At 67.7% G+C, this 451868-nt stretch carries 444 protein-coding genes and 2 pseudogenes (2 of these 446 only partly in view); 261 read left to right on the top strand and 185 right to left on the bottom strand.

What is annotated here, in order from left to right:
• The 4 genes from mrdA to EV675_RS06580 form a co-directional block, all read right to left on the bottom strand.
• Positions 1-769 carry the beginning of a penicillin-binding protein 2 gene (gene mrdA, locus EV675_RS06595; protein ID WP_130356523.1) on the bottom strand. It extends 1133 nt beyond the left edge of the window, so 769 of the gene's 1902 nt are visible here — the first part of the coding sequence; its start codon is at positions 767-769; the stop codon falls past the left edge of the window.
• Between the two features lie 55 nt (positions 770-824).
• Positions 825-1367, bottom strand: coding sequence for a rod shape-determining protein MreD (mreD, locus tag EV675_RS06590; RefSeq protein ID WP_338617095.1), 543 nt, complete (start codon positions 1365-1367; stop codon positions 825-827).
• 100 nt (positions 1368-1467) lie between these two features.
• Positions 1468-2400, bottom strand: a complete 933-nt coding sequence (mreC, locus tag EV675_RS06585; RefSeq protein WP_130356522.1) for a rod shape-determining protein MreC — start codon at positions 2398-2400, stop codon at positions 1468-1470.
• Between the two features lie 111 nt (positions 2401-2511).
• Positions 2512-3555 (bottom strand): rod shape-determining protein, encoded by a 1044-nt coding sequence (locus tag EV675_RS06580; RefSeq protein ID WP_087778192.1) that lies wholly within the window; start codon positions 3553-3555, stop codon positions 2512-2514.
• A gap of 214 nt (positions 3556-3769) precedes the next feature.
• On the opposite strand from EV675_RS06580, the gene gatC reads away from it, so the two are divergent.
• The 11 genes from gatC (at position 3770) to EV675_RS06525 (ending at position 12676) form a co-directional block, all read left to right on the top strand.
• Complete coding sequence (gatC, locus tag EV675_RS06575) at positions 3770-4078, top strand: Asp-tRNA(Asn)/Glu-tRNA(Gln) amidotransferase subunit GatC (RefSeq protein WP_124687376.1); 309 nt, start codon at positions 3770-3772, stop codon at positions 4076-4078.
• Between the two features lie 4 nt (positions 4079-4082).
• The gene (gene gatA, locus EV675_RS06570; protein WP_130356521.1) at positions 4083-5612 is read left to right on the top strand and encodes an Asp-tRNA(Asn)/Glu-tRNA(Gln) amidotransferase subunit GatA; all 1530 of its coding nucleotides are present in this window, start codon (positions 4083-4085) and stop codon (positions 5610-5612) included.
• Positions 5613-5633: 21 nt separating this feature from the next.
• A complete protein-coding gene (gatB, locus tag EV675_RS06565; protein ID WP_130356520.1) occupies positions 5634-7088 on the top strand; it encodes an Asp-tRNA(Asn)/Glu-tRNA(Gln) amidotransferase subunit GatB in 1455 nt (484 codons plus the stop codon).
• Between the two features lie 8 nt (positions 7089-7096).
• Complete coding sequence (locus tag EV675_RS06560; protein ID WP_130356519.1) at positions 7097-7702, top strand: histidine phosphatase family protein; 606 nt, start codon at positions 7097-7099, stop codon at positions 7700-7702.
• A 68-nt stretch (positions 7703-7770) separates the two neighbouring features.
• A complete protein-coding gene (locus EV675_RS06555) occupies positions 7771-8028 on the top strand; it encodes a FitA-like ribbon-helix-helix domain-containing protein (RefSeq protein ID WP_130357930.1) in 258 nt (85 codons plus the stop codon).
• Positions 8025-8441, top strand: coding sequence for a type II toxin-antitoxin system VapC family toxin (locus EV675_RS06550; protein ID WP_130356518.1), 417 nt, complete (start codon positions 8025-8027; stop codon positions 8439-8441). The genes EV675_RS06555 and EV675_RS06550 overlap by 4 nt, the downstream gene beginning before the upstream one ends.
• A 137-nt stretch (positions 8442-8578) precedes the next feature.
• Entirely contained in the window at positions 8579-9352 is a 774-nt protein-coding gene (locus tag EV675_RS06545; protein WP_130356517.1) for an SDR family oxidoreductase, read from the top strand.
• 25 nt (positions 9353-9377) lie between these two features.
• Positions 9378-10286, top strand: coding sequence for a LysR family transcriptional regulator (locus tag EV675_RS06540; protein ID WP_130356516.1), 909 nt, complete (start codon positions 9378-9380; stop codon positions 10284-10286).
• 104 nt (positions 10287-10390) lie between these two features.
• A complete protein-coding gene (locus EV675_RS06535) occupies positions 10391-10744 on the top strand; it encodes a RidA family protein (RefSeq protein ID WP_124687370.1) in 354 nt (117 codons plus the stop codon).
• A gap of 32 nt (positions 10745-10776) precedes the next feature.
• A complete protein-coding gene (locus EV675_RS06530) occupies positions 10777-11739 on the top strand; it encodes a tripartite tricarboxylate transporter substrate-binding protein (protein ID WP_130356515.1) in 963 nt (320 codons plus the stop codon).
• 25 nt (positions 11740-11764) lie between these two features.
• Entirely contained in the window at positions 11765-12676 is a 912-nt protein-coding gene (locus tag EV675_RS06525) for a fumarylacetoacetate hydrolase family protein (protein WP_130356514.1), read from the top strand.
• On the opposite strand, the gene EV675_RS06520 is transcribed toward EV675_RS06525, so the two are convergent.
• Positions 12615-13691 (bottom strand): LysR family transcriptional regulator, encoded by a 1077-nt coding sequence (locus EV675_RS06520; RefSeq protein WP_165404463.1) that lies wholly within the window; start codon positions 13689-13691, stop codon positions 12615-12617. The two genes, EV675_RS06525 and EV675_RS06520, sit on opposite strands and share 62 nt — an antisense overlap.
• Complete coding sequence (locus EV675_RS06515; protein WP_130356512.1) at positions 13688-14398, bottom strand: IclR family transcriptional regulator; 711 nt, start codon at positions 14396-14398, stop codon at positions 13688-13690. The genes EV675_RS06520 and EV675_RS06515 overlap by 4 nt, the downstream gene beginning before the upstream one ends.
• A gap of 130 nt (positions 14399-14528) precedes the next feature.
• On the opposite strand from EV675_RS06515, the gene EV675_RS06510 reads away from it, so the two are divergent.
• The 10 genes from EV675_RS06510 to EV675_RS06465 all read left to right on the top strand — a co-directional run bounded on the left by EV675_RS06510 (position 14529) and on the right by EV675_RS06465 (position 23731).
• A complete protein-coding gene (locus tag EV675_RS06510) occupies positions 14529-15161 on the top strand; it encodes an RraA family protein (protein ID WP_130356511.1) in 633 nt (210 codons plus the stop codon).
• Between the two features lie 38 nt (positions 15162-15199).
• Positions 15200-16168, top strand: coding sequence for a Bug family tripartite tricarboxylate transporter substrate binding protein (locus tag EV675_RS06505; protein WP_130356510.1), 969 nt, complete (start codon positions 15200-15202; stop codon positions 16166-16168).
• Between the two features lie 175 nt (positions 16169-16343).
• On the top strand, positions 16344-18395 hold the full coding sequence (locus EV675_RS06500) for a TonB-dependent receptor plug domain-containing protein (protein WP_130356509.1): 2052 nt from the start codon (positions 16344-16346) through the stop codon (positions 18393-18395).
• Positions 18396-18419: 24 nt separating this feature from the next.
• Entirely contained in the window at positions 18420-19742 is a 1323-nt protein-coding gene (locus EV675_RS06495) for an HmuY family protein (RefSeq protein ID WP_130356508.1), read from the top strand.
• 248 nt (positions 19743-19990) lie between these two features.
• On the top strand, positions 19991-20287 hold the full coding sequence (locus EV675_RS06490) for a type II toxin-antitoxin system MqsR family toxin (protein WP_130356507.1): 297 nt from the start codon (positions 19991-19993) through the stop codon (positions 20285-20287).
• A gap of 2 nt (positions 20288-20289) precedes the next feature.
• Complete coding sequence (locus EV675_RS06485; protein ID WP_130356506.1) at positions 20290-20691, top strand: type II toxin-antitoxin system MqsA family antitoxin; 402 nt, start codon at positions 20290-20292, stop codon at positions 20689-20691.
• A gap of 97 nt (positions 20692-20788) precedes the next feature.
• Positions 20789-21529: a transporter substrate-binding domain-containing protein gene (locus EV675_RS06480; RefSeq protein ID WP_130356505.1), complete on the top strand. Its 741-nt coding sequence runs from the start codon at positions 20789-20791 to the stop codon at positions 21527-21529.
• 144 nt (positions 21530-21673) lie between these two features.
• The gene (locus tag EV675_RS06475) at positions 21674-22327 is read left to right on the top strand and encodes an amino acid ABC transporter permease (protein WP_130356504.1); all 654 of its coding nucleotides are present in this window, start codon (positions 21674-21676) and stop codon (positions 22325-22327) included.
• Between the two features lie 9 nt (positions 22328-22336).
• The gene (locus tag EV675_RS06470) at positions 22337-23056 is read left to right on the top strand and encodes an amino acid ABC transporter ATP-binding protein (protein WP_130356503.1); all 720 of its coding nucleotides are present in this window, start codon (positions 22337-22339) and stop codon (positions 23054-23056) included.
• Complete coding sequence (locus EV675_RS06465; RefSeq protein WP_130356502.1) at positions 23057-23731, top strand: amino acid ABC transporter permease; 675 nt, start codon at positions 23057-23059, stop codon at positions 23729-23731. It abuts the gene before it with no gap.
• A gap of 12 nt (positions 23732-23743) precedes the next feature.
• Here the strand turns inward: EV675_RS06465 and EV675_RS06460 are convergent, their stop codons facing one another.
• Complete coding sequence (locus EV675_RS06460; protein ID WP_165404462.1) at positions 23744-24670, bottom strand: LysR family transcriptional regulator; 927 nt, start codon at positions 24668-24670, stop codon at positions 23744-23746.
• A gap of 106 nt (positions 24671-24776) precedes the next feature.
• On the opposite strand from EV675_RS06460, the gene EV675_RS06455 reads away from it, so the two are divergent.
• From EV675_RS06455 to EV675_RS06440, 4 genes and pseudogenes are all read left to right on the top strand, one after another.
• Positions 24777-25970 (top strand): FAD-dependent oxidoreductase, encoded by a 1194-nt coding sequence (locus EV675_RS06455; protein ID WP_130356501.1) that lies wholly within the window; start codon positions 24777-24779, stop codon positions 25968-25970.
• A 17-nt stretch (positions 25971-25987) separates the two neighbouring features.
• The gene (locus EV675_RS06450) at positions 25988-26728 is read left to right on the top strand and encodes a maleate cis-trans isomerase family protein (RefSeq protein WP_087838822.1); all 741 of its coding nucleotides are present in this window, start codon (positions 25988-25990) and stop codon (positions 26726-26728) included.
• 23 nt (positions 26729-26751) lie between these two features.
• Positions 26752-27645: pseudogene (locus tag EV675_RS06445) on the top strand (Bug family tripartite tricarboxylate transporter substrate binding protein); the annotation flags it as partial.
• A gap of 93 nt (positions 27646-27738) precedes the next feature.
• Complete coding sequence (locus EV675_RS06440; protein WP_087838824.1) at positions 27739-28371, top strand: isochorismatase family protein; 633 nt, start codon at positions 27739-27741, stop codon at positions 28369-28371.
• Here EV675_RS06440 and pyrE read toward each other — a convergent pair.
• The 6 genes from pyrE to EV675_RS06410 form a co-directional block, all read right to left on the bottom strand.
• Positions 28356-29027, bottom strand: a complete 672-nt coding sequence (gene pyrE, locus EV675_RS06435; RefSeq protein ID WP_124692172.1) for an orotate phosphoribosyltransferase — start codon at positions 29025-29027, stop codon at positions 28356-28358. The two genes, EV675_RS06440 and pyrE, sit on opposite strands and share 16 nt — an antisense overlap.
• Before the next feature lie 150 nt (positions 29028-29177).
• The gene (locus tag EV675_RS06430) at positions 29178-29996 is read right to left on the bottom strand and encodes an SRPBCC family protein (protein WP_130356500.1); all 819 of its coding nucleotides are present in this window, start codon (positions 29994-29996) and stop codon (positions 29178-29180) included.
• A complete protein-coding gene (locus EV675_RS06425; protein ID WP_130356499.1) occupies positions 29986-30462 on the bottom strand; it encodes a (2Fe-2S)-binding protein in 477 nt (158 codons plus the stop codon). Before EV675_RS06425 ends, EV675_RS06430 begins: the two co-directional genes overlap by 11 nt.
• Positions 30463-30471: 9 nt before the next feature.
• The gene (locus EV675_RS06420; RefSeq protein WP_130356498.1) at positions 30472-31338 is read right to left on the bottom strand and encodes an FAD binding domain-containing protein; all 867 of its coding nucleotides are present in this window, start codon (positions 31336-31338) and stop codon (positions 30472-30474) included.
• Positions 31331-33643 carry a xanthine dehydrogenase family protein molybdopterin-binding subunit gene (locus EV675_RS06415; RefSeq protein WP_130356497.1) on the bottom strand — a complete coding sequence of 771 codons (2313 nt, stop codon included), beginning with the start codon at positions 33641-33643 and terminating at the stop codon, positions 31331-31333. Before EV675_RS06415 ends, EV675_RS06420 begins: the two co-directional genes overlap by 8 nt.
• A gap of 36 nt (positions 33644-33679) precedes the next feature.
• Positions 33680-34666: a Bug family tripartite tricarboxylate transporter substrate binding protein gene (locus tag EV675_RS06410; RefSeq protein ID WP_087838829.1), complete on the bottom strand. Its 987-nt coding sequence runs from the start codon at positions 34664-34666 to the stop codon at positions 33680-33682.
• Between the two features lie 251 nt (positions 34667-34917).
• Between EV675_RS06410 and EV675_RS06405 the strand changes: the two genes are divergently transcribed.
• Positions 34918-35454, top strand: a complete 537-nt coding sequence (locus EV675_RS06405) for a MarR family winged helix-turn-helix transcriptional regulator (protein WP_087838830.1) — start codon at positions 34918-34920, stop codon at positions 35452-35454.
• A 66-nt stretch (positions 35455-35520) separates the two neighbouring features.
• On the top strand, positions 35521-36318 hold the full coding sequence (locus tag EV675_RS06400) for an exodeoxyribonuclease III (protein ID WP_130356496.1): 798 nt from the start codon (positions 35521-35523) through the stop codon (positions 36316-36318).
• A 3-nt stretch (positions 36319-36321) separates the two neighbouring features.
• Here the strand turns inward: EV675_RS06400 and EV675_RS06395 are convergent, their stop codons facing one another.
• Positions 36322-37290: a Bug family tripartite tricarboxylate transporter substrate binding protein gene (locus tag EV675_RS06395; protein ID WP_165404461.1), complete on the bottom strand. Its 969-nt coding sequence runs from the start codon at positions 37288-37290 to the stop codon at positions 36322-36324.
• A 44-nt stretch (positions 37291-37334) separates the two neighbouring features.
• Positions 37335-39356: a metallophosphoesterase family protein gene (locus EV675_RS06390; RefSeq protein ID WP_130356494.1), complete on the bottom strand. Its 2022-nt coding sequence runs from the start codon at positions 39354-39356 to the stop codon at positions 37335-37337.
• A 93-nt stretch (positions 39357-39449) separates the two neighbouring features.
• Here EV675_RS06390 and EV675_RS06385 point away from each other — a divergent pair, with 93 nt between their 5' ends.
• Positions 39450-40355, top strand: coding sequence for a LysR family transcriptional regulator (locus EV675_RS06385; RefSeq protein WP_165404460.1), 906 nt, complete (start codon positions 39450-39452; stop codon positions 40353-40355).
• 5 nt (positions 40356-40360) lie between these two features.
• On the opposite strand, the gene EV675_RS06380 is transcribed toward EV675_RS06385, so the two are convergent.
• The 4 genes from EV675_RS06380 to EV675_RS06365 all read right to left on the bottom strand — a co-directional run bounded on the left by EV675_RS06380 (position 40361) and on the right by EV675_RS06365 (position 44803).
• A complete protein-coding gene (locus EV675_RS06380) occupies positions 40361-41623 on the bottom strand; it encodes a hydantoinase/carbamoylase family amidase (protein ID WP_130357929.1) in 1263 nt (420 codons plus the stop codon).
• A 25-nt stretch (positions 41624-41648) separates the two neighbouring features.
• Positions 41649-42584, bottom strand: coding sequence for a dihydroorotate dehydrogenase (locus EV675_RS06375; protein ID WP_130356492.1), 936 nt, complete (start codon positions 42582-42584; stop codon positions 41649-41651).
• A complete protein-coding gene (locus tag EV675_RS06370; RefSeq protein WP_130356491.1) occupies positions 42584-43420 on the bottom strand; it encodes a dihydroorotate dehydrogenase electron transfer subunit in 837 nt (278 codons plus the stop codon). The genes EV675_RS06375 and EV675_RS06370 overlap by 1 nt, the downstream gene beginning before the upstream one ends.
• A 132-nt stretch (positions 43421-43552) precedes the next feature.
• Positions 43553-44803 carry an MFS transporter gene (locus EV675_RS06365; protein WP_130356490.1) on the bottom strand — a complete coding sequence of 417 codons (1251 nt, stop codon included), beginning with the start codon at positions 44801-44803 and terminating at the stop codon, positions 43553-43555.
• A gap of 359 nt (positions 44804-45162) precedes the next feature.
• On the opposite strand from EV675_RS06365, the gene EV675_RS06360 reads away from it, so the two are divergent.
• From EV675_RS06360 to EV675_RS06345, 4 genes are read left to right on the top strand one after another with little or no spacing between them, the layout of a single operon-like run.
• Entirely contained in the window at positions 45163-46044 is an 882-nt protein-coding gene (locus EV675_RS06360) for a helix-turn-helix domain-containing protein (protein WP_130356489.1), read from the top strand.
• 36 nt (positions 46045-46080) lie between these two features.
• Complete coding sequence (locus EV675_RS06355) at positions 46081-46755, top strand: orotate phosphoribosyltransferase (protein ID WP_130356488.1); 675 nt, start codon at positions 46081-46083, stop codon at positions 46753-46755.
• Positions 46756-46777: 22 nt separating this feature from the next.
• Complete coding sequence (locus EV675_RS06350) at positions 46778-47107, top strand: hypothetical protein (RefSeq protein ID WP_087838841.1); 330 nt, start codon at positions 46778-46780, stop codon at positions 47105-47107.
• Complete coding sequence (locus tag EV675_RS06345) at positions 47104-48363, top strand: muropeptide transporter (RefSeq protein WP_165404459.1); 1260 nt, start codon at positions 47104-47106, stop codon at positions 48361-48363. The genes EV675_RS06350 and EV675_RS06345 overlap by 4 nt, the downstream gene beginning before the upstream one ends.
• A 19-nt stretch (positions 48364-48382) precedes the next feature.
• Here EV675_RS06345 and EV675_RS06340 read toward each other — a convergent pair whose 3' ends face one another.
• Together EV675_RS06340 and EV675_RS06335 are read right to left on the bottom strand one after the other, a co-directional pair.
• Entirely contained in the window at positions 48383-49096 is a 714-nt protein-coding gene (locus EV675_RS06340) for a DUF2076 domain-containing protein (protein WP_130356487.1), read from the bottom strand.
• 75 nt (positions 49097-49171) lie between these two features.
• Positions 49172-49612, bottom strand: coding sequence for a multidrug/biocide efflux PACE transporter (locus tag EV675_RS06335; protein ID WP_130356486.1), 441 nt, complete (start codon positions 49610-49612; stop codon positions 49172-49174).
• Between the two features lie 98 nt (positions 49613-49710).
• On the opposite strand from EV675_RS06335, the gene EV675_RS06330 reads away from it, so the two are divergent.
• Positions 49711-50571 carry a LysR family transcriptional regulator gene (locus EV675_RS06330; protein ID WP_130356485.1) on the top strand — a complete coding sequence of 287 codons (861 nt, stop codon included), beginning with the start codon at positions 49711-49713 and terminating at the stop codon, positions 50569-50571.
• Here EV675_RS06330 and EV675_RS06325 read toward each other — a convergent pair.
• Positions 50561-52249 (bottom strand): SulP family inorganic anion transporter, encoded by a 1689-nt coding sequence (locus EV675_RS06325; protein WP_130356484.1) that lies wholly within the window; start codon positions 52247-52249, stop codon positions 50561-50563. The two genes, EV675_RS06330 and EV675_RS06325, sit on opposite strands and share 11 nt — an antisense overlap.
• A gap of 30 nt (positions 52250-52279) precedes the next feature.
• Positions 52280-53032 carry an SDR family oxidoreductase gene (locus EV675_RS06320; RefSeq protein WP_130356483.1) on the bottom strand — a complete coding sequence of 251 codons (753 nt, stop codon included), beginning with the start codon at positions 53030-53032 and terminating at the stop codon, positions 52280-52282.
• 175 nt (positions 53033-53207) lie between these two features.
• Here EV675_RS06320 and EV675_RS06315 point away from each other — a divergent pair, with 175 nt between their 5' ends.
• On the top strand, positions 53208-54647 hold the full coding sequence (locus EV675_RS06315; RefSeq protein ID WP_165404458.1) for an FAD-binding oxidoreductase: 1440 nt from the start codon (positions 53208-53210) through the stop codon (positions 54645-54647).
• A 165-nt stretch (positions 54648-54812) separates the two neighbouring features.
• Here the strand turns inward: EV675_RS06315 and EV675_RS06310 are convergent, their stop codons facing one another.
• The 4 genes from EV675_RS06310 to EV675_RS06295 all read right to left on the bottom strand — a co-directional run bounded on the left by EV675_RS06310 (position 54813) and on the right by EV675_RS06295 (position 58819).
• Positions 54813-55472 (bottom strand): thiol:disulfide interchange protein DsbA/DsbL, encoded by a 660-nt coding sequence (locus EV675_RS06310; protein ID WP_242621349.1) that lies wholly within the window; start codon positions 55470-55472, stop codon positions 54813-54815.
• A 91-nt stretch (positions 55473-55563) separates the two neighbouring features.
• Entirely contained in the window at positions 55564-56265 is a 702-nt protein-coding gene (locus EV675_RS06305; RefSeq protein ID WP_242621348.1) for an SPOR domain-containing protein, read from the bottom strand.
• Positions 56266-56271: 6 nt separating this feature from the next.
• On the bottom strand, positions 56272-57957 hold the full coding sequence (argS, locus tag EV675_RS06300; RefSeq protein ID WP_130356481.1) for an arginine--tRNA ligase: 1686 nt from the start codon (positions 57955-57957) through the stop codon (positions 56272-56274).
• A gap of 112 nt (positions 57958-58069) precedes the next feature.
• On the bottom strand, positions 58070-58819 hold the full coding sequence (locus EV675_RS06295) for a hypothetical protein (RefSeq protein WP_130356480.1): 750 nt from the start codon (positions 58817-58819) through the stop codon (positions 58070-58072).
• Between the two features lie 210 nt (positions 58820-59029).
• On the opposite strand from EV675_RS06295, the gene EV675_RS06290 reads away from it, so the two are divergent.
• Together EV675_RS06290 and EV675_RS06285 are read left to right on the top strand one after the other, a co-directional pair.
• Positions 59030-59353, top strand: coding sequence for a DUF1840 domain-containing protein (locus tag EV675_RS06290; protein WP_130356479.1), 324 nt, complete (start codon positions 59030-59032; stop codon positions 59351-59353).
• Positions 59354-59364: 11 nt separating this feature from the next.
• Positions 59365-59949, top strand: a complete 585-nt coding sequence (locus EV675_RS06285) for a DUF924 family protein (protein ID WP_130356478.1) — start codon at positions 59365-59367, stop codon at positions 59947-59949.
• Positions 59950-60009: 60 nt separating this feature from the next.
• On the opposite strand, the gene leuA is transcribed toward EV675_RS06285, so the two are convergent.
• Entirely contained in the window at positions 60010-61710 is a 1701-nt protein-coding gene (leuA, locus tag EV675_RS06280) for a 2-isopropylmalate synthase (protein WP_130356477.1), read from the bottom strand.
• Between the two features lie 369 nt (positions 61711-62079).
• Here leuA and prpE point away from each other — a divergent pair, with 369 nt between their 5' ends.
• Complete coding sequence (gene prpE, locus EV675_RS06275) at positions 62080-63978, top strand: propionate--CoA ligase (RefSeq protein ID WP_242621347.1); 1899 nt, start codon at positions 62080-62082, stop codon at positions 63976-63978.
• Here the strand turns inward: prpE and EV675_RS06270 are convergent.
• Positions 63975-64877: a LysR family transcriptional regulator gene (locus EV675_RS06270; protein WP_130356475.1), complete on the bottom strand. Its 903-nt coding sequence runs from the start codon at positions 64875-64877 to the stop codon at positions 63975-63977. The genes prpE and EV675_RS06270 overlap by 4 nt on opposite strands.
• Before the next feature lie 94 nt (positions 64878-64971).
• Between EV675_RS06270 and EV675_RS06265 the strand changes: the two genes are divergently transcribed.
• Both EV675_RS06265 and EV675_RS06260 read left to right on the top strand, forming a co-directional pair.
• Positions 64972-66162, top strand: coding sequence for an MFS transporter (locus EV675_RS06265; RefSeq protein ID WP_130356474.1), 1191 nt, complete (start codon positions 64972-64974; stop codon positions 66160-66162).
• Positions 66163-66264: 102 nt separating this feature from the next.
• A complete protein-coding gene (locus EV675_RS06260; protein ID WP_130356473.1) occupies positions 66265-66735 on the top strand; it encodes an Hsp20 family protein in 471 nt (156 codons plus the stop codon).
• A 36-nt stretch (positions 66736-66771) separates the two neighbouring features.
• On the opposite strand, the gene EV675_RS06255 is transcribed toward EV675_RS06260, so the two are convergent.
• The gene (locus EV675_RS06255) at positions 66772-67407 is read right to left on the bottom strand and encodes a flavodoxin family protein (protein ID WP_130356472.1); all 636 of its coding nucleotides are present in this window, start codon (positions 67405-67407) and stop codon (positions 66772-66774) included.
• Positions 67408-67542: 135 nt separating this feature from the next.
• Between EV675_RS06255 and EV675_RS06250 the strand changes: the two genes are divergently transcribed.
• Entirely contained in the window at positions 67543-68463 is a 921-nt protein-coding gene (locus EV675_RS06250) for a LysR substrate-binding domain-containing protein (protein ID WP_130356471.1), read from the top strand.
• A gap of 17 nt (positions 68464-68480) precedes the next feature.
• The gene (locus EV675_RS06245; protein WP_130356470.1) at positions 68481-68798 is read left to right on the top strand and encodes a YnfA family protein; all 318 of its coding nucleotides are present in this window, start codon (positions 68481-68483) and stop codon (positions 68796-68798) included.
• A 35-nt stretch (positions 68799-68833) separates the two neighbouring features.
• On the opposite strand, the gene metH is transcribed toward EV675_RS06245, so the two are convergent.
• The 11 genes from metH to def form a co-directional block, all read right to left on the bottom strand.
• Positions 68834-72604, bottom strand: a complete 3771-nt coding sequence (gene metH, locus EV675_RS06240; protein WP_130356469.1) for a methionine synthase — start codon at positions 72602-72604, stop codon at positions 68834-68836.
• Between the two features lie 111 nt (positions 72605-72715).
• On the bottom strand, positions 72716-73960 hold the full coding sequence (locus tag EV675_RS06235) for a YbdK family carboxylate-amine ligase (RefSeq protein ID WP_130356468.1): 1245 nt from the start codon (positions 73958-73960) through the stop codon (positions 72716-72718).
• A gap of 420 nt (positions 73961-74380) precedes the next feature.
• Positions 74381-74629, bottom strand: a complete 249-nt coding sequence (locus EV675_RS06230; protein ID WP_124687290.1) for a BTH_I0359 family protein — start codon at positions 74627-74629, stop codon at positions 74381-74383.
• A 471-nt stretch (positions 74630-75100) separates the two neighbouring features.
• Positions 75101-76570, bottom strand: coding sequence for a TrkH family potassium uptake protein (locus EV675_RS06225; protein ID WP_130356467.1), 1470 nt, complete (start codon positions 76568-76570; stop codon positions 75101-75103).
• 18 nt (positions 76571-76588) lie between these two features.
• Complete coding sequence (trkA, locus tag EV675_RS06220; protein ID WP_130356466.1) at positions 76589-77965, bottom strand: Trk system potassium transporter TrkA; 1377 nt, start codon at positions 77963-77965, stop codon at positions 76589-76591.
• Positions 77962-78696: a response regulator gene (locus EV675_RS06215; RefSeq protein ID WP_130356465.1), complete on the bottom strand. Its 735-nt coding sequence runs from the start codon at positions 78694-78696 to the stop codon at positions 77962-77964. Before EV675_RS06215 ends, trkA begins: the two co-directional genes overlap by 4 nt.
• A gap of 17 nt (positions 78697-78713) precedes the next feature.
• Complete coding sequence (locus EV675_RS06210) at positions 78714-81170, bottom strand: sensor histidine kinase (RefSeq protein ID WP_130357925.1); 2457 nt, start codon at positions 81168-81170, stop codon at positions 78714-78716.
• A gap of 23 nt (positions 81171-81193) precedes the next feature.
• Positions 81194-82051, bottom strand: coding sequence for a DUF4390 domain-containing protein (locus EV675_RS29955; protein WP_242621346.1), 858 nt, complete (start codon positions 82049-82051; stop codon positions 81194-81196).
• Complete coding sequence (gene rsmB / locus EV675_RS06200; protein ID WP_130356464.1) at positions 82048-83367, bottom strand: 16S rRNA (cytosine(967)-C(5))-methyltransferase RsmB; 1320 nt, start codon at positions 83365-83367, stop codon at positions 82048-82050. Before rsmB ends, EV675_RS29955 begins: the two co-directional genes overlap by 4 nt.
• Entirely contained in the window at positions 83367-84314 is a 948-nt protein-coding gene (gene fmt / locus EV675_RS06195; RefSeq protein ID WP_130356463.1) for a methionyl-tRNA formyltransferase, read from the bottom strand. Before fmt ends, rsmB begins: the two co-directional genes overlap by 1 nt.
• Before the next feature lie 450 nt (positions 84315-84764).
• Complete coding sequence (gene def / locus EV675_RS06190; RefSeq protein ID WP_130356462.1) at positions 84765-85265, bottom strand: peptide deformylase; 501 nt, start codon at positions 85263-85265, stop codon at positions 84765-84767.
• Positions 85266-85550: 285 nt separating this feature from the next.
• Between def and dprA the strand changes: the two genes are divergently transcribed.
• From dprA to EV675_RS06170, 4 genes are all read left to right on the top strand, one after another.
• Positions 85551-86666: a DNA-processing protein DprA gene (gene dprA, locus EV675_RS06185; protein ID WP_130356461.1), complete on the top strand. Its 1116-nt coding sequence runs from the start codon at positions 85551-85553 to the stop codon at positions 86664-86666.
• A 104-nt stretch (positions 86667-86770) separates the two neighbouring features.
• A complete protein-coding gene (locus EV675_RS06180; protein WP_130356460.1) occupies positions 86771-87229 on the top strand; it encodes a Smg family protein in 459 nt (152 codons plus the stop codon).
• Positions 87230-87536: 307 nt separating this feature from the next.
• Positions 87537-90188 (top strand): DNA topoisomerase III, encoded by a 2652-nt coding sequence (locus tag EV675_RS06175; RefSeq protein WP_130356459.1) that lies wholly within the window; start codon positions 87537-87539, stop codon positions 90186-90188.
• Between the two features lie 11 nt (positions 90189-90199).
• The gene (locus EV675_RS06170) at positions 90200-90769 is read left to right on the top strand and encodes an SET domain-containing protein (RefSeq protein ID WP_130356458.1); all 570 of its coding nucleotides are present in this window, start codon (positions 90200-90202) and stop codon (positions 90767-90769) included.
• 44 nt (positions 90770-90813) lie between these two features.
• Here EV675_RS06170 and EV675_RS06165 read toward each other — a convergent pair whose 3' ends face one another.
• Positions 90814-91557 carry an outer membrane lipoprotein gene (locus tag EV675_RS06165; protein WP_242621345.1) on the bottom strand — a complete coding sequence of 248 codons (744 nt, stop codon included), beginning with the start codon at positions 91555-91557 and terminating at the stop codon, positions 90814-90816.
• A gap of 148 nt (positions 91558-91705) precedes the next feature.
• Between EV675_RS06165 and EV675_RS06160 the strand changes: the two genes are divergently transcribed.
• Positions 91706-91942 (top strand): DUF3717 domain-containing protein, encoded by a 237-nt coding sequence (locus EV675_RS06160; RefSeq protein WP_130356457.1) that lies wholly within the window; start codon positions 91706-91708, stop codon positions 91940-91942.
• Here the strand turns inward: EV675_RS06160 and EV675_RS06155 are convergent.
• Positions 91932-92780 carry an NUDIX hydrolase gene (locus EV675_RS06155; protein ID WP_130356456.1) on the bottom strand — a complete coding sequence of 283 codons (849 nt, stop codon included), beginning with the start codon at positions 92778-92780 and terminating at the stop codon, positions 91932-91934. The genes EV675_RS06160 and EV675_RS06155 overlap by 11 nt on opposite strands.
• Positions 92781-92929: 149 nt before the next feature.
• Between EV675_RS06155 and EV675_RS06150 the strand changes: the two genes are divergently transcribed.
• The 7 genes from EV675_RS06150 to EV675_RS06120 all read left to right on the top strand — a co-directional run bounded on the left by EV675_RS06150 (position 92930) and on the right by EV675_RS06120 (position 99242).
• On the top strand, positions 92930-93922 hold the full coding sequence (locus EV675_RS06150) for a 2-dehydropantoate 2-reductase (protein WP_130356455.1): 993 nt from the start codon (positions 92930-92932) through the stop codon (positions 93920-93922).
• Between the two features lie 124 nt (positions 93923-94046).
• Positions 94047-94916 carry a fumarate hydratase gene (locus EV675_RS06145; RefSeq protein ID WP_130356454.1) on the top strand — a complete coding sequence of 290 codons (870 nt, stop codon included), beginning with the start codon at positions 94047-94049 and terminating at the stop codon, positions 94914-94916.
• A 20-nt stretch (positions 94917-94936) separates the two neighbouring features.
• Positions 94937-95566: a fumarate hydratase C-terminal domain-containing protein gene (locus EV675_RS06140; RefSeq protein ID WP_242621344.1), complete on the top strand. Its 630-nt coding sequence runs from the start codon at positions 94937-94939 to the stop codon at positions 95564-95566.
• 39 nt (positions 95567-95605) lie between these two features.
• Positions 95606-96586, top strand: coding sequence for a Bug family tripartite tricarboxylate transporter substrate binding protein (locus EV675_RS06135; RefSeq protein WP_130356453.1), 981 nt, complete (start codon positions 95606-95608; stop codon positions 96584-96586).
• Positions 96587-96730: 144 nt separating this feature from the next.
• Complete coding sequence (locus EV675_RS06130; protein ID WP_130356452.1) at positions 96731-97351, top strand: flavin reductase family protein; 621 nt, start codon at positions 96731-96733, stop codon at positions 97349-97351.
• 243 nt (positions 97352-97594) lie between these two features.
• Positions 97595-98350, top strand: coding sequence for an HpcH/HpaI aldolase family protein (locus EV675_RS06125; RefSeq protein ID WP_130356451.1), 756 nt, complete (start codon positions 97595-97597; stop codon positions 98348-98350).
• Positions 98351-98381: 31 nt separating this feature from the next.
• Positions 98382-99242, top strand: coding sequence for a cupin domain-containing protein (locus tag EV675_RS06120; RefSeq protein WP_130356450.1), 861 nt, complete (start codon positions 98382-98384; stop codon positions 99240-99242).
• Here the strand turns inward: EV675_RS06120 and EV675_RS06115 are convergent.
• Both EV675_RS06115 and EV675_RS06110 read right to left on the bottom strand, forming a co-directional pair.
• Positions 99239-100006 carry a DNA-binding transcriptional regulator gene (locus EV675_RS06115; RefSeq protein WP_130356449.1) on the bottom strand — a complete coding sequence of 256 codons (768 nt, stop codon included), beginning with the start codon at positions 100004-100006 and terminating at the stop codon, positions 99239-99241. The two genes, EV675_RS06120 and EV675_RS06115, sit on opposite strands and share 4 nt — an antisense overlap.
• 83 nt (positions 100007-100089) lie before the next feature.
• Positions 100090-101043 carry an amidohydrolase family protein gene (locus EV675_RS06110; protein WP_130356448.1) on the bottom strand — a complete coding sequence of 318 codons (954 nt, stop codon included), beginning with the start codon at positions 101041-101043 and terminating at the stop codon, positions 100090-100092.
• Positions 101044-101240: 197 nt separating this feature from the next.
• On the opposite strand from EV675_RS06110, the gene EV675_RS06105 reads away from it, so the two are divergent.
• The 5 genes from EV675_RS06105 to bfr all read left to right on the top strand — a co-directional run bounded on the left by EV675_RS06105 (position 101241) and on the right by bfr (position 105019).
• Positions 101241-101906 carry a TetR/AcrR family transcriptional regulator gene (locus EV675_RS06105; protein WP_165404457.1) on the top strand — a complete coding sequence of 222 codons (666 nt, stop codon included), beginning with the start codon at positions 101241-101243 and terminating at the stop codon, positions 101904-101906.
• Positions 101907-101926: 20 nt separating this feature from the next.
• Positions 101927-102712 (top strand): cyclase family protein, encoded by a 786-nt coding sequence (locus EV675_RS06100; protein WP_130356446.1) that lies wholly within the window; start codon positions 101927-101929, stop codon positions 102710-102712.
• Positions 102713-102764: 52 nt separating this feature from the next.
• Positions 102765-103739: a tripartite tricarboxylate transporter substrate binding protein gene (locus EV675_RS06095; RefSeq protein ID WP_130356445.1), complete on the top strand. Its 975-nt coding sequence runs from the start codon at positions 102765-102767 to the stop codon at positions 103737-103739.
• A 127-nt stretch (positions 103740-103866) separates the two neighbouring features.
• Positions 103867-104166, top strand: coding sequence for a (2Fe-2S)-binding protein (locus tag EV675_RS06090; RefSeq protein ID WP_130356444.1), 300 nt, complete (start codon positions 103867-103869; stop codon positions 104164-104166).
• 376 nt (positions 104167-104542) lie between these two features.
• Positions 104543-105019, top strand: a complete 477-nt coding sequence (bfr, locus tag EV675_RS06085) for a bacterioferritin (RefSeq protein ID WP_130356443.1) — start codon at positions 104543-104545, stop codon at positions 105017-105019.
• Positions 105020-105068: 49 nt separating this feature from the next.
• On the opposite strand, the gene EV675_RS06080 is transcribed toward bfr, so the two are convergent.
• Positions 105069-105692: a hypothetical protein gene (locus tag EV675_RS06080; protein ID WP_130356442.1), complete on the bottom strand. Its 624-nt coding sequence runs from the start codon at positions 105690-105692 to the stop codon at positions 105069-105071.
• A gap of 60 nt (positions 105693-105752) precedes the next feature.
• Positions 105753-107378 (bottom strand): peptide chain release factor 3, encoded by a 1626-nt coding sequence (locus EV675_RS06075; RefSeq protein ID WP_130356441.1) that lies wholly within the window; start codon positions 107376-107378, stop codon positions 105753-105755.
• 216 nt (positions 107379-107594) lie between these two features.
• Here EV675_RS06075 and EV675_RS06070 point away from each other — a divergent pair, with 216 nt between their 5' ends.
• The 11 genes from EV675_RS06070 (at position 107595) to EV675_RS06020 (ending at position 117247) form a co-directional block, all read left to right on the top strand.
• Positions 107595-107996, top strand: a complete 402-nt coding sequence (locus EV675_RS06070; protein ID WP_124687263.1) for an MbcA/ParS/Xre antitoxin family protein — start codon at positions 107595-107597, stop codon at positions 107994-107996.
• A complete protein-coding gene (locus EV675_RS06065; protein ID WP_130356440.1) occupies positions 107993-108718 on the top strand; it encodes an RES family NAD+ phosphorylase in 726 nt (241 codons plus the stop codon). Before EV675_RS06070 ends, EV675_RS06065 begins: the two co-directional genes overlap by 4 nt.
• A gap of 230 nt (positions 108719-108948) precedes the next feature.
• Complete coding sequence (locus tag EV675_RS06060; RefSeq protein ID WP_130356439.1) at positions 108949-110115, top strand: ABC transporter substrate-binding protein; 1167 nt, start codon at positions 108949-108951, stop codon at positions 110113-110115.
• 274 nt (positions 110116-110389) lie between these two features.
• Positions 110390-111250, top strand: a complete 861-nt coding sequence (locus EV675_RS06055) for a branched-chain amino acid ABC transporter permease (protein ID WP_087838901.1) — start codon at positions 110390-110392, stop codon at positions 111248-111250.
• Complete coding sequence (locus EV675_RS06050) at positions 111247-112212, top strand: branched-chain amino acid ABC transporter permease (RefSeq protein WP_130356438.1); 966 nt, start codon at positions 111247-111249, stop codon at positions 112210-112212. The genes EV675_RS06055 and EV675_RS06050 overlap by 4 nt, the downstream gene beginning before the upstream one ends.
• Positions 112209-112976: an ABC transporter ATP-binding protein gene (locus tag EV675_RS06045; RefSeq protein ID WP_130356437.1), complete on the top strand. Its 768-nt coding sequence runs from the start codon at positions 112209-112211 to the stop codon at positions 112974-112976. Before EV675_RS06050 ends, EV675_RS06045 begins: the two co-directional genes overlap by 4 nt.
• Complete coding sequence (locus EV675_RS06040) at positions 112969-113688, top strand: ABC transporter ATP-binding protein (protein ID WP_130356436.1); 720 nt, start codon at positions 112969-112971, stop codon at positions 113686-113688. The genes EV675_RS06045 and EV675_RS06040 overlap by 8 nt, the downstream gene beginning before the upstream one ends.
• A 54-nt stretch (positions 113689-113742) precedes the next feature.
• Positions 113743-114903 (top strand): ABC transporter substrate-binding protein, encoded by a 1161-nt coding sequence (locus EV675_RS06035; protein WP_130356435.1) that lies wholly within the window; start codon positions 113743-113745, stop codon positions 114901-114903.
• A gap of 11 nt (positions 114904-114914) precedes the next feature.
• The gene (locus EV675_RS06030) at positions 114915-116330 is read left to right on the top strand and encodes an amidase (protein ID WP_130356434.1); all 1416 of its coding nucleotides are present in this window, start codon (positions 114915-114917) and stop codon (positions 116328-116330) included.
• Positions 116323-116727: a RidA family protein gene (locus EV675_RS06025; RefSeq protein WP_124687255.1), complete on the top strand. Its 405-nt coding sequence runs from the start codon at positions 116323-116325 to the stop codon at positions 116725-116727. The genes EV675_RS06030 and EV675_RS06025 overlap by 8 nt, the downstream gene beginning before the upstream one ends.
• Positions 116728-116737: 10 nt before the next feature.
• Positions 116738-117247, top strand: a complete 510-nt coding sequence (locus EV675_RS06020) for a 3-hydroxyanthranilate 3,4-dioxygenase (protein ID WP_130356433.1) — start codon at positions 116738-116740, stop codon at positions 117245-117247.
• Between the two features lie 30 nt (positions 117248-117277).
• On the opposite strand, the gene EV675_RS06015 is transcribed toward EV675_RS06020, so the two are convergent.
• The 10 genes from EV675_RS06015 to EV675_RS05970 all read right to left on the bottom strand — a co-directional run bounded on the left by EV675_RS06015 (position 117278) and on the right by EV675_RS05970 (position 127195).
• A complete protein-coding gene (locus tag EV675_RS06015; RefSeq protein WP_130356432.1) occupies positions 117278-118258 on the bottom strand; it encodes a Bug family tripartite tricarboxylate transporter substrate binding protein in 981 nt (326 codons plus the stop codon).
• A gap of 18 nt (positions 118259-118276) precedes the next feature.
• On the bottom strand, positions 118277-119917 hold the full coding sequence (locus EV675_RS06010; RefSeq protein WP_130356431.1) for an FAD-dependent oxidoreductase: 1641 nt from the start codon (positions 119915-119917) through the stop codon (positions 118277-118279).
• 129 nt (positions 119918-120046) lie between these two features.
• Positions 120047-120775, bottom strand: a complete 729-nt coding sequence (locus EV675_RS06005) for an SDR family oxidoreductase (RefSeq protein ID WP_124687251.1) — start codon at positions 120773-120775, stop codon at positions 120047-120049.
• Positions 120776-120810: 35 nt separating this feature from the next.
• Entirely contained in the window at positions 120811-121833 is a 1023-nt protein-coding gene (locus tag EV675_RS06000) for a Gfo/Idh/MocA family protein (protein WP_130356430.1), read from the bottom strand.
• 8 nt (positions 121834-121841) lie between these two features.
• Positions 121842-122792 (bottom strand): Bug family tripartite tricarboxylate transporter substrate binding protein, encoded by a 951-nt coding sequence (locus tag EV675_RS05995; protein WP_130356429.1) that lies wholly within the window; start codon positions 122790-122792, stop codon positions 121842-121844.
• 110 nt (positions 122793-122902) lie between these two features.
• Entirely contained in the window at positions 122903-123877 is a 975-nt protein-coding gene (locus tag EV675_RS05990; protein WP_124687248.1) for a LysR substrate-binding domain-containing protein, read from the bottom strand.
• Between the two features lie 69 nt (positions 123878-123946).
• Entirely contained in the window at positions 123947-124438 is a 492-nt protein-coding gene (locus EV675_RS05985) for a RidA family protein (RefSeq protein ID WP_242621343.1), read from the bottom strand.
• A gap of 8 nt (positions 124439-124446) precedes the next feature.
• Positions 124447-125082: a nuclear transport factor 2 family protein gene (locus EV675_RS05980; protein WP_130356428.1), complete on the bottom strand. Its 636-nt coding sequence runs from the start codon at positions 125080-125082 to the stop codon at positions 124447-124449.
• Between the two features lie 59 nt (positions 125083-125141).
• Positions 125142-126245 carry an amidohydrolase family protein gene (locus EV675_RS05975; protein WP_124687246.1) on the bottom strand — a complete coding sequence of 368 codons (1104 nt, stop codon included), beginning with the start codon at positions 126243-126245 and terminating at the stop codon, positions 125142-125144.
• 116 nt (positions 126246-126361) lie between these two features.
• Positions 126362-127195 (bottom strand): IclR family transcriptional regulator, encoded by an 834-nt coding sequence (locus EV675_RS05970; RefSeq protein ID WP_130356427.1) that lies wholly within the window; start codon positions 127193-127195, stop codon positions 126362-126364.
• Between the two features lie 181 nt (positions 127196-127376).
• On the opposite strand from EV675_RS05970, the gene EV675_RS05965 reads away from it, so the two are divergent.
• The 5 genes from EV675_RS05965 (at position 127377) to EV675_RS05945 (ending at position 132092) form a co-directional block, all read left to right on the top strand.
• Positions 127377-128351 carry a Bug family tripartite tricarboxylate transporter substrate binding protein gene (locus EV675_RS05965; protein WP_130356426.1) on the top strand — a complete coding sequence of 325 codons (975 nt, stop codon included), beginning with the start codon at positions 127377-127379 and terminating at the stop codon, positions 128349-128351.
• On the top strand, positions 128348-128986 hold the full coding sequence (locus EV675_RS05960; RefSeq protein ID WP_202865576.1) for a flavin reductase family protein: 639 nt from the start codon (positions 128348-128350) through the stop codon (positions 128984-128986). The genes EV675_RS05965 and EV675_RS05960 overlap by 4 nt, the downstream gene beginning before the upstream one ends.
• 25 nt (positions 128987-129011) lie before the next feature.
• On the top strand, positions 129012-130064 hold the full coding sequence (locus EV675_RS05955; RefSeq protein ID WP_130356425.1) for a 2,5-dihydroxypyridine 5,6-dioxygenase NicX family protein: 1053 nt from the start codon (positions 129012-129014) through the stop codon (positions 130062-130064).
• A 33-nt stretch (positions 130065-130097) separates the two neighbouring features.
• Positions 130098-131495, top strand: coding sequence for an amidase family protein (locus EV675_RS05950; protein WP_130356424.1), 1398 nt, complete (start codon positions 130098-130100; stop codon positions 131493-131495).
• A 69-nt stretch (positions 131496-131564) separates the two neighbouring features.
• Positions 131565-132092: a P-loop NTPase family protein gene (locus EV675_RS05945; RefSeq protein ID WP_130356423.1), complete on the top strand. Its 528-nt coding sequence runs from the start codon at positions 131565-131567 to the stop codon at positions 132090-132092.
• Here the strand turns inward: EV675_RS05945 and EV675_RS05940 are convergent.
• Together EV675_RS05940 and EV675_RS05935 are read right to left on the bottom strand one after the other, a co-directional pair.
• Positions 132055-133320, bottom strand: a complete 1266-nt coding sequence (locus EV675_RS05940) for an FAD-dependent monooxygenase (RefSeq protein ID WP_130356422.1) — start codon at positions 133318-133320, stop codon at positions 132055-132057. The two genes, EV675_RS05945 and EV675_RS05940, sit on opposite strands and share 38 nt — an antisense overlap.
• A 202-nt stretch (positions 133321-133522) precedes the next feature.
• Positions 133523-134956, bottom strand: a complete 1434-nt coding sequence (locus tag EV675_RS05935; protein WP_165404605.1) for a DEAD/DEAH box helicase — start codon at positions 134954-134956, stop codon at positions 133523-133525.
• A gap of 427 nt (positions 134957-135383) precedes the next feature.
• On the opposite strand from EV675_RS05935, the gene EV675_RS05930 reads away from it, so the two are divergent.
• The 6 genes from EV675_RS05930 (at position 135384) to speE (ending at position 141436) form a co-directional block, all read left to right on the top strand.
• On the top strand, positions 135384-135920 hold the full coding sequence (locus tag EV675_RS05930) for a cupin domain-containing protein (protein ID WP_130356421.1): 537 nt from the start codon (positions 135384-135386) through the stop codon (positions 135918-135920).
• A gap of 271 nt (positions 135921-136191) precedes the next feature.
• Complete coding sequence (locus tag EV675_RS05925) at positions 136192-137085, top strand: alpha/beta fold hydrolase (RefSeq protein ID WP_130356420.1); 894 nt, start codon at positions 136192-136194, stop codon at positions 137083-137085.
• Positions 137086-137087: 2 nt separating this feature from the next.
• Positions 137088-137888: an IclR family transcriptional regulator gene (locus tag EV675_RS05920; RefSeq protein ID WP_130356419.1), complete on the top strand. Its 801-nt coding sequence runs from the start codon at positions 137088-137090 to the stop codon at positions 137886-137888.
• A 28-nt stretch (positions 137889-137916) separates the two neighbouring features.
• Positions 137917-138723 (top strand): aspartate dehydrogenase, encoded by an 807-nt coding sequence (locus tag EV675_RS05915; protein WP_130356418.1) that lies wholly within the window; start codon positions 137917-137919, stop codon positions 138721-138723.
• A gap of 221 nt (positions 138724-138944) precedes the next feature.
• Complete coding sequence (locus tag EV675_RS05910) at positions 138945-139949, top strand: Bug family tripartite tricarboxylate transporter substrate binding protein (protein WP_130356417.1); 1005 nt, start codon at positions 138945-138947, stop codon at positions 139947-139949.
• Positions 139950-140197: 248 nt separating this feature from the next.
• A complete protein-coding gene (speE, locus tag EV675_RS05905; RefSeq protein WP_130356416.1) occupies positions 140198-141436 on the top strand; it encodes a polyamine aminopropyltransferase in 1239 nt (412 codons plus the stop codon).
• Positions 141437-141457: 21 nt separating this feature from the next.
• Here speE and EV675_RS05900 read toward each other — a convergent pair whose 3' ends face one another.
• The 4 genes from EV675_RS05900 to EV675_RS05885 form a co-directional block, all read right to left on the bottom strand.
• A complete protein-coding gene (locus tag EV675_RS05900) occupies positions 141458-142432 on the bottom strand; it encodes a tripartite tricarboxylate transporter substrate-binding protein (protein WP_165404456.1) in 975 nt (324 codons plus the stop codon).
• Complete coding sequence (gene cnbZ, locus EV675_RS05895) at positions 142429-143199, bottom strand: 2-amino-5-chloromuconate deaminase CnbZ (RefSeq protein WP_130356414.1); 771 nt, start codon at positions 143197-143199, stop codon at positions 142429-142431. The genes EV675_RS05900 and cnbZ overlap by 4 nt, the downstream gene beginning before the upstream one ends.
• Positions 143200-143294: 95 nt before the next feature.
• Positions 143295-143795, bottom strand: a complete 501-nt coding sequence (locus EV675_RS05890; protein WP_130356413.1) for a MarR family winged helix-turn-helix transcriptional regulator — start codon at positions 143793-143795, stop codon at positions 143295-143297.
• Positions 143792-144733 (bottom strand): LysR family transcriptional regulator, encoded by a 942-nt coding sequence (locus tag EV675_RS05885; protein ID WP_130356412.1) that lies wholly within the window; start codon positions 144731-144733, stop codon positions 143792-143794. The genes EV675_RS05890 and EV675_RS05885 overlap by 4 nt, the downstream gene beginning before the upstream one ends.
• Before the next feature lie 99 nt (positions 144734-144832).
• Between EV675_RS05885 and EV675_RS05880 the strand changes: the two genes are divergently transcribed.
• The 4 genes from EV675_RS05880 to EV675_RS05865 are packed head-to-tail and all read left to right on the top strand — an operon-like array spanning position 144833 to position 148029.
• Positions 144833-145471 carry an HAD family hydrolase gene (locus EV675_RS05880; protein WP_130356411.1) on the top strand — a complete coding sequence of 213 codons (639 nt, stop codon included), beginning with the start codon at positions 144833-144835 and terminating at the stop codon, positions 145469-145471.
• A 41-nt stretch (positions 145472-145512) separates the two neighbouring features.
• A complete protein-coding gene (locus tag EV675_RS05875) occupies positions 145513-146490 on the top strand; it encodes a tripartite tricarboxylate transporter substrate-binding protein (RefSeq protein WP_130356410.1) in 978 nt (325 codons plus the stop codon).
• A 13-nt stretch (positions 146491-146503) separates the two neighbouring features.
• A complete protein-coding gene (locus EV675_RS05870) occupies positions 146504-147637 on the top strand; it encodes an alanine racemase (RefSeq protein ID WP_130356409.1) in 1134 nt (377 codons plus the stop codon).
• The gene (locus EV675_RS05865) at positions 147637-148029 is read left to right on the top strand and encodes a RidA family protein (RefSeq protein WP_130356408.1); all 393 of its coding nucleotides are present in this window, start codon (positions 147637-147639) and stop codon (positions 148027-148029) included. The genes EV675_RS05870 and EV675_RS05865 overlap by 1 nt, the downstream gene beginning before the upstream one ends.
• 7 nt (positions 148030-148036) lie before the next feature.
• Here EV675_RS05865 and EV675_RS05860 read toward each other — a convergent pair whose 3' ends face one another.
• From EV675_RS05860 to EV675_RS05845, 5 genes are read right to left on the bottom strand one after another with little or no spacing between them, the layout of a single operon-like run.
• Entirely contained in the window at positions 148037-149026 is a 990-nt protein-coding gene (locus EV675_RS05860) for a Bug family tripartite tricarboxylate transporter substrate binding protein (RefSeq protein WP_130356407.1), read from the bottom strand.
• A 53-nt stretch (positions 149027-149079) separates the two neighbouring features.
• Positions 149080-150183 carry a cupin domain-containing protein gene (locus EV675_RS05855; RefSeq protein WP_165404455.1) on the bottom strand — a complete coding sequence of 368 codons (1104 nt, stop codon included), beginning with the start codon at positions 150181-150183 and terminating at the stop codon, positions 149080-149082.
• A 10-nt stretch (positions 150184-150193) separates the two neighbouring features.
• A complete protein-coding gene (locus EV675_RS29675; RefSeq protein ID WP_165404454.1) occupies positions 150194-150955 on the bottom strand; it encodes an alpha/beta hydrolase in 762 nt (253 codons plus the stop codon).
• A gap of 56 nt (positions 150956-151011) precedes the next feature.
• Positions 151012-151962: a LysR family transcriptional regulator gene (locus tag EV675_RS05850; RefSeq protein WP_130356405.1), complete on the bottom strand. Its 951-nt coding sequence runs from the start codon at positions 151960-151962 to the stop codon at positions 151012-151014.
• A 40-nt stretch (positions 151963-152002) separates the two neighbouring features.
• Complete coding sequence (locus EV675_RS05845; protein WP_130356404.1) at positions 152003-152911, bottom strand: LysR family transcriptional regulator; 909 nt, start codon at positions 152909-152911, stop codon at positions 152003-152005.
• A 99-nt stretch (positions 152912-153010) separates the two neighbouring features.
• On the opposite strand from EV675_RS05845, the gene EV675_RS05840 reads away from it, so the two are divergent.
• Both EV675_RS05840 and EV675_RS05835 read left to right on the top strand, forming a co-directional pair.
• Positions 153011-154225 (top strand): MFS transporter, encoded by a 1215-nt coding sequence (locus tag EV675_RS05840; RefSeq protein WP_130356403.1) that lies wholly within the window; start codon positions 153011-153013, stop codon positions 154223-154225.
• Positions 154222-154968 (top strand): SDR family oxidoreductase, encoded by a 747-nt coding sequence (locus EV675_RS05835; protein ID WP_130356402.1) that lies wholly within the window; start codon positions 154222-154224, stop codon positions 154966-154968. The genes EV675_RS05840 and EV675_RS05835 overlap by 4 nt, the downstream gene beginning before the upstream one ends.
• Here EV675_RS05835 and EV675_RS05830 read toward each other — a convergent pair.
• Positions 154926-155915, bottom strand: a complete 990-nt coding sequence (locus tag EV675_RS05830; RefSeq protein WP_130356401.1) for an alpha/beta hydrolase family protein — start codon at positions 155913-155915, stop codon at positions 154926-154928. The genes EV675_RS05835 and EV675_RS05830 overlap by 43 nt on opposite strands.
• Before the next feature lie 77 nt (positions 155916-155992).
• Positions 155993-157261, bottom strand: coding sequence for an amidase (locus tag EV675_RS05825; protein WP_130356400.1), 1269 nt, complete (start codon positions 157259-157261; stop codon positions 155993-155995).
• Positions 157262-157324: 63 nt separating this feature from the next.
• Between EV675_RS05825 and EV675_RS05820 the strand changes: the two genes are divergently transcribed.
• A complete protein-coding gene (locus EV675_RS05820) occupies positions 157325-158239 on the top strand; it encodes a LysR family transcriptional regulator (RefSeq protein ID WP_165404453.1) in 915 nt (304 codons plus the stop codon).
• 10 nt (positions 158240-158249) lie between these two features.
• Here the strand turns inward: EV675_RS05820 and EV675_RS05815 are convergent, their stop codons facing one another.
• Together EV675_RS05815 and EV675_RS05810 are read right to left on the bottom strand one after the other, a co-directional pair.
• Positions 158250-159233 carry a Bug family tripartite tricarboxylate transporter substrate binding protein gene (locus tag EV675_RS05815; protein ID WP_130356398.1) on the bottom strand — a complete coding sequence of 328 codons (984 nt, stop codon included), beginning with the start codon at positions 159231-159233 and terminating at the stop codon, positions 158250-158252.
• 128 nt (positions 159234-159361) lie between these two features.
• On the bottom strand, positions 159362-160285 hold the full coding sequence (locus EV675_RS05810) for a LysR family transcriptional regulator (RefSeq protein WP_130356397.1): 924 nt from the start codon (positions 160283-160285) through the stop codon (positions 159362-159364).
• Between the two features lie 131 nt (positions 160286-160416).
• On the opposite strand from EV675_RS05810, the gene EV675_RS05805 reads away from it, so the two are divergent.
• The 9 genes from EV675_RS05805 to EV675_RS05765 all read left to right on the top strand — a co-directional run bounded on the left by EV675_RS05805 (position 160417) and on the right by EV675_RS05765 (position 168657).
• Complete coding sequence (locus EV675_RS05805; RefSeq protein ID WP_130356396.1) at positions 160417-161022, top strand: NADPH-dependent FMN reductase; 606 nt, start codon at positions 160417-160419, stop codon at positions 161020-161022.
• Positions 161023-161041: 19 nt separating this feature from the next.
• A complete protein-coding gene (locus EV675_RS05800) occupies positions 161042-162211 on the top strand; it encodes an ABC transporter substrate-binding protein (protein ID WP_130356395.1) in 1170 nt (389 codons plus the stop codon).
• Positions 162212-162229: 18 nt separating this feature from the next.
• Positions 162230-163114 (top strand): branched-chain amino acid ABC transporter permease, encoded by an 885-nt coding sequence (locus EV675_RS05795; RefSeq protein WP_130356394.1) that lies wholly within the window; start codon positions 162230-162232, stop codon positions 163112-163114.
• Positions 163111-164106 carry a branched-chain amino acid ABC transporter permease gene (locus tag EV675_RS05790; RefSeq protein WP_130356393.1) on the top strand — a complete coding sequence of 332 codons (996 nt, stop codon included), beginning with the start codon at positions 163111-163113 and terminating at the stop codon, positions 164104-164106. The genes EV675_RS05795 and EV675_RS05790 overlap by 4 nt, the downstream gene beginning before the upstream one ends.
• Positions 164103-164885 carry an ABC transporter ATP-binding protein gene (locus tag EV675_RS05785; protein ID WP_130356392.1) on the top strand — a complete coding sequence of 261 codons (783 nt, stop codon included), beginning with the start codon at positions 164103-164105 and terminating at the stop codon, positions 164883-164885. Before EV675_RS05790 ends, EV675_RS05785 begins: the two co-directional genes overlap by 4 nt.
• Positions 164878-165603 (top strand): ABC transporter ATP-binding protein, encoded by a 726-nt coding sequence (locus tag EV675_RS05780; RefSeq protein WP_130356391.1) that lies wholly within the window; start codon positions 164878-164880, stop codon positions 165601-165603. Before EV675_RS05785 ends, EV675_RS05780 begins: the two co-directional genes overlap by 8 nt.
• Positions 165604-165640: 37 nt before the next feature.
• On the top strand, positions 165641-166168 hold the full coding sequence (locus tag EV675_RS05775; RefSeq protein ID WP_130356390.1) for a VOC family protein: 528 nt from the start codon (positions 165641-165643) through the stop codon (positions 166166-166168).
• Positions 166169-166188: 20 nt separating this feature from the next.
• Entirely contained in the window at positions 166189-167367 is a 1179-nt protein-coding gene (locus tag EV675_RS05770; RefSeq protein ID WP_130356389.1) for an alpha/beta hydrolase family protein, read from the top strand.
• Positions 167368-167529: 162 nt separating this feature from the next.
• A complete protein-coding gene (locus EV675_RS05765; protein WP_130356388.1) occupies positions 167530-168657 on the top strand; it encodes a porin in 1128 nt (375 codons plus the stop codon).
• A gap of 46 nt (positions 168658-168703) precedes the next feature.
• Here EV675_RS05765 and EV675_RS05760 read toward each other — a convergent pair whose 3' ends face one another.
• Together EV675_RS05760 and EV675_RS05755 are read right to left on the bottom strand one after the other, a co-directional pair.
• Positions 168704-169687, bottom strand: a complete 984-nt coding sequence (locus tag EV675_RS05760; RefSeq protein WP_130356387.1) for a Bug family tripartite tricarboxylate transporter substrate binding protein — start codon at positions 169685-169687, stop codon at positions 168704-168706.
• Positions 169688-169715: 28 nt separating this feature from the next.
• Entirely contained in the window at positions 169716-170474 is a 759-nt protein-coding gene (locus EV675_RS05755; protein ID WP_130356386.1) for an alpha/beta fold hydrolase, read from the bottom strand.
• 75 nt (positions 170475-170549) lie between these two features.
• Here EV675_RS05755 and EV675_RS05750 point away from each other — a divergent pair, with 75 nt between their 5' ends.
• Positions 170550-171461: a LysR family transcriptional regulator gene (locus EV675_RS05750; protein WP_130356385.1), complete on the top strand. Its 912-nt coding sequence runs from the start codon at positions 170550-170552 to the stop codon at positions 171459-171461.
• A gap of 7 nt (positions 171462-171468) precedes the next feature.
• Here the strand turns inward: EV675_RS05750 and EV675_RS05745 are convergent, their stop codons facing one another.
• The 6 genes from EV675_RS05745 to EV675_RS05720 all read right to left on the bottom strand — a co-directional run bounded on the left by EV675_RS05745 (position 171469) and on the right by EV675_RS05720 (position 177524).
• Positions 171469-172512 (bottom strand): LacI family DNA-binding transcriptional regulator, encoded by a 1044-nt coding sequence (locus EV675_RS05745; RefSeq protein ID WP_130356384.1) that lies wholly within the window; start codon positions 172510-172512, stop codon positions 171469-171471.
• 82 nt (positions 172513-172594) lie between these two features.
• The gene (locus EV675_RS05740; RefSeq protein ID WP_130356383.1) at positions 172595-173608 is read right to left on the bottom strand and encodes a Bug family tripartite tricarboxylate transporter substrate binding protein; all 1014 of its coding nucleotides are present in this window, start codon (positions 173606-173608) and stop codon (positions 172595-172597) included.
• A 38-nt stretch (positions 173609-173646) separates the two neighbouring features.
• Positions 173647-174150 (bottom strand): 3-isopropylmalate dehydratase small subunit, encoded by a 504-nt coding sequence (locus EV675_RS05735; protein WP_207221916.1) that lies wholly within the window; start codon positions 174148-174150, stop codon positions 173647-173649.
• A complete protein-coding gene (locus EV675_RS05730) occupies positions 174147-175406 on the bottom strand; it encodes a 3-isopropylmalate dehydratase large subunit (protein ID WP_130356382.1) in 1260 nt (419 codons plus the stop codon). Before EV675_RS05730 ends, EV675_RS05735 begins: the two co-directional genes overlap by 4 nt.
• A 19-nt stretch (positions 175407-175425) precedes the next feature.
• Positions 175426-176346: a ketopantoate reductase family protein gene (locus EV675_RS05725; protein WP_130356381.1), complete on the bottom strand. Its 921-nt coding sequence runs from the start codon at positions 176344-176346 to the stop codon at positions 175426-175428.
• Positions 176347-176357: 11 nt separating this feature from the next.
• The gene (locus EV675_RS05720; protein WP_130356380.1) at positions 176358-177524 is read right to left on the bottom strand and encodes an enolase C-terminal domain-like protein; all 1167 of its coding nucleotides are present in this window, start codon (positions 177522-177524) and stop codon (positions 176358-176360) included.
• 171 nt (positions 177525-177695) lie between these two features.
• On the opposite strand from EV675_RS05720, the gene pcaB reads away from it, so the two are divergent.
• Both pcaB and pcaDC read left to right on the top strand, forming a co-directional pair.
• Positions 177696-179057, top strand: coding sequence for a 3-carboxy-cis,cis-muconate cycloisomerase (gene pcaB / locus EV675_RS05715; RefSeq protein WP_165404452.1), 1362 nt, complete (start codon positions 177696-177698; stop codon positions 179055-179057).
• 3 nt (positions 179058-179060) lie between these two features.
• Positions 179061-180227 (top strand): bifunctional 3-oxoadipate enol-lactonase/4-carboxymuconolactone decarboxylase PcaDC, encoded by a 1167-nt coding sequence (gene pcaDC / locus EV675_RS05710; RefSeq protein ID WP_130356378.1) that lies wholly within the window; start codon positions 179061-179063, stop codon positions 180225-180227.
• 97 nt (positions 180228-180324) lie between these two features.
• Here pcaDC and EV675_RS05705 read toward each other — a convergent pair whose 3' ends face one another.
• From EV675_RS05705 to EV675_RS05695, 3 genes are all read right to left on the bottom strand, one after another.
• A complete protein-coding gene (locus EV675_RS05705; protein ID WP_130356377.1) occupies positions 180325-182181 on the bottom strand; it encodes a PhoX family protein in 1857 nt (618 codons plus the stop codon).
• Between the two features lie 142 nt (positions 182182-182323).
• Positions 182324-183097, bottom strand: coding sequence for a citryl-CoA lyase (locus EV675_RS05700; RefSeq protein WP_130356376.1), 774 nt, complete (start codon positions 183095-183097; stop codon positions 182324-182326).
• Positions 183098-183156: 59 nt separating this feature from the next.
• Positions 183157-184749, bottom strand: coding sequence for a class I adenylate-forming enzyme family protein (locus tag EV675_RS05695; protein WP_130356375.1), 1593 nt, complete (start codon positions 184747-184749; stop codon positions 183157-183159).
• 148 nt (positions 184750-184897) lie between these two features.
• Between EV675_RS05695 and EV675_RS05690 the strand changes: the two genes are divergently transcribed.
• From EV675_RS05690 to EV675_RS05675, 4 genes and pseudogenes are all read left to right on the top strand, one after another.
• Complete coding sequence (locus tag EV675_RS05690; RefSeq protein ID WP_165404451.1) at positions 184898-185872, top strand: Bug family tripartite tricarboxylate transporter substrate binding protein; 975 nt, start codon at positions 184898-184900, stop codon at positions 185870-185872.
• Positions 185873-185946: 74 nt separating this feature from the next.
• The gene (locus EV675_RS05685; RefSeq protein ID WP_130357920.1) at positions 185947-186639 is read left to right on the top strand and encodes a GntR family transcriptional regulator; all 693 of its coding nucleotides are present in this window, start codon (positions 185947-185949) and stop codon (positions 186637-186639) included.
• A gap of 357 nt (positions 186640-186996) precedes the next feature.
• A pseudogene (locus EV675_RS05680) lies at positions 186997-188253 on the top strand (malic enzyme-like NAD(P)-binding protein); the annotation flags it as partial.
• A gap of 192 nt (positions 188254-188445) precedes the next feature.
• Entirely contained in the window at positions 188446-189411 is a 966-nt protein-coding gene (locus tag EV675_RS05675; RefSeq protein WP_130356372.1) for a D-2-hydroxyacid dehydrogenase, read from the top strand.
• A gap of 22 nt (positions 189412-189433) precedes the next feature.
• On the opposite strand, the gene EV675_RS05670 is transcribed toward EV675_RS05675, so the two are convergent.
• From EV675_RS05670 to EV675_RS29670, 5 genes are all read right to left on the bottom strand, one after another.
• A complete protein-coding gene (locus EV675_RS05670; protein ID WP_165404450.1) occupies positions 189434-190762 on the bottom strand; it encodes a tetratricopeptide repeat protein in 1329 nt (442 codons plus the stop codon).
• Positions 190763-190778: 16 nt separating this feature from the next.
• Positions 190779-193298, bottom strand: coding sequence for a PKD domain-containing protein (locus tag EV675_RS05665; protein WP_130356370.1), 2520 nt, complete (start codon positions 193296-193298; stop codon positions 190779-190781).
• A gap of 23 nt (positions 193299-193321) precedes the next feature.
• The gene (locus EV675_RS05660) at positions 193322-196093 is read right to left on the bottom strand and encodes a TonB-dependent receptor (RefSeq protein WP_130356369.1); all 2772 of its coding nucleotides are present in this window, start codon (positions 196091-196093) and stop codon (positions 193322-193324) included.
• A gap of 81 nt (positions 196094-196174) precedes the next feature.
• Complete coding sequence (locus EV675_RS05655; RefSeq protein WP_165404449.1) at positions 196175-197155, bottom strand: FecR domain-containing protein; 981 nt, start codon at positions 197153-197155, stop codon at positions 196175-196177.
• Entirely contained in the window at positions 197152-197658 is a 507-nt protein-coding gene (locus tag EV675_RS29670; RefSeq protein ID WP_165404448.1) for a sigma-70 family RNA polymerase sigma factor, read from the bottom strand. Before EV675_RS29670 ends, EV675_RS05655 begins: the two co-directional genes overlap by 4 nt.
• Before the next feature lie 191 nt (positions 197659-197849).
• On the opposite strand from EV675_RS29670, the gene EV675_RS05650 reads away from it, so the two are divergent.
• Positions 197850-198929 (top strand): Rpn family recombination-promoting nuclease/putative transposase, encoded by a 1080-nt coding sequence (locus EV675_RS05650; RefSeq protein ID WP_207221915.1) that lies wholly within the window; start codon positions 197850-197852, stop codon positions 198927-198929.
• A 6-nt stretch (positions 198930-198935) separates the two neighbouring features.
• Here EV675_RS05650 and queC read toward each other — a convergent pair whose 3' ends face one another.
• From queC to EV675_RS05640, 3 genes are all read right to left on the bottom strand, one after another.
• The gene (gene queC, locus EV675_RS05645) at positions 198936-199646 is read right to left on the bottom strand and encodes a 7-cyano-7-deazaguanine synthase QueC (protein ID WP_130356366.1); all 711 of its coding nucleotides are present in this window, start codon (positions 199644-199646) and stop codon (positions 198936-198938) included.
• On the bottom strand, positions 199646-199807 hold the full coding sequence (locus EV675_RS29665) for a DUF6726 family protein (protein WP_165404447.1): 162 nt from the start codon (positions 199805-199807) through the stop codon (positions 199646-199648). Before EV675_RS29665 ends, queC begins: the two co-directional genes overlap by 1 nt.
• 81 nt (positions 199808-199888) lie before the next feature.
• A complete protein-coding gene (locus EV675_RS05640) occupies positions 199889-201121 on the bottom strand; it encodes an MFS transporter (RefSeq protein ID WP_130356365.1) in 1233 nt (410 codons plus the stop codon).
• A gap of 107 nt (positions 201122-201228) precedes the next feature.
• Between EV675_RS05640 and EV675_RS05635 the strand changes: the two genes are divergently transcribed.
• Positions 201229-202008, top strand: coding sequence for an AraC family transcriptional regulator (locus EV675_RS05635; protein WP_130356364.1), 780 nt, complete (start codon positions 201229-201231; stop codon positions 202006-202008).
• A 4-nt stretch (positions 202009-202012) separates the two neighbouring features.
• Here the strand turns inward: EV675_RS05635 and EV675_RS05630 are convergent, their stop codons facing one another.
• From EV675_RS05630 to EV675_RS05620, 3 genes are read right to left on the bottom strand one after another with little or no spacing between them, the layout of a single operon-like run.
• Positions 202013-202207 carry an alpha/beta fold hydrolase gene (locus EV675_RS05630; protein WP_130356363.1) on the bottom strand — a complete coding sequence of 65 codons (195 nt, stop codon included), beginning with the start codon at positions 202205-202207 and terminating at the stop codon, positions 202013-202015.
• On the bottom strand, positions 202207-203187 hold the full coding sequence (locus EV675_RS05625; protein WP_242621341.1) for a Bug family tripartite tricarboxylate transporter substrate binding protein: 981 nt from the start codon (positions 203185-203187) through the stop codon (positions 202207-202209). Before EV675_RS05625 ends, EV675_RS05630 begins: the two co-directional genes overlap by 1 nt.
• A gap of 47 nt (positions 203188-203234) precedes the next feature.
• Positions 203235-204128 carry an MBL fold metallo-hydrolase gene (locus EV675_RS05620; protein ID WP_130356362.1) on the bottom strand — a complete coding sequence of 298 codons (894 nt, stop codon included), beginning with the start codon at positions 204126-204128 and terminating at the stop codon, positions 203235-203237.
• Positions 204129-204229: 101 nt separating this feature from the next.
• Between EV675_RS05620 and EV675_RS05615 the strand changes: the two genes are divergently transcribed.
• The 4 genes from EV675_RS05615 to EV675_RS05600 all read left to right on the top strand — a co-directional run bounded on the left by EV675_RS05615 (position 204230) and on the right by EV675_RS05600 (position 207658).
• On the top strand, positions 204230-205198 hold the full coding sequence (locus EV675_RS05615) for a LysR substrate-binding domain-containing protein (protein ID WP_130356361.1): 969 nt from the start codon (positions 204230-204232) through the stop codon (positions 205196-205198).
• Between the two features lie 138 nt (positions 205199-205336).
• On the top strand, positions 205337-206146 hold the full coding sequence (locus tag EV675_RS05610) for a DODA-type extradiol aromatic ring-opening family dioxygenase (RefSeq protein ID WP_130356360.1): 810 nt from the start codon (positions 205337-205339) through the stop codon (positions 206144-206146).
• Positions 206147-206361: 215 nt separating this feature from the next.
• The gene (locus EV675_RS05605) at positions 206362-206769 is read left to right on the top strand and encodes a DoxX family protein (protein ID WP_130356359.1); all 408 of its coding nucleotides are present in this window, start codon (positions 206362-206364) and stop codon (positions 206767-206769) included.
• Positions 206770-206773: 4 nt separating this feature from the next.
• A complete protein-coding gene (locus EV675_RS05600) occupies positions 206774-207658 on the top strand; it encodes a LysR family transcriptional regulator (RefSeq protein WP_130356358.1) in 885 nt (294 codons plus the stop codon).
• A 7-nt stretch (positions 207659-207665) separates the two neighbouring features.
• Here EV675_RS05600 and EV675_RS05595 read toward each other — a convergent pair whose 3' ends face one another.
• The 4 genes from EV675_RS05595 to EV675_RS05580 are packed head-to-tail and all read right to left on the bottom strand — an operon-like array spanning position 207666 to position 211802.
• Entirely contained in the window at positions 207666-208796 is a 1131-nt protein-coding gene (locus EV675_RS05595) for a zinc-dependent alcohol dehydrogenase (protein ID WP_207221914.1), read from the bottom strand.
• Entirely contained in the window at positions 208793-209776 is a 984-nt protein-coding gene (locus EV675_RS05590) for a hypothetical protein (protein WP_130356357.1), read from the bottom strand. The genes EV675_RS05595 and EV675_RS05590 overlap by 4 nt, the downstream gene beginning before the upstream one ends.
• Positions 209777-209809: 33 nt before the next feature.
• Positions 209810-210778 (bottom strand): TAXI family TRAP transporter solute-binding subunit, encoded by a 969-nt coding sequence (locus EV675_RS05585; RefSeq protein ID WP_130356356.1) that lies wholly within the window; start codon positions 210776-210778, stop codon positions 209810-209812.
• A gap of 10 nt (positions 210779-210788) precedes the next feature.
• A complete protein-coding gene (locus EV675_RS05580) occupies positions 210789-211802 on the bottom strand; it encodes a Bug family tripartite tricarboxylate transporter substrate binding protein (RefSeq protein WP_130356355.1) in 1014 nt (337 codons plus the stop codon).
• A 190-nt stretch (positions 211803-211992) separates the two neighbouring features.
• On the opposite strand from EV675_RS05580, the gene EV675_RS05575 reads away from it, so the two are divergent.
• Positions 211993-213831: an ABCB family ABC transporter ATP-binding protein/permease gene (locus EV675_RS05575; protein ID WP_242621340.1), complete on the top strand. Its 1839-nt coding sequence runs from the start codon at positions 211993-211995 to the stop codon at positions 213829-213831.
• A 10-nt stretch (positions 213832-213841) separates the two neighbouring features.
• Here the strand turns inward: EV675_RS05575 and EV675_RS05570 are convergent, their stop codons facing one another.
• Positions 213842-214501: a bifunctional 4-hydroxy-2-oxoglutarate aldolase/2-dehydro-3-deoxy-phosphogluconate aldolase gene (locus tag EV675_RS05570; protein ID WP_130356354.1), complete on the bottom strand. Its 660-nt coding sequence runs from the start codon at positions 214499-214501 to the stop codon at positions 213842-213844.
• 79 nt (positions 214502-214580) lie between these two features.
• Positions 214581-215786, bottom strand: coding sequence for an MFS transporter (locus EV675_RS05565; RefSeq protein WP_130356353.1), 1206 nt, complete (start codon positions 215784-215786; stop codon positions 214581-214583).
• A gap of 157 nt (positions 215787-215943) precedes the next feature.
• Here EV675_RS05565 and EV675_RS05560 point away from each other — a divergent pair, with 157 nt between their 5' ends.
• Positions 215944-216240: an acylphosphatase gene (locus tag EV675_RS05560; protein ID WP_130356352.1), complete on the top strand. Its 297-nt coding sequence runs from the start codon at positions 215944-215946 to the stop codon at positions 216238-216240.
• On the opposite strand, the gene EV675_RS05555 is transcribed toward EV675_RS05560, so the two are convergent.
• The 4 genes from EV675_RS05555 to EV675_RS05540 all read right to left on the bottom strand — a co-directional run bounded on the left by EV675_RS05555 (position 216241) and on the right by EV675_RS05540 (position 221645).
• The gene (locus tag EV675_RS05555; RefSeq protein WP_130356351.1) at positions 216241-217713 is read right to left on the bottom strand and encodes an aldehyde dehydrogenase family protein; all 1473 of its coding nucleotides are present in this window, start codon (positions 217711-217713) and stop codon (positions 216241-216243) included.
• 27 nt (positions 217714-217740) lie between these two features.
• Positions 217741-219531 carry a thiamine pyrophosphate-binding protein gene (locus EV675_RS05550; protein WP_130356350.1) on the bottom strand — a complete coding sequence of 597 codons (1791 nt, stop codon included), beginning with the start codon at positions 219529-219531 and terminating at the stop codon, positions 217741-217743.
• Positions 219532-219570: 39 nt separating this feature from the next.
• Positions 219571-220542, bottom strand: coding sequence for a Bug family tripartite tricarboxylate transporter substrate binding protein (locus EV675_RS05545; RefSeq protein ID WP_242621339.1), 972 nt, complete (start codon positions 220540-220542; stop codon positions 219571-219573).
• 308 nt (positions 220543-220850) lie between these two features.
• The gene (locus tag EV675_RS05540; protein ID WP_130356348.1) at positions 220851-221645 is read right to left on the bottom strand and encodes an enoyl-CoA hydratase-related protein; all 795 of its coding nucleotides are present in this window, start codon (positions 221643-221645) and stop codon (positions 220851-220853) included.
• Between the two features lie 190 nt (positions 221646-221835).
• On the opposite strand from EV675_RS05540, the gene EV675_RS05535 reads away from it, so the two are divergent.
• The 15 genes from EV675_RS05535 to EV675_RS05455 all read left to right on the top strand — a co-directional run bounded on the left by EV675_RS05535 (position 221836) and on the right by EV675_RS05455 (position 238252).
• The gene (locus tag EV675_RS05535; protein WP_130356347.1) at positions 221836-222663 is read left to right on the top strand and encodes a DUF3014 domain-containing protein; all 828 of its coding nucleotides are present in this window, start codon (positions 221836-221838) and stop codon (positions 222661-222663) included.
• Between the two features lie 260 nt (positions 222664-222923).
• Positions 222924-223427 (top strand): (2Fe-2S)-binding protein, encoded by a 504-nt coding sequence (locus EV675_RS05530; protein ID WP_130356346.1) that lies wholly within the window; start codon positions 222924-222926, stop codon positions 223425-223427.
• Positions 223424-225697: a xanthine dehydrogenase family protein molybdopterin-binding subunit gene (locus EV675_RS29950; protein ID WP_130356345.1), complete on the top strand. Its 2274-nt coding sequence runs from the start codon at positions 223424-223426 to the stop codon at positions 225695-225697. The genes EV675_RS05530 and EV675_RS29950 overlap by 4 nt, the downstream gene beginning before the upstream one ends.
• Positions 225697-227025: a cytochrome c gene (locus tag EV675_RS29945; RefSeq protein WP_130356344.1), complete on the top strand. Its 1329-nt coding sequence runs from the start codon at positions 225697-225699 to the stop codon at positions 227023-227025. Before EV675_RS29950 ends, EV675_RS29945 begins: the two co-directional genes overlap by 1 nt.
• 245 nt (positions 227026-227270) lie before the next feature.
• Positions 227271-228470, top strand: a complete 1200-nt coding sequence (locus EV675_RS05515; RefSeq protein ID WP_023114164.1) for a tyrosine-type recombinase/integrase — start codon at positions 227271-227273, stop codon at positions 228468-228470.
• Positions 228467-229531 carry a PDDEXK nuclease domain-containing protein gene (locus tag EV675_RS05510; RefSeq protein ID WP_130356343.1) on the top strand — a complete coding sequence of 355 codons (1065 nt, stop codon included), beginning with the start codon at positions 228467-228469 and terminating at the stop codon, positions 229529-229531. The genes EV675_RS05515 and EV675_RS05510 overlap by 4 nt, the downstream gene beginning before the upstream one ends.
• A gap of 352 nt (positions 229532-229883) precedes the next feature.
• A complete protein-coding gene (locus tag EV675_RS05505) occupies positions 229884-230276 on the top strand; it encodes a hypothetical protein (protein ID WP_023114166.1) in 393 nt (130 codons plus the stop codon).
• 83 nt (positions 230277-230359) lie between these two features.
• Positions 230360-230617 carry a metal-sensing transcriptional repressor gene (locus EV675_RS05500; protein ID WP_003111693.1) on the top strand — a complete coding sequence of 86 codons (258 nt, stop codon included), beginning with the start codon at positions 230360-230362 and terminating at the stop codon, positions 230615-230617.
• 9 nt (positions 230618-230626) lie between these two features.
• A complete protein-coding gene (locus tag EV675_RS05495; RefSeq protein WP_023103967.1) occupies positions 230627-231937 on the top strand; it encodes an MFS transporter in 1311 nt (436 codons plus the stop codon).
• Positions 231938-232205: 268 nt separating this feature from the next.
• Positions 232206-232556: a DUF2958 domain-containing protein gene (locus tag EV675_RS05490; protein ID WP_023114168.1), complete on the top strand. Its 351-nt coding sequence runs from the start codon at positions 232206-232208 to the stop codon at positions 232554-232556.
• Positions 232557-232621: 65 nt separating this feature from the next.
• Positions 232622-232900, top strand: a complete 279-nt coding sequence (locus EV675_RS05485) for a hypothetical protein (protein WP_023114169.1) — start codon at positions 232622-232624, stop codon at positions 232898-232900.
• 711 nt (positions 232901-233611) lie between these two features.
• Complete coding sequence (locus EV675_RS05475) at positions 233612-234436, top strand: DUF932 domain-containing protein (protein ID WP_023125153.1); 825 nt, start codon at positions 233612-233614, stop codon at positions 234434-234436.
• A gap of 78 nt (positions 234437-234514) precedes the next feature.
• The gene (locus EV675_RS05470) at positions 234515-236566 is read left to right on the top strand and encodes a ParB/RepB/Spo0J family partition protein (RefSeq protein WP_023103966.1); all 2052 of its coding nucleotides are present in this window, start codon (positions 234515-234517) and stop codon (positions 236564-236566) included.
• A 61-nt stretch (positions 236567-236627) separates the two neighbouring features.
• Entirely contained in the window at positions 236628-236837 is a 210-nt protein-coding gene (locus EV675_RS05465; RefSeq protein WP_023103965.1) for a hypothetical protein, read from the top strand.
• Positions 236838-237937: 1100 nt separating this feature from the next.
• Positions 237938-238252 (top strand): DUF736 domain-containing protein, encoded by a 315-nt coding sequence (locus EV675_RS05455; protein ID WP_010791848.1) that lies wholly within the window; start codon positions 237938-237940, stop codon positions 238250-238252.
• 63 nt (positions 238253-238315) lie between these two features.
• Here EV675_RS05455 and EV675_RS05450 read toward each other — a convergent pair whose 3' ends face one another.
• The gene (locus tag EV675_RS05450; protein WP_010791847.1) at positions 238316-238621 is read right to left on the bottom strand and encodes a helix-turn-helix domain-containing protein; all 306 of its coding nucleotides are present in this window, start codon (positions 238619-238621) and stop codon (positions 238316-238318) included.
• A 242-nt stretch (positions 238622-238863) separates the two neighbouring features.
• Here EV675_RS05450 and EV675_RS05445 point away from each other — a divergent pair, with 242 nt between their 5' ends.
• The 34 genes from EV675_RS05445 to EV675_RS05270 all read left to right on the top strand — a co-directional run bounded on the left by EV675_RS05445 (position 238864) and on the right by EV675_RS05270 (position 270274).
• A complete protein-coding gene (locus EV675_RS05445; RefSeq protein WP_130357916.1) occupies positions 238864-239214 on the top strand; it encodes a DUF2958 domain-containing protein in 351 nt (116 codons plus the stop codon).
• 308 nt (positions 239215-239522) lie between these two features.
• Positions 239523-240281, top strand: coding sequence for a DUF2285 domain-containing protein (locus EV675_RS05440; RefSeq protein ID WP_130356342.1), 759 nt, complete (start codon positions 239523-239525; stop codon positions 240279-240281).
• Positions 240282-240364: 83 nt separating this feature from the next.
• Entirely contained in the window at positions 240365-240646 is a 282-nt protein-coding gene (locus EV675_RS05435) for a helix-turn-helix transcriptional regulator (protein ID WP_013721771.1), read from the top strand.
• Between the two features lie 26 nt (positions 240647-240672).
• The gene (locus EV675_RS05430) at positions 240673-241530 is read left to right on the top strand and encodes a replication initiator protein A (protein WP_130356341.1); all 858 of its coding nucleotides are present in this window, start codon (positions 240673-240675) and stop codon (positions 241528-241530) included.
• 253 nt (positions 241531-241783) lie between these two features.
• Complete coding sequence (gene parA, locus EV675_RS05420) at positions 241784-242422, top strand: ParA family partition ATPase (protein WP_033834762.1); 639 nt, start codon at positions 241784-241786, stop codon at positions 242420-242422.
• Positions 242419-242691, top strand: coding sequence for a hypothetical protein (locus tag EV675_RS05415; protein ID WP_034032526.1), 273 nt, complete (start codon positions 242419-242421; stop codon positions 242689-242691). The genes parA and EV675_RS05415 overlap by 4 nt, the downstream gene beginning before the upstream one ends.
• Positions 242688-243221 (top strand): DUF2840 domain-containing protein, encoded by a 534-nt coding sequence (locus tag EV675_RS05410; protein WP_034032517.1) that lies wholly within the window; start codon positions 242688-242690, stop codon positions 243219-243221. Before EV675_RS05415 ends, EV675_RS05410 begins: the two co-directional genes overlap by 4 nt.
• Positions 243218-243805, top strand: a complete 588-nt coding sequence (locus tag EV675_RS05405; protein WP_130356339.1) for a S26 family signal peptidase — start codon at positions 243218-243220, stop codon at positions 243803-243805. Before EV675_RS05410 ends, EV675_RS05405 begins: the two co-directional genes overlap by 4 nt.
• A gap of 448 nt (positions 243806-244253) precedes the next feature.
• A complete protein-coding gene (locus EV675_RS05395) occupies positions 244254-246239 on the top strand; it encodes a relaxase/mobilization nuclease domain-containing protein (RefSeq protein ID WP_130356337.1) in 1986 nt (661 codons plus the stop codon).
• A gap of 109 nt (positions 246240-246348) precedes the next feature.
• Positions 246349-246747 carry a BlaI/MecI/CopY family transcriptional regulator gene (locus EV675_RS05390; protein ID WP_023114178.1) on the top strand — a complete coding sequence of 133 codons (399 nt, stop codon included), beginning with the start codon at positions 246349-246351 and terminating at the stop codon, positions 246745-246747.
• Positions 246747-247742: a M56 family metallopeptidase gene (locus EV675_RS05385; RefSeq protein ID WP_031636929.1), complete on the top strand. Its 996-nt coding sequence runs from the start codon at positions 246747-246749 to the stop codon at positions 247740-247742. The genes EV675_RS05390 and EV675_RS05385 overlap by 1 nt, the downstream gene beginning before the upstream one ends.
• 743 nt (positions 247743-248485) lie before the next feature.
• Positions 248486-249130 carry a TolC family protein gene (locus EV675_RS30330; RefSeq protein ID WP_479724755.1) on the top strand — a complete coding sequence of 215 codons (645 nt, stop codon included), beginning with the start codon at positions 248486-248488 and terminating at the stop codon, positions 249128-249130.
• Complete coding sequence (locus tag EV675_RS05375; RefSeq protein WP_130356335.1) at positions 249127-250356, top strand: efflux RND transporter periplasmic adaptor subunit; 1230 nt, start codon at positions 249127-249129, stop codon at positions 250354-250356. Before EV675_RS30330 ends, EV675_RS05375 begins: the two co-directional genes overlap by 4 nt.
• Positions 250357-250366: 10 nt before the next feature.
• Positions 250367-253507 (top strand): efflux RND transporter permease subunit, encoded by a 3141-nt coding sequence (locus EV675_RS05370; protein WP_130356334.1) that lies wholly within the window; start codon positions 250367-250369, stop codon positions 253505-253507.
• Positions 253508-253615: 108 nt separating this feature from the next.
• The gene (locus EV675_RS05365) at positions 253616-254353 is read left to right on the top strand and encodes a HupE/UreJ family protein (protein ID WP_023114183.1); all 738 of its coding nucleotides are present in this window, start codon (positions 253616-253618) and stop codon (positions 254351-254353) included.
• Between the two features lie 21 nt (positions 254354-254374).
• Positions 254375-255007, top strand: coding sequence for a hypothetical protein (locus EV675_RS05360; protein ID WP_034011148.1), 633 nt, complete (start codon positions 254375-254377; stop codon positions 255005-255007).
• A 125-nt stretch (positions 255008-255132) separates the two neighbouring features.
• Positions 255133-255396, top strand: coding sequence for a hypothetical protein (locus EV675_RS05355; protein WP_023114185.1), 264 nt, complete (start codon positions 255133-255135; stop codon positions 255394-255396).
• Positions 255397-255470: 74 nt separating this feature from the next.
• Positions 255471-256415: a LysR family transcriptional regulator gene (locus EV675_RS05350; protein ID WP_130356333.1), complete on the top strand. Its 945-nt coding sequence runs from the start codon at positions 255471-255473 to the stop codon at positions 256413-256415.
• The gene (locus tag EV675_RS05345; RefSeq protein WP_130356332.1) at positions 256412-256690 is read left to right on the top strand and encodes an EexN family lipoprotein; all 279 of its coding nucleotides are present in this window, start codon (positions 256412-256414) and stop codon (positions 256688-256690) included. The genes EV675_RS05350 and EV675_RS05345 overlap by 4 nt, the downstream gene beginning before the upstream one ends.
• A gap of 236 nt (positions 256691-256926) precedes the next feature.
• On the top strand, positions 256927-258936 hold the full coding sequence (locus tag EV675_RS05340) for a conjugal transfer protein TraG (RefSeq protein ID WP_130356331.1): 2010 nt from the start codon (positions 256927-256929) through the stop codon (positions 258934-258936).
• Positions 258933-259397 carry a ribbon-helix-helix protein, CopG family gene (locus EV675_RS05335; protein WP_031656909.1) on the top strand — a complete coding sequence of 155 codons (465 nt, stop codon included), beginning with the start codon at positions 258933-258935 and terminating at the stop codon, positions 259395-259397. The genes EV675_RS05340 and EV675_RS05335 overlap by 4 nt, the downstream gene beginning before the upstream one ends.
• Positions 259394-260446, top strand: a complete 1053-nt coding sequence (gene trbB / locus EV675_RS05330; RefSeq protein WP_023114193.1) for a P-type conjugative transfer ATPase TrbB — start codon at positions 259394-259396, stop codon at positions 260444-260446. The genes EV675_RS05335 and trbB overlap by 4 nt, the downstream gene beginning before the upstream one ends.
• Positions 260443-260826, top strand: a complete 384-nt coding sequence (locus EV675_RS05325) for a TrbC/VirB2 family type IV secretion system protein (protein WP_023114194.1) — start codon at positions 260443-260445, stop codon at positions 260824-260826. The genes trbB and EV675_RS05325 overlap by 4 nt, the downstream gene beginning before the upstream one ends.
• Complete coding sequence (locus EV675_RS05320) at positions 260823-261095, top strand: VirB3 family type IV secretion system protein (RefSeq protein WP_023114195.1); 273 nt, start codon at positions 260823-260825, stop codon at positions 261093-261095. Before EV675_RS05325 ends, EV675_RS05320 begins: the two co-directional genes overlap by 4 nt.
• 15 nt (positions 261096-261110) lie before the next feature.
• Complete coding sequence (gene trbE / locus EV675_RS05315; protein WP_034011151.1) at positions 261111-263564, top strand: conjugal transfer protein TrbE; 2454 nt, start codon at positions 261111-261113, stop codon at positions 263562-263564.
• On the top strand, positions 263561-264286 hold the full coding sequence (gene trbJ / locus EV675_RS05310) for a P-type conjugative transfer protein TrbJ (RefSeq protein WP_017677040.1): 726 nt from the start codon (positions 263561-263563) through the stop codon (positions 264284-264286). The genes trbE and trbJ overlap by 4 nt, the downstream gene beginning before the upstream one ends.
• Before the next feature lie 12 nt (positions 264287-264298).
• Positions 264299-264619, top strand: coding sequence for a hypothetical protein (locus tag EV675_RS05305; RefSeq protein WP_034011152.1), 321 nt, complete (start codon positions 264299-264301; stop codon positions 264617-264619).
• Positions 264616-266001 (top strand): P-type conjugative transfer protein TrbL, encoded by a 1386-nt coding sequence (gene trbL / locus EV675_RS05300; protein ID WP_034011154.1) that lies wholly within the window; start codon positions 264616-264618, stop codon positions 265999-266001. Before EV675_RS05305 ends, trbL begins: the two co-directional genes overlap by 4 nt.
• 12 nt (positions 266002-266013) lie before the next feature.
• Entirely contained in the window at positions 266014-266718 is a 705-nt protein-coding gene (trbF, locus tag EV675_RS05295; protein ID WP_033990737.1) for a conjugal transfer protein TrbF, read from the top strand.
• Positions 266715-267707 (top strand): P-type conjugative transfer protein TrbG, encoded by a 993-nt coding sequence (gene trbG, locus EV675_RS05290; protein ID WP_033990735.1) that lies wholly within the window; start codon positions 266715-266717, stop codon positions 267705-267707. The genes trbF and trbG overlap by 4 nt, the downstream gene beginning before the upstream one ends.
• A 2-nt stretch (positions 267708-267709) precedes the next feature.
• The gene (locus tag EV675_RS05285; protein WP_033990734.1) at positions 267710-268984 is read left to right on the top strand and encodes a TraB/TrbI/VirB10 family type IV secretion system protein; all 1275 of its coding nucleotides are present in this window, start codon (positions 267710-267712) and stop codon (positions 268982-268984) included.
• Positions 268981-269226 (top strand): DUF2274 domain-containing protein, encoded by a 246-nt coding sequence (locus tag EV675_RS05280; RefSeq protein ID WP_033990732.1) that lies wholly within the window; start codon positions 268981-268983, stop codon positions 269224-269226. Before EV675_RS05285 ends, EV675_RS05280 begins: the two co-directional genes overlap by 4 nt.
• Before the next feature lie 408 nt (positions 269227-269634).
• Complete coding sequence (locus EV675_RS05275) at positions 269635-269979, top strand: type II toxin-antitoxin system RelE/ParE family toxin (RefSeq protein ID WP_130356330.1); 345 nt, start codon at positions 269635-269637, stop codon at positions 269977-269979.
• Positions 269960-270274 carry a helix-turn-helix domain-containing transcriptional regulator gene (locus EV675_RS05270; RefSeq protein ID WP_130356329.1) on the top strand — a complete coding sequence of 105 codons (315 nt, stop codon included), beginning with the start codon at positions 269960-269962 and terminating at the stop codon, positions 270272-270274. The genes EV675_RS05275 and EV675_RS05270 overlap by 20 nt, the downstream gene beginning before the upstream one ends.
• Before the next feature lie 7 nt (positions 270275-270281).
• On the opposite strand, the gene EV675_RS05265 is transcribed toward EV675_RS05270, so the two are convergent.
• The 9 genes from EV675_RS05265 to EV675_RS05225 all read right to left on the bottom strand — a co-directional run bounded on the left by EV675_RS05265 (position 270282) and on the right by EV675_RS05225 (position 278643).
• Complete coding sequence (locus EV675_RS05265) at positions 270282-271373, bottom strand: aromatic ring-hydroxylating oxygenase subunit alpha (RefSeq protein ID WP_130356328.1); 1092 nt, start codon at positions 271371-271373, stop codon at positions 270282-270284.
• Positions 271374-271569: 196 nt separating this feature from the next.
• Positions 271570-272556, bottom strand: coding sequence for a Bug family tripartite tricarboxylate transporter substrate binding protein (locus EV675_RS05260; protein ID WP_165404446.1), 987 nt, complete (start codon positions 272554-272556; stop codon positions 271570-271572).
• A gap of 42 nt (positions 272557-272598) precedes the next feature.
• The gene (locus tag EV675_RS05255) at positions 272599-273174 is read right to left on the bottom strand and encodes an NADPH-dependent FMN reductase (RefSeq protein WP_130356326.1); all 576 of its coding nucleotides are present in this window, start codon (positions 273172-273174) and stop codon (positions 272599-272601) included.
• A 35-nt stretch (positions 273175-273209) separates the two neighbouring features.
• Entirely contained in the window at positions 273210-273731 is a 522-nt protein-coding gene (locus tag EV675_RS05250; RefSeq protein WP_130356325.1) for a DinB family protein, read from the bottom strand.
• Between the two features lie 20 nt (positions 273732-273751).
• The gene (locus tag EV675_RS05245; protein WP_165404445.1) at positions 273752-274816 is read right to left on the bottom strand and encodes an ABC transporter substrate-binding protein; all 1065 of its coding nucleotides are present in this window, start codon (positions 274814-274816) and stop codon (positions 273752-273754) included.
• A 31-nt stretch (positions 274817-274847) separates the two neighbouring features.
• On the bottom strand, positions 274848-275459 hold the full coding sequence (locus EV675_RS05240; RefSeq protein WP_165404444.1) for a nuclear transport factor 2 family protein: 612 nt from the start codon (positions 275457-275459) through the stop codon (positions 274848-274850).
• Between the two features lie 10 nt (positions 275460-275469).
• Positions 275470-276756 carry an FAD-dependent monooxygenase gene (locus EV675_RS05235; protein WP_130356322.1) on the bottom strand — a complete coding sequence of 429 codons (1287 nt, stop codon included), beginning with the start codon at positions 276754-276756 and terminating at the stop codon, positions 275470-275472.
• Complete coding sequence (locus tag EV675_RS05230) at positions 276753-276962, bottom strand: DUF2783 domain-containing protein (protein ID WP_130356321.1); 210 nt, start codon at positions 276960-276962, stop codon at positions 276753-276755. Before EV675_RS05230 ends, EV675_RS05235 begins: the two co-directional genes overlap by 4 nt.
• Positions 276952-278643, bottom strand: coding sequence for an FAD-dependent oxidoreductase (locus EV675_RS05225; protein WP_165404443.1), 1692 nt, complete (start codon positions 278641-278643; stop codon positions 276952-276954). The genes EV675_RS05230 and EV675_RS05225 overlap by 11 nt, the downstream gene beginning before the upstream one ends.
• 223 nt (positions 278644-278866) lie before the next feature.
• Between EV675_RS05225 and EV675_RS05220 the strand changes: the two genes are divergently transcribed.
• The 7 genes from EV675_RS05220 to EV675_RS05190 all read left to right on the top strand — a co-directional run bounded on the left by EV675_RS05220 (position 278867) and on the right by EV675_RS05190 (position 284937).
• The gene (locus EV675_RS05220) at positions 278867-279382 is read left to right on the top strand and encodes a MarR family winged helix-turn-helix transcriptional regulator (RefSeq protein ID WP_165404442.1); all 516 of its coding nucleotides are present in this window, start codon (positions 278867-278869) and stop codon (positions 279380-279382) included.
• Between the two features lie 106 nt (positions 279383-279488).
• Entirely contained in the window at positions 279489-280454 is a 966-nt protein-coding gene (locus EV675_RS05215; protein ID WP_130356318.1) for a Bug family tripartite tricarboxylate transporter substrate binding protein, read from the top strand.
• Positions 280455-280456: 2 nt separating this feature from the next.
• Positions 280457-281080: a 2-hydroxychromene-2-carboxylate isomerase gene (locus tag EV675_RS05210; RefSeq protein ID WP_130356317.1), complete on the top strand. Its 624-nt coding sequence runs from the start codon at positions 280457-280459 to the stop codon at positions 281078-281080.
• Positions 281077-282654 (top strand): class I adenylate-forming enzyme family protein, encoded by a 1578-nt coding sequence (locus tag EV675_RS05205; RefSeq protein ID WP_165404441.1) that lies wholly within the window; start codon positions 281077-281079, stop codon positions 282652-282654. The genes EV675_RS05210 and EV675_RS05205 overlap by 4 nt, the downstream gene beginning before the upstream one ends.
• A 153-nt stretch (positions 282655-282807) precedes the next feature.
• Positions 282808-283518: an aspartate/glutamate racemase family protein gene (locus EV675_RS05200; RefSeq protein WP_130356315.1), complete on the top strand. Its 711-nt coding sequence runs from the start codon at positions 282808-282810 to the stop codon at positions 283516-283518.
• A 30-nt stretch (positions 283519-283548) separates the two neighbouring features.
• The gene (locus tag EV675_RS05195; RefSeq protein ID WP_130356314.1) at positions 283549-284376 is read left to right on the top strand and encodes an IclR family transcriptional regulator; all 828 of its coding nucleotides are present in this window, start codon (positions 283549-283551) and stop codon (positions 284374-284376) included.
• 3 nt (positions 284377-284379) lie between these two features.
• A complete protein-coding gene (locus EV675_RS05190; RefSeq protein ID WP_130356313.1) occupies positions 284380-284937 on the top strand; it encodes a GNAT family N-acetyltransferase in 558 nt (185 codons plus the stop codon).
• On the opposite strand, the gene EV675_RS05185 is transcribed toward EV675_RS05190, so the two are convergent.
• Positions 284934-285272 carry a tRNA-binding protein gene (locus EV675_RS05185; RefSeq protein ID WP_130356312.1) on the bottom strand — a complete coding sequence of 113 codons (339 nt, stop codon included), beginning with the start codon at positions 285270-285272 and terminating at the stop codon, positions 284934-284936. The two genes, EV675_RS05190 and EV675_RS05185, sit on opposite strands and share 4 nt — an antisense overlap.
• Before the next feature lie 68 nt (positions 285273-285340).
• Between EV675_RS05185 and EV675_RS05180 the strand changes: the two genes are divergently transcribed.
• A complete protein-coding gene (locus EV675_RS05180; RefSeq protein ID WP_130356311.1) occupies positions 285341-286126 on the top strand; it encodes a class I SAM-dependent methyltransferase in 786 nt (261 codons plus the stop codon).
• Here EV675_RS05180 and EV675_RS05175 read toward each other — a convergent pair.
• From EV675_RS05175 to EV675_RS05155, 5 genes are all read right to left on the bottom strand, one after another.
• On the bottom strand, positions 286123-287430 hold the full coding sequence (locus EV675_RS05175) for an MFS transporter (RefSeq protein ID WP_130356310.1): 1308 nt from the start codon (positions 287428-287430) through the stop codon (positions 286123-286125). The two genes, EV675_RS05180 and EV675_RS05175, sit on opposite strands and share 4 nt — an antisense overlap.
• A 70-nt stretch (positions 287431-287500) precedes the next feature.
• Complete coding sequence (locus tag EV675_RS05170; RefSeq protein WP_130356309.1) at positions 287501-288820, bottom strand: M24 family metallopeptidase; 1320 nt, start codon at positions 288818-288820, stop codon at positions 287501-287503.
• Positions 288817-289920: an alcohol dehydrogenase catalytic domain-containing protein gene (locus tag EV675_RS05165; protein ID WP_130356308.1), complete on the bottom strand. Its 1104-nt coding sequence runs from the start codon at positions 289918-289920 to the stop codon at positions 288817-288819. The genes EV675_RS05170 and EV675_RS05165 overlap by 4 nt, the downstream gene beginning before the upstream one ends.
• A 27-nt stretch (positions 289921-289947) precedes the next feature.
• Positions 289948-290928, bottom strand: a complete 981-nt coding sequence (locus EV675_RS05160) for a cupin domain-containing protein (RefSeq protein WP_130356307.1) — start codon at positions 290926-290928, stop codon at positions 289948-289950.
• 262 nt (positions 290929-291190) lie between these two features.
• Positions 291191-292441 carry a LysR family transcriptional regulator gene (locus EV675_RS05155; RefSeq protein WP_207221913.1) on the bottom strand — a complete coding sequence of 417 codons (1251 nt, stop codon included), beginning with the start codon at positions 292439-292441 and terminating at the stop codon, positions 291191-291193.
• Between the two features lie 282 nt (positions 292442-292723).
• Between EV675_RS05155 and EV675_RS05150 the strand changes: the two genes are divergently transcribed.
• Both EV675_RS05150 and EV675_RS05145 read left to right on the top strand, forming a co-directional pair.
• Positions 292724-293728 carry a Bug family tripartite tricarboxylate transporter substrate binding protein gene (locus EV675_RS05150; protein WP_165404440.1) on the top strand — a complete coding sequence of 335 codons (1005 nt, stop codon included), beginning with the start codon at positions 292724-292726 and terminating at the stop codon, positions 293726-293728.
• 140 nt (positions 293729-293868) lie between these two features.
• Complete coding sequence (locus EV675_RS05145) at positions 293869-294909, top strand: porin (RefSeq protein WP_130356305.1); 1041 nt, start codon at positions 293869-293871, stop codon at positions 294907-294909.
• A 3-nt stretch (positions 294910-294912) separates the two neighbouring features.
• Here the strand turns inward: EV675_RS05145 and EV675_RS05140 are convergent, their stop codons facing one another.
• The 4 genes from EV675_RS05140 to EV675_RS05125 all read right to left on the bottom strand — a co-directional run bounded on the left by EV675_RS05140 (position 294913) and on the right by EV675_RS05125 (position 298821).
• Entirely contained in the window at positions 294913-295908 is a 996-nt protein-coding gene (locus EV675_RS05140; RefSeq protein ID WP_130356304.1) for a Bug family tripartite tricarboxylate transporter substrate binding protein, read from the bottom strand.
• Positions 295909-295970: 62 nt separating this feature from the next.
• Positions 295971-296969 carry a 2Fe-2S iron-sulfur cluster-binding protein gene (locus tag EV675_RS05135; protein WP_130356303.1) on the bottom strand — a complete coding sequence of 333 codons (999 nt, stop codon included), beginning with the start codon at positions 296967-296969 and terminating at the stop codon, positions 295971-295973.
• An 11-nt stretch (positions 296970-296980) separates the two neighbouring features.
• Positions 296981-297478, bottom strand: coding sequence for an aromatic-ring-hydroxylating dioxygenase subunit beta (locus tag EV675_RS05130; RefSeq protein ID WP_165404439.1), 498 nt, complete (start codon positions 297476-297478; stop codon positions 296981-296983).
• Complete coding sequence (locus EV675_RS05125; RefSeq protein ID WP_130356301.1) at positions 297478-298821, bottom strand: aromatic ring-hydroxylating oxygenase subunit alpha; 1344 nt, start codon at positions 298819-298821, stop codon at positions 297478-297480. Before EV675_RS05125 ends, EV675_RS05130 begins: the two co-directional genes overlap by 1 nt.
• 102 nt (positions 298822-298923) lie before the next feature.
• On the opposite strand from EV675_RS05125, the gene EV675_RS05120 reads away from it, so the two are divergent.
• Positions 298924-299889: a LysR family transcriptional regulator gene (locus EV675_RS05120; RefSeq protein ID WP_130356300.1), complete on the top strand. Its 966-nt coding sequence runs from the start codon at positions 298924-298926 to the stop codon at positions 299887-299889.
• On the opposite strand, the gene EV675_RS05115 is transcribed toward EV675_RS05120, so the two are convergent.
• Genes EV675_RS05115 through EV675_RS05105 form a run of 3 tightly spaced genes read right to left on the bottom strand, consistent with a single transcriptional unit; the run spans position 299878 to position 303560 of the window.
• Positions 299878-302031, bottom strand: coding sequence for a xanthine dehydrogenase family protein molybdopterin-binding subunit (locus EV675_RS05115; RefSeq protein WP_130356299.1), 2154 nt, complete (start codon positions 302029-302031; stop codon positions 299878-299880). The two genes, EV675_RS05120 and EV675_RS05115, sit on opposite strands and share 12 nt — an antisense overlap.
• Positions 302032-302043: 12 nt before the next feature.
• The gene (locus tag EV675_RS05110) at positions 302044-303045 is read right to left on the bottom strand and encodes an FAD binding domain-containing protein (RefSeq protein ID WP_130356298.1); all 1002 of its coding nucleotides are present in this window, start codon (positions 303043-303045) and stop codon (positions 302044-302046) included.
• 11 nt (positions 303046-303056) lie between these two features.
• Complete coding sequence (locus EV675_RS05105; protein ID WP_130356297.1) at positions 303057-303560, bottom strand: (2Fe-2S)-binding protein; 504 nt, start codon at positions 303558-303560, stop codon at positions 303057-303059.
• Positions 303561-303759: 199 nt separating this feature from the next.
• Here EV675_RS05105 and EV675_RS05100 point away from each other — a divergent pair, with 199 nt between their 5' ends.
• From EV675_RS05100 to EV675_RS05080, 5 genes are read left to right on the top strand one after another with little or no spacing between them, the layout of a single operon-like run.
• Entirely contained in the window at positions 303760-304731 is a 972-nt protein-coding gene (locus EV675_RS05100) for a dipeptidase (protein WP_165404438.1), read from the top strand.
• 16 nt (positions 304732-304747) lie between these two features.
• A complete protein-coding gene (locus tag EV675_RS05095) occupies positions 304748-305512 on the top strand; it encodes an RraA family protein (RefSeq protein ID WP_130356295.1) in 765 nt (254 codons plus the stop codon).
• Positions 305509-305874 carry an NIPSNAP family protein gene (locus EV675_RS05090; protein WP_130356294.1) on the top strand — a complete coding sequence of 122 codons (366 nt, stop codon included), beginning with the start codon at positions 305509-305511 and terminating at the stop codon, positions 305872-305874. Before EV675_RS05095 ends, EV675_RS05090 begins: the two co-directional genes overlap by 4 nt.
• A 46-nt stretch (positions 305875-305920) precedes the next feature.
• Positions 305921-306898: a Bug family tripartite tricarboxylate transporter substrate binding protein gene (locus EV675_RS05085; protein WP_130356293.1), complete on the top strand. Its 978-nt coding sequence runs from the start codon at positions 305921-305923 to the stop codon at positions 306896-306898.
• A gap of 29 nt (positions 306899-306927) precedes the next feature.
• Positions 306928-307719 carry an IclR family transcriptional regulator gene (locus tag EV675_RS05080; protein WP_165404437.1) on the top strand — a complete coding sequence of 264 codons (792 nt, stop codon included), beginning with the start codon at positions 306928-306930 and terminating at the stop codon, positions 307717-307719.
• 12 nt (positions 307720-307731) lie between these two features.
• On the opposite strand, the gene EV675_RS05075 is transcribed toward EV675_RS05080, so the two are convergent.
• Both EV675_RS05075 and EV675_RS05070 read right to left on the bottom strand, forming a co-directional pair.
• A complete protein-coding gene (locus EV675_RS05075; RefSeq protein ID WP_130356291.1) occupies positions 307732-308460 on the bottom strand; it encodes an ABC transporter substrate-binding protein in 729 nt (242 codons plus the stop codon).
• Between the two features lie 44 nt (positions 308461-308504).
• On the bottom strand, positions 308505-309152 hold the full coding sequence (locus EV675_RS05070) for a GntR family transcriptional regulator (protein ID WP_130356290.1): 648 nt from the start codon (positions 309150-309152) through the stop codon (positions 308505-308507).
• A gap of 328 nt (positions 309153-309480) precedes the next feature.
• Here EV675_RS05070 and EV675_RS05065 point away from each other — a divergent pair, with 328 nt between their 5' ends.
• Genes EV675_RS05065 through EV675_RS05055 form a run of 3 tightly spaced genes read left to right on the top strand, consistent with a single transcriptional unit; the run spans position 309481 to position 312019 of the window.
• Positions 309481-310407 carry a fumarylacetoacetate hydrolase family protein gene (locus tag EV675_RS05065; RefSeq protein WP_242621338.1) on the top strand — a complete coding sequence of 309 codons (927 nt, stop codon included), beginning with the start codon at positions 309481-309483 and terminating at the stop codon, positions 310405-310407.
• Between the two features lie 14 nt (positions 310408-310421).
• The gene (locus EV675_RS05060; protein ID WP_278044755.1) at positions 310422-311006 is read left to right on the top strand and encodes a VOC family protein; all 585 of its coding nucleotides are present in this window, start codon (positions 310422-310424) and stop codon (positions 311004-311006) included.
• Entirely contained in the window at positions 311003-312019 is a 1017-nt protein-coding gene (locus EV675_RS05055; RefSeq protein ID WP_242621337.1) for a Bug family tripartite tricarboxylate transporter substrate binding protein, read from the top strand. The genes EV675_RS05060 and EV675_RS05055 overlap by 4 nt, the downstream gene beginning before the upstream one ends.
• Before the next feature lie 47 nt (positions 312020-312066).
• Here EV675_RS05055 and EV675_RS05050 read toward each other — a convergent pair whose 3' ends face one another.
• The 4 genes from EV675_RS05050 to EV675_RS05035 all read right to left on the bottom strand — a co-directional run bounded on the left by EV675_RS05050 (position 312067) and on the right by EV675_RS05035 (position 316037).
• Positions 312067-313014 carry a Bug family tripartite tricarboxylate transporter substrate binding protein gene (locus EV675_RS05050; protein ID WP_165404436.1) on the bottom strand — a complete coding sequence of 316 codons (948 nt, stop codon included), beginning with the start codon at positions 313012-313014 and terminating at the stop codon, positions 312067-312069.
• A gap of 67 nt (positions 313015-313081) precedes the next feature.
• A complete protein-coding gene (locus EV675_RS05045) occupies positions 313082-314068 on the bottom strand; it encodes a Bug family tripartite tricarboxylate transporter substrate binding protein (protein WP_130356287.1) in 987 nt (328 codons plus the stop codon).
• Positions 314069-314089: 21 nt separating this feature from the next.
• A complete protein-coding gene (locus EV675_RS05040) occupies positions 314090-315178 on the bottom strand; it encodes a mandelate racemase/muconate lactonizing enzyme family protein (RefSeq protein WP_130356286.1) in 1089 nt (362 codons plus the stop codon).
• The gene (locus EV675_RS05035; RefSeq protein ID WP_207221912.1) at positions 315168-316037 is read right to left on the bottom strand and encodes a TauD/TfdA dioxygenase family protein; all 870 of its coding nucleotides are present in this window, start codon (positions 316035-316037) and stop codon (positions 315168-315170) included. The genes EV675_RS05040 and EV675_RS05035 overlap by 11 nt, the downstream gene beginning before the upstream one ends.
• Positions 316038-316126: 89 nt before the next feature.
• On the opposite strand from EV675_RS05035, the gene EV675_RS05030 reads away from it, so the two are divergent.
• The 4 genes from EV675_RS05030 to EV675_RS05015 all read left to right on the top strand — a co-directional run bounded on the left by EV675_RS05030 (position 316127) and on the right by EV675_RS05015 (position 320184).
• The gene (locus EV675_RS05030; protein WP_130356284.1) at positions 316127-317041 is read left to right on the top strand and encodes a LysR family transcriptional regulator; all 915 of its coding nucleotides are present in this window, start codon (positions 316127-316129) and stop codon (positions 317039-317041) included.
• A gap of 125 nt (positions 317042-317166) precedes the next feature.
• The gene (locus EV675_RS05025) at positions 317167-317952 is read left to right on the top strand and encodes an enoyl-CoA hydratase/isomerase family protein (RefSeq protein ID WP_130356283.1); all 786 of its coding nucleotides are present in this window, start codon (positions 317167-317169) and stop codon (positions 317950-317952) included.
• 12 nt (positions 317953-317964) lie between these two features.
• Positions 317965-319164, top strand: coding sequence for a CaiB/BaiF CoA transferase family protein (locus EV675_RS05020; RefSeq protein WP_130356282.1), 1200 nt, complete (start codon positions 317965-317967; stop codon positions 319162-319164).
• 51 nt (positions 319165-319215) lie between these two features.
• Positions 319216-320184, top strand: coding sequence for a Bug family tripartite tricarboxylate transporter substrate binding protein (locus EV675_RS05015; RefSeq protein WP_130356281.1), 969 nt, complete (start codon positions 319216-319218; stop codon positions 320182-320184).
• Positions 320185-320218: 34 nt separating this feature from the next.
• On the opposite strand, the gene EV675_RS05010 is transcribed toward EV675_RS05015, so the two are convergent.
• Positions 320219-320992: an IclR family transcriptional regulator gene (locus EV675_RS05010; protein ID WP_130356280.1), complete on the bottom strand. Its 774-nt coding sequence runs from the start codon at positions 320990-320992 to the stop codon at positions 320219-320221.
• A gap of 53 nt (positions 320993-321045) precedes the next feature.
• Here EV675_RS05010 and EV675_RS05005 point away from each other — a divergent pair, with 53 nt between their 5' ends.
• Positions 321046-321972, top strand: coding sequence for a fumarylacetoacetate hydrolase family protein (locus EV675_RS05005; RefSeq protein WP_130356279.1), 927 nt, complete (start codon positions 321046-321048; stop codon positions 321970-321972).
• 27 nt (positions 321973-321999) lie between these two features.
• On the opposite strand, the gene EV675_RS05000 is transcribed toward EV675_RS05005, so the two are convergent.
• From EV675_RS05000 to dnaA, 5 genes are all read right to left on the bottom strand, one after another.
• Positions 322000-322251: a hypothetical protein gene (locus EV675_RS05000; RefSeq protein WP_130356278.1), complete on the bottom strand. Its 252-nt coding sequence runs from the start codon at positions 322249-322251 to the stop codon at positions 322000-322002.
• A 137-nt stretch (positions 322252-322388) separates the two neighbouring features.
• Entirely contained in the window at positions 322389-323426 is a 1038-nt protein-coding gene (locus EV675_RS04995) for a virulence RhuM family protein (RefSeq protein WP_130356277.1), read from the bottom strand.
• A gap of 32 nt (positions 323427-323458) precedes the next feature.
• Complete coding sequence (gene gyrB / locus EV675_RS04990; RefSeq protein WP_130357912.1) at positions 323459-325909, bottom strand: DNA topoisomerase (ATP-hydrolyzing) subunit B; 2451 nt, start codon at positions 325907-325909, stop codon at positions 323459-323461.
• Between the two features lie 219 nt (positions 325910-326128).
• Positions 326129-327235 carry a DNA polymerase III subunit beta gene (gene dnaN, locus EV675_RS04985; RefSeq protein WP_130356276.1) on the bottom strand — a complete coding sequence of 369 codons (1107 nt, stop codon included), beginning with the start codon at positions 327233-327235 and terminating at the stop codon, positions 326129-326131.
• A gap of 241 nt (positions 327236-327476) precedes the next feature.
• Entirely contained in the window at positions 327477-328994 is a 1518-nt protein-coding gene (dnaA, locus tag EV675_RS04980; RefSeq protein ID WP_130356275.1) for a chromosomal replication initiator protein DnaA, read from the bottom strand.
• Between the two features lie 371 nt (positions 328995-329365).
• Between dnaA and rpmH the strand changes: the two genes are divergently transcribed.
• The 6 genes from rpmH to EV675_RS04950 all read left to right on the top strand — a co-directional run bounded on the left by rpmH (position 329366) and on the right by EV675_RS04950 (position 334217).
• A complete protein-coding gene (gene rpmH / locus EV675_RS04975) occupies positions 329366-329500 on the top strand; it encodes a 50S ribosomal protein L34 (RefSeq protein ID WP_006578231.1) in 135 nt (44 codons plus the stop codon).
• A gap of 46 nt (positions 329501-329546) precedes the next feature.
• Complete coding sequence (locus EV675_RS04970; RefSeq protein WP_130356274.1) at positions 329547-329915, top strand: ribonuclease P protein component; 369 nt, start codon at positions 329547-329549, stop codon at positions 329913-329915.
• 43 nt (positions 329916-329958) lie between these two features.
• Entirely contained in the window at positions 329959-330261 is a 303-nt protein-coding gene (yidD, locus tag EV675_RS04965) for a membrane protein insertion efficiency factor YidD (RefSeq protein WP_242621336.1), read from the top strand.
• Between the two features lie 165 nt (positions 330262-330426).
• Positions 330427-332085: a membrane protein insertase YidC gene (gene yidC, locus EV675_RS04960; RefSeq protein ID WP_130356273.1), complete on the top strand. Its 1659-nt coding sequence runs from the start codon at positions 330427-330429 to the stop codon at positions 332083-332085.
• A gap of 255 nt (positions 332086-332340) precedes the next feature.
• Positions 332341-333711, top strand: coding sequence for a tRNA uridine-5-carboxymethylaminomethyl(34) synthesis GTPase MnmE (mnmE, locus tag EV675_RS04955; RefSeq protein WP_130357910.1), 1371 nt, complete (start codon positions 332341-332343; stop codon positions 333709-333711).
• A gap of 26 nt (positions 333712-333737) precedes the next feature.
• Entirely contained in the window at positions 333738-334217 is a 480-nt protein-coding gene (locus tag EV675_RS04950) for a YaiI/YqxD family protein (RefSeq protein WP_130357909.1), read from the top strand.
• 29 nt (positions 334218-334246) lie between these two features.
• Here the strand turns inward: EV675_RS04950 and EV675_RS04945 are convergent, their stop codons facing one another.
• On the bottom strand, positions 334247-335467 hold the full coding sequence (locus EV675_RS04945; RefSeq protein ID WP_165404435.1) for an MFS transporter: 1221 nt from the start codon (positions 335465-335467) through the stop codon (positions 334247-334249).
• A 155-nt stretch (positions 335468-335622) separates the two neighbouring features.
• Between EV675_RS04945 and EV675_RS04940 the strand changes: the two genes are divergently transcribed.
• From EV675_RS04940 to EV675_RS04930, 3 genes are all read left to right on the top strand, one after another.
• On the top strand, positions 335623-336201 hold the full coding sequence (locus EV675_RS04940) for an HD-GYP domain-containing protein (RefSeq protein WP_130356271.1): 579 nt from the start codon (positions 335623-335625) through the stop codon (positions 336199-336201).
• A gap of 96 nt (positions 336202-336297) precedes the next feature.
• Positions 336298-337629 (top strand): NTP/NDP exchange transporter, encoded by a 1332-nt coding sequence (locus EV675_RS04935; protein WP_130356270.1) that lies wholly within the window; start codon positions 336298-336300, stop codon positions 337627-337629.
• A complete protein-coding gene (locus tag EV675_RS04930) occupies positions 337626-338552 on the top strand; it encodes an aldo/keto reductase (RefSeq protein WP_130356269.1) in 927 nt (308 codons plus the stop codon). Before EV675_RS04935 ends, EV675_RS04930 begins: the two co-directional genes overlap by 4 nt.
• A gap of 10 nt (positions 338553-338562) precedes the next feature.
• Here the strand turns inward: EV675_RS04930 and EV675_RS04925 are convergent, their stop codons facing one another.
• Entirely contained in the window at positions 338563-339198 is a 636-nt protein-coding gene (locus EV675_RS04925) for a helix-turn-helix domain-containing protein (protein WP_130356268.1), read from the bottom strand.
• A 152-nt stretch (positions 339199-339350) separates the two neighbouring features.
• On the opposite strand from EV675_RS04925, the gene EV675_RS04920 reads away from it, so the two are divergent.
• Genes EV675_RS04920 through EV675_RS04910 form a run of 3 tightly spaced genes read left to right on the top strand, consistent with a single transcriptional unit; the run spans position 339351 to position 342290 of the window.
• Positions 339351-340322 carry a tripartite tricarboxylate transporter substrate binding protein gene (locus tag EV675_RS04920; protein ID WP_130356267.1) on the top strand — a complete coding sequence of 324 codons (972 nt, stop codon included), beginning with the start codon at positions 339351-339353 and terminating at the stop codon, positions 340320-340322.
• Positions 340323-340354: 32 nt separating this feature from the next.
• A complete protein-coding gene (locus tag EV675_RS04915) occupies positions 340355-341134 on the top strand; it encodes an aldolase (RefSeq protein ID WP_242621335.1) in 780 nt (259 codons plus the stop codon).
• A gap of 19 nt (positions 341135-341153) precedes the next feature.
• Entirely contained in the window at positions 341154-342290 is a 1137-nt protein-coding gene (locus EV675_RS04910) for a winged helix-turn-helix domain-containing protein (RefSeq protein WP_130356266.1), read from the top strand.
• Between the two features lie 25 nt (positions 342291-342315).
• Here the strand turns inward: EV675_RS04910 and EV675_RS04905 are convergent, their stop codons facing one another.
• Complete coding sequence (locus EV675_RS04905; protein WP_130356265.1) at positions 342316-343278, bottom strand: Bug family tripartite tricarboxylate transporter substrate binding protein; 963 nt, start codon at positions 343276-343278, stop codon at positions 342316-342318.
• Between the two features lie 178 nt (positions 343279-343456).
• On the opposite strand from EV675_RS04905, the gene EV675_RS04900 reads away from it, so the two are divergent.
• The 6 genes from EV675_RS04900 (at position 343457) to EV675_RS04875 (ending at position 349637) form a co-directional block, all read left to right on the top strand.
• Positions 343457-344296 (top strand): IclR family transcriptional regulator, encoded by an 840-nt coding sequence (locus tag EV675_RS04900; RefSeq protein ID WP_161568027.1) that lies wholly within the window; start codon positions 343457-343459, stop codon positions 344294-344296.
• A gap of 108 nt (positions 344297-344404) precedes the next feature.
• Positions 344405-345208: an alpha/beta fold hydrolase gene (locus EV675_RS04895; protein ID WP_130356263.1), complete on the top strand. Its 804-nt coding sequence runs from the start codon at positions 344405-344407 to the stop codon at positions 345206-345208.
• Between the two features lie 29 nt (positions 345209-345237).
• Complete coding sequence (locus EV675_RS04890) at positions 345238-346746, top strand: carotenoid oxygenase family protein (RefSeq protein ID WP_130356262.1); 1509 nt, start codon at positions 345238-345240, stop codon at positions 346744-346746.
• Entirely contained in the window at positions 346743-347447 is a 705-nt protein-coding gene (locus tag EV675_RS04885) for an alpha/beta fold hydrolase (RefSeq protein ID WP_130356261.1), read from the top strand. The genes EV675_RS04890 and EV675_RS04885 overlap by 4 nt, the downstream gene beginning before the upstream one ends.
• A complete protein-coding gene (locus EV675_RS04880; RefSeq protein ID WP_165404434.1) occupies positions 347444-348658 on the top strand; it encodes a CaiB/BaiF CoA transferase family protein in 1215 nt (404 codons plus the stop codon). Before EV675_RS04885 ends, EV675_RS04880 begins: the two co-directional genes overlap by 4 nt.
• Entirely contained in the window at positions 348648-349637 is a 990-nt protein-coding gene (locus EV675_RS04875; RefSeq protein WP_130356259.1) for an NAD(P)H-dependent flavin oxidoreductase, read from the top strand. Before EV675_RS04880 ends, EV675_RS04875 begins: the two co-directional genes overlap by 11 nt.
• Positions 349638-349695: 58 nt before the next feature.
• Here EV675_RS04875 and EV675_RS04870 read toward each other — a convergent pair whose 3' ends face one another.
• Genes EV675_RS04870 through EV675_RS04845 form a run of 6 tightly spaced genes read right to left on the bottom strand, consistent with a single transcriptional unit; the run spans position 349696 to position 354475 of the window.
• Positions 349696-350850 carry an acetyl-CoA acetyltransferase gene (locus tag EV675_RS04870; RefSeq protein ID WP_130356258.1) on the bottom strand — a complete coding sequence of 385 codons (1155 nt, stop codon included), beginning with the start codon at positions 350848-350850 and terminating at the stop codon, positions 349696-349698.
• A complete protein-coding gene (locus EV675_RS04865; protein WP_130356257.1) occupies positions 350847-351233 on the bottom strand; it encodes a Zn-ribbon domain-containing OB-fold protein in 387 nt (128 codons plus the stop codon). Before EV675_RS04865 ends, EV675_RS04870 begins: the two co-directional genes overlap by 4 nt.
• Before the next feature lie 26 nt (positions 351234-351259).
• Positions 351260-352519: a CaiB/BaiF CoA transferase family protein gene (locus EV675_RS04860; RefSeq protein WP_130356256.1), complete on the bottom strand. Its 1260-nt coding sequence runs from the start codon at positions 352517-352519 to the stop codon at positions 351260-351262.
• 7 nt (positions 352520-352526) lie between these two features.
• A complete protein-coding gene (locus tag EV675_RS04855; protein WP_130356255.1) occupies positions 352527-353504 on the bottom strand; it encodes a tripartite tricarboxylate transporter substrate binding protein in 978 nt (325 codons plus the stop codon).
• A gap of 36 nt (positions 353505-353540) precedes the next feature.
• Positions 353541-353990 carry a MaoC family dehydratase gene (locus tag EV675_RS04850; protein ID WP_124692122.1) on the bottom strand — a complete coding sequence of 150 codons (450 nt, stop codon included), beginning with the start codon at positions 353988-353990 and terminating at the stop codon, positions 353541-353543.
• Between the two features lie 8 nt (positions 353991-353998).
• On the bottom strand, positions 353999-354475 hold the full coding sequence (locus tag EV675_RS04845) for a MaoC family dehydratase (protein ID WP_124692121.1): 477 nt from the start codon (positions 354473-354475) through the stop codon (positions 353999-354001).
• A gap of 127 nt (positions 354476-354602) precedes the next feature.
• Between EV675_RS04845 and EV675_RS04840 the strand changes: the two genes are divergently transcribed.
• Together EV675_RS04840 and EV675_RS04835 are read left to right on the top strand one after the other, a co-directional pair.
• Positions 354603-354965, top strand: coding sequence for a substrate-binding domain-containing protein (locus tag EV675_RS04840; RefSeq protein ID WP_130356254.1), 363 nt, complete (start codon positions 354603-354605; stop codon positions 354963-354965).
• Between the two features lies 1 nt (position 354966).
• Positions 354967-355362, top strand: a complete 396-nt coding sequence (locus tag EV675_RS04835; RefSeq protein ID WP_130356253.1) for a RidA family protein — start codon at positions 354967-354969, stop codon at positions 355360-355362.
• Positions 355363-355366: 4 nt separating this feature from the next.
• Here the strand turns inward: EV675_RS04835 and EV675_RS04830 are convergent, their stop codons facing one another.
• The 3 genes from EV675_RS04830 to EV675_RS04820 form a co-directional block, all read right to left on the bottom strand.
• On the bottom strand, positions 355367-355867 hold the full coding sequence (locus tag EV675_RS04830; protein ID WP_130356252.1) for a MarR family winged helix-turn-helix transcriptional regulator: 501 nt from the start codon (positions 355865-355867) through the stop codon (positions 355367-355369).
• Positions 355868-356013: 146 nt separating this feature from the next.
• Positions 356014-357219 carry an FAD-dependent monooxygenase gene (locus EV675_RS04825; RefSeq protein WP_130356251.1) on the bottom strand — a complete coding sequence of 402 codons (1206 nt, stop codon included), beginning with the start codon at positions 357217-357219 and terminating at the stop codon, positions 356014-356016.
• 18 nt (positions 357220-357237) lie between these two features.
• A complete protein-coding gene (locus EV675_RS04820; RefSeq protein WP_165404433.1) occupies positions 357238-358236 on the bottom strand; it encodes a Bug family tripartite tricarboxylate transporter substrate binding protein in 999 nt (332 codons plus the stop codon).
• 248 nt (positions 358237-358484) lie between these two features.
• Between EV675_RS04820 and EV675_RS04815 the strand changes: the two genes are divergently transcribed.
• On the top strand, positions 358485-360668 hold the full coding sequence (locus EV675_RS04815; protein ID WP_130356249.1) for a hypothetical protein: 2184 nt from the start codon (positions 358485-358487) through the stop codon (positions 360666-360668).
• Between the two features lie 15 nt (positions 360669-360683).
• On the opposite strand, the gene nudC is transcribed toward EV675_RS04815, so the two are convergent.
• The 7 genes from nudC to EV675_RS04780 form a co-directional block, all read right to left on the bottom strand.
• Positions 360684-361631: an NAD(+) diphosphatase gene (gene nudC / locus EV675_RS04810; RefSeq protein WP_130356248.1), complete on the bottom strand. Its 948-nt coding sequence runs from the start codon at positions 361629-361631 to the stop codon at positions 360684-360686.
• A gap of 68 nt (positions 361632-361699) precedes the next feature.
• Entirely contained in the window at positions 361700-362482 is a 783-nt protein-coding gene (locus EV675_RS04805; protein WP_130356247.1) for a sulfate/molybdate ABC transporter ATP-binding protein, read from the bottom strand.
• Positions 362479-363228: a molybdate ABC transporter substrate-binding protein gene (gene modA, locus EV675_RS04800; RefSeq protein ID WP_130356246.1), complete on the bottom strand. Its 750-nt coding sequence runs from the start codon at positions 363226-363228 to the stop codon at positions 362479-362481. The genes EV675_RS04805 and modA overlap by 4 nt, the downstream gene beginning before the upstream one ends.
• Before the next feature lie 9 nt (positions 363229-363237).
• Complete coding sequence (gene modB, locus EV675_RS04795; protein ID WP_130356245.1) at positions 363238-363915, bottom strand: molybdate ABC transporter permease subunit; 678 nt, start codon at positions 363913-363915, stop codon at positions 363238-363240.
• A 66-nt stretch (positions 363916-363981) separates the two neighbouring features.
• Positions 363982-364359: a winged helix-turn-helix domain-containing protein gene (locus tag EV675_RS04790; protein ID WP_242621334.1), complete on the bottom strand. Its 378-nt coding sequence runs from the start codon at positions 364357-364359 to the stop codon at positions 363982-363984.
• 63 nt (positions 364360-364422) lie between these two features.
• Positions 364423-365886, bottom strand: coding sequence for a sensor histidine kinase (locus EV675_RS04785; protein ID WP_130356244.1), 1464 nt, complete (start codon positions 365884-365886; stop codon positions 364423-364425).
• Positions 365883-366611: a response regulator transcription factor gene (locus EV675_RS04780; RefSeq protein WP_130356243.1), complete on the bottom strand. Its 729-nt coding sequence runs from the start codon at positions 366609-366611 to the stop codon at positions 365883-365885. The genes EV675_RS04785 and EV675_RS04780 overlap by 4 nt, the downstream gene beginning before the upstream one ends.
• 139 nt (positions 366612-366750) lie before the next feature.
• Here EV675_RS04780 and EV675_RS04775 point away from each other — a divergent pair, with 139 nt between their 5' ends.
• The 3 genes from EV675_RS04775 to EV675_RS04765 all read left to right on the top strand — a co-directional run bounded on the left by EV675_RS04775 (position 366751) and on the right by EV675_RS04765 (position 368519).
• A complete protein-coding gene (locus tag EV675_RS04775) occupies positions 366751-367380 on the top strand; it encodes a cytochrome b/b6 domain-containing protein (RefSeq protein WP_207221911.1) in 630 nt (209 codons plus the stop codon).
• A gap of 9 nt (positions 367381-367389) precedes the next feature.
• Positions 367390-368175 carry a molybdopterin-dependent oxidoreductase gene (locus EV675_RS04770; RefSeq protein WP_130356242.1) on the top strand — a complete coding sequence of 262 codons (786 nt, stop codon included), beginning with the start codon at positions 367390-367392 and terminating at the stop codon, positions 368173-368175.
• A 65-nt stretch (positions 368176-368240) separates the two neighbouring features.
• The gene (locus EV675_RS04765) at positions 368241-368519 is read left to right on the top strand and encodes a pentapeptide MXKDX repeat protein (RefSeq protein WP_130356241.1); all 279 of its coding nucleotides are present in this window, start codon (positions 368241-368243) and stop codon (positions 368517-368519) included.
• A gap of 9 nt (positions 368520-368528) precedes the next feature.
• Here EV675_RS04765 and EV675_RS04760 read toward each other — a convergent pair whose 3' ends face one another.
• A complete protein-coding gene (locus EV675_RS04760; RefSeq protein WP_130356240.1) occupies positions 368529-370457 on the bottom strand; it encodes an aconitase family protein in 1929 nt (642 codons plus the stop codon).
• A gap of 97 nt (positions 370458-370554) precedes the next feature.
• Positions 370555-371427: a VOC family protein gene (locus EV675_RS04755; protein ID WP_165404432.1), complete on the bottom strand. Its 873-nt coding sequence runs from the start codon at positions 371425-371427 to the stop codon at positions 370555-370557.
• A gap of 195 nt (positions 371428-371622) precedes the next feature.
• On the opposite strand from EV675_RS04755, the gene EV675_RS04750 reads away from it, so the two are divergent.
• From EV675_RS04750 to EV675_RS04700, 11 genes are all read left to right on the top strand, one after another.
• Positions 371623-373101, top strand: a complete 1479-nt coding sequence (locus tag EV675_RS04750; protein WP_165404431.1) for a carboxylesterase/lipase family protein — start codon at positions 371623-371625, stop codon at positions 373099-373101.
• Complete coding sequence (locus EV675_RS04745) at positions 373094-374638, top strand: amidohydrolase family protein (protein WP_130356237.1); 1545 nt, start codon at positions 373094-373096, stop codon at positions 374636-374638. Before EV675_RS04750 ends, EV675_RS04745 begins: the two co-directional genes overlap by 8 nt.
• A gap of 135 nt (positions 374639-374773) precedes the next feature.
• Positions 374774-376009 (top strand): ABC transporter substrate-binding protein, encoded by a 1236-nt coding sequence (locus EV675_RS04740; RefSeq protein ID WP_130356236.1) that lies wholly within the window; start codon positions 374774-374776, stop codon positions 376007-376009.
• Between the two features lie 15 nt (positions 376010-376024).
• Positions 376025-376879 (top strand): branched-chain amino acid ABC transporter permease, encoded by an 855-nt coding sequence (locus EV675_RS04735; protein ID WP_130356235.1) that lies wholly within the window; start codon positions 376025-376027, stop codon positions 376877-376879.
• Between the two features lie 8 nt (positions 376880-376887).
• On the top strand, positions 376888-377844 hold the full coding sequence (locus EV675_RS04730; protein ID WP_165404430.1) for a branched-chain amino acid ABC transporter permease: 957 nt from the start codon (positions 376888-376890) through the stop codon (positions 377842-377844).
• Positions 377841-378590 carry an ABC transporter ATP-binding protein gene (locus tag EV675_RS04725; protein ID WP_130356233.1) on the top strand — a complete coding sequence of 250 codons (750 nt, stop codon included), beginning with the start codon at positions 377841-377843 and terminating at the stop codon, positions 378588-378590. Before EV675_RS04730 ends, EV675_RS04725 begins: the two co-directional genes overlap by 4 nt.
• On the top strand, positions 378587-379315 hold the full coding sequence (locus EV675_RS04720) for an ABC transporter ATP-binding protein (protein WP_130356232.1): 729 nt from the start codon (positions 378587-378589) through the stop codon (positions 379313-379315). The genes EV675_RS04725 and EV675_RS04720 overlap by 4 nt, the downstream gene beginning before the upstream one ends.
• 137 nt (positions 379316-379452) lie before the next feature.
• On the top strand, positions 379453-380466 hold the full coding sequence (locus EV675_RS04715) for a helix-turn-helix domain-containing protein (protein ID WP_165404429.1): 1014 nt from the start codon (positions 379453-379455) through the stop codon (positions 380464-380466).
• Positions 380467-380581: 115 nt separating this feature from the next.
• On the top strand, positions 380582-381982 hold the full coding sequence (leuC, locus tag EV675_RS04710; protein ID WP_130356230.1) for a 3-isopropylmalate dehydratase large subunit: 1401 nt from the start codon (positions 380582-380584) through the stop codon (positions 381980-381982).
• Between the two features lie 10 nt (positions 381983-381992).
• Entirely contained in the window at positions 381993-382649 is a 657-nt protein-coding gene (leuD, locus tag EV675_RS04705) for a 3-isopropylmalate dehydratase small subunit (RefSeq protein WP_130356229.1), read from the top strand.
• A gap of 60 nt (positions 382650-382709) precedes the next feature.
• Positions 382710-383609, top strand: coding sequence for a LysR substrate-binding domain-containing protein (locus tag EV675_RS04700; RefSeq protein ID WP_130356228.1), 900 nt, complete (start codon positions 382710-382712; stop codon positions 383607-383609).
• Positions 383610-383613: 4 nt separating this feature from the next.
• Here the strand turns inward: EV675_RS04700 and EV675_RS04695 are convergent, their stop codons facing one another.
• On the bottom strand, positions 383614-385122 hold the full coding sequence (locus EV675_RS04695; protein ID WP_130356227.1) for a CoA-acylating methylmalonate-semialdehyde dehydrogenase: 1509 nt from the start codon (positions 385120-385122) through the stop codon (positions 383614-383616).
• A 119-nt stretch (positions 385123-385241) separates the two neighbouring features.
• Between EV675_RS04695 and EV675_RS04690 the strand changes: the two genes are divergently transcribed.
• Complete coding sequence (locus tag EV675_RS04690) at positions 385242-386174, top strand: LysR family transcriptional regulator (RefSeq protein ID WP_130356226.1); 933 nt, start codon at positions 385242-385244, stop codon at positions 386172-386174.
• A gap of 30 nt (positions 386175-386204) precedes the next feature.
• Here the strand turns inward: EV675_RS04690 and EV675_RS04685 are convergent, their stop codons facing one another.
• Positions 386205-387041 carry an NAD-dependent protein deacetylase gene (locus EV675_RS04685; RefSeq protein ID WP_130356225.1) on the bottom strand — a complete coding sequence of 279 codons (837 nt, stop codon included), beginning with the start codon at positions 387039-387041 and terminating at the stop codon, positions 386205-386207.
• Between the two features lie 435 nt (positions 387042-387476).
• Between EV675_RS04685 and EV675_RS04680 the strand changes: the two genes are divergently transcribed.
• The 5 genes from EV675_RS04680 (at position 387477) to EV675_RS04660 (ending at position 392689) form a co-directional block, all read left to right on the top strand.
• Positions 387477-388145, top strand: coding sequence for a response regulator (locus EV675_RS04680; RefSeq protein WP_130356224.1), 669 nt, complete (start codon positions 387477-387479; stop codon positions 388143-388145).
• Positions 388146-388171: 26 nt separating this feature from the next.
• Positions 388172-389584 carry a sensor histidine kinase gene (locus tag EV675_RS04675; protein WP_242621426.1) on the top strand — a complete coding sequence of 471 codons (1413 nt, stop codon included), beginning with the start codon at positions 388172-388174 and terminating at the stop codon, positions 389582-389584.
• 122 nt (positions 389585-389706) lie between these two features.
• Positions 389707-390702, top strand: coding sequence for a Bug family tripartite tricarboxylate transporter substrate binding protein (locus tag EV675_RS04670; protein ID WP_130356222.1), 996 nt, complete (start codon positions 389707-389709; stop codon positions 390700-390702).
• A 17-nt stretch (positions 390703-390719) separates the two neighbouring features.
• On the top strand, positions 390720-391157 hold the full coding sequence (locus EV675_RS04665; protein ID WP_130357905.1) for a tripartite tricarboxylate transporter TctB family protein: 438 nt from the start codon (positions 390720-390722) through the stop codon (positions 391155-391157).
• The gene (locus EV675_RS04660; protein ID WP_130356221.1) at positions 391154-392689 is read left to right on the top strand and encodes a tripartite tricarboxylate transporter permease; all 1536 of its coding nucleotides are present in this window, start codon (positions 391154-391156) and stop codon (positions 392687-392689) included. Before EV675_RS04665 ends, EV675_RS04660 begins: the two co-directional genes overlap by 4 nt.
• Before the next feature lie 46 nt (positions 392690-392735).
• Here EV675_RS04660 and EV675_RS04655 read toward each other — a convergent pair whose 3' ends face one another.
• Positions 392736-393902: a methionine aminotransferase gene (locus tag EV675_RS04655; protein ID WP_130356220.1), complete on the bottom strand. Its 1167-nt coding sequence runs from the start codon at positions 393900-393902 to the stop codon at positions 392736-392738.
• A 95-nt stretch (positions 393903-393997) separates the two neighbouring features.
• Between EV675_RS04655 and EV675_RS04650 the strand changes: the two genes are divergently transcribed.
• Both EV675_RS04650 and EV675_RS04645 read left to right on the top strand, forming a co-directional pair.
• Positions 393998-395035 carry an AbrB family transcriptional regulator gene (locus tag EV675_RS04650; RefSeq protein ID WP_130356219.1) on the top strand — a complete coding sequence of 346 codons (1038 nt, stop codon included), beginning with the start codon at positions 393998-394000 and terminating at the stop codon, positions 395033-395035.
• Between the two features lie 242 nt (positions 395036-395277).
• Positions 395278-395484 (top strand): cold-shock protein, encoded by a 207-nt coding sequence (locus EV675_RS04645; protein ID WP_087840420.1) that lies wholly within the window; start codon positions 395278-395280, stop codon positions 395482-395484.
• Between the two features lie 302 nt (positions 395485-395786).
• Here EV675_RS04645 and EV675_RS04640 read toward each other — a convergent pair whose 3' ends face one another.
• The gene (locus EV675_RS04640; RefSeq protein WP_130356218.1) at positions 395787-396773 is read right to left on the bottom strand and encodes a D-2-hydroxyacid dehydrogenase family protein; all 987 of its coding nucleotides are present in this window, start codon (positions 396771-396773) and stop codon (positions 395787-395789) included.
• A 202-nt stretch (positions 396774-396975) separates the two neighbouring features.
• On the opposite strand from EV675_RS04640, the gene EV675_RS04635 reads away from it, so the two are divergent.
• The 8 genes from EV675_RS04635 to EV675_RS04605 all read left to right on the top strand — a co-directional run bounded on the left by EV675_RS04635 (position 396976) and on the right by EV675_RS04605 (position 405398).
• Positions 396976-398835, top strand: a complete 1860-nt coding sequence (locus tag EV675_RS04635) for a phosphoenolpyruvate carboxykinase (GTP) (RefSeq protein WP_130356217.1) — start codon at positions 396976-396978, stop codon at positions 398833-398835.
• Positions 398836-399055: 220 nt separating this feature from the next.
• Positions 399056-399526 carry a fasciclin domain-containing protein gene (locus tag EV675_RS04630; RefSeq protein ID WP_130356216.1) on the top strand — a complete coding sequence of 157 codons (471 nt, stop codon included), beginning with the start codon at positions 399056-399058 and terminating at the stop codon, positions 399524-399526.
• Between the two features lie 179 nt (positions 399527-399705).
• Positions 399706-400233 (top strand): MarR family winged helix-turn-helix transcriptional regulator, encoded by a 528-nt coding sequence (locus EV675_RS04625; RefSeq protein ID WP_130356215.1) that lies wholly within the window; start codon positions 399706-399708, stop codon positions 400231-400233.
• A 46-nt stretch (positions 400234-400279) separates the two neighbouring features.
• Positions 400280-400402 (top strand): hypothetical protein, encoded by a 123-nt coding sequence (locus EV675_RS30180; RefSeq protein ID WP_278044754.1) that lies wholly within the window; start codon positions 400280-400282, stop codon positions 400400-400402.
• Positions 400403-400699: 297 nt separating this feature from the next.
• Positions 400700-402640: a tRNA uridine-5-carboxymethylaminomethyl(34) synthesis enzyme MnmG gene (mnmG, locus tag EV675_RS04620; RefSeq protein ID WP_130356214.1), complete on the top strand. Its 1941-nt coding sequence runs from the start codon at positions 400700-400702 to the stop codon at positions 402638-402640.
• A gap of 184 nt (positions 402641-402824) precedes the next feature.
• A complete protein-coding gene (gene rsmG, locus EV675_RS04615) occupies positions 402825-403475 on the top strand; it encodes a 16S rRNA (guanine(527)-N(7))-methyltransferase RsmG (RefSeq protein WP_130356213.1) in 651 nt (216 codons plus the stop codon).
• Between the two features lie 94 nt (positions 403476-403569).
• Positions 403570-404439: a ParA family protein gene (locus EV675_RS04610; protein WP_242621333.1), complete on the top strand. Its 870-nt coding sequence runs from the start codon at positions 403570-403572 to the stop codon at positions 404437-404439.
• Positions 404440-404462: 23 nt separating this feature from the next.
• Positions 404463-405398, top strand: a complete 936-nt coding sequence (locus EV675_RS04605; protein WP_130356212.1) for a ParB/RepB/Spo0J family partition protein — start codon at positions 404463-404465, stop codon at positions 405396-405398.
• A 33-nt stretch (positions 405399-405431) separates the two neighbouring features.
• Here the strand turns inward: EV675_RS04605 and EV675_RS04600 are convergent, their stop codons facing one another.
• The 3 genes from EV675_RS04600 to EV675_RS04590 all read right to left on the bottom strand — a co-directional run bounded on the left by EV675_RS04600 (position 405432) and on the right by EV675_RS04590 (position 408426).
• On the bottom strand, positions 405432-406460 hold the full coding sequence (locus EV675_RS04600; RefSeq protein ID WP_130356211.1) for a CobW family GTP-binding protein: 1029 nt from the start codon (positions 406458-406460) through the stop codon (positions 405432-405434).
• 18 nt (positions 406461-406478) lie between these two features.
• Positions 406479-407258 carry an IclR family transcriptional regulator gene (locus tag EV675_RS04595; protein ID WP_130356210.1) on the bottom strand — a complete coding sequence of 260 codons (780 nt, stop codon included), beginning with the start codon at positions 407256-407258 and terminating at the stop codon, positions 406479-406481.
• A 190-nt stretch (positions 407259-407448) separates the two neighbouring features.
• Entirely contained in the window at positions 407449-408426 is a 978-nt protein-coding gene (locus tag EV675_RS04590) for a tripartite tricarboxylate transporter substrate binding protein (protein WP_130356209.1), read from the bottom strand.
• Between the two features lie 143 nt (positions 408427-408569).
• On the opposite strand from EV675_RS04590, the gene EV675_RS04585 reads away from it, so the two are divergent.
• Both EV675_RS04585 and EV675_RS04580 read left to right on the top strand, forming a co-directional pair.
• Positions 408570-409868 carry an aromatic ring-hydroxylating dioxygenase subunit alpha gene (locus EV675_RS04585; protein WP_130356208.1) on the top strand — a complete coding sequence of 433 codons (1299 nt, stop codon included), beginning with the start codon at positions 408570-408572 and terminating at the stop codon, positions 409866-409868.
• Between the two features lie 5 nt (positions 409869-409873).
• A complete protein-coding gene (locus EV675_RS04580) occupies positions 409874-410983 on the top strand; it encodes a zinc-dependent alcohol dehydrogenase (RefSeq protein WP_130356207.1) in 1110 nt (369 codons plus the stop codon).
• A gap of 17 nt (positions 410984-411000) precedes the next feature.
• On the opposite strand, the gene EV675_RS04575 is transcribed toward EV675_RS04580, so the two are convergent.
• Both EV675_RS04575 and EV675_RS04570 read right to left on the bottom strand, forming a co-directional pair.
• Complete coding sequence (locus EV675_RS04575) at positions 411001-411309, bottom strand: DUF202 domain-containing protein (protein WP_130356206.1); 309 nt, start codon at positions 411307-411309, stop codon at positions 411001-411003.
• Positions 411306-411647 carry a YidH family protein gene (locus EV675_RS04570; RefSeq protein WP_152798035.1) on the bottom strand — a complete coding sequence of 114 codons (342 nt, stop codon included), beginning with the start codon at positions 411645-411647 and terminating at the stop codon, positions 411306-411308. The genes EV675_RS04575 and EV675_RS04570 overlap by 4 nt, the downstream gene beginning before the upstream one ends.
• Positions 411648-411775: 128 nt before the next feature.
• Here EV675_RS04570 and EV675_RS04565 point away from each other — a divergent pair, with 128 nt between their 5' ends.
• Positions 411776-412825: an NADP(H)-dependent aldo-keto reductase gene (locus EV675_RS04565; RefSeq protein WP_130356204.1), complete on the top strand. Its 1050-nt coding sequence runs from the start codon at positions 411776-411778 to the stop codon at positions 412823-412825.
• 44 nt (positions 412826-412869) lie between these two features.
• Here the strand turns inward: EV675_RS04565 and EV675_RS04560 are convergent, their stop codons facing one another.
• From EV675_RS04560 to EV675_RS04545, 4 genes are all read right to left on the bottom strand, one after another.
• Complete coding sequence (locus EV675_RS04560) at positions 412870-413862, bottom strand: ABC transporter substrate-binding protein (protein ID WP_124692019.1); 993 nt, start codon at positions 413860-413862, stop codon at positions 412870-412872.
• Positions 413863-413893: 31 nt separating this feature from the next.
• Positions 413894-414868 (bottom strand): tripartite tricarboxylate transporter substrate binding protein, encoded by a 975-nt coding sequence (locus EV675_RS04555; RefSeq protein WP_165404428.1) that lies wholly within the window; start codon positions 414866-414868, stop codon positions 413894-413896.
• 241 nt (positions 414869-415109) lie between these two features.
• Positions 415110-416021 carry a LysR family transcriptional regulator gene (locus EV675_RS04550; RefSeq protein WP_130356202.1) on the bottom strand — a complete coding sequence of 304 codons (912 nt, stop codon included), beginning with the start codon at positions 416019-416021 and terminating at the stop codon, positions 415110-415112.
• A gap of 67 nt (positions 416022-416088) precedes the next feature.
• Positions 416089-417168, bottom strand: a complete 1080-nt coding sequence (locus EV675_RS04545; RefSeq protein ID WP_165404427.1) for an alpha/beta hydrolase — start codon at positions 417166-417168, stop codon at positions 416089-416091.
• Here EV675_RS04545 and EV675_RS04540 point away from each other — a divergent pair.
• The 13 genes from EV675_RS04540 (at position 417167) to EV675_RS04480 (ending at position 428707) form a co-directional block, all read left to right on the top strand.
• A complete protein-coding gene (locus EV675_RS04540) occupies positions 417167-418114 on the top strand; it encodes a LysR family transcriptional regulator (protein ID WP_130356200.1) in 948 nt (315 codons plus the stop codon). The two genes, EV675_RS04545 and EV675_RS04540, sit on opposite strands and share 2 nt — an antisense overlap.
• Positions 418115-418236: 122 nt before the next feature.
• Complete coding sequence (locus EV675_RS04535) at positions 418237-418800, top strand: cupin domain-containing protein (protein ID WP_130356199.1); 564 nt, start codon at positions 418237-418239, stop codon at positions 418798-418800.
• A gap of 44 nt (positions 418801-418844) precedes the next feature.
• The gene (locus EV675_RS04530; protein WP_130356198.1) at positions 418845-419819 is read left to right on the top strand and encodes a Bug family tripartite tricarboxylate transporter substrate binding protein; all 975 of its coding nucleotides are present in this window, start codon (positions 418845-418847) and stop codon (positions 419817-419819) included.
• Positions 419820-419873: 54 nt separating this feature from the next.
• On the top strand, positions 419874-420635 hold the full coding sequence (locus tag EV675_RS04525) for a class II aldolase/adducin family protein (RefSeq protein ID WP_130356197.1): 762 nt from the start codon (positions 419874-419876) through the stop codon (positions 420633-420635).
• A 291-nt stretch (positions 420636-420926) separates the two neighbouring features.
• Complete coding sequence (locus EV675_RS04520; protein ID WP_130356196.1) at positions 420927-421526, top strand: ATP synthase subunit I; 600 nt, start codon at positions 420927-420929, stop codon at positions 421524-421526.
• A gap of 78 nt (positions 421527-421604) precedes the next feature.
• Positions 421605-422471 carry a F0F1 ATP synthase subunit A gene (atpB, locus tag EV675_RS04515; RefSeq protein ID WP_130356195.1) on the top strand — a complete coding sequence of 289 codons (867 nt, stop codon included), beginning with the start codon at positions 421605-421607 and terminating at the stop codon, positions 422469-422471.
• Between the two features lie 247 nt (positions 422472-422718).
• Positions 422719-422961, top strand: a complete 243-nt coding sequence (atpE, locus tag EV675_RS04510; RefSeq protein WP_087782618.1) for a F0F1 ATP synthase subunit C — start codon at positions 422719-422721, stop codon at positions 422959-422961.
• An 82-nt stretch (positions 422962-423043) separates the two neighbouring features.
• A complete protein-coding gene (locus EV675_RS04505) occupies positions 423044-423514 on the top strand; it encodes a F0F1 ATP synthase subunit B (protein ID WP_130356194.1) in 471 nt (156 codons plus the stop codon).
• A 90-nt stretch (positions 423515-423604) separates the two neighbouring features.
• Positions 423605-424144, top strand: a complete 540-nt coding sequence (locus EV675_RS04500; protein WP_130356193.1) for a F0F1 ATP synthase subunit delta — start codon at positions 423605-423607, stop codon at positions 424142-424144.
• 53 nt (positions 424145-424197) lie between these two features.
• Complete coding sequence (gene atpA, locus EV675_RS04495; protein ID WP_130356192.1) at positions 424198-425739, top strand: F0F1 ATP synthase subunit alpha; 1542 nt, start codon at positions 424198-424200, stop codon at positions 425737-425739.
• A 62-nt stretch (positions 425740-425801) separates the two neighbouring features.
• A complete protein-coding gene (gene atpG, locus EV675_RS04490; RefSeq protein WP_087840365.1) occupies positions 425802-426680 on the top strand; it encodes a F0F1 ATP synthase subunit gamma in 879 nt (292 codons plus the stop codon).
• Between the two features lie 42 nt (positions 426681-426722).
• Positions 426723-428141: a F0F1 ATP synthase subunit beta gene (gene atpD / locus EV675_RS04485; protein WP_124692004.1), complete on the top strand. Its 1419-nt coding sequence runs from the start codon at positions 426723-426725 to the stop codon at positions 428139-428141.
• A gap of 143 nt (positions 428142-428284) precedes the next feature.
• The gene (locus EV675_RS04480) at positions 428285-428707 is read left to right on the top strand and encodes a F0F1 ATP synthase subunit epsilon (protein WP_087840362.1); all 423 of its coding nucleotides are present in this window, start codon (positions 428285-428287) and stop codon (positions 428705-428707) included.
• 153 nt (positions 428708-428860) lie between these two features.
• On the opposite strand, the gene EV675_RS04475 is transcribed toward EV675_RS04480, so the two are convergent.
• Together EV675_RS04475 and EV675_RS04470 are read right to left on the bottom strand one after the other, a co-directional pair.
• Positions 428861-429643 (bottom strand): alpha/beta fold hydrolase, encoded by a 783-nt coding sequence (locus EV675_RS04475; RefSeq protein ID WP_130356191.1) that lies wholly within the window; start codon positions 429641-429643, stop codon positions 428861-428863.
• A gap of 23 nt (positions 429644-429666) precedes the next feature.
• A complete protein-coding gene (locus EV675_RS04470; protein ID WP_165404426.1) occupies positions 429667-430743 on the bottom strand; it encodes a Bug family tripartite tricarboxylate transporter substrate binding protein in 1077 nt (358 codons plus the stop codon).
• Between EV675_RS04470 and EV675_RS04465 the strand changes: the two genes are divergently transcribed.
• The 4 genes from EV675_RS04465 (at position 430742) to EV675_RS04450 (ending at position 434616) form a co-directional block, all read left to right on the top strand.
• Entirely contained in the window at positions 430742-431500 is a 759-nt protein-coding gene (locus EV675_RS04465) for an IclR family transcriptional regulator (protein WP_087840359.1), read from the top strand. The genes EV675_RS04470 and EV675_RS04465 overlap by 2 nt on opposite strands.
• Positions 431501-431751: 251 nt before the next feature.
• Positions 431752-433086, top strand: coding sequence for an aromatic ring-hydroxylating oxygenase subunit alpha (locus tag EV675_RS04460; protein WP_242621332.1), 1335 nt, complete (start codon positions 431752-431754; stop codon positions 433084-433086).
• A complete protein-coding gene (locus EV675_RS04455; protein WP_165404425.1) occupies positions 433086-433619 on the top strand; it encodes an aromatic-ring-hydroxylating dioxygenase subunit beta in 534 nt (177 codons plus the stop codon). The genes EV675_RS04460 and EV675_RS04455 overlap by 1 nt, the downstream gene beginning before the upstream one ends.
• A gap of 73 nt (positions 433620-433692) precedes the next feature.
• Complete coding sequence (locus EV675_RS04450; RefSeq protein WP_087840356.1) at positions 433693-434616, top strand: 2-hydroxyacid dehydrogenase; 924 nt, start codon at positions 433693-433695, stop codon at positions 434614-434616.
• A 7-nt stretch (positions 434617-434623) separates the two neighbouring features.
• On the opposite strand, the gene EV675_RS04445 is transcribed toward EV675_RS04450, so the two are convergent.
• A complete protein-coding gene (locus tag EV675_RS04445) occupies positions 434624-435211 on the bottom strand; it encodes a TetR/AcrR family transcriptional regulator (protein WP_130356187.1) in 588 nt (195 codons plus the stop codon).
• An 86-nt stretch (positions 435212-435297) separates the two neighbouring features.
• Between EV675_RS04445 and EV675_RS04440 the strand changes: the two genes are divergently transcribed.
• The gene (locus EV675_RS04440; RefSeq protein WP_130356186.1) at positions 435298-436560 is read left to right on the top strand and encodes an MFS transporter; all 1263 of its coding nucleotides are present in this window, start codon (positions 435298-435300) and stop codon (positions 436558-436560) included.
• Positions 436561-436575: 15 nt separating this feature from the next.
• On the opposite strand, the gene EV675_RS04435 is transcribed toward EV675_RS04440, so the two are convergent.
• Positions 436576-437562 (bottom strand): Bug family tripartite tricarboxylate transporter substrate binding protein, encoded by a 987-nt coding sequence (locus EV675_RS04435; RefSeq protein WP_165404424.1) that lies wholly within the window; start codon positions 437560-437562, stop codon positions 436576-436578.
• A 29-nt stretch (positions 437563-437591) separates the two neighbouring features.
• Positions 437592-438656, bottom strand: a complete 1065-nt coding sequence (locus tag EV675_RS04430; protein WP_130356184.1) for a DODA-type extradiol aromatic ring-opening family dioxygenase — start codon at positions 438654-438656, stop codon at positions 437592-437594.
• 100 nt (positions 438657-438756) lie between these two features.
• Here EV675_RS04430 and EV675_RS04425 point away from each other — a divergent pair, with 100 nt between their 5' ends.
• Together EV675_RS04425 and EV675_RS04420 are read left to right on the top strand one after the other, a co-directional pair.
• Complete coding sequence (locus EV675_RS04425; protein WP_130356183.1) at positions 438757-439692, top strand: LysR family transcriptional regulator; 936 nt, start codon at positions 438757-438759, stop codon at positions 439690-439692.
• 74 nt (positions 439693-439766) lie between these two features.
• Positions 439767-440867, top strand: coding sequence for a mechanosensitive ion channel family protein (locus tag EV675_RS04420; RefSeq protein ID WP_130356182.1), 1101 nt, complete (start codon positions 439767-439769; stop codon positions 440865-440867).
• 9 nt (positions 440868-440876) lie between these two features.
• Here EV675_RS04420 and EV675_RS04415 read toward each other — a convergent pair whose 3' ends face one another.
• A complete protein-coding gene (locus tag EV675_RS04415; protein ID WP_130356181.1) occupies positions 440877-441659 on the bottom strand; it encodes an IclR family transcriptional regulator in 783 nt (260 codons plus the stop codon).
• Between the two features lie 127 nt (positions 441660-441786).
• On the opposite strand from EV675_RS04415, the gene EV675_RS04410 reads away from it, so the two are divergent.
• The 3 genes from EV675_RS04410 to EV675_RS04400 are packed head-to-tail and all read left to right on the top strand — an operon-like array spanning position 441787 to position 445103.
• Positions 441787-442740 carry a tripartite tricarboxylate transporter substrate binding protein gene (locus EV675_RS04410; protein WP_130356180.1) on the top strand — a complete coding sequence of 318 codons (954 nt, stop codon included), beginning with the start codon at positions 441787-441789 and terminating at the stop codon, positions 442738-442740.
• 17 nt (positions 442741-442757) lie between these two features.
• Positions 442758-444062 carry a homogentisate 1,2-dioxygenase gene (hmgA, locus tag EV675_RS04405; RefSeq protein WP_130356179.1) on the top strand — a complete coding sequence of 435 codons (1305 nt, stop codon included), beginning with the start codon at positions 442758-442760 and terminating at the stop codon, positions 444060-444062.
• A 60-nt stretch (positions 444063-444122) separates the two neighbouring features.
• Positions 444123-445103, top strand: coding sequence for a fumarylacetoacetate hydrolase family protein (locus EV675_RS04400; RefSeq protein WP_130356178.1), 981 nt, complete (start codon positions 444123-444125; stop codon positions 445101-445103).
• 22 nt (positions 445104-445125) lie between these two features.
• Here the strand turns inward: EV675_RS04400 and EV675_RS04395 are convergent, their stop codons facing one another.
• The 6 genes from EV675_RS04395 to EV675_RS04370 form a co-directional block, all read right to left on the bottom strand.
• Entirely contained in the window at positions 445126-445446 is a 321-nt protein-coding gene (locus EV675_RS04395; RefSeq protein ID WP_130356177.1) for a hypothetical protein, read from the bottom strand.
• 148 nt (positions 445447-445594) lie between these two features.
• Entirely contained in the window at positions 445595-447523 is a 1929-nt protein-coding gene (locus EV675_RS04390; protein WP_130356176.1) for a hypothetical protein, read from the bottom strand.
• 29 nt (positions 447524-447552) lie between these two features.
• A complete protein-coding gene (locus EV675_RS04385) occupies positions 447553-448059 on the bottom strand; it encodes a copper chaperone PCu(A)C domain-containing protein (protein WP_130356175.1) in 507 nt (168 codons plus the stop codon).
• The gene (locus EV675_RS04380; RefSeq protein WP_242621331.1) at positions 448049-449029 is read right to left on the bottom strand and encodes a tripartite tricarboxylate transporter substrate binding protein BugD; all 981 of its coding nucleotides are present in this window, start codon (positions 449027-449029) and stop codon (positions 448049-448051) included. Before EV675_RS04380 ends, EV675_RS04385 begins: the two co-directional genes overlap by 11 nt.
• Before the next feature lie 93 nt (positions 449030-449122).
• On the bottom strand, positions 449123-450994 hold the full coding sequence (locus EV675_RS04375; RefSeq protein ID WP_130356174.1) for a hypothetical protein: 1872 nt from the start codon (positions 450992-450994) through the stop codon (positions 449123-449125).
• Between the two features lie 135 nt (positions 450995-451129).
• Positions 451130-451868, bottom strand: partial view of a tripartite tricarboxylate transporter substrate binding protein gene (locus EV675_RS04370; protein WP_130356173.1) — the 3' portion only. Its footprint extends 281 nt past the window's final position; only the last 739 of its 1020 coding nucleotides appear in the window; the start codon falls outside the window, past its right edge; the stop codon is at positions 451130-451132.

Here is a 451868-nt window from a genome sequence, read left to right as displayed (position 1 = left end):
TCTGCAGTTCGACGTCGATGGACAGGATCAGGTTCTTGCCCGAGACGGGCGGCGTGCGCGACAAGGTGCGCACCGCGCGGCCCGAGGCGGTTACCTCGACTTCCTCGACCCCGGTCTTCCCGTGCAGAACGGCTTCATAGGACTTCTCCAGGCCTTCCTTGCCTATGTAGTCCGTGCCTCGATAGTTGGAAATGGTGCCATCTTCCTCCAACCTGCCGATATCCCGCTGCGAAATCCGCCCTATATAACCGATGACGTGCGCCGCGGTCTCGCCCTGGGGATAGTTGCGCAGCAACCGCGCGCGGATCTCCACCCCCGGAAAACGATAGGCCTGGGCGGCGAAGCGGGCGACCTCCTCGTCGGTCAGGCGACTGCGGATGGGCAGGCTCTCGAAGCGCCGCGACTCGCCCAGCAATTGGCGGAAACGGCGGCGGTCGCGGGCATCGATGTTGACCACCTCGGCCAGTTGCTCGATGGTCTGGTCCAGTTTGCCCGCCTTGGAGGGCGTGATCTCCAGCGTATAGGCCGAGTAATTGCGGGCCAGCAGCGCGCCGTTGCGGTCCACGACGATGCCGCGATGGGGCGTGATGGGCACGACCGAGATGCGGTTCTGCTCGGCCCGGGCGGCATAGGCGTCGTGGTTGGCGACCTGCAGGTACCAGAAGCGGGACCCGAGCAGACCGAAGCAGACGAGAACGAGCCCCACCGCCACCAGCAGGCGCAGGCGGAAATGCTGGAGTTCGCGCTCGGTATTCTTGAGTTCGGTCATGTGCTGCGGAAACCCGGCTCCTGTGGGGCCGGACGGTGTTACGGAGGGCTCCGCCCTAGATGGGACGCGTGTCGTCGGGATCCACCGGCCTGCGCTGGGGGGCTTGCAGGATCCAGCCCGCCAGCGGCCACAGCAGGGCCGAGATCACGCTGTTCAGCGCCCACCACCAGCCGGGCCAGGTTCCGTCGAGCCAGCCGCGGATAGAGAATACCGTGAGTTCGGAGACGAAAAAAACCGGCAGCACATGCAGGGCCTGCAGCCAGGGCGAGAACCACGACAGCCGCCGGTGCATCAGCAGCGCCAGATAGACCATCAGGGTATAGGACAGCGCATGCTCGCCCAGGCGGGCCGATCCGTGCACGTCCATCAGGATGCCGAAGACGAAGGCTGTCAGCATGCCCACGCGCCGGGGCTCGTGGACGCTCCAGAATACCAGGCAGATCGCCAGCGCGTCGGGTATGCCGCCCACCTGGCCCCAGGGCAGCAGGTTGAGCAGCCAGGCCAGGAACAGCGTGAGCCAGATGAAGCGGGGCTCGACCGGCAGGAGGAGGTGTTCAGTGGGAACCCGCGAACGTGGCAGCGTAGAGGGAGCTTTCAACGGAAGCCCCCCCCTACGCGCTGACGCGCGCCCCCCAGGGGGCGGCACCGGTGGACCGGCAAAGCCGGATCCACGGTGCCCTGGATGAGGAGATCTGCTTTCATCGGCTGGGAGTAGCGCTTGGCTTTATGGATGACTGGGGCGACAGCTTGGACGACTCGCTCTTGGAGGATTCGTCCCCCGAGGCGCCGGCAAGTTCCGGCTTGATCGTCTGCAGCACCAGGAAATGCCGGTAGCGCTCGACGCCGGCCACCGGCTTGCACAGGATGCGGGCGAAGCCGGAACTGGCATCGCGTTCGACCGATTCGACCGTGGCCACCGGCAGGCCCTCGGGATAGATGCCGTCCAGCCCGCTGGTGACCAGGGTGTCGCCCACCTGGATGTCGGCGTCGGACGCCATGAAGCGCAGGCCCAGCCGGCCCGGGATCTCGCCGCCGGAGGTGATGCCGCGCAGGCCGTTGCGCAGCACCTGGATGGGAATGGACTGCACGCGGTCGGTCAGCAGCGCGACCTCGGAGGTCATGGGCGAGGTGCGCACCACCTGCCCCACCACGCCGCCATCGTCGATGACCGGCATGCCGGCGATGATGCCGTAGTGGCTGCCCTTGTCGATGATCAGCCGGCGCGAGAAGGCGTCGCGCGACTCGTACAGCACCTGCACCAGGACGGCGGGGGCCGGGACGCGTTCGCTGGCGCCCAGCAGCCGGCGCAACTGGGCGTTCTCGGAGGCCAGTTGCGCCGCCTGGGCGGTGGACTGGGCCATCTCGATGCGCTGGCGGCGCATCAGCTCGATTTCCTGCTGGACGCTGCTGTTGACCTCGAAGAAATCGGACACGTAGCGCACGCCGTCCCGGGGCAGCAGCATGACGCGCTGGAACGGATACAGGACCACGCTGACCGCCTCGCGCAAGGCGTCGAGCGCCCGCATGCGGGTGTCGACCACCAGCATGACCACGGACAGGAAAACGAAGAACGCCAGCCGGACCAAGGCCGGCGGCCCCTGCTTGAAAAACGACGGTGGACTGTATTGCATGAAGGTTTGTCCAGCGTCCGGCGATGCCGGGACAGGTCCCGAGGAAAAAAGACCGGGGCGAACCGCTTGTCAGCCGCTTCGCCCCGTCGCGTTGGCAACCACGAGGAAAGATTACTCGTTCGTGAAGATGGCGCCCAGTTTGTCCATGCGCTCGAGCGCCTGGCCGCAGCCGCGCACCACGCAGGTCAGCGGGTCCTCGGCCACGATGACGGGCAGGCCGGTTTCCTCTTGCAGCAGGCGGTCCAGGTCGCGCAGCAGCGCACCGCCGCCGGTCAGCATGATGCCCTTCTCGGTGATGTCGGCGCCCAGTTCGGGCGGGGTCTGCTCCAGCGCGATCTTCACGGCCGAGACGATCTGGTTCAGCGGATCGGTCAGCGCCTCGAGGATTTCATTGGAAGAAACGGTGAAGCTGCGGGGGATGCCTTCGGACAGATTGCGGCCCTTGACTTCCATTTCCTTGACCTCGGAGCCGGGGAACGCCGATCCGATGGCCTTCTTGATGAGTTCGGCAGTGGGTTCGCCGATCAGCATGCCGTAGTTGCGGCGGATGTAGTTGACGATGGCCTCGTCGAACTTGTCGCCGCCCACGCGCACCGAACCCTTGTAGACCATGCCGCCCAGCGAGATCACGGCGACCTCGGTGGTGCCGCCGCCGATGTCCACCACCATCGAGCCGCTGGCGTCGGAAACCGACAGGCCGGCGCCGATGGCCGCGGCCATGGGTTCCTCGATCAGGAACACCTGGCTGGCGCCCGCGCCCAGGGCCGATTCCCGGATCGCCCGGCGCTCGACCTGCGTGGAGCCGCAGGGAACGCAGATGATGATGCGGGGGCTGGGGGCGAACAGGCCCTTGGGGTGGACCATGCGGATGAACTGCTTGAGCATCTGCTCGGTCACGGTGAAGTCGGCGATCACGCCGTCCTTCATGGGACGGATGGCCTCGATGTTGCCGGGCACGCGGCCCAGCATCTGCTTGGCTTCCTTGCCCACCGCCTGGATCGTTTTCTTGCCGCTGGGCCCGCCTTCCTGGCGGATGGCCACCACCGAGGGTTCGTTCAGCACGATGCCCTTGCTGCGGACGTAGATCAGCGTGTTGGCGGTGCCAAGGTCGATCGCCAGATCATTGGAAAAATAACTGCGCAGGAAACTGAACATCGGGAATCTTTTATGAAGAACGGATGCGGGGTGGGCGGGTCCGGTAAACGCGAAATGATAACTTATAATCCTGCTTCAATACCCTGAAACTGCATCAAAGTTCTGCATTATTCCCGATTCTGCGGTCTTCGAAGCAGTGCTATGACCCACCCGGCCCCGAAGCGCGCCAGAACCCCTGTCCGACGCCGTTTCGCCGCCTTTCCATCACACTGCCATGGCGCTTACCGAAACCGACGTCACGCGCATCGCGCGGCTGGCCCGTCTCGAACTTGCGGGCGACACCCAGGCCCGCGTCCTGAAGGACCTGAACGGCATCTTCGGCCTGATCGAGCAATTGCAGGCGGTCGATACCCAGGGCGTGGAACCGCTCACCCATCCCATCTCGGCCATCGAGGACGTGGTCCTGCGCCTGCGCGAGGACGCCGCCACCGAACCGGCCACCGCCGAATCGCGCGACGCCCTGCTGGCCAACGCCCCGGCCGTCCAGGACGGCCTGTTCCTGGTGCCCAAGGTCATCGAGTAAGCCCATGCCACAACCCCTGCATACCGAATTCGCCGGCATCGCCGAGCTGCGCAAGGCCCTGGACGAGCGCCGGGTCTCGGCCGTCGAGCTGGCACAGAGCGCACTCGACGCCATCGCCGCCCGCCACGAGCTCAACGCCTTCCTGCACGTGGATCCCGAACTGACGCTGGCCCAGGCCCGCGCCGCCGACGCCGCGCTGGCGGGCGGCCAGGCCGGCCCGCTGGCCGGCATCCCCATCGCCCACAAGGACGTCTTCGTTACCCGCGGCTGGCGCACCACGGCGGCCAGCGCCATGCTGAAGCACTACGTCAGCCCCTTCGACGCCACCGTGGTCGAGCGGCTGGGCGCGGCCGGCGCGGTCACCCTGGGCAAGCTCAACTGCGACGAGTTCGCGATGGGCTCGTCCAACGAGAATTCGGCCTACGGCCCGGTCCTGAACCCCTGGGACACCGCGGCCGTACCCGGCGGCTCGTCCGGCGGCTCGGCCGCCGCGGTCGCCGCGGGCCTGGCCGTGGGCGCCACCGCCACCGACACCGGCGGCTCGATCCGGCAGCCGGCCTCGCTGTGCGGCGTCAGCGGCATCAAGCCCACCTACGGCACCGTGTCGCGCTACGGCATGATCGCCTACGGCTCCAGCCTGGACCAGGGCGGCCCCATCGCCCGCCACGCGCGCGACCTGCTCGAACTGCTGGACCCCATCACCGGCTTCGACCCGCGCGACTCCACCAGCCTGGAGCGCTGCGGCGCCGAGCCCAACGCCCCCGGCCGCGTGCGCGCCGCGTTCGGCGCTTTCGCCGCGCGGGCCCAGGGCGACCAGCCGCTGGCCGGCCTGCGCATCGGCATCCCGCGCGAATTCTTCGGCGCCGGCCTGGCCGACGACGTGCGCATGGCCATCGAGACCGCGCTGCAGCAGTTCGAGGCGCTGGGCGCGCAGCGGGTGGACATCTCCCTGCCGCGCACGGAACTGTCCATCCCGGCCTACTACGTCATCGCCCCGGCCGAGGCCTCCAGCAACCTCTCGCGCTACGACGGCGTGCGCTACGGCCACCGCGCGGCCGAATACCGGGACCTGGCCGACATGACCAGCCGCTCGCGCGCCGAGGGCTTCGGCCTGGAAGTGCAGCGCCGCATCCTGACCGGCACCTACGTGCTGTCGCACGGCTACTACGACGCCTATTACCTGCAGGCGCAGAAGGTGCGCCGGCTGGTGGCCGACGACTTCCAGAAGGCGCTGCGGGACCAGTGCGACGTCATCGTCGGCCCCGTATCCCCCACCGTGGCCTGGAACCTGGGCGAGAAGACGGACGATCCGGTGGCCATGTACCTGGCCGACATCTACACGCTCAGCCTGAACCTGGCGGGCCTGCCCGGGGTGTCCATCCCCTGCGGCTTCGGCCTGGGCCCGGTACACGGCCAGCGCCCCGTCGGCCTGCAGATCATCGGCAATTATTTCGACGAGGGCCGGTTGCTGGCCATCGCCGATGTTTTCCAACGAACCACGGACTGGCACACTCGCCGCCCCGGCAGCCTGTGACCTCCGCAGCGGAATGAACGTATGAACTGGGAAGTCGTCATCGGTCTGGAAACGCACGTGCAACTGTCCACGTCGTCCAAGATCTTCTCGGGCAGCAGCACCCGCTTCGGGGCCCCGGCCAACATGCAGGCCAACGCCGTGGACCTCGCGCTGCCGGGCACGCTGCCGGTCATGAACCGGGGCGCGGTCGAACGCGCCATCAAGCTGGGCCTGGCGCTGGGCTCGCACGTCGCCCCGCGCTCGATCTTCGCCCGCAAGAACTACTTCTATCCCGACCTGCCCAAGAACTACCAGATCAGCCAGTACGAGATCCCGGTGGTGCAGGGCGGCTCGCTCACCTTCTTCGTGGGCGAGCGGGAAATGACCATCAACCTGACCCGGGCCCACCTGGAAGAGGACGCGGGCAAGTCGCTGCACGACGACTTCGCCGGCCCCCACGGCGAAAAATCCACCGGCATCGACCTGAACCGCGCCGGCACCCCGCTGCTGGAAGTGGTGTCCGAACCCGAGATGCGCTCGGCCGAGGAAGCCGTGGCCTACGCCAAGGCGCTGCACGCGCTGGTGGTCTGGCTGGGCATCTGCGACGGCAACATGCAGGAAGGCTCGTTCCGCATCGACGCCAACGTATCGGTGCGGCCCGTGGGCCAGAAGGAATTCGGCACCCGCACCGAGACCAAGAACGTCAACTCGTTCCGCTTCCTCGAACGCGCCATCCAGTACGAAGTGCGGCGCCAGATCGAACTGATCGAGGACGGCGGCAAGGTGGTGCAGGAAACCCGCCTGTACGACCCCGACCGCGACGAGACCCGCAGCATGCGGTCCAAGGAAGACGCGCACGACTACCGCTACTTCCCGGACCCCGACCTGCCGCCGCTGGTCATCGCGCCGGACTGGATCGAGCGCGTGCGCGCCGACATGCCCGAGCTGCCCGGCGCCAAGCGCGCCCGCTTCGAGGCCGACTACGGCCTGCCCGCCTACGATGCCGCCCAGCTCACCGGCAGCCGCGACACCGCCGACTTCTTCGAGGCCACCGCCAAGGCCCTGCCCGCCGGCCAGGCCAAGCTGGCCGCCAACTGGGTGATGGGCGAACTGGCCGCCGCGCTGAACCGCGAAGAAAAGGACATCGCCAGCAGCCCCGTCTCCAGCGCCCAGCTGGGCAAGCTGCTGGTACGCATCGCCGACGGCACGATCTCGAACAAGATCGCCCGCGACGTGTTCGCCGCCATCTGGCAGGGCGAGAACGGCGGCGACGCCGACGCCATCATCGAAGCCCGCGGGCTCAAGCAGATCAGCGACACCGGCGCCATCGGCCAGATGATCGACGACGTGCTGGCGGCCAATCCCGCCATCGTGGCCGAGTACCGCGCCGGCAAGGAAAAGGCCTTCAACTCGCTGGTCGGCCAGGTGATGAAGGCCGCCAAGGGCAAGGCCAACCCGCAGCAGGTCAACGAACTGCTGAAGCAGAAGCTGGCCTGACGCCCGCCATGGCACGGGGCGAACTCTGGCTGATCCGCCACGGGCAGAGCACGGCCAACGCCGGGGCGGCCACCTCGGACGTGGGCGCCAGCCCGCTGACGGCGCTGGGCCGCGAACAGGCCCTGCTTGCCGCCCGCCAGGTCGACCGCCGCCCCGACCTGCTGATCGTCTCTCCCTTCCTGCGCGCGCAGGAAACCGCCGCGCCCATCCTTGAACGGTGGCCCGGCACGCCCATGCAGGTCTGGCCCATCCAGGAGTTCACCTACCTGTCGGCCCTCAAGTGCGCGGGCCTGACCGTGCACGAGCGCCGGCCGCTGGCCGACGCCTATTGGCGGCGCGCCGATCCCGGCTATCGCGACGGCGACGACGCCGAATCGTTCTCCGAATTCGCGGGCCGGCTGCGCGCCTTCGACGAACGCGTGCGCACGCTGCCCGGCTTCATCGTCGCGGTCGGACACGGCCAGTTCTTCCATGCCTACCAGCTCGCGCTCGCATCGGGACTGGAAGCCACGCCGCCCTGGATGCGGCGCTTTCGAGAGACGGATCTGGCATCGCCCATCGAGAACGGGCAGGTCGTGCGGGTGGATCTCGCCGACCGGGCACTCTATGGATAAAGTGCCATCGCCGTTTTGATATCAAAATGGTAAAATGATTTCAAATCCATCATTTTAAGGATTTGAAAATTCGCTCCATCACCGTACGAAATATTCCCGAGGAGGTTCATCGCGCCATTCGGGTTCGCGCAGCCATGCATGGCCACAGCACAGAAGCCGAAGTCCGCAGCATTCTGGAGCAAGCAGCCAAGCCCGAGGGGCGCGTGAAACTCGGTTCCCTGCTGACCTCCATTGCGCGGGAAGCTGGCGGCCTGACCGACGCGGAAGCAGAATCCATCAACCAACTCCGCGACAAGACTCCAGCCAAGCCGATGGATTTCGAATGATTGTTCTCGATACCAACGTCATTTCCGAGTTGTGGAAGATCGCGCCCGAACCCAACGTGCTGGCCTGGATCGACGCGCAGATGATCGAAACGCTCTATCTGTCCGCAGTCACTGTCGCTGAACTACGCTTCGGCCTTGCCGCCATGCCCCAAGGCAAACGGCGCACGATCTATCTCGATCGTCTGGAACACGAGGTCCTGCCAGCATTCTCGGGCCGCGTTCTGCCCTTTGACCTGGATGCATCTCGTGCGTACTCCGACCTGATGACAGGGGCGCGAAAAGCGGGCAAGGCCATCGGCAAGGCGGATGGCTACATCGCTGCTTCGGCTCTCGCGCGTGGCTTCGCGGTCACCACCTGCGACACCAGTCCCTTCGAAGCCGCGGGGCTGACCGTCATCAATCCTTGGACGTAGCGCCGCCATGGCGGCCGCGATCTGGTGTACCGCGATTGGCCGGATTTCCTGGATAGTCCATCCAGTCCCCGGGGGCTGATCGGATCGGCCCAGGCTCCTAAGCTGGAACCCTCGTTTCCATCGCACAGGGGTTTCCCATGACAGACCATTCGATACGCGGCAAGGTCGCGCTGATCGCCGGCGGCGCGAAGAATCTTGGCGGACTGATCGCACGCGACCTGGCCGCGCAGGGCGCCAAGGCCGTCATCGTCCACTACAACAGCCCTGCATCCCGGGCGGATGCCGAGGCCACCGTGGCCGCGGTCCGCGCGGCGGGCGCCGAGTCTGCCGCCCTGCAGGCAGACCTGACGACGGCCGGTGCGGTCGAAAAACTGTTCGCCGAAGCCATCGCCGTGGCCGGCCGGCCCGACATCGCCATCAACACCGTCGGCAAGGTGCTGAAGAAGCCCATCGTCGACATCAGCGAGGCCGAATACGACGAGATGTCGGCGGTCAACGCCAAATCGGCCTTCTTCTTCCTGAAGGAAGCCGGCCGCCACGTGAACGACAACGGCAAGATCGTGACGCTGGTGACCTCGCTGCTGGGCGCGTTCACGCCGTTCTACGCGGCCTACGAAGGCACCAAGGCGCCGGTGGAGCACTTCACCCGCGCGGCGGCCAAGGAATTCGGCCAGCGCGGCATCTCGGTGACCGCGGTCGGCCCGGGGCCGATGGACACGCCGTTCTTCTATCCCGCCGAGCAGGCCGAGGCGGTGGCGTACCACAAGACCGCGGCGGCCCTGTCGCCGTTCTCGAAGACCGGCCTGACCGACATCCAGGACGTCGTCCCGTTCATCCGGCACCTGGTCAGCGACGGCTGGTGGATCACGGGCCAGACCATCCTCATCAACGGCGGCTACACCACCAAGTAGCGGCATCCTGCTCTATGCTTGGCCCATGGATCGCTTCGACCAGTATCGCGTTTTCGTTCAGGTGGCGGAGATGGGCAGCTTCATCAAGGCGGCCCACGCGCTGGAACTGCCCCGCGCCTCGGTGTCGGCGGCCGTCCGGCAACTGGAGGAACAGGTCGGGGCGCGCCTGCTGCATCGCACGACCCGGCGCGTTTCGCTGACCGCCGACGGCCAGCAGTTGATCGAGCGGATACGGCCGCTGCTGACCGAGGTCGAGGACATCGACCAGTTGTTCCACGCACGCGAGAAGCAGGCGGCCGGACGGCTGACGGTGGACGTGCCCAGCCGCATCGCGCGGCGCCTGGTCGTGCCCGCGCTGCCGGGCCTGCTGCAGCGCCATCCCCGCCTGCAATTGCTGCTGCGGTCGGGGGACAGCGCGATCGACCTCGTGCGCGAAGGCGTGGACTGCGCGGTGCGCATCGGCGCCCTGCACGACAGCAGCCTGGTCGTGCGTCCGCTGGGCGACATCGCGCTGATCAATTGCGCCAGCCCCGCGTACCTGCGCCAGCATGGCGAGCCCCGTCACCCGGACGAACTGGCCGATGGCCATTGGACCGTGGGCTATGCCTCGGCCACCACGGGACGCGAGACGGCCTGGGAATACCTGGACGCCAGCGGCGAACCGCAGAGCCGGGACGTCCCCAGCCAGGTGGTGGTGAACAATGCCGAGAACTACATCGCCTGCTGCCGGATGGGCCTGGGGCTGATCCAGATCCCGCGCTTCGACGTGCGGCATCTGCTCGATGCCGGCGAACTGGTGGAAGTCATGCCCGGGCTGCGGCCCGCGCCCATGCCGGTCTCCCTGCTGTATCCCCACCGCCGGCAGCGGTCGCGCCGGCTGGGCGTGTTCGTGGAATGGTTCGAGGCCCTGATGCGGCCTCACGTGGACGACTGAGCGCGCCGGAGATTCTTCCCGGTTCTCGGGAGATAAGTTTCTTTCATTACGGCGGCGGCGCGCATCGCGCCCACAATGTGCCGGCACACACCAAGGAGCCGCGCATGACCATCGAACGCCTGAACGAAAACGCCCACATGAGCAAGATCGTGATCCACGACAACATCGTCTATATGTCGGGGCAGGTCGCGGACGATCCGTCCCAGGACTTCGACGGCCAGTTGCGCCAGATCCTGGCCAAGCTCGACGCCCAGCTCGAAGGCATAGGCCTGGACCGCAAGCACATCCTGAGCGCCATGGTCTGGATCGACGACTACAAGAAATGGCCCAAGCTCAACGAGATCTGGGACCAGTGGGTGATCGCCGGGCACAAGCCGGTGCGCTCCTGCGTGGAAGCCAAGCTGGCCTTTCCCGAATACGAGGTCGAGATCGCCGTGACCGCGGCACGCAAACTGTAGGCCAACGCCCGTCCGGGCACACGAGGCGCATCATGATCCCGACCCTTATCCGGCGAGCCTCGCTCGCCTTGCTGTTCGCGGTGACGGCCCCAACCGCCCAGGCCCAGGAGCCCCTGAAGCTGGTGGTGGGCCTGCCGGCCGGCGGCAACTTCGACATCATCGCGCGCCTGCTGGCGGACAAGCTGCGCGTCTCGCTGAACCAGCCGGCCATCGTCGAGAACCGCCCGGGCGCGCAGGCGCGGCTGGCCATCCAGCACGTCAAGGCGGCCGCGCCGGACGGCAATACGCTGGTGGTGGCGCCGGGCGCGACCATCTACCTGTATCCGCACGTGTTCAAGCAACTGGGCTACGACCCGTTCATCGATCTCGCTCCGGTGGCCAAGCTGCCGACCTGGGAACTGGGGCTGGCGGTGCCGGCCTCGTCCCCGGCGCGCAGCCTGCAGGATTTTCTGGCCTGGGCCAAGGCCCATCCGGCGGCGGCCTTCTACGGCACGCCGTCGGCCGGCAGCATCCAGCATTTCCTGGGCGTCTCGCTGTCGCAGACCACCGGCATCCGGATGGAACACATCGGCTACAAGGGCGCCGCCGAGGTCATCACCGCGCTGGTCGGCGCGCAGATCCCGGCCGCGATCCTGAACATAGGCGAGATGCTGAACCTGCAGCAGGCCGGCAAGGTCCGCATCCTGGCCACCTTCGGCTCGCAGCGGGCGGCGGAACTGCCGGACGTGCCCACGGCGGCGGAACTGGGCCTGCGCATGGGCCCGGCCCAGGGCTGGGGCGGCATCTACGCGCCGGCGCGCACGCCGGATGCCCGCATCGCCCAGCTCAATGCGGCCATCGTCCGCGCCTTGAAGGAGCCCGACGTGCGAGCGAAGCTGGCCCAGATGGGCATGACGCCGGTGGACAGCACGCCCCGGCAACTGGACGAGCAAGGCCGCCGTGAACTCGAACAATGGCGCCAAGCCGTGCAAGCCTCGGGTTTCAGTGCAGACTGATTCCCCCTACGCCAAGGAAGCAACGATGTTTTCATTGACGACCCGTTCGGTGCATGGCGTGCCGACCGGCTGTTTGCAGACCGCCCGGGGCTGCTATCCGATCGCGGCATCGGCCCGGGTGCTGGGGCTGGACACGATGCCGGATGCCCTGGCCGACCTGTTCCGCAACTGGGCCGCCCACCAGCCGGGGCTGGCGCGCATCGCAGCCGCCGAACGCGAGCTGCATGCGCTGGCCGTGCCGGCCGACGCCCCCGAGCTGGCGCCGCTGCAATATCCCGGCAAGGTCCTGTGCGCCGGCGCCAACTACTACGACCACCTGGCCGAGATGAAGGTGCCCGACGCGCACGACAAGTCCGCGCAGCGGTTGTTCTTTTTCTTCAAGCCCGCGCGGCAGGCGGTGGTGGGACCCGGCGCCACCGTGCGCATCCCGCGCGGCTGCCAATCCTTCGACTGGGAGATCGAACTGGCGCTGGTGATCGGCCGCGAGGCCCGCGCCATCGCGGCCCAGGACTGGCGCGAGCACGTCGCGGCCTATTGCGTGGCGATCGACTTTTCCGCGCGCGACCTGAACCGCGCGCCCGAGACCTTCTACAAATTCGACTGGGTCGCGGGCAAGGCGCACGACACCAGTTGTCCGCTCGGCCCGCTGGTGCCGGCCGCCTTCGTTCCCGACCCGCACGACTTGGCCATGCGCCTGGACGTCAATGGCGAGGTACGGCAGGACGCGCGCACCTCGGGCATGATCTTCGACATCGGCGAACAACTGGCGACGCTGTCCCGCATCATGACGCTGGAGCCCGGCGACGTGGTGCTGACCGGCACCCCCGCCGGGGTGGGCGCCGCGCGCCGCAGCTTTCTAGCCGCGGGCGACGTGGTCAGCGCGCGGATCGAGTCCCTCGGCGCCCTGCGGGTGGAGATCCAGCCGCCGCCGGACTGACGGGACGCGGGCGGGCGCCGGCTTCCCGAGCCCGCGCCTCCAGCCCCGCGATCTCGTGCACCACGTCCAGGAAATGGCCAACCGCCGGCGAGACCGGACGATGGGCATGGGTGATGACGCCCACGGGCGGGATGGTCAGCGGCAGGGCGAACGGCAGGATGGCGAACAGCCCCTGGTCGCGGTAATGGGTGGCCACGCGCCCCGGCACCACGGCCAGCATGTCCGACTTCTGGATCACGGCCTGGCTGAGCAGCAGCGAGGCGGTCTCTACGCGCGGCCGGGGCACGGCCACGCCGGCCTTCACGAACATCTGCTCGAACTGGGGCCGCATGGGCGCGAACTCGGTGGGCAGAATCCATTGCGAGGCGGCCAGCTCGGACAGGTCCAGCCGCCGCCGGCGCGCCCAGGGATGGCCGCTGCGCACGACCACGCAGACGGGTTCGTCATACAGCAGCTCGCTCTCGAAGGCCGGGTCCTGGGTGGCCGCGGTCAGGCGGCCCAGCACCACGTCCAGCTCCTGCCGCGCCAGCGCGGGCAGCAGCACCTCGTTGCTGCCTTCGGTGGCCAGCACCACCACGTCCGGCCAGCGGGCATGCAGCCGGTCCAGCGCCGTGCCCAGCAACACCGACACCGCCGCCGGAAACACGCCCACCCGCACGCGCCCGTGCGCGCCCTCGCGTATCAACTGGACCTCGGTCAGGGAATCGCCCACGCTGCGCAGGATGCTGCGGGCCCACCGTATGGCCGCGTCGCCGCCCGGCGTGGGCCGCAGGCCGCTGGACGAACGCATGAACAGCTGCGTGCCGTAGATGTCCTCGGCATCGCGCAGCAGCTTGCTGGCGGCGGGCTGCGTCATGCTGAGCCGCGCCGCGGCCTTGTGGATGCTGCCGGTGTTGTCCAGCACGTCGAGCAGTTCCAGGTGCCGCAGCCGCAGCCGGCCCCGCACGCGGTTGTCCAGCCGGATGTCCATGTTGCTCCCCTTGTCCCCCGCTCGCGGATCGGCGGGCGCGGTCATGACTCTTCCCCGTACACGGTGTCGCACCATGACTCCGACGCGCCCAGCGCCGCCGACAGCATCCGGCCATGCTCCATCAGCAGGGCCCGGTGGCCCGCCCCGTTCGGCTCCACCCGCTGCGCCAGGCCGGACAGCGTCAGCGCCCCCGCGAACGCGTCCTGGTCGCCGAACACCGGCACCGACCAGGACGTGACGAACTGGTGGTAGAGGCCGCTCGAATGCGTGGGCAGGTCCTCGGGCAGCGCGATCCGCCGATCGCCCACGACCCAGACGTGGAAGACCTGCCCGGTGGCGCTGCCGTCGAAAGGCAGCAGGCTGCCGGCGGTGAGCTGGTCGTGCATGCCTTCGTTGGGCTGGATGCGGAACAGGCACAGGCGCTGGCCTTCGCTGGCCACGTAGTAGGACGCGGTTTCCCCGCTCAGCCGCGACAGCTCGCGCAACCGCGGCACGACCACGTCGGCCAGGCGGAAACTGCGCTCGCACACCCGGCCCAGGTACAGCACCCGCGGCCCCAGCGAATAGCGGCCGTCGGCGTGGCGCACCACGTAGCGCGTGCGCACCAGCGAATTGAGCAGCCGGTAGATGGTGGTCTTGTGCAGCGGCAGGCGGGCGGCGAAGTCGGCCAGGCTGAGACGGTCGGCGTCCAGCCGGAAACAGTCCAGGACGGCCATGGCCCGCTCCACGGCGGTCACGCCTTCGTTGCTCATGCGGCTTTCCTTGAATGCGGGACGGACATCGTTGCCTGCAAGATCGTTGTATAGAGTACAACGAAATTGTATGGATTAAAGTCCCATCGAGCGGTCCGGCCCGTGCCGCCGCCCCCTTCCAGGAGCCCGCATGACATCCGCCCCCGATCATCCCGACTGGCTCGCCTCTTCCCTGCTGGCCGACGTCGGCGCTTACGCGCTGTCCGCGCGCATCAAGCCGCTGGACCCGGCCTGGCGGCTCTGGGGACCGGCGCTGCCGGTGTCCGTCCCCCCGGGAGACAACCTCGCCATCCACCATGCGCTGACCCTGGCCCGGGCCGGCGAGGTGCTGGTGGTCGATGCCCAGGCCTACCTGGAACGCGCCGTCATGGGCGGCATCATGACCACCCAGTCCAAGGCCACTGGCCTGGCCGGCGTGGTCATCGACGGCGCGATCCGCGACAGCCTGGAGCTGGTCGAACTGGGCCTGCCCGTCTTCGCGGCGGGAACGCACCCGGCCGGCCCCTCGAAGAAGGGCGACGGCAGCGTGCTGCATCCCATCGTCTGCGCGGGCGCCCCCGTGCGCGCGGGCGACTGGATCCACGGCGACTGCGACGGCGTCGTGGTCGTGCCGCTGGAACGCAGGGACGAACTGCTGGCCGCCGCGCACGCGAAGTACCTGCGCGAGCAGGAACGCATGGCCGCCATCGCCCGGGGCGAGCTCAAGCCCGCCTGGCTGGACGCGGACCTGGCCCGCGCCGCCATCGCCGTGGGCGCCCGCTAGCGCCGCGCCCCTACCCGATAACGAAACGGAGACGACTCATGTATCGACGCCCCCTCCTGGCCGGCGCCCTCGCGGCCCTGGCCCTGTGCGCCGCGCCCACCGCCGGCGCGCAATCCTATCCCGCCAAGTCCCTGCGCTTCGTCGTGCCGTTCGCCGCGGGCGGCCCGGCCGACGTGGTCGCGCGCGAAGTCGCGACCAGACTCGGCCAGCAACTGGGCCAGACCATCGTGGTGGAAAACATGGGCGGCGGCCACGGCGTCCCGGCCATGAACGCCGTCGGCCGCGCGGCCCCCGACGGCTATACGCTGCTGATGGCGGCCTCGGGCAACGTCACCATCCAGCCCCTGACCATGCGCAGCAGCGCCGAGGCGATGAAGCGCCTGGTGCCGGTCGGCATGGTGTCCAGCAGCCCCCACGTGCTGGTGGCGACGACGAAGATTCCCGTCACCAACGTGCAGGAACTGATCGACTACGCCCGCCGGCATCCCGGCAAGGTGAACTTCGGCTCGGCCGGCACCGGGGGCGTGGCGCACCTGGGCATGGAACTCTTCAAGGCGCTGAGCCGCACCCAGATCGAGCACATCCCCTACAAGGGCACCTCGCAGGTCATGGTGGACCTGGCCTCGGGCGAGGTCCAGGCCCTGTTCAGCAGCATGCCGTCGCTGAAGGCGCTGATCGACAAGGGTTCGATCCGGGCGCTGGGGCTGACGGCTCCCAGCAAGGCGTCGGACACCGCCAGCCTGCCATTGATCTCGGCCACGCTGCCCGGCATGGAATACACCACCTGGTACGGCCTGTACGCGCCCACGGGCACGCCGCAGCCCGTCATCGACAAGCTCAATGCCGAACTGCGCAAGACGCTGACCGACCCCGCGCTGGTCGCCCGCATGCGGGAACAGAGCGTGGACCTGATCGCCAGCACTCCTGCCGAACTGGACGCCCGCACCAAGCAGGACACCGAGAAATGGGGCCGGCTGATCAAGGAAGAGAACCTGAAGATCGACTGAGCTCCCCCGGCTTCCCCCCGACGCCCGCGACCGGCTTGCCCGGTTCCGGGCGTTTTTTTGCCCTCTTTTTTAAATCAAAACATAAATGATAGTGAGAATTAATCTTGATTAAAATCCGTATTTGCTCAAGAATCTCGGCTTCGTTCGTCTACGCCCTAGCGGCCCGGTTGGTTTCATGTCCCGTCCGTCCTCCCCACGCTCCACGCCGTCCCGCCTGCGCCGGGCGCTCCATCTCGCGCTGAGCGCTCCCCTGGCCACGGCCGCCGTCGCCGTGGCGCAGGAGGCCCACACCCTGGAACCTGTCGTCGTCACCGGCACCCGCACCGAAAAGACGCTGGACGACACCCCCATCCGCACCGAAGTCGTCACCCGCGAGGAAATCGAGCGCACCCACGCCCGTACGCTGACCCAGGCGCTGGAGAACATCCCCGGCCTGCAGTTGCGGGAGATCCACGGCAAGTCGGGCTACGAGTTGTCGCTGCAGGGCCTGAGCAGCGACCAGGTGCTGGTGCTGATCGACGGCCTGCCGATCTCGGCCAGCACCGGCTCCACGGTGGACCTGAGCCAGTACCTGCTGACCGACGTCGACCACATCGAGGTGGTCAAGGGCGCCACCTCGGCGCAATACGGCAGCTCGGCCATGGGCGGCGTCATCAACGTCATCACCCGCCCCGCGCAGCCCGGCCTGTCGGGCACGGCCACGCTGGACGCCGGCAGCTACGGCAGCCAGAACAGCAAGGGCGGTTCGTGGCGGCCGGCCAACCGGCACGGCCAGTTCTCCATCCAGGGCGGCAACGAACAACTGCGCGGCCGCATCGCGGCCGACGTGCTGGACGACGACGGCTTCGGCATCAACCCCGACGCCTGGAGCCGCCAGGGCGACGAGATCCGCCGCCAGCAGTATTCGGCGCGCGTGGACTGGCTGCCCGGCGCCCGCCAGCGCTACTTCGTGGACGGCAGCGTCTACCGCGAGGACGACACCCAGCGCTACACCACCTTCGTGCCGCCCAACCTGCTGCCGCAGCGCAAGACCGAAACCATCGAGCGCAAGCGCATCACCGGCGGCGGCCAGTGGGAACTGGGCAACGGCACCCGGCTGCAATTGAAGGGCGTGGGGGAACGCTACGACAGCACTTCCCAGGCCTACTCCAACGAATTCCCGACCACGCGCCGCAACGCCAGGCAGGAAATGGGGCACCTGACCGCGCAGGTGGACCTGCCGGCCTGGCGCAACCAATTGTGGCAATTCGGCGCCGACTACCACTACGAAGACCTCAGGCAGGACAACAACGGCGTTTCCGAATTCGTGCGCAGCGGCTCGGTCGACCGTTCCAGCAAGGAAGTCTTCGCCCAGAACGACATCATCTTCAACGACACCTGGGAACTGCTGCTGGGCGCCCGCTACCAGGACGACTCCGACTTCGGCGGCCACTTCGCGCCCAAGGCCAGCCTGCGCGGCAAGCTGCTCAACACCCAGGACTGGAGCGGTGTGCTGCGGGCAAGTTTCGGCCAGGGCTATCGCGTGCCCAACCTGAAGGAACGCTACTACCTGTTCGACCACAGCGCCCTGGGCTACATGGTGCTGGGCAATCCCGACCTGAAGCCCGAGGCGTCCAACAGCTTCCAGCTGGGCGGCACCCTGACCTTCCGCCAGGACGTCACGTTCGAGGTCAATGCCTTCATGAACCGGGTGAAGGACCTGATCCAGACGGACATGAGCAACACCACCATCATCGATGGCGTCACGGCCTACACCTACCGCAACATCGCGCGCGCCCGCACCCAGGGCATCGAGACCGGCCTGCGCTGGCAGGCCACGCCCGCCCTGGCGCTGAACGTCGGCTACACCTTCACCGACGCCAAGAACCTGGACACCGGCGGCGAACTGACCCGGCGGCCGCGCCACATCGGCCGTATCGGCGCCGACTGGCGCGCCCTGCCCGACACCACGGTATCCGTGCGCACCCGCATCCAGAGCAGCGAACTGATCTCGTCCGACGACGTCGCGCAGTCCAACGGCGGCTCGGGCGGCGGCGGCCGCTCGCCGGGCTGGACCACGCTGGACCTGATGGTCAACCAGAAGATCGGCCGCCAGCTCACGCTGTTCGCCGGCATCAACAACCTGTTCGACCGCCAGCGCGACTTCTCCAACCCAACCGATTTCGGCCCGCTGCGAGGCCGCTTCGTCTACGTCGGGGCGCGCTACGCCTTCGGCTCGACCCAATAACCTTTTCCTAGGGGGGAACCCATCATGCAATCCAGATCCTTGTTCACGCTCGGCGCCCTGTGCGCCGCCCTGGCGCTCGCGGGCTGCGGCGGCGGTAGCGATGGCGGCAGCACCGGGGGCGGCGGCAACAATGGCGGCGGGGACGGCGGCGGCACGACGCCCACGCCCACCAACAAGTTCACGCAAAGCGGCGAATGGACATTCACGCTGCCCGCGGCCGGCGCCTCGGTCTGCTATGACTTCGACACCAAGGCGGCCGTCGCCAGCTGCTCCGGCAATACCTGGGACCTGAAACTGACCAGCAGCGGCCTGACCGGCACGCTGTGGACCAACAGCGGCACCAGCGGAACCGGATCGGGCGGCGCCTTCGGCGGACCGTTCGAACACACCTGGACCGAACTGAAGACCTATCAAAGCGCCACGACGGACCCCGCCAGCGGCGCGGCCCTTCCCGCCACCGTCTACGCCGCGGATGCCGCGGCCAGCGTGTTCACCGGCACCAACGACATCCGCGCCGCCGCGTTCGAATACGGGGTGACCGGCAGCTCCACCGACCACAGTCTCTACCCCAACTTCCGCGTCTTCCTGATCACCGCCAACAGCGCCGCGGTGGTCGGATCGACCACCACGCCGGTCACCACCGGCGATGGCGTGTTCGCCCTGCAGGTCACCGGCTACTATGGCGGCCCGGGCGGCACGACCTCCGGCCACATCTCGTTCCGCTGGGTCACCCGGACAGCCGCCCCCGTCATCCAGACCGCCACGGTCGACGCCACCAGCGGCTGGGTCTACTACGACCTGGTCAACAAACGTACCGTGGACGAGAGCGGCGCATGGCACATCGCCTTCAACCGCTACAACGTCAAGCTGAACGGCGGATCCTCGGGCACCGGTACCGTCGCCGGCTTCCTCGGCAAGACCCCGGCCGGCTTCTACGACTCCACCGGCAAGCCCATTGCCGCCAAGTTCACCAGCACGACCAGCATCTCGGACACCGAAGCCGAACTGACCGCCGCCGACCTGGCCACCCCGGCCCGGACCTCCGCGTGGGTCAAGGACAGCAACTCGTCGGCACTGAACCCCGCCGTGCAAGGCTCCTACCCCAATCCGCTGAGCTATGGCTGGTACACCTACTACCCCACCGCGGCCGCCGCCAAGAACGCCGGGCTGCCCGAAGTCGCCCACATCATCAGCGCCAACCCGGCCAACGGCACCCTGATCCGCAACGGCGAAGGCGGCAGCTACACGCGCCTGCACCTGACCGGCATCAGCTACGCCGATCCCCAGGACGCCAACAGCACCCAGACGTGGACCTTCGCCTACGATCTCCAGCCAGCCGCCGACTGATTAATTTTGGAGCGGTTGTACCTTCACCGCTGTCCCACGGGACAGCGGTTTTTTTTCGTCGCGAAAGCGCCATGCACGTGAAATTCAACATGACATTCTTGGCATAGGAAGAACGAGTCCAGCCGTCAAGATACCTCTCTCTTTTCCGTAGAGACTGCAAAGCCTATCGAGCCACGCCAGCGCCTCGAAGCGGCAGAGCCCGGCGATCACCCCGGCCTCCATCAATAACCTTCTAGGTTAAAATTCTTGTGGAAAAGAGAACCCCTCATTGCAAGCTGTCTTGGGTCAGAGCGCTAATCCAAGCAGGGCAGGTTCGGGCAACAGCCTCGGCACTCGCGGGTGGTGCCTCGCTGGGCCTGGACTTCGACGGAATAATCAATGTAATCACGGCACTGACGCCCCAGGATTTCCATAAAAGCATGACTACACATGCCAACCATCGCATCTGGCAAGACGTTTACCGGCCCAAGACGGCGGTTGGTCAGGTCTACCTGAAATTGACGATCATTCAGGACGTTCTCATTGTGTCCTTCAAGGAACTGTGATCATGCGATGCCCCATTTGCGCAGCGGCCAAGCTGGTACATGACACCCGCGACCTTTCATACAGCTACAAGGGAGAAATCACTTCCATCCCGGCTGTAAGTGGCGACTATTGTCCAGCCTGCGGGGAGAGCGTGCTTGATTCCGTCGAATCGGAACGCGTGAGCGCAGCCATGTTGACGTTCAATCGCCAGGTCAATGCAAAGTGGGTTGATCCCGATTTCATAGCCAACGTGCGCAAGAAGCTGGCGCTTGACCAACGCGAAGCAGCCGAGATTTTCGGCGGCGGCGTCAACGCTTTCTTGCGCTACGAGACCGGCAAGACCAAACCTCCGCTGGCGCTGATCAAACTGCTCAAGGTACTGAACCGCCATCCCGAGTTGCTGGACGAGGTCAGGGCCGTTTAGGAAGCCGAATAGCCCCCCAGCCGACCGCCCGTCTGATAATATTTCCCGCGCCGTCGCAAGCCCTCTCCCCACCCTCCCACCCACCGGAGAAACCCTCATGCGCAAGCTCATCGGCCTGCTGAGCGTCGTTCTGCTATTGGCTGCCTGCTCTGAAAAAAGCGGCGACAAGGAAATCAAGGTGGCGGTATCGCCTGCCTCCCCGCCCAACCTGTTCGAGGAAAACGGCACCACCAAGGGCCTGGACCTGGATATCTTCGAGAGCTACTGCAAGGCCCGTGGCTGCAAGCTCAAGATCACGGCCTACGACTGGCAGGGCATGTTGGGCGCGGTGGTCAGCAAGCAGGCCGACGTGGCGTTCTCCGGCATCTCCATCACCAAGCAGCGCGAAGAGGTCATGGATTTCTCCAAGCCCTACATGGAGAACACCTGGAACCTGGTCAGCCTGAAGAGCCGCAACATCAAGTTCGACGACCTGGCCGAGATGAAGAAGTACAGCGTCGGCTATCCGCGCGGCATGGCCTACAGCGACTTCATCAAGAACGACCTGACGCCCAAGGGGGTCTACACGCTCGACAAGGTCAAGATGTACCCGTCCTATAACGAGGTGCTGTCCGACCTGCAGAACGGCAACCTGGACCTCGCCTTCCTGGACGGCACCGTGGCTTCGGTCTACCGCAAGAAGCTGCCCATCCAGGACAGCTACGTCTTCACCGGCTTCGACCGCTTCGGCTTCGCCTTCCCCAAAGGCTCCAAGCTGCGCGAGGACTTCGACAACTACATGGCGAACGAACTGAAGCCCGAAGGCGTGCAGGCCATCATCAACAAATGGATGCAATAGTCGTCCCCCCCGTACGCCCTTCGGGCGCCCCCCAGGGGGCGATGCGGGTGGACCGGCGGAGCCGGATCCACCGCATCCTGGGTCTAGTGCCGCTGTCTTGGGTTGGTGCGGTGGAGCTTTACCCCATAGGTACGGTATAGCGCGATGGATATCGCGCGGATATTCGGGCTGCTGGGGACGGGGGTTGGATATACGGTCCTGGTGACGCTGGCTTGCAGCGCCACCGGCGTGATCGTCGGGCTGGCCATCGCGATCCTGGGTAGGCTGGGGTGGCGGTGGCTGGATGTCCTGCTTGGGGTATTCACCTACGTCTTCCGCGGCATTCCGGTGCTGGTGCTGCTGTTCATCGTGTTCTTCGGGCTGCCCACCATCGGCGTCGGCGTGCCGCCGCTGGTGTCGATGATGCTGAGCCTGGGGCTGATCACCGGCGCCTATCTGGGCGAGGTGTTCCGCGGCGCGCTGGATTCGGTCGAGGCCAGCGAGGTGCTGGCGGCCGAGGCGATGGGCATGAGCCGGGTGCAGATCTTCGCCTACATCGAGCTGCCGCAGATGCTGCGGTTCTCGGTGCCGGGCATGGTCAACGAATTCACCACCGTGCTGAAGTACTCGCCCTTCGGCTACACGGTGGGCATCCCCGAAGTCATGAAACAGGCCATGGCGCTGTCGGCCGCCACGCTGCGCGGCGTGGAGATCTATTTCGCCGTGGGCCTGGTGTACTTCGCGATCTACAAGATACTGGTGACGGCGATCTGGGCGCTGGAGAAGCGCTGCCGCGTGCCGGGCCTGACGGAGCATTGAGAAACGGCCATGGCGCTACTGACAGTCCGCGATCTGAAAATGGCCTACGACGGCCGGACGGTGCTCAACGGCATCGACCTGGACCTGGAGGAAGGCGAACTCAAGGTGGTGATGGGCCCCTCGGGCTGCGGCAAGTCCACCCTGCTGCGCTGCCTGAACCGGCTGGTCACGCCCACTTCCGGACAGATCATCTTCCGGGGCGAGGACGTCATGCGGCCGGATACCGACGTGCGGGCGCTGCGCCAGCGCATCGGCTTCGTGTTCCAGAACTTCGCCCTGTACCGCCACCTGAGCGCGCTGGAGAACGTGACGCTGGGCCTGCGCAAGCTGCGCGGCATGGCGACCGCCGCCGCCAACGAACGGGCCATGCACGAACTGGGCCGCATGAACCTGGCCGAGCACGCGCAGAAGTATCCGTCGCAGCTCTCGGGCGGACAGAAACAGCGGGTGGCCATCGCGCGGGCGCTGGCGATGGACCCGGCGGTGCTGTTCTTCGACGAGCCCACTTCGGCGCTGGATCCGGTCATGTCGCGCGAGATCATCAACGTCATCAACCAGTTGCGCCGGGACAAGGTATCGATGCTGTGCGTGACCCATGACCTGGCGCTGGCGCGTGCGGTCCAGGGACGCGTGCTGTTCCTGGACCAGGGCCAGATCCTGGCCGAGGGCGAAGCGTCGGAACTGTTCGGCGACCACGCCGACCCGCGCATCCGCGCGTTCTTCAACTGAATGGACGGCCTGCTGACCTTCCTCGGGCAAGTCGCGGAATTCGGGCCGCAGATCCTGCTCGGCCTGGAACACACGCTGCTGCTGGCCGGTGTCATCACGGTGACAGGTCTGCTCGGCGGCATCCTGGTGTTCTACCTGACGCTGAGCCCCAGCCGCCTGTGCCGCCGCCTGACCGAGGGCTACATCTCGTTCTTCATCGGCACGCCGCTGATCGCCCTGCTCTTCCTGATGTACTACGGCCTGCCGCAATGGGGGCTGCGCCCCTCGCCGCTAACCGTGGCGATCATCGGCTTCACGATGAACGTGGCGGCCTACAACGCGCGCTATCTGGCCACGGCGTATCGCGGGCTGGACCGGGACGAACTGGAAGCGGCGCGGGCGCAGGGATTCTCGGCGCCGCAGATCTTCCGCCTGATCACGTTGCCGCAGGTGCTGCGGCTGTCGATTCCCGCGCTGTCCAACCAGGTGATCCTGAACCTGAAGGACAGCTCGGTGGCCTTCCTGATCCAGTACACCGAGTTCTTCGCCCAGATCCAGGACATGGCGATCCGCAACTTCCAGTTCTTCAAGGCCTATGTGCTGGCCGGACTGGTCTACCTGGCGCTGGTATCGGTGATCGTGCTGGCCGCGCGCCAGTTGGAGCGGCGGCTGATCCTGCCGGGGACGCGGCGCTGACCCTCCGGACTATCACAGGCCGTATTGCTTGCCCGGATAGTCCTTCTGTCCCATATCGCGGGCGAGGTCCACGAACGCCCGCATGTATTCGGTCTGTTCGGCCTCGCCATGCCAGTGGACCGCGGCCCAGGACTGAAGGCGCTCCCTCTTGTAGTGGACGGGGATGATCCTGGCATCGCTCCGACGCAGGGTCACCACGGACGACACCAGGGCGATTCCGTGCCCCGCGATGGCCATCTCCACCAGACTGCTGTACGAGCCGCTTTCGAACCGGACATCGGTCAAGCGGTAGCCCCCCCGGCGGCATGCCTGATCGATCAACACCCGGCTTCCGATTCCTCTGATCATCAGCAACAGAGGCTTGTCCTGCAGCTCGGCCAGCTCCAGCGAACGGCGGCGCGCCAAAGGATGGCGGCGATCGACGATGGCGATCAGGTGCATGGGAAACAGCCGCTCTCCCTGCACGCTGTCGGTGGTGGCATAGCGGGTCAAGCCCACGTCCAGTTCGCGCGTCTCCACCTGCGCGATCACGCTTGCCGAATCGACCTCGAAGATCTTCAGCCGAACCTGCGGCCAGCGTTGCGAGTATTCGCGCAACAGGTTGGGCATCATCGTGTCGAACAACATAGGCGTGGCGCCCACCCTCAGCAGCCCCACCGCGCCGTGGGCCATGTCGCGCGCCCGCTCGCTGAACGCCTCGACGTCGCCGAGGATGGCACGCGCCCGGGCGAACAGATCGTGCCCTGCCGGTGTCAACGCAAGGCTGCGGCCCTTGCGGAAAAACAGGGCCACCCCGAGCTCCAGCTCCATGTCGGCGACCTGCCGCGATACCGCGGGCTGGGTCCTGAATAGCCGATTGGCGGCCTGCGTGAAGCTCAGGCATTCCGCCACTTCCGAGAAGACCCGTAGCGACTGAAGGCTGATCTTGGTGTTTTTCATAACATCCATGTTATGCGAAATCGCATTTTTTCTCATTTGACCGGCATATCACGCGGACAACATACTCGCCCCATCAATACCCGCCGCATCATCGAGAAGGAGAATCATGGCCGCGTCCACGGTATTCATTGTCGGAGCAGGCCCGGTCGGACTTGCCAGCGCCCTACTGCTCGCCGACGCAGGCATCCCGGTCCATGTTCTGGAACGCAGTCCGGAACAACCCAGGGACATGAGGGCGTCAACCTTTCATCCGCCGACGCTCGACATGCTGACCCGCCTGGGCGTGACCGAGGAGTTGGTCGGCGCCGGTCTGGTGGCGGCCCACACTCAGCAGTGGGACAGGCAAGAGGGTTTGATCGCCGACTTCGATCTCTCGCTGCTCGCCGGCGAAACGCGCCACCCCTTTCGCCTTCAGTGCGAGCAGTGGAAACTGACCGACATGCTTGCGCAGAGACTGTCGGGACATCCTCTGGCCACGATCAGCCTCGGGACGGAAGTCACCGATGTCGACCAGGACGAGGACGGCGTCACGCTGCGTGGCCGCTGCGGCGGCGAAACCGTTTCCCACCGCGGCAGCTATGTCGTGGGCGCCGACGGCGCATGGAGCACCGTACGTCAAAGCGCCGGTATCGCCTTCGAGGGATACACCTATCCCGAACGGTTTCTGTTCATCTCCACCGACTTCGAATATGCGGAGCGGTTCACGGGCATCTCGTATGTCAATTACTTTTCCGACCCCGACGAATGGTGCGTCCTGCTGCGTGTTCCCAGCATGTGGCGGGTACTGTTCCCCGTCGCAACCGACATCGACGACAAGGCGCTGCTGGCCGACGACTCGATAGAAAGCCATCTGCAGCGGCTGGCGACAAGGCCCGCGCCCTACCGGACGATCCACCGGACCATCTATCGCGTCCATCAACGGGTGGCCGCACGGTTCCGGCACGGCCGGATACTGCTGGCGGGAGATGCCGCGCACATCAACAATCCGCTCGGCGGAATGGGGATGAACGGTGGCGTGCACGACGCGTTCAACCTGAGCGACAAGCTCATCGAGGTTCTGCGCGGCGGCGATCCAGCCCTGCTCGACCGCTACGAGCGCCAGCGCCGCTCCATTGCCATCGAATACATCAATGCCGGCACGGCGCAGAACAAGAAACACCTGGAAGAGCGCGACCCCGCCGCACGCCGGCAGCATCTGGACCAATTGCGCAGGACCGCCGCGGATCCCGGCCTGGCCCGGACCTATCTGCGGCAGAGCTCCATGCTCGACGCTTTGCGGCAGGCGGCGGAAATCCACTGAATACAAGGAGGGGAGACATGGACCACCTCGGCTATCGCCTGAAGATGGGCTCGATAGGGCCGTCGACCAACACCATCGTGCAGCCCGACTTCGACGGCATGCGCCCTGCGGGCGTCACCAACCATTACAGCAGGATACGCATTCCCAACGACCCCGTCGCCAGCGACGACGATTTCGTCGCCATGGTCCGCAACATCGAACAAGGAACGCTGGACGCCATCGACGCCCTGAAGAGCTGCGACATGCAATACCTCGCCATGGGGATGTCGGTCGCCACATTCTGGGGCGGCCGATCGGCCGCCGCCGACTATCTTTCCCGGATGACGGCGCATGCCGGCGTGGGTGTCTCCTGCGGCTCCTTCGCCACCGAAGCCGCGCTCAACCGATACGGCGCCAGGAGAATCGCGTTCCTGTCACCGTACTTCCCCGTTGCCAATGAGCACGTGCGTCGTTTCTACCATGACTGCGGCTTCCAGGTCGTGCGCGACATCTGCCTGCGCTGCCCCGGCCCGGTACGGATCGCCCACACCACCGATGCGCAATGCCGCCAAGCCATCCAGGAACTCGACGGAGACGACGTCGATGCAATCGTCCAGGTCGGCACGAACCTGTCCATGGTGAAACTGGCCGGCGCCGCCGAGATCTTTCTCGGCAAGCCCGTCATCGCCATCAATACCGCGACCTACTGGCATGCGCTTCGAGCGGCCGGTATCCAGGACAAGGTCGCCGGCTTCGGCAGTTTGTTGATGGAGCACTGAGTTCCGACACTCAAGGAAATGTCATGACCCCATACAAATTCCGCCGACTTGTCGCCGGACTCACCTTGCTGGCCACCCCCGCCTTCGCGCAATCCAGCGACGACTATCCCTCCAGGCCGATACACATCATCGTTCCGACCGCCGCCGCCGGCAGCATAGATATGCTGGCACGTGCTCTGGGCAAGCACCTGCCTCAGACGCTGGGGCGCCCCGTCATCGTCGAGAATCGCCCCGGGGCCGCCACCAACATCGGCAGCGATCATGTCGCCAAGGCCCCACCGGATGGCTATACGCTGCTGATCAACGGGGCGCCGCTGGCGGCCAATCCCTGGCTGTTCAAGAAATTCCCGTTCAAGCCGACATCGGATCTGGCTCCCGTCATCGAAGTCGGAGAAATCGCGAACGTGATCACCGTCCACCCGCAGGTGCCGGCGAAATCGCTGCCCGAACTCATCGAACTGGTCAGATCGCGGCCGGGCGACTTCAACTACGGTACGACCGGGCTGGGCAGTTCGGGGCATCTTGCCGCCGAACTGCTTGGACAGAAAACCGGCATCCGCCTCACCCATGTCACCTATCGCGGCAATGCCCAGGCGGCGACCGACCATATCGCGGGCATCCTGCAAGTCGGATTCGTCAATCTTCCGGTGGCCCTGCCTTTCATCAAGGACCAGCGCATACGCGCGCTGGCGGTGACATCGTCGAAACGGTCTAAGATGCTGCCGGACGTTCCCACCGTGGCCGAGGCATTGCAGCTGCCGGACTACGAATCGCTCGGATGGTTCGGGCTGTTCGCTCCGACGGGTACGCCGGAAGCCATCGTTGAACGTCTGCACGATGCCGCGCAAAAGGCGCTCGACGACGCGGCGGTATCCTCGTCCATCCGTCAGGCAGGCGCCGAGCCGCTGGGGGGCAGCCGCCAGCAATTGGCGGACCGCCTCGAACGGGAAACGCGAATCGCGAAACAATTAATCGAGTTCGCCGGCGCGGCGAACAGTCAGTAGGCCGGCATGGACGACATCTACACCCGGCAGGGTTTCGGCGCGACCCTCGACGTCCAGCCCCCCATCGGGCTGCTGGTGGTCGACTTCGTCAACGCCTTCGCCGATCCAGCCCTGTTCGGCAGCCTCGCTATCCAACAGGCGATAGCACGCGCTGTCCTGCTGCTACGCGAAGCCCGAATCAGGCGGTGGCCGGTCGCCTACAGCCGCGTCGTGTACGCGAACGACGGCGCGGATGCCAACCTGTTCAGCCAGAAGGTTCCGGGGCTGCTGCGGCTGACCGAACACGCGCCCGAAAGCGCCGTGGTCGACGCACTGGCCCCCATCGCGGGAGAACTGGTGCTGCGCAAGACGACGCCATCCGCTTTCCACTCCACGAACCTGGCGCCCTGGCTGGCGCAGCGTGGCGTCCGGACGTTGCTCGTGACCGGAGCGACGACAAGCGGCTGCGTCCGCGCCAGCGCCCTCGACGCCATGTGCGCGGGTTTCGTCCCGGTTGTCGTTTCGGATTGTGTCGGAGACCGCGCCTGGGGGCCTCATCAGGCAAGCCTGTTCGACCTGCGGCAGAAATACGCCGAAGTCATGTCTCTAGCCGAGCTGATGACCGCGCCAGCGGTGGATCAGGTTCAGATCACCCCGTAGCGCGCCCGGTACGCCAGCACCGCCTCGCGGTGCTGTTCGAATTCACCGCCCCCGCCACCCTGCTGGATCATGTCGAGGATGTCGTCCAGCGAGGCGATGCTGACCACGGGGCAGCCGTTGGTGTGCACCACGTCCTGCACCGCCGAGTGCTCGGACAGGGCATCGTCGGGGCCGACCCGCTCCATGCGGTCCAGCGCGATCAGCACGGCGGCCGGCTTGGCCTTGGCGGCCTGGATCAGGCGCACCGATTCGCGCACCGAGGTGCCGGCCGAGATCACGTCGTCGATGATGACCACGCGGCCTTCCAGCGGCGCACCCACCAGCGAGCCGCCTTCGCCGTGGTCCTTGGCTTCCTTGCGGTTGAACGCGAAGGGCACGTCGCGGCCGCGGGCGGCCAGCGCGACCGCGGTGGCGGTGACCAGCGGGATGCCCTTGTAGGCCGGGCCGTACAGCATGTCGAACTCGACGTCCGAGGCCAGCAGCGCCTGGGCGTAGAACTCGGCCAGCCGTCCCACGGCCGCGCCGCTGTTGAACAGCCCGGCGTTGAAGAAGTAGGGACTCAGCCGGCCCGCCTTGGTGGTGAACGCGCCGAATCGCAGCACGCCCAGCTCGGTGGCGAAGCGGACGAAATCGGTACGGAAACGGCTCTCGTCGATCGAGGGCTCGGTGTCGGCGGGACGGGGGGCGGTAGCGGTCTGGGGCACGGCGGTCACGGTACGAAGTCACAACGGCACGGGGGAAGGCCTTCCCCCGGCGGCGCGATGGGCCAGCGTGATTGTAAAACGGCTCGGGGCCCCCGGGCGAATCTACTTCAAAACGTCCCGCAGCCAGGCGGCGCACTTGCCCGCCTCCTCCACCGGCCAGTCCACGGTCAGGGCGGTATCGCCACGGCGCAGCTCGATGTGGATACTGCGCCCGGAGCCGCCGCGGCCCCCCAGCAGGCGCGACCACCAGCCGCCATCGGAGACCGAGGCGCGGCTGGCTTCCTGGCCGTTGACCCGTGCGGCCGGGGCGGCAAAGGCCGGCTCCGGGGCGGCCACGGGGGCGGCCGGACTGGCCGCGGCGGCCGCACGGACGGGGGCGCGGGCGGGCGCCGCCTGCGCGGCCGCCTCAGCCGGGCCTCCCGGCGCCTGGGGCTCCCTGCGCGTAATGGTTACCTGGTCCGCGCCGGGAATCTCGCCGCCGGCCAGGCGGGTCGCCAGGTTCTGGCTGAATTCTTCCCACATCCGGTCGGCCTTGGTCTTCATGACGCTCAGGCCGAAGGTGCCCAGCCGGCCCACGACGTCGACCGTGACCTTGGTGCGCAGCTCGGTCTGTCCGTCGGGCAGCGCCGTCAGGAAGATCTCGCTCTGCTGTTTCAGCGAACTGGCCACCGAGGAGTCCTCGCCGGTGCCTTCGGCGCGCAGGTATTCGGGGGCGCGCTGCTCGACGATGCGCGTCCTGAGCTTGAACTTGGCGCTGATGAAGCTGATCTTGACGTGGATGACGGCGTTGTACTCGACGTCGCTGACCACCTCGATGGACTTCATCCCTGGCACGCAGCTGGCCATTACCGTGGGATCCAGCAGCATGTCCCAGACCTTGGCGGCCGGGGCCGCCACCGTTAAGACTTTTTCAATTTCCACGCATTTTCTCCGAAGCGTCGAGGATGGACTCGACGATCTGGGCATAGCCCGTGCAGCGGCACAGGTTGCCGTTCAGTCCTTCGCGGACCTCGTCGGCCGTAGGCCGGGGGTTGCGCTCGAGCAGGTGGCAGGCAGTCATCAGCATGCCCGGCGTGCAGTAGCCGCATTGCAGGCCGCCGCATTCCATGAAGCTCTGCTGCAGGGGATGAAGTTCCTCGCCCTTGGCCAGGCCTTCCACCGTGGTGATGCTGCGGCCATGGGCCTGCACCGCCAACGACAGGCAGGACTTGACCACCTCGCCGTCCACCAGCACGGAGCAGGCGCCGCAGGTGCCGGTCTCGCAGCCGCGCTTGGTGCCGGTCAGGTTCAGGTCGTCCCGCAGGAAATCCGACAGCATGCGGCGCGCGGGGACCTCGGCGCCGTGCTGTTCACCGTTGACGGTGACTTCGATCAGATGCTTGCTCATGATGCTTCCTCAGTCCGTAGCCAGCCCGTACAGGCCGGCGATGGTGCGCCTGGCGACCACCCGCACCATGTCGCGGCGGAATTCGTCCGAGCCCCGAGCGTCGGAAACGGGCTGGATGTCGGCCGCAACGATGTCCGCGGCCTCGGCGGCCACCTCGGGCGTGATGGTCTTGCCGGCCAGGAAGTGCTCCGCCCGGGGCACGCGGCAGGGAATGGGCGTGGACGCGCCCACGGCCAGGACGGCCTCGCGGCAGGTGCCGCCGCTGCGGCGCGTGGCCAGCGACAGGCCGATCAACGGCCGGTGCTCGGCGGCTGTGCGCAGGAAGCGGGTGTACAGGCCGGAGAAGTCGGCGGGCGGCGCCGGCACGCGGATCTCGACGACGATCTCGTCGGGTTCGATGGCGGTGACGTAGTAGTCCACCAGGAACTCCTCGATGGACAGCACCCGTTCGCCGCGTGCGCTGCCCAGCACCACCCGCGCGCCCAGCGACATCAGGCAGGTGGGCGGGTCGGTGGAAGGATCGGCATAGCAGAGGTTGCCGCCCAGCGTGCCCTGGTTGCGCACCTGGGGATTGGCGACCTGGGCCGCCATGGCCGCCAGCATGGGGTAGTGCTGCTTCACGACGGCCGAATCGGCCACGTCCGTGTGACGCGCCAGTGCGCCTATGCGCAGGCCTTCGACGGGATCGAAACGGATCCCGCGCAAGGCCTCGATGCGCGCGACCGAGATGATGTGCGACGGCACCAGCATGCGCTGGCGCATGGCCAGCATCAGCGCCGTGCCGCCGGCCATGACCCGGCAGTCCTCGCCCAGGTCCGCCAGCATGCGGCTGGCCTCGGCCACCGATGCCGGCTCGAGGAAATCGAAATCACGCATGGCGGGAGCCTCCTTGTTCCTGTTCGCCGGCCTGGCGCAAGGCGCGCAGGCCCGCCAGCACCTTCTCGGGCGTGATCGGCAGGTCCGTGATGCGCACGCCGATGGCGTCGTAGACCGCGTTGGCGATGGCCGGCGCGCCCGGCAGGATGGCCGTCTCGCTCGCGCCCTTGGCGCCATAAGGTCCGTTGGGATCGTTCGATTCCACGATGCCCGAGCGCAGCAGCGGAATGGAATCGGCGGTGGGCATGTTGTAGTCGGCGAAATTGCCGTTGGCCAGCCTGCCGTTCTCCAGCTGCAATTGCTCGTACAGCGCCCAGCCCATGGCCTGGGCCGCCGCGCCGTTGCTCTGGCCGTGGACGGCCAGCGGGTTGAAGGCCTTGCCGCAGTCGTCCGACACATAGGAATCCAGCACCGTGACCCGGCCGGTCTCGGTATCGACCTCGACCTCGACGGCCTGCGCCGCGTACGAATGCGCCGGCGCGATGTTGCCGTGGACGTCGCCGTGCATGACGGTCTTGGCATCCCAGGTGGCGCTGACCTGCAGGCCTTCGCCGTCGTGGCGCCAGATGTGCAGCCTGGCGATTTCGGCGATGGTGGCGCGTTTGTCGGGCGCGTTCCGGGAGCGGATGAAGCCGTCCACGATCTCCAGGCCGTCGACCGGGACCTCCAGCTTCGTGGCGGCAAGCCCGATCAGCGCCTCGCGTGCCTTGCGCGCGGCCAGAATGGCCGCATTGCCGGCCGCGATCGTCACGCGCGAGGCCAGCGAGCCGATGGCGTACGGCGAAATGTCGGTATCCGGCGCGACCACGTGCACGTGGTCCAGGGGGATGTTCAACTCATGGGCGACGACCTGGCTCAGCATGGTCATGGCGCCCTGCCCCATGTCGCACTCGCCGCTGTGGATCACCGCGCGGCCGTCCTCGTTGATCTTGACGATCACCGTCGAGCCGTCCCAGTTGCCGATGGTGCGGTTTCCGCTGACGTGCATCGCGGCGGCCATGCCGACGCCGCGAGGCCTGGAGCCCCTGGCCTGATTACCCTTGCCGGCGCGCTTGGCCTTCCACTGGATGGCGTCGATGCACTGGTCTATGCATTCTCGCAAACCAGTGCTGCCTATCTTCCAGCCATGTATCGAGGTGTCCCCCGCCTCGTGCGCGTTGAGCTTGTGGATCTCCACCGGATCCAGTCCCAGTTGTTCAGCCATCATGTGGATGTGGCTGTTGAGCGCGAACTGCATCTGCGCGCCGCCGAAGCCTCGGAACGCGCCATGCGGCGGGTTGTTGGTATAGACCAGCGTCGCATGCGAGCGCACGTTCTCCAGGCGATGCATGTTGTCGCTGCGCATCGCCGTCACGTGCATCACCTCCGCCGTCAGGCCGCTGTAGGCGCCGCATTCGGCAGTGATGCGCACGTCCTTGGCGACGATGCGGCCATCCTTGGCCATGCCCAGCTTCAACGTGATCCGCTCGGGTACGCTGGAACAACAGGCCAGAAAATCCTCCAGGCGGTTGTTCACCACCCGCACGGGCCGGCCGGTCTTGACCGCCAGCAGGCCGGCGATCAGGTTGTTGGCGTCCTCCACCATCTTCCCGCCGAAGCCGCCCCCGGTCGTGGCCTGCATGACACGGATGTCCGAGACGGGCATCTCGAGCGCCGCCGCGAGGCGCATCCGCGCCTGGAATATGGATTGCGTGGAGGTCCATACCTGGAGGCGTCCATCCGGATCGATGGTCGCCACCGTCGCCATGGGTTCGAGATACCCGGGGTACTGGGCATGGCAGTCGTATGTCGCCTCGTAGACGAGATCCGCCTTGGCAAACCCCGCATCCACGTCGCCAAGATGAAACTTGATCTCGTGCGAGACATTGTTGCGGCCGGGATGCACGCCGGGCGCTTCTTCATCCAGCGCCTCCTCGGGCGTCAGGATGGCCGGCAGTTCCTCGTACTCGACCAAGATCAGGTCAAGGGCATCGCGCGCGATCTCCTCGGTCGTGGCCGCAACCGCGGCCACTTCTTCCCCGGCGAAGCGCACGACGCCCTCGGCCAGGATGCGCCGCTCCTTGTGATGCACCCCCCACATGGCGCGCGGCGCATCCGCGCCCGTCAGCACCGCCTTGACGCCCGGCAGCGCAAGCGCCGCCGAAGTGTCGATGCGAACGATGCGCGCATGCGGATAGGGACTGCGCAGCACCTTGCCATGCAGCATCCCGGCGACCTTCACATCGCCGGCATATTGCGCGCGCCCCAACACCTTGGAACGCGCATTGACCTGGGGAATGGCCTTGCCCAGTGTGGATGCGTTCATCCTGAACTCCTGTTGCTCGGTCCCTGCATGGCGGGCTTACTGCGCCTTGATGCCCAGGGACTTGATGATGCCGCCCACCACTTCATACTCGCGTGCATTGGTGCGGCCGAGTTCGGCGGGTTCGCCGCCGTGCGGAAATGCGCCGTAGGTGGCCAGCTTCTGGATCACGTCCTGCTGCTTCAGGATCTCGTTCAGGTGGCCGTTCAGCAGCTTGACGGCATCGGCGGGCGTGCCCTTGGGCGCGAAGAAACCGTTCCACGATCCCACCACGATGTCCTTGTAGCCGGACTCGACCAGGGTCGGGATATTGGGCGCGAGCGGCGACCGCTTGGCATCGCCGATGGCCAGCGGCACCAGGCGGCCGGTGGCGAAGTACTGCGAGACCGGGCCCAGCGTGACCCAGGCGGTATCGACGTGGCCGGCGACGACGTCGGTCACCGAGGGGCCCACGCCGCGGTAGGGCACGTGCTGGATGGACACCTTGGCCTCGCGGTTGAGCCATTCGGCGATCACGTGCATGGGCGAGCCCGCGCCCGGGGTGGCGTAGGACACCGTCTTGCCGGATTTCGCGGCATCGATCATGTCCTTCACCGTCTTGAAGCCGGTCTTGGGATTGGCCACCAGCACCAGCGGCTGCACGGCGGTCTGGTTGATGGGCTCGAAGCCGTTCAGCACGTCGTAGCTCTGGGCGGGCGACAGGCCCAGCACCATGGGCGCGGTGGTGAACGGATTGGGCGTGAACAGCAGCGTGTAGCCGTCGGGCGCGGCGCGTCCGACATAGCCGTTGCCCACCGTGCCGCCGGCGCCGCCCTTGTTCTCGACGATGACCGACTGCTTCAGGCGCTCGCCCAGCTTTTCGGCGAACAGGCGCGCGATGGCGTCGGTGTCGCCGCCCGGGGGGTAGGACACGATGACGGTGATCGGCTTGGCGGGATAGCCGGCCGCCTGGGCGACGCCCAGGCCGGCACAGCAGGTGGTGATCGCCATGGCGGCGGCAAGCATCTGGCGGCGATAGAGATTCATCACTGGCTCCGAAGGGGACGATCGGGTACGGATAGGTATAAGCAACGATTCACTAGTGAAACATCTGTTCACTTAGGAAACGCGATCATCCACTTTTCTTGTTGATGCATCAACACTAAGATTGTACCGATTGACAAGCCGGAACAAAATTCCCTTGGATTTCGAAATATTCATTCAGACATAACGTCCAGGGCACTATGAAATAATCCTCCGTCCCACGCCGGTCCCCCCTCTCGCCAACCAGCTCATCCATGCCCCCGAAAAAAAAGTCCCCCCCGCGTACCCCGTCCACCGGCGGCGACCCCTGGACGGACATCGACGAACAGGGCACCGGCCTGTCCGTGGACGACTTCATCACCACGCTGGTGGTCCGCACCGGCAACTCGCTGCGCCGGGTCGTGACCCTGCCCTATTCCGACCAGTTCGGATTGACCATGGCCGAATGGCGCATGCTGTCGGTGGTGGCCGAGGCGCAATGCCTGCCCTTCTCGGAACTGGTCACACGGTCGGAAACCGACAAATCGCTGGTCAGCCGCGCCATGCGCCTGCTGGAGACGCGCGGCCTCGTCATCCTCGAACCGGTGGCCGGCTCGCCGCGCCGGGGGCTGACCTGCCGGCTTTCGGCCGACGGCCAGGCGCTGTACAACCGCGCCATGCCGGTCGCCCAGCGCGCCCAGGCCGCCATGATCCGCGTGCTCGACAACGAAGAACGGCAGGTGCTGTACCGGACGCTGCACAAGCTGCGGCGCGCCTGCCATGACGAGGAAGGCCCGCCCGACCAGGACTGACCCCGGCGGCGCCCGGACACACCGCGTAGAATTCGGCCGGTCATCCGTTTTTTCCAGGAGCCGGTCTTGCTGCGCATCGTTTCCATCAACCTCAACGGTATCCGTTCGGCTTCCCGCAAGGGCTTCTTCCCCTGGCTCGGCGCGACCGGCGCCGACGTCGTCTGCCTGCAGGAACTGAAGGCCCAGGACGCCGACCTGACCGACGACATGCGCCACCCGCCGGGCTACGAAGGGCACTTCTTCCCGGCCCAGAAAAAGGGTTACAGCGGCGTCGGCGCCTACGTGAAGCGCGCCTGCGAATCCGTCATCGTCGGCTTCGACAAGGAAGAATTCGACGCCGAGGGCCGCATCCTGCGCATCGACTGGCCCGGCCTGTCCGTGGTCAGCGCCTACCTGCCCTCGGGCAGCAGCGGCGACGAACGCCAACAGGCCAAATACCGTTTCCTGGACCGCTTCGCGCCCTGGCTCACGGGCCTGATGGACGAACACCGCGACACCGGCCGCGAGTTCGTCATCTGCGGCGACTGGAACATCGCGCACCAGGAAATCGACCTGAAGAACTGGAAGAGCAACCAGAAGAACAGCGGCTTCCTGCCCGAGGAACGCGCCTGGCTGACCAAGGTGTTCGACGAGATCGGCTGGGTGGACGTGTACCGCCGGCTGCATCCGGAGACCACCGGCGAGGCCTATACCTGGTGGAGCAACCGGGGCCAGGCCTGGGCCAAGAACGTGGGGTGGCGCATCGACTACCAGATCGCCACGCCGGGCATCGCCGGCACGGCGAAGGCGGCGGCCATCTACAAGGAAGAGCGGTTCTCCGACCACGCGCCGCTGACGGTCGACTACGACTGGAAGCTGGCCTGAGCCTCAGTCTATGGTCGCCCCGGACAACTTGACCGCCTCGGCCCACATCGCCCGCTCCTGCTTGACCTTGGCGGCGAAGGCCTGGGGGCCCAGGAACTCGGGCTCGACGCCCAGTTGCCGCAGCTTGCCGGCGACCTCGGGCCGCGCCAGGGCCTTCTCGACCTCCGCCGCCAGGCGCTCGGCGATGCCCGCGGGTACGCCGGCGGGCAGGTAGAAGCCCAGGTAGGACGACGGCAGGGCGACGTTCACGCCGGCTTCCGCGAAGGTAGGTACATCGGGCAGGGCCGCCAGCCGTTTCGAGGCCGTCACCGCCACGGGGACGACGCGCTCGCCCTGTACGAAAGGCAGCGTGGGGCCCGCGGCGTCTATGCCCAGTTTCAGTTGATCGCCCGCGACCGCGGATATCGCCGCCGGGCTGCCCTTGAACGGCACGTGCTGCACGGCCAGGTTCTGGCGCGCCCTGAGCAGCTCCATCGTGAGGTGGACGGTCGTACCGCTGCCGGGCGACGCGTAGGCGTACTTGCCGGGATGGCGCTTGAGTTCCTCCAGCACGCCGGGCAGGGTCCTGGCCGGGAAGGACGGATGGACGTAGATCAGGTTGGCGGCATTGCCGAACTGGGCCAGCGGCGCCAGGTCCTTGTCGACGCTGTAGTCGAGCTTCGTGTACATGACGGGGCTGACGGCGGTGTTCACCGCCGCGCCCAGCAGCAGGGTATAGCCATCGGCCGGCGCGCGCGCGACCTGCTGCGTGCCGATGTTGCCCGAGGCGCCGGGCTTGTTCTCGACCACGATGGGCTGACCCAGCGACGCGGCCATTCCTTCCAGGACGAGCCGCGCCGCCACATCGATGGCGCCGCCCGCGGGAAAGGGAACGACGGCCTTCAGCGGCCGCGCGGGATAGGACTGAGCCGCCGCCGGCTGAAGGGCCGACAGCAGGACGATCGCGGTCAGACAGGACAATCGGGACATCATGGCATTCTCCCTCGTGAGTCGAGACATTCTGGGTGGCGATGTGTTCAGGGCACCGGGCGCAGGACCCACATGGCCGGCTCGCCGGCCTCGCAATGGATGGGACGATCGGCGTCCCCTTCCACCTCGGTCTGCGCGCCGGTGCCGAGATCCACGCGATAGCCCTGGTAGCGGTCCGGCCGGCCCGGCATCATCCCTTGCCAGGCCCGGCCAGGCGCCTCCGGCAGCGGCAGCAGCAGCACTGCGTCGCCCGCGCGGGCGACGCCCAGCACGCCGTCGGCGGTCTCGTGCCAGTCCAGCGCCCGCACGGGCGGCAGCTCCGACAACGCGCCGTTCAGGTTTCGCAGCGCCCGGCCAGCCAACCGTGGATTGCCCCGGCGGTCGATCAGTCCGGTCCTGGGAAAATAGCCGCGGTCCACGTCGCCCAGGGTATCCAGGAAGATGCGATGGCCGCGATGGAAGTGGCTGCACAGCGCCGTCTCCAGCACGCGGCAGGTATTGCTCCACTCGTCGTGCCGGGCCTGGGCGGGACTGTCGTCCGCCAGGCGCACGTGCACCTGGGCGCGCAGCCCCCTGCCCTCGGCCGCTGCTGCTGCTCGCGCGACTCCTTCGCGCGCGGCGGTGCCGCGGGCAATGCGGAAGACCAGACCGTCCACCGCCGATGCGGCGGGCAGTTCGTCGTCGACCGTGAAGCCATGGTCCACCAGTAGCTTGATCTGCTTGCCATCGCGCGACTCGCCCGAGGCGTTCCAGAAACGCGACAGGACGAGCGGCACGCCCGCGTGTTCCCTGGCCGCCGCCAGCCGCGCCTCCAGGTCGGGCGCAGGCGGCCACCTCAAGACCAGTTCCAGCCCATCCAGCAGGTGGCGGTGCCGGCACACGACCTCGAGCGCGGCCTCGTCCGGCCAACCGAAGTGGAACACCGCGAAACGGCAGCCCTGCTCGGCCACCGCTTCCATGCGTGCGCGCGAGCCCGCGTCGAGCAAATCGTCCAGCGGCACGCGCAGCCGGCGCACGCCCATCTCCCACAGCGCCAGGATGGGGTAGTCGTTGCGCGCCCGCTTGCGCCAGAACTCGTCCAGCATGCTGCTGTACGGAATGTCGTACAGCACGGTCCAGCCATGGCGCAGTTCCACGCCCGGCGCGGGCAGTTCGCCGGCCGAGGGAGGCAGGCGCGGCCAGTCGCGCTGCGCGGCCGACCGATCCGATCCGCCGCCGAAGCTGCGGAGAAACTGCGTCACGATCCGCTCTTCATGGACGTCGACCACCATGACCCCCAGCTTGGCGACGTCGTTACGGCCGTTCTCGCTCTCGGGCGGCTGGCCCACGTGCAGCGTTTCCGAATAATCGGCGCGCACGAAGGCGGTGGACGGCATCAGGTAGAAATTCGTGTCCGAATGGCGGTTCAGGAAGAAGTTGTGGACGTGGCCGGTGAACGCCGCCGCCACCTTGTGGCGCTCGACGACGTCCAGCAGCCAGCTTCGTCCCGGTTCGTCGATGTTGTCGTAATGCCCATGCTCGTCGCGGGTGGCGACGAAGGGCGGATAGTGCATGAACAGAAAGATGCGCTGCCCCGCGTGCGCCGCCAGGTCCGCCTCCAGCCACGCCGCCTGCTCGCGCTCCTGCGGCAGCCCCGAGTTGATGAGCGAGGTGTTGATGACGGCAAAGTGACAGCCTTGCCGGTCGAAGCCGTAGAAATGTTCCCCGAAATGCCGGCTGTACAGCTCCACGTACTCGGGACGGATGGCGCCCGCCGGCACGTAGTCGGCTTGCTTGTCGCCCACGTCGTGGTTGCCGGGCACCAGATGGACCGGACAGGCCAGCGCCGCCATGGTGGCGCGGAATTGCCGCACGGCCTGCGGATAGGAGACGGCCTCGGGCACCGGATGGATCATGTCCCCCACGTGCACGACGAAGGCCGGTGCCAGCGCGTTGAGCATGGCCACGGTATGCCGCAGCCGCTCATTGGTCAGCCGATGCGACTCGAACGGCGAGATGTTGTCCTGTTCCGAAGGATTGACGTGGCTGTCGGCGATGACGGCGAAGCGAAAGAGAGGGGAAGAAGCCATGTTGCGGGTCGGCCATGAAAGCGAAAGGCCAGTATCCAGCAAGCTTTGGAATTAATAAAATTCATTTTTCTCATCCATGGATTCATGAAAATCATGGTCACGCTCCGTCAGCTCCACGCGCTCGCGACCCTGGCCAACACCGGCAGCTTCACCGCGACGGCCGATGCGCTGGCGCTGACGCAGTCCGCCGTCAGCGTGACGATCAAGGAACTCGAACAACAGGTGGGCGTGGTGCTGGTGGAGCGGGGGCGCACGGTACGCCTGACGGCGGCGGGCAAGACCTTGTGCGAAACCGCCAACCGCGTGCTGGCCGACATTCATCGCACGGTGGCGGGGCTGCGCAGCGTCGGGGAACTGCAAGGTGGCCGCATCCGCGTCGCGGTGGGGCCGCTGACCGCGGCCACTTTCTTCCCGCGCGCGCTGGCACTGTTCCGCGCGCGGCATCCGCTGGTGGCGGTCGACGTGCTGGACGTGCCGGTGGAACAGGCCTCGCAACGGCTGGCGGCCGACGAAGTGGACGTCGCCATCGGCTCGCCCGGCGCCAGCCCGGCCCTGGCCACCGTGCTGCGCACCGAACCGCTGGTGCGCGACCGCATGCACGCGGTGTATGCGCGCGGCAAGGCGCCGCCAGCCCCGGCGGGCGGACGCAGGATGAAATGGCAGGCCTTGCAGCACGCCGAGGTAATCCTGACGGACCGGGTCAGCGGCCAATGGCGCGAGGTCTTTCTACAGTTGTCGCGGGCCGGCGTGGCGCTGAACGCGGTGCAGGAAGTCAGGCTGTATTCGACGGCGCTGGAAATGGTCCGGTGCGGCCTGGGCATGACGCTGCTGCCCGCGTTCGCCGCCCGTCACCTGGACGCGGCGCACTACGACGTGCGCGGCATCGAGCATGGCGACACGCGCTGGGAGGTGCACTGGATGATGCGCGCCGCGGCGGCGACGACGGCGGCCTCGGAGGCCCTGCGGGAGGCCGTCATCGAGGCCCTGGGTTCGCGCTAGGGAACTCAGGTCACCTTGGGCAGCGACCGGTACAGCACGTCCACGCCCGCCATGAAGTCGTCGATCTCCATGGCCTCGGCCGGGTTGTGCGAACCGTTCTCGTTGCGGATGAAGATCATGCCCGAGGGTATGCCGGCGTTGGCGAACAGGGCCGCGTCGTGTCCCGCGCCGCTGGGTATCTTCTCGGCCGGCAAGTCCAGTTCGGCCGAGGTATCCAGCAGCAGCTGCACCAGTTGCGCATCCATGGTCGCCGGGGCCGACTCGATGCGGCGGTCGAACTCGAAGCGCACGCCGCGCTGGCGCGCCACCTCGTCGCATTCGGCGCGCATCACGCGGTAGAACTCCTCCAGCGTCTCGGTGCTTTCACTGCGCACCTCGAAGCTGAAGTCGACCCGGCCGGGAATGCGCGACACGGCGTGCTCGGCGGGGTCGGTGCCCATCACGCCCGAGGTCACGACCAGGTCGTTGCCGCGCTCCAGCAGCACGCGCCAGTGCTCGTCCAGCCGCATCAGCAGGTCGGACACCGCGAACACCGCGTCGTTGCGCAGCCAGCGCGGCACGGCGCCGGAGTGCCCCGGCTCGCCTATGCATCGCACCAGGTTGTGGCGGATGTTGCCGCGTATGCCCGAGACGATGGCCGTGGGCCATTTGCGGGCCACCATCAGCGGCCCCTGCTCGATGTGCAGTTCCAGATAGGCGCGCACGCCCGACACCCAGGGCACCGGCTTGCCGGCGGCGATGCTGTCCACGTCGGCGCCAACGCTGGCCATGGCCTCGGCCAGCGTGCGGCCGCTGCGCTTGTTGCGCAGCGCCAGGTCGTCCGCCTTGAGCTTGCCCAGGATGGCGCCGGACCCCATGTAGGCCTTGCCGAACCACGCGCTTTCCTCGCCCCGCATGCCGGCGACCCACAAGGGATGCGCGAGCCGCACGCCCTCGTCCTTGAGCCGCTTCAGGCACAGCAGGCCGGCGATGACGCCGGCCAGGCCGTCATAGTTGCCGCCCTGGGGCACCGAATCCACGTGCGACCCGCACACGATGGGCGCCTGGTCGCCCGCCTGCGCCAGCGAGAACACCACGTTGGCTGCGGGATCGGTCCGCGCGGCGATGCCATGCCGGTCCGCCCATTCGACCAGCGCGTCCAGCGCGGCCGTCTCGGTGGGACCATAGCTCTCGCGCGAGACGCCGACCCCATCGAAGCTGAGCTGGCGGATCCGCTCGAACAGATCGATCGCGTCCTGCCGTCCGGGAACGGCCTGGGCGCCGGCCATCGTGGTTGCTGCTGTCATGTCGCCCTCAAGCCATCGCCTCGAAAGGCACGAAGCCGGTGTCCTCCACCGCCCCCACCAGCCCTTGCAGGCCGGGCAGGCCCTTGCGCCGGCAGTACTGCACCAGGCCGTCGATCACGTCGATCATGGCCGTGGGATGGATGAAGGTGGCCGTCCCGACCTGCACGGCCTTCGCGCCGGCCAGCATGTATTCGATCGCGTCCTCGGCGGTGGAAATGCCGCCGCAGCCGATGATGGGAATCGAGACCGCGCGATGGCACTGGTACACCATGCGCACGACGATGGGCTTGATCGCCGGCCCCGACATGCCGCCCATGACGTTGCCCAGCTTGGGCCGGCGCGTATCGATGTCGATCGCCATGCCCAGGATGGTGTTGGCGGCCACGATGGCGTCGGCGCCCTCTTCCTGCGCCGCGCGCGCCACGTTGGCGATCTCGCCGGTATTGGGCGTGAGCTTGACCCACAGCGGCAGCGAAGTCGAGGCGCGCAGGGCCTTGACCACCGCGGCGGTGGAGCGGGCGTGCATCGCGAAGGCCTTGCCGTCTTCCTCGATGTTGGGGCACGAGATGTTGGCCTCGATGGCGGCCACGCCCTCGACCTGCGACAGCTCGGCCGCCAGCCGCGCGAAGCCGTCGTTCGACGGCGCCGAGATGCTGACCACCAGCGGCGGCGAAAACTTCCGGTAGAACGGGATGCTCTCGCGGATGAAATAGTCGGAACCCTTGCTGGGGATGCCGATGGCATTGAGCATGCCGCTGTGCACCTCCGCCACGCGCGGGACCGGATTGCCGGTGCGTTTCTCGTGCGTGATGGTCTTGGTGACGAACGCGCCCAGGCGATTGAAATCGATGGTGTTGGCCAGCCCGTCGGCGAACGTGCCCGAGGCCGGCATCACGGGATTGGAGAGGCGCAGTCCGCCTACATCCACGGACAGGTCTATCATCACGCCACCTCCGCCAGGGGAAACACGGGACCGTCCCAGCAGACGCGCTTGCTGACCAGCTTGTCGCCCTCGCGGAAGGCTCGCACGCAGCAATAGCACATGCCGATGCCGCAGGCCATCTGCTGCTCCATCGCGACTTCGCCCGGCACGGACAACTCGGCGCCCAGGCGCTGCATCAACAGCGTCAGGCGCGACGAACCACAGGTATAGAACGCATCGGCGCGGCCCGCGGCATGCAGTTCGCGCAGCAGGCGCTCGACGTTCTCGACCGCGCTGGTGCCGGCTTCGTCGGTAACTTCGACGATGGTGGCACCGATGGCCGCGAACCGCTCTTGCGACATCAGGTTGGCGGCATCGCGCGCGCTCAGGATGGCAGTCACGCCCACCCTCGCCTGCGCCGCCATCTCGGCCAACGGCGCCAGCGTCGCCAGCCCCACGCCGCGTCCCAGCACGACGATGTGGCGCGCGCCCGCGGGCAGCGTGAACCCCACGCCCAGCGGCCCCAGCATCGGCAGCTTCTCGCCCGCCTCGAGCGTGGCCAGCCCGCGCGTGCCGGCACCGGTGACTTTGTACAGGAACTCCACCCGCCCCGTGGCCGGATCAGCCCGATAGGTGCTCATGGGCCGGCGAAAGAACGGCGCATCCTGCTCGGTCGACGGGCACAGCAGATGAAAGAACTGCCCCGCCTTCGCCCCGGCCGCCGGCAGCCCGGCATCCAGCACCAGGTGCTTGTAATCGCGGTTGACCCAGGCATTGCTGATCACCACGCCCTGCGTATCCGGCGCGGCAGGTCCGGCGCAACACCCAACCTGCGATTCGGACGACACAACTTCCATTCTGATTCCTCTGCGCTGGAAACCCCCAGGCGCTCGATAACTACTACCTACCTTGGGCACCGCGGATCCGGCTCCGCCGGTCCGCCAGTGCCGCCCCCTGGGGGGCGCGCGTCAGCGCGTAGGGGAGGTCCTCTACTCCAGCTTTGCGCCCTTGCGTTCCGGGATCAGGAACAACGTGGCGAGAATGTCCAGTACATAGATCGACGCCAGCAGCGCGATCGCGTGGCTGAACGAATACTTCGCGGCCACCGCGCCCACCGCCAGCGGTCCGAATCCGCCCACGGCGCGGCCGATGTTGAACAGCACGTTCTGTGCCGTGGCCCGCGCCCGGGTGGGATACAGCTCGGAGATCAGCGCCCCGTAGCCGCCCAGCATGCCGTTCACGAACATGCCCATGACCGCTCCGCCGATCAGCAGGGCGTATTGCGCTTCGAGCTGCGAATAGGCCAGCACCGACAGCACCGCGCCCACCTGGTAGAGCAGGAAGATGGGACGCCGGCCGATGCGGTCCGCCAACTGGCCGAACAGCCAGATGCCGAAGGCCATGCCGAGAATGGTGACGGCGGTCCAGCCCGCCGACTTGGTCAGCGAATAGCCGAACTGCTTGCTCAGGTACGACGGCATCCAGATCATCACGCCGTAGTAGCCGAAGTTCTGCACCGAGGTCAGGATGACCACGCCCAGGCTGGCCCGCGTGGTCTTGGCATCGGCCACCAGCAGCTTGAACGCGTTGTCCTTCGGCGCCGTGGACTTCTGGCTTTCGACGAAGATCTTGGGTTCGCCGATGAAATGGCGGATGACGAAGGCCACGACCGCCGGCAGCACGCCGATGGCGAACATGCCGCGCCAGCCCACGATGGGCAGCAGGATGGGCGTGATCAGCGCCGCGGCCAGCACGCCTGCCTGCCAGCCCAGGCCGACGTAGGAGCTCATGCGGGCACGCTGCTCGGGACGGCAGGCCTCGGCGGCCAGCGCCATGCCGATGCCGAATTCGCCGCCCAGGCCCAGGCCGGCGATGGTACGGTACGCCAGCAGGTCCCAGTAGCCCTGGGCCAACGCGCACAGGCCGGTGAAGACCGCGAACAGCAGGATGGTCCAGTTCAGCACGCGCACGCGGCCGTACTTGTCGCTCAGCCACCCGAACACGATGCCGCCGACCACGGCGCCGACCAGCGTCCAGGTCACCAGCGACCCGGCCTGGGTGCTGGTCAGTCCCAGGTCCGACGAGATCGCCGCCAGGATGAAGCCCAGGATCAGAAGGTCGAAACCGTCGAGGGCGTAGCCCACCGTCGACGCAATGACCGCCTTGCGGGCGTAGTCTTCGCCCTCGTTCGCCTTGCCTGCGGGAATGTCCCCGGGACTCGCGGCGTATTTGTCTGCCATTTCCTATCTCCGAAAGGAAGAGGTATCCATCGATTCAAAAAAAGTGCTGCCAGGCGGCGGCTGCCTCCCGCCGGCGCCGCCCCCTGGAGGAGACGGCCCGTGCCGGACATGCTTGTGGCATGGAGCAGGCAAAAACTGTTTACGCCGAAAGTCTTTTTTTTTAGACTAAGACAACTTTTCTTACCTTTCAAGCAAAATTTCACTAAGCTGATAAGGTAAATCCCGATGTTGTCAGAGATGCACGATATTAGTGCAAACCCGCACTAACGCTGGGCATCGGAGAGGTGCTCCGCTCGATTCCGGGGCGGCGCGCACGAGTGGTTCGAAATCCAGGATTCTCATTTTTTAGACTTGCTTCGATGAACACTTCTTCCAGATCGCGCGCCGTCGATTTCCATGCCATCGGGGAAAGGCTGCGCGCCTATCGGATGGGCGCCTCGCTGCGGGCCGAGGACATCGCGGCCAGGCTGGGGGTGTCGCGGGCGGCGGTATACCGCATGGAGAAGGGCGAGATCGTCAAGATCGAGACGCTGGAGCGGCTGGCCCACATCCTGGACACCTCGCTGGCCTCGCTGCTGGGCGTGGGGGCTGAGTACTACACCTCGCCGGTGGCCTACATCGAACGCATGCGCCAGCTCGAGACCGACGCCACGCGCATCATGGCCCATTTCGAGCCCATCTCGTTCCTGCTGACCTCGGACGAGTACGCCGGCTACCTGGAACAGATGCTGCACGAGGCCCACCCCGGCATCGAGCCCGAACGCATGCAGGCCCTGATGAAGATTCTGGGCGAGCGCAAGCGGGCCTACGCCCGGCGCCGCCCGCCCATCATCAGCCTGATCGGGCTGCGCGAGATCGAGCGCTTCGTCCACTTCGGGCTGGTGGGCCGCATCGACCTGCCGCCCTCGGTGCGCATGGAGCGGTCGCTGGCGGCGCGGCGCGAGGTCGAGCGGATCATCGATCTATTGCGCGAGCACCCGATGGACATGCAGATCGGCATCGTCGACGACAGCATGCCCAACGCCACCTTCCAGGTATTCGAGCGGCCCAGCGCCTCGTTCGTGGCGGTCAGCCCGTTCCGCTTCGGCGAGCTGCCCAACGTCGCCACCGGCATCGCCCAGGTCACCTCGGCGCCCGAAGCGGTCGAGCTTTATACGAAAATGGTGGAAAACCTATGGGAACGCGCCTACAAAGGGCAACAGGCCGCGGAACTTCTGAGCAGCATGCTGAAGGTGGTCTGACCCCGCGTCGTTCGCCCCCACACATGGAACAGTGAAATGGAAGAAACCTCTATCGGATCGACGGTGGCGCAACTGCTGCTGGAATCGGGGGCGGTGCACGTCAGCTCGGGCAAGCCGTTCATCCTGCGCTCGGGCTGGGCCAGCCCGGTGTACGTGGACGTGCGGCGGCTGATCTCGTCGGTGGCGGGGCGCAAGGTGCTGGTGGACGCCGCGCAGGCCGTGGTGCGGCATCGCGTCGGCATGCAGAACATCGATGCCATCGCCGGGGCCGAGACGGCCGGCGTTCCCTACGCCGCCTGGCTGGCCGACCGGCTGTCGCTGCCGCTGCTGATCGTGCGCAAGAAGCCGCTGGGCTTCGGCCGCAACGCGCAGATCGAAGGCATGGCGCAGGCCGGCGCGCGGGTGCTGCTGGTGGACGACCTGACCACCGACGGCCAGAGCAAGCGCAACTTCTGCAAGGCGGTACGCGATTCGGGCCTGGAGCTGGCCCACGTCCTGAGCATCTTCTATTACGATACGTTTGTCGAAAGCCGGCGTACCATGGAAGAAATCGGTGTCACGATGCATGCGCTGGCCACCTGGCAGGACATCATCGCGCAGGCCAGGACGGGCACGGTCCTGACCGCCGCCGACATCGAAAAAGTAGAAGGATTCCTGCTCCATACTTCCGAATGGTCCAAGGCCCACGGCGGCATCTCCCGCCTTCCGTGACTCTTATCGCTACCCACGTGTTATGAACTTCACCGATCTGATCCAACGTTTCGCCGCCCAGGCCCCTGGTACCGACAGTTTCCTCAAGGTCAAGGAAGGTTCGCTGGCGCTGGTCTCCAGCGACTCCGAACATGCCGCCGCCTACTTCCTGATCTACGGTTTCGCCCGCTCGTACGTGCTGCTGTATGAAGACCAGGGCATCGCGCCCGCCTTCGCCGAAACCGCGAAGACCCAGCTCCTTTCCTACATGAACCGGCTCGACGAAGCGTTCAGGTCCGGCACGGCGCAGGATCTCGTCGCCGCCCTGAACTGGATCGTGCTGGACTACGGCCGCAGCGGAAAGATATTTTGAGCGCCCGCCCGGAGGCGCCCGCGGCCGCCTCGTCGCTGTACACGAACCGGCGCGTCGCGCCGCTGCTGGCCCTGGGCTTCGCCAGCGGCCTGCCCCTGGCGCTGACCAGCGGCACGCTGCAGGCCTGGGCCACCGTGGACGGCGTGTCGCTGCAGGCGATCGGCTTCCTGACCCTGGTCGGCTCGGCCTACACGCTGAAGTTCCTGTGGGCGCCGCTGATGGACCGCTATACGCCGCCGCTGCTGGGCCGCCGGCGCGGCTGGATGGTGGTCACGCAATTGCTGCTGGCGCTGGCCATCATGGCCATGGGCCTGCTCTCGCCCAGCGAAGCCCTGCTGCCGCTGGCGCTGATCGCCGTGTTCGTCGCCTTCTGCTCGTCCTCGCAGGACATCGCCTTCGACGCCTACCGCACCGACGTGCTGCGCAAGGAAGAACGCGGCGCCGGCGCCGCGGTGTCCGTGCTGGGCTACCGGCTGGCCATGCTGGTGTCGGGCGGGCTGGCGCTGGTCATCGCCGACAGCTGGCTGGGCTGGGGCAACATGTACGTGCTGATGGGCGGCCTGATGGCCCTGGCCATCCTGGCCACCCTGTGGGCCCCCGAACCCGAGACCCCCGCCGCCGCGCCCCGCACGCTGGCCGAGGCCGTGACGGGGCCGCTGGTCGAATTCTTCCGCCGCCCCGGCGCCATCGTGCTGCTGGTGCTGATCGTGCTCTACAAGCTGGGCGACGCCTTCGCCGGCAGCCTGTCCACCGCCTTCCTGATACGCGGCGCGGGCTTCTCCGCCACCGAGGTCGGCACCATCAACAAGGTGCTGGGCCTGGGCGCCACCATCATCGGCGCGCTGGCCGGCGGTTCGCTGCTGGCAAAGCTGGGCCTGTTCCGGTCGCTGATGCTGTTCGGCCTGCTGCAGGCCGTCTCCAACCTGGGATTCTGGCTGCTCGCCATCAGCCCCAAGAGCATCCTGCTGATGGCCGCCGCGGTCGGCATCGAGAACCTGTGCGGCGGCATGGGAACGGCGGCCTTCGTGGCCCTGCTCATGGGCCTGTGCGACCACCGCTTCTCGGCCACCCAGTTCGCGCTGCTGTCCGCCCTGTCCGCCGTGGGGCGCACCTACCTGGCCGGGCCGCTGGCCCCGCCCATGGTCGAGAACTACGGCTGGCCGACGTTCTTCCTGGTCACCGTGGCCATCGCCCTGCCCGGCATGGTCCTGCTGTGGTGGCGGCGGGCCGACGTGCGGGCGCTGGACCAGGCCTGAGGCGGCCTGGCGGACGGCATCAGACGAAGTCGTCGTCCGAGAACGTATCGTCGGTGAAGGAATCGTCGGCCGAGGTGTCATAGGCCTGCGCGTCGCCGCCCGCATCCGGACGGTCGTCATTTCCGCTGTCGTAGTAGTTGTTGGTGACGTTCTGCGTGATCGTTTCCGCAGCCGGCGCATTGCCCGCCGGATGCGCGGCCTGGGCCGCGCCGCCGCCCATCAGGTGCTCGATGCCGTTGAACAGGAACATGCCGCCCGCCACTCCCGCCGCCGTAGCCGCGGCATTGCCCAGGAAGCTGCCCATGGCGCCTCCTGCGGCCGGTGCGCCGGCATAGGGCGCCGCGGGCGCGGCGGGCCGGTACTCCGGGCGCTGGCCGATGTCGCTGCCGATCATGGAACCACTGGCGGGCGCTGATCGCGCCGGCGCCTTGCCCCACGTATCGCCGCCCAGCAATCCGCCCAGGAAACTGCGCGCGGGCCGGGCTTCCTGCTGCTGCCGCGAGGCGGCCTGCAGTTCAGCCACCTGCTGCTCCAGGGCCGCGATGCGCGCCTGCGCGCCTTCCAGCGCATGTTCCAGCAACAGCGCGCGCTGGATGCTGAGGTACAGCGCGTCGGGCTGGCCGGCCGCGCGCTGCCGGATCAGGGCATCGGCCTCGGGGTCCTTGTCCATGCCCCGGACGCCGGCCAGGCGGTCCAGGAAACTGTCGAGCAGGGCGCGTTCTTGCGGTGTCATGAGCGGTTCTCCCGGTATGCCGGCCCAAGGCCGGCGCATTGCCGCGGATGATGGCGGCCGGGGCTTAATCCTGGCTTAAGCGCCGGGACACGCCTCCCTCACCCAGTGCACCCGCAGCCGGTCATACACCAGGTTATACACGTAGGTATAGGGCAGGAAGAACAGCAGCAACCCGATATCCAGCACCAGAGCCTCCCACAGCGAAATGCTCAGCCACCATGCCGCCAACGGCACCACGATCAGGATCAGGCCGAATTCGAAGCCCAGCGCGTGGGTCATCCGGACCCGCGTATCGCGCACCCAGCCCAGTCGGCGCTCCACGCGCTCGAAGCCGGCGTTGTAGACCATGTTCCACAACATGGCGATAAGCGAGATCACCGCCGTCAGCGCGCCCATGTGCAGCAGCGGCTTGCCCATGACCCAGGCCAGCGCGGGCGCGCACAGCGCCACCGCGATGATCTCGAAGCACAGGGCGTGCGCCAGGCGTTCACGCAGCGATTTCTTGTTCTGCAACACGTTCAACCTCGTTACGTTGATGTCGTCCCCGTATTTTCTGCCATACTTCCGTTGAATAAAACCTAATTACCATCGGATTTTCCGATAGAAAACCAAACATGGCCTATTCCCTGGAAGCGCTGGCGGCCTTCACCCAGGCGGCCGCGCTGGGCTCGTTCTCGGCCGCCGCGCGCAAGCTGGGCAAGCGGCAGTCGAGCATCAGCGAAAGCATCGCCAACCTGGAAATCGACCTGGGCGTGCAGTTGTTCGACCGCGCCACCCGCCAGCCCACGCTGACGCCGGCGGGCCGGGCACTGCTGGTGGAGGCGGCGCAGGTCCTGGCCAGCGCCGAGCAACTGGGCCGCGCCGCCGGCCGCTATGCCCAAGGGCACGAGGCGCGGCTCACGCTGGCGCTGTCCGACACCTATCAGTCCGAGCGCTTCGAGGCCATACTGGCCGCGCTCGACCGCAAGTATCCCGACATCGAGTTCGAATGCATGATGTCCGAGGACTGGGATACGGTCGCCACCGTGCAGCGCGGCCGCGCCAACCTGGGGCTGGTACGCGCGCAGGAACAGTACCCGCCGGACGTGGAACACCGCACGCTGCCGGACCTGTCGGAAATGGTGGTGGTCACGGGCAAGGGGCATCCGCTGGCCAGGCTCGGCACGGTCACCGAAGCCGACCTGCGCCAGGCGCGCGAACTGCGCATCGCGCCTTACGAGGACGACGGCCGCCGCATCGCGCGGGGCCGCACCTGGTCCGCGCCCTACTACCTGATGCTGCTGGAAATGGCGGTGATGAACTTTGGCTGGGCCAGGATGCCGCGCTGGCTGGTGACGCATTTCGCCGCCGGCAGGCTGGTGGAGTTGCAGGTGCCCGGCCAGGAGCGCCTGCTGCCGGTGGACGTGGTGTGGTCCAACCAGCATCCCCTGGGCCCCGTCGGGGCCTGGATGCTGGAGGAACTGCTCAAGGCCTGACCGCGCCCGCCGTCAGTTCGGCGATGGCCTCGCGCTCGGTACGGAATATATGGTGGGGCGGCAGCATGGCCGTGACGCCCGCGGTATCGAACACGTCTTCCACCTGCTTCTTCACGCCCGCCAAGTACAGGTCCACGCCCTGGTCGCGCAGCGTGCCGATCAGGTAGATCAGCGTATCGACTCCGGTCACGTCGATGCTGTTGATCGGCCCGGCATAAATCAGCACCCGCTTGATGCCGGGATCGGCCCGACAGCGTTCGATCACGAAATGCTCCAGCGGATTGGCCGTGACGAAGCTCAGCCCCGCGTCCATGCGTACCGCCAGCAGGTCCGGCGCCAGCGGCGGCAGGCCGAAGCGCAGGCGGTCCCGCAGCGTGCCGTCGGCGTGGACGGCGACCTCGACGATGCGGGGATGCGAGCGCTGGTACAGGAAGTAACCCAGGGACAGGATGAAACCCGCCAGGATGCCCCACTGCAACTGCGGCGCGGCGATCAGGGTGGCCACGGCCGTGGACGCGGCGATGACGGCCTCGGCACGCGACGTGGCCCATAGCCGGACGAAGAAGCGCGGGGTGATCAGGTTGGAGACCGGCACGATGATGACGGCCGCCAGGAAGGCCCGCGGCAGGTGGGCGATGGCCGGCGTCAGGAACAGCAGGCTCGCCAGCACGCACACGAAGGCGAACAGCGCGGACCAGCCCGAACGCGCACCCACGAACAGGTTCAGCGCCGAGCGCGAGAACGAGGCGCTGACCGGAAAGGCGCCGCTCAGGCCGCTGGCGATCTTGGCCAGGCCCTGGCCGATGAACTCCTGGTCTTCGTCCCAGCGCCGGCGCGTGCTGCGCGAGATGGTCTTGGCGCTGGACAGCGCCTCCACGAAGCTGACCAGCGCGATCACCGCCGCCGCGGGCAGCAGGCTGCGGTAGTCCTCCCAGTCCAGCAACTTGGGCACGGTGAACTGCGGCAGGCCCGCCGGCAGCGTCCCGACCACGGCGCCGCCCCGCGCGCCGTAGCCGATGGCCCAGCTGACCAGGCCCGTCGCCAGCGCGGCCGCCAGCACGATGGGCAGGCGCTTGCTGTGCTTCTTCAGCGCGAACAGGAAGACCAGCGTCCCCACGCCGAAGGCGAATGCCGTCCAGTCCACGCCGCCCAACAGGCCTCGCGGATCGGCCGCGGCCAGCGCGCCCCTCGCCCCGCTCCAGTCCAGCCCCAGCATGGCGGGCAGTTGCGACAGCATGATCAGCAGCGCGGCGGCCTGGGTGAACGCGCCCACGACCGAGCCCGGCAGGAAGTTCACCACCATGCCCAGCCGGGTCGCGCCGATCAGCATCTGTATCGCGCCCGCCATCAGCGCCAGCCAGATCGCCAGTTCGACCCAGCGCGCCGACTCGGCGGCCGCCATGCCCGACAGCGATCCCGCCACCAGCATGCTGGTCAGCGCGACGGGCCCCGCGCCCAGCAATTGGCACGATCCCCACAGCACGCTGATCACCGGCGGAATCAGCGCGGCGTACAGGCCGGTGATGGGCGGCATGCCGGCCAGCATGGCGTAGGCCACGGCCTGCGGCACCAGGATCAGGCCGAGCGTGAAGCCGGCCCGGGCATCGGCGGCAAGGTCGGCGGCGTTGGGCCGGGGCCAGTTCAGGAAGGGAAGATAGCGGGCAAACAGAGCGGACATGGAAAATGCGCCGGATCGGAGTCGGCGGGGTCAGAGGTGGCGCGGCTTGCGCGGCGCGCGCACGGCGAAATGGTCGTAGACGGCATCGGGCAGCAGGCGCATCAGCTTGGCGACGATGCCCATCTGCCAGGGAATGACGGTGTAGCGGACGCCGCGGTCCAGGGCGCGGGAAGCTTTCGCGGCGAATACGTCGGCATCCATCAGGAACGGCATCGAATACGGGTTGCGCGCGGTCATGGGCGTGCGGATGTAGCCGGGGGCGATGGTCGTCACGCGTATGCCCTGGGGCGACAACTCGTTGCGCAGGCTTTCGCAGTAGGCGATGACCGCCGCCTTCGACGCGCTGTACGCCCCCGCGCCGGGCAGCCCGCGTATGCCGGCCACGCTGGCGATGCCCGCCAGGTGGCCCCGCCCGGCCTGCTTCATGGCGGGAATGAACGGTTCGAAGGTCGCCACCATGGCGACCAGGTTGGTGTTGATCACGGCGCGGAAAGCGTCGAAATCCTCCATTTCCTCGGTCAGCGTGCCGGTGCTGATGCCGGCATTGGCGATCACCAGATCGGTGTCGCCCAAGGCCAGGAAATCCCGGGCCGCCGCGTGCAGGGCATCGCGGTCACGCACGTCCAGCGCGTAGCAGCGGTGGCTGCCCGGCAGCGACGCGGCCAGCGCCTGCAGGGCCTCCCGGCGCCGGCCCACCAGGCCCAGCGTGGCGCCCAGGGCCGCGTAGCGGCTCGCCAGCGCCTGGCCGATGCCGCTGCTCGCGCCGGTAATGAAGACGTTCATGCTCCCCTCTCGTGAGTTCATCATTATCACCTTTAATCATGTAGTTCTTACTGGAAATCATTAAGAAACCGGCCTGCGCGCCACCCGATTGTCGCCAGGAAACCAGGCCGGCCGGCCCTGGATGAATCTGCGATACTGCGAAAAGAACCGCGTCCGCGGCACCACAGAGAGCAAGATGACGTCCCTTCCCATTTCCGATGTGCAAGCCGCGCTGGCCGGACTGATCGGCCAGGCGAATGTCTATGCCGATCCCGCGGACAAGGCCCGCTACGAGACCGGCGCCCGCTACGGCGACGGCAAGGCCGCCCTGGTGGTGCGGCCCGGCTCGGCCGCCGAAGTAGCCGCGGTGGTGCGCTACTGCGTGGACACCGGCACGCCCCTGATCGCCCAGGGCGCCAACACCGGCCTGGTGGCCGCCAGCACGCCGGACGCCAGCGGCACCCAGGTCGTGCTGAGCCTGGAGCGGCTGCGCGGCGAAATCGCGATCGACCGCGCCAACCGCACCGCCACCGTAGGCGCCGGCGTCACGCTGCAGGAACTGAACGACAAGCTGGCCGAACATGGCCTGTGCTTTCCCATCGACCTGGGCGCCAACCCCTCGCTGGGCGGCATGATCGCCACCAATACCGGCGGCTCGCGGCTGATCCGCTACGGCGACGTGCGCCACAACCTGCTGGGCATCGAAGTCGTGCTGGCCGATCCGCCCGGACAGGTGCTCGACCTGATGAGCGGACTGCGCAAGAACAATACCGGCTACGACCTCAAGCAATTCTTCGTCGGCGTGAGCGGCGCGGGCGGCATCATCACCCGCGCCGTGGTGCAGGTCCACCCCCTGCCCCGCCAGACGGCCACCGCGCTGATCGTGCCCACCAGCCAGGAAGCCGTGCTGGAACTGCTGATCGCGCTGGAAAGCGAGTTCGGCGATTTCCTGACCGCCTACGAGGGCATGTCCAGCTCCACCGTCCAGTCGGTCATCGACCACGTGCCCGGCGTCGCCAACCCCTTCGCACCCGAGCCCATTCCCGACTATTGCCTGCTGGTGGAACTGGCCGCCACCTCGTCGCGCGAAGTGCTGGGCGTGGACCTGCAATCGGCGCTGAACGATTTCCTGGAACGGCAGTTCGACGTGCTCGTGGCCAATGCCGTGCTGGACGGCGGCCCCGACCTCTGGAAGATCCGCCATTCCATCAGCGAATCCATCCGCCACCAGGGCAAGCTGATCGCCTTCGACATCGCCGTGCCTCGCTCCTCGATGGTGGACTTCCAGACCACCGCGCGGCGGATGCTGGAAGCCGACTTCCCCTGGCTGCGCCTGTTCGACTTCGGCCACTGGGCCGACGGCGGCACCCACTTCAACATCGTCTGGCCCCACGACGCCACGCCCGCCTACGACACGGACACCGTGGAAAAACTACGGCTGGCGATCTACGACCTGGTGGTCCGCCAGTTCGGCGGCAGCTTCAGCGCCGAACACGGCGTCGGCCCCTACAACGAACGCTTCTACCACCGCTATGCCTCGCCCGAAGCACAGGTGCTGTCGGGCAAGATCCAGCAAGCCATCGACCCCCGGCATGCGCTGGGCCAAGTCCATTTCGGCCCATCTCCCAAACCCTGACTTTCTCCAGAAAACAAGAACGGCCTTGCACGGTTAAATGCAAGGCCGTTCTCGTATCCACAATCCGGACCCAGGGCACAGCGGATCCGGCTCCGCCGGTCCGCCAGTGCCGCCCCCTCGAGGGGGCGCCCGAAGGGCGTAGGGGGTGGGCTTTCCTTGCGCGCGTCAGCGCGTAGGGGGGGTCCTTTCCTTCCCGATCAGGAAGTCGGCGACCTGGAGAGCGCCCAGATTGCTGCCGGTCAGCGACGGCGAGGTCAGGTAGCGGCCGTTGATGGCCAGCGTGGGCACGCCGTCGATCTTGTAGGCTTCGGCCAGCTTGGTGGCGCGCTGCACCTTGCTCTGGACACCGAAGGAGTTGTAGGCGGCCGTGAACTGGGCGCGGTCCAGGCCCTGCTTCTCGGCCCAGTCGAAGATGCGGTTGGCCGTGTTCAGCGGCTGGCGTTGCTCGTGGATGGCGGTGAAGACCATGCGATGCAGCTGGTCGACCTTGCCCAGGGCTTCCAGGGTGTAGTACAGGCGCTGCTGCGGCTCCATGCCGGCATTGAAGCGAACCGGCACGCGGCGCACCACGACGTCGGCCGGCAGCTTCTTGATCCAGGACTCCAGGCTCGGCTCCAGCGCGTTGCAGTGCGGGCAGCTATACCAGAAGAACTCGGTGACCTCGACCTTGCCCGGCGAATCGGTGGCCTGGGGCTGCTGCAGGCGGATGTACTCGGTGCCTTCGCGCGGCTGCTGCGCCTGGGCGGTGCCCGGCAGGGCGGCGACGAAACCGGCGGCCAGGGCCAGGCCGGCGAACATGTGGCGGAAAGCGTAGCGACCGATCATAGGATTCCTCTGATAACGTGGCCCGGACGGCGGACCGGCCGGGCGCGGTGAAAACTCGGACCGCGGCGGGCCGCGCGAAGTTCCACCCGGATCATTTCTTCACGACGGCTGCCTCGATGCCGTTCTCGGCCAGGCGCGCGCGCGTGCGGTTCATGTCGTCGAGCCGGGTGAACGGCCCCACGCGTACGCGGTGCACCGTGCCGGCGGCCACGTCGGCCGTCTCCAGGCGCGCCTCGAACCCCATGAAGGCCAGCTTGGCCTTCAGTGCCTCGGCGTCCTCGATCACGCGATAGGCGCCGACCTGCAGGAAATAGGTGCCCGACGCTCCCGCCGCCGCACCGGGCGCCGGGGAAGGCGCGGCCGCCTGCGGCGCGGAAGGCTGCGCACCCTTCTTGGTCTTGTCGACGTTCTGGCTGGCCAGGAAATCGCCCAGCGGATCGCGGGTGGCCTGGGGCACCGGCGCGGGCGCCGGCTGCGTGGCCGAGGGGCCCGAGGCCGAAGGCGCTCCGGCGGGGCCATCCTTGCCGTAAAGGCTGCGATTCGGATCCGGCGCGTTGGCCGGATCGGGCGGCTGCGCGGGCGCCGCCGGCGGCCGCGTTCCCTTGCTGACGAAGGGCACCGGCGCCTTGGTGATGTAGAACGCCACCAGCACGGCCACCAGCAGGCCGACCAGCAACCCCGCCATCAGGCCGAACATGGTCCCGCCTACCGCGCGTTTGGGCGCGGCCTGGCGCTGGTTGGCGCTGCCCTGCTTGCCGCCGCGGGCAGGCTTCGTCTTCGCTGTGGAGGCCATGAATCGTTACATCCGTTGCGGAGCGGAAACGCCCAGCAACGCCAGTCCGTTGGCCAGCACCTGCCGGGTCGCGGCCAGCAGCGCCAGGCGCGCCAGCTTCAGCGCCTCGTCGTCCACCAGCACGCGCTCGGCATTGTAGTAGGCATGGAAATCGGCGGCGCAATCCTTGAGCCAGAAAGCGACGTGGTGCGGCGACAGGTCGTTGGCCGCCAGCCCCACCATGGACGGGAGCTCGGCCAGCCGCTGCAGCAGCAGGAACTCCCGTTCGGCCGTCAGCAGCGAGGTATCCGCGCGCGCCAGGTCGGCTTCGTCTCCGCCCCACTGCGCCAGCACCGAGCAGATGCGCGCATGGGCGTACTGGATGTAATAGACGGGGTTCTCGTCGGTCTGCTTGAGGGCCAGGTCGACGTCGAACACGAATTCGGTATCGGCGCGGCGCTGGATCAGGAAGTAGCGCACCGCGTCGCGGCCCACCCAGTCGATCAGGTCGCGCATGGTCACGTAGCTGCCGGCGCGCTTGGAGATCTTGACCTCTTCGCCGCCGCGCATGACCTTGACCATCTTGTGCAGCACGTAGTCGGGGTAGCCCTTGGGAATGCCCACGTCCAGCGCCTGCAGGCCCGAGCGCACCCGCGCCACGGTGCCGTGGTGGTCCGAGCCCTGGATGTTGATGGCCTTGGTGTAGCCGCGCTCCCATTTGGTCACGTGGTAGGCCACGTCCGGCACGAAATAGGTGTAGCCGCCCTCGGACTTGCGCATGACGCGGTCCTTGTCGTCGCCTTCGCCCAGCTCCGTCGTGCGCAGCCACAGCGCGCCGTCCTGCTCGTACGTATGGCCGCTGGCGACCAGGCGCTGCACGGTCTGCTCGACCCGGCCCGACGTGTACAGCGAGCTTTCCAGGTAGTAGTTGTCGAACTTCAGGTCGAAGGCCTGCAGGTCCAGGTCCTGCTCGCGGCGCAGGTAGGCCACGGCGAACTTGCGGATGTCGTCGAGGTTCTCGGCATCGCCCGTGCCCGTGACCGGCTCGGCGTCGGCCGCCTGCACCGTCTTGCGGGCCAGGAAGTCCGTCGCGATTTCCGAGATGTATTCACCGCGATAACCGTCCGCGGGGAAATCCGGATGCTCGGGGCCGAAGCCGCGCGCACGCGCCTGGACGCTGATCGCCAGGTTCTGGATCTGGTTGCCGGCGTCGTTGTAGTAGAACTCGCGCGTGACGTTCCAGCCGCTGGCGTCGAACAGGCGGCAGATCGCATCGCCCAGCGCGGCCTGGCGGGCATGGCCGACGTGCAGCGGACCGGTGGGGTTGGCCGACACGAATTCGACCATCACCTTGCGGCCGTTGGCCGGCGCCCGGCCGAACTCGGCGCCGCGCACGCGGATGGCGTCGACCACCGCCTGCTTGGCGGCGGGCGCAATACGCAGATTGATGAAGCCCGGCCCGGCGATCTCGGCACCCTGGACGAGCGCGGCCGCGCCCGGCAGCGCCAGCAGCGCATCGACGATGGCCTGCGCCAGCTCGCGGGGATTGCGCTTGAGGGGCTTGGCGATCTGCATCGCCACGTTGGTGGCGGCGTCGCCGTGGGAGGCCACCTTGGGCCGCTCGAGCAGCAAGGTGGGCGTGGCTTCGGGGGCAACGGCCTTGACGGCGGCGCCCAGGAGGCCCAGAAGTTGTTCCTGTTGCTCGGGGAGCATGGCTGGACTGATCGCGCTAAAAGAAAAACCAAGAGCGGAATGTTAACAGCCGCGAGCCGGGGAGGGGGAAAGCCACGGCCCCCTCCCTCGGCGCATCCCCGAGGGGCCCCGCTCAACCGCCGCTGGCTCGCACGCCCACCAAGGGGAAGATGAACGAACCGTCGGCAGGCGCGGACGCCGCCAGCATCGACGCCTCCTCTCCCGCCTCCGCGGGCTGGACCAGGGCGAAGCCCGAGGTCGACGTTCCCGCGTAGGGCCGGGCGCAATTGCCGGCGAAGGTGATGGTGGTCCGGAAATAGTTCTTGCTGGCGTGTGGCGTGACCGATCCCGAGAAGTCGCACCGCCCGCCGCTGGCGGCCACATAGCCGGTCAGGGCCCCTGTTTCGGAGATGGTCGTGGTGAACGTGGAACTCGATTCGACCACCCAGGTGCCCTTGATGTCGTCCAGGCTGGCCTTCTCCTCGTAGCTGGAATCGTAGTCGAGCTTGAAGCTGAAGGCCGCGCCGCCGGACATGTTGCCCTGCAAGGTCTTCTTTTCCTGCACCGTGGAGTTCAGGGAAAAGGCATTGCCGGCCGAGGTCGACACGAAAATCTTGCCGTTGGCGGTGTAGTTTTGGGCCTGGGTCGAGCCCGTACCCAGGATCATCGCAAGACCGCTGCTGCGCGCAAGATGGAATCCCCAGAGCTTGCCGTCGTCCGTCACGAGAAGCGCCAGCGGGTCTCCCTCGCCGGTCACCCCGTCCCAGAAACCTTCCGCATTGGCATTGACGACCGGCGTTCCGCCGCCCCCGTCCCCACCCCCGCCACAAGCCGCCAGCAACCCCAACAATGCGGCGGCCGCCGCGGTCCTAATCTTGTTCATGCCATTTCCTTTGTTCGTATGCTTGATTGACGAAACGGCGCCCCTACCTCTGCGGCGGTCTCCCCTGACGCCGTTCTGTCATCGAAGGTAACACATGATGCTTATGGATACCGAATAGCCGGGGTGAGCGCGGCAAATGGCGGCCAGCGGGCCCGCGCGCCGACTTCCGCCATAATGGATACCGGTCCACGACACGGGAAACGCAACACCATGATCGTCACCTTCAGATCCAAGGCCGCCGGCGAAGTCATCATGCTGGGCGAGCACGCCCGGCCACTGCTGGAACTGGCCGGCAAGATGCCCGAGATCGCCGCGGGCACGCGCGGCGTCTTCACGCCCGAACAACTGCCCGAGGCCATCCGCCGCATCGAGGCCGCGATAGGCGTCGAGAAGGAGCCTCGCTACGACGAGGACAACCCCGAGGAAAAAGAGAAGGCCGCCAGCCACGTGGGCCTGAAGCAGCGCGCCTTTCCGCTGCTGGACATGCTGCGCAAGGCGCGGGCCCAGGACGTCAACGTGACCTGGGAAAGCTGAGGAGCCGCCGCATGACCCGATCTCCCTGGCAGGACGTCCTGGACTTCTGGTTCCTGCCCCCCGGCGATCCCGGCTACCTGAAGCCGCGCCACGTCTGGTTCCAGAAAAACCCCGATTTCGACGCCGAGATCGAACGGCGCTTCCTGCCGCGGGTCGAGCAGGCGGTGGCCGGAGGCCTGCGCGAATGGAAGCGGGAACTGGGCGGGGCGCTGGCGCGCATCGTGCTGCTGGACCAGTTCCCCCGCAACGTCTGGCGCGGCACGCCGCGCGCCTTTGCCGGCGACCCGCAGGCGCTGGCCGACGCGCTGGAACTGATCGACTCGGGCCGCTACCTGCAGCTACCGCCGGTGCAACGGGAATTCGTCTACCTGCCGCTGATGCACAGCGAGAACCCCGGCATCCAGGAACGGTGCGTGGCCTTGTACACCACGCTGGCGCAGGAGCACCCGGCCTCCCAGAACTCGCTGGACTTCGCCATCCGCCACCGCGACATCGTGGAACGCTTCGGCCGCTTCCCTCACCGCAACGCCACCCTGGGGCGGGCCAGCACGGGGCAGGAGCTGGAGTTCCTGAAGCAGCCGGGGTCGGGCTTCTAATCCGGCCTCAAGCCCCCCTGACGGCACCCAGGATGCGGGTGCCAGTCAGGGCATAGGGGATCACACACTCACTTCGGCCAGCTTCGTTCCCGCCGTCGCGGCCGGTTGCCCGCTGTCGCGGATATGCCGGTTGACGGCGCTCAGCACGGCCTTGAACGAAGCCGTGACGATGTCGCTGTCCACGCCCACGCCGAAGCCCGTGGGGGCATCGCCTACGCGCACTTCCACGTAGCAGGCGGCGGTCGCGTCGGCGCCCACGCCTATCGAGTGCTCGTGGTAGTCCATCATCCGCATCGGCATGTTCAGCGCCTGCACGAAGGCGTCGATCGGGCCGTTGCCGGTGCCCACCAGGGTGCTCACCTGGCCATCGGCCTGCACGTCGACCTCGACCCGCACGCCGCCTTCGACGCTGGCCATGCGATGGCGGACGAAGCGATAGGGCTCGTGCTGCTCCAGGTACTCGTGGCTGAAGATGGAGTAGACGTCGGCGGCCACGACCTCCTTGCCGGTTTCGTCGGTCACGCGCTGGATGGCGCGGCTGAACTCGATCTGGAGACGGCGCGGCAAGTCGAAGCCGTATTCCTGCTGCAGCAGGTAGGACACCCCGCCCTTGCCGGACTGGCTGTTCACGCGGATGACGGCGTCATAGCTGCGCCCGAGGTCGGCCGGATCGATGGGCAGGTAGGGAACGTCCCAGACGGCGTCGGGTTGGCGCTGCGCGAAGCCCTTCTTGATCGCATCCTGGTGCGAACCCGAAAACGCGGTGAAGACGAGATCGCCCACGTAGGGATGGCGCGGATGCACCGGCAGCTGGGTGCAGTATTCGACGCAGCGGCGCACGTCGTCGATGTCGGAAAAATCGAGGCCCGGCGAAACGCCCTGGCTATAGCAGTTCAAGGCCAAGGTGACCAGGTCGACGTTGCCGGTGCGTTCGCCGTGGCCGAACAGGCAGCCTTCGATGCGCTCGGCGCCGGCCAGCACGGCCATCTCGGCCGCCGCCACCGCGGTGCCGCGGTCGTTGTGCGGGTGGACGCTGAGGATGATGCTGTCGCGGTTGGCCAAGTTGCGGTGCATCCACTCGATCTGGTCGGCGTAGATGTTGGGCATCGCGCATTCGACCGTGGCCGGAAGGTTCAGGATGATCTTGCGGTTGGGCGTCGCGCCCCAGGCCTCGACCACCGCATCGCACACTTCCTTGGCGAAATCGAGTTCGGACGAACTGAATACTTCGGGCGAATACTGGTAGACCCACTCGGTATCGGGACGCGCGTCGGTCAATTCCTTGATGAGGCGGGTGCCTTCCAGCGCGACCTGCTTGACCTCTTCGCGCGACATGCCGAACACGATGCGGCGGAAGGCCGGCGCGATGGCGTTGTACATGTGCACGATCACCCGGCGGCCGCCCTCGACCGACTCGATGGTGCGGCGGATGAGTTCTTCACGCGATTGCGTCAGCACCTCGATGGTGACGTCCTCGGGCACCCGGTTCTGGTCGATCAGGCCGCGGATGAAATCGAAATCCGTCTGCGAGGCCGAGGGGAAGCCGACTTCGATTTCCTTGAAGCCGATCTGGACCAGCTTCTCGAACATGCGCGTCTTGCGCTCGCCGTTCATGGGTTCGATCAAGGCCTGGTTGCCGTCGCGCAGATCGGTGCTCATCCAGATCGGCGCCTTGGTCATGCGGCGGTTGGGCCAGCTACGCTCGGAAAAATCGTAGGCGGGGAAGGGGCGGTATTTCGCCTCGGGGTTCTTCAACATGATGGACTGCTCCTGCTACTGCGGACTCGGAATGGACGGATGGACCGTGTGAGTGGCCGAGAGGAGGCTGCCGAACTGCCACGAGGACGCTAGGCCCGGCAACCGATCGGTAGTAGTAGCGAGGAAGCAATGAGGACGACGATCGCGCGCACGTCGGCACCCGGCGCGGTTTGGCGCAGGGAGGCGGCGGAGCGGATGGCGGAGGTGGCCATGGTTGCGATCGTGCTTGGGGAAAAATGCGGATAGATGTGATAGTCAACCACAAATCCGGGCATCTGGCAAGCCGCCCCCTTCCCAGTCCCGGGGTAAACCCGGGATACCCCCCTGCCCGTCGCCGGTTCACCATCATTCGACAAGCAGAAGGAGACTGCCGTGGCAAGCTACCAGGCCTTCCATGCCCGATCGGTGGACGAACCCGGGCCGTTCTGGAGCGAGCAGGCGCGGCTCGTTGACTGGCACGCTCCCGCCGCCCAGCCGCTGGACCTGTCGCATCCCCCCTTCTCGCGCTGGTTCGTCGGCGGACTGACCAACCTCTGCCACAACGCGGTCGACCGGCACCTGGCCGAACGCGGCGGCCAGCCCGCGCTGATCCACGTCTCGACCGAAACCGGCACCGAGTCCGCCTACACCTACGCGCAACTGCACGACGAAGTGAACCGGATGGCCGCGGTCATGCAGGCCCTGGGCGTGCGGCGCGGCGACCGGGTACTGATCTACATGCCCATGATTCCCGAAGCCGCGTTCGCGATGCTGGCCTGCGTGCGGATAGGCGCCATCCACTCGGTGGTGTTCGGCGGCTTCGCCTCGGCCAGCCTGGCCACGCGCATCGACGATGCCCGGCCGGCCCTGGTGGTGTCGGCCGACGCCGGCTCGCGCGCGGGCAAGGTCATTGCCTACAAGCCGCTGCTGGACGAGGCGCTGCATCTGGCCTCGCATGCGCCGGCCAGCGTGCTTCTGGTGAACCGGGGCCTGGCGCCCATGTCCATGCAGGAAGGGCGGGACCACGACTACGCGGCGCTGCGCGAGCGCCACGCCCATGCCCGCATTCCCTGCGTCTGGCTGGAGTCGAACGAGCCTTCCTACATCCTCTACACCTCCGGCACCACGGGCAAGCCCAAGGGCGTGCAGCGAGACACCGGCGGCTATGCCGTGGCGCTGGCCGCGTCGATGCGGCACATCTTCTGCGCGCAGGCGGGCGACGTGATGTTCACCACCTCGGACGTCGGCTGGGTGGTCGGCCACAGCTACATCGTCTACGGACCGCTGATCGCGGGCATGACGACTCTGATGTACGAAGGCACGCCGGTGCGCCCCGACGGCGCCATCTGGTGGAAGCTGGTGGAGCAGTATGGCGTCACCCACATGTTCAGCGCCCCCACCGCGATACGGGTGCTGAAGAAGCAGGATCCGGAAACGCTGCGCCGCCACGATCTTTCCACGCTGCGCACCCTGTTCCTGGCCGGCGAGCCGCTGGACGAGCCCACCGCGCGCTGGATACACGAAGCCATCCGCAAGCCCGTGGTCGACAACTACTGGCAGACCGAGACCGGCTGGCCCATGCTGGCGCTGCCGCGCGGGGTGGAGGACCTGCCCACCAAGTTCGGTTCGCCCGGCCTGCCGGTGTACGGCTATCGGCTGAAGATCGTGGACGAACAGACGGGCGAGCCATGCCCGCCCGGACGCAAGGGCGTGGTGGCGCTGGAAGCGCCGCTGCCGCCGGGCTGCATGTCCACGATCTGGGGCGACGACGAACGCTACGTGTCCACCTACTGGTCGGGCTTTCCCGGCAAGCTGCTGTACTCCAGCTTCGATTGGGGCATCCAGGACGAGGACGGCTACGTCACCATCCTGGGCCGCACCGACGATGTCATCAACGTCGCGGGACATCGGCTGGGCACGCGCGAGATAGAGGAAAGCGTCTCCAGCCATCCCGACATCGCCGAGGTCGCGGTGGTGGGCGTGCAGGATGCGCTGAAAGGCCAGGTGGCGATGGCCTTCGCCATCGCGCGCAGCGCCGACCGCGCCGCGACGCCCGAAGGCCGCATGCAATTGGAAGGCGAGGTCATGCAGACGGTCGAGCGCCGGCTGGGCGCCGTGGCCCGCCCGGCGCGGGTGTTCTTCGTGAACGCGCTGCCCAAGACCCGCTCGGGCAAGCTGCTGCGGCGGGCCATCCAGGCCATCGCCGAAGGACGCGACCCCGGCGACCTCACCACCATCGAGGACGCCGGCGCGCTGCGGCAGTTGAAGGATGCGATGTTTCCGCCGGCCTAGCGCCTGGCGGCCGCGGCCAGCGCCTGGCAGAAGGTCCGCGCCGCGGGCCCCGGCGGCGCGTCCACACGATGCGCCAAGTAGGCTTCCGATGCAAGCAGGCTGTCGCGGCCCAGCGCGGAAGCGGCCAGCCGCACCAGCCGGCCCTCGGCCAGGTCCCGTTCCACCTGCCATGCCGGCAGGCGCCCCCAGCCGACTCCCGCAAGGATGAGCTGGTGCTTGGTGTCCTGCGTATTGACGCGACAGGTCTGCGGCGACAGCACGCCGAAGTCCTGTCCCGGCGTCAGCGACGAAGGATCGGCCAGCACGATCTGCAAATGGCTGGCCAGGTCCGCCATCTGCAAGGGCGCAATCGACGCCGCCAGGGGATGGGACGCGGCGGCCACCGCCACCACCTCGACCGCCGCCAGGGCTTGCACGGCGATCTGCGGACTACGGAAATGCTCGCCCACCGTGATGCCCACACCGTAACGCCGGTCGAGCAGTCCCGACAGCGGTCCTCCCAGCGGCTCGACCGCCAGCCGCACCGCCACGGCCGGGTAGCGGGACCGCATCACGTTCAGGGCCTGCGCGACCCAGGCGATGGGGAACAGCGTATCGACCACCAGCGCAAGCTCGAGTTCGACGCCTTCGCCCATGCCCCGGGCCCGCGCACGCATGGCGTCCACGCGCAGCAGGATATCCCGTACGTTGGACAGGAGGGCCTGCCCCTCGTGGGTCAGGACGGGGCGATGTCCGGCACGATCGAACAACGCGACGCCCAGTTCTCCTTCCATCCTGGCGATGGCATGGCTGACGGCCGACTGCGCGCGCCGGAGCCGGCCGGCTCCGGCCCGGAAGCTTCCCGTTTCCGCCACGGCGGCGAACACCCGCATCTGGTCCAGGGTCAGGGCGTCGATCATGATCGATTATTTGGATAGAAAACATCTAAATAATGTCACTTTTGTCGATCGGCGGCCAACTCTATGCTGGCAGCCTGACGCACAGGAACGCACGATGCAGGCAAGCCATCACGACATTGCGGTACGGGAAAAGAACAGCTGGGCGAGTGTCGCGATCATCGTCGGCAGCGGCGTGGTGCTGGCGCTGCAGGTCGGCAAGGCCTCGATCGCCGCGCCGCTGCTGCGTGCCGACATGGGGCTGGATCTGGCCGCCATCGGCTGGCTTACGGCCGTCATCGCCGTGCTCGGCATGCTCGGCGGCATGCCCGCCGGATCGCTGGTGGCGGCCCGCGGCGATCGACGCGTCTTTCTTGCCGGCCTGGGCGCCAGCGCGCTGGGCGCGGCACTGGGCGCGGCCGCACCCGGCTATGGATGGCTGCTGGCTTGCCGCATGCTCGAAGGCCTGGGCTTCCTGCTGGTGGTCGTGGCCGGTCCGGCGCTGCTGCAACGCGTGGTCGCCACCGGACAGCGCGATCTCGCCTTCGCGCTGTGGAGCTGCTTCATGCCCACCGGCATCGCACTGGCGATGCTGCTCGGCCCCCTGTTCTCGTCCTGGCGGACCCTGTGGTGGGGCAGTGCTGCGCTGTCGCTTGCCGCGGCGGGAGCCGTCCTGCTGCTTCCGCCTTCGACGCGCGGCGCCTGGCGGGGATGGCGCGACACGGGCCGCGACGCGCTGGCGACGCTGCGTGGCCGGGAACCCTTGCTGCTGGCCGCGGGCTTCGGGCTGTACAGCCTGCAGTTCTTCGCGCTGTTCAATTTCCTGCCCATTCTGCTGACCGAGCGGATGGGCATGCCGCTACAGGTCGCCGGGCTCCTGGCTGCCGCCGCCACGGCGGCCAACATCGCCGGCAATCTCTGCGCCGGCTTCCTGATGGATCGCGGGGTCGCCAGATGGGCGCTGGTAGCCTGCGGCTGCGTCGTCATGGGTCTGGCCGGAAGCGGCGTCTTCCTGTCCGTGCTGCCCGACGCCGGCAGCTTCGCGCTGTGCGTGCTTTTCTCGGCCGCCGGCGGACTGATCCCCGCCACGCTGCTGGCGACGGCGCCGCGCGCGGCACCCAGTCCGGCCCGGGTACCGCTGGTGGTGGGACTGATGATGCAAGGCAACAACCTGGGCCAGGTGGTGGGCCCGGCCGCGGTCGGCGGCGTGATCCAGGCCCACGGCTGGCCGGCCGCCGCGGGTATCGCCGGCGCGGCGGGCGTCCTGGCGCTGGGCGTGGCCCTGGGGCTGCGGCGATCGGGAAGATGAACGGCAGGGGCTTGAAATGCGCGCGATCGTCCAGAGATTGGGTTCAGGGGACGCCGCAATCGGGTCCCCGTGAAACTTGCTGATCATCAGGAGATTCGAGCCATGAACGCTACTTTTTCGCTGGCGCCCTTGTTCCGCCAATCGGTCGGATTCGACCGTTTCAATGACCTTTTCGAGTCCGTCTTGCGCAACGACGCGGGCAGCACGTATCCGCCCTACAACGTCGAGAAGCGCGGCGACGACGACTACCGCATCGTGATCGCGGCGGCCGGACTGCGCGACGAGGACCTGGACCTGCAGGTCGAGAGCGGCGTGCTGACCGTGACCGGCGGCCGGCGCGAGAAAAGCGAAGACGCCGTCACCTACCTGCACCAGGGCATCGCGCAGCGCGCGTTCAAGCTCTCGTTCCGGTTGGCCGACCATATCGAAGTGCGCGGAGCGCATCTCGAGAACGGTCTGTTGAACATCGACCTGGTCCGGGAAGTGCCCGAGGCCGCCAAGCCTCGACGCATCGAGATCGGCAGCGCCGCTCCCGCGCCGCGCGAACAGCCCGCGCTGGCCAACGCCGCCTGACGGCACGGCGGAGCGGCCACGCTCCGCCTTTCTTTCCTACGCCGCCGCATCCCACACGTCGTGGCTGCGCGGCGTATCGATGCGATAGTCCGTATAGGGCCGCCGCAGCAGCTCGGCCCCCAGCCTCCTGGCCGCTCCGACCGGGTCGCGGGGGTCGCGTGCGACTTCGCCGCGGCGATTGCCCGCGCCATGCACGTAGCCGACGAAGGCCGAGTGGCTGTACCGGGCGAACTCCTGCACCTGATGCACGATGCCCAGCCCCGCTCCGGGGTAGCTCTCTTCCGAGGCCAGGGTCAGCGCCAATCGCTTGCCCTGCATGCGCTCCATGACGTCCGCATGATGCGGATAGGTGCCCGAGTAGTAGGCGAACGAGCGATCGAAGAAGGCCTTGGTCTGCGCCGACATCCCATACCAGTAGATGGGCGTGCAGAACACCACGCCGGCGGCGGGCAGGAACTCTTCCAGAAAGAGTTCGCCATAGCGGTCGGCGGGCAATTCGGACGAAGGCGTACGGTCGCCCAGGAATCCGCTGATGTAGTCGTCCAGGAAGCGCAGGCGTGGGGCAAGGCCCGCATCCCGGGCTCCGGCCTCGACCGCGCGGGCCAGCAGCGCGCTGTTGCCGTCCCGGCGGGGGCTGCCGACCAGGATGAGTATCGAAGAAGATGAGTCCATTTCATGCATTTCCGTGGAAAAGAGTTGCCCGGGCACGCCGGGGATGAAGACGAATTTAGGGGTGATGCCCCGTTCTTGGCGAATGAGCTTCTTTCCAATAAGATGAATTGAATTCATCTCCAAGCCACCAGCCCAGTGTTCGCCCGACTGCCCCTGAACGCCCTGCGCACCTTCGAAGCCGCCGCGCGGCTGCGCAGCTTCAAGCTGGCCGCGCAGGAGCTGCATGTCACGCCCACCGCGGTGTCCCACCAGATCCGGGCGCTGGAACACCACCTGGGAGTGGCCCTGTTCCAGCGCGCGGCGCGCGGCGTGACACTCACCGCCGCAGGGACCCGGCTGTTGGAAACCGTGCACGGCGCGCTGCTGGACATCGGCCAGGCCATGGACGCCCTGCGGCCACGGCCGGGAACGGGCGTGGTCGCCGTCACCACCACCCATTCCTTCGCGGCCCTGTGGCTCGTGCCCCGGCTGGGCCGCTTCTACCAGGAACATCCCGGTTGCGAAGTACGGCTGGATGCCACCGAACGCGTGATCGACCTGCTGCTGGACGCCAGCGTGGACGTGGCCATCCGCTACGGCGGGAGCGAACCGCCGGGCCTGCTGGCACCGGCGGCGCTGGCCGAATCCTTCGGCGTCTACGGCACGCCGGCCGCCGTGCGCGCGGCCGCCAAGGCCAGGCCGACGCTGATCTCGGTGCAATGGCGCGACTCCACCCTGTACGAGCATGGCTGGCGGCAGTGGTGCGCGGCGGCGGACCTGCGCTGGCTGGACGGGCGGCCGCCCATGCGGCATTACGAGGAAGAGCACTACGCCTTGCAGGCGGCGATCGCGGGCCAGGGCCTGGTGCTGGCAAGCTCGGTCATGGTGTCGGATGCCGTCGGCACCGGGCTGCTGCGTCCGTTCAAGCCCGGGGTACGCGTACCGGGCGACCGCTACACCGTGCTGTGCGCCCCGGGCCGCGAGCGCCATCCGCCCGCCCGTGCCTTCCTGGCCTGGATCGAGCGGGAGTTCGCCGGCGCGCGGAGCGACGAGCCGGTCAGCCGGCCGACGCGGTAAAGCGCCAAAATACCGGCATGCGCACCTTTCTTCTATACGTCGCCACCGCCTTTGCGGAGATCGTCGGCTGCTACCTTCCCTACCTGTGGCTGCGGGAAGGACGCTCCGCCTGGCTGCTGGTTCCCGCGTTCGCCAGCCTGGCGCTGTTCGCCTGGCTGCTGACGCTCCATCCCACCGCCGCGGGCCGGGTCTATGCCGCCTACGGGGGTGTCTACATCGGCGCCGCCATCGTGTGGCTGTGGGCCGTGGACGGCATACGGCCCACGTCGTGGGACGTGGCGGGCGCGGCGGTGGCACTGGCCGGCATGGGCATCATCATCTTCCAGCCGCGTTGAACCGGCCGGTTCACCGCCACGAACCCCGCCCGCCCCTACAAACTGCTCATCAACGCCCGCCGCAGTTCATCCTCGGTACGACCGCTGCGCGCCGCGTAGTCCGCCAACTGGTCCTCGCCGATCTTCCCGACGTTGAAGTACTGCGACTCGGGATGGCTGAAGTAGAAGCCGGACACGGCGGCGGCAGGATACATGGCCAGGCTCTCGGTCAGCTCCATGCCGATGTCCTGGCAGGCCATGACCTCGAACATGTCGCGCTTGACGGTGTGCTCCGGGCAGGCCGGGTAGCCGGGGGCGGGGCGGATGCCGCGATAGGCTTCCTTGATCAGCGACTCGTTGTCCAACGCCTCGTCGGCGGCATAGCCCCACAGGTCCTTGCGCACGCGCTCGTGCATGGCTTCGGCGAAGGCCTCGGCCAGGCGATCGGCGATGGCCTTGAGCATGATGCTGGAATAGTCGTCGAACTGCTTCTGGAACTGGGCTTCCCACTTCTCGATACCCAGGCCGGAAGTGACGGCGAACATGCCGATGTAGTCGGCGATGCCGCTGTCCTTGGGCGCGATGAAGTCGGCCAGGCACTTGTTGTCCACGCCTTCGCGCTTGGCGGTCTGCTGGCGCAGATTGCGCCAGGTGAACAGGACTTTCTGCCGCGACTCGTCGGCGTAGACCTCGATGTCATCGTCGTTGACGCTGTTGGCGGGGTAGAAGGCGACGACGCCGTTGGCGGTCAGCCAGCGGCCTTCGATCACGCGCTTGAGCAGGTCCAGGCCGTCGGCATGCACCTTGCGCGCGGAGTCGCCCACCACGGCGTCGTCCAGGATGGCGGGAAAGGCGCCGTGCAGGTCCCAGGTCTGGAAGAAGGGCTGCCAGTCGATGTAGCGCGCGATTTCCGCCAGGTCAAAGTTCTTGAACGTGCGGCGGCCGATGAACTTGGGCCGCGGCGGCTGGTAGCCGTCCCACGCGATGGGCGGCTTGTTCGCGCGCGCCTCGGCCAGCGGGATCAGCGGCGTGGCCTTGCGGTTGGCGTACTGCTCGCGCACGCGCACGTACTCGGCCTTGATCTCATCGATGTATTGCGTCGCCTGCTCCGATACCAGGTTCTGCGCCACGCCCACCGAGCGGCTGGCGTCGGTCACGTAGATGACCGGACCTTCGTAGTGCGGCGCGATCTTCACGGCCGTGTGCACGCGGCTGGTGGTGGCGCCGCCGATCAGGAGCGGCAGGTTGCGTTCGCGGAAATAGTCGTCGCGCTGCATCTCGGCGGCGACGTAGGCCATTTCCTCCAGGCTGGGCGTGATCAGGCCCGAGAGGCCGACGATGTCGGCCTTCTCTTCCTTGGCCTTGGCCAGGATTTCCGCGGCCGGCACCATGACGCCCATGTTGACGACTTCGAAGTTGTTGCACTGGAGCACGACGCTGACGATGTTCTTGCCGATGTCGTGCACGTCGCCCTTGACCGTGGCGATGACGATCTTGCCCTTGGAACGGACGTCGCCGCCGGCGGCCTCGATCTGGCGCTTTTCTTCCTCGATGAAGGGAATGAGGTGCGCCACCGCCTGCTTCATCACGCGCGCGGACTTCACCACCTGCGGCAGGAACATCTTGCCCGAGCCGAACAGGTCGCCGACGACGTTCATGCCGTCCATCAGCGGCCCCTCGATCACCTCGATGGGACGGCCGCCGCGCGCGTCCACGGCCTGGCGGGCTTCCTCGGTGTCCTCGACGATGTAGGTGTTGATGCCGTGCACCAGCGAGTGCGTCAGCCGCTCGCCGTAGGGCAGGCTGCGCCAGGCCAGGTCTTCTTCCTTCTTGGCGCCCGAACCCTTGATCGTGTCGGCGAACTGCACCAGCCGCTCGGTGGACGTGCGTTCGTCGTTCGGATCCTTGCGGCCGAGCGGCTCGGCGCGGTCCAGCACCACGTCCTCGACCAGGTCTCGCAGCACCGGGTCCAGGTCGGCGTATACGCCCAACTGGCCGGCGTTGACGATGCCCATGGTCAGGCCTTCGCGGATGGCGTGGTACAGGAAGACCGTATGGATGGCTTCGCGCATGGGCTCGTTGCCGCGGAACGAGAAGCTGACGTTGGAGATGCCGCCCGATACCTTGGCGTGCGGCAGGTTCTGCCGGATCCAGCGCGTGCCTTCGATGAAGTCCACGGCGTAGTGATTGTGCTCGTCGATGCCGGTCGCAATGGCGAACACGTTCGGATCGAAGATGATGTCCTCGGGCGGAAAGCCCACCTCTTCCACCAGCAGCTTGTAGGCGCGTCCGCAGATGTCGATGCGGCGCTGCAGGGTGTCGGCCTGCCCCTTCTCGTCGAAGGCCATGACCACCACCGCCGCGCCGTAGCGGCGGCACAGCCGGGCCTGGTGCAGGAAGGGCTCGATGCCTTCCTTCATCGAGATCGAGTTGACGACGCATTTGCCCTGCACGCACTTCAGGCCGGCCTCGATCACACTCCACTTGGAACTGTCGATCATGACCGGCACGCGCGAGATGTCGGGCTCGGAGGCGATCAGGTTCAGGAAACGCGCCATGCTGGCCTGCGAATCCAGCATGGCCTCGTCCATGTTGATGTCGATGATCTGCGCGCCGTTCTCGACCTGCTGGCGGGCCACGGCCAGCGCCTCGTCGAATTTTTCCTCGCGGATCAGGCGCGCGAACATCTTGCTGCCGGTGACGTTGGTGCGCTCGCCCACGTTGACGAACAGGGTCTGCTCGTCGATGTTCAACGCTTCAAGACCCGACAACCGCATCTTCGCCTCGATCGCCGGGGGCTGGCGCAGCGGCAGGCCCGCCACCTTGTCGGCGATGGCGCGGATGTGCTCGGGCGTGGTGCCGCAACAGCCGCCCACGACGTTGACGAAACCCGCCCGCGCGAACTCCTCCAACAGGCGCGAGGTGTCTTCCGGCGTTTCGTCGAAGCCGGTGTCGCTGAGCGGATTGGGCAGGCCGGCGTTCGGATAGACACAGACGAAGGTGTCGCTGATCTTGGACAGTTCGGCGATGTAGGGCCGCATCAGCGCCGCGCCCAGCGCGCAGTTCAGGCCGATGGTGATCGGGCGCGCGTGGCGCACCGAGTTCCAGAAGGCCTCGACCGTCTGCCCCGAGAGGATGCGCCCGGAGGCATCGGTGACCGTGCCCGAGACCATGACGGGCAGGCGCTCGCCGCGTGCCTCGAACACTTCCTCGACAGCGAAGATGGCCGCCTTGGCGTTCAGCGTGTCGAAGATGGTCTCGATCAGGACGAGATCGATGCCGCCGTCCAGCAGCCCGTTCAACTGCTCGGCGTAGGCCGCGCGCAGTTCGTCGAAGGTCACGTTGCGCGCCGCGGGGTCGTTCACGTCGGGCGAGATCGACGCCGTCTTGGGCTGGGGCCCCAGCGCGCCGGCCACGAAGCGCGGCCGCTCGGGCGTGCTGAATTCGTCGCAGGCCTGGCGCGCCAGCCTGGCCGAGGCCAGGTTCAGTTCGTAGGCCAGTTCGGGCAGCTCGTAGTCGCCCTGGGCGATGGAAGTGGCGCCGAAGGTGTTGGTCTCGAGGATGTCCGCGCCCGCGGCCAGGTAGCCCCGGTGGATTTCCAGGATGACGTCGGGCCGGGTCAGGCTGAGCAGTTCGTTGTTGCCGCGCACGTCCTTGCCGTGCGCGGCGAAGCGCTCGCCCCGGAACGCCGCCTCGTCCAGCTTGTAGCGCTGGATCATGGTGCCCATCGCGCCATCCAGGATCTGGATGCGTTCGGTCAGCAGGCGCGCGAAGTCGGCACCGCGCGTGTAGGACGAGGGAGGGTACGGAAGGGCGGGGTAAGACATGGGCGGGCGGCCTCGATGGGCAGCCCTGGCGATGCGCTGACCGCTCCGGGCTGCCGGCTAAGTCGAATCCACCATTTTACCAAGGACTCCCCTGGCATCGCCCGCCGCGTTTCAGTGCAGCCGGCCACCCAGCCGCTTGAACGCGAACGGCTTCATGCCATCCAGGTTCAGGATGGGCTCGGAACTGGCCCGCACCCGCCGGCGCGCCGGCAGTTCGGGCAGGCGCGGCTCGCCCTCGGCCGGGGCTTCCCCGCGCCAGGCGCCCACCGCCGCCTCGACCACCTCGGCGATTTCCTCGCCCCGGTTGTACTGGGCCCGCAGCCACTTGCTGTCGCCGCCGTGCGTGAAGATTTCCTCGCGCAGGGCCTCCAGCAGGTCCGCCGTGCCCAGGCCGCGCGCCACCGGCATCAGTCGCTCGAAGGTCATGCGCAGGTGCTCGCTCAGGCGGATGCGGCCATGGGCGGGATCGACGTAGTTGCCGTGCAGCCCGAAGCGGGTGGCTTGGAAGCGGTTGGTCCGGTAGGCCATCCACGCGTCGGCGCCGGGCGTGGGTTCGTCGGCCAGGACGATGCCCAGCGCCTGCGCGAAGGCCGCCAGCTGGCACGCCTTCTCGACGGTGAGCGGGGTGTCGCAGACGCGGATCTCGACGGTGCCGAACTCGGGCTTGGGCCGCACGTCCCAGTACAGGTCCTTGATGCTCTCGATCAGGCCAGAGGTCTGGAGCTGCGCGAAGTAGGCTTCGAAGCCGTGCCAGTCCACCACCTCGGGAGGCAGGTGCCCGCACATGGGGAAGGCGTTCAGCGCGTTCAGGCGGCTGCATGCGAATTGGGTATCGACCCCTTCGAAGTAGGGGGACGAGGCCGACATCGCGATGAAGTGCGGCACGTAGGGCGACAGCTTCTGGGTCATGGCGATCGCGGCGTCGCCGCTGGGCACGCCCAGGTGGATGTGCTGGCCGAACACGGTGAACTGGCGGGCCAGGTAGCCGTACATCTCGGACAGGTACTGGAAGCGGGGCGAATCGAAGATGGTCCGGTCGTGCCAGCGCATGAACGCGTGCGTGCCGCCGCCGGCCACGCGCACGCCCACGGCGTCGGCAGCCTCGACCAGCAGGTCGCGCATCTCCCGCATCTCTTCCAGCAGGCGGGCGGGATCGGTATGCACCGATGAATTCAGTTCGATCATGGACCGGGTGATCTCGGGTTTGACCCGGTCCGCGTACGGATGGTTGGCGATCTGGGCAAGCAGCTCTTCGGCGGCGCCCCGCAGGTCGAAGGTTTGCGGATCGACGATCTGGAGTTCGAGCTCGATGCCCAGCGTGTGGGGCGCGGATGCCGTGAATGCGATGGACTGCATCGGGGTCTCCTTTGGAAAGGTGGCCGGGGTGAGTCATCTACCCGGGGGGCGACGCCGGACGCGCAAGGGCGTCGGGGCAGCATCACGTGAAGGAATCGTTGGGCGAGTTTAGCCGCTGGTTGATGACAGATTCCGGAAAATTGACCGATCTTAAGTGTTTCCCCTAGGCCGATACCCGAAAAATCGGGGCCCAGGAGTAAGCATCCACTGACAAATCAGCAAAAACGCGGGAGTGCGGGAGAAACCCGCCGGAAACGCCCGGCCGGCCTGGGGACGGGCGTGGAAGCGCGGGCAGGCGGATTGAAGGTATTCGTGAGTATGCCGCGCCTGCCGACGCGATGACAGGGGCCATTATAGCCCCATTGATTATGAGTGTGTACTTACCACCAAGGCCGGCGCGGAAGCGCCGGCCCGGCGGCCTCAGTGCAGGGTGACGGGATGGTGCATGTAGTCGTCGAACTGGCTCAGGAACTCGTCCACGTCTTCCATCGAAGGCTCGGTGGCGATCAGCTCCCGCACCTGAGAGCGGAATTGCTCGGCCGATTCGCCCGCGATATAGATCTCGCGGCGCGCCTGCTTGTCGACGATTTCGAATCCCCCCGCGGAGGCGCCATCGAGCTGGGCGAACTCCACCACGACATAGTTGGGACTGTTGTAGATCATTTCCATGGTCTGGCTCCTGGAGACAGGGGTCTGACCGACCACCTGTTCATTAAGTTGGTGCCTACGTTTGGAAATCAAGAGGGCCAACCGGATTGATACCGCCTATCGGCCACACCATGCTCGATACCGGCTAACCCCCGTACAGCTTCACCGCTCCTGCAAAACCTGGTCCATCCAATTGCCGGCGCAACTCGGCGACGTGCTGGGCCGCGCTGACCTCTATCCACAACCGGGCCGGCCGGGCTTGCCGGAGCAGCCTTGCCACGGTTACCCGCAGCGGCAACTGCCCCACGCAACAAACGCACCCGGGCGCCAGCTGTACCAGTTCGACCCCCGCAGGGGCGGACAAAGTTCCCGGCCCCCCCTCGACGATCACCGCCTGCAACCCTTCGTCCGTATGCTCCTGGGCGCCTTCCAACGCCAGACTGCGTCCTTCACGTAAGTGAGCACCAACTAATATCACGACAGGGACAGGATTCATTTCCGCCAGAATGCCCGGGTGAACAGGACGAGTACAGCAAACAATTCCAAGCGGCCGATCAGCATGGCGAAGGTACAGATCCAGGTCTGGGCGTCGCTCAGCACGGCGAACGTGCCGGCCGGCCCGACGTCCGCCAGGCCCGGTCCGGTGTTGCTGAGGCTGGCCAGGACGGCCGTGAAGGCCGTGACCGGATCCAGGCCCGTATAGAGCATGGCCATGGTCAGCGCCATCAGCGAGGCCCAGTACAGCAGCATGAAGGCCATGACCGAGAACACGACCCGGTTGGGCACCGGCAGGCCGCCTATGTGTACCGGGTTGATGGCGCGCGGATGCAGGATGTGGATGAGTTCCCGGCGCGCCTGCTTGACCAGGATCACCACGCGGATCATCTTGATGCCGCCGCCGGTGGAGCCGGCGCAGGTGGCGAAGCAGGAAAGCACCAGCATCCAGACCGGGGCGAAGATGGGCCAGGTCGAATAATCGGTGCTGACGAAGCCGGTGGTGGTCGCCACCGACACGGTGTTGAACAGCGCGAAGCGCAGGGCGGTCCAGACCGAATCGTAGTTCCCCCGCTGCAGCAGGAGCGCGGTGATCGCGGCGACCGAGATGGCCAGGACCGCCAGATAGGCCTTGGCCTCGGTGCTGCGCCAGTAGGGCCCCAGGCTGCGGCGCCGGAACGCCTGGAAGTGCAGGGTGAAGCTGATGCCGGCGATGGTCATGAACACCACGGCGACCATCTCGATGGCGGGCGAATCGAAGGCCGCGAAGCTCGCGTCGCGTGTCGAGAAGCCGCCCAGGCCGATGGTCGAGGCCATGTGGCAATAGGCTTCGTACCAGTTCATGCCCGCCATCCGGTAGGCCAGCAGGCACAGCACCGAGATCAGCATGTAGATGGCATACAGTCCCTTGGCCGTGCCGGTGATGCGCGGGGTGAGCTTCTCGTCCTTCATCGGGCCCGGCGTCTCGGCCCGGAACAACTGGCTGCCGCCCGCGCCCAGCATGGGCAGGATGGCCACCGCCAGCACCAGGATACCCATGCCGCCTATCCACACCAGGGTGCAGCGCCAGACGTTGATCGACGGCGGCAGGTCGTCCAGCCCCGACAGCACCGTGGCGCCGGTGGTGGTGATGCCGGACATGGCCTCGAAATAGGCGTCGGTCATGGACAGCGGCGCACCGATCTGGTGGTAGTAGAACAGGAGCGGCAGCGTGGCGATCAGCGCCAGCACGCTCCAGACCAGCGACACCAGCAGGAAGCCGTCGCGCGGCGTCAGCTCGCGCCGCTGGCTGCGCGTGGCCAGGCACAACAGCAGCCCGCCGATCAGGCCGACGACCATGGCGTGGATGAACGCGTCCCGCGCCCCATCGGAAAAGATGAAGGACGTCGCCAGCGGAATCGCCATCGTCATCGAGAACAGGGCGATGACGAGTCCGAGGACGTGCAGGACCGGAAGCAGTTTGCGCATGCAGCGGGGCCGAAAGGATCAGAAGAAGGTCGCCGAGACCTGGAACAGCTTTTCCACTTGCGCGATCAGCCTCTGGTGCGCCACGAAGACGATGACGTGGTCGTCCGATTCGATGACGGTGTCGTGGTGCGCCATCAGCACCTCGTCCTGGCGCACCACGGCGCCGATGGTGGCGCCCTGCGGCAGGCCGATGTCCTCGATCCGGCGGCCCACGACCTTCGAGGACTTGGCATCGCCGTGGGCGATGGCTTCCAGGGCCTCGGTCACGCCGTGCCGCAGGCGGTGGACCGACACCACGTCGCCGCGCCGCACGTAGCGCAGCAGCTCGCCTATGGTGGCCTCGGACGGCGAAATGGCGATGTCGATGCGGCCGCCCTCCATCAGTTCGCCGTAGCTCTTGCGCCCGATCAGCGCGATCACCCGGCGGGCGCCCATGCGCTTGGCCAGCAGCGACGACATGATGTTGTCCTCGTCGTCGCTGGTCAGCGCCAGGAACAGATCCATCTCGGCGACGTTCTCGTCTTCCAGCAGGTTCTCGTCGGTGGCGTCGCCGTTCAGGATCAGGGAACGGCTGGGGAGCTGGGTGGCCAGGAATTCGCAGCGCCGGCGGTTGCGCTCGATGACCTTGACGTCGCACTGGTCGCTGATGCCGCGGGCCAGCCGCAGGCCGATGTTGCCGCCGCCGGCGATCATGACCCGCTTGACGCGCTTGTCGCTCTCGCGCAGCTCGCGGATGATCTGGCGCACGTGGCGGGTGTTGGCCAGGAACAGGACCTCGTCGCCCGGCTCGATGCGCGTGTCGCCCTCGGGCGGCACCAGCCGGTTGTTGCGGAATATCGCGATGATGCGGACATCGGCGCCCGGCAGGCGCTCGCGCAGGGACTGGATGGGCTGGTCCGCCAGCGGGCTGCCGGCGGCGGCGCGCACGGTCACGGCGCAGACCCGGCCGCCCGCGAAGTCCACCACCTGCAGCGCCTCGGGGATCTCGACCAGCTTCTCGATGTAGCTGGTCACGCTGCGCTCGGGGCAGATCAGGTGGTCGACGTCGAAACCGTCCTCGGCCATCAGTTCCTCGTGGTCGAGGAACTCGGACGAACGCACGCGCGCGATGCAGCGCGGCACGTTGAACACTTTCTTGGCGATCTTGCAGGCGACCAGGTTGCTTTCGTCGGCGGTCACGCAGGAAATGAAGAGATCGGCATCGGCCGCCCCGGCCTCCTGCAGGGTGGACACGTGGGTACCGTTGCCCATCAGGCCCCGCAGGTCCAGGCGATCCTGGAGCACGGACAGACGGGCCCCGTCGGTATCGATGACGGTGATGTCGTTGTGCTCGGACACCAGGTTCTCGGCCACGCTGGTCCCCACCTGGCCAGCGCCGAGTATCAGGATCTTCATACGCCTCGTTTACGCGAGAGTTCGATTCCCAGTTGCTTGAGCTTGCGGTACAGGTGGGTGCGCTCCAGCCCCGTCTTGTCGGCCACGCGGGTCATGCTGCCGCCCTCGCGCGCCAGGTGATGCTCGAAATAGACCCGCTCGAAGGCGTCGCGCGCCTCGCGCAGCGGCAGGTCGAGCGACAGGCTGAGCAGCGGCGAACGCGGCTGGTTGTCGTGCAAGGCCACCGAGCCGGCCGAGCGGTCGACGGCCGGCGCAAGCCCGGGGGCGGGCGCGCGCATGCCGTCGCCGGCCACGGGCGGCGCGGGCGCATAACCCGGCATGGCGGGCCGCGCGGGGGTTTGCGGCGCCGCCGGCTTGGCTCCCGCCCGGCCCCGCTCCAGCGCGCCGGCGATGGTCTTGAGCAGGCGCGTCATGGTGATCGGCTTCTCGAGGAAGTCGATCGCGCCGATGCGGGTCGCCTCGACCGCCGTATCGATGGTCGCGTGGCCGCTCATCATGATGACGGGCATGTCGAGCAGGTCCTGGGCCGCCCATTCCTTGAGCAGCGTCACGCCATCGGTGTCGGGCATCCAGATATCGAGCAGAACCACGTCGGGACGATTGGCGGCGCGCAGCGCGCGCGCGGCCGAGGCATTTTCGGCCAGATCGACCGTATGCCCTTCGTCGTAAAGAATTTCCGACAGGAGTTCGCGGATGCCGACCTCGTCGTCAACCACCAAAATTCTGGCCATATCTTTAGAAACCTCTGTTACGCGGACTGCGCCCCCGCAGTCTCGGAAAAACGAGCGGCATCGTGTGCAACGTCCGTACCCCCGGCGAGCCGAGTGAATAGTATAGAGACCATTGCCCCACCTTCGGGCCGGTTGGCAAGATCAATTCTGCCTCCGTGCTCCTCGACGATCTTCTTGACGATGGCCAGCCCCAGCCCCGTCCCCCGCACCTTGGTCGTGATGTAGGGCTCGAAGGCGCGCTGCAGGATGCGCGCGGCGAAGCCGGTGCCGGTATCGGTCACCATGAATTTGATGGATGCGTGCTCGCGGCCGTCGGGCAGCCGCGTCTGGATCAAACGCGTGCTGACCGAGATGCGATCGCTGGAAGTGGGCCCCGCCGGCGCGCCTTCCCCGGCCTGGCGGGCCGCTTCCTTGGCCTTCTCCTCGATGGAGTCGCGGGCGTTGGCGATCAGGTTGTGGATGACCTGGCGCAACTGGGTGGCGTCGCCGCGCACGCGCGGCAGCACCGACTCCAGATCGACCGACAGCGCGATGTTGCCGGTGCCGGCCTTCAGCACGCCACCCGCCGTATCCCATCCGTACAGGGTCAGGACCTCGGCCACCAGTTCGTTCAGGTCCAGCAGCTGGTGCTGGGCCGGCGGCGTCCGGGCGTATTCGCGGAAATCGTCCACCATGCGCTGCATGGAACTGACCTGGTTGATGATGGTGGTGGTCGAGCGCTTGAGCATGTCGGCGTCGGGCTGCGCGAGCTTGTCGGCCAGCTTGATGGCGATCCGCTCGGCCGAGAGCTGGATGGGCGTCAGGGGGTTCTTGATCTCGTGCGCCAGCCGCCGCGCGACCTCGCCCCAGGCGACGGCGCGGTTGGCCGAGATGACCTCGGTAATGTCGTCGAACACCACCACGTAGCCCCCACTCGCTCCCGCCACCGGCAGGTGTGATCCTCGCGCGAGCAGGGTAATCGTATTGTCGTCGCCGGTGGGATCGGAATTGTTACCTTCGCGCGCCCCGTCCCTCTCGGCGGCGGGCTGCGGCCGGACGATCTCGAACTGCTGCTGCCAGTACTGGCGCCCGGTGCCCGCCGCGGCGTGCTCGGCGAAGGCCGTGCGTATGGTCTGCGCGAAGGCGGTCAGCCCGTCTATGGTTTCCAGCGGCCGCCCGGTTACCGCGCGCAGGTCCACCCGCAGGATCTGCTGGGCGCCGCGGTTCACGGTGGCGACGCGGAAGGCCTCGTCGAACACCAGCACCCCCGACGACAGGTTCGACAGGATGCTTTCCAGGTAGACGTTGCTGCGTTCGAGCTGGCGCCGGTTGCTCTCCACCATGCGGCGCGCCTCGTCCAGCTGGCGGGTCATGGCGTTGAACGACCGGGTCAGCTGGCCCAGCTCGTCGCTCTGGGGCGGCTCGGGAATCGGCCGATAGTCGCCCACCCCTACCGCCTGCGTGCCCTCGGCCAGGCGCAGCAGCGGCCGCACCATCCGCGACGACAGCGAGAACGCCGCCGCGATCGCCGCGAACACCGCCAGCAGCAGCGCCAGGGTCAGCGTGATGCCGTACAGCTTGCGCAGGCCCACCCGCGACAGCGACAGCTCCTGGTAGTCGCGATAGCCGCTCTGGACTTCCTCGGCGTTGCTGGCGATCTGTTCCGGCACGCCCTGCAACAGTTGCAGGTAGCGCGACTCGGCCGGCAGCACGCCGGGCAGCTCGAAGCCGCCGACGGGCGCGATGGGCACGATCACGCGCAGCCGCAGGGCGCCGCCATTGGCGCTGTCGCGGGTGGTGCCCAGCGGCCCCTGCACGCCTTCCACGGTGGTCGGACTGGCGGTGCTGTTGGCCTCGGCCGCGGCATAGGAGCGCGCGATCTTCAATTGCCGCAGCACCTGCGGCGTGGGCGTCTCCGGCACCAGCGAACCGTAGGAATTGGTGGACCAGGCGATGACCCGGCCGCTGGAGGTGAACACCATCGCGTCCTGCACCCCGACCTGCTCGCGCAGCCGGGTCAGCGACAGCCCCACGTTCGCTTCCTGGTTGTCGCCCAGCTCGATGGACATGGTGCGCGCCTTGGCGTTCATCTCCTGGAGCTGCGAATCGAGCGCCGCCCGACCCAGGTTCAGGCCTGACTCGAGCGCGGTGTCCACCCGCACGTTGAACCACGACTCGATGGAGCGCGACAGGAATTGCACCGACAACATGTAGATCAGCACGCCGGGTACGACCCCCACCAGCGCGAATGCCAGCGCAAAGCGGGAGGTGAGCCGGGCGCCGAACTGGCCGCGCCGCAGCTGCCCCATCAGCCTGACGGTCAGCGCGACCACCCAGGCGAACAGCGCCAGCGCGATGACGGCGTTGAGCCCCAGCAGCAGGCCGTACTGCTGTTCCAGGCGGGACGAATTGCCGGTGGACCAGGCCAGCAGGAACAGCAGCAGGAGGGCGCTCACGCCCCCCATGCCCAGCAGGACGCGCAGGAAGCGGTTCAGGATACGTACGCGGCGGGTTCGCATCATTGGGACTCCGTGGGAGGAGTCAGGCCCAGTCCCCCGGGACTCGCGTGGGGCGAGCCGCCTGGCAGGACCAGGCCATTGCCGCCGGCGGGGGTGCCGTTGGCGGGCGAGACGGGCGCGGAAGGCGGCAGGGGCGCCGACTGGGCGGGAACGGACTGCATGGGCGCGGACGGCGCGACACCGGGGCCGGCGGAAGGCTGTACGGCATAGGGAGGCGGCACGGGCGGCGGCGGCAGGCCGGGCTGGGCGGCGGGCGGCGCGGCATTGGAGCTGGGCGGCGGCACGGCCTCCTTGCCCAGGCGCACGTTGAACTCCGTCCAGGGTGTCGCCAGCGACCAGTCGCTGCTGTTCAGGGCGTTGACCTGGAACGGCTTGGAAAGCTGGGAGATGTCGAACCGCACGCGCAGCCGGCCGGCGTAGCGAGTGTCGGGACTCAGCGCATCGCGGTCGCCGATGCGCCAGTTGCGCACGTGGCGCACGACCGACAAGGCCTCGACCAGCGACCCCACGGGCAGCGCGAGGTTGCCGGAATGCACGCGCCACTGGCGCGTCAACGGGTTGTAGACGATGCGCCAGGTCTGGTTCGAGGACAGCACGACCTCGTCGAACCAGTACCAGCGGGGCCGGCGGATCTCGACCTCGACCGAGAAATAAAGCGGCAGTCCGCGCGCAACGGCGTCCTCGAGCTGGTTGTTCAGGTTCAGCAGGACGTCGGCGCTCAGGAGCAGGTCACGGCCGCGTTCGGTCACCGTCACGGACTGGACGGCGGGCTCGGATGCCGGGGCTTGGCCGCCCCACAGCAGCATCAGGGCGACGACCGGCAGGATCAGGACGCGGTGGAGTCGAAGAATGATCAAACCTTGGCAAACAACGCGTAGAAAAACCCATCGTGCTGCTCGGCCGGCCGATCAGGCTCCGCCTGCGTGAGCAATTGCCCGGGCGCAGGCAGCCGCGCCGCGTCGGGATGCCTGAGCTGGAAAGCCTCGGCTTGCCTGGCCCCCTCGGCGGGAAAAATCGAGCAGGTTGCATAGAGCAATTTACCACCGGGCGCCACCACCTGCCACAGGGCGTCGGCAATCCGGGCCTGGAGCGCGGCGGTATTGGCCACATCGCCCTCGCGCCGCAGCCAGCGGATGTCCGGATGGCGCCGGACGATGCCCGATGCGGTACAGGGCACGTCAGCCAGCACGGCATCGAAGGGCCGCCCGTCCCACCAGGCGTCCAGGTCGGCCACGTCGGCGGCCTGCGTACGCGCCGACAGGCCCAGCCGCGCCAGGTTGGCGTCCACCCGTTCCAGCCTGCCGGCGTCGACGTCCAGCGCCAGCAGGTCGAGGTCCGCCAGCTCCAGCAGATGCGCCGTCTTGCCGCCCGGCGCCGCGCAGGCGTCCAGCACACGCATGCCGTCCCGCACCTGGAGCAGCGGCGCCGCCAGTTGCGCGGCGGCATCCTGGACCGACCACCAGCCCTCGGCGAAGCCCGGCAGTTGCTGCACCGGCCGGGGCTGCGACAGCGCGACGCCCGCTTCGCCCACCGGCAGGGCATCGACACCGGCGGCGCGAAAGGCCTCGAGCAGCGCCTCGCGGCTGGTGCGGCGGCGGTTCACGCGCAGGACCATGGCCGGCGGCCGGTTGGCGGCGCGCAGCAGCGATTGCCAATGGTCGGGATAGTCGATGCGCAGCCGCCGCACCCACCATTCCGGATGGTTCCAGACGGCCTCGGGGCGGCGGTCGGCGGCCTCCAGCACGCTTTCGCGCTCGCGCAGGAAACGCCGCAGGCTGCCGTTGACCAATCCCTTGAACGGCGCGAGCGAGCGCTGGCCGGCGGCGGCGCGCACGGCCTGGTCCACCACCGTGTGGGGTGCGTAGCTGACGCCGGCCGCGGCGGCCTCGCCCTCGTCCGCCACCAGCAGCGAAAACGCCGTCAGCAGCAAGGCATCGAGCAGCGGATCGGCCGGCTTGCGGGGAATCAGCGCCTGCTTGACGGCGCGGGCCCGCCCCAGCTGGCGCATGGCGTGGAAAGACAACGCCTGGGCCGCCGGCCGCAGCGGCGCGGCGACGCGCGACAGCGCATCGGTCAGGGAAACGCCCGCCAAGACGCCCTGCACCGCGCGCGCGGCGGCCAGCAGCACATCGGACAAAGGGGCCGACGCGGGCCCGGTGGCCGGCGCCGCCATCAGGAAAGATCGGGGTTCCAGCCCCGCACGAAAACCTCGGCCGGCTGGCGCTTGCCGCCGGCCTTCTGCAATTCGGTCAGGCGCAGGACCCCCTGGCCGGTGGCCAGGTCCACGCCGGCGGCGCCCGCGCGCACGACACTGCCGGGGCTGGCCGGCGACGTCTCGTCCAGTGCCTCGGCCCGCCAGACCTTGACCGGATCGGCCAGGCCGGGCAACCGCACCGTGGCTCCGGGGACCGGATTGAAGGCCAGGATGCGGCGCGCCAGTTCGGCGGCGGGGCGCGAGCAATCGAGCGCCGCTTCGGCCTTGTCCAGCTTGGCGGCGTAGGTCACGCCCTGGGCGGGCTGCGGCGTGGCGGGCAGTCCGCCTGCCTCCAGGCGCGCCAGGGCCCGCACGATCAGTTCGCCGCCCAGTACGGCCAGGCGGTCGTGCAATTCGCCGGCGGTCTGGCCCGCCTCGATGGGCAGCGCCCCTTCGAGCAGCATGTCGCCGGTATCCAGGCCCGCATCCATCTGCATGATGGTGATCCCGGTCCGCGCGTCGCCCGCCTCGATGGCGCGCTGGATGGGCGCGGCGCCGCGCCAGCGCGGCAGCAGGCTGGCGTGGATGTTCAGGCAGCCCAGCCGGGGGATGTCCAGCACCGCCTGGGGCAGGATCAGGCCGTAGGCGGCCACGATCATCGCATCGGCCCGTGCCGCGCGCAGGGCCGCGTGGGCCTGGGCGGCCTCGTCGGGATACTTGCCGTCCAGCCGCAGGCTGCGCGGCTGCAGCACCGGCGCGCCCGCCTCCAGCGCCGCCGTCTTGACCGGGCTGGGCGTCAGCTTGAGCCCGCGCCCGGCCGGCCGGTCCGGCTGGGTCAGGACCAGGGCGATCGTATGCCCGGCCCCGATCAGGGCCTGCAGGGCGACTTTTGCGAATTCCGGCGTACCGGCGAAAACCAGATGCATCTGATGCTCCCCCCTACGCGCTTCGCGCGCCCCCCAGGGGGCGGCACTGGCGGACCGGCGGAGCCGGATCCGCTGTGCCCTGGATAGGGCTCGCTGTCTGGCGGGCGGCATTGCGCGCCAGTTCCGGGGCGGGTGGGATGGGGTTGTTGATTGTCGGAGGGGGAATGATACATGGTCCCCCCTACGGGCTTGCGCGCGCCCCCCAGGGGGCGATGCGGGTGGACCGGCAAAGCCGGATCCACCGCATCCTGGGTCTTCGTGGGGTATCTCGGTGCGAAGCACCGCATGCTTGCTTTGATCTTGGGCGCCGCGGATCCGGCTTTGCCGGTCCGCTAGCGCCGCCCCTTGAGGGGAGCGGCCATAGGCCGCGTGGGGTGGGCGTTCCCTCCGGTCCGCCAGCGCCGCCCCCTTGAGGGGGAGCGGCCGAAGGCCGCTTGGGGGTGGGCTTCCCTAGACCTTTTCCAGCTTGCGCAGCTTGGTCTTGATGCGGCTTTGCTTGAGGGGGGAGAGGTATTCGACGAAGACCTTGCCTTCCAGGTGGTCGAGTTCGTGCTGGACGCAGACGGCCAGGAGGCCTTCGGCGTCGAATTCGTAGCGTTCGCCCTGTTCGTTGGTGGCTTCGACCTTGATCCGCGCGGAGCGCTTGACCTCGTCGTAGATGCCGGGCACCGACAGGCAGCCTTCCTCGTAGACCTGGGTTTCCTCGCTCTTCCAGGTGATGACCGGGTTGATCAGCACGAGCAGGTCGTCGTTGTTTTCGGAAACGTCGATGACCACGATGCGCTCGTGGATATCGACCTGCGTGGCGGCCAGCCCGATACCCGGCGCGGCGTACATGGTCTCGGCCATGTCGCGGACGATGCGGCGGATGCGGTCGTCGACCACGGCCACCGGCTTGGCTTTCTTGTGCAGCCTTGCGTCGGGATAGTGAAGAATGGGTAGCAATGCCATGATCGTGTTACCGCTGCCCCTGGAACGGGGCGCCTTGCAGAAATAAATGGGGCCGGTTGGCCGGGATCCAAGGGTCAAGATACCACAGCTTCCCCGCGCCTCCGGCGGCCCCGCGCGGGGCGCGGATGGCGGCGGACCCTCGCTAATTAATATAGCGGGAGGCCTAGTCGCGAACGCCCTCCCTGTCCATTGGACGCGCCGGCGCGCGATCCGTTCGGCCGCAAGGCGAGACATCGATGTCCTGCCCGTGGCCACCCGCCGCGCCCGCCGTGTTTAGATAACGGCATGCCTCTCGTCCACACTCCGGAAGAACTGTCCGCCTGGCTGCGGCTTACCCACGAACCCGGCATCGGGCCGGCCACCGCGCGCGGGCTGCTGCGTGCGGTCGGGCTGCCCCAGCGCCTGTACCGCCTGTCCCGCGACGAGCTGGCGGCCCTGCTGTCGCCGCCGCTGGCCGCGCAACTGGCCCGCCCGCCGTCCCGCGAGCAGGCCGCCACCCTTGAACGCACGCTGCGCTGGGCCGAACATCCCGGCCACCACCTCCTGACGCTGGCCGATGCCGCCTACCCCCAGGCGCTGCTGGCCATCCACGATCCACCTCCGCTGCTGTACCTGGCGGGCGACCCGGCCCGGCTGTCGCCCCAGGCCATCGCCATCGTCGGGGCCCGTCACGCCACGCCCGACGGGCTGGCGAACGCGCGCGCCTACGCCCGCCATCTGGCGCAGCGGGGCTGGTGCATCGTCAGCGGCCTGGCCCTGGGCATAGACACCGCCGCCCACGAAGGCGCGCTCGAGGCCGGCCCCGAGGCGGGCGGCACGGTCGCGGTGGTGGGAACGGGCGTCGATGTGGTCTATCCACCGCGCAACCAGGATCTGGCCGACCGGATCGCCGCGCAGGGGGTCCTCGTGTCAGAGTTCCCGCTGGGCCTGCCCGCGCTGCCGCACCAGTTCCCCCGGCGCAACCGGCTGGTGGCCGGGCTGACGCGGGGCACGCTGGTGGCCGAAGCGGCGGCCCGCAGCGGCTCGCTGATCACCGCCAGGCTGGCGGCGGACGCCGGACGCGAAGTATTCGCCATCCCGGGATCCATCCATTCCCCGCTGTCGCGAGGCTGCCACGCCCTGATCCGGCAGGGTGCCAAGCTGGTGGAATCGGCGCAGGACATCCTGGACGAACTGGGCGCCCCGGCTGGATCCAGCCGGTCGGCGCCCGGACCGGAAGGGGCGCCGCCGCGGGACCCCTTGCTGGTCGGCATGGGCTACGGCCCCATCCACGTCGACGCGCTGGCCGCGCGTACCGGCCTTGCGGTCCCGGCGCTGCAGGCCAGGCTGCTCGAACTGGAGCTGCAGGGGCGCGTCGCGCGGCTCGACGGCGGCCGCTACCAGCTCGCGCAGGCGGGCTGAATACCCTTGTGTGCCGCGCGCGCAACGCATGAGCAGCAAATGCCGGGCCATTTGCCTAGGGATGCAATTCAGCGTACAGTGGATCCAGCCTTACACGCTGACTTATGTTCGAAATTCTCGTCTACCTCTTCGAGAACTACTACACGCCGGAAGCGTGCCCGGACCCGGAAACGCTGGCGCGCAAACTTGCCGCCGCCGGCTTCGAAGACGATGAAATCGACGATGCCCTGAGCTGGTTGTCCGGGCTTGCCGAATCCACTCATCGTTGTGTCGATCTCGCCCTTGTTCCCAGTAGCGGCTGTCGTATCTATGCCGAGGCCGAGTATCGTCAGCTCGGTTCGGAAGCGATCGGCTTCATCGCCTTCCTGGAGTCGGCCGGCGTCCTGTCGTCCCCCCTGCGCGAAATCGTCATCGACCGCGCCTTCGCGCTGGGCGAAGCGCCCGTGCCCCTGGACAAGCTCAAGATCATCGTCCTGATGGTGCTGTGGAGCCAGGAAACCGAGATCGACAACCTGATCCTGGAAGAACTGCTGGAAGACGGCAGCGCCCGACAACTGCATTAAGAGCAGCCACGTAGCTCTGGCGCGACAAACCAAGACACTTCCACTAGACTCCGGATGCGGTGGATCCGGCTCCGCCGGTCCACCCGCATCGCCCCCACGGGACCCGGCGCCGGGCCGCCCCAAGGCGGGTCCCGGCCCCCTTGGGGGGCTGCCGCGTAGCGGCTGGGGGCTCACCATTCGGGGCGCCCGAAGGGCGTAGGGGGGAGCCTTTCTCACAGGCCCGACTTGCATTGCTTAAAAATCCCCCCGTATCATCCGGCGCTTTGACGCACTATTTGTTCGCGTCGGCTCCGTCAACTGGAAGTCAATGGGCAAAACTCTGATCATCGCCGAGAAACCTTCGGTCGCGCTGGACATTTCCCGCGCGCTGGGCGGATTCAAGCGCGAAGGCGATTATTTCGAAAGCGACGACTACGTGCTTTCGTCCAGCGTCGGGCACCTGCTCACTCTCGTGGCGCCCAACGATCCGGTCAAGGGCAAGTGGAGCTTCACCCATCTGCCGGTGATTCCGCCCGAGTTCGAGCTGGGGCCGGCCGACAAGCGATCGGAAGAGCGCCTGCGCCTGCTGGTGCGGCTGATCAAGCGCAAGGATGTGGACGCGCTGATCAATGCCTGCGACGCGGGACGCGAGGGCGAGCTGATCTTCCGCTATATCGCCCAGTACGCGAAGACCAACAAGCCCATCCAGCGCCTGTGGCTGCAATCGATGACCCAGCAGGCCATCCGCGACGCCTTCGCCGACCTGCGCTCGGACTCCGCGCTGCAGCCGCTGGAAGCCGCGGCGCGCTCGCGCGCCGAGGCCGACTGGCTGGTGGGCATCAACGGCACCCGGGCCATGACGGCCTTCAACAGCAAGGACGGCGGCTTCTTCAAGACCACGGTGGGCCGGGTGCAGACGCCCACGCTCGCCATCGTGTCCGAGCGCGAGGAGCGCATCCGCCAGTTCGTGCCGCGCGACTACTGGGAGGTGCGCGCGCAGTTCGTCGCCGCCGCCGGCCTGTACGAGGGCCGCTGGTTCGATCCCAAGCACGTCAAGGACCCGCAGGACCCCGAGAAGCGCGAATCGCGCCTGTGGAGCAAGGCGGCCGCCGAATCGGTGGTGGCGGCCTGCCGCGAGCGCACCGGTTCGGTCACCGAGGAATCCAAGCCCTCCACCCAGTTGTCCGGGCTGCTGTACGACCTGACCACGCTGCAGCGCGAGGCCAACTCGCGCTTCGGCTTCTCGGCCAAGACCACGCTGGCGCTGGCCCAGACCCTGTACGAACGCCACAAGGCGCTGACCTACCCCCGTACCGACTCGCGCTACCTGCCCGAGGACTACCTGGGCACGGTGCGCCAGACCATGCAGACGCTGGCCGCCAACCGGCCCGGCTACGCGCCGTTCGCTTTGAAGATCCTGGACAGCGGCTGGGTCAAGCCCAACCGCCGCGTGTTCGACAACAAGAAGGTGTCGGACCACTTCGCCATCATCCCGACGCTGCAGGCGCCGCGCGAGCTGAGCGAGGCCGAGGCCAAGCTGTACGACCTCGTGGTCAAGCGTTTCCTGGCGGTGTTCTTCCCTGCGGCCGAGTTCCTGGTCACGACCCGGATCACCGAGGTCGCCGGCCACAAGTTCAAGACCGAGGGCAAGGTCCTGGTCAACCCGGGCTGGATGGCCGTCTACGGCCGCGATGCACAGGGCGAGGACGCCAACCTGGTACCGGTCGCCTCCGGCGAACAGGTGCGCACCGAGGAAATCGAGGCCGTGGGCCTGGTCACCAAACCGCCCGCCCGCTATACGGAAGCGACACTGCTGTCGGCCATGGAAGGCGCGGGCAAGCTGGTCGACGACGAAGAGCTGCGCGAGGCCATGTCGGCGCGCGGCCTGGGTACGCCGGCCACGCGCGCGGGCATCATCGAAGGGCTGATCAACGAGGTCTACCTGCGCCGCGAAGGCCGCGACCTGGTGCCCACCGCCAAGGCGCGGCAGTTGATGACGCTGCTGTCGGGCCTGGACGTGGACGAGCTGACCTCGCCCGAGCTGACCGGCGAGTGGGAGCACAAGCTGTCGCAGATCGAGCGCGGGCAGTTGGCGCGCGAGGCCTTCATGCGCGAGATCGCGCAGATGACCCAGGTCATCGTCAAGCGCGCTAAGGAATACGACCGCGACACCGTGCCGGGCGACTACGCCACCCTGACCACGCCCTGCCCGAAGTGCGGCGCCGTGGTCAAGGAGAACTACCGGCGCTACGCCTGCACCGCCTGCGATTTCTCGATCAGCAAGCACCCCGGCGGACGCACCTTCGAACAGCAGGAAGTCGAGGAACTGCTGGCCAAGCGCGAGATCGGCCCGCTGAACGGTTTCATCAGCAAGATGGGCCGGCCTTTCTCGGCCATCCTGCGCATCACCGACGAATACAAGCTGGAGTTCGACTTCGGCCAGGCCGACGAGGAATCCTCCGAGGCGGTGGACTTCTCCGGCCAGACGCCGGTGGGTCCGTGCCCGAAATGCGGCTCGAACGTGTTCGAGCACGGCATGAGCTTCGTGTGCGAAAAGTCGGTCGGACCGCAGCGTTCGTGCGACTTCCGTTCCGGCAAGGTCATCCTCCAGCAGGAGATCACGGCCGAGCAGATGGGCAAGCTGCTGGCCGAAGGGCGCACCGACCTGCTGCAGAACTTCGTCTCCAGCCGCACCAATCGCAAGTTCAAGGCCTTCCTGGTGCGGCAGCCCGATGGCAAGATAGGCTTCGAGTTCGAACCCCGCCCCGCCAAGGGCGGCAAGGCGGGCGAAGACGCGCCGGCGGCGCGGAAAACGGCGGCCAGGAAGACCTCCGGCCAGGATGAAGCCGCCACGGCACCGGCGAAGAAGGCCCCCGCCAAGAAGGCGGCGGCCAAGAAGACGCCGGCACGCAAGACCGCCGCCAAGAAAGCCCCCGCGAAGAAAGCCGCCAGGAAGGCGGCAGCGAAGACCTCCAGCTGAGCCACAGCCCAATGACCAAGAAGAAAACGCCCTCACGGGCGCGCAAGTCTCCTGTTGCCGAACAGCCCGCCGAGGATCGCGTGGACGTCGATCCCGGCCCCGGCGGCAAGCCCTGGTATATCGTGCGCCGCTCGCGGGTGCACGGGACCGGTGTGTTCGCGGCCCGCAAGATCCCGGCCGGCACCCGCGTCGTCGAGTACGCGGGCGAACGCATCAGCGCGGCCGAGGCCGACCGCCGCCATCCGGTCAATCCCGAGGATCCGTACCACACCTTCTTCTTCGCGCTGGAAAGCGGCAAGGTGATCGACGGCGGCAGCCAGGGCAACGACGCGCGCTGGATCAACCACGCCTGCGAGCCCAACTGCGAGGCCGAGGAAACGGACGATGGCCGCGTCTTCATCGTCTCGCAGCATCCCATCGACCGCGGCGACGAACTCAACTATGACTACGGCCTGGTCATCGACGAGCGCATCACGCCGACGTTGAAGAAGAACTATCAGTGCCTGTGCGGCGCCGAGACGTGCCGGGGCACGATGCTGGCGCTCAAGCGGCGCAAGAACAAGAAGAAAAAGAAAGCCTAGAAGCGGGCCGGGGACCGGACGGCCGCGCCGCCCGGTCCGGCCGTTCAGTTGTAGTCGCCGACCCGCATGGCCTGGGAGTCGCCGCCGTTACGGGACACCACCGAGCCGTTGACGACGCGCACCGGGTCGCCGCTGCGCCACGGATAAGCCGAGGCGCTGTGGAAGGTGCGCACGCTGCCGTCGTCCATCCTGACGGTCATCTCGTACTGCGTCGAGCTGCGCACGCGCTTCTCGACCTCGTTGCCGGCGTAGGCGCCGCCCAGCGCGCCCAGCACCGTCAACGCGGTACGGCCGCTGCCGCCACCGAACTGGTTGCCGACCACGCCGCCCACGACACCGCCGCCCACCGCGCCCAGGCCCGTACCCTGACCCTGGACCTGCAAGGCGCGCACGCTTTCGACCGTACCGCAGTTGCCGCAAGTGGCCGCGACCGGCCGGGCGGGTTCGCGGTAGACCGGCGCGGGCCGGCTGGCGGAACGTACCGGCGCGGCGCGTTCGACCGCGGCCTGCCTGGCGGGAGCCTGGGCATGGGCCGCGGCCTTGCCGAAATCGCGGCCGCCGGCCGAGGCGGGCGCTTCGGCCACTTCCTGCGTCGGGGCCGATTTGGCCAGCGGCGAGGGCAGCAGTCCGGTCAGGACGCCCACGCCGACCGCGGCCAGGACGATGACGCTGATGGCCGCCGCGGCCACCAGCGGGTGCAGCGCGACGGCGCCCCGCATGGAGCGGTGCGCGCGCGCGAACGCGGCATCGACAGGGGATCGGGGACCGGAAGAAGTACCGGAAAACATGGCGTCACTCCGCTCGTAAGGTTCACGTAAGTTACCTCCAAGTCGCCTTCCGAGTTGTTTCCCGAGGCCTCGGGATCTCGCGCTTTCTGTATCGGAATTGACCGAATGTTTCCGCCCCGGGGTGGCAAAGTCTGCCAGAATGGGTCGCATGGACATCACCCTGACCGAACTCGAGGACGCGATCAATTTCTGGCGCACGCGCAAGCCTTCGACGAGCGAAGCGTGCGTGTTGTGCAAGGAAGCCGCGGCGCTGGCGGGGCCGTATGCCGCCATGATCATGCATCACCTGCCGGCGCTGGACGAGGCCGCCATGCCCGAGGCGGCGCGGTCGGCCCTCTCGGCCTGGCGGCAGGCGCGCCAGGCGGTCGCCCAGGTCAAAGGCTGACGCGGGGAGCTTCGGCCGGGGGAACGACCAGGGATACCGGCGCGAACGCGCCCAGGCTGGCCTTCATGGACAGCGCGGCCTCCAGCGTGAACAGGCCATCGGCCACCATCTCCAGCACTTCTTCCGGCGATACCGTGCGCAAGGCGGCCACTTCGCCGTCCTGGTTCTCGGGCACGACCTCGGGCCCCAGCACGGTGTCGACCACGGTCACGTGCTCGACCTGATAGCCTTCGGGCAGGACCCGGCGCACGGTGAACTGGCCGCTGCGCCGGCCGTCCTTCAAGTGGTGGGGCAGCAGGCCGGCTTCTTCCCAGCTTTCGCGAAGCAGGGCCGATTCGGGCGTTTCCGCGGCGCTGACCAGGCCGCCCACCAGGGTGTCCCACATGCCCGGATCGGTGGTCTTGGTGAACGACCGCTGGGCGATCCACAACTGCCCGCTGTCGGTCCAGGCATTCAGGTGGACGGCGTGGGTGGCGATGCCCAGCGGCCGCACCGCCGCCCGCTCGATCACGCCCAGGACCGTACCGTCCTCGGCCACCACGTCCAGCAGTTCGTTGCGCCAGCCGTTGAGCCGGCCCGCCTCGGAAAGGGCGGCGGCGACGCGGGCCAGCAATTCGCTGACGGCCTGGGTCCGCCCGGCCGAGGCCGGCGCGCCCGCCAGCTCGGGCAGCAGGTGCACCACGCCGGGTTCCATCCGTATTTCGTCGGGAAAGGCAGCCAGCCAGTGCGGCACATCGTGCGCCATCCAGCCGCAATCATGGCCGGCAATGCGCAGCCGCGGAGAATCGGAAGGCGGGTCGACCTGAGCACGAGCCGATAGGGAATCGAATACGTTCATCCAGATATCGTGAATATCCTAAACAGCAAGCTCCCATTGTGCCGGAAGTCCGGATGGGGCGCCCGGCGGGGCCTGGTAAGCGGAAGTGAACCGGGTTGCCTCGGGTAAGATGCCCGCGCTCGCACCGCACCCCAAGGAAGAGGAAGACCATGACCGATCACCCCCGTATCTGCATCGTCGGCGCCGGCGCGATAGGCGGCCTCGTCGCCGGACGCCTGGCCCAGGCCGGCAACGATGTTTCCCTGCTGGCACGCGGCCGCACGCTGGAGGCCCTGCGCCGGCACGGCCAGCGGCTCGACTCCGCGGGCACGCTCGTCGCCTCGCCCGTCCGGGCCGGCGACGACGCCCAGGCGCTGGGTCCGCAGGACATCGTCGTCATCACCGTCAAGGCGCCGGCCCTGCCGTCGGTCGCACGGGCCATCCGCCCGCTGATCGGCGCCGATACGGTCGTGATTCCGGCCCTGAACGGCATTCCCTGGTGGTTCTTCCTGGACGCCGGCCTGCCGCTGGGCGGCACCCGGCTGCGCAGCGTCGATCCGGACGCCGGCATCGAGGCCAGCCTGCCCGTGGACCAGGTGCTAGGCGCCGTGGTCTTCGCCTCGGCCTCCACGCCCGAGCCCGGCCTGACGCTGCACGCCTCGGGCAACCGCATCGTGCTGGGCGAGCCGAAGGGCGGCTCGAGCGAGCGCGCCCGCGCCGTGGCCGCGCTGTTCACGCAGGCGGGCTTCGATGCGCCGGCCAGCGAAAACGTGCGCGCCGACATCTGGACCAAGCTGCTGGGCAATGCCTGCTTCAACCCGGCCAGCCTGCTGACCGGCGCCTATACCGACGACATGATCGACGATGCGCGCCTGCATGGCATGTTCGTAGCCATGATGGACGAGGCGCTGGCCCTGGGCTCCCGTCTCGGGTTGCCGGCGCAGGTCGAGTCGCGCGCCCGGATCGCTTTCACGCGCGGCTTGGGCCACATCAAGACCTCGATGCTGCAGGACGTCGAGGCCGGACGGCCGGTAGAGATCGACAGCATCCTGGGCGCGCTGGTCGAGACCGCCTCGGCGGCGGGATTCCCGACGCCCACCCTGGACACCGTCTACGCCCTGGCCCGCATGCGCGCCCGGAGCCTGGGGCTGTATCCGGGCTGAGCGGGTACATTCGCCAACTTTTCTGTAGGCGAAAAATACCAAAACATCGCTTGTCCCGCAGCCGCCTCCGCCGCATCCTGCCATCCTGGCACAAGTACGGAGAGCCGGCGCACGGCGGCATGCGATGTCCATTTCCAGCGAAACCATCAGGTCGGTCACCTCGTCCCTGTACGAGTGGTCCCTGAAGAAAGTCCCGGACGACACCCGGCGGGTGCTCGCCCAGGCGCAGCAGCGCGAAACGGTCCAGCTGGGCAAGCAGACGCTGCGCATCATGCTCGAAAGCGCCGAGGCGGCCGAGGCCGAAAGCCACCTGGTCTGTTCGGACGTGGGCGTGCCCACCTACATGATCCGCGTGGGCACGGGCGTGAGCTTCGACGGCAACGTCCGCCAGGCCATCGTCGACGGCTTCGCCGACCTGGTCGCGCGCGCCGACCCGCCCATCCTGAAGATGGTGACCAATCCGCTGACCCTGCAGCGCAGCTACGAGGGCAAGAACATGCCCCTGGTCACCTTCGACATGATCGACGGCGCGGACTACATGGAAATCGTCTGTGCGCCCAAGGCCATGGGCACGGGCCGGTGGGAAGCCATCGAGACCTTCGTCTACCCGTCGCTGGAGACCATCGAGAAATACGTGCTCGACACCGTGCTCAAGGCCGGATCGCAGCCCTGTCCGCCCATCGTCGTGGGCGTGGGCATAGGCGGCACCTTCGACTACGCGGCCAAGATGGCCAAGGAATGCGTCTTGCGCCCCTTCGGCCAGACCAACCCCGAGCCCGTGCTGGCGGCCATGGAAGAACGGCTGCTCAAGGCCATCAACGACACCGGCTTCGGCCCCATGGGCACGGGCGGCGACACCACCGCCATGGCGGTGCACATCGACTACTCGGCCAGCCACGGCTTCATGCCCGTGGCCGTGGCCTTCAACTGCTGGATCAACCGGCGCACCTGTGCCCGCATCTACCAGGACGGCACGGTCGAGCGCCTGGAATAGCGGCAACGGAGACGAGCATCGTGAATACCCATCGCCTGACCCTGCCGGCAAGCGCGGATGACATCGCCCGCATCCAGGCCGGCGACCTGGTCTACCTGACCGGCGACATCGTCGTCACCATCGGCCTGCCCACCCACCAGCGCATGATCGACTACGCCCGCGAGGGCAAGCCGCTGCCGGTGGACGTGCACGGGGGCGCCTTCCTGCACCTGAGCTCGTACAACCGCGAAAGCGACACGCCCTCGGGCTACGAGGCGCTGTACATGAACCCCACCACCAGCACGCGCTACGACGCGCTCATGCCGCCGCTGATCCGGGCCTACGGCCTGCGCATCGTGGGCGGCAAGGGCGGCCTGGGCGAGGAAAGCGTGCAGGCCATGCGCGAGACGGGCTGCATCTACCTGTCCTTCCTGGGCGGCGGCTGCACGCTGCTGGCGCGCGCGATCCAGGAAGTGGTGTCCGTGCACTGGGAGGACTACATCTCGCAATTCCGCCTGGTGACCTTGCGCGTCAAGGACCTGGGCCCCGCCACGGTGGGCATCGACGCCCACGGCAACAGCCTCTACCGACAGCTGCGCGAGAACGTGCAGCAGCGGCTGCCTGGCATTCTCGAAGAACTCGACCGGCACCGCGCGGATTCCACGCACTGAGTGCGGCAACCTTCTTCACGACTAAAGATCGGAGACCCCATGAAAAACCATAGCCTTCTTGCCTGCGCCACCGCCATCCTGGCCCTGGGCGCCACCACCGCCCACGCCAAGGACGACGCCGCGTCGTGGCCTACCCGGCCCGTGCGGCTGGTCGTGCCGTTCCCGGCCGGCGGCAGCACCGACGTGGTCGCGCGCCTGATCGCCGAACGGCTGGGCCAGAAACTCGGCCAGCAGTTCGTCGTTGACAACCGTCCGGGCGCGGCCGGCAACATCGGCACCGACCAGGTCGCCAAGGCGTCCCCGGACGGCTACACGCTCACGCTGACGACCTCGGGCCCGCTGGCCAACAACAAGTACCTGTACAAGTCCATGCCGTACGATCCGGCCAAGGACCTGACCCCCATCGTGCTGGTGGGCGAGATCCCGCTGGTGATCGTGTCCACCGACAAGACTCCGGCCAAGAACCTCAAGGAATTCATCGCGCTGGCCAAGGCCGCGCCGGGCAAGTATTCCATCGGCAACCCGGGCAACGGCACCATCGGCCACCTGGCCTATGAATTGCTGCGCCACAATACCAAGACCGACTTCCTGGGCGTCCCGTACAAGGGCGACACGCCGGCCATGACCGACCTGCTGGGCGGCTCCATCCAGGCCATCGTCGCGCCCATCACGGCTTTCATCCCGCAGATCCAGAGCGGCAAGATGAACGGCCTGGCGGTGACGTCGAAGAAGCGCTTCCCCGGCACGCCCGAGGTGCCCACCGCGGTCGAGCAGGGCTTCGACGTCGAAGCCTCGGTCTGGTTCGCCGTAGCCGGCCCCGCCGGCATGCCCCGTCCCATCGTCGACAAGCTCAACCGCGAGATCAACCTCGTGCTGAACTCGCCCGAGGGCCGGGCCAAGCTCGAGCAGTTCGGCGCGGTCGTGGGCGGCGGTTCGCCCGAGCAACTGGATTCGCTGATGAAGATCGAAAGCGCGAAGTGGAAGCGGATCATCGAACAGGCCAATATAAGGTTGGATTGACCCCCCTACGCGCTTCGCGCGCCCCCCACAGGGGGGCGGCACTGGCGGACCGGCAAAGCCGGATCCGCTGTGCCCTGGGTCTTGTAGGTTCCTCTTGGATTCGGGCACGGGTTTTCGGGGGGGTTCCTCCCCATGGAGTTTTGAATGAGCGGTTTCGTTACGTTGAAGACCGAGGGCATGAGCACCGAGGAGGCCTATCGGCTGATCGTGGGCTGCGTGGCGCCTCGGCCGGTGGCGTGGATCACCACGCAGGACGAGTCGGGGCGGGTCAATGCCGCGCCGTTCAGTTCGTACAACTATGTGGCGCACAGCCCGCCGATGCTGGCGGTGAACATCGGCTCGCGCAAGGGCGAGCTCAAGGACACCGCGCGCAACATCGTCGAGACGCGCGAGTTCGTGGTGAACGTGGCCACGGAAGCCACGCTGGAGCTGATGCATGCCTCGGGCGCGGACTACCCGCCCGAGATCGGCGAGCCCCAGGCGCTGGGCATCGAACTGGCGCCCAGCACGGTGGTGCGGCCGCCGCGCATTCCCGCCACCCCGATCCAGATGGAATGCCGGCTCGAGCACGTCCTGCCGCTGGGCCGGGGCCTGAACACGCTGTATATCGGCGAAGTGGTGGCCTTCCACCTGTCCGAGGCCATTTTCAACGGCCGGCACATCGATGCCGTGGCGATGCGGCCCATCGCCCGGCTGGGCGGGCCGTACTACGCGGGGCTGGGCGAGATCTTCCATCGGCCGATGCTGCAGGCGCCGCCGATCTGATCCCCCCATGGGAAGCCCACCCCCTACGCCCTTCGGGCGCCCCCTCAAGGGGGCGATGCGAGTGGACCGGCGAAGCCGGATCCACCGCATCCTGGGTCTGGGTAAGGATGTCTTGGTGCGAAGCACCACTTTTTTGCGTTGATCCTGGGCGCCGCGGATCCGGCTTTGCCGGTCCGCCAGCGCCGCCCCCTTGAGGGGGCGCCCGAAGGGCGTAGGGGGTGGGACTTTTTTTAAGGAATACTGATGACGGGTTCATCTGGGGATTTCAGCCGGTCGGTGCAGGCCGGGACGTTCATCAAGACGGTGTCGCCGCACGTGGTGGAGATACTGGGCACGACGGCGCTGGATTTCGGGGTGCTGGATGCCGAGCATGCGCCGTTCGACCGGGCGGCGCTGGACTTGATGATGCTGGCGGGACGGGCGGCGCGGCTGCCGCTTTTCGTGCGGGTGGCCGACTACGAGGCCTCGACCATCCTGTCGACGCTGGACCTGGGCGCCGCGGGCATCGTGGTGCCGCACGTCGACAGCGCCGAGCAGGCGGAACTGATCGTCTCGCGCGCCCGCTACAAGGGCGGCGTGCGGGGCTTTTCCAGCTCGCCGCGGGCGGCCGGCTACGGGACCATGACCTACAAGCAGGCCCAGGAAGCGGGTGACCAGACGCTGGTGATGTGCCAGATCGAAAGCGTCGAGGGCCTGGCGAACGTGGAGAGCATCGCCGCCGTTCCCGGCGTGGGCGGGCTGTTCGTGGGCCGTGCCGACCTGGCCCTGTCCATGGGCGAGGAAGGCTCGCGCAGCCCGGCGGTGCTGGAAGCCACCGCCCGCATCGTCCGCGCGGCCCTGGCCGCCGGCAAGATCGCCGCCATGTTCGTGGCCAATGCCGCCGAGCGCGACGAGTTCGCCGCGCAAGGCGTGACCTGGTTCGTGATCGGGTCCGACCAATCCCTGCTGCGCCAGGGCGCGCAATCGGTTGCCGTGGCCGGCGACCGGTCGCACGGCTGACGCGGTCCCCTCTCATGCAAAGGTGAAGTCCATGACTGTCCAACAACCGCGGTCCGCGACCTATGCGTCGCACTACGACACCGCCCCGCAGCAACAGGAAGCCGGCGCGCGCACCTGGCTGACCCGGGGCGCCAATTTCGTCGTCGCCGTCTCGCAGGTCGAGGCGGGCGCCGTGCTGGCGCGCGATGCCAATCCCGACGAATACTTCCTCTTCGTGCACAGCGGCGGCGCGCGCATCCAGGCGGGCGCCGAGCAGATCGACGCCGGCCCCGAGACCGTGACCATCGTTCCCCCGGGCGCGAGCCGGGTCGAGGCCACGGCCGCCGGCACCATCGTGCGCGTGTTCTCCAACCGCGCCGCCGACCTGGCGCAAGCCTCGGTCAACCAGGCCGTCTACGCCGACGGCGCGCCCGAAGTCGCGCCGCTGGTGCCCTGGCCCGATCCGCCGGCCGGTTTCAAGCTGCGCCATTACGTGCTGGCCGAGCACGTGCGGCCCGACAGCAACATGCGCATCTTCCGCAGCACCAACCTGATGGTCAATTTCCTGGCCAAGCGCCTGGTGCCGCGCGACGTGCACAAGCTCAGCCCGCACACCCACGCCGACTTCGAACAGGCCTCGCTGGCGATCCAGGGCACCTATGCGCACCACCTGCGCTGGCCGTGGACGCCGGACATGGACATGTGGAAGGAAGACGAACACGTCGAGATCGGCAGCCCGTCCGTCACGGTCATCCCCGCGAAGGTGCTGCACACCAGCCGCAACGTCAGCCAGGGCGACTGCTGGCTGATCGACATCTTCGGCCCGCCGCGCATGGACTTCTCCAGCAAGCCGGGCCTGGTCTGCAACGCGGACGAGTACCCCATGCCCGCGCCGGCCGCCGCCGCGGCCTAAAGCCTGGCGAGGTCCTCGGAGATGCCCCGGGAGACCTCCTGCAGCGGGCCCAGGTAGCGTTCGACGACTTGTTCGTTGGTCAGCGTGGAGGCGAACCACGTCATGCCGAACGAGGCCACCACGTGCTTGCCGTCGAACACCGGCACCGCCAGCGTGCCGGACACCGGCCGCACGGCGGGGTCGCGCAGCGCGTAGCCCTGCGCGCGCGTGACCGCAATCATCTGCCGGACCGCGTCCCGGTCCTGCGCCGGCTGGTCCTCGGGGTTCTTCGATTGCCGCAGCAGCGCGAGGATGGTCTCGCGCTCATCCTCTTCGCAGAAGGCCAGGTAGGCGCGCCCGATGGCGCGGCTGACCAGGCTCAGGCGCATGTTGATGGTGGAGTGCAGCAGCGACAGCGGCGAATGGGGAATGGTGCTGTAGCGCACCACCATCGCGTCGGTGTCGAACACCGCGATGGCCAGCGGCCACTTGATGGCCTCGGTCAACGCGTCCAGGCGCGGCCGAGCCGCTTCGACGATGCGCGGTTCGCTGTGATAGCCCGACGACAGCGTGTTGACCAGCGACGTCAGGTAATACGCCCCGTACTGCGGCGCATGGCGCACCAGCCCCTTGGAAGCGAGCGACTCCAGCAGGCGTATCAGCGATGGCTTGGGGATGCCCGTCTGTTTGTGCAGGACGTCCAGGGTCGAGACCGGCTGGCGGTTCAGGGCCTGCAGCAGCTCGATGGTGCGGACAACGGCTTGGACGGGCGGAAAAGAAGGCACGCGGACCTCCGTACGGAAAAGACGCCGGCGGGCGATTATCGCATTGCCGGATGCGCGCTTGCGTACGGCGGTCCTGGGGACAATCAGCGGCGGGCGCCGCCCTTCACGAATATGCGCTTGCCGGTATCGTGCCAGACCGCGCGCTTTTCCTCGTCGTTCAGCAGGACCGAGGCATCCAGCATGCGCTGGACCATTTCCTTGTAGGTACCCGACGAGGTGCCGATGTCCGAGCCCCACATGATGCGGTCGGCGCCGAACAGGTCGACCGCGCGACGCAGCACCTGCTCGGCCGGCACGTCGGCCTCGCGGTACTCGTCGAGGTTGATCGAGGTGAACTTGAAGAAGATGTTCTGCTCGTGCGCCAGCTTCTCGAAGCGCTCGTCCAGGCCGAAGTGTTCCTCGGTGGCCTCGGGCTCCAGCAGGTGGTCCAGCACGATGCGCACGTTCGGATAACGGCGGGCCAGCTCGATGATGGTCGGCACCGACGGACCGCCGCCGCCCACGGCCAGCACTTCCAGGTCGATGACCAGGCCGAATTCCTCGGCCACGTCCCAGGTCTTGAGCGCCTGCGGCGAGTTCAGCCACGGCATGCTGCCGTCGGGCTGGCGGCCGCCGAACAGGCGCACGCCGGCCAGGCCGTTCTTCTCGATGTAGCTGCGCACCAGGCCCGGCGTGCCGGCATCCTCGGCGTCCAGGATGACCACCGCCGAGAAGATCTCGGGATGGGCGTCGGACGAATCCAGGATGTAGCTGTTGTCGTAGCGGTAGATCATGCGCTTTTGCACGGCCACCGCGCCGTCGACGTTCTCTTCCTTCATCCAGACCAGCATGCGCGCCACGTCGGGCACTTCGTTGATCGGATTCGGACCATGCTTGCCGCCCGGCTTGCCGATCACGCCCGGGGCGCGCGGGGGCGCGTCGGCGGCGCGCTTCATGGGATTGCGCGGATAGCGCACCTGGTCATCCGCCACCAGGTGGGCGTGCGAATCGAACAGTAGCGGGCGGGCGGCCGACGAGGCTTGCGTGTCTTGGGTCATATCCAACTCTACGTGTTTACAGGTGGGACTTTATCGCCAGGCAGGGCGGTCCGCACCCGATATTCTTGAACTTTTCGGTGGCCGAAAACTTGCCTAGTGTTGGGATTTTTCTTCGATTCAAACAAAAATTTCAAAAACACGATTCAAATTTCTGTTTGAATGGCCGATACTACGCTCGACCCCACCCGGAATCCATCGTGAACCTGCTCGACGACGACACCTCCACCCGCTCCCGCATCGTGCTGGCCGCCCTGCGCATCTTCGCCACGCGCGGGTTCGAGGCCGCCTCGCTGCGCGAGATCACGTCCGCCGCCCAGGTGAACATCGCCGCCATCCACTACCACTTCGGCTCCAAGGACGCCCTGGTGCGGGAAGTGCTGCGCGTGGTGTCCGAACCCATCAACCGCATGCGGCGCGAGGCCCTGGCCCGGGTGCCGGCGCAGCGCGAGCCCACGATGGAGGAAGTGGTGGAGGCGCTGATCGCGCCGCCCGTACGCCTGAGCTTCGATGCCACCGGCGAATGGCGGCTGCTGATCCGCCTGCTGATCCAGGTCCGCGCCGTGCCGCGCGCCAGCACCAACGCCGCCATCTTCGAGCAGTACGACACGCTGGCGGCCGACTTCGTCGACGCCCTGATGAGCGCCCAGCCCGCGCTGGGCCGCGAGGAAGCCTATTGGCGCTACGCCTTCGCCATCGGCGCCATGATGTACATCGTCAGCGACGCCGACGAGAACTACCACCGCCTGCATCGCATCTCCGGCGGGCTGTGCGACACCGACGACCCGGAACGCATCATCGCCCAGCTCGTCGCCTTCATCGCCGCCGGCATGCGGGCAGCCGCCCCGGCCGGCGCGCCGCTCTGACTTCCCTTCGGATACACGACATGACCCGCCGCATCATCGACCTGTCGGTCGCCCTCGAGGACAAACCCACTTCGCCGGCGCACCACCGCCCCCAGATCAGCTACGTCGACCACGACCAGTCCTGGGAACTGTTTTCCAAGCTGTTTCCCGGCATCGGGCCCGACGATCTGCCCGAAGGCAAGGCCTGGGCCGTGGAGCGGGTCTCGCTGTCGACCCACGCCGGCACCCACATGGACGCGCCGTGGCACTACCATCCCACGACCGACCATGCGCTGCAGGAAGGCGGCCGGCCCGCGCCCGGCATCGACGAAGTGCCGCTGGACTGGTGCCTGAAGCCCGGCGTCAAGCTCGACTTCCGCCACATGGAAGCCGGCTACGTGGTCACGCCCGCCGACATCCAGGCCGAGTTGAAGCGCATCGGCCATACCCTCCAGCCCCTGGACATCGTCGTGGCCAACACCCGCGCCGGCGCCCGCTACGGCCAGGAGGACTACTGGGAAAGCGCCTGCGGCTTCGGCCGCGCCGCCACGCTCTGGCTGCTGGAGCAGGGCGTACGCGTGGTCGGCACCGACTCCTACAGCTGGGATCCCGCCTTCAAGTTCGTGGTCGAGCGCTACGCGCGCGACCGCGATCCCGCCATCATCTGGGAAGGCCACAAGGCGGGGCGCGACATCGGCTACTTCCAGATGGAGAAGCTGACCAACCTGGACCAGTTGCCGTCCCATGGTTTCACCATCAGTTGCTTCCCCATCAAGATCAAGCACGGATCGGCCGGCTGGTGCCGCACCGTCGCCATTCTCGACTGACCCGCGGGGCGCCGCGGCGCCCCGTCCACGACAACGATCCCGGAGACTCCCCATGCCATTCCTGCCCCGCGTCCGCCTGGGCGCCGCCCTTGCACTGGCCGCCTGCACGCTGCCCGCCGCCGCGCAGGCGCCCGCCTCGTACCCCGAGCGCCCCGTCCACATCGTCGTGCCGTTCCCGCCGGGCGGCATCGTCGACAACGTCACGCGCAACCTGGGCGCGCGCCTGTCGGCGGCGCTGGGCCAGACCTTCATCGTCGAAAACAAGGCCGGAGCCGGCGGCTCCATCGGCGCTGCCCACGTCGCCAAGGCCGCCCCCGACGGCTACACCCTGCTGGCCGCCTTCGACACGCATGCCGTCAATCCGCTGCTGTACAAGCTCAGCTTCGACTCCGACAAGGACCTGGCGCCGGTCGCGCTGATCGGCACCTCGCCGCTCATCCTGGTCGTCCATCCCTCGGTGCCCGCGCGAACGGTGCCCGAGCTGGTCGCGCTGGCCAAGGCCCGGCCCGACGCGCTGAACTACGCCTCCACCGGCGCCGGCAGCTCCAACCAGCTGACCGCGGAACTGTTCAAGGCCACCGCCGGCGTGGAAATGAACCACGTGCCCTACAAGGGCGGCGCGCCCGCCATCACCGACGTGCTGGGCGGCCGGGTCCAGGTCATGTTCGTCAGCGCCAGCTCGGTGCTGGCCCACATCAAGGCCGGCAAGATGCAAGCCCTGGCGGTCACCACGCGGGAACGGATCCCCGCTCTGCCCGACGTGCCGTCCATCAGCCAGTTCTACCCCGATTTCGAGGCCAGGTCGTGGATAGGGCTGCTGGCGCCGGCCGGCACTCCCGCCGCCACCGTCTCGCGCCTGAACACCGAGGTTTACCGCGCCCTGCAGACTCCGGAGATGCGGACCTTCTTCGACGCCCAGGCCATCCAGCCCGGCAGCGGATCGCCCGAGCAATTCGGCGCGTTCCTGCGGAACGAGACCAAAAAGTGGGGCGAAATCATCAGAAAACAGGACATCCGGGTGGAATGACGGGGCCGGGAAACCCGCGTGGCGCAAGATCCACGCGGGCGGCTTGCAAGTTTTGAGAATATTATCAATAATTAATCTCATTACGACGTCCACTGTGGCGCCCAACACGCCGCAACCGAGTCCCGCCATGTACGTTTGTGTCTGCAACGCCATCACCGAACGCCAGATCCGCAGCAGTGTGGAATCCGGCTCCACCACCCTGGCCGACCTGCAATTCGACCTGGGCGTGGCGACCTGCTGCGGCTCCTGCGCCGACACCGCCTGCCAGTACCTGCCGGCCGGCGCCAGCGCCTGCGAACACGCCTACGAAGCCTCCATCTCGGCCGCCAACGGCCACACGCAAGCCACAGAACTCCCCCCGCCCCGCGCCACGACGCGCCGCTTCCCCATCCACGTCGTCGCTGCCGGTTCCGCCAAGGCGGCGTAGAGGCCCCCGAGGTAGTCCCACCCCGTACCCGCTTACGCGGGCCCCCTCAAGGGGGCGGCGCTGGCGGACCGGCAAAGCCGGATCCGCGGCGCCCTGGGTCTAGTACCTGTTTCTTGGTACGCCACACCGTTGCTACCGCTGGCAGCCGGCGATAGCAACGGTGCCACAATCCAAGAAACGGGTACTAGACCCAGGATGCGGTGGATCCGGCTCCGCCGGTCCACCCGCATCGCCCCCTGGGGGGCGTCCGAAGGGCGTAGGGGGGATCATTATCATTGTCACTTTCCTAGGCTGTTACGGGCGGACGTACGGCCTGCTTGCTTAGCATCAACAATGCTAACCTTGCGGAATCCATGAATTCTGCAGGGGAAAGAACATGAAAGGCGACAAGACCGTCATCCAGTTCCTGAACAAGCAGCTCACCAACGAGCTGACCGCCATCAACCAGTACTTCCTGCATGCGCGCATGCTCAAGCACTGGGGCCTGGGCAAGATGGGCAAGCACGAGTACGACGAGTCCATCGAGGAGATGAAGCACGCCGATCGCCTGATCCAGCGCATCTTCATGCTGGACGGCCTGCCCAACCTGCAGGACCTGCACAAGCTGCTGATCGGCGAGAACGTCCCGGAAATCCTGGAATGCGACCTGAAGCTGGAGCTGTCCTCGCAGGTCGTGCTGAAGGAAGCCATCGCCCACTGTGAAAGCGTGCGCGACTACGTGTCGCGCGACCTGCTGCAGGACATCCTGGACGACACCGAGGAACACATCGACCACCTGGAAACCCAGATCGGCCTGGTGGACCAGGTCGGCATCCAGAACTACCTGCAATCGCAGATGGAAGAGCAGGGCTGACCTCGGCCCCCGCCCTTACAAGAAAGCCCCGCGTCGCGCGGGGCTTTCTTTAGTTGTTGCCCGTGGCCGGACACTCGGCGACACGGCCCCAGCGGTTGTCGGTGTTGCAGTATTTCCAGCGGGCCTTCTCGTTGCAGATGACCCGGCCGACGACGCCCTGCGAGGCACAGCGCGCCAGCTCGGCCCGCAGCGACTGGATCCACGGCTCCTGGCCGCCGGCCGACGCGTCGGCGCCGGCCACCACGGTGGCGACCTGCTGCGAAGGCGGTTCCACGATGATGCGCGGAGACGGGGCCGCCGGGGTCTCGGACAGGTGGGCGGGCAGGGGGCTGCCGGGATTTACCGCCTGCATGTCGGGGGCGATGGTCGACAGCACGGTATCGGGCTGGGGTTGGTCCGCCGCCGACACCAGCGGGATGGGCGCGCTGGGCTGCACCAGGCGCGACGGTACGCCGCGCGAGCCGTCCACCCGCGGCTGCGGGGGTTCGGGCAGGTAGGTTTCCTGGTCCACGGCCGCCACCGGCGCTTCGCCGGGCCGCCCCTGTGCGACGGGCACGGGGGCCTCGGCCGCGCGATCCACGGGAGCGTTCCAGGACAGCCAGAGCCCGAACAACACCCCCACCACCACGACCATCGCCACGAAGGCCAGGCCCATCAAAATGCGGTTACGCATGTGTACACCTCTTCACTGTGGACCGGCGGCCGCGCCGGCCCCCATGCCTGGGCAGGATCGTCAGGCGAAAGCCGAATCGCCCACCCGGGTCTGGAACACCTGTCCTCCGTGCTCGCGCAGGGCATGGAACTGCACGTTGGGATAAAGCTCCTGCGCCACCCGCAGCTGCGCCGACGATCCGATCAGGAACGCGGGCGCCTCGACCACATCGTAGGCGATGTGCTGCATGTTGGCGTCCATGAACTTCTTCAGGTCCTTGGGGTTCTCTGCCGTGATCCAGCGCGCCATGGAATAGCGCGACGGCAGCATGCGCGCGGCCACCCCGTATTCGGTCTTGAGCCGGTGCGCCACGACCTCGAACTGCAGCTGGCCGACGGCGCCCAGCAGCAGCGGGCCGCCGGCCACCGGGCGGAACACCTGGATGGCGCCTTCCTCGCCCAGCTGGGTCAGGCCCGTGCGCAACTGCTTGGTGCGCAGCGGATCGGCCACTTCCACCGCCTGGAACAGCTCCGGCGCGAAGAACGGCAGCCCGGTGAACTGCAGCGCCTCGCCTTCGGTCAGCACGTCGCCCAGTTGCAGCACGCCGTGGTTGGGAATGCCGATGACGTCGCCGGCATAGGCCTCGTCCAGCAGCTCGCGCCGCTGGGACAGGAACGAGACGACGTTGTTGGGCCGCGTTTCCTTGCCGGTGCGGCAGACCTTCAGCCGCATGCCGCGCTCGAAGCGGCCCGAACAGACACGCACGAAAGCCACGCGGTCGCGATGGGCCGGGTCCATGTTGGCCTGCACCTTGAAGACCACGCCGGTGAACTTCGGTTCCTCGGGCTTGACCTCGCGCTGCATCGCGTGGCGCGGGCCGGGGGCGGGCGCCTGCTCGACCAGGGCGTCCAGCACTTCCTGCACGCCGAAGTTGTTGATGGCCGAGCCGAAGAACACGGGCGTCTGCTTGCCGGCCAGGAACTCGGCCTGGTCGAACGGCGGCGCCGCGCCTTCGATCAGGTCGATCTCGCCGCGCGCCTGCTCGAACGCCGAGCCGAACCGGCGGGCGATCTCGGGATTGTCCAGCCCGTCGATGATTTCGTCGTGCTGTTCGCTCAACCTGTCGCTGCCGGCCTTGAAGACCCGCATCCGGTCGCGGCGGATATCGAACACGCCGCCGAAGGACTTGCCCATGCCGACCGGCCACGCGAACGGCACGGCGTCCATGCCCAGGTGGGATTCGATCTCGGACAGCAGCTCCAGCGGCTCGCGCACCTCGCGGTCCATCTTGTTGACGAAGGTGATGATGGGCGTATTACGCGCCCGGCACACCTGCAGCAGACGAATGGTTTGGGGCTCGACGCCGTTGGCCGCGTCGATCACCATCAGCGCCGCGTCGACCGCCGTCAGCACGCGATAGGTGTCTTCCGAGAAGTCCTGGTGCCCCGGGGTGTCGAGCAGGTTGATGACGGTATCGCGGTATTCGATCTGCATGACCGAGGACGCCACCGAGATGCCCCGCTGCTTCTCGATCTCCATCCAGTCGGACGAAGCGTGACGAGAGGCCTTGCGCGCCTTCACGCTACCGGCGATCTGGATCGCACCGGCGAACAGCAGCAGCTTTTCGGTCAGCGTGGTCTTCCCCGCGTCGGGGTGGGAAATAATGGCGAAGGTGCGTCGCCGGGCGACTTCGGTGGCTATGGTCATCGCGGGGAATTTTAACCGCAGACGCGAACCGGCGCTTGTGCGGCCGGCCCGGGCTCCTACCCCGCCAGCGGGGGCTTGAGCCGGGCCTCGGCACGGGCCAGATGCCAGCCGGATCCTGCACGGGCGGGCGGTGGCCGGTTTGTCTTATTTGGGACTATATGTTGAAATAAGTCTCACATTGGACTACCCTGGGAGAAAACCCCCGGGACGAGCATCATGGTCATTGCCGCTTCCAAGACGCCCGAACTCTCCAGCCAGCCCGCGGCCGCCGCCGCGTTGCGGGCATTCTTCCGCATCGCCCAGGCGTGGCAGCTCAATGCCGAGGAATCCGCCACGCTGCTGGGCGTCCCCCGCTCCACCATGTTCCGCTGGAAGAACAACCCGCCGGCGCCGCTGCCACGCGACGTGCTGGAACGCCTGTCGCTGGTGTTCGGCATCTACAAGGCGCTGCAGGTCCTGCTGCCGGTGCCGGAACTGGCCGATGCCTGGCCGCGCAAGCCCAACGACGCGCCGCCATTCGGCGGCCACCCCGCCCTGAAATTCATGCTGAGCGGCATGACCAGCGATCTCTACGTGGTGCGCAGCTACCTCGACGCCCAGCGCGGAGGATGGACATGACGCACCTGGCCGAAGGCGCCGCCGCGCCTGTCGCCGAACCCCCGCCCGTCGGCGAGGTACGCTGGACGCCTTGCCACCGGCTGGTGCCCAGCCGCTTTCCGCCCACCGGCCTGTACGACCGGGTGGCGGACCCCGCCGATCTCGATGTGGTGTTCGCGATAGAGAACCTCACCAATCCCCGCGTGCGGGACGAGGCCGGCAACCTGCGCCTGGTGCCGGAGGAAGACCGGATCTCGGGACCGGGAACCACGCCCATCATGGCGGCCTTCACCCACCTGAACCCGGCCGGCAGCCGCTTCTCGGACGGCAGCTGGGGGGTGTATTACGCCGGGGAAAGCCTGGAGACCGCGGTGGCCGAGACCATGCACCACCGCGCCCGCTTCCTGGCCGCCACGCGCGAGCCGGCGCTGGAAATCGACATGCGCCACTACCTGGCCGACCTGGCCGCGCCGCTGCACGACCTGCGCGGCCTGCGGCCCGCCCTGCCCAGGATCTACGATCCGGACGACTACGCCGCCAGCCAGGCGCTGGCCCGCCAGCTCCGGCTGGCGGGCAGTTGGGGCGTGGCCTACGACAGCGTGCGGCGCCCCGGCGGCCAGTGCGCGGCCGTGTTCCGTCCGCGCGGCCTGACCCGCTGCCGCCAGTCCCAGCACATCGCCTTCATCTGGGACGGCCACCGCATGAGCGGGTGGTATTCCAAGTCGGCATTGCGGTCGGTCTGATTTTTCAAGCCTCGTCCCCGTGGCCAGGCACGGCGTCCAACCCTTGTCCGGCCTTGTGGATCGCGGGTTCCGCCTCCTGTACCCCGGGCTGGCCGATGGAAATCGATTATTGGCGTAATTTCGATTTTCGAATATGGTTACGTCGAACGCGGGGCGCTGATATCGTCACAATTGGTATCAAGCGCGGCAGATCGCGCAAGACCTCATTCCTTATCCGGAGGAACACGACAATGAAAATACGTTTGTGGGGTTGTGTACTGGGGATGGCGCTGGGCGGCACGGCCGCGGCGCAGACCCCGTTGAAGATCGGTTTCGTGGGCGAGATGTCGGGCCAGCAGGCCGAGTACGGGCTGCAGATGAGCAACGGCGCCAAGCTGTTCCTGCAGGAACACGGCGACGTGGTGGCCGGCCGCAAGATCCAGCTGATCATCAAGGACGTGGGCGGACCGAACCCCGAAGTGGCCAAGCGCGTGGCGCAGGAACTGATCACCCGCGACAAGGTGGAATTCCTGGCCGGCTTCGGCTTCACCCCCAACGCGCTGGCGGTGGCCCCGCTGGCCACCGAGGCGAAGATCCCGATGGTGGTGATGAACGCGGCGACTTCGTCCATCACCGAGCGCTCGCCCTACGTGGTGCGCACGTCGATGACGCTGCCGCAGAACGCCTACGCGATCGCCGACTGGGCGCTGAAGAACAACGTCAAGACGGTGTATTCGCTGTATGCCGACTACGGTCCGGGCCAGGACGCCAACGCCCAGTTCCGCAAGACCTTCACGGGCGGCGGCGGCAAGATCGTGGCCGAAGTGGCGGTGCCGCTGAAGAACCCGGAGTTCGGTCCCTACATGCAGCGCATCAAGGACGCCAAGCCGGATGCCGCCTTCCTGTGGTTCCCCTCGGGCGAGCTGTCGGTGCTGATGCTGCGCGCCTATCGCGAACGCGGCCTGGAGCAGGCGGGCATCAAGGCGCTGGGCACGGGCGACGGCACCGACGACATGTTCCTGGACAGCATGGGCGACGTGGCGCTGGGCCTGACGACCTCGTTCCACTATTCGGCTGCCCACGACTCGGCCAAGAACAAGGCCTTCATCAAGGGCTACGAATCTCAGTTCGGCACCTCGATCCGCCCCAACTTCATGGCGGTGGGCGGCTATGACGGCATGGCGCTGATCTACGAGACCATCAAGAAGCTGAACGGCAAGATCGACGGCACGAAGGCGGTCGAGGCCATGAAGGGCGCCAAGTGGGAAAGCCCGCGCGGTCCCGTCATGATCGATCCGGAGACGCGCGACATCGTGCAGAACATCTACATCCGCAAGGTCGAGCGCCGCGGCAACCACTTGTACAACGTCGAATTCTCGCATCTCGACGCGGTCAAGGACCCGGGCAAGGCCAAGTAAACGCAGCACGCGCCCGTCCGCCCGCCACCTGGCGGGCGGATCGGCATAAGTTTTTTAGACCGGTGAAAAAGCATACGTGGCTGGATCGGCCACGGCCGGGCGCGGACAATAGCAACACCGCCCAGAAGGACCCGACATGAAGCCGTCTTGCCGGTCTGCCAGGGTCCCTGCGGCGGAGCGATCTGCAGGAGATCATGGACTGTCCTAACCGCATTCCGCGACCCGCCTTCGTCCGGGCCGCCATCTTCCCCCCGCACGTCACCTGGAAGCACACATGGGCATCGTAATCTTCGACGGCCTGGCCTACGGTATGTTGCTGTTCCTGATCGGAGTCGGCCTGTCGATCACCATGGGGCTGATGAATTTCGTCAACCTCGCCCATGGCGCCTTCGCCATGGTGGGCGGCTACGTGGCCGCGCTGGCCATGAGCCGCCTGCAGGTACCGTTCGTCGCCAGCCTGGCACTGGCCTTCATCAGCGCGGCCGTGGTGGGCGCGCTGCTGGAATTCGTCTTCTTCCGCCGGCTGTACCGCGCGCATCCGCTGGACCACGTGCTGCTGTCGATCGGCATCGTGTTCGTGTTCGTGGCCGGCGGCACCTATCTGTTCGGCCCCACCATGCAGCCCTTCACCGCGCCCGAGTGGCTGCGCGGCCAGATCTCGCTGCTGGGCATGGACGTGGGCGCCTACCGGCTGTTCCTGATCGTGGTGGGCTTTGCCGTGCTGGCGGCGCTGCTGCTGCTGATCAACAAGACGCGCTACGGCGCCATGGTACGCGCGGCGGTGGACAACCAGCGCGTGGCCGCGGGCCTGGGCGTGCGGGTCGACCGGCTGTTCTTCCTGACCTTCTCGTTCGGCTGCGGCCTGGCGGGGCTGGGCGGCGCGCTGGGCCTGGGCATGCTGGGGCTGGACCCGTCCTTCCCGCTCAAATACATGATCTATTTCCTGATCGTGGTCTGCGTGGGCGGCGCCGGCACCATCGTCGGCCCCTTCGTCGCGGCGGTGCTGGTGGGCATCGTCGACGTGGGCGGCAAGTACTACATGCCCGAGCTCGGCGCCTTCCTGATCTACGTGTTCATGGTGGTGGTACTGCTGGTACGCCCCCACGGCCTGATCCCCAAGAAGGGCCTAGTATGACTAAACTCAATCTGAATCCGCGTCAGATCGTGGCGCTGGAAGTGGTGTTCTGGCTGGCGCTGGGCTCGACCTACTTTCTTTTGCCCGAGAAGCTGGTCCTGATCACGCAGATCATGATCACCGGCCTGTTCGCGATCGCGCTGGACATCGCGCTGGGCTACGCCGGCATCCTGACGGTGGGCCATGCGGCGTTCTTCGGCATCGGGGCGTACCTGGCGGGCCTGCTGGCCAGGTACGGCTGGGGCGAACCGTTCTCCGGGCTGCTGCTGGCGCTGGTGGTGTGCGCGATGCTGGGCTATCTGCTCAGCTACCTGATCGTGCGCGGCAGCGACCTGACCCGGCTGATGATCACGATAGGCGTGTGCGTGCTGTTCTTCGAGCTGGCCAACCGCCTGACCCCGATCACCGGCGGCGCCGACGGCCTGCAGGGCGTGGACATGTGGCCGGTGCTGGGCCAGTTCCGCTTCGACCTGTGGGGCAAGACGGCCTTTGTCTACACCTTCTGCATCGTGCTGCTGATGTTCCTGGCGGTGCGGCTGATGCTCAAGTCGCCCTTCGGGCTGGTGCTGCGCGGCATCCACGACAACCGGCGGCGCATGCTGGCCATCGGTTCGCCCGTGGACGCGCGCCTGCGCCTGGCCTATTGCTTCTCGGCCGCCATCGCCGGCGTGGCCGGGGCGCTGCTGGCGCAGACCACGCAGTTCGTCGGGCTGGAGATGCTCAGCTTCAACCGCTCGGCCGAAATCCTGATCATCCTTATCCTGGGCGGCACCGGGCGCCTGTATGGCGGCCTGATCGGCGCGCTGCTGTACATGACCGTGCACGACTTCTTCTCCGACTTCGATCCCAAGTTCTGGCAGTTCTGGCTGGGCATCTTCCTGATCGTGGTGGTCATGATCGGCCGCGGCGGCGTGCTGGGCGTGCTCTCGCGCGTGTTCAAGGTACGGGAGCAACGGCTATGACGACCGCGACTCTCGCCACGCCCGCGCTGCGCACCCGGAAGCTGACCAAGCGCTTCGGCGGCTTTACCGCCGTCAACGGCGTGACGCTGGACATCGCGCCCGGCTCGCGCCAGGCGCTGATCGGCCCGAACGGCGCCGGCAAGACGACCTTGATCAACCTGTTGACCGGCATCCTGCGCCCGACCGAAGGACGCATCAGCCTGGACGAGGACGACATCACCCAGCTGCCGGCCAACCAGCGGGTGCACCGCGGGCTGGTGCGCACCTTCCAGATCAACACGCTGTTCCCGCGCCTGACGCCGCTGCAGGCCGCCTCGCTGGCCATCGCCGAGCGCGAGGCGCTGGGCAAGGTCTGGTGGCGCACGCTGCGCAGCTGCTCCTGGGTGGCCGACGAGGCCCACGCGCTGCTCGCGCAGTTCAACCTCGCCCAGTACGCCCACGTCGACACGGCCGAGCTGCCCTACGGCAAGCAGCGCCTGCTGGAGATCGTGCTGGCGCTGGCCGCCAAACCCCGCATCCTGCTGCTGGACGAGCCGGCGGCCGGGGTGCCCGAGGACGAAAGCGGCGAGCTGTTCGAGGTGATCGCCGGGCTGCCCCGGGAGATGACGGTGCTCTTCATCGAACACGACATGGACCTGGTGTTCCGCTTCGCCCAGCGCATCTCGGTGCTGGTGGCCGGCGCCGTGCTGGTCGAGGGCACGCCGGCCGAAATCGCCGCCGACCCGCAGGTGCGGGCGGCCTACCTGGGGAATTCGCGTGTCTGATTTCCTGCAAATCGAAAACCTCACGGCCGGCTACCACGACGCGGTCGTGCTCAGCGACCTGTCGGTCACGGTCGAGCGCGGCCAGAGCCTGGCCATCCTCGGGCGCAACGGCGTGGGCAAGACCACGCTGCTCGAGACGCTGATGGGCAACACCACGGTCAAGCGCGGCCGCATCCGCTGGCTGGGCGAGGACATCACGCGCCTGCGCCCGGCCGACCGGGCGCGCCGCGGCATAGGCTGGGTGCCCCAGGAGCGCGAGGTGTTCCCGTCGCTGACGGTGCGCGAGAACCTGGAGGTCATCGCGCGCGGCACGCACTGGACGCTCGAACGCGTGTACGGGCTTTTTCCGCGCCTGCGCGAGCGCGCCGGCAACTACGGCGGGCAGCTCTCGGGCGGCGAGCAGCAGATGCTGGCCATCGGCCGCGCGCTGATGACCAACCCGCAGTTGCTGCTGCTGGACGAGCCCATGGAGGGGCTGGCGCCCATCATCGTCGAGGAGTTGTCCGAAGCGGTGCGCCGCATGTGCGCCGACGAGGGCCTGACCGCCATCATCGTCGAGCAGCATCCGGTCCTGGCGCTGTCCATGTCGCAGCACGCCATCGTGCTCGAGCGCGGCGTGGTGGCCCATGCCGGCGACAGCGCCGAGCTGGCCGCCGATACCGAAAGGCTGGACCAGTTGTTGGGTGTCGGCAAGCGCGCCGCGGTTTCCTGATTCGAATCTCCGGCGCAGTCGGTGCCGGCTCTTAAGGCAAGGAGTCGTCTGATCATGAAAGGTAGACAAGCGGGATTGCGCTGCGGGCTGGCCGCGGGCGCATTGATAGCGGCCGCCTGCGCGCAGGCGCAGGGCGTCGTGAAGGTGGGATTCATCGGCGAGATGTCGGGTCCGTTCGCGGAATTCGGCAAGCAGATGGAAACGGGCGTGCAGCTCTACCTGAAAGAGCACGGCGACACCGTCGCCGGCAAGAAGGTCGTGGTCATCGTCAAGGATGTGGGCGGCCCCAATCCCGAGCTGGCCAAGCGCCACGCGCAGGAACTGGTGGTGCGCGACAAGGTGGACTTCATCGCCGGCTTCGCGTTCTCGCCCAACGCGCTGGCGGTGGCGCCGCTGGCCACCGAGGCCAGGAAACCCATGGTGATCATGAACGCCGCCTCGGGCAGCCTGCCGTCCACCTCGCCCTACATCGTGCGCACCTCGTTCTCGCTGCCGGCCATCGTGCCGCCCATCTCGCAATGGATGATCAAGCAGGGGTACAAGACGACGTACTCGATGGTGGCGGACTACTCGCCCGGCCATGAGGTCGAGGCGGCCTTCATGGATTCGTACAAGAAGGCCGGCGGCACGGTGGCCGGGTCGGTGCGCACACCGCTCAGCACCATGGACTTCTCGGCCTACATGCAGAAGATCAAGGATCTGAAACCCTCGGCGGTGTTCGCCTTCGTGAACGGCGCCGACGTGGCCCAGTCCTTCATGCGCGAGTACCGCGCCCGCAACCTGGCCGAGGGCGGTATCGCCATGGTGGGCACCGGCGACATCACCGACGAACCCACCATCGATTCGATGGGCGATACGCCGCTGGGCGTGGTCACCGGCTATCCGTATTCCATGGACCACGATTCGCCGCTGAACAAGAAGTTCGTGCAGGCCTTCAAGGCCGCGCGCGGCCAGCAGGCGCGCCCCAACATCATGGCGGTGGCCGGCTACGACGGCATGGCCCTGATCTACGAGGCCCTGCGCAAGACCCAGGGCAAGACCGACGGTGACGCGCTGATCGCGGCGATGAAGGGCGTGAAGCTGGAAAGCCCGCGCGGCCCGATCGAGATCGATGCCGCCACGCGCGACATCAAGCAGCGCGTCTACATGCGCAAGGTCCAGCGCGTCGACGGCCGGCTGGCCAACGTCGAGTTCGAGACCATCGAACCCCGCTAGGAGACGCGTCCATGTCCGCAGCGGACTCCGCCTGGCTGTCGAAGACCGCGGCCGAACTGCACGAGGCCTACCGCGCCCGCGCCCTGTCGCCGCTCGACCTGGCCACCGCGCTGATGGAGGCGGTGGCCGACGATGCCCGGGACCTGAACGCCTTTTGCGTGCTGGACCGCGATGCCGCCCTGCGCGATGCCGAGGCTTCGGCCCGGCGCTGGCGCAGCGGCACGCCCATCGGGCCCCTGGACGGCGTGCCGGTGTCGATCAAGGATCTGGTGGACGTGGCCGGTTGGCCGACGCGGCGCGGCTCGAACATGACCGCCGGCGCGGCCCCCGCCGCCGCGGATGCGCCCAGCGTGGCGCTGCTGCGCCAGGGCGGGGCGGTGCTGTTCGGCAAGACCACCACGACCGAGTTCGGCTGGCTGGCCGATTCCGAGTCGCCCTACACCGGCATCACGCGCAATCCGCTGGCCCCGGACCGCAGCGCCGGCGGCTCGAGCATGGGCGCGGCGGCGCACGTGGCCAGGGGCTGGGGGCCGCTGGCCCTGGGCAGCGACGCCGGAGGCTCGATCCGCATCCCCGCCTCGTACTGCGGGCTGGTCGGGCTCAAGCCCACCTTCGGCGCCGTTCCGTCGGGGCCGCGCCTGAGCGCCTTCGCCGAGTACGCGCACCTGGGCCCCATCGCCCGCACCGTGGCCGATTGCCGGCTGGCGCTGCAAGTCATGGGCCGGCCGCATCTGCTGGACCCCCATTCCCTGTACGCGCGGGCGCAGGACCTGCCGCCGCGCCGGCCCGCCATCGGCTACCTGACCGACGCCGGCCCCGATACCGGGCTCGACCCCCTTGTGGAATCGGCCATCGAGGCCCTGGCCGAGCGGCTGGGCCGCAAGGGCCATGCGGTCGTGCGCCTGCGCATGGACTGGATGTCGCTGGCCGCGAACGCCTGGGCCCTGTGGGAGAACCGCCTGTACGAATCCTTCGTCGATGCCACGCCCGCCCAGCGCGCGCTGCTCGATCCGCGCCTGCAACAATTGTGCGAACGCGGCGGCGCCCATGGCGCCGAACGCCTGGCCCGGGCGCGGAACCAGCTGCGCGAGGCCTCCACCCAGCTCACCCTGGCCTTCGCCGACGTCGACCTGCTGCTGACCCCCGCCAGCCCGGCCGGCGCGCCGCGGGTGGGAGCGCTGTGCGCCGACAGTCACCCGCTGCGCGACCGCATCCGCCAGACCTTCAACTGGCAACTGGCGAACCCCTATACCTTCCCGTTCAACCTGACCCAGCAGCCGGCCCTGTCCATGCCGCTGGCCACCGATGCCGACGGCCTGCCCGTCGGTTTGCAGATCGTCGGCCGCAAGTATCGCGACGACGATGTGCTCGACTTCGCGCAAACGCTGGAGTCCACCCGTCTTTTCCAGGAGTCCGAACATGCCTAAGATAATCGTGCAGTCCGCGCAGGCCCCCGTCACCGGGTTCACCGACAAGAGCACGCCCTCGCCGCTGGCCCAGGGCATCCGGGCGGGCGACTTCCTTTACGTGTCGGGCCAGGGCCCCCTGGACCCGGTTTCCAAGGAAGTCGTATCCGACGACATCCGCGAGCAGACGCGGCGCACCTTGCAGAACCTGATGGCGGTGCTGGAGGCGGGCGGCGCCACCGCGGCCAACATCATCAACATGCGGGTGTGCCTGCGCGACGTGGCGGATTTCCCCGCGTTCAACGAGGAATTCCGCGCTTTCATGGGCGGCGAGAAAGTCACCCGAACCTGCATAGGCGGCACGCCGCACCGCCCGGGCGTACGCGTCGAGATCGACTGCGTCGCCTATTTCGGCTAAGGAGGTCCAGATGTTCAAGATGCCCATCGTCGACCTGATGAAACAGGGCGACGAGCTGGCCGCCAGCGGCAAGCGGGTGGCCGTGCTCTGGCAGGAACCCGAGTCCCTCGTGTTCCTGGCCCGCGGACGCGAATACCGCAGCGAGTTCCACATCAATCCCAGCGACGAGATGATGTACATGGTCAAGGGCGAGATGAAGCTGCACTACCGCACGCCCGACGGCAAGGAAGAGATCGCCGTGCTGCCGCAGGGGTCGGTCATCTACACGCCGGCGGGCATCCCGCATTCGCCGCGCTTCCCGCCCGACGCCTACCTGCTGGTACAGGAACGCAAGCGCAAGCCGGAGGAGATCGACCGCTTCCAGTGGTTCTGCCCCAGCTGCGATACGCTGCTGCACGAGGAATCCTGCCACGTCGCGGACTACAAGGCCGACCCCGTGTCCAAGGCCTATCAGCGCTTCTTCGACAGCGAGGAATTCCGCACCTGCAAGTCCTGCGGGACGGTGATGCCCCGGCCCTAGCGCCTGGGCAAGTCCGGCCCGCCTACATCGTCAATCAGGCTTGACCCCCGCCGTCTTGATGATGTCGCGCCAGCGCGCGGTCTCGGCGGTGATGAAATCGCCGAATGCGGGCCCGGTCAGCGCCTTGCCTTCGCCGCCTATCCCGGCCATGCGCTCCTTGAACTCGGGCATCCGGGTCACCGCCTCCAGTTCGCGTTCGAGCCGGGCCACCGCCTCCGGCGGTGTGCCGGCGCGGGCCAGCACGCCGAACCAGCCGCCGGCGACGAAGTCGGGCACGCCGGCCTCGGCCATGGTCGGGACCTCGGGCAACATGGGCGAGCGCTCGGCGCTGGTCACGGCCAGCGCACGCAGGGCCCCGTCCTTGATCCGCGGCGCGACCGCCGCCACGGCCGAGGGCATCATCTCGATCTGCCCGCCCAGGAGATCGGTCACCGCCGGGCTGCCGCCCTTGTAGGGCACGTGCACGATGTCCAGGCCGAACCGGGCCTTGAGCATTTCGCCGATCAGGTGGACATTGGTACCCGTGCCCGGCGAACCGAAGTGATAGCGCCCGGGCCGGGATTTCGCCAGGTTCACGAACTCCGTCAGGGTCCTGGCCTGCACCTGGGGGTTCACGACGAACACCGACGGAATGCGCGTGACCAGGGCGATGGGCGTGAAGTCCCGCACCGCGGGCGTGCTCTGGCCCGGGGTCAGGTTCTCGGCGATGCCGAAGGACTCGGCCGTGCCCAGCAGCAGGGTGTAGCCGTCGGGCGCGGCCTGCGCAGCGGCGGCCACGCCTATCGCGCCACCCGCCCCGCCGCGGTTTTCCACCACCACGGTCTGCCCCAATCTCTGCCCAAGATACTGGGCCACCACGCGCCCCACCTGGTCGCTGGCGCCCCCGGGCGGGAACGGCACGATCAACCGGACGGGCCGATCGGGATAGGCGGCCCATGCCTGCGCGCCCGCCAGCACCCCGGCGGCGGCGAATATCCACGGCGCGAGGCGCCGGCTCGGCTTACGACTCATGCATGTCTCCTTCCGCGCTTATCGGGACGCGTCGGTACGCGTGGCTGCGCCACGCACGACGTCGATGACGGCATCCGCATCGGCCGGCGCGGCGTCGCCGCGCCAGGCGCAATGGCCATCGGGCCGCACCAGTACCAGCCGGCGCTCGTACAGCTCGGCCACCCGGGGCGAGACGATGTCCACGACCATGAGCGGCACCCCGCGCCGGCGGGCCGCCTCGACCAGCGGCGCGGCGTCGGGCGGTTCCGCCCCCAGGCGCACCAGCACGAAGCCCCGGCCGAACAGATCGAGCGTGGAGCGGCCGTCGTCCAGCCAGGCGTGCGGCGCACGATGCCCGGGCCGGGTGGTGGGCGTGTAGTAGCGGGGATGGTCCGGCGGCGCGGACGTGCCGTCCGGCACGCAGATGGGCGAATCCTCGTAGCGGTAGCCCAGGTGGATGCCCAGGGTCTCCCATTCGGTGTGCGTGGCCTCGGCGATGGCGGCGCCGACCTGCGCGCGCTGCGCCTGCCCGCGCGCGGAGTCCTCCAGCAGTTCGGAGGCGTCCTCGACCGACTTCAGCGCGAAGTAGTTATGCGCGGACGCATTGACGTTGCGCACGCCCACCGGCTGGCGCTCGACCTCGTAGCTGTCCAGCAGGCTGTCCCCGCCCCAGCCGCGCAGCATGGCCTCCAGCTTCCAGCCCAGGTCCACGACATCGCCCATGCCGGTGTTCATGCCGAAGCCTCCCGTGGGCGACATGGTGTGCGCGGCATCGCCGGCGATCAGCACGCGGCGGTCGCCGTAGCGCGTCGCGGTCAACTGGCTGCGGCGCCACGGCAGGGCCGAGATCACCTCGAACGGCACGTCGTCGCGGCCGATGCCGCGGCGCACCCAGGCCTCGGCATCGCGGCAGACCTGCTCGACCTGCGCCTCGTTGCTGACCACCGTCATGCGCCACAGCTCGCGGCCGTCCATGGCGCTGATGTTGCCCCAGAAGCCCTCGGCGCCGAAGAACAGATAGCGTTCCGCCTCGCCCTTGTCGTGGCTGCGGGTCAGGGCCGGAGAACGGAAGAACAGCGCCGCCGAGTGGTCCAGCGCCCGCGTGCCCGCCATGTCTATGCCCAGCGCGCGCCGTACGTTGCTGCCCGCGCCGTCGCAGGCCACCAGGTAGCGCGCGCGCAGCTTCGTGCGCTGCTCGGTCTTCAGATCCATCACGTCGGCCCAGACGCCGTCGGCGTCCTGCTCGAAGCCTTCCAGCCGGTGCCAGTAGCGCAGGTCCAGCGATGGATACTCGGTCGCGCAGCGGGTCAGCAGCGGGTCGAACCACAACTGCGGGCAGCGCCACTTCTTCTCCGGGCTCTCGTCGGGCGGCGCGTCATCGCGCAGGCTGGGATATTCATGGCGGGCCAGGAAGTGGCCCGTCATGCTGGTGCAGAACACCATGTCCAGCCGGTAGTCGGGATTGAACGGCGTCTCGCGCACGCGCTGCGCGATGCCCCAGCGGCGGCAGAACTCCATGGTCCTGACGCCCACGGCGCCCAGCTTGGGCGTACTGATGGAACCGTCGCGCTGTTCCAGTATCGTGCACGGAATGCCGCGCCAGGATAGGTCCAGCGCCAATCCCAGCCCGACCGGGCCGGCGCCGACGATCAGCACCGGAATGTCGTCCGCCTGTGTCATCTCCAGATGTCCCCTCTATGGTGTTCAGCCGCCTCGTTCCGAAGAATGGAAGAAGCGATATGTGGGGGACTATATGCCTCGGGCCCCGGTCCGCAGCCGGGATTTCTGCCTGATGGAAACGACTTGTCGTCAGAAAACGGCGGTCCCGACGCTTCCTCCGCCGCACACGAACAGGTTCTGTCCCGTCACGAATCCGGACTCCGCTGCCAGGAAGAACAACACCGCGTGGGCCACGTCGTCCGGCTTGCCGATCCGGCCGACGGGCAAGCCGGCCAGGACGGCCTCGGTCTGCGGCGCGCCGGGCGGATGGTTGGCACGAAACAACTCGGTCTCGATCGGCCCGGGGCTCACCATGTTGACCGTGATGCCATCCCGGGCCAGCTCCAGGGCCAGGCTGCGCGTCATGCCCAGCAATCCGGCCTTGACCATGCCATAGACCGCGCGGCCGGGCCGCCCCAGCATCATGCGGCTGCCGATGCTGACGATCCGGCCTCCGCCCAGGGCCCGCATGCCGGGCACCAGCGCCTGCATGCACTGCAGCGACGCGCGATCATGTATCTCGAACATGGACCGCGCCCGGTCCAGGTCCAGGTCTTCCAGACGGGGAACGTACGTGAAGCCCGCGTTGTTGACCAGGTTGCGCACGCGGTGCCGGGCGACGATCGTCTCCAGGGCACGCGCCGTCGCGGCCTGGTCGGTCAGATCGGCGCAATAGGTAATGGCGGGGAGATCCTGGGCGGGCGGTTCCAGGGAAAGATTGATGACCTCGTGTCCGAGCGCGGCCAGGCGCCGCGCGATGGCGCCCCCGATGGCGCCGCTCGCGCCGGTGACGAGACTGACCGTCGATGCTTGATTCATATGCATATCGGCGGCCCCTCGTGCCGCCGCTCCATTCAATCGATAGAACTCACCCGTTGCGGCACCGTGGACCGTCCCGTTCTGGCGGACAGATAGGCCGCATCGATGACGCGCTGAGTCCTTTCCAGGTCTTCCAGCCCCGCGACGGGCGGCGCGCCGGCCTCCACGCGGGACAAGGTCGTACGGACGTAGTCGGCGAAATAGTCCTTGAACCTCCACCCGCCATCGACATGCCGCGCAGCGCCCGACGCGGTATCCAGGAACGCCAGGCGCTCCCCATCCCGCTTCGCGGTGAACGCGCGATGGGCAAGCGCGACATGGAAGTCCATGTAGTCCGCCGCGCGCGCGGGCTGCCGATACGAGGTCTCCAGGGACGCCACCGTGCCGTCCGCCAGCACCAGCGACAGCAAGGCATGATCCTCGACGGCCAGCCGCAATGCCTTGTTCGACAGCGTGGCCTGCACGGATACCACGTCGGTGCCCGTCACCCACGACAGCAGGTCGATGGGGTGATGGCCCAGGTTCATCAGGCATCCACCGCCGGCACGCCCGGGCTCGATCAGCCATGGCGACGAGTCGGCGAAGCGCAGCGGCGAGCCGGCATGGACGGAACATTGCACGTGGAGAAAATCCGGCGATGGCAGCGCCGTCGTCCCCGACAGCGCTCGGGCCAGCGCGCTCAGCCGGTAATGGAACGGAATCGAAACGAACACGCCCGCGCGCCGGGCCGCGCGGCGAATGCCGGCGATATGGTCGCCGTGCAGGCCCGCGGGTTTCTCGATCGAAAAAGGCATGCCCCGGTCGATCAAGCGGCCGGCAATGGCCGGCATGTCCGCATGCACGCCGAAGGCGAACGCGAACCCGGCGTCCGATCGGTTCAGCAGTTCGTCCACGGTGGCGAATACCGGCGCGTCGAACTCCGCCGCGACTTGCCGGGCCAGCAGCGCGGAAGGATCCCAGACTCCCGCTATCCGGATGTCCGCCCCGAGAAAGGCCGGACGGTACAACGGATAGTGCCAGTGGCTGGGGGCGATCAATGCAACGCGATGCGCCGCCATGCCGGGTCCTATTCCGCCTTGATGCCGTGATCGGCAATCAGCTTGCCCATGCGCTGGCGTTCGGTCGCCAGCCAGCGCTCGGAGGCCGCCCGGTCCATGGTTTTCGCATCCAGTCCCAGATCGCGCAGCTTCTGCTGCGCCTGCTTGTCCGACGCGGCGGCCAACACCCGCTGCTCGAGAGTCTTCACCACGGCATCGGGGGTCTTGGACGGCACCATCACGAAGTACGCCCCTTGCATCACGAAGCCCGGCAGCCCCGCTTCGCTCACGGTCGGCACGTCGGGCATGGCGGGAATGCGCTGATCCCCCGAAACGGCCAGCGCCTTCAGCCTGCCGCTCTTGATGAACCCCATCGCACCGGCCACGCCGACGAATGCCGCCGGGACCTGGCCGCCGACGAGATCGTTCATGGCCGGCGCGCCTCCCTTGTAGGGCACATGCGTCATGTCCAGGCCCGCGGCGCCGGCAAAGGCGGCCATCGTCAGGTGTCCCTGCGATCCCAGGCCGCCCGACGCATAGTCCAGCCGCTTGTCCTTGGCATAGGCGATGAAGTCCTTCAGGCTTTTCACCGGCACGGACGTATTCACCACCAGTACCGCCGGCTGGAACGCCACGGCGGCCACCACCTTGAGATCCCGCTCCGCGTCGAACGCCGGATCACGGGGGTAGAGGCGCGGATTGACCGTGACCATCGCGCCATCGGCAAACAACAGGCTGGAACCGTTAGCGGCGCCACCGGCGGCCGCCCGGGCGCCTATCATGCCGTTGGCGCCACCGCGGTTGTCGACCACGAACACATCGCCCGACGCCTGCTGCATTTGCGCCGTCACGATGCGGGCAACCAGGTCCAGGGGCCCCCCGGCGGGAAACGGCACGATGGCCTGGATCGTCGCGGCCGTTGATGAAAACGCAACCAGCGCGGAGGCCGCGAACACGGCGCTCGACAGAATCTTCTTCATGGTGTCTCCAATGGGCGGACCGACTGCGGTCCGATTTGGCTTGAAGATTACTGGCGAGATATCGCGGGGTAAAACGACTTTTCGGCGTTTCAGTTGAGCGGAATGGAAAGTCAAGTTGGGCCGAGCACGTCTTGCCGGATCATCTCCAGCAATTGGTCCCTGAGCGCGTGCCGGCCCGTGGCCTGCCTTGCGATGATGCCCAGCGGGGCCTCCAGCATGGAGCAATCGACCGACAACTGGTCCAACAGCCCATGCTCGAGGTCCGGTTTCACGTGCCGGGTCGACGCGAACCAGACGGCGTCGCTCGTCTGTGTGCAGGCCCGGCTCAGCTCGAGATAGATCGTCTCGATGCGTGTCTCGTTCATCTGCAATCCCTGCGACACGAACAAGCGCTGGATCTCGGACCAGGTGACGGTCTCGGGCGGAGGCAGGACCAGCGGATAGGAAACGATGTCCGCGAGCCTCAGGCCGTGGCGTCCGGACAGAGGATGGCCGGGACGAACCACGGCGATGTATCGGTCCAGCAGCAACTGCTCGAAGAAGAGGCCCTGCATGTCGTCCGCGGGCGGCAGCCGGCCGAGCACCGCATCGATGGCATCCTCGCGCAGCAGATTGAGCAGGATCGCCTTCGAGCCGGCCACGACCTCCAGCGTCAAGCCGGGAACCAGCCTGGTCATGCGTTGCAGGACGGACGGCAGCAAGCTCACCGCCGCGACCGGCATGGCGCCGATGCGAAGCGCCGCGCCCGCCGGCGCCAGGCCGCGGGCGGAGGCCGCGCCCCATCTCAGGGCCTCGACCGCGCTTGCCGCATGGCGGGCGAACTTCTCGCCAGCCTCGGTCGGCACCGTGCCCAGCTTGGACCGCTGGAACAGCGTCACGCCCAGTTCCGCCTCCAGTTCGCGCAGTGTCTTGGACGCCGCCGATTCCGTCACGTGCAGCGCGTGCGCCGCATCGCGCAAGCTGTGCGTGCGCATGACCTCGAGCATGCATTCCAGGTGGCGCAGCTTGATCCGCCGCAGGTCCACGGGCAATCCGCTGCCGGACACCAGCGGATCGGAGGCACGACGGGGGGTCCTGGCACGCATGTCGGGAACGCTCGGAGAAGGCAGGCATCCGATTCTATCGGATGCCTCCTCCCGGCCCGCCCCGGCCGGCTACCTCGGCAGGCAGGGCGAGGCCGGCGAGCACTTGTCGCCCAGCACCGCCACGGCCTGGATCTCGATCTGCATGCCCGGCACGGCCAGCGCCGAGACGGAGATCTGCGCGCTGGCCGGAAAGCGGCGGTCGGGGAACATCTCGCTGCGCACCTTGGCGAAAGTGGCGCCGTTGCGCACATCGGTCATGTACACCGTCATGGTGACGACGTCCTTCAGGCTCCCGCCCGCGCGCTTCAAGGTCTGGTCGATCAGCGCGAACACCGTGCGCACCTGCGCCTCGAAGTCGCCCTTGATGTCGCGGCCCTGCAGGTCGGTGGTGGCCGTCTCGCCCGCCAGCCACACGATGCGCCCGCCTTCGGTCACCACCGCGGGCGAGTACGAACGGCCCTGCGTGCGTTCGCCCTGCGGCATGTGGTCGGCCGCCTGCACGGCCCCCCAGGCCAACAGCGACAACGCGCACGCCGCTCCCAGCTTCGATACAGTGCTCATGGGCGCGCTCATTGGAAATTGAACAGCTTGTATGACGGATCGTCCTTGCCCAGGCGATCCCCCAGCGTGCTGTAGCGGGTCTTCAGCTCGGAAGCGGGGAAGACCTCGATACGCCGGAAATCCGTGACCGACTGGCGGGAGTCGATGGCCCATCTGCCGTTGCGGCGCGACCAGCGATCCAGATAGCGCGAGTGCATCCAGCGTTCCTCGATCTGATCTTTCTCCACGGCCACCACCAGGGTCGCGGTACCGGTGGTTTCGCTGACCGCCTTGTCGCCCCGCACCTCGATCAGCATGTTGGTCATGCGATGGTTGTTGGACAGCATGGGCTTGTGCGCCTCCAGCAGCCAGTCCACGAACGAGGCCCAGGGATCGAAGCGCATCTTGCCGAACTGCACGGTGCCGTTGGCATGGCCCAGCGACAGCAGGATGTCCCGGTCCAGCAGGTCCAGGCCGCGCGGATAGCGGTACAGCACCTCGGAAATGGCCTGCTTGCTCAGCAATTGCTCCAGCGCCTCGGCCTGCGAAGGCGGCGCCGCGGCGCGGGCCGGCGCGCTACCCATGGCGGCGCCGACCACGGCCGCCAGTCCCGCTCCGGCGGTAAGAAGCTGGCGCCGCAGCGGCGCGTTCGGTGCTTGCTGCATGAGTTTCTCCTGACAGATGGGAAGGGTGTCCCCGGCCCCCGGCCGGGAACGGGTAAGCCTCAGCCGGCGCGCTGGCCGGCCGTCGCCAGGCCGGGCACGATGCGCAGCGCGTTGCCGCGCTCGACGGCCTCGAGCTCGGTCTGGGTGAACATGCCGAGGTCGCGGATCTCCTTGACCGCGCGGCCCGCCGAGCGGTAGGGGAAGTCGCTGCCCATCAGGATCTGCGAGGCCGGCACCAGTTGGCGCAGCGCCGCCATCGCGGGCGGATTCAGGATGGCGGCCGTGTCGTAGTGCAGGCGCCGGAATTCGTCCATGGCGCGGGTCGGCCAGCGCGGCGCGGTGGGCGACCCGGCGAACAGCGCATCGATGCGGCTGGCGAAGCTGGGCAGCGACCCGCCGCCGTGCGACAGGATGAAGCGGATGTCCGGGCAGCGCGACAGCACGCCGTTGATGTAGAGGCTGGCCGCGCAGCGCGTCGTGTCGGTCGGGTACTCCAGCGATACCTTGGTCTCGGGCACCAGGCTGCCGCAGCAGTTGGCGGCCGTGGGGTGGAAATAGACCGTGGCCTTGCGCCGGTTCAGTTCCTCGAACACCGGGAAGAATGCCGGATCGCCGGCCCAGCGATCGCCGTAGCTGGTCAGCAGACCCACGCCGTTGAGCTTGAGCTCGTCCAGCGCGTAGGCGATCTCGCGCAGGCTGCCTTCCACGTCGGGCAGCGGCACGGCCGCGAACATGCCGAACCGGCCGGGATGGTCGGCGATCATCTTCGCGCCGTATTCGTTGCACTCGCGCGCCAGGCGCCGGCCCTGCGCCACGTCGCCGAAGAACACGCCCGGCGTGGAGATCGACACGATGGCCGTGGCCACACCCTGCTTGTCCATGTCGTCCAGCGACTTGCGCGGCGACCACTTGTCGAACATGTCCGTCGGCGCGCCGGGCGACGAATCGACGACGCCTTCTCGCGCGGCCGCCAGGTAGGCCGGCGGAAAGATGTGATGGTGCGTATCGATGCGGTGCGCGGCCGCGCCCTGTGCGCCGGCCCGGCCCGGCAGCGCCAGGCACCCGGCGCACAGCGAGGCGTAGCCCGCCAGTCCCTTCAGCGCGCGCCTGCGGCCCGGTTGCGCGAGCGGCGGCGCGGCGATTGCATTGCGGTCAGACGGCATTGCCCGGATCCTCGTTCGGTCATGGACGGGCGCATCTTATGCCGCGACTTCACGCATGTCGCATTGCAAATAATCATGGATCTATGAGCAAAAACGGGGGCCGCGAAGGGCGGGAATCAGCCGCGCGACTTCAGGCCATGGCGTATCTGCGCGGCCAGTTCGGCCAGCCGGGGGCCGACGTGTTCGACCAGCCGCTGGCGATCGACCACATAGGAAGAACCGCCCAGGATCAGAGCCATGGGCGGGTTGCCATCGTTCAGTTCCAGCGGCACGCCCACGGCGTTGATTTCCTTTTCCCAGTCGCCCAGGGACAGCGTGAAGCCGCGCGCCTGGTAGTCCTTCAGACCCTCCTGGATGCCCTTCAGGATCCTGGGCCACTGCGCGCCGTGGCGCACCTTCTCGGCGGCGAACAGCTTGTCGCGCTCGGGCCGGTCCATGACCGCGATCAGCGCGCGGCCCATGGCGGTCGTCACCAGCGGCGTGCGCGTTCCGGATTGCACGCTCATGATGAGCGCGCCGGAACCGCGCGTGTGTTCGAGATAGACGGCATCGGCCTCGTCCCGGTATCCCAGGGCGCAGCACAGGTTCAATTCTTCGGAGACCCGCTCCATCAACGGCGTGGCGACCTGCCGGATGTAGGACCCGGCCATCGCCCAATATCCAAGCGCCAGCGCGGAGGTGCCCAGTTCGTAGCGGCCGGTCTGCGGCGAACAGGCCAGGTAGCCGAGACGGGTCAGGGTATAGGTCAGCCGCGATACCGTGGGCTTGGTCAGCCCCGTGCGCTCGGCCAGTTCCTGGTTGCCCAGCGACGTGTCGCCGTGAGTGAAGGCCTTCAGGATGCTCAGCCCCCGGGCCAGCGCGGTTACGAATTGCCTGCCCGGATCCTCGTCGGCATCCGGCTCGGCAAATGGCACCGGGCTGATCGCCCTCGATTGGGAAGTTCCTCTCATCCGACCTGCTCGCAAACTTCGTTGACACGCGCAAAAGTTGTTGGGTAGGATACCCCAAAAGTTTGCGAAACTTAGTTTCGCATTGCGAACTACCAAGGAGGCAAGGGCCGCACGGCCCCGGTTGCACAAGCGTCCACGGCAGGAATGCCGGGGGCTTCGCCATCATCATCGAGGGTCGAGCATGAACGTCAAAGCAGTCTTGAAAACCGCCATCGGGGCCATCGCGCTGGCAACCAGCCTGGGGGCCCATGCGGAATGGCCGGAACGGCCCATCACCCTGGTCGTGCCCTGGCCCCCGGGCGGCGGTGTGGACGCGGCCGCGCGCCTGGCCGGCCCCATGCTGGCCAAGCAGCTCGGCCAGCAGGTGGTCGTGGTCAACCGCCCCGGCGCCACCGGCAGCATAGGCGCGGAATCCGTCGCCAAGGCCGACCCCGACGGCTACACCCTGCTGTGGAGTTCGCTGACCAGCCACGCGATCTACGCCTCGCTGTACGAACGCTCCGCGCCCTTCGACCTGGAGAAAAGCTTCACCCCGGTCTCGGTGTTCGGCAGCATCCCATTCGTGATCGTGGTCAATCCCGGCGTCAAGGCCACCTCCGTCCAGGAGCTCGTCGCGCTGGCCAAGGCCAAACCGGGCGCGCTGACCTTCGCCTCCAGCGGCAACGGCTCGGTACAGCACCTGGCCGGGGAAATGTTCAAGCGCGCCGCGGGCGTCGACCTGCTGCACGTTCCCTACAAGGGCATCTCGCCGTCGCTGCTCGACCTGGTGGGTGGGCAGGTGAACATGAGCATAGAAAGCCTGGCGGCCACGCTGCCCCACATCCGCAACCAGAAGCTGCGCGCGCTGGCCGTCGCCTCGCCCGAGCGCATCAGCCTGCTGCCCAATGTGCCGACCGCGACCGAGGCCGGCCTCAAGGGCTACGATGTCAGCGCCAAGCTGTTCGCGCTGGCCCCCGCCGGCACGCCCGCGCCCGTCATCGAGAAGCTCGACCGCGCCTTCAAGCAGGTCTTCTCCGACAAGGCGGTGCAGGAACCGCTGCTGGCCCAGTCCATCATTACCCGCTATGCGTCGCCGGCGGAGTCGGCCAGGCTCATCCACGACGAACTGACCACCTTCAAGACCGTCATCCGCGAAGCCAACATCCGACCCGAGTGACCACGAAGATCCGCTACCTTCCCGACCAGACCGACCCGGCGCGCCTGTACAAGCTGGTGGCCGGGCTGGTCGTGCCCCGGCCCATCGCGCTGGTGTCCACGGTCGACCGCGACGGACGGGCCAACCTCGCTCCGTTCAGCTGGTTCAATGCCGTATCCACGGATCCGCCCTACCTGTGCATCTCGATCGGCCGCCACGCCGGGGACCGTCCCAAGGACACGCTGAACAATATCCTCGCCACCGGGGAGTTCGTGGTCAACCTGGTCGGCGAAGCCATCGCGCCGCAGCAGGACGCCTGCGCCCAGGCGCACCCATCCGGCGTGGACGAGTTCCAGGCCTCGGGCCTGACGCCCGCGCCCGCCTCGCTGGTGCGTCCGCCCTGCGTGGCCGAGTCCAAGGCCTGGTTCGAATGCACGCTGACACAGGCGCTGCCGCTGCCGCGCGGCAGCTACACCCTGGTCCTGGGCGAGGTGGTCGCCATCCACGTGGATTCCGACGTGGTCGGCGCGCAAGGCCGCATCGACATGGCCGCGCTGCGCGGCGTGGGACGGCTGGCCGGCCGGGACTACTGCCGGCTGGGGGATGCCTTCAGCCTGGAACACGATTCGTTCAATCGCTTCGGGCAGCGGCCATGACCGCGCCCGGCATTCCGGAGGCCCCATGCCGCTGAGCCCCTCGCAACTGACCCGCTGCTGGACGGACGTCCTGCAGCTCTCGAAGCTGTCCCCGGGCGAGAACGTGCTGATCCTGACCTCGCAGAACTCCGACCCGCGGGTGGCCGATGCCGCCGCCCGGGCCGCCGCCGCGCTGCAGGCGCGGGTGGTCAAGCTGGAGATCGCGCCCAACTGGGATACCTGCGAGGTAGGCACCGATCCCACCGTGGTCAGCGGCGCCTCGCCCATCGACGACGACCCCATGGCGCTGGCCGCGATGAAGGCGGCCGACCTGGTCATCGACACCGTGTTCCTGCTGTTCACGCCGGGCCAGCGCGCGGTGCTGGAATCCGGCACCCGCATGCTGCTGGCCTACGAGCCGCCGGAAGTCCTCGCGCGCGTCATGCCGTCGCCGGACGACCGGCGCCGCGTGCTGGCCGCGCGCGACGCCTACGCGCAAGGGCGCCGCATCACCGTCACGTCCGCGGCGGGCACCCGGCTCACGGCCTCCATAGGCGCCTATCCCATCACCGCGGAGTACGGCTACGTGGACAGCCCCGGCCGCTGGGACCACTGGCCCAGCGGCTTCGTCGCCCGCCTGCCCGACGACGGCACGGCCGAGGGCGTGGTGGTGCTGGCCCCGGGCGACATCATCCTGCCGTTCAAGAACTACGTGCAGACTCCCATCACCCTGGAGATCGAGCGCGGCGCCATCGTGCGCATCTCGGGCGGGCTGGATGCCGAGTTCCTGGACACCTACCTGCGCGGCTTCGACGACCCCGACGCCTACGCGGTGTCGCACCTGGGCTGGGGGCTGCAGCCCAAGGCCCGCTGGACCTCGCTCGGGCTGTACGACAAGGCCGCCACCATAGGCATGGAAGCGCGGTCGTTCTACGGCAATTTCCTGTTTTCCACCGGCCCCGGCGGCGGCCGCCGCACCAAGGCGCACCTGGACATCCCCATGCGCAAATGCTCGTTCCACGTGGACGGCCAACCCATGGTCGTGGACGGCGACGTCGTGGCCCCCGGCCAGCGCGTCGACGGCGCCCAGCCGCAGTAACGCGCCATCGATCAACCCAGGATTCCCACCAGCATGCCAGACCTGCCGTTCCTTTCCCTTACGCAGCTCGCCCACGCCTTCGAACGCAAGGAGATCTCTCCGGTCGAGGCGCTCGAATCGCAGCTTGCCCGCATCGCCGCGCTGAACGAGCGCATCAATGCGTTCACCATCCTGGACGAGGACCGCGCCCGCGCGGCGGCCCGCGCCAGCGAGGCGCGATGGCTGCGCGGCGCGCCGCTCGGACCGCTGGACGGAGCCCCCTTCACCGCCAAGGACAACCTGATGGTGGCCGGGCTGCCCCACCGGCGCGGCTCGCGCGCAATGCCCGCCGATCCCGTGGCGGACACCGCGCCCGCGGTGCTGCGCTGCCGGGAAGGCGGCGCGGTGCTGCTGGGCCTGACCACCATGCCGGAACTGGGCGCGGGTCCGGTCACCATCAGCCCCCTCACCGGCGCCACCACCAATCCCTGGGACACGACCAAGCAGGCCGGCGGCTCTTCGGGCGGCGGCGCGGCCTCGGTGTCCGCCGGCTTCTGCCCCTTCGCGCTGGGCTCGGACGCCGGCGGATCGCTGCGCATTCCCGCGGCCCTGACCGGCGTGGTGGGTTTCAAGGCCACCGGCGGCCTGGTGCCCATGTATCCGCCCAACGTGGCCGGCGGCCTGTCCTGCGTCGGCCCCCTGGCCCGCAACGTGCGGGACACGGCCACGGTGCTGGACGTCATCGCCCGGCCCGATCCGCGCGACGCCATGTCGCTGCCCTGGCGGCCCGACAGCCTGGGCGCCGATCTCGAACGAGGCCTGCGCGACAAGCGCGTCGCCCTCAGCCTGACGCTGGGCTACGCCCCCAAGGTCGACGCCGGGATCGCCCAGGCCTTCCGGCAGATGGGAAAGCGTCTGACCGAGCTGGGCGCCATCGTCGAAGAAGCCGATCCGGACATCGACAATCCCATCGACGACTACCTGGTCCTGCTGCAGGCGGGATACCGGTATGCGCTGCAGCACATGCCGGCGGAGCGGCGCGCGCTGCTGTCGCCCGTCATGGCCGGCATCCTGGAAGACGGCGCCGGCCTGGCGCTGGAGGACTACATGGGCGCGCAGGCGCGCTGCCAGGACCTGGCGCGGCGCCTGCACGCCTTCCACCAGCGCTTCGACCTGCTGCTGACGCCCACCGTCGCGGCCCCCGCCTTCGACGCGAACCTGAGCTATCCGAAGGAATTCGAGGAATTCCCCAACCGGCGCGCCTGGACGCCCTACACGTCGCTGTTCAACCTGACGCAGCAGCCCGCCATCAGCATCCCCATGGGACTGACCGCCGCCGGCCTGCCCATGGGCCTGCACATCGCCGCGCCGCGCGGCCACGATGCCGAGGTATTGCAAGCGGCGCACGCGCTGGAAACGGTGCTGGGATTCGAGGCGCGCCCGCCGCTCTGATCCCCGCCGGGCTGGGCAGGGCGCGCGCCATCGAATAAAAAGGTGTCTGGATGTGAAGGACACTTTTTCATGAAGCTTGCGAGCCTGGGGCCGCGCATCTGCATCGTCGGGCCCTCCAACAGCGGGAAGTCCACGCTGGCCGAGGCGATCGCCCGCAAATGCGCCCTGGAGCCGGTCCACCTCGACCAGCTCTACCACCTGCCCCATACCGACTGGGAGCCCCGCCCCGCGGACGAATTCACCGCCCTGCACGACGCGGCCATCGCGGGCGAGCGCTGGGTCATGGACGGCAACTATTCCAGCTGCATGCCGCAGCGCCTGCGGCGCGCCACCGGCGTGATCCTGCTGGACATCTCCACGCCGCTGAGCCTGCTGCGCTACCTGCGCCGGACCTGGTTCGAGCGCGACCGTCGCGGCGCGCTCGAAGGCGGCCGCGACAGCGTCAAGTGGGCGATGATCCACCATATCGCCGTGGTCACGCCGCGCAACCGCCGACGCTATGTCGAGATGATCAAAGGGCTCGACCTGCCCACGGTGACGCTGCCCTCGGCGGCGGCGATCAGGCGATGCTATCGGCGGTGGGAGCTGGCACGCTAGCGGACACGGCGCCCAGCTTCGCGGCCACGGCCTCCCGACAATCGTAGCTGTACAGCCAGTCGACCCGGCGCCACTTTTCCTGGCTGTTGGTCAGGGCGGCCCAGCGGAACTTCAGATTGCGCATGAATTTCTTGAGCGGATCGGTCTGGTGGAACATGCGACCCGCCTCGCGCGAGCCCAGTTGCACGCGCGCCGTGCGGCCGGTGCGCAGTTCCTCGTAGGTCTTGAGCGCGGCAGCCGGATCGTGCGGCAGCCCGGCCAGACACAGCGCCAGCACAAGGCCGTCCTCGATGCTTTGGGAACCGCCCTGCGACAGGAAAGGCACCATGGGATGGGCCGCGTCGCCCAGCAGCGTCACCCGGCCACGGGTCCACACGGGCCAGGGATCGCGGTCGTACAACGCCCACTTGAACACGTCGTCGGTGGCCTCGATCAGGCCGCGCACGATGGGGTGCCAGCCGTCGAACTCCTTCAGCACCTCGGCCTTGTCGCCGCGCGCCGACCACGATTCGAGCCGCCACTGCCCCGCGGGCACGATGCCGATCCAGTTGATGCGCCGGCCCGCCGACACGTAGTAGTTCACGAAGTGCCGATGCGGCCCCCACCAGGCGTTGACGTTCTTTTCGATGCCCAGGTGGCGGGCGCGGTCCGCATCCGCCATGCCCCGCCAGGCAAGCAGCCCGGTGAAGCGCGGATCCTGCCCTTCCAGCAACTGGCCGCGCACGACCGAATGCACGCCGTCGGCCCCGACCAGCACGTCGCCTTCCACGGTCTCGCCCGACTCCAGGACCACGCTCACGCCCGCCGCGTCCTGCGCATACGTCTTGACGCGCTGCGCCAGCCGCACGTTCTCGCGCCCATATGCGTCGATCAGGGCATTGTGCAGATCGGCGCGATGCACGTGGTAGTAGGGCGCGCCGTAGCGCTGCGCGCACTCCGGCCCCAGCGGAAAATCGCGGATGGTGCGGCCGCTGGCCCAGTCGCGCGACCGGGTAGCCAGCGGCGCCACCGCCACGGCTTCCAGCGCCGGGGCGATGCCCAGGTCGTGCAGGACCTTGACGGCATTGGGGCCGAGCTGGATGCCCGCGCCGACCTCCTTCAGGACCGCCGTCTGTTCCAGCACCTCGACATGGCGGAAGCCCAGTCTTCTGAGAGCCAGGGCCGTGGTCAGCCCTCCTATGCCCGCGCCGGCGATCAGGATGCGCGGTTGGTCGTGGGGCGCTTTCATGCGTGCTGTTTCTCGCTGTGGGACATGAGGTCGTGGCCTGATACGTTATGTTCGCATTGCGAAACTAAGTTTCGCAAATAGTTTACGAGCGTAGCTATCCGGCGTCAACGCACAAGTAGCGGGACGCGCACGGATCGAAAGGGGGGAGAAAGCGATGGCACGCGCCGCCGGACCGCGCAGGCGATCCGGCGGCGCAGGTGACTCAGCCCTGCGTCTTGGGCGTGAAGAGGGCGGGGCGGCGGGCGCCGCCGCTGCGGGCTTCGCCGGCGGGGCGAGCCGCGCCCTGGGAAGCGGGCGCGGCATGGCGCGGCTGGGCCGGACGGGCCTGGCTGGACGGAGACGAGGCCGGCCGACTGGCCGGACCCTGCCCGCGCGCGGCGCCCTGTCCACGGCCACCGCCGGACGGCTGGCGGCCGCCCGAACCATGGCCGGACTGCCCACGGCCGCCGTCGCGCGGCGCGCCCTGGCGGCCCTGACCCTGGCGCGGCGCATGCGAGCGCGGCGGGCGGTCGGCCCGCTCGTCGCGATCGGGTGCCGACACGGTGAAGGCGGGCAGGGGCTCGCGGTCGATCTTGCGCTTGATCAGCTTCTCGATGTCGGCCAGCAGCTTGCCTTCCTCGCCATCGACCAGCGACACCGCGGCGCCCGTCGCGCCCGCGCGGCCGGTGCGGCCGATGCGGTGCACGTAGTCCTCGGGCACGTTGGGCAACTCGAAATTCACCACCTGCGGCAATTGGTCGATGTCCAGGCCGCGCGCCGCGATGTCGGTCGCCACCAGCACTTCCACCGAGCCGTCCTTGAACCCGGCCAGCGCCTTGGTGCGGGCGGACTGGCTCTTGTTGCCATGGATGGCGGCGGCGGGAACGCCGTCCTTGACCAGCTTCTCGGCCAGCCGGTTGGCGCCGTGCTTGGTGCGCGTGAACACCAGCACCTGCTTCCAGCCATTGCTGCGCACCAGGTGGCTGAGCAGGTCGCGCTTCTGTTCCTTCTGCACCAGCAGCACCGACTGGCGCACCAGTTCGGAGGCGGTGTTGCGCCGCGCGACCGAGACCTCGCCCGGATCGTTCAGCACGCCCTTGGCCAGGGCGCGGATGTCGTCGGAGAAGGTGGCCGAGAACAACAGGTTCTGGCGCTTGGACGGCAGCAGCGCGAGGATCTTGCGGATGTCGCGGATGAAACCCATGTCCAGCATGCGGTCGGCTTCGTCCAGCACCAGGATCTCGACACCGGACAGGTCCAGCGTCTTCTGGCCCACATGGTCCAGCAGGCGACCGGGGGTCGCGACCAGGATGTCCACCGGCTTCTTCAGCGCGGTGATCTGCGGATTGATGTTGACGCCGCCGAACATCACCATGGATTTGAGCGGCAGGTACTTGCCGTAGATCTGGACGGATTCCTCGACCTGCGCGGTCAGTTCGCGCGTGGGCGTCAGGATCAGGCAGCGCGGCCGGCCCGGGCGCATCTGCGCGGGGCGGTTGGACGACAGCAGGTGCAGCAGGGGCAGCGTGAAGCCGGCGGTCTTGCCGGTGCCGGTCTGCGCGGCGGCCAGCAGGTCGCCGCCCTTGAGCACCTGGGGAATCGCCTGGGCCTGGATGGGGGTGGGATGGGTATAACCGGCATCGGCGATGGCACGCATCAGCGGCTCGGCCAGGCCAAGGTCGGCAAACGAAATATCGGAAGTAATCAAGACAACTCCAGCGACGGCCCGTCGCTCAAGCTGAGTGACTCCAATCGAGGCTGACGTATGTGGTAACTGGGGATAGGCCGGCCGGAAAACGGCTGTCCGGGTGGAGCCCGGAAGACATGGCGCGCGGCGCCTGGCCGGATGCACGCCCGGATTGGAGCCAGGCGCAGACTGCAATTGTACTCGGTAATGGCGGACTAGTGTTTACCCTAGTGACGATTTCACCAATAGGGCGTATATTTAGCCTTGTTTCACTATTAAATCCGCGTTTTAAATATAAAACGCGTGGCAGTGACAGCGAACACACCGCGGCGGGCGCCTTCCCGGGCCCGCCTTCACCCGCTCTCGCGGCGCCTAGCCGCCCATGCAGGAGTACACCATGACGGATATGTCCGAACAACAGCAAGTCGCCCGCAGCTGGGACCGCCCCGAAGGCACTGACTTCGAGACCTGGATGAACTCGCGCGTCGCGCGGTTCTCGACCCGCAAGTACGATTGGGATGCCCTGAAGTTCCAGGCCGACTTCGATCCCAAGTACCGCCGTGCGCAAATGCGCTACGTCGGCACGGGCGGCACCGGCGTCGCCGCCGACTCGAACACCGTGCCTTCCGAGCACTTCACGTTCTCGACCATGGTGATCCCGGCCGGCCACGAAGGCCCCCCGCACCTGCACACCGACGTCGAGGAAATCTTCTTCGTCATCCGCGGCAAGCTCAAGGTGGTCCTGGAGAAGGACGGCGAGCGCTTCGAAACCATCCTGACCGATCGCGACCTGGTGTCGGTTCCCCCGGGCGTGTACCGCGAGGAAATCAACATCGGCGACGAAGACGCCCTGATGTGTGTGATGCTGGGCGCCAAGAAGCCCATCACCCCGACCTACCCGCCCGAGCACCCGCTGGCGAAGATCAAGAGGTAACCCCCCCTACGCGCTTACGCGCGCCCCCCAGGGGGCGATGCGGGTGGACCGGCAAAGCCGGATCCACCGCATCCTGGGTCTAGTGCCGCTCTCTTGGATTGTGGCACCGTTGCTATCGCTGGCTGCCAGCGGTAGCAACGATGTGGCGTACCAAGAAACAGGTACTAGACCCAGGGCGCTGCGGATCCGGCTTTGCCGGTCCGCCAGCGCCGCCCCCTTGAGGGGGCCCGCGTAAGCGGGTACGGGGTGGATTTTTTCTGGATTTAGGACGATGCAGACCGATACGTTGGCGCCGGAACCGTCGCCGGAAACGCTGGAGTTGCTCAATAGCCGTTTCGCCGAGAAGTCGGTGCAAACGGCCGGGGGCGTGCAGTGTTATCGCGAGGCGGGCACGCCGGGCGCTGACGGCACGGCCATCGTGCTGTTGCATGGCATTGGCTCGGGCGCGGGCTCGTGGCTGCATGCGGCCGTGAAGCTTGCCGCGCGTGCGCGGGTGATCGCCTGGGACGCTCCGGGCTATGGCAATTCGGCGCGGCTGGCGCCGGCCTCGCCCGGGGCCGAAGACTATGCGCAGCGGCTGCACCAGATGCTCGATGCGCTGGGCATCGAACGCTGCGTGCTGGTGGGCCATTCGCTCGGCACGCTGATGGCCACGGCCTATGCGCATGACCTGGGCAAACAGCGGGTCGCGCGGCTGGTGCTGCTGAGCCCCACGCGCGGCTACGGCAATCCGGCGCTGGCCGAGCGGCAGGAAGCGGTGCGCGCCGAGCGGCTGCGCACGCTTGAACAGGTCGGCATCGCCGGCATGGCTCGCACGCGCCCGGCCAAGATGCTGTCGTCCGAACCCAGCGCCGAGGCGCTGGCCTGGGTGCGCTGGAACATGGAGCGCCTGGATACCGCCGGCTACCGCCAGGCGATCGAGATGCTGTGCAACGCCGACATGGCCGCCTACGCGCCGGCCCCGGTGCCGGTCGAGGTCCATTCCGGCGACCAGGACACCGTCACGATCCCGGCCAACTGCCGCGCCATCGCCGAGATGTTCGGCGCGCCCTACGGCTCCATCGCCGTGGCCGGCCACGCCTGCCACATCGAGCGGCCGGAAGCGGTCGCGGCCATCCTGGAGAGCGCGCACGCCGCGGCCACCACCGGCGCCACGCCCCGCTGACCATGAACGACGCCGCCATCAGCGAAGACATTCCCGAGCGCTACATCGTCCCGGGCCTGGAACGTGGCCTGCGGCTGCTCAGCCACTTCAGCCGCCAGAACCGCACGCTGTCGGCGCCCGAGTTCGCGCGCAAGATGGGGCTGCCCCGCTCCACCGTGTTCCGGCTGCTGACCACGCTGGAAGCGCTGGGCTTCATCGAGCGCACCGAGGGCGGCCGCAGCTACCGCCTGGGCATGGCCGTGCTGAGCCTGGGTTTCGAATACCTGGCCTCGCTGGAGCTGACCGAACTCGGGTCGCCGCTGCTGCAGCGCCTGCGCGACGAGATCGGCTATTCCTGCAACCTGGTGGTGCGCGACGGCCGCTCCATCGTCTACGTCGCGAAGGTCTCGGCCCCCACGCTGTTCCCCAGCGCGGTCAACCTGGGCACGCGCCTGCCCGCGCACGCCACCGTGCTTGGCCGCGTGATGCTGACGGACCTGGACCAGAGGGAAATGGGCGAGCTCTATCCCGACGAGGAGCTGGAAGTCTATTCGCCCAGCACGCCGTCCACGCTGACGGCGCTGTACGGACTGCTGGCGCAGGACCGGACCAACGGCTACGCCATGGGTGCCGGTTTCTACGAGCCCAGCATCACCAGCATCGCCACGCCGGTGCGCGACCATACCGGCCGCGTGGTCGCGGCGCTGGGCGCCGCCCTGCCGTCGTCGCGCGTCGAACAATCGCGCGTATCCGAGCTGATCGGCCGGGTGCGCGGCACCGCCGACGAGCTGTCGCGGCTGCTCAACTATTCACCGTCCCATTGACCGGGCGACGCATCGCCCAGGAGCCAACATGCTACGAATCACGATGATCGGATCGGGGGCCATCGGCCTCTCCGTCCTGTCGCTGCTGAAGAACGATCCCGACGTGTCGATCGACAGCGTCATCGTCGCCCCCGACACGCTGGACCAGGCCCGCGAGCAGGTCGGCGCGATCGCTCCCCAGGCCCAGGTCGTGACCGGCCTGGCCGAGGTCGCCCAGCGTCCCGACCTGCTGGTCGAATGCGCCGGCCACGGCGCGCTGCGCGCCCACGTGCTGCCCGCACTCGAACAAGGCATCCCCTGCGTGGTGGTTTCCATCGGCGCGCTGTCCGACGTCGAACTGGCGCGCCAGCTGGAGGAAGCGGCCAAGCGCGGCAAGACCCAGGTGCAGCTCCTGTCCGGCGCCATCGGCGGCATCGACGCGCTGGCCGCGGCCAAGATCGGCGGCCTGGATTCGGTGGTCTACACCGGCCGCAAGCCCGCCCTGGCCTGGAAGGACACGCCGGCCGACGGCCAGTTCAAGCTCGAGGCGCTGACCGAACCCACGGTGATATTCGAAGGCCCCGCCGGCGAAGCCGCGCGGCTGTTCCCGAAGAACGCCAACGTCGCCGCCACGCTGTCGCTGGCCGGCCTCGGCCTGGACCGCACCCAGGTGCGGCTGATCGCCGATCCCACCAGCAAGGAAAACGTGCACCACGTGCAAGCCAGCGGCGCCTTCGGCAGCTTCGAGATCACCATGCGGGGCAAGCCGCTCGCGGCCAACCCCAAGACTTCCGCCCTGACTGTCTATAGCGTCGTGCGCGCCATCGGCAATCAGGCGCATGCTGTAGCCATATAACCCCCCTACGCGCTTACGCGCGCCCCCCAGGGGGCGGCACTGGCGGACCGGCAAAGCCGGATCCGCTGTGCCCTGAGTAAAAAGAATCCCGACGGAGGAATCGCCGACAACGGCGATGGGTGGACTGGAGGAAGGAGACAAGCGTAGGGCCGCGCTATCCGTGGTCCTGTTCATCACGCGCCAAAAGCGCGAGACTTTCCGTCATGGAGTAGTAGTTCATCATGTTTAAGACTAGCACTCGCCTGGTTGCCGGCGCGCTGTTCGCGGCGGTCGCCACGGCTTCTTTCGCCCAGGCTCCCGCGGCCGACGACGCCGCCGCCAAGGCCTCGCTCAAGCACGGCCCGTTCCGCATCATCGCCCCGTTCCCGCCGGGCGGCCCCGTGGACGTGCTGGCCCGCCTGCTGGGCACCGGCCTGCAGAATGAATACGGCCAGAGCGCCGTCGTGGACAACCGTCCCGGCGCCAACGGCAACATCGGCATCGACGCGGTCAAGCGCGCCGCCGGCGACGGCCACACGCTGCTGGTCGTGCCGGCCGGCAACATGACCATCAACCCGACGCTGATGGCCAACCTGCCCTACAACGTCGACAAGGACTTCACCGCTGTCGCGATGATGGCCAAGGCGCCCAACGTGGTCGCCGTGTTCCCCTCGGTTCCCGCCAAGAACATCCAGGAACTGATCGCGCTGACCAAGTCCAAGCCCGGCACCATGGCCTACGGCTCGCCCGGCGTGGGCAGCGGCCTGCACCTGGCCGGCGAACTGTTCAAGGACGCCACCGGCGCCGACCTGCTGCACGTTCCCTACAAGGGCACGACCCAGGCGCTGAACGACGCGCTGGGCGGCCAGATCCAGGTCATCTTCGGCGCGCTGCCGACCCTGATGCCCCAGATCAAGTCCGGCAAGCTGCGCGCGCTGGCCCTGACCGGCTCCGAGCGCTCGCCCATCATGCCCGAGATCCCCACCCTGGCCGAAGCCGGCGTGAAGGGCGTGAACGTGGTGTCCTGGTACGGCCTGTACGTGCCCAGCTCGACCCCGGCCAACGTGTCCGGCCAGTTGGCGCGCGACGTGACCAAGATCCTCGGCCAACCCGCCACGCTGGAAACGCTGAAGGCCCAGGGCCTGGAGCTGTCGCCGCTGCGCCTGGACGCCTTCCGCAAGTTCCAGGCCGACGAGACCGCGACCTGGGAAAAGGTGATCAAGTCGCACAACATCACCGCCGGCTGACGCGCGTTGCGGGGCTCGCGCCCCGCGTATGCGCCACCGACCACCCCTCGCCCCGGCGAGGGGTTTTTTTTCGCGATGCGCCCTGTCTCGCACATCCGGGTGGGTTGGGGTAGACTCGGCCATTTTTGCCCAGCCGTTCCGCACGGCACGGGCCATTGCCGCTCGAATCGGAAGCCTCTGGTCTTCCGGGCTTTCGTAGTGCCCATCCCCCTTGGTCGCAAGACTCTTTCCCAAGGAGCATCGACACCATGCAAGGCCTGCACCTTACCGCAGATCTTTATCATTGCGCCTGCGATGCCGTCCTGATGACGGACGCCGACACGCTGGCGCGCCTTTGCCGACGCCACACTCTCGAGGCCGGGCTTACCCTGGTCGACGAAAAGTGGCACACCTTTCCCGAGTTCCAGGGCCAGCCCGGCGGCGTGACGGGCATGCTGCTTCTGGCCGAATCGCACCTGGCCGTCCATACCTGGCCCGAACGCAACGGCGTGACGCTGGACGTCTACGTCTGCAATTTCCAGGAAGACAATTCGCGCAAGGCCGAGGCGCTCATGAAAGCGCTGGTGGAAGCCTTCCGGCCCAGCGACATGCAGCGCCAGCACCTGAGTCGCGGCGACGTCGACGGTCCCGCGGACGCCGGCGAGCTGGTGTTCGAGGACGTCGCCGGCCAGGCGTATTTCGGTTTCCGGTTCGAGCGCCGCCTGCTCAGCCGGCAGACTGCCTACCAAAGGCTGGAACTGCTGGAGTCCGCCACGCTGGGCCGCACCCTGCGGCTGGACGGACGCTACATGACCTCCGAGGCCGAGGAATTCTTCTATCACGAGGCCCTGGTGCATCCCGCCGCCACGGCCCACCCCGCGCCGCGGTCCGCCCTGATCGTAGGCGGCGGCGACGGCGGCGCGCTGGAGGAATTGCTCAAGCACCGCGGCATCGAACAGGCCACGCTGGTCGACCTGGACGGCGAGGTCATCGACGTGGCGCGCCGGTATCTGGAGAAGATCCATCGCGGTGCCCTGGACGATCCGCGCGCCACGGTGCTGGTCGAGAACGGCGTGGACTTCCTCGCGCGCACGTCCGACCGCTATGACCTGATCCTGCTCGACCTGACCGATCCGGACACGCCGGCGGGACCGCTCTATACCCCCGCGTTCTTCCGCCGCTGCAAGCATGCGCTGGCGCCGGGCGGAGCCCTGGTGCTGCACATGGGTTCGCCCTTCCACCAGCCGGAGCAGGTGCGCGAGCTGTGCGGGACACTGCGCGGCCAGTTCGCGCACGTGCGGCCCTACGGCGTGCACATCCCGCTGTACGGCACCTATTGGGGCCTGGCGGTGGCTTCGGACGCGCTGGACCCGGACGCGGTGCCGGGCGAAACGATCCACGCGCGCCTGGAGGCACGCGGGGTCGACGACCTGGAGTACTACAACGCGCGAGTGCACGGCGCGCTGTTCGCGCTGCCGAACTACTACCGCCGGCTTACCCTGGACTGAAGCGCCGGCCCTTGGCGCCCGTCATTGCCTGACCCAACCCGAGGCGGCAATGATGGGCTCCCACTGCTCCAGTTCCGAAGCGATGCGCTGCTGCAAGGCCGACGGCGGACCGGGCCGGGGATCGAACACCACCGCCGCCATGCGCTCGCGCACCTTGGGCACGTCCAGCGCCTTGTTCAGCGCGGCGTTGAAACGGGCGATCAGCGGCTGCGGCGTCCCGGCCGGCGCGAACAGGCCCACCCAGAAATCCAGCCGCAGCGGATAGCCGGCCTCGGCCGCCGTGGGAATCGCGGGCAGCAGGGCCGAGCGGCGCTCGCCCGTCACGGCGACAACGCGCAGCTTGCCGGCGCGATGGAACTCCAGGAAATCGCCCAGCGCCGTGATACCCGCCGCGATGTGTCCACCGGCCAGATCCTGCACCATGGGCACCGAGCCGCGATAGGGCACCGCCGACAGCGGCAGCTTCTGCGACCGGGCCAGCGCATCCAGCTGGAACTGCGGCTTGCTGCCCGGCGCCGACACGCCCACGCCGCCCGCCGCCGGATGCGCCTGCACATGGCGTATCAGATCGGGCAGGTCCTTGATGCCGCTGGCCTGGCTGACGGCCAGCGCCCCCGCGTAGTCGGCCACCATGCCGACCGGCGCGAAGTCCGTGCGGCTGTCGAAGCCGGGCCGGGCCACGGTCAGCGGCACGATGACTGCCGTATGATCCGGCGCCACCATCAGCGTGCGGCCATCCGGCGCGGCGCGCTTGAGCGCCTGGGCCGCCAGTTGTCCGCCCGCGCCGGCCAGGGTCTCGACCACCACGGGCACGCCCAGGTCGCCCTGCATCTGTTCTGCCACCAGGCGCGCGACCACGTCGATGGTGCCGCCGGCGGGAAAACCGACCAGTATCCTGACCGGACCCGGCACCGCCGGCGCGGCGGCTGGCACGGCGCAGGGCAGCGCCAGCAGCGCGGCGGAAAGCAGATGGCGCAATGCGCGCAGCGATTTCATGAAGCACTCCCGACGGATGGCAGCAGCACCTGGCGCGACACGCGCCGGGCATCGACTTCTATCTCGATATCGCGCACCGGCGGCCGCACCCAGTGCCATTCCAGCCCGCCCGCCAGCAGGCCGCGGCGCGCGAACTCCGACGCGATGGCCGGATACAGGTCATGCACGGTGTACAGGCTCATGCCCGTGACATCGTGCGCCGACACGCCCAGCGCTTCGAAGCGCGATTGCAGGTCGCCCAACGCGAAACGCAGCTTGTCGAGCAGGGCGTCGGGCGAGGTTTCCCCCAGTCGTACGATGCTTGCGCGGTAGTTGGGCCGGTCCGGGCATTCGGCCGCGCCCGAGGTCACGAAGTCTGGCGGTCCCTGCGTGCGCGCGGGAACGGTATAGCTGAACGCGTAGAAGCCAGGCTCGGCCAGCGCATCGGCCTGCGGGATCAGGTTGCAGCGCGCGACCGGGTTGGCCTCGTCCTTGAACAGCCCCCATTCGGCCAGCGGCTGCACGTAGCGGCGGTTGAAGGCGATGAATTCGGGCTCGCCCATGGGCGCGGGCGAACGCAGCTCGCAGGCGCACAGCGCGGCAGGCGGCCGGCCCAGGGCCGCCAGATGGTCGCGGATGCGGCCGAAGCCCTCGGCCAGCGGCACCGGCCGCGCAAAGCGCGCCCGCTCGATGACATGGCCCGCGTCGGCGATGACAGCGGCGCTGTACTGGAATCCCCCGGGCAGGTAGCGATAGTTGCCGGGAGCGAATGCGATGAGTTCCGCCATGGATGCGAGCCCTTCGTATTGAATCTGCGATGCCGCATTTAATACGAATACGTAGTTTCTGGCGATCAGGAGAATCCCGGAAATGCCGGTGGATGTCAGTCGTCGAAACCCAGCATCTTGCGCAGCAGGGCGGTTAGCTGTTCTCGTTCGCCCTTGTCCAGCCGCTCGGCCAGCCGGGCCTGGTACCGGGGCGCGACGGCGACCGAAGCCGCCATGACCTCGCGGCCGGTTTCCGTCAGGTCCAGGCAGAAGGTCCGCCGGTCGGTTTCCGAGCGGCGGCGGACCAGATAGCCCTTGGCGGTGGTGCGCGCCACGAGGTCGCTGCATGTGTTCAGGTCCAGCCCGATGGCCTGCGCGACCTGGCTTTGCGAGGCGCCCGGCATCTGGTGGACGGCCACCAGCAGCGCCATCTGGCGCGACGTCGCGCCCTCGTCGGACATGCTGGCGAACAGGGCCTCGGCCTCGAAGTGGGCGCGGCGCAGCAGATGGGGAAGATGGCGGCGCAGGTCGAAATGCTTGGGGGATTTCAGGGCGGACCTCCAGACGGCAATGCGGGGGCATTGTAGAGGACGGGTCCCGGGCCTGTGCGCAGTCATGCCGCACGCCACGGCGGCCGGGGCCGGAAGGCCTTCTTCAGCATGTCGACGAACAGCCGGGCGCGGGCCGAAGCGATGCGCGACTGCGGCACCAGCGCCGTCACATCGGCGTCGGGCAGCCGGTGGCGCGGCAGCAGCGCCACCAGCGACCCCTCGGCCACGCTGGCGGCCACGTCCCATTCCGAGCGCACCATGATCCCCCGGCCCGCCAGGCACCATTGGCGGATGACCTCGCCATCGTTGCTTTCCATGGCGGGGTGCACGCGCACCGTGTGCAGGCGCGGCTCGCCCCGGCCCTCGCGCTGCATGAAGCGCCACATCGTCACGTCCTCGTCGTTCTCGCGCAGCACCAGGCAAGCGTGCTCCGCCAGATCGGCGGGGCTCTCGATCGCGGGCGCGCCGCGCAGGTAGGCCGGCGCAGCGCACAGTACGCGCCGGTTGGGCGCCAGCCGGTGCGCCACCCAGCGCGAGTCGGGTATCTCGCCGATGCTGACCAGCACATCGAAGGCGTCGCGGCCATGCACGGGCTGGCTGGGCAGCATGAGGTTGTCGGACAGGAAAAGCTGGACCTCGACCTGCGGATGGCTGGCGCGGAACGCGTCCAGCAGCGGCGCGAGATGCTGGCGGCCGAAGCCGAACGGGCCGTGCACCTTCAGCTTGCCCGCCACCACCTGGCTGCGCTGCTGCAAGGCCTCCTCGATGGCCTGCATGCGCTCGATGACCCCGGTGGCATGCTGGGCCAGCAGGTGCCCCTCGTGCGTCAGCTGCAGGCGGCGCGTGGTGCGCATCGCCAGACGCACGCCCAGCCGCGCCTCGAGCTGGCCGAGACGCTTGGTGACCGCGGGCGGCGTGACGTTTTCCTCGCGTGCCAGGGCGGCCAGGCTGCCTACACGGTCCAGCGCCAGGATGAAGCGCAGGTCGTCGATGTCCAGCTTCATTATTAACCTTTTGGTGAATGAAGAAATTCTATTCCATTAACCACATCCGGCCGCGCGCCTCCTACACTGGCCATCATTCACCGATCATTCCCGACCGCCATGAGCCGCCAATACGATTTCGTTCTGTTCGACCTGCTGACCGCGCTGCTCGACTCCTGGACCCTGTGGAACAGCGCCGCCGGCGGCGAAGAAGCGGGCCGCGCCTGGCGCGCCGCCTACCTGAAGCGCACCTATGCCTGCGGCGCCTATCGGCCGTACGAAACCCTGGTGCGGGAAGCGGCCGCCGAGACCGATCTGCCGCTGGCCGCCGCCGACACGCTGGAGGAACGCTGGGCCGAACTCGCCCCCTGGGACGGCGTGGCGACGGTGCTGGAAAACCTGCGCGGCACGCACCGCCTGGGGGTGGTCACCAATTGCTCGGAGCGGCTGGGCCGATTGGCCGCCGGCCTGCTGAACGTCCCCATGGACGTGGTCGTGACCTCGGAACGGGCCGGCTACTACAAGCCCGATCCCCACCCCTATCGACTGGCCTTGCGGGAGTTGGGCGCCCAGCCCGCCAACACGCTGTTCGTGGCCGGATCCGGCTACGACCTGTTCGGCACCTCGGCGGTCGGCATGGACACCTTCTGGCACAACCGGGTGGGACTTGCGCTGCCCGACGGCGCGCCGGCCGCGCGCCAGGAAGCGCGCGGCATCCTGCCGGCGCTGGAACTCGCCAACAGCCCCCGGCGCGGCTGACACCCCGACGCCGCCGGACCTTTCCTCTTCCTGGAGTCCCCATGAAAACCGCCGCCATCGCCGCGGGAGCGCTGCTCGCGCTCGCCGCCACTTCTTCCGCCTGCGCCCAGGCCTGGCCCGACAAGCCTGTCACCCTGATCATGCCGTTCCCCGCGGGCGGTCCCAGCGATGCGCTGGGGCGGGCCGTGGCGGCCAAGCTGGGGCCGCGCCTGGGCGTCTCGGTCGTGGTCGAGAACGTGGGCGGCGCCGGCGGCTCCATCGGCATGCAGAAGCTGGCCCGCGCCGCCGCCGACGGCTATACCATAGGCTTCGGCACCATAGGCACGCATGCGGCCAACATGATCATGTATCGCAAGCCGCTGTACGACGCACGCAAGGATTTCGAACCGCTGGGCCAGGTCGGGTCGGCGCCGATGCTGCTGCTGGTCAAGCAGGGGCTGCCCGTCAACGACTTCCCGCAGTTCGCCGACTATCTCCGGGCCCACAAGGCCACCATGTCGTACGGCAGCGCGGGCGTGGGTTCGATCGCGCACCTGGCCTGCCTGCTGCTGCTGAGCGACATGAAGGCCGAGGTCATGCACGTGCCCTACAAGGGGGTGGCACCGGCCACGACCGGGCTGATGGGCGGCGAAACCGACTTCATGTGCGACCAGACCACCACCTCGCTGGCGCAGGCCGCCAGCGGACGGGTGCGGGCCGTTGCCGTGCTGACGCGCGAGCCCTTCCCCGGCCTGCCCAAGGTCGCCACGGCGCAAAGCAGCGGCAGGACCGCCATCGACTTCCGTTCGTGGAACGCGCTGTTCGCGCCGCGCGGTACGCCGCCCGCCATCGTGGACAAGCTCAACGCCGCCATCAACGACGCGCTGGCCGACCCGGCGCTGGTCAAGCAGATGCGCGACGTGGGCGTGGAATTCCCCGCCCGCGCCGACAACACGCCCGGCCACCTCGCCCGGCTGGTGGACAGCGAGATCGCCCGCCTGCGCCCCATACTCGAGGCCAGGAACGTCTACATCGATTGAACCCAGGCACATCATGCAACTGAACGAACTCGAAACTCCCGTCCTGGTGCTGGACCGGACCAGGATGGACCGCAACATCGCGCGGCTGCGCGAGCGGCTGGCTCCCTTCGGCGTCGCGCTGCGGCCGCACGTCAAGACCAACAAGTCCGCCGACGTCGCGCGGCGCCTGGGCCCGCCCGGCACGCCCATCACCGTCTCCACGCTGAAGGAAGCCGAATACTTCCTGGACCACGGCTGGACCGACATCCTTTACGCCGTGGGCATCGTGCCGTCCAAGCTGCCGCACGTGGAGCGCCTGGCACGGCGGGGCGCCCGGCTGACACTCATCCTGGACAACGCCAAAGCGGCAGCGGCCACCCACGCCTACGCGCTCGACCACGGCCTGCGGCTGCCCGTGCTGATCGAGATCGATACCGACGGGCACCGATCCGGCGTCAAGCCCGAGGACCCCGTGCTGCTGGACATCGCCGCCCGCCTGTCGGGGCGCGAAGGCGAGGGCGCCTGGGCGGCGGGCGTCCTGACCCATGCCGGCGACTCCTACAACTGCCGCTCCACCGAAGCCATCGTCGCCATGGCCGAGCAGGAACGGGCGGGCGCGGTGCGGGCTGCGCAACGTCTGCGCGAGGCCGGCCACGCGGCGCCGGTGGTCAGTGTGGGCAGCACCCCCACCGCGCATTTCGCGCGCTCGCTGGACGGCGTCACCGAGGTGCGGGCCGGCGTGTTCGTGTTCTTCGACCTGGTCATGAACGGGCTGGGCGTCTGCCGGACCGACGACATCGCCTTGTCCGTGCTGTGCACCGTAATCGGCCATCAAGAGGAAAAGGGCTGGCTGATCACCGATGCGGGCTGGATGGCCATGTCGCGCGACCGCGGCACGGCCAGACAGCCGGTGGACCAGGGCTATGGCCTCGTGTGCGACCTGGAGGGAAAGCCGCTGCAGGACCTGATCATGGTCGACGCGAACCAGGAACACGGCATCATCCGCCATCGCGCCGACCCCGCCGCCACGCCCATGCTGCCGGTGGGCACCCTGCTGCGCATCCTGCCCAACCACGCCTGCGCCACCGCCGCCCAGCACGGCGCCTATGCCGTCGTGGCCGCGGACACCGGCGTCGAGGCCCACTGGCCGCGCTTCGGGGGATGGTGATGAGCGACGTCGCGTTCCCGGCCGTGGCGGACCTTGCCGCGCCGCGCGGCCACTATGCGCACGTGGCCGCTGGCGGCGGCCTTGCCTTCGTGTCCGGACAACTGCCGCTGGATGCCGCGGGCGAACCGCGCGCCGACCTGCCGCTGGACGAGCAGGCCGCCCTCGCGCTGCGCAACGTCGAAGCCGCGCTGGCCGCGGCGGGGTGCAACTGGCACGACGTCTTGAAGGTCACGGTTTACCTGGCCGGCGTGGAACACTGGCCGGCCTTCGACCAGGCCTACCGCCGGGCGCTGGGCGATGCGCGGCCGGCGCGGGCGGTCGTGCCCGTGCCGGCGCTGCACTACGGCATGCGGGTGGAAGTCGAGGCGGTGGCGCTGCGGCCCGCGCCGTAGCGTCACTTCAGTCCAGCACGATGTTGGCCTCGGCCGCGATCCGGCGGAACTTGGCGATATCCTGCACGACCTGCCTGGCCAGGACGTCGGCCGGCTCGTACTGCACGTTCAGGCCGATGTCGTAGGCCTTGGCGCGAAATGCCTCGTCCCTGGCCAGCGCCTGCGTCGCGCGCGCCAGCCGTTCCACCACGGCGGGCGGCGTCCCGGCCGGCGCCATCACGCCCTGCCACCAGGTCATGTCATAGCCCTTCAGGCCCGCCTCGTCCACCGTGGGCACGTCGGGCAGGCGCGGGTCGCGGGCGATTCCGGTGGTGGCGATGGCCTTGACCTTGCCCGCGTCGACGTAGGGCTTGGCCGCGCCGTCGTGGGTACAGCTGACCTGCCCGGCGATCACGTCCTGCAATGCCGGGCCGCTGCCGCGATAGGGCACGTGCACGATCTTCACACCCGCCATCACGTTGAACAGTTCGCTGGAGAAATGATTGCCCGTGCCGGGGCCGGCGCTGGCGTAGCTCAGCTTGCCGGGATGGGCCTTGGCATAGGACACCAGCTCGGCCACGGTATTGGCCGGCACCGAGGGATGGCAGACGATGGTGCTGGCATACCAGAACAGCTTGGCGATGGGCGTGAAATCCTTGACCGGATCGAACGGCAGCGAAGCCGCCGTGGCCGGGAGGGTGCCGTGCGTGATGGAGTTGGCGTACAGCAGGGTATAGCCGTCGGGCGCGGCGCGCGCCGCTTCCGAAGCCCCGATGCGGGTACCGCCGCCGCCCTTGTTCTCCACGTATACCGTCTGGCCCAGCAGCTCGCCCAGCTTCTGCGCGACCAGCCGGGCGGATACGTCGGTCACGCCGCCCGGCGCGTAGGGCACGATCAGCTTGATGGACTTGGCCGGATACGGCTGGGCATCGGCCCGCCCGGCTGCCAGCGCCAGGCTCGCCACGAACAACGCGGCCAGGCGCCGCCCGCGTTCCGACACGACAAATCCTTGCTTCATCTCCACTCCTCCTTTGCCGCGCGGCCTCTCTGCGGAGGCTGGCGGATCATGGTTCAGGCGCGTTCGGCGTCGAACGTGATGTTGACCTTGCGGAAGGCCTCGACCACCTCGGGGCCGAAGCGGCGCTTGACCTCTTCGCCCACCTTGGGGGAATAGACGACGGTATCGCTCATCCGCTCCTGGCCCTGGATGATCACGAACAGCCGCGCGGTTTCCTTGCCGGTGTTGCGGAAGGCGCGCATCGCGCCGGTGGGCACGCCCACCAGGTCGCAGGCGCGCACCGGCAGGCGGTACTCGTCCTCGAAGCCCCAGGTGATGTCCCATTCGCCATCCAGCACGAAGAACGATTCCTGCGTGTCGAAATGCGCGTGCGGCAGCGGGCCGTCGTCGGGCACGCATTCGGCGATCGCCACGTACAGGCCCGGGCCGCCCTTGAGCGGCGCATCCTGCGAGCGGCCGAGGTGGCCGTCCGGCACCAGCAGCGGAAACACGGAACTGGCGGTCAGCCACTCGGTGGCCTCGGCCGGAATGGCACTGCGCGCGTTCAGGGCACGCTTGTACGGCACCAGCGTGGCGAAGCGGGTCACGCGCTGCGCCATCGTGTCCGGATCGGCCTCGCGTCCGCGCCCCGGCTCGACGCGCGCATTCAGCGCAGCCAGCTCTCGCGCCTCGATCGCCGCCGGCAGCGGCCCCGGGAATATCGCGGGATAGGCGCAATCGGGCGCGCCATTGAGCAGCATCAGCGCCTTGGCACCCTCCGCGCCATGGCAGGAAACCTCGTGCAGCACGTCGGCGGGTATCGACAGCATGTCGAAGCGCCCCAGGCGGATCTCGTGCGCCAGATCCGGGCCGAAGCGCACGCGCAGCGTGCCCGCCAGGCACAGGATGTTCTCCATGGCATCGGGGTTGCGGTAGGGCAGCGAACCCCGGCCGGCGTCCCACGCCGCATAGCCGGTGCAGGCGCGCGCGGGGCTGGGCACGCGGGGGTCGGCGAAGCGGCCCCGCGTGCTGCGGGCCCCCATCAAGGCCACCAGTTGCCCGCCCCACAGCGCGCGCACAGCGTCGGCGCGCGCGCCTTCGCGCTCCGCCTCGGCATAGTCGTCGAACCGCGCCGTGCGGGCGCCCATGGCTTCGTACGAGACATCCAGGGTTTTCATCCAGGCTCCATCAACAGGGAATAGCGCCGGCCACGGCCGGCCGGCAGGCGGCGCGCAGCCGCGAGACGAGAAAGGCGGCGGCATCGTCCAATCGCTCGCCGGAAAGTTCCAGGTGGGGGCCGGGGTAGGCCACCAGCCGCTTGTCCTCGCTGCCCAGCGCGTCGAACAGCTCGGCCGTTCCCGCGCGGTCGAAGATCTCGTCATCCCATTGCTGGGTGAACCACACGGGAATGCGCAGTTGCCGCGCCGCCGGCGCCAGGTGTTCGCTGGCGGGATACGAGACGCCCCACAGGCCTAGCACGGCGGCGCGCACCCGATCGTCCGCGGCCAGGTAGGGCAGCCCGTAGGCCGTGCCCATGGAAACGCCCATGTAGCCCACGGGCCGATCCGCCAGCACCGGCCACGCCAGCAGGGCATCCAGGAAGGCGCGCCAATCGGCCGTCATGCTGTCGCGGGCGGCCCCCTCGCGCCACGCGGCGCGGAAATCCGCCTTCGCCGCGCCGGCGTCGCGCGAGCCATCGGCTCGGCGGTCCCCATGCACCGGGCCGTCGATGGCGGCGACCGCATAGCCTGCGGGCAGCAGGCGGTCGCGCATGGCCAGCACTGCCGTCGATTCCTTGTGGCCACTGCCGCCATGGCAGGCCAGGACCAGCCCGGCACAGGGATCCGGGGGCAGCCAGGCGATGCCCGGCACAGCGCGGCCCTGGACGGAAAGCCGCAGCCGCTCTTCCCGCCACCGGCGGTCCACGGGAGCAATCAGGTGATCTTGCATGCCGGCGATTACAGCAAGCCGGCCCGGTGCGGCACAATCGCGCGCCGCCGATACCGCTATTGAGAACCGTCGATCGCCGCGTCCTGCCGCAGTTGCGCGGCCACGTCGCGCATCACGCCGCGCAGCCAGATATGCGCGGGCTCGCGGTGCACGCGCTCGTGCCACAGCATGCTCAGATCGGCGCGGTCGGTGTCGAAAGGCAGGGGCAGGATCTGCAGCGGCAGGGTCCGTGCCGCGTCGCAGGCGATGCGCTGCGGCACGATGGCCAGCATGTCGGTCACCGCCACCACGTCGGCCGACAACAGCACGTTGGGCACCCGCAGCCCCACGTCGCGGGCCAGGCCGCGCCGCTCCAGGATGTCGTCCACCATGACCTCGATGGTCGGATAGGGCACCGGGCCGGTGCCCCAGACCACATGCGGATAGGCCAGGAATTGCTCGAGCGTGAGCGAGCCCCGGATGCCGTCATGGCCGGCCGCCGCGATGCAGACGATGCTTTGCGGGTACAGCACGGTCTGGTGCAGGTCCTGCGGCACCTGCCGGACATAGCCGATGACGAGATCGCCCTCGGCGTCGCGCAGGTATTCGTGGGTGCGGCGGATGTCCACCGGCCGCGACGTGAACCGCAGCCGCGGCGCCTCGCGCCGGGCGCGGGCCATCAGGCCGGGCAGGAACTGGCGCGCCACGCCCTCGGAAGCCAGGATGCGGAAATGCCCCTCGGCCACCCCGGGCACGAACTCGTCGGTGCCGCGCGTGGCCGCGTCGATCAGTTCCAGCGCCTCGTGCACCTTGCGCGCGAGCTCCACGCCGCGCGCCGTGGGCTCCATGCCCGACGAGGTCTTGACCAGCAGCGGGTCGTGGAAGATCTCGCGCAGCCGGGCCAGCGCGCTCGACATGGCCGACTGGCCGATACCGACCCGCTCGGCCGCGCGCGTCACGTGCCGCTCGCGCATCAGGGCATCGAGATAGGTCAGCAGCTGGAGGTTGATTCGCTTGTGGTCGGACATGCGGCTGGGGTGTTCCGGATCCGGGAACCGGCGATGCCTGTCATTGTAGCCATCGGGCCTCCTTGCGGCCGCGCAATCCCAGGACCGCTTCGCTGACCATGCCCAGGGCGCGGTTGAGCGGCTTGTCGCGCCGCATCACCCAGGCCAGCGTGCGTTCCAGGCCGGGCGCGAGGCGGATCACGTCCAGTCCGCCGCGTCGGCCGGGCGGCGCCACCGCAAGCCCGGGCAGAATGGACCATCCCAGGCCGGCGGCGACCATTTCCTTGATCGCCTCGACGCTGCCCAGCTCCATGACCGGCTTCACGCGGCAGCCCGCGCGCGCGAACCACTCATCGATCAGCCGCCGGGTGTTGGCGCCCGTCTCGAACAGCACCAGCGGCCGACGCGCCAGCGCCTGGGGCGAGATTCGCCGTGCCGACGCCTCGCCCTTCGGCGCGATGGCAACGAAGGCATCCTGGACGATGGGCGTGATGTCCAGGCTGCGTCCGGTGGCGGGCAAGGTCACCAGCGCGGCATCCAGCGCATTGTCCTCCACCCGCCTCAGGATCTCGGGCGTGTTCCCGGTACTGACCACGATATCGATGGCCGGCATCCTGCGCTTGAGCTGGCGCAGCACTGGCGGAAGCAGATGGATGCACGCCGTGGCGCCGGTACCCACGCGCACCAGCCCGCCCGGCGTGCTGGCATGGCGCTGCATAGCCGCCTCGGCATCATCCAGCGCCAGCTTGATGCGCGCCGCATGCTCCAGCAGCAGTGTGCCGGCCTGCGTCGGCGCCACCCGGCGTCCCACCCGCTCGACCAGCCGCAATTGCAGGCGTCGTTCCAGCTCGCGGATCTGGTGGCTGACGGCGGGTTGGGTCATGCCCGCCCGTTCGGCGGCGGCGGTGAAGCTGCCCAGTTCCATCGCGCTGCTGAAAGTCAGCAGATAGGCGGGATTCAGCGATTTCATAGAAGTCGTTTATGCATTGCATAAAGGGATGTCGATTCATTTATGTAACGCCTGACGCTAGAGTTCGGCAACGCCCCCTGCCTCATTTCCTTCGCCACGATGTCCGACCCCACCGCCAAGCCCCTTCGCCCGTCCGCCGCCGGCGGCATCACGGCCACCCTGGTCGTGTGCCTGGGATGCGCACAGATCGTTTCCTGGGGAACCATGCATTACCTGGTGTCCGTATTCGGGCCGGCGATACAGGCGGAACTGGGCTGGAGCGCCGGTTTCGTCCACGGCGGCTTCTCGTGTGCGCTGGCCGTCATGGGCCTGTCCTCGGTCTGGGTAGGCCGCAGGATCGACAAACATGGCGGCCGCGCCCCGATGATGGCCGGCTGCGTGCTGGGCGCCGCCGGCTGCGTCACGCTGGCCGCCGCCCACCATGGCACCGTCTACTACATGGGCTGGGTGCTGCTGGGGCTCGGCATGCGGCTCGCCCTGTACGACGCCGCCTTTGCCGCGCTCGCCCACCTGGGCGGTCCGGCGTCGCGCCAGGCCATGTCCCAGGTCACGCTGTTCGGCGGGCTGTCTTCCACCATCTTCTGGCCATTGGGGCAGTGGCTGGGACAGGAATGGGGCTGGCGCAGCGCGCTGGCCGTCTACGCCTTGCTGCTGCTGGCCTCGTCGCTGTTGTACCTGGCCCTGCCACGCGGCCACGGGCCGGATACCGCCGGCACCGCACCGGGCCCGGACGCGCCCGATCGGCCGGCGGCCCGCGCGGACGTGCTGTTGTACGGCTGCATCGCGACCCTGGCCCTGTTCATCCAGACCGGCATGTCGGCGCACCTGCCCGGCATCCTGCGCGGGCTGGGCTGGACGCCCGGCATGGCGGTCTCGCTGTCCGCGCTGTTCGGCATCGGCCAGGTCGCGGGCCGGGTGGGCATCGCCGCGACGGGACGCCGCGCCCGGACGCTGACGGTCAACCTGCTGCCGTGCCTGTTGTTGTGTCTGTGCTTCGCCGCCGGCCTGGCGGCGGGCGCGACGCTGCCGGGCGCACTGGCCTTCACGCTGCTGTATGGCGCCGGCAACGGCATGGCCACCATCATGCGCGGCGCCATTCCGCTGGCCCTGTTCGACGCGCGCAACTATGGACGTATCGTGGGGGGCGTGCTGCGCCCCGCGTTCATGCTGAGCGCCGCCGCACCGGTATGCTTCGCCCTCGTCATCGGGCATGTCGGCCACGCCGGGCTGCTGGCCGCGGCGCTGGCCATGGCCACGGCGCAGCTCGCGGCAGCCCTCCTCCTTCGTCACCGCCACCAGGATTCCCCATCATGACCCATCCCGGCACCCTCATCGTCACCGGCGGCAGCCGAGGCATCGGCGCGGCCGTCGTGCGGCTCGCCGCGGCCTCGGGCTACGACGTCTGCTTCACCTACCGCGAACAGGCCGACGCGGCCCGCGCTCTGGCCCAGGACATCCGGGCCATGGGGCGGCAGGCGTGCTGCGTCCAGGCCGATGTCGCAGACGAGGCGGCGCCCGGACTGGCCTTCGACGCGGCGGCCGCGCTGCCCCATACGGTGACCGCTCTGGTGAACAACGCCGGCACGACCGGCCCCATCGGAGCGTTTTCCGCCGTCGAGACGTCGGTGTTGCGGCGCGTACTCGACGTCAACGTCCTTGGCACCATGCTGTTCAGCCGACAGGCCATACGGTACTGGGCGGGCAGGAGCATGGGCGGAAGCATCGTCAACATTTCCTCCGTCGCGGCCACGCTGGGCGCGCCTCACGAATACGTCCACTATGCCGCGTCGAAAGCGGCGGTGGAGAGCTTCACGGCCGGGCTCGCGCGCGAGACGGCAGGCCAGGGCATACGGGTCAACGCCGTATCCCCGGGCACCACGCTGACGGACATCCATGCGGCCGCGGGCGAACCGGACCGGCCTTCGCGCATCGCCGCCCGGGTGCCCATGGGAAGGGTGGCGCGGCCGGAGGAAATCGCCGATGCGGTCGTCTGGCTGCTGTCTGAAAAGGCCGGCTACGTCTCCGGCGAGACCCTCAAGGTGGCCGGCGGCCTGTAGACACCGACGGGCACAGGCCGTGCTGCGTGATCGCCGCCGGCGCGCAGCCACTCCAGGGCCAGCGGCCACAACAGGTCCTGGTAGTCGCTGTGGAAGAACGCGAAATGCCCGATCGCCTTGCTGCCCACGTCCTCGGGCGCGATGCGCAGATGCGTGCGTTCGCTGCGCGTGAAGTAACCCAGGGTGCGCTCGATGGCCGCCACCGTGCCAAAGGGATCGTCGGTCAGGCTGATCGCCAAGATGCCGGCCCGCGCGGAGGCGGCAGGCAGCGCGGCGCCGCCGAAGGCCCGGCGGGCGCTGGGCCGGTCTTCGTAGCGTGGCGTGGGCGTGCTCCAGTCCAGCGCGACACCTGTGGGCGTATCTTCCAGCCAGCCCACCCTGCGTCCGGGGAAATAGCCACATGCCCGGGCCAGCAGCGGCATGGCCAGATGCCACTTGGCCACCATGCGCCAGCGTACCGAGGCATCATAGTCCCGCCAGTACGCGAACTGGGCACCCACGGTAACCATCCTGCCGATCCGCGAACAGGACGCGGCCAACGCGGGAGCCCAGCCGCCGAAGCTGTGCCCCACGACATGGATATCGCGGCCCGGCCACATGGCGGCGGCATAGCGCAGCACGGCCTCGCAGTCCTTCGCGCCCCAGTCGGTCCAGCTTGCCTGGAAACCGCGCAGGCGGTCCGGACGCGACTCGCCTATGCCGCGGTAGTCGTAGGCGACGACGTCCATGCCGTTGTCATGCAGGTACTGGGCGAAGCGGAAGTAGTAGCGGCACTTGACCGAGGTGGCCGCGTTGATGATCACCACCGGCCTCGTCACCGCGCCCACGTCGATCCCGCGCCAGACAAAGCCGCCCAACGGATAACCGTCGGCGGCATGAATGACGACGGGCAGCGCGGCGGCGGGCCGGTCGAAGCCGGCGGGCGGGGGCTTGGGCAGGGCGCTCATGGTGGTTTTGGATCGAACAACGCCCTACGATACCCCGCTCGCCCGGACCGCACCAGCCCGCAAGGCGTGCGGTCCGCTCAATCCGCGGCGGCGCATCCCTCGGCGAACGCCGCCGCGGCCAGCAGCTCGAGATCGCGACCCAGCACGCCTATCAGTTGCGCCCCCAGCGGCAAACCCGCCGGCCCACGGCCCACCGGCAGGGACAAGGCGGGCAGGTGCAGGAAGGTCCACAGCCCGCCGTAGCGCGGCGAACCGGTCTCCATGCCGACCTCGGCCTCGCCGTCGGCCGCCGGATACAGCAGGACGTCGGCGTCGTCGAACAGGCTGGCGGCCTCGCGCTGCGCCGCCCGCATGGACGACCGCAGTTCGGCGTACCCGGCCATGGACAGACCCGCCTCGGCCTCGACCCGCTGTTGCAGGCGCGGGCTGAGCCGGTCGCGATGCCACCGGCGTTCATACGCCAGCGACTGCCGCAGTTCGAACGCCGACAGCCGGGCCTGGAGCGCCACGGCGGCCTCCAGGCCCGGCGGCAGGTGCACGGTCCGCAGCCGGGCGCCGCCGCGTTCGAGCCGGCGGGCGAAGGCCAGCAGCGTCTCGATGGTCTCGGGCCGGGCGGCCGCCCACTGGCTGGATTCGCACACGGAGACCCGGAGCGCCCCCGGCTCGCGCGCGGACGCAGGGCCGAACACGGCATGGCGCGCGTCGGCCACCGTCCGGGCGAACACGCCTATCGTGTCCAGGCTGGGACTGGCATGCTTGAGGCCGGACGTATTGATCAGGCCGTAGGACGGCTTGTAACCGACGACGCCGCAATAGGCCGCGGGGCGGATGATGGAGGCACTGGTCTGGGTGCCGAACGCCAGCGGCACCATGCCGTCGGCCACGGCGGCGGCCGAGCCGCTGGACGAGCCACCCGGAGTGCGCGACGGGTCCAGCGGATGACGGGTGGCGCACGGCGTCAACGTGGCGAACTCGCAGGTCTCGGTCTTGCCGAGCAGAAGCCCGCCCGCCTCGCGGGCCGCCGCGATGCAGGCGGCATCGGCCGCCGGGCGATGGCCGGCATAGATGGGCGAACCGTAGGCAGTTGGTAGATCGGCGGAATCCAGGATATCTTTGGCGGCGAAAGGCAGGCCGCGCAAGGGCCCCGCGGCGGCGCCTCGATCGGCCTGCCGGGCCTGGGCGATCGCGCGCTCACTGTCGACCTGCGTGAAGGCGCGCACCGTCGCGTCGCGCTCGTCGATGCGGTCCAGGCAGGCCCGTACCAGGGCTTCGCTGCTGAGGCTGCCTTCCTCGATCGCCCGCAGGGCGGACAGCGCGCTGAGAAAATTGGGGGCTGGGGTCTTCATGCCGGGGAAACCATGTCAATAGAACGAACGGCCTTCGAAGCCGTTCCATACATCGGGAAAAAAGTGCCACTGCTTTCCATGCGCCTGCTCCACACGTTCTCGGTCGTCGCGCAAGAGCTGCATTTCGGCCGGGCCGCCGAGCGGCTCCACATGACCCAGCCGCCGCTCAGCCAGCAGATCCGCCAACTGGAACAGATGATCGGAGCCGAGCTTTTCCATCGCACGACGCGTTCGGTCAGCCTGACGCCCGCCGGGCGGATCCTGCACGACCGCGCGAAAAAGATCCTGCAGGACGCCGAAGCCGCGGCGGACGCGGCCCGGCGCGCCGCCAGCGGATCGGCCGGCAGCGTCGCCGTCGGCTTCACCGCCAGCTCCATCTACCGGACGCTGCCCCGTCTGGTCTCGGCCTTCCGCCGCCAGTACCCCGAGGTCGAATTGCGGCTGGAGGAAATGCGGCCCGAGCCCATGCTCGATGCGCTGCACGCCGACAAGCTGGACGTCGCGCTGCTGCGGCCGCCGGAAAAGTCCCTCGCCGACCCGCGCCTGGCGCACAGCGTCATCGCGCGGGAGCGGCTGGTGCTGGCACTGCCCGCCGATCATGCCCTGGCGCATCTCGAACAAGTGCCGGTCAGCAACCTGGATGGGCTGCACCTGATCGGATTTTCTCCCGACCAGGCGCCGTACTCGTATGAACTGTGCCAACGGCTCTTCCATGCGGCGCAAGTCGTGCCGCACGTGGTCCAGGCGAGCATCCTGCCGACCATGCTGGCGCTGGTCGAGGCGGGCATGGGCGCGGCGCTGGTGCCGGCCTCGGCCCAGGCTACCTGGAGCGGCGCCTTGCACTACCGGCCACTGGCGGACACGCAGGAAAACATCACCACGCTGTACGCGGTCCGCAGGCAGGACATGCGCAACCCGGCGGCCGAGAAATTCATCGGCCTGGCCGCAATGCAGGGCGGCGTGCCGCGCGAACCGTAGCACGCGCGGCCTATTGGGCCGTGATCTTGGCGGCGCGGATCACCTTCTCCCACTTGGTGTTCTCGGTGGCGATGAACCGGCCGAACGCCTCCGGCGAATCGCCCACCACGCGCGCGCCCATGTCCTCGAGCTTGCGCCGGATGTCGGGCTGCCCCAGCACCTGGCGCACGGCGCCGTTCAGCTTCTCGACCACCGGCTGCGGCGTGCCGGCGGGCGCGACCAGCCCGTACCAGTTGGTGAACTCGTAGCCCGGCACGCCGGCCTCGGCCACGGTAGGCACGTCCGGCAACAGCGGAGAACGCTCGCTGCCCAGTATCGCCAGCGCGCGCAGCCGTCCGTCGCGCACGTAGGGCAGCGCCTGGAGCAGGCTGTCGAACGACGCCGACACCTGCCCGCCGATCAGGTCCGACAAGCTCTGGCCGCTGCCCTTGTAAGGCACGTGCGTCAGCTTGGTGCCGGCCAGGCTGTCGAACAGTTCGCCGGCCAGATGCGGCCCGCCGCCTATGCCCGACGACGAGTAAGTCAGATGGCCGGGACGCGCCTTGGCCAGGTCGATGAACTCGCGCAGGGTCCTGGCCGGCACCGACGGATGCACCAGCAGCGCGAACTGCACCTCCACCACCTTGCTGACCGGCTTCAAGTCGCGCTGAACGTCGACCCGCATCGAATACAGGTAGGGATTGACCGCCAGGTTGCCCATGGTTGCCATCAGCGTGGTGTAACCATCGGGCGCGGCCTTCGCCACGTTCTCGGTGCCGATGACGCCACCCGCGCCCGCCCGGTTCTCGACCACGACGGATTGGCCCAGCAGCTCGGCCATGCGCGGCGCCACCAGCCTGGCGACGATGTCCGTCCCGCCCGCCGGCGCGAACGCCACGACCATGCGGACCGGCTTGTCGGGATAGGTCTGCGCGCTGGCCGGACCGGCCGCGGCGGCCGCGGCAATGGCCCACGCGGCGTGGCGGAAGAGGGAAGAAGAAAGGATCTTGCGCATGGCGTGCTGTCCTGGACGGAATGATGGGGCCGGGAAACAACCGTTCCCGGAGCGACGCCGGCACTCTAGCCTCCGGCGGATGGCACCGTCCAATTCGAAAACACGCATCGATTGAGTCGCCCAGGCACTCAATCGGCGCGCCGCGCCACGGGCAGCCCCGACGTCTTGTCGTAGACGACCTGCCGCAGCCAGCGGTACGCCGGCTCGGCATGCAGCCGCTCGTGCCAGTACTGGTGGATCTGGAAATTGGCCAGTTCCAGCGGCGGCGTGAAGATCCGCACGTCCAGCAGCCGCGAGAACAGCGTGCCCAGGTCCTCGGGCACCGTCGCGATCAGGTCGGCCTGCGCCACCAGGAAGGGCAGGGCCGAGAAGCGCGGCACGTGCAGGATCACGTCGCGCGTCAGTCCGCGCTCGGCCAGCGCCTGCTCCATGGCGTAGTACTGCGAGCCGCTGTTCACGTACATGGCATGGCGGCAGCGCAGGAACTGCTCCAGCGACAGGGAGTCCCGGATCTCGGGATGATGGCCCGCGACCATGCAGACGTAGCGTGTGGTGCGCAGGTTCTGCTGGCGCGCCCAGTTGGGCATGCCCAGGAAATAGCCGATGGCCAGGTCGATGTTGCCGCTATCCAGGGATTCGACCACCTCGTCCGGACGCAGGTCCACGATGGTCAGGCGCGCGTGCGGCGCGTGCTCGCGCAAATGGGCCAGCACCTGCGGCATCGCCACGATCATGCCGACGTCGTTGATGTAGACGCGGAAGTTGATCGTCGTGCTGGCGGGCGTGAATTCCGACGACAGGTCCACGCCCTTGAGCACTTCCAGCACCTGCGCGATCTTGGGCGCGATGCCATCCGAGAACGGCGTGGGCCGCATGCCGCGCGAGGTGCGCACGAACAGCGGATTGTCGAAATGGGCGCGCAGGCGCTTGAGCGCGGCGCTGACCGCCGGCTGGGTCAGGTTGAGCTCGTCCGCCGCCGCCGACAGCCGCTGGTGCCGGTAGATGGCGTCGAAGCACAGCAGCAGATTCAGGTCGAAGCGCAGCAGGTCCATGCCGGAGTGATATCAACGCCATTGATATTGAAGATAAACCATTTTTCTAGGAATTGATATCGCTCGGCCATAGACTGGCTGCGCCATCACGAAAAACAGGCGCCCACGCAGGCGCCACGGGAGACAGACGCTTGGACGCTCACACGACGCCCGGCGCGCATCGGGCCGGCCGCCTCCAGATCCTGGGGATATGCGGCAGCCTGCGGCGCCGTTCCTACAACCGCATGGCGTTGCTCGCCGCGCACGACCTGATGCCGGTCGAGTTGTCGCTGGCACTGGCCGAACTCGACGGCATTCCCATCTACAACGGCGACATGGAGGCCGAGGGCTTTCCGGAGCCGGTAAGGCAACTGGCGGACCGCATCCGCGCCGCCGACGGGCTGCTCATCGCCAGCCCCGAATACAACTTCTCGGTCAGCGGCGCGCTCAAGAACGCGATCGACTGGCTCTCGCGGCTGGATCCCCAGCCCTTCCGATACAAGCCGGTGGCCGTGCTGTCCGCCACCCAGGGGCCGGTAGGAGGGGCGCGCAACCAGTACGACCTGCGCAAGATCCTCGGCTGCCTGGAAGCCCAGGTGCTGCTGCGGCCCGAGGTATTCATCGGTTCCTGCCACACGAAATTCGACGCCAAGGGCCGGCTGGCCGACGACGCCACGCGCAAGGTGCTGGGCGACCAGATGGCGGCCTTTGCCCATTGGGTCCGGCGCCAGCGCGCCCTGGACCCGGCGCGCGCCTAGAACAACAGGAGGAGACACCATGAAGCTCGCATCCCCCCGGTCCGGCCGCCTGGCCGGACACGCCGTGCGCGCGGCCCTGGCCGCCGCCGTGCTGGCCATGGCCCCCGCCATGGCCCAGCCCATCAAGATAGGCATCATCACCGACAAGGTCGGCCCGGCCAAGCCCTATGCCGAACCGGTCACCGCGGGCGCCGTCTTCGCCGCCAAGGAGCTCAATGCCCGGGGCGGCATCCTGGGCCGCCAGGTCGAGCTGCTGATCGAGGACGACCAGGCCCGCCCCGACATCTCGGCCACGGCCGCGCGCAAGCTGGTGGAAGCCGGCGCCACCTTCATCCTGTCGCTGTCGCTCACGCCGTCGACCCAGCAGGTGCAGACCGTCACGCTGGAAACCAGAACGCCGCAGCTCACGCCGTCCAACAGCGGCGACACCCTGACCACGCAGATCGACAACCCCTATTTCTGGCAGACGGGCCCGCTGGGCTCGACCCAGATCGCCACGCTGCTGGCCTACGCGGCCAACCGCAACTTCAAGCGCGTGGCGCTGGTCGGTGAAAACTCCGACCTGGGTCAGTTGACCAACCGCTCGTTCAAGGCGGGACTGGAGAGGTCAGGCGTGCAGATCGTGGCCGAGGAAGTGGTCCCGCGCGGCTCGACCACCGCCGACCCGCAGATGCAGAAGGTGCGCGCGGCCAGGCCCGACGCCATTTTCCTGACCGGCGTCACCACGCCCGAAAACGTGCTCATCCTGCGGTCGTACCGGCAACTGGGGCTGAAGATGCCGCTGCTGGGCAACTTCAACCTGTCGGTGCCCCAGACCGCGGTGGTGGCCAAGGGACTGCTGGACGGCGTGGTGTTCGTCGACGCCTTCGACCCGGCCAAGCCGGAAGCACGCCGCTTCATCGAGGCCTACAAGAAAGAGAACGGCGTCGAACCCTACAACCTGAACGGCTACGGCTACGACGGGCTGATGCTGGTGGCCGATGCCATCAAGCGGGCCGGCGGCACCGACAAGGAAAAGGTGCGCGCGGCCATGCAGGCCACCCAGGGCTACGTGGGCGTGCTGGGCGCGGTGGGCTCTTCCTACGGTTTTCCCGCCGGCAAGCGCACGGGCTTCGACCGCAACGGCATGGTGGTGCGGGTGTACGAAGGCGACAAGCAGGGCAAGGTCGTCTTCTCGGGCGCGCAGTGACGCGGGTGCAGGGACCTCATGACCGATCTACTCGAACTCCTCGTCAGCGCCGCCGCCAGCGGCTGTATCTACGGGCTGGTGGCGCTGGCCTACCTGCTGATCACGCGACCGACCGGCATCATCAACTTCGGCGTGGGTGAATGGGCCATGGTGGCGGCCTTCGGCGCCTATGTGGCGCTATCGCGCATCGAGCTGCCCTATGCCGTATCCATCGCGCTGGTGGCCGCGCTGATGGTGGCCGTGGGCTGGCTGACCGAACGGCTGGCCGTGCGGCCGCTGGTCGTGAAGGGCGCGCCGCCGCTGGCACCGGTGCTGGCGCTGCTGGGCATGCTGGTGGTGTTCCGCGAACTGGTGTCGCTGGGCTTCGGCCCCGATCCGCAGCCGGTGCCCCCTGCCTTCGGCTTCGGCCGGCTGGAACTCGGGCTGCTGGCCGGTTCGTACCAGAGCTTCTTCATCATCGCGATTGCCGCGGCGGTGTTCGCGGGCGCCTGGTACTTCTTCGAACGCACCCTGACCGGCCGGTCGTTCGAGGCGGTCGCGCTGGACCGCCGCGCCGCCGCGCTGATGGGCATCAACCTGTCGCGGGTGACGGCGCTGTCCTTTTCGGCCGGGGCAGTGGTGGCCGGACTGGCCGGCGTGCTGGTGGCGCCCAACGTCTCGGCCCACTACCTGATGGGCATGCCGCTGGCCATACAGGGCTTCACCGCGCTGGTCATAGGCGGCGCGACACGGGTCGAGGGCGCCCTGCTGGGCGGCCTGATCCTGGCCTTCGCCGAACAGTTCACCGTGCGCTACGCGCCGGTTCCGCCGGGCCTGGCCATGGGCGTGCCGCTGGTGCTGCTGATTGCCTTCCTGCTGGTGCGCCCCGCGGGCCTGCTGCGTCCCCGGGAGGCCCGCGCATGAAATCCTTTCTTTCCTACGCCGCAGCGGCCGTGGTGCTGTCGGCCATCGCCTTCGCGCTGGGGGCCTACCAGACCGACATCTACCGCAAGATGCTGCTGTGGATCGCGCTGGCCATCAGCTACAACTTCCTGTTCGGCATCTCGGGGCAGATCGCCTTCTCGCACTTCAGCTTCTACGGCATCGGCGCCTACACCATCGTCATCCTGGTCACGCAGGCGGGCCTGCCCCTGCCGCTGGCGGTACTGGCCACGGTGGCGGTCTGCGTGGCGCTGGCTCTGGTGGTGGCCATACCGGCCACCCGCCTCGAAGGCTTCTACCTGGCGCTGGCCACGCTGGCCTTCGCCCAGCTCTTCATCGTCGTGCTGAACGAGGGCGGCGCGATCACCGGCGGCACCGGCGGGCTGGCCAGTTACCGGCTGCCGGACATCTTCGGCGTGCACGTCACGGGCCCCTGGTACACGGTGGTGATCGTGGTGCTGACGCTGGCGACCATGGCCATCATCGGCCGGCTGGACCGCTCGTGGTTCGGCCGCGCCTGCCGCGCGGTGCGCGACAACCCCGAAGCCGCCGCGGCCATGGGCGTGAACGTGCGGCGCACCAAGATCATTGCCTACGCCGTCACCAGCGCACTGGCGGGTGTCGCCGGCATGGTCTACGCCTTCGTCGACAACACGGTCAACCCGCACATCTTCGGGCTGGAGAACGTCTTCCTGTTGCTGTTCATGGTGATCGTCGGCGGCAGCGGCCGCATGGCGGGCGCCATCCTGGGCGCGGTGCTGCTCTATCTGATGCCGTTCGTGCTCTCGCCCCTGATCGGGCATCACCATGCGCTGGTGTTCGGCGTGTTCATGGTGCTGGCGGTGCTGTTCCAGCCGCGCGGCCTGATCGGACTGTGGGACAAGCTGCGGGGCCGGCGCCACCGGCCGTCTGCGGCCCGTCCGCGCCTGCCGGCCGCCGAGGCCAAGGCCGTGAAACGGGAGGGCCTGGCATGAGCGCACCACTGTTGCAGGCACGCGGCCTGTGCAAGCGTTTCGGCGGGCTGCACGCCGTGTCGGACCTGGACCTGGACGTGCACGCGGGTGAAGTGGTGGGCGTGATCGGCCCCAACGGCGCCGGCAAGACCACCACCTTCAACATGATCGCCGGCGCTTTCGAACCCACCAGCGGCCAGCTGGCCTTCGACGGCCGCTCGCTGGCGGGCGTACCCACGCACGGCTTCGCGCCGCGCGGGATCGTGCGTACCTTCCAGCACAACAAGTCCTTCGACAGCCTGTCGGTGCGCGAGAACGTCATGGTCGGCATGCACACGCGCATGCCGGCGTCGCTGTGGCGCGTGCTGGCCGGCACCCCCGACTCCCATCGCGCCGAGCGCGAGGCACAACGACGGGCGGACGAACTGGTGGACTTCGTCGGCCTGGGCGAGTTCGCGCAGGCCGAGGTCTCCACGCTGTCGTTCGGCCAGGGCCGCCTGCTGGAGATCGCGCGCGGACTGGCCGCCGGCCCGCGCCTGATGCTGTTCGACGAACCGGCCGCCGGGCTGGCGCCGGGCGAATGCGCGCGGCTGGAGGAGATCATCCTGGGCATCGCGCGCCAGGGCATCGCGGTCCTGCTGATCGAGCACGACATGCGCTTCCTGATGGCCCTGGCCGACCGGGTGGCGGTCCTGAACTTCGGCCGCAAGATCGCCGACGGCACGCCCGATGCGGTGCGCGCCGACCCGGCGGTGATCGAGGCCTACCTCGGCAACATGGAGAACCTGGCCCATGCTTGAACTGTGCAAAGTCAGCGGCGGCTATGGCCACGCACCCGTGGTGCGCAACGTCGACCTGCGGGTGGAGCGGGGCGAGACAGTCGCGCTGCTTGGGCCCAACGGCGCGGGCAAGACCACGCTTCTGGCGGCGCTGTCGGGCATTCTTCCGCAGCGCTCGGGCACGGTGAAACTGGGCGGCGCCGACGTGGGCGGACTGCCCAGCCACCGCATCGTCGAATGCGGGCTGGTCCAGGTTCCCGAGGGCCGGCACGTGTTCGCGCCGCTGTCGGTGGAAGACAACCTGCGCCTGGGCTCGGTCTCGCTGGTGCGGCGCGACCGTGCGCGCGCCGAGGAACGCTTCGATTTCGTCTACCGCCTGTTCCCCCGCCTGGCCGAGCGGCGCCGGCAGCTTGCCGGCACCCTGTCGGGCGGCGAACAGCAGATGGTGGCGATCGGCCGGGCGCTGATGTCCGTGCCGCGCATGCTGCTGCTGGACGAACCCTTCCTGGGCCTGGCGCCGCGGGTGGTGGAAGAGATCCTGGCGGTGCTCGACCGGCTGCGGGCCGAAGGCCTGACCATGCTGCTGGTCGAGCAAAAGCTGGACATCGCGCTGCCCTTCACGCGGCGCGCCTATGTGCTGATGAAGGGCAGGATCGCGCTGGCCGCCGACAGCGCCGAGCTGGCCCGCCGCGACGACCTCGCCCAACTCTATTTCGATCTGGCGCGGCAGGCGGCATGAGCCCGACGCGACCGCACGTTTCATCCGGAGCAACACCATGACATCTTTCGTACCCATCCGCGGCCTGCATCACTTCGCATACCGATGCCGCGACGCCGAAGAAACCCGCCATTTCTACGAGGACCTCCTGGGCCTGCCGCTCACCCACCTCGTAAGGGCCGAGAACATTCCCAGCACCGGCGAATACTGCCCCTACGTCCATCTGTTCTTCGAGATGACCGACGGCAGCAACGTGGCCTTCTTCGACCTGGGGGACAACCAGGCGGCCGACCCCTCGCCCAACACCCCGCGCTGGGCCAACCACCTGGCGCTGCGCGTGGACTCGGTGCAGGCGGTGGAGGACGCGCGCGCCCGGCTGCTGGCCGCGGGCGTGGAAGTGCTGGGCCCCGTGGACCACGAAGGCTTCGTGCAGTCCATCTACTTCTTCGATCCCAACGGCGTGCGGCTGGAGCTGACCACCACCGTGGCCAGCGACGAGGAAATGGCCGGCTACCGCGCCTCGGCCCGCGCCCAGTGCGACGCCTGGACCCGCGAGAAGGCCGCGCGCCTGGCCGCGGCGCGCTGACCCCAAGGAGACCGCGCACAGTGGACAAGGACAGACACACCTACGACACCCAGGCCGAATGGGTGCACGTCGAATTCCCGGAACAGGCGGCCTTCAAGGCGGTGTACGGCTTCGCGGGCTCGCTCGGCACCATCCACCTCGAAGGCGTCCGCTACGTCCCCAAGGGCGTGAAGTCGCGGACCCTGCTGGTGTTCATGCACCCGGCCACCACGCTGCAACTGCTGCCCATGCCGCGCGCCCTGGCCGCCCGCGGCATGCACGTGCTGTGCGCCGGCAGCCGGTACGCGCGCAACGACAGCGCCCTGATCATGGAGAACGTGGTGGTGGACCTGGGCGCCTACATCCGCCACGCCCGCCAGGCATGGGGCTACGAGAAAATCGTGCTGATGGGCTGGTCGGGCGGCGGCTCGCTGTCGCTGTTCTACCAGTCGCAGGCCGAGCGCCCCACCATCACCCACACGCCGGCCGGCGACCCCTGCGCCATCACCACCGCCGGACTGATACCGGCCGACGCCATGATCTTCCAGGCGGCGCACGTCTCACGCGCCGTCACCTTCGCCGACTGGATCGACCCCAGCGTCATGGACGAGAACGACCCGGACCGCCGCGACCCGGAACTCGATCTCTACCACCCCGACCGCAAGCCGCCGTACTCGGCCGAGTTCCTGGCGCGCTACCGCGCCGCGCAGCTGGCCCGCATCCGCCGCCGCACGGACTGGGTCAAGGAAACGCTGGAAACTCTGAAGAAACGCGGCGGCAAGGAACTGGAGCGCGGCTTCGCCACCCATCGCACCATGGCCGAGCCCCGCTTCCTGGACGGCGCCATCGACCCCAACGACCGGCCCATCGGCACCTGCTTCATGGGCGTGCCCGAGACCGCCAACAACGGCCCCATCGGGCTGGCGCGCTTTTCCACGCTGCGCTCGTGGCTGTCGCAGTGGTCGCCGGACGACACCAACGCGCACGGCGAGAAATGCGCGGCCGGCATCCACGTGCCGCTGCTGGCGATCGAGCATTCGGCCGACGACGCCGTGCCGCAGCCGCACACCCGCCGCATCTTCGACGCGGCGGCAAGCGCCGACAAGAGCATGACCGTCATCCGGGGGGCCAACCACTACTTCGTCGGCCAACCCGAACATCTGCAACAGGCGGGGGACCTATGCATGGACTGGCTTAGGCAGCGCGGACTGCTTGACTGACCGGCGCGCCGTCCGCCGGCGGGAGGCCCGGGCCACGGGCCCTTCCTGACCGTCCGGCGCGCCACCACACCTGACGACGGGTTTCGCATCCGGACGCCCCGCGCGCCTGGAGGACCCTGCTTTGCCCGTCGCCAGGCCATCACCAATAAGAGGGGAGACACCATGAAGACACGCATCGCGGCCTCCGCCGCGGCGGGCTGCGGCCTGTTGGCAGCGGCCCTGGCCGGCACCGCCCAGGCGCAGACCGGCGTCACGCTGTACGGCATCATTTCCGAAGGCCTGTCCTACACCACCAACGTCGGCGGCAAGAGCCTGACCGAGCTCAAAGGCAACGTCATGCAGGTCTCGCGCTGGGGGCTGCGCGGCACCGAGGACCTGGGCGGCGGCACCCGCGCGCTGTTCAACCTGGAAAGCGGATTCTCGCCCGACACCGGCACCTGGACCCAGGGCCGCCTGTTCGGCCGCACCGCCATCGTCGGCCTGGCCAACGACCGCTGGGGCCAGGTCACCATCGGCCGGCAGATGGACGCCATGTCGCAGACCCTGGTGGGCTACGAATCGGCCATCCAGTTCGCCTCGATCGGCACCCACATCGGCGACAACGACAACCTGTTCCCGGTGGCCCGCATCAGCAACTCCGTGCAGTACATGAACAAATTCGGCGGCCTGCAGTTCATCGGCGTCTACGGCGCCGCCGAGAAACCCGGCGACTCCACCGACAACCGCAGCATCAGCGCCGGCCTGGGCTACACCCGCGGGCCCTGGTCGGTGGGCGTGGCCTACCACGACATGCGGCGGCCCAACAGCACCACCAACCCCAACGGCGCGATCTACGGCGACTGGGGCATCACCTCGCCCTTCGTCACCAGCCCCGGCGGGGCGGGCGTGAACCGCCAGTCCATGTACGGCGCGGGCGGATCCTACTCCATCACACCGGCGCTGAAGGTCTCGGCCCTGTACACGCACAGCAAGTTCGATTACTTCGACAACAGCGATCTGAAGCTGTCGAACTACGAGGGCACGATCACCTACTTCATCAATCCCAGCACCCTGGTGGGCGCCGGCTACATCTTCACCGACGGCAAGTACAGCAGCAACGGCAACAAGCCCAAGTGGCACCAGCTGAACCTGGGCGTGGACTACTTCCTGTCCAAGCGCACCGACGTCTTCCTGGTGGGCATCTACCAGAAGGCCGCCGGCGACGCCCGCTACGCGCAGATCTTCAGCAACCTGTCGTCGGACTCGAAGACGCAGATGTCCATCATCGCCGGCATACGGCACAAGTTCTGACGCCGCAGGCGCGCCGCCGCGAAGCAACGGCGGCGCGCGGTCCGCTTCAGTTGGGCGGGATGTTGGCCATGCGCACCCAGTCGCGCCAGCGCACGATGTCCGCCGCGATGAAGGCGCCCATGTCGCGGGCAGGCAGGAAACCCGCCTGCATGCCCTTGGCCTCCAGCGACTGCCGCACCTCGGGATCCGCCATGGCCTTGCCCATCAGCGCGCTCACCGTTTCCACGATGGCGGGCGGCGTCCCGGCCGGGGCCGTCAGGCCCAGCCAGCCCTGCATCTCGTAGCCGGGAATGGCCTCGCCGATGGCCGGCACGTCGGGCAGTTGCGGCAGCCGGCGCGGCGTCGTGACGCCGATGGGCTTGAGCCGGTCGTTCTGCAGCGCCGGGGCGGCCGACAGCGCGTCCAGGAACGCGAAATCGAACTGCTTGCCGATCAAGTCGGTGATGATCTGCGTCACGTTCTTGTAGGCGGCGCCTTCATAGACCACGCCCGCGGCGGCCTTCAGCATTTCCGCGGGCACCTGCGACGACGAGCTGTAGTAGCCGAAGCTCATGCGTCCGGGCTGCGCCTTCGCCTGCGCGATGAGATCCTGCACCGACCGGAACGGACTTTCCTTGGGCACCATCAGCACCGAGCCGAAGGTGCCGAACCGGCCCACCGGCACGAAGTCCTTGACCGGGTCGTAGCGCAGGTCCTTGTACAGGCTCAGGTTGGCGGCGTGGGTCGAGTTGGTGGACAACAGGAAGGTGTAGCCGTCGGGCTTGGCCTCCTTGGCCGCCATGGTGCCGATCACGCCGCCGGCGCCGGGACGGTCGTCCACCACGACGGTGGCCTTGGGATGGACCTTGGCGATGTAGCCCGCGAACACCCGCGCGGAGAAATCGGCCGCGCCGCCCGCCGCCGACGGCACGATGATGGTGACCGGACGGCTCGGCCAGTCGGATGCCTGGCCGTGCGCGGCGCCCGTCCAGGCCGCCGCGCACGCCAGCAGGCCCGCCGGCGCCAGGCGCCGGATGCTTCCGATGTTCATGTTTGTCTCCTCGTTCTTTTGTTTCCCGTCAGGGTTGGGCGGCGCGCAGGTGGCGCGCCAGAAACGTGTCCAGCGCATCGTTGTAGGCATCGGCGCAGTCCACCATGGGGGTATGGCCGCCCGGCAGCAGCACCAGTTCGGCATCCGGGATCAATTCCGCCAGCCGCCGTGCGTCGGCAACGCCTCGGCGCCGGTCCAGTTCGCCGTGCGCGATCAGCACCGGGCAGCGGATCGCGCCCAGCCCTTGGCTCAGGTCCATCCGGCGCAGGCCCTCCACCGCCTCCAGCAGCGCGTCGGCCGGCAGCGCGCCCAGATAGCGCTCGAGCTCCCGCATCAGGTCCGCAGGCGGTTCGTGCGCGAAACAGGCTTGCAGGAAGGCCCGCCGCGTCTGCGGCGTCCAGTGGTGGCGTATCCGTTCGGGCAGCGAGTTGTCGCCGTGGTCCCGCGTATTCGGACCCGTGTTGGAAATCACCAGAGCCTGCACGGCAAACGGACGGGCCAGGGCCGTCAGCAGCGCGATCACGCCGCCCAGCGAATGCCCCAGCAGCACCGTCGGCGCGGTGCGCAGCGCCAGCGCGTCGGCCAGGCTCCGGGCGACCGCCGGCGGCGTAAAGGGCCCCGCCCCTTGCATCCAGTCCACTGCGCGCAGCGCGCAGCCCGGAACGGTGACCTGGCCAAAGATACCGGGACTGCATCCGCCCCCCGCCAGGGCGAGGACGAGCGGGCCGGGTGCCCGGACGACGTGCGGCGGAATGGGCGCCTGGTCGGGTCGATCTGCATGGTTCATGCGGCGATGATAGGCGCGTCCGTCTCATCCAAAAATTGAATAATATTGATCAGACAATAACCATATGGAATCGACATGCTGGCAGAGATCCCGATCGCCCAGTTGCGCGTGTTCCTGCATGTGCTGGATGCGAAGAGCTACCGCGTCGCCGCCGACAAGGTCCTGCGCAGCCAGCCGGCCGTCTCCAAGATCATCCAGCTGCTGGAGGAAAAACTGGGCGCGCCGCTGTTCGAGGCCGACCGCCGCACCACCCCCACGGCCTTCGGCAAGGTGTGCGAGCCGCTGGCCAGGGAACTGGTAAAGCACCACGACCGCATCGTCGAGACGCTGCTGTCGCAATCGCGCCAGCACGCGGGCACGCTCACGCTGGCGTCCATAGGCAGTTTCGCCACCAACTGGGTGCCGGCGCTGATCAAGGATTTCATCGGCCGGCATCCCGGCGCGGCGGTCCGGCTGATCGACGACAATTCCGAGAACATCCACCGCATGGTGCTGTCGGGCGAAGTCGACTTCGGCCTGTCCAGCGAGATTTCGATCACGCCGGGCCTGGACTTCATCCCGCTCATGACCGACGCGTTCGGACTGGTCTGCCACGCCAGCCATCCGCTGGCCCGGCGCGGCCGGCTGGAGTGGTCCGTGCTGGCCGACCTGCCCTTGATCGGCACCACCGCCCACCGCGAACTGAACGGCACCCCCGAGGCGAAGTGGCTGGATCATTGCTGGTTCCACGTCTCCAACATGATGACGCTGTCGGCCATGCTGTCCAGCCAGGTGGGCGTCACCATCCTGCCCCGGCTGGCGGTGCCGGCCTTCGCCAAGGACTTGCGCTTCGTGCCGCTGGTGCGCCCCGGCCGCCATCGGCGGATAGGCATCGTGAAGGTGAAGTCGCAGACCCTGCCGCCGCTGGCGCAGGCCATGGAGCAGGAACTGATGGCCTATGCGGCCCTGCACGGCAACGTCCGGCCGAAGGCGGCGCGCCGGCGCTAATTCGCTGTCAGCGGCGCGGCACGGCGGAGCCGCGCGCGATCAGTTCGGGCCGGATGCGGATCTTGCGCGGCGCGGGCGCCGGATCGCCCGGCCGGGCCTGCGCGCCGATGCGCGCGAAGAGCAGTTCGGCCGTGGACGCCGCCAGCGCATCGATGGGCAGGCGGATCGCCGTAAGCGACGGCGTCGTCAGCTCGTACCACTTGGGGTCGCCATAGCCCACTACCGAGATGTCGGCCGGAATGGACAGGCCGTGCTCGCGGATGACCGCCAGCGCGACGATGGTCAGCTCGGAACTGCCGATGACCACCGCCGTGGGGCGCTGCCGCGCGGCCAGCAGCCGGCGCATCGCCTCGGCTCCGAACTCCTGGCGCGGCGGCACCTGCACGACGAGATCCGGGTCCGGTTCCAGCCCGGCCTCGGCATGCGCCCGCACGAAGCCGCGCAGGCGATCCCGGCCGGGCTTGATGCGCCCGTACCCGCCCACATAGCCGATGCGCCGGTGCCCCAGCGACAGCAGATGGGCCGCCGCGGCGTGCGCCGCGCCGGCATCGTCCATCGCCACCACGTCGGTGGCCAGCGTCGCGACGCTGCGTATCAGTTGCAGGGCGGGCGTACCGGCCAGCAGTTCGACCGTGCGAGGCAGGGGCGCCGGCGAAGGCGTGATGACGATGCCGGCGGCGCGGGCCTGGATCAGCGCCTGCACCTCGCCGCATTCGGCCTGCGGGTCGTCCTCGGTAATCGCCAGCACCATCTGGAAGCCCGCATCCCGGCAGCGCTCGGCCAGGCGCTTGGCGATGGCGCTATAGAAATCGTTCTGGATGTCCGGAATGACCAGCCCCACCAGCGGGCTGGCCCCGCCGCGCAGGACGCGTCCCGAGGCGTTCAGCACGTAGCCCAGTTCCTGCGCCGCCTGCCGTACCCGCGCCTTGGTGTCGTCGCTGAGCTTGGGATGATCGTTCAGCGCGCGCGAGACGGTGGTGTGCGAAATACCCAGCGCGGCGGCGATGTCCTTGATGGTGACGGGACCGTGGGCGGGCTTGGAACTGGCCATGGGCTTCCTGTGGGCATCCGGTGCCCAGAGTGTACCCGTCCGCCTGTCCGCGCGCGGGCAGGCGGACGCTCCGGACACGCCGCTATTGCACGCTGATGCCGGCGTCCTTGACGATGCGCGCCCACTTGGCCAGATCGTCCTTGATCACGCCGGCGAACGCTTGCGGCGTATCGCCGATGGGCTCGCCCCCCAGCTCCTGGAAGCGGCGGCGCACGTCGTCGGCCTGCAGGATGCGCGCCAGTTCGGCGTGCAGCTTTTCGATGACCGGCGCGGGCGTGCGGGCCGGCGCCAGGATGCCGTACCACGACGAGACGTCGAAGCCCGGCACGCCCCCCTCGGCCACGGTGGGAATGCCGGGCGCCCCGGCCGCGCGCTTGCCCGAGGTCATCGCGATGGCCTTGAGCTTGCCGCTCTTGATGAAGGGATCCGCGGTGGCCAGCGCCGTCACCAGCAGCGGCACCTGCCCGCCCACCACGTCCGTGACCGCCTGCCCGCCTCCCTTGTAGGCGACGTGCGACATGCGTATGCCCGTGCGCGATTTCAGCAGTTCGCCCGCCAGGTGGCCGGTGCTGCCCAGCCCCGCGGACGAGAAATCCAGGTCGGCGTCGGCGCGCTTGCCCAGGGCCACCAGCTCGGGCAGCGTGGACGCCTTCAATTGCGGATTGGCGACGATGATCAGCGGCACCAGCACCACCCGCGATACCGGCGCGAGATCGCGCTCGACGTTGAAGGGCAGCTTCTCGTACAGGCTGGGGTTGATCACCATGGTGCCGTCCGCCGCGAACAGCAGCGTGTAGCCATCCGGCTCGGCCTTGGCGACGATATCCGTGCCGATGTTGCCGTTGGCGCCGGGCCGGTTCTCGACCACGACCTGCTGGCCGAAGGCGGTGGAAAGCTTCTGCCCGACCAGCCGCGCGAACACGTCGCTGGTGCCGCCCACCGCGAACGGCACGATCAGGCGGATGGGCTTGTCGGGATAGCGGGCGGCAGCCTGGGCCAACGCCGGCCCTGGAGCCGCCAGCAGCAGGGCGGGCAACAGTCCGGCCGCAAGCGCGAGGCGCCGCCGGCGGCCGCATCGTCGGGTGTGGGGGTCCATGCATGTCTCCTCTGGCGTCTGTGCGCCTCGATGGTGAGTCAGTCCGTACCGGTCGCGGCCAGTCGACGCCTGACGTATTCCACCAGCCCGCCCTGCCGGATCATGCCGGCCAGGAAGGGCGGATGGACGGGAAACGGATAGGCGCGCGCGCCCAGCCAGACCTGTCCGCCATCCAGGTCCACCCGGATCGCATCGCCTTCGCGGGCGTCGCGGACCGCGTCCGGACAGGCCACCAGCGGCAGCCCGTTGTTGAGCGCGTTGCGAAAGAAGATGCGGGCAAAGCTCTCGGCCACGATGCACGAAATACCCGCCGCCTGGAGCGCCAGCACCGCATGCTCGCGCGAGGATCCGCAGCCGAAGTTGCGGCCCGCGACCAGCACGTCGCCCGGCCGGACCCGCCCGGCGAAGCCGGGATCCAGCGGCTCCATGCAATGCCGCGCCAGCACCTCGGGGCGATGCGAGGTCAGGTAGATGGCGGGAATGATGACGTCGGTATCGATGTCGTCGCCGAACCGGCGCACCGTTGCGCTGGCCTGCGTCACAGCGCCTCCGGGTGGATGAGTTCGCCCGCCACGGCGCTGGCCGCCGCGACGTGGGCATTGGCCAGGTAGACCTGGGATTCCGGGTCCCCCATGCGGCCCCGGTAGTTGCGATTGGTGGTCGCCACGCAGACCTGCCCTTCGGCCAGCACGCCCGTGCTCAGCCCGGCGCAGGCACCGCAGGTCGGGGGCGACACCAGCGCGCCGGCCTCGGTGAATACGTCGACCAGCCCTTCGGCCAACGCCTGCCGGTAGATGTCCCGCGTGGCCGGTACGACCACGCAGCGCACACCGCGCGCCACCTTGCGTCCGCGCAGGATGGCCGCGGCCTGGCGCAGGTCGGTCAGCGTGCCGTTGGCGCAGTTGCCGATGTAGGCCTGGTCCACGCGCACGCCGCGCACCTCGGCCACCGGCGCCACGTTGCCGGGCGAGTAGGGCCTGGCGCACAGGACAGGCAACGACGCCAGCGCCACCTCCAGGCGGTCGGCATGGTCGGCGTCCGCATCCCCGTGCTCGACGACGCCTTCGCCGCCCGTGGCGCGCCGTGCCCATTCCCGGGTCTTCTCGTCGGGCGGCACGATGCAGGTCTTGGCGCCGGCCTCCACCGCCATGTTGCACAGGGCCATGCGCTCGTCCATGCCCAGGCTGGCCATGCCCGGGCCGCCGAACTCCATGCTCCGGTAGGCCGCCCCGTCCACGCCCAGGCGCTGGATCAGGTGCAGGATCAGGTCCTTGCCGGTCACATAGGGCTGCCGCTCGCCGTGGAATTCGATGCGCAGCGTGGCTGGAACGGTGAACCACAATTCGCCCATCGCCAGCGCCGCAGCGATGTCGGTGGACCCCATGCCTATGCCGATCGCGCCGAACGCGCCATAAGTGCAGGTATGGGAATCGCCGCCGACGATCAGGTCCCCCGGACGCACCAGGCCCAGCTCCGGCAACAGGGTGTGCTCGATCCCGCCCGTGCCTATGTCGTAGTGGTGCCGCACGCCGTGCTCGTCGGCGAAGCGCTGGAGCGAACGCAGCGCCCGGGCCGAAGCCACGTCCTTGGGCGGCGCGAAATGATCGCCCACCAGCACCGCCAGATCGGGTTGGCGCAACCGCTTCACACCCATCTGCGCCAGCCGCTCGAAGGCGATCGGTCCGCTGACGTCGTTCAGCAGCGCACGGTCGATCCGCGCCGTCACGATCTCGCCCGGGCGCACCCGGTCGCGCCCGGCGTGGCGGGCGAAGATTTTCTCGGTGGCGGTCATGCCCATGGCCGGCTCCCGGATGCCATCAGCGCGCCGCGCGGCGCTCGCGCTGGCGGACCAGCGCCGTCAGCGTCGCGTTGACCGGAGCCTGCACGCCAGCCAGCGCCGCCTCCCGGGGCACGGCGCCGTTGATGACGTCGATCTCGCTGGGCCGTCCGTTCTCCAGGTCCTGCAGCAGGGATGGCCTGGCGTTGGGAATCTTCGCGCCGAAGGCCCGCACGTGGGCCACCGGATCCTGCACCGCCAGGGCGACGCCGCGCGCCCGCGCGACTTCCCAGGCCTCGACCGCCGCAGCCCGACTGACCGGCCCCATGTCGGCGTCGTCCATGACCTCGCCCACCGTCATGCCGGTCAGCGCGCAGGGCGCGCTGTAGGCGACGTTGCAGATCAGCTTCTCCCACTGCATGGCGGCGATGTTGTCCACGGCCTCGGCCTTGAAACCTGCGGCGCGCCACAGGGCGGCGATGGCATCCACCCGATCGCGCGCCAGCGTCGAATAGGCGCCCATGCGGATGATCTCCATCCCGTTGTGGAAGGTGTGGCCGGGGCCGCGCATCTGCGCGCCGAAACCGCCGGCGATACCCACCGCCACCCGCTCCGCGCCCACGGCCCGCGCCACCAGGTCCGCGCTGCCCATGCCGTTCTGGATGGTCAGTATGCGGGTGTCCGGCCCCACCGCCGGGACCAGCCGGCCCGCCGCCTCGGCCACGTGCGCGGCCTTGACCGCGACCACGATCAGGTCCATGGCTTCGTTCGGCACCTGCTCCAGCGCGCGCACCTTCACCACACGGTCACCGCTCGCCCCTTCCACCCGCAGGCCATGGTCCCGCATGGCGGCGACGTGCTCGTGCCAGGTGTCCACCGCCACCACCTCGTTGCCGCCGCCCGCCAGGAGGCCGGCATAGATCGAGCCCATGGCCCCGCAACCCATCACCAGGATCTTCATGCGCGTCTCCTTCACGCCAGCAGTTGTCCGATCGCCTCGCGCAGCTCGGGCTTGCGTTCCAGCCCGAAACCCGGGGCGCCCGACGGCGCGATGCGGCCTTCGCCCGCCACGCATTCGTCGCAATAGCCGCCGAAGGGCTGGAACACGCCGGGATAGGCCTCGCAGCCACCCAGTTGCAGCCCCACGGCGATGTGCAGATTGATCAGGTGGCCGCCATGGGGATAGAGCTGCGCCCGCCGATAGCCGTGCGCATCCATCTCGGCCAGGATGCGGCCATACTCGGTCAGTCCGTAGCTCAACCCCGCGTCCATCTGGAAGATGTCCCGGTCCGCCCGCATGCCGCCGAAGCGCAGCAGGTTGCGCACGTCGGCGGCCGAGAACAGGTTCTCGCCCGTGGCCACCGCGCCCGGATAGCCCTCGATGAAGCGGCGATTGGCATCGAAGTCCAGCGGGTCGCAGGCTTCCTCGAACCAGCGCAGCCCGAAAGGTGCCATGGCCTTCGCATAGGCCGCCGCCTCGTCGACCGAGAAGCGGCCATTGGCATCGACCGCCAGCCTGGACCCGTCGCCCGCGACCTCCAGCGCCGCCTCGACCCGCTCCACGTCGGTAGCCAGGTCGGCGCCGCCTATCTTCATCTTGAAAGCCGAGAAGCCCATGTCGCGGTAGCGCAGCAGTTCGTCGCGCAGGATGGCACACGGATCGCCGGGATAGTAGTAGCCGCCCGCGGCATAGACGTCCACGTCGTCGCGCACGCGCGAGACCCCGTGCGCGCGGCTGATGGTCTGGAATGCCGGTTCGTCATTCAGCTTGGCGTTCAGGTCCCAGAACGCCAGTTCCAGCGCCGCCACCGCCGCCGCCCGGTCGCCATGGCCGCCGGGCTTTTCGTTGCGCATCGCGCAGGCGTGCACCTTGGCGGGATCGAAGCGGCGGCCCGATTCATCCAGCAGGGATTCCGGGCGGGCCGCCAGCAGGCGCGGAAAGAAGCGCTCGCGCAGCAGGCCTCCCTGGGCATAGCGGCCGATGGAATCGAAGGCGATGCCGGTGACCGGCTTGCCGTTGCGCACCACGTCGGTGACGACCGCCACCAGCGAGACGGTGTGCTCGGAGAAATTGACCAGGGCGTTGGAGATGTTGCCGCGCAGCGGGACCGTGAGTTCCCGCAGCTCCTTGATGATCATGGTGCCTTTTTCCTCTTGGGGGACGCTTCTTTTTCATCCTGGCCTTCAGCATAAATGCACACGTGTGCATTAGTCAAGGGTGCGGGTAGCCAGGGGAAAACCCGGGACCTGCCATGCTATCGTCATGCCCAGTCCGGCCGCCGCCGCGGCCCTTCCGATACGGCCTTCCCCATGGACGCTCTCAACGCCTTCTTCTCGACCCCGGCCATCCGGGCCATCTGGACCGACCAGGCGGTGATCGCCGCCATGATCCGCTTCGAGGCCGAACTGGCCGCCGCGCAACGCGACTGCGGCGTCATCCCGGCCGACGCGGCCGATGCCATCATCGATACCTGCTCGTCCTTCGCGGTGGACGCCGGCAAGCTGGCGGCCGATGCCCGCGTGGCCGGCACCCTGGCCATTCCGCTGGTCAAGATGCTCAAGGCCGCGGTGGGCAAGCGCAGCGAAGGCGCCGCCGCCTACGTGCACTACGGCTCGACCAGCCAGGACCTGGCCGACACCGCGATGGTCACGCTGGCCCGGCAGTCGCTGGACCTGCTGCGGACCGACCTGGTCCGGCTGGGCGACGCGCTGGCCGCGCAGGTCGAGGCCCATCGGCGCACGCCGCTGCTGGGCCGCACCCTGATCCAGCCCGCCGCGCCGGTCACCTTCGGCTGGAAGGTCGCCGGCTGGCTGGACGCCGCGGGCCGCAGCAGCGCGGCGCTCAAGCGCGCGGGCGACGAGGCCTGCACGCTGCAGTTCGGCGGCGCCAACGGCACGCTGGCGACCCACTACGGCGAAGGCCAGCGCGTCGCGCGCGCACTGGCCGACCGGCTGGGCCTGCGCGTGCCCGCCATCTCGTGGCAGGGCGGACGCGACCGGCTGGCGCGCCTGGGCAGCGAACTGGCCATCCTGTGCGGCGCGCTGGGCAAGATCGGTCGCGACATCTCCCTGCTCATGCAGGCCGAGGTGGCCGAGGCCTTCGAGCCCACCGGCGAAGGCCGCGGCGGATCGTCGGCCATGCCGCACAAGCGCAATCCCGTCTCCAGCATGTACCTGATGGACGCCGCGTACCGCGCCCCGGCGCTCGCGTCCATCCTGGCCGGCGAGCTCGCCTCCGAACACGAGCGCGGCCTGGGCACCTGGCCCAATTCGCTGCCGGTGCTGGCCGACCTGTTCAGCCTTGCCGCCAGCAGCATCGCCGCCGCGGTCGACATCGCCGAGGGCGTGCGCGTCGATGCGCAGGCCATGCAGGCCAACATCGACCGCCTGTACGGCGTCGTCTATTCGGAAGGCATTTCGCTGAGGCTGTCGGCCCTGCTGGGACCGGCCCAGGCGCAGCGCATCGTCGGCCAGGTGTGCGAACAGGCCATTTCGCAGCGCACGCCGGTGGCCGAACTGCTCAAGCAGATTCCCGAAGTCACCGCCGTTCTGGGCACGGAGGACATCGATATCCTGGCCGGCCCGCAGCCGCAGATCGCCGCGTGCCAGCCCATGTGCAGCGCCGTGCTGTACCAATGGCAGGAACAGAAGACCCTTATCCAGGAGGACTAGAACATGCCCCACGTTGTCAGCGGCGACGCCCGCATCTACTGGCGCAGCGACGGCGACGAGAACCTGCCGCCGCTGGTGCTGGCCAATTCCATCGGCACCGATTTCGCGGTCTGGGACGACGTGCTGCCGCGCCTGATGCGCCACTTCCGCGTGATCCGCTTCGATACGCGCGGCCATGGCGCCTCGGACGCGCCGGCCGGCGATTACACGCTGGAGCAGCTGGGCAACGACCTGGATGCGGTCGCCACCGCCGCCGGCGCCGAGACCTTCGACTATGCCGGTGTATCGCTGGGCGGCATGATCGGCATGTGGTACGGCATCAACAAGCCGGGCCGACTGCGCCGGCTCGTGCTGTGCAACACCTCTTGCCAGATGGACCCGCAGGCCTGGCGCACGCGCATCGACACCGTGCGCGCCAACGGCATGGCCAGCATCGTCGACATGGCCATGGGCCGCTTCTTCACGCCAGAGTATGTAGAACGCAACAGCATCGCGTTCCAGCGCGTGCGCAACACCTTCCTGCAGACTTCCGCGACAGGCTACACCGGCTGCTGCGCGGCCATCCGCGACATGCAGGTCGCGGACGACCTGCATCGCATTTCCGTCCCCACGCTGGTCGTCACCGGCGAGCGCGACGTCTCGACGCCGCCGGCCGCGGGCGAATTCATTGCCGGCAGGATCCCGGGCGCCACGACCCGCATGCTGCCCGCCGCCCATATCGCGGCCAGCGAGGTGCCGCTGCAGTTCTGCGACACGCTGATCGAGTTCCTGACCGATCCGCCGGTCGAAACCGAGCAGGACCGCTACGACTACGGCATGGCGCGCCGCCGCCAGGTGCTGAGCCCGGCCTACGTCGATGCCCGCAACGCCGCGATCACGCCTTTCAACCGCCGCTTCCAGGCCTTCATCACACGCTATGCCTGGGGCGAGGTCTGGACTTCCAGCCGCTTCGAGGACACCACCCGGCGCATCGCCGTGCTGTCGATGATGCTGGCGCTGGGCCGCTGGGAAGAGTTCGAGATGCACGTGGCCGCCGCGCTGCGCGCCGGCATCGAGCCCGCCGTCATCGAGGAAACGCTGGTGCAGGCCGCCATCTATGCCGGCGTGCCCGCGGCCAATACCGGCTTCCACCTGGCCGGCAAGGTCATCGAAAAGCACAGGCAGGGCTGAGGTCCGTTCAAGAAAAAAAACCCGGATGGCCAGGCCATCCGGGCTGTAAATGGGGGTGCGCCGCGAACCGCGGGCAACGCGCCCCCTCCTTGATTGTTCAGGCGCCCACAGGCTTGCCGTCCTTCCGGCTGACCACGATCGTGGCGGACCGCGCGTCGCCGCCGCCGGCGCGCTTGGTGTTCCACACGCCGTTCGGGTGCTGGATGTTGATGAAGAAGGTCGCCAGGTCGGGCGTGTAGGCGATGCCCGTGATCTCGCAGCCCTTGGGGCCCACCAGGAAGCGCTTGGATTCGCCCGTTTCCTGGTCGACGTAGTACATCGAGTTGTTGCCGAAGATGTCGGTGATGTTCGAGCCCGTGCCCGAGTCGGTCTGCACCCACAGGCGGCCCTGGGGATCGACGCGGATGCCGTCGGGGCTGGAGAACTCGTCGCCCTTGATGTTGCCGGTCACGTTGGCCGCGGCGCCGTCCGCCGGATCCTGGCCGGCCAGCAGCAGCAGTTCCCATTCGAAGGTCGTGGCCAGCGGGGAATCGCCGCGCTCCTTCCAGCGCACGATGTGGCCGTGCGAGTTGCTGATGCGCGGGTTGGCGGCGCTGGTGCGCTTGCGACTGCCGTTGTTGGTCAGCGTGCAATAGACGGTCTTGTCCACGCCCACCGTGATCCACTCGGGACGGTCCATCAGCGTGGCGCCGGCCACGCGCGCGGCGACCTTGGTGTCGATCAGCACGTCGGCCTGGCTGGCGAAATTGACGATGGTGGGCCGGGGCGGCTGGTCCGGGGCGGTCTGCGTGTAGTTGCCCGGGTCGATGGCGTTCAGCGTCAGGTTGTTCTTGCCGTGCGTCAGCTCGACCCAGTTGCCGGTGCCGTCGTCGTTGAAGCGGGCGGCGTACAGCGTGCCTTCGTCCAGCAGGTTCAGGTTGGCGGCGCGGTTCTTGGGATCGTAGGCCTTGCTGGGGATGAACTTGTAGATGCAGCCCGGCGTGCCGTCGTCGCCCATATAGAACGCGACGCGGTTGGCCTCGTCCGTCATGTAGGCGGTGTTCTCGTGATCGAAGCGGCCCATGGCGGTGCGCTTGACCGCGGTCGAGGTCGGCGTGTAGGGGTCGATCTCGACCACCCAGCCGTAGCCCTTCTCGTCCTGCGTGGGATCCAGGTAGTTGTCGGTCGTCTCTTCGCAGGTCAGGTACGTGCCCCAAGGCGTCGGGCCGCTGGCGCAGTTGTTCAGCGTGCCCACCACCTTGCGGGTGCCGTTGACCGCCGAGGCGGCCGGACCGCCGACGTTGTAGACGGTGTTGCCGGTATAGCGCTTGTTGTAGCGGGAGTTGGCCTTGACCGACCACGTGCCGTCTTCGCCGCGCGCGATCTCGACGACCGAGACGCCGACGTTCGACAGCCGCGTCTTGGTGCCTTCCACGGTCAGGTTCAGCGTGGCGTTATCGGTGCTTTCGTGGTTCAGGACCAGCAGGCCGCCCTTGTTGGGGTCGACGCCGTCCAGCGCGTAGTAATGCATGCCATCGTGCTGGCCGCCGGCCTGCGTCTCGGTGTCCGGCCACGACTGGGGCGTGCCGGCGTATCCGGCGGAACCCGCCTCGCACTTGTCGCCGGCCGAGTACAGGACCTGCACCTGATAGTTCTTGGGCACGGTCACGGTGTCCTCCGTGATCTTGTCCGCCAGCCGCTCGAACTTGACCGAGTAGTCGGGGCCGACCGGATCGGTACCGCCGCCACCGCCTCCGCCGCCGCCCGGCGCGGGCGCGGAATCGCCATCGCTGCCACAGGCGGCAAGCGTCGTGGCGCCGAAGACCGACAGGATCGACAGACCGAAGCTGTTCCGAAGCAGCGTGCGGCGTGCGGGGTTGGCGGCGACGATCTCGTCGAACATCTGGCCGGGAACGGTGACTTCTCCCTGCGCCTCGCGAGACGGAGCGCGCAATTTATCTGTCAGGTAGGACATTCAAACCTCGTGGTGTGGAAAGACGGCATTAAGCTGCTAGTCAGCTTGACCGAGCGCGAGGTTAAAAGACCTACATGACATCCGGGTTACGGACGAAAAAAAGTCCGCCCCTCGAGGCGGACCTGGACGCGGCGAACGGAGATCAGCGCAGATGCGCGGTGGCTTCTTCCTCGACCATGGCCTTGATCTCCCGCGCCATCGGCTCGCGCAGTTCTTCCAGCACGTGCGCCACCAGCCCGATGGCGCGCGACATGACGCCTATGCCACGGACCACGCGCCAGGGAATACCCAGTTCGCTGGCGACCGCGGCGATGGCACCAGTGGCGTTGACCGGCAGGCTCTTGCCCAGCCGGGCCTGCGCCGCCTCGGCCACCGCCTGCATCAGCGCCACGTAGGGGCCGCCGAAACCGTTCTCGCCGGCGATCTCGAACAGCCGCGGGGCACGCGGATCGACCGGCTTGTGGATATGGTGGCCGATGCCCGGCACCGTGCGGCCGCGCGCCGCGTGCTCGTCGACGATGCGGGCGGCCAGGGCCGCGATGTCGCCGGGCTGGGCCGGGTCCGGCAACGCCTCCTGCAGCATGCGGGCGGCGTTCTCCATGCTGCCGACGAACACGCTGCCCAGGCCACTCAGCCCGGCCGCCACCGCGGCCTGCATGGCCTCGGGCGCGCCCGCCAGCGTCATGCGGGTCACGATGGCGCTGGGCGTCATGCCATGCTCGACCAGGATCACCGCCAGTGCGTTGAACACGCGCGACTCGCGCTCGTTGGGCAGGCGGTCCATCATTTCCAGAAAGGCCATGTCGCCCAGCGACACCTTGCCCATGATGTCCTGGCACAGGTCCAGCCCCTTGATGGTGATCTTGTCTTCGGTGCTCCAGCAGATGTCGGTCTTGAGTTGCTTGCGCTTGGCCATGGGTCGTGTCTCCTTCGGGGTCCGGTTCGCATTGTGCCCGCGGCGGGCGGGCGATGGGTTCAGGCTTGCAGGTCCACGGTCCGTTCCTTGACGGCGGGATCCTCGCGCAGCAGGTTCTTGGCGATCTTGTGCGTGGGCGTGTGCGGCAGCTCGGGCAGCAGCGCCACGTAGCGCGGCACCTTGATGGCGGCCAGCCTGTCGCGGCACCACTGCGCCACCTCGGCCTCGGCCAGCGAGACGCCCGGGCGCGGCGCCACCACCACCAGGATCTCGTCCTCGCCCAGTTCGGAGGGCACGGCCAGGGCCGCCGCCTCGAACACGGCGGGGTGCTCGTTGATGACCATCTCGAGTTCGGCGGCGGCGATGTTCTCGCCGCGGCGCCGGATGATGTCCTTCTTGCGCGAGACGTGGAAGAAGAAACCGTCGGCATCGCGCCGGACCAGGTCGCCTGTCTTGAGCCACTCGCCGTCGAAGGCCTGGCGGGTCTGTTCGGGGTCGCGGAAATAGCCCTGCATGACGATGGGCGTGGCCACCCAAAGCTCGCCCACCTCGTCCACGCCCACGTCGCGGCCGGCGTCGTCGACCACCCGGCAGCGCGCCCAGGGCCGGGCCGGATCCGGGTGCGCGGCCACCACGCCCATGCTGCCCGGCTTGTCCGGTCCGTCGTAGGGATTGCAGGTGACGCCGGGGATCTCGGTCATGCCGAATCCCGAAAACAGGTGTGGCACCCCGAATTCATCGCGAAACGCGGGCGCGGATTTCCTGCGCACGCCATACACCACGCGCAGGCGGTGATCGGGCCGGTACTCGCGCCGGTCGCGGGAGGCCAGGATGGTGCCGATGGCCTCGATGATGTTGACCACCGTGGCGCCGTTGTCGGCCGCCACCTGCCAGAAGGTCGAGGCGGAAAAGCGCGGCACCAGGATCATCGCCGCCCCGGACGCCAGCACGCCGCCCACCGAGTAGAACAGCGCATTCATGTGGAAGAACGGCAGGATGATCATCAGCCTGTCGTCCGGTTGCAGGTGCACGCGCGCGACGTTGGCCTCGCCGGCGGTCACGAGGTTGTACTGGCTGTGCATGACGCCCTTGGGAAACCCCGTGGTGCCGGACGTGTAGATGATGACGCAGGTATCGGATGGTGCCGGAACGGGCAGCGGCGCCTCGTCCACCGGCTGCGCCAGCGCGGCGGCCAGCGATCCGGCATCGTCCTGCGGGCCGTCTGTCGTCATCAGCCAGGCAGGCGCCGGCAACGCGGCGGCGATCGGCCGCACCAGGTCAAGAAGGCGTGTCTCGGCCAGGATGCCCTGCACCTGGGCGTGCCGCAGCGCATAGTCCATCTCGCGCGGACCGAAATCCGGATTGACCGGCACCATGGTGGCCCCCAGCCGGGCCAGCGCGAACAGCGCCAGCACGTGCGCCTTGTCGTTGCGTCCGGCCACCGCCACGCGCGAGCCGGGACCTGTTCCCCGCGCGGCCAGGACCCGGGCCAGGTGTTCGTAGCGCCGGCCGAATTCGGCCCAGGTCCAGCACTCGCCGTCCTGGATCAGGAAGGGTTCCGCGGCGCGGTCGACGCACCGGCTCAGGAAGGCATCGTGCAGGGTCCCGTCATGGGGACGATAGCGGTTCAGGACTTCGAGTGGACTTTGCATGGTCGAGCGGCCGGAACAGGATTCGACCTTGCCAGTTTACTTCCTGGATACGTGCGTGCACAATTGTATTCAAACGAATACCGATAGTGCCCGACCACCGCCTGCGGCGGCGCCACGGGCGCGAACCCCGGCCCCCTCAGGAGGAGACATGAAGCACGCATTCGGCGCAGCGGTCTGTCTGGCCGCTTTCGCCCTGCCCGGCCACGCCGCGCCGGCCGACCACTATCCCGAAAAACCCGTCCGCATCGTGGTTCCGTTCGCCGCGGGCGGCGGCGGCGATTTCATCGCCCGCGCCTTCGCCGACAAGCTGTCGGCCACCCTCAAGCAGCCGGTCATCATCGACAACCGCGGCGGCGGCAATACCGTGACGGGCACCGAAGCCGTCGCCAAGGCCGAACCCGACGGCTATACGCTGCTGATCGTCAGCCCCAGCTTCGCCACCAATCCCACGCTGCTGCCCAGGCTGCCCTACCGGACGCCCGACGATTTCGCGCCCATCGGCCTGGTCATCACCTATGCGATGGGCCTGGCCGCGCGCGCCAACCTGCCCGCCAACGACATCCCCCAATTGCTGGAGCTGGCCGCCAGGCAGCCGGGCAAGCTGACCATCGCCACCTCGGGCGAGGGATCCGCCTCGCACATGGCCACCGAGCTGTTCAAGGCCGCCACCCACGCCAACATCCTGGACGTGCCGTACCGCGGCGCCGGACCCGCCATGCTCGACGTCGCCAGCGGCCACGTGGATCTCGCGTTCACCGGCCTGTCGCAGATCAAGCCCCACCTGGACAGCAAGCGGGCCAAGCTGCTGGCCACGAGCGGACTGCGGCGCCTGCAGTCGGCGCCCGACATCCGGACCATCGCCGAACAGGGCGTCAAGGATTTCGAGGCGGTGGTGTGGTGGGGCATGTTCGCGCCGGCCGGCACGCCCAAGCCGATCATCGACAAGATCAACGGCGCGCTGCGCATCAGCCTCGCGGATCCGGAGGTGGCCAAGCGATTCGAGGTCATCGACGGAGAGGTGCGCGTGTCATCACCGGAGGAATTCGACCGCTTCGTGCGCGAGGAGATCAAACGCTGGGGCAAGCTGCTCAAGCCTTCCAAGGCCACGACGGCTTCGCCTTGAACGGGAGCGGCGGGCCAGGGCAGGGGACGGACTTGGTTATGATCCCTGCTTTGCCACCCGCCATTCCGCCGTCCATGCCCAGAAAGAAAGCGGCTCCCGCCGTGCCCAGCGCGAAGAGCCTGGGACAGACCTCGTGCTCGCGCGGCGAGCAGGCCTACCAGTATGTGCGCACCGCCATCCACACCGGCGAACTGGCTCCCGGCACGCGGTTGCGCGAGATCGAACTGGCCGAGCTGCTGGGCCTGAGCCGCACGCCCGTGCGCGAGGCCCTGAGCCGCCTGGAGAACGAAGGGCTCGTCGTGAACGAATCCGGCCGCGGACTCATCGTGACCGAGCTCGATCAGAGCATGGTCAACGAACTGTACGTCATGCGCGAGGTGCTGGAAGGCACGGCCGCGCGGCTGGCCGCGCGCCACGCCTCCGACGTGGAAGTCTCGGCCCTGCGGGAGATCGCCGACCGCGATGCCCACCTGGCCGGCCAGCCCGAGCAGCTCGCGATCAACAACCGCTTCTTCCATGACACGCTGTACCGCTGCGCTCACAACCGCTATCTGCTGAAGACGCTCAATTCGCTGCAGGAATCGATGGCGCTGCTGGGTCCCACCACCTTGACCATTCCGGGTCGCGCCGACAGCAGTTCGCGCGAACACCAGGAAATGGTGGCGGCGCTGGAGCAGCGCGACCCCGATCTTGCCGAACGCATCACACGGGAACACATCCGCGCCGCCTACAAGGTGCGGCTGACCCGCATGCTTCGCGCGCTGTGACCCGCGCCCCTGGCCGGGTGATAGTTGCCTCTCCGCAACTATCACCCGCGCCGTCACGTACGACCCGATGCCAGGACCTTGGCCGCGCTGGTTTGCTGTAACGCAGCATCCCTTTGCACGGGCGCGGTCGGCCCACGCCATGGCATCCGCACACCTTTCCATCCGGACCAGGGCCATGCCACGCGATGCTGCGCCGCATGATCGTTGCGATGCGCATCGACCCCGGCCACGCCATGCCCGCACGGCCGCCAATGCTCCCACCGCGCCTGCCCCGGAGAGCCAGCTCGAGCGCCGTGCCATGCTCAACCGGGCATACAATGTTCGTTCACGTGCCGCTACTGTTCTACATATAAAACAATGGATTCCTCGCTTACCGATCAGGCGCTCGCCTATCATCAGTTCCCCATTCCCGGAAAGATCTCCGTCGTCCCCACCAAGCCGCTCGACAACCAGCACGACCTGTCGCTGGCCTATTCGCCCGGCGTCGCCGCCGCGTGCGAAGCCATCGCCAACGACCAGCAGTCCACGCGCTACTACACCTCGCGCTCGAACCTGGTGGCGGTCATCTCGAACGGCACCGCCGTGCTCGGCCTGGGCAACATCGGCCCGTACGCCGCCAAGCCGGTCATGGAAGGCAAGGCCTGCCTGTTCCAGAAGTTCGCGGGCATCAACGTCTTCGACATCGAGCTGGCCGAGACGGACCCCGACAAGCTGGTCGACGCCATCGCGATGATGGAGCCCACGTTCGGCGGCATCAATCTCGAGGACATCAAGGCGCCCGAGTGCTTCTACATCGAGCGCAAGTTGACCGAGCGCATGTCGATCCCGGTCTTCCACGACGACCAGCACGGCACGGCCATCGTCGCCTCCGCCGGCATCGTCAATGGCCTGAAGCTGGCCGAGAAGTCGCTGGACCAGGTCAAGCTGGTCTGCTCGGGCGCCGGCGCCGCGGCCATCGCCTGCCTGGACCTGCTGGTGCGCCAGGGGCTGAGGAAGGAGAACATCCTGCTGGTGGATTCCAAGGGCGTGGTCTACGAAGGCCGCGACGCGTCGATGGAGTTCAACAAGTCGCGCTATGCCACCACCAGCACCGCGCGCACGCTGGCCGACGCGGTCAAGGACGCCGATGTCTTCCTGGGTTGCTCCGCCGCCGGACTGCTGACGCCGGAAATGGTCTCGACCATGGCGCTGCGCCCCCTGATCCTGGCGCTGGCCAATCCCGAACCCGAGATCCGTCCGGAAGTGGCCCGCGCCGTCCGCTCGGACTGCCTGATCGCGACGGGACGTTCGGACTACCCGAACCAGGTCAACAACGTCCTCTGCTTCCCCTTCCTGTTCCGCGGCGCGCTGGACGTGGAGGCCATGCGCATCACCGACGAGATGAAGCTCGCCTGCGTGAACGCCATCGCCAATCTTGCACAGCAGCCCATCCCGCCTGAAGTCGCCAAGGCCTATCCCAACCACAAGCTGGAATTCGGCCCCGACTACTTCATTCCCACGCCGTTCGATCCCCGCCTGATCAGCGAAGTCGCGTCCGCCGTCGCACTGGCCGCGATGGATTCGGGCGTCGCGCGCCGTCCCATCGGCGACATCGACGCCTATCGCCAGTCGCTGCTGAAGTAGTCTTCCCACACGCTGGCGCGGGAGCGGAACGGCAATTTGCCTTCCGCTCTGGCGGCGAGCGGATCATCACCTGCTGGATACCCATCCGGGGCACAGCGGATCCGGCTCAGCCGGTCCGCCAGTGCCGCCCCTCGGAGGGGCGCGCGAAGCGCGTAGGGGGGATCCATCCATAGAGGGCTTCTCATGTCGTCGTTCACGCACAAGATCGTCTTCCTGGACCGGGCCAGCCTGCAGGCCACCATCCGGCCGCCCGCCTTCCCCCACGCCTGGGTCGATCACGAGATCACGTCCCGCGACGAGGTGGTGGCGCGATTGAAGGATGCGTCCATCGCGGTCACCAACAAGGTGCCGCTGCGCCGCGCCGAACTGGACCAGTTGCCGGCGCTGAAGATGATCGCCGTGGCGGCGACGGGCACGGACATCATCGACCTGGCCGCTTGCCAGGAACGCGGCATCGTCGTGTCGAACATCCGCAACTACGCCACGGCCTCACTGCCCGAGCACACCTTCGCGCTCATCCTGGCGCTGCGCCGCAACCTGCGCGCCTATGCCGCCGACGTCGAAGCCGGCAAGTGGCAGCGGTCGCAGCAGTTCTGCTTCCTCGACTATCCCATCCGCGACCTGGCCGGCAGCCGGCTGGGCATCGTGGGCTACGGCGCGCTGGGACGGTCCGTGGCCGCGCTGGGCCGCGCCTTCGGCATGGAGATCTGCGTCGCCAGCCGCTCGCCGGTGGACGAGCCAGGTATCGTGAACCTGCCCCTGCCGGAACTGCTGCGCACCGCGGACGTCGTCACGCTGCACCTGCCGCTCAGCGCGGCCACTCGCAACATGATCGGCCGCGCCGAGCTGGCATCCATGAAGCCCACCGCGCTGCTCATCAACACCGCCCGCGGCGGGCTGGTGGACGAGGCGGCGCTGGCCGAGGCCCTGCGCGCCGGCACCATCGCCGGTGCCGGCTTCGACGTGGCCGACGGCGAACCGCCCACCGACGCCAATCCGCTGCTGCACGTCGGGCACCCCAATTTCATCCTGACCCCGCACGTCGCCTGGGCCAGTCAGGAAGCCATGCAGACGCTGGCCGACCAACTGGTGGACAACCTGGAAGCCTTCGTCGCGGGCAAGCCGCGCAACGTGGTCCTGCCCAAGTAAGGCCAAGGCGGACCATGCGCGATCATGGCTCGCCTTGCGCCAGCGAGCGCAGCCGCGCGGCCCGCTCACCATAGCGGCCGGCTTCGGCCATCCGGCCCTGGCTCCGGTAGAGCGCCTCGAGATTCAGCAGCAAGGGCAGCAGGCGCACGTCCTCCGACCCCACCGCCCGGTCGGCCAACCCCAGAGCTTCCAGGAACATCGGCTCGGCCTGGCCGAAGCGCCGCTGGCGATAGACATGCGCCGCCAGGTAGTTCAAGGCCCGCGCCTGGCCCAGCAAGGCCTCCGGCACCTCCCCCTGTTCACGATAGATCTCCAGCGCACGCGCATGCAGGGGCTGCGCCTGGCCCGGGTCGCCTTGCGCCTCCAGCACCAGCGCCTGGTTGGCCACCACGCGCGCGGTATCCAGGCTGCCCGGTCCCGTACGGGCCTCGACGATGGGCAGGGCGCGAGCCAGCAGTTCCCGCGCGGGTCCATAGGCCTTGCGCGCCAGCTCGCCCATGGCCAGTTCGTTCAACTGCGCCGCCAGCGCCAGGCTGTGGGGATCATCCCGTTCCAGATGCTCGACGATACGTCGCCGCCATGTGGCGGACGGCTCGTGCAGGCCCTGGCCATCGAGCAGGTCCGCCAGGGCGATGGCGGTGCGCGTCCAGGCGTGGGACACGGGCCCCGGCGTTTGCCCCCGCAAAGCCAGCGCCTGTTCGAACGCGCCGCGGGCGGCCGCGGCATTGCCCGAGGCCACGCTGGCACGCGCCCGCCGCTCGAGCGCGTCGGCCTGGTCGGCAAGCGGCAGCGCGACGGCATCCGCGTCCAGCCGCCGGTCGTAGGCCCGCGCCTCGTCGGCATGCCCCAGTCCCGCATGCGCGCGCGCCAACGCCGACAGCGCCTGGGCCCGCAGCGGAAGCATGGCCTCGTCATCCTGCCGGGCATCGGCGATCGCCAGGGCGCGTTCATAGGGAACCAGGGCGGCGTCGGCGCGCCCCAGGACATCGAGCGCTTTGCCCAGGTTGAGCGCCAGCGTGGCGGTGTTCGGATGCGCCCCCAGCGCCTGCTCGCTCAGAGCCAGCGCCTGCCGCAACAGACCGGCGGCCTCTTCGCCTCGCCCCTGTGCCTGTTGGGCCAAAGCCAGCGCGTTCAGGCTGCTCGCGACGAAGGGCTCTTTCCTGCCGCCGGCCACGCGCGCCAGGGCGAGCGCCCGGCGGGCCTCCTGTTCGGCCTGGACGTAGTTGCCGGCGGCGTACTGCCGCACGGCGGAGCCGTACGAGACCTCCCAATCGGCCTCGGAGGCCGCGCGCACGGGCGCTGCCACGCTCATGCACGCCAGCAGCAAGCATGACGACAGCAGACACCTCATGGAAACGGCCGGAGCGTCATCGGAAATAGAAGACCGACGGCTGGTACTGGAAGGTCCAGTCCGGACGTTCGGCCACCCTGAAGGTCCACGAAACCGGCCGTTCGTGGTTACCGCTTGCCGGCTCGGCTGCCGCATCCACCGACAGGTTCAGGGCGACGACGATGGACTCGCCCTTGCGGACGATCTGATTGTCCACCAGGCCGCCGAAGGACGGCTGGAATCCGCCCACCGTGGCGCTGACCGCCACGCCGGTGATGGTGTAGTCGCGATCGTACGCCGTCAGCCGGTAGTAGGCCACGCCGCTGCCGCGCTTGGCGGCCTCCTCCGGATTGCTGACGGGCGACCACATGAAGAACGTCGGCGCGTAGGACGGGCTGAACGGGAACAGCTTCTGCGTCAACCCCGTGGCATCCGACGCGGTGGGCGTGGACGCCTGCTCCAGCAGCAGCGTGGGATAGCCGGAACGCACGACGGCAGGAACACTGACCGCGAACGGACCGACCCGGTCGGTGCCATCGTAGGCCAGGAGCTCCAGCGTGTAGTTGCCCGGCACCGACGGCGCCAGGCCTACGTCGGCGCAGTCCCACGTCCGGTAGGCCAGGATCTCCGCCCAGTAAGCCGCCCACGTCACGTTGTTGGCCGCTCCCCACGCATCGGTATAGCTCCTGCCGTTCTGGCATGCGCCATTGGTCAGCAGCTTGAACGCGTTGCCGGCCGGCTCCTGCGTCACGGACCACAGATAGGTGAGCTTGTCGCCGTCGGGATCGAAGGCGCTCGACGTCAACGAGAACCCGTTCCAGGTCTCCAGCGTCTCGTTCAAGCCCGTCACGCTGTTGGTGTATGCGAGCGTCCCGTTCCGGCCCAGCACCATGGGCTGCTCGGCGCTGTACGGCAAGGTCGGGGCCACGCGCACCGTGGGCGCGTGGTTCTGCGACTTCGCCAGCAGGGTCACCTTCGAGACGGTCCGACTCGTGAAACCGTGGCTGTCGGTCACCCTCAGGCCTGCGGTGTAGGGCCCGGCCTTGTCCGGCGTGATCGTCGGCTTGTCGGTGTTGGCGTTCTGCAATTCGGCCGTGCTGCCGTCGGGCCGGTCGAGCAGCGTCCATGCATAGGTCAGCCGGTTGCCGTCGGGATCGGTGCTGCCGGCGCCGTCCAGCGTGACGCGGCGGCCGATCAGGGTCGAGGTATTGCCGGTGCTGATGGCGGCGCTGGCCGTGGGAGCGCGATTGGCCCCCAGCAGCGCGGTATAGGTCTGCCTGACCGCATTGCTGGTGGCGCCCTCGGCATCGCGCACCCGCAGCTCTATCGTGTAGTCGCCCCTGACCGTCGGCGTGAAATTGCTCTCGTTGCCCTTGTCCAGCACCGAGTTGGCGATCGGGTCCCATTCCGCAGGATAGCTGATCCACGTCCATTCATAGGCGGGATACGGATAGGTGTAGTCCGGGTCATAGGCACCGCCGAAACCGATCATCCGGAACGGCGCGCCCAACTCGGCCTCGTAGGTGTTGTTGGAATAGGGCACCAGCGGGCTGATCAAGCCGGGCGCCAGATTGGCCTCTCCCTGGGGTTTGACGACGCCGATCTGCACGCTCTTCTCGCTTGTCGATATCCCGTCGAACACTCGCAGCGTCACCCCCACGCTGCCGACCACGTTGGGCGTGAACACCGCGCGAGCCGTGGCGGCATGCTCGATGACCGCGGTCGAGCCATAGCCGCTGAAATCGTTCGAGAAGCTCCACCGGTACTGCAGCCGGCTCTTGTCGGCGGGCGTGTCCGGGTCGTAGGTTGCCGAGGCATCCAGCACCACCTGGCTGCCGCGATCGACCTTGATCCCCGTCGACTGGCCGTTCACCGAGAACTCCACCACCGCCGGCACGTTGCCCTTCACGACGTTGACCGAGACCTCGTCGGCCCTGCTGACACGCTCGCCGTAGGCCACGACCAGGCTCGCCCGGTAGACGCCCGGAACGTCGGCCGAGAAGCGGGGCCGTACGTTGCCCGGCTGGTCCAGCATCGCCTTGCTGCCATCGGGCACCTGCACCAGCGTCCAGCGGTAAACCAGCCGGCTGGCGTCGCCGCCCTCGGGCGGCTGGCTGCCGGTGCCGTCCAGCTGGACGGCGCCGATCAGCGTATTGCTGTCCGCGCCGGCATTGGCCACGGGATCGAGGCTCGTGGCCTTCACGATGGTCTCGGCCGTGCCGCTGTCCGCGTTGCCGTCGTTGACGACCAGCCGCACCACGTAGTTGCCGGGCTGATCGGGAACGAACGTGGCCTTGGTCGAGGCGCCCGACAGCGTGGTATCGCTGCCGACCGGCTTGCCGCCCAGCGACCAGCGGTAGGTCAGCGCGCCGCCGCCGGGCGAGCTTGCCGTAGCCGTTACCGTCACGGTGGCGCCGACTTCCACCGAGGCACGATCCGGGGAGATCGAAGCGGTGGGCGCGGCGACGCGCGGGCCGTCGTCGCCTCCTCCTCCGCAAGCGGCCAGCAGCAGGGCCGTACCCAGCCCCAGGAATAGATGTCGGAATGCGGGTCTCATGATGCGAATTTCCTTTGCGCGAATCAGAACTGCAGCGTGACGCTCATCCTGGCGGTGCGGCCCGGGGCCGGAACCAGCCCCAGGCTGAGCGCGTCCAGGTAATAGCGGTCGGTCAGGTTGTCGATGTTGAAATCGATGCTCAGGCGGTCGTTGACCTTGTAGCTGGCGAAGAAATCGAAGATCCGGTAGGCGTGCCACTGCACGGGCGCGGCGTAGGCGATGCCCCCGGTGGAGGTCTGGTCGTCGTACGTGGGGACCGCGTTGCGCTTGCCCATCAGCGTTCCGCGCAGGCCCAGCGTCAGCCGGCGGTCCAGCAGGCGCGTTCCGACCAGCAGGCTGGCGTGCCACTTGGGCGGAATCATGTTGTTGACGTAGCTGGCCGCGATGCCGTAGTCGGTGCAGGTCACGCGGCGGTAGCTGCCGGTCAGGCAGGTCTGGATGCGGGTGTAGCCGGTGGCGCCGAACTGCGTGAAGAACCGGCCCAGGTCGTACGAGCCGGACAGCTCGATGCCGTTGAACGAGGCGCTGTCGATGTTACGCATGCGGAAGATTCCCGCGTTGACGCCGGTGCTGTTGTCCTCCCACGTGTTGGGAATCGTACGCGTCAGATAGTCCCTGACCGTGTTGTGGAAGTAGGCGAGCTTGACGCGGAACTTGTCATGGCTTTTCCAGAGCCCGTCCTTCAGGTAGTTGATGCCGACCTCCCGGTTGTAGGCATGTTCGGGGCGCAGGTTGCTGTCCAGGGTCGGCGCCGCCGAGAATCCCGACGAGCTCTCGAACAGGCTGGGCATGCGCAGCGCCTCGGCATAGCTGGCGTAGAACTGCAGGCCCGCCAGCGGCTCCCAGGTCAGGCTGGCCATGGGCGTGGTGCCGCTTTTCCGATTCGAGTAGTAGACGGGGTCGCACTCCCCGTCGCCGTCGTCGTCGAAGCAGTACTGGCTGTTCTTGTCGATCACCGTCGCGTTGTCGTCCTGCGACCGGAAACGCATGTAGCGCAGGCCGGCGTCGAACGTGAGGCTGCCCGTCGGCTTCCACTGCACGGCGCCGAACAGGCTGTACTCGTTGCGCGATCCGTTGCGGAAGTAGTACTTGGGCGCCTTCTCGTCGTCGCCCGTGGTGCCTATGTCTTCCCACTGCCCCGAGGCGCCGTAATCGACCTTGATCTCGCCCCAGCGGTGCAAGCGCAGGGTATTGGTCAGGTCCAGTCCCCGGCGCTTGTATTTCTCGGCCGAGTTGTACGACTCGCCGCCCAGTTGCGCCACGGCCTTCGAATAGTTCCGGTTCAGGCTGTCGGTGTCGGTCATCCACAGGTTGGCGCGCAGGTCGACGTAATCGCTACCCGCAGGCTGCCAGTGATACCGGGCGGTGTAGGTATTCGCGGTGACCTGGCTGTTCTCGGTCTGCTCCACCACGCCGAACCAGATCAGTTGCGACGGCATGAGCTGCCCGTAGGTGCTGGTGTAGCGCAGGTAGCTCAGCTCCAGCTCCTGGTCGTGGGGCAGGTAGAAACGCGTCTTCAGCAGTGTCGATTCGCTGTCGTAGTTGGTGTTGACCACGCGTTCGCCGGCGCGGATGCGCGAGGCGCCTTCCAGGCGCGGCACGATCTCGGTATAGAAACCGCGGTCGTAGGTCTCGGACAGGTCCACCCACGGCGTGGGCCCATGCTTGCCCGCGTAGTAATTGCCCTGGCTGCGGCGCGCGTGGGCCGCGACCAGGTCGACCTGTTCCCAGCGCTTGGCGAAGGCCACGCTGCCGGCATGGCCCTTGGGATCGAAGGTGCCCGGCCGGTCCAGGGTCTCGTTCGTGCCGTAGATGCCGGACAACTCATGGCCCGCGCACAGGCTGGGGCTGGCGCAATCGGTACGGTATCCCCCGCCGCCGCCCAGGATGCCGCCCACGTTGTAGCCCGAGCGCGTGCCCGGCGCGGACGCCGAGCCGCTGTTGTTGCCGATGGCGGTGCCGCGGATGCGCAGCCCTATGCTCTCTCCCCGCCGGACGATGTCCTCGGCGTTCAGGGTGCGCATGCTGACCAGGCCGCCCACGGCGCCTGCGCCCTGGGCACTGAGCGTGGGGCCCTTGTTGATGTCGATGCCGCCGATCAGGTCAGGATCGACGAAACTGCGCGAGGACACGCCCGCATAGCCCCGGTAGACGGTGGTCTCCTGGCGCGCGCCGTCGACCAGCACCGGCACGCGGCCTTGTCCCTGCATGCCCCGGATGTTGATGTCCAGCCCGCCGCTGTTGCGGTTCTCGCCCACGAGCACACCCGGCGTACCCTGGAAGATGTCGCCCACCGACGTGCCGCGGAAGCGCTCGATGTCGTCGCGGCTGATATGGCTGGACGACCCGGCGGTGCGATAGGGCGCATCTTCCGGCCGGATCGCATCGGCCTCGACGTGCACCGTCGGCAGGTAGCCGATCTCGCTGGCGTCTGCCGGTGTCTTCTTCAACGTGTAGCCGCCGCCGCGCGCATCCAGCTCATAGCCCGTACCCGCCAGCAGGGCCGCGAAACCGCCCTCCACCGTGTACGGCCCACGCAAGCCCTGGCTGCGGATACCGGCCAGTTGGTCGGCATCGAACGAGAACGCGACGCCGGCCTGCGCCGCGAACTCGGCCAGCACATGCCCGAGCGGCCCCGGCCCGATGGCATAGTCGCGGCTCGCCTGGCCGGGCGGCTCGCCGGCCGCCGCGTGAACGGCGGCAGCCGGGGCGAGGAGCAGAAAAACGGCCAGCAGGGCGGCGGCCAGCGCACGGGCTGGCGGGCCCTCCTGGGGGCGGAACGCGTGAGACGGCATGATTTCCTTCGTCGGGTATGTCCAGTCCCCCGCCGCGATGAGCGGGGTACCTATCCATACCGGACGAGGCGCGGAAAAGTATCAGTGGGCGTCGTACTCGACCATGACCCAGTAGGGCGTGCGGCGAACGACCCTGACAGGCATGGTCCTGGCCAGCAACGCCAGGCCGGCGTCGGTATCCTGCAGCGGAAAGGCGCCCGACACACGCAGCGACGCTGCGTCCGCCGTGCTGTAGAGTAGTCCGCGCCGATGGCGTCCCAGTTCCGCGAGCAGCGCGTCCAGGCGCATGTCCTTGGCGACCAGCATGCCCTGGCGCCAGGCCAGGTCCGCCGGCCCGGCCACGCCCACCGGGCTGTTCCAGCCGGCCGAAAAACGCAGGGACTGGCCGGGCGCGAGGACGGTGAAGGACTGGGCCTGCCCGGCGCGGCGCAAGGCCACGTGGCCGTCGTATACCGAGACTGCCGTGGCCGCGTCGAGCTGGCGCACCGCGTAGCGCGTGCCCAAGGCACGCGCCTGGCCATCCGCGGTCTCCACCAGGAAGGGGCGCTTGACGACGGCCCGATCAGGCGCGGTCTCGACCAGGATCTCGCCCGCGCGCAGGATCAGGCGGCGCTCGCGCGCGTCGAACTTCACGTCGACCGCGCTCCGGGTGTTCAGGACCAGGCGCGTACCGTCCGGCAGCGACAGCTCCCGGATCTCGCCGACGCCGCTGGCATGATCTGCCAGGAACACCTGCGCCTCCTGGGTGCGGGCCGCGATCCAGGCAGCCGGGATCACACCCATGCCCGCCAGCGCCGCCAGGACACGGCGGCGGGTGCGCCCGCTGGCACCCGCCGCCAGCTTGGGCAGCACCTGCCGGCCCAGTTCGGGCGGCACCTGCCGCAGGATGCCAAGGACTTCCTCGGCGCGGCGCCAGGCCTCTTCGTGACGGCGGCTCAGCCTGCGCCAGGCCAGCAGCTCGCGCATGTCCTGCGGCGACAGCGGTCCCCCCTGCAGCCGCACGAGCCAGTCGGCGGCCTCGCCGTACACCTGGGCGTCGGGCGGCGTGTCGGCGCGGCTCACAGCATCTCCATGCAGGCGATGAAGGCGCGGCGCATGTGGCGCTTCACGGATATCTCCGCCATGCCCAGTCGCTGCGCGATCTCGGCGTATTTCAGCCCGTCGATCTGAGCCATCAGGAACACCACCCGCACGCGTTCGGGCATCTCGCCCAGCATGCGGTCGATGCGCAGCAGTGCCTCGCGCACACTGGCCTGGGCCTCGGCCGACGGAGCCAGCGGCTCGGGCTGACCGGCCAACGCTTCCCGGTACAGCCGCGCCACCTCCTGGTGGCGCCAGTGGTCCACCAATAGCGCCTTGGCGATGTGCACCAGCAGGGCACGAGGCTCGGGCCCCAGGTCGGCCAGGCTGCGCCGCACCAGGAGACGCATGAACGTATCCTGCGCGAAATCGGCCGCGTCGGCCGGGCTGTCGACCCGGCGCCTGAGCCACCCCACCAACCAGCCATGGTGGCTGGCATAAAGCGTGTGCAATCCATCCTGCGCTGTCGTGGAACCCGCGGCCATCTCGTCACCGCGTCCGGGATGAACGCGCTTTAATGATAATGATTCTTATTATTCATTTTTGGCGAGCAAGTGGCAAGAGCTGGCGGAACGGGTGCTCGCGTACGTGCAACTCCCCATGGGCAATCCTCGGCCGGCGGCTGCTTGGAACGAAGCCTGCGGGCTAATGTGAAGGGGTCTTTCAAGGACCTTCCATGCAGCCCTCTACCGATTCCGTTTCCTCCCCCGCGCCCTGGTTCGCGCCACCGGGGTCCTTCATGTTGTCGGAACCGGGGCATCCGCTGCCGGCAGCGCCCTCCCGGCGGGCATCTCCCCCTCTGCTCGACCTGCGCAACGACCTGGTCTTCAAGCTGCTGTTCACGCGGGCGCCGCACCTGCTGGCCGACCTGATCAACGCCGTGCGCCACGACGAGACCCCGATCGTCGTCGAACGCATCCTCAATCCGCAGATCGATGCCGGTGATCTGGACGGCAAGACCATCGTGCTGGACCTGCATGCGCGCGACGCGACCGGCCAGCTCTACAACATCGAAATGCAGGTGCGGCGCTACGAGCGCTGGCCGGCCCGCAGCGCCTACTACCTGGCCCGTACGCTGTCCGAGCAGATCCAGCGCGGCCAGGACTACGAACTGCTCAAGCCGGCGATCGCCATTCACTTCCTGGCGCACGATCTGTTCGACGATCCCGAACAGGCGGACTGGCGCTTCGAATTGCGCGACCGGCGCCAGCCCGCGATACGACTGGGCAAGGAGCTCCAGTTGCATATAATCGAATTGCCCAAGGCGGAGCGCCTGGGGTGCCTGCCGGCGGCGCTGTCGGCCTGGGTCGCGTGCTTCCAGCACGGATGGGAGGAAGCCGGCATGAAGGACATCACTCACGAGCCGGTGCGTGAAGCGGTCGGAAGGCTGAAAGTCCTGACCATGGACGAGGACGCACGCTGGCGCGCGTACTCCCGTGAAAAAGCGATCGCCGACAATGCGGCGGCGCTGGCCTACGCGACCCGGACAGGGATGGAGCAAGGCCTTGAACAAGGTCGTGCGCGAGGTCTTGAGCAGGGCCTTGAACAGGGCCTCGAGCAAGGGCGTGAACAAGGCCTCGTCCAGGGCCGCCGGCAAGGCGAGTCCGCCCTGCTTGAACGCCTCCTGGCCCGCCGCTTCGGCCCTCTGCCCGATGCCACGATCCAGCGCTTGCGCGACGCCTCGGACGCCGAGCTGGAAACCTGGTCCGTCAACATCCTGGATGCCGCGACACTGGCCGAGGTATTCGGCGAATAGGCCGCGCTACTCGCCGCCCGGCGCCTGCCGCCAGCGTCCATACCCCGCCGCCCGCAGTTCGCAGGCGGGGCAGGTCCCGCACCCGTAGCCCCAATCGAATCGCTTGCTGCGATCGCCCAGGTAGCAGGTATGACTGTGCTCGGCCACGACCTCGACCAGCGCGTCCCCGCCCAGGTCCTCGGCCAGCTGCCAGGTCTGGGCCTTGTCCAGCCACATCAGCGGCGTCTCGAAGGTGAAGCGCTGCCCCATGCCCAGCGACACCGCCACCTGCAGGGCCTTGACGGTATCGTCGCGGCAATCGGGATAGCCGGAGAAATCGGTCTCGCACATGCCGCCGACCACGATCTCCAGCCCGCGGCGATAGGCCAGCGCCGCCGCCATGGTCAGGAAGACCAGGTTGCGTCCGGGGACGAAGGTGTTGGGCAGTCCGGCATCGGTTAGCTTGATCTCGGTGTCGCGCGTGAGCGCGGTATCGCTCAGGGCGCCCAGCACCGACAGGTCGATGGCGTGGTCCTCGCCCAGCCGGGGTGACCAGTCCGGGAAGCGGGCGCGGATCTCGCGCAGCACGTTCCGGCGGGCGTCGAGTTCCACGCGATGGCGCTGGCCGTAGTCGAAACCCACGGTCTCGACCAAGGCGTAGCGGTCCAGGGCCCAGGCCAGGCAGGTCGTGGAGTCCTGGCCGCCGGAGAACAGGACGAGTGCCTTGCGCGCGTCCATCAATCGATCACCGCGGCGCAGGCGTCGGTGGGCGCGGCGGCGACGTCGCCCACCACGGGGACGATCTTGAGGCCGGCGGAGGCGATGCGGCAAGGCGCGGCCACCACGCCGCAGCCGTTCAGCGCAGCCGCGAAGACGAAGACAAACAGAAGACTTTTCATGGAACCCTGGCAGGAGAGTCGTGCGTGTCGCCACCAGGGTAGCATTATGAGATGGCGCCGCGGCGCCCGGTACATGGCCGATCAGGCCTTGGCCAGAACCGGCTTGGCACGCGACCGGCCCAGGTCCGGCAGGAAGGCGGTCAAGAGGCCCAGCAGCGGCAGGAACGAGCACAGGTGGTAGACGTATTCGATGCTGGTCACGTCGGCCACCTTGCCCAGCACCGCGGCCCCCAGGCCGCCCATGCCGAAGGCGAAGCCGAAGAACAGGCCCGACACGGTACCCACCTTGCCCGGCATCAGCTCCTGGGCGAACACCAGGATCGCGGAGAAGGCCGACGCCAGGATCAGGCCGATTACGAAGCTCAGGACTCCGGTCCATGCCAGGTCCACGTAGGGCAGCACGAGCGCGAACGGCGCCACGCCCAGGATGGAACCCCAGATCACCTTCTTGCGGCCGATGCGGTCGCCGATGGGGCCGCCCAGTATCGTGCCCAGGGCGACCGCGATCAGGAAGGCGAACAGGTGCATTTGCGCGGCCTGCACCGACACGTCGAAGCGGTGCATCAGGTAGAAGGTGTAATAGCTCGTGAAGCTGGCCATGTAGAAATACTTGGAGAACAGCAGCGTGAGCAGGATGGCCATCGAGCCCGTGACGGTCCCGCGGCTGAGCGTGGGCGCGGGCGCCACCGGCCGGGCCTTGCGCGGGCCGGACAGGTGCTGCCGCTTGTACCAGGCGCCCACCTGGTAGAGCACGACCATGGCCAGCAGCGCGGCCAGCGCGAACCACGCCAGGCTGTCCTGGCCGCGCGGGATGATGAACCAGGCGGCCAGCAGCGGTCCCATGGCGCTGCCGGCGTTGCCGCCCACCTGGAAGATGGACTGCGCCAGGCCGTGGCGGCCGCCCGATACCAGGCGCGCGACGCGCGACGATTCGGGATGGAAGATGGACGATCCGGTGCCCAGCAGCGCCGCCGCCACCAGCAGCATGGCGTAGTTGGGCGCGAAGGCCAGCAGCACGATGCCGGCCATGCTGCACGCCATGCCCATGGGCAGAGAATAGGGCTTGGGATTGCGGTCCGTGTACAGGCCGACCAGCGGCTGCAGCAGCGAGGCGGTCAACTGATAGAGCAGCGTGATCAGGCCGATCTGCGTGAACGACAGCGAGAACTCGCTTTTCAAAAGCGGATACACCGCCAGGATCAGCGACTGCAGCATGTCGTTCAGGAAGTGCGAGAAGCTGATCGCGCCCAGTATCTTGAAGCCGGTGCGTTCAGCCTGGGCGGGCGGAACTTGGGCAGGGTTGACGCTTTGCATGGGGTCTCTGGATATGCCCGATGGGCTCAGGGTTTTTACGTATTTTCGTAAGCGTACCTGTCCAGATTGCGTCTGTCTTGCGAAAATAAGGCACACGCCTTCTAGAAATGGACAAAAGCCCTCCTTTTCCCGACTACCACGACTACGACCGCCGCGAGCGGCCGGTCACGGCCATGGCCAAGGACTTCCCGCCGGACTACCGCACCGGTCCGCACCAGCACCCATCGGGCCAACTGGTCTATGCCTTGTATGGCGTCGTGGTCGCGCACACCGAGATGGGCCGGTGGGTCGTGCCGCCCACCCGGGCCCTGTGGATGCCGCCCTCGGTGCGCCATGAACTGCGCATGGTGGGCGCGGTACGGATGCGCACGGCCTACATCCACGCGGAGGCCTCCCGGCAATTGCCGCCCCACTGCTCGGTCATGGCAATCTCTCCGCTGCTGCGCGAGCTGATCCTGGCGGCGATCGACATCCAGGGGCCCTACGACGAGGACTCGCGCAACGGCCGGGTCATGCGGCTGCTGCTGGACGAACTGCGGCAGCTGCCCACGCTGCCTCTGCGCCTGCCCCGTCCCGCCGAGCCGCGCCTGCAGGCGGTGTGCGAGGCCATCGTCGCCGCTCCCGACGACAAGACCACCGCCCAGGGCTGGGCGCACCGCCTGGGCGTGGACGCCAAGACCGTGCACCGCCTGTTCGTGCGCGAAACCGGCATGACCTTCGGCCAATGGCGCCAGCAGGCGCGGCTGCTGGCCGCGCTGGAACGCCTGGCCGAGGGCGCGAAGATCCTGGACGTGGCGCTGGAGCTGGGCTATGCCAGTCCCAGCGCCTTCTCGACCATGTTCAAGCGGCAGTTCGGCGTCGCGCCAAGCGCGTTCTTCGATCAGTAGGTCTTCAGGGCCGGCCCAGGAAATCGGCCACGACGGCGTTGAACCACGCCTGCCGTTCCAGGTGCGCCGCGTGGCCGCAGCCCGGCCAGTCGAAAGCCACGCAACGGCGGCCCGCCAGCGCGGCCATGGTCGGCCGCCAGATGGCCGACGAAGCGGCGAAGCCATGCAGCAACAGCAAGGGCGTGCCATGCGCCATCATCAGTTGTCCAGCGTCACGCCGGACTTGCGCACGATGTCCTGCCAGCGCCGCGCCTCGGCGCGCAGCGCGGCCTCGAATTCGGCGGGCGCCCCCTTGCCCGGCACGAAGCCGGCCTGGGCGTAGGCCTCGCGCACCTGGGACATGGCCAGCACGTCGCTCAGCGCCTGCGACAGGACCGCGATCACGGCCGGATCGGTACCCTTGGGCGCCGCCAGCCCCCACCAGTTGCCGAGCACGACATCGGGCATGCCGGCCTCCGCTGCGGTGGGCACCCCCTTCAAGCCCGGATAGCGGGTCGGCGAAGCAACGGCCAGCGCGCGCACGCGCCCTTGCGGCATGTACGACGCGGCGATGCTGTAGCCGCCGATATAGAGCTGGATCTCGTTGGCCAGCAGGGCCTGCACGCCCAGCGACGACCCCCGGTAGGGAATGTGGGTCATGTTCGCGTGCATCGCCTCGCTCAGCATGTAGGCCGACAGATGGGGCGTGGTGCCGGCCCCCGGCGAACCGTAGTTCAGCTTGCCCGCGTGCTGTCTGGCGTACTGCGCGAAGCCGGCGTAGTCCTGCGCCGGCACCGCGGCGCTGATGTAGATGAAGGCAGGCACGTCGGCCAGCTTGCCCACCATCGCCAGGTCCTCCAGCGGATCGAAGCCCAGCTTGCGATACAGGAACTGGTTGATGACGAAGTTGTTGGTCGCGCCCAGCACCAGCGTGTAGCCGTCGGGCTTGGCGCGCACCACGTCCTGCATGCCGATGTTGCCGCCCGCCCCGGTGCGGTAGTCGATGACCAGGGGCTGGCCCAGCCGCTTCTCCAGCAGGGGCTGCACCTGGCGGATGGCGATGTCGCCCGCCGCCCCCGGCGCATAGGGCAGCACGATGCGTATGGGCCGATCGGGATAGCCGGCTCTTGCGCCGGCGGCAAGGCAACAGAGGAGGCCGGCGGCGAACAGCGCGGCGCGGCGGCTAACGGTATCGGTCACGGCATGCCCTCCTGGAAGATGCGCCGGATGCCGCCGGCGCGGCGGCGCTACAGGTCGATGCGCATCAGGTCGTGGGCCAGGCGCAGCGGGCCGTCGTAGTTCTTGCGTATGTCGGTCACGATCTCGTCCATCAGGTGCGGTCCCATCAACTCCACCGGCAGGTGCTTGGCGGCGGCGCGACGGAGCACCGGGCTGGTGGAATCGAAGTGGCCGAAGTGCGTGGCCACGAGGCTCTTCACATTGGCCCGGCGCGCGATCTTGCCCAGGTCCGTGGGGCTGGTATGGGAATAGGTCCCCACGCCGGTCTTGGCGCGGTGGGCGATGAAGGACTCGGGGAAGGTGCACTCGTGGATCAGCAGGTCCGCGTCCTGGGCCAGCCGCACCATGGCGTCACAGGGGGCGGTGTCGCCGCTGAAGGCGATGACCTTGCCCTCGGCCTCGACGCGTACCCCGAAGCATTCGCAGATGTCGCGCGGGATGTGCTCGACCCAGTCCACCGAGATCTTCACCTTGTCATCCTCGAACACCACGCCGGGCTGGACTTCGCGCACCTCGGGCCGCGCCGCCTCGATGTTCTGCTGGCGCACGGGATAGGCGCTGCGAGCACGGAAGTCGGCCTGGAACGCGCCATGCTCGAATAGATGGTCGACGAAATGCCGCGTGCCCTTGGGGCCCAGCACCAGCGGCGCGCCGGTCTTGTTCAGCATCCAGCTGGAGATGACGAAATACGGGTAGTCGCAGATGTGGTCATGGTGCAGGTGGGTCAGGAAGACGAAGCCCACCTTGGCCGGATCCACGTTGGCGCGCACCATCTGCCGCGTGGCGCCTTCGCCGCAGTCGAACAGGTAGTGCCGGTCCTCGTCCAGCGTCAGCAGGATGGCCGACTGGCCTCGGTCGGGGTCGGGCAAGGCGGCGCCGGTGCCCAGCATCGTGATCTTCATCGGGGTCTCGCGGGTAGGGGAAAACGGGCCCAGTGTAGGCACGCAGTGACTACCAATGCATAAATTCTTAGAATCAAGTGAAAACCAATAGGAATCACACTGTGGACACCGCCTACCGCATTCCGACCGTCCGCCAGATACGTTCCAGGCTGCGGCTGCGCCACCTCGACCTGCTCGAGGCGCTGCACGCCACCGGCAGCGTGCACAAGGCCGCCGCGCGCCTGGGCATGACCCAGCCCGCGGCCAGCAAGCTGCTGGTGGAGCTGGAAGAAGCCTTCGGCGTGCCGCTGTTCGTGCGCTCACGGCGCGGCATCTCGCCCACGCCGTATGGCCAGTCGCTGGTGCAAAAGGCCGGCGTACTGTTGGCGGACCTGGACGGAGCCCGCAACGAAATCGAGGCGCTGACCCGGGGCGCCACCGGCCGGGTGCGCGCCGGCGTGCTGCAGGTGGTGCTGCCGGTGCTGGTGCCGCGCGCGCTGGCGCGCATGCACGAAGCCCACGCGGGCATCACCGTGATGATCCAGGAAGGCACCAACGACCTGCTGCTGGCGGCGCTGGCGCGCGGCGAGCTGGACTGCATCATCGGGCGCCTGATGCAGGGCGCCTCGCAGGCCATGTTCCGCACCGAAGTGCTGTACGACGAACCCATCTACGTCGTCGCGCGGGTGGGGCATCCGCTCGCGCGCTCGAACCGCGTGACGCCCGCCACGCTGGCGCGGCAGGCGTGGATCCTGCCCCCGCCCGATGCGCCGCTGCGCCAGCGCATCGATGCCTATTTCGCCGAACAGGGCCTCACGCTGGGCGTACCGCTGGCCGAATCCGTCTCGCTGCTGGCCAACGAGGTCCTGCTGCGCAATACCGACGTGCTGGCCGCCATGCCCCGCGGGGTCGCCCGGCACTACGCCAGACTGGGGATACTTACCATCCTGGACTTCCGGCCGTCCTGGGCCTTGCCTTCGGTGGGGGTCGTGCTACGCTCGGACGTAGCGCCGTCGCCCGCCCTGGAGTTCTTCCTGCGGGCCGTGCGGGAAGAAGCCGCCGGGCTGCGCCGGCAAGCGGAACAAGAGTAAAGGCTGAAGCCGGAAACCCTGCTGCCCCGAACCGTGGATCATCAACGAACAGGAAATGACCCCTTCCGTTTTGCACGATTGATTGCCTGACAGTACGCGCCTATATTGCCGACAAAGGCCACGCCACAGGAGCTTGCCATGTCCGCCTCGAGCGCCCACCGTCTGCCGACCTATTTCATCCCCCATGGAGGGGGCCCCTGCTTCTTCATGGAATGGCCCGGCAATCCCCGCATGTGGGACCGCATGGCCGCTTTCCTGAAGGGACTTGCCGCGTCGGCGGGCCCCCGCCCACGGGCGGTGCTGGTGATTTCCGGCCACTGGGAAGAGGACGACTTCACCGTCAACGCCAGTCCCAATCCGCCACTGCTGTTCGACTACTACGGCTTTCCCGAGCACACCTACCAGCTGCAGTACCCGGCGCCCGGTTCACCCGCACTGGCTGGCCGCGTGCGTGAATTGCTGGGGCAGGCGGGAATCGCTTCCGGCTCGAACACCGAGCGGGGGCTGGATCACGGCGTATTCGTGCCGTTCAAGCTGATCTTTCCCGAGGCCGACATTCCCGTCGTCCAGCTGTCGATGAAGACGGGCCTGGATCCCGAAGCCCATCTGGCGGCCGGACGCGCGCTCGCGCCGCTGCGCGACGAAGGCGTGCTGATCGTGGGCAGCGGCATGAGCTTCCACAACATGCGGGGCTTCGCGCCGGCGTTCAAGCCGGCCTCGCAGCGCTTCGACGACTGGCTGGCCGAGACCGTGGCGCTGCCGCGCCAGGCGCGCGAACAGGCGCTGGCGAGTTGGACGTCGGCGCCCGACGCGCGCGTCTCCCAGCCCCGGCCCGACCACCTGCTGCCGCTGATGGTGGCGGCGGGCGCGGCCGGCGATGACCCCGGCAGCCGCATTTTCCAGGATGAAGTCATGAACGTAGTCGTCTCCGCCACCCGTTTTGGGTAGGGAAGCCCACCCCCTGCGCCCTTCGGGCGCCCGGCATGGCCAGCCCCCAGCCGCTACGCGGCAGCCCCCCACGGGGCCGGGGCCCGCCTTGGGGCGGCTCGGCGCCGGGCCCCGCGGGGGGCGGCGCTGGCGGATCGGCAAAGCCGGATCCGCGGCGCCCTGGATCGGACACAATCTTTTTTCACCCACGTGTCACTCTTGAAGGAAAACGACAAATGCAGACCTCCACCAACGACACCTTTGCCATCTGGGCCCCCCGCGCGCAAGCCGTCATGCGCATCGTCATCGCCTACGTGTTCCTGCAGCACGGCACGGCCAAGTTCTTCGACATCCCGTCGCTGGGCATGCAAGGCATCCAGTTGTTCTCGCTGATGGGCCTGGCCGGCGTGCTGGAAATCGGCGGCGGCCTGCTGATGATCCTGGGCCTGTTCACCCGGCCGGTGGCGTTCATCCTGTGCGGCTTCACGGCCGTGGCCTACTTCATGGCGCACGCGCCCAAGGCCTTCCTGAGCCCGCTGCAGAACGGCGGCGAACCGGCGGTGCTGTACTGCTTCGTGTTCCTGTTCTTCGCCGTGGCCGGCGCGGGCGCCTTCAGCATCGACGCATCGCGCGGCAAGGCTTGAAGGCTTGGACACCCTGGTCAGCATGAAGGTGTTCCGCCTCGTGGTCGAGGCGGGCAGCTTCGCGCGGGCGGCCGGGCAGCTGGGCATCTCGCCGGCCATGGCCAGCAAGCACCTGGCCCACCTGGAACGCAGCCTGGGCGCCCGCCTGCTCAACCGCACCAGCCGGCACGTCAGCCCGACCGAGGCGGGGCAAGTCTATTTCGAGCAATGCTGCGAGGCGCTGGACCTGCTGGACAACGCCGAGGCCACGCTGCAAGACAGCCACGCCGAGCCGCGCGGCCAGTTGAAGGTCACCGCGCCCGTCTGGTGCGCCAACGGCCGCTTCGCCAGCATGCTGGCGTGCTACCGCGAGCGCTACCCGCGCGTGGTCATCGATCTGCGCCTGAGCAACTACAAGGTGGACCTGGCCGAGGAAGGCTTCGACCTGGCCCTGCGCGCCACCGCCACCCAGAACGCACCGTCGCTGATCGTGCGGCCCCTGTGCGAGGTCAGCTTCGTGCTGGCGGCCTCGCGCGACTACGTGGACCGGCACGGCCCCTTCGAGTCGCCGGCCCAGTTGGCCGACCGGCCGGCCGTCCTGCCCGCCTACATCAAGCGGCCCGAGGAAATCCGGTTGCAGGGGCCGGCGGGGCCCTCGACGCTGCGCGTGCCCACGGCGCTGAAGACGGATGACTCGTCCCTGGCGCGCCACAGCCTGTTGGCGGGTATCGGCCCCGGCTACCTGCCGGAATGGCTGATCGCCGACGACCTGGGCAGCGGCGCACTGGTGCGCCTGCTGCCGCAGTACCGGCCGCCGTCCGTGACCCTGTACGCGGCCTATACCAGCCGCAAGTTCATGGCGCCCAAGGTGCGGACCTTCATCGACTTCTTCAGCGAGGCGTTCGGCTAGGGTCTGTTCAGCCCTGCCCTGGATGCACCACGGCCATCCAGATCGGCTCGCTGCGATCGAGCATGACCTGCAGGGCCCGGTTCACCTCGGCCAGCGGGAAGTGGTGGGTGATCAGCGCATCGGCATTCAGCCGGCCCGAGGCCAGCAATTCCAGGACGGCGTCGGTGTCCGAGCGCGTGCAGGCCCGGGTGCCGACGATCTTCCAGCACATCTGCATGGCCTCGGCCACCGTCAGCGCCAGCGGCGTGGCGTTGCCGCCCATGTGGACCAGGGTGCCGCCCAGGGCCAGCGCGCGCAGCGCCTGCATCGTTCCCGGGCCGCCGGGGAAATAGTCCAGCACGGCGTCGGCGCCTCCCGGCAGCAGTTCGCGCAGCCGGCGGGTCAGGCCCTGGTTGTCCGCCCAACCGGGCGCCAGTTCGTCCAGTGCGACCAGCTCCACCGGCAGGTCTCCCGCCAGCGGCCGCAGCGTTTCCAGGCGGGCGCGCGACCGCGCCACCAGCACCAGGCTCCGGGCGCCGTAGAACCTGGCGAGCAGGATGCTGGCCGTCCCCATGGTGCCGGTGGCGGCGGTGATGACCAGGCGCCCCGGTTCGGGAATGGCCGCGCACTTGAGCGCGCGCACGGCGTTGGCCAGGTCGTGCACCTTGGCGCCCACGTCGAAGTTGACGTTGTCGGGCAGGGGATCGACCAGCCAGTCCGGGGCGCGCGCGTACTCGGCCAGCCCGCCGTCGTGATAGCGCGCGTAGAGTTCCAGCTTGCCGGTGCCGAACGCGGCATGCCCGATCATGGCGGTCTCGGCGCACAGTTGCTGGCGGTCGGTGCGGCAATAGACGCAGTCGCCGCAGGACAACATGGGATGCACCCGCACCCGCCGGCCGACCAGCGAGGCGTCGGCCTCGCGCCCCGCCGCGACGACCACGCCCGCGATCTCGTGGCCGGGGGTGGACGGCAGGTGCTTGAAGCGGCCGCGTTCGAGCAGCTTCATCATGCCGGGCGCGATGCCGGCGGACGCCACTTTGATCAGCACGTCCCGCGCTCCGGGCTCGGGCACGGGCACGCGTTCCAGCCGCAGTTCCGTGGCGCCCTGGTGGGCCCGCGCGGCAAGCATGTCGCTCATGTTGCTGTCCTCGTAGGTCATGTCGATTTTCCCGGGCGCAGCGCATCGATGTCCGAGGACGCCATGCGCTCGGCCTGGCGGGCGTCCTGCGCCACTTGCGGAATGGGTTGGGTCGAGACCAGCGACAGGTGCGTGCTGGGCCCCGCGTGGATGCTGGCGAACGCCACCGCGCGGGGAATGCGGACGAAGTCGCCGGGCGCCAGGTGCAGCACGCCGCGCTGGGTCACCAGCGTGCGGGTGCCCGAGACCTGGTACTGGATCTCCTCGGCATTGCGCAGCCGGCGATAGACGTGTCCGGTCGACGCGGCGGCGGCCGTGGTTCCGATCATGGACGTGGGGCCGCGATACAGCCATTCGGTACCCGGACCGATGCGCATGACCTCCAGCCGCTCCTGCGTTTCATCGGCATGAGCCAGCAGCAGTTGCTCGTCGATGGGCGACAACGCCACGTCCTGGCCCGGGCCGGCCACGCCTTCGGTGACGAGTTCGTTCAGGGGTGCCGGCGACCAGCCCGGGAAAGGCGGGATCCTGGCCTCGGAGCGCCGGCTCACCGCGCCCAGGCGCTCGACCGGCCCGGGCACGTAGAACAGCAGGTGGATGTCGCGGCGGCCGTAGTTGTCGTGGGCCACGCCGTCGGGCAGCCGCGCGAACTCGCCCGGCACCACGTCCACGCTGCCCAATTCCGTCATGATGGTGCGGTCGCCGCAGACCTGGAACGAGATCTCGTCCACGCCGCAATTGCGGTGGTAGAACGGCTGGCGGGCGTTCATCGTCTGCCACTCTATCCGCATGGCCGCGCTTTCGTAGACGCCGCGCGGCGGCACGAAAGGCTGGTCCACGTATTCGGGGGGAAAATGCACCGCCTCGACGAGCGGGTAGGCGCGCGGAGGGCGGCCGCCGCCCGGCAGGGGCGCGGCCAGCAGCAGTTCCTCGCGACGGCGCAGCACGCGGGGCGGCGCATCGAAAGGAAATGCCTCCAGGTGTTCAAGGACTTCGGGCACGACGGTCTCCTTGGCGGGCAGACGGGAACGGGCTCAGCCCAGCAGCCCCGCCTCGCGGTAATAGCGTTGCGCGCCCGCATGCAGCGCGATGGACGGCCGGGCCATCCTGGACGGATCGATGGGATAGGACAGCGGGCTGCGCTGCGGCGGCAGGTGGCGGTACTGGCGCTCGATGGCCTCGCGCGTCTCCACCAGGCACCAGGTCAGCAGATGCGCCACGTCCTCGTCCATGTCGTCGCGCACCAGCACCAGGAAGTCCGAGAAGTCCAGCGCCTGCAGCGGCGTCTCGACGTTCTTCCAGTAGCCCGCGGGCAGCGGATTGGCCGGAAAACCGTGGTCGGCGCGCAGCCGGTCCAGGGCCGACGATTCCGCGGACAGCGGCACCGCCTGTCCGGATTCCACGATCCGCGCCCACCAGGGCGTCATGATCGCCTCCTGCAGCACGCCGTCCACCTCGCCCGCCTCCATGCGCGCCAGGCTGTCGCGCGGGTTGGTGTCCTCGACATAGGACCCGCCCCAGGCCGCCAGCGTGGCTTCGTCGATGCCGTGGGCCGCCATGAACAGCCGGCTCACATACCCGATGAAGTTGGTACCGTCGTTGCGCGACGTGGCCAGGCGCAGGGCCGGCCGGCGGGCGCGCAGTTCCTCGAACGAGCGGATGCCCAGGTCCGGCCGCAGCGCCAACACCATGCGGTCGTTCTGCGGCAGCACCGCCAGCGCCCGCAGGTTGGGTGCGGCCCGCCCCTGGAAGATGGCCTGGCCGGTCAGCGCCGCCGGCATCAGCATCGCCGGCGTCACCAGGCACAAGTCCACCTCGCCTTCCTGCACCAGGTCGATGGCCTCGATGCCGCCGGCGCGTATGCTCCATATGGCCACGCGGCTGCGCGGCCCGGCGCGCTTGCAGAACTCCTCGCACAGCCAGGAGCAGATGCGATGGAAGTTGGCCTGGCCCCAGTCGCCGACGAAGCGCAGGTGATACGAACGGGAAAGTGCGGGTTGCATGAAGGAACTCCTACTCGACCTTGACGTGGGCGTCCTGGATTACCTTCGCCCAGAATGCGTTCTGCTCGCGCACCAGCGCCGCGAAGGCCTGCTGGCTGCTGTCCACCGGCTCGAACCCCAGTTCCAGCAGGCGGCTGCGGATCTCGGGACGGGCCAGCACCTTGTGCACCGAGGCGGCCATCTTCGCCGTCAGCGCGGCGGGCGTGCCGGCCGGCACCAGCAGGCCGCCGAAGCCGACCACCTCGAAGCCGCCGTAGCCCGACTCCTTCATGGTCGGGATGTCAGGGCTGATGGGCGAACGGGCCGACCCGGTACTGGCCAGGATGCGCAGCGTGCCCGCCTGCACGTGCGGCAGCAGGTCGGAGTACGACGCGAACACGCTGGAGATGCGTCCCGCCGCCACGTCCATCACCGCCGGCGGCATGCCGGTATAGGGCACGTGCAGCATGTCGATGCCGGCCTGCTGCATCAGGATGACCGTGTTCAGGTGCGGCGTGGAACCCTGGCCCGGACTGGAGAACGACAACTGCGATCCGGGCCGGGCCGCGTACGCGACGAATTCCTTGACGGTCTTGACCGGCAGTCCGGCGTTCACGCCCAGCCACAGCTGGGCGGTGAAGAGCTGGGCGACCGGCACGAAGCTGGCCACCGGATCGTAGCCGGCCGAACGCAGCAGGTGCGGCGCCTGCACGTAGGGCGTGGTGCCCAGCAGCATGGTGCGGCCGTCGGGCGGCGACTTGGCGACGTAGGCGGCGCCGATGACGCCGGAGGCGCCCGCGCGGTTGTCCACGACCACCGGCACGCCCCATTCCTTGGACAGCGGCTCGGCCACCAGCCGCGCGGCGTTGTCGAACGAACTGCCGGCGCGGCCGGACACCACGATGGTGACGCGGCCGCCGTCGAAGGGATCGGCCGCCGCCGGCGCCGCGCCCGCGAACAGCGCCGCGCAGGCCAGGGCCGGCAGGCAGGCCAGCACGCGGCTCGCGCGCCTCCGCGCGCGGACGCTCAAAATGTCTGATTCCATGGTTGTCTCCCCTTTTTCCCGGGTGGTTCGTGGTGCGAATACTGTGATCCGGGCGCGAAGCGGTCAAACGAAATTCTCGCCGGCTGAGACGATGAAGGACCGCCGCCCTGCGCCGGTCATCATGGGGGTAAACGAGCCTGGATATCCGAACAGGCGTATCGTTGCCAACATCGCTTCCTGGAAACACGCTTTGAACACACCCGCTCCCGCGCGCCGCCCCGGCGGCGGCCTGGCCACCCTGCGCACCCTGCTTCCCTACCTGTGGCCGGCCCACGCCCCCCGGCTGCGCCTGCGCATCGTGGCCGCCCTGGCGCTGCTGATCGCCGCCAAGGTCGCCAACGTCTACGTCCCCATCTTCTACAAATCGGCGGTGGATGCCCTGGGCGGCACCGCCGCCGCCGTGCTGGCCATCCCCGTGGGGATGATCCTGGCCTACGGCGGCGCCCGCGTCCTGTCGCTGGTGTTCTCGGAACTGCGCGACGCGGTGTTCGCGCGCGTGGCGCAGAACGCCATCCGCGTCGTCGGCCTGCAGGTGTTCCGCCACCTGCACGGGCTGGCGCTGCGCTTTCACCTGGCCCGCCAGACCGGCGGACTGACGCGCTCCATCGAGCGCGGCACGCGGGCGATCAGCACGCTGCTGTCCTACATGCTGTTCAACGTGCTGCCCACGCTGTTCGAGATCGGGCTGGTCACCATCATCCTTTGGCACATGTTCGACGTCTGGTTCGCGCTGGCGACCCTGGTCACGGTGGTGCTGTACATCGCCTACACGCTGCTCGTCACGGAATGGCGCACGAAGTTCCGGCGCCAGATGAACGAGACCGACTCCGAGGCCAACACCAAGGCCATCGACAGCCTGCTCAACTACGAGACCGTGAAGTACTTCGGCAACGAGGAACACGAGGCGCGGCGCTACGACCACGCGCTGGGGCGCTACGAGCGCGCCGCGGTCAAGAGCCAGGTCAGCCTGTCGCTGCTGAACATCGGCCAGGCCGCGATCATTTCGGTCGGCCTGACCGTGGTGATGTGGATGGCGGCGCGCGGCATCGTCGCCGGCCGCCTGAGCATCGGCGACTTCGTGCTGGTCAACGCCTACCTGCTCCAGCTCTACCAGCCGCTGAACTTCTTCGGCTTCGTCTACCGCGAGATCAAGCAGTCGCTGATCGACATGGACCGCATGTTCGAACTGCTGTCCGAAGACCGCGAGATCGCCGACGAACCCGGCGCGCCCGACCTGCGCGTGGACGGCGCCACCGTCGAGTTCCGCCACGTGGTGTTCGGCTACGATCCGCGGCGCCTGATCCTCAAGGACGTCAGCTTCACCATACCGGCGGGCCGGACGGTGGCCGTGGTGGGATCGTCGGGCGCGGGCAAATCCACCCTGAGCCGGCTGCTGTTCCGTTTCTACGACGTCAGCGGCGGAGCGATCCTGATCGACGGCCAGGACATCCGCAAGATCAGCCAGTCCAGCCTGCGCGCGGCCATCGGCATCGTGCCGCAGGACACCGTGCTGTTCAACGACACCATCTACTACAACATCGCCTATGGGCGCCCGGGCGCGACCCAGGCCGAGATCGAGGAAGCGGCGCGGCTGGCCCACATCCACGACTTCATCCTGGCCATGCCCGACGGCTACCAGACCGTGGTGGGCGAACGCGGACTGAAGCTTTCCGGCGGCGAGAAGCAGCGCGTGGCCATCGCCCGCACCATCCTGAAGCGGCCGGCGGTGCTGGTGTTCGACGAAGCCACCAGCGCGCTGGACACGCATACCGAACGCGAAATCCAGGGCAACCTGCGCGAGGTCAGCCGCGGACGCACCACGCTGACCATCGCCCACCGCCTGTCCACCATCATCGATGCCGACGAGATCATCGTGCTGGACGGCGGCCGGGTGGTGGAGCGCGGCCGCCACCACCAGTTGCTGACCCTGGACGGCGCCTATGCCGCCATGTGGCGGCGGCAGCAGGAAAGCACCGCGGGCGGCGACGAGCTCAAGCCCTACCAGGCCGCCGCGGAGCAGGCCACCTGATTCGATCCGGTCAGGCGGCCGCGGCGTCCTTGAGCGTGGCCTGGAGCGCCGCCACCAATGCCTCGGTGTCGCGCGCGGCAAGCCGGGCCTTGTCGAACAGGTTGCTGCCCATGCCCACGATGTCGGCGCCCGAGCGGAAATAGGCCGCCATGTTCTCGCGCGTGACGCCACCGGTCGGGCAGAACAGCGTATCGGGGAAGACCGCCTTGACCGCGGCCAGGTGGCCCGGCCCGCCGGTATCGGCGGGAAAGATCTTCACCACGTCGGCGCCGGCCGCCTTGGCCGCGATGATCTCGGTGGGCGTGAACGCGCCCAGCATGCTCAGGGCGCCCGCCGCGCCGGCCAGTTCCACCAGGGACGGCACGACGCCCGGCGCGACCAGGAAGTCGGCCCCCGCCTCCAGGGCCGAGCGGGCCTGCTCGGCATCCAGCACGGTACCCACGCCTATCAGCACGTCCGTCCGGCCGATCCGTTCGGCCTCGGCGCGCAGCGACCGCAGGACGTCCAGCACGCCGGGTATGGTCCAGGTCAGTTCGATGCCCCGGCAGCCGGCGCGCAATGCGACCTGCGCGGCATACAGGGCGGTGTCGGCATCCTGGTAGCGCAGGACGGGGATCAGGCGCGCGGCCCGCAGCACGGCCCAGCGCTGCTGGGGGATGGAATCGGCCATGTTCGTCGTCCGGGAAGAGTCTGACCACAGGCTAGCATGGCGCGCGGCGCGAGCCTGTAAGGGGCGGCAACGTGCGCCGCTAGCGAGTGGCCGGCGGGACGGCGGCGGACCCGCGCGGCCGCATGGTCCACGCCGCCACCGACGCCAGCGCGGCCACCGCGCCGCCGATCGACACGCCATGCCAGCCGGCATGCGCGTAAAGCCAGGCCGATGCCAGCGACCCCAGCGAGCCGCCGATGAAGTAGCTCGTCATGTAGGCCGCCGTCAGGCGGCCGCGCGCCTCGGGGCGGATGCGATAGATGGCGTTCTGGTTGCTGATGTGCGCCGCCTGCGCGCCCAGGTCCATCAGGATCACGCCGACCACCAGCAATGCCACGGAATACTGGCCGAGCGCGATGGGCAGCCAGGACACCAGCAGCACCCCCAGGCCGAAGCGCGTGGCGGTCTCGCCCTTGCCGCGGTCGGCCAGCCGCCCGACACGCGCGGCGGCCAGCGCGCCGGCCGCGCCCGCCAGGCCGAACAGGCCGATGGTGAATGTGGAGTAGCCGAACGGCGGCGCGGACAGCAGGAAGGCCAGCGAGGTCCAGAACATGGCGAAGCTGGAAAAAGTCAGGGCGCCGAGCAGGGCCCGGGTCCGCAGCACCGGCTCCTGGGCGAACAGCGCGGCGATCGATGCGATCAGCCGGGGATACGGCATGCCGGCCGCCTGCGCCGGATGATGCGGCAGCGAACGGCGCAGGATGAAGGCCAGCGCCGCCATCAGGATCGCGGCGATCCCGTAGACCAGGCGCCAGCTGCCCAACGCCGCCACCAGCCCCGCGAAGGTGCGCGCCAGCAGGATGCCCAGCAGCAGGCCGCTCATCAGCGTGCCCACGACCTTGCCGCGTTCGTTCGGCGAGGCCAGCGTGGCGCCGAAAGGCACCAGCACCTGGGCAACCACCGAGAACAGCCCGGCCACGGTGGTGCCGGCCAGCAGGACCGGCAGGTTGCCCGCCAGCGCGCTGGCGCACAGCCCGCCGGCGGCCAGCAGCGTCATCACGAAGATCAGGTTGCGCCGGTCGAGCAGGTCGGCCAGCGGGACCAGCAGGAACAATCCGACCGCATAGCTGACCTGGGCCGCCGTCACGATGGAGCCGGCCTCGGGCACCGACAGGCCGAGATCGCCGGCGATGACGTGCAGCAGGGGTTGGGCGTAGTAGTTGGCCGCCACGGTCAGGCCGGTGGCGATGGACATCAACCAGACCAGGCCGGGACTCAGGGAAGGGGATGCAGCGTGTGTCGTCATGGCGGCATTATTCCCTACGATGCATCGATCAAGCCAATGGACCCCTCGCAGCGTGCGCCGGGCGGGCACGTTTTGCGCTGGTAGACTTCCAGTCCGGCCGCCGCCGCGCCCCCGGCCCTGGTCGAGCAATTCCCACCCAACCATTCCCGAACCGACCATGCAAGAACTCGATAGCTCCCCATCCCTGGAAACCGTCATCGTCCGCGTGACCGGCAGGGTCCAGGGCGTGGGCTTTCGCCTGGCCACGGTCCGACGCGCCCACATGGTGGGCGTGGGCGGCTGGGTCCGCAACAATGACGACGGCTCGGTCGAAGCGCTGGTGCAGGGCACGCCCGACCAGGTCGACCAGATGCTCGAATGGATGCGCCAGGGTCCGCCCCAGGCGCGCGTGGACGATCTCGCGAGCGAACGCCAGTTCATCGACCGGCGGTTCGCCCGCTTCGAACAGCAGTGATCAGCCCAGCTTGACGTTCACGTTCTTGGTGTAGGTGAACTCCAGCAGTTCGGCGAAGCATTCCTCGCGGCCGATGCCCGATTGCTTGACGCCGCCGAAAGGCGCGCCCAGGAAGTGCTGGCTGGTGTTGTTGATCCACACGTAGCCCGTCGTCATGCGCCGGGCGGCCCGGTGCGCCGTGTCCAGGTCGCGGGTCCAGATCGACCCCGTCAGCCCGAAGTCCACGTCGTTCACCTGCTCGAACAGCGCGTCCTCGTCGCGCCACTTGAACACCGACAGGATGGGGCCGAACACTTCCTCGCGCGCCAGCCGCATGTGCGGCTGCACGTCGGCGAACACCGTCGGCTCGAAGAAGAACCCCTGCGCCAGCGCCGGGTCGGCGGGCCGCTTGCCGCCGCTCACCAGCCGCGCGCCTTCCTCCAGCGCCGAGGCGACGAAGCCCTCGACCTTCTGCAATTGCGCCCGGCTGACCAGCGCCCCCATGGTGGTGGCCGGGTCGATGGGGATGCCGGGTTTGTGGCGCTCGGGCAGCAGGCGCGCCACGGCCTCCAGCACGCGGTCGTGGATGGATTCGTGCAGGAAGGCGCGGCTGGTGGAGCCGCAGCTCTGGCCCGACCAGGTGAAGTTCATGCCGCCGATGATGCCCTGCACCAGCTTGTCCAGATCGGCATCCGGATAGGCGATCAGTGCGTTCTTGCCGCCCAGCTCCAGCAACACGGGCTTCAAGTCGCGGGCCGCCGTCTCCATGACCGCCTTGCCGGTCGGCACGCCGCCGATCAGCGTGACCTTGCGCACCAGCGGATGCCGCGACATGGCGTCGCCGCACTCGCGGCCGCCGCACAGGAAGTTCACCACGCCCGGCGGGAAGATATCGCCCACCAGCTCGGCCAGCCGGATGATGGACAGCGGCGCCTGGTCGGGCGCCTTGACCACCACGGTATTGCCGGCGGCCAGCGGCGCGGCGATGCGCAGCGCCGCGAACATCAGCGGATGGTTGTAGGCGACGATGCGGGCGATCACGCCCATGGGTTCGCGCACGGTGTAGTTCAGGTTGCCGTCGCCCATGGGTATGGTCTCGCCCTTGACCTCGGCGGCCAGGCCGGCGAAGTACTCCAGCCCGTCGGCGGCGAAGCCGGCATCGTTCAGCAGGGCGGAGACGGGGTTCCCGTTGTTCAGCGAATCGAGCTGCGCCAGCGGCAGCGCGTGTTCGCGCAGCACGGCGGCGGCGCGGCGCAGGTAGTCGGCCCGGCGGGCCGGCGGCAGGCTGGCCCAGGCGGGAAAGGCGGCCTGCGCGGCGCGTACGGCGGCGTCCACGTCGTCCGCGCCTGCCACCGGGGCCTGGGTGATGGCTTCGTCGTAGGCGGGATTGATGGTGTCGGCATACAGGCCGGAGGCCGGTTCGTGCCAGGCGCCGCCGTAGTACAGACTGCGCCGGGTGGGAAGGATGCCCGGGGGGATTTCATGAGCACGCATGGAAGACTCTCTTGAAGATGGCAAGGACTAGTGGCTGGAACGGGTCAGGCCCGCCGTCATGGCGGGGTTGTAGCCGGGCTGGACGATGGCATCGACGACCACGATGCCGCCCCGCCTGACCGCGGCGGCGGCCTCGGCCAGGACACGCTCCAGTTCGTCCGCGCGGCGGACCGGTCCGATGCCGGTCAGCCCCTGCGCCCGGGCGATCGCCGCCAGGTCGGGGGCGGGCTCGTCGATGCGCTGGCCGACCCAGCGGTTCTCGACCGGCCGCCCACGCTGGCGCGCCACGCGCTCCTGGTGGATCTCGTCGTTGAAGAACGAGTGGTTGTTGCAGACGATCATCAGCATGGGGATGCCGGCATGGGCGGCCGTCCACAACGCGTTGACACCCATCATGTAGTCGCCGTCGCCGATCAGCGCCACCGGCAGGCGGTCGCCGCCCTTGAGCGCCAGCGCCGAGCCGATCGCCATGCCGGGACCCGAGCCCACGCCGCCGCCGCCGTCGTAGCCGACGAAATCCAGCGGATGCCGGAAGTCCCAGAACTCGCCGCTCCAGCTCAGCGGCAGGCGTGTCAGGCACGTCGGCGTATCGCCCAGCACCTTGCGCAGCACGGCGGCCACGGTGGGCACGGTCATGGGCGCGGCCGGATCCCCGGGTATCGCGGGACCCGGCACCGGCGCCTTCGGCGGCGCCGGCTCGCGGCGCGGCGCCACGTGTTCGTTCAGCAGCGCGACCGCGGGCTCGGGCTCGGACAGCAGGAAGAGATCGACCGGGGGCAGGCCCTGGTGGTCCATGCTCCAGCCGTTGTGGCTGTAGTGGTCCACCGACACCTGGATGACGCGGCTGCCCACCGGATCGGCGCCCCAGGCCTGCTTGAGCGTGCCGGCCAGGTCCAGCCAGTCCAGGCTCAGCACCACGTCGGCCTCGCGCAGCACCTTCTGCGCCTCGGGATGCAGGAACATGCCGCTGGGCGCGGCGTGCAGCGGATGATCGGTGGGGAAGGCGGCGCCCACCTTCAGGTCGGTCAGCACCTGCGCCTGCAGGGTCTCGGCCAGGCGCACGCGCGCCGCCCATCCTTCCTCGGACCGCGACACCCGCCCGGCCAGGATGACCGGACGCTTCGCCTGCGACAGCCAGGCCGCCGCCTGCCGCACCTGCTCGTCCGCGGGGCGGGCCGGCGGCGGCGGCAGATAACGGGCGGGATCGGGCAGCGGGACGTCCTCGTCGCAGCGCGCCTCCTGCACCGCCGCATCCAGGCAGACATAGACCGGGCCGTGCGGCGCCGTGGTCGCGATCTGGCGGGCGCGCAGCAGGGCTTCCAGCGCGGCGGGCACCGAAGCGGGCTGGGCATCCCACTTGACGAAGTGCCGTACCAGCGCGCCCTGGTCCTGCGCGGTGTGGATCCAGTCTATCCATGGCCGCCGCTTGGCCGCATCCACCGGTCCGGTCGCGCCCAGGACGATCACCGGCGCGCGGTCCACCCAGGCATCGTAGATGGCCATGGACCCGTGCATCAGGCCGACGTTCGCATGCAGCGCCGCGCCCAGCGGCTTGCCGGTCACCTTGGCATAGCCGTGCGCGATGGCGACCGCGTGCTCTTCGTGCAGCACCACGATCATCTGCGGCTGGCGGTTGCCCAGGTGGTTGACCAGGCTGTCGTGCAGGCCGCGATAGCTCGACCCCGGATTCAGGATCAGATAGGGAATGTCCAGCTCGCGCAGCAGGTCGGCGATCCGGTCGCTTCCCCATGCCACGCCGTCGTGTTCCCACGGCTGCGGTTCATCGCGTCGCACCAGCGATTCGGTCGAGGACTTCATGGTGTTTCCTGTGTCTGAAGAATGAGGCGAAGAAAAGATTCAATCGACGCGGATGTTGGCGCGCTTGATGACCTCGGCCCAGCGCTTGCGGTCGTCGCGCATCATCCGGTCCAGCTCTGCCGGCGTGCTGGTGGCGGCCTGTATGCCCTGCTCGGCCAGCTTGGCCTGGACCGCGGGCATCTTCAGCGCGCGGTTCAGTTCGGTGTTCAGCTTCTGCACGATCTCGGGCGGTGTGCCGGCGGGCGCGATCAACCCGATCCAGATGTCGCTCGCGAAGTTCGGCACCTTCTCGGCAATGGTCGGCACCTCGGGCAGCGTCTGCAGCCGCTGCGCGCCCGTCACGCCCAGCGCCTTGAGGCGGCCGTTCTGGATGTAGGGCAGCGCCGAATTGATGGGGCAGAACATGACGTCCACCGTGCCCGCCAGCACGTCCACCAGGGCCGGGTTCGAGCCCTTGTAGGGAACGTGGGTCATCTGGGTGGAAGTCAGCGACTGGAAGATCTCGGCCGACATGTGCTGCGGGCTGCCCGAGCCGGCCGACGCATAGGTCAGCTTGCCCGGCTGGGCCTTGGCCATGGCCACCAGTTCGTCGATGGAGCCGGCCTTCGACGAACTGGGCACGACCAGCGTCATCGGCAGCGTGGCCATCAGGCCGATGCCCATCAGGTCCTTCTGCACGTCGAAGGGCAGCTTGGGGTACAGCGCGGGATTGACCGCCACGGTCTGGTTGGGCGCGATTCCCAGCGTATAGCCGTCGGGCCTGGCCTTGGCCACCTGGTCGGTGCCGATGTTGCCGGCGGCGCCGGGCTTGTTCTCGACCACGAAGGGCTGGCCCAGCGTCTTGGACATTTCCTCGCCCAGCACGCGCGCCAGCACGTCGTTCGACCCGCCCGGCGGCAACGGCACGATGATGCGTATGGGCTTGCTGGGATAGTCCTGGGCGGACACGGCGGTGGCCGCGCAACAACCGATGAGCGCCGCGGCGAACGCCGCGCGGTAGGGATGCTTCATCATGTCTCCTCGCTGTGGGCCCGCATCGCTCGACGCGACAGGCGTCACGCGGCGGGCCGTTTCGTTGGCGGGGCCATGATAGGGACTCGGATCCGGGCGTTCAATCTTGAATATTGAATCAATTCACTCAACCTTGAATGCCGATTCAATGTTCAAGAACGAGGCGGTGTGCGCGCGCCGGCGCGGACGACGGCAAGGGTCGTCACCGGCTGAGACAAAAAGAGGGGGGAAGAAAAGATGACCGGCGAGCGGGCCGGCACAGAAAGGGAAACCGCCGCGGCCGGGAACGGCCACGGCGGCAGCGGGATTCAGCGTCCCTTGAACACCGGGGCGCGTTTTTCGATGAAGGCGCGCATGCCTTCTTTCTGGTCCTGGCTGTCGAACAACCGCTCGAAGGCGCGGCGCTCGATGGCCAACCCGGCTTCCAGGCTGGCGTCCGCGCCCAGCCGCACGGCGTCGCGGATGGCGCGCACCGCCAGCGGCGGCATGGCGCAGATCTGGCGCGCGATGGCCACGGCGCGCTCGAGCGCGGTGCCGTCGGGCACGAGTTCGCTGACCATGTTGGAGTGATAGGCAGTCCTGGCCGGGATGCGGTCGCCCGTCAGCGACCACAGCAGCGTCTTGTACTTGCCCGCCGAGCGCAGCAGCCGCTGCGTGCCGCCGCCGCCCGGGATGATGCCGACCTTGATCTCGGGCTGGCCGAAGCTCGCGCCCTCGGCCGCGATGATGATGTCGCAGGCCAGCGCCAGCTCGCATCCGCCGCCCAGTGCGAAGCCCTCGACCGCCGCGATGACCGGCTTGCCCAGCCCGCGCAGCACGTGGAACACCTGGTCGCCGCCCTGCAGCGCATGGTCCGTGGGCTGCATGGTCGACATCTCGACGATGTCCGAGCCGGCGACGAAATAGCCGCCGGCTCCGGTCAGCACGATGCAGCCGATGGCCGGATCCTGCTCGAACTCGCGCAGGCAGCGCACCAGCGTGGCCTTGACCTCGGCATTCAGGGCGTTCTTCCGCTCGGGACGGTCGATGACGATGACACCGACGCTGTCGTGACGCTCTTGGCGCACCGGCGCCTTGTTCTGTTGGGCTTGACTGTCAGACATGGGGGAATCCAGTGGAGTGGGAAAGGCGATTGCGGGCTGCGATCTTCGAGAATACACAAAAACGGCGGCGCGCCCACCCGTGCCTTTTCCGCACGCGGCGATGCCGATGCGGCAAAAGCGCCGCGTCTGCCTGTGAACCTCCCCGCGCGGCTGGTACAGTGTTTCCGGATCCAACCGACATAGGCACGCCATGAACCGACTGTCTTCCCTCGTCGTGGTGCTGGCCCTGGCAGCCATCGGCACCGGCCTGTACCTGTGGCTGCGGCCGCAGCCCGAGCCGCCGGCGCCCGTCGTGGAGTCTCCCCCCGCGATCGCGGAATCCGCCGAACCGCCGGCGCCGCCGCCGCCCGAACCGGAAATCCAGCACCCCATCGAACCGCCCGCCGCCGCCGAGACGACCGAGCCGCCGGCCGCGCCCGACATCACCGTGGCCATGACCGGCCTGCTGGGCCGGGACGCCGTGCTGTCCTTCTTCAACCTGGACCATTTCATCCAGCGCACGGTGGCCACGGTGGACAACCTGGCCCGCCCGCACGCGCCGCCGCGGGTCTGGCCGGTGAACCCCACCCAGGGCCGCTTCACCGTCGACGGCGCGGCGCCCGGCGAACGCATCGCCTCCGCCAACTACAACCGCTACCGGCCCTTCGTGGCGGCGGTCACGGCCGTCAGCACCGAGAAGGCCGCGGCGCTCTACAAGCAGCTCTATCCCCAGTTCCAGAAGGCCTACGAGGACCTGGGCTATCCGCGCGGCTACTTCAACGACCGCCTGGTCGCCGTGATCGACACGCTGCTGGCCACGCCCGATCCGGCCGAGCCCGTGGCCGTGAACCTGCCCGAGGTGAAGGGCCCCAAGGAACTGCAGCGCCCGTGGGTGAGTTACGAGTTCTCCGACCCCGCGCTGGAATCGCTGACGTCGGGCCAGAAGATCCTGCTGCGCATGGGCCCCGACAACCGGCGCGCGCTCAAGGCCAAGCTGGCCGATTTCCGCCGCCAGGTCACGCATTCGATGGCGCGCTGACGGGCGTCCCGGGTACCTCCCTCAACGGGTTCCGTATCCTTTCCGATATCAGTTACCGGCCGCTCGGTTTGCATTTGCATCACCATTAGTGTAAACCCTAGGTCTTTTCCCAAGGGCCGCCACGCATGGCGGCCCTTCCGGCGGCAACAAGTCGACACATCTGCGTGTCCTCGCCGCCCCACGGCCCAGCTAGGGTAATGGTGGGCACCGCTCTCCAGGCGGAAGCCGGCCGGTTGAACGCCTCCATACAGGAAACGAACATGGCATCGCTAAAACTCCAGGTGAACGGAGCGGAACGCTCCGTCGAAGCCGACAAAGACACCCCTCTGCTCTACATCCTGCGCAACGACCTGGCCTTGAACGGGCCGAAATTCGGCTGTGGACTGGGCGAGTGCGGCGCCTGTACGGTGCTGATCGACGGCAAGGCGGCGCGCTCCTGTCTGATCCCGGCGGGCAGCGTGGAGGGCCGGCCCGTCGTCACCCTGGAGGGCCTGGCCAAGGGCGACGCCCTCGATCCCGTGCAGCAGGCGTTCATCGACGAAAACGCGGCGCAGTGCGGCTATTGCATCAACGGCATGATCATGGCCGCGCGGGCGCTGCTGGACCGCAATCCGCGCCCCACCGAAAACGAGATCAAGCAGGCGCTGGCCTACAACCTGTGCCGCTGCGGCACCCATATCGAGATCATCAGGGCGGTGCAGCGCGCCGCCGAACTCCAGGGCAAGGCCGCGCCCAGGACCGCCATGGCGGAGGGCACGCAATGAATACCCCCGTGCACGCCCCCCGCCTCTCCCGCCGCCAGTTCCTTGCCGCCACCGGCAGCCTGGCCGTCACCTTCACCTTCCCCGCCCTGGTCAAGCGCGGCATGGCCGCTGCCGGCCCCGCCACCGACGCCGGCTCGCAACTGGTGGACAAGAACCTCGTCTCGGCCTACGTGCAGTTGATGGCCGACGGCACCGTGCGCGCCTGCAACGGCCACGTGGACCTGGGCACCGGCATCCGCACCGCCTTCACGCAGATCGTGGCCGAGGAACTGGACGTCGACATGAGCCAGGTCACCATGGTGCTGGGCGATACCGACGTGACGCCCAACCAGGGACCCACCATCGCCAGCAACTCCGTGCAGGCCTCCGCCGTCCCCATGCGCAAGGCCGCCGCGCAGATCCGCCAGCATCTGCTGGAAGAAGCGGCGCGGCGCCACGGCGTGCCCGTCGCGTCGCTGGTCACCCGCAACGGCCAGGTGCTGCGCGCCAGCGGCGAGCGGCTCGCGTCCTACGGCGAACTGATCGGCAGCGATGCGCAGTCGGTGCCGCTGGCGGCCGACGTCCCGCTCAAGCCCGTCTCGGCCTACACCGTCGTCGGCCATCCCGTGCCTCGCCTCGACATTCCCGCCAAGGTCACCGGCAAGCTCACCTACGTCCACGACATGCGGGTGCCGGGCATGCTGCACGCGCGCATCGTGCGTCCGCCCTATCTGGGCCGCGACTCGGGCGGCATGGTGGCCTCCAGCCTGGAATCGGTGGACGAGTCCTCGGTGGCCAAGGTGCGGTCGCTGGTGAAGATCGTTGTCATCAAGGACTTCGTGGCGGTCGTCGCGCGGCGCGAGGAAGACGCCATCCTGGCCTCGCGCTTGCTCAAGGTGAAATGGAAGGCGCCGCCGGCGCTGGGCTCCATGGCCTCGCTTACCGACGCGCTGGCGTCCCAGCCTTCCAAGCAGCGCCCGCTGAGCAAGAAAGGCGATACGGACAAGGCGCTGGCGGCGGCCAAGCATACGGTGAAGGCCACTTATGTGTGGCCCTACCAGATGCACGGCTCCATCGGCCCTTCGTGCGGGCTGGCCGACTGGAAGGACCAGAAGCTGACCGTCTGGAGCGGCAGCCAGAACCCCCACAACCTGCACAGCGACATCGCCAGGATGCTCGACATTCCCGAAGACCGCATCCGCGTGGTGCGGATGGAGGCCTCGGGCTGCTATGGCCGCAACTGCGCCGACGACGCGTCCGCCGACGCCGCCGTGCTGGCGCGCGAACTGGGCCAGCCGGTGCGCGTGCAATACATGCGCGAGGAAGAACACGCCTGGGAACCCAAGGGCACGGCCCAGACCATGGACGTGCACGGCGGCATCGCCGGCCCCGATTCGCTGGTCTACCGCTTCGGCACCCGCTATCCCTCGAACGGCGCGCCGCTGCTGGCTTCGCTGCTGATGGGCAAGGAAAAGGCCGAGGCCACGGTATTCGAAATGGGCGACCGCACCGCCATCCCGCAGTACCGCGCGTCGGACCTGGACATCGTGGCGCTGGACATGGCCCCCATCGTGCGCGCATCGTGGATGCGCGGCGTGGCCGCGCTGCCCAATGTCTTCGCGCACGAGTCCTTCATGGACGAACTCGCGGCCCAGGAAGGCGCCGACCCGGTCGAGTTCCGCCTGCGCTTCATGGAAGATCCGCGCCCCATCGCGCTGCTCAAGGCCGTGGCCGCGAAAGCCGGCTGGCAGCCCCGCAAGGCGCCGGCCGAACGGCCCGCCAAGGGCATCGTCAAGGGGCGCGGCGTGGCCCAGCACCAGTACGTGCACGGCACCTTCCCCGGCGTGGGCGCCTCGTGGTGCGCCTGGGTGGCCGACGTGGAGGTCGACCTGGATACCGGCAGGATCCGCGTGACCCGCGTCGTGGCGGGCCAGGACTGCGGCCTGATGATCAACCCCGACGGCGTGCGCCACCAGGTCCAGGGCAACGTCATCCAGACCGTCAGCCGCACACTCAAGGAAAGCGTCAGCTTCGACCAGAACGGCGTCTCCAGCCTGGAATGGGGCGCCTATCCCATCCTGAAATTCACCGACCTGCCCGAGGTCGACGTCGTGCTGATGCCGCCCGACGGCAATCCGCCATTGGGCTCGGGCGAATCGGCATCCGTCCCCGGGCCCGCCGCCATCGCCAACGCGATCTTCGACGCCACCGGCCTGCGCCTGCGTGAAGCGCCCTTCACCCCCGAACGCGTGCGCGCGGCACTGGCCGCCGCCAACAAGGAGGCCAAATAATGAGCCGCGCCGCCAAGTGGTCGCTGACCATCGTCATCCTGCTGGCCGTCGTCGTGGCCGGCATCGCCCTGTTCGCGCATGAACCCGAGATCCCGACCGCGTCGATCGACCCCAAGCAGTTCCCCGAGGAACAGGTCCGGCGCGGCCAGGAAGTCGCCTCCGCCAGCATGTGCGTCGTCTGCCACACCGCGCCCGGCGGGGCGGTCAACGCGGGCGGCTTCCACATGGAGACCCCTTTCGGCGTCATCGTCTCGACCAACATCACACCCGACACCGAGAGCGGCATAGGCGCGTGGTCGTTCGAGGCCTTCGAACGCGCCATGCGGCGCGGCGTCGCGCGCGACGGCACGCACCTCTACCCGGCCTTCCCCTACACCTCGTTCACCAAGATGAGCGACGAGGACATGCGCAGCCTGTACGCCTACATGATGAGCCAGCCGCCGGTGCGCAACGAGCCGCAGGCCACCCGCCTGCCGTTCCCGTTCAACCAGCGCGCGCTGATGGCCGGGTGGAACCTGCTGTTCCTGGATCGCGATCCGGTCGCCAAGGTGGCCTCGGAATCGGAGGCCTGGAACCGCGGGCAATACCTCGCGGTGGCGCTGGGGCACTGCAGCGCCTGCCATACGCCCCGCAACGCGCTGGGCGCCGAAAAGACCGGCAAGGACTACCTGGGCGGCGGCGAAGCCGAAGGCTGGATCGCCCCGGCGCTCAATGGGTCCTCCAAGGCGCCGATACCGTGGACCGAACAGGCCCTGTTCGACTACCTGCGCGCCGGCTACTCGGACCAGCATGGCGCGGCCGGCGCATCCATGACCCCGGTTGTACGCGTCGGCACCTCGCAGATCGCCGAGTCCGACACCCGTGCGCTGGCCACCTACATCGCCAGCCAGATGGCCGGGGCCGGCCAGGGCAAGACCGGCCCCACGCCGCCGCAGCGCGAGGCGGCGGCGCAGGCCGCCGTGGCCACCACCGACACGCTGGGCGCCCGCATCTACGCCAACGCGTGCGCGGCCTGCCACCATCCCGGTCCCGGCGGACCCGACCTGTTCGGCGCCCAGCCGCCGCTGTGGCTGGCCACCTCGCTGAACCTGGACCAGCCCGACAACGTGATCCGCTACGTCCTGAACGGCACCCAGCACGATGCGGGCAACCCGCGGGGCGGCCACATGCCCGGCTACGCGTATGCGCTGAACGATGCGCAGGTCACGGCCGTGGTGCAGTTCATGCGCGAGTCCTTCACCGGCCAGCCGGCCTGGACCGATGTGCAGGACGCGGTCAGGCGGATCCGGGGCGAGTATCCGCTGGCGTTGCAGGGTAGGGGGGAATAGCGACGACAGGGCGCCCATGCGCGAGCCAGCCTGAGCGGGCGGCCTCGATTCGAGGCCGCCCGTTTTTTGTTTCACGATGACTCCAGCCCGGTAGTTCGCTGGACTGCGCCGTAGCTAGATACAGCAGGTTTATCAATAACTTACGCGCGTCCATCATATGCCGGTGCTTTCTGAAACTTGACCCGGTTTTCCCTCGCGCCGCTCCTATCTGGCTCCTGGAATCCGGGTTGTTCCGAGGAGTCATCATGGCAAAGATCAAGCTCACCAAGACCGCCGTGGAGTCGGCCCAACCCCAGGCCAAGGATGTTGAACTGCGGGATACCGTGGTGCCCGGCTTCCTGTGCAAGATTACCCCGACCGGCCGCCGGGTGTTCATGCTCCAGTACCGCACGAACTCCGGCCAGCCCCGCAAGCCCTCGCTGGGGCTGTACGGGGAGCTGACCGTCGAACAGGCACGAGTCAAGGCACAGGACTGGCTGGCCGAGGTTCGCCGGGGCGGCGACCCCGGCGGCGCCAAGGCCGAGGCGCGCAAGGCGCCCACGATGGCCGAGTTGTGCAAGAAGTTCATGGAGGACTACTCCAAGAAGCGCAACAAGCCCAGCACGCAGGACGGCTATCAGGGCGTCATAGACCGCAACATCATCCCGCTGCTGGGCCGCAAGAAGGTGCATGACGTGAAGCGGCCCGACATTGCCGGGCTGATGGAGAAACTGGCCTACAAGCCGACCGAGGCGAACAAGACCTTCGGCGTGCTGCGCAAGATGTTCAACCTGGCCGAAGTGTGGGGCTACCGCCCGGACGGCACGAACCCGTGCCGCCACGTCCCCATGTACCCGCCGGGCAAGGAAACCCGGCTCATCGTGGACGAGGAAATGGTGCGGATCTTCCGCCAGTTGGAGAAGCTGGAGGCGGAGGGGCTGGAGAACTACGTCATCCCGCTGGCGATCCGGCTGCAATTCGAGTTCGCCGCCCGGCGCTCCGAAATCTGCCCGCTCGAATGGAGCTGGCTGGACTTCGAGAACCGGCGCGTGGTGTGGCCCGACAGCAAGGTCGGCGGCATTTCCAAGCCCATGAGCGAGGAAGCCTATCGGCTGCTTTCGACGGCGCCGCGCCGGGAGGGCTGCCCCTACGTCCTGCCATCGCCGAACGACCCGGCCAAGCACCTGACCTTTGGCGAGCACTATGGCGGCTGGTGCCGGGTGCTCAAGGCCGCCGGCGTCCCGCACGTCGGCACGCACGGCATCCGCCATCGCTCGACGACCGACATTGCCAATTCGGGCGTGCCGACCAAAGTGGGCATGAAGCTGACGGGCCACAAGACCGTAGCGATGTTCATGCACTACGTCCACACCGAGGACAAGCCGGTGCGCGATGCGGCCGAACTGGTGGCCAGCCGGCGCCAGGCCATCACGGGCGCACGCCAGCTTGCGGAGGCGGCGGCATGAACACGCGCCGGTCATCCGCAGCATCGTCCACAGCGCCTTCGGCGCTGCTGGGCGACATTCGGGCACTGATCGAGGCGGCGCGCAAGCGCGCCGCCTCGACGGTGAATAGCGAGCTGACGATGCTCTATTGGCGCATCGGCCAGCGCATCCGCACGCAGGTCTTGGACGGGCGCCGGGGCGCTTATGGCAAGGAAGTCCTGCCCACCCTGGCGGCGCAGTTGGTGAAGGAGTACGGCGGCAGCTTTGCCGAGCAGAACCTGCGCCGCATGGTGCAGTTCGCGGCCACCTTCCCCGACGAGCAGATTCTCGTATCACTGATACGAGAATTGAGCTGGACGCACTTCATCGCCCTGATCCCGCTGAAAGACCCGCTCCAGCGGGACTACTACGCACAGATGGCGAGCACCGAACGCTGGAGCGTGCGGACGCTGCGCGAGCGCATCGACTCGATGTTGTACGAGCGCACGGCGCTGTCTCAAAAGCCGGGCGAGACGATCGCACAGGAGTTGGCGAAGATGCGCGATGCGCAGCGAATGTCGCCCGCCCTGGTCATGCGCGACCCCTACATCCTCGACTTCCTGGGGCTGCGGGACACTTGGCAGGAAGGCGACTTGGAGGCGGCGATCATCCGCGAAATGGAGTCGTTCTTGTTGGAGCTGGGCGCGGGTTTCAGCTTCGTGGCCCGGCAGAAGCGCATCCAGATCGACTGCGAGGATTTCCACCTCGACCTGCTGTTTTACAACCGCAAGCTGCGGCGGCTGGTGGCAGTGGAGTTGAAGGTCGGCGAGTTCAAGGCAGCTTTCAAGGGACAGATGGAGCTTTATCTTCGCTGGCTGGACAAGCACGAACGGGAGCCGGAGGAAGCCTCGCCGCTGGGGATCATCCTTTGCACCGGCAAGAAGCGCGAGCAGATCGAATTGCTGGAGTTGGACAAGTCGGGCATCCACGTCGCCGAGTACCTGACCGCCTTGCCGCCGAGGGGCGTGCTGGTGGAGCGGCTGCAACAAGCAACGCAACGGGCGCGGTTGCAGATCGAGCAGCGCAAGACCGACAACGAGTAGTCCTGTCTCAAGCAGTCGGGCGTCCCGGCGTGCCGCCGTCGCGCTGTCGTGCTGCGCATCGAGCCTCGCTGCGCGAGTCTCGCCCCTGTCGGGCTTCCATCACTGACGCCTCCGGCCCGGCTCGCTGATCCGCGCCTGCGCGCTTCGCTTGCCAAAAACCCGCGTGCGTGGGGTGGTGTGAGGGGGCGGTCTTGCTGTGTCCCTTCACCGTATCACGGCGTTCTCGCCGTGCAAGGGCTGCGCGCGCCTTGCGCGCTTGCGTCCTGGCGGCCGTCTGCGACCCCTGACTGCTGCGCTGCGCCGTGAGGGCGACGGTTCCGGGCAATTCCGCCCTTGCAACCGGAGAACCGTCATGAACGACAAATCACACGTTTCCCTCGAACAGCACGTTTGCCTGGTCTGCGGCACGGCGTTCGACACCGGCGCGATCCTGCTGGACAAGCGCCTGCGCGCGAGCATGGAGCGCCACACGGCGACCGGCTGGGGCCTGTGCCCCGAGCATCAGAAGCTGGCCGACGATGGCTTTGTCGCGCTGGTCGAATGCGATCCGCAGCGCAGCGGGTCGCAGGCTGGCGGGCGCATGAAGCCCGAGCAGGCATACCGGACCGGCCGGCTGGCCCATCTGCGGCGCACGGTGTTCGCGCAGGTGTTCAACGTGCCGATCGCGGACGAGCAGGCTTGCGTGTTCGTTGAGCCTGGCGTGATCGAGCAGTTGCAGTCGATGACAGCGCCGGCGGCGGGCTGATTGCGTCGTGCGGCCTTCGGTGCGTCGCTCCTTCGCGGGCGGCGCACATTTTCATATCCCCCCAGGGGGGATACAATTGCCACATGAACGCGACACACAAGCACTCAACCCATCCCGATCTCGTGAAGCGGCTGAAACGCGCCGATGGTCATCTTCGGCACGTCATAGGGATGATCGAAAGTGGCGAATCCTGTCTCGACATCGCCCGCCAGCTCGCGGCGGTGGAAAGCGCGGTGACGGCCGCAAAGCGCGTCCTGATCCACGACCACATCGACCATTGCCTGGCCCATGACGAAGACTCCGTTTTGACCGAAATGAAGGCACTGACCAAACTGCTCTGAGGCCCGCCGATGCTCTCCGTCCTGAAGAACCGTACCTATCGTCACCTGTTCGCCGCTCAGGTGATTGCGCTTGTCGGCACCGGCCTGATGACGGTGGCCCTTGGCCTGCTTGCCTACGATCTGGCCGGGGCGAATGCCGGCGCGGTACTCGGGACGGCACTCGCAATCAAGATGCTGGCCTATGTCGGAGTCGCCCCGGTCGCGCAGGCGTTCGCCGACCGGCTGCCGCGACGGTCGTTGCTCGTTGCCCTTGACCTAGTACGAGCATCCGTTGCGCTCTGCCTGCCCTTTGTCAGCGAAATCTGGCAAATCTATCTGCTGATCTTCGTCTTGCAGGCGGCGTCCGCAGGCTTCACGCCGACCTTTCAAGCCACTATCCCGGACATCCTTCCCGACGAAGACGAGTACACGAAAGCACTGTCGCTTTCCCGGCTGGCCTACGATTTGGAAAGCCTGATTTCCCCGATGCTGGCCGCCGCGCTACTGACGGTCATCAGCTTCCACAACCTGTTTGCCGGAACGGTTCTCGGCTTCCTCGTGTCAGCCGCGCTTGTGGTCAGCGTGAGGCTTCCCACAACCGTTCCCGGCCCGCGTCGTGGCATATGGGATCGCACTACGCGGGGCACGCGCATTTACCTCGCCACGCCGCGCCTTCGGGGTCTGCTGGCGATCAGCCTCGCGGTGGCAGCAGCGGGGTCAATGGTGATCGTGAACACGGTGGTCATCGTGAAGGCACGCTTCGGCCTGGGCGAATCCGAGGTAGCGTGGGCGCTGGCGGCCTTCGGAGGCGGGTCGATGGTTGCGGCCTTCGCGCTGCCTCGCCTGCTCGACAAGATTGCTGATCGGCCTGTCATGATTGCGGGAGCGACGATGCTGGTTGTGGGAACGGCAGCCGGGGCAATGATTCCGACATATGCCGTTCTGGTGGTGATCTGGTTGGTGGTCGGCTTCGGCTACAGCGTGGCGCAAACACCTTCCGGCCGGCTGTTGCGCCGCTCCGCTCACCCCGAGGATCGCCCCGCGGTCTTTGCCGCGCAATTCGCCCTCTCCCATGCGTGTTGGCTCATTTGCTATCCCTTGGCCGGTCGCTTCGGCGCTGCCTTTGGGCTGCAATCGACCTTCATCATCATGTCGCTGATTGGTCTTGTCGGAGTGGGACTGGCGCTGTGGCTCTGGCCCGCTAGTGATTCTTCCGACATCGCCCACGATCACCCTGATCTACCGCCAGATCATCCTCACTTGCGCGAACATGCAGACCGAGGCGGGCACCGTCATCCCATGATCGTTGACGATCTGCACCGGGACTGGGCGCGCATTTAAGAACTGCCCGCCTTTCACATCGCTGATGCCTCCGGCCCGGATTGCTATTCGGGCCTGCGCGCTTCGCTTGCCAAAAACCGCGTGCGTGGAGGTGCGAGGGAGGCGGTCTTGCTGTCCCCTTCATCGTGCCACGGCGTTCTCGCCGTCAAGGGCTGCGCGCCGATGGCGCTTGCGTTCTGGCGGCCGTCGTTGACCCCTGACTGCTTGCGCTGCGCCGTGCCCCGGAAGGGTCGGGCAATTCCGCCCGGCAACCTTTCAGGAGTTCACCATGAACAACGCACTCATCACTGACGAGCAGCGCATCGTGCTGCTGGCCAACGGCCGCGAATCCTTGGAGAACCCGGACTTCGATCCGGCACCCGTCGTCAAGCTGTTCACGCCGGATGCCGGCGCGACCTGGCTGCTGACCGAGATTGATCCCGATGACCACGACCACGCCTTTGGTCTTTGCGACCTGGGCCTGGGGATGCCGGAAATCGGCTGGGTCAGCCTGGGCGAGCTGGCGACCGTGCGCGGCAGGCTGGGCCTGCCGATCGAGCGCGACCTGTCTTTCCGCGCCGAGAAGCGGTTGAGCGCCTACGCGCGCGATGCCCGGTTGGTCGGGCGTGTCGTCGTCTGAACCAGCCCTTGGAGCGCCGCAAGGCGCTCCTTGCGCTTTCCCAACCTTCGCAGGAGATCAATGCCATGAGCAGCCATCACGACTACATCATCGAAATCACGGCGCAACACGATGCGCTCAAGCCGTTCGCGCCGGAGAACGGTCAGCCCTTGCGCTTCAAGATCGGCGACGCGGTGATCTACACCAACGAGTTTGGCGCGCAGTTCCGGCGCCGCGTCACCGGGTTCTACCAGCCTACCGAGCCTTCGGGGCTGTATGCGCGTGGCAGGCGCTACTACCTGAACTCGACTTCGCCTTGGATGCCGGTTGCGGAATCCAGCCTGCGTCCTGACGACTCGGCGTGATGCCTAAGTGCCCCTGACGGGGCGTTGCGCGCTGCGCTTGCCTCCAGGGGAAAGCCCTGCGGGCTATCCCCGCCGCGCGATGCTTGGCGCCCCTCAAAGACCGCCGAACCGGCTGCGCCGGATCGGCCAGACCACGGCAGTCGCTGTCGAACCTGTTTCCCGATGACTGGCGCATGAGCTTGTGCATCGAGCCTTGAAGGCTGTGCGTCCCCGGCCAAGAAACGTGGCCGGTCGCGCTGTCGTGCGCGTTGCGCATCGAGCCGCCTGCGGCGTCTCGCCCCTGATGGGCTTCCATCGTTCCCTCGCTCCGCTCGGCTGACGCCTCCGGCCCGGATTCCTAGATCCGGGCCTGCGCGCTTCGCTTGCCGTGCGGTCGGCGTGTTGAGGGGCCGTTGCCATGTCCAGCCGTCTCCCCTGACTTCATCACCTTCACCGCGACTGTAGCCCGCGCCCGTGTGCCGTCAAGGCGCGCAGGGCCGTGTCCTCGGCTGCGCCTGCGGGCCGCACCAACCCTGCGCTTGCCTCCTTGACGGCACCCGTTCGCGCGCTCCTGACCGTCGCGGGCGATGAACTCAGGAAAGACGGTGGCAACAGGGCCAACCGGGTTCCTCGTGCCGACCGCACCGAACAGCCGAAAGGCTGGGCTTCCGAATCTAGGAATCCGGTGTGCGGTGAACAGCAAACCCTTTTTTCTTTGTCAGGAGAAATGCCATGCAACTCGCATCCCGCTTCGCTTCCCGTTCCCCGGTGCTGCGTTCGGAACGTCCCTTGTCCGATGACCAAATCCGGGCCGTGGCCCCGTCCATCTTCGCGGACGCCCCGCACGAAAGCCGCTCGCAGCGGTACAGCTACATCCCCACCGCGACCGTGCTGCAAGAACTGCGCGGGGAAGGCTTCGAGCCTTTCATGGTGACGCAAACCCGCGTGCGCCACGACGACCGCCGCGACTACACGAAGCACATGATCCGGCTGCGCCACGCCAGCCAGATCAACGGCCGCGAGGCCAACGAAATCATCCTGCTGAACTCCCATGACGGCACTAGCAGCTATCAGATGCTGGCCGGGATGTTCCGCTTCGTTTGCAGCAATGGCCTTGTCTGCGGCGACACCGTGGCCAACGTGCGCGTTCCCCACAAGGGCGACGTAGCGGGGCACGTCATCGAAGGCGCTTACGAAGTCCTGCACGGCTTCGACCGGGCGCAGGAATCCCGCGATGCCATGCGCGCCATCACGCTCGACGCCGGGGAATCGGAAGTGTTCGCCCGCGCTGCGCTGGCATTGAAGTACGACGAGGACAAGCCCGCGCCCATCACGGAATCGCAAATCCTGATGCCGCGCCGCCACGACGACGACCGCCGCGACCTGTGGAGCGTGTTCAACCGCACGCAGGAGAACTTGACCAAAGGCGGCCTGTCCGCCCGCGCCGCGAATGGCCGCCGCCAGACCACCCGGCCCGTGCAGGGCATCGACCAAAGCGTGCGCCTCAATCGCGCCCTGTGGCTGCTGGCCGATGGCCTGCGCCAGTTGAAAGCCTGAATCCCCACGCGGCAGGGGCAGGCAGCAGCCCTTGCCGCTTCTCTCGCTGCTGCATCCCAACCGCAAGGAGTCATCACCATGAACGCCGTACTCAAAACCGAAGCCGTCGCCATCGAAGCCGCCGCCCCGCTGGAAATGGCCGACCCGTCCAAGAACCTGATTCTGGTTCCGCTCTCGCAGTTGCTGCCGCGCCGCTCCAAGCGCAACGCCCGCAAGATGCCGCGCCTGTCCATCCCCGAACTGGCCGCGAGCATTGCCCGCATCGGCTTGCTGCAAAACCTCATCGTCATCCTTTCCGCCGATGGCGAGACTTACGAGGTGGTGGCCGGCGATCGCCGCCTGACCGCCTTGAAGCTGCTGGCGAAGAAGAAGCGCATTCCCGCCGACTACGAAGTGCCGTGCCTGCTGGTGGCCGACGCTTCCGCCCGCACCGTCAGCCTTGCGGAGAACGTGCAGCGCGAGAACATGCACCCCGCCGACCAGTTCGCGGCCTTCGCCGCGCTGGTCAAGGAAGGACGCCCCATCGAGGACATTGCTGCCGACTTCGGCGTGTCCCCGCTGGTGGTGCAGCGCCGCTTGAAGCTGGCGAATGTCTCGCCGCGCCTCATGGCCGACTATCGCGCCAGTGGCGTGACGCTGGAACAGTTGATGGCCCTGACCATCACCGACGACCACGCCGCGCAGGAAGCCGCGTTCTATGGTGCGCCGGAATGGCAGCGCAGCCCGTCCAAGCTGCGCGAGCGCCTGACCGAGCGCGAAATCGACGCCGCGCACGCGCTGGTGCGCTTCGTCGGACTGAACACCTACCGGCAGGCAGGCGGCGGCATCCGCCGCGACCTGTTCGCGGAAGGCGATGCCGGAACCTACCTGACCGATACCGCAGTGCTGGAAACGCTGGTGCGCGACAAGCTGGCAACGCTGGCCGAGGACGTGCGCGCCGAGGGTTGGGCATGGGTGGAGGCCGTGCCGCATCTGGCCTACGAGGAACGGCAGGCGTTCCAGAACGCCCCGCGCCACCGCCGTGAGCCGACCAGCCGCGAGGCCCGCCGCATCGCCTCGCTGGAAAGCCGCCTCGAAAAGATCGACGCCGAGCTGGAAGAAGCCTGCGACGCCGAGGACGAGGCCAAGGCCGAGAAACTGGAACAGCGGCGCGATCAGGTGGTCGGCGAACTACAAGACGCGGAGGACGCCTTGCAAGGTTACGCTCCCGAGGTGCGCGAGGTGGCCGGTGCCATCGTCACCATCGACCGCAACGGCGAGGCCGTTATTCATCGCGGCCTGCTGCGCGAAGCCGAGGCCAAGGCGCTGCGCACGCTGGAAAAGCTGCGGCGCGGTTTCGGCAACACCGAAGGCGAAGCCGCCAACGACGAGCACGAGGACGCCGACGACGCACCCAAGGCCGCGAGCCTGTCCGATCGGCTGGCGCAGCGGTTGAGTGCCCACCGCACGGCGGCGCTGCAAATCGAAGTCGCGCGGCATCCGCACGTCGCGCTGGCCGCGCTGGTGCATGGCATGGTGCAGACTGTCTTGCAGCCCGACGCCTACGGCGATGGCCTGCCGCTCGGCGTGCGCCTCACGGTGCAAGACCGGCTGGAAGGCATGGCCCCGGACTGGCCGGAATCGCCCGCTGCCGTGGCGCTGCGCGAACTGCAACAGGTGGCAGGTGAAGCCTTGCCGGAGGACAGCGCCGAACTGTTCGCCGCGCTGCTGGCGAAGTCGCAAGATGAACTGGTGCGGCTGCTGGCCGTGTGCGTGGCTTCCACGGTGGACGTGGTGACGCCCCGCGCCACGGTGCAGCAACCCGGCGAGGAACTGGCGCAGGCCGTGGGCCTCGACATGGCCGCATGGTGGAAGCCGACCGCAGAAGGCTACTTCAAGCACGTTTCCAAGGCCGTGATTCTGGATGCCGTGGGCGAGTACGCACCCGAGCAGGCCAACCGGCTGGCGAAGTTGAAGAAGGCCGACATTGCCAGCGAAGCCGAGCGGCTGGCCGATGGCACGGGCTGGATGCCCGCCATCTTCGAGGCCGCAGGCCCGCAGGACGCCGCGCAAGAGGCAGGCCCGGAGCAGAACGCCCCGGAGGATGCCGAGGCAATAGCGGATGAACCCGCCGAGGCGCTGGCCGCTTGACCCGCGCCGAAGGCAAGCGCCCCGGCCTCGACCGGGGCGCTTCGCTGGAAGGAGAAGCCCCATGACCCGCACCACCATTAGCCGCCCGCGCATGGCGGCGATCTACGCCGCTGGCACGGTACGCGCCCGCCGTTGGAACGGCGATGGCGACGTGCGCGGCTACCGCCCGCCCTCGGGCTGGACGGCCTGCGCCGACCTCACCGACATTCACCCCATCACGGGCCGCGCCTTGCCGCGTGCCGTGTGGTGGCTCATCGAGACGAAGGAATAACCGCGATCAGCACCGCGCCCAGGCCGTTCCGTCCTGGGCGCGGTGGACGCAAAAATCCGGGCGCGGCAGTGGCCGCGCCCGGTGTTCAAGGCCACCAGCCGAATCGGCACGCCGCCGCCCTCGCGGCAGCTCAGACGGCGGCGTTGACGTGACCGGGCTTCCCGCCCGGTAATGGCAGGCCCGTATGGGCCTGCAAGCCGTAGCGCCCGCCGTGCGCGGGAATCACCAGCGGTTTTCGGCTTGCCGCGTGCATACCTCGCAGCGTAGGGCCGCGCCCATTTCATCAGAGGCATGTCCGCGTTTCCTGCTTAGAAATCTGGAACGGCCTGGGCGTGTCGGCGCATAGCGCCGCCGGGCTTTCGGGCTACGCCCCGTGCCGTCTTTGCCGTCACGGCCATTCGGCTTCAATCCCTCACGCCTTCGCGCCTGCGGCGCTGCGCGCTTCGCTTGCCTCCAGGGGAAAGCCCTGCGGGCTATCCCCGCCGCGCGATGCTTGGCGCCCCTCGATGCGGCCGAACCGGCTGCGCCGGATCGGCCCGGCCAGCGCCCCGCCGCGATGGACGGGCGCTGGCGAACACGCTGGCGCTCGCTGCGACAGGTTGTGCAGGTGCGTGCCGTCCTCAACGCTGGCGGTTCCTGCCCATCACGTCACGAAGGACGGTTCACGGACAACCCGCCCGGCATCGCTATGGAGCTTCCACGCCACGCCTCAAGAGCGGCGCCGCAAGGTGCGGCGGGGGCGTTCTCGCCTGTCGTCGGATGGTTGACCTGGCCCGCATCAGCGGGCGAGCCGGAGAAGCCTTCGGGCGGGGGTGCCGAGTCGGCCCCATCTCCTTTCGGAGCGGTTCGGCCCAAGGCGTCCTTGTCTCGTTGTGAATCCTGGCGGTGGCGCGGCTGCGCCTCGGGCTTATGGCTGCAACCGTCCGGCGAAAACAATTTCCCCGCCGCTACGCGGCTTCCTCGCGCAGCAAATTCTTTTCGCCTCCCGGCTCTCCACTGCGTTGCGACCGCAAGCGGTGCAGCCAGCCCGTCCCCCGCCGGCCGGATCACAACAAGGACGCGATGGGCGCGAACCTTGTTCAACCGAAAGGAGAAACATCATGGCCAACATCGGCACCTTCACCGCAGACAAAGACGGCTTCACCGGCACGCTTCGCACCCTGACGCTCAACGTCAAAGTCAAGCTGGTTCCCAACGACAAGGGGGACAGCGAGAAAGCCCCGGACTTCCGCGTTCAGGCCGCCAGCCACGACATCGGCGCGGCGTGGAAGAAGACCAGCGAGGCTGGGCGCGAGTACCTGTCCGTGACCCTCGATGACCCTTCGTTCCCGGCAGCGGTCTATGCCCGCCTGATCGAAGGCGAGGACGGCACGCACGACCTGATCTGGTCGCGCAGCAAGCCCCAGGCGGCGTGACCGCCGCAGCGCCCCGCCCATCGCGGCGGGGCGCTGTGCTGCTAATAGCAGCACATCACCGCATCACGCGCGCGGCTCCGCCGCGTCGCGTTCGCTCAACACCGCCTCCAGCTCTTGGCGCACCTGCGCCAGCAGCTCGTCGGCCTTGTGCGGGCTATTGCCCGCGTAGGCCAGCGTCAGCAGCGTGAGCGGGTGGATCTCCATCACCTCGCACAGCTCGGCCAGCTTGTTCAAGGTGGGGCTTTTCAGGTCGCGTTCGAGGGTACTCATATAGGTGCGGCTGGACACGTCGGAGAACGCTTCCTGGCTCAAGCCACGCGCTTTCCTGACTGTCTTCAACGCCTTCGCCAATGAGTTCCCAGCCGCCACCTATGGTTTCCTCTCAAAACCAAGATGACAACCCATTGCGCCCTATAGAGCTACAATCTATAGTGTTCATTTGGTGTTGTTCTACGTCTTTGTGCCTTTACGGAAATCCGTATCGGCGGATTCCGGCAAAGCCATAGAACCGCATCCGTGCTTGCGCACGAAGGCGTAAATCCGGTTTGGCGGTTCTGCGCTTCAACGTGAAACCGCATCCGTGCATCATTGGATTTGTGGGATTGCCGACCATGCCCCAGCCACTCACCACCGCCCCGGAGCGCGCGCAACTGCTCGCCAACGGCGAGGCCCGCGCTGCTGGCCAAGTCATCGACCCGGTGCCCGTGGTACGGCTGTTCACGCCGGACGCGCATGTGACCTGGCTGTTGGCCGCACTCGATCCTGCCGATGGCGACACCGCCTGGGGACTCATCGACCTGGGAATCGGGATGCCGGCGCAGGGAACCGTCAAGCTGTCCGAGCTGGCCGGCATCGTTGGGCCGCGCCAGCAGCCCGTGATGCGCGACCTCTATTTCCGTCCCACGCGCACGCTGTCGGAGTACACCCGCGCGGCCGAGCGTGACGGCGCCATCCCGGACTGAACACAGCCTACTGTGACTTTTTCAGTCTGATGTCATGCCGGGCAGGTCTCAATCGGCATTCTTGCGGCGTAGCCCCTCCAGTCTGATCCAAATAGACATGATGGCTGGCGCGGGCTGCGGCAGGCTGGCCTGTGCAGCACTCCAACTCGGGGCGCTGTCGCCGCAGCATTGAGACGAATACCGCAACGCATCGGAGCCAATCGGTCTTGACAACCCGATCCATCTTTTTGACCCATGACCTTTTGACGATGGCGATGTAGCGCGCAGTCCTTCCGTGGCGGCGAGTCCTGTTCGCGGGAGGTGGCGTCATGGTCGATCACAGCGCCGAGCCTTGGTATCCGACTGCCGCGTATCTGTACGTGCTGCATCTGGACGGCCTTGCGCTCGCCTGGGAGTTCCTGCGCCGGCATCCCGACTATCGGCTCGACTGGCTGCGCCACCATCGCCGGTCGCAAGCGGCGCATCGCTGGGGCTTGCGCCTGCTGGAAGACCCGGCGCTCGATGCGCGCGACGCGCATCCGGCTTGGCTGCCCGGCCATGCCGCCGTGGTGCAGCTCTACCCCGATGCCGATCCGTCACAGGATGCGGCGACCTTCGCGTTCTGGCGCATCCCCGGTCACAAGCAACTGCTGCATGACGGCAAAGGGCTGGCGCTGATCGCGCGCAGCCCAGGTCATTGCCTGCGCTTCGCGCTCGCGCCCGGCCTGGAAGACGGCATGGCCGTGGCCTATGCCCAACGGAGCGGCACCGCCGCGCCTGCGCGCGGTCGTGCGCTCCACGGAGCACTGGCGGCCGCCAAGCCCAGACCGACACCTACCGCACTGCTGGAACTGCACAGCTTGCAGGCGCTCGACGCGACCCTGGCGGGCGCATCCCTGCGTGAAGTCGCGGAAGGACTGTTCGGCGTAGATGCCGCAGCCGATTGGTACAGCGATGGCGGGCTGCGCTCCAAGGTGCGCCGCCTGGTGCGTCGCGGCGATGCGCTGATGCGCGGCGGCTACCGCCGATTAGCACAGCTTCCGCCGCTTGAGAAGGGTCGCTTTGAGGACGACTCAAAACGACCCTGAGCGGCAAGGCCGCGTTTTCTGAGACTGCCTCCATCCGGTCGCGCTGTGTGGCCGGGCGTTTTCAACCGATGGAGGTTCACACCATGCGTCCCGCTCCTTTGCGGCCTGCCGCCGCTGTCTCGACCGCTGCCGCGCAGCCCCAACGCTATCTCACCAACGACGAAGCCGCCGAGTACCTGCGCCTGTCGCCGCGCACGCTGGAAAAGCAGCGCGTGATTGGCGGCGGCCCGCGCTTTCGCAAGTTCGGTCGCCGCGTCATGTACGCCGTGGCCGACCTCGATGCCTGGGCCGCCGACCGCAGTTTCGAGACGACCTCCGATCCCGAATACGCCGAGCATCACTCGGCCGACAGCCGTGCGCGCTGATCGGCGGCGCGCGGCAGGCCATCACCATGTCCAGCTCCGCGCTGCCGTTCCGGCAGCGGTCGTTGCAGGAGCGCGAACAGCTCGACCTGTTCCGCGCCTTGCCCGGCGACATGGCGCCGCGCGACAGCCAGGACTTGATGGCCTATCCGTTCTTCTCGCTCGGCAAGTCCAAGCGGGTCAAGCCCATCGACTTCCGTGCGGGCAACGTGACGATTCGCGTGGAAGGCACGGCCGAGCACGGCATCGCCACGATCTGGGATGCGGACGTGCTGATATGGGCGGCCTCGCAGATCGTGGAAGCGAAGGACGCGGGCCTGCGCCCGTCGCGGCTGATGCGCGCGACGCCCTACGAGATCCTGCGCTTCATCGGGCGCGGCAAGTCGTTGCGCGACTACCAGCGCCTCAAGGCCGCGCTGGATCGCCTGCAATCGACCACGGTGGCCACGTCCATCCGCGAGACGACCGGGCGGCGCCTGCACCGCTTCTCCTGGATCAACGAGTGGAAGGAACTGGCCGATGCCCGCGGCACGCCGCTGGGCATCGAGCTGATCCTGCCGGACTGGTTCTTTGCGGGCGTGCTCGACGCCGCCCTGGTGCTGACCATCGACCCGGCGTACTTCCGGCTCACCGGCGGCATCGAGCGGTGGCTGTACCGCCTGGTGCGCAAGCACGGCGGCAAGCAGGCATACGGCTGGCAGTTCGACTTTCGCTATCTGCACCAGAAGTCCGGCAGCACCGCGAAGCCCTACGACTTCGCCTGCGATCTGCGCGCGCTCGTCGCGCGGCAGTCGCTGCCCGGTTACGTCCTGGGCATCGAGCGGATGCCGGACAACGGCATGGAGCTGCTGACGTTCCGGCCCGTGCCGCAGACGGCACGGGGATAACTTCGGGAAAACCTGTGAATGGTGTCGTGCTATCAGGCGTGCGGGGTATCGTGCTATCAGGCGTGGGACTATCGTGCTATCAGGCGTGCCGATCGTCCGCAAACCCGCGCCAGCATTGGGTTTGCGCACCCTCTAACTTCCCTAACTTAATTTCTCTAACTTTTAGTAGAGAAACGCCGCTGCGGTGGACAACCACCCCGCGGCCACAAACGCAGCAGCAAAAGCCCGGCTTTCCAACACGGAGGGCCGCGCCATGATCGTCGCTCTGCTCAACCAGAAAGGCGGCGTGGGCAAGACCACGCTCGCCACGCACATCGCCGGCGAGCTGGCGATGCGCGGCCAGCACGTCGTCCTGCTGGACGCCGACCCGCAGGGTTCATCGCTGGACTGGACACAGCGCAGAAGCCAGCAAGGCTTGCCACGGCTGTTCAGCGCCGTGGGCCTCGCACGCGAAACGCTGCACCAAGAGGCGCCAGAACTCGCCAGGCGGGCCGATCACGTCATCATCGACGGCCCGCCGCGCATCGCGGCACTGGCGCGCTCCGCGCTGCTGGCGGCCGAGCGCGTGCTGATCCCCGTGCAGCCCAGCCCTTACGACCTGTGGGCCAGCGCCGAGATGGTGGCGCTGATCCGCGAGGCACAGGTGTTTCGGCCTGCGCTGCGCGCGGCCTTCGTCATCAATCGGCGCGTCAGTACCACCGTGATCGGGCGCGAAGCGCGCCAGGCGCTGGCCGACCAGCCGCTTCCTGCGCTGCGCGCGGAAGTGCATCAGCGCATCGTGTTCGCCGACAGCGTGGCCGCTGGCCGGCTTGCACGCGAGACGGCGCCGGACAGCGCCGCCGCGCGCGAAATCACCGCGCTGGTGGACGAACTGCTGCGGTGGCCGACATGACAGCGAAGCCGCCACCTCGCGCAAAGCGCGTCGGCATCGGCGCGCGTCCACCGGCGAATCCGCACGCCGAGGCGTGGATTCGCCAGGGCGATGCCGATGCACTTGGCAAGGGCGACCTCTACACGGCTCGCCTGACCCTCGACATCACGCCCGCGATGCGGGCGCGCATCAAGGTATCGGCTTTCACGCAGGGCGTGACCGTGGCCGACCTGCTGCGCGGCCTGCTGGAGCGCGAGTTTCCAGAACACCGCAGGGAGAACGCCCCATGACCGCATCCGCTTCGCCTGCCGCTGGCGCGGCCACGGCTGCGCTCGCAGCACCTTCCGGCCAGCCTGCCAGCGCGCCGCTGACGCGCGTGGCGCTGGCCTACATCGAACCGCGCTTCAAGCTCTATTTGCGCTTCGGCGAACCTGCGCGCACGCACCAGCTCGACCGTTGGCGGCGCTGCGCGGTGTTCCTGCCGGGCGCCATGTTGTGCCGCATCCGCTGGCAGGCCAACGACTACGGCACCGTTCGCTGGCAACTCATGGTCATGCAGGCTTGCACGCCGCTCGATGCGGCACAGCGCATCCCCGGCGTGCAGCCCGGCGCACGCCTGCTGCTGCACGCCGAAGGCGAGATGCAGGTGCGCGCCGTGCTGGAGTGCATCGACGCCATCGAGGCGCTGGGCATCGCGCCCGTCAGCGTCTCGCCGGCGTACTGGCGCACGCTCGCCAACCGGCTCGCTGCCCGCCTGCCGCTGCCCGAATACACCGCCGAGCGGCACGCCGCCTGGCTGACCGCGAGGGCACTGCCATGACCGCCGTTTCCACTGCCGGCACCGCGCCGCGTCCTCGCTCGCGCCTGCGCGCTCGCCTCGTGCTGGCGGGCCTGTCCGCCTGCGGCCTGGCTGCGCTGGCCTGGGCGTCCTTCGTGCATCCGCTGCCGCGCCTGATCTACAACCCGTCCGACAGCGTGGCGGTCGGCTGGTATCGCGTCGATCCGCTGAGCAACGGCACCGGCTCGCTGCCACGTCCTTTGTCCGTGGGCAGCATCGTCCTGACCACGCTGCCGCCAGACGCTGCCACGCTGGCCGCGCAGCGCGGCTATCTGCCGGCGCGCGTGCCGCTGCTCAAGCGCGTGGGCGCCGTCGCGCCGCAGGAGGTGTGCATCACTGGCCGCGTTGTCCGCATCGACGGCGTGCCTTCGGCCGCCGTGCTGCCCGCTGACCGCTGGGGCCGGCCGCTGCCATCCTGGCAGCAATGCCGCCGCCTCGAACCCGCCGAACTGTTCCTCTTGAGTGTGACCAACCCGGCGTCGTTCGACAGCCGGTATTTCGGGCCGGTCAGCACATCCGCCGTGATCGGCGTCGCGCATCCGGTCTGGCTGGAATCCCGCCCATGAAGGCCGTCGATTCGCTGCACGTCGCCGTGCATCTCATCGTGCCATCCGGCGTGTCGTTCTGCTGTTCGTCGCCGTGTCGTCGCGCGTGCAGTGCGGGTGCATTCGCACCGCACTTCGCGCTGCCTTCGGCGCAGCCGTCCAACGTGCAGGCGTCTTGCCTCGAACGCGCCCGGCCAGCGGCCGAGTCCGCGTTCGCCGGCGCGCTGGCTGCTCGCGCAGCAGCGCCGCCGGGCCGCCGCTGCCCGGAGCGACAGCGAAGGGCAAAGGCGGAAGGCAAGACAAAAGGACGCGGCACCGGGCCGCGTAGAAAGCCAGTCTGCACATGGGGGTTGCGCGGCACGGAGCGGCTTCGCCGCCGTGCCGCGTGGGGCGCGAAGCCCGCGCCGATGCGGGCGTGTCCGCGTGCTTCGCACGACCGGACACGCCAGAGCTTGCAGGGGGCGCAGCCATGACCGACCGCCGCGACGATGATTTCCGCATCCGCCCCAGCGCCCCGAAGAACCGGGGCCAGGGCTTCGTCTCCAAGGTGCTCAAGCAGGCAGGCAAGGCCAGCAGCGGCAAGTCGTCGGTGCGTCGTCTTGGTGCTGCCGGCGGCTCCGGGAGGGGCACGGGCCAGCGGCCCGGCTCGCGCCTGGGTCGCGGCCACACGGCGGCGCGCTTCGCCGGGGCGAAGCTGACGCCCATGTCGCGGCGCGTGACCATCAAGACGCTGCTGGTCAACCAGCGCCAGGCCAGCCCGCAGTCGCTCGCCAAGCACCTGCGCTACATCGAGCGCGATGGCGTAGGCCGCGATGGCGAGCCGGGCCAAGCCTACGGGCCGCAGACCGATGCCGCCGACCTCGACGCCTTCAAGGAACGCTGCGCCGACGACCGGCATCACTTCCGCTTCATCCTCTCGCCCGAGGACGGCGCCGAGCTGGAAGACCTGCGCACCTACACGCGGCACCTCATGGGCCGCATGGAGGCCGACCTGGGCACGGGCCTCGATTGGGTAGCCGTCAACCACTGGAACACCGACAACCCGCACACGCACATCGTCGTGCGCGGACGCGACGACACCGGCAAAGACCTCATCATCGCGGGCGACTACATCGCCGATGGCTTCCGCCATCGCGCCGCCGAACTGGCGACCGAATGGCTGGGGCCGCGCACCGAGCTGGAGATCCAGCAGACCTTGCTACGCGAGGTGGAGCAGGAACGGTGGACGAGCCTCGACCGTACCTTGCAACGAGAGGCCGGCGAGGATGGTCGGGTGCAGATCGAACGGTTCAACGAACCTGGGCTGCAACGCCAGCGCCTGCTGCTGATCGGCCGGCTGCAACGCTTGCAGCGCCTGGGCCTGGCCGACGAGATGCAGCCCGGCACCTGGGCCGTCCATGCCGACGCGGAAAAGACCCTGCGCGCCCTGGGCGAACGTGGCGACATCATCCGCACCATGCAGCGGGCGATGCGCGGCGAGCCGCGCGAACTGGCGGTGTTCGAGCCGGGCGACGACGGCCGAACCATCCTCGGCCGCGTGGCCGCGAAGGGACTGGCCGACGAGCTGCGCGACCGGGGCTATCTGGTCATCGACGGCGTGGACGGCAAGGCCCACTACGTCGCGCTCAACGCCCGCGACGAACTGGCGAACTACCCGACCGGCGCCGTGGTGGAGGTGAAGGGGGCGGCCGACGTGCGCGCGGCCGACAAGAACATCGCCGCGCTGGCGAGCGATGGCCTGTACCGCACTGACCACCACCTGGCCGTCGCGCAGGGTCAGGCCGTGCCGGGCCGCGATTCGCACGAAGTCGTCGCGGCCCACGTCCGCCGGCTGGAAGCCCTGCGCCGCGCCGGCATCGTGGAGCGCGTGGCCGAGGGGCTATGGAAGGTGCCGGACGACCTGGCCGAACAGGGCCGCCGCTATGACGCGCAGCGCCTGGGCGGCGTGGCGGTGGAACTGAAATCGCACCTGCCCATCGAGCGGCAGGCCCGCGTGATCGGTGCCACTTGGCTCGACCAGCAGTTGATCGGCGGCGGCTCGGGCCTGGGCGACCTGGGCTTTGGCGGCGAGACCAAGCAGGCAATGCAGCAGCGCGCCGACTTCCTGGCCGAACAGGGGCTGGCCGAGCGGCGTGGGCAGCGCGTGATCCTCGCGCGCAACCTGCTGGGCACGCTGCGCAATCGGGAGCTGGCGCAGGCCGCCAAGGACATTGCGGCCGAAACCGGCTTGGAACATCGGCCTGCGGGTGACGGTCAGCGCGTGGCCGGTATCTACCGGCGCAGCGTCATGCTCGCCAGTGGGCGCTACGCCATGCTCGATGACGGCAAGGGGTTCAGTCTGGTGCCGTGGCGGCCGGTGGTCGAGCAGCGGCTGGGCCAGCAGCTTGCCGCTACGGTGCGCGGCGGCGGCGTGTCCTGGGAGATAGGACGGCAGCGTGGGCCTGCCGTTGGTTAACTTCCTACGATAGCAGTGTCCGGCACGGGGTCGCACAATAAACCGATTGACGGTCGGTTTTTCGTGGTGGATACTCTTGAGTTCGAGTCAAAGCTCGGAGCCGACAACATTGACCAACCACAGCGTACCAACACTTGGCGATCTGGAAATCGCCGTGCTCGAAGACATCTGGCGCTTCGGCCCGTCCGACACCAAGGCGGTGTACGCGCGCATTGGGCAGTCTCGCTCGATTTCCTTGAACACAGTGCAATCCACGCTGGAACGTCTGTTTCGCAAGGCCATGCTCCAGCGCGAAAAGATCAGCCATGCCTACGAATACTCGGCACGAGTATCTCGCCGGGAACTGATCCAGAAGCTGGTCGAGTCCACGGTGCGTCGTGTCGCAGGCCCGCAGCCGGATGCGTTGTTGAGCGCCTTTGTCGATCTTGCTGCAAGGGCGGATGATGACCAGCTCAAGAGGCTGGAGGAGTTGATTGCCCGTCGTCGCGCTGAATTGGATCAGCCGTGATGACGAGTTATGGCCCACTACTTCAGTTCGCATTGCTATCCGGCTTCGTGCTGGCAGTAACGCTTACCCTGCTGATTGGAGCCTGCGAGCGCCCATTACGCCGTGCGCTGTCGGGAAAGACCCCCTATCAGCGAGCAAGAGTGTCTTGGTGGATGCTGGTAACACCCGCATTGGCGGGTATTGCCTATACGGCCATGACCATCGCCATGCCGTCGATGTTTGATGATTCGGCCAGATTTGCCGCTGCCTGCTCTGCGCACGCTGACACGCTGCTGCACCTGTGCGTTTGGCACCCGAGCGGCAATGGGCAAAGTGCCTGGCTATGGGGAGCATTGGCATTGTTGGCGGGATACGCGGTTTGGCTGGCTTTACGGGCCGCAGTTGGCCTTTGGCGTGCTCGTCGAACCCTTGCCTCGATGGTGCGCCTGAGCTGGCGTCCGGGGCATCCAGACAAACTTCGCGTGCTTGATGTCGATCAGCCTATGGCGCTGGCTTGTGGCGTCGGGAATGGCCACATCCTGCTTTCAACCTCGTTGATGCGGCGACTCGACCCAACGCAATTGCGCGTGGTGCTGGCGCACGAACAGGCTCATATCGCCAATCGAGATGTGCTGCATCGCCTGATCGCTGTCGTCTTGTCGAGCATCCAGTTGCCGGGCACTCGTCGCCGGCTGTTGCGCGATCTGGAACTCGCCTTGGAACAGCGTTGTGATTTCGCTGCTGCAAACGAAGTGGGATGCCCTGTCGCCGTAGCCGAAACCATCGTTGCAGTAGAAAAGATATTTCGGCAACACGCCAAGAAACAGATGCCTTTGGCTATGGCGTTCTTTTCCGATTTCGTCCCTGAGCGTGTCGAGGCGTTGCTGTCGTCCAAGCACTCGTCTGTCTCATACCTGGGGCCGATGCTGGGCATTCTTGTTCTGGCGTTTTGCAGCCTATCTACCGGCTGGCTGCATTCCGTGACCGAATCTCTCATCACTGTGATGACGAGGTAAGTCCATATGCGCGCGTGCTGTGTTTTTTTGCCTGAAAAACCGATGGATGATCGGTTTTATGACGACTCCACTCAGGCGTGTGCGAGCAGCCATGACGCGGAATCGTTTGCTCGCCACCTGTCGTCGTCGTGAGGATTTTCATGAATTTGATCCGCTTAGTAGCCTTGGTGTTTGTCGGAGCCTGCGGTACATCCGCAGCCCTGGCCGCCGAACCCCTGCGATTGGAGGAGGCAGTCTCCCGAGCACTGGCCGCCCACCCATCCATCGCCGCCGAAACGGCGCAGCTCCAGGCCGTCCGAGCGCGCACACAGCGCGAAGCCCTGCCACCGCCTTACACCATTGGCGGCGAGGTTGAGAACGTCGCTGGGAACGGCAACCTGCGAGGTGTTCGCTCGGCGGAAACGACATTGCGCATCGGTCGGGTCATAGAACTCGGCGGCAAGCGCGAGGCCCGTCAGACGTTGGGCCGGGCCGAGATGAGGGAGCAAGAGCATCAGGCCACCAAAGTGCGGATCGACTTGGCAAGCCTGACTACAACTCGCTTCATCGAGGTGCTCGCCAGACAGCAGCGGCTGGCGTATGCCGAGGAACGTATCCAGCAAGCGGAGCGCACCCGCCAGGAGGTTGCAGCGTGGGTGCAGGCCGCTCGAAATCCCGAGTCGGATTTGCAGGCCGCGGAGATTGCGCTCGCTGAGGCGCAACTCAATCGCGAAAGTGCTGCACACGAGCTGGCTAGCGCAAAGATGACTTTAGCAGCGAGCTGGGGCGCGCTGGCGCCTGACTTCGGTGAGGTCGTCGGTGACCTGCAAGCCTTGCCGACCGTGGCGCCATTCGAGACGCTGGCCGCCCGTTTGCCCATGACGCCGGAACTGTGGGCTTCGCGTTTGCGGGCCGACACCATCGGCGCCCGGCGCCGGCTCGCCGAGGCTGAGGCCAAACCAAACATCGACGTCAGTTTGGGCGTGCGACGCCTGGAAGCCTTCAAGGATCACGGCGTGGTGATGTCGATCTCGGTGCCGTTGGGTAGTCCAACGCGCTCTGGATACGCGGTGTCTCAAGCAAATGCGGAGCTTGCTGCGCTGGAAGCGCGGCGTGATGCCGAACGCTTCGAGCGCCACCAGACGCTGTTCGACAAATATCAGGAACTCACGCACGCGCGGCACGAAGCCGAATCGCTACGCACACGAATGCTGCCTATGGCTGAAAGTGCCTTAGCGACGACTCGGCGCGGCTTCGAGCAAGGCCGATTCTCCTATTTGTCGTTGGCTCAAGCGCAGCGAACGCTATTCGACCTGCGTGCGCGAGCTGTGGAAGCCGCCACCCGCTATCACCTTCTGCTGGTCGAGGTGGAACGCCTCACCGCCACCGTTGAGGACACCGCACCATGATTCGCATTCTTTCCCTGCTGCTCCTTTGTGTACTTGCCGCCGCATGCAGCCCTGGCGGCGACAAGCCCAAAGAGGCGGCCAGTGCCCAAGCCAGCGGAAGCTATGAGCGCGGCCCAAACAATGGGCGGCTACTCCGCGACGGTGACTTCGCTTTGGAGGTCACCATCTACGAAACCAACGCCCCCCCGCATTACAGGCTCTACGCCTATCGTGACGGCAAGCCAGTTGCCCCCGCTGATGTTGCCGCAACGATCAAGCTCTCCCGTTTGGATGGCGAGGTCAACCAATTCACGTTCAGGCCAGAAGGCAACTATCTGGTCGGCAGCGGTGAAGTGACCGAGCCGCATTCTTTCGATGTCGCCGTGACCGCCGAACACGCGGGAAAGAAGTCCACTTGGTCTTATGAATCCTATGAGGGTCGCGTAAGCATTCCGGCTGGTATCGCCAAGGATGCTGGCATCAAGACCGAATCAGCGGGGCCGGCAGTCATCCGAGACGTTGTGCGGCTGATGGGAACCGTTGTTCTGGATGCCGACAGACACGCAGCGGTTCGCGCACGCTTCCCTGGCATCGTGCGGTCAGTGAACGTGCAACAGGGCGAGCGAGTCCGCCGCGGCCAGACGCTGGCCATCGTGGAGGGCAACGACAGCATGCGCACCTACCCGATTACCGCACCGTTCGACGGCGTGGTGCTCGCACGCAACACGAACGTCGGTGATGTGGCTGAAGCAGGTGCGCTGTTCGAGTTGGCTGACCCGTCCTACGTATGGATCGACCTGCGCGCCATCGGCACCGATGCCGAAGCCCTACAGCCAGGGCAGCCGGTACGAATCCGGTCAGCCACCGGGAAGACCGAAGCCAGCGGAAAGATCCAGCGATTGTTGCCGGTGGCTGGCAGCGGCCAAAGCGTCATTGCCCGCGTCAGCATCCCGAACCCGGAGGGGCGCTGGCGCCCCGGAATGACCGTGGCGGCAGAGGTCACAGTAGGTACGCGCAACGTACCGCTGGCGGTGAAGGAGTCGGGGTTGCAACGATTCCGCGATTTCACCGTGGTGTTCGCGCAGGTCGGCGACACATACGAAGTCCGAATGCTCGAACTCGGCGATCGTGATGGTGAGTACGTTGAAGTGACTGGCGGACTCAAGCCCGGCACTAACTACGTGGCCGAGCAAAGTTTCCTGATACGCCAAGACATCGAAAAGTCTGGCGCAAGCCACGATCACTGAGGACGCAGATATGCTCGAACGCATCATTCGCGCGTCCATCGCGCATCGCTGGCTCGTGCTTCTATTGGTGCTCGCCCTGTCCGGGCTGGGTATCTGGAACTACAGCCGCTTGCCGATCGACGCGATACCGGACATTACCAATGTCCAAGTGCAGATCAATACCGAGGCGCCAGGCTACTCGCCAATGGAGGCCGAGCAGCGCGTCACCTTCCCGGTTGAAACGGCGCTGGCCGGCCTCGCCCGGCTGGACTACACCCGCTCGATTTCCCGCTACGGTCTGTCGCAGGTCACTGCGGTCTTCGAGGACGGCACTGACATTTACTTCGCCCGTCAGCAGGTCGCCGAACGCTTGCAGCAGGCATCTTCGCAACTTCCGGCGGGCCTGAATCCCTCGCTCGGGCCGGTGGCAACCGGCCTGGGCGAGATATTCATGTATACCTTGGAACCCGAAAAGGGCTACGAGGAAATATGGACACCGACGGCGCTGCGCACATTGCAAGACTGGTCGGTGCGTCCGCAGCTCCGCAATCTGAAAGGCGTCACCGAGGTCAACACCATCGGCGGCTACGTGCGTCAGTTCCACATCACACCCGATCCGGTCAAGCTACTGGCCTACGAGTTGACGATGAACGACGTGCTGAACGCCGTTGCGCGGAACAACGCCAACGTCGGTGCCGGCTACATCGAACGTCACGGCGAGCAGTACCTGATCCGCATCCCCGGACAGGTAGGCGACATCGAGCGACTGCGGAAGATTGTCGTGGCAACGCGCGATGGGCTGCCACTCCGAATGTCCGACGTGGCGGAAGTTCTGGAAGGTAGCGAACTGCGAACCGGCGCGGCCACAAAAGACGGCAAGGAGGTCGTGCTGGGAACAGCATTCATGCTGATTGGCGAGAACAGCCGAGCGGTTGCACAGCGCACGGTAGAAAAGCTCGCTGAAATCGACGCGACACTTCCCGAGGGAGTCCGAGCGCACGCGGTTTATGACCGCACTCAACTCGTTGATCGCACCATCGCAACCGTGCAGAAGAATCTTCTGGAAGGCGCGTTGCTGGTGATTGCCGTGCTGTTCATGTTGCTAGGCAACCTGCGCGCAGCCCTGATAACCGCAGCGGTCATTCCGCTCGCCATGCTGCTGACGATCACCGGCATGGTGCAAAACCGAATCTCGGCCAACCTGATGAGCTTGGGCGCACTGGATTTCGGCCTGATTGTCGATGGCGCGGTCATCATCGTGGAGAACTGCTTACGCAGGTTCAGCGAACGACAGCACCAGCTCGGTCGGCTGTTGACCCGCGATGAGCGTTTCTCGCTGGTTTCCAGCGCCAGTGCAGAGGTCATCAAGCCTGCCCTGTTCGGATTGTTCATCATCACGGCGGTTTACCTTCCAATATTCGCGCTATCGGGTGTGGAAGGAAAGATGTTCCATCCGATGGCGCTTACCGTCGTGATCGCATTGACTGGTGCGATGGTGTTGTCCCTGACTTTCGTGCCCGCTGCGGTCGCGTTGTTTGTCACCGGCAAGGTTTCCGAGAAGGAAACCAAGGTGATGCGGGGCATCAGCCGCTTCTATGCGCCACTTCTCCAGAAGGCAATCAGGCTGAGAGTCGCCGTCGTCGCGGCGGCAGCGGTGTTGGTAGTGCTGTCTGGTTTGCTTGCAACGCGCCTTGGCACCGAGTTCATCCCTAATCTGGATGAAGGCGACATCGCCTTGCACGCGATGCGGATTCCCGGAACGAGTCTGACCCAGGCGATTGGCATGCAGCGCCAGTTGGAAGCGCGGATCAAGGAGTTTCCAGAGGTTGAGGAAGTCTTTGCCAAGATCGGTACTGCCGAGGTTGCGACTGATCCCATGCCGCCTTCGGTAGCTGACACTTTCATCATGCTCAAGGATCGCAGCGAATGGCCCGATCCGCGCAAACCGAGAGCCGTATTGCTTGCCGAGCTGGAAAAGGCGGTGAACACCATTCCCGGCAACAACTACGAGTTCACTCAGCCCGTGCAGATGCGCATGAATGAGTTGATCGCGGGTGTTCGAGCCGAGGTGGCGATCAAGCTGTATGGCGATGACATGGAGCAACTGGCCCAACTAGGCTCCAAGATTGAAGCCGTGGCCGAGAGTATCGAGGGATCTGCTGACGTGGCGCTCGAACAGATTACGGGCCTGCCGCTGATGACGATCACGCCGAACGTGGATGCACTGTCTCGATACGGTCTGGCGATCGCTGACATACAGCAGACGGTGGCAATCGCTCTTGGTGGTGCCGTCGCTGGTCAGGTGTTTGAGGGCGATCGCCGCTTCGATATTGTGGTTCGGTTGCCCGAAGCGCAGCGCCAAGACCCTAAAGCACTGGCGACACTACCCATTCCCGTCCCGAGCGGCACTGCTGCCGCACCGGGCCAAGCCGGTTACGTACCGCTTGGCCAGCTTGCGTCAATCGAAGTGGCACCCGGCCCCAATCAGATCAGCCGCGAGAACGGTAAACGCCGGATCGTCATTACCAGCAATGTGCGCGGACGCGATTTAGGGTCGTTCGTGGAAGAACTGCGTGAGCGCGTAAGCCGCGAAATCACACTGCCAGAGGGCTATTGGGTCAATTACGGAGGCACGTTCGAGCAACTCATTTCGGCGAGCCAACGGCTGTCCGTCGTCGTGCCGGCTGTACTGGTTCTGATCTTCGGCCTTCTGTTCATGGCCTTCGGCTCGGGCCGGGACGCCACAGTCGTCTTTAGCGGCGTGCCATTGGCACTGACAGGCGGCGTTGCCGCATTGTGGCTACGCGATATTCCGCTTTCGATTTCGGCAGGGGTTGGATTCATCGCCCTATCCGGTGTGGCGGTGCTCAACGGCCTGGTGATGGTGAGCTTCATTCGCAAGCTGCACCACGAAGGCACGCCGATTCACGATGCCATCGTGAACGGCGCGATGATGCGGCTACGCCCGGTACTGATGACTGCGCTGGTTGCAAGCCTTGGTTTCGTCCCGATGGCCGTCAACGTCGGAACGGGTGCGGAAGTGCAACGACCCCTTGCAACCGTCGTCATTGGCGGCATTGTTTCCTCGACGCTGTTGACGTTACTGGTGCTGCCGGCCCTGTATCGCCTCATTCATCGGCGTACCGACCGCCAGAACACCGCGCCAGCGTAAGCACGATGCCAATTTATCAACAGGTTCACATGGTGCGGCGAACGAGAAAGACGCTTGCCGCACCCGAACCACATGGATTCTTAGGAGAGTAATTGAGGTATGAAATTCATGCGTGAAAGATCACTTGAAGTAATGCCGGATCGCCATCGACCGACCTGGCAACGGACTTCCCTGTTTCTTATGGCGACGACTATCCTGCTGTTCGCGTGCGCGAATCAGGCACTCGCCCATGCCGTTGCCGAGGGCGATAAGGGCTACATCCAGGAAATATCCGGCGTCAACCTCATCCCTTTTATGTATCTAGGGGCGAAACATATGGCGACGGGATACGACCATATCCTGTTCCTGCTTGGCGTAATCTTCTTCCTGTACCGGATGAAGCATATCGCCCTGTATGTGACGCTATTTGCCATCGGCCACTCAACCACGATGCTGCTTGGCGTGTATTTCAACGTCGGGATAAACAGCTACATCATCGACGCGATCATCGGTCTTTCGGTGGTTTACAAGGCGCTCGACAACATCGGCGCATTTCAGCGTTGGCTCGGCTTCCAGCCCAACACGAAAGTCGCAACAGTCGTATTCGGACTCTTTCACGGATTCGGCCTGTCAACCAAGATCATCGAATACAACATCTCGCCCGATGGCCTGATTCCAAATCTTTTGGCATTCAATGTCGGCGTTGAAATCGGGCAGTTGATCGCGCTCGGCACTATTCTGATCGCAATGAGCTACTGGCGCCGAACAGCTAGTTTCTGGCGCCATGCGTACACCGCCAACGTAGCGATGATGTGTGCCGGTTTCATCCTGATCGGCTATCAGCTCACCGGCTATTTCGTTTCCTGAATCAAACACGGAGAAAATTCCATGTACAACGTATCCAAGCCAACCCTCGACGACCTTCCATCGTCGAAACAACTGCTGCGCTCGACGCTCATTGCACTCGTCGCCGCCATCGCAATTTTGGTCGGCATCGTCCTTCCCTCCGAGTACGCGATCGACCCAACAGGGATTGGTCGCGTCCTCGGCCTGACGGAAATGGGGGAGATCAAGGCGCAATTGGCCGAAGAAGCCGCTGCGGATGCCGCGAAGGATGCAGCCATGCCCGCTGCCGCGACGACAGGGAATGCAGGCACCGCCGCGCCTGCACAAGCACAGAACGCCGCGCAGGCGGAGAACGGCGCCGCCTGGCGCGATGAAATGCGCGTCGCACTCAAGCCCGGCCAAGGGGCGGAGGTGAAGTTGAGTATGAAGGCCGGCGAGCAGGTCGAGTTCAGTTGGGTTGCCGAAGGGGGCGTTGTGAACTTCGATACCCACGGCGATGGTGGCGGCCAGTCCATCAGTTATGAAAAGGGTCGCGCGGTGCCCGCTAGCAATGGCGTGATCGAGGCTGCCTTTAGTGGAAATCACGGTTGGTTCTGGCGGAACCGTGGCGACGCTGACGTGACGGTGATTGTTCGCACTCGCGGTCAATACATGGAAATGAAGCGCGTCTTGTGATTGGCAAATTGGTTACGGGCACATGCCCATGCACTCCGGCTTCCCCCCCATGCCAATTGCATGGCAGGAAGCCGAAGTTTCCCGCCCTGCCACATAGGCCGGGCCTCATCCCAGGAGATATTGAAATGAACATTCGTCCGGTTTTGATTGCAGCTCTAGCCAGCGCCTCGCTCGCTTCGCCATTCGTGATGGCCCATACCGGCGGGCATGACGACGATGCGAAGGCGATACCGAAGACATGCGAGCAATTGGCAGATACGAAGCGGTATATCAGTGACGTGGCTTATCCCGAAGTAAAGAAGCTGAAGGAGCAATGCGACGCCGCGAAGAAGAAGCCAAACGCGGCGCAATCTTCTGCGGAACGCCGCCCGTCCAACGGCGGCAACTGATTGTTTAGGGCGTAGCCGCGACTCACAGGTCGCGGCTACCGCCTGCGATGCGCACTCGTGGGAGCTATTCGTCTATGGAGTTGAGACATCTAAAATACTTTCTCGCCGTGGCGGAGGAGCTTCACTTCGCTAGAGCTTCGGAGAAGCTGCACATCGAACAATCTCCACTTTCTCGCGCCATTAAGGAGCTAGAGGAGGAACTAGGTGTTGTACTGTTTGCCCGTACCACACGCAGCACTCGCCTAACACGTGCAGGTAAGTTGTTTCTGGAGCATGTCCGCCGGGTATTTGCTGTTCTGCAACAAGCGCGCGACAGCGTAAAAGCAGCGGCCAATGGATTTCACGGTCAGTTGCGGGTGGCCTTATCGGACGGCATTACACCGTCGCGCCTTCCGGCGGTGCTCGCTTTGTGCCGACAGGAAGAACCTGAAGTCGAGATTCGCTTCTCCGAAGTGCCGTTGTCGCAACAAATCAAGGGGCTACACGACGATCTTTATGACGTAGGATTCGCGCAATCAGACGAAGTGGGCGAGGGCATCGTCGCTATACCCGTCTGGAGCGATGCGCTCATGGTGGCTGTACCTGCTCGACATCCTCTGCTGGCGCATAAGCGCATTCCGTTGGAGGAACTGCTCCGCTACCCTCTGGTTCTGTGCGATCCACAGGTTTGCGAAAGCCACGCGAAACACGTTGATCGGGTACTGCGCCGTGCGGACATGGAACCCCTGATCGCGGAGCGCGTGGCCTCCTGCGATTTGATGATGGCGCTTGTATCGGCCGGCTTCGCGCTTGGGCTTACGGGTGCAGCACACATTACAGCTAGCAGACAACCGGGCGTGGTGGCCCGCCCCTTGGCATCACGTGTCCCACCCCTGACAACCTATCTGCTGCACCCTATAGGCGAACCATCGGAGGTTCTGGCTCGATTCATTGAGCGCGTACAGGCCATCGAATCTCTGGAATCTCCCAGGCCCATGCTGGGCCGCAATCTTGATCCCCCGGAGGAACCTGCGCCATGACGAAGATCATCCATTTCTTGCTGGTGCCGGTGTTGACCGCCTGCGGCCAATCCGAAACGCCTCAGAAGGCCAACACATCGGAAGCGAATATCCCAACGGTGGAGGAACTGGCAGCCAATCCCGAACGGTTGAAGGAACTACGCCAACAGTGCAAGACGGATCGGCCCAAGCGGGGTGACGTGCTCTGCAATCGGGTGGCCGAGGCCACGCGCAAACGGTTCTATGGCGACGGCGAAACGCCCTACACGCGGCCGAAGGAATCGCCCAAGTTCTGATCGTTGGCAGTTCGCCGCATCGGTTTCAATTTTCTGTTCGACACGCCGCAATGCGCTATCGCTTGCGGCGTTTTTCTTTGGTTCGACGCCGCGCGAATTCTGTCTTTTTGCTCGACGTTTCTGCTCGAAACGGTCTTTGACCGGCACCGACCCGGCACCGATTCTGACGCTTGCGGCACGTCCTTGTGCCGCGCTTTCCATGAGGAAGAAGCGCAGGAGAAATCGGAGGCCAGGTCATGCAAGGGACGAGCGTGCTGTTCGGTCAGATCGCCGTGGTATTCGGCATCGTGATCGCCGGCGTGTGGGGCGCCACACAATGGACAGCAGCCGCCCTTGGCTACCAGCTACGCCTTGGCTCGCCCTGGTTCGATCTTCTCGGCACGCCGATCTACCACCCGTGGAAGCTGTTTGAGTGGTGGTTCTTCTTCGACGCCTACGCGCCGCGCGTGTTCGACACCGGCGGCGCCATCGCGGGCGGCAGCGGCCTGCTGGCGGTGGTGGTCGCCATCGGCATGTCGATCTGGCGCTCGCGGCAGTCGCGCCTGGTCACGACCTACGGCTCGGCCCGTTGGGCGAACGCGGATGACATTCGCAAAGCGGGCCTCACGCTGCCGGCCGGCGTGTTCCTGGGCCAGCACGACCGCCAGTACCTTCGCCACGAAGGCCCGGAACACGTCCTGACCTTTGCGCCTACGCGATCGGGCAAGGGTGTCGGCCTCGTGGTGCCGACACTGCTTTCCTGGCCTGCATCCGCCGTCGTCCACGACATCAAAGGCGAGAACTGGCAGATCACCGCCGGCTGGCGCTCGCGCTTCTCTCATTGCCTGCTGTTCAACCCCACGGATGCGAAGTCGGCGGCCTACAACCCGCTGCTGGAGGTGCGGCGCGGCGCGCATGAGGTGCGCGACGTTCAGAACATCGCGGACATTCTGGTCGATCCCGAAGGCGCGCTGGAGCGCAGGAACCATTGGGAGAAAACCAGCCACGCGCTGTTGGTCGGTGCGATCTTGCATGTGCTCTACGCCGGCGAGGACAAGACGCTGCGCGGCGTCGCCAACTTCCTGTCCGACCCGGCCAGCCCGTTCGAGCTGACCTTGCACCGGATGATGACCACGCCGCACCTGGGCGATGGGCCGCATCCGGTCGTCGCCTCTGCGGCGCGCGAAGTGCTCAACAAATCGGACAACGAGCGTTCCGGCGTGTTGAGCACCGCCATGTCGTTCCTCGGTCTGTACCGCGACCCGACGGTGGCCGAAGTCACCTCGCGCTGCGATTGGCGCATCGCCGACCTGATCGCTGCCGAGCATCCGGTGTCGCTGTACCTGGTGGTGCCGCCTTCGGACATTTCGCGGACGAAGCCGCTCATTCGCCTGATCCTCAACCAGATCGGCCGGCGCCTCACCGAATCGCTCGACGGCTCCGACGGCATCGAGCGCCGCCACAAGCTGCTGTTGATGCTCGATGAGTTCCCGGCGCTGGGGCGCCTGGACTTCTTCGAGACGGCGCTGGCCTTCATGGCCGGCTATGGCATCCGCAGCTTCCTCATTGCGCAGTCGCTCAATCAGATCGACAAGGCGTATGGGCAAAACCACTCCATCCTCGACAACTGCCATGTGCGCGTGACGTTCGCCACGAACGACGAACGCACCGCCAAGCGCATCTCCGAGACGCTGGGTACGGCCACCGAGCTGCGCGCCCAGCGCAACTATGCGGGCCACCGGCTGGCGCCGTGGCTCGGGCATCTCATGGTGTCGCGCCAGGAAACGGCCCGACCGCTCCTCACGCCCGGCGAGGTGATGCAGCTTCCGCCCGACGAGGCCGTGGTGATGGTGTCCAGCGTGGCGCCGATCAAGGCGAAGAAACTGCGCTACTACGCGGACGCCAATTTCAAGCGTCGCGTGCTGCCACCGCCCACGCTGGCGAACCAGCAGTACGCCGACGCGCCGCCGTCGCGGCCCGACGACTGGAGCGGGCTGGCGATTCCGTCCGTGCCCGCTGCACCTGCCACGGCATCCGCCGATGGCCTGGAGAACTCGGCTTCGGCCGACGACGGCGGCCCGCGCCGTCAGCCCGAACTCTCCGAAACCGTCGCCTACGACCCCGAGCTGGCCGCGCCCGCGGCCGACCTTGGGCTGCTCGATGACGACGACGACCCGCCGCTTCGCCTTCCTCGCCAGCTTGATCCAGCCATGCAGCGCACGGCCCGGCTGGCTTCCCTCGACCCCAACGACGGAATCGAGCTATGAGCCACTACCGCCTCAACCTGTTCATCCAGCCGGAGCACGCCAAGCGGCTCGATGAGCTGGCCGCCAAGAAAGGCGTGTCCAAGTCGTCGATCGTCGCGGCGGCGCTCGCATCGTGGCTTTCGCCCGATGCTGCCGACCAGCGCGAGGCGGCCATTGCCAAGCGGCTTGATCGCCTGTCGCGCCAAGCCGAGCGCATGGAGCGCGACCAGAACATCGCCATCGAAACGCTGGCGCTGTTCATCCGCTACTACCTCACGGTCAGCACGCCAGTTCCCGAGGCGCACCAAGACGCGGCACGCGCGCAGGGCAAAGCGCGCTTCGAGCAGTTCACCGAGCAGCTTGGCCGCCACCTGCTGCGGGGCCGCAGCCTGGTGCGCGACGTGGTGGAGGAACTGCACCCCGACCCGATGCGGATGGAGGACGCGGCAGCAGTCGCGCAAGCGCAGGAGCGTGCGTCATGAGCGCCGTTCCGCAGTCCATGAGCGCCACGTCGCTCGACCGCCGCATCCAGATGCTGCGCACGGCGATGGGGCCACTGATCGCCGCTGCGCTCGAAGACCCGGACGTGGTGGAGGTGATGCTGAATCCCGATCGCACCCTTTGGGTGGATCGGCTTTCCAGTGGGCGTGCGCCGATGGGCGTGGAACTGCCCGAGGCGGACGGCGAGCGAATCATCCGCCTGGTCGCCGCCCACGTCGGCGCGGAAGTCCATCGCGGCCAGCCGCTGCTGTCCGCCGAGTTGCCCGAAACCGGCGAACGCTTCGAGGGCATCTTGCCTCCGGCAGCGCCGGGGCCGGCCTTCGCGCTGCGCAAACGCGCCATCGGCGTGATTCCGCTGGAGCGGTACGTCATCGACGGGATGATGACCAGCGCGCAGGCGGGCTTTCTCGTTCGCGCCGTGCGCGAGCGGCAGAACGTCCTGATCGCCGGCGCCACCAGCAGCGGTAAGACCACGCTCGCCAATGCGCTGCTGGCCGAGATTGCCGCCACAGGCGACCGCGTGCTGGTGCTCGAAGACACGGTGGAGCTGCAATGCGCGGCCCGCGACCACGTTCCCCTGCGCACGCGCGCAGGCGTGGTGTCGATGACCGAACTGGTGCGCTCGTCCATGCGCCTGCGCCCTGATCGCGTCGTCGTCGGCGAGGTGCGCGGTGCCGAGGCGCTGGATCTCATCAAGGTGTGGGGCACGGGCCACCCCGGCGGCATCGCCACGATCCATGCCGGCTCCGCGCTCGGCGCGCTGCTGCGCCTGGAGCAACTGATTCTCGAAGTGGCGGTGAATCCGCCCCGTGCGCTGATCGCCGAGGCGGTCAACGTGGTGATCCACATCGCCGGGCGCGGGCGCAAACGCCGCATCGAGAACATCGCCCGCGTCGTCGGCTTCGACGGCGTGGGCTACCAACTGGCGGATGCACTGGAAACGCCGTTTCCCGAGCTGCCGCCACTTCCCGATGCCGCACCCGCTGCGGCGACTTCCCCATCCCCTGACTCACTTGGAGAACTGCCATGACGCAGATGACCATTCCTGCTTTCCGTATTTCTGCAAATCCGGCTTTGCGTCTTGCGCGGCTGCGCTGCCTGGCCCGCCCTGCGGGGCAAGGGCTGCTGCTGGCCGCGCTGCTGCTGTTCCTGGCCGGAACCGCGCAGGCCGCCGGTTCCTCGATGCCGTGGGAAGGCCCGCTGCAATCCATCCTCGAATCCATCCAGGGGCCGGTGGCGCGCATCGTCGCGGTCATCATCATCATCGCTACGGGCCTCGCGCTCGCCTTCGGCGACACGTCCGGCGGCTTCCGCAAGCTGATCCAGATCGTCTTCGGTCTGTCCATCGCCTTCGCGGCTTCGAGCTTCTTCCTGTCGTTCTTCAGCTTCTCCGGCGGGGCCGTCGTATGAGTGCCCCGGACACCTTCGCGGACGGCTTCGAGGTGCCGCTGCATCGCTCGCTGACCGAGCCGATTCTGCTTGGCGGTGCGCCGCGCACGGTGGCGATCGCCAACGGCACGCTGGCCGCCGCTGTCGGCCTGGGCCTGCAACTGTGGATTCCGGGCGTGGTGCTCTGGGTTGTCGGCCATTCGCTGGCGGTATGGGGCGCGCGCGTCGATCCGCAGTTCATGCAGGTCTTCGCCCGGCACATCAAGCACCGCCCGCTACTGGACGTGTGAGGGGAGGACGCCGCGATGCTGAACCTCGCCGAATACCGCCAGCGCCCGGCCTTGCTTGCCGACTGGCTGCCCTGGGCCGGGCTGGTCGCACCGGGCGTCGTCTTGAACAAGGACGGCAGTTTCCAGCGCACGGCCCGGTTTCGCGGGCCTGACCTCGACAGCGCGACGCAAGGCGAGCTAATCGCCACGTCGGCGCGGTTGAACAACGCGCTGCGTCGCATGGGATCGGGCTGGGCGCTGTTCATCGAGGCCGAGCGCCGCGCCGCCGCCGACTATCCGCGCTCGGAGTTTCCCGAGCCGCTTTCGTGGCTGGTGGAGGAAGAACGCCGGGCCGCCTTCGAGGAATCGGGCAATCACTTCGAGAGCGGCTATCACCTGACGCTGCTTTACCTGCCGCCGGAAGAATCCCGCGCCCGTGCAGCCAAGATGCTCTACGAGAACACGCCGACGACCGGCGTGGACTGGCGCGAGCGGCTGCAAGCCTTCGTCGCGGAAACGGATCGCGTCTTTGACCTGCTCGACGGCGTGATGCCGGAGATCGCCTGGCTCGATGACAGCCAGACGCTGACCTACCTGCACGCGACCATCTCGACGCGGCGCTATCGCGTGGGCGTGCCCGAAGTGCCGTTCCACATCGACGCGCTGCTGACCGACTCGCCGCTGGTCGGTGGCCTGGCGCCCATGCTGGGCAACCAGCACCTGCGCGTGGTGTCGGTGCGAGGTTTCCCGACCTCGACCTGGCCGGGGATTCTGGATGACCTCAACCGCCTTGGCTTTGCGTACCGCTGGAGCACGCGCTTTCTCTGCCTCGACAAAGCCGAGGCGGAGAAAGAACTTTCCCGCCTGCGCCGCCAGTGGTTCGCCAAGCGCAAGAACGTCATCGCGCTGCTGCGCGAAACGATCTTCCAGCAGGAAAGCCCGCTGGTCGATACCGACGCCAACAACAAGGCCGCCGATGCGGACGCTGCCTTGCAGGAGTTGGGCAGCGATCAAGTCGCCTTCGGCTACCTGACGGCGACCGTCACCGTCATGGACGAGGACGCCGCCGTGGCGGACGAGAAGCTGCGCATGGTGGAGCGCGTCATCCAGGGCCGGGGCTTCGTGACCATTCCCGAAGCGCTCAACGCCGTGGATGCGTGGCTGTCGTCCATTCCGGGCAACGCCTACGCCAACGTGCGCCAGCCCATCGTCTCGACGCTGAATCTTGCGCACCTGATGCCGGTGTCGGCGGTGTGGGCAGGGCCGGAGAAGAACTACCACCTCGACGGCCCGCCGCTGATCGTCACGCGCACCGAGGGCGCGACGCCGTTCCGGCTGGTGACGCACATCGGCGATGTGGGGCATACGCTGGTGGCTGGCCCGACCGGCATGGGCAAGTCGGTTCTGCTCGCCACGCTGGCGATGCAGTTCCGCCGCTATCGCGGTTCGCGCATCTTCGCCTTCGACATGGGCCGCTCGATGCGGGCCACGATCCTGGGCCTGGGCGGCGAGCACTACGACCTGGGCACGGATGGCGAAATCGCCTTCCAGCCACTGGCACGCATCGACCGCGAGGGCTACCGCACCTGGGCCGCCGAATGGATCGAAGGCCGCTTGCTGCACGAAGGCGTGGCGGTCGGCCCCGACGAGAAGGCGGCTATCTGGTCGGCGCTGGGAAGTCTCGCCGGGGCGCCGGTGGAGCAGCGCACGATGACGGGGCTTTCCGTGCTGTTGCAATCGAACACGCTGCGGCAGGCGCTGTCGCCTTATGTGCTCGGCGGTGCCCACGGCAAGCTGCTGGACGCCGACCACGACCGGCTGGGCACGGCCGACGTGCAGTGCTTCGAGATGGAGGAGCTGATGCACAGCAAGGCCGCCGTCATGGCCGTGCTGCATTACCTCTTTGCGCGTTTTGATGAACGCTTCGACGGGGCGCCCACGCTGCTGATCCTCGACGAAGCATGGCTGTTCCTCGATGACCCGGTGTTTGCCGCGCGTATCCGCCAGTGGCTCAAGACACTGCGCAAGAAGAACGTCAGCGTCATATTCGCCACGCAGAGCCTTGCCGACATCAAGGATTCGAGCATCGCACCCGCGATCATCGAAAGCTGCGCGAGTCGGATTTTCTTGCCCAACCCGCAGGCGACCGAGCCGCAGATTCGCACGATCTACGAGGGCTTCGGCCTCAACAGGCGGCAGATCGAAATCGTCGCCACCGCGCAGCCCAAGCGCGACTACTACTACCAATCCCGCCTCGGCAACCGCCTGTTCGACCTCGACCTGGGGCCGGCGGCGCTGGCCTTCGCGGGCGCTTCCACGCCGCAAGACCAGCGCGACATAGACCGCGTGCTGCTGGACGCCGGCGTGCCCGGTTTCGCGGGTGCCTGGCTTCGCCACCGCGGCCTCGATTGGGCGGCCGACCTGCTGCCCTCGTTCCCCGGCCTCGCGCCGGGTTCCCTCGCTGACCAACCCCTGGAGAACCTGCCATGAAAAAGCGTCTTATTGCCGCCGCCATCGCGGCCATGCTTTGCACCGCCACCGCCCATGCGCAATGGGTCGTGGTCGATCCCACGAACCTCGTGCAGAACACGCTGACCGCGATCCGCACGCTGGAGCAGATCAACAACCAAATCCAGCAGCTTCAGAACGAAGCGCAGATGCTGATGAACCAGGCGCGCAACCTCGCCAGCCTGCCGTCCAGCGTGGTGAACCAGTTGCGCGCCAATCTGGCGACCACCGAGCGGCTGATCGCCCAGGCCAGGGGCTTGGCCTACGACGTGACGAATCTGGATCGGGAGTTCGCGCGCCTGTATCCCGAGCAGTACGCCGCCACCGTCAGCGGCGACCAGATGTACCGCGACGCGCAGGAGCGTTGGCGGAACACGCTCAACGGCTTGCAGACCACCATGCAGATGCAGGCGCAGGTGTCGCAGAACCTGGGCGAAGACGAAAGCGTGCTGGCCGATCTTGTGGGCAAGAGCCAGTCGGCCGAAGGTGCGTTGCAGGCGATGCAGGCCATGAATCAATTGCTGGCCTTGCAGGCCAAGCAGTCGATCCAGTCGCAGCGACTCCAGATCACGCAAGACCGGGCGGCATCGCTGGAGCTGGCGCGGCAGGCGGCAGCCACGGAGCGCGCCCGCGAGGTGCGGCGGCGCTTCCTCGGCGACGGCACGCCGTACACGCCGCAGTCCGTGAACTTCTACGGCAACTGACGGGAGGCCGCCATGCGATGCGTCCTCGCCCTTGGTGTCGTGCTGCTGGCCGCTTGCGGCGAGCAGCCGGCCGACGACCTTGCCGATGCCTTGGCCGCCGATCCCGTGCGGCTGAAGGCATTGCGCGCGCAATGCGCGGCCGACCGGCAGGCCACGGGCGAGGACGCTTGCCGCGCCGCCGCCGAAGCCTTCCGGCGGCGTTTCTTCTCCGGCCAGGCCGGGCCGGATGAATACCAGACGCTGGCCGACCTGCCGCCGATCCCGCCGAGCTTCGAGGAGCCGGCCGATGGCATGGCGCCGGCCGATCCCGCCGAACCGGAGGACACGCCATGAATGACGTGACCATCATCGACCAGTTCCTCAACACCTTTGCCGCTTATATCGACTCGGGTTTCGGGCTGCTGCGGGGCGAAGTGGCGTTCCTCACGGCCACGCTGATCGTCATCGACATGACGATCGCCGGCCTGTATTGGGCCATGAGCCACGCCACCGGCCAGGGCGAGGACGTGATCGCCAAGCTGCTGCGCAAGGTGCTCTACGTCGGTGCCTTCGCCTACATCATCAATAACTTCAACTGGCTGGCCAGCATCGTGTTCCGCTCGTTTGCGGGATTGGGCATCACCGCCACCGGCTCGGCCATCACGATGGAGAACTTCTTGCAGCCGGGCCGGCTGGCGAAAACCGGCATCGACGCCGGGGCGCCGATTCTGGAGCAGATCGGCGAGATGGCGGGCTTTCCCGAAGTGTTCGTGAACCTCGACCCCATCGTGGTGATGTTCCTCGCGTGGCTGGTCGTGGTCTTGTGCTTCTTCGTGCTGGCGATCCAACTGTTCATCACGCTGATCGAGTTCAAGCTGACCACGCTCGCCGGATTCGTGCTGGTGCCATTCGCGCTCTGGAACAAGACCGCGTTCCTCGCCGAAAAGGTCTTGGGCAACGTGGTGGCCTCCGGCGTCAAGGTTCTGGTGCTGGCCGTGATCGTCGGTATCGGCTCGGGCTTGTTCGCTCAGTTCCAAGTCCATCCCGCCGAGCCGTCTATTGACCACGCGCTGGTCATCATGCTGGCCTCGCTCACCTTGCTGGCGCTCGGGATTTTCGGCCCTGGCATCGCCACGGGCCTCGTCTCCGGTGCGCCGCAGCTCGGCGCTGGCGCAATGGCCGGTGCTGCTGTCGGCGCTGCCGGCACGGCCGTCGCCATCGGCGCCGCCGCGACGGGCGTGGGTGGCGCCGTGGCTGCTGGTGCGCGCATGGCCCCGGCTGCCGCCAAGCTGGCCGGTAGCGGTGCGCGCGCCGCCACGTCGGCGGCCAGCAGTGCGAAGTCGGCGTTCCAGGCCGGTTCCGCCGCCGCTGGCGGCGGCGCAAAGGGCGCGATGGCGGGCCTGGGCAACGTCGCCAAGACCGGCGCGCAGGCAGCCGGGCGAGGTGCTGCATCCCGCGCTTCCGCTGCCGGGCAACGCATGGCCGCTCCCTTCCGCGCTGGCTGGAATGGCGCTGCTGCCGATGGCGGCGCGGGTGCGGCATCCGGTCAGGGTGCCGCAGGCGAGGCCGCATCCGGCGCCGCTACGGCGCAGACACAGGAACAGCCCGCTTGGGCCAAGCGCCTGCATCGCCGCCAGCAACTCACCCACGCCGCGACCACCACCGCCCACGCGCTGCGCGGTGGCGATGGCGGCGGCTCCGGCCAGGGGCCGAGCCTGCGCGATTCCGATTCATAAGGAGAACTGACCATGCGATTCAAGAAACCGCAGGTGCGCTACGCCGACACGCCGCAGCCTGCCACGCCGTACCAAGCTGCCGGCCAGGTGTGGGACAAGCGCATCGGCTCGCCGCGCGTCCAGGCGAAGAACTGGCGCCTGATGGCCTTCGGCTGCCTGACGCTTGCACTGCTGATGGCCGGCGGCTTGGTGTGGCGCTCGGCGCAATCCATCGTGACGCCCTACGTCGTGGAGGTGGACAACACGGGCCAGGTACGCGCCGTGGGCGAAGCCGCCACGCCATACCGGCCCAACGATGCGCAGACCGCGCACCACATCGCGCGCTTCGTGACGCTGGTGCGCTCGCTGTCCATCGACCCCATCGTCGTCCGCCAGAACTGGCTGGACGCCTACGACTACACGACCGACAAGGGCGCGGCCGTGCTCAACGACTACGCACGGGTCAACGACCCGTTCGCGCGCATCGGCAAGGAGTCGGTGACGGTGCAGATCACCAGCGTCGTGCGCGCCAGCGACACGTCTTTCAACGTGCGCTGGACGGAACGCCGCTACGTCAACGGCGCCGCGGCGGGCTTGGAGCGGTGGACGGCCGTGGTGTCCATCGTGCTCCAGCCGCCGCGCACCGAAGAACGCCTGCGCAAGAACCCCCTGGGCATCTACGTCAACGGCCTGTCGTGGAGCCGCGAACTGGATTCTTCCGAAGGAGCCAAGCCATGAATGATCTTTTCCGTAAATCCGCCTTGCCGGTGATCTTGCTTGCCCTGGCGGGCTGCGCCACGCAGGGCAAGCCACCGCCGACCATCTCGCTCGATGAGCCGGTGCAGGCCCAGCCGCTGCCCGAACCGCCCGCGCCGGTGGAGGTGGTGGCCGTGCCCGAGGTGCTGCCGATGCCGGCGCAGTTGAAGCCATTGCCCGAAGCCGAGGACGCCAAGCCCACGCCGGAGCCGGCCGACGAGACGGTGCGCGTCTCGCGCGCCAATGCCGAGGCCCGCGTCGCGCCCACGCGCGAGGGCTACGTCAACGCGATTCAGGTGTGGCCCTTCACCGATGGCGCGCTGTATCAGGTCTATGCGGCCGTGGGCCGCGTGACCGTCGTTTCGCTCCAGCCGGGCGAGGAACTGGTGACGGTGGCCGCCGGCGATACCGTGCGCTGGATCGTGGGCGACACGTCCAGCGGCAGCGGTGCCGATCTGCGCGTGAACGTGCTGGTCAAGCCGATTCGCTCGGGCCTCAAGACCAATCTCGTCATCACCACCAGCCGCAGGACGTACCTGCTGGAGCTGGCTTCGACGGAAAAGACGTGGATGGCATCGGTGTCCTGGGAGTACCCGCGCGACCGGATGCTGGCCTTGCAGCGCCAGGCACAGGCCGCTAGCGCCGCTGCGCCGGTGGACTCCGGCTTGTCGCTGGAGAACCTGCGCTTCCGCTACGCGATCAGCGGCAGCAATCCGCCGTGGAAGCCGTTGCGCGCCTTCGACGACGGGCAGAAGGTCTATATCCAGTTCCCCGCCGGCATCGCGCAAGGCGAGCTGCCGCCGCTTTTTGTCATCGGTGCGCAGGGCGATGGGCAACTGGTGAACTACCGCTTCCGCTCGCCGTACTACATCGTGGATCGGCTGTTCGGCGCGGCCGAACTGCGCTTGGGCGGTGACAAGGGCGACGTGGTGCGAATCGAGCGCACGGACGGCGTGGCGCGGAGGGACTGACCATGAGCCAGGACGACACCCCCGACCTCGACACGCCACAGGCGGGCAAGGTCGCGCCCGAGTCGGTGACGCTGCGCGCCCAGCCGCGTCCGGTCACGCGCCTGAACCGGCGCACGCTGGCCGTCCTTGTCGGCGGCCTGTCGGTCGCCGTGCTCGGGGCCACGATCTGGTCGCTGCAACCGCAGCGGCGCAGCGCAGGCGAACAGACCGAGCTATACAACGTCGATCGCGTCTCGAAGTCCGAAGGGCTGGACGGTCTGCCGGCCGACTACTCGAAGCTGCCGCCGAAGGTGCCCGAGCTGGGGCCGCCGCTGCCGGGCGACCTCGGCCCTGCCATCGTGAACTCGCAGCAGCCGGCCGTGGCCGCTTACGCGGCCCCCGGCCACGACCCCAACGATGCCTTGCGCAAAGAGGCGGAAGCCGCTGCGGCTTCGTCGGTGTTCTTCCGCTCGGGCGGCCAAGGCCAAGCCGCCGCGACCGTGGCGCAGGCGACACCGGGTGCGCCTGGTGGTGCAAGCGCGCTCGCGGCCTTCGACCCACTCGCGGCCGGGCCGGCATCGGTGGCGACGCAGCCTGCCGACCCGACCGCCGTACAGAACCGGCAAGACCAGAAAGAGGCGTTCCTGAAAGCCGGCTCTACGGAAACCCGCAATTCCGGCAATCTGGCGCTGCCGGCGTCGCCCTATCAGGTGATGGCCGGAACCGTGATCGCGGGCGCGCTGGTGACTGGCATGAAGTCGGACTTGCCGGGCGACGTGATCGCCACTGTCACGGAGCCGGTCTATGACACGGCCACGGGCAAGTTCCTGCTGATCCCGCAGGGCTCGCGCATCCTGGGCAAGTACAACAGCCAGGTCAGCTATGGGCAGAGCCGCGTGCAGATAGTGTGGAACCGGGTCATCCTGCCGGATACCTCATCGCTGACGCTCGACAACCTTGTGGGCACCGATTCAGCGGGCTACGCCGGCCTGGAGGACGACGTGGACTGGCATTGGAAGCGCATCGTCTCGGGCGCGGTGCTGACGACGCTGCTGGGCGTAGGCGCCGAGCTGGCCGCGCCGGAGAATCGCCAGGATGGCAACCGCATCGTGATCGCCGGGCGCGATAGCGCGCAAGACAGCATCAACCAGGTCGGCCAGGAGATCACCCGCCGCAACATGAACATCCAGCCGACACTGACGGCGCGGCCAGGGTTGCCGGTGCGGATCATCGTCAACCGGGATCTGGTGCTGCGGCCGTACCAGCCCCTGTTCTTTAACCGGGGAGCTTCGCAATGACCACGACCAAGAAGCTGCGGCTCGGGCCTCTGCCCAAGACCGAGAGTGTCAAGCTGACCTTCGCCTGCCCGGCAAGCCTGAAAGCCGACCTCGACCGCTACGCCTCGCTGCACGCGCAGGCGTATGGCGAGGCGGTCGATGCAGAGAAATTGATCCCGCACATGCTGGAGGCGTTCATGGCGGGGGATCGGGGATTCAGGAAGGGCACGGCGACCCGGAGCGCGCCATCGAAGCCGACATGATGGCGTCACATACCAACGGCATCCATCGAACGCGCAGCCACCGGCTGCGCGTTCTTCATTCTGGATGCCGCCAAGCCTCTTGGGCTATGATGACGCGACAGGCCCGCCGTTCCTCGGCAATCCAGCACGACACGGTGCGATGCGGCTTTCTCTCCCGACGCTCTTATGTGGCTCCTAGCCGACGAAGCCGCGGTTCTGCAAAGCGGCCCCGAAAAGAGCTAACCTACTGTCCCATATACGGTTTCAAGCCCTGCGTGATTTGCGCGAAAGACTTGACACCGGCACTTTTTTGTGGGGCAAGGCTGAAAAGCTCCTACTACGTATTTCGTGACGCAGTCATACCAGGGACTATCGGACAAGGAACGTTCATTCCTATTGACTGAAAATTCGTCTATAAACGAAAATATCGTGTATCGGATCGAGCACTACCTGACCGCTGGCGAAGGCAAGGATCTCTACATCGATTGGCTGCGCCGCCTGCGTGACAACCCAACCAAAGTCGCTATCATCCGGCGAGTGGTACGCATCGAACAGGGGAACTTCGGCGACCATAGGTTCTGCCGCGACGGCGTCTGGGAATTGCGAATCGATGTGGGGCCCGGCTACCGCCTTTACTACGCGTTGTCCGGCTCGCATGTAGTACTGCTGCTATCCGGCGGCAACAAATCCACACAGCGGTCGGACATCGATCGAGCGGTTGACTGCTGGCAGGACTGGAAACGACGAGGCAACCATGAAAAGCAGGCCCCATGACGACGCAATGGCGGAGCTGTACCGCAGCGACCCGGCGCTGGCACTGGAAGTCATCAACGACATCCTGAAGGATGGCGACCAGGCCGAGTTGCTGATCGTGCTGCGCCAGCTCGCACAGGCGTTCGGAGGCGTGCAGGCCGTGGCCCGCCAGGCACGGCTGAATCCGACCCAGCTCTATCGCACGCTCTCGCCCACTGGCAACCCGGCCTTGAGCAGCGTGACGGCCATACTGAGGGCGATGGGGTTGCGGCTGGCGGTGCAGCCGCTGCCCGTGGCGGAGCAAGCGTCCGCCTGACTACCCTTCAACCCGCCGCGGCGGCCTGCGCCGTTGCCGCTTCGGCGGATGCCGCGACGCGGCTGGCCCGCTCGGCGGCTTCCGCGGCCAGCAGGCGATCGAGCACGACGCGCGACTGCACGCCGCCCGAATCGATGTTGAGCTTCAGGATCTTGCGGCCCGGGTTCTCGGTCAGGTTGCGCTGCTGCGCCTCCAGCATGTCCAGGTCCTCGCCGAAGATCTTGCCCTGGCCTTCGCGGATGGTGGCCGTGAGCTGTTCGTCGTTGGGCTTGAAGTTGCGGGCCATGCCCCAGAAGTACCAGATCGAGGTTTCGGTCTCGGGGGTGATGAAGTCGACCACGATGCTGGAGGCCTTGGACTCGGCCGGCGCGTGGTAGCCACCCTTGCCGGCGTGCGCCACGCCCACTTCGATCAGCACGTGGCTGGGCGGCGTGAAGCGGCAGATCTGCCAGCGGTCGCACGGCACGTCGTCGGCCAGGCCGTTGCCGCGCAGCGCGGCGGCCCAGAAGGGGGGCGCCTTGATGTTCTCCATGTGGCGGCTGGTCACGACCTCGTCGCCGATGGTCTTGGTGGAGGGCGCCGATTCTTCGATCTCGGCCTGGCCGATGCTGCTGGCGTGGACGTAGGTCTCATGGGTGAGGTCCATGAGGTTGTCGATCATGAGGCGGTAGTCGCAATGGATGTGGTACAGCCCGCCGCCGTAGGCCCAGTCCGGGCTTTCGGCCCACTCCAGGTGATGGATCCTGGCGGGATCGGCCAGTTCGGCGTCGCCCGGCCATACCCAGATGAAGCCGTAGCGTTCCACGGCCGGGTAGCTGCGGATGCTGGGGAAAGCGCGCACGCGCTGCCCGGTCATACCGGCGCAGGTGCCGTCCGGATTCATACGCAGGCCGTGATAGCCACACACCAGTTCGCCCTTGTCGATGAAACCGAGCGACAACGGCGCGCCGCGATGGGGGCAGAAGTCTTCCAGCGCGGACACCTTGCCGTCCTGGCCCCGGTAGAAGACCATGCGTTCACCGCAGATCTGGCGACCCAGCGGCTTTTCGGCGATTTCATCGGGGGTACAGGCGACGTACCAGGTGTTCTTCAGAAACATGGTCTTCCTCCAGGAGCCCGGCCCGTGGCAGCGGCTGGGCGCATGCGAGGAACGGAGCATCATCAAATCTGTATACAGGTTGATTTTGCTCCGGATTCAAAACAAGGGAAATAGCGGGAAAACCCTAGTATTTTTGCCCGATAACACTGGGGCACGCCTTCATCTGTGGAAAATCTGTATACAGGTCTCCGGCCTGCTACTGCTCCAGCGTGATGCCCCGCTTCCGGATCACGTCCCCCCAGCGCTTCAGGTCGCCGGCGGTCAAGGCCGCCATCTCGGCCTTCCCGCCCTCCAGCGGCTCGACGCCGATCTCGCGCAGGCGCGTCTGAACATCCGGGTTCTTCACGATGGCTTGCAGGGCGGCCGACAACTTATCCACGGTGGCCGCGGGGGTTCCCGCCGGCACGACCACGCCCTGCCAGGCATAGGCCACGATGTCTCCCGCCCCGGCCTCGGCCAGCGTCGGGATCTCCGGCAACGAGGGCAGGCGGGCCGCCTCGGCCACGCCCAGCGCGCGCAGCTTGCCCGCCTGGACCTGCCGCATGCCGCTGGGCACGCCTATGAAGGAGACGCCGATGTGGCCGCCCAGCAGGTCCTGGGTCAGCGGCGCGGTGCCCTTGTAGGGTACGTGCAGCAGCGGCGCGCCGGTCATTTCCTTGAACAGTTCGCCCGCCAGGTGCTGCGGACTGCCCAGGCCGGGCGAGGCATAGCCCATGGCTCCTCCCGCGGCCTTGGCCAGGCGCACCAGCGATGCGACCGAGTCCGCCGGCACCACCTGCGGATTCACCACCAGCAGCAGCGGAAACTTGCCGTACAGGGCCACCGGCGCGAAGTCGCGCGACGGGTCGTAGGGCAGCTTCTTGTAGAGCAGGGGGTTGAAGACGACCGTGCCGTTGTCGACCGAGAACAGCGTATGGCCGTCCGGTGGCGATTTCGCCGCCGTTTCGGCCGCGACGATGGTGGCCGCGCCGGGGTGGTTCTCGACGATGACGGGCTGCCCGAGTTTCTCGGCCAGCCTGGCCGCCAATATCCGCACCGCGTTGTCGCTGCCCCCGCCGGCTGGGTAGCCGACGATCCACCGCAAAGGCTTGGCCGGGAACCCCTGTGCATGAACGCCGGGGGAGGCCAGGCCCACCATCGCAATGCCCCCGATCTGCAGCAACCGCTTCATCAATCCGAACATCGCCATTCTCCGGTTGGAATATGTCTGGACGCCGTTCGCCCCTCAGGGCTGGGCTCGTCCGCGCCGCACGAACTGCACGAATTTCTCCAGGGCCGCCATCTGCCGGCCCAGGATTTCCCGGGTGGGCGCGTCGGTCAGCGCGCCGGCCGCATCGAACTTGGCCGGCGCCATGCCGATGAATATCTCGGGCTTGTTCAGCACCAGCGCATCCAGGAAGACCATGATCTTGCGCAGGTCGTACTGCGAACGCGCGCCGCCCAGCGGCCCCTGGGTGGCGCTGAGGATGGCGACCGGCTTGCCGGCGAAAGGCTGGTCGTCGCCCCGCGAGATCCAGTCGATCGCGTTCTTCAGGACGCCGGACACCGAGAAGTTGTATTCCGGGCTGGCGATCAGCACCGCATCGGCGCCGCGCACGGCATCGCGCGCCTTCCGGACCGCGTCGGGCATGCCGGCGGCCAGGACGTCGGCGTCGAACATGGGAAAGTCCCGGATGTCGAGCACCGACAGTTCCATGCCGGCCGGCATGAGGCTGCCCGCGGCCTCAAGGGCCTGCCGGTTGTAGGAGGCTTTGCGCAGGCTGCCGCACAGGCCCGCGATGCGTAGGGGGGGAGTCGTCATGGGTCAGGATCGCAAGAGAAGGAAAGTGAACGGCGTCAGGCCATGATGGCGGGATTAAACTCGAAGAACTCGGGCCCCACCACGTCGCTCTGCCGCAAGTAGATATCGATGTTGCCCACGTGGAAGGCGCGATGGGCGTACATGCCCCACAGCAGCCCCATGCCTGACCATTCCCGGCCGACGAAGTGGACCTTTTTGCCAAGCTCGGCCGGCGTGTAGCGGCCCAGCGCCGCGAGATTTTCCTCGTGCAGGGCGAGCGCCGTCGCGCGCAGGTCCGTGCCGTCGAAACGGGCCGCGGCGGCGGGATCGTTGGGCAGGGGAATGACGCCCCCGGATTCGCAGGCCGGGATGGCGCGCACCCAGTTGCGTTCGGCCAGCACCGTATGGATCAGCAGGCTGCGCACCGTGATGCGCGACACCCGCGTGCCGAAGCGGGTGCTGTCGTTCTCGATCGGCGCCCAGTCCATCTTGCCGGCATCCATGCGCGCCACCCAGTCGTCGGAGTAGCGGACCAGCCGGTCGAACAGGGTCAGGAAGCGGGTGAATTCTTCAGGCATGGCGGTCTCCTTTCTCGTGTTCACAGGGGCACGGCCGCTTCGCCGGCCAGTATTTCCCGGGCGCGGCGCAGCGGACCGTGGTCGACGAAATCCTCGAAGGCGACGGGCGCGGCCAGGAAGCCGTGCCGCAGGAGGTGGTCGTGCTGCACCCGCAGCGCCTCCACCCACTCGGGCCGCAGGTCGACCTCGAGCTGGCGATGCACGTCTTGCGGGAAGGCGGCGTCCACGAGTTCTTCGGGCAGGCCGGTGTCGGCGGCGATGACGCGCTTGGCCTCGCGCTCGTTGGCCGACGCCCAGGCTGCCGCGCGCAGGACGGCGGCCACGCAGCGCGCCACCAGTTCCGGCTGTTCGGCCAGCAGGTCCTCGCTCACGGTCAAGGCCAGCGGCGCGTCGTTGTTCACGCGGCCGGCCAGGTCGGGGCTGGAGGCCGCATCGGCGATGGCGACCGCGCCGGTGAACCCCATCACCACGGCGGCGATCGCGCCCTGGCTGTACAGCGCGTCCACCTCGCCGCGGACCAGCGCGAAGGCTTCCTCGCGCTGATGGCCCAGCATGCAGTGCGCGCCCCAGAGGGTGGCCGTCTGGGCGGTGGAGGCCGTCGCCCCGTCCATGAACGTCCGGTTGGTCGAGACCGGGGTCATCGCCACGTCGTCCATGGTCATGCCCTCCTGCGCCAGCGCGAGCTCGGTGCCGCGCAGCGACGAGGCCTTCCAGAAATCGATGGAATCGCCGGCGCGTATCGGCAGCGACACCTTCCTGCCGGCAAGCGCGCGCACCGAGGCGATGCCGCTGTCGGGCATGACCAGCATGGGCTTGATGCTGTCGTTCCACGACAGCCCGATCAGCTTGACCCGGCCGCCGCGCGAACGGGTCACCAGCGGCGGTCCGTTGCCGCCGTGGCGGAACGAGTTGGGCTGGGAATGATGGAAGTGCGACTGCCTGACCTGGTTGTCGGTGCTCGATGCGAGCGACCGCGCCACGATGCCGTCGCGCGCCAGTTCGGCATCCAGGAAACCCCGTTCGACGGCGATGCCGAACGCCGTCGGCACCGGGCAGCGGGTGTACCAGAGAGTGGAAGGATTCATCGTGCGGGACTCACCTTTCAATGGAGAATGTTCACTGGCCATCGCGCCGCTCCAGCCAGGCCCAGGCACCGCGCCGCAATTGCCGCTCGGCCTCGCCGCCGCCCACCACCGTGGAGGCGGGCACGTCGCGGCCCTTCCTGCGTTGCCGCAGGCGCATGAAGGCCAGCCCGGCATCCGGGGTGGCCAGGTCGACCTCGCGCAGCCACGCGGGCGCCTCGCCCTGCGCCGGATCGAGCCGGTCCTTGTCGAAGATCGCCGTCCAGTGCAGGATGCCCCACCTGCCCGCGCGCCGTTCCACCTGGTCGAGGAAGCGGCAGTGGCCGGTGTAGTCGAACAACTGTCCGTCGATGTATTCGCGGATCAGGATGGCCATGTCGGACTCCAGCAAGGCCCGGTCGCCGCGCTGGTCCACGCGGCAGTTCCCGACCCAGTGCTTACCGTGTTCGCCGGGCTTGCGCGCCGCGTCGCTGGCCACCAGCAGCGGCACCAGGTCCGCGACCTTGCCGTTGAACCACGAGATACTGGCCGTCGCCTCCGGATGGAAGCAGCCGGCCATGCCGGCGAAATCGCCCTGGTCGCGATGGAAGGCCCATCGCTGCCGCAGGCTTCGTATGGCAAGGTCGTCGGCGGCGCAAGAAGACATGGCGGGGCTCCTAGGCGAAAGGCTGTTCGATGGCGTCATAGCCATAGACCCAGTCGTAGCGGTCCTCGACGCGGTGCGGCTCCCACTCGCGCTGGATGTGGTCCCGCGCGCTGCCGGCCTCGGCCAGCACGGGCGCATGCACGCGCGTGATCTGGGCCGCCGATTCGTTCACGATCCTCGTGGTCCGCTCGACCCGCATGCGTTCGTACGAGGCCAGCGCGGCGGGGAGGTCGCCGGGCGTGCGCCGCAGGCAACGGCCCAGCACCATGGCGTCTTCCAGCGCCATGTTGGCGCCCTGGGCCATGAAGGGCAGCGTGCTGTGGCAGGCATCGCCCAGCAGGGCCACGTGCCCCCGCACCCAGACGGGCAGGGTGTCGCGCACGATCAGGGCCCACTTGTAGGGCACCTCGATGCGTTCGATCATGGCGATCACGTCCTCGTGCCAGCCCTGGAAATCCCTCAGGCATTCCTCTATCGTGCCGCGCGCGTTCCAAGACTCGACCGTCCAGTCCGCGCGGTCCACCATGCCGATGAAATTCAGCATCCGCCCCTTGCGGATCGGATAGGTCAGCACGTGCGCGGTCGGCCCCAGCCACGACACGCCGCCCGTGCGGTTGATCGATGCCGGCAGGCGGTCCGCCTCGATCAGGCCGCGCCAGGCCATGCAGCCCGTGAAGCGCGGCCGGTCCGCGCCGAACAGCGACTGGCGCACCTTGGAATGGACGCCGTCGGCGCCGATCAGCACGTCGGCCCGGACGGTCCGGCCCGAGGCCAGGCGCATCTGCGCCCCACCGTCCGCCGTCTCCAGCGACGCGAAGGCGGCGTTCAGGTGAATGGCGTCGCGCTTTTCCCTGCGCACGGCATCCAGCAGCAGCGCATGCAGGTCGGCGCGGTGGAACGTCAGGTAGGGCGCGCCGTACTTCGAGACCGACGCGGCGCCCAGTTCCAGGTAGCGGTTGGCGTCCGCGGTGTTCCAGACGCGGATCTCCTTGCCCTTGGTCTGGGTGCCCAGCTCGAACATGGCGTCGCCCAGCCCCCAGGCCTGGAGCAGCCGCGTGCCGTTGGGGCTGATCTGCACCCCGGCGCCCACCTCGCCCAGCTCGGCCGCCTGCTCGTAGATGTCCACGTCGAAGCCCTGCTTGAGCAGGGCCAGCCCGGCCGCCAGGCCGCCTATGCCGGCGCCGGCGATGGCGATGCGTTTGTCGCCCGTGCTCACTGGACTGCCCTCCTGTCGCTGCGCGACATCCTCCCCCGGGGAGGTCGCGCGCCCTTCGGGCGGCCGGGCGGGCGCGCTCATGCCCGCTCCCCGTGCCGCAGGTCGCGCAGCGCGACCTCGATGACCTGCGCCAGCCGGCCCGGATCGGGCAGCATGGACGACAGCGCCAGGGCGACCTTGGCCAGGAAGACCGCCTCCTTGTCCGGACCGGCCTCGTTCAACGCGACGGCCAGCGCCTCCCAATTGCGTTCAAGCAGCCCAGCGGGCAATGTCTGTTCAACCAGCATGTACGGTCTCCTCTTTACCCTGCACCGCGCGCGCGAGGCACGGCAGCACCGTTTCGGGTTCCCAGGCGCGCCACCGCGCCATCACGTGTCCATCGGGCCGGACGAGATAGGCCGTACCCGGCCTCGCGTCGAACGCCCCGGCGGCCTCGACATCGTCGACCGCGACGGCATCCAGGCCGAACGGCATCTCCATCGAGATCCGCAGCGCGTCCAGGCGCCGCGACTTGCCGGCCAATCCGCCGTCGCCGAACACCAGCAGCGTGAAATCCCGGCCCAGCCTGTCGTGCAGGAAGACCGGCCCGCCGGCCGAGGCGCCGCACGGCAGGTTCGGGCAGACCGCGCCGGGCGCGGGGCCGTGGCCGAACGAACCGTCGTCGGGCAGGCGCAGCGCCGACCCGGTCATGCGCAGTTCCGTCACCTGGCGCGGATTGATCAGCTCGCGCACGAAGGGCTCGCTGACCGCCAACGACAGCACCGCTTCCTGCATGACGGCATGCCCGCGCGTGGGGGGCGTCATGAAGCGCGTGCTTTTCTCCGCCAGCGCCATGTTCTGCCTGGCCGCGTCCACGCGTTCGATCGAATAGGTATCCAGCAAGGCCGGCGTGGCATGCCCCGCCGCCACGCCGGCCAGCTTCCAACCCAGGTTGTGCGCGTCGTCCACCCCGCCGTTCATGCCCCGCGCGCCGAAGATGGGCACCAGGTGCGCGGCGTCGCCGGCGAACAGCACCCGGCCGTCGCGGTAGTCGTCCAGGGTCAGGCTGTGCGCGCGGTACGGGCTGATCCAGTCGATCTCCCAATCGGCCGTCTCGCCTATCGACGTCAGGAACTCCGTCACCCGCTGGCGCACCCGCTGGGGCTGGATCTCCTGTTCCAGGTCCTCTTCGGGCAGCAACTGATAGTCGATGCGCCAGATGTCGAAAGGCTGCTTGTGCATGATGATGGTCGCCCCGGGGAACGCCGGCGCATCGAACCAGACGCGCCGGCCGGGCGGCTCCTTGCTGCGCATCTGGATGTCGACGATCAGGTAGCGGCCTTCGTACACGCTGCCCCGCAGTTCCTTGCCCAGCGAGCGACGCACCGCGCTGCGGCCGCCGTCGCAGGCCACCAGCCACCGCGCATGCAGCGCGTAGGATCCGGACGGCGTATGGACCCGGGCGGTCACCCGTTCGCCGTCCTGCTCGACCTGCTCCACGCGCGACGACCAGCGCAGAGACACGTTGGGATAGGCGCGCAGCGCCTCGTACAGGTACTGCTCGACGTGGCACTGCGCCAGCGACACCATGGGCGGATGCTTGAGCCGGGGATCCTGCTGCACCTGGAAATCCAGCACCAGCTTGTCCCGGTAATAACTGCGGCCACCCTTCCACGACACGCCGGTCTCGACGAAACGCGTGCCCGCGCCGATGCGCTCGAAGATCTCCAGGCTGCGCCGCGCGGTACCCACCGCCCGGCTGCCCCGGTTGACGGTGTCGTCCTCCTCCAGCACCACCACCTCGATGCCGCGCCGGGCAAGCTCCAGCGCCACGGTCAGGCCGACGGGTCCGGCGCCGGCCACGACCACCTGGTGCACCGGCGCTTCCCCGCGCATTTCCGCGGGAGGCTCGAAGGGATGATGCACATAGTCGAAGTAAAGGGAGTCATATCGCGCGCCGCTGCCCGATATGCCTTCGGTCGATGCCATGCTGGACACTCCATCAAGAATCGATATGCGGTCCATCCGCCGCAATTAGTTTCTTACGAAACCAATTTTCGGTAGTATTGGTTTCTTATGAAACCAAGTCAAGCGATTTTCGACAGTCCCTCGACTAGGCAAAACCCGCAGGCCGATGCGTACCGTGCCTGCGTCCGCCCCGGCAAGAGGGCTAGAATTCGCCCTTCGGCACCCAGACTCCAGCTTCGTCCCCATGGCCATCAAGCGATCGACATCCGCTTCCCCTCGCCCGGCGGGCGAACACCACTCCCTGCGCCTCGACGCCTTCCTGCCCTACCGGCTGAACATGCTGTCCAGCCTGGTCGCCGACCGCTTCGCGCGCAGCTATGCGGCGTACTCCGAACGCTTCGGCATCGACGGTCCGCGCTGGCGCGTGATTTCCTTCCTGGGAGAAAAGCGCGGCACGCAAGAGGAACACGGCGCGATGACGGCGCGCGACATCTGCGCCAAGACCCGCATGACCAAGGTCATGGTGTCGCGCGCGATCGCCGATCTCGAAGCGGCCGGACTGATCCAGCGGCGGCCCAACGAAAACGACAGGCGCGAAGCCTTCCTGGACCTGACCGATGCGGGTGAAGAGGTCTACTGGGCCATCGTGCCGGTGGCCCTGGAATTCCAGGAAGACCTGCTGGCGGACCTGTCGGCGCAGGAACGCGCGACGCTGTTCCGCGTCGTCGACAAGCTGCAGGGCCGGGCGTTGAAGATGTAGCCGAGCTAGGGTTCCCCCTCGTTACGTACATTGTAAGGAAGCCTTATATTGTCCCTGCCAGTGATCGGCCAGCCCAGCAGAAGCGGCCAATGACTCAGGAGACACCATGCCTTGCAAACGCCTGTCGGCGGGGGCCGTCGTGCTCGCCGCATTCGTACACGGTCCCGCCTTCGGAAACGACTACCCCACGCGGCCGGTACGCCTCGTGGTGGGCTATACCGCGGGCGGAGGCAGCGACATCCTGGCCCGCGTGCTGGCCCAGAAAATGTCCGAAGGACTGGGGGTGCAAGTGGTGGTCGAGAACCGCCCAGGCGCCGCCTCGATGATCGCGACCGAGTATGTGGCTCGCGCAGCGCCCGACGGTTACACCATCCTGCTGGGCGCCAGCGGCGCGCTCGCGATCAATCCCGCGTTGTACAAGGAAGTGAAGTACGACGCCGCCAAGGATTTCTCCCCGATCTCGCTGGTCGCGTCGCTGCCGGTGCTGGTGGCCGTCAACAAGAGCGGGCCCGCCCAGAGCCTGCCCGAGCTGCTGGCCTATGCGAAGGCGCACCCCGAAAAAGCCAATTATTCGTCCGCGGCCGCGCCGTTTCGCCTGATCGGCGAACAGCTCAACCTGCAGGCGGGTTCCCGGTTCCAGGAAATCCTTTACAAGGGCAGCACCGACGCGGTCAATGCCGCCATCGCCAACGACGTGCTGGCAACCATTTCCGACTCGATCTCCATCGGCGCCGGCCTGAAGACAGGCAAGCTCAAGGCGGTAGCGATCACCTCGCATGCCGAACATCCCTCGTTTCCGGGCGTGCCGACCTTTACCAGCCTGGGACTGAAGGGCCTGGACGTGCAATTGTGGCAGGGATTGCTGGCACCCGCCGGCACGCCGCCGGCCATCGTGGAACGCCTCCAGCGCGAAGTGCACCGCGTCATCGCGCTGCCGGACGTGCGCCAGCGGTATGCCGCCATGGGGTTGGACCCGGAAACCAGCACGGCCGCGGAATTCTCGCGTCTGATCTCCAGCGAACTGACGCGATGGAGCGGCATCGTGAAGGCGGCCGGCATCGAGAAGTTGTAGGCATGGATCGGACGTCTCCCATCGCCTTCTACTTCGATCCGATCTCTCCATACGGCTACCTGGCTTCGACCCAAATCGAGACACTGGCGGCGCGCCATGGCAGGCAGGTGGACTGGCGGCCGGTGCTTCTGAGCGTCACGGTACTGCAGGTGATGGGACTGAAGCCGGTTCCCGCGACACCGCTCAAGGCCGACTATTCCCGGCTGGACAAGCACCGCATGGCGCGTCTGCTGGGCGTGCCGATATGCGAACTGCGCCATCCCGACGTATCGCCCATCCGCGCGCTGCGCGCCTTCCTCTGGCTGAAGCGGCACGATTCCGCGCGGGCGGCGCTCTTTGCACGCGCCATCTGCGCCAGGCTTTGGGCCAAGGGGGAAGACATCTCCACCGCCGAAGCGGTCCTGGAGGAAGCGGCATCGCTGGGCGTGGATACCGAGGCGCTGGGCCAAGGCATGCAATCTCCAGGCATCAAGGCCGCTCTCAGGGAAGAGGTGGACCACGCTGTCGCCCAGGGGGTGTTCGGCGTGCCCTTCTTCATCGTCGACGGCCAGCCCCTCTGGGGGGTGGACCGCCTATGGATGCTCGAGCATTGGCTCGAGCACGGTTCGTGGGATCCCCCGCCATGACACACCAGGACGCTCTGCTTCAATTCACCGGCCACGATCTGGCCGCGTTGCTCCGCAGGAAGGCGGCCGAGCGGCCCGGGCGCCCGTTCCTGACCTGGGCGCCTGAGCCCGGCGTATCTCGCACCTGGACCTACGCCGAGTTCGCCGGACAGGTCGCCTCGCTGGCGGGCGGACTGGACAGGCGCGGCGTGCGCGCCGGCGACCGCGTCCTGATGCATCTGGAGAACTGCCCGGAATTCCTGCTGACGTATTTCGCCTGCGCGCATCTGGGCGCCGTCTGTGTTCCCACCAATGCCATGGCCGCCGGACCGGAACTGGCCTATTTCGCCGAACTGACGCAAGCCTGCGGGGCCGTCACACATCCGAAATTCGCGGAAAAGATCCGCGGCCATTGCCCCGGTTTGAAATGGCTGGCGATCACCGACGACGATGCCGGACAGCCCGCCGACGCCACCACCGTGCCGCGGCCGGACGAGCGTCATGCCGCGCTGCTGGCCACGCCCGCGCCGCAACGCCCGCCCGACGCGTCCGCGCCGCTGTCCGTGCTGTTTACGAGCGGGACCACCTCGCGCCCCAAGGGCGTGGCGTGGACGCATGCCAACGCCCTGTGGGCCGGCAGGCTCGGCGCCATGCAGCAAGGCCTGCGTGGCGACGACGTCTTTCAGGTCTTCCTGCCGCTGTTCCACGTGGTCGGCCTGTCGTGGTCAGTCTTTCCCGCGCTCTGGGCCGGCGCCAGCATCGTCCTGCAGCCCCGCTTCTCGGCCAGCCGCTATTGGCCGGTCGCGCTCGAGCATCGCAGCACCGTGGGGTCTCACGTCATCTTCAGCGCCAACGTGCTGGCGGGCATGCCCGTTCCCCCCGGCCACGCCTTCCGGCAATGGTGCAATGCGCTGTGGCTGCCCGAGCACGAGGCCCATTTCGGCATGAGGATGATGGGGGCGTGGGGCATGACCGAAATGGTCGCGCAGGGCATCGTCACCGATCCGTGGTCGCCCCCGCGGCCGGGCGCCATCGGCCGCCCATCCGCCGGCTACGGCGTGCGCATCGTCGATGACCGGGGCCGCGACTGCCGGCCCGGCGAACGTGGCAATCTTCTTGTCCGGGGCATACGGGGGGTCACCCTTTTCGCCGAGTACTTCGGCAATGCCCAAGCGACGCGGGACGCCTTCGACGATGACGGCTACTTCAGGACGGGCGACAGCGTGCTGCTGCATGAAGACGGCTCGATCCAGTTCGGCGACCGCGCCAAGGACTTGCTCAAGGTCGGCGGCGAAGGCGTCTCGGCGGCCGAGATAGAGCGGGTCATCCGGACCGTGGCCCGGGTGAGCGAAGTGGCCGTGGTCGGCCGGCCCGATGCCGCCTACGGCGAAGTTCCCATCGCCTTCGTGCGGCTGCCGGCGGATGGCGGCGTCACGGGGCTGGCCGACGCCATCATCGAGGTATGCCGGCGGGAGCTGGCGAAATACAAGGTGCCGCGCGAGGTCGTATTCGTCGAGGATTTCCCCCGCATCGGGGTGGGCAAGATATCGAAGGCCGGGCTCAGGGAGCTGGCGGCATCCAGGCCGGTCACGTAGGTCAGCAGCTGATCGAGTTCTCCGATGCCGTGACTGCTCGTGTTCATCGCGCTTCGACTCTATGTGCGGTGTTGATTTTGCACAATATCCAACATATTGTTCATAATACAATTTCACGAATTTCGGCCCCGCCATATCGGGGAACTGTGATCCATGCCACAAACACAGCTGATCGGGCTCATAGGCGGCATGAGCTGGGAATCGTCGGCCCTGTACTACCGGCTGATCAACGAAGCCATGCAGCGCCGCGCCGGCGGCCACCACAACGCCGAAAGCATCCTCGTCACACTGGACTTCGAACCGCTGTTGCAGGCGGGCGCCGAAGGCCGCTGGGCCGACGTGGGCGGCGCGCTGGTCCAGGCCGGCCAGCGGCTGGCGCGGGCCGGCGCCGGCTTTTTCCTGCTGACGGCCAACACCGCCCATCGCTTCGCCGATGAGGTCGAAGGCGGCGTCGGCCTGCCTCTGCTGCACATCGGCACTCCCACCGCCACGGCGCTGCGAACCGCCGGCGTACGCCGCGCCGGCCTGCTCGGCACCCGCCACGTCACCCAGTCGCCTTTCTACACGGACTGGTACCGGGACCATCACGGCATCGAACTGGTCCCGCCGTCTGCCGAAGACTGCGCGGCCATCGACGCCATCATCGTGGACGAACTGACGCGCGGCCGCGTCGACCCGGCTTCGCGCCGGCGCGTGCTGGCCGTCATCGATGGAATGCGGCTCGCCGGCCTGCAGGCGGTCGTCGTCGGGTGCACCGAACTGCCGCTGCTGCTGGACGGCGCGGCGCCGCCGCTCGCCTGCTACGACACCACCCGGCTGCATGCCGAAGCCGCGGTCGAACGTGCCCTGCACGGATCGCCATGACCCCGTCCACGACCTGACAGGTTGGCCCGCATGTCCGCGTCGACACCGTCCAAGCGTGCCACGGCACCCGCCGTGCGCGAGAAGAAAGGCATCCAGTCCATCGAAGTGGGCGTACGGGTCATCGACGCGCTCTCGGCGGCCACCGGCTCCCTGCCGCTGCGCGACATCGGCAAGGACGCCGGCATCTCGGCCAGCCAGGCGCACCGCTACCTGACCAGCTTCGCCAGGTCGGGACTGGTGGTGCAGGATCCGGCCACCGGCCACTACGGCCTGGGGCCGCAGGCAATGCGCTGGGGCGTATCGGCCATGACCAAGACAGACGCTTTCACGCTGGCCTCGCAGGCCCTGGACCGCATCTGTACACGCCTGGACCTGACGGGCCTGCTGTGCGTGTGGGGCGAGTCGGGGCCGACCTGCGTGCGGCTCAAGCGCAGCACTGTCCTGATAGGCACCGACCTCGGCCTGGGATCGGTGTTTCCGGTCCTTACCTCGGCCTCGGGCATCGCCTTCATGGCCCATCTTCCGCCGGCCATCACCAAACCCTTCATCCAGAAAGAAGTCGCGCGCGCCAAGGCGCGCGGCGAGCGCATCAGCACCGCGGACCTGGACCGGATGTGCCAGGCCGTGCGCGCGCGGGGCCATGCCGAAGGCCACGGCCACTACGTCAGCAACCTGTCGGCCCTGGCCGCGCCCATCCTCGACTACCAGGGCGCGCCATCCACCGTCATCACGCTGATCTTCCGCGAACCGCCGGGCCAGGCGATCGTGCCCGGCGCCGCCGAGATCGCCGCGGCGCTGGTCGAGGAAACCCGGGGCGTATCGCGCTCCATGGGCTGGAAGCCCGGGGCGCAGGAGTAGGCCGTGTCCGTTCCCGACCTTGCCACCCCGCGCCTCCTGCTGCGGCCCCTGGCGCTGGCCGATGCCCCGGCCATCCAGCACGCCTTCGCGCGCTGGGAAATCGTGCGTTTCCTGGCCGACCGCGTCCCCTGGCCCTATCCCGAGGACGGCGCGCTCGCGTTCCTGCGCGATGCGGCGCTGCCGGCCATGGCGCAGGGCCGCGAGTGGCACTGGAGCCTGCGGCCCAGGCAGGAGCCCGGCCGGCTGATCGGCGTGATCAGCCTGATGGACGACCCGGACAACAACCGCGGCTTCTGGATCGTGCCGGAATGGCAAGGCCGGGGCTTGATGACGGAAGCCGCCGAAGCGGTCACCGCCTACTGGTTCGACGTGCTGGGCAAACCCAGGCTGCGCGTACCCAAGGCCGCGGCCAACATCGCGTCCAGCCGGATCTCGGCGCGCGGCGGCATGCGCATGGTCGCCACCGAGGAGCGCGGCTACGTGTCGGGCAGGCTGCCCAGCGAGATCTGGGAGATCACGCGCGCGGAATGGCTCGCCCGGCGCGGCGATGCGGCAGGCTAGAGCAGGCGCGTGCCCGGCGGCACGTCCTTGTCCGGCACGCACAGGGCGACGTGGCCGTTTTCGTCATGGAAACCCGTCACGAGGCACTCCGACATCAGCGGTCCGATCTGCTTGCGGGGGAAGTTGACCACCGCCACCACCAGCCGGCCCACCAGTTCGTCCGGCCGGTAGTGGTGGGTGATTTGCGCGCTGGACTTGCGCACGCCCAGTTCCTGGCCGAAATCCACGTGCAGCACATAGGCGGGTTTGCGCGCCTGGGCGAACACCTCGGCGCTGACCACGCGGCCCACGCGCAGTTCGACCTTCATGAAGTCGTCCCAACTGATTTCCTGCATGCGGCCTCCTTGTCCGGCAAACGCGCATGGTAAAACAGATCGCCCCCGCGCTTCACTGGAGAGAACACATGGACAGCACGCGCTCCATCCACCACTCGGCCGTCGACGGCTATACCAAAGGGGCCGACACCTACGTCCGCGGGCGTCCCGACTATCCGCCCGAGATCGCCGAATGGCTGCGCGACACGCTGGGCTTGCACGCCGGCTCCACCGTGCTGGACCTGGGCGCGGGCACCGGCAAATTCACGCCCCGCCTGCTTGCCACCGGCGCCGACGTGATCGCCGTGGAACCGGTGGCCGCGATGCTGGACAAACTGGCGGCGGCCCATCCCGGCGTACGCCCGCTGGTCGGCACGGCCGACGCCATCCCGCTGCCCGATGCCAGCGTCGACGTGGTCGTGTGCGCGCAGGCCTTCCACTGGTTCGCCACGGCCGAGGCCCTGGACGAGATCCATCGCGTGCTGAAACCCGGCGGCCGGCTGGGGCTGGTCTGGAACATGCGCGACGCGCGCGTCCCCTGGGTGGCGGGGATCGACCGCATCGTCAACGAATTCGAGGGCGACGCACCGCGCTACTACACCGGCGCCTGGCGCCAGGCCTTGCCCCATCCGGGCTTCGGCCCCATGGACGAGCGGCACTATGCCAACGGCCACACCGGATCCCCGGAAGACGTCATCCTGAACCGGGTGCGCTCCACCAGCTTCATTTCGGCACTGCCGCCAGCGCAGCGGGCCGGGGTGGATGATCGGCTGCGGGCCTTGATCGACGCCGAGCCCGAACTGCGCGGCCGCGACGTCGTGACCGTTCCCTACGACACCGCCGCGTACTGCCTGGTCCGCAGCAACCGAGACTAGCCGGGTTCCGCGATGCGCGCGGCGGTCTCGCGCATCGCCCGCATTTCCCGTTTCAGCGACAGCGCCAGTATCGCGGCCACGCCCAGGCAGCCGGCCAGGGCAGCCATGCCCAGCGAGAAGCTGCCGGTGGTCTCCTTGATCCAGCCCATCAGGTAGGGGCCGGCAAAACCACCCAGATTGCCCACCGAGTTGATCAGCGCGATGCCGCCCGCCGCGGCCGTGCCTTGCAGGAACAGCGGCGGCATGGCCCAGAACGGCCCCAGGCAGGCATAGATGCCGACCGAGGCCAGGCCCAGGCAGCACAGCGCGATCCACGGCGTGCTGAAGTAGAGGCTGGCGAGCAGGCCGGCGACGCTGACGAGGGCCGCGGCCGCGACGTGGCCGGCGCGTTCGCCGCGCCGGTCGCTGCGGCGTCCCCAGGCCAGCATGGCGGCCGCGCTGACGGCATAGGGCGCGGCGACGATGAAACCGACCGCGGCATTCGAGTAGCCCATCGCCTTGGCGATCTGCGGCAGCCACAGGCCGATGCCGTACAGCCCGATGACGATGCCGAAGTACACGCCGCACAGCACCAGCACGCGGCGATCCACCAGGGCCGGCCACATGGCGTGGTGGCTGCGGCCGGAAGCGGCCTGCCGGTCCTGCGCCAGATCGGCCTGGACGATCTCGCGTTCGCGCGGCGTCAACCATCCCGCGGTGGCCGGGCGGTCCGGCAGCGCGAACAGGACCACGATGCCGAGCACGCACGAGGGCAGCCCTTCCAGGATGAACAGCCATTGCCAGCCCTTGAGCCCCATCACGTCGTCCATGCCTACCAGCAGGCCGGAGATGGGCGAACCGATCGCGCTGGCCAGCGGCACCGCCGCCATGAACAGGGCAATGAACTTCGCGCGGTGCCGGGCCGGGAACCAGTACGTCAGATAGAGCAGCATGCCGGGCAGGAACCCCGCTTCGGCCACCCCGAGCAGGAAGCGCAGCGTAAGAAAGCTCGCGGTGCCCGACACGAAGGCCATGGCCGCCGAGATCAGGCCCCAGGTGACCATGATCCGCGCGATCCACAGGCGCGCGCCGACCTTCTCAAGAATGACGTTGCTCGGGACCTCGAACAGGAAGTAGCCGATGAAGAAGATGCCGGCCCCCCAGCCGAAGATGGTGGGCGTGAAGCCCAGGTCCTGGTTCATCGTCAGCGCGGCGAAGCTGATGTTCACCCGGTCCAGGAAGGCCATCAGGTACAGCAGCATCATCAGGGGGATGATGCGCGCGCTGATCTTGCGGTAGGGGTCGATCGGCGTATTGTTCTCCATGCCCGCTCCGGTGGGATGCCCTTTTGGCCGCGCCCATCGTAGCGCATTCCCCGGACCATGGCGGGCCGGCCTACGCCCCTCCCAGCACCGTGACGTCGGTGGGCCAGTCGGCGAACGACCCGGGCTCCGAGACCTGCACGCCGTGGGGCATCTTGCCCATGCGCCGCGCGCCGCCTTCGGCAACGCGCACCGTGTCGCCCCAGGCGAACTGGAACACGCCGTCGGCGGTGGAGATCGCGGGCTTGCAGATATAGACGCCGTTCTCGGGGAACACCGCCTCCATGGCGCGCTCGGTCGCGCCGTAGAAGGAATCGCCGCCAAGCTTGGTCAGCACCAGCGGCCGGTCATCGCCCAGCCCCCGGCCGTGCAGGATGAGCAAGGCCTTGAGCCCGGCCAGCGGACCGCTGCGCGGCGCGATGCGGCGCGTGATGTCCACCGTCGCGGCGATCGCCTCGCGCACGGTGGCGCCGGCGCGCAGCACCTCGAGCAGTTCGGCGTACATGTCGCCATGGATGGCCGACAGGTCGCGGATGACGGGAGGGCACTTGTTCACCGCCACCACCGGCAGGCGCTGGGCGCGGTAGCCGATGACCGAGGCCTCGATCTCGCCCAGGATCAGGTCGCCCTCACGCAGCGGCCGGGCGGTGGGCCGCGTGAGCGTGCGGCCGGGATTATCGCCGCTGATCCAGTTGAAATGCACCGACAGCTCCGAGCCCCGGCGGAACATGGCGTGCATGGTCTCGGCCCAGACGACGTAGTCCGGCACCCCGGGCTGGGCCGCGGCCAGCTGCGCCTCCAGCGCGCGTTCGACCAGGTCGATGGAGCATTGCAGGACGTCGATCTCTTCCTGGCTCTTGATCTCGCGCACGTCCTGCATCAGTTCGCCGGCCTCGACGAAGCTCGCGCGCGGCACCGCGCGGGCCAGCGCCTCGTAGGTGCCGTGCATGATGGTGCCCTCGGGGGTCCGGGTGCCGCCGACCAGCCCGCTGACGCCGATGCGCTGCCCGTCCAGCCCCAGTTCACGCAGCCGCTCGCCCATGGCGGCGCCGAACTGCCGGTTGACGGTGCGCACGTCCGCCACCCAGTCCTGCACCAGCGGCCCCCACCTCTCCTGCGCCGAGGTGGCGACGACGGTGACCTCGCCTTCCAGCGGAAAGACCACGCCTATGGACGTGTCGGCCCCGCCCCCGCAATGGGACAGGTAGCGGGCGTCGGCCTGCCAGTCGGTGGAGTTGCCCGGGTTGGGCGGGGCGATGATGGCGGCCAGGCCTTCCTCGGCCATGCGCCGGCGTACCGCCTTCCATCGGCGGTCGCGTTCGGCCAGGGAAAAGCGGCGGTAGGGATGCATCGTCGGGGTATCGGTCATGGCGGGCCAGGAAAAAGGGATCACGCGGCGTCCGGATGCACGATGGCCATCCAGATCGGTTCCTTGCGGCTGCCGGTGGCTTCCATGGCCTCGGCCAGCCGCGACAGCGGGAAGCGGTGGGTGATGAGATCGTCGGCGGCGGCCTGGCCCGAGGCCAGCAGATCCAGCACCAGGTCCGTGTCCTCCTTCGTGCAGGAGCGGGTGCCGACGAAGCGCCAGCAGTGATGCATCATGTCGCGGATCGAGAAGGGCAGCATGGACGTATTGCCGCCCATGTGGACCAGCGCGCCGCCCGTGCCCAGGGCCGCCATGGCCTGCGCGGTGCCCGGACCCGAGGGAAAGAAATCCAGTATCGCGTCGGCCCCGTGGGGCAGCAGTTCGCCCAGGCGCCGCGTCAGGCCTCCGCTGTCTTCCCAGCCCGGCAGATCCTCCAGGGCCACGGTCCGCACGGGCAGGTCGCCCGCCAGCGGGCGCAGGGCTTCCAGGCGCGCGCCGGAGCGTCCGACCAGCACCAGTTCGCGCGCGCCGAAGAAGCGGGCGAACTTGATCGAGGCCGTGCCCATGGTGCCGGTGGCGGCGGTGATGACCAGCCGGCCGGAGGCCGGCATGCCGGTCTGCCGCAGCGCGCGCACGGCATTGCCCAGGTCGTGCAGCTTGGCGCCCACGTCGAAGCTTACGTTGTCCGGCAACAGGTCGACATGCGTGGCCGGCACGCGCACGTATTCGGCCAGGCCGCCGTCGTGATAGCGCTCGTACAGCGGCATGGGGCCGGTGCCGAAGGCCGCGTGCCCGATCATCGCGGTGGACGCGCACATGGGCTCGCGCCCGGTCAGGCAGTATTCGCAGCGCCCGCAGGTCAGGCTGGGCGACACGCGCACGCGCCGGCCGGCCAGGGCCGGATCGACGCCGGCGCCGGCCTCGGCCACCAAGCCGGCGATCTCGTGGCCGAGCGTGGTCGGCAAGTGGCGAAAGCGCCCCTTGGCCAACAGCTTGGTGATGCCGGGCGCGATGCCCGCGCAGGCCACGCGGACCAGCACCTCGCCCGGGCCCGGCACGGGCACGTCCACCGTTTCAAGCTTGAGTTCGCCCGATGCGTAGGCGCGGGCGGCGATCATCTGCTTCATGTTCCGTATCCTGTCGTCTCGTCCGGCTCAGCGCGCGCGCAGCCGCTCCAGCGCGGCGGCATCGAGCCTGCTGCCTTGCCGCGTGCCCTGGGCCGATTGCGGGATCTCGTGGCGGGAGGCCAGCATCAGGTATTCGCAGGGCTCGTGATGAATGCTGGTGAAGGCCACGCCCTGCGGGATGCGCACGAAGTCGCCGGGCTCGATCTCCAGGCAGCCGCGCTGCGTCACCAGCGTGCGGCGCCCGCTCACCTGGTACTGCACTTCGTCGGCGTTCAAGTGGCGCTGATAGACGCGGCCGTCGCTGGCCGGGCGCCGCATGCGGCCTATCCATACGTGGGTCGATCGGTAGATCCAGCAGGCCCCGGCGGCCTCGTCGCCGGGATCGAGCACGGCCAGCCGGCGCGGATCGTTCAAGGCCTGGTCCAGCAGCAGGCGTTCGTCCGCCGGCGCGAGCACCAGGTACTGCCCGGGGCCGGCCAGGTCCCTGGACACCATTTCGTTGACCACCGCGGGCTGCCACTCGGGAAACGGCTGCTCGCGATGCGCCGAGGTCCGGCGCGCGGGCAGCAGTTCGGCCGCGGGCTCCGACACGTACAGCAGCAGGTGGATGTCCTGCCTGCCGTAGTTGTCGTGGGCCACGCCGTTGGGCAGCCGCACGAACTCGCCCGGCACGAGATCGACCGAGCCCAGTTCCGTCATCAGCAGGCGCTGGCCGTCCACCTGGTAGGAGATCTCGTCCGCGCCGGTGTTGCGGTGATAGAAGCGCTGCCGCCCGTGCGCCATGGAGTGGCGCTCGATGCGCAGATAGGGGCTTTCGTAGACGTTGCGCTGGGGGCCTTTCTGTTCGGAATAGCGCGGCGCGTAGTGGATGGCCTCGACGGGCGATGGCTCCGGCGCCTGCACCGTGGACGGCACGGGGTCGCCCAGCAGCAGCGCCTCGCGCCGCGTCAGCACCACGGGCGGGGTGTCGAACGGAAAGATGTCGAGATGTTCCTGGACGGTGCTCATGCTTGGTCTCGTGTTCGGATGGAGGTGGCCGTGGCGGCCTGCGGTGCGCGCATCATGGCGGCAAGCAGGACGAAAGACAAGACGACGATAAATTTTTTCGGCTTCCCGGAAACGCGGTTCCGGCAGGCAATCCGAATGACGTAAACCACAGGTTCTCCAGCGGCCGTGAGCGGTCGGCCGAACCGGTACGATGGCGTCATTCCAATAAATAAAATAGATACCTTGGCCGGCCAGATTGATCGGCCCGCCCGGCAGCGCCGGCTCAGATGGCCGGGGTGGCCATGCCGGCGACGACGTCCCGTATCGCCTCGATCAGCGTCCGCGCCGCCGGAGACGGCTCGCCGGTGGCGCGCAGGGTCAGGCCGATGTCCCGCTCCGTGCCGGGCAGCGCGATGTCCAGCACCACCAGGCTGCCGGTCTGGCACTCGTAGTGCAGTTGCTGGGCCGGCAGGATGGCCAGCATGTCGGTGCGCAGCAGCAGCCCCCGGATCATGGCGAGGTCGGCGGTCTCCACCGCCGGCTCGGGCGTGCGCACGCGCGCCCGGGCGAAGACGTCGTCCAGGATGGTGCGCGCGGGCGTGTGGGCACGGGGCAGTATCCATTGCTGCCGGCCCAGCCGGGCCAGGGTCAGGCCACGGCCGCCGGCCAGCGGATGGTCGCTGCGCGCCAGCACCACCATGGCCTCGGACATCAGCATTTCTCCCCGCAGGCCGCTGGCCATGTCGGCGGCGCGCAGGCCGCCGAAAATGAAATCGACGTCGCCGGCGCGCAGGTCTGCGGCCAGGATCTCGTAGGCGCTCTCGTCGGTGACCACGCGCACGCCCGGATGCGAGCGGCTGACCCGGGCCACGGCCTCGGGCAGGATGCGGGTGCGCGCGAAAGGCAGGCCGCCGACCACGACCTGGCCGCGTATGCTGCCCTTCACCGCGGCGATGTCGTCGGGAATGTGGCGCAGCTCGTTCAGCGCCCTGCGCACCTGGAGCACGAACTGCTCGCCCGCCTCGGTCGGCAGCAGGCCGCCGATCGTGCGGTCGAACAGCGGGAAACCCGCCCCGCTTTCCAGGACGCGTATGGCCGCGCTGACCGCCGGCTGGCTGATGCCCAGGGCATGCGCGGCCGTGGGCATATGGCGATGCCGGGCCAGCGCCACCAGCAGTTGCAGCCGGCGCGTATTGAGCAGGTAGCTCGGTACCGCCGGCGCCACGGCCGTGCGGGCCCGCGACGGGACGGCCGCGCACCATGACGCCAGGTCCTCCAGTTCGCCGAACACCCGCGCGGTGCGCTCGAGCACCGCGCGGCCGACCGCGGTGGGGACCATGCCCGTGGCGCGCCGCTCCAGCAGGGGCTCGCCCAGCACCTGCTCGATCTCGCGTATGGACCGGGTGACGGCCGACTGGGCACGGAACAGGGCCGCCGCCGCGCGGGTGGCGCTGCCCTGTTGGGCCACCGTGGCCAACACCCGCAAATGGGCCAGGCTGGGCAGGGGAGCGAGACGCTTGGGAGGAGTGGCCACGATACGGGTCCGGAAAAAGATCCAGGGTGAGGCACGGCGCGCGGCGCCGGCATACAAGCTTGTTCAAATGCCATCTTATTTTTTTATCGGCATTATGGCAGCCGCATGGATGGCTCCCCCTCCTGGCACCTCGTCACGCGGCGTTTTCCGGCGCACGGCAAGCCCCGGAAGGGGATCGGATTGCCTTATGCCCGGCGCCCGATCTGTCCCAAAATGCGAGAACGCGCTTTGACGGCGCGGCGGCGGGTTGCGGACCATGGCCGCCAGGATCGAGGAGACGACATGAAAACCACCCCCAACATTCCCGCCGCGGCGGCGCGCCACGGCCTTCGCGCCCTGCACGCGCTGGCGCTGGCCGCCCCCCTGGCCTGTGCCATGGCGCAGCCCGCGGGCTTTCCGAACGGCCCGGTCAGGATCGTCGTGCCCGGGCCGGCCGGCAGCTCCATGGACCAGTCGGCGCGCACCCTGTCCGACCCCCTGAGCAAGGCCTGGGGCGTACCCGTCGTAGTGGAGAACCGGCCCGGAGCCGGCACCACCATAGGCAGCGACGCCGTCGCGCGCGCCGCGCCGGATGGCCACACGCTGCTCTTCACCTCGACCGCGTTCGTGCAGGCGCCCTCGCTTTACCGCAACCTGACCTACGACCCCATCAACAGCTTCGTGCCCGTGGCCCAGGCCGCCGACGCGCCGCTGTGGCTGGCCGTGAACGCCGGCATCCCGGCCCGGACCGTACGCGAATTCATCGCCCTGGCCAAGGCGGCGCCCGGCAAGTACACCTACGCTTCGCCCGGCGCGGGCACGACGCCCCACCTGCTGGGCGGCCTGCTGGCCAAGGAAGGCGGCGCCGACATGCTGCACGTGCCCTACAAGGGTACGCCGCCCGCCGTCATGGACGTGGTGGGCGGCCGCGTCTCGGCCGTCTTCGCCAGCTACTCCACGCTGGCCCCGCAGGTCGAGGCTGGCAAGCTGCGCGTGCTGGCCAGCACCGGCCCCACGCGCTCCGCGCTGACGCCCAACGTGCCGACCATGAAAGAGGCCGGCTTCGGCAACTTCGACCTCGTGGGCTTCGAGGGCCTGCTGGCTCCGGCGGGAACGCCGGCGACGGTTGTCCACGCCATCGCCCGCGCGGTCGCCCAGGTCGGCGCCACGCCCGACGTGAAGGCCAAGTACGCCTCGGTCGGCCTCGTGCCGGTGGAGAGCTCGCCCGAGGCCTTCTCGCAACTGGTCCGCAACCAGCTCCAGGCCTGGAAGGCCATCATCGCCAACGCCGGCCTGCAGCCCGAGTAGCCGGCCTCCATCTCTCGCTCCTTCCAATCGCGCGCCGTCCCGACGGACGGCGCCGGCCCGCTTCGCGCCCGCGCAGCCCGGCCCCCGCACGCCCACGCTTCCCACAACGAGCCAGCCACGACTGGCAACGGAGACTCCCGATGAAGACATTCACGCCCCTGCTGGCCCTCGCGGCCGCCGCCCTGGCGCCCGGCCTGGTCCACGCCCAGGGCAACGTCACCCTGTATGGCATCGTCGATGCCTCGATCGAGTACATCAAGTCCGGCGACAACAAGGCCACGCGGCTCCAGTCCGGCGGACTGACCCAGTCGCGCTGGGGCCTGCGCGGCACCGAGGACCTGGGCAACGGCAACCAGGCGCTGTTCGTGCTGGAAGGCCGCTTCAACGTCGACGACGGCACCCAGGTGGGCGGACAGTTGTTCGGCGGCCGGTCCGTACTGGGCCTGTCGGGCAAGTGGGGCACGCTGACGGCGGGCCGCGAGTACAGCCCCATCTACGACCTGAAGATCCGTTCGAACGCCTTCAACGTCGCCCCGTACAGCACCTCCCAGGTGCTGATGGCCGCCGGCGCCTCGCGTACCGACAACGCCGTCCGCTACGACAGCCCCAGCTGGAAGGGCCTGCGCGCCGGCCTGTTCTACAGCCTGGGCGCGGAAAGCACGGCCCAGGGCAAGATGGGCCGCCATACCGGGATGGCGGGACAGTATCAGGAAGGCCCGCTGTATCTGGGTCTGGCCTGGAACCGCGTCGACGTGCTGAACGCCGGCGTGCACGCCACCAACGAGTGGATGGCAGGCGGCAGCTACGCCCTGGGCCGCGCCAAGCTCTACCTGAGCTATTGGCAGTTCCGCACCGACAACGCCGCGGCGCCCGACGCCCGTGTCAGCCTGTGGACACTGGGCGCCAGCTTCGCTCTCACGTCCAACGGCCGCCTGCTGGGCAGCCTGGGCCTGCTCGACGCATCGCGCCCGGCCGCCGCTTCCGGCAACGATGCGCGGCAGATCACGCTGGGCTACGAATACGATTTGTCCAGGCGGACCACGCTGTATGCGCAATACTCGCACGTCGCCAACAAGGCGGCCGCCAACTACCAGTTGAGCCGCTTCGCCAACAGCGGCGTGGGCACCGGCAGCGTCTCGGACCCGACCGCCTTCCAGGTCGGCATGCGCCACTCGTTCTAGCGACTAACGCGTGATGCCCTTGCTCTCGATCAGCGCGCCCAGCATGTCGTAGTCCTTGCGCAGGTTCTGCTTGAACTCCTCGGGCGTGGTCATGTAGGGCTCGGCCGACAGTTCCTTCAGGCGCGCGCGCACGTCGGGCGCCTCGGCCGCCTTCGCGAAAGCCTGGTGGATGCAGGCCACCAGCGCGGGCGGCGTGCCTGCCGGCACGAACAGGCCGGTCCACTGGTGCGGGTTGAACGTGGGATAACCCGCCTCGGCGAAGGTGGGCACCTCCGGTAGCGCGTCCATGCGCTTGTCGCTGGTAACCGCCAGCGCGCGCACCTTACCGCCCAGCGCCTGGGGCACCGCCAGGGTGGCCGAGATCAGCAGCGCCTGCACGTGCCCGCCCACCAGATCGGTCATGGCGGGGCTGCCGCCCTTGTAGGGCGCATGCACCATGTCCATCCGGGTCATGTCCTTGAACACCTCGAAGAACAGGTGGTTGCTGGTGCCCGCGCCGGGGCTGGCATAGGAATACTTGCCCGGGGCCGCGGCGGCGAACGAGACGAGTTCCTTGACGGATTTCACCGGCAGGGAAGGATTGACCAGCATGACCAGTGGAATGCGGACCAGCTGGCTGACCGGCTGCAGGTCCCGGAACATGTCATAGGACAGGCCCTTGTAGAGATGCGGATTGGCCGGCACGCCGTCGGCGGTCATCAGCAGCGTGTAGCCGTCCGGCTCGGCCCGCGCCACGGCGCCTTCGGCCACGGTCCCGCCGGCCGCGGGGCGATTCTCGATGATGACCGGCTGGCCGAAGATCTCGGCCAGGCGCGGCTGGAAGGCCCGGGCGATGATGTCGGTCAGCCCGCCGGGCGCGAAGGCCACGACGATGCGAATGGGCTTGGCGGGCCAGGCCTCCTCTTTCGCGCCGGCCGCGGCGTGGACGGACAGCAGGCTGCCGGCCACGAGCAGACAGGCGGCGCGCCGGGTACGGACGGACGGAATGGACTTGGGCATGCTTGTCTCCAGTTGGTAGGGGCACTGCGTGACACTTCGGTCACTTGCAATCCGGCCGGTATTCAGGCCGAGGGAAGGAACTTCTCGGCCCGGATCCGGTGGCGGTCCACGCCCCGCGCCGCCAGCCAGCCGGCGCAGGACTCGATCATGGGCGGTGGGCCGCACAGATAGACATCGGGTTCATCCCGCAGCATGTCGTCGCGCAGCAGCTGCGTGACGTGGCCGCTGGCGCCGGTCCATCCTTCGCTGGAGACGGCGATACGCTCGATCTCGACGGACAGGATGGCTGTCAGTTCGGCCAGTTGCTCGTGGGCAAAGAACTCTGCCGCCGCGTTGGCCCCGACCAGCAGCCGGACCGGCGGCGCCGGACGGGGCGTGCGCGCCAGATGGCCCAGCATGGACAGGAAAGGCGCCAGCCCCGTCCCGCCGGCGACCAGCAGCAGCGGGCGGCCATTCTCGCGCAGGTAGAAATGGCCGGACGGCGGCGTCAGCGCCAGCGCATCGCCCACCGCCGCGCGCTGGGCGAGATAGGTACTCATGGCGCCGTCCGGGACCAGCTTGTGGAAGAACTCCAGCAGCCTGCCTCCCGGCAGGCTGGCGAACGAATAGGCTCGCGACACGCCGGCGCCGGGCACCGACAGGTTGGCATACTGGCCCGGCAGGAAGTCCAGCGACTGGTCGGTCTCCAGCCGCGTGCGCACGACCGTGGACGAGACGCGCTCGACCGCCGCCAGCCGCGCCGCGATGGACGCCGGCGCGTGCCCGGCCTGGAAGCCGGAAGGATAGGGCAGTTCCACCACGCACGGCGAGCGCGGCCGCATCTTGCACAGCAGCGTCTGCCCCTGGTCGCGCTCGTCTCGCGACAAGGCCTCGTCGCTGTAGTCATCCAGTTCGAACTCGCCCGCCGTGCACCAGGCCTTGCATTCGCCGCACGCGCCTTCCAGGCAGTCGTGGGCCAGTTGCACCGAGGCGCGATAGGCGGCCTGGTAGACCACCTCGCCTGGACGCGCGGGAAAGCGGACCGTCCGGCCGTCCTCGAAGATCGCGGTGATGTCATGCATGGTGCGCCCGCCTAGATGTGATAGACATCGACCGTGCCTTCGATCTTCTCGTCGATCATCACGATGCGCTTGCGCGCGATCTTCAGCCCGCCGTCCGTGCGCCGCAGCGTGTAGTCGTAGCGCCCGCCCCGCGTGGCCTGGCCGCGCGGCCCCACGCAATGCGCCAGCCACGACGCGGTCACCTCGACCTCGTTGCCGGACTGCCCGGTGACCAGGATGTTGGTCGTCTGGTGCGCGGTCCGGTCCAGCGGCAGCGACGCGAACGAATCGCGGCTGCGGATGCGGAACACGCGCTCCTCCAGCCCCAGCCGGGAATCCATGTGCATCAGGCAAAGCTGCGTGCGCGGGTCGGTGGTCAGGGCGTCCTCCGACAGCCAGGCGGGCACGAAATACTCGACGTCCGGCGCGAACAGATCCAGCCAGGCGTCCCAGTTCTTCTCGTCCAGGTAGATGGCCTCGCGGGCCAGCAAGGTGGATACCTGCACATGCAGGTCGGTATCGACGGCCATCAGTCCCGCTCCTCGTTCATCACCCGCAGCCAGTGGCGGTAGTAGCCCTGGTAGAAAACCTCGTGGTCCCAGTTGTCGGAAGCCGCCACCGCCTCGCAGCCTATGTCCATCAGCGGCCGGCATTGCGCGCCGGGTTGCATGGCCTTTTCCCCCCGGCCGTAGTCGTTCCACCGGCTCAGCCTGGCCTCGCCGCCGACGGCGGTGTCCTCCAGCGCGGCGATGTCGTCCGAGGTGGCCATGCCCGTGGGCAGGTAGAAGTCCACGAACTTGCGCAGCCGCGACGCCCGGGCCTCGGGGCTCTCGCCGCGCGGCGCGATGCACTGGATGCGGACTTCGGTACGGTCGGCAGACAGCGGCCGCAGGATGCGGATCTGCGTCGAGGGCTGGTCGAACAGCAGCATGTTGGGGAACAGGTAGAGATTGCGGCCCATGCCTACCATCCAGTCCACCTTGCGCTCGTCGAACTCGCCCAGCAGGCGCTCGCGGGCCTCGTACAGCGGCGCCGCCTCCGGCGTCGAGCGCCGGGCCCAGATGCCGATGTGGCCGTTGCCGAAATCGGCGGTGCCCGACTCGACCCTGCCCACGATGCGGCCGGCCTCGGTCTTCTGCGTGCCGGCGCCGCCGCGCGCCTCCTCGCGCATGGTCATCGTGGCGGCGAAGACGCGGTGGACGGTGCTGACGTGATAGCCGTCGACGCCGTTCTCGCCGCCCATCTTCCAGTTGCCGCGGATGATGTAGGTGGAGTCGCCCTCGACCACCTCCAGCCCTTCGGGCGACTGGTCCACCATCAGGTCTATCCAGACCCGGGTCGGCCCCAGGTGCTCCGCCAGTTCGCCCACGTCGGCGCGCAGGCTGCCGAACACGAAGCCCCGGTAGCTGTCCACCCGGGGCACCACCTTCAGGCCGAAGCCGTCGCGCAGGTTCTCGTCGGCCGCGTAGGCGCCGGTCTCCTGGTTCTTGATCTTGATGCAGCGCCCCGTCTCGGCATAGGTCCAGCCATGAAAGCGGCAGGTAAAGCTCTTGGCCGACCCCTTGCGCAGCGGCGCGACCACCGTGCCCCGGTGCGCACAGGCATTGACGAAGGCGCCGATGCTGCCGTCCTTGCGGCGGTTCACCACCACGGGCTGGCGTCCCATGTAGCGCGTCACATAGTCGCCGTGCCGGGCCAGCTCGCTTTCGTGGCACAGGTAGACCCAGCCGCCTTCGAAAATGCGGGCCATCTCGGCGTCGAACAGCGCCGGATCCCGGTAGATCCCGCGGTCGACCAGGAACCTGCCGTTGTCCTCGTCGTCCAGCACGTACCCGGAAAAGCCGGGCCCGCTGGCGGATATCGATGTCGTCATCGTCTCGCTCCACTCGATGTGGAGCGAATCTTAGGTTTGGGGTAGATATATGTAAAATGAAATGATTGAATCTCACTCATTCTTCATGAGAATGACATAGGCATGGACAAGCCGCTGTCGCGCAAGCTGGACCTGAACCTGCTGGACCTGTTCGACGCCATCTACCGCACGCGCAACCTGACGGCGGCCGGCAAGGCGCTGGGGCTGAGCCAGCCCGCGATGAGCCACGCGCTGGCCCGCCTGCGCGACATGTACGGCGATCCGCTGTTCGTACGGTTGGCCAAGGGCGTCGAGCCCACGCCCTTCGCCGACGAACTGGTGGGCCCGGTGTCCCAGGCCTTGCAGATCCTGGCCCAGACGCTGGAGAAGGGCTCCTTCGTGCCCGCCATCGCGCGCCGCGTGTTCCGGCTGGCGATGACCGACGTCGGCGAGCACACCTTCCTGCCCCGGCTGATCCGCCATCTCCAGCACCACGCGCCGCGGCTGTGCGTGGAGACGGTCGCCACCAGCGCGAGCCCGGAAGAACTGGCGCAGGAACTGTCGAAGGGCACCATCGACCTCGCGCTGGGCGCCATCAATCCCGACATCGCCGGCGTGCGCAGCCGGATCCTGTTCTCGGACGTCTATGCCTGCGTGGCGCGGCCATCCACGGTGCCGCGCGGCACGCTCAGCCTGGCCGAGTTCAAGCGCGCGCGCCACGTCGTGCCGAACGTGGCGGGCACCAACCACTCGCTGCTGATCGAGCGCATGCTGGTCGCCAACGGCATGAGCGAACAGGTGGTGGCGCGGGTGACGCACTTCCTGGCCATCGCCGAACTGGTGGCCGACACCGACGTCGTCGCCATCATGCCGCGCAACCTCGCGCTGTCGGTGGCGCGGCGCTGGGGCCTGTGCCACTTCGCCCCGCCGGTGCAGATGCCCGGCTACGACGTCATGGTCTATTGGCACAAGCGCCACGACCAGGAGCCGGGCAACACCTGGCTGCGGCAGGCGATCGTGGAACTGTTCCAGGGCGGGCCGCAGCCGGCCGGCGGCACGGGCAGGAAACGCGGCGGATCAACCCGCTGAGCGCGCCGCCAGCAGCGCTTCGACCTTCACCGGCAGGTCCCGCACGCGCACGCCCGTGGCATGGTGGACGGCCGAGGCGATGGCCGCCGCCACCCCCGCCAGTCCGATCTCGCCTATGCCGCGCGCGCCCAGTTCGTTCAGCACGGTGTCCGGATGCTCGACGAAATGCACGTCGATCTCCGGCGCATCGGCATGGGTGGCGACCATGTAGTCCGCCAGATTGTTGTTGATGGGCGCGCCCTGGCGCGGATCGTAGGACGTTTCCTCCAACAGCGCCATGCCCAATCCCATCACGATGGCGCCCTCGATCTGGTTGCGGCCGGTGCGCGGATTGATGATGCGCCCGGCATCGATCACGGTCGCGACGCGGGCCACGCGCAGCCGGGCGATGGCCGGCTCCCAGGTCACTTCGACGAAATGCGCGCCGAAGGAATGCATGGAATGGCGCCTGGCCCCCGGGTCGGCATCGCTGCCCTCGGACTGTCCGTGGCCCTCGACGTGATCGACGCCCGCCGCCCGCAGCACGTCCTGGAAGGGAACGCCGGACACCTGCGCCACGCCCGCGCGGGCGGCGCATGCGGCCAACTGGCGAACCGCGTCGCGCGCGGCCGCCAGTACCGCGGGCACCAGCGAGCCGGTGGCCATGGAACCGCCGGACGTGGGTCCCGGCGGCAGGTCGCTGTCTCCCAGCGCCACCTCGATGCGATCCAGCGGCAGGCCCAGCACCGAGGCCGCCATCTGCGCCATCACGGTATAGGTGCCGGTGCCGATGTCCTGCGTGGCGCTGGCCACGCGCGCGGTGCCGTCCGCGCGCAGCGTCACGCTGGCCCTCGCCTTGAGCCTGACCGCCATCCACGAACAGGCCGCCATGCCCCAGCCCAGGACCAGGCCGTCGCGCCGCATGGACCCCACGCGCGGATCGCGCCGCGCCCAGCCGAAGCGCTCCGCGCCTTGCAGCAGGCACTCGCGCAGGTGGCGCGACGAGAAGGGCAGGCCGGCCGCCTCGTCCCGCTCGGGCTCGTTGCGCAGCCGCAGTTCGACCGGATCCATGTCCAGTTCGATGGCCAGTTCGTCCATGGCCGACTCGACGGCGTACAGGCCGGGCACGGCACCCGGCCCGCGCATGGACGTGGTGGGCGCGATGTTGCGCCGCGCCGACCCGTAGGCGGCCCGCAGGTTGGGGGTGCTGTACAGGAAGCCGGTCGCTTCGCCGCAGTTTTCCTTGTGATATTCGTCCATCGCCACGTGGAACAGGTAATCGTGCCGCAACGAGGTCAGCCGGCCATCCTTCGTTGCGGACAGGCGCACGCGCTGGCTGGTGTTGGAACGATGCCCGACGTTGTGGAACATCATGCGACGGCTCAGGACAAGCTTGACCGGCTGCCGCAGGTCGCGCGCCGCGGCGGCGGCCAGCAGCGAATGCCCCCAGGGCCACAGCTTGCTGCCGAAGCCCGACCCCACGTGCTCGGTAACGATGCGGACGCGGTCTTCCGGCACGTCCAGCATCCCCGCCATCGCCGCCTTGTGATTGACGATGCCCTGCGTGCTTTCGTACAGCGTGTAGCCGTGGCCGTCGTACACGGCCACGGTGGCGTGCATCTCCAGGGGATTGTTGGTCTCGGGCGGCGTGGTGTAGGTATGGTCGATGCGGATGGCGGCGCGCTCGAATTCGGCGGCCGCATCGCCGCGCTCGGTGTCCACGCGCGGCTCGCCGTCGGGCGCCAGCTCCATGGACACGTCGGGAACCCGCGCCTCGTATTGCACGGCCACCGCCGCCGCAGCGGCCATCGCCTGTTCCAGCGTGTCGGCCACGACCAGCGCGACGTATTGCCCGTAATAGCGGATCTCGTCGTCTTCCATGGGCGGCCGGTACTCGTCCAGCTTGGCGACCTTTTCCTCCACGCGCGCAAAGCGGCCGATGTTCTCGCGGGTATAGACCTTGCGTACGCCCGGCATGCCCCGGGCGACGCCGGCCTCGATGCCCGCGATGCGTCCCTTGCCCACGGTGGCGCACACGGGCACGGCATGCAGCATGTCCGCAAAGCCATGGTCCGCCGCGTAGCGGGCGCGCCCCGTGACCTTCAGCGGGCCTTCCACCCGGATGTGGCCGACGCCGATGGGGGATTCGTTCTGCAGGCTCATCGTCGTTCTCCGCTAATCCGCCGTCGTCACGGTATCCAGGGCATGGACCAGGCAGCGCCGCGCCAACTCGATCTTGAAGGCGTTCTGGCTTTGCGGCCGTGCCTCGCGCAGCAGTTCCCGCGCCGCGGCATCGAACACCGCCGCCGAGGGCGCTCCACCCGCCAGCAGGACTTCCGTCGCCGGCAGGCGCCAGGGCCGCGTGCCTATGCCGCCCATGGCGAAGCGCGCGGCCGTGATGCCGCCGTTGGCCAGGGTCACGACCACCGCCGCCGAGGCCAGGGCGAACTCATAGGACGCGCGGTCCCGCAGCTTCAGGTAATGCGAACGGGTGCCGGCCGGCAGCGGCGGCAGCGTCACGTGCGTGATCAGCTCGCCTGCCTCCAGCACCGTTTCGCGCTGCGGCGTGTCGTCCGGCAGCACGAAGAAATCGTCGATGCCCACCGTGCGGGCGCCCTCGGGCCCCTGGATCTCGATGGTGGCGCCCAGCGCCATCAGCGCGACGTTCATGTCCGACGGATTGCTGGCGATGCAGGACTCGCTGGTTCCCAGCACCGCCAGGTTGCGGTTGTAGCCGCCGATGGCGGGACAGCCCGACCCCGGCTCGCGCTTGTTGCAGGGCATGGCCACGTCGCGGAAATACACGCAGCGGGTCCGCTGCAACAGGTTGCCGCCGGTGGTCGCCATGTTGCGCAACTGCGCCGAGGCCCCGGACAGCAGGGCCTGCGACAGTACCGGATAGCGCTCGCGTATCAGCGGGTCATGGGCCAGGTCCGAATTGCGTACCATCGCGCCTATGCGCACCCCATGCTCCGGCGTGGGTTCGATGCGGTCCAGCGGCAAGCGGCCGATGTCGATCACCATGGCCGGCCGTTCCACGTCCAACTTCATCAGGTCGATCAGCGTCGTGCCGCCCGCCAGGAACCGGACCGGCGCGCCCTGGCGGTCCTCCGCGTAGGCGGCCGCGCCCACCGCCTGGGCCACGTCCTCGGCCCGCCGCAGCTGGAACATTTCCATGACCGCCTCCGCTACGCGATGCCGCGGCGCGCCTGCCGCACCGCCGCCAGGATGTTCTTGTAGGCGCCGCAGCGGCAAAGGTTGCCGCTCATGGCCTCCCGGACGTCGGCGTCCGACTCGCCGCAGGGCTCGCCCAGCAGCGCCACCGCCGACATGATCTGGCCCGCCGTGCAATATCCGCACTGGTAGGCGTCCTGTTCCAGGAAGGCGGCCTGTACCGGATGCAGCTGGCCATCCCCGGCCAGCCCTTCCACCGTCGTCACCTCCCGGTCCTCGAGCGTGGCCGCCAGCACCAGGCAGGCGTTGACCCGGCGGCCGTCCACGTGGACGGTACAGGCGCCGCACTGCCCGTGGTCGCAGCCTTTCTTGGTGCCGGTCAGGGCCAGGTGTTCGCGCAGACAATCGAGCAGGGTGGTGCGGGGGTCCAGGCGCAGTTCGTGGCGCGCGCCATTGACGGTCAGGCCCACTTTCGTCGACAGGAACATGGCGGGCTGCGAGGCGGGGGTAGGGCACATGGCGATCTCCGGTAGACCGGTCGCCGCAGCAACTGCCGTTCCCGGCCCCGGCTCCGGGCGAGGGGCGGCGATTTCCACGTTTCGTGCTTTTGGTCCGCATACCGGACCATCAATCTCGACACATGAATCCGTGGAAAAGAAAATCCTGCTCTCGCCGGTCCACATTACGGACCAGCAATCACCAGGAAGACCACCGAGCATGATCAAGGTATTCGACTTGCTGAACGGCGCGCGCATGACCGCCGCCTACGCCGAGGCCAGCCTGGCCCACGGCGTGGAAGCCGTCCACATCACGCTGAACAATTTTCGCGGCATCAATCCCATTCCCGACCTGCGCCATTCGCTGAATCAACTGGCGGACTACCGCGCGCATCTGGCCACCCTGTCGGACCTGGTCCAGGTGGTCGAGGACGGCGACGGCTTCGAGCGCGCCCGCCAGGCGGGCAAGCTGGGCATCGTGCTGGGCTACCAGAACGTGCCGGGCGTGGAGCGCGACCTGAAACTGATGGAACTCTTCCACGCGCTGGGCGTGCGCGTGATCCAGGTCGCGCACAACATCCGCAACCTGTACGGCGACGGCTGCGCCGAGCCGGCCGACGCCGGCCTGTCCTCGCTCGGCCGCGAGCTGGTGGGCGTGCTGAACGACCTGGGCATCGTCATCGACCTGTCGCACGTGGGCGACCGCAGCGGCCTGGACGTGCTGGCCATCTCGCGCCATCCGGTGGCGGTGACGCATGCCAACGCCTACGCCCTGTGCCCCAACGCCCGCAACAAGAGCGACGCCCTGCTGGACGCGCTCAAGGCCAACGGCGGCGTGCTGGGCATCACCTATCTGCCGCCGCTGGTGCGCATGCCGGGCGAGACCCCGGGCGTGCAGGACGTGGTGGCGCACATCCGCTATGCCGTCGACCGCATCGGCGTCGCGCACGTGGGCATAGGCTCGGACTTCATCACCGACCAGCCGGCCGAGCGCTACCAGGAATTCATGCGCAAGCCCGAGGTCTACGGGACCTGGCCGTGGCGCTACCCCATCGACGGCCTGCAGGCCCAGCAGGACATGCTGGCCGGCCTGGCGGACATCGGCCTGGCACGCCGGGACATCGACGCCATCGCCCGCGACAACTTCCTGCGGCTCTTCCGCATCGTGATGGCGGGCACGCCCGCCGCCTGACCCCCAAGGACACCCCATGACCAGCAAGACTCCCCTGGGCAAGCTGCCCGCCGCCGTCTTCGGCGATCTCGACATCCCCCGCTATCCGCAATCCGTCATCGACGCCTTCCTCGCCCTGGAGGACCTGACCGGCACCGTGTCCGACGCCATGGACGAGCTGGGCCTGTGCAGCGTGGTGCCGGGCTGCGACCTGCCGCCCACCCTGCCCGGACGCCGCATGGCCGGCCCGGCGCTCACCCTGCGCAACGTCGAGCAGCGCGACGACGCCTACAAGGGCGCCAAGGACCGCATCTCGAAGATGGCCGAGATCGAGGCCCACAACCTGGCCGAACCCGGCGACGTGCTCGTGATCGAAGGCGTGCCCGGCATCTCCAACATGGGCGGGCTGTCGGCCGCCATCGCCAAGCGCCAGGGCGAGGCGGGCGCCGTCATCGACGGCGCCATCCGCGACGTGGAGCAGTCGCGCTCGCAGGACTTCCCGATCTGGTCGCGCGGCGTCAGTTCCATCACGGGCAAGTGGCGGCTGGAGACCGTCGCCATCAACGGCATCGTGCACATACGCGGCGTGCAGGTGCGGCCCGGCGACCTGGTGGTGGCCGACGAAGGCGCCATCTGCTTCATCCCGCGCGAAGCCGTCGAGACGGTGCTCAAGCGCGCCCAGGAAATCGGCGAAGGCGAGGCCCGCCGCTACCGCGACATCCAGGACGGCATGCCCATTCCCGAACTGGCCAGGCGCACCCACGTCTACAAGTTCAGCCAGGACCAGCGGGAGGCGACATGATCGTCGAACAGCGGCTCTATACCTATCATCCGGGCAACCTCGACGCCTTCGTCGCGCTGTACAGGAAGGAAGGCATGGCGGCGCAGATGCGCCACCTGCCGGCGCTGCTGGGCTACTACGTGAGCGAGATCGGCGCCCTGAACCAGACCGTCACGCAGTGGGGCTACCGCAGCCTGCAACAGCGCATGGACTGCCGCGAGGCGCTGTTCGCCGACCCGGACTGGAAGGCCTTCCTGGCCCAGGCCAGGCCGCTGATGCTGGCGCAGGAATGCCGCATCCTCAAGCCGGCGCCCTTCTTCCGCGAACGCCTGGCCCACCTCATCGACGACGCGCGCGGCCTGGACCTGTCCGGCCAACCCTGACGCGCGGCCACATGGGCCGCGACAGGCCCGCACAACGGAGACACTCATGATCAAACCCCTGATCCACCTGGCGGCCGCCTTCGCGCTGGCCGCCACCGCCACCCTGCCGGTCCGCGCGGCCGACTTCCCCACCCGCCCCGTGCGGCTGCTGGTGCCATTCTCGCCGGGCGGCGGCATCGACCAGCTGGCCCGCATCGCCGCGGTGAAGATGGCCGAGGACCTCAAGCAACAGGTCGTCGTGGAGAACATGGCCGGCGCTGGCGGCGCCATCGCCGCCAAGACCGTGGCCAACGCCGCGCCGGACGGCTACACCCTGATCTTCAATTCCTCGTCCGCCGTCGCCACCGGCCTGCTGGGCAAGGAACGGCTGGGCTTCGACCCCGTCAAGGACTTCGCGCCCGTGTCCCTGGTCGCCCAGTTCCCGCTGGTCATGGTCGTCAATTCCAAGGTGCCGGCCAGGAACATGAAGGAGTTCGTCGAACTGCTCAAGAAGAATCCCGACAAATACAACTATGGGTCTTCCGGCAACGGCACCGCCATCCACCTGGCCTCCGAACTGTTCAAGACCCTGGCCGGCGTCAACATGCAGCACGTGCCCTACAAGGGCACGGCGGCGGCCATGCAGGACCTGCTGGGCGGACGCATCCACATGATGCTGGACGGCGTGCCGCCGCAGATCGGCAACATCCACGAAGGACGGGTGCGGGCGCTGGGCGTGACCACCACCGAGCGTTCGGCCATGCTGCCCGACGTGCCCACCGTGGCCGAAGCCGTGCCCGGCTACGCGTTCCCGTTCTGGGTCGCGATCTACGCGCCGGCGGGCACGCCCAAGCCCGTCCTGGACCGCCTGGCCGCGGCCGTCTCGGCCGCCGCGAAAGACCCGCAGTCGCGCCAGCGGTTCAAGGATGCGGGGTCCGAGGCCGTCGGTTCCACGCCCGCGGAACTGGCCGCGTTCTGGAAGCAGCAGATCGACCTGTACAGCGGCATCGTCAGCAAGACCGGCATCAAGCTCGACGGCGAGTGACGGCCAACCTGCATGCTACGATGCGCGCCATGAACCGTCCCGACACCAGCGGCGCGCAGACCGTGGACCGGGCCGTCGCGGTGCTGCGGCTCCTGGCGTCGGCCGGCGAATCCGGCCTGCGCCTGATCGATCTCCAGCATGCCTCCGGCCTGTCCAAACCCACCGTCCACCGGCTGCTGACGTCACTGTTGCAGCATGGCCTGGTCGAACAGGACGAGGACACCCGGCGCTACCGCCTGGGCATGGAGATGGCAGTGCTGGGCTGGTCCGTCTCCAGCGGCCGCGCCGACCTGCGCCAGCTATGCGGGCCCGACATGCAGGCACTGGCCGACGAAACCGGCGACACCGCCTTCCTGGCCGTGCGCTCGGGCTACGACACCGTCTGCATCGAACGCAAGATGGGCCCCTATCCCATCAAGGCCTTCACCGTCGACGTCGGCACGCGCCGACCGCTGGGCGTGGGGGCGGGCGGCATCATCATGATCGCGGCCCTGCCCGAGGACGAGGCGGAACTGGTGTTCGAATCGATACGCGAACCGCTGCGCGCCTATCCCAACGTGTCCGAACCGTCGCTGCGGGCCGCCGTCGCGCGGGCACGCGAGGACGGCTATGCGCTGAGCGACGGCCTGGTCATGACCGGCGTGCGCGGCCTCGCGGTGCGGGTGTCGGATGCGCACGGCGCCCCCATGGCGGCGCTGAGCCTGAGCGCGGTGCAGGACCGCATAAGACCCGAGCGGGTGCCGGCGCTGGTCAAGGCGCTGGAAGAAAGAAGAAAGCGGATCGAACGCAGCCTGGCGGGACCGGGGCGGCGCCTGCGGTAGCCGGCGCGGACCTTATGTCGATGGCACCGCCGCGCCGGTGATCTGGTGGCGCGCCAGCGCCTCCTGGACGAACCCCGACACCTTCATTTCCTCGACGAAGGCGCGCAGGTAATCGGCGGCGGCCTCGCCCCGCGACTTGGGCACGCCCATCGCCTGCCGGATCAGCATGAAATGGCCCGGCAGCAGATGCACACCGCCCAGCCGCGCGGCGTCGGCCTCGAGCTGTTGGCGCACGCCCGCCGCCACGTCGGCGCCGCTTTCCAGGAACACGTCGACCACCGCCGGCGACGTCGGCGCGCGCTCGATGCTGGCCTGCTGCAGGCTGCGGCTCAGGTAGAGATCGTAGGCGCTGCCCTTGCCGACCGTGACGCGCACGCCCGGCCGGTCCACATCCGCATGGGCGGCGATGGGCGAGCCGTCGCGCACCAGGTAGGCTCCTTCGATCACCACGTAGGCATCGGTGAACGAGATGAGCTCGCCGCGCGTGGGATCGATGGCGAAGAAACCGATGTCGGCCTGCTCGGCTGCCACCGCCTCGACCGACTCGCCGGCCGACGGAAAGACCACCAGTTCCAACCCCACGCCCAGCCGCCTGGCCAGTTCCCGCGCCAGGTCTACCGACACGCCGCGCGCGCCGTGCCGGTCGTCGCGGCTGGCAAGAATGGGATTGCCGACGTTGATGGACGCGCGCAGGACCTGCTTGGGCGTGAAGGCGGCGCGGAGGGCTTCGGTAGGCTGCATGGTGGGTCTGTTCCTTCGGTAGGCCGGCGCGCGAGTGGAAGCCGCTAGCCGGCGCGTTGGGCCTCGATCTGCTCCATCACATGGAGCGTCAGCCGGGTGGTGTGGCTGCGCATGGCCAGGTAGGCCTGCTCGGGCTGCCCGGCCAGCACCGCTTCCACGATTTTCTCGTGTTCGCGGTGGGAAGTCTCGAAGCGGCGCTCGACGCCGCTTTGCGCGGCGCGGACCGGTGCCAGCCGGTCGCGCAGGTTTTCCACCTGCGCGACCAGGGTCTGGTTCTGCGTGCCCTGGCAGATGAGCTGGTGAAAGCGCGCATTGAGCCTGAGATAGGCGTCGGCATCGCCACGCTCGGACACCTGCTGGGTTTCCTCGTGCAGCAGTTCGAGCTGGCGGCGCTGCATCGCGCTCATGCGCTGGGTGGCGATGCGGCAGCACAGCGACTCCAGTTCGCACAGCGCCTCGAGCATGTCGGCAAGCTGTTCGGCGCTGACGTTGGCCACCACGCCGCCCCGGCGCGGCACCAGTTCGATCAGGCCACGGGCGTTGAGCAGGCGCAGCGCCTCGCGGATGGGCGTACGCGAGACCTGGAAGCGCTCGGCCAGCGAGGGCTCCTCGAGCTTTTCGCCCGGGGCCAGGGTACCCGCGATGATCTCGTCAGCCAGCGACTGGCTGATCCGAGCGGCAATGGTGGTCACGAAAGCGTCCTTCTAGATGGGCCATCGAATGCCCCCGGATTATACGCGGGCACCCCTGGCACCATGAACATGAATGGCATGTAGATATGCGTACCTATCGTCATTGAACACATTAAGACGATTCTGCATACAAGAAAATTCCGCATCAGCCCCTCTGGGAAAATTTCTTCAAGTCTTTCCCTGGCACACACATCACAAAAAAATTATCTCAAACCGATTGACATGTATACACGATGCACTTAAAGTATTCCAAACAAGGAGCGGAAATGGGTGGCTACACCGGCCCCGCCCTTCCTGGATTCAACACGGACAGCAACAAGGAGATCCCGTGAACTGGCACGGTCTGGCGACTTATCAGCGCAACGGCAACAAGCATCCTGGCCTGGTGGTCAACGACACCCTGTACGACCTGGCTCAATTGGCAAAGGCCTGCGACGTGGACCCGGCCCGCGTGGCGGGGGGCATCGACGCACTGATCGCGGATTGGGCCGGCAGCGGCCCGCTGGTCGCCACGTTGGCCGATCGCGCCGCCCAGCTCGCCGCAAGCGGCCGGCTCGCCGCGGTGGAAGGCGCCACCTACGCCGTTCCCTACCAGCCCCGCCGCATCTTCGCGACGGCGTCCAACTTCTACGAACACGCCGACGAGATGGGCACCAAGCTGGCGGCGCGCAGCGAAAGCCAGCCCTACATCTTCATGAAGGCCGAGACCAGCGTGGTCGCTACCGGCGAGAACGTCCAGATGCCGCCCGAAACCAGCCGGCTCGACTGGGAAGTGGAACTGGGCGTGGTCATCGGCAAGACCTGCCGCCACGTGTCGGTCGACGACGCGCTGTCGGCCATCGCCGCCTATACCGTCTTCAACGACATCAGCGCGCGCGACCTCAACCGCCGTACCGACTACCCCTTCACCCACGACTGGTTCCGCGGCAAGAGCTTCGACACCTTCGGCCCCATGGGCCCGTGGCTGGTGCCGGCGGGCTGCATCGGCGATCCCCAGCAGCTGCGCATGTCGCTGGCGGTCAACGGCGAAACCATGCAGGACGGCAGCACCTCGGAAATGATCTTCTCGGTGGCCGAGCAGATCGCCTACCTGTCGCGCATCCTGACCCTGCATCCCGGCGACTTCATCGCCACCGGTACACCCGACGGCGTGGGCATGGGACGCGGCATGTACCTGAAGGCGGGGGACAGAATGGTGGCTCACATCGAGAACATCGGCACGATCGAGAACACCGTCGTGCAGGAAAGCCGATAGGCAAGGAGGCAAACGTGACATCCACCGACCAGCAACCGGTCGCTCCCATCCGCACGCGCAAGCTGGGCCACCTGGTCCTGATGGTGCGCGACCTGGAAGCCTCCACGCGTTTCTATACCGAGGTCATGGGCCTGCGCGTGTCCGACCGCATCGGCGACCAGATGGTTTTCCTGCGGGCGGGCGAAGACCACCACGACCTGGCCCTGTCGCGCATCCCCGACGACGCCCCCGATCGCGACGAGCTGCCGCGCTATACGCGCCCCGGCCTCGAACACTTCTCGTACTACGTGGAATCGGTCGAGGAAATGCGCCGCGCCGTGGACGTGGCCCGCCAGCTGGGCGTGACCATCGAACGCGGCATCGGCCAGCACGGCCCCGGCGCGAACTGGTTCCTGGTGTTCAAGGACCCGGACGGCAACAACGTCGAAATCTATACCGACATGGACCAGATCCCGGTGGACGCCGACCACCAGCCGCAGACCTGGGAACGCAACCTGGAATCGTTCGACCGGCACCGCCTCGCCCACTTCGTCGTCCAGCCGCCCGCCGCGGTGCTGGCGGCCAAGGACGGCAAGAAGGAAACAGGAAAAAAACAATGACAACCGATGAAGGAGACAACACCATGATCCCCCTCCAGCAATGGCTGCGCCGCATTCCCCTGAGCCTCGCGGCGGCCGCGATCGTCGCGGGACCCGCCGCCGCCCTGGCCGCCGACGCCTGGCCCAGCCGGCCGGTCACCATCGTGGTGCCGTTCGCCCCGGGCGGCAACACCGACATGATGGCCCGCATGATGGCCGAGCGCATGGGCAAGGTCTTCGGCAAACCCTTCATCGTCGACAACAAGGGCGGCGCGGCCGGCACCATCGCCGCCGAGCAGGTCGCGCGCGCCCAGCCCGACGGCTACACGCTGTTCATGGCGACCATGACGCAGATCGTCACCGCGCCCATGACCAACAAGATCCGCTACGACCCGATCCGCGATCTTGCTCCCATCGTCAACGTGGGCGGCAACCCCTTCGTGCTGGCGGTCAATCCCCAGCGCAACTTCCGCACCGTGACCGACCTCGTCAACTATGCCAAGGCCAATCCCGGCAAGCTGAACGTGGGCCACGGCGGCAACGGCACGCTGACCCACCTGTCGGCGCTGCTGTTCCTGAGCCGCGTCGGAGTAACGGCCACCACCGTTCCCTACCGCGGCGGCGCGCCGGCCCTGGCCGACGTGCTGGCCGGACAGATCGACATGTACAGCGCCAGCGTCTCGGAAGTCATGTCCTACGCCAAGACGCCCGAGAAGCTCACGCTGCTGGCGGTCTCCAGCGACAAGCGCCTGCCGCAGCTGCCTTCGGTGCCCACCATCGCGGAAACCTACCCGGGCCACGAGGTCGATACCTGGAACGGGCTGATGGGTCCGGCCGGCATGCCCGCGGACGTGGTCGCCAAGCTGGCCGAGGAAGGCCGCAAGATGATCAACGAACCGTCCTTCCGCGCGCAGCTCGAGAACGCCGGCATCACGCCGCTGGGTGAAATGCCCGACGTGTTCGCCGCCCGCATCAAGGCCGAGACGGCCAAGTGGAAGCCGGTGATCCAGGCGGCGGGAATCGAGCCGCAGTAATAGCCTCCGGCCGTCGCGGGTAGCTGCCCGCGGCGGCCGGGACGCGCTCAGTCGCCCGTAAACCCCGACTCTTTCACGATGTTCACCCAGCGCGCATGATCCTGAGCGAGAAACCGGGCGAAATCATCGAGCTCCATCGGCGAGACAAGACTGCCTTGTTCATTGATGGACGTCGCGATCTTCGGTTGCGCCATGACGGCGACGAGGGCCTTGCTCAGTTTCTGGCGAACCTCGACCGGCGTTCCGGCCGGTGCCAGGACGCCAACCCAGGTCTTGATGTCGAAGTCGGCGATCCCCTGTTCTTCCAGTGTCGGCACATCGGGCAGCATGGGAATGCGTTTGTCGGTGGCCATGCCGAGTACCTTCAGACGACCGTCCCTGAGATAGGGCCCCAGGGGAATAGGATTCGAGAAGGTCACGTGGATGCGCCCGGCGGCCACTTCTGAAATCGATTGGGATCCCCCCTGGTAAGGGATATGAATCCACTTCGATCCCGTTTTCTTGGCCAGGAATGCTCCAAGCAGGTGTTGCACGGATCCAGGCCCCGTAGACGAATAATTGACCACCCCGGGGTGCTCATGGCTGTAACGGACCAACTCCGGGACCGACCTTGCCGGAAGGCCCAATCCTGCAGCCAGCACATAAGGGGTCTCGGTCACGCGCGCAACAGGGGAGAAATCGGAAATACGAAACGGTGTCTTGCCGTCGACGATCGGGCTCAGCACCGCGTTGGCGCCGCTCAACAGCAGCGTATGGCCATCGGGCCTGGCCTTGGCGACATAGTGGGACCCTATCGTTCCCGCGGCTCCCGGCTTGTTGACGACGATGACGTTCTGGCCGAGCCTGCCCGTCAGATCGGCCGCCAGCATCCGCGCCAGGGTGTCGATGCCGCCCCCCGCAGGATATGCGACCACCAGTTCGATCTGGCGACTCGGATAGACCTCCGCCGCGGCAAGAACCGGAGGTGTTCCCGCCGCTATCACCATCAGAGTCATGCACACGCTTCTACGTCTTGTCATCGATCATCTCCTCCACTCGGCCTCGGATCATCACCACCCGCCGTCATTGTTTCAACGAAACTCCCGCCGCCTCGACAACGCGTTTCCACTTGCCGACGTCCTGTTGCATCCATTGCCTGAACGCTTCCGGTGACCGGGAAGGCGAAACTTCGATGTACATCTGGACAAGCGATTGTTGGACATCCTTGTTCGCCAGCATCTCGTTCAACCTGGCATGAAACAGAGCGACGACCGAGTCCGGCGTGCCCTTGGGGGCGAACAACCCCCACCATGACCGGCTGACCAATTGGGGGTATCCCAGCTCGCTCAGCGTCGGCACCTCCTGGAACATACGCTGCCGCTCTGCCGACGACTGGGCCAGAGCGCGCACCTTTCCACCCTGCAAGGCGGCTTTCACCGCTGGCGGCGTGACGAACATGATGTCGATGCGCCCCCCGACGAGATCCGTCAGCGCGGGACCGCTTCCCTTGTACGGCACGTGCAGCCCAGGTACTCCAAGCTCGTCCAGCAACGCGAACCCATCGAGATGCTGCGACAGCCCGACGCCGGGCGATCCATACTTGACGGGCTCATGCCTGCCTGCCGCTTGCTTCAGGCTGTCCAACGTCTGGTAACGCGAAGACGCACTGGCCACCAGCACATTCGACGATGTGCCGATGCGGCCCAGGGCAGCGAAATCCTCGACTCCGTCATAGGGCTTGGGATGCGTGACCAACGGCACGATGACGTTCGAAGAGTTGTGTCCGAGCAGGATCGTGTAACCATCGGGCTTCGCTCGCATCAGCTGTTGCACGCCGATCATGCCGGACGCGCCCGCGCGATTCTCGACGACGAGATTCACGTGCATCAGATCGCCAAGCTTCTCCGCGACCAGCCGGCCGATGAGATCGGTCCCGCTCCCCGCCGGTCCCGGCACGATCAGCGTAATCGGCCTATTGGGGAAGTCCGGTGCGGCCATGCCGGCCGCTGGCATCAGCACCACCGCGGCCAGCATGGCCTTGGCAGCGGCATGACGAACTCGTGCTTTCATATTTTCTCCTCCCGTCGGCACTCAATCTGCGTGACGCTCTTTGACCGTGTAGTGTTGCAACGCATCAAGATCCAACTGTGGCCAGTAACCTCCAGGCAGTGAAATGGCCCCTTGGTCCAGTCGCATTTCGTTCACGAAGACCGAGCGGCTCGCCTTCATGAATCCGTTCATTTCCCCGGCATTGCGTATCACGGCCGCGGCAACGCATGCCTCCATCCAGCAGCCCAGATCAATGGAGACACCGTCCCCGAGCACGGGGATCAAACCACGCTCCTTGACGAGGTCGATCGCATGCAACAGCATGTCGATCCCGCCGATCTTCTTGAGCTTGAGCTTGACGTGCGTCACACCCGGCACCGCCGCGGCCAGATCGATGTCCGGCAAGCCATAGATCGACTCATCCAGCATGAACGGCACACGGCATACCGCGGCAACCGCCGCGTTGTCTTCCCAATCATGAGCGCCGCATGGTTGCTCGAACAGCTCGATGCCCGCCGGATCCAGCGACGAAGCGAAGGTCTTACCCGCTTCGCGACTGAAACCCCGGTTGGCATCCAGGCGCAACAAAGCCCGCCCGGCGACCAGTTGCTGAATCACGCCCACGCGCCCCAGGTCGCCGCTGGCGTCGAATCCAACCTTGACCTTGAAGGTCCGATATCCTTCTTCGATACGCCTGTCGATCTCTTCAGCCAACGCTCCCTTGTCGTCCGACTGCAATGGCACCAGCAGCGGAATCATCCGCGACGAGGCATCGGCCAGCACGGGGTGGCGCCCAAGCATGTCCAATGCGGACAGCAGCGCGCTGGCCGCCCCCGGGCTGTTGGCCACCTCCTTGGCGATCTGCCCGATCGCGGATCGAATCGACAGGCCACGCAGCGCGCGGCCATGCGCCACCACGAAATCCCACGCGCCTTCGCGGGTTTCATCGGTGTAGCCGGGAGAAATCAGCGCTTCCCCCCACCCGGTGCGGCCGTCCGAATCTCGAACCTCTACAACAATGGGATCGAACGCGCGTATCGTGCGCGACGAGACGACGTACGGCCGAACCAGCGGGACATTGAGATACCGCAGAACGACGCGGTCGATTCTTGCCTCGCCTTCAGGCACCATGGACCACTCCACCACGGATCTGCGTCCGTATCATCAGGCGGCGGCTCGTCGCGGGAAACGCATCACGGCGATGCATGCTGCAACGGTTATCCCACATGACGACGTCCCCGAGCTGCCACTCCTGTTTCCATGTCCATGCCGGATCGATCGCCGCAGCCCAGAGGCGGTCCAGCAGGTCTTCACTCTTCTCCAGGGAAAGACCGGGAATGTAGGCATTCGGGCGACGACCCAGCAGCAAACAGCGCCGCTGCGTTTCCGGGATGAGGCGTACCAATGGATGGACGGCCCCGACCACCCTGCGCGGGTCGCTCACCTCCTTGAAGCCGATGCGCAGATCCCCCGCGCTGGTCCGGCTGGCGTCGTGGATGCACGTCCGGTCCTCGATCTCGTCCCTTACCTCTTGCGGCAGCGCTTCGTAGGCGGCATACATGTTGGCAAAGTAGGTGCAGCCACCTTCCGCCGGTATTTCGAGCGCATGCAACGCGGCGCCCTTGGGCGGCGACGTGACATACGTCATGTCCGCGTGCCAGACGGCTTCGCCATCTCCCAGACCGCCGATGGCCACGCCATCCACCTTGATGTTCGAAATCGTCGTGATTTCGGGATGATCCACGCCTGGGCCCTGCCTGACCGCCCTGGCCGCGATGGGCCGGGCATCGAGCTCCCCGAAATTCCGGGAAAACGCGATCAGCTGCTCGGCCGACATCGGATCCTGTCCCCTGAAGCGCAGTACCAGGTGACGACTCCAGGCCGACTGGATAAGGGCGATGTCCTCGGGCGGCAATGGACGGGAAAAATCCACGCCCTTGACCTCGGCCCCTATGCATTTTCCGAGCGGTTCGATGGTGATGTTGTTCACGACTGTCTTCCTCCTGTCGATCACCAACGATACGCCTCAATACATGTGTGATTTATAATAAGTGTCTAGTAATTCGTATTCATTTTTGTATGAATATCGCACGCAGAAAGTTCTCTTTCACTGAGATGGAAGTGTTTCTCGCCGTAGTGCGAGAGCTGAATTTCAGCCGCGCCGCCGAGCACTGTTGCACCACTCAACCCGCGCTGAGCGTGATGATTCGGGAACTCGAACGCAAGGCGGGCGCGCCTCTGCTCTTGCGCAGCACCCGCCGGATGAGCCTGACGCCGGCGGGCGAGCAGTTCCACCTCGCTTGTCGGCGGATACTGGACCAGTACGACGACGGCATATCCCAGTTCCAGAATTTCGTCGCCGGCCATGCCGGTACGCTGGTCGTTGCCGCCTCGCCATCGATCATGGCGGGGGTTCTACCCAAGGTATTGCAACGGTTGAACCGGCTCCATCCGGATATCAAGATCGAGGTCCGCGAGCGCTTGCACGAGGAGTGTCTGCGCCTGGTGCGAGAAAAGGATGCGCATTGCGCGATCACTGCCTACAAACGAGAAGCGGACGATCTCGACCAGCAACACCTTTGCCGCGATCGATTGGTGTTGATATGTCCCGCCACGCATGAGCTGGCGGCATACAAGCAGGTGAAATGGCAGGACGTCGTGCGCTATCCGCAGGTTTCATTGCCCGCGGACAGCAGTATCAGGCAGATCATCGAGATCGAATTCATCAAGCGAAAGCTGAAGTTCCAGCCACTGGACGAGGTGGAGCGCTTTACGTCCCTGCTTGCCCTGGTTGCTTCCCAACGAGGGATAGGCGTGCTGCCCGGCTCGCTGATCGAACAACTGAGTTATCGGAATCTGCGGTTTCTTCCCATCGTAGACATGACGGCTGTACGCAGCATTTGCCTGATCACTGCGCGCGGCCACTTGCTGCCGCCGGCCCTGGAGCACTTCCGGGCAGTGTGCCTGGACGAACTCGCCACGGACCCGCCCTGAATTGCAGCATGATGTTTTTTACATATGTGAAATCGCTTTCACACTAGTGAAAGTAGCGTCCACCCCGTGTTCCCCGTCGAGATAATCCGCCGCACCCGATACACGCGGCCACGACAGGAGACACCATGCCCCAGCACATCAGGATCGACCGACAAGGCCCCATCTGGCGGGTCGTCATCGATCGCCCCGACGCCAAGAACGCCCACGATCTCCAGACCTTCCAGGAACTGGTCGCCGCCTTCGACGAGGTCGAGGCCGACCCGGCTTGCCGCTGCGCCATCCTGACCGGCGCCGGCGACATCTTCAGCGCCGGCCAGGACCTGCGTTTCACCGCCCAGGCGGATCCCCAGGCCATCGACGCCTACGGCCGCTGGAACGTCGCCGCCCGGCAGCGCATCCAGCGCAACGCCAAGCCGGTGGTCGCCGCGGTGAACGGCCCGGCCATCGGCGGCGGCGTCTATCTGGCCACGTCCTGCGACCTGGTGGTCGCCGTCGACACCGCCTTCCTGCAGATGCGCGAGATCCAGGCCGGCAACCACAGTGGCGGCGCCTTCCTGTTCACCATTGGCCGCGCCCGTTCGCTGGAGCTGTCGCTGCTGGGCGGGCGCCTGCCCGCGCCGCAGGCGCTGGAATGGGGCCTGATCAATCGCTGCGTGCCGGCGGCGGACTTCGATGCCACCGTGAACGAACTGGCGACCGCGCTGGCCGAGCTGCCGCCGCTGGCCATCCGCTACACCAAGAGCGCGACCAACCTGCTGCTGGACATGGCCGGTTTCAGCAACCACATGGAGGCCGGCGCGCCGATGCAGCGCTACCTGGGCCTGACGCCCGACGGCCGCGAGGCCAAGCGCGCCTTCAACGAACGCCGCAAGCCGGTCTTCACCGGGCAATTCCCCCGCGTCGCCGAGTAGGAGAACCCGACCGTGCCTCAACCCTTGCAAGGCTGCCGGGTCGTCGACTTCACGCACGTGCTGTCCGGCCCCATCGCCACCAACTTCCTGCGCCTGCTCGGCGCCGAGGTCATCAAGATCGAATCGGCCGCCGGCGACACCATGCGCAACTACGGCGGCATCCAGTATGCCGACGGCATGGGCCCGTCGTTCGCGTCGGTCAACTCGGGCAAGAAGTCCATCGTGCTCGATCTCAAGCGCGCCGCCGACGTGGCGGTCGCGCGCGAGCTGATCGCCGGCGCCGACGTGGTGACCGAGAATTTCCGGCCCGGCGTCATGGACCGCCTGGGCCTGGGCTACGAGGCCTGCAAGGCCCTGAACCCGCGCATCGTGTTCTGCTCGATCTCCGGTTACGGCCAGCGTGGCGAGGTCCGCCACCAGCCCGCGATCGACCAGATCATCCAGAGCACCTCGGGCATGATGAGCCTGAGCGGCGAGCCGGGCACCCCGCCCATCCGCATCGGCTATCCGGCGGTCGACACCTATTCGGGCCTGCTGGCCGCCTTCGCCATCGTCTCGGCCCTGCTGCAACGCGGCCGCGACGGCCAGGCGCAGCAAGTGGACGTGGCCATGTACGACGCCGCGCTGGTGCTGATGATCTCGATGGCCGGCCCGCACCTGCTGACCGGCAAACGACCCGCCAAGCAGGGCAACCGCGGCTACAGCATGTCGCCCACCGCCGATACCTTCCCGACCGCGTCCGGACACCTGACGCTGGGCGCGGTCCGCCAGGACCAGTTCGAGCGGCTGTGCCGCGTGATCGAGCGCGAGGACCTGATCGCCGACCCGCGCTTCCAGGACCGCGGCACGCGGGTCGCCCACGGCGAGGCCTTGCAGCACGAGGTTAGCCAGGCCCTGGCCGGCCGCGGCGCCGCCGAGTGGGCGGGTCTGCTCAATGCGGCCGGCGTACCGGCCGGCGAAGTGCGCGAGCTGCCCGAAGCGCTGGCTCAGCCGCACCTGGACGACCGGCAACTGCTGCTGTCCATCCCGGCGGGCGCCCAGACGCTGCGCGTGCTGAACGCCGGCTTCCGCTACGAACACGATGGCCCGGGCCTGGACGCGCCGCCGCCGGCGCTGGGCCAGCACACGGCGGAGATCCTGGCCGGCCTGGGCCGCACGCCCGAACAGATCGCCGCCTTCCTGCATCGCGAGGATGCCCAGGCGGAATCGTGACCCCCCCCGGGGTACGAACCCGAGTACGACAATAGCCCAAGGAGACAACCCATGAAGATCATGCATCTTGCCGGCGCCCTGTGCGCACTGGCCCTCTCGGCCCCGGCCGCGCAGGCGCGCGACGCCGCCTATCCCTCCCAGCCGATCCGCCTGATCGTGCCCTTCGCGCCCGGCAGCACCAGCGACACCTCGGGCCGCGTCATCGCGCAGCAGCTCGCCAGCCGGCTGGGCCAGGCGGTTACCGTGGACAACATGCCCGGGGCCGATGGCCGCATCGGCATCATGGCCGCCAAGAACGCACCGGCCGACGGCTACACCCTGGTGCTGGGAAGCTGGACCAACCTGTCGGTCAACCCCATTCTCGTCAAGGACCTGCCCTACGACCCGCTCAAGGACTTCAAGCCCATCTCGGGCGTCACCCGCAGCATGCTGGGCATCGCCGTGCCGGCCAATTCGCCGTACAAGACGCTGGCCGACCTCGTCGCCGCGGCCAAGGCGCAGCCCGAGAAACTGAACTTCGGCAACTTCGCCTGGGGCTACCGCCTGGCCACCGAGTGGTTCGCCAGCATCGCCGGCGTCCGCTTCACCCCCATCTCGTACAAGTCGACCAGCCAGATGAACACCGACCTGATCGGCGGACAGATCGACGTGGCGATGGACGGCGTCGCCTCGCTGGCGCCATCGGCCAAGGCCGCCAAGCTGCGCATCCTCGCGGTCACCGGCGAAAAGCGCCACGTCGAATTTCCGGACGTACCCACCATCCGCGAAAGCGGCTATCCCGACTACAGCATCTATGGCTGGTCGGCCTTGATGGCGCGCACGGAAGTCAGCGACGCGATCACGCGGCGCCTGGCCGACACCATGAAGGAAGTGCTCGACTCCAAGCCGATCCAGGAGTTCGCCGAAAAGGGCGGCTCCGAACTTCTCAAGCGCGATCCCGAGCAGATGCGCGCCTTCAACGTCAAGGAAATCGCAACGCTGCGCACGGTTGCCGACAAGGCCGGGCTGGCCGCGCAATGAGCATGGCCGGACCGGTGCGGCCCGCGCGCCTTGCTCAGTGCCCGAACTTGTCCGGCAAGGCCTCCATATGCTTGCGATGAAGTTCCACCACCCGCTGCAGCGCCTTCAGGAAATCGAGCTTCTTGGCGCGCAGCGCCACGAGGCTCGCGCCTATGCCCAGGGCCATCGGCGGCTGGTGGGCCGGCGCGGCCAGCAGCGTCGTGATGATGCCGGCCCCCGGCGTCGACACCCCTTCGCTGTAGGCATAGCCGCTTTCGCGGTACTGCTGGATGCGCTTGCCCAGTTCCGCCATCGACACCCGGTGTTCCGGCAATTCGTGCGCGTTGATCTGGTTGACCAGCGCCCACAGCTCGGAAGGCGGCTTGAGCGACAGCAGCACGGTGCCCATGGCCGACCGCAGCAGCGGCCGCAGCGTGCCCGGCGCCACGTCGCGCCGGTGCAGGGCATCCGGGCCACGCACCACGTGGATGTACTGCACGTGGTGGCCGCTTTGTATGCCCAGCGTGGGCGTGCCGCCGGTTTCCTCGCGCATCTGGTACATCAGGCGGGCGATCGTACCGTCAGCCATCAGCGCATCGTTGACCCAGATGCCCAGCAGCGCCGCCTTCACCGTCGGCACGAAGGTCCGCTCGCTGGACGAGTGATCGAGATAGCCCATCTCGCTCAGCGTGCGCAGCAGGGCCAGGGTGCTCGAGGCCGGATAGTCCAGCGCCGCCGCGATCTCGCTCAGTGTCGCGGGCGCCTTGCGCCGCGCGAAGAATTCCAGAATCTCTATGGCCCGTTGGGCCGACTTGACCTTGGGCGCCATCTCCCTGCCTCCACCGTTGCGCCTACCCGCTTTCTTTCAGCCAGGAACAAACCATGAAACTCGCCACCATTGAACTCGGCGGCCGCCCGCTGCCCGCACTCTTCCTGGACGACGGCCGCATCTGCGACCTCCAGGCCTTCGCCCAGGCCGCCCCGCCCGCCACGCTACCCTTCCCGTGGCCCGAGACCGGCCGCCTGACCATGATCGACCTGGCCGCCGGCGGCGCCGCCACCTGGGCCTGGTGCCGCGACATCGCCGCCGTCGCCGACGCCCACCTGGTTTCGCCCGGCAGCTACCGCCTGCTGGCGCCCATCCCGCGTCCACCCAAGAACATCTTCTGCCTGGGCCGCAATTATAGGGAGCACATCCAGGAAGATAACGCCTCGCGCAATCTCGATACCCAGGAGCCCGAGCATCCGCAGTTCTTCACCAAGCCCTGGACCGCCATCGTGCCGCACGAGGGCGCCATCCGCTACGACCAGCGCGTGACCCGCCGCCTGGACTACGAGGTCGAACTCGCCGTCGTCATCGGCCAGGGCGGCCGCGACATCGCCGAAGCCGACGCGCCCGGCCACGTCTTCGGCTACACCATTCTCAACGACATCAGCGCCCGCGACCTGCAGAAGCGCCACGACCAATGGTTCAAGGGCAAGGCCATCGACGGCAGTTGCCCCTTCGGCCCCTGGATCGTCTCGCCCGAAGCGGTGGGCGATCCCCATGCGCTGCGCATCGCGCTCAAGGTCAACGGCGAACAGCGCCAGGACGCCAGCACCGGCGCGATGATCTTCTCCATCCCGCGCACCATCGCATCGCTGTCCTCGGGGCTGACCCTGGAGCCGGGCGACGTGATCGCCACCGGTACGCCCTCGGGCGTCGGCTATGCGATGAACCCGCGCCAGTGGCTCAAGGACGGAGACGTGATCGAGTGCGAGATCGAGAAGATCGGGAAGTTGGTGAACCGGGTGGAGGAGGTGCGGTAGCGCGAGGCGGCCGACGGGACCTGCGCCTTACCCGCGGCGCGCCCACCACCACAGCCCCCAGGCCGCCAGCGCCGGGATGCCGAACAGCGCCACGTGGATGGGCAGTTCCTCGGCCAGGGTATAGCCGTGGGACAAGCCGGTACGCAGGTTCCAGGCCGACACGCCCAGCCAGGCCAGCGTGAAGAGGCTCGCGGTCCGGGTGCGATGCGGCGAGGGGGTCAGGCGCAGCAACGCGATGGCCAGGATCAGTCCGACGGCGATGAGGATCAGGGTGCGCATGGGGGCCTCAATGGGGATGGTTCAGCATAAGGGGGGCGACCCGGCGGATAAACCCTTGGAGTCTGAGCAAATTATCCAGGATCGCGATCCAATCCGCCTTCATGCCCTCATAGTAGAGCCGCCGATCCAGATAACCATCACGTCTGCGTGCCAGTCCCACGCCGGCTATTGATCTGTTTCTCCACCTGCTCCAATTCACTCATGTCGAGGCGATCGGCCTCGAGCGCTTCGGCTTGACGCCGCGCGGCATCAAAGACTTCATAACGCTCATGCACGATGGTCGTCATGGCCCGATGGCTCATGCGGCCAGCCCCTTGCAGCACAGCCTGCTCGTTGAAGGCCATGAAGCTGTCCACGTAGGTCCGCCAGTCAGCCATGCGCAAGTCCTTGCGCTGTATGGCGCGCAGTTCGGCGAAGTCCAGAAACATGCTGACGATACGGTTGAGCCGATTCAATTCGTCGGCATTCAGGTAGTTTTTGGCCACCGTCACGTCACCCTTACGGACGCGCCCGCCCTTCCAGGAGGTAAGTGCCATATTGGACTGAGTTGGGTCGGCACGCTGTACGACCAGCTCAGCAGCCGTATGGCCTGTCACGGCAAAGAACATCTTGTTCTGTACCTCGGCGAAAAAAAGGCCGGTAGCCTGTCCATCGTCGGCGTAGTCCGTCGAGAGCGCGAATAGATCACGCACCTTTTGATAGAAGCGCTTTTCCGACGACCGTATGTCGCGGATGCGCTGCAACAACTCGTCGAAATAGTCCCAGCGATCCCCACCTTTCAGGCGCTCGTCGTCCATGACGAAGCCCTTGATCAGGTATTCCTTGAGGTGTGTGGTGGCCCACTGCCGGAACTGGGTCCCGCGCGGTGACTTCACGCGGTAGCCAATGGCCAAGATCATGTCCAGGTTGTAGAGCTTGACGATGCGACGAACCTGTCGCGCACCCTCGGTTTGAACTATTAAGTCATCTTTAACAGTTCGAACTTCGGCTAACTCACCTTCATCCAGGACGTTTCTGATGTGAATATTGATGTTTGGAACAGACGTCTGGAAAAGATCGGCCAGTTCGGACTGACTGAGCCAGACGCTGCCGCCCTCGGCACGCAGGAAGAACCGAGCGGAACCATCCTCCGTGGCGTAAAGCACTAGCTCGGCGCGCGGAGGAGACTCACTCATGACCCAGATCCTTCAAACGGCCCGCTCCGACCTCAAACGTCGATATTCCCCGCCATCAACGCATGCGTCTCGATGAACGCCCGCCGCGGCTCGACGTGGTCGCCCATCAGCGTCGTGAAGATCTCGTCCGCCGAAATCGCGTCTTCGATCTGCACCCGCAGCAGGCGGCGCACGGTGGGATCCATGGTGGTTTCCCACAGCTGTCCGGGGTTCATCTCGCCCAGGCCCTTGTAGCGCTGCTTGGACAGCGAGCGTTCGGCTTCGGCGCGCATCCATTGCATGGCTTCGCGGAAGTCGGCCACCGGCAGTTCCTTGCGCTTGTCGCCTTCGCCGCGCTCGATCCTGGCGCCCGGGCCGATCAGGCCCTGGAAGGTCTGGGCGGCGTTGCGCAGCACGCTGTAGTCCGGACCTTCGACGAAATGCTGGTCGATCACGCTGACGCGGATGTTGCCGTGATGGTTGCGATGGATTTCCAGCTTGGGCTGCTGGGTTTCCTCGTCCACCGAGACCTTGACCTGCACCACGCCAGGCATGGACGGGTCTTCCAGTTCGGCCTGCAGGCGCTGGCGCGACAGCTCGGCCTGGTCCACGGAAGACAGATCCGCCTCGAAGCCGCGCACGATGGCCGACAGCGTGGCAAGGTCGACGAAACGCGACAGGCGCTCGATCACGGCGTCGACCAGGTTGTACTGGCGCGCCAGTTCCTTCAGCGCATCGCCGGTGATGGGCTGGGCGTCGGCCGACGGGATCAGGCGGGCATCCTTGAGTGACAGTTCCAGCATGAAGGCAGCCTCTTCGGCGTCGTCCTTCAGGTAGCGTTCGTCGCGGCCGACCTTGACCTTGTACAGCGGCGGCTGGGCGATGTAGACGTAGCCGTGCTCGATCAGTTGCGGCATCTGGCGATAGAACAGCGTCAGCAGCAGCGTGCGGATGTGCGCGCCGTCCACGTCCGCGTCGGTCATGATGATGATGCGGTGGTAGCGCAGCTTGTCGATGTTGAAGTCGGGACCGATGCTGGTGCCCAGCGCCGTGATCAGTGTGGTGATCTGCTCGCTGCTGATCAGCTTGTCGAAACGCGCCTTCTCGACGTTCAGCACCTTGCCGCGCAGCGGCAGGATGGCCTGGAACTTGCGATCGCGGCCCTGCTTGGCCGAGCCGCCGGCGGAGTCGCCCTCGACGATGTAGATCTCGGACTTGGACGGATCCTTTTCCTGGCAGTCGGCCAGCTTGCCGGGCAGCCCGGCGCCTTCCAGCACCCCCTTGCGGCGCGTCATCTCGCGCGCCTTGCGCGCGGCCTCGCGGGCACGGGCGGCCTCGACGATCTTGCCGCACAGGGCCTTGGCGTCGATGGGGTTCTCGAGCAGCCAGCTCTCCAGGCTGCGCGCCACGGCGTCTTCCACGGCGGGACGCACTTCGCTGGAGACCAGCTTGTCCTTGGTCTGGCTGCTGAACTTGGGCTCGGGCACCTTCACCGACAGCACGCAGGTCAGGCCCTCGCGCATGTCGTCGCCGGTGGTCTCGACCTTGGCCTTCTTGGCCAGTTCGTTCTCGTCGATGTACTTGTTGATGATGCGCGTCATCGCCGCGCGCAGGCCGGTCAGGTGGGTGCCGCCGTCGCGCTGCGGGATGTTGTTGGTGAAGCACAGCACGCTTTCGGTGTAGCTGTCGTTCCACTGCATGGCCACTTCCACGCCCACCGGCACGCCGCCGGCCGACGAGTCGGTGGCCACCGCGAAGACGTTGGGATGCAGCACGGTCTTGGCGCGGTTGATGTACTCGACGAAGCCCTTGACGCCGCCGCTGAAGGCGAAGTCCTCTTCCTTGCCCTGGCGCTCGTCCACCAGCTTGATGCGCACGCCGTTGTTCAGGAACGAGAGCTCGCGCAGCCGCTTGGACAGGATCTCATAGTGGTATTCGATGTTGGCGAAGATCTGCGAGTCCGCCAGGTACTGCACCCGGGTGCCGCGCTTGTCGGTCTTGCCGGTGACTTTCAGCGGCTCGACGCGCTCGCCGCGGCGGAACTCCATCTGGTGCAGCTCGCCGTTGCGCCGGATGCTGAGACGGAGCCATTCGGACAGCGCGTTCACGCAGGACACGCCCACGCCGTGCAGGCCGCCCGAGACCTTGTACGAGTTCTGGTCGAACTTGCCGCCCGCGTGCAGTTCGGTCATCACGATTTCCGCGGCGCTGCGCTGGAATTCGTCGTCCTTGTGCACGGCGGTCGGAATGCCCCGGCCGTTGTCGGACACCGAGATGGAGTTGTCGGCATGGATCGTGACGACGATCTCGTCGCAATAGCCGGCCAGCGCTTCGTCGATGGCGTTGTCCACGACCTCGAACACCATGTGGTGCAGGCCTGTCCCATCGGACGTATCGCCGATGTACATGCCCGGCCGCTTGCGCACGGCCTCCAGCCCCTTGAGCATCTTGATGGAGTCGGCGCCGTAGCTGTCCGACGAACCGGACGCCGGGCCTGCGGCCATCGCATTGCCAGCAAGAGTGCTATCGATCTCGCCCGTATCGGGCGCGGTATTCTGTTCGGTCATGAGTATGCAACCATCCACACTGCGCGGGCACGACTTCCGCCCTGCAGGAAAAAACTAAAAAAGAACAATCCACCCCAGACCCAGGATGCGGTGGATCCGGCTCCGCCGGTCCACCCGCATCGCCCCTGGGGGCGCGCGTAAGCGCGTAGGGGGGGTCTAGATCCGCATAGGCATCACGACATACTTGAAGTCCGCATCCTCGGGCAGCGTGATCAGCGCCGACGAATTGGCGTCGCCCACGCTCCACTGCACCGTCTCGGCCTTCAGGTTGCCCAGCACGTCCAGCAGGTAGCTGACGTTGAAGCCGATGTCCAGCGGTTCGAAGCCGAAGTCGATCTCGAGTTCTTCCTGGGCCTCTTCCTGTTCCGCGTTGCTGGCGGAAATCTTCAGCACATGATCGGCCATCTGCATCCGTACACCCTTGAACTTGTCGGTGGTCAGGATGGCGGCGCGCTGCAGGCTGCGCTGCAGGGCTTCGCGGGCGATCGGGAAATGCTTGGTGTAGCCGTTCGGGATCACGCGCTGGTAGTCGGGGAACTTGCCCTCGACCAGCTTGGAGATCAGCTCGACGTCGCCAAAGCGGAAACGGATCTGGTTGGCCGCCACCGAGATCTCGATGGGCTCTTCGCTGTCTTCCAGCAGGCGCAGCAGTTCCAGCACCGTCTTGCGCGGCACGATCACTTCCTGCTTGGGCGCATCGGCATCGATGGCAACCGCGCAATAGGCCAGGCGGTGGCCGTCGGTGGCGACGCAGCGCACGTTGCTGCCGTCCAGGACCAGCAGCATCCCGTTCAGGTAGTAGCGGATGTCCTGCTGCGCCATCGCGAAATGCACCATGTTCATCAGGTGCTTGAACGACTTCTGCGTCATGGTCAGCGAGGCGTTCCACGAGGCCGGCTGGGCCACGGTGGGGAACTCCTCGGCCGCCAGGGTCTGCAGCGCGAAGCGGCTCTTGCCGGACTGGACCGACAGCTTCTTGTTGGCCAGCGACAAGGACACGTCGCCGGTGTCGGGCAAGGCGCGCAGGATGTCGAGCAGCTTGCGGGCCGCCACCGTGGTGGACTCAGACGCATCACCCACGCCGAAATCGGCATGGGTGGTGATCTGAACCTCGATATCGGTAGACACGAACGACACGCGGCTGCCTTCCTTGCGCAACAGGATGTTGGCCAGGATGGGCAGGGTGTGCCGCCGTTCCACGATGCCTGAAACGGTCGCGAGGGGCTTCAGCAATGCATCGCGTGAGGCTTTGACCAATTGCATATCCAATCCTTCTTTGGGTTGGTAGTTAATAGGACCCTGTGAACAACTGGAATTTCTTCAAAAAACTATTATAAATCAAGAACTTGTCCAGTTTTTAGCGAGTGGGGAACTGGCCTGGAGGATAGCGCACAACCATGAACAACCTTCGATCGAAAAAAGCGGCGTCGGGTTGTCCAGAAATGCTCCACGGTTTTTCCACAGTCAAACTCACAGGGTCCCGGATGGGGTTCGTCGCGGTTCGTCATCCTTTCAGGGTTTGTTCGAGCACGTGCAGCGAATGGTTCAGTTCCGCCTGCTTGGCCCGGGATTCCGATATCTTGCGTACCGCGTGCAGCACCGTGGTGTGGTCGCGGCCGCCGAAAAGCTCGCCGATCTCGGGCAGGCTCTTCTGGGTGAGTTCCTTCGCCAGGTACATCGCGATCTGCCGCGGCAGGGCGATGTTGGCGGGCCGCCGCTTCGAATACATGTCGGCGACCTTGATCTTGTAGAAGTCCGCCACCGTCTTCTGGATGTTCTCGACGGTGATCTGGCCGTTGGACACGGACAGCAGGTCCTTCAGGGCGTCCTTGCAGACGTCCACGGTAATGGCCCGGCCGTGGAACTTGGCGTAGGCCAGGACCTTGCGCAGCGCGCCTTCCAGCTCGCGCACGTTGCTGCGCAGGTGCTTGGCGATGAAGAAGGCCACTTCCTCGGGCAGGTGCACGCCCTCGGTTTCCGCTTTCTTCAGCAGGATCGCGACCCGCATTTCCAGTTCGGGCGGCTCGATGGCGCAGGTCAGGCCCGAGTCGAAGCGCGAGATGAGCCGGTCGTCGATGCCGGACAATTCCTTCGGATAGGTGTCGCTGGTGATAATGATCTGCTTGCGCAGCGCCACCAGGGCCTCGAAGGCGTAGAAGAATTCTTCCTGCGTGCGGTTCTTGCCCGAGAAGAACTGGATGTCGTCGATCAGCAGCAGGTCCAGCGAATGGTAGTAGCGCTTGAAATCGTCGAAGGCCTTGCGCTGGTAGGACTTGACCACGTCGGACACGAACTGCTCGGCATGGATGTACCGGACCCGCGCGGCGGCGTTCTCGGCCATCATGGAATTGCCGATGGCATGGATCAGGTGGGTCTTGCCCAGCCCCACTCCGCCATACAGGAACAACGGGTTGTACGAGGTGCCGGGGTTCTCGGCCACCTGCAGCGCGGCGGCGCGGGCCAACTGGTTGGCCTTGCCGGTGACGAAATTCTCGAAGGTCAGTTCGACGTTCAGGCGCGACCGTTCGTAGATGCCCGTGGCTTCGCTGGCCTCGGCCTTGGGCGCTGCGCGCTGCACCGGGCGGGGCGCTTCGCTGGCCCGCTGGGCCGCGCGGGCGGCCGCGGAATTGACGGCGGCGACCGGGTCGCCGGGAAAGCCCAACGGTGCCTGCGGAGCCGGGCGCGGCGCGGCATGGCCATTGCCGGCATGGCCGTTGCCGTTGGCGGCCATGGGGGCGGGGCTGGGCGCGGGCGGCCGCAGCGGGGCCACCATGCGCGGGGTATCCAGTTCGAACTTGACTTGCACGGGGCGCTGGAACCATTGCGCCGCCAGAGATTCGATACGGCCGGAGAAATTGCTGCGCACCCAGTCGAGCTTGAAACGATTGGGCGCCGCGACCCGCAGCACCGCCTCGGCTTCATCGAAGGCGAGCGGGACGAGGGGACGTATCCAGGCGCTGTACTGCTGAGGAGTGAGTTCCTGCTCTAGCGTCTGGGCGCAGGTTTGCCAAAAATCTTCCATGAATCTCGCTAATAGGATCGGTGCGCCCACGCAGGACAGGGGGCGCGAAGGATGTTCTAGTGGCCGATCCCGAAACCCCCAATTCTACTCCTCCGGGCGGAAGTTATCCACAGGCGTCCCCGGACGCTCCCGGCGGCGGCGCGCCTAACTGATTGACAACATTGGATTTATTTGACACCATGGAGGGCTTTCCGAATTTCACGAAGAGATTCGGGCTGAATCCAAGACCCTGGGTTGGCAGTCTTTCCAAGGATGCATGCTGGGCCTTTGCGCGCGCTTAACTCTTTAAGCTTCGCCGGGCCGCGCGCAGGCCGGGACTGCGCAAGCTTCCGGGGCGGCTTTCATACCCATACCGGAACTCAGGAACTGTCATGAAACGTACTTACCAACCTTCCGTCACCCGTCGCAAGCGTACCCACGGTTTCCGCGTGCGCATGAAGACCCGTGGCGGTCGCGCCGTCATCAACGCCCGCCGCGCCAAGGGCCGCAAGCGCCTGGCCGTCTGACGGCAATGCCGGCCGTCATCCAGGCCGGCCACGCAGCGTTACAGCATTGAATCCGCGCGCGTCGTTTCCCGGCACCGCGCGGTTGCGCAGCCCGGCGGAGTTCGCCCCTGCGCTGAAAGGGCGCCGCCTTGCAAGAGGGGCGCTTTTTGTTTTGAGCATGGCGCCGTCCGCCCAGCCCAGGCTGGGCCTGGTCGTGGGCAAGCGCTACGCCCCCCTGTCGGTCAGCCGCGCCGCGCTGAAACGCGTCGCGCGCGAAGCCTTCCGGCTGCGGCGCGCGGAACTGCCGGCCGGCGATTATGTCTTCAGATTGCACGCCCGCATCCCTTCGTGCTCGCTGACCGAACTCAAGCGCCAGGCCAGGCAGGAAATCGACGCCCACCTGGCCCGGGCAGCGAAGGCGAACCGCCCCGGCTAGACCGGACGGCCGAAGCGGGCTTTTCCCGCAACAGGGGCCCATCGTGACGGAAACCCATAGCAACGCGCTGCCAACCGGCTCGACGCTCCCGCGTCGCGTGCTGATATGGCCCATCCGTTTCTACCGGTATTTCCTGAGCCCCTGGATCGGCCAGTCCTGCCGCTTCACCCCCACCTGCTCCGCCTACACCATCGAAGCCATCGACCGCCACGGCCCCGTCCATGGCACCTATCTGGGCCTGCGCCGCATCTGCCGCTGCCACCCCTACGCCCAAGGAGGTCTGGACCCCGTTCCTCCGACAGGACACGGTAAAAGCCGGTCGACCGGCACAGAACCTCAACAATGACCCCCGATACTCTCCCCGCCATCCCGCGCGCCCGACCCAGGATGCGGTGGATCCGGCTCCGCCGGTCCACCCGCATCGCCCCCTGGGGGGCGCGCGTAAGCGCGTAGGGGGGGGCCTTGCTACACTAGCGGACTTTGCCGCGACGACGATTGGAACTATCCGTCCATGGACATGCAACGCACCATCCTCTGGATGATCTTCTCGCTATCCCTGCTTTTCCTGTGGGATGGCTGGCAGAAGTACAACGGACATCCCTCGATGTTCGGCTCCACCCCCGCCAAGACGGCGACCGCGCAGGCTCCGCAGGCCCAGCCCGACCAGGCCGGCGTGCCGTCCGCGGCGCCAGCGGCCACGCCCGCGGCCGGCACCGACGCCGTTCCTGGTAGCGCGCCGCAGGCCCAGCAGGCCGCCCCCGCCGAAAAGATCGTCGTCACCACCGACGTGCTGCGCCTGACCTTCGACACCGTGGGCGCGCAGATCGTCAAGGCCGAGCTGCTCAAACACGCCGACATCGAAGACCGCGAGCATCCCACCGTGCTGCTGGACGATTCCGCGCAGCGCGTCTACCTCGCGCAAAGCGGCGTGGTCGGCGCGGCCAACGGCGCGTCGTTCCCGACGCACCGCACGCCCTTCCACGTCACCACCCCGGCGCGCGAACTAACCGGCGACAAGCTGGAGATCTCGTTCGAGGCCGAAAGCGGCGGCGTCAAGCTGATCAAGACCTACACGCTGCACAAGGGCCAGTACGCCATCGACGTGCGCCACAACCTGGCCAACGTCGGCGCCGAGCCCGTCTCGCCCTCGCTGTACTTCCAGCTGACCCGCGACGGCAACAAGCCGCCCGGCGAAAGCCATTTCTACAGCACCTTCACCGGCCCGGCCATCTATACCGCCGAGCACAAGTTCCAGAAGGTCACCTTCTCGGACATCGAGAAGGGCAAGGCATCGTTCAACAAGTCGGCCAACGACGGCTGGCTGGGCATGATCCAGCACTACTTCGCCGTGGCCTGGGTGCCGCCCGAAGGCGTGGCGCGCACCTACGACATGTCCAAGGTCGGCAACAACCTGTACGCCGTCCGCGCCATCGAGCCCGTCGGCACGCTGGCTCCCGGTACCGGCAATACCGTCGACGCCAAGCTGTGGATCGGCCCGCAGGACCAGTCCGCCATGGCCGCCGTGGCCCAGGGCCTGGACCTGGTGGTGGACTACGGCTGGCTGACCATCATCGCCAAGCCGTTGTTCCTGCTGATGACCTGGCTGCACAAGCTGCTGGGCAACTGGGGCTGGACCATCGTCGCGCTGACCGTGATCATCAAGGCGGTGTTCTTCCCGCTGTCGGCCGCCGGCTACAAGTCCATGGCGCGGATGAAGAAGGTCGCCCCGCGCATGCAGGCGCTGAAAGAGAAGTTCGGCGACGACCGCCAGAAGCTCAACATGGCGATGATGGAGCTGTACCGCACCGAGAAGATCAACCCCGTGGGCGGCTGCCTGCCGATGATCGTCCAGGTGCCGGTGTTCATCGCGCTGTACTGGGTGCTGCTGGCCAGCGTGGAAATGCGCAGCGCGCCCTGGATCCTGTGGGTGCACGACCTGGCCTCGCCCGATCCCTGGTTCATCCTGCCGGCCCTGATGATGGCCACCATGTTCCTGCAGATGAAGCTCAACCCCACGCCGCCCGATCCCGTGCAGGCCAAGGTCATGATGATCATGCCCCTGGTGTTCGGCGGCATGATGTTCTTCTTCCCCGCGGGCCTGGTGCTGTACTGGGTGGTGAACAACTGCCTGTCGATCGCGCAGCAGTGGTTCATCACAAAAAGACAGTAACCCCCCTACGCGCTGACGCGCGCCCCCCAAGGGGCGGCACCAGCGGACCGGAGGGGAAGCCCACCCCCAAGCGGCCTTAGGCCGCTCCCCCTCAAGGGGGCGGCACTGGCGGACCGGCAAAGCCGGATCCGCGGTGCCCTGGGTCGAATGGCTGGCAGTAGGGCCGTTTCGGGTAGCCGGAGCGGCCTTTTGTTTTACAGTGCGGGGACGGGTTGCCCTGATGCGCTTCGCCGCCTTTTCCGAACTTCGCCCATGATTTCCGACCAGGATCCGATTGCCGCCATCGCCACCGCCGCCGGACGCGGCGGGATCGGTGTCGTGCGCGTGTCGGCGCGCCAGCCGCTCGATGGGCTGATGCAGGCGCTGCTGGGCCGCGCGCTGGCGCCGCGCCATGCGCACTACCTGCCTTTCCGCGACGCCGACGGCGCGATCGTCGACGAAGGCATCGCGCTGTCCTTTCCCGCTCCGCATTCCTACACCGGCGAACACGTGCTGGAATTGCAAGGCCACGGCGGGCCGGTGGTGCTGCGGCGCCTGCTGGCGCGGTGCCTGCAGGCGGGCACGGAGATGGGCATGCGGCTGGCCGAGCCCGGTGAATTCACCCGTCGCGCCTTCCTGAACGACCGCATGGACCTGGCCCAGGCCGAGGCCGTGGCCGACCTGATCGACGCGTCGTCGGAAGCCGCCGCCCGCAGCGCGGCGGCCTCGATGACGGGCGTGTTCTCGGCCGAGGTCAATGGCCTGGCCGACCGTATCGTGCACCTGCGCATGCTGGTCGAGGCCACGCTGGACTTCCCCGAGGAAGAAATCGAGTTCCTGGAGAAATACCAGGCGCGCGAGACCCTGGCCGCCATCCAGGCCGACCTGGCCCGGCTGCTGTCGCAGGCGCGCCAGGGCGCCATCCTGCGCGAAGGACTGCACGTCGTGCTGGCCGGCCAGCCCAACGTCGGCAAATCCAGCCTGCTCAACGCCCTGGCCGGCTTCGACGCTGCCATCGTCACCCCCATCGCCGGCACCACGCGCGACAAGGTCGTGCAGCAGATCGACATCGACGGCGTGCCCCTGCACATCGTCGATACCGCCGGACTGCGCGAGACCGAGGACACCGTCGAGCGCATCGGCATCGAACGCACCTGGGCCGAGATCGGCAAGGCCGACGTCATCGTGCACCTGCTCGACGCCACGCGCCCGGGCCCTGAACTCGACGCCGCCATCACCTCGCGGCTGCCGCCCCGCACCCCGGTGCTGGAAGTGGTGAACAAAATGGACCTGGTCGAGGCCGGTCAGGTCGGACAGGCCCAGGCCGCCGGCGCGAAACGGCTGCCCGTGTCGGCCAGGACCGGGCAGGGGCTGGACGGGTTGAAGCGCGAACTGCTGGCGATCGCGGGGTGGAATCCCTCGGCGGAGTCCCCCTATCTGGCGCGCGAGCGCCATATCCATGCGCTGCTGACGACGGCGAATCATCTGGAACTGGCGGCCGGGCATGCGGCGCAAAGCGATCGCGTGCTGGACCTGTTCGCCGAGGAATTGCGGTTGGCGCACGAGGCGTTGACCTCGATTACCGGGGAGTTCAGCAGCGATGACCTGCTGGGGGTGATTTTTTCGCGGTTCTGTATCGGGAAATAGGCCAAATGACCGCTTCCTTGCCTCCCCTGCGCATCTGGGTCGACGCCGACGCCTGCCCCGCCGTCGTCAAGGACATCCTGTTCCGCGCCGCCGACCGCTGCACCGTCCAGGTCACCCTGGTCGCCAACCAGATGCTGCGCACGCCACCCTCGCGCTGGGTGAACTCGGTGCAGGTGCCGCGCGGCTTCGACGTGGCCGACGCCTATATCGCCGAGCAGGCGGTGGCGGGCGATCTCGTGATCACGGGCGACATTCCGCTGGCGGCCGAGGTGCTGAAGAAGGGCGCGGCGGTCCTGAACCCGCGCGGCGAGCGCTACACCGAGGCGACCATAGGCGAACGCCTGGCCATGCGGGACATGCTGGAGGAATTGCGGACGAGCGGCGTGGCGACTGGCGGCCCGGCGGCGTTCGGCCAGGCGGATCGGCGGGCGTTCGGCAATGCGTTGGACCGGTTCCTGCAAGGCGCCCTGGCAGGCCGGCCTCGCGTCATGCCAGATCTACCGTAGCCTCTTCCTGGACGGTGGCATCGCGCCGACTACGCCACCGCTCGCCGCATCCACCTGACCTGCAACACGACCAGCGTCCCCAACAGCGCCAGGTTCGCCACATTGGACAGCACGCCGGTCAGGAACGCCGGATCGTACGAGGCGTACTGGTCGTACAGGTACCCCGCCAGCCATCCGCCCACCGCCATGCCGCAACCGCTCATCAGCATCAGCGAGGGCACGCGCCAGTAGGCTTCCCTGGCGGGGAAAGCCTCGCGCACGGCCAGGACGTAGGCCGGGATCAGGGCGCTGAAGCCCAGCCCGAAGGCGATCGAGACGGTGAAGAGCCCGAACTGTTCGGTCACGTGCAGGTAGCCCGAGACGGCGGCGGCCTGCATCACGGAGCTGATCAGCGCCGTGCGCAGCCCGCCGATGCGGTCGGCGACCAGGCCCCAGGCCTGCCGGCTGATGAAGGCCGCGGCCAGCAGGACCGAAAGCATGGCCGCGCCCACGGCGGCCGGCAGGCCGCGATCGGAGCACAGCGCGACGAGGTGGCTTTGCGGCATGGCCATGGGAATGCAACAGAGGAAGGCCGCGCCGGCCAACATGACGAAGGCCGTATTGGGGCGCAGGCCGAACACGGTGGGCCGCTCGCCGCCCTTGTGCTCGGCAGTGCGGACCGAGGTGTCGGCGGCGGGCCGCAGGAAGCGCGACGCCAGCATCAGCACGACGGCTGCCTCGAGCACGCCGTAGCCCATCATGGTGGCGCGCCAGCCCCAGGTGCTGATGGTGTGTTCGAACACCAGCGGCCAGACGACGCCGGCGATGTAGCTTCCGCTGGACAGCAGGGCCAGCGCGGAACCGCGCCGGCGTTCGAACCACTGGCTGACGTAGACGTACAGCGGCGCGTTCAGGCCGCCCATGCCGAGGAATCCGATGAACACGCCATGGCCGATATACAGCAGCCAGGGCTCGCCCAGGGTGGAGATGAACAGCCCCAGGCAGACCGACACGGAGCCGGCCATGACCGTCCAGCGCACGCCGAAGCGATGCGCGAGCCGGCCCATCATCACGCCGCCCACCGCGGACCCGAGCCAGGCCAGCGAGCCGCCCAGCGCGGGCACGGACCGGGCGCCGCCCATTTCACCGGCGATCGCCTTGAGCCCGACCGTGGAGATCAGCGGCGCGCCGAAGGTCATGCCCAGGCAGCAGAGCGCGGCGGTAGCGATGATCCAGGACGCCCTGGAGTCGACCAGTGGAGGGGAAGCCATATCGTCAGACACCCATGCTCGGCCCCGCGCATCAGGCGCGAGGACGGCGGCCTGCCGGAAGGCCTTCGATGGACTTCCGTCGTCCGCCGGGCGCCAGGGTACCATGCAAGCACCGGGCAGTAGAATTCGCAGGTTTTTTCTCCAGCACTACATCGATGTCCGACGCCATTCCCGAACACCCCACCCTCGATCCCCTCTTCGTCGCGCTGAGCGAGCGCTGCGTGGAAACCCACGAGCATTGCGACCGCGTGGGCCAGCTGGCCTGGATGCTGGGCACCGCCTGCGGCCTGCCGGCGAACGAACTCGAACTGCTGGCCGCGGCGGCGCGCTTCCACGACATCGGCAAGATCGGCATTCCCGACGCCGTCCTGCACAAGCCGGGGCGCCTGGATGCCGACGAGCGCGACCTGATGATGACCCATTCCGAACGCGGCGAGCGCATCTTCGCCGCCGTTCCCTGCGACCAGGCGAGCGCCGTCGCCACGGCCATCCGCCATCACCACGAATGGTTCGACGGCGCGGGCTATCCCGACGGCCTGCACGGCGAGCAGATCCCGCTGCTGTCGCGCATCGTGAGCCTGGCCGACAGCTATGACGCGATGGCCTCGACGCGGCCCTACCAGCGGCCGCGCACGCACGAGGACATCATGCGGATCATGCGGGAGGAACGAGGACGCAAGAGCGATCCCCGGCTGTACGATCTGTTCGAGCAGCTGACGGAACAGCGAGCCTAGTCCGCACCGGCAAGAGGGTGGCGGCCGAAATCGGCAAAAACCCGATATGCTTGTCCGGACCGGCGCGGGGCCGGCCACCACGAAGCGGAACCGCTCATGAAGCTCGATCTTCCAAAGCTGTTCAACGTCCGCCGCGACGAGATCCTGCCCGTTGCGCTGGCCGTGGGATTCTTCTTCTGCGTACTGACCGCGCTGATGATGCTGCGTCCCGCCCGCGAGGCGCTGGGCATGCGCGGCGGGCTGGACACCGTGCGCTGGCTGTTCGTCGGCACCGCCGTGGTCACGCTGCTGGTCAATCCGGTGTTCGGCATGCTGGTCAGCCGGTTCCGGCGCATGCAGTTCATCGGCGCGACCTATCTGTTCTTCGCCGCCAGCCTGGCGGGCTTCTACCTGTTGCTCGCCTGGGCGCCCGAGGCCGTGGGCACGGCCAGCGGACAGGTCTTCTACGTCTGGTTCAGCGTGTTCAACCTGTTCTCGACCATGGTGTTCTGGGCGCTCATGGCCGACCGCTTTACGCTGGAGCAGGGCAAGCGCTTCTTCGGCCTGATCTCGGTAGGCGGCACGCTGGGCGCCATCTGCGGACCATGGCTGGCATCGGTGCTGGCGCGGCCCGTGGGCACGGCGGGCCTGCTGCTGGTGTCCTCGGGCTTCCTGCTGCTGGCGCTGGCGCTGGGCTGGGGCATCGCGCGCCGGCCATCCGCCGCGGATCCCGCCGCGCGCGCGGCCCACGATGCGGAGCGCATCGGCGGCGGCGCCTGGGACGGCATCAGGGCGCTGGCGCGGTCGCGCTACCTGGCCGGCATCGCGGCCTACGTGGTCATCCTGGCGGTGATGGCGACCTTCCTGTACTTCACGCGGCTGCAGATGGTGGCCGCGCAGGGGCACGAACTGGACGGCCGCACCGCGCTGTTCGCGCGCATCGACATGCTGACCCAGATCGCCACGCTGGCGATCCAGCTCGTGCTGGCCGGACACCTGATGAAGCGGCTGGGCGTGGCCGTCACGCTGGCGCTGCTGCCGCTGACCACCGCGCTGGGCTTCGTCGGCCTGGCCCTGGTGGGATCACTGGCGGCGCTGATCGCCTTCGAGGCCGCGTTCCGCGCGGTGCAGCGGGCCATCATGCGGCCCGCCCGCGAAACGCTGTTCACCGTGCTCGACCGCGAGGACAAGTACAAGGCCAAGGCCTTCATCGACACCTTCGTCTATCGCTTCGGCGACGTGGCCGGCGCGCAGCTCGAAGGCGCGCTGGGCCGGCTGGCGATGGGGCTGTACGCGATCGCCGGCGTGGCGGTACCGCTGGCCTTCGTCTGGGTCGGCCTGGCGTTGTGGCTGGGCCGCACCCAGCGGCGCATGGCGTCGGCCGCTCCCGGCATGGAGCCGGCGGCTGCCACCGTCTTTCCCGTCTTGCAGAAAAGGACCGAACCATGATCTCTCGCCGCGCATCGCTGAAACTCGCACTGGCCGCCACCGCCGCGCCCGCGTGGTCCTGGGCGGCCGAAACCTCCTCGCCCGTCATCACCCGGCCCATCCCTCGCTCGGGCGAACGACTGCCCGTGGTCGGGCTGGGCAGCTCGGCCACCTTTTCGACCACCGCGGCGGGTGACGAGAAACAGCGGCTGCGCGAAGTCTTCGCCGCCATGATCGAACAGGGCGGCACGGTGTTCGACACCGCCCCGGCCTACGGCGCCTCGGAAGAAGTGGCCGGGCAGATCGTGCGCGAGAACGGCATGGCCGGCAAGCTATTCTGGGCCACCAAGCTGAACGTGGCCCAGGGCGGACGGGCCGATCCGGAGCGGGCGCGGGCGCAGGTCGAGGCCTCGTTCCGGCGGGTCGGCAAACCGGTGATCGACCTGATCCAGGTCCACAACATGGGCGACGTCGCCACGCAGTTCGGCCTGCTCAAGGAACTGCGCGGCCAGAAACGCATCCGCTATGCCGGCGTCACCACGACCTTCCCCCGGCAGTACGACATGCTGGAGCAGGCCATGCGGGACGAACCGCTGGACTTCATCGGCGTGGACTACGCCATCGACAACCGCACGATGGAAGCACGCATCCTGCCGCTGGCGGCCGACCGCGGCATCGCGGTGCTGGCCTACGCGCCGTTCGGCCGCACGAGGCTGTGGGACAAGGTACGCGGCCACGACGTGCCGCCATGGGCGGCCGAGATCGGCATACGGTCGTGGGCGCAGTTCTTCCTGAAGTTCGTCATCGCCCATCCCGCGGTCACCTGCGCCACGCCGGCCACCAGCCGCGCCTCCAACGCCCTCGACAACCTGGGCGCGGCACGCGGCGAACTGCCCGACCGCGCGTTGCGCGAGCGCATGGCCGCGCACATCGAAAAGCTGTAGCGGCGGGCGCCTATTCCCGCCGGGACGGATCGCTGACGACCACCAGCGCCTGCGCGGGCGTCTTGCCTATCGACCGGGAACGGTGCGGAATCGACGCATTGAAATAGACCGAGTCGCCCGCTTCCATCAGGACGCGGCGATCGGCGAACACGATCTCCATCTTGCCCGAGATCAGGAAGATCAGCTCTTCGCCCGCATGGCTGACCAGATCCTGCGTATCGTCCACGGCATGCGGAGGACACATGATGAACGGCACCATGGCCTTGTTCTGCCGTGACGCGGCGATGGCTTCGTACGTGTAGCCGTCGCGTTCGTTCGATCGGCTGAACGGCACCCGGTCGGCCGCCTTGACCACGACCACGTCGCCGCCGTCGTGATGGTCGCCGATCAGCCTGTCGGTCTCGACGCCCAGCGCGCGCGCGAGCCGGAGCAGCGTGCCGATGGTGGGCGAGGACAGGCCTCGCTCCAGCTTGGACAGATAGCTCTTGGTGGTTTCCGCCCGGATCGCGAGCTGCTCCAGGGTGAGCCCGTTCAATTTGCGCAGCGCCGCCAGCCGTGCGCCCAGCCGGCGCGGATCGCCCGGCTGCGCGTCGTCGGCCGCTCCGGCGCCCGGGCTGCGTGCGGTTCTGGATGGGGAAGACGGCATGAAAGCGGCGTTCTGTCGCGTAAAGATGACGTTTTCATTGTAGGGGAAGGCCTCGAGAAAAACCCGCACCGCGCTAGCCGCATCTTGCGCTCAGGAAACTTGAGTGTCATTATAGACACTCAAGTTTCCAGCAAATTTTGCAAGGAGCAGCCATGGATACGCATCGCCTTCACCGGGTCCTGGTCGGCCTGGCCGCCTTTTGCTGTGCCGCGGCGGCGGGCGCGGCTTCCTATCCCGCCAAGCCCGTCACGCTGGTCGTGCCGTTCGGCGCCGGCGGCATCACCGATCTGGTTGCGCGGGCAACGGGCAAGGCCCTCGCGCAGCAGCTCGGGCAACCCGTCATCATCGAGAACAAGCCCGGCGCCGGCGGCAACATCGCGGCCGAGTACCTCAGGCATGCGCAGCCGGACGGCTACACGCTGATGTTCACCACCATGGGTGTCGTGGCCGTCAACCCGCACACCATGAAGGTGCCGTTCGACAGCTTCCGGGACTTCACCTACGTGTCTTCCGTCGCCTCCACGCCCCACGTCATCGCGGTCAATCCGTCCGTGCCCGCCAGGACCCTGGCGGACCTCGTCGCCCTGGCGCGCGAGAAGCCGGAAAGCCTGAGCTTCGGCACGGCCGGCGTGGGCAGTTCGCCCTACCAGGGGATGAAGATCATGGAAGGCTCGACCCGCGTCACCTTCCTGCACGTGCCGTTCAAGAGCGGCGCGGAATCCGTGACCAGCGTGGTGGGCAATCAGGTGAACCTGACCTTCGAGGCGACCCCGGTGGTGATGCCCTTCGTCAAGTCCGGTAAGCTGCGGGCGCTGGCGCTGGCCAATGCCGAGCGCATCCCCGGCGCGCCGGATCTGCCGTCCACCGCCGAGCTGGGCTATCCGGACCTGGTTTCCGGCTCGATCTCGGGCGTGATCGGGCCGGCCGCCCTGCCCAGGGACATCGTCGACACCCTGAATCAGGCGATCCAGCGGGCGCTGAGGGACGACCAGCTCAAGGCCCTGCTGGCCGGACAGGGCACCGCCACCGCCAGCTCGACGCCGGATGAATTCCGCAAGGCCGTCGCGGCGGAATACGACCGCTGGGCGCAGATCATGAAAACGGCGACGCTGGTCAAGAACTGAGCGTATCCGCCATACAGCAAGAGGAACCCGCAATGGCAATGAACACCATGCAGCTCGGCAAGACCGAGATCGTCCAGTCGGCGCTCGACGACATGGAAACCCACCTGCGCACCCAGCAGCTCCCCATCCGCGAAGCCGTGGCGCAGACCTGCCGCATCCTGTTCGCGTTCGGCCACGACTCCGGCCTGTCGGGCCAGATCACCGCGCGGGCCGAGCGCGAGGGCACGTACTGGACGCAGCGCCTGGGGCTGGGCTTCGACGAGATCAAGCCCGACAACCTGCTGCTGGTCGACGAGGACCTGAACGTGCTGGAAGGGGGCGGCATGCCCAACCCGGCGAACCGCTTCCACTCCTGGCTGTACCGGACACGGCCCGACATCCGGTGTATCGTTCACTCCCACGCCCCGCACGTCTCGGCGCTGGCCATGCTGGAAGTGCCGCTGGCGGTATCGCACATGGATACCTGCGTGCTGTACGACCAGTGCGCGTTCCTGAAGAAGTGGCCCGGCATTCCGGTGGGCAACGAGGAAGGCGAGATCATCTCGGCCGCGCTGGGCGACAAGAAGGCGGTCCTGCTCGCCCACCATGGCCTGGTCGTGACCGGCGCCACGGTCGAGGAAGCCTGCGTGCTGGGCGTCATGTTCGAACGCGCGGCGCGCCTGCAACTGCTGGCCATGGCCGCGGGCGAGATCCAGCCCATACAGCCCGAACTCGGAGAGGAAGCCCAGAGATGGACCAGTACGGCGCGCCGCCACGAAGCGACCTTTGCCTACTATGCCCGGCGGGCGGACCGGATCCTGCATCCGTTCTGACAACGCGGGGGGCCTGAGCATGGCCCCTGTTTCCTTCGAATTGCCCGCCGCGCGGGCCCGCGCGATCTGGCTGCGCGCGCAGCGGCTGGATACGCCCGCGCCCTTCGGCGCGGGCCCCGGGGCGGTGGGCCGCGCCATCGAACATCTGGGCTACGTGCAGATCGACACCATCAACGTGATCGAACGCTGCCACCATCACATCCTGTATTCCCGCATTCCCGGCTATCGCCGCGCCGACCTCGAGCAGGCGCAGTCGGCGGACAAGAGCGTGTTCGAATACTGGACCCATGCGCTGGCCTACGTGCCCACGGCCGACTACCGCCAGTTCGTCGCCGCCATGGACGCGCGCCGCGCCCGGCCCGGCCCCTGGATCTCCGGCGTGGAGGAGGCCGACTACGCGGCGCTGCTGCGGCGCATCCGCGACGAAGGCGCCCTGTCCATCCGCGACATCGACGAAGCCCTGGTCGAGAAGACCCACCCCTGGGGCAGCCGCAAGCCCTCCAAGCGCGCGCTGCGGCTGGGGTTCTTCGTGGGCGACCTGACGGTCAGCAAGCGCACGGGCATGCTCAAGACCTACGACCTGTCCAGGCGCCACTTCGGCTGGGCGCGCCGCCCCCGGCCGGTGGCCGAGGCGAAATACGCCGAATACCTGTTGCGGCGCGCGCTGCGCTCGCAAGGCGTGGTCGGGCTGGATTCGATCTGCTATGGCGATGCCGCCGCCAAGCCCGCGGTGCGCGCGCTGATCGAATCCCGGGTGAAGAAAAAGGGACTGGTGCCCGTGCACATCGCCGGGCAGGCCAAGACCCAGCACTGGATCGAACCAGCCGCGCTGGACGCGCCGGCGTCACCCGCCACCGCCACGCACATCCTGTCGCCGTTCGATCCCCTGGTCATCCAGCGCAAGCGGCTGCACGCCTTTTTCGGCTACGAACATCGCTTCGAGGCCTACGTGCCGCCCGAGAAGCGCGTGCTGGGATATTTCGCGCTGCCGGTACTGGTGGGCGACCAGGTCGTGGCCGCGCTGGACCTGAAGATGGATCGCCAGGCTGGCCGCCTGCTGATACAGAAATGGACCTGGATCGCCGCCAGGCGGCCGGCGTGGAAGACGGCCATCGACGAGGCGCTGCACGGGTTCGAGGGCTTCCAGCGGGGGTGACGGACAGGCGGGGCGCCCGCCGCCGTCACTGCGCCAGCTTCACCTGCCCGCTTTCTATCATCGCGCCATAGCGCTTGGATGCTTCCTGCACCACGTTGCGGAAGTACGCGGGCGTGCTGCCCACCGGCTCGTAGCCCATGGAAGCGAAGGCAGCCCGCACGGACGGCGACTGGATGGTCTTGACCAGGGCGGCGTTCAACCGCTCCAGCACCGCCGGGGGTATGCCCGCCGGGGCGATGAAGCCCACCCAGCCGTCGGTGGTGAAATCCATGCCCGCCTCCTTGAAGGTGGGCACGTCGGGATAGGCCTCGACCCGCTTCTTGGCCGCGACCGCCAGCGCGCGCACCTTCCCCGTGTCAACGAAGGTCTTGGCACCCTGGCCGGCCAGCATGTAGTCGATCTGCCCGCCCGCCAGGTCGGCCAACGCGCCGCTTTCCCCCTTGTAGGGCACGTGCACGGTCTGGATGCCGGCCAGATTGGCGAAATAGACGTTGTTGAAGTGGAAGCTGGTGCCGGCGCCCGGCGTGCCGTAGTTCAACTGACCCGGCCGGCTCTTGGCCAGGGCGATGAACTCCTTCAGGCCGCCCGACGGCAGGACCTTCTTGCTGGCGACCAGCACCATGAAGGTGTCGACGGCGATGGTGATGGGGGCGAACTCTTTCAGCGGCTCGATGCCATAGCCGGGATCGGTCAGCGGCAGGGTCACCATGGTGGCCGGCACGGCCAGTCCTATGGTGTAGCCATCCTTGGGCGCCCTCCGCAGTTGGTCCATGCCTATCTTGCCGCCTGCGCCGGGCTTGTTCTCGACCACCACCGGCTGGCCGAGTTCGCGCGCGGCGCCTTCGGCGACGGCCCGCGCCACGGCGTCGGTCAGCCCGCCCGGCGCATAGGGCACGACGATGGTGATCGGCCGGGTGGGCCAGTCCGCCCTTGCCGGGCCGGCGGCGGCCAGGGCAAGCGCGGCCACGAGCATGGCTGTGCGTATCATTTGTGCGTCTCCTTCCTTCGCGTCCGGCTTCGTTGCCGGCTTCGCGTCCATGGACCGGGATTCTTGGTGACGAGGCGGCCGGTTGACGACAGCTACCCGGTGCCGTTCCGGCATGCGGATCTGGCATGATTCCATGCGCGGACCGGGCACGGTTGCGCGTTGTGTAGCCGGAGCCTTCATGGCCATCATTCCCGATATGCGGACATCCTCTCCCGGCAAGACCCGACAGGCCGGCGCCGACGGCAGGCGCGGCGACTTCATGACCTCGCTGGCCAAGGGGCTCGAAATCCTGGCCGCCTTCGAGGTCGGCCACCCTCTGGGCAATCAGGAACTGGTGGCCATCACCGGCCTGCCCAAGACCACGGTCTCGCGCATTACCGGCACGCTGGCGTCGCTGGGCTACCTGCGCCTGGACGAGCAGAGCCGCAAATATTCCATGGGTGCCCGGGTACTGGGGCTGGGCGCCAGCGTACAACGCCACATCGGTCTGCTGCGCACGGCCCGTCCCCACATGCAGCGCCTGGCGGACGAACTGGACATCGCGGTGATCCTGGGCGCGCGCGACCGCACGGGCCTGGTCTTCCTGGAAGTGATCCATCCGCCGCGCAATGCGCTGACGATCAATACCGACTCCGGCTCGGTGGTCCCCATCGAGCGCACGTCCATCGGGCTGGCCTATCTGGTGGCCGCCCCCGTGCCCGAGCGCGTGCACATGCTGCAGGCGCTGCGCGACGCGCATCCCGACGACTGGGAAGACATACGCGGCGTGGTCGAGCGGGCCCACAAGGATTACCGCGAGCGCGGCTTCGTGGTGTCCCAGCGCGGCCGGGGCGGACTGATCAGCGGCGTGGGCGTGCCGATGGTGCTGGGCCAGAGCGGCGTTTTCTCCTTCGCCTGCGTGGGCCCTTCCATCCAGTTGTCCGAAGTGCGCCTGGTCCAGGTGCTGGGGCCGCGCCTGGTGGAAACGGTGGCAGTCATCGGCCAGGCCATGCGCGCGGCGGGGCCCGAGCGCGGGTAGGCCGAGCCGCCCGATCCGGATTGCGGAACGCGCCCGCCGCGGGCGTTTCCCCCGTCCCCGCCGCTGCCTAGAGTTCGAAGCGTACCGATTTCCCCAACGAGCGCTTCGATGAACAGACCCCGCCTACCCGATCACGCCGTCAGCGGCGACGCCGACACCACCGTGTTCCTGCTGCACGGCGCCTACGGCTCCAAGGACTATTTCCGATCCCTGACCGCCACGCTGGTGCAGGCTGGCTACCGCGTCGTCGCCTGGGACGCGCCCGGCTACGGCCTGAGCCCCCTGCCCGCGAACGGGCTGTCGATCGAGCACCTGGCCGAGGCCGCGGCCCGGCTGATCGAGCACACCGGCAGCCGGCGCAACGTCGTCATGGGACACAGCATGGGCGGCATCACCGCGCCGCTGGTCACGCGCCTGGCCGGCGACCGCGTGCACGGGCTGGTGATCTCGGCCACGCTGGGCTCCTTCGCCCGCAAGTCGGCCGAGGACAAGGTGACTTTCCTGAAGGAACGCATCGACCCTCTCAAGCGCGGCGTGCCCTTCCGCACCGCCGCCGAGTCCGTGGTGCGCTCGATGTTCGCGCCCGGTTCGGCCGGGCCGCTGGTGGACCAGGTGCGCGAGGTCGCCCTGTCGATGTCGGCCGACACCTTCTGCGCGGCCATCGAAGCCATCGTGAACTACGACGGCCTGCAGACGATGCGGGAAGTCAGCGTGCCCGCGCTGCTGATCGCCGGCGCTCAGGACAAGGTCGGCCGGCCCGACGGCATGCGCGAGCTTACCGCCGTCATCCCCGATGCCCGCTTCGTCTGCATCGAGGGCGCCGGCCACTATTCCTTCGCCGAGCAGCCCGAGGCCTTCAACGCCGCGCTGCTGTCCTTCCTGGCCGGCCTGCCCCGGCGCGCCGCCGCCTGAACGCTCCCCCTTCGCGACCGATTCCCGCCATGACCATCCAGACCCTGCCCAGCGGCGTGATGTCCACGCTGCAGCCCACCGACCATCCGTTCCTGAACGGCCCGTTCCGGCCCATGTTCAACGAGTACATCGCCGACACCGACAGCCTCCGGGTCATCGGCGAGATCCCGCGCGACCTGGACGGCATCTTCATCCGCAACACGCACAACCAGATCCACCAGCCGCTGGGCATGTTCCACCCCTTCGACGGCGACGGCATGCTGCACGCGGTGCATTTCCACGACGGCCGCGCCACCTACCGCAACCGCTTCGTGCAGACCACGGGCTTCCTGGCCGAGCAGGCCGCCCGTCGCTCGCTGTGGGCGGGCCTGCTGGAGCCCGAAAAGGCGTCCCGCCGCGGGTCCGGCGCCATGGGGGCGATGAAGGACAACGCCGGCACCGACATCATCTGCCACGCGGGGCTGCTGCTGGCCACCATGTCGCAGGGCAGCGAACCCTGGCGCCTGGATCCCATCACGCTGGACACGCTGGGCCCGGACACCAACTGGGCGCGCAAGATCCCGGACGGCATCAGCTCGCACTACAAGGTCGATCCGGAAACGGGAGAGATGATGTTCTTCAACTATCCCGAGCACTGGCCGTACATGCACTACGGCGTCATCGACCGGAACAACCGGCTGGTGCACTACGTGCCGGTGGAACTGCCGGGCGCCCGCTGGCCGCATGACCTGGGCATCACCAGGAACTATTCCATCCTGCACGACACGCCGCATTTCTTCGATCCCGAACTGCTCAAGCGCGGGCAGCACAAGATGACCTTCCATCCCGAGATGCCCGCCCGCTTCGGCGTGATCCCGCGCCATGGAGACGGCTCGCAGGTGCGGTGGTTCGAGGCCAAGGCCTGCCACATCCTGCACCTGGCCAACTGCTACGAGGACGGCGACGAGATCGTGATGGACGGCTGCATCATGCCCGAGCCCAAGCTGCACCCGGTGGGCGCGGCCGACGGCAAGGACATCTACGCCCGGATCAAGGCGCGGCTGGACAAGCACAACAACCCGACCATGATGCACCGCTGGCGCTTCAACCTGCGCACCGGCGCGACCACCGAACAATACCTGGACGACGAGATCACCGAGTTCCCGGTCGTCAGCAACGACTACGTGGGCCGGCCCTACCGCTACAGCTACAACGTGCTCTACCAGCCGGGCGAGTGGCTGTTCCGCGGCCTGAAACGCTTCGACCTGCACAGCGGCGCCGTGCAGCGCTACGAGTATGGCCCCGGCCGCTACGGCAGCGAACCCCAGGTGGCGCGGCGCCTGGGCGCGCGCGACGAGGACGACGGCTACGTCACCGTCTTCGTCACCGACATGAACCAGGACCGCTCCGAATGCCTGGTGCTGGACGCCCGCGACATCTCGCGCGGGCCGCTGGCCACCATCGTGCTGCCGGAACGCATCCCCGTCGGCACCCACGCCTGCTGGGTGGAAGGCGACCGCATTCCCGGCGAACACCGCGATCCGGCGGCCTGGGCATGACGCCGGCCGACCTGGTCCTGCTGCCGGGACTGAACAATACGGCGGCCGTGTTCGACGACGTGAAGGCGGCCCTGCCGGACGCCGTGCGCGCCCATTGCCCGGACCTGCCCGCCCTGGAGACGGTGGAGGAACTGGCAGACCACGTGCTACGCGAGGCACCGCCGCACTTCTGGCTGGGCGGCTTCTCGTTCGGCGGCTACGTCGCGATGGCGGTGCTGGACCGGGCGCCCGAACGGATCCAGGGCATCGCGCTGATCTGCTCGGGTCCGGCGGCCGATACGCCCGCCCAGGCCGCCAAGCGGCAGGAAGCCATCGCCGGCGCCCGCCAGGGCGGCTACCTGGAGACGGCCACCGCGTCCACCGCGCCGTTCCACCCCGGCAGCCTGGCGCGTCCCGAGTTGATTTCGCGGCGCCGGGCCATCGTGCAGGCCTACGGCGTGCAACGCTACATCGCGCATTGCCTGGCCTGCATCGCCAGGCCGGATCGCACCGGGCTGCTGGATGGCCGCCATCCGACCCTGCTGGTCACCACCACCCACGACCGGGTCGTGGCGCCGGAGAACCTGAAGCGGCTGGCGGCCGACGTGCCGGGCAGCCGGCTGGAGACGGTGGCGGCCGCCGGCCACCTGCTGCCGCTGGAGCAGCCCGCCGCGCTGGCCGCGGTTCTTGCCGCGTGGATCGCGGACGGAGCCGCGCCGTGACGCCGCTTCCCCTGCAAGGGCTGCGGGTCTTCGACCTGAGCCAGGGCGTGGCCGGCCCCTACTGCACCATGCTGCTGGCCGCGCAAGGCGCCGACGTGGTGAAGGTCGAACCCTTCGAGGGCGACTGGATACGGTCAGGGCGCAACCAGCATCGCGGACACACGCCGGCCTCCATCACGGTCAACCTGGGCAAGCGCAGCATCGCGCTCGATCTGAAACATCCGGACGGACCCCGGACCGCGCGCCGCATCGCTGCCGGCTGCGACATCGTGATCGAGAGCTTCCGTCCCGGCGTGGCCGCACGGCTGGGCCTGGACGACGCCGCGCTGCGCGCCGGCCGGCCGGACCTGATCTACGCCTCGGTCTCGGGCTTCGGCCAGGACGGGCCGCTGAGCCGTCGCGGCGTGGTGGACCAGATCATGCAGGCGTTCTGCGGCTGGATGACCCTGAACGCCGACGCGACGGGGCAGCCCCAGCGCACGCGCAACGTCGTGCTGGCCGACCAGGTCACCGGACTCTACGCCTACCAGGCCGTCAGCGGCGCCCTGATCGGTAAGCTGCGGCACGGCACCGGCGCGCGCCTGGACATTTCGCTGATGGGGGCCATGGCGGCCTTCCTCGCGCCGCGGCTGGTGGCCGCCGGCACCGGGGGTGGCGAGGCCGGGCAGGTCTATTTCGCCGCGCCCACCGGCGAATACCCCACGCGCGCCGGCACGCTGATGCTGGCCGCCCGCAAGCCCGCGGAGTACCAGCGCTTCTGCGAGGCCATCGGCCGTCCCGACCTGTACACGGACGAGCGCTATGCCACGCAGGAAGCGCGCAACCGCAACGCCGCCGAACTGGACCGCGAGATCGCCGCCAGCCTGTCCACGCACGGCGCCGATGAATGGGAGACCCTGCTGAACGAACGCGGCGTCATGGCCAGCGTGGTGCGCAGCGTCGGCCAGTTCATGGACTCGGAACAGATGCGCGTCGCCGGGCTGGTCGAAACGGTGGACGTGGGCGGCGTGGGCGAGTGTCCGCTCGTCCGGCTGCCCGGTGCGCCCGCCTGGTCGGCACGAGCCCAGGCGCCCGCCGTGCCCGCGATCGGGCAGCACGGCGGCGACATCCTGCGCGAAGCCGGCCTGGCCGAGCGCGACATCCGGCAACTGGCCGCCGCCCGGTGCGTGCGCCTGCCCTCCACGGAAGAAATGCCCTCCCATGTCTCGTGAACTCCTGCGCGGCCTGCGCCTGCCCATCGTCTCGGCCCCCATGTTCCTGCTGTCGGGCCCGGAACTCGTGCTTGCCGCGTGCAAGGCCGGCATCGTGGGCGCCTTCCCCACGCCCAACGCCCGCCCCATCGACGTGCTGGACCAGTGGATGCGCACCATCTCCGAGGGACTGGAGGCGGCACGCGCCGCCGATCCGGATGCGCGGCTCGGTCCCTGGGCGGCGAACCTGGTCACCCATTCCTCGAACTCGCGGCTGCCGGAAGACCTGGGCCTGGTCGCCCGCTACCGGCCGCCCATCGTCATCACCGCGCTCGGCAGTCCGCGGCCCGCCATCGACATCGTGCACGGCTACGGCGGCATCGTGCTGGCCGACGTGATCGACCTGCGGCTGGCCCGCAAGGCCATCGCCGCCGGCGCCGACGGACTGGCCTGCGTCAGCGCCGGAGCCGGCGGCCATACCGGCAGCCTGTCGCCCTTCGCGTTCATCAGCGCGGTGCGGCAGTTCTTCGACGGCATCATTGCCGTGGGTGGCGGCATCGCCGATGGCTGGGGCGCGGCCGGCGCGATCGCCGCCGGGGCGGACCTGGTCTACATGGGCACCCGCTTCCTGGCGACCCGGGAAAGCCGGGCGCCCGAAGCCTACAAGCAGATGGTGGTCGAGTGCGACACCGAGCAGTTGATCGTCAGCAGCGGCATCACCGGCACGCCGGCGAGCTGGCTCAAGCCGTCGCTGGCCGCCAACGGCATCGAGCCCGATACGCTGGCCGCCAGCAGCACCCGGCACTACGACAGCAACACGCCCTTCGCGAAGAAACGCTGGCTGGACGTGTGGGCCGCAGGGCAGGGGCTGGGGGTGATAGGGGACGTGCCGGACGTGGCGGAACTGGTGGATCGGCTGGAGCGGGAGTACCGGCAGGCGGGCGAGCGGTTCGACGCCTTGCGGGGCGCCGTTCGCTGCCTGGCCGCCGCCACGGCATAGCAACGCCATTCGGCATCGCCCACCTCGGGCTGCCCGGATAGCCACCCAGTTCCGGCGCTCAGAGCGTCGCCGCGCTGCCCAATATCACCGTGCTCTGGCTGGACAAGGTCCCACCGTTGCCATGCGCGATGGCCGTCTCGCAGTGCGCCACCTGCCGCCGGCCCGCCTCGCCGCGCACCTGGCGCACGGCCTCCATCAACACGAACACCCCGTACATGCCCGGATGGCAGTACGACAGGCCGCCGCCGTTGGTGTTGACCGGCAGGCTGCCGCCCGGGGCGATGGCGCCGTCCGCCACGAAGCGGCCGCCCTCGCCCTTGGGGCAGAAGCCCAGGTCTTCCAGGAACAGCAGGGTGGTGATGGTGAAGGCGTCGTACACCTGGACCGCGTCGATGTCGCTCGGCCCGAGGCCGGCCATGGCGTAGGCTGCCGCGCCCGAGCGCGCGGCGCCGGTGACCGTGAGGTCGGGCATGCTGGTGATGTGGTAGTGGCTGAGGTGTTCGCCCACGCCCAGCACGTAGGCGGGCGGCTTGCGCAGCGTGGCCGCGCGTTCGGCCGAGGTCACGATGAGCGCGCCGCCGCCGTCGGTGACGAGGCAGCAGTCGCGCACGGTCAGGGGATGGCTGAGCATGCGCGCGCCCAGGACCTCGTCCACGGTCAGCGGGTTCTTTTCCCACGCGACGGGGTTGAGCAAGGCCCATTGCCGCGCGGCCACCGCGACCTGCGCGAGCTGTTCGCGCGTGGTGCCGTACTGGTGCATGTGAAGCGAGGCTGCCAGCGCGTACGAGCTGGCGGTGTAGATGGGCCGGTAGGGCGCTTCGTAGGGATTGACGTCGGGCACGGCCACGTTGCTGCGGCCGGCGCTGCGCTGGGTGCTGCCATAGGCGATCAGCGCGACCTCGCACAGGCCTGCCTGGATCGCCAGCTGCGCGTGCGCCACCATGGACATGAAGCTGCATCCGCCTATATTGGTGCCGTCGTGGTAGCGCGGCGCGATGCCCAGGTATTCGCACAGCGCCAGCGTGGGCATGCGGCTTTGCGAGGTAGTGGCGAACACGCCGTCGACGTCGCGCAGCGACAGGCCGCAGTCCAATAGCGCGCGGTGCGTGGCCTGGCCCATCAGGTCCAGCGGCGACAGGCCTTCGGCCACCTGCCCCAGGTCCGATTCGGCCACGCCGACGATGGCGCAGGCGCCGCGTTGCAGGGCGTTCATGCGGCCTCCGGAAGGAAGACAGGATAAGGCGGCTGGCCGTCCGGCGGCGTGTGCACCTGGGCGCGCACGCGCAGGCCGATGCGCACGTCGTCGGCCGGAACGCCCTCGACCCGGCTCATCAGCCGAAAGCCCTCGTCCATGTCGACCAGCACGACGTTGTAGGGCGCCTGGTCGCGCGGGCTGATGACGGTGACGGCGTACACGGTGCCCAGGCCCGCGCTGGCGCGCCAGGCCAGGTCGGGATTGCCGGTGCCGGGCCCGATGACTCGTGGCGGAAAAACCGCGCGGCCGCTGGCCGGATCGTACTGATAGGCCAGCTCGCCGCGGGCGAGGTGGTCGCGGAAGGCCGCCAGCGGCGACAGGGAAAGGCGTTCTTGGTCCATGGTTTCCGTGAGGGTTGGTTGCCGCTTCAGACGATGCCGTCGCGGCGCAAGGCCGCGATCTCCTGGTCGCTGCAATCGGCCAGGTCGCGCAGCACGGCGTCGGTGGAGTCGCCCAGCACGGGCGGCGGCCGATCGTAGGCCGGCGGGGTGCCGCGCAGCCGCAGCGGGCTGGCGATGGTCGACACGATGCCGCCGTCGGCCTTGGGCATGTCCACGCGCAGCCCGCGATGCCGCACCTGGGCGTCCTCGAACACCTGGGCGTAGTCGTTGATCGGGCCACAAGGCACGCCGTGGGCCTCCAGCCGCGCGATCCATTCGTCGCGCGGGCGGGTCAGCATGGTGCGGGCCAGCTCGGGCACCAGTTCCTGCCGGCCGACGATGCGGCCCGTGACTTTCTTCCAGCGTTCGCTGCCGGCCAGGTCGGGCCGTTCGATGGCGACGCAGTATTGCTGCCACTGCTTGTCGTTGCCCACGGCCACCACGATCTCGCCGTCGGCCACCGCGAACACCTGGTAGGGCACGAGGCTGGCGTGCGCGTTGCCGTAGCGGTGCGGCACCTTGCCGTTGGCGAAGTAGCCGGTGACCTGGTTGCCGCCCAGCGCCACGATGCAGTCCAGCAGCGCCATGTCGATGTACTGGCCGCGATCCGACACGGTGCGGTGCTGCAGGGCGGACAGGATGGCGATGGTGGCGTACATGCCGGTCATCACGTCGGCGATGGCGACGCCGACCTTCTGCGGGCCGCCGCCCGGCAACTGGTCATGCTCGCCGGTGATGCTCATCAGGCCGCCCTGCGCCTGGAACACGAAGTCGTAGCCCGGCTTGTGGGCGCTGGGGCCGTCCTGCCCGTAGCCGGTGATGGAGCAGTACACCAGGCGCGGGTTGATGCGCGACAGGCTGTCGTAGTCCAGCCCGTAGCGTTTCAGGTCGCCGATCTTGTAGTTCTCGACCACCACGTCGGACCGCGCCGCCAGCCGGCGCACCAGCGCCTGGCCCTCGGGCCGGGCGATGTCCACGGTGATGGATTTCTTGCCGCGGTTGGCGGCCGCGTAGTAGGTGGAGTCGCCGGTGTCGCCGCCGTGGGCGTCGCGCACCCATGGCGGCCCCCAGGCGCGGGTGTCGTCGCCGCTGCCGGGGCGTTCCACCTTGATGACCTCGGCGCCCATGTCGGCCAGGTTCTGCGTGCACCAGGGGCCGGCCAGGATGCGCGACAGGTCCAGGACGCGGATGTGCGACAGCGCGCCGGCCTGGCCGCCCGCGGCGGCCTGTGTGTTTTCGGAAGACATGTCGGAATCAGTCGATCTTGATGTTGGCGTCGGTGATGACCTTGGACCACTTGTTCAGCTCGGCGTCGACGAACGCGGCGAACTCGGGCTGGGTCATGGTGCCGGGCTCGGCGCCCTGCGCCGCGAACTCCTTGCGCACGGTGGGGCTGGACAAGGCCTTGCGCACGTCGGCCGACAGCCGGTTGGCCAGCTCGGGCGACATGCGGCCCGGGCCGTACAGGCCGAACCAGGCGGTGGCCTCGAAGCCCTTCACGCCCGCCTCGTCGAGGGTGGGCACGTCCGGCAGCGCGGGCGAACGCTTGAGCGAAGTCACGCCCAGTGCCCGCAGGCGACCCGACTTGATGTGCTGTAGCACGCCCGGCACCGAATCGAACATCACCGGGATCTGGCCGCCCAGGAGGTCATTCAGCGCCGGCGCCGCGCCCTTGTAGGGGATGTGCGTCATCTGGATGCCGGTCATGGACTTGAACAGTTCGCCCGACAGGTGGTTGGCGCCGCCGGTGCCGGCCGAACCGAAGTCCACCTTGCCGGGATGCTGCCTGGCGTAGGCGATCAGTTCCTGCACCGTGCGCGCCGGAAAGGCATGGTTCACCACCAGCACGTTGGGCACGGCCGCGACCTGGGCGATGGGGGTGAAGTCGGTGCGCGTGTTGTAGCGCAGGTTCTTGTACAGGCCGGGGTTGATGACGTGGTGCGTGGCCGTCAGCATCAGCGTGTAGCCGTCGGGCGGCATGGCCGCCAGTTGTTCCGAGAAGATGGTGCCGCTGGCGCCGGCGCGGTTCTCCACCACGACCGGCTGGCCCCAGTTCTTCTGCAGTTCGGCCGCCAACTGGCGGGCCAGGATGTCGGTGGTGCCGCCCGGGGGAAACGGCACGACGAGCCTGACCGGCTGGGAGGGAAAATTCTGGGCGTGGGCCAGGGCGGGCAGGGCCAGGCCCGCCGCGCCGGCCAGCACGGCCAGGGCACGCTGGATGCGCATCGTCATGTCGTCTCCTTTCCTTTGTCTATCGTGCGCGCGTGCTCAGGCCGCGCCCAGTTCGTGCGGGAACTCGACCATGGCCTCGCCCGCCGCGACGATCTCGCCGCGCTGGTTCGCCACCTGCACCGTCAGCGTGGCCCAGCGGCTCTTCTTCGTGGCCTGCACGGCCGATACCGTGGCGGTGGGCGTGATGGTGTCGCCCGGCTTGACCGGGATCTTCCAGCGCGTCTCGAGCCGGCGCTGCATGCCGCCCAGCGGATAGAGCCAGTCGGTCAGCATCTTCGTGATGACGCCGAAGTTGTTCATGCCGTGCATGATGATCCCGCCGAAGTTGGTCCGGCCGAAATCGCCCTTCATGTATTCGTCGTCCCAGTGCAGGGGGTTGTAGTCCAGCGAAGCCTCGCAGAAATCGCGGATGGTTTCGCGGGTGGGGGAGAAAGGCGTGCCCTCGATCGTCAGGCCGGGCTTCAGGGTGTCGAATGCGTTGCTCATGATTGACCTCAGAACGGGCGGATGGTCCAGCCGCGGCCGGAGCAGATGACTTCGTCGCGCTGGTTGAAGAACACGTTGTCGTGCACCACGAACAGGCGGTTCTTCTTGATGACCTTGTCCAGCGCGCGCGCCTCGAGGCGGATGACGTCGCCCGGCCGGGCCGGCAGGTTGTAGCTCCACGACTGGCCGGCGTTGACCGTGCCGGGGCTGCGCATCCAGTCGTCGGTGGGGGTGCACGCGAACATCAGCAGGATGTGGATGGCCGGCGGGGCGATCAGGCCCTTGTAGGGGCTCTTGCGCGCATACTCCTCGTCGAAGTAGAGCGGATGCATGTCGCCGACCACGCGGCAGTACTTCTGGATCGCCTCCAGCGTCAGCGTGTAGGGCAGCGTCTTGCGCGGTTCGCCGGGAACGATGTCATCCCAGGTCTTGCGCAATTGCTCGTCTTTCCAGAAATCGGTCTCGAAGCTTGTCTCGGTTGTCATGGAAGTCCATTGAGAGGTGTTGACCTGCGGCCTGGATCTGCTAGAATGACCGCTTAGCGGATATAAATAACCGCTCTATGACCATTATTTGGATTCCGGCCTGCGCTGTCAAGGCCGTGGAGGACCCATGGCGACCCCAGAAAGCGAATCGTTCGTCCGCACCTTTGCCCGCGGCCTGGCCCGCAACCGGCCCGAGGTCGTCGCGGCCTACCTGTCGGCGCTGAACCGGTCCATAGCCTGGGCCCGCCAGCATCCCGGCGACGCCCTGCGCATCTACGCCAGGGAAGTGGGCGCGCCCGAGGAATGGATCGCGCCGTCCTACCGCGAGACCGACTTCCGGTCGCTGCGCGTCGGACTCGATCCGGAACTGATCGCGGCCGTCTCGAGCCAGAAGGATTTCCTGCTCGAACACGGATTCATCCAGCACGACTTCGACGTCCAGGAATGGGTATGCGCCGAGCCCTTGCGGCTGGCCGGCCAGGAGACATGACATGAACGAACATCTGAACCCCGAGGGGCTGGCGGCGCCGAGCGGCTTCTGCCACGTGGTGCGCTCGCGCGCGGCCACCACCATCCTCGTCGCCGGCCAGGTGGCCTACGACGAACAGGGCAACATCGTCGGCGAGAACGACCTGGCCACGCAGGTGGACCAGGTCTACCGCAACCTCGAACGCGCGCTGGCCGCCTGCGGCGCGACCTTCGCGGACGTGGTCAAGACCACCCTGTTCGTGAAGGACATGACGCCCGAGAAGATCGCCGTCATCCGCCAGGTGCGCGCGCGCTACCTGACGCCCGACCGCTTGCCGGCCAGCACCATGATCGGCGTCCAGGCGCTGGCCAAGCCCGCCCTGATGCTGGAGGTCGAGGCCACGGCCATGCTGGACTGAAGGCTTATTCCGACGAAGCCGTGCGCCGGCGCGAGGGGAAGGTGCGGGACGAGGCCTGCCGCAGGATGGCGGCCTGGCTGAGCAGGCGATCCACCAGGGCTTCCAGCACCTTGCGCTCGTCGGCGCTGAGCGGCTTGAGCAGATCGCGCTCGTACTCGACCGCGCCGGGCGAGATCTCGTCGTAGATGCGGCGCCCTTCTTCCGTCAGCTCGATGGTGGAACGGCGCCGGTCGTTCTCGTCCAGCGTGCGCGTCATCAGCTTCTTGTCCACCATCTCGCGCAGCGCCCGGCTGACCGTGACCTTGTCCATGCCGGAATAATCGGTCAGTTCGGTGACGGAGGTGGGTTCGAGCTGCGCGGCGGCCGCCAGCATTCGCCATTGCGAGACGTTCAGCCCGAAGCTGGGCGTATAGGTACGCTGCAGTCCGATACTGACGTCGTTGAGCAAGCGGGAGAGCTTGTACGGAAGGAAGTGTTGGAGTTCTAGTGTCGAGGCTTTCTTCATGTGTGGAGGACTTGCACATGATCCTGGCGCCTCGGACTCGCGGCACCTGATCCGGCGGATTATAACGGAACGCTATATCGAAACGGCACGCGGCGCCGGGGCTGGCGCCGCGTGCCGTCGAGGCGGACGGGTCGGGTGCGCGCCGCTCAGGCCGCGCTCTCGAGCTCCACTGTACGGGCGTCGTAGCCATAGATCCAGCGATAGCGTTCCTCCACTTGCTGCTGGCCCCATTCGCGCTCGATGTAGCGCTGCGCCCCGGCCGGATCGGCAAGCTCGGGATTGTGCACGCGCCGCACCTGTTCGGCCGAGCTGCGCGTGATGTTGGCCGTGCGCGGCCGGCGCAGCGATTCATAGTTGCGCAGGGCATGGCCGGGATCGTCGCCGTAGGCTTGCAGGCAGCGCGCCAGGATGAGCCCGTCTTCCAGCGCCATGTTGGCGCCCTGGCTGAGGAAGGGCAGCGTGGAATGGCAGGCGTCGCCCAGCAGGGTGATGCGCCCTTCGGTCCAGCGCTCGAGCGGCGCGCGCACCATCAGCGCCCACTTGTAGGGGATGGTGATGTTGCGGACCATCAACTGCACGTGGGGATGCCAGCCGGCGAAGTCGGCCAGGCATTCCTCGGTGGTGCCGGCGGCGTTCCAGGACTCGATCAGCCAGTTGTCCTGGTCCACCATGCCGATGAAGTTCAGCAGCTTTCCCTGCCGCACCGGATAGGTCACGATGTGCGCCGTCGGGCCCAGCCACATGCTGCCGCCGACCAGGTCTATCGCGCCCTGGATGGCTTCGGCCGGGATCAGGCCGCGCCAGGCCATGCAGCCGGTGAATTCCGGCTTGTCGGGCCCGAGCAGGATCTGGCGCACGCGCGAATGGATGCCGTCGGCGCCCACCATCAGCGGCGCAGTGGCCTCGGTGCCGTCGACGAAGCGCATGCGCACGCCATGGCCGTCCTGCGACAGGGCATCGAGCTGTCTGCCCAGGTGCACCGCGCCAGGCTTGGCCTGCAGCACCGCGCGCAGCAGCATGCCATGCAGGTCGGCCCGGTGGAAGGTGACGTAGGGCGCGCCGTAGCTGTCGACCGACTGTTCGCCCAGCGGCATGAACGGCCGCTTCTGCCCGGTGTTCCAGAGATAGGTGTCCTTGCCCTTGCTGAAGGTGGCATGGCGCTGGAGTTCATCTCCCAGCCCCAGCTCCAGCAGGACCCGCGAGCCGTTGGGCGTGGTCTGGATGCCGGCGCCGACCTCTTTCAGGTCGGTGGCCTGTTCGTAGACATCGACGTCGATGCCCCGTCTCAGCAGCGCCAGCGCCGCCGCGAGGCCACCGATGCCGGCGCCGATGATTGCCACATGCTGCGTCATGAATGAATGCTCCTGATATCAGGGGGAAGTATCGAGCTGGATGTTGGCGGCCTTGATCAGCGCCGTCATCTTGCCGCGTTCCTGATCGATGTAGCGCCCGAACTCGGGCGGCGCCATGTAGGCGGGTTCGATGCCGGCATTGCGCAGGCTTTCCTTCACCTCGGCCGAGGCCATGGTGGCGCGCAGCGCGTCGGTCAGCTTGCGCACGATCTCGTCGGGCGTACCCTTGGGCACGACCATGCCCTGCCAGCCGGTCACGTCGAAGGTCGGAAAACCCGAGGCCGCCATGGTCGGCAGTTCGGGCATGAATTCCGTCGGCTTCTGGCTGCCCACGGCCAGGCCCCTGAGCTTGCCGGCCTTCAGTTGCTGGCCGCCGGCAGCGTAGTCGATGAAGATGGCCTGCACCCGTCCGACCATCAGGTCGGGCAGCGCGGGCGCCACGCCCTTGTAGGACACGTGGGTCGCCTGGATGCCGCTCTGGAACTTGAGCATTTCCATCGCCAGATGGTGGGGCGTGCCCACCCCCGGCGAGGCATAGCTGAGCGTGCCCGCCTTTTCCTTGGCCAGGCTGACGAACTCGGCCACCGACCTGGCGGGAACCGAGGGCGAGACCGCCAGGATCATCGGGAAGGCGCCGGCCATGCCGAGCACCGAGAAGTCCTTCACCGGGTCGTAGTTCAGCGACTTGAACAGCAGCCCGTTGACCACGAAGGTGTTGGTGTTGCCCAGCATGAGCGTGTAGCCGTCGGGCCGCGCCTTGGCCACCAGTTCGGCGGCGATGTTGGTCGATGCGCCCGGACGGTTCTCGACCACGATCTGCTGGCCCAGCCGCTCTGACATGGCCGGCGCCAGGATGCGCGCCAGGATGTCGGACCCGCCGCCGACCGCGAACGGGACGATGAGCCGGATGGGATGGGTGGGATAGGCGCCGTCATTGGCCTGGGCTGCCGGACCGGCAAGCAGCAGGCCGGCGCCCAGACAGCAGATGGGCGCCGCTTTGGATAGGAGAGTCTGCATCTCGGATCCCTTTTCGGATGGAGTTCGGACAGGGCGGGGAAAGACAACCATCGGACAGCCAGTGACGGCCATATTTCCATAAACTTGTTCCGATGTAAACAATTTTGAAACTATATACATAGAAGTCCCATCCCCCGGGTCCGACCCCAAAACCCCCAGTTCTGGGGATCGTCCCGCATCGCCGTGCATGCCAAGCTCCCAAGCCGTCCGGCCCAGGACGACCCAGTCATCACGAAGGAAACCTTGCAATGAATCCGAACCGGCGCATGATCCTCAACGGCGGCATGGCGGGCACGCTGCTGGCCCTGCTGGCCGCCTGCGGCGGATCCGGCGGCACGGACCCTTCCGGCCAGCCCGACGGCGACGCCGGGGACTACCGGCATGCCACCGGTATCGACACGCTGCCCGCTTCGCGGCCCCTCGACCTGGACGCCCTGGCCCTGCCCACCGAAGGGCAGACCTTCGGCGTGCGCGTCATGCTGGGCGGCCTGCCCCAGGCCGGCGTGCGCATCCAGGTCCTGGACGTGCGCGGCGCGCTGGTGGACGAAGGCACGGCCGACGCCCAGGGTTTCTTCCGGTCGGCACGGATCGGCCGGCGCTTCCTGATGGCCGTCGCCCAGACGCCGCAGGGCGAGCTTTACGGCTTCGAATACAACCACGAGACCAAGACCGACCCCGTGGTCGACGTCAATCTGGTGCCCACGCTGGCCTTCCGGCTGTCCGAGCGGCTGAAGCTGTCGTCCCCCAACGCCATCGACTTCGTCGTCAAGGAGTTCCTGGGCCTGGATTATTCGGTGCTGCTGTCCGACCTGGAAGCCCGCGGCGCGGCCATCGACCAGGACCGGCTGCGCCAGGAAGCGGCGGCCTCCGGACTGGGGCTGCAAGGCTACCTGGATGCCACGGTAGAGAAAATCGTGCGGGCCATCGACCAGGGCTTCCCGCCGGCCATCGATACCGCGCCCCTGCCGGTGCGCAAGACGTCGTTCCTGGCCGCCGCCCACGATCAGGACGCCTCGTGCGACGACGTCCCGGAGTACGACGACGGCGTGGACGAGAACATCCCCTCGGACCTGGCCAGGCTGATCCGCGAACACTGGTCCACGGCCGCCAAGGCCCTGATCGCCTTCGCATTCAAGAAAGCGGCCAGCGCGTCGGGCTTTCCCATCATCGGCGACGTCGGCAACCTGATCCTGGACGCGCTCTTCCCCGCCAGGAATCCCGTGATGGACGCCGTGGCCGCGCTGGATTCGCAGATCAAGGGCCTGGCCCGCTCGATCGAGGAACTGCTGCGGCGCCAGGCGCAGGCCGAGTTCAACCGGACCTTCGACGCGGTACGGTCCGCGTTCAACACCTTCGACGGCACCAAGACGCTGATCGACGAAACCAACGCGTTCTACACGAAGACCGGGATCCCGATCGACGACAACTACCGGTTGACGATGACCACGCAGTGCCTGGCGCTGTTCCTGCGCGAATCGGCGCTGATCGAGGCCCACAACCAGTTCGTCGGCCTGGGCTCGTTCGCCAGCGCCGGCGTGCTGAATCGCTGGATGCCTGTGGGGCAGGGGGAGAAGTTCTACACGGCGGCCATCCAGCAGCAGTACATCGACCTGCTGGACTGGTACCAGGCCCGCAACGCGCTGGCCTACGGCTACCTGATCGACGCCTACGATGCCTACGCCAAGCTGACCGGCGGCGCCGTCAACACCTCGCGCATCCAGCAGTTGAAGGAGCGCCTGGAGCGCCAGACGGCAAACGTGGAGAAGCTGCGGCCCAAGTACCTGTACAGCCAGAAGCAGTTCATCGACGTCGGCAACCGGCTGACCTGGGTAGGCCGGTGCAACAAGGCGGAATCCTTCCTGGACCTCATTCCGGCGGACGTCAAGACCACGCCCGGATGGAACCCGGGGCGCCTGGACCTGGCAAAGATGATGCGCCACGAGCAGACCGATCCGTGCGAATCCAGGGGCGTGCCGACCGGCAACGCCAGCCTGGGACCGGACCTGATCGCCGCTTACCCGTGGCGGCTGCCCACCAGGAAGAACCTGGAGGACTCCTTCGCCGAGCCCATCAAGCAGAAGTACGGCAAGAAGTTCAACCTGAAGACCTTCGCCTACGACTTCCAGTTGTCGCGCTCGGTCAGCTTCTTCCTGCCGGATTCGGACACGCCGGCCGAGGCCCTGCTCAGCTCGGGCCTGAAATCCATACGCGTGAAGATCGCCCGTGGCTACTACGTGCGCCACTTCGAGGGCGACGTGTTCGCGTTCCAGGACCTGTCGGCCCGCAAGCAGACCATCGACAAGCGGGGCAAGGACAAATATTCGGGACCGCCGCTGTACTTCTTCCCCGTGGCCACCGTAACGCTGGAGCAGTTGAACGCTCTCCTGCCCTGGGCGGTGTACGACAAGGCGATCAGGACGATGACCGCCTGACCGCCCGGCCGGTGCTCAATCCAGCGCGGGACCGGTCCGGTCCACGAAGGCGCGCACCAGGTGATGGGCGATGGCGTAGGGCCGGGGCGCGGACAGGCCCTCGGGATGCGTGCCGTCCAGCATCTGGCGGACTTCCTCGCGGGTGAACCAGCGCGCGTCTTCCAGCTCGTTGCGGTCGATCACGATGCCGGTGCCTTGCGCGCGGGCGAAGCAGCCTATCATCAGCGACGACGGGAAGGGCCAGGGCTGCGACGCGAAGTAGGCTACCTCGGCGCAGGCGATGCCCGCTTCCTCGCGGATCTCGCGCCGCACGGCGTCCTCGATGGTTTCGCCCGGTTCCAGGAAACCGGCCAGGGCCGAATACATGCCAGCCGCGAAGCGCGGCTGGCGGCCCAACAGGCAGCGGTCGCCGTCCACCGCCAGCATGATCACCACCGGATCGACGCGCGGGAAATGCTGCGCGCCGCAGGCCGGACAGTCGCGGCGCCAGCCGGCGCAGGACACGCGGCTGGGCGCGCCGCAGTTGGCGCAATAGCGGTGCCGGTCATGCCAGCTCAGGATGGCCTTGGCGCCGCCCAGCTCGCCCAGCAGGTCGGGCGGGAACAGACCGCGCATGGCGATGCTGCGCAGGTCCAGCAGTTCCAGCCCGGGCCGCGCGGCGGCCGCCTCGGCCAGCCCCGCGTCCAACGCCACGGCGAACAGCGCGCGACCCTGCTCGTCCTGGCCCAGGAAGATCTCCTGGCGCGCGGGCCCCAGGCCTATCCAGGCCTCGGCGGCGAACAAGGGGGAAGGCTCGCCCGCGCCCGCGTCCAGCAAGGGCACGTCGCCGACGAACACCATGAATCGGGCCGCCGCATCTTGCCGGCGCGCCCGGATGAACTCGGCGTCGGCGCGCGCCTCGGACATGCGGTCGAGCGGATTGAGGCCGAAACCCACGGCGGCGGAACGGTCGAAAGATGGCATGGGAGGGGGCGGCTACGCGCAGCGTGCCGCCGCAGAGTCGTGTGACCGACGATTCTACCGCCGCGCGTTCAGGAAGACCCCGGATTGAGCAGCGTGCGCAGGCGCTGGCGCATGGGCGTCTCGGCCGGCGCATCGTCCCCCAGCGCGCGGCGGATGAAATCGCGGCTCTGCCCGCTGCGCAGGTTCACTTCGCGCGCGACCTGCCCGTCCTGGTAGAGGAAGGCGACGTCGGCCAGTTCCAGCACGTCGTCGATGTCGTGCGTGATCATCAGCACGGGGATGCCCCATTGCCGCGCCACCTCGGCCAATTCCCTGCGCAGTTCGCCGCGCAGCATGGGATTGAGCGCGGCGAAGGGCTCGTCCAGCAACAGGGCGCGCGGCTCGCGGGCCAGGGCCCGCGCCAGGGCCACCCGCTGCTGCTGGCCGCCCGACAGCACGCCGGGCCGGCTGTCGGCCATGGCGGCCAGGCCGAAGCGGTCGATCAGGTCCTGCACGCGCCGCCCGTCCTCGGGCGACAGGCGCCGCCGGCGCCACGAGGTCAGGCCGAAGGCGATGTTCTGGCGCACCGACAGATGCGGGAACAGCGCGTAGTGCTGGAACAGGTAGCCGATGCCGCGCGCCGGCGGCGCGACGTCGATGCCGCGCGCGGCATCGAACAGGGTCCGGCCGTCCAGCCGGATGTGGCCGGCGCCGGGCCGCAGCAGCCCGGCCACCGCCTGCAGGGTCAGCGACTTGCCCGAGCCCGACGGTCCGTACAGCGCGACGAAGGGCGCATCGGAGGCGAAGCGAGCCGCCAGGTCGAAGCGACGGCTGCCGTCGCGCACCGTCAGCGCGATGTCGACATCGATCACGGTTTGCCGAATCCGTAGCGGTCCAGCACCTGCTGGCCGGGGGCGGACAGCAGGAAGTCGATGAAGGCCTTGGCCTGCGTCTGATGCCTGCTGCCGGACAGCACGGCCACGGGATAGGTGACCGGGGTATGGCCGCCGGCGGTCAGCGTGATCCTGACCTTGTCCTGCATGATGGCCGCGTCGGTGCGGTAGACGAAGCCGGCGTCCACCTCGCCCCGGCTCACGTAGTCCAGCACCTGGCGCACGCTGTCGGCCTGGATGAACTTGGGTTCGAGCGAGGTCCACAGGCCGGCGCTGTCCAGCGCCTGCTTGGTGTAGTTGCCCACCGGCACGGTGGCGAGCTTGCCGATGGCGATGCGCTTGACCGGCGCGCCGGCCAGGTCCTGCAGCGAGGCGATGGCCGGGCCGCCCTGGGCGGGCGTGACCAGCACCAGGCTGTTGGCGGCGAAATCGCGCCGCGTCGGCCCGTCGATCAGCTTTTGCGCCACGGCCTTGTCCATCGTGGCCTGGTCGGCGCTGGCGAACACGTCCACCGGCGCGCCCTGGCTCATTTGCTGGAGCAGCGTGCCCGAGGCGGCGAAGTTCAGCCGCACGGTGGTGCCGGGATGCCGTTGTTCGAATTGCTTGCCAAGGTCCTTGAAAGCATTGGTCAGGCTGGCCGCGGCCGATACGGTGATCTCCTGGGCACCGGCCGAAAACGGCAGGGCCAGGGCAAGCAGCAGGGCGGCATGGCGGGTGCGGGACATGGGACTCCTTCAGCGTAGCGACAGGTAGCGGTTGCAGGCCACCAGGATGGCGATGGAAATGGCCGAGGTGATGACCACCAGCAGCAGGGCCAGGTCGTCCTGCCCCGCCTGCGTGGCGTCGTAGATGGCCATGGAAAGCGTCTGCGTGCGGTGGGGGATCGAGCCCGCCACCATCAGCGAGGCGCCGAATTCGCCCATGGCGCGCGCGAAAGCCAGCAGGGTGCCGGCCAGGATGCCCGGCCAGGCCAGCGGCAGGGTCACGCGCACGAAAACCGACCAGCGCGACTGGCCCAGCGTGCTGGCGGCCGATTCCAGGGTGCGGTCGATGCCGGCGAACGCGGCGCTGGCCGACTTCAGGACCAGCGGCAGGGCGACGATGGCCGAGGCCACGACCGCGCCGTGCCAGCTGAAGATGATGGTGTAGTCGAAGTGCTCGTATATCCAGCTGCCCAGCGGACTGCGCCGGCCGGCCGCCAGCAGGATGGCGTAGCCGATTACCGTGGGAGGCAGCACCAGCGGCAGCATGAACACGGCCTCGGCCATCGAACTGCCCGGAAACGGCTTGCGCGCGAACAGCCAGCCCAGGCCCACGCCCGCGACCAGGGCCAGCACGGTGGCCAGGGCCGCGACCTTCAGGGACAGGATCAGCGGAAAGGCGTCGAAGGAATCCAGCAGCGCATTCGTCATATCCCGAAGAATACAGCGAATCCTGGCTGGACGGTAGCGCGAAAAGGCCGCCCGGCCCAGTGCCGGTCAGTCGGCCAGCATGCCGGCCATGGCAGCGATGTCCTCGGCCGCCGCCGCCCGGGCGGTGGCCTCGATGGAGCGGTAGCGCCGTATCAGTTCGCGGCCCACGTCGGTCACGACGGTGCCGCCGCCGCGCGCGCCGCCGGCGGCGCTTTCGACCGCGGGTTCGCGCAGGGACCGGTTCAGCTCGTCCACCAGCAGCCAGGCGCGGCGATACGACATGCCCATCCGCTGGGCGGCGGCGGTGATGGAGCCCGCATCCAGGATCGCTTCCAGCAGCGCGATCTTGCCCGGTCCGATCGCGATGGTGCTGTCGCGGTAGACCCGCAGCCGGAACTGGAAGCGGGGCTTGGTGGAGGTATCCATGGCACGAGGAGAAAGCATCGGTGATGCCGCCGATTGTAGGCGCATAGGCGGGCGCGCGGGACGCCTCGCCAGGGCGCTCGTTCAGTCCGTGCCCAGCCTGAACCGGAATACCGTCCCGGGTCCGCCCTCGTCGACCAGGCGGATGTCGCTGCCATGCAGCGCCAGCATGCGCTGCACGATCATCAGGCCCAGTCCGCCGCTGTCCTGCGCCTTGCGGCCCCAGGCGGGAATCCGCTTGAACAGGCGGGGCCGCAGCGCCTCGGGAATGCCCGCGCCGGTATCGCGGACGTCGATCCGCACGCCGTTCCCGGCCGCCGCCAGCCCCACCGTGATCCGGGTGCCGGGTGGATTGTGGCGAATGGCGTTGTCCAGCAGGTTGGTCAGCACGCGCTCGATCATGGCGATGTCGGCATGGACCTGCGGCAGTGCCGGCGGGATCTCGGTCTGCAAGCGCTGGCCGCGCGCCTCGGCCGCCAGTTCGAACTTCTGCACCACGTCCTGCACCAGGTCGGGCAGGGCGAAGGTCTCCCGCTCGGGCTGGACCAGGCCCGACTCCAGGCGCGCCAGCTCGAACAGCGCCTGCGCCAGCACGCCGACCTTGCGGCTCTGGTCCAGCGCGATGTCCAGGTAGCGGTGGCGCTCGGCCTGGGTCAGCAGGCCGTCCTTGACGCGCAGGGTTTCCAGGTAGCCGTGCAGCGAGGTCAGGGGCGTGCGCAGGTCGTGCGAGATGTTGGCCACCAGTTCCCGCCGCTGCTGGTCCTGGCGGGTCAGCTCGCGCCACTGCTCGGCGATGCGCCGGCTCATCTGCGCGAAGGCGGCGCGCAGCGTGGCGATCTCGTCGCGCCGGCCGTCGTCGGGCGGCGGCTCCAGCGGCGCCACGGGCGCATCGCCGGCGGCATCGAAACTGCGCACGGTATCGGCCAGCGCGCGCAGGGGGCGGGTGATCAGGCGGAAGGCAACCAGGCCCATGATCAATCCCAGCAGCGCGACCAGCCCCATGGCCAGGCCCGTCATGCGCCACACCGAATGGCGGGCGAGTCCGGCGGCCAGCGCATCGTGCGTCTCGCCTTGCAGGATGACGTAGACGTAGCCGGCTTCCTTGCCGTCGACGCGCACCGGGGCGGCGTTGAACACCTTGTGCGCATCCGCGCCCCGCGGGTCGTCGCCGAGTATGGGCAGTTCGGCGCCGGCCATCAGGCGGCGCACCGGCGCCAGGTCGACGCGATCGCGCACGAGGCGGCCGGGCGGGGCCGCATGGCCGACGATGCGCCCGTCGGGATCGAGCAGGTAGAGTTCCACCGCGGGATTGACCGCCATCAGCTTGTCGAACAGATCGCGCACGGCATCCGGCTTCCAGCCGCTGGCGTCCATCAGTTGCGCCGTGCCGGCGATGTGCGCGGCCAGCCCGCTGGACAATTGCTGCACGACCTCCTGTTCGTGGCGCGCCGCGGCCCGGATCTGGAACAGCAGCGAGATCCCGCTGCAGGCCAGCAGCAGCACGGCGAACACCAGGGACAGGCGCTGCGTGAGCGACAGGCGTTTCATGGCGCGGCGGCCTCGTCCTGCGCGCCGGATGTGAACTTGTAGCCCCGGCCCCATACCGTCAGGATGCGCCGGGGTTCGGACGGGTCGTCCTCGATCTTGGTGCGCAGGCGGTTGATGTGCGTATTGACCGTATGCTCGTAGCCGTCGTGCTGGTAGCCCCACACCTCGTTCAACAGGTCCATGCGCGAGTACACCTTGTCGGGATGCCGCACGAAGAAGGCCAGCAGGTCGAACTCGCGCGGCGTCAGGTCGATGGCCCGGCCGTTCAGCAGGGCCGTGCGGGCCAGCGGATCCAGGTCCAGGCCGTGCAGCGACAACAGCCCGGCCTCGATGCGCGCATGGCGCGCCAGGGCGTCCACGCGGCGCAGCAGCGCCTTGACGCGCGCCACCAGTTCCAGCATGGAGAAGGGCTTGGCCAGATAGTCGTCGGCGCCCAGTTCCAGCCCGACGATGCGGTGGACTTCGCTGGAACGCGCGCTGGTGATGATGATCGGGGTGTAGCGCGCCATGGCGCGGGCCCGGCGGCAGATTTCCAGCCCGTCCACGCCGGGCAGCATCAGGTCCAGGACCAGGGCGTCCCAGGCGCCGCTCTCGAGCATGTGCATGCCTTGCGCGCCGTCGGCCGCATGCTCGACGGCATAGCCCTCGTCGCGCAGGTGCATGCGCAACAGTTCGGCGATATGGGCATCGTCCTCGACGATCAGGACGCGCTTGGCCCGTTCCATGAGTCTGCCTGTGAAAAACCGTAGACCACATTCTCGCCAATCCTGGCGCGGGAATTCATCACATTTATTTTAAGTTTGCGTGAGGACTCCGGTATGGCGGGGGGCCAACAATGCGGCAAACCCTGAACGGAGAGCCCGCATGTCCCTGACGGCCGACCCGGCGATGCACGCCCCCGCCTCCAGCCCGCCCCCCATCCACCCCGCCTGGGTGCGCATCGCGCATGGCCTGAACGCGGTGGCCGTGCTGGTCATGGTGGCAAGCGGATGGCGCATCTACAACGCCTCGCCGCTGTTCGGCTTCACGTTCCCGGAGGCGATCACCCTGGGCGGATGGCTGGGCGGCGCGCTGCAATGGCACTTCGCGGCCATGTGGCTGCTGGCGGCCAACGGCCTGGCCTATCTCGCGCTGAACCTGGCGACCGGCCGGCTGTTCCGCCGCTTCCTGCCGCTTTCGCCACGCGGCGTGCTGCGCGACATGGCGGCGGCGCTGCGCGGCCGCCTGGTCCACGACGACGCGCGCCGCTACAACCAGGTGCAGCGCCTGGCCTACCTGTTCGTCATGCTCGACATCGCGCTGCTGGTCGTATCGGGACTGGTGCTGTGGAAACCGGTGCAATTCGGCATGCTGCGCGAGCTGCTGGACGGCTACGAGACGGCGCGCCGCGTGCACTTCGCGGCGATGGCCGCGCTGGTGGGATTCGTGGTCCTGCACCTGGCCATGGTGGCGCTGGTACCCCGCACCCTGCGCACCATGATCCTGAAAAAATAGGAGGCGGCCATGGAAAAACGCTCCCGCCTGTCCACTGCCGATGCCGAACTGGCGCTGCGCGAAGCCCGGCAACTGCTGGCCCCCCGGATCGAACTGCCCGAGCGGCGGGCCTTCCTGACCCGCACGCTGTCCCTGGGCGGACTGGCCCTGCTGACGGGCTGCGAAGTCACCAGCCAGTCCGGCGTCGAGCAGGCGCTGTCGGCCGTCTCCCGCTTCAATGACCGGGTGCAGGGATGGCTTTTCGATCCGAATGCCCTGGCGCCGACCTATCCCGCGTCCATGATCACCCGCCCCTTTCCCTTCAACGCCTACTACGGCGTGGACGAGGCCCCCACGGTGGACGAGGCGGACTACCGGCTCGAGATCGCCGGCCGAGTGGCCGACCGCCGGCCATGGCGCCTGGCCGACCTGCGGGCCCTGCCCCAGGCCGAGCAGATCACCCGGCACATCTGCGTGGAGGGTTGGAGCGCCATCGGCCGCTGGGGCGGCGTGCGCTTCCCGGACTTCCTGGCCCGCATCGGCGCCGACACCAGCGCCCGATACGTGGGCTTCAAGTGCGCGGACGACTACTACACCAGCATCGACATGGCGACGGCCCTGCATCCGCAGACGCTGCTCACGCTGAGCTACGACGGACGCACGCTGCCGCGCGAATACGGCTTTCCCATGAAGCTGCGCATGCCGACCAAGCTTGGCTACAAGAATCCCAAGCACGTCCGGGCGATCTTCGTCACCAATGCCTACCCGGGCGGGTACTGGGAAGACCAGGGATACAACTGGTTCGGCGGCAGCTGAGCCGAGGTTCCATACGGCGCGGATTCCCCGCGCCCTCTTTCGACCCACGCTTCAAGGAGCGACGCATGAAGAAACTGACCCCTCTCGTTCTTTCCCTGGGCATGGCCCTGGCCGCCGTCACGGCCCACGCCGCCGACACCATGGGCAAGGACAACATGGCCAAGGACGGCATGGGCAAGGACGCCATGTCCAGGACCGCGCCCGCCAAGGACGCGATGAAGAAGGACGACATGAAGAAAGATGCCATGGCCGGCGACAAGATGAAGCACGACGGCATGAAGAAGGACGGAATGGCCAAGGACTCCATGTCGAAGGGCGGCATGGGCGATGGCATGAAGAAATAGCCCGTCCGCCTACCCCCGCAACCGGCCGTAGTCCACGATCCGGCCCGCCAGCGCGCTGGCGGCCACCGAATACGGGCTGGCCAGCCACACGCTCCCGGGCCCCGAGCGGCCCGGGAAATTGCGGTTGATCGCGCTGATGGTGACCTGCGAGGCCGAGGTCGACTGGCCCGGCCCGCAATTGGCGCACGAACCGCAGCCCGGCATGACCAGCTCCACGCCGGCACGCTCGAAAACGTCCAGATAGCCGCGCTGCTCGCAATAGCGCTTGACCTCCATCGTGCCGAACTGCAGGTAGAAGCGGGTGTGCGGCGCGATGCGCAGCCCCTGGTCCAGGCCCCATTTCAGGACCTCGTGGTAGGCGTCGAAATCGGCGCGCTTGCCGCCGGTACAGGAACCGCCGTAGGCGATGTCGACGGCAACCTCGCCATCCAGCTCGGCGATGGCCACGCCGTTGCCCGGATCGCCCGGGCGCGCCGCCATGGGCCGCACATCCGCTCCGTCGATGCGGATCACGCGGCGGTAGATGGCGTCCGCATCGCTGGCCATCCAGTCCTCCAGTGCGAAGTCGATGCCGCGCCGTTCCTTCAGGAAGGCCACGGTGCGTTCGTCCGGTTCGACGATGCCGGTGAACCCGCCCAGCTCGGCCACCATGTTGGTCAGCGTGGCGCGCTCGTCCACCGACATGGCGCGCACCGCCTCGCCGCCGTATTCGAACACCGCGCCGATGGCCTCGCCGTTGCGCACGGCCTCGGACCGCAGCAGCACCAGCACGATGTCCTTGGCGGTGACGCCGGGCGCCAGCGTGCCCGAGACCTCCACGCGCAGGGTCTCGGGCACCTTGCAGCGCACGTAGCCGGTGGCCCAGCTGTTGGCCATGTCGGTCGAACCCACGCCGAACGCCAGGCAGCCCAGCGCGCCCGCGTGCGGCGTGTGCGAGTCGGTGCCGGCCACGACCTCGCCCGGCAGCGCGTGGCGCTCGGCCATCAGCGCGTGGCAGATGCCTTCGGATCCGCTGCCGTCGGGCAGCTGGCCATAGTGGCGCACCGGATAGTCGTCGATAAAATCATGGTGTCCCTGCACCAGGGTCGCCACGCGCGGCAGCAGTCCGCCCTTGATGTGCGGCACGCTTTGCGGCGCCAGGACCAGGTGGTCGTGGAAGGCCACGATGCGGTCAGGGTCGCGCAGCGGCGCCGGCTTGCCGTAGGCCAGGTGCATCAGGTGCGCGCTCATGCCGGTGAAGTAGTCGTGGCTGAAGCGCCAGTCGGCGCGGATGAACACACCGCTGCCGCGCCCGGCCTCGACGGTGTCGGGATGCAGGTGCCGGTGGATGATCTTCTCGACCAGCGTCAGCCCCTGGCCCCCGGCGCGCGGCGTGGAAGCCGTGTCGGCGCGCAGCGCCTGCCGGCTGTAGGCCATCAGCCCGCCGCTGCGGATGATGGCCTGCGTCAGCGCGTCGCGGCCCTTCAGGAACAGTTCGATGGGAATGGATTCGCCGGCCTCGATCCGGCGCAGCACGCCGAAATCCGTCGTGGTCAGGATGCCGATGTTGTCGCAGTTCTGCTGGTAGATGCGCTCGAAGCTCTCGGCCACGATCAGCCGTATGCCGGCCGACAGCTCGGCCAGCGGGCTGTGCTCGCGCGACGAACCCTTGCCGTAGCGCTTGCCCGCCACCGTGATGCCGAAACCGCCCTGGCGCACGGCGTCCTCGCCTATGGGCAGCTCGTCGCCGGCCTTGAACCCGACGTAGGGATAGCGGCCCAGGCGCTCGTCGTAGACCAGCATGGTCGTGACCGGCGTGATCTCGTCGGTCGACACGTCGTCGCGCAGCGGCCCGGCCTGGGCGAGCGAAACGGATTCGCCGGCCAGCTGGCGGCGGATACAGGACGGATCGCGCGACAGGTAAAGCACGCGGCCCTCGAAACGGATGCTGTCTTGCATGAACGACTCCTTTGTCCCACTGTAGGGGAAGGGCCGTCCATGCATAAAGCCTCGTTTCGACACTCCAGCCATCTCGCTCCGAGATCGCTGGCCGGACTTACTCCTGGCGAAACAGGTGAGCCACGCCCAGCGCGTTCTCGGCCGGCACCATGAAGCGGCCCGGGCCGTCCACGATGGGGAAGCCCGCCTGCGCCACCCACGCCCGCGCCGCGGCCAGGTCGCGCACGCCGAAGGTCGCGGCCACGATGGCCGGCGCCGGCGCCATCAGCGTGCCGGGCAATTCGACGCCGGCCTGCTCGGGCCCCATGAAGCGCAGGGCGGTGACCACCGGCAGCCGGATCAGGAACGAACCGTCGTCCTGCCTGACGCTGGGCTGGCCGCTCAGCACCGCGTAGCGTGCCGCGGTCTGCTCGGGATGCTCGGACACCAGCAGGATCTCGGCCAGCGAGGTCGCGCCGTTGGCATGGCCCAGGTAACGGGGTTGGTGGACGTATTCGGGATTGCGGTGGCGAGCCGCCTGGATCAGCCCCTCGGGCGTGGCGGCGCTGTCGAAGTGAACGCAGTCGAAGCGCGCGGTGCGCATGCCGTCCTCGGTGCCGATGTCGCGCTGCAAGGCGATCACGCCGGAATTGGCGACCTTGCTGTCCTCCAGGCGCCGCTGCACGGTCGCGGCATCGGTGCAGCCGAAGCAGATGATGTGGGCGCCCTGGAACTTGTCCACGAACCGCTCCCATCCCCAGTCCATGGCGCCGGGGTTCACGATGCCCAGCACCTCGATGTAGTTCTTCGGGAAGATCGCGCAGCGGTTGCCGGTCGCCATGGGCACGGGCGCCTCGCCCGGCGCCTTGGAGCCCGAATGCACGGACAGCGGGCTCAGCGTGAAGCCCAGGCGCTCGTACAGGGCGCAGGCCTGGTCCATGTCGCGCACGGCGATACCCAGGTGGTTGACCGAATCGATGTCTCCGCTCATTGGATCCTCCTTCGTTGCAATGGCATCCATACTGGCATCGCGCCGCCGCCGCGGTCTTGCGCCGGAGTGCAACGCCGCTTGTCACCCAGCGCAATACAGCGCAGGACATTCCTGCGCATGCGGTACTGCACTCCACGACAAGAGCGCGGCGGCGGCGGACGCCATACTCGCTCCGAACTGGCAATGGAGTGCGACATGGGCGTTGATGCAAGCGGGTTCGTGGAAGTCGGCCTGGAGGAAGGGCGATTGCGCGGCGCGCGCCGGGACGGCGTGCTGTGGTTCTCGGGCGTGCCGTATGCCCGGCCGCCCGTGGAATCCTTGCGCTTCGCTCCACCCGAGCCGCCGCGGCCGTGGACGGGAACGCGCGACGCGACCCGCCCCATGCCCATCGCGCCACAGGCTGCCTCGCGGCTGGCTGCGGTCATGGGCGACTTCTCGCGCCAGCAGGACGAGGACTGCCTGCAACTGACGATCGCCACGCCGGGCGTCGATGGCGGCCACCGGCCCGTGATCGTCTGGCTGCATGGCGGCGGATTCTCCAGCGGCGGCGGCGGACTGGACTGGTACGACGGCTGCCGGCTGGCGCGCGAGGGCGACGCCGTGGTCGTGGGCGTGAACTACCGGCTGGGCGCGCTGGGCTACCTGTACGCAAACGGGCTCTCGCCCGGCAACCTGGGGCTGCTGGACCAGGCCCGGGCCATACGCTTCGTGCGCGAACACGCACGCGATTTCGGCGGCGACCCGGACGCCATCACGCTGATGGGCCAGTCGGCCGGCGCCAACGCGATCGCCGCGCTGTTCGCGGGCGGACATGCCGGACCGGGCATACGCCGGGTCATCCTGCAAAGCGGCGCCTACGGCATCGGGGCGCTGGACACGGACCGCGCGGGCGAAATGGGCGAACGCTTCCTGCATCACCTGGGCCTGGCGGATGCGCCGGACCGCGCGCGGGATCTTTCCGTGGCCACCATCCTGGCCGCGCAGGGCGCCGTCGCGCGCGAGACCGCGCAGCTGGGCGAAACCGCGCCGCCCTTCCACCTGCTGGCCCATCCGCCCGGCCTGCCGGCGGACTTCCGCTTCGACACGCTGGCGGCCGACGCCATGGCCGGCGTCGAAATACTGATGGGCGTGACAGCGCGCGAATGCCAGGCCTTCTTCGCGCGGGACCCGCGCATGGCCTGCCTGGACCACGACGGCGCGCAGGCGCGCCTGCAGGCGCTGTACGGCGACGCGGCGGCCGGCGACTATGCCCGCCGCCACCAGGCGCGTCCCGACATCCACGCGGCCGACCTGTTCAGCGACTGGATCTCGGATTTCGTCTTCGATACGCCAACGCTGCGCTACGCGGACCGCGCCTCGGCGGCGGGCGCCGGCGTGTATTTCTACCGCTTCGACTGGCAGCCGCCCGCATCCGACTTCGGCAGTTGCCACTGTCTGGAGCTGCCCTTCCTGATGGGCACCGAGCGCGCCTGGAACGGTTCGCCGATGCTTGGGCCGGGCGGCCCGCAGGCGATCGAACGCCTGTCGGCCACGATGCGCGCGGCCTGGCTGGCCTTCGCGCGCAACGGCGTGCCGGCGGCGCCGTCGCTGCCCGCATGGCCGCGCTACGCGCGCGACACGCGACTGGCCATGCATCTGGACGACCAGCCGCGCGTGGGGAACGCTCGTGCCTGAGAATGCGCCCCTGGCCGCCCCGGCCACCGTGATACGCGGGGTAACGATCCTCGATCCGGAAGCGGCCGGCCAGCCGTTCCAGGCCGACCTGTCCATCGCGGGCAAGCACATCGCACGCATCGTCCCGCACGGCACGATGCCGCTGCCCGCCGCGGCACGCGTCGTCGACGGCTCGCGCTGGCTGGCCGTGCCGGGACTGGTCAACGCGCACTACCATTCGCACGACGTCCTGCTCAAGGGCTGCTTCGACGTCATGTCGCTCGAGCGCTGGACCTTCCGCGCGCTGCCGCGCTATTTTCCGCCGCGCTCGGACGACGAGCTGCGCCTGCGCACGCTGGTGGGCGCGGCCGAATGCCTGCTGGGCGGCATCACGACGGTGCAGGACATGCTGAGCCTGTGGCCTCTCGACCGGCGCCAGATCGAGGTCGTGCGGCGCGCCTACGAGGACGCCGGCCTGCGCGTCGTGCTGGGCATGCAGGTCGCCGACGTGGGCGCGCTCGACACCATGCCGTTCCTGCGCGACGTCCTGCCGGCCGAGGCCGCGGCGCTGGCCGCCGGTCCGCCGCCGCCAGCCGGCATGCGCGACGCCGTGGCCGAGATGGCGGACATCCTGGCCGCCCATCCCGCGCGCGGCGATGACCGGGTGAGCTGGGCCGTCTGCCCGTCCAGCCCCGAGCGCTGCGGCCCGGCGCTGCTGACGGCCCTGCGCGACCTGGCCCGCGAGCACGGCCGCCGCATGTTCTCGCACGTAGCCATCTCGCGCATGGAGGCGGTGGCGGCCCGCGAATTGTTCAAGGCAGACGGCGGCTCGCCCATCCGCTACCTGGCGCGCCTGAACCTGCTGGGCCCCCGGCTGACGCTGGCGCACGGCGTCTGGCTGGACCGCCGCGACATGGCCATGCTGGCGAAGTCGGGTACGCGCATGGTGCTCAATCCCATGAGCAACCTGAAGACCAAGAACGGCATCGCCCCGCTGCGCCGCTACCTGGACCACGGCGTGGGCGTCGCGCTGGGCTGCGACAACTGCTCGTGCTCGGACGCGCAGAACATGTTCCAGGCCATGAAGCTGGCCGTGCTGCAGGCAGCCGTCACCGACCACGACGAAGGCCCGCCCCAGGCCGCCGACGCGCTGCGCGCCGCCACGCTGGGCGGCGCGCAGGTCCTGGGCCTGGAACGGGACATCGGCCGGCTGGCGGAAGGCCGCAAGGCCGACATCACCTTCCTGGACCTGCGCGATCCGGTCTACCTGCCGCTCAACGACGCCGCGCGCCAGGTGGTGTTCGGCGAAAGCGGACGAGGCGTGGCCGCCGTGATGGTGGACGGACGCATGCTGGTCGAGAACGGCCGCCTGGCTTCCATCGACCTCGAAGCCGTCCGCCGGGAGCTGGCCGGCCGCCTGCCCGCGCTGGAGCGCGATGCCCGCGACGCGGCGGCGCGCGCCGCGCGCCTGGACCCCTACCTGCGCCTGGCCCACGAACGGGCGCTGGGCGTGAAGCTGGGCATGCGCCGTTTCGCGGAGCTTGCCTCACGGGGCTAGGGAACACCCCCGGTCGGACGTGCGCCAGGACTCAACCGGTCATGCGCTGACGCGCAAGCGCCCGCCCGCGAACCCTTCCACTATGCCTCTGCACAACACCAAGACGTTCCGATAACCTCCCGCCTGGGGAACCCCATGAAACGCATCCATTCCCGAATCGCCCTGGCCACGCTCGCCGCCGGCCTGGCACTGACCGGCACCGGTGCCGGCGCGGCCGAACCCACCATACGGATCGGCGTGATGAGCCCGAACACCGGTCCCTACGCCGCCATCGGCGAGGACGTCCGCAACGGCTTCCAGCTCTACCTGGACGAAGTCGGGGCCAAGGTGGGCGGCGCCCGGCTCGAACTGGTCTTCGAGGATTCCCAGGCCAAGCCCGACGTGGGCCTGACCAAGGCCAGGAAGCTGGTGGAAAGCGACAAGGTGGCCTTCCTGGGCGGCGTGGTGTCGTCCAGCGTCGCCTACGCCCTGCGCGACTACGTGGTGGAAAAGAACATTCCCTACGTCGTCTCGGTGGCCAGCGCCGACGGCCTGACGCAGCAACTGGCCGCGCCCAACATCTTCCGCACCAACAGCTCCGGCAGCCAGGCCAGCCATCCCTTCGGCAAGTGGCTGTACGACAAAGGCTATCGCCGCCTGATCCTGGTCGCCACCGGCTACGCCGCGGGCTTCGAGCAGACCGGCGGCATCGCCCGCACCTTCACCCAGGCCGGCGGCAAGATCGTGCAGACGCTGTATCCGCCGCTGGGCACCGCCGACTTCGCGCCCTTCCTGTCCAGCATGAAAGTCAAGGACGCCGACGCCGTGGCCGCGGTGTTCGCCGGCTCGGAGGCCATCAAGTTCGTCAAGCAGTACGACGAGTACGGCCTGAAGGGCACGCTGCCCCTGGTCAGCTCCAGCATGCTGACCGACGACATGATCCTCGAGGCGCAGGGCAAGTCGGCCCTGGGCATCCTGTCGTCCTCGCACTACTCGGCCCGCGTGAAGACGCCCGAGAACGAGGCCTTCGTCAAGGCCTACCAGAAGCGTTTCGGCCGCACGCCCACTTTCTATTCGGAAGGCTCGTACGTGGCCGCGCGCGCCATCGGCGAGACCATCAAGGCGCTGGGCGGCGACGTCTCGGACAAGGCCAAGGTGAACAAGACGCTGGCGGGCGTGAAGTTCGCCGCGCCGCGCGGACCGTTCCGCTTCGACGACTACCGCAGCCCCGTGCACGACATCTACGTGTTCGAAGTCAAGCGGGTGGACGGCAAGCTGGTCAACGAACCCGTCACCAAGGTGCCGGCCATCTCCCAGTTCTACACCTGGGAGCCCAAGGCATTCCTGGAGATGAAGCCCTACCGGGACATCGCCAACGAGTGGGCGAAGTAGCGAGCGGGCCGTTCCATGTCTTTCTACTCGATCCAGATACTGAACGCGCTGTCGCTGGCGATGCTGCTGTTCCTGATCGCCGCGGGCCTGTCCATCATCTTCGGCCTGATGCGCATCATCAACCTGGCCCACGGCTCGTTCTACCTGCTGGGCGGCTACTGCGGGCTGAGCGTGCTGGCGCGCACCGGCAGCTTCTGGCTGGCGCTGCTGGCCGCCGCCGCCGTGGTGGGCCTGGTCGGCGTCGTCCTGCAGCGAATGTTGCTGCAACGCGTGCAGCACAACGAGCTGGGCCAGGTACTGATGAGCTTCGGCGTGCTGCTGGTGATCTCGGACTTCGCCCTGTGGTTCTGGGGCGGACTGCCGCAGACCCTGGAGCGGCCGGAATTCCTGGACGGCGCGCTGCGCTACGGCGGCATGGTGTTCCCCAAGTACCGCGTGGCGCTGATCGCCTGCGGCGCCGCCGTCGCGCTGGCCCTGTGGCTGCTGATCGAGAAGACCCGCATCGGCGCCATCATCCGCGCCGGCGTGGACGACCCGGGCATGGTGCGCGCCCAGGGCATCGACATCCGGCTGGTGTTCACGCTGGTGTTCGCCGCCGGCGCGGCCCTGGCCGGGGTCGCGGGCGTGCTGGGCGGCGCCATGCTGGGCATCTATCCCGGCGCCGACTTCGAGGTCATGCTGCAGGCCTTCGCCGTGGTCGTGATCGGCGGCCTGGGCAGCCTGAAGGGCGCGCTGTACGGCAGCCTGCTGATCGGCTTCGCCGACACGCTGGGCAAGGCCTTCATTCCCGAGCTGGCCATGTTCACGATGTTCGTTCCCATGGTGGCCATGCTGGTCATCCGGCCCAACGGCCTGTTCGGCCGCGCATGAGGCAAGCCATGACCGCTTCCCGATTCTCTTCCCCCTGGCTTGCCACGGCGCTGGGCACAGCCGCGCTGGTCGTGCTCGGGCAGGGGCTGTCGTCGTACGGCGCCGGCCTCGTCATCGACTGCCTGGTGTTCGCCATCCTGGCGCTGGGCCTGAACCTGCTGCTGGGCTACGCGGGGCTGCCGTCGCTGGGGCATGCCGCCTACTTCGGCGTGGGGGCCTACACCGCCGGGCTCGTGTACCTGCACGTGTCCACCAACTTCTGGCTGGCGGCGGCCGCCGCGATCCTGGCCGCCATGGCCGTGGCCGCGGTGTACGCGCTGCTGGCGCTGCGGACCACGGGCGTCTACTTCCTGATCATCACGCTCGCGCTGGGCCAGATCACCTGGGCCGCGGCCTTCTCGTGGCGTTCGGTCACGGGCGGCGACGACGGGCTGCGCGGCATCGGCCGGCCGGACCTGGGCCTGCCCGGCCTGTCCATCGCCGACACCGGCGGCTACTACCTGCTGGTCGTCCTGGCCACGGCCGCGGCGGTCTGCCTGATGGCGGTCCTGGCGCGATCGCCCTTCGGCCACGCGCTGCGGGGCATCCAGCAGAACGGTCCGCGCATGGCGGCGCTGGGCTACAACGTCTGGCTGTACAAGTACCTGGCCTTCATCATCTCGGCGGGCTTCGCCGGCTACGCGGGCGTGCTGTTCGTCTTCTACAAGGGCTTCGTCAGTCCCGAGTCGGTCGGCATCGTGATCTCGGCCGAAATCACGCTGATGGTCATCATAGGCGGCGCCGGCACGCTGGCCGGTCCGGTGCTGGGCGCCTTCATCGTGATGCTGCTCAGCCACCTGGTCAGCGGCTTCACCGACCGCTGGATCACGTGGCTGGGCCTGCTGTACGTGGCGGCCGTGCTGTTCGCGCCGCGCGGCATCGTCGCCCTGGCCCACGACCTCGTGCGCGCCCGGAGGGCCTCATGAGATCCGCGGCCATACAGCTCGAAGGCATAGGCATTTCGTTCGGCGGCCTGCGCGCCGTGTCCGACGTCTCGATCGACATCGCGGTGGGCGAGCGCCGCGTGCTGCTGGGACCGAACGGCGCGGGCAAGACCACCCTGTTCAACATGATAGGCGGGCAACTGACGCCGACCCATGGCAAGGTGCGGCTGTTCGGCGAGGACGTGACCGCGCTGCCGCCGCACCGGCGCGCGCACAAGGGCCTGGCGCGCACCTTCCAGATCACCTCGCTGTTTCAGGACGCCAGCGTGGAAGAAAACGTCCACCTGGCGGTGCGGGCCCTGTCGTCCACCCGCTACGGAATGATGCGTGGCGCGGCGGCGCCCGGGCCGGTATGGGAGCGCGTGCGGGCGCTGCTGGACGACTGGCGCTTCACCTCCGATCGCCGCACGCGTGTCTGCGACCTGTCCTACGGCGATCAGCGCAAGCTCGAGCTGGCCATGGCGGTGGCCGGCGAACCCCGGGTACTGCTGCTGGACGAGCCGACCTCGGGCCTGTCCGCGATGGAGACCGAAAGCGTCGTGACGCTGATCAAGGAACTGCCGTCCGACGTCACCGTGATCGTGGTCGAACACGACATGGACGTGGCGTTCGAGGTGGCCGACCGCTTCACCATCCTGCAGAACGGCCAGATGGTCCTGACCGGCACGGCCGAAGAAGTGCGCAACAACGCCGAGATCCGGCGCATCTATTTCGGTGAAGGCGAATGACCACGACGCATCCCCGCTTGCTCGACGTCGCGGACGTCCATACCTACTACGGCCCGAGCTACATCCTCCAGGGCGTGACCCTGGGCGCCGCCCGGGGTGAGGTGGTCGCCATCCTGGGGCGCAACGGCGTCGGCAAGACCACCCTGGTCAGCACGCTGGCGGGTTTCGTACCGCCACGGCAGGGGAAGATAAGCATTGGCGGAATAGACATCACGGGCACGACCCCGGAACGCATCAGCCGGCAGGGCATCGCACTGGTCCCGCAGGGGCGGCGCATCTTCCGTTCGCTGACGGTGCACGAGACCCTGGAGCTGGGCAGCAACCTGCGCCGCTACGACCGCGAAGGCTTGTCGTGGAGCAAGGACGAGGTCTATGCCGCCTTCCCCCGCCTGGCCGAGCGACGTAACAACCGGGCGGGTGGCCTGTCCGGCGGGGAGCAGCAGATGCTGGCGGTAGGCCGCGCCCTGGTCGGCTATCCTCGCGTCGTGCTGCTGGACGAACCGACCGAGGGACTGTCGCCGCTGCTGGTCAAGGAACTCCACGCGGTGCTGGTCGAGGTCAAGCGGCGCGGCTCGACGCTGCTGCTGATCGAGCAGCGCCTGAAGTTCGCGATGGCGCTGGCCGACCGCGTGCTGCTGGTGAACAAGGGGCGCATCGTGTTCGAGTCCACGCCCGAGGCCCTGCAGGCCGCCGAGGAGGTCCGGGACCGCTACCTCGGTGTCTGATCCCCCGCTTGGCAACCCGGGAATACGAGGCCCCGCCCGGCGGCCACCGGCGTCCAGTCTGTGTTACGTTGGACGAGCATGGTCCGATGCGCGCGCCGCAGCCGGGCGGGAACCTGGAGGAACGCCATTCAATGGGTATGCATATCGGACACCCGCCGCAGGACATGTGGGGCGCCATGCCGGGCGGGCCGTTCGGTAGCCAGGACCTCGTCAGTTCGGACAACGTCGAGCAGTACACCCGGCTGGTCAGCAGCCAGATCGCCCGGGTCGAGATCGGCACCGCCAGCCGCAACCGCTTCCAGCACCAGATCGCGCGCACCAGCGTCGGCCCGCTCAACTTCATCTACATCCGCTCCGATCCGCTGGAGATCCATCGCACGGCCCGGTGCATAGAGCGCGACAACCAGAACGAATACCTGGTCGGGATCAACCTGGTGGGCAACGCCGTCGTCAGCCATCCGCACCAGCGGACGGTGGTGGACGCCGAAAGCCTGTTCCTGCTGGACAAGGCCATTCCCTACCGGTCCACGCACGACGACGCCACCGCGCGCCTGCTGGTGTCCGTCCCGCGCCGCCTGCTCGAGAGCCGGCTGCCCGACCCCAGCCATTTCCTGTCTGTCACGCCCAGCATCCGCAACGGTATCGGCCGGCTGGCGGCCCACCACCTGGGCCTGCTGGCGCAGGAAGGCCTGCTGCTGAACAACAATACGCGCATCCAGGCCATCGACATGGCGCTGGATCTGGTTGGACTGGCGTTCCAGGGCGGAGAGACCGCCCCCGATCTCGAGGCCGGCGCGCCGCCACAAAGCGCCGCCCTCCTGTTGTCGCGCGCCAAGGCCTACCTGCGCTGCCACCTGGACGATCCCGACATGGATCCGGCCACGGTCGCCAAGGCCATGAACATCTCCAAGCGCTACCTGCACAAGCTGTTCTCGACCGCCGACACGACCTTCGGCACCTGGGTCCGGGAAGAACGGCTGACGCGAGCCAACGCGATGCTGGTGGACCCGCGCTTCGACCACATCTCCATCACCGAAATCGCGCTGCGCCAGGGCTTCAACGACATTCCGCATTTCAGCCGCCAGTTCCGGGCGCGGTACGGCTATCCGCCGCGCATGGCGCGCACCGACGCCATACGCATGACGCAGTGACCCCCCGCCATCGGCGACGGCAGCCCTCTCCAATCGTCATCCCACGCCGTATCCGGCGCTCCTATCATGAAAGCCCGCCGGCCCTGCGCCGGCCCGCGATGATGGATGACCAAGCATGCCGCGCACGCTCTACGACAAACTCTGGGACACGCACGCCTTCGCCGCCGAAGCCGACGGCACGAGCCTGCTGTACATCGACCGGCACCTGATCAACGAGGTATCGAGCCCGCAGGCCTTCGAGGGCCTGCGGCTGGCCGGCCGCGCGCCGTGGCGCGCCGATTCCTGTCTGGCGATCGCCGACCACAACGTTCCCACCACCGACCGCAGCCAGGGTATCGACGATCCGTTCTCGCGCGCGCAGGTGGGCGCGCTGGAGGACAACGCCCGCACGTTCGGCCTGACCTTCTTCGGCATGCAGGACCGGCGCCAGGGCATCGAGCACGTGGTCGGCCCCGAACAGGGCGCGACGCTGCCCGGCATGACGGTGGTGTGCGGAGACTCCCATACCAGCACGCACGGCGCCTTCGCCTGTCTGGCGCACGGTATCGGCACCTCGGAAGTCGAGCACGTGCTGGCCACGCAGACGCTGATCGCGCGCAAGATGAAATCCATGCTGGTGCGCGTGGAAGGCGCGCTGCAGCCCGGCGTGGTGGCCAAGGACATCGTGCTGGCGCTGATCGGCCGGATAGGTGCGGCCGGCGCCACCGGCCACGCCATCGAATACGCCGGCTCGACGATACGCGCGCTGTCGATGGAAGGCCGCATGACCATCTGCAACATGTCCATCGAGGCCGGCGCGCGGGCCGGCATGATCGCGGTGGACGACACCACCATCGACTACCTGCGCGGCCGGCCGTTCTCGCCCAAGGGCGAACAGTGGGACCAGGCCGTGGCCTGGTGGCGCACGCTGCAATCGGACGAGGGGGCGGCGTTCGACACGGTGGTGGAGATCGATGCGGCGTCCATCCTGCCGCAGGTCACCTGGGGCACCTCGCCCGAGATGGTTGTGGCCGTGGACGGCAAGGTACCGGATCCCGACGCCGAAGCCGATCCGGTCCGCCGCGAAGGCATGCGCAAGGCACTGGCCTACATGGGGCTGGCGGCCAATACGCCCATCGCCGACATTGCGCTGGACAAGGTGTTCATCGGCTCGTGCACCAACTCGCGCATCGAGGACCTGCGCGCCGCCGCCGCCGTGGTCAAGGGCCGCAGCAAGGCGCCCAACATCCGGCTCGCGATGGTGGTGCCCGGCTCCGGGCTGGTGAAGGCGCAGGCGGAACAGGAAGGCCTGGACCGCGTCTTCATCGACGCCGGTTTCGAGTGGCGCGAGTCCGGCTGTTCCATGTGCATGGCGATGAACGCCGACCGGCTCGCGCCGGGAGAACGCTGCGCCTCGACCTCCAACCGCAATTTCGAAGGCCGGCAGGGCGCCGGCGGACGCACGCACCTCGTCAGCCCCGCGATGGCGGCGGCCGCGGCCATCGCCGGCCGCTTCGTCGACGTGCGCGCCCTGTAAGGAGTCCATCATGGAAAAATTCGATCGCCTGCAAGGCCTGGTCGCGCCGCTGGACCGCGGCAACGTCGACACCGACGCCATCATCCCCAAGCAGTTCCTCAAATCCATCCGCCGCACCGGCTTCGGCCCCAACCTGTTCGACGAATGGCGCTACCTGGACCAGGGCGAACCCGGCCAGGATTGCAGCGGCCGGCCGCTGAATCCGGACTTCGTGCTGAACGAAGCGCGCTACCAGGGCGCGACCATCCTGCTGGCCCGCGCCAACTTCGGCTGCGGCTCGTCGCGCGAACACGCGCCCTGGGCCTTGCAGCAATACGGCTTTCGCGCGGTGATCGCGCCCAGCTTCGGCGACATCTTCTACAACAACGCGATGCAGAACGGCCTCCTGCCGGTAGTGCTGCGGGAGGACGAAGTGGATGCGCTGTTCGAGCTGGCCACGCAGGAAGAGCCGGTACGACTCTTGGTCGACCTCGAGGCGCAGACCGTGTCCGGTCCGGACGGCGCGCCGTCGTTCGGCTTCGACATCGCGCCCTTCCGCAAGTACTGCCTGCTGAACGGCCTGGACGACATCGGTCTGACGCTGCGCAAGGCCGACCAGATCCGCGCCTTCGAGGATGCGCACCTGCGGGCGTACCCCTGGCTGTCGTCCGCGCGCCGGAGCGCCTGATCGCATTGCCCCCTGTCGCCCGCCGTGCCACAATCGGCGCAGCGACAGGAAGGCAAGATCATGAGCAATCTCGTCCGTAAACTCGACCTGACCTCGCTGCGCCTGTTCGTCGCCGTCTGCCAGGAACGCAACATCGCGCGCGCGGCCGAACGCGAGGCCATCGCGCCCTCGGCCGTCAGCCGCCGCATCGCCGAGATCGAAGGCGTGATCGGGCAGCCGGTAATCCACCGCGAATCGCGCGGCATCTCGGTCACCCCGATAGGCGAGGCCGTATACCGCCACGCGCGGGAAGTCCTGGCCGACATCGAACGCATGGAAGCCGAGCTGTCCCAGTACGCCAGCGGCGCCAAGGGCACGATACGCATCGTCGGCAACATGTCGTCCATCGTGCAGTTCCTGCCCGAGGACATCGCCGCCTTCAAGCGTGTGTTTCCCGACGTCGACATCCAGATCGACGAACAGACCAGCAGCGAGGTGCTGCGCAGCCTGACCGAAAGCGATTTCGACCTGGGCTTCTCCAACAAGGTGCCGGGTATCGAGCGGCTCGAACACCTGCCCTACCGCAGCGACCGCCTGGTCCTGGCCGTGCCGCGCCGCCATCGCCTGGCCAAGGCGCCCGTGGTGCGCCTGCGCGACTTCATGGACGAGAACATCGTCGGCATGGGGCAGGGAACGTCGCTGACGCAATTGCTGGTCAAGGAAGCGGGACGGCTGGGCGCGACGCTGCACGTCAAGATCAGCGTCAGCAGCCTGGACGCGCTGTGCCGCATGGTCCACGTCGGCCTGGGCGTGGCGGTGGTGCCGCAGCACAGCGGCGAACTCTACGTAGGCACGCTGGACCTCGCGCTCGTCCCCATCGAGGAACCCTGGGCCGCGCGCGAACTCTTCGTGGTCTTCCGGCAACGCGAAGGCCTCTCGGCCCCCGCCGCCGCATTAGTCGACTTCTTGATGAGCCGCTAAAGAGCTACTTGGCAATGGGCATGGCGAATTCCGCGCCCTTCTCGATGCTGCTCGGCCACCGCTGCATGATGCTCTTCTGCTTCGTGTAGAAGCGCACCCCTTCCTCGCCGTAGGCATGCATGTCGCCGAACAGCGAACGCTTCCAGCCGCCAAAGCCGTGCCACGCCATGGGCACGGGAATGGGCACGTTGATGCCCACCATGCCGACCTGGATGCGGCGGCCGAATTCTCGCGCCACGTTGCCGTCGCTGGTGAAGCAGCTCACGCCGTTGCCGAATTCGTGCGCGTTGATCAGTTCGACCGCCGAGGCGAAATCGGGCACGCGCACGCACGACAGCACGGGACCGAAGATTTCCTCGCGATAGATGCGCATCTCGGGCGTCACGTGGTCGAACAGCGTACCGCCCATCCAGAACCCGCGTTCGCAGCCCGCGCCGGCCGAAGCCGCGTCGAAATGGCGTCCGTCCACCAGCAGCTGCGCGCCTTCCTCCACGCCCACGCCGATGTAGTCGCTGATGCGGCGATGCGCGCCGGCATGCACGATGGGGCCCATCTCGGCGTCCAGCTCCATGCCGTTCTTGACCTTCAGCGCATGGGTACGCTCGATCAGGCGCGGCATGATGCGGTCGGCCACGTCGCCCACCAGCACCGCCACCGAGATCGCCATGCAGCGTTCGCCGGCCGAGCCGTAACCCGCGCCCACCAGCGCGTCCACCGCCACGTCCAGATCGGCGTCGGGCATCACCACCATGTGGTTCTTCGCGCCGCCCAGCGCCTGCACACGCTTGCCGTTGCGCGCGCCGGTCTCGTAGATGCTTTGCGCGATGGGAGTCGAGCCGACGAAGGACACCGCGGCCACGTCGGGATGGGCCAGCAATGCATCCACCGCTTCCTTGTCCCCCTGCACGACGTTGAACACGCCGTCCGGCAGGCCAGCTTCCTTGAGCAGCTCGGCCATCATCAGCGAAGGCGTCGGATCGATGGGACTGGGCTTGAGCACGAAGCTGTTGCCGGCGGCGATGGCCACCGGAAACATCCACATCGGCACCATCACCGGAAAGTTGAACGGCGTGACGCCGGCCACCACGCCCAGCGGCTGGCGCAGCGTCCAGTTGTCCATGCCGGTGGAGACCTGGTCGGTGAACTGCGTCTTGAGCAGTTGCGGAATGCCGCAGGCGAATTCGACGATGTCGATGCCGCGCGCAACCTCGCCCTGCGCATCGGTGAACACCTTGCCGTGCTCGGCGGTGATGGCGCGGGCCAGCTCATCCTTGTGGCGGTTCAACAGTTCCAGGAAACGGAACATCACGCGAGCCCGGCGGATGGGCGGCACGTCGGCCCAGGCGGGGAAGGCGCGGCGGGCGGAGGCGACGGCGGCATCGACGTCGGCCGCGCTGGCCAGCGCCACCTGGCCGGAAACGGCGCCGGTGGCGGGATTGAAAACATCGGCGACGCGCGATCCCTGCACGGGCATCTTGCGGCCGTCGACCCAGTGGACGATGGAAGCGGACATGGCGGTCATCCTGATAGGAAGAAATCGAGGCCCCCAGTCTAGGGCCGCTCGGTCGATTGGATAAGCCGGCCGAAGCCGATTAAAGTGTTCAATATCTTGAACAATCCGAGCGGAAAAAAATGGCTGCCGACATCATCGGGCCCTGGGTGGCCGATATCCACCTGCTGACCGTGCTGGCCGAGACCCGCAGCTTCACCCAGGCGGCGCGGCGCCTGGGCCTGTCCAAGGCCTCGGTCAGCATGCGCATAGGCGCGCTGGAGCGCGCGGCCGGCGTGCCGCTGGTCCAGCGCACGACGCGCTCGGTGGTGCTGACCGACGCCGGCCGCGAACTGGTGGCCGACGCCACGCCGGCGTTCGAACGCATCGACGCCGGCTTCACCGCGGTAAAGGATCTGTCCGGCACGCCGCGCGGCATCGTGCGCGTCACCGCCCCCGTGGCGCTGGGCCGGCAGCACATCGCACCGAGGCTGGCGGCATTCTTCCGCGGCTATCCCGAGGTGCGCATCCACCTCGACCTGACCGACCGCTTCGTCAACCTGGCGCAGGAAGGCTACGACCTGGCCATCCGCCACACGGCGGCGGCGCCCGAAAGCTATGTCGCCTGGCCCTTGTGCGAAACGCGTTCGCTGCTGGTGGCCAGCCCCGCCTATCTGCGCCGGCACGGCGTGCCCCGGCATCCGCGCGACCTGGCGGGACACGACTGCGTGCTGTACCTGGGGCCGGGCGCCGATACCTGGACCTTCGTTCCGGCCAGCGACGAGCAGGCCGAAACGCTGTCGGTGCCCGTGCAAGGCCCCTTGAAGGCCAACAACAGCGAGGTGCTGCGCGACGCGGTACTGGACGGACTGGGCATCGGCCTGCTGCCCGACTTCAGCGCGGCGCCGGCCATGCGCCGGCTGCGGCCGGTGCTGCCGGACTGGCGCGTGCAGGGCTTCTTCGGCAACCATCTGTATGCGCTGCGCCCGTGGGCCCCGCGCGTGCCGCGCGCGGTGCAATGCTTCGTCGAATACCTGCGCGAGTCGATGGCGCAGGGCTTCCCCCTGCCGGAATAGCGGAACGCCAGCGGTATCTTCACGGCGGCCTTACGCCGCCGCGCGGTCCTCCAGCATGAAGGCCAGCGCCTCGGCACAGGACTGCTCCACCTTCAGGGTAAGCAGGTCGTCGGCGCGCGTGCGCCCCAGGTTGACCGCCGCGACCGGCAGTCCGGCCGATGCACCGGCGCGTACATAGCGGTAGCCAGAATGCACCATCAGCGACGAGCCCACCACCAGGATGGCATCGGCTTCGTCCAGCGCGCGCAGCACCGTCGCCACGCGCGGCGCGGGCACCTGTTCGCCGAAGAAAACGACGTCCGGCTTCAGGATCCCGCCGCAGGCAGGACAGGACGGCACGGCGAAACGGGAGAAATCCACCGCTTCCAGGTCGGCGTCGCCATCGGGTGCATCGGCCGCGTCCAGCGCGATCCATGCCGGGTTCACGGCTTGCAGCCGCTGCTGGAATACGGCCCGCGGTTCGCGGTGCGCGCAATGCATGCAACGGACCTCGTCCAGCCGGCCATGCAGATCCACCACTGCGCGGCTGCCCGCCGCCTGATGCAGGCCATCGACGTTCTGGGTCACCAGCATCCGCATTCTTCCGCTGGCCTCCAGCTGTGCCAGCGCGCGATGGGTGTCGTTGGGCCCGGCCTTCCCGAAGCGCCGCCACCCGATCATGCTGCGCGCCCAGTAGCGCGCCCGGGCCAGGCCGTCGCCCATGAATAACTGAAAGTCGATGGGCGGCGTACGTTTCCACTGGCCATCGGCGTCGCGATAGTCCGGGATGCCCGAATCCGTGCTGCACCCGGCGCCGGTCAGGACGAACAGGCGTTCGTACCGGCCCACGAACGCGGCCAGGGCGGAGAAAGAGGCGGATACATCCATGAACGGCTCCAGGCAGGCGACCAGAATACCCGATGCGGACATTTTCAGGCCTGTGGATAAGCTCTGGGAAGCGGGGTGTGCATACGGTGTTGAGCCTTTGTGGATAACTTTGTTTTCGTTCCCAACCCAAAAAGTTGTTCAATTTCCGGGTACACCCTGTGGACAAGCTTATCCACATGCCTAAAAATTAGGCAACTCTTTGAATCGAAAAGGTTTTTTTGATCGGGCGAAGTTATCCACAGGCTCCTATTACCTACTACGAATTGGATAGATAGTTTTAGGATAAAGCTCAAACATCTTTTCTTCCTACCGCTACGAGGGCCGCAAGCGGCCCTGGGCGCCGCTGCGCGGACGCCGGTTGACCCGGCCGGATCGAACACCTAGCATCCAGGCGTCTCATTCCTCTATAAGTAAGTACGGAGCACCCGATCCGCCATGCGTATCCTGTTGGTCGAGGACGAACCCGAATTGGCTCGATGGCTGTCAGGCACGCTGGCCCGGCACGCCGGTTTCGTCGTGGAATGGGCCGACGATGGCGTAGTCGCGGAAAAACGCCTGCAGGTCGAGGATTTCGATGCCGTCGTCCTGGATCTGGGACTGCCCGGACTGGACGGGCGGACGCTGCTGGCCAGACTGCGCGCCCGTGATGACCGTACGCCCGTCTTGATATTGACCGCACGTGATTCACTGACGGAACGCGTCACCACCCTGCACGAAGGCGCAGACGATTTCCTGCCCAAGCCCTTCAACGTGACCGAACTGGAAGCCAGACTGGCGGCGCTGATACGGCGCAGCCGGGGCAGGGAACATCCGCGTCTGGCCTGCGGGCCGCTGGTTTTCGACCTGGCCGCTCAGAAATTCCTGCTCGACAACCAACCCCTGGCCCTCTCGCCACGGGAACACTCGGTATTGCGGGCCCTGATCCAGCGCAGCGGCGAACCCATGACCAAGCAGCAGATCCTGGATCGGGTATTCGACGACGACCGCGACGTCGGGCTGGACGCCATCGAAGTCATCGTCCACCGGCTGCGCAAGCGCCTGGGCGACACCGGCGTCCATATCGTGACCCTGCGCGGACTGGGATACAGCCTGGAGCCTGCGTGACGGCTTCCTCGCCAGCAACTTCTCCCTTGCCGGCCCGGCCACGGCGGCGCAGCCTGAAAACGACCCTGCTGTGGTGGCTGCTTCCGGTCCTGGCCGTGGTAGCCGGGGGTGGCCTGTGGCTGTCGGTCAGGCTGCTGGACGACCTGACCAATGCAGCCTACGACCGGTCGCTGGCAGGCGCCCTGCGCGCCATAGACCTGAACATATCGACGGAAAGCGGTGGGTTGGCGGTGGAACTGCCCTACAGGCTGCTGCAATTTTTCGAACTGACCGCCAGCGGCAACGTGTATTTCCGGGTCTCCACCGAAGACAACCTGACCGAGATCGGCAACCCGGCGCTGCCCATGCCGGCGCATCCGCTGGTGTCGGGACGGGCGGAATTCTTCGACGCCGAGTATTTCGGCGAACCGGTCCGTGTGGGCGTGCTGGCGCGCCGGCTCGATCCTCCCCTGTATGGCGCGCAGGAACGCCAGCGGGTGGTCATCCAGGTCGCGGAAAGCATCGAGTCGCGGGCGGGCTTCACCCGGGCCGTGCTGATGCGCGCGATCGAGCGAGATACGCTGCAGATCCTGCTGAGCGCGATCCTGCTGACGGGTGGGGTGATCATCGCGCTGCGGCCGCTGGTGCGCCTGAGCGAGGAAATCGACGCGCGCGACCCGGACGACCTGCGGCCGGTGGACGACAGCCAGGTCCCGGCCGAGGTCCAGCCGCTGGTGTCCGCCATCAATCGGCACATCGCGCGGCACGACGCCCAGGCCCGCGCGCAGCGCCAGTTCCTGGACGATGCGTCCCACCAGTTGCGCACGCCGCTGACCGTGCTCAAGACCCAGGTGGATTTCGCGCTGCGCGAGACCGACCCGCAAGCGGTCCGCCAGGTCTTGCAGGCCATGCATGCCGGCGTGGACCGGTCCATACGGATGGCCAACCAGATGCTGGCGCTGGCCCGTGTCCATGATGCCTCGCTGGCCGAGGGTGGCCTGCCTTTCGTGCGGATCGACCTGGCCGAACTGGCTGGGGAATGCGTGCGCAGCCTGCTGCCGGCCGCACGCGCCAAGCAGCTGGATTACGGCATCGAGGCGCTCGGGGAAGCGTTGTGGATGCCGGGGCTGCCCGTGCTGCTGCGCGAGGCCGTGCTCAACCTGCTGGACAACGCCATTCGCTACAGCCCGGAGGGAGGCATGGTCACGCTGATGCTGCTGCGCGAGCCCGGACGGATCGTGCTGCGGGTGGAGGACAGCGGACCGGGCATGCCGGTATCCGACATCGAGCGGGCCGGCGTGCGTTTCCGCCGCGGCGAGTCCGGCAAGGGCAAGCCGGGCGCCGGGCTGGGGCTGGCCATCGCGCAGCGGATCGCGGGTCTGCACAAGGGCAGGCTGGTGCTGGAAAACCGGGAACCGGGGCCCGGCCTGCGCGCGGCCCTCGTTTTCCCCAGGTCCTGAATGCTGCTTTGCAGCACGAAAACACGGGAAATTGAAAGCCGGTTGAAAGCGCCGCGTTCGTACAGTCGCCTCGGTGCGGCCTGGCAGCCGCGACATCGACAACAAAGACAGGGAGGTGACTGATGAAACCCACAGTTCGACTGCGGGCGGCGACCTATGCCGCGGCGATGATCTTCGCGGGACTGGCCGCGCAACCGGCCGCTGCCGCGCCCGAACGGCCCGAATGCATCGCGCCCGCCAAGCCCGGCGGCGGTTTCGACCTGACCTGCAAGATCGCGCAAGGCGGTTTGCAGGAAGGCAAGTATCTGAACGGCGCCATGCGTACCGTGTACATGCCGGGAGGCATCGGCGCCGTGGCCTACAACACCATCATCGCCCAGCGGCCCGCCGAGGCCGGCACCATCGTGGCCTTCTCGGGCGGCTCGCTGTTGAACATCGCCCAGGGCAAATTCGGCCGCTACACCGAGTCGGACGTGCGCTGGGTGTCGGGCATCGGCACCGACTACGGCGCGGTCGTGGTGCGCAAGGACGCCCCCTGGAAGGACCTGAAGGGCCTGATGGCCGCCATCAAGGCCGATCCCACCAAGGTGGTGTTCGGCGCCGGCGGCACCATCGGCAGCCAGGACTGGATGAAGGCGGCGCTGACTGCGCGCGCCGCCGGCATCGACTACAAGACCATGCGCTTCGTGGCCTTCGAGGGGGGCGGCGAGACCCTGACGGCCTTGCAGGGCGGCCACGTGCAGGTGTATTCGGGCGACGCGGGCGAGGTCGCGTCCGTACTGGACGCCGGCGTGCCCATCCGCATCCTGGCCGTGTTCTCGGAACAGCGCCTGCCGGGCCGGCTGGCCGACGTACCTACCGCCAAGGAGCAGGGCTTCGACATCCAGTGGCCCATCATCCGCGGTTTCTACGTGGGACCGAAGGTCGCCGATGCCGACTACCAGTGGTGGGTAGTCACCTTCGACAAGATGATGGCCACGCCCGAATTCGCGAAGTTGCGTGAAGAACGCGGTCTGTTCCCGTTCAATAAGACCGGCAAGGACCTGGACGGCTACATCAAGCAGCAGGTTGCCGAGTACCGCAAGCTGGCCGACGAATTCGGGCTGGTGCGTAAATGAGCGGCGGCCGTGTCGTGTTGAACGACCGGCTGCTGGGCACGGCGGCGCTGGTTTTCGCCGCCGTGATGGTGTGGCAGGGCTACGGGCTCGAGGCGCCTTTTGCCTACGAGCCGGTGGGCCCGCGCGCCTTTCCCATGCTGCTGTCGCTGGTCATCGGCCTGTGCGGCCTGTGGCTGGCCGCCAAGGGCGGCAATCCGGTCGAAGCCGTGGCGGCGGGCGTCAAGGGACGCGTCGTGGCCGTGTCGGTGGCGCTGGCCGCCTACGCCTTCCTGTTCCAGTGGCTGGGCATTGTCCTGGCCACCTTCCTGATGAGCCTGCCGGTGGGCCGCGCGTTCGGCGGATCGTGGCTCAAGACGGGCATCGCCGGGCTGGTCCTGGGCGTGGCCGTGTTCCTGCTGTTCGACAAGGTGCTGGACGTGGTGCTGCCCACCGGCCTGCTGGGAGGCCTGCTTTGAACGACATCTTCGGCCATCTGGCCACGGGTTTCTCGGTCGCGTTGACGCCGCTGAACCTGCTGATCGCGGCCATCGGCTCCTTCATCGGTACCATCGTGGGCGTGCTGCCCGGCCTCGGGCCCATCAACGGCGTGGCCATCCTGATGCCGCTGGCCTTCGCGATGCAACTGCCGCCGGAAAGCTCGCTCATCCTGCTGGCCGCCGTCTACATCGGCTGCGAATACGGCGGGCGCATCAGTTCCATCCTGATCAACGTGCCGGGCGAGGCCTCGGCCATCATGACCGCGCTGGACGGCTATCCCATGGCGCGCCAGGGCAAGGCCGGCGTGGCCTTGTCCATCTCGGCCTGGAGTTCCTTCGTGGGCTCGGCCGTGGCCACCGTCGGCATCGCCATCGCCGCGCCCCTCCTGGCCCGGTGGGCGCTGGCTTTCGGGCCGGCGGAGTACTTCGCGCTGATGGTGTTCGCCTTCTGCTGCCTGGCCGGGCTGATGGGCGAGCAGCCTGTCAAGGCGCTGCTGGCCGCCGCCGTGGGCCTGGCCTTGTCCACCGTGGGCATAGACGAAAACTCCGGCATCTACCGCTATACCTTCGATTCGCTGCACCTGAGCGACGGCATCCAGTTCGTCGTGGTGGTGATCGGCCTGTTCTCCGTCAGCGAGATGCTGCTGTTGCTGGAACAGTCGGTCACGGGCAGCGCGGCGGTCAAGCCGACGGGGCGCACTCTGTTCAACATGCGTGAAGTGGCGATGACCTGGTGGGGCACGGTGCGCGGGTCGCTGATCGGTTTCGTGGTGGGGGTGCTGCCGGGTGCGGGCGCCACCGTGGCTTCGGCCATGGCCTACTCGACCGAGAAGCGCCTGGTCGAGCAGTCCGACCCGGAAGGCGCCCACTTCGGCAAGGGCGATATCCGCGGCCTGGCGTCGCCCGAGGCGGCCAACAACGCATCGGCCACGGGTTCGTTCGTGCCCATGCTGACGCTGGGCGTGCCGGGATCGGGCACCACGGCGGTGATGATGGGCGTGCTGGCGCTCTACAACATCACGCCCGGGCCCGCGCTGTTCGAGCAGCGTCCCGAGATCGTCTGGGGCCTGATCGCGTCGCTGTTCATCGGCAACGTCATGCTGCTGGCGATGAACATCCCCATGGTGGGCGTGTTCGCGCGCATGCTGTCGGTGCCGACCTGGGCGCTGGTGCCGTTCATCGTGACCGTGAGCGCGATCGGCGTGTATTCGGTACACGCGACCACCTTCGATCTCGTGATGATGGTGGCGCTGGGCGTGGTGGGCTACCTGCTGCGCAAGATGTCGGTGCCCATGGCGCCGCTCATCCTGGGGCTGGTGCTGGGCAACATGATGGAGCAGAACCTGCGCCGGGCCCTGTCCATCACCAACGGCGATACGGCCATCCTGTGGGAAAGCCCCGTCAGCATCGGCTTGTGGCTGTGCGCGGCGGCCGTACTGGTCGTGCCGGTCACGATGCGCATGCTGGCGCGGCGCAGGGCGGGGGCTTCCGGACCCGCTGCGTCGGCCTAGGCGACGCAGGCGAGGGCATGCGGGCAATCGGGCCCGCATGCCCCTTTCAGACCCGCTGCAGGCGCTCCAGCGCCGCGTCCAGCGTGCTGTCCTTCTTGGCGAAGCAGAAGCGCACCAGTTGCCGGTTCGAGGCCGGCGCGTCCGGATCGGCATGGAAGGCCGCGATGGGAATGACCGCCACGCCGTGCTCGGTGGTCAGCCAGCGCGCGAACTCGCTTTCGGGCGCATCCGATATCGCGCTGTAGTCAGCCAGCAGGAAGTAGGTGCCCGGGCAGGGCAGGGTGCGAAAGCGCGTCTGCTGCAGCCCCGCTTCCAGACGGTCGCGCTTGGCCTGGTAGAAGGCGGGCAGTTCCAGGTAATGGCGGGGATCTTTCAGGAACGCGGCCAGTGCGTACTGCATCGGGGTCGATACCGCGAACACCATGAACTGGTGGATCTTGCGGAATTCCACGGACAGGGCGGCGGGCGCGCAGCAATAGCCGATCTTCCAGCCCGTGGTGTGGAACGTCTTGCCGAACGACGATATCAGGAAGCTGCGGGCCGCCAGCGCCGGCCGGCGCGCGATGGACGCATGCCGGCGGCCGTCGAACACGATGTGCTCATAGACCTCGTCCGAGATCAGCACCACGCCCGTGCCTTCCAGGATGCGCTCGAGTTCGTCCAGGTCGCCGTCGTCCAGGACCGCCCCGGTGGGATTGTGCGGGAAATTGATCACGAGGGCGCGGGTGCGCGGCGTGATGGCGCGCCGGACCGCGTCCCAGTCGGGCCGGTAGCCGGGCGCCTCGGGCGTGGGGGGGAGCAGTTGCACCGCCACCGGCGCGGCGCCCGCCAGGCGTATGGCCGGCACGTAGGAGTCGTAGTTGGGCTCCAGCACGATGACCTCGTCGCCGGTGCCGGCCACCGCCAGGATGGCGGTCATCAGGGCCTGGGTGGCGCCGCTGGTCACGGTGATCTCCGTTTCGGGATCGTAGGCCGCGCCGTACAGCGCCTGCGTCTTGGTCGCGATGGCGGCCCGCAGCGCCGGGATTCCAGGCATGGGAGCGTACTGGTTATGGCCCGCGGCCATGGCGGCGTCGACCTGCGCCAGCAGGCCGGCGTCGGGATCGAAATCGGGGAAGCCCTGGCCCAGGTTGATGGCGCGGGTTTCCGTGGCCAGCCGGCTCATGACGGTAAAGATGGTGACGCCGACGTCCGGCAGTTTGGAATTAATCATCAGCTTGCTTGGGCCTTGGATGTACCATTCGTCTTCATCGGATCAGTCTACCTCCACGCGTCCACCGGCGGCCACGCCCGCCCGCTTCGTTCCCCATGTTCGTCCGTCTGCTGCTAGGTTTTGCCATCGCGCTTTGCGGCTCGCTGATAGCGGTCGCGCTTCACACCCCGCTGCCCTGGATGCTGGGCGCGCTGATCGCCACGGCGGCGACCAAGATCGCCGGCGTGCAGTCCCGCAGCCGGACCGAGCTGCGCTACGCGGGGCAGTGGGTGATAGGCGTGGGCCTGGGCCTGTATTTCACGCCCATGGTGGTCGACGAGATCGCGGGCAATCTGCTGCCCTTGCTGCTGGGGGCCATATTCTCGGTGGCCGCGGGGCTGGCCGGCGCCTGGTTCCTTCAGCGCGCCGGCGGCGTGGAATTCAGCACCGCCTATTTTTCGTCCACCATAGGCGGCGCGGCGGAAATGGCCAACCTGTCCGACCGCTACGGCGGCAAGGTGGCGCTGGTCGCCTCGGCCCACAGCCTGCGCATCCTGCTCGTCGTCGTGCTGGTGCCGCTGGCTTTCCGGATGTCCGGCGTGACCGGCAGCGGGCTGTTCGCGCCCGCCATGACCAAGGTCGATCCCGCCGGACTGGCGGCGATGTTCGCGCTGGGCGCCGGCGGCGCGCTGCTGGCGTCGCGGCTGCGCATCCCCAACGCCTGGGTGCTGGGGCCCATGGCCGTCACCATCCTGCTGACTTCCAACGACATGGCCTTGTCGGCGATGCCGACCTTCATGCTGAACGCCGCGCAATTGCTCATAGGCTGGTCGCTGGGCGACCGCTACACCCCCGATTTCTTCCGGACGGCCCCGCGCTTCATGGGATTGATCCTGGTCTATACCCTGGTCGTGATCATGCTTTCGGCGGGCCTGAGCCTGCTCCTGGCGCAGCCCAGCGGTATCGCGCTGCCCACCCTGATGCTCGGGCTGGCGCCCGGCGGCATCGCCGAGATGTGCATCACCGCCAAGGTGCTGCAACTGGGCGTGCCGCTGGTAACGGCTTTTCAGGTGTTCCGGCTGGCCTTCGTGCTGCTGATCACCCCGCCGCTCTACCGTGGTTTGCTTATGCGTTTTCCGGCGTTGCGCGACTGATTTCGGAGGCCCGGCACAGGGGATTTCGGCCTGTTGCGTGGCGTGGACATAGCATTTGCGATACGCCTGCTAAATGTTATTGATTCGCAAAGTACACGCGGGTATGCTGCGATTCGCAGTTGAATTCAAGCAGCACGCAAGTCCCGTCTGCCATTTGCGGATGTCCGCCATTACCGCATTTCAGTTCGTGTCGGCGTTCTTGGTTCCATTGCATTGTTTAGATTGATTAGAGGACGCCGAACATGGCACAGAAGGGCAAGGTCAAATGGTTTAACGCGGACAAGGGATTCGGCTTCATCACGCCGGACGCCGGTGGTCCGGATGTGTTCGCTCACTTTTCCGCCATCGTCGGCCGCGGCTACCGCAGCCTGGCCGAAGGGCAGGAAGTCGAGTACGAAGTCAAGGACGGCCCCAAGGGTCCCCAGGCTTCCGATATCAAGCCGCTGTAAATAGCCGCTCATGCGCGGGACGGCCACGCCGCCCCGCTTACCCATCCCGCTCCCCAGCGGGATGGGCTCGTTTTTTTCTAAAGTATTTGACCCCCCCTGCGCCCTTCGGGCGCCCCCCCCAGGGGGCGATGCGGGTGGACCGGCGGAGCCGGATCCACCGCATCCTGGGCCTGGTTGGGTTGTCTCGGTGCGGAGCACCGCATGCTTGCTTTGATCCTGGGCGCCGCGGATCCGGCTTTGCCGGTCCGCCAGCGCCGCCCCCTTGAGGGGGCCCGCGTTAGCGGGTAGGGGGTGGGCTTCCCTCACGGGGTGACTAAATTATTGGGTTTCCCCGCCGCCCACGCCAATATGTTCTCGAACGCAACCTTGAAATAAAGGTTGTAGCTGTTGCTCTCCACGAAACCGATGTGCGGCGTGCAGATGACATTCTCCATCCGCAGCAGCGGGTGGCCTTGCAGGATGGGCTCGCTTTCGAATACGTCGATCGCCGCCAGCCCCGGCCGGCCCCGGTTCAGCGCCAGCACCAGCGCGTCCGGCTCCACCAGCTCCGCTCGCGAGGTGTTCACGAACAGCGCCTCGGGCCCCATGCGCTGCAGGTCTGCCAGGGTGACGATGCCGCGGGTTTCCTCGCTCAGCTTCAGCAGCATGCACAGCACGTCGCTGTTCGAGAACAGCGCCTCTTTGCTGGCCGCCGTATCCAGGCCGTCGGCCCGCGCCCGTTCCAGGGTCGATTCCCGGCCCCAGACGGTGACCTTCATGCCGAAGGCCTTGCCGTAGCCCGCGACGAGCTTGCCGATCTTGCCATAGCCGAAGAGGCCCAATTGGCTCCCGTGCAAGGTCCGGCCCAGGCCGAAATTGGGCGGCATCGACGATGCTTTCATGCCCGATTGCTGCCAGGCCCCATGCTTGAGGTTTGCCGCATATTGAGGAATTCGCCTCATCGCGCTCATAATGAGCGCCCACGTCAGTTCTGCCGGCGCGACAGGCGAGCCGACCCCCTGAGCGACGGCGATCCCGCGCTCGGTACAGGCCTCCACGTCGATGTGCGACCCGACGCGCCCCGTCTGGGAAATCAGCTTCAGCTGAGGCAATTTGTCCAGCAGGGCGCGGGTGATGGGCGTACGCTCACGGATCAGTACCAGCGTTTCCGTGTCGCGCAGCCGGACGGCCAATTGGCCCAGCCCCTTGACCGTGTTGTTGTAGACCTTGACGTCGTGGCCATCGAGCAGGCTGAAGCAGTCCAGCTTGCGTACCGCGTCTTGATAGTCGTCCAGAATCGTTATGCGCATGGGCTTTCCTTCAAACAGCGGCGATGGTAGTCCAATTGGTATTGTGAGTGGTAGCTGCCAACGGTAACGGACCCTTTCTTCCTGGAAACTTTTGCAGGAAGGGGGTGGGGTATATTAAGTTAAAGTCCGGCCGGGCCAATCGATGCCCGGCTCATTATTTACATCATGATCAGGCGCCCCAGCGTCGAGGAGAAAGTGACCAATGAACGCCGTGCCCAAAACATCGGTTCCCAAACAACTTTCGGCGGTCGACGCTCCTGACTGGGTACGGCATGAACGATTGAAGGCCTGGGTGGCCGAGGTCGCGGCGCTGGCGCAGCCTGATCGCATCGAGTGGTGCGACGGTTCCCAGGAAGAATATGACCGCCTGTGCGAACTGATGGTCCAGGCCGGTACGCTGCGCCGCCTGAATCCCGCCAAGCGTCCCAATTCCTATCTGGCCTGGTCCGATCCGTCCGACGTCGCGCGTGTCGAAGACCGTACCTTCATCTGTTCCGAACGCAAGGAAGACGCGGGCCCGACGAACAACTGGGTGGACCCGGCGGAAATGCGTACGACGCTGAACGGGCTGTTCGCCGGTTCCATGCGCGGCCGTACCATGTACGTGATTCCGTTCTCGATGGGGCCGCTGGGCTCGCCCATCGCGCAGATCGGCGTCGAGCTGTCCGACTCGCCCTACGTCGTGGCCAATATGCGCATCATGACCCGCATGGGCCGCAAGGTCTACGACGTGCTGGGCGCCGACGGCGTGTTCGTTCCCTGCGTCCACACCGTGGGCAAGCCGCTCGCCCAGGGCGAGGCCGACGTCGCGTGGCCCTGCAACGACACCAAGTACATCGTCCACTATCCCGAAACCCGCGAGATCTGGTCTTTCGGTTCGGGCTACGGCGGCAACGCGCTGCTGGGCAAGAAGTGCCTGGCGCTGCGCATTGCCTCCAAGATGGGCCGCGACCAGGGCTGGCTGGCCGAGCACATGCTCATCCTGGGCGTGACCTCGCCCGAGGGCAAGAAGATGCACGTCGGCGCGGCCTTCCCCTCGGCCTGCGGCAAGACCAACTTCGCGATGCTGATTCCGTCGCTGCCGGGCTGGAAGGTCACCACCATCGGCGACGACATCGCCTGGATCAAGCCCGGTCCCGACGGCAAGCTGCGCGCCATCAACCCCGAGGCCGGCTACTTCGGCGTCGCGCCCGGCACCAACGAGAAGACCAACTTCAACTGCATGGCGACGCTGCGCGAAAACGTCATCTTCACCAACGTCGCGCTGACCGACGACGGCGACATCTGGTGGGAAGGCATGAGCGAGCCGCCCGCCCACTGCATCGACTGGCAGGGCCAGGACTGGACGCCGGAAATCGGCAAGGCCACCGGCCGCAAGGCGGCGCATCCGAATGCCCGCTTCACCGTCGCCGCCGACCAGAATCCGGCCATCGACGCCGAGTGGGACAACCCCGCGGGCGTGACCATCGATGCCTTCGTATTCGGCGGCCGCCGCTCCACCACGGTGCCGCTGGTGACCGAGGCCCGCAACTGGGTCGAGGGCGTCTACATGGCGGCCACCATGGGTTCGGAAACCACCGCCGCCGCCACCGGCAAGCAGGGCGTCGTGCGCCGTGATCCCTTCGCCATGCTGCCGTTCTGCGGCTACAACATGAGCGACTATTTCAGCCACTGGCTGCAGTTGGGCGCCAAGCTCGAATCGGCCGGCGTGCGCCTGCCCGCCATCTTCTGCGTGAACTGGTTCCGCACGGACGAGAACGGCAAGTTCGTGTGGCCCGGCTTCGGCGAAAACATGCGCGTGCTGAAGTGGATGCTCGAACGCATCGACGGCAAGGCCCAGGGCGTGGACCACGTCTTCGGCGTCACGCCTTCCTACGAGGACCTGAGCTGGGAAGGCCTGAACTTCACCCGCGAGCAGTTCGATCGCATCACGGCCATCGATACGCAAGCCTGGAAGGAAGAACTGCGCCTGCACGACGAACTGTTCGACCTGCTCAGGCAGGGACTTCCGAACGAATTGGTGGAGGTCAAGCAGCGCCTGTCCAAGCGCCTGCAAGGCTGAGTCTCGCTCGCAAGCCGGACGGCGTACCGCTCCGGCTCGCGATGCACGGCCCCGATGCCCGCCCTGGGCGTCGGGGTTTTTTTATTCCCCGCCTGGACGGGCGCCGTGTTGCGCTCCCTTGCGAAGCGATGGCCCTGGTTACAGCGTGGTGAGCGACCATGAAAGACGGGCCGCAAGCCGGTCATGTTCCAAGGAGAAACTTGTCGCTCGGGAGAAGCGCATGCATGTCAGACATACCCTCGGATTGATCGCCATGGCACTGGCGCTGGGCCTGATGAGCCCTGCCGGCGTCCTGGCGCGCAACATCATCGACACGGCCCAGACGGCCGGAATGTTCAGCTCATGGGTCAACGCGGTACGCGAGGCGGGCATGGAGCAGACGCTGAAAGGCCAGCCCTACACCGTATTCGCGCCGTCCGACGAAGCCTTCGCCAAGCTGCCCTCGGCCCGGCGCGAGGCGCTGCGGAACAAGGATACGCTGGTGCAGGTGGTCAAGCTGCACATGGTGGCCGGCAAGGTCCGCCTGAAGGATGCCAAGGAAGGCACGCAGATCAGGACCGAGGGCGGCAAGACGCTGACGGTTCATCGCAAGGACCGCCGCCTGCTGCTGTCGGACGCCGAGGTGCTGGAGCCCGATGTCGAGGTCGACAACGGCTACATCAACGTGCTGGATACGGTCCTGTTTCCCTGATCCTGCCTGCTACCCGCTTGTCGGGATGATCCCGCCTTATTTAAATGCATGATTGGATCTTGTATTTTCATAAGTAGAGAAAAAATAGCATGATTTCTCACGGAATTGCACGGATACGATCAGAGCGAAGATAATGACAGCTCACGTCTGCACGAAAGCCTCGAGCGAGGCGGCTACCTATGACAACCCATTCCCCGCCCGAGGAAGAGTCCACTGTCCCTTTCGAAACGACGGAGGCTCGCGGGCAGGACGGCTTGCTGGCACCGAAGGTGGCCACCCTTGGCAAGGCATTGGCACGTGCCTCCCAACTGCAGGCTCGCGTGCAGTTCGGGTTTTCTCAAGTCGAGTGGCAGGTCGTTACGCTGCTTGCCGGTTTCCAGTCTGTCTCGATAAGCAAGTTGGCCCGCATTGCCGTGGTCGACCCTGCGCAGATCAGCAGGGCCGTCGGGATTCTGTCGAGGAAAGGATTGGTTGAAAGGGGGACCTCGGCACAGGATGGCCGGCGAGCTGAATTGAGCTTGAGTCCCCGGGGGAGAGAGGTTGCCGCTGGCTTGCGGCAGTTATCCTGGCAGTTCAATAGCCGGCTGCTGGATGGCTATTCACAGGAACGGATCGCCGGCCTGTTCGAGATGCTGGATGTACTGACCGCCCGAGCCATGCGTGAAGAGATGGACACTGCCGAAGGGCATCCTGATGGGGACGCGTAAGGAAGAGGTTGGACGTGAAATCCTGCCGGGCGAAGTGGGAGCACCCATGGCCAGTGCTGCCAAGGCGGATATTGTCGCAAATGCCGATACCCGTCCTTTGCTCGCCTTTCACGTGCCAATGACGCATCTGGCTGGCGCGGTGCTCGAGCAGCCGATTGAGTCCGAGTAGCCCATCGATGTTTCACGTGAAACATCGATACTCTCTGGCCCTGCCGATTGGCTGGACCAGGGCTGCTGGCCAGTGTGCGATTCACGCTCACAGTTCATCATTTGATGATTGGTGCACACCCCAGTGTTCCACGTGAAACACTATGGAGCAGCTTGCCCAGGGTAGTGCTCGCGTTGGAAAGGCGGGAATCCTATAATCCCAAGTTACCGTGGCGTTTTTCTCTCCAGACCCGGACATCTCCCTGGCCACGAAGGCTGCCAGGTCGCCAGGCTAACCTGGCCTTTTGCGGATCCCACCATGCTGTATCCAACCGAATTTGATGTGATTGTTGTAGGCGGCGGCCACGCCGGTACCGAGGCCGCATTGGCGGCCGCGCGCGCTGGCTGCAAGACGCTGCTGCTCACGCATAACATCGAGACCCTGGGGCAGATGTCCTGCAATCCCTCCATAGGCGGAATAGGCAAGGGCCATCTGGTAAAGGAAGTCGATGCGCTGGGTGGGGCGATGGCGCTGGCCACCGACGAAGCGGGGATCCAGTTCCGTATCCTGAATGCGTCCAAAGGGCCGGCGGTTCGGGCTACCCGAGCCCAGGCCGACCGAGTGCTCTACCGCAAGGCCATTCGTCATCGCCTGGAGAACCAGCCCAATCTCTGGTTGTTCCAGCAAGCGGTGGACGACCTGATGCTGGAAGGGGACAAGGTCGTAGGAGCGGTCACCCAGATCGGCCTTCGTTTCCGTGCGAGGGCGGTGGTGTTGACTGCCGGTACCTTCCTGAATGGACTGGTTCACGTGGGACTGCAGAACTACTCGGCCGGCCGGGCGGGCGATCCGCCGGCCATCTCGCTGGGCAAGCGCCTGCAGGAACTCAAGCTGGGCCAGGGCCGCCTGAAAACCGGTACGCCGCCCCGTATCGACGGGCGATCCATCGACTTCAGCGTGCTGGAAGAACAGCCCGGAGACCTGGATCCGGTACCGGTGTTCTCCTACCTGGGCGATGCCGCCATGCATCCGCGCCAGCTTCCGTGCTGGATCACGCACACGAATGCGCGGACGCACGAGATCATACGTGGCGGTCTGGACCGCTCGCCCATGTACACCGGGGTCATCGAAGGGGTGGGGCCGCGTTATTGCCCGTCCATCGAAGACAAGATCCACCGCTTCGCGGACAAGACATCCCATCAGGTTTTCCTGGAACCGGAAGGTCTGACCACCCACGAGTTCTACCCGAACGGGGTATCGACCAGCCTGCCTTTCGATGTGCAGCTCGACCTGATCCATTCGTTGCCCGGACTGGAGAACGCTCATATCCTGCGGCCGGGCTATGCCATCGAATACGACTATTTCGATCCACGTGGACTGAAGACCTCGCTGGAGACCCGTGCCATTTCTGGGCTGTTCTTCGCCGGACAGATCAACGGTACGACGGGCTACGAAGAAGCCGCCGCGCAAGGACTGCTGGCCGGCATCAACGCCGCCCTGAAGGTGAAGGGCGAGGAAGCCTGGGTGCCGCGTCGCGACCAGGCTTACCTGGGTGTGCTGGCCGACGATCTGGTCACGCGTGGCGTGACCGAGCCTTATCGCATGTTCACATCGCGGGCCGAGTATCGCCTGAGCCTGCGCGAAGACAATGCCGACTGGCGCCTGACGGAAACCGGCCGCCAGCTCGGGCTGGTGGACGACACGCGCTGGGATGCCTTCAACCGCAAGCGGGATGCCGTGGCGAGCGAGGTCGAGCGCCTGCGTTCCACGTGGATCAATCCCCGGATTTTCCCGGCCCATGCCGCCGAGCCGCTATTGGGCAAGGCGATCGAGCGTGAGTACACACTATTCGACTTGCTCAAGCGCCCCAACGTTTCCTATGATGCTCTTATGCAAGCGAAGAACGCGGACGAAGAATTGCTGGCGGGTCCGGGCGTAAGCGACCAGATCGTTGCCGAACAGGTCGAGATCCAGGTCAAGTACGCGGGTTACATCGCGCGCCAGCAAAACGAGATCGACAAGCAGGCCGGGCACGAGAACCAGCGCATACCCGAAGACATCGACTACGACTCGGTGCGCAGCCTGTCCTTCGAAGTCCGTCAGAAGCTCAAGACCCATCGGCCGCAAACCATCGGCCAGGCCGCCCGTATCTCGGGCATCACGCCTGCCGCCATCTCGCTCCTGCTGATACACCTGAAGCGCCGGCAATACGGAAGGCTGGATGCCGATTCCGCCGCCGATGCGAACCGGGCGGCATGAGCGTGTCCCACGGCCGTTCGACAACCACACGCCTTCTCCTGGGAGAAAAGCCGCGCCACGACGAGACAGGAGGCTCGTCGGTATCGATGCGTGGTATGCGGGGAAGCGCGCCCGCTTCCCCGGCAAGGGGAGCTCCCGGCCGCCGGAGGGCCGTCCCATGAACATGTCCCGGAAACCGATCCCGATGCAGGAACCTTTCAATGGCGCGGTATTCGCCGCCCAGCTCGAGTCGGACTGCGCGGTGTTGCGCCTGCCGCTCGATCATGCGCGCATCGATCTGCTGCTGAATTACCTGGCGCAGATGCTGCGCTGGAACCGCACCTACAACCTCACGGCCATACGCGAGCCTGAGCAGATGCTTTTGCACCACATAACAGACAGCTTGTCGGTGGTGCCGGAACTGGCCCAGCGTCTTGCCGGCCAGCCCGCCAGCATCCTGGACGTGGGATCGGGCGGGGGGCTGCCCGGCGTGGTCCTGGCCATCTGCCGGCCGGAGTGGCAGGTGCGCTGCGTGGACGCGGTGGAAAAGAAGACCGCGTTCATCAAGCACGTGGCGGGAGTGCTGCGGCTGCCCAACCTGGAGGCGACGCACGCGCGGGTCGAGGAGCTCGAACCCGCCGAGTGCGACATCGTCGTCTCGCGCGCGTTCGCGTCGCTGCACGACTTTGCCGCGCTGGCCGGACGCCACGTCAAGCCCGGGGGGCGGCTGGCCGCCATGAAGGGCCATCCGCCGGAAGACGAGATGCAGGCGTTGAAGGACCAGGGGGCATGGCAGGTGGAAGGCGTCACGACGCTTTATGTGCCAAGATTGTCCGCCCGCCGCTGCCTGGTCTGAATGGACCGCGTCGAGGGCGGGGCAAACGAGGGTTAGCAGAACGCGGCGCCGGCCATCGGCGCGTCAGATTCACCCAATAATCAGGTTGTATTCGATGTCTTCCAATTCCAGCATGGTCAACGAGGCGGCACCGTCCGGAGAAGAAGCCGGCGAGCTGGAGGCGATCAGCGGCGCCGAGCCGCTGGCCGCCAAGCGCACCGCCCGCATCTTCTGCATCGCGAACCAGAAGGGCGGTGTCGGCAAGACCACCACCGCGGTCAATCTGGCGGCGGCCCTCGTGGCCCAGGAGCAGCGCGTGCTGCTGGTCGATCTCGATCCGCAGGGCAACGCCACCATGGGCAGCGGCATCGACAAGCGCGAGCTGCAGGCCACGCTCTACCAGGTGCTGATCGGCGAGGCCAGCATTGCCGAGGCCGCCAAGGCATCGGAGAGCGGCTATGACGTCCTGCCCTCCAACCGCGAACTGGCGGGCGCCGAGATCGACCTGGTGGAGCTCGAGGAACGCGAGCGCCAGCTCAAGCATGCCATCGCCGCCGTGGCCGACCGCTACGACTTCGTACTGATCGACTGCCCGCCCACCTTGTCGCTGCTGACGCTCAACGGCCTGGCCGCCGCGCATGGCGTGATCATTCCGATGCAGTGCGAGTACTTCGCGCTGGAAGGGCTGTCGGACCTGGTCAACACCATCAAGCGGGTCCACGCCAACCTGAATCCCGACCTGCGCGTGATCGGGCTCTTGCGCGTGATGTTCGATCCGCGCGTGACCTTGCAGCAGCAGGTCTCGGCGCAACTCGAGAGCCACTTCGGCGACAAGGTATTCAAGAGCATCATCCCGCGCAACGTCAGGCTGGCCGAGGCGCCCAGCTATGGCCTGCCGGGCGTGGTGTTCGACCCCGCGTCCAAGGGGGCGCAGGCCTACGTGGCCTTCGGGGCGGAAATGATAGAGCGTATGAAAACGCTATAGCTTTGGGGAAGCACATCATGGAAATGAAAGCAGGATCTAAGGGTGTGAAGAAACCCAAAGGACTCGGACGCGGACTGGACGCGCTGCTGGGCGCCGACATGCCGGCGGTCAGCACGCTGGGAACCAAGTCCACGGCGCAGCCCGAACCGAAGGAAGGTCCGCCCAACGCGCTGCCGGTGGCCAGCATGCAGGCCGGCCGCTACCAGCCGCGCTCGCGCATGGACGAAGGCGCGCTGGGCGAACTGGCCGAATCGATACGCACCCAGGGCGTGATGCAACCCATCCTGGTTCGCGCGATCGAGGGCGGCCGCTACGAGATCATCGCGGGCGAACGGCGCTTTCGCGCCGCGCAGCTGGCCGGCCTGACCGAGGTGCCGGTGCTGGTGCGCGAGGTCAGCGACGAGAACGCCGCGGTCATGGCGCTGATCGAGAACATCCAGCGCGAGGACTTGAATCCGCTGGAAGAAGCACAGGGCGTGCAGCGATTGATCGGCGAATTCGGCATGACGCACGAGCAGGCGGCCCAGGCCATCGGCCGCTCGCGTTCGGCCACGAGCAACCTGCTGCGCCTGCTGAACCTGGCCGCGCCGGTGCAGACCATGCTGCTGGCCGGCGATCTCGACATGGGCCACGCACGCGCGCTGCTGGCGGTGGATGCCGCCACGCAGATCCAGCTCGCCACGCAGATCGTGGCCAAGCGGCTATCGGTGCGCGAAGCCGAGAAGCTCGTCGCGCAGACACTGCAGGAAGCCGCGCAGAAATCCAGCCGCAGGCCCGCGGCCAAGTCGCGCGACGTGCTGCGGTTGGAAGAGGCGCTGTCCGATCGGCTGGGCACGCAGGTAGCCTTCAAGATCGGCGCGAAGGAACGCGGCCAGATCATCATCGACTTCCACGGTTGGGAACACCTGTCGTCGCTGCTGGAAAAGCAGGGCCTGGCGGACGTGCTGGAAAACAGCTGATCGCTGTCGGCGGCGCGCGGGACGAGTATGCCGCTATGCCGCCGTATTTCCGAAGAAGGCCGCCGCGATCCGCTCGACGCTCGCATGCATGGCAATCACGGTCAAACCGGCCGGGGGCATGGCGGCACCGGCCGCAGCGGACAGGGGGCGCACATCGAAGCGCCTGTCGTCGGGCGCAAACTGCACCATCCGGCGCTGGCCATCGGCCAGCACCGCGGTGCCCTTGAGCCGCAGCAGGTCGTCCCCCAATGTATCTGCCAGCGCATGCAAACGGATCAGCAGCGCATCGCGCGCGACGGCATCGGGCAGGGCAAGGAAATGCGCCTGGGCGTCATGGTGATGAACGTGCTCATCATTCTCGTGAAAATGAGCATGTTCATTATTGCCGTGATCCACGTCGATTGCCGCCAGCCTGGGCACGGCATCGCTTTCTTGCGAAGCTTGCGGCGCGATGGCTTGCCACACGCGGTCCCACGGCAGGTCGGCCTGGTTGGAGACCAGCATGGGCGCCTCGGGGTTCAAGGCGGCCAGTCGTCCCGCCAGGGCCCGGGTCGTCTCGCCAGGCGTCTCCCGTGTCTTGGTCATGATCAGCGCATGCGCCGCGCGCACCTGCGCCTGCGCTTCCGGATGGCGATCGAGCACTGCCGTGCCGGCCGGCGCGCCCGCCACCGTGACGACGGCCCGCAGGCGGTAGCGTTCACGCAATAGCGGATGATCCTGGAAGGCCTGGATGATGGGAGCCGGATCGGCCATGCCCGTGGTCTCGATGGCCACGGCGGGAAACGCCGGCATGCGGCGTTGCAGCCGCGCCCAGAACAAGTCCTCCAGGGCTTGCTCCAGGCCCGGCAGGCCGGTGCAGCACACGCACGAACCCGACACCAGCGACGCCTGTTCGGTCACGCCCAGCAAGGCGCCGTCCAGCCCGACCTCGCCCAGTTCGTTGACGATCACCGCCGCGCCCCGCAGCCCCGGCTGCTCCAGCCAGGCGGACAGCAGGGTCGTCTTGCCGCTGCCCAGGAAGCCGGCCAGCAGATAGACGGGGATGGGAGACGAGGCGGCCATGGATGATCGCGCGTCCGTTCAGGACTGGTAGCCCAGCCGCGCCGACACGCCGTCCGCGGCCTGGAGCACGGGCGCGACGAAGCCGCGCACTGCTTTCTTGGTCAGCCGCTGGATGGGGCCCGCCACGCCGATCGCGGCGATGACCTGTCCGGTATGGTCGCGCACCGGCGCCGCGAGGCCCCGCATGCCGACCTCGCTTTCCTCGTCGTCCTGCGCATAGCCTTCGCGGCGCACCTGTTCCAGCGTGCCGCGCAGCAGGGCCGGATCGGTCGGAGTGTTCGGCGTGCGCGGCGCGAGGCCGTCCTTGAGCACGCGCGCCAGCACGTCCGCGCTCTGGAAGGCCAGCAGCGCGCGGCCCTCGCTGGTGCAGAAGGCGGGCTTGCGCGCACCCACGTACGAACGCATGCGTATGGCCTGATGGCTTTCGAGGTTGAACAGATAGATGATGTTGCTCTGCTCCAGCGTGGCCAGGTGCACGGTTTCGCCGGTGATCTCGCGCAGCTCGTGCAGATAGGGCAGGGCCTGCGTCGAAATATCCATGCGCCGCCGCACCAGCGCGCCCAGCGCGAACAGCCCCAGCCCCAGCCGGTAGCGGCCGTTCTCCGGATTCTGCTCCAACAGCCCCTCGGCCGTCAGCGTGCTGGCCAGCCGGTGCACCGTGCTCTTGGCCAGCCCCAGCCGCTTGGCAAGCGTACTGATCCCGATCTCGACTTCCGTCTCGGAAAACGCCTTGAGCACACGGATGGCCGAAGCAACCGATGAAAGCCGCCCCTCGCCCCCGTCCTGAGTGTCTTGCATGATGATGGACAATGTTTGCGTCAACCCACCTTTATACCAAGTGCTGGCACCCAGCGAAGCACGGAAGCGGCAAACCAGGAAAGTCCCACCAGGCCCAGGAAACCGCGGATCTGGCTTTGCCAGTCCGCCGGTTTCGCCCCCTTGAGGGGGCGCCCGAAGGGCGTAGGGGGTGGGGCTTTCCTTGCGCGCGTCAGCGCGTAGGGGGGGGCTCTATGTATTGTTTCCAGTGCACGATTTCCTTTTTCACGAAATCGTTGAACGTGGGCGCGTCCCAGTCGAAGGTCTCCATGTTCTGGGCCCGCAGTTCGGTCTGGCCTTCCGGCGACTGCAAGGCCTTGCGCACTGCCAGGTTGAGCCTGGTGACCAGTTCGGGCGACATGCCGGCGGGGCCCGACAGCGAGAACCAGGTGGTGCCGGTCAGCTGCGGATAGCCCAGTTCCTTGAAGGTCGGGATGTCGGGGAAGTCGGCCACGCGCTGCGCCGAGGTCACGGCCAGCGGACGCAGCTTGCCCGCCTTGATGTTGCCGGCGGCGGTGCTGAGCGTGATGAAGGCGGCCGGCACCTGGTTGGCGGCCACGTCGGCCACGGCGGGACCCGCGCCCTTATAGCTGATGTGTACCAGGTTCAGCTTGGTGATCTGGCGGAAGGCTTCGCCGATCAGCGCGCCGTGCGTGCCCTGTCCGGGCGAGGCCCAGCTCAGGCCCTCGGGCATGGACTTGACCTGCTTGATGAAGCCGGGCACGTCCTTGATGGGCTGCGCGACGTTGACCGCCAGCACGGTGGGCGGTCCGCCCAGCAGGGCGATGTGGGTGAAGTCCTTGATCGGGTCGAAGCTGGTCGCGTTGGTCAACGGGGCGACCACGTGCGAGCCGATGCCCGACACCACCAGCGTATAGCCGTCGGGTTCGGCGCGCGCCACCATCTGCGAACCGATCACGCCGCCCGCGCCGCCGCGGTTGTCCACCACGAAGCTTTGCTTGAACGTCTCGGCAAGATGGCGCGCGATCAGCCGGCCCAGCGTGTCGGCGCTGCCGCCGGGCGCGTAGGGCACCACGATCTTCACCGGGCGGGTGGGCCACGGATCCTGCGCACAGGCGGGCGCCGCGAGCGCGCCGGCTGCAAGGCTCGCGCACAGCAGGCGCGCGAGGAAATGGCGTTGAATGGCCATCGGCTTGTCTCCTTTCTTCAGGTTCTGATGTCCCGCCGCGGCTCGGACCGCATTGACATCGGGATCGAGCGAATGATAACTTTGTTTCCTATCAAGGAACAGTGTTCCTATATACGGAACGATTTCAAGCGAGGGGACTCAAGATGTTGAAGAAGGAACAGAACGACCTGCTTACCCAGACGGGGCCGGGAACGCCCCTGGGCGAGCTGTTCCGCCGCTACTGGCTGCCGGTGATGCTGAGCCGCGAACTGCCCGCTCCCGGCTGTGAACCGGTGCGCGTCAAGCTGCTGTCCGAGCGGCTGCTGGCGATACGCGACGAGGAAGACAACATCGGCCTGATCGACGAGTTCTGTGCGCATCGCGGCGTGTCGCTGTGGTTCGGCCGCTACGACGAGAAGGGCCAGGGCGGCGGCATCCGCTGCCCCTATCACGGCTGGAAATACGCCGCCGACGGCCAGTGCCTGGACGTGCCGTCCGAGGCGGAAGACAGCGGCTTTCGCAGCCGCATCAAGCTCACCTCGTATCCGCTGGTCGAGCGTGGCGGCATCCTGTGGACCTACATGGGTCCGCCCGAGCACCAGCCGCCGCTGCCCGAGTACGAGTTCGCGATGGTGCCCGACGCGCAGCGCTTCGTGTCCAAGCGCATCCAGGAAAACAACTGGTTGCAGGCGCTCGAAGGGGGCATCGATTCCAGCCACGTTTCGTGGCTGCACCGCGACAGCCTGAAGTCCGATCCCCTGTTCAAGGGCGCGGCCGGCAACCAGTACAACCTCAAGGATCTGCGTCCGGTGTTCGAAGTGGTCGACACCGACACCGGACTGCTGGTGGGTGTGCGCCGCAACGCCGACGACGATTCCTACTACTGGCGCATCACGCCGTGGCTGATGCCCTGCTTCACCATGGTGCCGCCGCGCGGCGACCACCCGGTGCACGGCCATTTCTGGGTGCCCATCGACGACGAGAACTGCTGGGCGTGGAGCTTCGACTACCACGCCGGCCGTGCGCTGACCGAAGGCGAGGTCCAGGCGATGGAAGACGGCAAGGGTATCCATGTGCGCTACGTGCCGGGCACGTTCCGCCCCCTGCAGAACAAGGAGAACGACTACCTCATGGACCGCGAGGCGCAGAAGTCGGGCAGGACCTTCAGCGGCATCGAAGGCATCGGCATGCAGGATGCGTCGCTGCAGGAAAGCATGGGCCCGATCCAGGATCGCACCAAGGAGCACCTGACCTCCACCGACAACGGCATCGTCAAGATGCGCCGCGCGCTGATGAAGGCCGTCAAGGCGCTGGCCGAGGAAGGCGCGGCGCCTCCGGGAACGCATCCTTCGGCGCACCATGTCCGCTCGGCCGCGGTGATCCTGCCGCGCGACCAGCACTTCAAGGATGCCGCCGCCGAGGCGCTCACGGCGCAGCCCGGCCGGCCGCACGCGTCGGTGTAACGGCCATGGCGCTTACCGTACGAGCCGCGGTCGCCGTCGAGGCCGGCAGGACCGAACTGCGCGAACTGGCCGCGCCGACCACCTCGGCCACCAGCGGCCTGCTCAAGGTCGCCGTCACCGGCGTGTGCGGCAGCGACTGGCCCTACTACCAGCAACTGCCGGCCAGCCGCGGTCCGCTCGTGCTGGGCCACGAAACCGTCGGCCACGTGGCCGAACTGGGCGAGGTGGCGCGCGCCAAATGGGGCGTCAAGGAAGGCGATCTCGTCGCGCTGGAGGAATACCTGCCCTGCGGCCACTGCGAGTTCTGCCGCAGCGGCGAATTCCGGCTGTGCGACGCCACCGACTGGCGGCTGGGCGGCCTGCGCTACGGCGCCACCGGCCTGTCGGTGGAACCGGGGCTGTGGGGCGGGTTCAGCCAGTACCAGTTCCTGCACCTGAACACGGTGTTCCACCGCGTGCCCGCCGGGGTCTCGCCCCGCCACGCGGCGCTGGCGCTGCCGCTGGCCAACGGCGTCGAATGGACCTATCTGCAAGGCGGCGCGGGGCCGGGCCAGACCGTGGTGATACAAGGGCCGGGACAGCAGGGCCTGGCATGCGTCGTGGCCGCGCGCGAAGCGGGAGCCGAACGCATCATCATCACCGGGCTCTCGAACGAGACGGATACGCGCCGCCTGGCGCTGGCGCGCGAACTCGGCGCGCACCACACCATCGACATCGAGTCCCAGGACCTGCTCGAAACCGTCGCCGACCTGACCGGCGGCCTGATGGCGGATCTGGTCATCGACTGCGCGGCCGGCGGTACCGATTCGGTCGTCACCGCGATCCAGCTCGCGCGCAAGCGCGGGCGCGTCATCCTGGGCGGGCAGAAGCGCCGGCGCATTCCCGAGTTCGACAGCGACCGCATCATCGCGCGTTTCCTGACCGTCAAGGGCATGCGCGGCCACAGCTACGAGTCGGTCGAGCTGGCCCTGCAACTGATCGCGGGCGATCGTCATGGCGTCAAGAAGATGAGCACCCATGCCTTCGGGCTCGAGGATACCGACCTCGCGCTGCGCAGCCTGGCGGGGCAGGGCGTGCAGGGGGCCATCCACATGACCATCGATCCCTGGCGCTGATCGTGGGCGGGGCTGGCCTAACTCAGCACCAGCCAGGTCCCGGCCAGGCTCGTGATCGCCACCAGCGCGGTGATGCCCGCCATCCACCCCGTGGAGGCGGCGTGGATCTTGTCCAGGGCCAAGGCCGACCGGCGCCATGACGCGGTCGCGAAGAACAGGATGGCGCACAGCATGTCCAGCGCGCCGACGACGAGAAAGACCGGCTGGTGTTCCTGTATGCCCGCTCGCAGCACCAGTAGCGCCACGGCCGTCATCGACAGGCCGGTCCGGCCCCAGGACAGCGCGGTGCGCTGGGGTTGCAGCCCGGGGTCGAGTTGCGAACTCATCGGAACAGCACGAACAGGCCGGCCACCACGGCCACCAGTATGGTCACGCCCGCGGCCAGCGGAATCAGCGCCGAGCGCGGCAGCGGGCGCGAGTGCCGCATCGCCTGCTGGTTGGCCTTCCATTGGAAATAGGCGCCGCAGCAGAAGATCAGGCCGGCGACGGTCATTGCCACGCTCAGCGCCAGCAATGGCCAATGCGGCTGGACTACGCCGCCGAACTGGTGCAGCAGGATGGCGCCGGCCAGCACGGCCAGGGCGGTGCGGATCCAGGCGAGGAAGGTGCGTTCGTTGGCCAGCGTGAAGCGATAGTCGGGTTCGCGGCCGTCATCCTCTTGCATGCGAGAGTTCTCCTGCGGGGGCATTTTGGAATTGCCCGCTATTTTAGGCTTTCGCGCCGGGCTTTCATGCTGGCGACAGCGGCCATGCAGTAACCTTGGACGGGACAACCCTTAACCGGAGCACAGACGTGGAATACCGCAAACTGGGACGCACCGATCTCGAAGTCAGCGTGATCGGGCTGGGAACCATGACCTGGGGAGAGCAGAACAGCGAAGCCGACGCCCACGAGCAGCTGGACTATGCGCTGGCGCGGGGCGTGAACCTGGTGGATGCCGCCGAGATGTATCCGGTGCCGCCCAAGGCCGAGACCCAGGGCCGCACCGAGACCTACATCGGCACCTGGCTGGCCCGCACCGGCCGCCGCCGGGACATCGTGCTGACCAGCAAGGTCGCCGGCCCGCTGCGCGACGCCAAGCGCCCCGGCCACATCCGCGACGGCAAGCCCTTCCTGGACCGCAAGAACCTGACCGCCGCGCTGCACGACAGCCTCAAGCGCCTGCAGACGGACTATCTCGATCTCTACCAGTTGCACTGGCCCGATCGCACCACGGCCACCTTCGGCCAGCTCGCCTATCCCTGGGTGAAGGACGACTACACCGTGCCCATCGAGGAAACGCTGTCGGTGCTGCAGGACTTCGTGCGCGAGGGCAAGGTCCGGCACATCGGCGTCTCGAACGAGACCCCGTGGGGCGTGTCGCAGTTCCTGAAACTGTCCGAGACACGCGGCCTGCCGCGCATCGCGTCCATCCAGAACCCTTACAGCCTGCTCAACCGCGTGTACGAAATCGGCCTGTCCGAGTTCACGCAGTTCGAACAGGTCAGCCTGCTGGCCTATTCGCCGCTGGGCATGGGCGTACTGTCGGGCAAGTACCTGGGCGGCGCGCGGCCCGAGGGCGCGCGCCTGACGCTGTTCACGCGCTTCACCCGCTATGACGGGCCCGAGGCCGAATCGGCCGCGCGCCAGTACGTGGAACTCGCGCGCGACCATGGCCTCGTGCCGGCGCAGATGGCGCTGGCCTGGGTGAACAGCCGGCCCTTCGTGGCCAGCAACCTGATCGGCGCGACCTCGATGGCGCAGTTGCAGGAGAACATCGCCAGCGCGCAGGTCGTGCTGCCGGCCGAGGTGCTCGAAGGCATCGAGCGCATCCACCGCGGCCAGCCCAATCCCTGCCCCTGAGCGGCGGGCGGGCCGCGTGCGCGCGGTCCGCCCGGCTATGGCATTCAGATCTTGAACGCCTCGAAGGTCTCCGGCGCGAACAGGTCTTCCGGCGTCAGCAGCTTCTTCGACAGTCCGCCCTGGTGGTGGTAGCGCAGGAAGGTCTCCAGCGTCTTGCGGTTGTTCTCGAAGCCGTAGGCCCAGAAGTCCTCGCCCATTTCTTTGACCACCGCTTCCATGTTGCCCAGCAGCCACGGGTGCATGATCTTGAGCGCGGCGGTCTCGCGCAGGTTCTGGTAGGCCACCTGCTGCGCCTGCACGAAGGCCTTGTACAGCGATTGCGCGACCCAGCGGTTGGCTTCGTAGATCTCGCGGCGGATGACCAGCGTGTGCATGATGGGGAAGATCCCCGTGCTGCGGAAGTACTCGCGCTCGACCGCCTCGAAATCGGGGAACAGGCGCGTGACTTTGCCCTTGCCGGTCAGGAAGGTGGACGGCATGCGGGCGGTGTGCAGGGCGTCGATCTCGCCGTCCAGCAGCATCTGCGACAGGGTCTGCGTGGGGCCGATCTGCTCGACCTTGATGTTGGGCGGCAGGTCGATCTTGAGCTTCTCGGGGCGGCCGGGTTCTTCTTCGCCGCCGGTGACGTAGGTCACGCTGTCCACGGGCACGCCGTAGTGTTCGTCCAGGATGCCGCGGATCCACACCGGCGCGGTCATCTGGTATTCGGGCGTGCCGATGCGTTTGCCGATCAGGTCCTTGGGCTCGCGGATGCCCGCGTCCGCGTTCACGTAGATGCAGGAATGGCGGAAGAAGCGCGAGGGGAAGATCGGGATCGCGATGAAGGGCCGCTCGGGCTTGAACAGCGACACCGTATACGACGACAGCGACATTTCGGCCACGTCGAACTCGCGATGCCGCAGCATGCGGAAGAAGGTTTCCTCGACCGGCATGTTCAGGTAGTTCAGGTCGATGCCGTCGGGAACGACGGTGCCGTCCATCAGCGCGCGGGTGCGGTCATAGTCCCAGCAGCCCAGGGAAAGTCTCAGTTTGGACATAAGCGGCCTCGATAGAAAAAAGGTTGGACGGTCATTCGATGCGGATGTTGGCCTTGCGGATGACGGCGCCGTAACGGTCGATGTCGGAACGGATCTTCTGCCCGAACTGTTCGGGCGTGCCGCCCACCGGCGTCAGGTAGCTGGTCGCCAGGGTCGATTGCACCTCGGGCTTTTTCAGGATGGCGTTCACGGCCGAGTTCAGCCTGGCCACGATCTCGCGCGGCGTGCCCGCGGGGGCCAGCATGCCATACCAGATGTCGATGTCGAAACCGGGGAAGCCTTGCTCGGCGCCGGTCGGCAGGTCGGGCGCATAGGGCGTGCGCTGGTCGGCCGCGACGGCGTAGACGCGCATGCGGCCGTCCTTGAGGTAGCCCGCGATGTTGGTCAGCGTGATGAAGATCAGGTCGACCTGGCCGCCCAGCACGTTGGGCACCGAGTCCGAGCAGCCCTTGTACGGTACGTGGGTGACGTCCACGTTGGCCTGCTGCTTGAACATCTCGCCCGCAAGGTGCAGCGCCGAGCCCGTGTCGCAGCCGGCGTACGACAGTTTGCCCGGGTTGCCCTTGGCGTAGGCCACCAGATCCTTGAGCGACTTGGGGGCGAGGTCGGCGCGCGCGCCCAGCACCGCCGGCGTGGTGCCGATCTGTACCACCGGCGCGAAGCTCTTGAGGGTGTCGAAGGGCAGCTTGTTCATCAACGTGTGGTTGATGGTCATGGTGTTGGGGATGATGGCCAGCGTGTAGCCGTCGGCCGGCGCCTTGGCCAGCAGGTCCAGCCCGATGTTGCCGCCGGCGCCGGGCTTGTTCTCGACCACGAAGGTCTGGCCCAGTTCGGCGCGCAGGTGCGTGGCGATCAGGCGCGCGGCCGTGTCCACGCCGCCGCCGGCGGTCACGGGCACGATGACGCGCACGGGTTTGGCGGGATAGCTGTCCGCCATCGCCACGGGCGAGGCGGCGGCCGCGGCCACGGACAGGGCGGCGAACAGGGCGCGTGCCGGGAATTTCATGCAGGTCTCCATCTGTGCTTCTTCAGTGACTCGTACCGATCCCCATGCCACGCCGGACACGGTCGCTTGCGGGATGGGGAGTGTGCGCGCCGGTGCGTGGATCACCACGCCCGGTGCGTCCTGGAGGCGCCGGGTGTTGCGGGCGGCCCCGCTGGGGGCGGCTTGCGGCGCTGCGGAAATTCTAAGTCGGGAAGGGCGGCGGAAACGGGTTCCAGGCCATGATTAATACTGATCGCAGCGATCACCGATCGGTATCGCCCGCTCGCGGCGCGCCGCCCGGCAGCCCCCGTATGTGCGTGCGCAGCACGTCCAGGAACAGGGCGCAGGCCGTGCTCAGCGGGCGGCGCGGGTGCGTGACGCAGACGATCTGCCGCGTCATGGCCGGCGCCTCGATGGTGCGCACGCACAGCGGCGAGCGGCTCGCGCGGCGGCGTACCACGGTGCGGGGCAGGATGGCGTAGAAGCCCGCGTCCTCGGCCAGGTTCAGCAGCGCCGTCATCGAATAGATCTCGAATACGGGCTTGAACACCAGGTTCTCCTGGCGTGCGTAGTCTTCCAGGATTTCGCGCAGGTTGTGTTCGCGCGGCGTGAACAGCAGCGGCAGCGCGGCGGCGGCCGACAGCGGCAGGGATGCCGGCAGCGCGTCGTCGTCGGGGCCGACCAGCACGAGTTCCTCGTCGATGATGGGTTCGACGCTGATCGAGAACGGCCGGCGGGGCTTGTCCACGATCGCGGCGTCGATCTTGCCGGCCGCCACCCAGTCGAGCAGCGGGCCGTTGGTGACGGTGACGTTCACCTTGGGATAGGCGCGCGCGAAGTCGGTCAGCGCCTCGCTCAGCACGCTTTCGGCCAGCGACGAGATCATGCCGACCATGACTTCGCCGCCGACCTCGCCGCCGCGCAGGGTCATCTGCTCGCGCGCCTGCGACAGGTCCCGCAGGATGGGCAGGTAGAGCTGGTACATGCGCCGCCCCGCCTCGGTGGGCTCCATGCCGCGCGCGCTGCGGATGAACAGTTTCTGGCCCAGCTCCTCTTCCAGCTTGACGATCTGCGCGCTCAGCGCGGGCTGCACCACGTTCACGCGGCGCGCCGCGCCCGTGACGGTGCCTTCCTCGAAAAGGCAGATGAAGTACTGGATCTGGCGAAGTTCCAAGGCGGTCGTCCCGGGCTGCGGTAGTTCCGATTTTATCGGTACCGGCGCCCTGGAAGGGCGGCCCGCTTCAGTCCAGCAGGGCAGCCAGCGCCTGGGCGCTGCGAACGGCGATGCGCCGGCTCGCGTCGCTGTCGGCCACCCAGCGCAGGAAACCGTGCGGCATGCCCGCCGCGCGTACCAGTTCGCAGGCCGCGCCGGCTGCCCGCAGGCGGTCGGCCAGGATCTCGGCGTCGCTGCGCAGCGGGTCGAGTTCGGCGGCCACGGCCACCGCCGGCGGCAGCCCGGTGAAGTCCGGCGCCAGCAGCGGCGCCACCCGGCTGTCGTCCGGGCCGGGATCGCGCCCCAGGTAGTCGCGCAGGATGCGCCGGCAGCGGGCGCGGGTCAGCAGCGGGGCGTTGGCGTTCTCGCGGTACGAGGGGGTCTCGAAATCGATGCCGATGATGGGGTAGGCCAGCCACATTGCCCGCAGCGGGACGCTGCCGCGCGTCTCCAGCGCCGCCGCCAGGGCCAGGTTCGCGCCCGAGCTGTCGCCGCCCACGGCCAGGCGCGCCGGGTCGGCGCCCAGCGACGCGGCCTGTTGGTGCAGCCATCGCAACGCGCCCACGGTGTCGTCGAACGCGGCCGGGAAGCGGTGCTCGGGCAGCACGCGATAGTCCACGCTGGCCACCATCGCGCCGGCTTCCATCGCCAGCAGGCAGCAGGTGGCGTCGTGGCTGTCGAGGTCGCCGTTGGTGAAGGCGCCGCCGTGCAGGTAGAGCAACGCGGGGGGGCGGGGCCGGCGCGGGCGGTACAGGCGCAGCGCCAGCGGCGCGCCGTCGACGGTGATGCCGACGTCCTCGATGTCCAGCGGCACCGGCGGGCGCCGCAGCGGCTGGCGCGCGCGCAGGAAGGCGGCGCGCACCTGGGCCGGTTCCAGCAGGTGCGAGGCCGTGGTCTCGGCCTGGACCAGGCGCAGCACGCGAGGCGCGATGTCGGGGTCCAGTCGGGCAAGCAGGGCGTCGTCGGGCTTCATGGTCAAGGCGGCGGTGACGAGGGTGGGCAGCGTGGCTATGATAGGGCCGGTCTTGCTTGGCCGCGTCATATTTCCGCGGTCCAGGGGCCATGCCGCCAGGGTATAGCGCACGACAGGGGGATTGGCAGGCGTCATGGACATTCGTCAACTGAAGTACTTCGTGACCGTCGCCGCGCACGAGAATTTTTCCAAGGCGGCGCAGCAGCTCTTCATCGCCCAGCCGGCGCTGAGCCGGCGCATACGCATGCTGGAGGACGAACTGGGCGTGCGGCTGTTCGAACGCCATCTGCGCGGCGCGACGCTTACGCCGGAAGGGCGCCGCCTGCTGGACCGCGCGCAATACCTGCTGCGCAGCTTCGACCAGCTCAAGAGCGACGTACACGACACGCAGGGGCCGCCGTCCGGCCCGGTCATCATCGGCATGACGCCCAACTACGTGACGGTGATCGGCGCCGCGCTCACGATCGCGATCAAGCAGCGCTTTCCCGATGCGCAGCCGCACATCGTGCAGGCCTTCAGCCCCGCCATGCACGACATGCTGCGCGACAACGCGGTCGACATCGCGCTGCTGAGCGGCGCCACGCCGGCCCCGCCGCCGGCGCACATGCTGGCCGTCGAGCCCCTGTTCGAGGACCGCCTGTGCCTGGTGGGGCGCGCGGGCGACCCGCTGCTTGCGCGCAGCGAGATCCCGGTGCGGCAGTTGCGCGGCCTGCCGCTGATCCTGACGGGCGTCTCGCGCGCCGGCATACGCAACGAGATCGAGGCCCTGGCCGCGCGCCAGCGGGTGCCGCTGCGCATCGAGGCCGAAGTCGGCGCCTTCGCGCTGGCCGCGCAACTGGTGCGCCGGGGCATGGGCTACACCGTCTATCTGCCCTCCAGCGTCGCGCTCGAGTCCGGCCTGGCGGCGGTGCCCATCGCCGGGCTGTGGCTGCAGCGCAGCCTGGCCTGGCCGGTGTCGCGCCCGCTGTCGCGCGTGGCCAGCGAGGTGCTGCCCATGGTGCGCGAGCTGATAATGGCCCAGGTCGAACAGGGGCAGTGGCAGGGCGCGCGGGCCGTGGGCCGCAGGCGGCCGCGCGGCTGAGCCGGAACCGCCATGCCGTGCCGGCATGGCGGGCATAGCAAATCGATAATTTATCGCCGCCGCGCACGCGGCCATGATGTGCGCATCGCGGCCTTCCCGGCCACGACCGTGAAGGAGCATCCATGGCCAGTCCATTGCTAGAAACCATCGCCCGCACGCGGGTCGCGCGCTTCTCCGAACTCAAGCCGTTCAGCCTGGCGTTCGTCGATTCGCTGCTGCCCGAAGGGCGCAAGAAAAACCTCAAGGTGATCGGCCGCGGCGTGGTCGAGAATGCCGACATGCAGCCGCCCATCACCGAGGACCACGGCTTCACCATTTCCTACATCGTCGTGCCGCCCGGCGGCGGCGCCGGCCTGCATGCGCACAAGACGGCCGAGGTCTTCATCCCCATCTCCGGTCCCGTGCACGTGCTGATCGGCGACGACAAGGAAGAGCTGGTGCTGCAGCCGCTGGATGTGATTTCCGTGCCGACCGGCGTGATGCGTGGCTTTCGCAACCACGGCGAACACGAACTGACCATGCTCGCGCTGGTGGGCGGGCACACCGGCGGCGGGTCGGTCACCTGGCACGACGAGGTGCTGAGCCGGGCCGCGACCGAGTCGGGCCTGGCGGTGGACGAGAAAGGCAACCTGAAGCGGCTGCCCAATTTCAAGATGCCCGAGGACGTGGAAGGCTCCGTGCTCTGACATCGCCGCCATGTCCGCCGCGAGGCGGGAGAGGGGAGACGATCATGAAAAAGAAAGCGCTGTTCGTTGCGGCCGCGACCTGGCCCGCCGCCGTCCTGCTGGCCTGTGCCTCGATGGCCGCCGGCGCGGCGGAAAGCTATCCGTCCAAGCCGGTGCGCGTCATCGTGCCGTTCCCGGCCGGCAGTTCGCCCGACATCGTGGCGCGCTACCTGTCGGGCAAGCTGGCCGAGCGCATGGGCCAGCCCTTCGTGGTGGACAACCGAGCGGGCGCGGGCGGCATGCTGGGCGCCGAGGCTGTGGCCAAGGCCGCACCCGACGGCCACACCATTTTCTTCATGGTCAATTCCATCGTGACCATGAACCAGTTCATCTACAAGAAGCTGCCCTACGACCCGGTCAAGGACTTCGCGCCGGTCAGCATCGTCGCGGCCGTGCCCTACGTGCTCATCGCCAACAAGGACTTCCCGCAGCGCACGCTGGCCGACCTGATCGCAACGGCGCGCGCCAAGCCCGCGTCCATCGACTACGCCTCGATGGGTGTGGGCGGCGCCGGCCACGTCATCATGGAACTGATGACCTCGCTGGCGGGCGTTCGGCTGACGCACGTGCCTTACAAGAGCGGCGCGCTGGTCGACGTGATCGGCGGGCAGGTGCCGCTGATTTTCCAACCCACCACCACCGCGATCGAGCAGGTCAGGGCCGGGACCGTGATTCCGCTGGGCACGACCGGCAAGAAGCGACTGGCGGCGCTGCCCGACACGCCGGCCATTGCCGAGGTGGTGCCCGGCTTCGAGGCCGACGGCTGGCAGGGCGTGGAGGCGCCGGCGGGCACGCCGCCGGCGGTGATAGAGCGGCTGAACAAGGAGATCGCGGCGGTGCTGGCGCTGCCCGAGACCGCGGGCCGGTTCGATACGCTGGGCATCCAGGCCTGGCCCACGTCGCCGGCAGAGATGACGCGCATCATCGCCGCCGACATCGACAAGTGGGGCGGCGTCATCCGCCGCGCCGGCATTGATTGACATTGATCCACCCGCCTGCGCCCGCAGGCGGTTTTTTACCAGGATGGAGCGGATATGGCGAAGGCGGCGGGACGTGCCGGCATGAGCGAGGCGGAATGGGCGGCGCGGGTGGACCTGGCGGCGTGCTACCGGCTGGTGGCGCACTTCAGGATGGACGACCTGATCTACAACCACATCTCGGCGCGCGTGCCGGGCGCGCACGGGCATTTCCTGATCAATCCCTATGGCATGGCCTACGAGGAGATCACGGCGTCCAGCCTGATCAAGATCGACCTGGACGGCAATGTGGTGGACGACGGCGGCCAGGACTATGGCGTGAACCACGCCGGCTTCGTGATCCATTCGGCCGTGCACCGGGCGCGGCCGCAGGTCGATTGCGTGATCCATACCCATACTCCCGCGGGCATGGCCATTTCGGCGCTCGAGTGCGGCCTCCTGCCGCTGTCCCAGACGGCGATGTTCTTCGGCAAGGTCGCCATGCACGAGTATGAAGGCGTGGTGGTGGACCTGGGCGAACAGCAGCGGCTGGTCGCCGACCTGGGCGACAGCCAGGCGATGATCCTGCGCAACCACGGCCTCCTGACGGTCGGGCCGTCCATCGCCGAAGCCTTCACCGCCATGTACTGGCTGGAACGCGCCTGCCAGGCCCAGGCGATGGCCATGGCCTGCAACACGCCCTTGCACCTGCCCGCCCCGCCCGTGGTCGAGCTGACCAACCACCTCTACAAACCCACCACCCGCCGCCCCTTCGGCCTGCTCGAATGGCCGGCCCTGCTGCGCCTGTTGGACCGCCGCGACAATTCCTATAGGTCTTGAACCACCCCCCTACGCCCTCACGGGCGCCCCCCAGGGGGCGGCACTGGCGGACCGGCAAAGCCGGATCCGCGGTGCCCAGGATCAAAGCAAGCATGCGGTGCTCCGCACCGAGATAACCCTACGCAGACCCAGGATGCGGTGGATCCGGCTCCGCCGGTCCACCCGCATCGCCCCCTGGGGGGCGCGCGTCAGCGCGTAGGGGGGATCACCTACATTTGATCGGCTGGGGTAAACCCGCTATACTCGTATGGTTTGTCGGAAAGCAGGTCTTGAAAAGGTGCAAGTCGTCCGATGAAGACGATCGAAGACGATCCGCGCCCTTCAGATGCATACGGAAAAGCGGCCAATAGAAACGGAGCCACGGGGACTGCGCAGCAGGAAACATCTAGCGCGCGCGACCACAGGGAGACCGGCGAACCTGATCCATGGGGTTGGGAGGCCCGCGACGCCGAGCGTCTGCGTTCCAATGAACAGGTAGAACCGCTTCGGCTTACCGAAGCGGAACGGACAGTGTTGCGTCGGCAGGCCGTGCGGGACTTGCTGCATGCGATAATTGTTCAGATTGCTGTCAGCATCGTGGTTGCCGTGCTGGCCTATGCGGTGTCCGGGAGCGCCGCAGGGCTCTCGGCGCTGGCCGGTGCCGCGGCATACGTCATTCCCAACGCCTTGTTCGCATTCAGGCTGATTCTGAGTGTGCAGAAGCCGGGGGGAGCAAACCCCGCAACGTTTTTCTTCGGCGAGTTCTTCAAGATCGCCGTCGCTGTCGTGTTCATCGTCGCAGCGGCGAAGTTCGGTCGTGAATGGCTCGTGTGGCCCGCCTTCCTGGCGGGCTTGGTGTGTGCGCTCAAAAGCCAGTGGCTGGTACTGGCTTTCGGCAAGAAAATGGATTGAAGATGGCGGCGCGTGCGGGCAACCCCGGCCGACATCGCGAGAATTTCAAAATCAGGTCGTAGGATAGAAACCCCCGATATGGCTTCCACCACAGCGCCGACCGCGTCCGAGTACATCGTCCATCACCTGGGACACCTGAACAACACCGGACACAAGCAGTCCCTCATCGCCGACTTCTCGGTCGTCAACTACGACACGCTTTTCTGGTCCATCTCCATGGGCCTGCTGGTCGTGTTCCTGATGTGGCTGGGCGCCCGCCGCGCCACCGCCGGCGTTCCGGGCAAGATGCAGGCCTTCGTCGAGATCCTGGTCGAGTGGGTGGACGAGGAAGCCAAGGGCATCGTCCACAACGCCAAGTCCCGCCTGTTCGTCGCGCCGCTGGCGCTGACCGTGTTCATGTGGATCGTCTTCATGAACGCGCTCGACCTGCTGCCGGTCGACCTGCCTCACTACCTGTTCAGCCTGGTCGGGCTGGACGACGTCATCCACTATCACCGCATCGTGCCCACGGCCGACCTGAACGCGCCTATCGGCATGTCCATGGGCGTGCTGCTGCTGATGTTCTACTACGGCATCAAGATCAAGTCGCCCGGCGGTTTCGTCAAGGAACTGTTCACCGCGCCCTTCCATGCCCATGGCATCGGCGCGCTGCTGCTGGCGCCCTTCAACTTCCTGCTGAACATCATCGAATACGCCGCCAAGATGGTTTCGCTGGGCATGCGGTTGTTCGGCAACATGTTCGCCGGCGAACTGATCTTCATGCTGATCGCCATGCTGGGCGGCGCGTGGGCCGGCCTGAACGCCAGCAGCGTGGCGCTGGGTGTCGGCCACATCCTGGCCGGATCGGTCTGGGCCATCTTCCACATCCTGATCGTCGTGCTCCAGGCCTTCATCTTCATGATGCTGACCCTGGTGTACATCGGCCAGGCCCACGAAGGCCACTGATCGGGGGCTCCCCCGTACGCCCTGCGGGCGCCCCCCCCAGGGGGCGGTGCTGGCGGACCGGCGGAGCCGGAGCCGCGGCACCCTGGGTGAAGTTGGAGGCTGGCGGATAGCAGTTGCTCGCCGGTGAGTTGTTTGGAAATGCGGGTCGGGGCGGGTTTCGCCGCGATCTTGTAGCAAGTTAGCAGTATCCGTGGTTTCGATTTTTCAACATAACTAGTCGTTTTACGATTCATATCAAGGAGTTGTCATGACCAACGTCGCTCTCGTCGCTCTCGCTTGCGGTCTGATCATCGGTCTGGGTGCCATCGGTGCTTGCCTGGGAATCGCGATCGTCGGTGGCAAGTACATCGAAGCCTCGGCTCGCCAGCCCGAGCTGATGAACCCCCTGCAAACCAAGCTGTTCCTGCTGGCCGGCCTGATCGACGCGGCCTTCCTGATCGGCGTGGGTATCGCCATGCTGTTCGCCTTCGCGAACCCGTTCGTCGGCTAAGACCTCTATTCGACATGACCGCTCCGTGACGCGGCCCCAGCCCTCGTCACGGATGATGTTCTTTTCCGAATAAGGAAACACCGTGAATCTGAACGCGACACTCGTCTTCCAGATGCTCGTGTTCTTCATTCTGGCGTGGTTCACGATGAAGTTCGTGTGGCCGCCTCTGATGAAGTCCATCGAAGAGCGCCGTCTGAAGATCGCCGAAGGCCTTGCCTCGGCCGAGAAAGGCAAGGCGGAACTGGTGCAGGCCGAGGCCCGCATCGGCCAGATCGAAGCCGCCGCCAAGTCTGACAACCAGGCCCGCCTGGCGCAGGCCGAGAAGCAGGCCGCTGCCTTGATCGAGCAGGCCCGCAAGGACGCCGAGGCCGAACGCGCCCGCATTCTCGAGCAAGCCCGGCAGGAAGCGCAGCAGGAAGCCCAGCGCGCCCGTGAAGGCCTGCGCGACGCCGTGGCGCAACTGGCCGTGAAGGGCGCCGAGGAAATCCTCAAGCGCGAAGTCAACGCCCAGGTGCATGCCGAACTGCTCGGCCAGCTCAAGGCGCAGTTGTAATGAAGAACCCGCGCGGGTGGCACGAGCAACGCGTGCCGCTCACGCGTTTGCGAATCACCTCGCTAACCGTATCAGGCATCGAGAGCCACCATGGCTGAACTGTCCACCATCGCCCGGCCATACGCTGAAGCGCTGTTCGGCGTCGCCCGTGCAGATAGCGCAGGCCTTGCCGCCTGGGCCGAGCTTGTCGCCGAAATGGCCCAGGCAGCCGCGCACCCCGAGGTGCGCAGCGCCATCGCCGATCCCAAGCTCGACGACGCACAGCGAGTCGAATTGTTCACGGCCACGCTGAAGACGCAGCTTACGCCCGCCGCGCGCAATTTCGTGACGCTGTTGGTCGAGAACGACCGTCTGCTGCTGCTGCCCGAGATCGCATCGCAGTTCCTGTGGCTCAAGAACCGCCACGAGGGCACCGCCGATGCCGAGATCGCCAGCGCCTTCGCGTTGACCGATGCCCAGGTTGCCGACCTGGTCGCCGGGCTGGAAAAGAAATTCGGCGTGAAGATCAAGCCCACCGTCCGGGTCGACGCTTCGCTGATCGGCGGCGTGCGAGTGGCCGTCGGGGATCAGGTGCTCGATACCTCCGTGCGTGCGCAGCTTGATCGCATGCGCGACGCGCTCGTCGCATAGTTCGGTCGCTGCGCACACATCGGCACCGAGAGAAAGGATTCCAGGAGTCAACCATGCAACTCAATCCGTCTGAGATCAGCGAATTGCTCAAAAGCCGTATCGAAGGCCTGAGCAACTCTGCTGACATCCGTACCCAAGGCACGGTCGTGTCCGTGACCGACGGTATCACCCGCATCCACGGCCTGTCGGACGTGATGCAGGGCGAAATGCTCGAGTTCCCCAACAACACCTTCGGCATGGCGCTCAACCTCGAGCGCGACTCCGTCGGCGCCGTGATTCTCGGCGACTACACCCACATCTCGGAAGGCGATACGGTCAAGTCGACCGGCCGCATCCTGGAAGTGCCGGTCGGCCCGGAACTGAAGGGCCGCGTGGTCGACGCGCTGGGCCAGCCGATCGACGGCAAGGGTCCGATCAACGCCAAGGCCACCGACGTGATCGAGAAGGTCGCCCCGGGCGTGATCGCGCGCAAGTCGGTGTCGCAGCCGGTGCAGACCGGCCTGAAGGCCATCGACGCCATGGTGCCCATCGGCCGCGGCCAGCGCGAGCTGATCATCGGCGACCGCCAGACCGGCAAGACCGCCGTGGCCGTCGACACCATCATCAGCCAGAAGGGCAAGGGCCTGACCTGCGTGTACGTGGCGATCGGCCAGAAGGCCTCGACCATCAACAACGTGGTCCGCAAGCTCGAAGAGCATGGCGCGCTGGAGTACACCATCGTCGTGGCCGCCTCGGCCTCGGAATCGGCCGCGATGCAGTACATCGCCGCCTACTCCGGCTGCACGATGGGCGAATACTTCCGTGATCGCGGCGAAGACGCCCTGATCATCTATGACGACCTGACCAAGCAGGCCTGGGCCTATCGCCAGGTCTCGCTGCTGCTGCGCCGTCCGCCCGGCCGCGAAGCCTATCCCGGCGACGTGTTCTACCTGCACTCGCGCCTGCTGGAACGTGCCGCTCGCGTCAACGAAGAGTACGTCGAGAAGTTCACCAATGGCGCCGTGAAGGGCAAGACCGGTTCGCTGACCGCGCTGCCCATCATCGAAACGCAGGCCGGCGACGTGTCCGCCTTCGTTCCGACCAACGTGATCTCGATCACCGACGGCCAGATCTTCCTGGAATCGGACCTGTTCAACGCCGGTATCCGCCCCGCCATCAACGCCGGTATCTCGGTGTCGCGCGTGGGTGGCGCCGCCCAGACCAAGGTCATCAAGAAGCTGTCCGGCGGTATCCGTACCGACCTGGCCCAGTACCGTGAACTGGCTGCCTTCGCGCAGTTCGCGTCCGACCTGGACGAGTCGACCCGTCGCCAGCTCGAGCGCGGCCGCCGCGTGGTGGAACTGCTCAAGCAGCCCCAGTACCAGCCGCTGCAGGTCTGGGAACTGGCCGTCTCGCTGTTCGCCGCCAACAACGGCTACATCGACGACGTCGAGGTCAAGGACGTCCTGGCGTTTGAAAAGGCGCTGAAGGAATACCTGAAGTCCAAGTACGACGCGCTGGTCAGCCGTATCGAGGACACCAAGGAACTGTCCAAGGACGACGAAGCCGCGCTGCACGAAGCAGTGAAGGATTTCAAGAAAAACGGAGCCTTCTGAAGCAGGGTACACGGGGCGCCCCAGCTCGGCGCCTCTCTGTGAACACTGACAGGGGAAGATAGATGCCCGGAATCAAGGAAATCCGAACCAAGATCAAGAGCGTGCAAAACACGCGCAAGATCACCAAGGCGATGGAAATGGTCGCCGCATCCAAGATGCGCAAGGCGCAGGACCGGATGCGCACGGCCCGCCCGTATGCCGACAAGGTGCGCAACATTGCCGCGCACATGGCGCAAGCCAATCCCGACTACGAACACGCCTACCTGGCCAAGCGCGACGACATCAAGGCCGCCGGCCTGATCGTGGTCACGACCGACAAGGGCCTGTGCGGCGCGTTGAACACCAACATCCTGCGCGCGGTGCTCAATCGCCTGAAGGACTCGGAAGCGAAGGGCATCAAGGTCCAGACCACGGCCATCGGCAACAAGGGCCTGGGCTTCCTGACCCGTCTCGACGCCAACGTCGTGTCCCAGGCGGTGCAGTTGGGCGACGCGCCCAACCTGGAACGCCTGATCGGCGCGATCAAGGTGCAGCTGGACGCGTATGCCGAAGGCAAGGTCGACGTGGTGTACCTCGCGTACAACCGCTTCATCAACACGATGAAGCAGGAGCCCGTGATCGAGCAGCTGCTGCCGCTGTCGGCCGAACGTTTCGCGCAGACCGAGGAAGAGAAGAAGGCCTACTCGTGGGACTACATCTACGAACCCGATGCCAAGTCGGTCGTCGATGAACTCCTGCTGCGCTACGTCGAAGCGCTGGTGTACCAAGCCGTTGCCGAAAACATGGCGTCCGAGCAGTCCGCCCGGATGGTGGCCATGAAGGCTGCATCGGACAACGCCAAGAAGGTGATCGGCGATCTGCAGCTGGTCTACAACAAGACCCGCCAGGCAGCCATCACCAAGGAAATTTCGGAAATCGTGGGCGGTGCGGCGGCTGTATAAGCCGGCGCGACGCCTTAAAGAATCAGGAATCGAGGAATCGATATGAGCAACGGAACCATCGTTCAGTGCATCGGTGCCGTGGTGGACATCCAGTTCCCCCGCGACAGCATGCCCAAGATCTACGAGGCCCTTACGCTGGCCGACGAGAGCTCGGCTTTCGCCGAGAAGGGCCTGACGTTCGAAGTGCAGCAGCAGCTGGGTGACGGCGTCGTCCGTACCATCGCCATGGGCTCGTCCGACGGCCTGCGCCGCGGCATGGCCGTGGCCGCCAGCGGCGCGCCCATCTCGGTGCCCGTCGGCACCGGCACGCTGGGCCGCATCATGGACGTGCTGGGTCGTCCCATCGACGAAGCCGGCCCCATCGCTTCGGAAGAGCGCCGCGCCATCCACCAGGACGCGCCCAAGTTCGACGAGCTGTCGCCCTCCGTGGAACTGCTCGAAACCGGCATCAAGGTTATCGATCTGGTCTGCCCGTTCGCCAAGGGCGGCAAGGTCGGCCTGTTCGGCGGCGCCGGCGTGGGCAAGACCGTGAACATGCTCGAACTCATCAACAACATCGCCAAGCAGCACAGCGGCCTGTCGGTGTTCGCGGGCGTGGGCGAGCGGACTCGTGAAGGCAACGACTTCTACCATGAAATGGCGGAAGCCGGCGTCATCAACCTGGACAAGATCGAAGAGTCCAAGGTGGCGATGGTGTTCGGCCAGATGAACGAGCCCCCGGGCAACCGTCTGCGCGTGGCGCTGTCGGGCTTGACGATGGCCGAGAAGTTCCGCGACGAAGGCCGCGACATCCTGTTCTTCGTCGACAACATCTACCGCTACACGCTGGCCGGTACCGAAGTGTCCGCGCTGCTGGGCCGCATGCCCTCCGCCGTGGGCTACCAGCCGACGCTGGCCGAGGAAATGGGCAAGCTGCAAGAGCGCATCACCTCGACCAAGACCGGTTCGATCACGTCGATCCAGGCCGTGTACGTGCCCGCGGATGACTTGACCGACCCGTCGCCCGCCACGACCTTCCTGCACCTGGACTCGACCGTGGTGCTGTCGCGCGACATCGCCGCGCTGGGTATCTACCCCGCCGTCGACCCGCTCGACTCCACCAGCCGCCAGCTCGACCCGCAGGTCGTGGGCGAAGAGCACTACGCGGTGGCCCGTGGCGTGCAGCAGACGCTGCAGCGCTACAAGGAACTGCGCGACATCATCGCGATTCTGGGCATGGACGAACTGTCGCCGGAAGACAAGCAGGCCGTGGGCCGCGCCCGCAAGATCCAGCGCTTCCTGTCGCAGCCCTTCCACGTGGCCGAAGTGTTCACCGGCTCGCCCGGCAAGTATGTGCCGCTGAAGGAAACCATCCGTGGCTTCAAGATGATCGTCGAAGGCGAGTGCGATGCGCTGCCCGAGCAGGCCTTCTACATGGTCGGCACGATCGACGAAGCGTTCGAGAAAGCAAAAAAGTTGTGACCCCCCCTACGCCCTGACGGGCGCCCCCCAGGGGGCGGTGCTGGCGGACCGGCGGAGCCGGATCCGCGGCACCCTGGGTCTGGTCGGGGTTTCTTGGGTAGGGGCGCTGGGGCTGCGCGAAGCGCAGTCCAGGAGAATTGAGTATGGCAACTATTCATGTGGATGTCGTCAGTGCTGAGGCGTCGATCTTCGCTGGTGAGGCGAAGTTCGTTGCGCTGCCTGGCGAGTCGGGCGAGCTGGGCATATTGCCTGGCCATACGCCGCTGATTTCGCGTATCCGTCCGGGTACGGTGAAGATCTCGCGCGCGGACAATGGCGAGGAAGAGCATATCTTCGTGGCCGGCGGTCTGCTCGAGATCCAGCCGGGTACCGTGACGGTGCTGGCCGACACGGCCATCCGCAGCCACGACCTGGACGAGGCCAAGGCCGAGCAGGCGCGCAAGGCGGCGGAAGAAGCGCTGCGCAATGCCAAGGACAAGGCCGAAGTGGCCGTGGTCGAGGCCGAGCTGGCGATGCTGGCGGCGCAGCTGGCCGCCATCCGCAAGCTGCGAGGCGGCAGGAGTTAAACGCCTTGGCGCGCCTGCGCGCGCGGCAGTCGGTGATGGATCATCATTCGCCCGCCCCGGTTCCCACTACAACGCGATGAGCGTGCAGGTGGGGCCGGGGCGCGGTGTTTTCTGTGGGCTCAATGCGGCGTTGCGCCTGGCGGCGCGGCGGCGCTATGCCAGCAGCTGTCTGGCTCGAAGATAAGAGGCGACGATTTCGTCGAAGCCGGCAGGGTCCTCGATGCAGCAGGCATGGCCGGTGCCGGGCAGAATGCGATGGACTGCATTCGGAATCAGGCTGGCGGTCTTGCGTCCGTCGTCGAGCGAAATATCGAATTCGCCATTGATCACCAAGGTGGGAACGGCCAGCGATGGCAGGCGGGGCGTCATGTCCAAGGCCGCCCGCGCCTGGAAGATCCGGGCGATGGCTGCCCCGGACAGGGACGGGCCCACTTCGGCAAACCTGTCCAGCAGATAGGCGCCGAGCCTGGAGCTGGCGAACTGCGGAGCGACCAGTTCGTGCAGGTGCTCGTGCTGATAGCGGGCCACGCCCAGGTTGCCGTAGCCGTCGATGCGGCGGTCGAAGTTCATGCCGCCGCTGCCGCCGCCAACCAGTACGATGGCCCGGAACAACTCGGGCCGCTCGAGGCCGAGCAGCAGGGCGATTCCAGATCCGACGCTCGCGCCCATCAACACGGCTTCATCGATCCCCAGGTCTTCGCACACGCCCAGCACGTCTTCGGCCATGTCGAGCATGGAGAACTCGCCCGACGGTTTGTCCGATCGTCCATAGCCCCGGATATCGACCGAGACCACCTTGAACCAGGTGGAAAAGTGCGCCGCCTGATAAAGCCAGAGCCGATGATCGAAAGGATTGGCGTGGATGAGGACCATGGGCATGCCCTCGCCGGAGACTTCGTAGTGGATACTGACGCCGTTGCGGGTGCTGTATGGCATGCGAGGCCTGCGCGTGGCTGGGTTCAGTCGAGCTTGGTGCCGGTATTCCGGATGACGGTGCTCCAGCGCTCGCGCTCCTGCCTGATGAACTTCGCCATGTCGGCCGGCGTTCCGCCGATCGGGTCCGCATTCATCTGGGACAGCCGCGTCATCGTGTCGGGTTCCTTGAGTATCTCGTTGACCATCGCAGACAGCTTGTTGACGATATGCTCGGGCGTCTTGGGTGGGGCGGCCATGCCGAACCAGGTCATCGACACGAATCCCGGAACGACTTCGCCGATCGCGGGCACGTCCGGCAGCCCGGCTTTACGCGACTCGCTGCCAACTCCGAGCGCGATCAGCTGGCCTTTGCGCACAAAGGGCAGCACCGAACCGAGATCCACGAAGGCAATGTCGGTTTCGCCCGAGACCACCGCCGCGAGCGCCGGGCCGCTGCCGGAATAAGGGATCTGGAAGATCTTGACCTTGGCCAGCTGCTTGAACATTTCCGCAGCCAGGTGCGGGGTGGAGCCGGTGCCGCCGGACGAATAGTTGAGCTTGTCCGGCCTTGCCCGGGCGGCCTTCAACAAGTCCTGCAGGTTCTTGATGCCGGATTTCGGATTGGCCACCAGCGTGCTCGGGCTCGTGGCGATGACCGATATCGGAACGAATTCGTCCGGCACGAACGTGAGCTTCGAATACAGGGCTTGGCTGGTCACCAGCGGTCCGGGCGCGGTGAAGAGCAGCGTATAGCCATCGGGAGCCGCGCGAAAGACGGCGTCGGCGCCGATGTTGCCCGAGCTGCCGGGGCGGTTGTCGACGAAGACGGTCTGGCCCAGGCGCTTGCCCAATTTGTCGGCGATCAATCTGGCGAAGGTGTCGGATCCGGCGCCGGGCGCATAGGGCACGATGAAGCGGATCGGATGGTTCGGATAGTCTTCGCCCTGCGCATGGGCGCCTGTACAGAAGAGGAAGACAGACAGGGCATGGGCAGAGATTTTCAGGATTTTCATCGCGGCCTCTGGATGGCATGGTGAAACGATGATGAATTCGCGGAATAGGCGTGTCAATAAAAAATAGAAGTTGATTCTGCTTGGCAGAATCTTTACCATTTCTCCCATGAACAATGAAATCGTTGCTTCCGTCGACCGCGCCATACGCATACTGAATGCCTTTGCGGAAGACGGTTCGCCCATGACGCTGCACGACCTGTCCTTGCGGACCGGTTTCTACAAGAGCACCATCCTGCGTCTGCTTTCGACGCTGATCGAGCACGGCTGCGTCCTTCGCCTGGACAACGGGACGTACCAGCCAGGACCGACGCTTGCGCGCTGGGGCCGGCTGTACCTCGGGTCGGTCAAGAGCGAAACCCATATCACCCCCCTGCTCGAGAAACTCGCCGGAGATACCGGGGAAAGCGCGACGTTCTATGCCAGGCAATCGGACGAAACGCGCATTTGCGTGGCGCGGGTGGACAGCAATCGATCCATCCGGGACCACGTGCGCGTGGGCGATATCGCGCCGCTCGGAACGGGCGCCGGCGGCAAGGTTCTGCTCAGGTTCGACCCGGCGATCCGGAAGGCCCGCCCGCAGGAAACCATGGTGATCGTCAGCATCGGCGGCCGGGATTCGGAAATCGCGGGGCTCGGGACGCCGGTGTTCGGCGCGGGCGGCTCGCTGCGGGGAGCCATGACCGTTTCCGGAACCGTGACCCGGTTCACCGAAGCGGCGATTGCCAAATACGCCAAATCCCTGCTTACGAGCGCCATGGAACTGACCGTGTTGTTCGGCGGGGATCCGGAAGCGCATCGAGCGGCCCTCGGTTCCAATCCCATTCGCCTCGAGTTCAGTCCCAAGGGAAAACTCTGCGCTTCCTAGGGCGCTTGGCCGGCGCAGGCGCGCCGGCCCCCCCACTTCCCGCTTTTCCCGCCATCACTGGAACCCTCCTGCTGGTGCGCCTGTGCGTAGTTGACAGGTAGAGTCCGCGGCCGCAGAATGAATTCTGAGAGACAGTATTAGATTCTGTCTAGCAGAATTTCAATGAAAGAGGCCTGGTTCTTTATCGAGGAGGCGCCATGATGGCCGATGTTCGATGTGTAGACGTTGCCGCGGGAACCGCGGACCGTCGCATGTTCGTGGACGATGACCTGTTTGCCCGGGAAGTGCGGCAGATCTTCGGCCGCGCCTGGCTGCTGGTGGGCCACGAGAGCCAGGTCCCGGATCCGGAAGACTTCATCCAGTCGAAGATGGGGACCGACTCCGTCATCGTCACGCGCACCAGGCAGGACAAGATCGTCGTCCTGCTCAACAGCTGCCGGCACCGCGGGATGAAGGTCTGCCGGGTGGACGAAGGCAAGGCGCGCGCCTTCACCTGTCCCTACCACGGCTGGACTTACTCGACGGACGAAGAGCGGGTCTCCCGGCCAGGCGAGCTGGCGGGTGTTCCGGGTTTCGACGTCCACTACGAGGGCCGCCTCGACAAGGCGGAATGGGGGCTCAAGGCGGCGCGCGTCCGGGTCTACAAGGGAACGATCTGGGCCACGTGGGACGAGCATGCGCCCAGCCTCGAAGCGTATCTGGGAGGCATGCTGAAGTGGCTCGATTCCGCGCTCGACCACCGCAACGGCGACAGCGGCGGCAGCACGCTGCTGGTCGGGGTGCAGAAATTCCGGGTGCGATGCAACTGGAAGTTCCCCGCGACCAACTTCGTGGGCGATGCCTCTCATGCGGTAACGCACAACTCGGCAAACATGATCAAGCTCAATCCGAGCGGAAAGGATGGCCGCAGGGATGAACGCGCCTCCGGCCACGCGGCGTTCGGATGGCCAGACCTGGGGCATGGGGGTCTGGGCTTCCTGCCCCGCCCCGAAGAGGAGTTTCCCCGTCCCGACACCTTCCAGCAGTTTCCCGCCGCCAGCAACTACCTGCGGGACATGGCGCGGGAACACCTGCGCAAGCGGGCGGGCGGCATCCATTACCAGGGCAAGGGGACCATTTTCCCGAACATGTCGTTCCACGAGGACCAGCCCCGCACGCTGGTGGTACACCACCCGGTCAGCGCCACCGAAACCGAGATGTGGCGCTACTACCTGATCGATGCCGACGCGCCGGACGAGGTCAAGGATATCTTCCGGCACTACTACATGACCTACTCCGGTCCCGGCGGAATGACGGAGCAGGACGACATCGAGAACTGGGAGTCGGCCACCAGGCAGAGCCTGGGAGGCATGGGCCGCGACCTGCCGTTCAACTATGCGCAGGGCCTGGGGGAATCCGAGCCCTGCGACCTCATGCCCGGAGCGGTCTGGTGCGGGCGCACCATTACCGAACAGAACCAGCTGATCTGGCTCAAGCGATGGCAGGAGTTCATGGAGGGCCGGTCCTGGGACCAGCTCATGCATCGTGTCGAAGTCGAGGACGATGCCGCCTTTCCCCTCAAGCGGCATGCCGCGGGAGCGAAGTGATGCACGATTCCATGAACGCCATGCTGCGGCTGTACGAGGTTTCCGAGTTTCTCTACAAAGAAGCGGAACTCCTGTCGGACAGGAAGTACGAAGAGTGGCTCGATACCTTGGCGGAGGACATCTCCTACCGCATGTTCGTGCTTCGCAACCTGTCGGGCAAGGCGCAGGCGACCGAGTATCTCGACGGTCCGCTGGACATCAGCTGGTTCGATGAAGGCAAGGAAACGATCACCAAGCGCGTCCGGCAGATCCGCACGCATCAACATTGGGCGGAGGAACCGCCTTCGCGAACGACGCGCTACCTTACCAACCTGCGCATACTCGAGGCCGATTCCGGTTCCGAGCCCGCACAGGTCCGGACACGATGCAATTTCATGGTGAACCGGAACCGCAACGAAGCCGACGACCATTGCCTGTATGGACATCGTATCGACCTTCTGGCCAGGCACGAGGACTCGTGGCGCATCAAAGAGCGAAAGATCTACATCAACCAATCGACGATATTGATGGGGAACCTCAGCTTCATCGTGTAGCGGTCTTCGCCGCATCGGCGAGCGCCATGACCGATTCATGAAGCATCCCCTCCCAACGACGAAGGCGCCATCCATGAGCAAGCCCGTGGTCCTGAACATCGCGAAGATACCGGCCGTTCTCCAGCAGTCGCTGGAAAGCGAGTTCGAGTTGAGAACCCTGGACTCGCCCGGCGATGCCTCGGAGATTTCCGGCCTGGTCTCTTCCGCGATACGCGGGGTGGACCTCGCCACGCTCGACCGGCTGCCGGGCCTGAAAGTCATGTCGATTTTCGGCGTCGGCCTGGACAAGGTCGATCTTGCCGCCGCGCGCCGCAGGGGAATACGCGTCGGCTACACGCCCGACGTCCTGAACGATTGCGTGGCCGACCTGGCTATAGGATTGATGATCGCGGCCAGTCGCAAGATTCCGCAGGCGGATGGCTACGTGAGATCGAACCGGTGGGCGGAAACAGGCAATGTGTTCGACTTGGGGGACAGGGTAAGCGGCAAGCGCATGGGCATCGCAGGCATGGGAAGGATAGGCAGGATCATCGCGAAAAGGCTTGTCGGCTTCGACGCGGAGATCCGATATTTCTCCCGCTCCGAGGTCCGGGAATGCTCCCATGAACGCGTCTCCACCTTGCAGGAGCTGGCCGCATGGTGCGACTATCTCTTCATTGCCGTGTCGGGCAGCGCGGAAACCCGGCACATGGTCGACGCCGGCGTACTCGCGGCGCTCGGCCCGCAAGGCTATCTGATCAATGTTGCGCGGGGCAGCGTGGTCGACGAACAAGCGTTGGTTGCCGCGCTGGAGAACGAAATCATCCGGGGCGCCGCGCTCGACGTGTATGAAGTCGAGCCGCTGAAGTCGTCCAGGCTGACGGAACTGCGAAACACCGTGCTGCTGCCGCACGTTTCCAGCGCGACCAACGAGACCCGGACGGCCATGTCCAACATGGTGGTGGAGAATCTGAAGCGATTCTATGCCGGGGAAAGGATGCTGGCGGAACCGGCGTAGGAGCGGTTCAGCGCACAGCGAAGGCCTGCTCGACGAGTTGCTCGGCCGTGGCGCGTGCTGCCGCGGCCGCGCTGGCGTTGTCGTCCACGTGCGCCGACACCGACGCGCCGTCATAGAGCAGCATCAACTGACAGGCCAGGGCCTCGGGGTCGGACGCGCCGGCTTCGCGTGCCAGGCTGGTGAACAGGTCGCGCAGCCAGCGTCGGGCCGTATCGCAGGCTTCCCGGATGCCGGCGCTGGGCGCCGCCTCGGCGGCGGCGCGGCTGAACGGACAGCCCCGGAAGCGTGGCGACGACGCGGTTTCCCGCATGATGTCGAAGACGCCCAGCAGGCGCTCGCGCGGGCCGGGGTAGTCGGCCAGGCGGTCGGCGATGCGCAGCTTGCGCGCCTCGTGGCGGGCCAGCAGGTAGGCCTGGATCAGGGCTTCCTTGCTGCCGAAGGTGTCGTACAGCGAGGCCTTGGCCACGCCGGCGCGCTCGATGACCCGGTCGATGCCGACCGTGTGGATGCTCCCTTCGTAGAACAGCTCGTCCGCGGCGTCGAGCAGGCGTTGGCGCGCGGAGCGGCGCGCTTCGGGGCTTCTTGTCGTATTCATGGTCATGCCTTGACATTACCAGACAGATCTGTACACTTCAAGCAAATCAGACAGACTTGTCTGTTTAATGTTCCCCGGATTCCGCCATGACCAGCGCTTGCCCCAAGGCCGCCCCCGCTTCCGTTTCCGCCTGCCCCCAGGCAGCCGGGCGCCTGTCGCCGCGCTTCAGTTTCCATCTGCTGGCATCGATCACACTGGCGTTCCTGGCGGGGTCGGCGGCGCCGACCCCGCTATACGCGATCTATCAGCAGCAATGGGGTTTCTCGACCACCATGCTGACCGTGGTGTTCGGCAGTTATGCCCTGGCCGTGCTGGTGGCGCTGCTGGTGGCGGGCCGCCTGTCGGACCACATCGGCCGGCGGCCGGTGCTCATGGCCGCGGCGGTCGCGCAGGCCGCGGCCATGGTGGTCTTCGCCACCGCCGGCGGGCTGTCCGACCTGTTGGCGGGGCGCATCATCCAGGGGCTGTCGGCCGGGGCCGCCATCGCGGCCGTGGGCGCCGGCATGCTGGACATCGACAAGACCCGCGGCGCGCTGGCCAATGCGCTGGCGCCCATGCTGGGCACGGGTACGGGCGGCATCGTCGCCGGACTGCTGGTGCAATATCTGCCCGCGCCCACGCACCTGATCTACGCGATCCTGGGCGTGGTTTTCATCGCGCAGGGGGTGGGGGTCTTCTTCATTGCCGAGACCGCGCGGCGCCGGCCGGGCGCCTGGGCCTCGCTCAAGCCCAGTTTCGCGCTGCCGCCGGAAGTGCGGATGCCGCTGCTGCTGGCTGCGCCCGCCGTGGTGGCCGTGTGGGGCCTGGGCGGTTTCTATGCCTCGCTCGGTCCCACGCTGCTGCGCAGCCTGGTGGGGTCGGGGTCCAGCCTGCTGGGCGGGCTGGCCCTGTTCATCATGGCCGGCGGCGGCGTGGTCGCGGTGGTGCTGCTGCGCGATCGGTCCGCGCGGTTCCTGTCGCGCCTGGGCGCGCTGGCACTGATGCTGGGCATGGTTCTCGTGCTGGCCTCGCTGTCGCTGCATTCGGTGGCGCTGTTCATGGTGGGCACCGCGATCGCCGGCACGGGGTTCGGCACGGGTTTCCAGGGCGCGCTGCGCAACGTGATCGCCCCGCTGCCGCCCACGGGCCGCGCGGGGGTGCTGTCGGTGCTGTTCGTGGTGTCGTACCTGGCCATGGGCGTGCCCGCCATCCTGGCCGGCTACGACGTGGCGCTGCGCGGCGACATCGTTTCCACCTCGCGCGAGTTCGGCGCTGGCGTGCTGCTGCTGGCGGCGCTGGCCTGGCTGGGCGCGGCCAGGACCGTGCCCGCCGCGCGTGCGCAGGCGGCGGCTCCGCGCGTCGAACCCTAGCCCCGGCGGTCCACCCTAGCGGTTCGAGGCGCCGGTCGCGCGGATCACGCCGGACCATAGGCGGGCGTCCCGCTCTATGGTCTGGCGCATGTCGTCCGGGCCGCTCGCCAGCGGCTCCACGCCCTGGTCCTCGAAGCGCTTGCGCAACTCGGGCATGCGCATGATCCGGTCCAATACGTCCAGCCAGGTCCGGACGACCGCATCGGGCGTGCCGGCCGGTGCCGCCAGACCCATCCATACCGTCGTGACCATGTCGGGGAAACCGGCTTCGCGCAGGGTGGGCACGTCGGGCAGCGCCGCGCTGCGCTGTTCGCTCGTGACCGCCAGCGCCCGCAGGGAGGCGTTCTGGGCCAGTTGCGGCAGGGCATTGGCCGAATCGAAGAACACCATGTCCACGCGGCCCGCCCGCAGGTCGGCCAGGATGGGGGGCGCGCCCTTGTAGGGCACGTGCACGAGTTCAGCCCCGGCCTTGATCGCGAACAGTTCGCCCAGCAACTGCGTCGTCGTGCCGTATCCCTGCGAGGCATACGTCATCTTGCCGGGATGAGCCCTGGCTTGGCTGATCAGGTCCGGCAGGCTGCGGGCGTCGACCCGGGGGCCCACCACCAGCACGCTGGGCATGGTGCCCACGATGCTGATCGGCCGGAACGCCGTGCGCGCATCGTAGGGCATGTTGGGAAAGACGTAGGGGTTGATGGCCAGCGGGCCCGGCGGCGTGAACAGCAGCGTGTAGCCGTCGGCCGCCGCGCGCGCGACTTCGTCGGCGCCGATGTTGCCGCCCGCGCCCGCGCGGTTCTCGACCACGACCTGTTGCTCCAGCATGGGAGAGGCCTTGGCCGCGATCAGGCGCATCAGCGTGTCGGCCGTGCCGCCGGGCAGGAAGGGTACGACGACCTTGATCGGCCTGGTGGGATAGGCGGGCGGCTGCGCCTGGGCAGACGATGCCGCAAGGAGCAGGGACAGCGTCGCGAGACGCAGCAGGTGTCGGGGATTCTGGTGCATGGCGGGTCTCCTGGTTTTTTTGTCCGGCGCTATGCCGGGTCGAATACCGCGAAGCAACGGTTGGCGTTGAAGACGTAGGTTTCGATGTAGTCGATGATGCGCGGGCGGTGGCCCAGTTCGGTCATGGCACCGGCCAGCACGATCCAGTTCAGCAGTTCGTGCTGGCCGGCGGCCTCCAGGCCAGCGGTGGTCAGCGTGTCCCATTGGCGAAAGCCGCCGCGGGTAAGCTCGTCCAGGCGGGCCCGGTCGCTCTCGTGGTCGGGATACAGCCAGCCATGGCGCGGCGTCAGGAACGCGTGCGACCAGCTGGACGAGGCCACGATGGCCACGCGCCACGGCGAAGCGGCCATGGCGCGCGCGATGGCGCGGCCCAGCTCGAAGCACTGGCGGGGGGACGGCGAGGCGGGATCGGGTTCGGCGCCGACCTCGCTGGGCGGGGCCAGTCCCCCGTGCATGCGGATCAGGTCGCCCCCGTAGCAGTTGACGTGGAAGGGCACGACCGGATGCGGGAAGCCGCGGCGGTCGGCGTCCAGGTAGAGCAGGGTGTTGATGAAGGCATGGGGCAGCCCCCGGTCGTAGCGGAGCCGGTAGGCATAGGGCAGCGCCAGGCCCGCGTCGTTCAGCCGGTTCAGCAGGTAGCGTCCGCCCTCGGGGTGCCCGGCGTGGCGGAAGGTGGCGGCCTTCGGCTCGTTCCATCGGTTGCGCTTGGGAAAGGGCGAAGACGCCGGTACGTCGTAGGGCCGCGACGCCATGGCGTCCGCCAGGTAGACGCAGAACGGCGGCACGACGTCCTCGGTGAAATTCTCGTACTGATCGTCGCCGAACATCAGGATGAAGTCGGGGTGGAACGCATCCAGCAGGCGGCGCTGTTCGTCGAAGGCGCGGAAGCAGCGCGCGCGATGCCGGCCGGCCGCGGCGGCGCCGTCGTCGTCGCCCCATTCCTCCCGCATGGCCTCGGGCCAGTTGCGCGGGTCTTTCAAGTAGGGGTCGAGGCGCTTGCCGTTCAGCGTCCGCTTCAGGATGACCGACATATCGTCGTCGTGCATCCAGAAGCCCGGATAGTGCGTGGCGCCCAGGCCCAGGATTTCCGCCATGGCGTGTCCTTGTGCAAAGTGTCTGTCGATGCGCCTAGCTTAGGATTGACGCCCTGTGGCAACCAGTGAAAAATCGGGCTCGATTCATGCAAAAAAATATATGAATAAGGAAAAGTCGGTCCAATGGATCCGGCGGTTGAAATTCCGCCATCTCGAAATGCTGGTCATGCTGGGCCGCACCGGCAGCTTCGGCCGCGCGGCGGATCTGTGCGGCCTGTCGCAACCGGCGCTGTCCAAATGGGTGAAGGACCTGGAGTCGACGCTGGGCGTCACGCTGTTCGAACGCTCCACGCGCCGGATGGCGTTGACCGACAGCGGCCGGCTGGTCATGCACCACGCCGAGCGCGTGTTGACCGACATGGCGCGGCTGCACGGCCAGCTCGAGGCCCAGCGCAGCGGCGGGGCGGGGCGCCTGCACATAGGCGTGCTGGCGGCGCTGGGCCCGGTGCTGCTGCCGGGCACGCTCGCGCGGGTGCAGCAGGCCGGCCTGGACCTGGAAGTGCAAAGCCTGGAAGGCACCATGGACCATCTGCTGCCGCTGCTGGGCGAACGCAAGCTCGATCTGGTCATCGGCCGCCTGGGAACGACCGGCTATGCCGGGTCCCTGAACCGGCGGCTGCTGTACGAGGACACCCTGTGCGTGGCCGCGCCCTCGTCCCATCCGCTGGCGCGGCGCCGCAGGCCGGTTGGCTGGCGCGACGCGTGCGCCTATCCCTGGATCATCCCGCCGGCCGAATCGCCCATACGCGGCATGCTGGAAAACACGCTGGCGCAGGAGCACCTTCCACTGCCGCGCGTCGTGCTCGAATCGGCCTCGGTGTTGACCAACTACCACGTCGCGCGGCACCTGGACTGCCTGTTCGCGACATCCGAGAAGGTCATCGCGCTGTTCGCCGGACAGGGCTTGCTGCGGCGGGTGCCGCTGTCGTTCGCGGGTGTTCCCACCACCATAGGCATGCTGTGGTCGGACACCGCTTCGCCCCTGCTCGAACGCTTCATGGCGCTGCTGGAACAGGAAGCGAAAGCGAGCCTTTGACGTGTCGGCATGCATGCCGACACGGGGCACGCTATTTGCTGGCATGGCGCCGATTCGACCAAGACGAGGCATCCATGCTGGCTTCCCTACCCCTGGACTTCCTGCCCGAGGCGTACCGCCCCTGGTTCGTGCTCGCGGTCGCCATGGCCGTGGGCGTCGTCATCGCGCTGATCCTGCACCGGATAGGCTTCCTGATCCTTCGCCGCATCACCGCGCCGCGCCCCTATCTCCATGCGGTGGTGGTGGGCGCGTGCACCGCCAGCCAGTTCGTGGCGGCGCTGCTGGCGCTGCGCGTGGTGCTGACCGGCGCCCCCGGGGACATGCCCTACACCCGGGGCATGGCCTATCTCGTCACCGTTCTGCTGATCCTGTGCCTGACCTGGCTGGCCAACAGCAGCATCAAGTCGCTGAGCGACACGGCCATCCGCCTGAACCCCTACGACGTCGCCGACAACCTGCTCGCGCGCCGCAAGTTGACGCAGACCCGCGTGCTGGCCCGCAGCGCCCATGCCATCGCGCTGCTGCTGGGGCTTTCGTTCGTGCTGCTGACGCTGCCGGGTGCGCGCCAGCTGGGCGCCAGCCTGCTGGCCTCGGCCGGCGTGGCCGGCCTGGTTGCCGGTATCGCGGCGCGGCCGGTGCTGGGCAATTTCATCGCCGGCCTGCAGATCGCGTTCAGCCAGCCGATACGCATCGACGACGTGCTCATCGTCAACGGCGAATGGGGCCGGGTCGAGGAGATCACCGGCACCTTCGTCGTGGTGCGCATCTGGGACGAACGGCGCATGATCGTGCCGCTGCAATGGTTCATCGAAAATCCCTTCGAGAACTGGACGCACCGCACCGCGTCGCTGCTGGGCACGGTGTTCCTGTGGCTGGATTTCTCGGTGCCGCTGGAGCCGGTGCGCAAGGAGTTCGAGCGGCTGTGCAAGGCTTCGCCGCTATGGGATACGCGGGTGGCGGCGGTGCAGGTCACCGATACCAGCGAGCGCGCCATGCAGGTGCGATTCCTGATCAGCGCCGCCAACTCGGGGAATGCGTTCGAGCTGCGCTGCCAGCTGCGCGAAGGCCTGATTGCCTTCATCGCCGCGCACCATGCGGACGGCCTGCCGCGCCTGCGCGCGCAGGTCGACGGCGAACCCCCGGACCCGCCGCCCGCGCGCGTGGTGCCGGTCTGACGCGCAGCTTCAGGCCGGCCGGCCCCGCAGAGAGCCTTCGATCTCTCTGGCGTGCTCGTGCAGCCGGCGGGCCAGCGAAGCCACGCGTTCCTCGCGCATGCGGTCGTCGATGGCGGCCACGCTGATGGCGGCGATGGGCCGGCCCAGCGTGTCGCGTATGGGTACGCCGGCCGCGGTGACGCCCAGGGTGACGCGGTTGCGGATCAGCGAGTGGCCCTGGCGCCGGCAGGCCTCGATGGCGGCGCGCAGGTCGGCCTCGGTCAGGCTGCCTTCCTCGCAGATGCGGCGGCCATCGGCCGCGATGATGTCCTCGCGTTCGGCGTCGGGCAGGTAGGCCAGGATGGCCAGTCCGCCCGCCCCCAGCCCAAGCGGCCGGCGGCTGCCGATGGACAGCGTGTTCACCCGGATCGGCGATGGCCCCTCGTGCCGCGCTTCGCACACCGATTCGCTGCCGCTGCGCACCGACAGATAGACCGTGTCGCCGACCTCCTCGGCCAGCCGGTCCAGGCTGCCACGGCAATGCTCGCGCAGGTCGTAGGCGGCCATGGCCGCCAGTCCCAGCTCGAAAGCGAGCGGGCCCAGCGCGTACCACTTGTCCGACTCTTTCTGGATGACGAGGTGCTCGTGCATGAGGCGGCGCAGCAGCCGGTGCACCGTGGAATGCGGCAGCGCCGTGGCCTCGGCCAGCTGCGTGAGGGCCCGGCCCCGCTTGCCGGCCGTGGCCAGCAGCTTCAACAACTGCACTGCGCGTTCGATGCTGCCCGGCTCCGCCGTGGTGCTGCCGCTTGCCATAAGTCGTGTCCATTCAGTGGAAATGCGGGTGTCTACCCCTGCGGCCAATCATATATTGCCCTTCACGGTGCGACCGGGATTTTCCGGCCAGCGGAAAGCACTGCAAGAACAAGGAGGAGACCCCATCATGTACGAACGGATCATCGGCGCGGTTCTCGCGACCGCGTTGGCCGGCGCGGCAGGCGCGGCCTATCCCGAGCGGCCCATACAGCTCATCCATGGCTTCGGCGCCGGCGGCAATGCCGACACCGTGTCGCGGCTGGTGGCCCGGCACCTGCAGGCGGCGCTGGGCCAGCCGGTGGTGGTGGAAATCAAGAGCGGCGCCGGCGGCGTGGTCGCGTCCAGCTACGTGACCAAGGCCGAGCCCGACGGCTACACGCTGGTGATGCTGACCGGCGGCCATACCGTATCGGCCGCGGTGAACAAGTCGCTGCCCTACGATCCGGTCGCGGATTTCCAGCCGATTTCCACCGTGACCGCATTTCCGTTCGTGGTCAGCGTCAAGGCCGACAACCCGGCGCGCACGCTGGCCGACCTGCTGGCGACGGCGCGGGCCAAGCCGGGCACGGTGTCCTTTTCCTCGGTGGGCGTGGGCTCGACCCAGCACCTGACCGGCGAACTGCTGGCCGCCACGGCCGGCGTGCAGATGCTGCACGTACCGTATCGCGGTGGCGCCGCGCCCGTGCAGGCCGTGCTGGCTGGCGACGTGGACGTGCTGGTGGATACCGCAACGGTGGCCGCGCCGCAGATCAAGGCGGGCACGATGCGCGCGCTGGCCATCACCAGCGCCAAGCCGTGGCCGCTGCTGCCCGGCGCTCCCGTCGCGGCCGACACCGTGCCCGGGTTCCAGGTGTATTCGTGGCTGGGCATCGCGGCGCCGGCGAAAACGCCCGGCCCCATCGTCGATCGCCTGCACGCCGCGCTGGCCGCCATGCTCCAGGACCCGGCGTTTCGCAAGGCCGTCAACGACATAGGCAGCGAGCCCAGCGGCAGCAGCCCGGCACAGATGCGCAGCATGATCGAGTCGGAAATCACGCGTTGGAAGAAAGTCGTCCAGCAGGCGAACATCGTCGCGAATTGAACAGGGAGCACGCCAGGATGGACAGGGCAGTCGCGGCGGAGCCGCAGTACCAGAGCGGATTCGGCAATGAGTTCGCGACCGAGGCCAGCCCGGGCGTGCTGCCCGTGGGCCGCAACTCGCCGCAGCGGGTGGCGCACGGCCTGTACGCCGAACTGATCTCGGGTACGGCGTTCACGGCGCCCCGCGCCGTGAACCTGCGCACCTGGACCTACCGGGTGCGGCCTTCCGCCGCGCACGGCAAGGCCCATGCGGTTGCGCATCCGGCCTGGTTGACCGCTCCGTTCACGGCAGTGGCCGCGCCCGCCAACCGGCTGCGGTGGAATGCCTGGCCGGAGCCCGTGCCGGGCACGGACTTCGTCGATGGCATCGTGACCGTGGCGGGCAACGGCAGCGCCGAGACCCAGAGCGGCACCGCCGTCCACGTCTATCGCGCCAATGCGTCCATGCGCGACCGCTATCTGATGAACGCGGACGGCGAAATGCTGGTGGTGCCGCAGTCGGGCGTGCTCGACGTGCATACCGAGATGGGCCGCCTGCGGGTGGCGCCCGGCGAGATCCTGCTGCTGCCGCGCGGCGTGCATGTCCGCATCGACCTGCCCGACGGCGCGGCGCGGGGCTACCTGTGCGAGAACTACGGCGCGCCCTTCAGGCTGCCGGAGCTGGGGCCGCTGGGCTCCAACGGCCTGGCCAATCCGCGCGACTTCCTGGCGCCGGTCGCCGCCTGCGAGCCGGCGACGGGGCCGGTGCGCATCCTGCGCAAGTTCCTGGGCGGCTTCTGGGAACTGGAGCGTTCGTCGTCGCCGCTGGACGTGGTGGCCTGGCACGGCAACCTGACGCCTTGCAAGTACGATCTGGCGCATTTCATGGCCATCGGCAGCATCACCTTCGACCATCCCGACCCGTCGATCAACACCGTGCTGACCTCGCCGTCGGAAATCGGCGGCACCGCCAATTGCGACTTCGTGATCTTCCCGCCGCGCTGGCTGGTCATGGAAGACACCTTTCGTCCGCCCTGGTTCCACCGCAACGTGATGAGCGAGCTGATGGGGCTGGTTCGCGGCGTCTACGACGCCAAGGCCGAGGGCTTCGTGCCGGGCGGAATCAGCCTGCACAACTGCATGCTGCCGCACGGCCCCGACGCCGCCACCTTCGAGCGCGCCAGCACCGAGGCGCTGGCGCCGCGCCGGCTGGAAGACACCATGGCCTTCATGTTCGAGAGCCGCCACGTGTACCGCCCGACGGCGCAGGCGCTGGCCGCGCCCAACCTGCAGCCGGACTACGACGAGGTCTGGGACGGATTCCGATCCGGCAATCCTGTCTAGGACCTGGACATCATCTGGCGCCGGCAAGGGGCCGCGCGCCGCACTCTTGGAGAAGCTGGAATGAAATTGGCATCGCAACGCGCGGGGCGCGACGGCGCATTGCTCGTGGTCAGCCGCGACCTTGCCACGGCGGTGAGCGCCGCGGCCATCGCGCCCACGCTGCAATCGGCGCTGGACGACTGGGAACGCGCCAGCCCCCGCCTGCAGGCGCTGTACGACGACCTGAACGCCGGCCGTGCCGCCCGCGCCTTCGCGCTGGACCTGGGCACGCTGGCGGCGCCGCTGCCGCGCGCCTATCAGTACCTGGACGGCGCGGCCTATCCCAGCCACATCCAGCGCAACCGCCAGGCGCGCGGCGAATCGGTGCCCGACGACTTCTTCCAGAAACCGCTGATGTACCAGGGCATCTCGCACGGCTTCATGGGCTGGAACGACGACGTGCGCCTGCCTTCTGAAGACGACGGCATCGACTTCGAGGCCGAGATCGCCGCCATCACCGGCGACGTGCCGCTGGGCGTGGACGCGAAGGGCGCGTGCGGGTACATCCGCCTGTTCGTGCTGCTCAACGACGTATCGCTGCGCGCCATCATTCCGGGCGAGCTCAAGCGTACCTTCGGTTTCCTGGTCGGCAAGCCGGCCTCCAGCCTGGGGCCCATCGCGGTGACCCCGGACGAACTGGGCGAGCTATGGAAGGATGGGCTGGTGTCGGGCACCATGAAATGCTGGGTGCGCGGCGAGGAGCTGGGCAGCATCGAGACCGGTACCGACGTCGCCTTCCACTATGGGGACCTGATCGCCCACGTCGCGCAGACACGCGCGTTCGAGGCGGGAACGCTGGTGGGCCTGGGCACGGTGTCGAACGAGGACGAATCCGTGGGCGTGGGCTGCCTGGGAGAACGGCGCGCCCTGGAGACCATCCGGCAAGGGGCGGCGCGGACCCCGTTCCTGAAGTTCGGCGATACGGTGCGCATCGAGCACTTCGACCGCTCGGGCAACAGTGTTTTCGGCGCGATCGAGCAGCGCATCGCGCCGCTGGCCTAGCCGTGCAGCGGGCGGGCGCCGCTCAGCGCCCGTCCTTCTTCCTCGTGCGGGTGCCCAGGGCAGGCTGCTGGACGGCGGCCTTGCCGGTACCGGCCTGCGCGCCGGTCGCGGCCGTGGCGTCCAGCGAGGCATGCAGTCCGCTGCCCCCCAGGCCCGAGGAGGCGGGCGTCCGGGCGCCCAGGCGCAATCCGTTGCCGCCGTAGGAGCGGGGGGAAGTATCGACGGAACTCTCGCGGCCGCCCGCGGATTCGCGCAGATCGTCGGCGCGCACCGGCAAGCCCCAGGACAGGGCGGTGGTGACGAGGATCAGCGATGCGGTGGAACGTAGGCTTGGCTTGGTCATGCTGGACTCCAACTCCAGACTGCTAGCCGTGCAGTTTGCCGCAGAATCGTGTCCAGCACCGGCCAAGTAACAACGAATTTGTAGCAGGATATGAGCCGGCGGGCGGGGTCGGGCAAGGCGTCCAACCCCGCTGCGCATGCCTTGCCGGTCAGGCTGGAGGGAGGTTGGGGCCCTGGCCGACGAGCTTGATTACGGCATCCAGCGCAGCCAGCGCGTTCTTGCCGGCTGCCGCTTTCACCGAGTTGGCCAACTGTTGGCGCAACGCCGGGAGATCCTTGGCCGCCAAGTCATATTTTCCGGCCTTGGTGTTGGCGAAGATCGCGTCGAAAGACCGCAGCATCGTAGTCTTGGCCGCGGCCGCTCCCCCCGCCGCCACGAAGTCCGCATCCGTGAACGCGTCGATGTTGGCGCGCACGATGCCCCAGTCTGGCGCGAGAGCGGTCAGGTCATCGGTCATGAGTGTCTGGACGAGGCGCAGCGCGGTCTTCACGTTGATCCGGAAGTACTCGGGATCGACCCGTACACCAGTAGCCGGCCCCCAGTGCTGATACCCTGCGCTGGGCCAGTCGCCGCTTACGTGCCAGCCAGGCAGGTGGCCGTTCTCAGCCAAGGGCGACATGAAATTGCCGCCGAACCAGAAACCCTGGCTCAGGCCGTGCACGCCTGGCTTGCTGTACAGGCCGCTGTAGCCGTTGCCGGTAGGAGCGGTGACGATACCGCGGCGTAATCCCGCGTCATTGACCGCTTGGATGGCTTTTTCGATGGCCAGCGGATTGGGATAGGTGAACGCATAGGTGTGCGCAGGCAGGCCGGTTGCCTTGTATTCGTTGCCGTTCTCCGCGAATTGCATGCCGCCGAAATGTTCCAGCGCTACACCTCCGACGACCTTGTCGGCCGCATGCTCGAAGTCGTCGAAGTAGTCGTACGGCACGCCCGTTTCGGCACCTGGAACGAAATGGCGGTTGTCCAGGAAGAACATGATCGTGCGTGGACGCTGCGCCTGCGGCACCCGCGACATGTACTGAATCACCGCCGCGATGCCCAGTCCGCCGTTGTCCTCGACGTTGCTCATGCCATCGGTGTGCGTGGACAGCAGCACTCGCTGGTCCTTTTCCGTGCCATAAGCGCGGCCTGGCAAGAACCCCACCAACTGATATGTGCGCGAATCTTTCTCGATCTCGCCTTCGAGCTTAACGGTGGCCATCTTGCCGGCGGCGGCATCGGCCAGGACCTTTGCGCCAGCCACCCGGTCCACGAGGACGCCGGGGCAGTCGTAGATCCGCGGCGTACTGTGCTGGCGGGCACCCTGGGCGGCCAGCGGCGACATGTCCAGCACCCATACGGCCGCCACCGCGCCGCCAGCCTGACACACGTTGATGCCCAGCGCCGCAGCATTGTTCAATTGCTGACGGTTGCGGTAATCGGCGTCCTTTTCGACCGGCATTTTCTCGCCTGGCGCCGGGAAGGTCTCTTCATCGCTGCGGAACTCGTAGTCGCCAAGCGACGGACTGCTATAGCCTCCCACGCTGCCGCTCGCCACCGAGGAATACAGCTGCTGCTTGAACACGACGATCTTTCCGGCCAGACTTTCCTTCGTCGGACGTTGCGCTGCTGGCAGGTTCATGTCGTATAGCACCATGGGAGCGGTTACGCCACTTACGCCGGTGTCTCCCGAGTTGATCGCGTACGAGGCCACGTCTACCTGCACTCCGTCCGACAGTAGAGACCAGCCGCTCTTGTCCGGCCATTCCGTCGTGTACCAGCGGTCGTAGCCGAAGGCGTACTGAATGATGTCCACCACCCCGTAGCTGCGCAGCTTGGTCTCCAGCGAAGCCAAGTAGTGCTTCCAGGTCTCCGAGCCTGCATAGGTGGGATCGTACGAGTCTTTCTCCGTCAGCCATTCCTGGGCTTCTGCCCTGGTGATCAGGAGGTTTTCGTCGATGGAGGTCAGGGGCGATGCGGTGGGGCCTTCACCATCAGGCCGGTCGGTTCCTGGTTGTCCACTCCCGTCTCCGCCTCCGTCGCATGCGGTCAGGAAGGCCGCGGTCACCAATGCAACCAGCAGTGTCTTTTTCATACAGGGCTCCTACCCTCTTGGTGTCATGGCTAATGAATATCGAGCGCATCGTCGGCGCCACGGCGCGGGCCAATCACCCGTGCCGGTACCTGGATGCTGTGTCGCCTGCCGCCAGGCTCGAGCGCGTACGTGAGCGTCAGCGGGATCTGCCGCCTGTCGCGCAGGCCGGGTTTTACGCCGCGCAACAGCAAATGACGGTGGCCTGGCGCAAGTTCGAGCGTGGCGGTTTCTTGCGTCTTCATCGAAAAGTCGGGCACTGGTTCGATGGTGATCTGACCGCCGGCTCTTACCATTTCCCTCACCGCAACCGAGGCGGCAAAGGGCGAGGCGACGCGGATGTCGAAGAGATTGCGCCCGGCTCGCAGCTGCATGAAGGCGAGCGCGCTATCGGGGGGCGATCCCAGGCGCACCCTCGCGGTGTCGACAGAGAGCGCGGGGGCGGCCTGAACCGCCGTTGTGGACGCGACAAGAGCAAGGGCGCACCATGTGCGCATGCACTGCCGCGGGAAACCGCCCCGCATGGTGTCAATCGGCATAGATGCCGGCCTTCCTGATCAGGGGCCCCCACTTCTGGATTTCGCTCTTGACGTGAGCATCGAGCGCTTGGGGAGTGGCCCGTCCGGAGGGTTCGACCTGGGCGCCAAGATCGGACATGCGCTGCTTGAACGCCGGATCGTTCAGCGCTGCCTGCATCGCATTCACGAGCTTGTCGATGACCGGCTTCGGCGTACCCTTGGGGGCCCACAGGCCATGCCAGATTCCGACCTCGAAGCCCTTGAGGCCGGCTTCGTCCATGGTCGGCAGTTGGGGTAGCGATGCAATGCGTGTCATGGCCGTCACCGCATAGGCCTTGACCTTGTCGGCCTTGATCTGGCCTGACGTGTTGGTTGTCTGGTCGCACATGAAGTCGACCTGCTTTCCAAGCATGTCATTCATGGCCGGTGCGGTTCCCTTGTACGGAATGGTTTGCACGTCGGTGTCGATGGCGCTCAGGAATAGCAGGCCGCACAGATGCGACGCCGAGCCGATGCCGGCGTTGGCCATCGACAAGGTTTTCTTGTGGGCCCGCACATAAGAAAGGAATTCGCCGAAACTGGATGCCGGAAAATCATGCCGGGCAATCATGGTCATCGGCACATCGACCGCCAGGCCAACCGGTTCGAAGTCCTTGATGGGGTCATATTGCAGTTTGCGGTACAGCGCGGGAGCGGTGGAGAAGCCGATGTGCATGAGCAGCAGGGTGTAGCCATCGCCTGCGGCGCGTGCGACACGGCCCGTGCCCAGCGTGCCGCCCGCACCGCCAAGGTTCTCCACGACCACCGTCTGTCCCAAGGGCTTGCGCATGGCTTCGGCCAACGATCTCGCCACGATGTCCGTCGGTCCGCCCGCCGCGAACGGCACGACCATCGTGACCGGACGGCTGGGATAATCCTGAGCCGCCCCGGCGCTCTGTGGACCGGCGATGGCGGCCGACAGGGCCGCGATGAGAACTGCTTGCTTGAACACTCTGGTACTCCTGGTTGGGATGCGGGACTGCGAGGCTGGCTGAAACAGACGGCCGGCGCGTGTTGCACCGGCCTTCGAGCGAGGCCTTGCCGGCTAGGTGGTCGGCACGCGGGACTTCGCGCTGGATATCAGCTCGTCGACGGGTTTGGCGCTGGCTTCGACCAATTGCGCCGTCACGGCCGCCGACAGGGCATCCAGCAGTACGGGGACCTTCTCGTAGGAGCCCGTCCGCACCAGATCGAAGATTTCCTTGTGCTTGCCCTGCAATGCCTGGCGCTGCGCGGTTGCGGAACCGGGGCTCTTGAAGTCGTCGTCCTCAAGATTGATCAGCGCGCTGCCGAGCTTGCCCCAATCGGGGTTCAGCGCGACCAGATCGCTCGTCATTACCGTCCCTACCAGTTGGATCGCCGTTTCCACCTGTGCGATGAAGACGTCCGAACGGAAGCGGTTGATCCCCGGGTAAAAGGCCTGATAACCGGAACTTGGCCAATCTCCCGTTACGTGCCAGACAGGACGTCCACCGAACTCATCGAGGTAGGTCGCGAAGTTGCGGCCCAACCACGAGTTCTGTTGTTGGCCGTGCACGCCGGGCCGGTCATTCACGTTGACCTGGGCCCGCGGCAGGTTCGCGCCCTTGACCGCCTCGATGGCCTTCTCGACCAGGAGGTCGTTGCCGTAGGTGTTGATGTACGTGGTCATCGCGCGGCCGGTCGGCTCATAGCGGTCGCCCACGTCGTGCATCTGAGCTCCGCCGCTGTGCTCCATGGCGACGCCGCCAACGATGTACTTGGACAGGGTCTCCAGGTTGTCGTGGATGTAGTCGTAGGGCACGCCTCGTTCGGCTCCGGCCACGAAATGGCGGCAGTCGAGATAGACGTAGATGCTCATCGGCCGCTGGGACTGCGGGATCTGCGAGAAATACTTGATCACTCCCAGGATGCCCAGCCCGCCGGAGTCCTGGATCAGGCCTGGGCCATCGGTGTGCGTGGCCATGAAGACCGCTTTGTCCTTGGATGTGCCGTAGTCGCGGCCGGGAAGCGTCGCGATCAGCTGGAAGGCCGTTGCATTGGTTTCTACCTTGGCATCCAGCTTGAGCGTTGCCGTCTTGCCCGCGCGCGCGTCCTCGATCACCTTGGCGCCGTTTTTCTTGTCCAGCAACAGACCGGGCACCTCGTAGCGGGACGGCGTCCCGTGCTGGCGGCCTCCCTGCGCCGCGCCGGGCGGCATGTCGAGCACCGCGATATGGGCTACCGCTCCCGAGGGCTTGAGCACGCCCGTGATCACGCTGCCCATGGCGCCGAACTGGTTGCGGTTGCGATAGCCGCCCTCATAGGTCGGGTCGACGAAGACCCCCGGCTCGAGGAAAGTGTCAGGATCTGTACGGAACTCATAGTCCGTGTATCCGCCTGTCGTGCCGCTGCCGGTGAATGGCGCCTGCTTGACGACGACGATCTTGCCGGCCAGGGCGCTCAGGGGTGGCCGTTGGGCGGCGGGCAGCGTCATGTCATAGAGCACCATGGGGGCCGTGACGCCCAGCGGTCCCGTAGAGCCGGATTGCGTGGCGTAGGACGCGACCTCGACCGGGGTGCCATCCGAGACCAGCGACCATCCCGATTTATCCGGATACTCGGTCGTATACCAGCGCTCGTACGGGAATTTGTGCTTGTGCAGGCCCTGGGCGCCGTATTCCACGAGGCGCTCTTCAAGGAACGCCATGAACGATTTCCAGGCGGGCGAGCCCGTGTAGGTCGGCCCCCAGCTGTTCTTCTTCTCGAACCAGCCTTGCGCTTCGGCGGGGGTGATGACGAGCGAAGGATCGATCTTCGTGAGACGCGGGTCGAATGCCGTTGTGGGCGAGTCTCCCGGGTTGGTCGGCGTATTGTCCGAGCTTGCACCGTCTCCACCGCCGCATGCGACGAGGGACAAGCTCAAGAGCGCCGCGAGCGACAAACGCTTCGCTTTCATTGAGTGCCTCCACCTTGGTTTTATTGGTTACGCATCCTTGAAAGGATGCGGCGCCATTTTTAGGGAGGGGGCACGCGCAGGTCTAATGCAAAATTCCACGAATCCATTCAAGATTTGAATGGATGGCCATGCGGACTAGTGCTTCACCATCGCAGCAAAACGCTGAGCTTCCGCAGCAACCAAGGCATCGAAACCGTCGATGCTCTTGGGGTCGGCCGACACCACGCCCAGCGTGGCTTGTACGCGAGACAGCTCCGGCGACATCAACACGCGCTTCATGGCGCGTTTGATGTGGGCGATTTCCCGAGGCGGCGTGCCGCGCTGGGCAAATATGCCCGTCCAGGGGTCGACGACCCAGAAGCGCAGAGACGCGTTCTCGTTGACGGTGGGGATGCCCGGAAACAGGGGCGAGCGCTTGGTGCTGAACAGGCCGAGTATCTTGCCCCGCGCGGCATCGACGCCGGTTGCGGCCGGCAGCGCGAGAATCGCCAGATCGAGACGACCGCCGCCCAGGTCTTGCAGCAAGGTCGATGTTTTTACATAAGGTATCGCTTCCGCTTTGCCGCCGAGTTGCGCGGCCATGGAAAGTGCCAGCAGATGGTGCAGCGTGCTTGCTCCCGGCGTGCCTATCATCAGGGGGCGCTTCTCGCGACGAACGAGTTCGATGAGCTCGTCCATCGTCTGCGCATGGAGATCCGCACGCGCCATCAAGGTCAGATGCGAACTGCTGACGGGGGCAACGGGAACCAGGTCGTGGCTCGTGAAACCGGCGCCCGGGATCTGCAGGGGCGATAGCAGTACGGCATTACCCGAACCATACAGATACGTATTGCCGTCGGGCTTGGCGTGCAGCACCTTCTGCACCGCCAAGATG

Origin of the sequence: Pigmentiphaga kullae (assembly GCF_004216695.1) — a bacterium.
Classification (GTDB): Bacteria; Pseudomonadota; Gammaproteobacteria; order Burkholderiales; family Burkholderiaceae_B; genus Pigmentiphaga; species Pigmentiphaga kullae.
Note: the sequence above shows the minus strand (reverse complement) of the source record. Positions and strands in the feature narration are given on the sequence as shown.

Coding starts and splice junctions, on each gene's coding strand:
- mreC (WP_130356522.1), bottom strand. CDS start 2,400: ATGCAATACAGTCCACCGTCGTTTTTCAAGCAGGGGCCGCCGGCCTTG.
- EV675_RS06580 (WP_087778192.1), bottom strand. CDS start 3,555: ATGTTCAGTTTCCTGCGCAGTTATTTTTCCAATGATCTGGCGATCGAC.
- gatC (WP_124687376.1), top strand. CDS start 3,770: ATGGCGCTTACCGAAACCGACGTCACGCGCATCGCGCGGCTGGCCCGT.
- gatA (WP_130356521.1), top strand. CDS start 4,083: ATGCCACAACCCCTGCATACCGAATTCGCCGGCATCGCCGAGCTGCGC.
- gatB (WP_130356520.1), top strand. CDS start 5,634: ATGAACTGGGAAGTCGTCATCGGTCTGGAAACGCACGTGCAACTGTCC.
- EV675_RS06560 (WP_130356519.1), top strand. CDS start 7,097: ATGGCACGGGGCGAACTCTGGCTGATCCGCCACGGGCAGAGCACGGCC.
- EV675_RS06550 (WP_130356518.1), top strand. CDS start 8,025: ATGATTGTTCTCGATACCAACGTCATTTCCGAGTTGTGGAAGATCGCG.
- EV675_RS06545 (WP_130356517.1), top strand. CDS start 8,579: ATGACAGACCATTCGATACGCGGCAAGGTCGCGCTGATCGCCGGCGGC.
- EV675_RS06540 (WP_130356516.1), top strand. CDS start 9,378: ATGGATCGCTTCGACCAGTATCGCGTTTTCGTTCAGGTGGCGGAGATG.
- EV675_RS06535 (WP_124687370.1), top strand. CDS start 10,391: ATGACCATCGAACGCCTGAACGAAAACGCCCACATGAGCAAGATCGTG.
- EV675_RS06530 (WP_130356515.1), top strand. CDS start 10,777: ATGATCCCGACCCTTATCCGGCGAGCCTCGCTCGCCTTGCTGTTCGCG.
- EV675_RS06525 (WP_130356514.1), top strand. CDS start 11,765: ATGTTTTCATTGACGACCCGTTCGGTGCATGGCGTGCCGACCGGCTGT.
- EV675_RS06520 (WP_165404463.1), bottom strand. CDS start 13,691: ATGACCGCGCCCGCCGATCCGCGAGCGGGGGACAAGGGGAGCAACATG.
- EV675_RS06515 (WP_130356512.1), bottom strand. CDS start 14,398: ATGAGCAACGAAGGCGTGACCGCCGTGGAGCGGGCCATGGCCGTCCTG.
- EV675_RS06510 (WP_130356511.1), top strand. CDS start 14,529: ATGACATCCGCCCCCGATCATCCCGACTGGCTCGCCTCTTCCCTGCTG.
- EV675_RS06505 (WP_130356510.1), top strand. CDS start 15,200: ATGTATCGACGCCCCCTCCTGGCCGGCGCCCTCGCGGCCCTGGCCCTG.
- EV675_RS06500 (WP_130356509.1), top strand. CDS start 16,344: ATGTCCCGTCCGTCCTCCCCACGCTCCACGCCGTCCCGCCTGCGCCGG.
- EV675_RS06495 (WP_130356508.1), top strand. CDS start 18,420: ATGCAATCCAGATCCTTGTTCACGCTCGGCGCCCTGTGCGCCGCCCTG.
- EV675_RS06485 (WP_130356506.1), top strand. CDS start 20,290: ATGCGATGCCCCATTTGCGCAGCGGCCAAGCTGGTACATGACACCCGC.
- EV675_RS06480 (WP_130356505.1), top strand. CDS start 20,789: ATGCGCAAGCTCATCGGCCTGCTGAGCGTCGTTCTGCTATTGGCTGCC.
- EV675_RS06475 (WP_130356504.1), top strand. CDS start 21,674: ATGGATATCGCGCGGATATTCGGGCTGCTGGGGACGGGGGTTGGATAT.
- EV675_RS06470 (WP_130356503.1), top strand. CDS start 22,337: ATGGCGCTACTGACAGTCCGCGATCTGAAAATGGCCTACGACGGCCGG.
- EV675_RS06465 (WP_130356502.1), top strand. CDS start 23,057: ATGGACGGCCTGCTGACCTTCCTCGGGCAAGTCGCGGAATTCGGGCCG.
- EV675_RS06460 (WP_165404462.1), bottom strand. CDS start 24,670: ATGAAAAACACCAAGATCAGCCTTCAGTCGCTACGGGTCTTCTCGGAA.
- EV675_RS06455 (WP_130356501.1), top strand. CDS start 24,777: ATGGCCGCGTCCACGGTATTCATTGTCGGAGCAGGCCCGGTCGGACTT.
- EV675_RS06450 (WP_087838822.1), top strand. CDS start 25,988: ATGGACCACCTCGGCTATCGCCTGAAGATGGGCTCGATAGGGCCGTCG.
- EV675_RS06440 (WP_087838824.1), top strand. CDS start 27,739: ATGGACGACATCTACACCCGGCAGGGTTTCGGCGCGACCCTCGACGTC.
- EV675_RS06425 (WP_130356499.1), bottom strand. CDS start 30,462: ATGAGCAAGCATCTGATCGAAGTCACCGTCAACGGTGAACAGCACGGC.
- EV675_RS06420 (WP_130356498.1), bottom strand. CDS start 31,338: ATGCGTGATTTCGATTTCCTCGAGCCGGCATCGGTGGCCGAGGCCAGC.
- EV675_RS06415 (WP_130356497.1), bottom strand. CDS start 33,643: ATGAACGCATCCACACTGGGCAAGGCCATTCCCCAGGTCAATGCGCGT.
- EV675_RS06410 (WP_087838829.1), bottom strand. CDS start 34,666: ATGAATCTCTATCGCCGCCAGATGCTTGCCGCCGCCATGGCGATCACC.
- EV675_RS06405 (WP_087838830.1), top strand. CDS start 34,918: ATGCCCCCGAAAAAAAAGTCCCCCCCGCGTACCCCGTCCACCGGCGGC.
- EV675_RS06395 (WP_165404461.1), bottom strand. CDS start 37,290: ATGATGTCCCGATTGTCCTGTCTGACCGCGATCGTCCTGCTGTCGGCC.
- EV675_RS06390 (WP_130356494.1), bottom strand. CDS start 39,356: ATGGCTTCTTCCCCTCTCTTTCGCTTCGCCGTCATCGCCGACAGCCAC.
- EV675_RS06385 (WP_165404460.1), top strand. CDS start 39,450: ATGGTCACGCTCCGTCAGCTCCACGCGCTCGCGACCCTGGCCAACACC.
- EV675_RS06380 (WP_130357929.1), bottom strand. CDS start 41,623: ATGGCCGGCGCCCAGGCCGTTCCCGGACGGCAGGACGCGATCGATCTG.
- EV675_RS06375 (WP_130356492.1), bottom strand. CDS start 42,584: ATGATAGACCTGTCCGTGGATGTAGGCGGACTGCGCCTCTCCAATCCC.
- EV675_RS06370 (WP_130356491.1), bottom strand. CDS start 43,420: ATGGAAGTTGTGTCGTCCGAATCGCAGGTTGGGTGTTGCGCCGGACCT.
- EV675_RS06365 (WP_130356490.1), bottom strand. CDS start 44,803: ATGGCAGACAAATACGCCGCGAGTCCCGGGGACATTCCCGCAGGCAAG.
- EV675_RS06360 (WP_130356489.1), top strand. CDS start 45,163: ATGAACACTTCTTCCAGATCGCGCGCCGTCGATTTCCATGCCATCGGG.
- EV675_RS06355 (WP_130356488.1), top strand. CDS start 46,081: ATGGAAGAAACCTCTATCGGATCGACGGTGGCGCAACTGCTGCTGGAA.
- EV675_RS06350 (WP_087838841.1), top strand. CDS start 46,778: ATGAACTTCACCGATCTGATCCAACGTTTCGCCGCCCAGGCCCCTGGT.
- EV675_RS06340 (WP_130356487.1), bottom strand. CDS start 49,096: ATGACACCGCAAGAACGCGCCCTGCTCGACAGTTTCCTGGACCGCCTG.
- EV675_RS06330 (WP_130356485.1), top strand. CDS start 49,711: ATGGCCTATTCCCTGGAAGCGCTGGCGGCCTTCACCCAGGCGGCCGCG.
- EV675_RS06325 (WP_130356484.1), bottom strand. CDS start 52,249: ATGTCCGCTCTGTTTGCCCGCTATCTTCCCTTCCTGAACTGGCCCCGG.
- EV675_RS06320 (WP_130356483.1), bottom strand. CDS start 53,032: ATGAACGTCTTCATTACCGGCGCGAGCAGCGGCATCGGCCAGGCGCTG.
- EV675_RS06315 (WP_165404458.1), top strand. CDS start 53,208: ATGACGTCCCTTCCCATTTCCGATGTGCAAGCCGCGCTGGCCGGACTG.
- EV675_RS06310 (WP_242621349.1), bottom strand. CDS start 55,472: ATGATCGGTCGCTACGCTTTCCGCCACATGTTCGCCGGCCTGGCCCTG.
- EV675_RS06305 (WP_242621348.1), bottom strand. CDS start 56,265: ATGGCCTCCACAGCGAAGACGAAGCCTGCCCGCGGCGGCAAGCAGGGC.
- argS (WP_130356481.1), bottom strand. CDS start 57,957: ATGCTCCCCGAGCAACAGGAACAACTTCTGGGCCTCCTGGGCGCCGCC.
- EV675_RS06295 (WP_130356480.1), bottom strand. CDS start 58,819: ATGAACAAGATTAGGACCGCGGCGGCCGCCGCATTGTTGGGGTTGCTG.
- EV675_RS06290 (WP_130356479.1), top strand. CDS start 59,030: ATGATCGTCACCTTCAGATCCAAGGCCGCCGGCGAAGTCATCATGCTG.
- EV675_RS06285 (WP_130356478.1), top strand. CDS start 59,365: ATGACCCGATCTCCCTGGCAGGACGTCCTGGACTTCTGGTTCCTGCCC.
- EV675_RS06270 (WP_130356475.1), bottom strand. CDS start 64,877: ATGATCGACGCCCTGACCCTGGACCAGATGCGGGTGTTCGCCGCCGTG.
- EV675_RS06265 (WP_130356474.1), top strand. CDS start 64,972: ATGCAGGCAAGCCATCACGACATTGCGGTACGGGAAAAGAACAGCTGG.
- EV675_RS06260 (WP_130356473.1), top strand. CDS start 66,265: ATGAACGCTACTTTTTCGCTGGCGCCCTTGTTCCGCCAATCGGTCGGA.
- EV675_RS06255 (WP_130356472.1), bottom strand. CDS start 67,407: ATGGACTCATCTTCTTCGATACTCATCCTGGTCGGCAGCCCCCGCCGG.
- EV675_RS06245 (WP_130356470.1), top strand. CDS start 68,481: ATGCGCACCTTTCTTCTATACGTCGCCACCGCCTTTGCGGAGATCGTC.
- metH (WP_130356469.1), bottom strand. CDS start 72,604: ATGTCTTACCCCGCCCTTCCGTACCCTCCCTCGTCCTACACGCGCGGT.
- EV675_RS06235 (WP_130356468.1), bottom strand. CDS start 73,960: ATGCAGTCCATCGCATTCACGGCATCCGCGCCCCACACGCTGGGCATC.
- EV675_RS06230 (WP_124687290.1), bottom strand. CDS start 74,629: ATGGAAATGATCTACAACAGTCCCAACTATGTCGTGGTGGAGTTCGCC.
- EV675_RS06225 (WP_130356467.1), bottom strand. CDS start 76,570: ATGCGCAAACTGCTTCCGGTCCTGCACGTCCTCGGACTCGTCATCGCC.
- trkA (WP_130356466.1), bottom strand. CDS start 77,965: ATGAAGATCCTGATACTCGGCGCTGGCCAGGTGGGGACCAGCGTGGCC.
- EV675_RS06215 (WP_130356465.1), bottom strand. CDS start 78,696: ATGGCCAGAATTTTGGTGGTTGACGACGAGGTCGGCATCCGCGAACTC.
- rsmB (WP_130356464.1), bottom strand. CDS start 83,367: ATGGCGGCGCCGGCCACCGGGCCCGCGTCGGCCCCTTTGTCCGATGTG.
- fmt (WP_130356463.1), bottom strand. CDS start 84,314: ATGCATCTGGTTTTCGCCGGTACGCCGGAATTCGCAAAAGTCGCCCTG.
- def (WP_130356462.1), bottom strand. CDS start 85,265: ATGGCATTGCTACCCATTCTTCACTATCCCGACGCAAGGCTGCACAAG.
- dprA (WP_130356461.1), top strand. CDS start 85,551: ATGCCTCTCGTCCACACTCCGGAAGAACTGTCCGCCTGGCTGCGGCTT.
- EV675_RS06180 (WP_130356460.1), top strand. CDS start 86,771: ATGTTCGAAATTCTCGTCTACCTCTTCGAGAACTACTACACGCCGGAA.
- EV675_RS06175 (WP_130356459.1), top strand. CDS start 87,537: ATGGGCAAAACTCTGATCATCGCCGAGAAACCTTCGGTCGCGCTGGAC.
- EV675_RS06170 (WP_130356458.1), top strand. CDS start 90,200: ATGACCAAGAAGAAAACGCCCTCACGGGCGCGCAAGTCTCCTGTTGCC.
- EV675_RS06165 (WP_242621345.1), bottom strand. CDS start 91,557: ATGTTTTCCGGTACTTCTTCCGGTCCCCGATCCCCTGTCGATGCCGCG.
- EV675_RS06160 (WP_130356457.1), top strand. CDS start 91,706: ATGGACATCACCCTGACCGAACTCGAGGACGCGATCAATTTCTGGCGC.
- EV675_RS06155 (WP_130356456.1), bottom strand. CDS start 92,780: ATGAACGTATTCGATTCCCTATCGGCTCGTGCTCAGGTCGACCCGCCT.
- EV675_RS06150 (WP_130356455.1), top strand. CDS start 92,930: ATGACCGATCACCCCCGTATCTGCATCGTCGGCGCCGGCGCGATAGGC.
- EV675_RS06145 (WP_130356454.1), top strand. CDS start 94,047: ATGTCCATTTCCAGCGAAACCATCAGGTCGGTCACCTCGTCCCTGTAC.
- EV675_RS06135 (WP_130356453.1), top strand. CDS start 95,606: ATGAAAAACCATAGCCTTCTTGCCTGCGCCACCGCCATCCTGGCCCTG.
- EV675_RS06130 (WP_130356452.1), top strand. CDS start 96,731: ATGAGCGGTTTCGTTACGTTGAAGACCGAGGGCATGAGCACCGAGGAG.
- EV675_RS06125 (WP_130356451.1), top strand. CDS start 97,595: ATGACGGGTTCATCTGGGGATTTCAGCCGGTCGGTGCAGGCCGGGACG.
- EV675_RS06120 (WP_130356450.1), top strand. CDS start 98,382: ATGACTGTCCAACAACCGCGGTCCGCGACCTATGCGTCGCACTACGAC.
- EV675_RS06110 (WP_130356448.1), bottom strand. CDS start 101,043: ATGACCCAAGACACGCAAGCCTCGTCGGCCGCCCGCCCGCTACTGTTC.
- EV675_RS06100 (WP_130356446.1), top strand. CDS start 101,927: ATGACCCGCCGCATCATCGACCTGTCGGTCGCCCTCGAGGACAAACCC.
- EV675_RS06095 (WP_130356445.1), top strand. CDS start 102,765: ATGCCATTCCTGCCCCGCGTCCGCCTGGGCGCCGCCCTTGCACTGGCC.
- EV675_RS06090 (WP_130356444.1), top strand. CDS start 103,867: ATGTACGTTTGTGTCTGCAACGCCATCACCGAACGCCAGATCCGCAGC.
- bfr (WP_130356443.1), top strand. CDS start 104,543: ATGAAAGGCGACAAGACCGTCATCCAGTTCCTGAACAAGCAGCTCACC.
- EV675_RS06080 (WP_130356442.1), bottom strand. CDS start 105,692: ATGCGTAACCGCATTTTGATGGGCCTGGCCTTCGTGGCGATGGTCGTG.
- EV675_RS06075 (WP_130356441.1), bottom strand. CDS start 107,378: ATGACCATAGCCACCGAAGTCGCCCGGCGACGCACCTTCGCCATTATT.
- EV675_RS06070 (WP_124687263.1), top strand. CDS start 107,595: ATGGTCATTGCCGCTTCCAAGACGCCCGAACTCTCCAGCCAGCCCGCG.
- EV675_RS06065 (WP_130356440.1), top strand. CDS start 107,993: ATGACGCACCTGGCCGAAGGCGCCGCCGCGCCTGTCGCCGAACCCCCG.
- EV675_RS06060 (WP_130356439.1), top strand. CDS start 108,949: ATGAAAATACGTTTGTGGGGTTGTGTACTGGGGATGGCGCTGGGCGGC.
- EV675_RS06055 (WP_087838901.1), top strand. CDS start 110,390: ATGGGCATCGTAATCTTCGACGGCCTGGCCTACGGTATGTTGCTGTTC.
- EV675_RS06050 (WP_130356438.1), top strand. CDS start 111,247: ATGACTAAACTCAATCTGAATCCGCGTCAGATCGTGGCGCTGGAAGTG.
- EV675_RS06045 (WP_130356437.1), top strand. CDS start 112,209: ATGACGACCGCGACTCTCGCCACGCCCGCGCTGCGCACCCGGAAGCTG.
- EV675_RS06035 (WP_130356435.1), top strand. CDS start 113,743: ATGAAAGGTAGACAAGCGGGATTGCGCTGCGGGCTGGCCGCGGGCGCA.
- EV675_RS06030 (WP_130356434.1), top strand. CDS start 114,915: ATGTCCGCAGCGGACTCCGCCTGGCTGTCGAAGACCGCGGCCGAACTG.
- EV675_RS06025 (WP_124687255.1), top strand. CDS start 116,323: ATGCCTAAGATAATCGTGCAGTCCGCGCAGGCCCCCGTCACCGGGTTC.
- EV675_RS06020 (WP_130356433.1), top strand. CDS start 116,738: ATGTTCAAGATGCCCATCGTCGACCTGATGAAACAGGGCGACGAGCTG.
- EV675_RS06015 (WP_130356432.1), bottom strand. CDS start 118,258: ATGAGTCGTAAGCCGAGCCGGCGCCTCGCGCCGTGGATATTCGCCGCC.
- EV675_RS06010 (WP_130356431.1), bottom strand. CDS start 119,917: ATGACACAGGCGGACGACATTCCGGTGCTGATCGTCGGCGCCGGCCCG.
- EV675_RS06005 (WP_124687251.1), bottom strand. CDS start 120,775: ATGAATCAAGCATCGACGGTCAGTCTCGTCACCGGCGCGAGCGGCGCC.
- EV675_RS06000 (WP_130356430.1), bottom strand. CDS start 121,833: ATGGCGGCGCATCGCGTTGCATTGATCGCCCCCAGCCACTGGCACTAT.
- EV675_RS05995 (WP_130356429.1), bottom strand. CDS start 122,792: ATGAAGAAGATTCTGTCGAGCGCCGTGTTCGCGGCCTCCGCGCTGGTT.
- EV675_RS05990 (WP_124687248.1), bottom strand. CDS start 123,877: ATGCGTGCCAGGACCCCCCGTCGTGCCTCCGATCCGCTGGTGTCCGGC.
- EV675_RS05985 (WP_242621343.1), bottom strand. CDS start 124,438: ATGAGCACTGTATCGAAGCTGGGAGCGGCGTGCGCGTTGTCGCTGTTG.
- EV675_RS05980 (WP_130356428.1), bottom strand. CDS start 125,082: ATGCAGCAAGCACCGAACGCGCCGCTGCGGCGCCAGCTTCTTACCGCC.
- EV675_RS05975 (WP_124687246.1), bottom strand. CDS start 126,245: ATGCCGTCTGACCGCAATGCAATCGCCGCGCCGCCGCTCGCGCAACCG.
- EV675_RS05970 (WP_130356427.1), bottom strand. CDS start 127,195: ATGAGAGGAACTTCCCAATCGAGGGCGATCAGCCCGGTGCCATTTGCC.
- EV675_RS05965 (WP_130356426.1), top strand. CDS start 127,377: ATGAACGTCAAAGCAGTCTTGAAAACCGCCATCGGGGCCATCGCGCTG.
- EV675_RS05955 (WP_130356425.1), top strand. CDS start 129,012: ATGCCGCTGAGCCCCTCGCAACTGACCCGCTGCTGGACGGACGTCCTG.
- EV675_RS05950 (WP_130356424.1), top strand. CDS start 130,098: ATGCCAGACCTGCCGTTCCTTTCCCTTACGCAGCTCGCCCACGCCTTC.
- EV675_RS05945 (WP_130356423.1), top strand. CDS start 131,565: ATGAAGCTTGCGAGCCTGGGGCCGCGCATCTGCATCGTCGGGCCCTCC.
- EV675_RS05940 (WP_130356422.1), bottom strand. CDS start 133,320: ATGAAAGCGCCCCACGACCAACCGCGCATCCTGATCGCCGGCGCGGGC.
- EV675_RS05935 (WP_165404605.1), bottom strand. CDS start 134,956: ATGCGTGCCATCGCCGATGCCGGTTATACCCATCCCACCCCCATCCAG.
- EV675_RS05930 (WP_130356421.1), top strand. CDS start 135,384: ATGACGGATATGTCCGAACAACAGCAAGTCGCCCGCAGCTGGGACCGC.
- EV675_RS05925 (WP_130356420.1), top strand. CDS start 136,192: ATGCAGACCGATACGTTGGCGCCGGAACCGTCGCCGGAAACGCTGGAG.
- EV675_RS05920 (WP_130356419.1), top strand. CDS start 137,088: ATGAACGACGCCGCCATCAGCGAAGACATTCCCGAGCGCTACATCGTC.
- EV675_RS05915 (WP_130356418.1), top strand. CDS start 137,917: ATGCTACGAATCACGATGATCGGATCGGGGGCCATCGGCCTCTCCGTC.
- EV675_RS05910 (WP_130356417.1), top strand. CDS start 138,945: ATGTTTAAGACTAGCACTCGCCTGGTTGCCGGCGCGCTGTTCGCGGCG.
- speE (WP_130356416.1), top strand. CDS start 140,198: ATGCAAGGCCTGCACCTTACCGCAGATCTTTATCATTGCGCCTGCGAT.
- EV675_RS05900 (WP_165404456.1), bottom strand. CDS start 142,432: ATGAAATCGCTGCGCGCATTGCGCCATCTGCTTTCCGCCGCGCTGCTG.
- cnbZ (WP_130356414.1), bottom strand. CDS start 143,199: ATGGCGGAACTCATCGCATTCGCTCCCGGCAACTATCGCTACCTGCCC.
- EV675_RS05890 (WP_130356413.1), bottom strand. CDS start 143,795: ATGACTGCGCACAGGCCCGGGACCCGTCCTCTACAATGCCCCCGCATT.
- EV675_RS05885 (WP_130356412.1), bottom strand. CDS start 144,733: ATGAAGCTGGACATCGACGACCTGCGCTTCATCCTGGCGCTGGACCGT.
- EV675_RS05880 (WP_130356411.1), top strand. CDS start 144,833: ATGAGCCGCCAATACGATTTCGTTCTGTTCGACCTGCTGACCGCGCTG.
- EV675_RS05875 (WP_130356410.1), top strand. CDS start 145,513: ATGAAAACCGCCGCCATCGCCGCGGGAGCGCTGCTCGCGCTCGCCGCC.
- EV675_RS05870 (WP_130356409.1), top strand. CDS start 146,504: ATGCAACTGAACGAACTCGAAACTCCCGTCCTGGTGCTGGACCGGACC.
- EV675_RS05865 (WP_130356408.1), top strand. CDS start 147,637: ATGAGCGACGTCGCGTTCCCGGCCGTGGCGGACCTTGCCGCGCCGCGC.
- EV675_RS05860 (WP_130356407.1), bottom strand. CDS start 149,026: ATGAAGCAAGGATTTGTCGTGTCGGAACGCGGGCGGCGCCTGGCCGCG.
- EV675_RS05855 (WP_165404455.1), bottom strand. CDS start 150,183: ATGAAAACCCTGGATGTCTCGTACGAAGCCATGGGCGCCCGCACGGCG.
- EV675_RS29675 (WP_165404454.1), bottom strand. CDS start 150,955: ATGCAAGATCACCTGATTGCTCCCGTGGACCGCCGGTGGCGGGAAGAG.
- EV675_RS05850 (WP_130356405.1), bottom strand. CDS start 151,962: ATGTCCGACCACAAGCGAATCAACCTCCAGCTGCTGACCTATCTCGAT.
- EV675_RS05845 (WP_130356404.1), bottom strand. CDS start 152,911: ATGAAATCGCTGAATCCCGCCTATCTGCTGACTTTCAGCAGCGCGATG.
- EV675_RS05840 (WP_130356403.1), top strand. CDS start 153,011: ATGTCCGACCCCACCGCCAAGCCCCTTCGCCCGTCCGCCGCCGGCGGC.
- EV675_RS05835 (WP_130356402.1), top strand. CDS start 154,222: ATGACCCATCCCGGCACCCTCATCGTCACCGGCGGCAGCCGAGGCATC.
- EV675_RS05830 (WP_130356401.1), bottom strand. CDS start 155,915: ATGAGCGCCCTGCCCAAGCCCCCGCCCGCCGGCTTCGACCGGCCCGCC.
- EV675_RS05825 (WP_130356400.1), bottom strand. CDS start 157,261: ATGAAGACCCCAGCCCCCAATTTTCTCAGCGCGCTGTCCGCCCTGCGG.
- EV675_RS05815 (WP_130356398.1), bottom strand. CDS start 159,233: ATGCGCAAGATCCTTTCTTCTTCCCTCTTCCGCCACGCCGCGTGGGCC.
- EV675_RS05810 (WP_130356397.1), bottom strand. CDS start 160,285: ATGGACCTGCTGCGCTTCGACCTGAATCTGCTGCTGTGCTTCGACGCC.
- EV675_RS05800 (WP_130356395.1), top strand. CDS start 161,042: ATGAAGCTCGCATCCCCCCGGTCCGGCCGCCTGGCCGGACACGCCGTG.
- EV675_RS05795 (WP_130356394.1), top strand. CDS start 162,230: ATGACCGATCTACTCGAACTCCTCGTCAGCGCCGCCGCCAGCGGCTGT.
- EV675_RS05790 (WP_130356393.1), top strand. CDS start 163,111: ATGAAATCCTTTCTTTCCTACGCCGCAGCGGCCGTGGTGCTGTCGGCC.
- EV675_RS05785 (WP_130356392.1), top strand. CDS start 164,103: ATGAGCGCACCACTGTTGCAGGCACGCGGCCTGTGCAAGCGTTTCGGC.
- EV675_RS05780 (WP_130356391.1), top strand. CDS start 164,878: ATGCTTGAACTGTGCAAAGTCAGCGGCGGCTATGGCCACGCACCCGTG.
- EV675_RS05775 (WP_130356390.1), top strand. CDS start 165,641: ATGACATCTTTCGTACCCATCCGCGGCCTGCATCACTTCGCATACCGA.
- EV675_RS05765 (WP_130356388.1), top strand. CDS start 167,530: ATGAAGACACGCATCGCGGCCTCCGCCGCGGCGGGCTGCGGCCTGTTG.
- EV675_RS05760 (WP_130356387.1), bottom strand. CDS start 169,687: ATGAACATCGGAAGCATCCGGCGCCTGGCGCCGGCGGGCCTGCTGGCG.
- EV675_RS05755 (WP_130356386.1), bottom strand. CDS start 170,474: ATGAACCATGCAGATCGACCCGACCAGGCGCCCATTCCGCCGCACGTC.
- EV675_RS05750 (WP_130356385.1), top strand. CDS start 170,550: ATGCTGGCAGAGATCCCGATCGCCCAGTTGCGCGTGTTCCTGCATGTG.
- EV675_RS05745 (WP_130356384.1), bottom strand. CDS start 172,512: ATGGCCAGTTCCAAGCCCGCCCACGGTCCCGTCACCATCAAGGACATC.
- EV675_RS05740 (WP_130356383.1), bottom strand. CDS start 173,608: ATGGACCCCCACACCCGACGATGCGGCCGCCGGCGGCGCCTCGCGCTT.
- EV675_RS05730 (WP_130356382.1), bottom strand. CDS start 175,406: ATGGGCATGACCGCCACCGAGAAAATCTTCGCCCGCCACGCCGGGCGC.
- EV675_RS05725 (WP_130356381.1), bottom strand. CDS start 176,346: ATGAAGATCCTGGTGATGGGTTGCGGGGCCATGGGCTCGATCTATGCC.
- EV675_RS05720 (WP_130356380.1), bottom strand. CDS start 177,524: ATGATCATCAAGGAGCTGCGGGAACTCACGGTCCCGCTGCGCGGCAAC.
- pcaB (WP_165404452.1), top strand. CDS start 177,696: ATGGACGCTCTCAACGCCTTCTTCTCGACCCCGGCCATCCGGGCCATC.
- pcaDC (WP_130356378.1), top strand. CDS start 179,061: ATGCCCCACGTTGTCAGCGGCGACGCCCGCATCTACTGGCGCAGCGAC.
- EV675_RS05705 (WP_130356377.1), bottom strand. CDS start 182,181: ATGTCCTACCTGACAGATAAATTGCGCGCTCCGTCTCGCGAGGCGCAG.
- EV675_RS05700 (WP_130356376.1), bottom strand. CDS start 183,097: ATGGCCAAGCGCAAGCAACTCAAGACCGACATCTGCTGGAGCACCGAA.
- EV675_RS05695 (WP_130356375.1), bottom strand. CDS start 184,749: ATGCAAAGTCCACTCGAAGTCCTGAACCGCTATCGTCCCCATGACGGG.
- EV675_RS05690 (WP_165404451.1), top strand. CDS start 184,898: ATGAAGCACGCATTCGGCGCAGCGGTCTGTCTGGCCGCTTTCGCCCTG.
- EV675_RS05685 (WP_130357920.1), top strand. CDS start 185,947: ATGCCCAGAAAGAAAGCGGCTCCCGCCGTGCCCAGCGCGAAGAGCCTG.
- EV675_RS05675 (WP_130356372.1), top strand. CDS start 188,446: ATGTCGTCGTTCACGCACAAGATCGTCTTCCTGGACCGGGCCAGCCTG.
- EV675_RS05670 (WP_165404450.1), bottom strand. CDS start 190,762: ATGAGGTGTCTGCTGTCGTCATGCTTGCTGCTGGCGTGCATGAGCGTG.
- EV675_RS05665 (WP_130356370.1), bottom strand. CDS start 193,298: ATGAGACCCGCATTCCGACATCTATTCCTGGGGCTGGGTACGGCCCTG.
- EV675_RS05660 (WP_130356369.1), bottom strand. CDS start 196,093: ATGCCGTCTCACGCGTTCCGCCCCCAGGAGGGCCCGCCAGCCCGTGCG.
- EV675_RS29670 (WP_165404448.1), bottom strand. CDS start 197,658: ATGGCCGCGGGTTCCACGACAGCGCAGGATGGATTGCACACGCTTTAT.
- EV675_RS05650 (WP_207221915.1), top strand. CDS start 197,850: ATGCAGCCCTCTACCGATTCCGTTTCCTCCCCCGCGCCCTGGTTCGCG.
- queC (WP_130356366.1), bottom strand. CDS start 199,646: ATGGACGCGCGCAAGGCACTCGTCCTGTTCTCCGGCGGCCAGGACTCC.
- EV675_RS29665 (WP_165404447.1), bottom strand. CDS start 199,807: ATGAAAAGTCTTCTGTTTGTCTTCGTCTTCGCGGCTGCGCTGAACGGC.
- EV675_RS05640 (WP_130356365.1), bottom strand. CDS start 201,121: ATGCAAAGCGTCAACCCTGCCCAAGTTCCGCCCGCCCAGGCTGAACGC.
- EV675_RS05635 (WP_130356364.1), top strand. CDS start 201,229: ATGGACAAAAGCCCTCCTTTTCCCGACTACCACGACTACGACCGCCGC.
- EV675_RS05630 (WP_130356363.1), bottom strand. CDS start 202,207: ATGATGGCGCATGGCACGCCCTTGCTGTTGCTGCATGGCTTCGCCGCT.
- EV675_RS05620 (WP_130356362.1), bottom strand. CDS start 204,128: ATGAAGATCACGATGCTGGGCACCGGCGCCGCCTTGCCCGACCCCGAC.
- EV675_RS05610 (WP_130356360.1), top strand. CDS start 205,337: ATGTCCGCCTCGAGCGCCCACCGTCTGCCGACCTATTTCATCCCCCAT.
- EV675_RS05605 (WP_130356359.1), top strand. CDS start 206,362: ATGCAGACCTCCACCAACGACACCTTTGCCATCTGGGCCCCCCGCGCG.
- EV675_RS05595 (WP_207221914.1), bottom strand. CDS start 208,796: ATGACCTACGAGGACAGCAACATGAGCGACATGCTTGCCGCGCGGGCC.
- EV675_RS05585 (WP_130356356.1), bottom strand. CDS start 210,778: ATGCAACCCGCACTTTCCCGTTCGTATCACCTGCGCTTCGTCGGCGAC.
- EV675_RS05580 (WP_130356355.1), bottom strand. CDS start 211,802: ATGGAATCAGACATTTTGAGCGTCCGCGCGCGGAGGCGCGCGAGCCGC.
- EV675_RS05570 (WP_130356354.1), bottom strand. CDS start 214,501: ATGGCCGATTCCATCCCCCAGCAGCGCTGGGCCGTGCTGCGGGCCGCG.
- EV675_RS05565 (WP_130356353.1), bottom strand. CDS start 215,786: ATGACGACACACGCTGCATCCCCTTCCCTGAGTCCCGGCCTGGTCTGG.
- EV675_RS05560 (WP_130356352.1), top strand. CDS start 215,944: ATGCAAGAACTCGATAGCTCCCCATCCCTGGAAACCGTCATCGTCCGC.
- EV675_RS05555 (WP_130356351.1), bottom strand. CDS start 217,713: ATGCGTGCTCATGAAATCCCCCCGGGCATCCTTCCCACCCGGCGCAGT.
- EV675_RS05550 (WP_130356350.1), bottom strand. CDS start 219,531: ATGAAGTCCTCGACCGAATCGCTGGTGCGACGCGATGAACCGCAGCCG.
- EV675_RS05545 (WP_242621339.1), bottom strand. CDS start 220,542: ATGAAGCATCCCTACCGCGCGGCGTTCGCCGCGGCGCTCATCGGTTGT.
- EV675_RS05540 (WP_130356348.1), bottom strand. CDS start 221,645: ATGTCTGACAGTCAAGCCCAACAGAACAAGGCGCCGGTGCGCCAAGAG.
- EV675_RS05535 (WP_130356347.1), top strand. CDS start 221,836: ATGAACCGACTGTCTTCCCTCGTCGTGGTGCTGGCCCTGGCAGCCATC.
- EV675_RS05530 (WP_130356346.1), top strand. CDS start 222,924: ATGGCATCGCTAAAACTCCAGGTGAACGGAGCGGAACGCTCCGTCGAA.
- EV675_RS29950 (WP_130356345.1), top strand. CDS start 223,424: ATGAATACCCCCGTGCACGCCCCCCGCCTCTCCCGCCGCCAGTTCCTT.
- EV675_RS29945 (WP_130356344.1), top strand. CDS start 225,697: ATGAGCCGCGCCGCCAAGTGGTCGCTGACCATCGTCATCCTGCTGGCC.
- EV675_RS05515 (WP_023114164.1), top strand. CDS start 227,271: ATGGCAAAGATCAAGCTCACCAAGACCGCCGTGGAGTCGGCCCAACCC.
- EV675_RS05510 (WP_130356343.1), top strand. CDS start 228,467: ATGAACACGCGCCGGTCATCCGCAGCATCGTCCACAGCGCCTTCGGCG.
- EV675_RS05505 (WP_023114166.1), top strand. CDS start 229,884: ATGAACGACAAATCACACGTTTCCCTCGAACAGCACGTTTGCCTGGTC.
- EV675_RS05500 (WP_003111693.1), top strand. CDS start 230,360: ATGAACGCGACACACAAGCACTCAACCCATCCCGATCTCGTGAAGCGG.
- EV675_RS05495 (WP_023103967.1), top strand. CDS start 230,627: ATGCTCTCCGTCCTGAAGAACCGTACCTATCGTCACCTGTTCGCCGCT.
- EV675_RS05490 (WP_023114168.1), top strand. CDS start 232,206: ATGAACAACGCACTCATCACTGACGAGCAGCGCATCGTGCTGCTGGCC.
- EV675_RS05485 (WP_023114169.1), top strand. CDS start 232,622: ATGAGCAGCCATCACGACTACATCATCGAAATCACGGCGCAACACGAT.
- EV675_RS05475 (WP_023125153.1), top strand. CDS start 233,612: ATGCAACTCGCATCCCGCTTCGCTTCCCGTTCCCCGGTGCTGCGTTCG.
- EV675_RS05470 (WP_023103966.1), top strand. CDS start 234,515: ATGAACGCCGTACTCAAAACCGAAGCCGTCGCCATCGAAGCCGCCGCC.
- EV675_RS05465 (WP_023103965.1), top strand. CDS start 236,628: ATGACCCGCACCACCATTAGCCGCCCGCGCATGGCGGCGATCTACGCC.
- EV675_RS05455 (WP_010791848.1), top strand. CDS start 237,938: ATGGCCAACATCGGCACCTTCACCGCAGACAAAGACGGCTTCACCGGC.
- EV675_RS05445 (WP_130357916.1), top strand. CDS start 238,864: ATGCCCCAGCCACTCACCACCGCCCCGGAGCGCGCGCAACTGCTCGCC.
- EV675_RS05440 (WP_130356342.1), top strand. CDS start 239,523: ATGGTCGATCACAGCGCCGAGCCTTGGTATCCGACTGCCGCGTATCTG.
- EV675_RS05435 (WP_013721771.1), top strand. CDS start 240,365: ATGCGTCCCGCTCCTTTGCGGCCTGCCGCCGCTGTCTCGACCGCTGCC.
- EV675_RS05430 (WP_130356341.1), top strand. CDS start 240,673: ATGTCCAGCTCCGCGCTGCCGTTCCGGCAGCGGTCGTTGCAGGAGCGC.
- parA (WP_033834762.1), top strand. CDS start 241,784: ATGATCGTCGCTCTGCTCAACCAGAAAGGCGGCGTGGGCAAGACCACG.
- EV675_RS05415 (WP_034032526.1), top strand. CDS start 242,419: ATGACAGCGAAGCCGCCACCTCGCGCAAAGCGCGTCGGCATCGGCGCG.
- EV675_RS05410 (WP_034032517.1), top strand. CDS start 242,688: ATGACCGCATCCGCTTCGCCTGCCGCTGGCGCGGCCACGGCTGCGCTC.
- EV675_RS05405 (WP_130356339.1), top strand. CDS start 243,218: ATGACCGCCGTTTCCACTGCCGGCACCGCGCCGCGTCCTCGCTCGCGC.
- EV675_RS05395 (WP_130356337.1), top strand. CDS start 244,254: ATGACCGACCGCCGCGACGATGATTTCCGCATCCGCCCCAGCGCCCCG.
- EV675_RS05385 (WP_031636929.1), top strand. CDS start 246,747: ATGACGAGTTATGGCCCACTACTTCAGTTCGCATTGCTATCCGGCTTC.
- EV675_RS30330 (WP_479724755.1), top strand. CDS start 248,486: ATGACTTTAGCAGCGAGCTGGGGCGCGCTGGCGCCTGACTTCGGTGAG.
- EV675_RS05375 (WP_130356335.1), top strand. CDS start 249,127: ATGATTCGCATTCTTTCCCTGCTGCTCCTTTGTGTACTTGCCGCCGCA.
- EV675_RS05370 (WP_130356334.1), top strand. CDS start 250,367: ATGCTCGAACGCATCATTCGCGCGTCCATCGCGCATCGCTGGCTCGTG.
- EV675_RS05365 (WP_023114183.1), top strand. CDS start 253,616: ATGCGTGAAAGATCACTTGAAGTAATGCCGGATCGCCATCGACCGACC.
- EV675_RS05360 (WP_034011148.1), top strand. CDS start 254,375: ATGTACAACGTATCCAAGCCAACCCTCGACGACCTTCCATCGTCGAAA.
- EV675_RS05355 (WP_023114185.1), top strand. CDS start 255,133: ATGAACATTCGTCCGGTTTTGATTGCAGCTCTAGCCAGCGCCTCGCTC.
- EV675_RS05350 (WP_130356333.1), top strand. CDS start 255,471: ATGGAGTTGAGACATCTAAAATACTTTCTCGCCGTGGCGGAGGAGCTT.
- EV675_RS05345 (WP_130356332.1), top strand. CDS start 256,412: ATGACGAAGATCATCCATTTCTTGCTGGTGCCGGTGTTGACCGCCTGC.
- EV675_RS05340 (WP_130356331.1), top strand. CDS start 256,927: ATGCAAGGGACGAGCGTGCTGTTCGGTCAGATCGCCGTGGTATTCGGC.
- EV675_RS05335 (WP_031656909.1), top strand. CDS start 258,933: ATGAGCCACTACCGCCTCAACCTGTTCATCCAGCCGGAGCACGCCAAG.
- trbB (WP_023114193.1), top strand. CDS start 259,394: ATGAGCGCCGTTCCGCAGTCCATGAGCGCCACGTCGCTCGACCGCCGC.
- EV675_RS05325 (WP_023114194.1), top strand. CDS start 260,443: ATGACGCAGATGACCATTCCTGCTTTCCGTATTTCTGCAAATCCGGCT.
- EV675_RS05320 (WP_023114195.1), top strand. CDS start 260,823: ATGAGTGCCCCGGACACCTTCGCGGACGGCTTCGAGGTGCCGCTGCAT.
- trbE (WP_034011151.1), top strand. CDS start 261,111: ATGCTGAACCTCGCCGAATACCGCCAGCGCCCGGCCTTGCTTGCCGAC.
- trbJ (WP_017677040.1), top strand. CDS start 263,561: ATGAAAAAGCGTCTTATTGCCGCCGCCATCGCGGCCATGCTTTGCACC.
- EV675_RS05305 (WP_034011152.1), top strand. CDS start 264,299: ATGCGATGCGTCCTCGCCCTTGGTGTCGTGCTGCTGGCCGCTTGCGGC.
- trbL (WP_034011154.1), top strand. CDS start 264,616: ATGAATGACGTGACCATCATCGACCAGTTCCTCAACACCTTTGCCGCT.
- trbF (WP_033990737.1), top strand. CDS start 266,014: ATGCGATTCAAGAAACCGCAGGTGCGCTACGCCGACACGCCGCAGCCT.
- trbG (WP_033990735.1), top strand. CDS start 266,715: ATGAATGATCTTTTCCGTAAATCCGCCTTGCCGGTGATCTTGCTTGCC.
- EV675_RS05285 (WP_033990734.1), top strand. CDS start 267,710: ATGAGCCAGGACGACACCCCCGACCTCGACACGCCACAGGCGGGCAAG.
- EV675_RS05280 (WP_033990732.1), top strand. CDS start 268,981: ATGACCACGACCAAGAAGCTGCGGCTCGGGCCTCTGCCCAAGACCGAG.
- EV675_RS05270 (WP_130356329.1), top strand. CDS start 269,960: ATGAAAAGCAGGCCCCATGACGACGCAATGGCGGAGCTGTACCGCAGC.
- EV675_RS05265 (WP_130356328.1), bottom strand. CDS start 271,373: ATGTTTCTGAAGAACACCTGGTACGTCGCCTGTACCCCCGATGAAATC.
- EV675_RS05260 (WP_165404446.1), bottom strand. CDS start 272,556: ATGTTCGGATTGATGAAGCGGTTGCTGCAGATCGGGGGCATTGCGATG.
- EV675_RS05255 (WP_130356326.1), bottom strand. CDS start 273,174: ATGACGACTCCCCCCCTACGCATCGCGGGCCTGTGCGGCAGCCTGCGC.
- EV675_RS05250 (WP_130356325.1), bottom strand. CDS start 273,731: ATGCCTGAAGAATTCACCCGCTTCCTGACCCTGTTCGACCGGCTGGTC.
- EV675_RS05245 (WP_165404445.1), bottom strand. CDS start 274,816: ATGAATCCTTCCACTCTCTGGTACACCCGCTGCCCGGTGCCGACGGCG.
- EV675_RS05240 (WP_165404444.1), bottom strand. CDS start 275,459: ATGTCTTCTTGCGCCGCCGACGACCTTGCCATACGAAGCCTGCGGCAG.
- EV675_RS05235 (WP_130356322.1), bottom strand. CDS start 276,756: ATGAGCGCGCCCGCCCGGCCGCCCGAAGGGCGCGCGACCTCCCCGGGG.
- EV675_RS05230 (WP_130356321.1), bottom strand. CDS start 276,962: ATGCTGGTTGAACAGACATTGCCCGCTGGGCTGCTTGAACGCAATTGG.
- EV675_RS05225 (WP_165404443.1), bottom strand. CDS start 278,643: ATGGCATCGACCGAAGGCATATCGGGCAGCGGCGCGCGATATGACTCC.
- EV675_RS05220 (WP_165404442.1), top strand. CDS start 278,867: ATGGCCATCAAGCGATCGACATCCGCTTCCCCTCGCCCGGCGGGCGAA.
- EV675_RS05215 (WP_130356318.1), top strand. CDS start 279,489: ATGCCTTGCAAACGCCTGTCGGCGGGGGCCGTCGTGCTCGCCGCATTC.
- EV675_RS05210 (WP_130356317.1), top strand. CDS start 280,457: ATGGATCGGACGTCTCCCATCGCCTTCTACTTCGATCCGATCTCTCCA.
- EV675_RS05205 (WP_165404441.1), top strand. CDS start 281,077: ATGACACACCAGGACGCTCTGCTTCAATTCACCGGCCACGATCTGGCC.
- EV675_RS05200 (WP_130356315.1), top strand. CDS start 282,808: ATGCCACAAACACAGCTGATCGGGCTCATAGGCGGCATGAGCTGGGAA.
- EV675_RS05195 (WP_130356314.1), top strand. CDS start 283,549: ATGTCCGCGTCGACACCGTCCAAGCGTGCCACGGCACCCGCCGTGCGC.
- EV675_RS05185 (WP_130356312.1), bottom strand. CDS start 285,272: ATGCAGGAAATCAGTTGGGACGACTTCATGAAGGTCGAACTGCGCGTG.
- EV675_RS05180 (WP_130356311.1), top strand. CDS start 285,341: ATGGACAGCACGCGCTCCATCCACCACTCGGCCGTCGACGGCTATACC.
- EV675_RS05175 (WP_130356310.1), bottom strand. CDS start 287,430: ATGGAGAACAATACGCCGATCGACCCCTACCGCAAGATCAGCGCGCGC.
- EV675_RS05165 (WP_130356308.1), bottom strand. CDS start 289,920: ATGAAGCAGATGATCGCCGCCCGCGCCTACGCATCGGGCGAACTCAAG.
- EV675_RS05160 (WP_130356307.1), bottom strand. CDS start 290,928: ATGAGCACCGTCCAGGAACATCTCGACATCTTTCCGTTCGACACCCCG.
- EV675_RS05150 (WP_165404440.1), top strand. CDS start 292,724: ATGAAAACCACCCCCAACATTCCCGCCGCGGCGGCGCGCCACGGCCTT.
- EV675_RS05145 (WP_130356305.1), top strand. CDS start 293,869: ATGAAGACATTCACGCCCCTGCTGGCCCTCGCGGCCGCCGCCCTGGCG.
- EV675_RS05140 (WP_130356304.1), bottom strand. CDS start 295,908: ATGCCCAAGTCCATTCCGTCCGTCCGTACCCGGCGCGCCGCCTGTCTG.
- EV675_RS05135 (WP_130356303.1), bottom strand. CDS start 296,969: ATGCATGACATCACCGCGATCTTCGAGGACGGCCGGACGGTCCGCTTT.
- EV675_RS05130 (WP_165404439.1), bottom strand. CDS start 297,478: ATGGCCGTCGATACCGACCTGCATGTGCAGGTATCCACCTTGCTGGCC.
- EV675_RS05125 (WP_130356301.1), bottom strand. CDS start 298,821: ATGACGACATCGATATCCGCCAGCGGGCCCGGCTTTTCCGGGTACGTG.
- EV675_RS05120 (WP_130356300.1), top strand. CDS start 298,924: ATGGACAAGCCGCTGTCGCGCAAGCTGGACCTGAACCTGCTGGACCTG.
- EV675_RS05115 (WP_130356299.1), bottom strand. CDS start 302,031: ATGAGCCTGCAGAACGAATCCCCCATCGGCGTCGGCCACATCCGGGTG.
- EV675_RS05110 (WP_130356298.1), bottom strand. CDS start 303,045: ATGGAAATGTTCCAGCTGCGGCGGGCCGAGGACGTGGCCCAGGCGGTG.
- EV675_RS05105 (WP_130356297.1), bottom strand. CDS start 303,560: ATGTGCCCTACCCCCGCCTCGCAGCCCGCCATGTTCCTGTCGACGAAA.
- EV675_RS05100 (WP_165404438.1), top strand. CDS start 303,760: ATGATCAAGGTATTCGACTTGCTGAACGGCGCGCGCATGACCGCCGCC.
- EV675_RS05095 (WP_130356295.1), top strand. CDS start 304,748: ATGACCAGCAAGACTCCCCTGGGCAAGCTGCCCGCCGCCGTCTTCGGC.
- EV675_RS05090 (WP_130356294.1), top strand. CDS start 305,509: ATGATCGTCGAACAGCGGCTCTATACCTATCATCCGGGCAACCTCGAC.
- EV675_RS05085 (WP_130356293.1), top strand. CDS start 305,921: ATGATCAAACCCCTGATCCACCTGGCGGCCGCCTTCGCGCTGGCCGCC.
- EV675_RS05080 (WP_165404437.1), top strand. CDS start 306,928: ATGAACCGTCCCGACACCAGCGGCGCGCAGACCGTGGACCGGGCCGTC.
- EV675_RS05075 (WP_130356291.1), bottom strand. CDS start 308,460: ATGCAGCCTACCGAAGCCCTCCGCGCCGCCTTCACGCCCAAGCAGGTC.
- EV675_RS05055 (WP_242621337.1), top strand. CDS start 311,003: ATGACAACCGATGAAGGAGACAACACCATGATCCCCCTCCAGCAATGG.
- EV675_RS05050 (WP_165404436.1), bottom strand. CDS start 313,014: ATGACTCTGATGGTGATAGCGGCGGGAACACCTCCGGTTCTTGCCGCG.
- EV675_RS05045 (WP_130356287.1), bottom strand. CDS start 314,068: ATGAAAGCACGAGTTCGTCATGCCGCTGCCAAGGCCATGCTGGCCGCG.
- EV675_RS05040 (WP_130356286.1), bottom strand. CDS start 315,178: ATGGTGCCTGAAGGCGAGGCAAGAATCGACCGCGTCGTTCTGCGGTAT.
- EV675_RS05030 (WP_130356284.1), top strand. CDS start 316,127: ATGAATATCGCACGCAGAAAGTTCTCTTTCACTGAGATGGAAGTGTTT.
- EV675_RS05025 (WP_130356283.1), top strand. CDS start 317,167: ATGCCCCAGCACATCAGGATCGACCGACAAGGCCCCATCTGGCGGGTC.
- EV675_RS05015 (WP_130356281.1), top strand. CDS start 319,216: ATGAAGATCATGCATCTTGCCGGCGCCCTGTGCGCACTGGCCCTCTCG.
- EV675_RS05010 (WP_130356280.1), bottom strand. CDS start 320,992: ATGGCGCCCAAGGTCAAGTCGGCCCAACGGGCCATAGAGATTCTGGAA.
- EV675_RS05005 (WP_130356279.1), top strand. CDS start 321,046: ATGAAACTCGCCACCATTGAACTCGGCGGCCGCCCGCTGCCCGCACTC.
- EV675_RS05000 (WP_130356278.1), bottom strand. CDS start 322,251: ATGCGCACCCTGATCCTCATCGCCGTCGGACTGATCCTGGCCATCGCG.
- EV675_RS04995 (WP_130356277.1), bottom strand. CDS start 323,426: ATGAGTGAGTCTCCTCCGCGCGCCGAGCTAGTGCTTTACGCCACGGAG.
- gyrB (WP_130357912.1), bottom strand. CDS start 325,909: ATGGCCGCAGGCCCGGCGTCCGGTTCGTCGGACAGCTACGGCGCCGAC.
- dnaN (WP_130356276.1), bottom strand. CDS start 327,235: ATGCAATTGGTCAAAGCCTCACGCGATGCATTGCTGAAGCCCCTCGCG.
- dnaA (WP_130356275.1), bottom strand. CDS start 328,994: ATGGAAGATTTTTGGCAAACCTGCGCCCAGACGCTAGAGCAGGAACTC.
- rpmH (WP_006578231.1), top strand. CDS start 329,366: ATGAAACGTACTTACCAACCTTCCGTCACCCGTCGCAAGCGTACCCAC.
- yidC (WP_130356273.1), top strand. CDS start 330,427: ATGGACATGCAACGCACCATCCTCTGGATGATCTTCTCGCTATCCCTG.
- EV675_RS04945 (WP_165404435.1), bottom strand. CDS start 335,467: ATGGCTTCCCCTCCACTGGTCGACTCCAGGGCGTCCTGGATCATCGCT.
- EV675_RS04940 (WP_130356271.1), top strand. CDS start 335,623: ATGTCCGACGCCATTCCCGAACACCCCACCCTCGATCCCCTCTTCGTC.
- EV675_RS04935 (WP_130356270.1), top strand. CDS start 336,298: ATGAAGCTCGATCTTCCAAAGCTGTTCAACGTCCGCCGCGACGAGATC.
- EV675_RS04930 (WP_130356269.1), top strand. CDS start 337,626: ATGATCTCTCGCCGCGCATCGCTGAAACTCGCACTGGCCGCCACCGCC.
- EV675_RS04925 (WP_130356268.1), bottom strand. CDS start 339,198: ATGCCGTCTTCCCCATCCAGAACCGCACGCAGCCCGGGCGCCGGAGCG.
- EV675_RS04920 (WP_130356267.1), top strand. CDS start 339,351: ATGGATACGCATCGCCTTCACCGGGTCCTGGTCGGCCTGGCCGCCTTT.
- EV675_RS04915 (WP_242621335.1), top strand. CDS start 340,355: ATGGCAATGAACACCATGCAGCTCGGCAAGACCGAGATCGTCCAGTCG.
- EV675_RS04910 (WP_130356266.1), top strand. CDS start 341,154: ATGGCCCCTGTTTCCTTCGAATTGCCCGCCGCGCGGGCCCGCGCGATC.
- EV675_RS04905 (WP_130356265.1), bottom strand. CDS start 343,278: ATGATACGCACAGCCATGCTCGTGGCCGCGCTTGCCCTGGCCGCCGCC.
- EV675_RS04900 (WP_161568027.1), top strand. CDS start 343,457: ATGGCCATCATTCCCGATATGCGGACATCCTCTCCCGGCAAGACCCGA.
- EV675_RS04895 (WP_130356263.1), top strand. CDS start 344,405: ATGAACAGACCCCGCCTACCCGATCACGCCGTCAGCGGCGACGCCGAC.
- EV675_RS04890 (WP_130356262.1), top strand. CDS start 345,238: ATGACCATCCAGACCCTGCCCAGCGGCGTGATGTCCACGCTGCAGCCC.
- EV675_RS04885 (WP_130356261.1), top strand. CDS start 346,743: ATGACGCCGGCCGACCTGGTCCTGCTGCCGGGACTGAACAATACGGCG.
- EV675_RS04875 (WP_130356259.1), top strand. CDS start 348,648: ATGTCTCGTGAACTCCTGCGCGGCCTGCGCCTGCCCATCGTCTCGGCC.
- EV675_RS04870 (WP_130356258.1), bottom strand. CDS start 350,850: ATGAACGCCCTGCAACGCGGCGCCTGCGCCATCGTCGGCGTGGCCGAA.
- EV675_RS04865 (WP_130356257.1), bottom strand. CDS start 351,233: ATGGACCAAGAACGCCTTTCCCTGTCGCCGCTGGCGGCCTTCCGCGAC.
- EV675_RS04860 (WP_130356256.1), bottom strand. CDS start 352,519: ATGTCTTCCGAAAACACACAGGCCGCCGCGGGCGGCCAGGCCGGCGCG.
- EV675_RS04855 (WP_130356255.1), bottom strand. CDS start 353,504: ATGACGATGCGCATCCAGCGTGCCCTGGCCGTGCTGGCCGGCGCGGCG.
- EV675_RS04850 (WP_124692122.1), bottom strand. CDS start 353,990: ATGAGCAACGCATTCGACACCCTGAAGCCCGGCCTGACGATCGAGGGC.
- EV675_RS04845 (WP_124692121.1), bottom strand. CDS start 354,475: ATGACAACCGAGACAAGCTTCGAGACCGATTTCTGGAAAGACGAGCAA.
- EV675_RS04840 (WP_130356254.1), top strand. CDS start 354,603: ATGGCGACCCCAGAAAGCGAATCGTTCGTCCGCACCTTTGCCCGCGGC.
- EV675_RS04835 (WP_130356253.1), top strand. CDS start 354,967: ATGAACGAACATCTGAACCCCGAGGGGCTGGCGGCGCCGAGCGGCTTC.
- EV675_RS04830 (WP_130356252.1), bottom strand. CDS start 355,867: ATGAAGAAAGCCTCGACACTAGAACTCCAACACTTCCTTCCGTACAAG.
- EV675_RS04825 (WP_130356251.1), bottom strand. CDS start 357,219: ATGACGCAGCATGTGGCAATCATCGGCGCCGGCATCGGTGGCCTCGCG.
- EV675_RS04820 (WP_165404433.1), bottom strand. CDS start 358,236: ATGCAGACTCTCCTATCCAAAGCGGCGCCCATCTGCTGTCTGGGCGCC.
- EV675_RS04815 (WP_130356249.1), top strand. CDS start 358,485: ATGAATCCGAACCGGCGCATGATCCTCAACGGCGGCATGGCGGGCACG.
- nudC (WP_130356248.1), bottom strand. CDS start 361,631: ATGCCATCTTTCGACCGTTCCGCCGCCGTGGGTTTCGGCCTCAATCCG.
- modA (WP_130356246.1), bottom strand. CDS start 363,228: ATGTCCCGCACCCGCCATGCCGCCCTGCTGCTTGCCCTGGCCCTGCCG.
- modB (WP_130356245.1), bottom strand. CDS start 363,915: ATGACGAATGCGCTGCTGGATTCCTTCGACGCCTTTCCGCTGATCCTG.
- EV675_RS04790 (WP_242621334.1), bottom strand. CDS start 364,359: ATGCTTTCTCCTCGTGCCATGGATACCTCCACCAAGCCCCGCTTCCAG.
- EV675_RS04785 (WP_130356244.1), bottom strand. CDS start 365,886: ATGAAACGCCTGTCGCTCACGCAGCGCCTGTCCCTGGTGTTCGCCGTG.
- EV675_RS04780 (WP_130356243.1), bottom strand. CDS start 366,611: ATGGAACGGGCCAAGCGCGTCCTGATCGTCGAGGACGATGCCCATATC.
- EV675_RS04775 (WP_207221911.1), top strand. CDS start 366,751: ATGTCCCTGACGGCCGACCCGGCGATGCACGCCCCCGCCTCCAGCCCG.
- EV675_RS04770 (WP_130356242.1), top strand. CDS start 367,390: ATGGAAAAACGCTCCCGCCTGTCCACTGCCGATGCCGAACTGGCGCTG.
- EV675_RS04765 (WP_130356241.1), top strand. CDS start 368,241: ATGAAGAAACTGACCCCTCTCGTTCTTTCCCTGGGCATGGCCCTGGCC.
- EV675_RS04760 (WP_130356240.1), bottom strand. CDS start 370,457: ATGCAAGACAGCATCCGTTTCGAGGGCCGCGTGCTTTACCTGTCGCGC.
- EV675_RS04755 (WP_165404432.1), bottom strand. CDS start 371,427: ATGAGCGGAGACATCGATTCGGTCAACCACCTGGGTATCGCCGTGCGC.
- EV675_RS04750 (WP_165404431.1), top strand. CDS start 371,623: ATGGGCGTTGATGCAAGCGGGTTCGTGGAAGTCGGCCTGGAGGAAGGG.
- EV675_RS04740 (WP_130356236.1), top strand. CDS start 374,774: ATGAAACGCATCCATTCCCGAATCGCCCTGGCCACGCTCGCCGCCGGC.
- EV675_RS04735 (WP_130356235.1), top strand. CDS start 376,025: ATGTCTTTCTACTCGATCCAGATACTGAACGCGCTGTCGCTGGCGATG.
- EV675_RS04730 (WP_165404430.1), top strand. CDS start 376,888: ATGACCGCTTCCCGATTCTCTTCCCCCTGGCTTGCCACGGCGCTGGGC.
- EV675_RS04725 (WP_130356233.1), top strand. CDS start 377,841: ATGAGATCCGCGGCCATACAGCTCGAAGGCATAGGCATTTCGTTCGGC.
- EV675_RS04720 (WP_130356232.1), top strand. CDS start 378,587: ATGACCACGACGCATCCCCGCTTGCTCGACGTCGCGGACGTCCATACC.
- EV675_RS04715 (WP_165404429.1), top strand. CDS start 379,453: ATGCATATCGGACACCCGCCGCAGGACATGTGGGGCGCCATGCCGGGC.
- leuC (WP_130356230.1), top strand. CDS start 380,582: ATGCCGCGCACGCTCTACGACAAACTCTGGGACACGCACGCCTTCGCC.
- leuD (WP_130356229.1), top strand. CDS start 381,993: ATGGAAAAATTCGATCGCCTGCAAGGCCTGGTCGCGCCGCTGGACCGC.
- EV675_RS04700 (WP_130356228.1), top strand. CDS start 382,710: ATGAGCAATCTCGTCCGTAAACTCGACCTGACCTCGCTGCGCCTGTTC.
- EV675_RS04695 (WP_130356227.1), bottom strand. CDS start 385,122: ATGTCCGCTTCCATCGTCCACTGGGTCGACGGCCGCAAGATGCCCGTG.
- EV675_RS04690 (WP_130356226.1), top strand. CDS start 385,242: ATGGCTGCCGACATCATCGGGCCCTGGGTGGCCGATATCCACCTGCTG.
- EV675_RS04685 (WP_130356225.1), bottom strand. CDS start 387,041: ATGGATGTATCCGCCTCTTTCTCCGCCCTGGCCGCGTTCGTGGGCCGG.
- EV675_RS04680 (WP_130356224.1), top strand. CDS start 387,477: ATGCGTATCCTGTTGGTCGAGGACGAACCCGAATTGGCTCGATGGCTG.
- EV675_RS04670 (WP_130356222.1), top strand. CDS start 389,707: ATGAAACCCACAGTTCGACTGCGGGCGGCGACCTATGCCGCGGCGATG.
- EV675_RS04655 (WP_130356220.1), bottom strand. CDS start 393,902: ATGATTAATTCCAAACTGCCGGACGTCGGCGTCACCATCTTTACCGTC.
- EV675_RS04650 (WP_130356219.1), top strand. CDS start 393,998: ATGTTCGTCCGTCTGCTGCTAGGTTTTGCCATCGCGCTTTGCGGCTCG.
- EV675_RS04645 (WP_087840420.1), top strand. CDS start 395,278: ATGGCACAGAAGGGCAAGGTCAAATGGTTTAACGCGGACAAGGGATTC.
- EV675_RS04640 (WP_130356218.1), bottom strand. CDS start 396,773: ATGCGCATAACGATTCTGGACGACTATCAAGACGCGGTACGCAAGCTG.
- EV675_RS04635 (WP_130356217.1), top strand. CDS start 396,976: ATGAACGCCGTGCCCAAAACATCGGTTCCCAAACAACTTTCGGCGGTC.
- EV675_RS04630 (WP_130356216.1), top strand. CDS start 399,056: ATGCATGTCAGACATACCCTCGGATTGATCGCCATGGCACTGGCGCTG.
- EV675_RS04625 (WP_130356215.1), top strand. CDS start 399,706: ATGACAACCCATTCCCCGCCCGAGGAAGAGTCCACTGTCCCTTTCGAA.
- EV675_RS30180 (WP_278044754.1), top strand. CDS start 400,280: ATGGCCAGTGCTGCCAAGGCGGATATTGTCGCAAATGCCGATACCCGT.
- mnmG (WP_130356214.1), top strand. CDS start 400,700: ATGCTGTATCCAACCGAATTTGATGTGATTGTTGTAGGCGGCGGCCAC.
- rsmG (WP_130356213.1), top strand. CDS start 402,825: ATGCAGGAACCTTTCAATGGCGCGGTATTCGCCGCCCAGCTCGAGTCG.
- EV675_RS04610 (WP_242621333.1), top strand. CDS start 403,570: ATGTCTTCCAATTCCAGCATGGTCAACGAGGCGGCACCGTCCGGAGAA.
- EV675_RS04605 (WP_130356212.1), top strand. CDS start 404,463: ATGAAAGCAGGATCTAAGGGTGTGAAGAAACCCAAAGGACTCGGACGC.
- EV675_RS04600 (WP_130356211.1), bottom strand. CDS start 406,460: ATGGCCGCCTCGTCTCCCATCCCCGTCTATCTGCTGGCCGGCTTCCTG.
- EV675_RS04595 (WP_130356210.1), bottom strand. CDS start 407,258: ATGCAAGACACTCAGGACGGGGGCGAGGGGCGGCTTTCATCGGTTGCT.
- EV675_RS04590 (WP_130356209.1), bottom strand. CDS start 408,426: ATGGCCATTCAACGCCATTTCCTCGCGCGCCTGCTGTGCGCGAGCCTT.
- EV675_RS04585 (WP_130356208.1), top strand. CDS start 408,570: ATGTTGAAGAAGGAACAGAACGACCTGCTTACCCAGACGGGGCCGGGA.
- EV675_RS04580 (WP_130356207.1), top strand. CDS start 409,874: ATGGCGCTTACCGTACGAGCCGCGGTCGCCGTCGAGGCCGGCAGGACC.
- EV675_RS04575 (WP_130356206.1), bottom strand. CDS start 411,309: ATGAGTTCGCAACTCGACCCCGGGCTGCAACCCCAGCGCACCGCGCTG.
- EV675_RS04570 (WP_152798035.1), bottom strand. CDS start 411,647: ATGCAAGAGGATGACGGCCGCGAACCCGACTATCGCTTCACGCTGGCC.
- EV675_RS04560 (WP_124692019.1), bottom strand. CDS start 413,862: ATGTCCAAACTGAGACTTTCCCTGGGCTGCTGGGACTATGACCGCACC.
- EV675_RS04555 (WP_165404428.1), bottom strand. CDS start 414,868: ATGAAATTCCCGGCACGCGCCCTGTTCGCCGCCCTGTCCGTGGCCGCG.
- EV675_RS04540 (WP_130356200.1), top strand. CDS start 417,167: ATGGACATTCGTCAACTGAAGTACTTCGTGACCGTCGCCGCGCACGAG.
- EV675_RS04545 (WP_165404427.1), bottom strand. CDS start 417,168: ATGACGCCTGCCAATCCCCCTGTCGTGCGCTATACCCTGGCGGCATGG.
- EV675_RS04535 (WP_130356199.1), top strand. CDS start 418,237: ATGGCCAGTCCATTGCTAGAAACCATCGCCCGCACGCGGGTCGCGCGC.
- EV675_RS04530 (WP_130356198.1), top strand. CDS start 418,845: ATGAAAAAGAAAGCGCTGTTCGTTGCGGCCGCGACCTGGCCCGCCGCC.
- EV675_RS04525 (WP_130356197.1), top strand. CDS start 419,874: ATGGCGAAGGCGGCGGGACGTGCCGGCATGAGCGAGGCGGAATGGGCG.
- EV675_RS04520 (WP_130356196.1), top strand. CDS start 420,927: ATGAAGACGATCGAAGACGATCCGCGCCCTTCAGATGCATACGGAAAA.
- atpB (WP_130356195.1), top strand. CDS start 421,605: ATGGCTTCCACCACAGCGCCGACCGCGTCCGAGTACATCGTCCATCAC.
- atpE (WP_087782618.1), top strand. CDS start 422,719: ATGACCAACGTCGCTCTCGTCGCTCTCGCTTGCGGTCTGATCATCGGT.
- EV675_RS04500 (WP_130356193.1), top strand. CDS start 423,605: ATGGCTGAACTGTCCACCATCGCCCGGCCATACGCTGAAGCGCTGTTC.
- atpA (WP_130356192.1), top strand. CDS start 424,198: ATGCAACTCAATCCGTCTGAGATCAGCGAATTGCTCAAAAGCCGTATC.
- atpG (WP_087840365.1), top strand. CDS start 425,802: ATGCCCGGAATCAAGGAAATCCGAACCAAGATCAAGAGCGTGCAAAAC.
- atpD (WP_124692004.1), top strand. CDS start 426,723: ATGAGCAACGGAACCATCGTTCAGTGCATCGGTGCCGTGGTGGACATC.
- EV675_RS04480 (WP_087840362.1), top strand. CDS start 428,285: ATGGCAACTATTCATGTGGATGTCGTCAGTGCTGAGGCGTCGATCTTC.
- EV675_RS04475 (WP_130356191.1), bottom strand. CDS start 429,643: ATGCCATACAGCACCCGCAACGGCGTCAGTATCCACTACGAAGTCTCC.
- EV675_RS04465 (WP_087840359.1), top strand. CDS start 430,742: ATGAACAATGAAATCGTTGCTTCCGTCGACCGCGCCATACGCATACTG.
- EV675_RS04470 (WP_165404426.1), bottom strand. CDS start 430,743: ATGGGAGAAATGGTAAAGATTCTGCCAAGCAGAATCAACTTCTATTTT.
- EV675_RS04460 (WP_242621332.1), top strand. CDS start 431,752: ATGTTCGTGGACGATGACCTGTTTGCCCGGGAAGTGCGGCAGATCTTC.
- EV675_RS04455 (WP_165404425.1), top strand. CDS start 433,086: ATGCACGATTCCATGAACGCCATGCTGCGGCTGTACGAGGTTTCCGAG.
- EV675_RS04450 (WP_087840356.1), top strand. CDS start 433,693: ATGAGCAAGCCCGTGGTCCTGAACATCGCGAAGATACCGGCCGTTCTC.
- EV675_RS04445 (WP_130356187.1), bottom strand. CDS start 435,211: ATGAATACGACAAGAAGCCCCGAAGCGCGCCGCTCCGCGCGCCAACGC.
- EV675_RS04440 (WP_130356186.1), top strand. CDS start 435,298: ATGACCAGCGCTTGCCCCAAGGCCGCCCCCGCTTCCGTTTCCGCCTGC.
- EV675_RS04435 (WP_165404424.1), bottom strand. CDS start 437,562: ATGCACCAGAATCCCCGACACCTGCTGCGTCTCGCGACGCTGTCCCTG.
- EV675_RS04430 (WP_130356184.1), bottom strand. CDS start 438,656: ATGGCGGAAATCCTGGGCCTGGGCGCCACGCACTATCCGGGCTTCTGG.
- EV675_RS04425 (WP_130356183.1), top strand. CDS start 438,757: ATGAATAAGGAAAAGTCGGTCCAATGGATCCGGCGGTTGAAATTCCGC.
- EV675_RS04420 (WP_130356182.1), top strand. CDS start 439,767: ATGCTGGCTTCCCTACCCCTGGACTTCCTGCCCGAGGCGTACCGCCCC.
- EV675_RS04415 (WP_130356181.1), bottom strand. CDS start 441,659: ATGGCAAGCGGCAGCACCACGGCGGAGCCGGGCAGCATCGAACGCGCA.
- EV675_RS04410 (WP_130356180.1), top strand. CDS start 441,787: ATGTACGAACGGATCATCGGCGCGGTTCTCGCGACCGCGTTGGCCGGC.
- hmgA (WP_130356179.1), top strand. CDS start 442,758: ATGGACAGGGCAGTCGCGGCGGAGCCGCAGTACCAGAGCGGATTCGGC.
- EV675_RS04400 (WP_130356178.1), top strand. CDS start 444,123: ATGAAATTGGCATCGCAACGCGCGGGGCGCGACGGCGCATTGCTCGTG.
- EV675_RS04395 (WP_130356177.1), bottom strand. CDS start 445,446: ATGACCAAGCCAAGCCTACGTTCCACCGCATCGCTGATCCTCGTCACC.
- EV675_RS04390 (WP_130356176.1), bottom strand. CDS start 447,523: ATGAAAAAGACACTGCTGGTTGCATTGGTGACCGCGGCCTTCCTGACC.
- EV675_RS04385 (WP_130356175.1), bottom strand. CDS start 448,059: ATGCCGATTGACACCATGCGGGGCGGTTTCCCGCGGCAGTGCATGCGC.
- EV675_RS04375 (WP_130356174.1), bottom strand. CDS start 450,994: ATGAAAGCGAAGCGTTTGTCGCTCGCGGCGCTCTTGAGCTTGTCCCTC.